A 354,707-nucleotide genomic window follows, 5' to 3' on the forward strand; every position below is an offset into this window, starting at 1 on the left:
GCAGGGCGTCAACATTTCGGACAAGCACATTGAAGTGATCGTCCGCCAGATGATGCGCTGGGTAAAGGTCGAAGACGTGGGCGATACCACGTTCCTGCTCGAGGAACAGGTGGACAAGTTCCGCTTCCGCGAGGAGAACGATCGCGTGATCCGTGAAGGTGGCAAGCCGGCAACCGGCAGGCCGTTGCTGCTCGGAATCACCAAGGCTTCGCTTGCGACCGATTCGTTTATCTCGGCGGCGTCGTTCCAGGAGACCACGCGAGTGCTCACCGAAGCCTCAATTCAGGGCAAGGTGGACCACCTGCGCGGCTTGAAGGAAAACGTCATCGTTGGACGGCTCATTCCCGCTGGCACCGGCATGGAGTACTACCGCAACGTGCGCCTCTCGCCAGAAATGGAAGAGGCCGCAGCCAAGGTACAGGCGGAAGTTTCGGCGGCCTACGAGGAAGCCGAACGCGCTCTCGAAATGATGCGTCACGAGGGCGAAACCGACGACCTGCCCGCGGAACTACCTTCCGCGGCCGAATAGTCAAACTGAAGCAGGCCTTGGGGGCGAATTTACTTCGCCCCCAAACTTGCTTTAGGAGTGGTTTTAATACTTACTACGAATGCACGCCAGTCCTCAGCGATTGCCGGGTATTAAAGAAGAACCCCACCAACTTGCCTCTTTGCGCCCAGTGCCTCCCGGCCCTAAGCTAGGAGCAAGCATGCTGCGCTTCTTCCGCCTTCTCAGGCTCGCCTTCTGGCGCGCCTTTGTCCACGACGCCTTTGCCACCGCGAAGGCCTCAGCGTATTCCTCCATCCTCACGTTCTTCCCCGTCCTGCTGATCATCGGATCAAGCCTGGCCAACTGGCGCAAAGGCGCACCCTATTTGCGGGAAATCTCCTACGCCCTTGGCAGCATCCTCCCGGCGGGCACCAACACCGCGCTCAGCTACATGAAGGGAGCGGCACAGCATTCGGCGGGCTTGCTCACCACGACTTCCGTAGTCACATTGTGGACGGCATCCGGCGTCATGATCTCCTGGATGGATGGTTTCCGCCGCTGCTACGAGCTGCCGAAAACCTGGGGCCTGGTGCAGGAACGGCTGATCGCATTCCTGCTCGTCGTCTTCGCGCTGGTTCCCATGACTTTCGCGACGATTCTTATTGCGGTTGGCAGCAAGTTTGAAACTCGCCTTCTCTCCTACATCGATCCTGATTTCAGCATTTACGTGCTCCTGCTCTGGGGTGGGATCCGGTGGCTGGTCGCCACTCTGACGAGCATCGCGGTGATTGCGTTGATCTATCATCACGCGGTCCCGCGCACGCAGCCCTGGCACAGCGTTATCCCAGGCGCCATGCTCGCGACCATCTTGTGGTTCTCCGTCACCGTTGGATTTCGCGCCTACCTCCAAAGTTTCGGCGACTTCGCCACCATCTACGGTTCGCTCGGCGCGGCCATGGCGCTGCTGGTGTGGATGTATCTGATTTCCCTGGTTGTTCTGGTGGGCGCGGAGTTCAATGCCTTGCTATTCCCTAGAGCCATGCTGGGAAAAGAACTCACGGCGATCAACGGCCCCAAAGCCACCAACTAAAGCGACGAATGAACGCATGACGATGGATCTCGAACACATGAGTGCCGAAGAATTCGTTGAGCACGGAATGAGTCGCATACTGCAACTGGTAAACGATGCCACAGAGGGAAGGATTAGACTTCTCCTGGCGGTTCGCCAGATCGTGCCGGTCCTCCACGGGTCGCAGAGCCTCGAGAAGAGAATTAGCCCGGAGGACTTTAGATTTTTGATCGGTGTTCGCAGCGAGTGCGACGAACTGCCTCTGGGCGACGAGCGGCAATACTGGGCCCCGGAATCCCTGCGAGAAAAAGATTTGCTGGCTGATAAGTACGAAGCGCAGATCGGGGATCGTGTGCGCTCAACATTTGCTCGCATTTCCACCTGCCTCCTGCAAACACATGTCCCACGCTCTCGATTCCCTCAGTAGGATGAGCCATTGAAAAAACAGATCCTTAGAGAGTCCGCAGGCGAAGTAACTTCTTCGGTAGGCGGGCCGCCGCCCTCCCGCCGCGCCAAAATCATCTGCACTATCGGCCCCGCCTGCAACTCCGAAGCCGCCATGCGCGATCTGCTCCGCCTCGGAATGGATGTCGCGCGCCTGAATTTTTCTCACGGCACTCATAACGATCACGCCCAAAACATCCAGCGCCTGCGCCGCGCCGCCGAACGTGAAGGACGCACTGTTTGCATCCTGCAAGATCTGCAAGGCCCGAAGATCCGCACCGGGATCCTGGAACGTCACGAGCCTGTCTTACTGAAAACCGGCTCGGTCGTCACCATTACACCGCAGGATGTACCGGGCAGCGCGACGCGCATCTGCACTACGTTCCCCGACCTTGCGCGAGAACTCATCGCAGGCGCGCGCATCCTGCTGAGTGATGGCTTGATCGAACTCCGCGTGCGCGGTGTCCGCGGGGACGATGTGTTGTGCGACGTCATCAATGGCGGAATGCTGGGCGAACATAAGGGAATCAACCTTCCCGGCGTTGCGCTGTCGATTCCTGCGCTTACCGAAAAAGACCGCAAGGATCTCGAATTCGGCCTGCATCACGGAGTCGACGCCGTCGCGCTCTCTTTCGTGCGCACTGCGGCCGACGTCAGCATGGGGAAACAAATTATCGCCTCGCACCAGAGCGATATTCCCGTCATCGCCAAGCTCGAAAAGCCGCAAGCCATCGATCATCTGGAAGAAATTCTCGAAGCTGCCGACGGAGTCATGGTCGCCCGCGGCGATCTCGGCGTTGAGATGGCGCCGGAAAAAGTTCCGGTCATTCAAAAGCACGTAATTCGCCGCGCCGCGGCGTGGCGCAAGCCCGTGATCACCGCGACCCAGATGCTCGAATCCATGATAGAAAACCCGCGACCTACACGCGCCGAAGCCAGCGACGTAGCCAACGCAATTTTCGACGGCAGCGACGCCGTCATGCTCTCCGCCGAAACCGCCAGCGGCCAGTATCCCCGCGAATCGGTTGCGATTATGTCGCGCATCGCGATCGAAGCCGAGTGCAATATGGCGGACTTCCTACAGTTCCGCCGGCGCCGCGAGCACAGCGGACTCTCGGTCGCCGAAACCATCTGCGAGTCGATCGCCCACTCCGCCGAAGACCTCCCCATGGGCGCGATCGCAGTATTCACCGAGTCGGGCAACACCGTACGCATGATTTCGAAGTATCGCCCCAAAGTCGCGATCTATGGCTTTACTCACAGCCTCCCCGTGGTGCAGCGCATGAATCTGTATTGGGGAGTGCATCCGGTGCGCTGCCGCCAGGCCTATTCCGCGGAGCAGATGGTGACTATGGCCGAGCAGGACCTGGTCCGGCGCGGTGTGCTGAAACCCGGAGACGTTCTGGGAGTGGTCGCCGGCACGCGCCAGTCGTCGGGCTCAACCAATCTTATGCGCCTGCACGTGGTCACTGACGAAGAGGCCGAGAGTATCGCTCATCCGCAGAAGCATGCCAAAAAAGCTCCGAAGAAGGCGCACCCGAGGAAGAAAAAAACCTGAATCTTGGGTGCCCGGACTTCTCGCCGATTTTGCGAGAAGTGGGAATTGTCGCCAGCTATAATTCCCACGTATGCCGCAGGAAATACTCTCGGTGGCGATCTGGGAGCCGGCTCCTGACATGGAAGCCGCGTCGTTGGCCACGCTTCGCGAGCTCAGCTCCATCCTGACCGCGAAAGGCTACGGACGCGACCAGCTCTATCGTGACCACGAATCGCATTATGTTCTAGTCCGCCACTGGACCTCGGAAGCCGCCCGCCAATCCGCACTGGAAGACCCTGATATGCTCCGCTGCTGGGCAAGACTGGGCAATGAAATCCAAATTGTGAAAGTGTACGAGACCCTTACCGAAGTATCGTTGGATACGGCGAAGTAGCCACCGCTAAGGGGATCGGTTGTGACTGCAATCGCCTGTTAACATCAACGAATCGTTACGTCGTATACTGGGCGGGGTGCTGAAATGAAAATTGTGGCCTTGAGGATTCAGCCAATCGCCAAAATCGTGGCCGCAATTTATGCAATATTCGGGGCCTCATTTTGGATTACGTACTGTCTTAGTAAAGCTCAGTATCTCACTTTGCCGGTCGGTCTAGTCGCGCCGATGGTCGATTTCAGTTTCAATTTCCATTTCCACCGCACTACTGACGTGATGTACAACGTGCTCCTCTTCTTGGGCACCGTTGCCGCTTATGCGCTAACGGGATGGTGACGGCGATGACACTGGTCATATGCTTTAACCTAGCAGCACGGATGCTTGGTGGCATCGACGCAGACTTTATCTCTTTCCGTGACAATCAACCCCCCGAAAGGACTTTGGGCCAATGAGGCGATAGCCCGTGTGAGCCAACCGGCGAAAATATCGCCATTTCACTCACTCGCCATCAGGCAGGGCCGAATCCCATGAGGGTTTAAAATAACGTTTTGCCTCAGTCCCTTATTCGCGCGTTCGTTGACAGCTCAGCTGATCCCAAAGTACAGGGCTACCTGCACTCGCCCGACGTATCGAACGGCAACGGCCTCGTCCTCACCCACGGTGCCGGCTCGAACGCGCAAGCCCCGCTGCTGATCGCGCTCGCCGAGATTTTTTGCGCCGCGGGATTCACCGTGCTGCGCTGCGATCTTCCTTACCGCCAGTCGCGATCCTTCGGCCCGCCCGGACCCAGCGACGCAGCGCGCGACCGCGCCGGGCTGAAGAATGCCGTCCTCGCTCTCAACAAAATCGTCACGGGCTCAATCTTTCTCGGCGGTCATTCCTACGGTGGACGTCAGTCCAGCATGCTTTGCGCCGAGCTCTCAAAGGAAGACCTCGAGTTGGTGGCAGGATTGCTGCTGTGCTCCTATCCGCTGCACCCGCCCGGAAAGCCACAACAGCAGCGCACCCAGCATCTTCCGGAGCTGCGCACGCCCACGCTTTTCGTCTCGGGCACACGCGATCCCTTCGGCTCCATCGCAGAATTAGAACAGGCAATCAAGATGATTCCGGCCAAGACGAAACTGCTACCAGTAGAGAACGCCGGTCACGACCTGGGATTTAAAGGTAAGACAAAACAAGAAGAATTGCCCAAGCGGATATTCTCCGAGTTCACCGCCTTCTTCCCACGCTGAAGGAAACCAATGTCATCCTGAACAGCGGCCGCGAGCGGAAGCCGCGGCGCTGTGAGGGACCTTACGACGGCCTGCGGTTTCGGTGCGTTTCAAAGAACTCGCGGGTGACGGCATTGCGGGAATCCTCGCTGCGTCCTTTTCTATCGATTCGGTCGTAAGGTCCTTCGGCCTGCGCTTCGCGCACGCCTCAGGATGACAAGTATGCGAGGGCGTGAATAGTTCGTCGAACGCGGAAGCGATCGAGCATCAGTTCACCCACCCCGACTTGCCCCCGCCATTGCCTTTTCGGACGTCGTCATCGGGAGGAATGTAATTTCCGTGCTCGTCGAAGTGGACCTGGCGGTTCTCGGTCTTCTGCATATACACTTCAAACTTTTTCGCCGCGCGCCGCCTCTTCCAGCGGTAGTAGGAATTGCGCAGGCCGTAGTAACGCTCCGCGAACCTGACATTCGCCATCGCCGGTTTCGGCCCACGCCGCACGTAAAGCCAGCCGAAGAGCAATCCGCCGAGGTGCGCGACATAAGCCACATTGCCGCCCCCGGCCATCGCGAAAGCCAGCGTTACTACGATCAGGATCCCCACAAAATATTTCGCTTTGATGAGGAAAGGAAACGGGATCATCATGATTTCCTGATCCCCAAACAGCATGCCGAATGCGATCAGAATCGCGAAGACGCCACCCGAGGCGCCCACCGTGGGCGTCCCTGGATTTCCCCCAAGCACGTGCGCGTAGGAAAAACCAATTGTCGTTATCGCCGCTCCGACGACGCCGAAAAAATAAAGCTCCACGAACCGCCGCGTGCCCCATGCTCCTTCGAACGCTGAACCGAACATCCACAGGCCGAGCATGTTTCCGAACCAGTGCATGAATTCGAAGTGGATAAAGCTATAGGTCACCAGTTGCCAGATCCAACCGTGTCCGACAACCTGAAGCGGAATCAGAGAAAGATAAACAATGGCAAAGCCCCGAGCCGGCAGTCCCATCAGTTCCAACAGATATCGCAGCAGGAAAATGCCCGTGTTAATTCCCAGCAGCCACGTCACCGCTTTGGTGAACGGGGGCAGACTCAAAGTCATCGGTTCGCCGGTTCGCCGCACGAATATACCTTCTCTCTATCTCCCAACCAATTCTACTTGGATGCCTCATTCCGTGGCGCGGCTTCTGCGCAAGAAGTGGGGATTTCCCCGAGGCTCCTCACCGCTCTGGCGCGATGCGTAGGATTCCGCCGAAATGGAGCATGGCTTGATGGTTTCCGTCCAGACAAATCCCACACCCAGAAGGCGATTCCCGATTCCTTGAAAAATCTCCCGTCCCCGGCTTCTCCCCCTTGACCGAACGACCGGGGAGACTCTAAATATTAACAGGAGGCTCTAATCGGCGAGGGAGGCTTTATGGTTCTATGTCCCGAATGCGAAACCAATCTTGATATCGAAGAGGACGATGTGGACGAAGGGGAAGTGATTTCATGTCCCGAGTGTGGCACCGACTTTGAAGTGATCACTGCCAGTCCGCTGGAGTTGAAAGCTGTAGAAGCAGGCTACGTAGAAGAAGAGGAAGAAGAGGTCGAGGAGAGCGAAGACGGTGAATTCTAGCTCCACGGGCTGGTTCGAAAACACGCACATCAAAAAAACGTTCGCGAAACGGTCCGCCATCGCTTTCTCTCTGCTCGCACTACTCTTGCCGAGCCTTAGCCCCGAGACTACTCTGCTCGCTGCCTCAAAGCCCAAAAGCAAACCCTATGCTCTGATCGCGGGCACGGTCTGGGGGCCTGACGATCATCCCGTTTACGGCGTCCCGGTGAAAATCCGCCGCGCCAAAGATAAGAAGCCCAAGTGGCAACTTTACTCCGACCACATGGGTGAATTCGCCCAGCGCGTTCCCGCCGGCGAGTCCGATTACATCCTCTCGGCCGATCTGAAAGGTCTCAAGACTGTCGAGGGCAAGCCGCTTCGCCTGGTCCAGGAAGTTACCGTCCACATCTACAACGACGAACGCGAAGACACCGGATTGCATCTAACTTTTTAATGCTGGTCTGCTAATGTCGATGTGCTCATGGTCTGGGCCGTTAGGCGCATGCTCCCCGGGCGCATGCCGTGAGACAATAGCTCCAGCATGAATCGCGAACGCTTCGTCCTGAACTTTTTGGTTATTGCCTGCACGTTGATACTGGCTTTGCCGGCCATCTCTGGTGCGCCACCGGACAAGAAGGACAAGGCTGTCGGGCGCTTGCTGTTCGGAAAAGTGCTCGATTCGCAGGATAACCCTCTTCCCGATGCCATCGTTTACGTGACCAACACGCGTACTCGTTCGGTAAAGACTTACATCGTGGGCGCCGACGGCACGTACCGATTTCCGGCCCTCTCCACTGCCGTCGACTACGAGGTTTACGCGCAGTACAAAGGCAAAAAGAGCGATGCCAAATCGGTCAGCCAGTTCGACGATCGTCCCCAAGTGTACCTCGATCTTAAGGTCAATCTTAAGTAGCGATCCCGGTTTTTCCCGCAACTTTTCGTCCCTGCGGTGTTGAATATAGGTAGGGATATCTGTCTGGAGGAAATCGTGAACCGATCGCATTTGTTTTGCAAGGCCACTCGTGCCCCTAAGTCTGTAATTGCTGTGCTGGCCGGCCTGACGCTTTTTGCCGCTTCCGCTTTGGCTCAAAATGGCGCCATGAGCCCTTATCAGGGTGAAAATGACGGCGTGAGCGCCGGCGGCAATTGGATGGAGTTCAAATCGGAAGACAAGATGACGGGCGCCAAGAAAGTCCGCTTCGAATTGCTTTCGAACAACTACCTCAAGGAAGATCCCGACTACAAACCACGTGTGGAAATGATCTGTACCGACGGCAAGTACTCCTACGCCGATTTCAACCCCGGCGCCCGTCTTGGACGCCCCGACTATCCTGGCTTCTGGGGCCAGCCAAAAATGGAAGTCCGGGTCCGCATCGACGGATACCATGAAAATAAGGGCTGGAACTGGGTTCGCGGCCGTTTCCTCTCCATGGATAAGGGCACAATCCGTGGCGCAATCGGCGCCCAGGTATTCAATGTGGAAATTAAAACCCGGACCGGTTACGCGATCGCAGAGTTCTCGCCCGCAGGCCTCAATCTGGATGAAGTGAAGCACGCCTGCGACCTGACCCCGCACAAGCCCTGAGCCACTGTCCAGATCGCACAGTTCATGTGGAATGAGGGTCGCCGTCCCCCGAGAGTCTGCCTTGAGCAAAGTCGAAGGGCGAAGCCGAGCGCCAGTATTCCAGACGGCCCCGCTTCGCCTCCGCTCCACCGCTTAGGCCGCTTTATACCCTTCCGAACTTGTTTCATATTCATTCGGCTGCTTGGCAGTTTTCTCAGAATTGGCGGACAATGAGTTGGTGAAGGAAACTCTGGAAGCGATCAACCGGATGCAGGCGGATGACATTATCGGAAGATATGCCATCGGAGGAGCTGTGGGAGCGACGTTTTATCTAGAGCCCGCCGCTACGGTTGACTTAGATATTTTCGTCACGCTCCCGACGGCGTCCGGCGGATTGCTGCTCAGCTTGGCTCCGATCTACGACTACCTCAAGTCGCACGGCGGCAAGGTTGAAGATGAATACATCGTGATCGGCGGCTGGCCAGTTCAGTTTCTTCCGCCTAGCAGCCAGTTGGAACAGGAAGCTATCGCAGAGGCTGTTAGGACGGAAGTCGAGGGCGTCCCTACTTGGGTGATGTCTGCCGAACACCTGATTGCCATCGCTCTGCGGACTGGCCGATCGAAGGATCACAACCGAATTCTGCAGTTCGTCGAACAGGGCGCAGTTAATCGAGAAGCACTGCACAGCATTCTTGAATGCTACGGGCTGAATTCGAAGTGGAGCCAGTTTGAACGCAAATATTTGGACGGGACAAAATGAGTAAACCGAAGATGCGCGCCCGGATGGCCGCGCTCAGCTTCACCGAGAAGATAAAGATTCTCGAAAAGCTCCGTGACCGCAGCTTAGCGATTGCTGCCAGCGGACTAAGGCGCCAGGTAGAGATGGACGCCAGCACGAAAGATTCTTTCCGGAAAGAGCCGCCTGCAAATGATTAAGCTCTACAAAGACGGCCGCTACTTGGGAAGCATGGAGCGCCGCCAGCGAAGTCACGATTCATAGACAGCGTGGGCGAGAATGGCGAGACGCGCCACATTCCGATACGAAGCGGAGAAAATTCAAACAGCATCATTGAACGTGAAGCGAAAAAACCCAAAGCGGAAGGGTATTGGAAAGTCCCGGCCAGCAAGCTGCAGGGACTTGTCATCCAATATCCGATCGATGGAATGGGAGACGTTAACGATCTCGACAAAACGCGTCAAAGTTGAAGGACTCATGAACGAGTGCCTGGGTTGGAAGGGGCTCGGACATTGCGATGGTGGAGATATCGGGAGTGGAACGATGAACATCTTCTGCTTCGTCGTCGATGCGAAGACTGCGGCGTCGCACGTAGTGGAGGAACTAAAGGCGAATGGAGTCATCAAAGGCGCCCTTTGTTGCGATCGGCGAGAAAACAAATGTTGTTTGGCCTGATGATTTCAAAGGAACGTTTTCGATTTGACACGCATCAGAAATCTAGCCGGCTATGATCGGGAGGTAAGATGCCAATCCGATGGGACAAATTCACCGTCAAAGCGCAGGAAGCCGTACAGCGCGCCAGCCAGCTAGCCTCCGAGCATGGCAATCCCGAGCTCCGCCCGATTCATCTGCTTGCAGCTTTGCTCGAAGACAAAGAAGGCATCGTTCCGCCGGTGCTCGAAAAAATCGGCATTGGCCCGCAAGCCGTGCTCAGCGAGGTTTATCGCGAACTCGACAAACTCCCCAAAGTTTCCGGCGAAGCGGCGCAAGCGACATTCTCCACCGAAGTCAACAAGCTGCTCGAGCAGGCCTTCAAAGAAGCGGCCAACTTTAAAGACGAATATGTTTCCACCGAGCATCTCCTGCTGGCCATCACGCACCTCAAGCGTGACATCGCGCAGCAGATTCTCGCCCAGCACGGCGCTACCTACGACGCGATCCTGAAAGCGCTGACCGTCGTCCGCGGCTCGCAGAAAGTTACCGACCAGAATCCCGAAGCCAAATATCAGGCATTGGAACGCTATGCCCGCGACCTGACCGAGCAGGCTCGCCGCGGCAAGCTCGACCCTGTCATCGGACGCGACGAAGAAATCCGCCGCGTCGTCCAGGTGCTCTCGCGCCGTACGAAAAATAATCCCGTGCTCATCGGCGAGCCCGGTGTCGGCAAGACCGCCATTGTCGAGGGCCTCGCCCAGAGAATCATCTCCGGCGACGTGCCCGAAGTCCTCAAGAACAAGCGCGTGGTCGCGCTCGATCTGGGCGCGATGCTCGCGGGCGCGAAATATCGCGGAGAATTTGAAGACCGGCTCAAAGCGGTGCTCAAGGAAATTGAAGACTCGCAAGGCCAGATCGTTCTCTTCATCGACGAACTGCATACGCTGGTGGGTGCGGGCGCATCTGAAGGAGCCATCGACGCCTCCAACATGCTCAAGCCGGCGCTGGCTCGCGGCGAACTGCGCGCCATCGGTGCTACCACGCTCAACGAATACCGCAAGTACATCGAAAAAGACGCAGCCCTCGAACGCCGCTTTCAGATCGTCTTCGTCGGCGAGCCTAACGTCGAAGACACCATCTCGATTCTTCGTGGCCTGAAAGAAAAATACGAAGTGCATCACGGCGTCCGCATCAAAGACTCCGCCATCGTCGCCGCGGCTACGCTCTCTCACCGCTACATCACCGACCGCTTCCTGCCCGACAAGGCCATCGACTTGATCGACGAAGCGGCCTCCTCGCTGCGCATCCAGATCGACTCGCTGCCTACCGAGATCGATCAACTCGATCGCAAGGCCACGCAGCTCGAAATCGAAAAGCAGGCGCTGAAGAAAGAAGACGACGTATATTCCCGCGAACGGCTGGCGATCATCGAAAAGGAACTCGCCGAAATTCGCGAGAAATCCAATACGCTGAAGGCGAACTGGAAAAAAGAAAAAGATCTCATCGCCCGCGTTCGCGCCCTGAAAGAGCAAATTGAAAAGCTAAGAGTTGAAGAACAATCCGAGCTGCGCAAGGGCAATAACGAGCGCGTCGCCGAAGTTCGTTTTGGCCTGATCCCGCAGGCCGAGCAGGAGCTCGCCCGGCTCAGCAAACAAATGGAAAGCCAGGGCGGCCAGCGCATGCTCAAGGAAGAAGTCGACGAAGAGGATGTCGCCCGCATCGTCTCCAAATGGACCGGCATCCCCGTTTCGAAAATGCTCGAAGGCGAAGTAAAAAAGCTGGTCACCATGGAAGATCGCCTGCGCCAGCGCGTGGTCGGTCAGGACGCGGCTCTGGAGCGCGTAGCCAACGCAATACGCCGTTCCCGCGCGGGACTGAGCGATCCCAAACGCCCTATCGGCTCCTTCATCTTTCTAGGGCCCACCGGCGTGGGCAAAACCGAACTCGCCCGCGCGCTCGCCGAATTTCTGTTCGACGACGAGCGCGCTCTCCTTCGCATCGACATGTCCGAATACATGGAGAAGCACTCGGTCGCCCGACTGATCGGCGCACCTCCCGGCTACGTCGGCTACGAAGAAGGCGGACAACTCACCGAACAGGTCCGTCGCCGTCCCTATGCGGTCGTGTTGTTCGACGAAATCGAAAAGGCGCATCCCGACGTCTTCAACATCCTGTTGCAAATCATGGACGATGGCCGCCTGACCGACGGCAAAGGTCGCGTCGTCGATTTCAAGAACACAATTCTGATCATGACCTCGAACATCGGCTCGGCTTTCCTGCAAGGCGAAGGCGAGCGCTCAGAGCAGCAATTCGAAGATGCCTCGAAGCAAGTTTTGCAGGCTCTGCACGCGAGCTTCAGGCCGGAGTTCCTGAACCGCGTCGACGACATCATCGTCTTCCGTCCGCTCGGCAAGGAACAACTGGTGCACATCATCGAATTGCGCCTCGAAGACGTCCGCCGCCTGCTCGCCGATCGCAAGATTTCGCTCGAGCTAACCGACGCCGCGAAAGACTTGCTCTTCACGCAAGGCTACGATCCCAACTTCGGAGCTCGCCCTTTGAAGCGCGCGATTCAAAAACTGGTGCAGGATCCTCTGGCCATGAAGATCCTCGACGGCGAAGTCCTGCACGGCGACCACATCGTGGTCGACGCCGACAAAAGAATCGGCAAGATGAAATTCGAAGTCAGCAAGAGAGTAGGCGAGACCGCCGAAGCAAAGCGTTAAAGGGTGTGGGAGGTGGGGGTTTTGATTGTGTGGGCCCGGGTCTCAGACCCGGACAGGTCGAGCAAAGCTCGACGGCCTATTTGCCTCCGAATCGGTCCGTCACCGCAGGTGCATGAGGAACGGCCGACGGAGCCACTCTCTTTGAAGCGAAGGCCTCAATTATAGATGGAGCCATCAGATAGCACGCCGCGACTGCTCGCAGCACAATCTCCAGGCAAACAGCCAGCGTTCGCCAGCCGAAGTGTACTTTGCTCAATACGAGCATTGGGAGCGCCCAAGCCATCCCAACGGCTAGCAGAAGCGACGCGGAAAAGCGCGCCCAATCGCGAAGCCGAAAAAGCCCCCACCCGATTAAGGCCCAGAGGATTCCGATCGCAAGGGTCAGGTAAGGACTCGCGACCCTCAACCCGTATGCATAAGGCACGACCGTGAGCACTGCAAACCCTCCGGGCGCAATCAGCCTCATAACGCCGAACGAACAGAAATAGACTCCGGACAAGAAGCACAAACTCCCGATTGCCGTAACGCCCAGAGGCCGCTGCATGACGAACAGATTATTCAGAAGACTGAGGAAACAGTAAAGCTTAAACGGCACATCGGCGTATTATTGGTGCGCACTCACGAGGCTCGCCCATGAACCGAAGATTTCTGCTGATTTCGCTCGCTCTGCTTTCACTCACTCATCTCTGCGCAGCCCAGGCTACGATGAAATGGAAAATCCACGACCCCAACCGCCCGCTCCCGCCCGTCATCGATCCGGGAACCGCTAGTACTCAAGAAACACCCGGTCGCCCTCCTTCCGATGCCGTCGTCCTTTTCGACGGCAAAGATCTGTCGCACTGGGTCGACGCCGACGGCAAGCCCGCGAAATGGAAGGTCGAGAACGGCTACATGGAAGTCGTCGCCAAGACCGGAAACATTTCCTCGCGCGAGGCTTTCGGCGATTGCCAGTTCCACGTCGAATTCGCCGAGCCCACACCGCCTGAGGGAGAAAGCCAGGAACGCGGCAACAGCGGAGTCTTCCTGATGAGCCAGTTCGAAATCCAGGTGCTCGATTCGTATGAGAATAAAACTTACGCCGACGGTCAGGCCTCGGCAGTCTACGGACAGTATCCGCCGTTAGTAAACGCGTCGCGTCCACCGGGGCAGTGGCAGACCTACGACATCATCTTTCACCGCCAGCATTTCAAAGACGGCAAACTCTCCCGCCCCGCGCGCGTCACCGTTCTGCACAACGGAGTTCTCGTGCAGGACAACGTGGAACTCACCGGCCCCACCGCCCACGGCGAGCGCCCTCCCTACAAATCGGGCCCCGACAAACTGCCGATACAACTGCAAGATCACGGCCATTCCGTGCGCTATCGCAACCTCTGGATTCGCGAACTGAAGGAATAAACAAAAACTTAACCACAGAGGTGACAGGGCAACAGAGGAATCCTCTGTGAGACTCTATGTCCTCTGTGGTTAAGCCTTTAGGTTTTTGTGGCAAACTGATCTCATGCATCAGCTCACGCTCGGCGACTTCGAACTCAGCATATTTTCCGACGGCACTTATCCGCTCGACGGCGGCGCATTCTTCGGCGTGGTGCCCAAAATCATGTGGACGCGCAAACTCGCCTCCGACGACAAGAATTACGTCACTGCCGGATTGAACTCGCTCCTCATCCGCACCGGCAAACAAACCGTGCTGGTGGAAACCGGCATGGGCAACAAGCTCTCGGCCCGCATGGCCAAGTTTTACGGCCAGCCGGCGCAGCTGCTGACAAATCTCGCAGCCGGCGGGATCGCCCCCGAAGACATCGACATCGTCATCAACTCGCACCTGCACTTCGATCATTGCGGATGGAACACTGTCCGCGACTCGAACGGAAAGTTCGTCGCCACGTTCCCGCGCGCGCAATATTACGCGCCCGCAGGCGAATGGCAATACGCGCGCCATCCCAGCGAACGCGACGCCATTAGCTATATCTCCGAAAACTACGACCCGCTGGTCGAAAGCGGCCAGATGAAGTTGCTGCAAGGCGGAGAAGAAATCGTCCCCGGCGTTTCTGTCAAAACTTTCCCCGGCCACACGGCCCACATGCAAGCCGTGATTGTGCAGAGCCAGGGACGAACCGCCTGCTACATCTCCGATCTCATGCCCACTACTGCGCACATCGACCTGACCTGGGGCATGAGCTTCGACCTTTACCCTCTACAAACGATCGAGAGCAAAAAGCAATACTACGCGCAGGCGATCCCGGAGAAGTGGCTTACTGTCTTCACCCACGATGCCACTACCCCGTGGGCGTACGTCGAAAAAGACGACCTCGGCAAAATGGTTGCCAGAAAAGTCTGACCGGCTCGTACCAATTCCCGCGGCTCGACGGCTCAATTCATTTTCCGGCAACGCTATCTTGGCCATTCGCATCTGGAATAGGTCAGCTGATTCCGCGACCGCGGCGCAGATGCGCCGGCAACGAAAAATAATCTCTGCGAGGTTCAACAATGAAACGATTGCCAATCATTGGCGCGATTTGTGCCGCCTTCCTGTTTGCAGGAATTCTGCCCGTCTTTGCCCAGGACGAACATCGGGATGATCGACGCGACGAGAAAGAAGCACGGCAGGAAGAAAGGCACGACGAACATGCCCGTCGAATTTCAGACGAACATTTTCGGCAGCGCTTTGGCCGCGAACACCACTTTGCAGTTCGTCACGTCGAAGTGGTCGAGGGCAGGCCGCGCTTCAATTACGGCGGTTACCACTTTGAAATTGCGCAGCCTTGGCCAGGCGGATGGGCTTACAGCGACGACTGCTACATCGACTATGTCGACGGCGGATACTATCTGTTCAATCTGCGGCACCCGGGAGTGCGAGTTGCCGTCACCGTGCTGCCCTAAGCTTGTTTCACGAATGTGTTGGACGACAAATGTTCGACAACAATGCGCGACTCAGCGCGGGTTGCTCTCAACCTTCACGGGCGAGAGTACCCGCGCAACATAATTTTCCTTCGAAGAATTCTTCGACGCGCGCCAGGATCTCGGGCGCATTCTTCGATTCATAAATAGCCTTGCGCAATCCCGCCCCGCCCGGCACCCCGTGCGTGAACCACGACGCAAACTGCTTCATCTTCCCCACCGCGTCGGGCAACTCCTCTTCAATCAGCATCGAAAAATACGTACGGATCATCTGGTAACGATCGGCTTCGGAGGGCTGATCGTACATCTTCGTGCAGGCCGGCAAGTTCGTGGAGCCCCGGATGCCCCCATCCGGGGTGGCCGCACGCGATGCGTTCCCCGGCTCTTCGGAGCGGACGAGGGCGTCCGCCCTTCCATAAGTACTCCCTATCCCGGCACAGTACTGCTCGATCTGCCGAAAGATCCACGGATTCGACGGCGCACTTCGCCCAATCATCACCGCGTCACAGCCCGTCTGTGTCACCATCGCCCCGGCATCTTCGGGCGTTCGGATGTCGCCATTCCCGATCACGGGAATCTTCACCGCATCTTTGACGGCGGCAATCCACTCCCAGCGCGCGTTGCCGCTGTAGCCCATTTCGCGCGTGCGGGCATGTAGCGCCACCGCCGCCAGCCCGCAATCTTCCGCGATCCGCGCCAGTTCGACGCAGACAATTTCCTCGTCATTCCATCCGGCGCGGAATTTCACGGTAAAGGGAATCTTCACCGCAGCCTGCACCGCTTCGAAGATCCTGCCAATCGCCGGTAGGTCTCGAAGCAGCCCCGAGCCTCCGTTGCACTTCACAACTTTCTTCGCCGGACATCCCAGGTTCAAATCGACCAGATCGAAGCCCAGCCCCTCGACCATGCGCGCGGCTTCGGCCATCACATACGGATCGCTGCCAAAAAGCTGCGCCGAGATCGGATGCTCGTCTTCGTAAAAATGAAGATAGCGCTTGGCCTTCTGGTCTTTCTTGCGCAGCACACCATCGGCCGAGGTGAACTCGGTCATAATCAGCCCGCATCCGCCCAGGTTGCGGATGAACCGGCGGAACACGGTGTCGGTAACGCCGGCCATCGGCGCGAGGACGGTAGCTGGCGCAATCGTGACACCCCCGATCGAAACCTCTGCGGGAACGAGCTTCTGTAGTGCGGTCTGGCGGACAAAAGTGTGCGCCTCACACGAACCCGAGTTGTCCCAAAACTTCTTCACGGATCTAATTCTAACCTGCCCATGCAAAACAAAGCCCCTGCCAAAGCAGGGGCTGAATTTCTTTGATCCGCAAGAATCCGTGCAAATCCGTGGCGAAGGGGTTTAGCTTTTCGCCGGAGTTGCCTTCGCGTACTTGCGGCGGAACCGCTCCACGCGTCCGGCCGTGTCCATCAGCTTCGACTTGCCCGTGAAGAAGGGATGGCAGTTCGAGCAGATTTCCACGCCGATATCGCCCTTATGCGTCGACCGCGTCATAAATGTGTTGCCGCATGCGCAATGCACGCGCACTTCGTTGTAAGCGGGATGAATGGCTGCTTTCATGTTGATTCCAACCTCGATTCAGACCATTAGATTCTACCGGATTGCGCTTGGATTCAGCAAACAAAAGCTCTCAGCCATCAGCTCTCAGCGAAACCCCTTTCGTTCTAGCTGAGAGCTGAAAGCTGACAGCTTTCTCGTTTTAGCTGAGAGCTGATAGCTGACAGCTTTCTTAGAATCGAAACAAATAGCTCGCCTTCACGAAAAACTGTTTACTGTCGTTGAGGTAGCCAGTCCCGCGAGGAAACACGCCTATTCCCGGTTGTACATCCAGGTTTTGCAGGTCACTGTTATAGCCAATATAGATCGCAGTCCCCGGATGCACTAGATATGTAATTAAAAAGTCGGCATTGAGCTCCTTCTGAGTGGGCAAATAGGTATACGGCGATCCCAAGGCCGGCGCCCCAGCCAGCAGCCCGTTGTATTGCAGAATCACGCGCACGGAAAGTTGTGGAGTGAACTGCCAGTTCACTTTGCTGCGCAAAATGTGGTCATTGAAGATTCCCCGCCCGGCGCCAGGAAATTGCGACTGGCTGAACAGGTAGGTAGCATTGTTCGCTCGCAGCCGTTCGAATAAATAGCTGTTCTCAATTTTCAGCGGCTTCATCGGACGAAATATCAGCGAAGCCGAGGCCGTGTCTTGCCGCGCCAGGAAGGGGTGATTGTAGGGCGTCGGAATCGCCGGGGGCACATTCGGTGACGCCTCAAAATTCGTACCATCTCCCCAGTAGTAGTTGGCCGCCAGCGTCGCTTTCTTGAAATAGCCGGTTTGTACCGTGGCACCGCTGAGGTGCTCGTGGTAGTCCTGATTCGCCGTGTTTGCTGGACAAAGCAAACTGAAGCCCAAGAAGCAGAAATCCTGCGGGCGCAGCCGCTCCCGCGTTTCTTCGTACGGGGTCACATAGATAAACGTCTGCCCCCGCCCTTGAACCGACAGATATGGAGCGTAGTCGGTGTCGAGGCGCAGGCCGGTATGGTCAAAATCGTAACGAACGTTCAGGGATGGCCCCCAACTCAAAACCCACCCTCGTTTCGGGCGGAAGCGGTAACGAGCCTCCTGCTTCGTTTCCCGAATGTCGACGCGATTCACGAATCCCGGAATCGTCACGAATCCCGTAGTGATGTCGTTGTACGTTCCTTCGTAGGCGAAGTGCAGACCCTCGCGCCGCAGTTGCAGTGTCTGCGCCGGTCCCGCGTAATAGTTGCCATGGCCCGCATTTCCCGAACTAAAGGGATAAAGGTTGGCTTCGCAGTTCAAGCTCAGCCTGCTCGAACTAACCACCGCCTGACCCTCCAGCGTCCAATTGGGATTCAGCTTCAAGTGCGTGTCGACGCCGCCGACGCGATTGAACTCGCCGGTCGTCGGACATTCCCAGTCGGTATAGATCGCGCCCACGCTGGACTGCCCGAAGATATCGCGGCTTACCCGTGCCACCGCGAAATATGAACGCATGCCGGAGAATGTGCTGAAGTCGGGCACGGCGAGCCCCGGACTGCGATCGTCTGCCGCGATCAGCCCAACCGAATACGGCCCGTCTTTCCCCGTGAGGCGAATTCCCGCGGAAGGATCGCCGATGCTGCGTGTAAAAAACAAGTCCATCGGTGTGCGAAAAAAATCTTCATTCTCCAAAAAGAACGGCCGCTTTTCCGGAAAATACACCGCGTAGCGCTGGTTCACTGTGATCTGCGGATCTTCCGACTCGACCTGGCTGAAGTCCGGGTTCGCGGTCGCATCCACCACAAAGTGATCATGGATCACGAACTTCGCGTCCATCCCCGGCTGGCCCTGCACTTCGGCATTTTGAAAGTAGGGATTCGCAGGATCGCGCGTGTCGAGCGCCCGGTATCCGCGCAGCAGCCCGTAAGGGATCAGTTCAATGCTGTGTCCAGGCGAAATTCCCTCCAGCCCATACAGCGTCGCGGCCTGCCCCAGGCGACCCTGCTGCCGCCTCGAAATCTGCGGCCAGAACGAATCCTCATTCCTGCGCCGGATTCCGCGATACAGAATGATTCCCCACACCTGCTCGTTCGTTGGCGGAAAGCGCAGGCTCTTGAACGGAATCGACATCTCCACCACATACCCGCGGCTGGTTGTCTTGCCGCGCGAGGTCCACACCGTATCGAATGAAGTATCGAAATTTCCGTTGACTTCGGCCCGCGCCGCCTCCGTCCAGATCGCGTCCCACTGCACGCCCAGCGGCGTCGTCTGAAAGGCGTAGGCGCGGCGCCGGTCGTGGAACGTATCGAGCATGATTTCCACCTGATCGTCGTCATAAATGTCTTCTCGCGGAGACATGCGCGCCCGCACTCGCCGGGGGTCGTCGAAGCACACGAACACCACATACAAATTCTTCTGGTCATAGCCCAGATAAGCGTTAGTGGGCTCGGAAACCCGTTCGCCATCGTGCGGTGACCGCTGCGTGAACCCCGTGGCCTTCGCCATACTTTCGGCGATTTCCCCCTGCGGCTGCATGCTGAGGAAGTCCTCAAGGGCCGGAGCATGCGTCAGCCGCGGTATGGTCAACGCGAGAGACGCCACTGGCGTTGCATGTAATAAGTTCGGCTGCACCGATGCCGAGGGAACCGCCTGCACGTTATTTTGTAAGGCAGGATTTTGATTTTGTAAGGCCGGATTTTGCGAGGCCACACTTTGCGCTCGACTTGGCAAAGCTCCGCAGAAAGCTGCTGTCGCCGAAATCAGCAACCATGCCGCCGCTCGCAGAGCTTTTAGCCGCATCGTGAGTATCAGATCCAGTCCCCGCTCGATCTGGAAACACTTTTGCCTCTGCTTCCAATCTTTTTTCTACCCTGCTCCTCACCCTGACCGGGCCGGAATCGAGCAAGATACACCATGGGGGCGCAGACAAAACAAGAAAATGATGTTTGTGAGGTTTGCCGAACAGGATACCACGGGCTTAATCCCGCGACCGGGGGTGATTTTGTGAGCCGCAGGTATGTCTTGCACCCTTTAGTTCTCGAAAAGGAAGCGAGGCAATTGAGATTGCCTGATAATGGACATTAGCGTTCCGGTCTTCAACTCCGAATGATTAGGAACCGGAACCGTGATGGTCGTCCCTTCGGCTCGCCTCTGCATCACAACGCACTGCCCCGTTGACGCACTTCAAGAAAGCCATGCTTTGCGAGGATAGCGCAAACCTCGCGTCCGGAAAGAACGCGAAGTCTACCCAACCTCGACCTCGAGCCGCGTCACGAACACCTCAGAGTGCCGGCGCCGTTCTATTTCGGTGGGATCCGCCGTCTCAAAAAACAGTTCGGCGGCTTCCTGTAAGTTTGCCCGCGTGGTCTCGATGGTGTCGCCCTGGCTCGCGATATCAAGCTCCGGACAAAGTCCTACATACCCATCGCCTTCGCGCTCAATGATCGCGGTTAGTTGCTGCGTTCGTTTCATTCGGGCACGCTCGTCTCATCTTAGAACAGCGAAGCCTGCCTCCGCGTTGGCACGATCTTGAAATACTCATAGGCCAACTGGGTCGCGACCCGCCCGCGGGGAGTGCGGTTCAAAAATCCAATCTGCATCAAAAAAGGTTCATAGATTTCTTCAATCGCGTCCGGTTCCTCCGCCAGCACCGCCGCCAGCGTATTCACTCCCACCGGCCCGCCTTGATATTTTTCGATGATCGTCCGCAGCAGCCGCCGGTCCACTTCATCGAAACCATACTGGTCCACTTCCAGCATTTCGAGCGCGGCCTTCGCGGTAGGCTCATCAATCTTGCCCCCGCCGCGGACTTGTGCATAATCGCGCACCCGGCGCAAAAGCCGGTTCGCAATTCTCGGCGTTCCGCGCGATCGCCCGGCTATTTCTTTCGCGCCCGCATCGTCGACCGCAACTCCCAGAATCTCCGCCGATCGCTCCACAATAATCTGCAAATCTTCCGGCGTATAAAATTCCAGTCGCAGCACAATTCCGAAGCGCGCCCGCAGCGGCGCAGAAATCAGCCCCGCGCGCGTGGTAGCGCCTACAAACGTAAACGGCTTCACCTCCAGAGTGTGCGTCCGCGCCGACGGCCCCTGCCCAATAATGATGTCGAGCTTGTAATCTTCGAGCGCCGAATAAAGCAATTCTTCCAGCACCGGTTGCAGGCGATGAATTTCGTCGATGAACAGCACCTGCTTGTCCTGCATGTTGGTAATGATCGCCGTCAGATCGCCCTTAATCTGCAGCAGCGGCGCCGCCGTCGGCTGAAAATGCACACCGAGTTCGTTGGCAATAATATTTGCCAGCGTCGTCTTGCCCAATCCCGGAGGCCCGTAAAGCAGCACGTGGTCCATGGCCTCGCGCCGCGAGCGCGCAGCCTCGATCGCCACCGCCAGATTTTCTTTGACTTTCTTTTGCCCTATGAACTCCGCCAGCCGCTGCGGCCGCAGCTTTAATTCAAACGACGAATCGTCCTCGACCGGCGCCGCCGAAACCAGCCGCTCGCGGTTCGCGTCCAGATTGGGATTATTCTTCGCAGTATCCACTGTTTCGGATGGTAGAACGAAATGCGAACCCACGCAATCGTCCTGGGCGCGTGGCCTCGCAAATTTCCCTTGACACAAATGTCAAGTGTGCTTTACATTCTCCACTGTCAAGCATGCTTGACACGGAGAACACAATGGACGCCAACCACAAGCGTTACCTCAAAGAATTCCTTCCCGCGATGGCCGCCTATGCTGTAGTCACCCTGATCTCGGTATGGGTGCTCAAGCAGCACGGCCACTCCCCGCTACGCTATCTGATCGCCATCACCCCGGTCGTTCCGTCGGGCTTCGCGATGTGGGCTGCAATCCGGTATTTTCGCGGGCTCGACGAGCTCCAACGCCGTATCCAGTTTGAAGGCTTGGCTTTCAGTTTTCTCGCCACCTGCCTGCTCACCCTTACCTGGGCATTGCTGCAAAACGCCGGCCTTCCGCCCGCCGACATAATCTGGGTGCCCCCACTGCTTATCTTCCTCTGGGGAATCGGCGGTTGCGTGGCCTCACGGAGGTACCGGTGAAAAACTCGGTGCGCGATCTCCGAGGCCAGCTCAGCTGGACCCAGGCCGACCTCGCCGGCAAACTCGGCGTCTCGCGCCAAACCGTCAACGCCATCGAAACGGAGAAGTATGATCCCAGCCTGCCCCTGGCCTTCAAGATCGCCAAAATTTTCCGGAGGCCGGTGGAGGAGATTTTCCGAGCGTAAATATACTTATATAGTAAATGCAGTAATGGTATAATCGCTATACTATGGCACTTAGTATCAAGAGTGTGGAGACAGAACGCTTGGCGCGCGAGGTGGCAGCTAAGACCGGAGAATCCTTAACGGCGGCCATTCAAAAGTCCCTCGAAGAGCGCCTTGAGCGGCTGAAGCAGCAGCGCCGCCATCAAATCCTGGTGGGGCAGCTGGAGGAAATCCTTCATCGCGTAGACCGGTTGCCTATCTTGGACTCTCGCCGCGCAGATGAAATCCTTGGCTACGACGAGCACGGGCTTCCGCGCTGACTTGAAAGAATGGTGATAGATACCTCAGCTCTCGCAGCCATCTTCTTTGCCGAACCAGAGCGCCGAACATTTCTCGATATCATCGCCGCTAGCGGTAGCCGGCTGATCTCTGCCGCTACTATGCTCGAAGCCGGAATCGTCATCGAAGCCAGACAAGGCGAAGCCGCCGGTCGTGAATTTGATCTTTGGGTGGTTCGCGCAAATCTACAAGTCGTGCCCGTAGACGCCGAACAAGCCGACTTGGCTCGCTCGGCTTGGCGCAAATACGGTAAGGGCCGGCATCCGGCTTCACTGAATTTCGGCGACTGTTTCTCTTACGCTCTCGCCAAGGTTTCTGGCGAACCACTATTGGCGAAAGGAGCTGACTTCAGTCTCACCGATATCCCGATTCAAAAGTGACATATCGAGGACGCGTCTCTATTTCGGGTACCACTCCAGCAGCCGCACCTCAATCCCAGTCCCTTCCAACCCTTTCTTGAACACCGCCAGATCCGATCCCCGATAGTGATACGGAATCACAATCCTCGGATGGAACGCCTTCACCGCGTCCGCCGCCTCTTCGGGAGGCATCGTGTAAGGCAGATTCATGCACACGAACGCCACATCGATATTCTTCAGCGCGCGCATCTCCGGAATGTTTTCCGTGTCGGCCGAGAAATAAAAGCGCTTGCCGCCATAAGTCAGAACGTAGCCATTGTCGCGCCCCCGGGGATGAAAGAGTTGTCCCGGAGATGGCCCGCGCTTCAGGTTGTAGGCCGGCACTGCCTCAATCGTCCACCCCTCCCACTGCTTGGTTTCTCCATTCGAAATCGGCTTTGCGGTGGTGACGGTTGCGACCACAGACGGCGGCGCCAGAATCTCCGTGCCGGCCTTGCTGACTTCCTTAATCAATTCGGGGTCCATGTGGTCTGCGTGGATGTGGGTAATTATAACGAGATCCGCTTTCGGCAGCCCTGACACCTTCGCTGGCTTCGCCGGATCGAGATAAATCGTCTTTCCTCCCGCCTCAATTAGAGTGCTGGCGTGATAGATCGGAGTAATCTTCACCGGACCGGCCGAGGTGGAAAAAGTTTGCGTGTCGGCCACGCCGGCAGACAACGCCGTGGCGAAGAAAACGCAGATAAGAATTAACAGGAACTTCATTTTCGGACCTCCGCGTCGATATTCTTTCGGCAAACGCTGTCTTCGCCGGATGGTACCACGACTCACGTGGCGACAGCCGCCTCGGCTGTCCTCTCAAGGCAATCGCTCTCTTGACATGTGACACATGATGTGTCACATTGTCTTTATGCCCTCGGTAAATATGCGTCAACTCCGCGATACCCGCCGCCTGAAAGCGTGGCTCCGCGCTGGAAAGACTGTCGAACTCCGCGACCGCGACAAACTCGTCGCAAGAATCGTGCCGGAAAATGAGACTCCAAAGAAGCCGGTGGAGTGGCCGGATTTCGCAGCGCGTCGCAAAGCCATGTTTGGCGATCGAGTTTTCCCGAACATCATCCTCGAAGATCGGGGACGGTATTGACGACTTACGCCGACACCAGCTTTTTGGCGTCGCTCTACCTGAAGGACGGCCACTCCAGAGTCGCTGATGATCTACTGCTGAACTTGACCGAGTGTTTTCTGACTCCGCTTCATCGAGCCGAGTGGTTCCACGCGATCGCTCAACACGTATTTCGGAGTGTCATCACAGAACTCAAGGCCGCAGAGCTGCACAGGATTTTTGAGCAGGACATGAAAACCGGCCCATGGCGAGAAGCGGCCGTGCCCGATCTTGCCTTTGATCTCTGCGCCGATCTGGGTAGCCGCTACGGTCCCAAACTCGGCATCCGAACTCTCGATACTCTCCACGTGGCCTGCGCTCTCGAGCTCAAAGCCGATCGCTTTTGGACTTTCGACGAGCGGCAGTTGAAGTTGGCCAAGGCTGTGGGACTGAAAACCGCCTGACTTTCGGCACAACCAAGGAACTCTTATAATCGCGAGAGTGAGTATGAGCGGAGAGGACCTCAGCACGACCATTTGCATGGATTTCTTTACCGATGCCACGCAGCAGGCGCGGGAGCGCCTGATGAGCGCAGGCTATTTCCTCGATGTGTCCGAAACCCCCGAACAGATATGCATCAAGTATTTCAACGTCGCCAAGCGTCGAATCAGTGCGCGGCCGCGCGCAATCCTACTCTCGAGGGAATTTCTCTGCCCTCCTGCATTTCAGACCGGTTTAGAGTGAGGTCCTGAGAAAGGCCGCCACCGGGGAAGATCTGAGGCCTCATCAGAGCCGAAACTTGTTAGCCGCAGACACGGACGATCCGCTCCTGAACGATTGGGACATTCAGCACCTTCATTTGGGAACCTCGCTCGATCCAGATGGTTTCGTGAACCGTAGCCGTCTTCCGGGTCGCGAAGAACCTCTGCTCTTCGCACGAGTTACCGACGCAACTGTTTATTGCATAAATGTCCTCGAACATGGCGCGTGGACGAGGCAGCAGATGGTAGATATTATTCATCGAAACTGGCCTGAATCGGTGCACGCCCCGGTCACGGGAGTCGCGCCTGAAAAAGTCACCGACGACAACATCCGGGCTCTGCGGAAGAGCGGTGTCAACGTAATACTGGCTGTAAGTGATGGAACTGGCTATTTCCCTTTTGGTGGGGGCTTCGCGGCGTCGGGAAAAAGCCTCGAAGTCGTTCGCGCGTGCCACCATGTCAAAAGGGGTTGCCGGAAAATCTTGAAGAGGCCGTCCGCAGGGTATTTCTCGTCCATCTAGGGAATACACACGAGAAAGGGACGCCGGTTACACGGCGATACGAATTCAGGTTGCTCATACGAAATGGTAGGAGCGTGGCGAAAGAAAGTCAGACGGGGATGTCAATCGATCTAGGGGATGGAGGGTTCAAGCCCCTATAGCCGACCGGTGCTACTCTTCCTCTTCCTTCACCTCACCCCGCTCCGCTTTCGCCTTCTCAATGATCTTTTCCTGCAACTGCCCCGGCACCACATCATAGTGATGCATTTCCATGTTGAAGCTGCCGCGGCCCTGCGTCATCGAGGTCAGTTCCACGCCGTAGGTCAGCATCTCCGACATTGGCACCTCGGCCTTCACCACTGTATTGCCGCCTTTATTATCCATGCCCTGAATGCGTCCGCGCCTGCTGTTCAGATCGCCCATGATCGATCCGGCAAAATCGTCCGGCACGGTTATTTCGACTGCCATCACCGGTTCCAGCAGTGTCGGCTTTGCCGTCTCCATCGCCTTGCGAAACGCGATGCGCCCCGCCATCTGAAATGACATGTCGTTCGAATCCACGTCGTGATACGAGCCGTCATACAGAATCACGCGAAAATCGACCACCGGATACCCCGCCAGATGTCCGCGCGCCGCGGCATCCTTAATTCCTTTTTCAATCGCCGGAATATAGTTCTTCGGAATCGCCCCGCCAAAAATATCGTTCACAAATTCAAATTGCCCGCCCCGCGGCAGCGGCTCCATCTTGATCTTGCAATCGCCATACTGCCCGTGCCCGCCAGTCTGCTTCTTATGCCGCCCCTGAACGTCGGCCTTACCGCGAATCGTTTCGCGATACGGCACCTTCGGCGCCTTCAGCACCACTTCGGTGTGATAGCGCTTCTTCAGTTTCGCCACCACGACTTCAATGTGCTGCTGCCCGGTCCCCGCAATCAAAAACTCCTGCGTCTGCGGATCGCGGAAGAACCGCAGCATGGCATCCTCTTCCATCTGCCGGTGCAGCCCCGGCCCCAACTTATCTTCATCCGCCCGGCTCTTGGGCTCAATCGCAAAAGTGATCGCCGGCTCCGGCAGCTTCACCCTCGGATACTGAATCGGTGCCGCCTTATCGCCAAGCGTATCGCCGGTCAGTGTGTCCTTCAATTTCGCGACCGCGCCAATATCCCCCGCGTGCAACTCGTTCACCGGAATCGCCATCTTGCCCTGCATGCTGGAAATGTGCGCGAACTTCTCCTGCCCGCCGCGGCTATAGTTCATCAGCGTGGCATCGTTCTTCAGTACTCCGGAAAATACTTTGAAGTACGAAATGCGGCCTGCGAACGCATCGGAAACCGTCTTGAACACATACAACGACACCGGCTCTTCATCCGACTCATGCCGCTTGGGCGCGTCGCCGTTCCCGCCGGCCTCGCCCTGTACCCACTCATGCTCGGAAGGCGCAGGCGTGTAGTCGACAATAAAATCCATCACCCGGTCGGCCCCTAAGTTGCCCAGGCCGGAACTAAAAATCACAGGGAAAATTCGGTCTTCGCGGATCGCATTGTGCAGCGCCGGCACCAGGTCTTCCTCGCCCAAAGTTCCGGCGTCGAAGAATTTCTCCATCAACTTGTCGTCGCCTTCGGCCACCAACTCCACCAGCATTTCGTGCGCTTCCTGAACCTGCGCCCGCATGTTCGCTGGTATCTCCGTCTCTTTCCCCTTGCCATTCCCGCCCAACTCGTAGGTATAGGCCTTCATGCGGACAAGGTCGACCACGCCGCTCAAACTCTTCTCGCTGCCAATCGGCAGTTCAATCGGAATCACGTCGCGGCCAAATGCATTGGTGAGCGATTCCAGCACACGCTCAGCATTCGCCCGATCGCGATCCATGCGGTTCACCACGATCAGCCGGGGCGTCTTGTATTCCTCGCAATAATTCCAAACGCGCTGCGTCACCACTTCCACTCCTGCCACGCCGTCGACCACCACGATCGCCGCGTCCACCACCGGCAGCACCATCTTGGCCTCGTGCACGAACATGCTGAAGCCCGGCGTGTCGAGGATATTGATCTTCGTATTGCCCCACTCGACCACCGCCGCACCGATCGAAATGGACATCTTCCGCGCGATCTCTTCCTCGTCGTAGTCGGTTGTAGCCGATCCATCGTCCACGCGCCCTAGCCGCTGAGTTGCTCCCGCCGTATACAGCATGGCCGCCACGAGCGAGGTTTTGCCCGCGTGGCCATGTCCCACCATTGCGACATTCCTGATGTTTGCTCCCGAATAGACTTTCAAGTTGGGCTCCTTCAGGCAGGCGTGGGAAGGAAACGGCCGCGAGGAAAATAAGTGCAGGCACAGCCCACCCAGCATCCCCTGCCAAAACCTAGGATGCTACCACGCAGGCCGCGGAAGCCTCAACCGCCCACGTAGCGACGGACGCATTCGTCCGTCCCCAAGTGCAGCTGGATAGCGCGTTCACCGGCGCCCCATTTCTCGCGCGTACTTTTGCGCGAGAAAGCCTGCCCTGAGCTTGTCGAAGGTGGGGATTTTGACCTCTATGCCGCGCGCGGAGACGCGCGCGAACTCCACACCCCAGATTTGTTGACAATCAGTTCCTTCATGCTCCGAGCGGTGTATGATCTTTCCGGAATGCTAGGCAACCGCACCAGCGAGCAGTGGATCGCTCAATACTCCACCAGCCACCAGCACCCGATCAACCGCGTCTGCCACACCCTCGGCATCCCGACAATTCTGGTTTCGATCGCAATTTTCGTCGTCGGATTTTTCTTCCATCGCTTGTGGTTCTACGCGCTGGCGCTGTTCGTGATCGGCTGGATTCTCCAATTCATCGGCCACGCCTTCGAAGGCAAGGCCCCGGAATTCTTTAGCGATTGGCGATTCCTATTCGTCGGGGTCCGCTGGTGGTGGGCCAAAATCCGCGGTCGCGCTTGAGAAGTAGTACAAAGTAAGACTAAGAAGTGTGGCGCGGACACTCCTGTCCGCGGCTTGCAAGCGGCCTTCGGAGGGCATATATGTTTCCCCAACTCGCCCGCTTCACCGATCTCGGCCTTCTTCTCCTTCGCCTCATGGTTGGCCTGGTGTTCGCCAGCAGCGGCTATAGCCACCTCAAAGATCCCGAAGCCCGCGCCAAGAGCATTGGGATGTCGAAAGGCTTCACCATCTTCCTCGGGATCGCCGAGGTCGCAGGAGCCCTCGGCGTGGCCGCCGGCGTCCTGACGCAACTCGCAGCCGCCGGCCTGATCCTGATTATGCTGGGAGCCATCCAGAAGAAAATTTTCGCCTGGCACACCGGATTCTGGGGAGAAAAGTCCTCCGGCTGGCACTATGATCTAATCTTCGTACTTATAAATTTGCTCATCGCTTTCACCAACGGCGGCGCCTACGTCCTGCTGAAGTAACCAGCCCAAAATCTGTTACCGTTCTGAGTACGTGCATCGAATCGAGAAGATTTTAGAGACAAGCCGGGAGCCCCATTCCTCGCGCCCCCTTTGCGCGAAAAAGCTTGTCCTGAGCCTGTCGAAGGGCGGGAATTTTGGGAGGATACAGGCCCTTCCGCTTGCGCCGATCCGCGATTCTGTTCTATGCTTGCCCCACGTTGCAGTACGGATTCGCATAACACCATGCAGCGCCTGACCGCCAGACTTCTGCTGCTCTTCGCTCTCGGCGGAACCTTCGTTCCGCTCGCGCTAGCGGTAAGCGCTGTTCCCCCGCACGCCTGCTGCCTCCGCAAAGGGCTCCATCAGTGCCACGACTCGACATTCGATCAGCGCGGTATCCACAGCACCGCTTGCTGTAATCAGCGCTCCTACCGCCCGGCAACCACAAAGCAGTCAGCTCACCTGCATTCGTCGTCGATCTCATATTTCGCGCCATACGTAGACACGAGCGTATCCGAACCGAGCGTCGAAATCCCTTCTGCCAGACTCTTCTCTTCGAATGCCACCCGCGCCCCGCCGTGCTCGACCATCGCCTGACACTCAATCCCTGACATAAACCCTCTGCACGCAGCAGCACGCCTTCGCGGGGCGCTCCTGTGTGATGTGCTGATCGGGAATGTGCACGCGTGGGACCGGGGCTCACTGACCCGGTCGCCGGCCGCAGCCCGGCTGGGTTTTAGCGGTAAGCACCCATTATTCGCAGGAGACTCTATGCGTTCGATCCGCCTCGCCGTATTCGCAGCCTGCCTTGCCCTAACCCTGTCCGCCATCGCCAACGTTTTCGGCTCCCTCCGCGGCGTCGTTCATGACCCCCAGCACCGTCCCATCCAGGGTGCCATGGTCATGCTGAAGGCAAAATACTCGGACTGGGGAAAAACCGCGACCACCGACGCCAGCGGCGAATTTCAATTCAACGCCATCCCCCTCGGGGATTACTCCGTCACCGTAGCCGAGCCCGGCTTCGAACAGGTCGCGCAACAAGTCACCATTATTTCGGGCACCGTCCCGGTCGTCCACTTCCAGCTAAAGGTTGCCGCGGAAAATACGAAGGTCACGGTCTCCGCCGCAACCGACGTGGTCGCCACCGATTCCGCCACGCCCATCACGCTGGTCGATCGCACCGATATCGAGCGCACGCCCGGCGCCGACCGATCCAACAGCCTGGCCATGATCACCGATTACGTTCCCGGTTCCTACGTCACTCACGACATGCTGCACATGCGCGGCGGTCACCAAACCCAGTGGCTGCTCGACGGGGTGCCCGTCATCAACACCGCCATCGCGCAGAACGTCGGCCCCCAATTCGATCCCAAGGACTTGGAATATGTAGAAGTGAATCGCGGCAGTTATGGCGCCGAATTCGGCGACCGCACCTACGGCGTTTTCAACGTCGTTCCCCGCACTGGTTTCGAACGTAACAATCAGGCCGAACTCGTCCTCAGCGCCGGCAACTTCTACCAGTCCAATGCCGCCCTCAGCTTCGGCAGCCATACCGAGCGCTTCGCCTACTACGCCAGCGTCAATGGCAACCGCAGCAATCTTGGCCTGCAAACCCCCGTCCCGCAAGTGGTACACGACGCCGTGAACGGCGTCGGCGGATTCGGTTCATTCATCTTCAACGTCGATCCCTCGAACCAGCTACGCCTCATGACTTCGGCCCGCCGCGATTATTTCCAGATTCCTTACGACCCCAATCCCAACGACCTCGAAAACGGATCAATCCCGGGCAATGACTTCACGCCGCAATATCCCAGCATCGGCTTGCGCGATAGCCAGCGTGAAATTGACGCCGGCGCATTGTTCACCTGGTTGCATACTTTTAATTCCCATCTCATGACGACGGTGTCGCCCTTCTACCACTACAACAGCGGCGACTACAACAGCCTTCCGACCGACACTCCGGTCGCCACCACCGAGAACCGCAGCTCCGGTTATGCTGGGGCGCAGGCCAGCTTCGCCGCCAACTACAAGAAAAACAACCTCCAGACCGGATTCCTCGCCTTCTACCAGCAAGACAGCCAGATCTTCGGCGCGATGTTCAACGACGGCAGCGGCAACCTACCCTTTACCGATGTCGAGCACCCCACCGCCAACCTCGAAGCCTTCTACATCGACGATAAGTTTCAACCGTTCTCCTGGCTAAGTCTGTCGGCTGGCATGCGCCCGACTCGATTTTCCGAAGGAAACTTTCCTACCACCGCCGCCGCGCCGCCCGTCTCCGAATCCGCCATCAGCCCGCGCTTCGGCGCAACCGTCACCATTCCCCGCCTGCGCTGGACTTTTCGCGCCTTCTACGGCCACTACTATCAAGCGCCGCCCATCGAAACCGTTTCCGGCCCCGCTCTCATCGACTACACCGGCCAGCAGGGCCTGGGATTTGCCACGCTCCACGGCGAGCGCGATGAAGAACATCAATTCGGCGTCACCATCCCCTACCGCGGATGGGTGCTCGACGCCGACAATTTCAAAACCAACGTCCAGAATTTTCTCGACCACAACAATATCGGCGCCTCCAGCATCTTTTTCCCTTTGACTGTATCGCAGGCTGTAATTCGCGGTTGGGAACTCACGCTGCGCTCACCGCGATTCGCTCACCGTGGTCAGCTGCATCTCGCCTACTCGAACCAGATTGCCGAAGGCAGCGGCACCATCACCGGTGGGTTGACCGACTTTCAGCTCTCTCCCGGCCTAAGCCCACTCGATCATGATCAGCGCAATACGCTCAACGTCGGCGGTGATTACACCTTGCCCCGGCGTACCTACATCTCCACGAATGTTTACTACGGCTCCGGTTTCAGCAATGCCTTTCCCGGTCAACCCTATCCGGGAAATTACCTGCCCCAGCACACTACTTTCGACCTTACTCTGGGAAAAGATTTCGGCGAAAATTTCTCCGCTTCGCTGACCGCCCTGAACGTGGCCAACCGCCGCGTCGAGTTCGATAACAGCCTAACCTTCGGCGGATTCCACTGGAACAACCCTCGCGAAATTTACCTGGAACTCCGCTACCGCTTTCATTATTAAGAATCCCGTAATTTCATCCGGCGAAATCCGCTAATTTGCTGAGGGACGAATAGGGTCTTCTTTGCGTGCTTTGCGGCATTTCTTAGCGCTCTTTGCGGTCCAGGATTTTCAGCCGCCAGTGAAAGCATTTCGGCACAACCCCTCCTCCCGCACCCGAATCCAACACGCAATTAAAATTTCATCACCAGGGAGGCGCATGGACCAGCATCAACTAGCAATCATAATTGGCGTAATCGCGGCAGTGGCCGTCGTCGGCGTCATCAGCTATTTCCTGTCGAAAAAGCATCGCAGTCAGCGGCTTCGGGAGAAATTCGGCCCGGAGTACGACCGGGTGCTCAAGAAAGAAGGCGAAGTCCGCCGCGCGGAAGGTGTGCTCGAGATTCGCGCCAAACGCCGCGAGAAATTTTCTCTCCGCCCGCTCTCCGGAGAAACTCGCGCCGATTTTGCGGAGCGCTGGCGGCTGGTACAGTCGAAATTCGTCGACGACCCCAGGGGCTCGGTTTCCGACGCCGATCAACTCGTCAATCAATTAATGGAAACTCGCGGATATCCCATGGCCGACTTCGAGCAGCGCGCCGCCGACATTTCCGTCGACCACCCCGTGGTCGTCGAAAACTATCGCGCCGCCCATAGCATCGCCCTGCGCCACAGCCGTGGCCAGGCTAACACCGAAGACTTGCGGAAAGCGATGGTCCACTATCGCTCTCTGTTTGAAGAATTGCTCGGAGATGCATATCCCGAACGAAAGGAGGCACGAGCATGAGCGTGCCATTGCGGAAGGAAGAACCGGAGTTTGACGAAGAAATAACCACAGGCGATCTGGCCCATGGTAAACAGTCTGACGACGATGCCCCAAGGCCAGTTCTCAGCCGACGCCCCGCCAACGAGATTGCACCGGACGTCGAGAACTCTCCCAAGAACGTCCGAACTGGCATTCGGAAGATGGACATTCCGGATAACGATCGTGGCATCGATATTCGTGACGACGCTCGTAACGAAATCTCCGCCGAAACGAACAACACAATAAATGGTGATGCGTCCGCCCCCACCCCGCTCTTCGCCAACAACGAACTAGAGCAACTGCGGACGCGCTGGAGCACCGTTCAGACTGCTTTCGTCGACGAACCTCGCCGCGCTGTCGAAGAGGCAGACGGCCTCGTCGCTTCCGCGATGAAACGTCTGGCGGAAGTGTTCGCCGAAGAACGTTCCAAGCTCGAGCAGCAGTGGGATAAAGGCGATGTCTCGACCGAAGACCTTCGCATCGCCCTACAGCGTTATCGTTCCTTCTTCCAACGTTTACTAGCCGTATAAGGCAGCCTCGGCGGACCGAATTTCGGTCCGCCGAGCCAATCTCCCGCCGCCCTGAAACGTTCCCGCCGCCTCCCGCACTATTCAGAGCAGGACCTTGCACGCAGGTGTAAAATCAGCCCGTTCTCCCATGTCGCGCACGAAACCCTGCTAATCGGTAGTCCCGTTCGCTCCTCGGCTGCGGGGAGAATCGCCAGGGTTCAGGAGTCCACATGGACGACATTTATCTATTCGATTTTTTCGATTTTCCCCAGCCCCCGGCTTTTTCGCTGACCTATCCCTCCGGCCCCTCGCTCACCGCCATGGCCGAACCGAATTCGCGGAAGATGCACCTGTTCCGGCGCGGCGACAATCATTCTCGAGGTTTACCGCGCCCAACGCCTGCTGAATTGTTACATCCGCGGTAACGTCGGAGGAAACCCCTGGATCAAATCCAACGGCTCACGCTGGTCTTTGTTGCCCGAGAGCGGAATGTTGGACCTCGATACCGAACTGGCGCTCAGCCAGTTCCAGGCCGCATGGGGACTACAGAGCACAGGCTGCCTCTGCCCGAGAACCAGAATGCTCCTGCCTCCATGCATGCGGCTGACCGGCTCCTTATTGCTGCGTAAGCCGGGCCGGCGTATAAATCTCAACTTGCCTCGCAACTACGGCCAGTCCGCAACCCCTCCGCCAAACAGATCGGCGACTCCGCCTCCGGCCCCTCCAAGCCCGCGCCCGCCGCCTCGAAGTCCGGGGACGACGATGACGATGACAAGCCCTGGACGGTCCACATCACGGGCAGCGCTGGCGTCGGCGCATCCGGCCCAGTCTGGACCGGCAAGTCTGGCACCGGCGCTACCGTCAAAGCTGACACTCTCGAAGTCGACCAGAAAACCGAGATCGACATAACTGTTCCCACTCCCGTGGTCATCGGCCAGGGCAAGCTGAAACTGACTCTCGCCGGCGAGTGGGACAAACCTCTCGACGCCGCCCATTCCGGCAAACCGACCGTGCAAGGCACCTTCCAACTCCAGGCCGATGACATGCTCAAGTTCGGCCAGTGGGGAACGCTCGCCCCATTCGCCCAGGTTTCCAGCCAGTGGACCAGCGACGACAACAAAATGAAACAGTCCACCGTACTCAAAGGCGGCCTTGAAATGGACGTTAATCTGATGAAGGGCTTAAAGCTCGCCGCCGACGTCAACTCCGGAGTCCAGATCGCAGGCCCCGGCAACGACAACGCCACCACCGCGAAGGTTGTAGTTCCCTTCGAGGGCAACCTCAAGCTCCAGTGGGATTTCTAAGCGGACCACTCCATTCGATAAAAAACGCGTAGCGACGGACGCATTCGTCCGTCGCGCCACCGCGAAGGGCGGCAGCGTGCAGAACTCTCCCCTCCGAGTTAAAGTGAAAACGTGAACACTCATATCCGCCTCATCCCGCTGGCTCTAATTCTGGCCGGCACATTCCTTATTTCTTCCTGCCATCGCACCAACACCCCGGCCACGAAGCGCTATCCCTTCACTGGCCGCATCATCTCCATGGATTACCAGACCTCGACCGCCCTTATTGCCGGCGACAACATCCCCGGTTTCATGGACGCCATGACCATGTCCTACAAAATCAAGCAGCCTGGGCTCGCCTCGAAGATTGCGCTTTCGCCCGGCGACTCTATTTCCGCCGAAGCGGTCGTCGAGTCCGACTCCAATAACGAAGGCTCGGTTGGCGACTACTGGCTTGAGAACGTCAAAGTCACCGCCCACGCCTCATCCCCGCCCGCCGCAGCCGCCGGCACATTGCACATCCCCGCCCCAGGGGAAAGCGTCCCGGACTTTTCCTTCACCAATCAGAGCGGACAAAAACATTCGCTCAACCAATATCGCGGCCAAGTCTTACTGCTCACCTTCATTTACACGCGCTGCCCCTTCCCCGATTTCTGTCCGCGCATAAGCAGCAACTTCGCCGAAATTTACAAACAGATCGAGACCAATCCATCTCTCGGCGGCCTCCATCTATTAAGCATCAGCTTCGATCCCGGACACGACACGCCCAAGGTTCTCCGTGACTACGCTTTCTCGGTCGCGCACTCTCACGATCCTGCGCTTTTCACGCGCTGGGAATTCGCCGCTCCCAAATCCGCGGACTTGCCCAAGCTCGCCGACTTCTTCGCGCTAACCGTCAAACCGGAAGGCGGCCTCATCACCCACAATCTCAGCACCGTCGTCATCTCACCCGACGGCAAAATCGTGAAGTGGTATCACGGCAGCGACTGGCAGGTTTCTGATCTAATGAAAGACGCATCCGCCGCGACCAAGCCGTAGTCCCGAAGCGACGGCACGGGAAAGCCCGGCACGGAAGTGCCCGGGCTGTCGTCACGATTTTGAACCGAGTCCCGGAGAGCCCGTTCTGAGCGAAGTCGAAGGGGGACGGCACAACGATGGAGCCTTACCGCGTTCGTCTAACCAAAAGGAAACTGTATGAAATATCTACTGCTCATCCTCGCCATCTGCGGCGCTATCGTCTCGTCTCTCGCTCTCCGCGAGCACTATCGCGAATACGGCGACTCTCCCTGTAGCATCAACGAACACTGGGATTGTGGCGTCGTCAATCACAGCCCCTACGCCATGCTCGGGCCCGTTCCCGTAGCCGCCGTCGGCATCGCCGGCTACATCCTTATGGCCGCGCTAGCACTCCTGGGTTCCTTCCGGCTTCTGCTGGTCCCTACTTTCGCCGGACTTGGGTTTTCTCTTTACCTGGCGAACATCGAAGCTCACGTTCTCGGCGTGTGGTGCATTTACTGTGTCATTTCTCTGGGAATTATTGCGCTGATGTCACTGCTCACGCTGGGAACGGTGCTCGCGAAAATCTTCCGCAAACCGTCTCCCGCCTAAACAAAATGGGCAGATAGGGAGCGCACCACAGCCGAGGGGGCGATCCCCAGCCTGGTGAGCTCGCAAACCTGCCCGCTCTTATTTCGCATAAACTCCGGATTTTTAGCCATCGGGAAGCAACTAACTTTGAAATCGGGGGAAGTCCCGATGCGACCGGGGAAGAAGCCTTACTTCTTTCGTGCGCCGATCTTGCGGTTGATGTCGGTAGAAAACTCGATGAAGAAGTTCAGCAGCGAGCCATAACCAGCCTGCCCCAACATCGCCCGGCCACCTTCGGCAAACCCATTTCTTGGATGCGGCTTCCACGATGTCGAAATCAATCCGCCGCCAAACGATCCGCCATACAAACCCCACTGCGGACGCAGCTCTTGTTCACTTTCGTTGTAAGTAAGAAAATTGCGCAGGATCGCATGCCGCGTCCTGGGCCAGAAACCCTCGCAGCGGCATTGATCGTAGCGTGGTTCGTATTTCAGTTTTGCATTGCCCAGCGCCGCCAGACTATTGGCCGCAATGAACTGCCCTTCGCGCGATGCGAACCGCTCGCCATACCCGCCCCAGCCATCGTCCCACTGCTGCGGCGCGCCCCGTGCCTGATCGATTCCGGCCGCGAACATCCGCTTCATATACGCTCCTGGCTTCGTAAGCGTCTGCTCCAGATAAATCTGCCGCCGCTGTTGCTCCGTCACGGCCACCAGCGGCCGCCCTTTTTCCACGTATACTCCGGTCAGCCAGCCACTCTCCCAATCCCGCGCTTTGTTCAGCGCCTGATTCCCCAACTGCTTGGTGGCTTCCGCCACCTGCGTGGTCACATCCACCGTTTTATTTGCCATCCCCTGCACCGGATTCGCATTGTCATTATTCTTTTCGTCCTGCGATTGTGACTTCTGCGGCTCCGTATTTGCAGGCTCATTTTGCGACGGTTCCTTCTTGGATGGCTCGCCAGGCTCAGTTTGCGGGCTTGGTTGCGAATCAGGTTGAGGAACAGGCTGCGTGGTGGGCTGCGAAGGAGGAGCAGCCGGCTGCCCCGGTTGCGACCCCGTCTGCTCTTGCGCGAAGGCTCTGGCCGACATCACCGCCAACGAACCGCTCAACAGAACAATGCGGCAGATTTCGCCCCACTCCCTATTCGCCCCCAAAGTTCCCCCTGTCTGGTCGTACCCTGAGCTCCTGTCATCCCGACCGGATCGAGCAAAAGCGAGCGCACCAGAGAACCTGCCCTGAGCGAAGTCGAAGGGGACCTGCTTTTTGCCAGCACCCAGCCGACCTCGTTAAACTCCTTTCGATGCACTCCCTCTACAACCGCGTTGCCGGACAAAGCGTCGAGCGCCTCGCCGCCCTCAGCGACGGCATCTTTGCCGTCGCCATGACCCTGCTCGTGCTCGATCTGCGCGTCCCCACTCGAGAAGCCGTTCACAGCGAACACGATCTTTGGCACGCTTTGATCGAGCTCTCACCCCGCTTGGTCATTTTTCTGATGAGCGTGATGACCATCGGCATCTTCTGGGTCGGTCAGCAAACCCAACTCAACCACTTTGCACGCGCCGACCGCAACCTCGCATGGATTCACATCGCCTTCCTCTGCGCCGTCTCGCTCACCCCATTCTCGACGTCGCTGCTCGCCGAGTTCATCCACTATCGCATTGCGCTGGTGGTCTATTGGTTCAACATCGTGCTGCTCGGGAGTTTTCTTTACTGGAGCTGGAGTTATGCCACTCGCGCCCAACTTCTCGCCGACGATGTCCCCAAAGAAATACACCCTGCCGTAGTCCGCCGCATCGTGATCGCCCAATCCCTCTACGCCGCCGGCGCTGCCCTCTGCTTCATCGACACCTACTGGAGCATCGCCGCCATCGTCTTGGTGCAAGTAAACTACGCGATCGCCCCCAAATTCTGCTGGGGACTGTTCTCTCGGAAGTCCAGTGATTAGCCGATTCGATGTCCTGGAAATCGGGAGAAGGCGAAGCGTTCGAGAAGATGTCCGAAAATAGCTTGGCGTTTCGACGCTGGGTGGCCTTATATAAGATGAAAACGGCATCCCGATGGGACGCCTGAGATCTAAGCTTGATGAACGAGAACACTTGCTCGGTACTCGCAACTCACAACTCGGTACTGCCTATCCGCGCTCAAACGCGTGCTTCTTCTCCAATTCCTCCATCGCCGCGCGCCGCGCACTCTCGAATCGCTCTTCATGATTCAGCAGCGCTGAAGTCGCCTCCACCCATTCCCCCTCCATGCGCAGCAAACCTTGCGCCGCCACCAGCCGCGCCGCAATCTCCACCACATGCGCCGGGGTTGTCTGCAAATATTGCGCTTCCGTCGGGTCGCCAATCCAAACCCGCTTCTCTCCACTCAACTTCGTCTGCCAATAAACTTTCTTTTCAATAAACTCTGCCATCTGATCGTCCGTGGCTTTCCCGAAAACCCACTGCTGTCGCTTGAAATCGTAGTGCCGGCTGGAAAACGGCACAGGCAGCAATTTCCCCGATTTCGCAAACTCGATCTGCCGCCGGTCCACTTCCTTGCGCAGCGCGTTGATCACCGGAGCCTCCGCATCCTTCGGCTCCAGCGATGGCATCACCTCACGCACCGTCTGCGAAAGATTCACCGCCACCGGCGCATGCAGCCCCTCGGAGCCCTCCAGCCGAATATCCCCATGCAACACAAAAAAATCCGCCCCCGACGTCGACGGATGAAACGGCCACTCCAAATTGATAGATAGCGGCAGCCCCTTCAGCGTGACCCAAATCTTTTTGCCGCCCGCGCCCGCATCATCAGCCATCCCGTCGCTCTCCCCCATCTTCGTCATAAGCCCGTTTCCCTTTTCGATTGCAGCTCGCGTACCGCCCGCCGCTATTGTCTCAGCGCTCTCTATTCCTCTTTATTATTCTTTGCGTCCTTTGCGGCCTTTCTTAGCGAACTTTGCGTTAAGGTTTTTGAACTAAAACCTTCTCTCTCTACTTCCCATCCAGCGTCGACCGCACCTTCAGCGCCAGGTCGACCTTGCCGAAAGGTTTCTGCAGCAGATTCACCCCCGGCTCCAGCACTTTGTGCTGCACGACCATATCGTCGGTATACCCGGTCATGTAGACAATTTTGGTTTGCGGACGCTTGCTCAGAATCCTCTCCGCCAACTGCCGCCCGCTCATTCCCGGCATGATCACGTCGGTCAGGAGCAGATCGATGCTGCCGTTCAAAGAATCCGCTATTTCGATCGCTTGCTCCGCGCTCGCCGCCACCAGCACCTTGTATCCATATCCTTCCAAAAAGATGCGCGCCAGGTCGCGCAAGTCGGGCTCATCCTCGGTGATCAGAATCGTCTCCATGCCACCCTCAACCCGCGTCCCCACGACTGTCTCCCGTCGCTTGCCCGCCGCTCCCTCCGCGACCGGCAAGTAAATTCGAAATGATGTACCAAGTCCGACTCCGCTCTCCACCTGGATGCTGCCTCCGCTCTGCTTCACGATTCCATACACTGTTGACAACCCAAGTCCCGTGCCCTTGCCCATGGGCTTCGTAGTAAAGAAAGGCTCGAACACATGCGCGAGTGTCGCCGCCTCCATCCCGTGTCCGGTATCCGTCACCTTCAACATGGCGTACGGTCCCGGTGTCAGATCCAGATCGCGCGCCAATTCTGTACCCGCATCTACATTCAAAGTTTCCATCAGCAGCTTGCCGCCTTGCGGCATTGCATCGCGGGCATTGATCGCCAGATTCATCAACACCTGTTCAATCTGTCCCGGATCCGCCTTCACCGTCGCGAGCGACGGATGCAGGCTCGCGATCAACTCAATGTCTTCCCCAATCACCCGCGCCAACATTTTTTGCACATCCGCCACCGCTTCATTCAAGTCTAAAACTTTCGGCTGCAACACCTGCTTCCGGCTGAAGGCCAACAACTGCTGGGTCAAAGACGCCGCCCGCTCCGCCGCCCGCCGGATCTGCTCCAACCCATTGCGCGCATATTCGTTCGCTCCCACCGCCGCCAGCAGCAACTCGCCGTGCCCCATAATGATGCTCAAAATGTTGTTGAAGTCATGCGCCACTCCGCCCGCCAGCCGTCCAATCGCTTCCATCTGTTGCGCATTCCTGAGTTGCTCTTCCAGTTGCATGCGCTCGGTTACATCTCGCGCAATGCCCCAGGTGCGGACCCAGTGTCCATCGATCACCGTACCCATCATCGTGTTGCGAAAGATCTTTTTCTGGCCCTGCGCGTCCATCTCGCGCGATTCCTGGTCGGTAATCCGGTAGCCCGCCCGCACAAAATTCTCCATAAACTGCTGCGTCATCGGGTCACGCAGCACCAGGAAATCGGTGAGGGGCTTGCCGATCAATTCTTGCGCGGTCGCCCGCCCGTACATTTTCGCCATGGCCTCATTGCACTCCGCCAGAAACCCATTCTTCAACCCCCATTCCAGCTGTTGGTCGACTGACAAATGGCATGGAACCGGCGGAACGTATTCCATACGGAAGATTCCTTCCGAGCTCTGCGTCACAAAAGTCCGATAACGCTCTTCACTCTCTCGCAGCGCATCTTCAGCCCGCTTGCGCTCGGTTATGTCGATCAACATTCCGCGCGTCAGCCGCTGTCCCGTCATCGGATCGCGTACAATCACGGCTTCGTCCCGTAACCACACTTCGCGCCCATCCTGCGCGCGCAGACGGTATTCCACCTGGAAGGGCCGCCCTTCCGACCAGGTGTCTTCCAGCAGCGCGGTGGCATGGTCCTCCGGATTCAGATGGTTCCACCAGAAATGCGGATCCGCCAGACACTCCTTCGGACCATATCCCAGAATTGTTTTCACTTGCGGGCTGAGATAGCGAAATGCGCCGTGCGCCCCAGTCTCCGCCACATAGGAAATCGCCGGCACTTGCTCTACCAGTTGCCGGTATTTCGCCTCCGCCTCTTGCAGTGCCGCAGTCGCTCGCCTTCCTTCCTCCTGCGAACGAATCGCCGTAATCCCATAGGCCAGATTGTTCGCCATCTCGGTCAGCAGTTCCACCTCCGAGCTTTCGAACGATCCCACCTGCTGCGAATAAATCGCCAGCACACCGAAAGCCGATCCAGCCACCCGCAAGGGCAGCGCGATTACCGACGCGTATCCCCGCTGCACCGCGGCATCGCGCCAGGGTCTAAACATCGGATCGTTCGCCGTGTCCGCGATCACACAAATCCGATTCTCCCGGATCGCTGTCCCCGCCGGTCCGCGCCCCGCTGGTGTATCCGACCAACGCAACTGAATGTCTTCAAGATATCCGCTGCCGTGTCCCGCATGCGCCATCGGTCGCACCCGCTTCTCTTCGTCCTGCTCCGCGTACGCGATACCAGCCATTCGATACCCACCGAGTCGCACAATAATGTCGCAAATATGCTGCAACAATTCCTGTTCGCTTCCCGCCTGCGCCAACCCCTGATTGCACGCACTGAGTGCCCGCAGCGCGCGATTCAGCCGACGCAATTCCTTATTGATCGCACTCTCGTCGATCACCCTCTCATTGGGAAATTCCGCGGAAAAAGGGCCGGAGGACCCGGCTGGGTTCGGACTCGCAGAAGAAGAATTCGAAGATGAAGAAGATGATGACAATACCGATGAAGATAACGGCGTCGGAGATGAAGATTCCGGTTCGGAGTCTTGCGCAGCCGGGATGGTCTTCCGCGACAAATTCGATTCACCGGGTTGGAGTTGCGTCTTTTCCTGCGTCATCGTCGCCCGCCCCGGATTGCCCGCCGGAATTTTCCTGATTGTTTCAGCTAGTGTACAGGTTACCGCCCCACCTCCGTCTGAAAACTAACTCTGAAACGATGTTATCTCACCGAAAGTAACTATTTTGGTTAAGCAGTTTGTCTTCGCAAGGTCCGGACCCATGACTATTAAGTCAGGGAATTCTGTGCGAACAGAATCAGGCGCCCGAAAACGTCACCCGGCCTTCTTCTTAACCTTCGCCCCCATACGCAAAAGCTTCCTCACCGTCCCCGTCGGCAGCCGCTTCATCTGGTCGTACAGCTCTGTCACCGCTTCGAAAAATCCCGCCATCGCCGTCAGCCGCTCCCGCGTATATTCCGCTCCCGCCTCTTTGGGATCCAGATTCGCCAGGCACGTCCGCAAAATCTCCCGCGTCGGATCGATCTCCCTCCGCTTCCGCTGTTCGATCACCAGCCGGAACATCTCCCAAACATCCTTCATCGACTCATAATGTTCCCGCCGGTCGCCCAGCACATGCACCGCGCGCACAATCCCCCACGTCTCCAACTCCCGGATCGACGTGCTCACATTCGAACGCGCCACGCTTAGCGTCTCCGCAATCTCCTCCGCAGGCAGCGCCTTCGGAGACAAATACAATAACGCATGGATCTGCGCCACGGTTCGGTTGATCCCCCACCGCGTTCCCATTTCGCCCCAGTGAAGGATGTACTGCTTCTGCACTCCTGTCAGTTCAGCCATATCGTTTCGTTCAGTAACAACTGAATATACAGAATATTCGATTAGATGTCAAGGCGAATGCCCCCGCCCTTTCCCGCGATGGCGGATTTCATGAGTCCCGTTCGGCGCCCCCGCATCACTTCCTGATGTATGAGCCACGTGCCCCCTTGGTTTGACCGCAAATTCGACTTCTCGTTCCCGGCAGAACTACATCCGAATGTGCTCGCGCGCCTGCGCGGCACTCCGGCCCGACTCGACGAAACCCTCCGCGGCCAATCGCACGACATCCTGATCGCGAAGATGGAGGGAAAATGGTCCGCCCAGGAACATGCTGGGCATTTGGTTGACCTGGAGTCGCTGTGGCTGGCGCGAGTCGGCGATTATGTCGCTGCCAGCGATCAACTCACGCTTGCAGACTTGAGAAATCGCAAGACCGACGAGGCGAACCATAATGATCGCCCTCTGGAGCAGACTCTCACCGACTTCCGAAACGCGAGGGAGAAACTGTTGAATCGAGTCTCCGCCATGGATACATCCTTACTGGCCCGCGCCATCCCGCATCCGCGGCTGAAGACGCCGATGCGACTGGTCGATCATTTGTATTTCGTCGCCGAACACGACGATCATCATCTGGCCCGGGTGTGGGAACTGCTCAACGCCAACCATTAGCATAAATCTCAGCGGCCGACTCGGATCAAAGGCTTCGTGCGCGCGGCTTCTCCGATCTTGGCTTCTCCGATCTTGGCTTCTCCGATCTCGGTAACCGAAACCCCGGCGTCATTGAGCGCGCGCGTCATTACCGCCGAGTCTGGCGTTGATATCAACAAACCTCCCGCGGTCTGCGGATCAAACAGCAATGCCCGGACATCTTCGGGCACTTCATCGTCATACTTCACCAGGCATTCCGCGAACTCGCGATTGTTCCGCAGTCCCACCGGAATGTATCCCGCTCGTACGCATTCCAACGCCCCCGCCAGCAGCGGAACCCGTCCCGCATAGATACGGAACGACACATCCGACGCCAACACCATTTCGCGCGCGTGACCAATCAATCCGAATCCAGTCACGTCGGTCATCGCATGAACGCGAAAATCTCCGCCCGCAACCACCTCGGCCGCCCGCTTGTTCAGCGTAGTCATCGAGCGCACCGCGGCATCAATCCACGCTGGTTCCGCTTCGCCTTTTTTGATCGCAGTCGAGATCACGCCCGTGCCGATCGCCTTGGTAAACAGCAGCGCGTCCCCGGGCTTGGCCCCGCCATTGGCTAGAATTTTTTTCGGATGCACCATCCCGGTGACGGAATATCCAAATTTTGTTTCTTCGTCGCGAATGCTGTGCCCGCCGATGACCGTGCATCCCGCTTCGATCATCTTCGACAAGCCGCCAGCCAGAATGCGCTCCAGAATTTCCAGATCAGCTTTCTCCGGAAAACATACCAGCGCCAGCGAGGTGAGCGGCTTGCCGCCCATGGCGTAAACATCGCTCAACGCATTCGTCGCCGCAATCTGCCCGAACGTGTAAGGATCGTCGACAATCGGGGTAAAAAAATCGACCGTCTGCACCAGCGCTTGCTCGGGCCCGATCAGATACACTCCGGCATCGTCGGCATGATCGAAGCCGACCAGAACGTTGGGGTCGTGTTGCCGGGCTAATTTCCCAAGCACCGTGTCCAGCGCCGCCGGACTCAGCTTGGACGCTCAACCCGCCGCTTTCACCGACTCCGTCAACCGAAATGGTTTGGTTTCCGCCACGAGGTCATTGTAGCGGGATTGCAGATTTCAGACTGCAGATTTGAGATCGCAGATTGTTTGAATTGCGATCAAGGTCATCCAGCGTCGCTATTTCACTGCCACATCCGTAACCCGAATCTCCGGATACTCGTGGTTCCACTGCGCGGAAATGCTGTCGAACGTTAGCCGAAACGGAAGCGCCTGCCCCGGCCCCAGCGGCAAGACATTCAGATCCACCGGCTCAAGATAAGCGCCATTGGTCCGAACCACCCTCAGCGGCACCTCTTCGCGCTGGGCCAACTGTCCCAGCGAATCTTTGAATGTCACTTCCACCACGACATGCGTCACCGTCTTGTCGCCGGCGTTAGTAATGGTGCCGTCGATGTAGCTGACCGTCGCGCCAATGAAATTCTCCGCCGCGCTCATCTTGAAATCGGAAAGCTTCAGGTTCGCGATATAAGGCGAGGCCTGCTTCGCGGCCTTCGGCGGCTCGCGCAGCAGAAAGGCAACTGTCAGCGCGCCCCCAATCACCGCGACCATCGCTATCGCAATAATCAAACGGCTGGAGTCGCGTTCCTCAGCGACCGGAGTTGGCTGTCCCAAGCTGCCCATGGCGGAAATTGTAGGCCGTTGCTTTTCGATTGTCGATTTATCCCTGGTTATGCAGGAGACGATGATCGTGTGGGGACAGCCGCCCCCGGCTGTTTGGTCGAGCGTAGCTCGACTCGCCCTGGCCACGACAGCGAGCCAAACCCTCTACCCTGGCGCCTTCCCAGCCAGCAACTTCGACGCATTCTCGTGATACACATTCTGAAGAACCGCCTCACTCAACCCAAACCCATTCAATGCCCAGTGATAAGAAAACTGATCGACCTCATAAAAATGCTCATCCGTCGACTCCAGAATTCGAAACGTAACCCGGTACATCGCCTTATCGAAGCCCATGTCGGTTCCGTACAAAAGCCGGTCGGAATACTTCATATAAAATTGCGCCGCAAAGCGCGGAATAGGCCCAGTCTCTGCATACCGCGCAGAAATGTCAGCATACAGATTCGGGTTTCGTTCCAGCACCTGCCCCAGCCGCGCCAGATCATAGTCCAGATTCGCAAAGTGGCATGCGATAAAAGTTGTGTTGCGATGCCGCGCCGCCGTTCGCTCAAGGATGTCGACCATCCCAGACAGCCCGACAATCCCCGGTTGATTGTCCAATCGCCATTCGTAAGCGTTCATCAGGCCGTCGTTATGCCGATCCATTTTCTGGTACATCCAGATCGGATCGGCCACATGCAAACTGACCGGCATGCCCAACTCGCCGCACTTGTCCCACAACAAATCCATGCGTGCGTCATCGGGATGCATCCGCGGAGCGTTCGACTTTCCTGAGCGCAGCCCCTTCCCCTTGTCGTGGATTTCCCCCACGCCGCGCGCTCCGGCCCGCCGGCAGCGCTCTAACTCTTTAATAGCCGTAGGCCCGAAACCCGCCTTGTCATATCCGCTGAAATCCAACCCGCACCACATTTCAAACCGCTCCGGATGCTTCGCATACTGCCGGTAAATCTCGTCAAACGCCGCGCCCGTCGCCATGGTGAGGATGATCGTCTTCTCGACTCCAACTTCGTCCATGTTCCGCACCCAGTCATCGATCTCCCGCGCAGTCTTCGCGTACGGATGCGAGTGCATATCGATGATCGGGAATTTCGCCTTGGCGATCTCGGTAACCGGAATCTTGTAGATCGACTGCGGCCGGTAGTCCTTCAGCAAAATGTGCTCGGGCGAATCGGCGTGCGTTGCTGAAGGAGCTTTTTTCTCGGCCTTCTCGGCACCAGAAACGACCGCCAGCGCAGACGCAGGTATTCCCGCCGCCAGCCCCGCCAGATTGGCCCACCTCAAAAACGATCTTCGATTCACAGAATCTCCCTTACCTTTGTCATTTCGAGCGGAGCAACTTGGCGCGTAAAAACGCGCCATGTTGTGAAGTCGAGAAACCTGCTTTATGCCGGGAAGAGCACTCGAAGTGACTGAAGAATGTTTAAGCGGAAGTTCGGAAGAACGCAAGCAGAAACAGCACGCCGAACACCAGATCGACTCCGCCCAACACCAAATCCGACGCATGAATCCGCTGCTGCAAATAAAGCACGAGGAAGGTAGCCGCATACCCGAACTTCTCGAGCATCGCGGGAATCATCATCATCCGCAAGCGCACCGGATCGCGCGCAATCACGAAAAACGCCACCTGCCACGCCAGCCCCACGCTGACAAATCCATAATAAAATCCCGGATGCGTGATCGCCGGAGGATCCTGCCGCCCAATCACATCAAACATGAAGTAGAGAGGAGTGAGAATCAGCACGCCCCAAATGCCAGCAATATAGAAAACTATTTTGGCGAATTTCATGGTGCGACCTCTCGACACAGCGCCGACCCTCGGATGACTATCACTGAGTGACAACTTGCGTCTCCCATCCCTCGTAGTCGCCATCAAAGTTACGGCACAATTTCAGTAGTTCAATGACAGTTTGATCGATCAATTTCTGCTGAATGGACTGCGTTCGGGTGACGGATACCCCAAAAGGAAATTCTCCCTCGGAGAGACTCTCCCCCACAATGCTGTAACCAGCCCCGGCTGCAGCTTCACGAAATAAAGCGCGAGACTGCTCCGAGCGAAATGACATCCAATGCTGGACCTCTCTGGGTACCGTCAAAACATCACCCCTCTTGACCAACTCATCCAATAAGTCCATGTTGGCGATACGTTCTAAGCCCTCCGGTGACGGATATAAAACGTCGAGGTATTGACGCCAGGAGGAGTCTTCCTGCTCGCCCAAGCTGAACTTATACCCTTCAAATCCTGTTAGCGCGTCTTTGACGGCTTTGCGAAATCCGTTTCTAGTTTCCCCGTAGAAGTAGAACTCGCGCCGGCCTTCAGTAGTTATCCTTCCGCAGAGAATCGCCTGACACACACGGGCAATCGAGGGAGTTAGTGCGTCTTCGATTTTGTACAGCACGGGAGCTTCCTTTCCATCGGATAAGCCATCGGCTCGGGGCGATTGAAAATACACCCACACCCAGAGAAGCCAAGGCTTGGATGTGATTGGAACCGAATCCCGAAGTCCGAGATTTACAAGGATGGACGCCAGCTTGTCATTTACATTGCACAGGTACGGCTTCCAGTTGTCGGTCATCTTGGTCTGACATGATAACTGTTGTTAGTAAAGCCGCCCTGCTTTCCCTACTCCCCGCCCACCGTCAATCCGTCCACGCGAATCGTCGGCGCGGCCACTGACCCGCGAAACTCCAGATCATTCGCGATCTCTGAAATATTGAAAAACAACTCTTTCAAATTCCCCGCCACCGTGATCTCTTCCACCGGATACGCGAACTCTCCGCCAGAAATCCACATGCCCGAAGCGCCTCGCGAATAGTCGCCAGTCACCAGGTTCACGCCCTGGCCGAGAAATTCCGTGACGTAGAGGCCTTCCTTCACGTCCGCGATCAATTCCTTCGCCGACCGCGCACCCGCCTGCAGAAAATAATTCCCCGGCCCAATCCCCGGAGTCCCCGCCAGCCCACGGGCCGCGTTCCCCGTAGTCTGCAAGCCCAGCTTCTTGGCGGTGTAGGTATTGAGTAAGTAAGACTTGAGCACGCCGTTCTCGATCACGACCGTGCGCCGCGTGGGCACGCCCTCGCCATCGAACGGGCTCGTGCCAAAACCGCCGCGGATCGTGCCATCGTCGATGATGTTGACGTTGTCCCCCGCAATTTTCTGTCCCAGCTTGCCTGCCAGAAAAGACGCGCCGCGATAGACCGAATCCCCATTCACCCCTTCGAAAATATGTTCGAGGATCGAGGTCGAAACCATGGGATCGAAAATAATCGGCACCTGCGCCGTCTTGGCCTTGCGCGCGCCCAACCGCCGCAGGGTGCGCTCGGCGGCGATCTTGCCGACTTTTTCGGGCGCGTCGAGTTTCGACAAAGTCCGAGCCACCGAGTACCAGTAATCGCGCTGCATGGCGCCGTCGTCGCTCTGCGCAATCGGAATCGCCGCCACCGAACAATACGACCGCCGATACTCGCCCACAAACCCATGCGAGTTCGCCAGAACTTTGTGGCCCGTGGCCGCGTCGAACGATCCGCCTTCAGAATTCTTGATTCGCGAATCCAAATCGAGCGCCGCTTTTTCCGCACGCCGCGCGTAGTCGATGCGATCCGCACCGGGCAGGGAATAAACGTCTTCATGATAAAGATCGAGATCGCCGGTGATCGAACCGAGTTGCGAGGCATCCGGAATTCCGCCGAATGGATCTTCCGAGGTGATCTTCGCCAGGGCCAAAGCCGACGCGACCATGCGGTCAAGCCCGGCGCTAGAAAAATCGCTTGAATAAGTGCTGGCCGCGCGCTGCCCAAAAAACACACGCACGCCGATCGACTTCGAGCCCGACTCCTTCAGAGTCTCGACTTGACCAAGGCGCACAAGCGTGGAAAATTCATCGCCCTCGCGGACGACGCATTCAGCGGCGCTGGCGCCGCCTGCCATAGCGCGCGCCACAATATCCTGCGCGATGTTGCGCAAGTCGGTTTCGATTTTCGGATTTCGCGTTTGGACTTCAGTTGACGGCATGGCTCCTATTTCTCGCAAGCGCAAAAGCAGATTCCTCGCTCCGCTCGGAATGACAAAATGTCTGTGGTATCCGTGAAAATCCGTGCAGATCCGTGGCCAAGATTCTACTGCATGAAGCCACCGGGGTCTTTCCGCGCGGTCCCGCCGACGGTCATGCGGTCAATCTTCAGTGTAGGAATGCCCACGCCCACGGGCACGGCCTGCCCATCCTTGCCGCAGGTGCCCACGCCCTCGTCAAGTTTCAAATCGTTTCCGACCATTGAAACGCGCGTCAGCACATCGGGACCATTGCCGATCAGCGTCGCACCCTTGATCGGCGCGGTGACTTGGCCATCCTCGATCATGTACGCTTCCGACGCCGAGAAGACAAATTTTCCGTTGGTGATGTCCACCTGCCCGCCGCCAAAGTTCACCGCATAAATTCCGCGCTTCACCGAGCGAATAATGTCTCCCGGATCGTCCTGGCCAGCCAGCATGTAAGTGTTGGTCATGCGCGGCATGGGAATGTGCTCATAGCTCTCGCGCCGTCCGTTTCCCGTGTCGGAGATGCCCATCAGTCGCGACGAAAGTTTGTCGCTCAAATATCCTTTGAGAATTCCGTTCTCGATGAGCACGGTCTCCTGCGTAGGTTCGCCTTCGTCATCGACGTTCAAAGACCCGCGCCGCCATGGCATAGTGCCGTTATCGACCACAGTGCACTTTTCGCTGGCCACGCGCTTGCCCACTAGACCGGCGAAGGCCGAAGTTTTCTTGCGGTTGAAATCCGCTTCCAGCCCGTGCCCTACAGCTTCGTGCAGCAAAACTCCCGGCCATCCCGGACCGAGCACAACTTCCATCTCGCCCGCCGGAGCTTCGCGCGCGTCGAGTTGCAGAATTGCCTGCCGCGCCGATTCCCTCGCGAAAAATTCCGGCGTCTTCTCGCCGAAGAAAAAGTCAAGCGCGACGCGCCCGCCGCCGCCCGAACTACCGCGCGCAGAGTTGCCTTCCGTTTTCGCGATGCACGATACGTTCATGCGCGCCAGCGGCTGCGAATCTTCGGCAAACGTTCCGTCGGAACCGACCACCAGAATGTTGCGCAACTCATCCGCATAGCTCGCCCGCACTTCCTGAATGCGTGGATCATACGCACGTGCGGCCTTATCGGCGCGCATCGCCAATTCAACCTTCGCGCTGATGTCCGCATCCACCGACGGCAACGTCACCGGATACAGGCTGCGCGCCGCCGCCTTCTGAAAACCCGCGACCGTGGCCTTCGCCGGAGCGCTGGCAATCAGTGCCGCCGTGCGCGCCGCGTGCAGAATGCGCTCGGAAGAAAGATCGTCGGTATAGGCATACCCCGTCCGTTCGCCGGAGACGACCCGCACTCCGCATCCCGCCGATATCCCCTGCGACGCCGACTTCACCATCGACTCATCCACCATCAGTGAAGTCGACGAAAGATACTCGAAGTACAGGTCGGCATAATCGCCTCCCGCCGACAGCGCGGCGGCAAGATAGCGCTCCAGATCATGCTCGGTCAATCCGTAATGTTCGAAGAAAAACCGCTGTCGGTTAAGAACCTGCTTATCGGAAATTTGTTGGTCCACGTTGATTTAGATGCCCCCAAGTTCAGCCGCGACTCCAAAGCCGGGCTGTTCCATTGTCAGATCTGTTCGCTGCCGGTGTGGGACTAGTCGGTCTAGGACTAGTTGGTCCCGTGGGGCGCCCGAAAACTTTCAAAGGGCGCGCGGCTTTAAGACGCGCCATTAGCGCCCATGAAACCTACGAGCTTAACCCTCCGGACACAAATATTCTCAGAACATTCCTGACCGTTTCCACATTATCCCACACCCCACCCCACGCTAACCCGCCCGGACTGCCCTTTCCACAGCCCGGTGCGATAACGATGGTCACTCGTCACAGACTGCACCCAGCTCAATGTGGACAATTCCCACGTGACCCCCGACGCCCTCACCAATACCCTCCAGGACTTTCTAGCCGATGCCTCAGGAGCCGTCGTCCTGGAAAACGGCGCCGTATCTTTCGACCTGAGCCAGTCCAAGTATTCGATTTCCGGCGAATACGACAAATGCCTGCTGCATCTGTGGTCGGCCGAGCGCAACACTGTACGGCGCGTCCTCGATGCCGAGGTAAAGAACGGCACATTGAAGCTGTTCGTACAGCGGCTCGGGCAGGCGCGGCCGACGAGGCTCGAAATTTGCCGCGAACACGACCGCCGCTCACCCACGGCTCGCAAAGCCGCGCGCTCCGCGTACGAGATAAAGCTCCGCCGCGCTCTCGAACGCCACTTTCCCGGCTTCGCCATCGTCCGGCTCACTTCGGCCGTTGATCTCGAGAAATCTTTCGGCCCCATTTATGCCCGGGGACTTCTGCGTCAGGGACAGTCCGCATTTGCCGTCCTTGGCGTTAACGCATCCGAAACTCAATCCTCGATCGACGCATCGCTCACGTTCGCCATCCTGTGGCTTGAGGCCTGCCGAAATTCCTCCGCAGGAAAATTTCTAGTTGAAGGACTGCGTTTATTTGTGCCCACCGGCTGCTCCGCCCTTGTCCGCGAACGGATGGCCAACCTCAATCGCAGCGCCGCCAAGTGGAGCTTGTTTGAATTGGACGAACGTCACGACGCACTCGTGGAAATCGACTGCGAAGACCGCGGCAATGTCTCCACGCATCTGGCTCATTCGAAATTGGTTCATGCGGCTGACCGCTCCGCCGCGCTCGAAAGGTTTTCCAACTCGATCGCGAAAATCAACGAGATCCTGCCGAACTGCGAAATCGCAGTTCTCTCGCCTGCGGAACTTGCCTTCCGCTGGCGCGGCCTAGAGTTCGCCCGCGCCCGCATCGGCGCCGAAGCCGCAACTTTTCGGAGCCGCCAGGAAATTGTTTTCGGCGTCGGCGCTGAAGAGTGCATTCTCGAAGATCGTAACTTTTCCTTCTTTCTGCAACTTCTCACCGCCGTCCGCGATACCCGCCATCCCTATGGCCCCCGCCAGCATCCTCTGTTCCGCCTGCGCCCCGAACGCTGGCTGGAATCTCTCGTCGTCGCCGATGTCAGCGTCATCGACGGGCGTCTCGAGTCCGGCTCGCTCTATTCGCAGGTCCCCGCATTCTCAGCCGCGGATCGCGCGATGCTCGACGTGCTGACCGTTACCCGCGAAGGCCGCCTCGCCGTCGTTGAACTCAAAGCTGACGAAGATATTCACCTGCCGCTGCAAGGCCTCGATTACTGGTCGAGAGTTCACTGGCACCACAGTCGCGAAGAATTTCCCCGCTTCGGATATTTCTCTGATCGGGAGTTGTCGCCGGAACGGCCTCTGCTTTACCTGGTCGCGCCAGCCCTTCACGTGCATCCGGCAACTGACGTGCTGCTGCGCTATTTGTCGCCAGAAATCGAATGGGAATTCGTCGGCATTGACGAGCGCTGGCGCGAGGGAGTAAAAGTCGTTTTCCGGAAGCGCCGTGAGGCGCGTAGGTCCCCGAGAGCGGGCTCTGCTACCACATTAGGCTTGCCAATCGCGATCTGACGACGCTGCGCTCGAAGCGTGAGAAGTCGAGCGGAGCAGCAGATTTACAGGCGGCGACGATGGACAGAGGAAGCGGACCCAAAGGTGAGAGCCGCAGGTCGCCAGGCGGATTTCAGAGGCGTCGAGACGGACCGAATAGCTGCACACGATCCGCGAAAGCTCGCCGGCGTCCGCAACGCTATCCATGACAACTTCGCTGGCTCTGTATTCTTTCCGATGGCGGGAACGCGCCTGTAAAGTCTGGCGGACGAAGCTGGCCGACGCCATGCAAGACTCGGTGCGGCAGTCGAGCATCTGCTCGATGGCATACAGCGCGCTGTAATCGATGCCCTCGCCAAACGCAACATGGAGGGTTCGCGTGCGTTCGACATAATCGAGCGGGATCATGACGAAAAACTCGAGCAGCGTGAGCGGAATTTGTGAAACCGGTCGGACACGGTGAGTGGAGGAATTGCTCTGCGGAAAACCAGTCGGCAGAATGTTGGCTTGGAGAACCGGGCAGGACCACTGCCGGGCCAGCGCGGCGGTTAGTTGGGACTCGCTGACAAAGCCGAAGGCCAGAAGCCATTGCCCGATTTTGCCGTGGCCGGCCGTGAGTTGCGCCTGCCGCGCGGCCCGCAACTGTTCGACCGTGAGTTGATCGCGGGAGAGCAGGAGCAGGCCGAGCGGAATGCGGTGCGCGGCCTGGATACGGGGAGCTGCGGAACGGAGGCGTTCGAGGGCCTCGGCCACAGCACGTTCCACACACTCGTCGTCACAGTAGCGTATCCCCTGGACCACAACTCCGCGTCGCTGGCCGCGCAGCCGCCACCACCGTTTTTGCGCATGCGGGCAATCGCGATCTCCGCAAGCCGGCTGCCGGCTCTGCCAGAATTGCCGCCAGGCGAGAATCGAACGACCGAAGCGACCATGATCGAGATGAAGACGTACGCTTGCCATGAGGGCCGGTTGCAAATGGTTAAGAGTTGGCGGGCGCAACTTCGGTGACGCGCACTCCGTAGTTTCCATCCACCACAACAACTTCTCCGCGCGCCAGCAGGCGACCGTCGAGCAATACATCGACTGGCTCATGGACCTGACGATCCAAATCGACGACCGCGCCGGGAATGAGATCGAGCACCTCGCGCAAGAGCAGACGCCGGCTGCCGAAGCGCAGGGTCACGGCCAGTTCGACATCCATCAGAAGATCGAGTTTGACTTTCCCCGGTTCCGGGCGCGGCTCCCCCGCCGCTGGAACGGAGGCGGAAGAAAGCATGGCGGATTTTGCCGATTCCGTTCTCTCCACGCGCAACGCCGCCACCAGCGCGGCGCTGAGTTGTACTTCGATCAGGGCCGCCGCCGGGTCGCCTCCGGCGCGCAGCCAACTCGTGGATGAAGCCGGCCAGGAGGGAGCGCTGGCGGATGGTTCCAGATGGAGCTGAACTTCTCCCCAACTGGCCTTGAGAGCGGAAGCGACCAGCCCGGCCACCTGACGCAGGAGTTCGAGTACGGCTTCGCGGTCGCCGGCGGTAATTCCAGCAGCGGCTTCGCCGGAAATTGCAGCCTCCGCCGTTGCCGCTTCGCTCAAGTCTCTGGTCCCGCCCATGATGGTCCTCGCCAGTTGGAGGATCGAGGAGGGCGGAAGGCGCAGGCTCATCTCGCCGCGTAAACTTCCGGTGAAAGTGCCCGCAATCCAAGAATCGCCATCGCTGTACGGCGCGATGCCCGCGGGCGCTTCTCGAACGACAATGCAGGGAGACGGAGAACCGGCGATCTGTCCGAGAACCCGGGCCACGCTTTCGGTCCAGGCTTGCAGGAAGGGCGCTGCTTGCGGCGAAGGGGCAGGCGAGGTGGAATCGGTCACTTCGATTTCTCCGGAGTTGATTTGGCTGCGCTCGATCTCATTTCGCTCGATCTCAGTCCGGTGGATTTCTCCTGGCCGGTCTTCGCACCGGACTTTTCTGCGGACGCAGGGGGAGGCCCGGTAGTTTCAACGGCGCTCAGCACCCGGGCCGCGCGATTGGCGCCCCGGCGGGCGGGCAGGGCCCGAAACATTTCCTGCCCGGCAATCAGCAGCGAAGCCGGTTCGGCCGCGCTGCGCGCGAACGAGAGCAGGCGGCCGGGTGCGAGCTCGGCCAGCGCGCTGACGGCGACGCGTACCTCCTTGGCTCCCAGTTCGGCTTGAAACGGGCAATCCAGCAGACGGCGCATCAGCCGCTGGCGGGAATCGGCGGCGCGCCGCGGGGGGCGTGGGCTCCAATCCGCGGAGATCTTGCGCAACAGGGCATTCGACACGACCGCCGGCATTGCGATCCGTAAACCTCCGCGCACGTCCGGCATGGTGATTTCAAAACTCAAAGCCAGAGTTTTTTCTTCCGCAGGCATCAGCCGGGCAGCGGCGTCCACTTTCAGCCGCTCCTCGAAGGTCACTTCAACTGCCAGCGCCTGCCAGGCCAAACCCAGTTGCCGGCAGACGATGCGGGCCACGCTGTCGAGCACCTGTTCCTCGATCTCGGTGATTTCCCGGGTCGCGGCCATCCCTTTGCCTTCGCCGCCCAGCAGCAGGTCGATGATGGGGAAAGCGACCTTCAAATCGAGTTGCAAGGCTCCGTTCACCCCGGGGGGGTCGAGCCGGCAGGAGGCCAGATAGGTGATCTCCGGAATACTCTGGAGGAATTCGCGATAGGTCAGATGTTCCGCGGAATCAAGCGAGGCGCTGAAGGCCACACGCAGATAGGCGCCCAAAGCATGGGTGAGGTTACGCGCAAAACCCTCATGCAGGGTGGTGATGGCCTGCAATTGTTCCCGTCCGATCTGCCCGGCGCGGCGTATATCCCAAGTCTCTACCTGGGGCGTCGAAGGCAGAAGCATTTCGGCAGCGCCGCCGCTGCGGGCCCGGCGCACCATGGCGTCGATTTCTTCCTGGTTGAGAACTTTTTCCATCATTTGATTTCGCCCTCATCTTTTCCGGATCGGATTTTGGAGATCAGTCTCCCGAGGCGGAAGCCGATCGCCCCCGGCGCCCTCCGGCGGTCATCACATCTTCCAGACGCGAACGCAGCCGAACCACAGCCAGCGAATGAATCTGGGAGACGCGAGACTCCCCGATGCCGAGCACCGATCCCACTTCTTTCATGGTGAGCTCTTCGAAGTAATACAGCGACAACACCTGCTGCTCTTTTTCCGGCAGTTCCGCGATCACGCGGGCCAGCAGCGTCTTCATCTCCGAGCGCTGGCAGCGGAAAAATGGCGTGTCCTCGGGCGCACTGGGGAGGTAGTCGCACAAGTCTTCTTCTTTACCGTCCCAGGGCGATTCGATGCGCAGGCTGCCGACTTCGAGGCTGTCGAGTTCGCCGAGCAGGTGCTGGAGTTCCTGTAAGGTCATGCCGACCTCGGCCGCGACTTCGTTCTCGGTGGGAGCGCGGTTCAACTCCAGGCTGAGCTTGCGGTGCGCTTCTTCGAGTTTGCGCGCCTTGCGCCGCAACTCGCGCGGCCCCCAGTCCATTTCCCGCAGGCTGTCGAGGATGGCGCCGCGGATGCGGAACTTGGCGTAGGAGCCGAACTGCACCTGCTTGGAGTGGTCGAATTTGTTGAAGGCATCGATCAGCCCGACCACGCCGGCATGCACGAGGTCTTCGAAAGGAACGTGGCGGGGCAGCCGCTCATGGATGCGGCGCGCCAGGTAGCGAACCTGCGGCAACTGCTCCAGCAGGATGCGGTCGCGTTCTTCGCTGCCCTGCCAGGCGGTGTAGGCTGCGGCGGTGTTCTTGGTCATGACATTCTCACTTCCTGATCCCACATTTCGTGGCCGACATTTCGTGGTTCAGCATTTCGTGGTTCAGCATTTCCCGGTTCAGCATTTCCTGATCCAACCTTTCCGCTCGACCCGCTCATCACGACGCTCCCCTGTTCAGCGCAAAACTCCGATCGACTGCACCTCGACCACCGGCGGAACTTCTAGCGGCGAAAGCACTACTACCTTCGGCAGAAAGGGCTCCAGCAAGCGTTTCAGGTGATAGCGGGCCGGGGTCGAGCAGAGCAGGACGGGGCTGGCGACCGCGACCTGTTCTCCTGCCAGCCGCCGCAACCCATCGAGAATGCGGCGGGCGAATGGCGGTTGTAGTGCGGACGAGCCGGCGGGCGATGTCGGCGCGGCGAAGGCCCGTCCCAATTCGTCTTCGAGCGCGTGATCCAGCGTGACTACGCGCAGCCCTCCGCTGTCCGATAAGAGCGGGCGGACTAAAGCCCGGCCGAGACCCTGGCGGACGGATTCGACCAGAGCTACGGGATTCTTCGTCGTCGCTGCGGTGTCGAGCAGGGTTTCGAGAATTGCCGGCAGATCGCGAACCGATACCTGTTCGCGCAGCAGTTGCTGCAACACTTTCTGCACTTCGCCGAGGCTGAGGACTTTAGGAACGAGTTCTTCGACCAGTTTGGGATGGCTTTCGGCGAGGCGGTCGAGCAGACGTTTGACCTCCTGGCGGGCCAGCAGTTCGTGCGCGTGCTGCTTGACTACTTCCGCCAGATGCGTGGCCAGCACCGAAGTCTGGTCGACGACGGCATACCCGGAAGCTAGCGCCTGATTCTGCAGCGCGGCTGGAATCCAGACGGCGGCCACGCCGAAGGCGGGTTCTTTGGTGGGAGTTCCCGCCAGCGGGCGAGGAGAGCCTTCCGAGCTGATGGCCATCATGTGATCCTGAAACATCTCCCAGCGCGCGACTTCCACTCCGCGCAACGACACCACATACTCGCGCGGCTTGAGGCGCACGTTGTCGGTGATGTGCACCGGCGGGACGATGAATCCCAATTGTTGCGCGAGATTCTGGCGCAGAGCTTTGACTCGGGCCAGAAGCTGACCGCCCTGGTTGACGTCGACCAGAGGGACAAGGCTGTAACCGACTTCGAGGCTGAGTTCGTCGAGTTTGAGGAGATCTTCGACCGAGTCTTTATCTTTGTCCTTATCTTTATCCTTGGCCAGTTTTTTGTCGCCAGTGGCCATTGCAGGAGACTCGGCAGTGAGCTTGGGCGCGCGCCAGGCCAAAAATGCGGTGCCCGCGGCCAGCAGGAAGAATGAAAACTTAGGCAGTCCGGGAATCGCCGCTAGGGAAAGCATTACCCCGGAAGCAATCAGCAGAGGCCGGCGCGAGAGCACTTGCCGTCCGACATCGACCGACAGCGTGGCATCGGAGGTGGCGCGGGTGACCACCATTCCTCCAGCCATCGAAACCAGCAGCGAGGGGATCATGGTGACCAGACCGTCGCCGACAGTGAGTACGGTGTAGGTTTTGAGAGCCTCGCGAAAGGGGATGTCCAGCTGGAAGACGCCGATCAGAAATCCGGCAATGATGTTGATGGCGGTAATCAGAATGGTGGCAATGGCGTCGCGCTGATTGAAGCGGGCCGCGCCGTCCATTGCGCCATAAAATTCGGCGTCGTGCGCGACCTGCTCGCGTCGGGCGCGAGCCTGCACTTCGTTGATGAGACCGGCGTTCAGGTCGGCGTCGATCGCCATCTGTTTGCCGGGCATGGCGTCGAGAGTGAAGCGCGCCGTGACCTCGGCGGTGCGCACCGCGCCGTGGGCCACCACGATGTACTGGATGGCGATCAGGGCGATGAAGATCACGAATCCGACGACATAGTTGCCGCCGACTACAAACGAGCCAAACGCTTCGATGACATGACCTGCTGCGGACACGCCTTCATTGCCGTGCAGTAGAATGCGGCGGCTGGAGGCCAGATTCAACGAGAGGCGAAACAGCGTCAGCAGCAGAAGCAGGCTGGGGAAGACGGAAAACTGCGACGGGCGCAGAATCTGGATCGCGGACAAAAGCACCAGCACCGCTGCCGTGATGCTCAAGGCGAGAAGTATGTCGAGCAGGAAACTGGGCAGAGGAACCAGCATCACGAAGATCAGGCCCACGGCGGCGATGGGCATGATCCATTCGGAAGCCGCGTTGGGCTTGAGCGTAGAGACGGCGGAAGTTGGGGCTGCCATCGCTTAGTTCCTCCCCCCCGCCGCTCCGGCGGCTTGCGCAACATGCGCCGCCCGCGCCTGCGCCCGCCAGATCGCCGCCAGAATCTCGGCAACCACGGCGTAGAGCTTGGGTGGAATGGCCTGTCCGATTTCGACCACGCGGTAGAGGGCGTGGGCCAGCGGAGGGTTTTCAACCAGAGGAATGCCATGCCAAAGCGCGATCTCGCGAATCTGTGCCGCCAGCAGGTTGCGTCCTTTTGCGATAACGACGGGAGCTTCCATCTCCATGCGGAATTCGAGCGCGATGGCGAACTCGGTGGGGTTGGTAATGACCACGGCGGCGCGTTCGACGTCTTTCAGCATGCGGCGGCGGCGCGCCTGGCGCTGCAGGCGTCGCACGCGCATCTTGACCGCCGGATTGCCTTCGGTCTCTTTGAATTCGTCGCGCATCTCCTGCTTGCTCATCTTGAGCTGGTTCTCGTGCCGCCAGCGCTCGAGAAAGTAATCGGCGGCCGACCACACCAGAAGAATCAGCGCGCCTTTCCACGCTAGTTCGAACATGCGGCTCAGGGTGAAAGCGAGGAGGCCGCTGGGGCTGCCATGTAAAAGCGCGGGCAGGCGAGTCCAATCGCGCGCCAGCAGGCTGACGGCAACATAGACGATGACACCAGCGGGCAGCAGCGCCTTCAGAAGATGGCTGACCGCGCTCAGGGAAAATAGTTGCCCGAGACGGGAGGCGGGACTGAGACGACTGAGATTGGGAGCGAGCGCCTTCGGAGCAAATACGAGGCCACCCTGCGCTACTCCCCCAAGAGTTGCGATCATCCAGCTGATGCTGGCAGCCAGAGCGACGCCGGCGAAGATCGAGAAATGGTTGCGCCAGACCGGCAGCAGTTGATCGGGATGCGTGGCGGCCGAGTCCAACTCCTGACGCAGCAGTCCGCGCCAGTCGGTGGCGAAGGTGGGTAGCTGCCAGGCCAGGAGCACCACTGCGGTCATGGTCCCGAGGCCTGCGACCAGATCGCGGCTGCGGGCAACTTGCCCTTCCTCGCGGGCTTTCTGCCGCCGCCGCGGTGTGGCTTTCTCGGTTTTGTTCTGGTCGGGCATGAATTTCGTTTCTGCGGGTGGTGCTGGTTTATCGAATTAAGTGCAGCAGCCTTTCTCCAGCGGCGATCGATTCGGCGAAACGCTCGGAAAAACTCTGCGGCCAGTAGGCGATCACGCCGATCAGCAGGGTTAGGCCGAGCAGGTTCTTCACCGCCAGTCCGATGAACAGGACCGGGAGTTGCGGAGAAGCTTTCCCGAGAAATCCCAGGCCGACATCGGCCACCAGCGTGGCGGCGAGCACGGGCGCGGCGATCTGCACTCCCACCAGAAAAATTCCTGCGGCAGCATGCAGCAGGCCGGTAGCCGCGGCGAAGGTGGCGGGAGCGGCACCTGCGGGGAGATAAGCGAAGCTGTTCACCACTCCGCGCAGCAGCCAGTGGTGCACATTCAACTGGAGAAAGATCAGCAGCGCGGCCAGGCGATGGAACTCGGCCAGCACCGGCGTGTCGGCGTTGGTCTGCGGATCGAAGAGTGTGGCCAGCGAATATCCCATTTGAACGCCGAGGATCTGGCCGGCCATCAGCGGCGCTTCCATCATGAAGTTCGCAGTCATGCCGAGGACCAGTCCGATCAGGACTTCGCTCAATGCAATCCCAACCCACTGCCAGGAAGCCAGATCGAGCTGCACAGGCCCGTGTAGCGGGTAGAGTAGCGCGGTCACGAGCAGTGTGAGCGAGGCCTTCAGCGGCACAGGAATGGCGTTGCTGCCGAGAAACGGGCAGTACACCATCAGCCCGGAAACCCGCGCCCCAATGAACACCGCGGCGGCCAGCAACCGATCGAGATGCAAAGCGTCCATAAACCTTCCTGGTCTTCCTACTGTTGACCTGGTCTTACTTTGTTCGGTTGACGAAGTTGGGAGCCGGAAACAATCCGTTTTTGAGTCATCGGGCCCCTCACTGCAAAAATGGCCGGAAATCGGAAAACATGTGCAGAGTGAATGCCGTAAGGCGATGCGCCATCCACGGCATCAGAAAAATAGTGGCGATGGCCACGGCAAACAGCCGGGGCACGGTCGAGACCGTGGTCTCCTGGAGAGAGGTCAGGACCTGCACAACGTTGATCGTTAATCCCACGGCCGTCGCCACCAGCAGCAGAGGCGCGCCCATCCACATTGCCGTCTCCAGGGTCTGCCGCATTACGGCGATTACGCTTTCCGAACCCATTGCCATCCTCCTCATAGAAATCCGCAGATCGGAATCCGCAAATTAACGAATCCGACATCCCGTACCCCGCGAGCCTCAGGCAAAACTCTTCATCAGCGAACCCACCAGCAGGTTCCAACCATCGACCATGACGAACAGCATGATCTTCAGCGGAGTCGAAATCACCACCGGAGGCAACTGCAGCATGCCGATCGAGGTCGTTACCGCCGCCACCACCAGATCGATCACCAGGAAGGGCAGAAACAATGCCGCGCCAATCTGAAAGCCGGTCTTTAGCTCGGAAAGAATGTAAGCCGGCACCACGACGCGCATGGGGACATCTTCCGGCCGCGCCGGGCGCGGCGCCTGGGCCAGTTCGAGAAACAGCGCCAGATCTTTTTCGCGGGCGTACTTCAACATGAAATGGCGCAGCGGAGGCGCGCCTTGTTCAATGGCCGCCCAGACATCGATCTGGCCGCGCTCGAAGGGCACCACCGCCTCCTGGTAAATGGCCGCGCCGACGGGCTGCATCAGAAAGTAAGTCAGCACCAGCGACAGTCCAATCAGGGTCTGGTTGCTCGGCGCGGTCTGCGTGCCCAGAGCCTGGCGCAGGAAGTGAAAGACCACGAGCAGCCGGGCAAATGGAGTCAAGGCCACCACCAGCGCAGGCAGCAAAGTCAGCAGCGTCAGCAGAACGACGATGTTCCAGGGAACCGACCCGCCCGCTCCCGCGGGCCCGCTCCAGTTGAGCCCCGCCGCATGCTGCGGTCGCGCCCCGGCCCATGCCAGGGCGGTGGGCAGACATAGCAGTGCGATGGCAAGAGACCAGCTTCGGCGTAAGCGAAGTCGGCTTGGGAAAAACCGGAACCGATTCAATGCTGTTCCTCCTGGGGGATTTCGGCTGCGCTCGCGGGAGCGGTATGATTGTCTTCAGCGCTGCCCAGCCTCGCGAGCAGTACCAGCGAAGCCGCGGTCCCTCCCACCAGGAAGCGCAAGCGCTCGAACTCGACGACCGCCACGAAACGACGTTCGCCGAGCGGCAGGCTTTCGCACAGACGCAGCCGACGCGGCCGTCGGCGCCCGACGTGTAGAATGCGCGCCCAAAAACTGCGCAGCGGCCGCCACCGATCCCCCGGTTGTCTCCTTACTTCTTCGACTTCTTCGGGCAAGGGAACTTCTCGCAAGATGGTTTTGCTGGTCATACCAGTTCCGTGAGCCGCACCGCCAATTTGCCGCCGGCGCCTTCGAACTCCGCCCAGGCGATGAGAGTTCCATTGACCCGCAGCGGAACGTCATGCGCCAGCCGCCAGTTCGTCCCCACCACCGAGTCCACGCGCAGAGCCAGAAAATCTGCCACCTTGAAATTGGGCAAGGGCAGATCGACCGTAAGCAGGCACTCTAAGCCGAGCACCGGACGCCAGCAAAGTTCATCGATTTCAGCGACGGCCACCCGGATCGGGGACGGTGCGGATGGGGACAGAGCCTGGGCGGCAGCGGTCGACATGGTTTCCTTCCTGGTTTCGTTGTTCTGGGTTTCCAAGACTTCAACGCTGGATCAGAAATTCGGTGAAATAGATTTCTTCCACTCCGAGTTGCGGAACTCTTTCCTGCACGGCGTGCAGCAGATCTTCCTTCAATTTCTTCTTGCCTTCGACGGTCATCAGATCGCTGAGCTTGGCCTGGCCGAGCACGCTGAGGATGACGTCGCGGACCTGAGCCACCGGCGCTTGCGCTTCATGCTTTGCATCCTGATTCAGCCCGAGATCGATGCCGACCCGCAGATAGGAGCGCTGGTCGGGATCGGCGAGATTCAGGACGAACGTCTCCAAATGAAGCGTCGACCGAATTCGCGACGCTTCGCCGGTTGCCGCGTCGCTTCCACGGTTACCCCAAAACCAGATGACGACTCCGGCCACGATCACGATGGGGATAACCGCGACCACCCAGCGGCTTCCGCCCGAGCGTGAATTCTTAGATTTCTTTTCTCCCTCCGGCATGAACTTTGGAAAAGCAATCGAGAGTCCGTAAGGGAGCACGAAAGGGAGCGCTTGTGAATTTTCGTTCGCAGGCGGCCTAACGTCGTGGAATCAACATCTGCGCGAACTCAGCGACGGTGTCGATGGCAACAGGGCCTAACGTCGGCTCAGGCATGAGCGCCAATCCTCTCGATTCTCATGTGTCGGCGATAAGAAATGGCCGCGGGCCCCGCGAGTGACGGAATTCCGGAAACCGCGGCTGAGGACTTCTTCATCTTTGTTGTTTAATTTTTATTTAATTTTCCAGTCTTTAGTTTTTAGTCTTCATCTTTCAGTCTTCGGGGTACAGGCGGCGACTTATTGTTTCAGCGCAATCGTATCCTGAGTGATCTGATCGAAGGTGGTCACGGCTTTGGCATCCGCTTCAAAGCCGCGCTGCGCGACGATCAGGTTGGCGAACTCGGTGGCAATATCGACATTCGACAACTCGAGAGCGCCGCCCGAAATGGTTCCCAAGCCGCCGGTGCCGGGCACACCGTTCACCGCCGCTCCGGAGGCCAGCGTGGGACTGTAATCGGTGCTGCCGTCAAGTTGTAGGCCGTCGGGATTGGCGAAGTTTGCCAGTGCCAGTTCGCCCAGAGCCTCCGTCTTGCCATTGCTGAATGAACCGCTGATGGTGCCATCGGGGCCAATGCTGAAACTTACCAGCGAACCGCTGCTGGCCCCGTCCTGACTGATCGCGGAGGTGCTGCTGGGAGCGGCGACCTGAGTTAACAGGGGAGTTCCGCCGTTGTATAAGTCCCAGGTAAAGTTGAGATTCGCCGCGCCATCCGCCAAGCCGGTAGCGGTAATTCCCGTTACATTGGCGGCGGGCAGGGTCAAGTTGCCATTGCTGTCGAAGGTCAGGTTCCCGGAGCTGAGCACGACCGGGTTCCCGGTTTGCCCTACGTCCGCTGCAGGAATGCTGATGTTATAGCTCCAAGTTCCCGGTCCTGTGTTGGTGTAGGTAAAGGTAAGAGTATGGCTGGCTCCGAGAGAGTCATATACGTTGACCGGCGTCGAGAAGGTATCGCCCACATTGGCGGCGCCGTTCAAGTTGGTCGTCAACTGAACGTTGGCCGTGGCAGCCGGCGGACTGATGGTGCCGGTGCCCAACTGGAGGGGGCCGATCCCGGCACCGGTATTGACGACTCCATTCACGGCGGGATAACCCAATACCTGCTGTCCGCTCGAAGTCACCAGGTTGTTGCTGGCGTCGAGCGAGAAATCGCCGGCGCGGGTGTAGCTGAGAGCGCCGCTGCTGTTCTGGACCACGAAAAAGCCCGAGCCTTGAATGGCTACATCGGTCGGCACGCCGGTGCTTTCGACGCTGCCTTGGGTGAACAACCCAGGCATCGCCGCTACCTGGGTGCCAGCCCCCACCTGGATGGGATCTCCCGATCCGGTCGTGCCCAGGTTTTGATAAAACAAGTCGCTGAACTGTACGGTCGTGTCTTTGTAGCCGGTCGTGTTCTGGTTGGAAAGGTTATTGGCAATGGCCGACAGGGCGGTGGATTCCGCCGTCAGGCCGGAGAGGGGAATGGAAAAATTTGGCATTTAGAACACTCCTTGAATCTGGCGATTTAGAAATGAAGCCGGGGATGTCATGTTCTGTAGCGCAGCCTGAGCCGCCGCTGCGGCCGACGAAACCGCGGCCGGGACCGCTGCGGAAGTGGGAGTCGCCGGTGGCGCCGTGCTCCCGGTTGGGGGAGTCGTTGTTCCTGATGTACCCGAGCCAAGATACTGTTGCATCATTTGATCGATTTGCGTGACTTCGCTGAGTTCGCTGAACTGGGCAAGTTGGCCGACGAACTGGCTTGGGTCCATCGGACTGGTGGGGTCCTGATTCTGCAATTGCGCCACCAGCAATTGGAGAAACATCGTGTCCAGTCCCTGCGAGGTAGGGAGTCCGGAATTGGCGCCGGTGCCAGGCGTGGTGGGCGCAGTTGGCGTCGTGGCGGCGGGTCGGGGAAACATCGAAGTTGGCGTAATCACAATTTTCTCCTTCGCTTAGGCAAGAATGCTGAGACTGCCGGTCACAGACATTTCTGACATTTGGCTCGGTTCGATTTCGCGCGCGTCTTCTATGGGAAGCCCATACGAAGGATTCCCAGGCGCGGCGGGCCGAGCGAACGATCGCGGCTGCGAGTCTCCGCCGGATGACATCTGATTTGAGAATGCGAATCCCTGATGAAAATTCACCGGATTGAGCCGCAGACTTTGTTGTTGCAGAGTGCTAGTAATGCCGGGAAGTTCGGCGGCCAGTAAAGAACGCAGATCGCCTTTTTCGCTGCCGATCAGGACTCCGACCTCGTTGGCATGAACCACGGTGCGGACCTCCACATTTCCGAAGGCCGCGGTGTTGAGCCCAATCCGCATTTCCGACTGCTCAGCTTTATTGACCATCTGCGCCATCTGAACCGGGCCGGACCCGGCATAGGGGGGCAGGTCTGCCGCAGTTGTTGCATTCGAGGGCAAGTCCGAAGCCGCCGGACTGCTGCTGTCCGGTTTGTGGGTCGTACCAGAACTTGCGGGGGACTGGCCGGGTGGATTCGCCATCGCAGGTCCGGCGAGAGCGATCGCCGCCGGCTGAGGCGACGCTGGGGCCACTTCGCCGTTCAGAATTGAGACTGCGGTATTTGCTTTTTGGGCAGATGCGTCTAGCGTGTCGCTGGCGGATGTTCCCGGCTGGGAGGCGGCGGTGGTTCTTGTGGGTGCTGCCTGCGCCGCCAGGGCCGATGAGACAGCTCGGTTCAGACCGCTCGGCGCGGTGTCGTTCATTTCTGGGTAAGTGCTGTTCCGAGTTCCGGGATTCGCGCTCTCGAGTGGGGATCCGGGGGCTGCAAAGCTCGACATGGGGTTCGCTGCTTCAGGAGTAAAGAGTGTTTCGCGATATGGCGGCACATTCTGGAACGGTTGAAAGCCAAAATGAGAGAACGGATTGTTCCCAGTAAATCCGGCCAGGCTCGGCAGATTCTCTTTAATCACGGGAGTTTGCTTCGGGTCGGATGGTCCGGGAGAGGCCAGTTGAACTGATAATTGTTTCGTATGCGTTTGCGGCAGCGTCGAAGGAAGCAAAGCGGCGGGGATGGCGAGGAGAATGTGGGGATCGAGGTTTTCGAGAACTAAATTCGCCGAGGATTCCGCCTCTGGTACGTCGGAGATGGCCGGTGCCGCGGCGTCGGGGTTGCTGGATGCCGGAAGACTACCCGCCGCAGAGGCGCCCGGACCTTCCGTTTCGGCGGAAACAGATAGGCGCGCAACCAGTTCGTCGGGAAGGAGATTGGCGGCAGAAGGAATGGAAGAAAAAAGCTGGACAGAAAAAAGATCGGAGGGCAGAAGACCGCCCGAAGAAAGATCGCGAGAAAAAGAATCGGCAGAAAAAAGACCGGCGGAAAAAACATCCCTGCCGACAGGATCGCCCGAAGTTGAGGCGACTGAAACCGGAGGCGCTAAAACCGGAGGCGCTAAAACAAGATTGTTCGCAACGAGATTGCTTGAAGCAGGACTGCCCGGAACCAGATTATTTGAAATCAGGTTACCGGAAAAAGGATTGCTCAAACCAGGATCCGATGGCGCACAGGGCTCCGATGGATTCGGTACTGGAGCGGCCGGAGCGAATGTCGGAAAAGTTGTCCCTGGTTCTGAAAGGGGCGCAATGGCCGGAGAAATCGCGGATGTCTTAGTGGGGGCAAGCTCAGGCGTGGTGGGCATGACATTTTCAAGTGCGGGCGATCCCAGGATTGCTGGCGATCCTGGCAAGTCGCTGGTAAGCACCTCGTCGGGAAATTTCGTCGCCGCGCTCGACGGATACGGGTTGGCAGACGCAGGCAATGCGCTATTCGGAGACGCTGGAATCGAAGCTGGCTTTGCTGCCGGTCCGGTTGCCGAAAAGACCGCAGGCGAACTTGGGAAGGTTCCTTCCAAGCTCTGGTCGGATGGGTTGATAGCGAGGCCATCTCCGTCGACGTTGCCCCGCATAGGCGAGGAGAGTTGTTGAGCCGGCGCCTGCGATAAATCCAGCGTTGGAGTTATTGCAATGGGCGTAAGTGCCGGGACTGGCACAACGGAGCCGGAGCTGACCGGCGATGAAACCAGCGGAGGATTCTCTTCCGGAACCCTGGCGCCGCGTGAGTTCGCCGAAGCTGGCTTGACGCCTCGATTCGGCAGACCGGTAATACTGGGGATGGAGGAATTGGTCCTGGCAGGCTCTGCGGCCGGGGCAGGTTGTCGCGCCGAGAGCTGGGCAGCGTATATGACGGCAAATGTCTGCGAGCTTTGAGTTGGACCGGGCGCGCCCGGCAGGCCGGAAGCCCAGGCCGGTACGGCGCTGTTGGCGGCGACGGGTTGGATGGCGATGGTCACGAGGCGAATTGGAGTTGGTGTGTGAACTCCGTCGAGAAGGATGCATCTCACGCACCAACCTGAGAAAGCGTCGAGCGATGGCCGACGAAACGAGGAGCGGCAATGGAATCAAGTGATTCGGGATTGTGCCGATGGAGGCTGGGGACGAGTCCAGGCTTGCGCTCTGGGCAAGGGCTGCCCAGGCCCGGCAGATTCTAGCCACGGCGCAAGGCGGCTTGCCGCAAAAGAACTTGCCGGGAAAGAAAAAGCTCGTCGAGTTGCCGCTGTTCTCGCCGCGCCGCGTTGCGCTCGTATTCGCGCAACTGCCGATTGCGGAGACTTTCGATAGTTTCGCGCTCGCGCCGCGCTTGCTGGAAAATCTTCTGCTGCTGGTCTCTCAGATTTTGCCAGCGTAGGAGTTCGCGCTCGGCCTCCTGACGCTGCTGGAGAAGGGTTGCCACCCCGACAAGGGCAAAGCGCATTTCGGCCGAGGTGGTGCCGGCGCCCAGTTCCTGCGATTCGCGAATATGAATTTGCCGGATCCGCGAGTCGATCAGATCGACCAGGTGCCGTACTTTCGCGACTTGCTGATTGGCCGCGCGCAGACGCAACTCCTGCTGATGCTCGATGCTCTGCCGGAAGTGAAATACCGCCTGCAGTGAAAAATGAAAGGGCATGATCGTAACTCGTAAGCTCTCAACTCGTAAAATCCTAAACTTCGTAGAGTTCCCCGCTCTTAGCTGGGTAGAGCCAGCAGCCTGGCTACGCTGTCGGGCAGAGAGACGGTTTCTCCCGGCTTCTGCATGAGGAAGCGATGCAGTTCGGGAATCAGCGTCAATGCTTTGTCCAGCGTGGGATCTGTCCCTTTCTGATAGGCGCCAATGCGAATCAAATCTTCGGAGGCGGTGTACGCGGCCAGCAGCCGGCGCAACTCATGCGCCTTCTGGAGATGAGCTGGTGAGCAGACCGCCGACATCAAGCGGCTCACGCTGTCGAGCACCGCTATCGGCGGGTAGTGGCTGCGCACCGCGAGCTTGCGGTCGAGCATAACGTGACCATCGAGCAGGGCGCGCGCTCCATCGACGAGCGGATCCTGCTCATCGTCGCCTTCCATCAGAACGGTGTAGAAGGCGGTGATGCTTCCTGCGCCGAACTTTCCGGCACGCTCGATGAGCCGGGCCAGCATGGCAAAGCAGGAGGGAGTGTAGCCTTTAGCGGTGGGGGGCTCGCCGGCGGCTAATCCAATTTCGCGCTGAGCCATGGCCAGGCGGGTCAGGGAGTCGACGACGAGCAGGACGTTTTTGCTTTGCGCACAAAAATGTTCGGCGACGGCGGTCGCGGCCAGCGCGGCGCGGATGCGCAGTAAAGGAGATTGGTCCGAAGTCGAGACGATAACCACGGCGCGCTTGCGTCCTTCTTCTCCCAAAGAATTTTCGAGGAAGTCGCGCACTTCGCGTCCGCGCTCGCCGACCAGCCCGAGGACGGTGAGATCGGCACCGGTGTTGCGGGCCATCATGCCGATCAGCGTGCTTTTGCCTACGCCGCTGCCGCCGAAGATGCCGACGCGTTGGCCGCGGCCGCAGGTCAGGAACGCGTCGACGGCGCGGATGCCGCAGCTGATGGGTTCGCGAATCGAATGCCGCTCGAGCGGCAATGGCGCCGCGCCGTCCAGCGCGCGATACTCCCGGGCGCGATAAGGCCCGAGAGAATCGAGCGGCTGGCCGCGGCCGTCCAGCACGCGGCCCAGCATTTCTTCGCCCACACGTAGCGTGGCAGGTTCGCCCCAAGTGACGACCCGGTCGCCACGGCGTACGCCGCGCGGCAGGTCGAGCGGCATCGAGAGTACGGTCGATCCGCGGAAGCCGACAATTTCGCCGGGAAGCACGCGCCCGTTCGCGGAGTGGATGTGACAAATTTCCCCGACCGAACCGAATGGACCCTCCGACTCGACTAACGGCCCAATGACTTGCGTGACCCGCCCCTGCCAGCGCAGCGCGGAACAAGCATCGAGCCGGGCTTGGAAGGGAGCGAGGGACATGTCAGTAGTCATGAACAGGCTCCGGGACGGGCCGCCAGTAAGTCCATCAGTCCCTGTTCGATTTCTTTGAGCTGCACTTCGATGCCGACTACCGCGGTACCCATTGAAGTCTCTAGCACGCAGCTGTCGGGCGCTTGCGCCGGATCCTCGACGATCTGCGGCAGATCGGCCGGATCGAGGTGGGTCGAGAGATAGCGCCGCCACTCCGCCGAGTCCTGCGGATGGATGCGCAATGTGACCCCGGTTGCTCCATCGATTTTTTCGAGCGCCACGCGCACGATTCCGGCCAGCAGCAAGGGATCGAGCTGAGCTTCGCGATGCAGAATCTTGCCCGCAATGCTCAGCGCCAGTTGCACCACCTCAGCTTCGATCTTCTGAAAGTAGGCGCCGCGGTCGCGGGTAAACTGCGCCAGAGCGGCCGCGAGGCTGGCCCGTTCGCGTCCCAGGCGTTCTTCAAATATTTTGCCGGCTTCGGCCTGCTCCTCTTGCCGCGCGCGGGCGCGAATTTCGGCTTCGCGGGCGGCGAGGTCGGCGCCGTCCGGAGCCGTGCCGGCGGAAGTCGCTCCGAGGGGAATCGAGTCATAAGGAAACGCTTCCAGTTCGGGCATGGTTGGCGCGAGCAGCGCCGGGCTAGGCGACGAACTCATCGTCGGCCTCCGGACTCAGCGTTAGCTTGCCTTCCGCTTCCAGTTTCCTCGCCACCGCGACGGCTTCCAGCTGGGCCTTTTGAATCTCGCGCGATTTCACCGGGCCGAGAACGTCCATATCTTCCTTGAGCATTTCAACGGCGCGGGAAGACATCGATTTAAAAATGTAACTCTTTAATTCTTCGGAAGCGCCGCGCAACGCCGTGGCTAAAGTCTTCTTGTCGATTTGTCCCAGCAACTCGCGAATGCCGGTTTCAGGCACGGTCAGCAGATCTTCAAAGGTGAACATCAGGTTGCGAATCGAGAGCGCCAGCTTGGGATCGTCCTTCTCGATGCCTTCGAGAATAGTTTTCGCGACGGCGATGTCGAGCCGGTTCATGACATCGGCGACGCCGCGCAACCCAGCATAAGCGCGCCGGCTCTGTTCCCCGAGAGCCTCCAGGCGTTTGTTCAAAACGATGGAGACGCGCTGCGCCATCTCCGGCGAAAACTGCCGCAACTGGGCTAGCCGTCGGATCGCATCCGAGCGCAACTCTTCGGGCAGACGCATGAGCAACGTGGAAGCCTGTTTGGCTTCGAGATGGCCGAGGATCAGGGCGATGGTCTGCGGATGCTCGCCTTCGATGAACTGTGCCAGTTGCTGCGGATCGGCTTTACGCAGGGAATCGAGTTGGCCGGCGTTGATCTCCGCCGACAACGATACCTGCTGGATTAATTGCTTCGCGCCTTCCTCGCCAAAAGCCTTTACCAGCAGCTTGTTGGCATAGTCTTGTCCACCCTGCGCCAGGTAGTCCCCGGCCATGACGAGGCGTTCAAATTCCTCCAGGACTTTCAACGCAGTCTCGGCGTCGACGGCGCGAAGTCCGGCGATGCCCTCGCTGATCTGCTCGACCTCCGCCGGCCGCAGATGGCGATAGATCTGGCTGGCGGCCTCCTCGCCGAGCATCACCAGCAGAATCGCGGCCTTACGCACGCCCGGCGAGGAGATGGCCGACATCGCACTGGACGGAGCGGTCAACGCTTTTCCTCTTCCTGGACCCAGCCCTGGACCAGACGGCTGGCCGCTTCGGGTTCGGCCTTCACTTTTTCTGTGAGCAGGCGCTTCAGATGACTGGCGCGCTTTCCACCTTCTTCGACGGCGCCGGAGGCCCCGAGCGCCGCTCCGCCGGCCGCCGCGCCAACTTGCGGCGCAAGGCCTGCGGTCACGCGGCCCGGCAATTCACGGAAAGCGGCGAGAGCCTGCCTCTTTACCGGCCGCAGAACCAGCGAATAGATGACCAGAAACAACGCCGCGAGTCCGAGGTAGCGCAGTGCCCAAGCCCAAGGCTCGATCAAAAGCCGCCAGTGTTCGACCTTCGCGGGCGGCGCGGGCGCGGATTCCAGGGGAACTTCCTGGAACGACAAATTCTCGACCGCCAAAACGTCACCGCGCTGCGGGTTTACGCCGATCGCAGCCTGAGCCAGTTGTTCGATCTGCTTCATCTCGTCGACGGTGCGTTTGCGGCGAGTGGAGATGCGTTTGCCGGCCTGTTCGGTGGTTTCGACCGCATCGTCCACCAGCACCGCGGCGGCGATGCGATGGACTCGCCCGGGAGGTTCGACGCTGTGATGAACGACTTTGCTCACCGCAAACGTCGTGGCATCGGATTTTGAGTTCGATTGATCGGTACTTAGACGATCGGTACTTAGACGATCGGGACTCAGACGATCCGAAGTCAGAAGGCTGCCAGGCCCGGCATTGGGACCCCCGTTAGCGCCAGCGATCGTTGCCGTGCCCGCCGGCGCTGCCGCCGCAGGCACGTTGCTGGCCGTGCCTGGCACTCCGGCGGGCGCGCCGCCGATGGAATTTTCCTCGGAATGTTCCTGGGTCAGCGTCGCAGTGGCCTTCGGATCGAAGGTTTCCTGCGTGTCTTCACTCGTGCCCAGCTCGTATTCCACGTGTACGCTGGCGCGCACATGGTCGGCTCCGACAACTGGTTCAAGGGTGTGAACCAGCGTCTTGGCCAACTCCTCGTCGAGGCCGTAGGCGCGGCCGCCGATGCCGTCGCGAGTATGCAGCAGCGGGGTGTTGCTGTCGGCATCGACCACGGTCACATTCTCGGGACGCAGGCGGTCGACGGCGCTGGCGACCAGTTGCGGAATGGCCTGCTGCGCTTGTTCGGAGAGGCGACCGCCGCGCGTCTTCAGGATCACCGCGGCTTTGGCGTCGTGCTGCTGTTCGGTGAAAAGGGATTCCTGCGGCATCACCAGGTGCACGCGGACTGCTTCCACTTCGCTTAGGGTGGCGAGGGTGCGCTCCAGTTCGCCCTCGAGGGCGCGCTGGTAATTCACCTTCTCGGTGAAGTCCGAGCCGGCCCAGTTCGGGGTATCGAATAGCTCAAAGCCGAGGCGGGCGCTACGAGGCAATCCGGCGGCCGCGGTCTCAAGGCGGGCGGCGTCCAGTTTGTCTTCGGGGACCAGCAGAGTTCCGCCGTCGGGCGAGACCTGATGTGGAATGTTCTTCGCCGCCAGGCGGCTGGCGAGATTCTGCGCCTCCTCGGAGCGCAGTCCCGAATAGAGAGTGACATATTTCGGCTGTCCCAGCAGGGTCACGAAAATCCACAGCGTACCGCCGACCAGAGCGGCGCCGCCAACCAACAGCAGGCGCTGGTTCACGGTCAGCCCGCGGAAGAATTGTCCCAGGCGCTCCAGCGCATCGTTTCCAGAAGCTGCGCTTTTGGGTGGGGCTGCGCTGTTGGCCATTTCAATTACTCGCACTTTCAAGATTCAGAATGCGTCGCAGAACTCTAGAACTGCATACGCGAGATTTCCTGATAGGCCGACACGATCTTGTTGCGCACCTGCATCATCAGCTGAAAGCTCAGGTCGGCTCGTTCGACTGCAATCATCGCGCTGTGCACGTCGGCGCCGTTGCCCTCGATCACTCCGGCGACTTTCGCTTGCGCTTGTCCTTCCAGTTGCTGGATGTCGTCGATGGCGCTGCCGAGAACCTCCCGAAAACCCGCTTCCGGCGCGGTCGCGGGATTCAGCGAAGCCGTGCCGGTTTCGGCGGGAAGGATGCGCAGGGAAGAGATCGGTGCGTTCATAGGTTTTCCTCGTGCCTTGTTATCGAAGTGAAGCTCATCGAAGCGAAGTCGTCGAAGCGAAGCTCACGGAACCGAAGTTCCTTGAATCACATTTCGGCGAAGCGAAATTGCCGAGGAGTCGAATCTCAACTCAAAATTTGCAGCGATTGCTGGATCATGTTCTTAGCCGCCTGCACGGCGGCGGCGTTCAGCTGGTAGGCCCGTACCGCCCCCAGCAGGTCAGTCATCTCCATGACCGGGTTCACGTTGGGATAGGTGACATATCCCGCGGCGTCGGCGTCGGGATGTCCGGGCTCGTAACGCCGCGGCAGGGGGGAAGTATCGGCGACGATGCGGTCGACGCTTACCCCAGCGGGAATTACGTGCGCTGGATGTAACGAGGCCAGAAGCAAGGGGAATCGCGACAGCGGCCGGCCTCGAAAGACGACCAGTTGGCGATGGTAGGCGCCGCCTTGCGGGGTGCGCGTGGTTTCGGCGTTCGCCATGTTGGCGGAAACCACTTCGGCCCGCCAGCGCTCCGCCCCGAGCGCCGAGCCGCTGACTTCGAGCATGCCAAATAGGTTCATGATGAAGTGCCTCCGGAATTGATAGCCAGGGATATGGTGTGGAACTCGTCTTTCAACAGTTGGACGCCCAGGTTGTACTTCATTTGCGCCTCGGCCAGCAGCAGGGTCTCGCGTTCGACGCTGACGTTGTTGCCGTCGGGCCTTTCCATGAGGCCGCGAATCTGACGACCGGGAATCTGGTGGGGGATGGAATTTGAGACGAGTTGCGCGCCCTCCAATCCTGAATCGGGATCCGCGGCACGCTGCAATTCCGAGCGAAAATCCAAGTCGCGGGTTTTATAGCCGGGCGTGTCGATGTTGGCGAGATTGATTGCGATCAGCTTGTAGCGAGCCACGTCCACATCGAGGAAGCGGCCCAGGGCTTTCGTCATCGAAGTGTCGGTCATACTTTGACTCATGTTTTCCTCCTAGGCGCAATCCTCAATCGTGCGCATAGCTGCCGCAGCTGGGCAGGCCGTAGCTGCGAACTTTATTGCGCACCGTGCGCAGGCTCACTCCCAACAATTCCGCCGCGCGAGAGCGGTTGCCGCCGGTGGCTTCCAGGGTGATTTCGACCAGCTTGCGCTCCATCTCGCCCAGAGAGATTCCGGGGCGAAGACAGGAAGTGTCCATTGGCGCTTTCGACGCCGCGGAAATCCACTCTGAGCCCTCAAGCGCATTCGCGCCGATTTCGGATTCAGTGGTCAGGGCTACGACCCGGCGCAGGCAATTCGCCAGCTCGCGGACATTGCCCGGCCACGAGTGGGCTTCGAGTTGCGCGAGGAACTCGGAGGTCAGGCGTACGGACTTGCCGGAAGGAGCGTAGAGCTGCACGAAGAATTCGGCCAGCTCACCCACATCTCCGGGGCGCTCGCGCAAGGGCGGCAGAGTCAGGGGAATGACGTTGAGCCGGTAATAAAGATCGGCGCGGAACTTGCCCTCGCGCACCATCTGCGCGAGAGCGCAATTGGTGGTAGCAACGACGCGCAGGTCGACGTGGATGGTGCGGGTATCGCCGAGGCGGTCGAATTCACGTTCTTGCAGCGCGCGCAGCAGCTTGGGTTGCAGGCTGAGCGGCATCTCGCCGACTTCGTCGAGCAGCAGCGTTCCTCCGTTCGCCTGCTCGAATTTGCCCGGCCGGGCATTGATGGCTCCGGTGAATGCGCCCTTGGCGTGGCCGAAGAGTTCGCTTTCCAGCAGCGTCTCGGGGAAAGCCGCGCAGTTGACGGCGACAAATGGACGGTCGCGGCGGGGACTCAGCCGATGGATGAGGCGCGCGACTAGCTCTTTGCCGGTGCCACTCTCGGCTTCAATCAGGATATCGGCGGTGCTCGCCGCCGCTTGGCGGGCGCGCTCGAGGGCGCGCAACCAGGAGGGGGCATGCCCGGCCAAGTCTCTCGTGGCGTCGGCCTGAATGCGAGCTTGCGCCAGGATCCGCTCGGCCGCCTGCTCCAGATGCTCGAAGGCCACCGGCTTGACCAAGTAATCGCAGGCGCCGTCTTTCATGGCGGCGACGGCGCCGGGAACGCTGGCAAACGCGGTCAGCAGAATCACCGCCGTGTGCGGCGCCAGGGCCCGCGCCGAACGCAACACCAACAGTCCGTCTTTTTCGGCTAGTTCGTCTTTGGTTGATTCGCTTTCGCTTAACGCGCCTTTCAGTAGCTCGCTTTCGAAAAGCGATCCGGCCCGACGGCGCGGCATACGAATGTCGGTCACAATCAGGGGGTGCATTCCCCGGCGAAAGCGTTCCAGCGCTTCCTCGGCGCAAGCTGCGGTCTCGACCTGCCATCCCCGGCGCAGAAAACGGGCTTCGAGTGCGGCTCGCATGCTGACGTCATCATCCACCACCAAAACCCTACTTTTCAGTATCGGATTCATTCGGCGACTCCTTCCGCGGCCCCAGCCACCAGCGGCCCTACCAGCGGGAAGATCAAGGTGAAGGTCGCGCCCGCACCGGGACGGCTGCCGACAGCGATCGTTCCGCCATGCTGCTCGACGATCTTGCGGCATACGGTGAGTCCGAGACCAGGGCTACCGGAGCGCCTGCTGAAGCCTGCCTCGAAAATGATGGGCACGTCTTCGGCCGAAATTCCCGGACCGGTGTCGGTGACCACCAGCATCACCGCGTCGCCATTCTGGATCGTGCGCCCGCCCAGTTCGACCCAGCCGCCTCCTGGCATGGCGCGCAGAGCATTGAGCACCAGATTGAGCAATACCTGTTCGAGGCGATGGCGATCTGCCGACAACAAGACCCCCGAAACCCGGTTCTGCACGCTGATGGCGACGCGCGACTGGCGCGCCAACGGCAGGAAAAAATCGCGAGCCCAGATCAGAAGCTGCCCGAGATCGACCGGACCGCGCTCGGGTTCGGGGAGGCTGTGGAAGTGCAACACGTTATTTACGGTGGCGGACAGTGTACGCAGCCCGGCTTGCACATGCCCGACCCAGTTCCGGCAATCGCTATCGAGATCGGCGTCCGCGAGCAATCCGGCAAACAGTTCCAGGCTGCCCAGGGGGTTGCGGATTTCATGGGCCAGGACGGCGGAGACTTCGGCCAACGCCTGCTCCCGGCGCAGTTTTGCCTGGGCTTGCTCGAGATCGGCATTGCGGCTCTCCAGTTCACGGCGCAGGCGTTCGACTTCGGTCCGCAACATCCCGTAGGACTGCTCCAGCGAGCCGGCCGCTGCGGCGAAAGAACGAAAGGCGCGCAACAGGAACTCCTCGTCCTCGATGTCTTGATGGCCGAGACGGGAATTGCCGATAGCAGATTCAGACAGGCCGGAAGGCAGGGCCGCGAAATCGGGCCCTGTCCAACCATTCGGCATAGGCAAGGATGTCATAGTCGCAGGCAAGAAGTGCACGGGGCGTGCCAACTCGGGGTTGGGGTGCCTAAGATTTCTCTCAGATGCCGAAGTTGAAATCATCAGCATGAGCGGGCGCAGCTTAGAAACGCAAAATTCAGAGTTGGGGCGGCGCTGACGGATGTGAATCCGCGAAATAAAGATGCTGGGAGGTAATGGTTTCGCCATTCTCCACCAGAATCGATGCCCGCTCCATGACATGCTGAAGCTCGCGCACGTTGCCTCGCCAGGGGTGCGCGACCAGTGCGTGCATGGCATCTTCACTCAAATGGGGCGTGGGCATATCGAGGGCCGCTGACATGCACGCCAGAAAGTGCTCCGCGAGCGCCACAATATCGCCGCGACGCTCGGCCAGCGCCGGCAATTCGATGGGAAACGCCGACAGACGGTAGAAAAGATCCTGTCGAAATTCGCCGCGCGCGGCTCGCCCGGCCAGGTCCACATTGCTGGCGGCCAAAACCCGCACATCGACGCGCGTAACTTCGGAGCTCCCGAGGCGCTGAATTTCTTTCTGCTCCAGAAAACGCAGCAGCTTGGCTTGCATCCCCAAGGCGAGCTCGCTGACTTCGTCCAGGAACAGCGTTCCGCCGTGAGCGGCGGGAATCCGTCCAAGCTGGGACTGCATTGCGCCCGTGAACGCCCCCCGGGCGTAGCCGAACAGCTCGGACTCCAGCAGGGATTCCGGGATGGCGGCACAATTCACGATTACCAGCGGCTTGGACGAGCGCGGGCTGAGCGCGTGCAACGCCCGGGCGACCAGCTCTTTGCCGGTGCCCGTGGGGCCGGCAATCAGGACCGTGGTCATGCGGGGTGCAACCAGGCGGACCATGCGGTAGACGCGCTGCATGGCTTCGCTGCTGCCAATCATCTGCGGCAGAGGCTGGATCTGCCGAGGCTGAATCGCGGCAGCCTCCAAGAACCCCCGCGGCGGGGGCTCCTTCGTCTGGATCTCCTTCGCCTGGATCAGGCGTAACGCCCCATGCGCGTCACCCGCCATAGTGAGATTCTCTGCGATGGGGTTTCCGTCCTGGTCTGCATTTTCTTCCGGGAAACACGCGCTGTCGGAGTTGAGCATCACGACCTGGATTCCCGGGAACCGCTGCCGGATGATGGCGATCAGCTCCTCGGCGTCGAGATCGGGAAGACGCCGGTCGAGAAAGAGCACCTGCCAATTCCCCTTCTCCAGCTGAGCGAGAGCGTCGGCGCCGCCCAGAGCCTGGTGCACCGGCCGGCATCGGCCATTCAGTCGGTGCAGCACCGCTCGGCGCAGAGCGCTGTCCGGGCTGGCAATCAGCGCTCCGCCGGACTGGGTCAAGATCGGCATGCTGGGCAGGGCGCTCATTTCGGGTCTCCAAATCCGCAGGACTGTAGTCCGAGAATCGGGGAAGCCAGCGGAAGCTGGACGGTGCAGGTCCGAGTTGAGTCGGCCAGGGTATCGGCCCAAACCGCGCCGGCCCGCTCCCAGCCCGCGCGGGCGATCATCATCCCCAACTCGCGCCGCGAAAAAGGGGAATGCTCGGGGGGCGGCCCGGGAGTAAAGGAAATCGCCAGACGAGCGTATTCCGATTCCGGAACGGCCACGACGTGGAGATCGCTGCCCTCGCGAGCCAGGCTCAGCGCGCATTCGAGCCAGCGAAAAGTCAGCGCCGCCAGCGCGCCCCGATCGGCTCGTACCGGAAGCGGTCCGGATCTTACCAGCGAGATGTGCACGTTGCCGTTCTTGGCGACCGGCAGCAGGTCATCCACGGTTTCCTGTAGCAGTGCGTCCAGCAGTAAGGGCGCGGGTTCTTTTCCCGGCGAGGCCTCGGAGTCGGCGACTTCGCGCAGGGCTTCCACCAGAATCCGCATGCGCGCGACGAGTTCCAAGCCTTCGCGCAAGGTGCGCAGATACTGGTCGGCAGGACGCGGGCCCGCGACCGCCAACTCCAGCGAACACTGCAACCCGGTTAGCGGCTGATTCAGAGCATGCAGCAATTGGGCCAACGGACTGCGGCTCTTTTTGAGCATCCCTTCGACGTTCAGGGTTCCCTCGGCGCACTCGGGCGTAAGTTGTGGACCGGCACTGCTCACAGCTTGACCTCGGAGCTTTTTAGCTCGGGACTTTTTAGGTCGGAATTCTTCAGCTCGGAAACGACGAGGCCGGAACTTTTCTTGAAAATGGAAGCCTCGACGGGCATGTCTTGCGACGGAGCGCTCAACTCGTAGCCTACGCCCCGCACCGTATGAATCAGCTTCGCCCCGTGGCCGTCGTCAATTTTGCGACGCAGGTAATTGATGTAAACGTCGACCACGTTGGTAGTGGTATCGAAGGTAAGATTCCACACGTGTTCAATAATCATGGAACGGGTGACTCTGCGCCCGAGATTGAGCATCAGGTATTCCAGCAGGGAAAATTCTTTCGCGGTCAATTCGATCCTGCGCCCGCAACGCTCCACCAGGCGCTGTACCCGGTCCAACTTGAGGTCGGCCGCGGTGAGCACAGATTCTGAGGGCAGGTGACTGCGCCGGACCAGAGCGCGCAGCCGGGCAGAAAGTTCGCTGAAGGAAAAAGGCTTGGCCAGATAGTCATCTGCGCCGGTATCGAGGCATTGCACTCGATCTTCCACTCGCGTTCGCTGGGTGAGCACCAGGACGGGCATACTGGGCTTTTTCGAGCGCAAATGGCGGAGCACGCTGACCCCGTCCAGCTTCGGCAGGTTCAAGTCAAGAATCACAACGTCGTACTCGAATTCCATGGCCGCCGCCCGCGCCTGCTCCCCATCCGACATCACGTCAACCGCGTAGTGTTCGGCTTCGAGACCCTGGCGCACAAAGCGGGCCAGAGCTTCATCATCTTCTGCGATGAGTATTCGCATACTTTGAACCATCCTTAATCCGACAGCCTCAGTCTAGTTAGAAATCGCTCAAGTGCAGCGGAAACCAGGGCCGAACAAAGGTAGGTAGGTGCAGAAACGGGGCCGGGTTTCAAAGCGGGAATCGGCTGCGTTTTCCCCCTGCTTTGCGAGCGCGCGAACCTTCGCGGCCAATTCCGCTGTTCGTTTTTCCGGAGATAATTCCAACGGGAGCGTTTTCGACTGGAGTCCTGCTTTGCAAATGTGGAGCATGAAGACGGTGAGGTTGTTGCTGATGCCGGGCGGAGTTCTACTTTTGGGCGTCGCAGTGCTGTTGTATTTCGGTTGGCTTACGCTGGCCCTACCAGCGCTTAGCTTTCTTTACTACTGCGCGCTGATCGGTGGCACGCTACTAGCCTGGAGATTCCATTCCAGTCGTATCTTCTCCGCACTGTTGGTTCTGTTCCTGGCGCAACAGGCGGTTGCGCTTCTCGGCGCCGGGCGAGTCTGGCCCGGTACGCCGGGATGGACCGTCCTCGAGGCGGTCGCCGTACTCGTGCCGCTCAACTTCTTCCTGATTGCGCTGATGCGGGAAAGCGGCTTCACGCTCGGCGCCATTGCGCCTGTCGCAATATTTCTATTCGTGCAATCGGTAATCGTATTCGTGCTATCCCGGGCTTCCGAGGGGTTGCCTGGGCCCTCGCGAGCGCATCACCTGGCCGGCGCAATTTCTTTGCCGGTATTTGCCGTGCTCGGCTTTGCGGCCGCGGGAATCTTTCTGCTGACGCGTTTCTTGCTCACGCGCAAACCCGCCGACGGCGCATTATTTTGGGCGCTGGCGGCTTTTTTTCTGTCGCTGCGCTTTGCCTGGACACCGCGCGCTTCGGCCGCATATTCGGTCGCCGCAGTCTGTATTCTCGCAGCTTCGATCGTCGAGAACTCATACCTGCTGGCTTACCACGACGAACTGACGACGCTGCCGTCGCGCCGCGCTTTTAACGATGCGATGTTGCGATTGCAGACCCCATACTCGATCGCCGTGGTGGATATCGACCACTTCAAGCGCTTCAACGATACCTATGGTCACGATACTGGCGATCAGGTGTTGGGTCTGGTCGCGGCCAGTCTGGCCCGTGTGAGTGGCGGCGGACAAGCCTACCGTTGCGGCGGCGAGGAATTCAATATTCTGTTTCCGGGAAAAACGACCGCCGAAGTCGCCGACCATCTGGAACAACTGCGTGGAGAGATTGAAGCTTCGGAATTCCGCATGCGAAGTGGCGATCGGCGCCAGAACCCTCGAGGACCGGACCGCCGCAATGAACGCATTACCGGCCGGACGAGGAAAGCCCAGGCGATTCGACAACTGGCCCAGGAAAAGACTGCGGCGCCACTTCGTGTGACGGTGAGCATTGGTGTGGCAACGTCCGCCAAGGAAGAATCGGATCCTGATCGGGTGCTACACGCGGCCGACAAGGCGCTCTACCGAGCCAAGGCTAACGGTCGAAATCGCGTGGAAACTGCCTCACTTCCCCGTCGGCGGAGTCGGGTCAAAGCTGCGGGGATTGCATAGTCGTCCGAGGGGACTCCCACGACATGCTGCGCGAAGAAGTTCGCTCGACATCTCTCCCAAACCTGCTCGCCGAAAATCATGAAAAGCGAATCGCAATGGGGGGATCGAGAAGGTTACCCTGTAAAGGCGAAGCTGCTGCTCAAGAAACGCTCAGCCGGACCGTCAACCGTAGGACGGGAAGAATGACGGCCCGGGGTCGAGCGTTTTCGCAAGCACCGCAGGTTGTGCGGTCAACCCGCGGTCGCAGGTGGGAGGGTGCTTTTCCGGCCAGTACCCGCGCAGGCGGGACATTTCAGACGGATAAACGCGACGCCTTCGGACTTACCGTTCAAGTCCACCGGCTTCGCAACGTATCCGGTACCGCCGCAGTTCGGGCAATCGTCCGGAGCCACTCCTTCTCCCCCTCCGTGTTGAAGGCATTGTCCACGATTCAGGAGAAAAAAATGCAGCAGAGTGTTTTGTGTTACGAATCACGAACAAGAATTTGAACGAATGACGGAGTAGACGGTCCGTTCTCATTCACTGGCTGGCGGGGAACCCGCGGAATCGAGCGCCTCCGGAGGATCAAAGAAACACTTGTGCCAGAAGGCCGCATCGGACAAAGCGCCGGCCCGCCACTGCTGTAGCGCGCTCAAAGTGGCGGCGATCATACCGCCATCGGCGGAATCGAAAATCACTACGATGCCGGCGCGATCCCCATCCTGCGGCTTCTGGGACATTTCCGTATAGCTTTTATCGAAAAGAAATTTCGCATACTCGAGCCGCTCCTTGGGGCCGGCTTCGGCCGCATTCTCGTCAATTTTCTGCACCGAGACGATTTTGACCGTTTTGCCCCGAAGTGGCTCCCAATCTCCCGGGAATGAAGCGGTTTCTTCGCGGATCACATGGAACAAGTCGGCCGCGGGCACCAGCGCCGTCGCGGGACGAGCCACCGTGTCGGGGATGCCATCGGGCATCTCCACGCTGTTGCGCCAGATCCAGCCACGCGACAACCCAGAGATCCGTACATGAACCCAGTCGGCGGTGAAGTCAAGCATCTCAAATTCGTCATGCTGGCTAGCCAGAAAGAGTGGCTTTGCGGTCAGGCTGGCGGCGCCGACCACTGGCGTACCAGACTTTTTCACTGCTACGAGATTCTTGGGATGACCCTGATTTTTGAGAATCTCCTCGAGGCTGTCGGCCTCGGCGCGTAACGCGCTGATGGTCTGGTCGTCTTTTGCTTGTTTCTCAGTTTGTTTCGCAGTTTGCCCATCCGGATGTTCCTGATCTGCCACCTGCTTTGCGAGGCCTTGGCTCACCGACGAGGGGAATGTTCGTCCGGTTTCCGGAAATTGCCGTGCGGGGGCTGAAATCGTTGGCTCCGGCGGCGGCGCCGGTTTGGCGGAGGGTTTCAAAGTTGAGGGCATCGCAGCGTTGCCGGGAGTTTCGACCGGGACCTTAGCCAGTTGGTCCGCCAATTGATCCAGCAAGTCGGCTTCAAGCCGGCCATTCGACGTCAACAACTGGTAACCCGAGTGAGAAGCCACGGGATCGATATACCAGGCGGTCACTTTAACGCTGACGAGCACTAAAGATCCACCCCCGGAAGTTGAACTGACCTGCACGGTTGCCTGGTAGAAGCCGCGTTGGTACTGGTCGAGACCATGCTCCCCAGCGCTGGCGAAGCCCTCCAACGAGGGAAGGCGTCCCGACAGGTTCGCCTGTATCGCCTTTAACGCTTTCTCAACCGTCGCCTTGGACTGCGGGAAAGCACGTTCGTTGGGATTCATTTGTGCCTGCACAGCAAGAGAACCGAGCAGAGCAATGATCATCACCGGCGCTGCGCATCCTGCTAGTCGGCTCATGCCCCTGACTCGGGAACTCATGCTTCGCAAGCCCATGGCTCTGAAAATCGATCCAGGAATCGTCGATCCAATAATCATCAATTCAAGAATCATGGAGCCTGCTCCAGTTCGTCGCGCAGGATCCAGCCGTGCTGGCCTTCGTGAGTCTCCACTCCGAACCAGTACGGGGTCGAAATCACAATCAGAATCTCCGTTCCCGAGGGCAGCGACTGCAACGTGCTCGCGGTGTGAAATGGCGCGGACTTAAGTGGAGCTCCGGGTGCTTTTATCAAACGAACAACCTGCTGGCGGAGTTCTTTAACATGTTGGTCGAGAGTCGCCTGCCCTAGCGTCTGCGGCGTCGGTGAACCGGGCTGGGCGCTGGCATTGGCCGCGGAACCCGCGCTCGTCGCGGTGGCGGGACCCTGGGGTGTAGAGAGAGCTTGTGGCGGCTTAGATGACGATGACGAAACTTCAGGCGCAACCGAGGAACCCTGATTTTTCGCGATCCGATCCTGCTTTTCTTTCTCCGCTTCTACGGTCTCGGCTTTCATAGCAGCGATGGCGTCGAGGCGATCGTGAATATCCTTGTACTCCGCGCTCTCGACCGAGCCATTCGAGGGATGCGATACATGGCGGAAATCCTCGACGAAGATGGCGTCGATGTGCAGGACCGTATTCTTGTCGCTCTGAGCCTGAATCACGTAGCGGACGGCCAATGTCCCTACGTCATTGGTATCTTTGAAGTTTCTAGGGTCTATCGCATGCAGGCGCACTTTGTAGAAGACTTTGCCGCCATCCGTCCATTCCTTGAAGACATGAGTCGAGGCCGCCGGAGCGGCGCCGTCCATGTATTCGTCCTTGTTGTATTCTTTGGTTCCTCGAATGATTCCGTTCTGAATCACGTCTCGTACAACCTGATCGACTTCGCTCTCCGGGAAGGGAAGGTTCACGATCAAACCCATCCCGTATTGAGTCGCGTCCTTTTCCCGAGCTGTGAGTGGAAGCGCAACCAAAGAGAGAACCAATGTAATGATCGTGATGGGCAGGAAAATCGATACTTGGCCTGATTGGCGAGAGCCGCGGAGTTGGTTGGACAAAGCTTTCGGGTCAGCCACAACAATGTTCTCTGGCAAAGGGTCTCAACTCGGGGTCCGAGCTGTCAACCCCGGGCCGAACTTTTGAGCGCATCGCCCAAAAAAGAGATGCGGCAAAGTCTAGTTGTAAAATATTTGTAAAAAAAATGTCTTGTCCCCCTCTTGAAAGTTATTGCGGGGCCGTAGTACGATTCACCCCCGGTACAGTGGTAGGACCTTTTGCTGAAAAAATCGGTTTTAGAGTTGTTCCTTTTTCGGGAAGCCACATGCAAGAGCGGTTTCCGCGTGCGCGCTTTCGTCGTTGCTCCAGGTTTTTTTTTGCAGCGTAGGATTGCAATTCAACAAAACGTCGCCTGAGGAGTCCGGCATGCGCATAGGAACACAATTTGGGTTTTGTGGAAAGTTGTTGTCGGGGAAGCAATTCCTGATCGCGGTTCTTGTTCTTGGCTTTCTGGTCCTGAGCGGCAGCCCTAAAGCGAGCGCCCTGCCGGCATTTGCCCGGAAATACGGCTTGCGCTGCTCGGCCTGCCATGAGTCCTGGCCCATGCTTAATTATTTCGGCCAGAAATTCAAAGACAATGGCTATCAACTCATGAACGATCGGGACGCCCCGATCTGGCAGAATCCGGGCTACTGGCCGGTTACCTTCCGCATGACGCCAATCTGGCACCGGGTGAGCACCGACAAGGTTGCAGTCGACCAGGGGTCAGGAGTAACGCGCATCACAACTTCGGGTTTTGACTTGAGCGGGCTGGACTTGCATACCGGCGGCACACTGGAAAAGAATTTCTCGTTTTTCCTGTTGCCCTCTTCTGACAACACCGGCGCTTTTCACTTCGAGACGGTTATGGCGCGCCTCGACAATGTGTTCGGCAGTCCCTGGATTAACATTAAGCTGGGCAAGTTTGAACTCGATAACCTGCTTTCGGAAAAACGCATCCTGACCCTGACGGGCAATGGCGGCGTCTACCAGCTGTATCACTTCATGCCGGTGGGCGACGGCAATATCTTCGGCCAAATGGGAGACAACCAGCTCGGCGCCGAACTGATGGGCCACTCATGGGACGATCGCACCCGCTACTCCGCCGCACTGATTAGTTCCACGGACGGAAACGTTGGTCTCCTCTATGGCAACGCTTACACCGGCTTCTTCACCGTCAGCCAGGCGTTTGATACCGGGAAACTGGGCGTGGATCGAATTGGTGCGTATGCTATGGTCGGGCAGGCGTCGACGTACTACCTTACCTCCGGCGGGACTCCGCTTGCGGGCGCTGGGCTCAGCAACAAGGGTTTCCATCGCGAGGGTTTCGTTGGCCAGTTCTACTTTGGCCAACACGTCGATTTGCAAGTGGTTACCCAGCACGGCTGGGATAGTGCCTGGTTCGGCCAAGGATACGGCGATCCGATCGACAATCCCGGCGGCCCGAATAACCTTGTGGGCAGCACGTTGCCGGCTGGCTCGCAGGCTCCAACGTGGAACGGCGTCCTGTTTGAGCCTCATTATGTCTACAGCCCACAGCTCATCTTCATCGGGCGCTATGAAACCATACGCAATTCACGACAGTCCCAAGGTGCGGGCTACACAGGAACGGGTGCTTCGGGATACACCGGGCCTGAACCTTCGAATTTCGGTAACCTTTCTACCTACACTGTCGGCTTCCGGTACAACCCATTCATGACGAGCCGGGCCGGCTTTGCCTGGCACAATGAGTGGAACTGGCTGCATCAGGAAGGTACCGGATTCCTGGTCGGCGCCCCCGCGGGCACCAACATTAATACCACCGAACTGCTGACGGGTTTTGATTTCGACTTCTAAAAGCCACAATTCCAAGAGGGATAAACATGCGGAGAATCTTGATGAGATTGGCGCTATGGGCGGGCGCGACGGCGATTTTGGCGCTCCCGCTGGCTTCCTGGGCACAGCTTACAGGATATGATCTTGAGCCGCGTTTGGGAATGGAAGCCCACATCGGAAAAATCACCGGCCATGCCAAGGATGCCAAGGCGGACTACCGCAGGTATTGTGTTGGCTGCCATGGCGAGTTGGGCGATGGGAATGGCGAGAACTTTCCCTGGCTTGATCCCAAGCCGCGCGACTTTCAACTAGGCGTATTCAAGTGTCGCTCCACCCCGACGGGGACTTTACCCACCGATGAAGATTTGTTCGACACCATTGCGCGCGGCTTGGACCGCTCCAACATGCCGCAATGGAGCACGTTCACGAAGCAGCAGCGTGCGGACCTGGTGGCCTGGGTGAAGCATTTCTCCCCGCGCTGGGCGAACGAGAAGCCGGGAGCGCCAATCACGATTCCTCCGGAGCCAGAGGTCACCGCGGACCGCATTAAGGCCGGTCGCGACGTGTATGCCCGGGTTCAGTGCTGGAAGTGTCACGGCGTCGAAGGTAAAGCCAACGGTCCTTCGGCTGCGACTCTTACCGACGATCAAGGTCGCCCCATCCTGCCCTACAACTTTACCGAAGGGGCGCGTCCGAAATGCGGCGATACCGATCGCGATATTTACCGAATTTTCATGACCGGGCTGGACGGGACCCCGATGCCGTCATTTGCCGACAATATCAAGCCCGAAGAAGCTTGGGACCTGGTGTTCTACCTTCGTGCGCTGATGTCGCCCAATAGCAAGGAAAAAATGATGGCCAGGCAGCTCGGCCTTAAGCCGGTAGATCCTAACGCTCCGCCTCCGGCGGCAACACAATAAAAACAAAACGCGAAAAATGACGATGAAGCAGGTCTAGAATTAGATCTGTAGCGGCATTCGAATGGAGGAACGATTATGAAAGCGATATCCCATCGGTTCCCGGTGGCAATACTATCCGCCCTAGTTTTAGTCGCGTGTGCGGTGCTGATTCTCGGCCGCAACGTCAAGGCTGCCGGTGAAGGCAAAATTACAGGCACCGTGAAGCTCAACGGCACCGCCCCTCACATGAGGGGTATCGACATGTCCAAGGATCCCTACTGTGTCAAGGCAAATCCTACCCCGGCCCACCTTGAAACCGTGGTGGCTGGCTCGGGCGGTGGGCTGGAGAACGTGGTTCTCTACATCTCCGCGGGACTGCCTGCCAGCGCGGAATCGGAAACGCCCACCACTGTCCCCGTTTTCGATCAGAAGAATTGCATGTACACGCCGCACGTGCTGGCGCTGGATGTAAACCAGAAATTCAAGGTCGTAACCAGCGATCAGACGACCCACAATATTCACCCGCTCCCTAATCCAATGACGGGCAACATCCCCTGGAACCAGTCGCAGCCTCCGGGCGCTCAGCCGGTCGAAAAGAGCTGGAAGGCTCCGGAAGTGATTCCAGTGCAATGCAATATTCATCCCTGGATGCACGGCTGGTTTGTGGTGGTGAAAGGCCCATACGCAACCACCGATGCCAGCGGGTCTTACACCATCAACAATGTTCCCCCCGGAAGCTACACTGTGACCGCGTGGCAGGAAGATCTGGGAACTCAGACCGCGAAGGTGACCGTGGCTGGCGGGCAATCCGCCTCCGCCGATTTCACTTTCAAGGCGAAGTAACGACCTAAGAGCTTCACGTACTTTAAAGCCGCCGCGCGCTTCCATGCGGCGGCTTCTAAAAAGTCCGGGCGGACTCGAAACAGCTGGAATCACAGCGAGGGCTTTCATGGCAAAGTTCTTTGCAGTCATCATCGTCGTCATTACAATCGCATCGGCGATTCCCATCGTCATGCATACGTGGCCTACGCCGCAAGATATTTCCACTCACGGCGCAGCGATTGACGATCAGACGAATGAGACCATGCTGGAAGCTGGAATCTCGTTTGTGATCTCGCAAATCATCCTCGCCTTTTTCATCTGGAGGTTCTCCAGTTGGCGGCAGGGCGAAAAGACCAAGACTTTTCCCGGTGGCGCCAAAGCCATGGTTTGGGCGGCATTCCTGCTTGTCGGAACCGAAGTGCTGGCTCTGGGAATTTTCGGCGTCAAGGCCTGGGCGAACGTGTATTTCACTCCGCCGGCTGCGGACGCCGTGCAGGTTCAGGCGCAGGCAGGCCAGTTCGCCTTTTACTTCCGTTATCCCGGGCCTGACGGCAAGTTTGGACCGATCCACCCGGAGATGATCAACGAAGCCAACGCGAATTTCTTCGGCATCGACCAGACCAACGACGCCGATTCGAAAGACGACGTCGTCACTGCGGAGATGGCGATTCCAGTGAACAAAGAAGTTCATCTGCTGATGCACTCGAAAGATGTCGGGCACTCCTTCTTTGTTCCCGAACTGCGAGTGCAGCAGGACTTCGTTCCCGGTCTCGATCTTTCTCTGCATTTCACGGCGACCAAAATTGGACGCTATGAAATTGTCTGTACCCAGCTCTGCGGTCTGGGCCACTACAACATGAAGGCATATTTGAGTGTGTTGTCGCAGTCGGACTATGATGACTGGATCAAAAAGCAGGCGGCGCTTCAGTAGAGCGATTTGCCGATTTCGCGGTTAGGCAATCGGGACTATTTTCTTCGAGGTGAACCATGCACGATGTGGCCGGGCACGCAGCTCATGCAGCTCACGAGCCCACTAGCTTTATCGCGAAGCACGTTTTCAGCCTGGACCACAAGGTCATCGGGAAACAGTATTACGGGATGGCTCTGATTGCCGCCTACGTGGGTATGTTTCTTTCCTGGCTGATGCGCATTCACCTGGGATGGACCAACGCCGCGATTCCGGGACTGGAGACGCTGTCCAAAACGGGCGCTCCCGGCGGAGTCATGACTCCGGAGTATTACCTGCAAATTATGACCATGCACGCCACCATCATGGTCTTCTTCGTATTGACTACGGCACCCTTTGCGGCCTTTGGAAATTACTTCTTGCCGATCCAGGTGGGCGCCGAAGACATGCCCTTCCCCCATTTCAACATGATGTCGTTCTGGGTCACCTTCGCCGGCTTCCTGGTCTTGATGTCCTCGTTTTTTGTCGGCGATGGGCCCACATTAGGCGGCTGGACGCAGTATGCGCCGTTGAGCGCCGTCGGCGCAGTCGCCGGCCCAGGCCAGGGAACCGGTGTCGTCCTATGGGCGACTGCGATTGGACTTTTCTGTATTGGCCAGTTGCTCGGTTCTCTGAACTTCATCACCACTACTCTGGACATGCGTACCAAGGGCATGAGCATGTGGCGGCTTCCGTATACCGTCTGGGCATGGTTCATCACTTCCATCATGGGTCTGACCGCGTTCGCGGTCCTGATGCCGGCCTGCATTCTGCTCGTCCTCGATCATCTAGCCGGCACCAGCTTTTTTGTGCCCAGCAATCTGGTATTCAACGGTCAGCTCCAACCGCACTCGGGCGGCTCGACGTTGCTCTGGCAGCATCTGTTCTGGTTCTTCGGCCATCCTGAGGTGTACATCGCCATCGTACCCGGAATGGGCATCGTCTCCCACATACTTACGACTTCGATGCGCAAGCCTCTGTTGAGTCATCGCGTAATGGTTTATTCCTTGGGAGCGCTCGCTGTTCTCAGTTACATGGTGTACGGGCACCACATGTTCGTCAGTGGCATGAATCCGGTTTCTTCCGTAGTATTTTCCTTCCCAACGCTGGTCATCACCATTCCCTCCACGATCATTGTGTTGATCCTGCTGGGCAGCCTTTATGGAGCGAAGCTGCGGATCAATTCGGCGTCGCTGTTTGCTCTGGGCTTCATCTCGATGTTCATTACCGGAGGGATCAGCGGATTCTTCCTGGCCCAGCCCTCCATCGATATCATGCTGCACGCAACGTACTTCGTGGTCGGCCATTTCCATCTGGTCATGGGAGTGGCAGCGATGTTCGGAATCTTCGCCGGAACCTATTTCTGGTTCCCCAAGATGTACGGCCGCATGATGAATGAGACGCTGGGCAAGGCGCATTTCATCTTGAGTTTCATTGGCGCCTATTGCATCTTCATGCCGTTTCACTATCTTGGGCTTGCGGGCAATGTCCGCCGCTACCAGGCGTTTACCGACGACTATTTGCAGCCGCTGATTCCACTTCACCGCTTCATTACGGTCGCGGCGATCCTCACCGGCCTGGCTCAATTGATCTTCCTGTACAACTTGATCTACAGCCGTTTCTGGGGGAAGCCAGCGCCGGCGAATCCGTGGGAAGCTACCACCTTGGAGTGGAGCACTCCGTCGTCGCCGCCGCCGTTCAATAATTTTGGTGGGACGTTTCCCGAGGTCCATCACGATCCGCATCAGTACAGCGTGGAAGGCGCGTCCGCCGACTACATCATGCAAACTTCACCCGAGAAAGTGAACGGGCCCGACGAGGCATAGCCGGCTCGCGGCATTTCTCGCATTAGGTTTTGAACCAGGAAAGCATTCATCTTTATGGCAACTACGGTCCACGAGCCACCCAAACCGGCGATCGGAGAAGAGCCCAGGGTTCGGCTGAATGATTCCGGCAACGGCGGGGGCAACCTTACCCCGGCCAACGGAAACCTGCGCACAGTACATAGGCACTCGCCGCCTCCGTCCTCTACCGGAATATGGGTTGTGCTCGCCTCCATCACCATGACCTTTCTGGCGTTCACCAGCGCCCTCGTTGTGCGCGAGGGCGGAGCCAAAGATTGGCAGCACCTGACTCTGCCGCCCATTCTTTATTTCAATACGTTGCTGCTTCTGGCCAGCAGCGTGGCGCTGGAGATAGGCCGCCGCCAGGTTCGAGCCTTCATGACGGCGAAGGCTTTGGTTGGGAAACCTGGCATTGTGAAAGCCGGGGCCGAAAATCCGGCTCGCTGGCTATATGCCGCTCTATTCCTTGGGATATTTTTTGTGGCCGGTCAGTTTACGGCGTGGTTGCAGTTGCGCGCGCAGGGTTTGTACCTGGCCACGAATCCGAACAGTTCGTTTTTCTACGTGCTGACCGTGATGCATGCCTTGCACGTCTTCGGCGGATTGGGCGGGCTGGCGCGAGTGATTCACAAGTTTAACCGCTCCACGCTCCGCAAGAGCACGCTCGATGCGACCAGCCACTACTGGCATTTTATGGATGGCCTTTGGGTGTATCTGCTGTGGTTGCTGTGGGCAAAGCTTTAGCCCGCTTGTAGTTTTGACACAACGTCGTCACAACTAAGGAGTCCAGGAGGCGCATTGAGCTACGCCAATCTATCAATTCACGGACACGACGCGAATGGAGTGCCGCCGGTTTTTGCCATCCCTGCCAAGAAAATGGCGATGTGGCTGTTCATCATCGCCGACTCGGCGACGTTTGCTGCCTGCCTGGTGGCCTACGGCTATTTGCGTATCTCCGATTCCCATTGGCCTCGGCCGTTTCACAGCATTACGAATGTAGCCTTAATGACATTCATCCTCGTCACCAGCAGCCTGACCATGCTGTTTGGCATCGATGCGGCCAAGGCGGGGGACAAGGCCAGGGCTTTCCGATGGACCATGATTACAGCCGTGCTCGGGCTTGCTTTCGCTGTCTTGCACATTCGCGAATGGATGGGGCTGATCGGCGAGGGCATGCGCTTATTCCAGAATCCCTGGGGCTCGGCCCTGTTCGGAGCGTCTTTTTTCAGCATCACCGGGTTGCATCTTTTGCACGTTACATCGGGCGTCATCGCACTGCTCGTCGTAGGCCTTCGCTATCAGGGCGGCCGCTACAACGCCGACGACATCGAAATCACCGGCCTTTACTGGCACTTTGTAGACCTGGTCTGGATGTTTGTGGTCCCGTTGGTCTATCTTTTGAATCTCTCCCACTGACGGAACACGGTAACCCGGACGGTATAAGAACTGATGACAGGAGATTGAAATGGCAGCTGCCGAAGTGCAACACAGCAATAGCACGAAATATTTGATCGTCTATGTGTGCATCCTGGCCATTGCGGGATTGCAGTTTGTTATCGCTTACTCCAATCTCGACGGTACGCAAATGTTCACGCGAATGATCTTGCTGGCCTGCGTCGAGGCGGTTCTGGCAGTGTTATTCTTTATGCATCTGTGGGTGGATAGCCGCGGGCTCCTCTGGTTCGTCGCGGTGATCACCCTATTCGTGCTCTTCGCCATGCAATACGGATGGACGGATAGCTATCGCTTACTCAACGGAGTGCCTTGGGCAAAGTAGATGCTTGGTGCGATACGGAAGAAATTGAGAACTGAATTATTGAACATGAGCGGCCCCAACAAATTTCGATGGACGATGCTCGCGCTGGCCGCGCTGATTTTCCTGCTGGCGCCGCTGCCTCTATTTTCCCAAAGCTGCGCTCTCTGCTACACTCAGGCGGCCTCCTCCGGGTCGCGAATGATTCAGGCCTTGAAGAGCGGGATTCTGATACTTATCGTTCCTCCTACACTCATGTCCGTGGGCATGATTTTTGTGGTGCGTCGCAAGAACGGTCAGGTTCGAGACACTGACGTCCAGAGCGAATGCGAGCAGGATTGGTAAAAATGGCGGCTACACAAGTGATGTCCAACCCGGTTTCCCCGCAGACGCTAAAGTCCAAGCTTCGGGACTATTACACTCTGACCAAGCCGGAAGTGAACCTCCTGATTCTGATGACGACCTCAGCCGGCTACTATCTGGGCTCTCCCGGTCCTTTCCAAGTGATGGGCCTGCTGAACACGCTCGTCGGTACTTTGCTGGTCGCCAGCGGAACGGCCACATTGAATCAATGGGTGGAGCGGGTATGGGACGGACAAATGCTCCGCACGGCCTCGCGCCCGTTGCCCGCAGGCCGGCTCAGCCCACGGGAAGCGTTCTGGTTCGGTATGCTGCTTAGCTTCGCAGGCGGGCTTTATCTTGCGCTCGCTGTGAACATGTTGTCCGCCCTGCTGGCAGCATCTACGTTGCTGTCCTATCTCTTGATCTACACCCCCCTAAAGCGAAAAACGCCGGTGTGCACACTGTTGGGAGCGTTCCCAGGCGCCATGCCTACATTGATTGGCTGGGCTGGAGCCTCGGCAGCCATCAATCGGAATGCCTGGTTCCTGTTTGCCATTCTCTTTCTCTGGCAGTTCCCGCATTTCCTGGCGATAGCTTTGATGTATCGCGAGGACTACGCCCGGGCTGGTTACAGGATGCTGCCGAGCTTCGATCTCGATTCGCGCTTCACGCGCGCAGAAATTTTCGGCTTCACCGTAATTCTGGTGCTCACTACCATGCTGCCACTGTCTGGCCGCGGGGGCTTGATTTATTTCTCCGCAGTCTCTTTGGCGGGCGCGTACATGCTCTATCACGTGACCAAGCTTATGAGATTTCCAACCAAGGTTCTGGCCCGCGGAGTCGTTCACGCCTCAGTTCTCTATCTTCCGGTCGTGCTGGCCATGATGATGTTCTCTAAGGCCTGAACCGGTCGTGTAGCCAGCCGATTCCAGTTTGTCCAGTGAGATCCCCTGGAGAAACCGCCGGCACCCGTCGAATGCGCCGTGGTAAACTGTAGCTCCGCACGCCGGAGAGGTGGCAGAGTGGCCGAATGCGGCGGTTTGCTAAACCGTTGTACGGGCTAACACCTGTACCGAGGGTTCGAATCCCTCCCTCTCCGCCATATTCTCAAGCAACACGTGCCGATTTTGACTCGGCCGAAATCCCATGACACAAGCAGGCTCGTACCCGCCCTTGCAAACGACGCAAGGACGGGGCACCCACAGTTCTGGAGCTAGAAGCAATATCAAATAAGAACTGAGAGGCCGGGCCACCCGCCCAACTGGGCGACCATGATATTCTCCTCAACAATGCGGTGATTCAAGTGAAGAACACGGTGGGCGCATCGGGGATCCTCGGTCAATTGCAGGCCTCCGAAGCCGCCACCGGATTGCCAAGCATCGGGTATGCACCGAGAATGCTTCCAAATGCGGTTCGGGCAGTCGGTGCCCAAGGGGGATTGGTGACGGGGGATCAGGCACTCTTGTTGCAAGTAGTTGCACCTTGAAACGGCTATGGACACCATTGTAATAACTGGAAACGAAGATATCCCACTCGACCATCTGCGCTCACTCCTCGCACTGCACTGGTCGTTGCTGAAGACGCCCTCCGATCGACTGGCGATCGAGGACGCGAACAGCCGTGTTTACATTTACCATCCAAAACTGGAAGGTGGAGAGATAGACCCCCGTCGAGTTTTTCTGGATTATTCATCGTTGGACATCGTGAAGAAGGTAGTTCAAGTCATAGCGGATGACCCAAATCTGCTGATCGACAACGACTCCAAGACGGTGTTGCCAGGCGACCAATTTGTGGCTAAGCTTCGGGCCGATCCCACGTGGAACTGGCGTGCCTGATATCTTCGAGAGATATTTAGAATGCGTTCCGCGGGGGGACGGCCTCGTTCGGCAAACCGCAGGGTGGGGTGCGATCCATCCGCAATCCGTTAGCTGGTCTAGTGATGCTTTTCATGTACTACGGTGCCATCCGTGGCCTTGCATGTTGTTGAATTTACGTTCTTAGGCGGGTTCGAATCCCCCCCTCTCCGCCAGTAACCCTTAACCCCTGTAGTTTCTGCGCGGGTGCCAAAGATTAATGTTTTCCATTAACAACTAAGGCAGACTTCTCTTGTTCGCCAGTACTGGTGTAACAGGAGAAGAATCAATGGCAAACCTTCGGGTCCGGCTCATGGCAGCCGCAACCGTCAACGGCAAGCGTTCCTACTACAAACCTTTCATGCGATCCACAGGGTGGCCGGAGCCGCTCGTGGTGCTGGTCAACGGTCGGAAGACCCGCATCGAGAAATGCCAGTTGCACGCCTATTACGTGACGTGGAACGAGGACAAAAAGCAGCAGTATGAAAACGTCGGCACCGACGCCCTCACCGCGTGGCAGGCCAAACAGAACCGTGAGGCCGCGCTGCAAGGTGTGGCTGGAGCGGCAGAGGAAATAGCGAAGAAAGGTGGACCGCGTGTCACGGTTGCAGACGCCGTGGCGGTTTTCTTGGAGGACGTGAAGGCTGGCAAGGCACCGAAGACCTACCAAGCGCGGCAACGGATGCTGGGCTTGTTCCAAGAGTCGTGCAGCAAGCAGTACCTCGACCAGATCACCGTCGTCGATTGCCAACACTTCATTCGCTTCTTGCGGAAGAAGTACAACGGACCGAAGGGTGCTCGGTCGGTCTACAACTGCTTTCAGGGATTGAACACGTTCCTCCGCGCTCAGCATCCCAAGATCGAGATCGCTGGCGAACTGCTCGGGAAACTCGACTACGACGAGAAGGTGGTTGAGGCTTACACTCCGGCTGAACTCAAGGCTCTGTTCAAGGCGAGCGACGCAGACGAGGGACTGGTGTGGGAATACTTTCTGTGGAGCGGCTGTCGCGAAGGCGAAGTCTCTCACGCTGAATGGCGCGATCTGAACTCCGAGCAGAACGTCCTCCACGTGCAGCCGAAACCGGAGCGCGGCTGGAAGGTGAAGGACCGTGAGGATCGGTTCGTGCCCATCCCACCTGAAGTCATGGCGAAGCTGAAGGCCGCTCGGGGTGACGCGAAGCCGGGCGACCTGATCTTCCCGAACGAGCAGGGAAAACCGCAGGGGCACTTTCTGCGCATCCTGAAGAACATCGCGAAGGACGCCAACCTCATCGGGACTTGGGAACTGCACAAATTCCGCAAGACGTTCGCGACGCACCACAGCGAGAACGGGGTCAGCGTTCCCACCCTGATGGAATGGCTCGGGCACAGCGATATGGAAACGACGCAGCGGTACCTGAAAGCGACGAAGGCCGCGTCTGCTCACGCGCAGGCTCTGGTCGCGAAGTCGTATCAAGCCTTCGTGTAAGCCATCTTCATACGCTATGATGTATCCCCCGGTGCGTTTTTGCTGGATATTGTTGGGTGTTGTAGGGTAATCTTGCTTTTCGGCCAGATGCCCCTAAAAAAGCAAGATCGCAGACAACTCGCTATCGTCGGTCCCAAAATGCCAGATCCAGTTTTCGTGACTGCCGATCCAGCGGCATTTGTGAGCCGAAACGCTGACTATGCTCTTTTCCAAGGACGCTGCGAAGATGTGCTCGGAGTGCTTCCTGAGAAACCTCTCTTTGATCTGATCGTTACCTCTCCGCCCTACAACATTGGCAAGCCGTACGAACAGAAAGTGGAATTGCAGCAATACAAGAGCGAGCAGAAAAAAGTCATAGACGAGCTCGTCAAGCGACTGAAACCCACGGGAAGCCTTTGCTGGCAGGTTGGCAACTACATCGTGAGTAGCAAAAACAACCGGGGGAGCGTCTACCCGCTCGACATTTTGTTTCATCCGATTTTTGAGGAGATGGGCTTAGTTCTACGAAACAGAATCGTATGGCGATTCGGGCATGGGCTGCACTGCAAGCATCGATTCAGTGGCCGGTACGAAGTGATCCTTTGGTATACGAAAGCGAACGAATACCATTTTGATCTCGACGCTGTTCGAGTCAAATCGAAATATCCCGGCAAGCGTCACTACAAAGGACCGAAAGCAGGTGAGCTTTCGAGCAACCCGAATGGCAAGAATCCTGAAGATGTCTGGGAAGCTTCCTGCGACGAAATGTGGGACGGATTTTGGGACATCCCGAATGTAAAAAGTAATCACGTGGAAAAGCATTCGCATCCGTGTCAGTTTCCTGTCGGTCTCGTAGAAAGATTGGTGAAGGCTCTGACTCCCACGAACGGGTTAGTATTTGATCCCTATGCTGGAGCCGCTTCTGCGGGCGTAGCTGCGGCCATAAATCAGAGGAAGTTCTGGGGAGCGGAAGTCGTTAAGGAATATGTTCGTGTTGGACAACAGTGGCTGACTGACGCACTCATCGGAAAGGCTAAGTACCGGCCGCACGACAAGCCCATTTACGACCACACCAAGTCGCCCCTGTCCAAGGTTCCGGGAGAAGATACCGCACGGCTATTTAAGTAGGGCGAAGTCCTGCCCCTTAACATTCCACGCACCTTAGGCTAATCTTGTGGGGCATGCAAACTGCCCAGACTCACTCCCATCGGCGAGCTGAGGAAGAGCTATCCGACAAAGGCTTGCTGCAAGAAATTCTCCACCTGCCCGACGCTTCGCTGGTCGGCGTGGCTCCCGGCTCATCGCCTGACATTAAGACGCATTTTGATTCACAACTGGCGGAGTTGGGATGGGCGAATGAGCCGCGTGTCCACCCAGATCACAATCCCACTATCAACGCAATGAAGCAGCGAGTTGGCCTGACGGTTCAAACTGGCAACATCACGCGTGCGTTTTATGACCTTATGAAGTTTCAGTCAATGTACTTGCGCGATCGCGTGGACGTTGCTGTTCTCGTCATACCCACAACAGCGGCTGCTTCCACCTTGGGGAGCAACATCGCGAATTTCGGAAGGGTCACAGAGGAATTGGGCGAGCTGTTTTTCCATATTGTAACGGTGCCCGTACTCATCGTCAGTTTCGAATAAAAGGAGATGCCCGTGACGTTTCAGGTCAAAGTTGCGGATCAAAAAGATCGAATTGTGCGCATTGCCGAGGAGATCAAGAACCCATCTTCTCACGAAATCGTAGTATTTCGTGACCAGCCCGAGCAGCTGCCGGTCGTGCGGTTGCCCATTGATTTGCTCCTCTACCGGATGGAGAACGGGCGCACCGGGAAAGCTCAGGAAGAATATATTCGCCGAAATAAACTGGACGAAAATTACTTCGTGTCTGGTGAGGAAGACGAGGAAGCGCAGATGGTTCAACACGCGCTCCTGTTGGAGATTGCAAAGGATCCCCGCGCTGACATCTACGCCGAACTCAAGTACAAAGCGGTCCAAAGTCAAAATCTTCTTATCACCCATTCCGGAGTCGTTGTGAATGGGAACAGACGGTTGGTATCGATGCGCGAGCTGTTGGACGCAGAAAACACGGAGTTCAGTAAGTTCGGGTTTGTAAATGTGACAGTGTTACCAAGTAACGCGACGTTCCCCGACCTCGAAGAGATCGAATCGGAACTGCAAGAGATACCTGAAACAAAACTGGAATACGATTGGATATCTCGCAAGCTAAAACTCCGACGTCGGCGTGACCACCATAAAATACCACCCGATAAACTTAGGAAGATGTACCGATTCAAGAGCCAGAAAGACATCAACCGGGAGATCGAACAGCTTGAGTTGGCTGAGGATTATCTGGAGCGATACCTCAAACGGCCACGGGAGTACGAGGCTGTCGACAAAAGTGAGCAGATGTTCAAGCAGTTGCAGCAGGCTCTGGAAAATAAATCTGGAGAAATCGAGGAACTCAGTCGGCTCATCGCCTATCCGTTGGTGAAAGAAGCGCGTGGGTTGCAAGATCGTGCCTACCAATTTCGGTTCGCTTTTGGTGAGGATGCAGAGGAACTGTTGCGACGCCTTGCCGAGGAGGAGAAGATTTCAATTGCGCCTACACCGAGCGCCATGCCGAGCACGTCCGATGATGATGATCCGCTTGGTGGGGTGACAGAAGAAACCACTCAGCAATACTCCGCTCTGAAGCCCATTATTCTCGATGCCCAGAAAAGTAAGGAGCGCGCACAGCAGATTGCTCGCATCACGGCCCAGATTCAACAGGAGAAACAGGAAGGCGGTCGTAAAATGCTTGCCCTGCGAAATGCTGAGTCCGCTAATTCACTTTTGCACGACATCGAACTGAACGGTGCCGATCCCTCCACATTCCCCAAGATTCGGGCACAACTCGTTAGTTGTTCGGAACGGGCACAGGAAATAATTTCGAAGATTCCTATCGCAAAGGCCGCAGAGTGATCGCCAGCGCATGACCATAAAGCTGGAATATCTCGAACGAGAACAGAAGGGTAGGATCACGGCCAGTCCCGAACTGGAGCAGGCCGTCTGGGCTCGAATTACCGGACTCGCCACGCGAGTGCAACCTGACCTCCCAATACGCGGTCGTGTTTTCGACATGGATTGGGCGGCATTGCTATCAATGGTGGCTCGGCTCGCCGATATGCGGAAGCAGTTTGGCTTCGGCATTGAATATTCGGGGGGAGCGCGAGACCAGTTAAAGAGATTCCGCGAGGAATACATCGCCTTGCGGGAACCGCGCACGTTACCGAACTTATCGGAGCAAAGTGTGCAGGAGCAACTGGGCCTGCTCGGATTCGGTAGAGAACTGAAAGATCATCAACGCAGGGATGTGGTGCTGATGGCCGCGCAGCGCAATGGCGCAAATTTCTCTGTGCCGGGTGCGGGAAAAACCACCGTCGCCCTTGCAGTCCATCTGCTAACTAATAGGGACGCACATCTTTTGGTGGTTGCTCCGAAGAATGCTTTTGCCGCATGGGACGATGTGATCTCCGAAAGTTTGATTCAATCGCATCCAGAAGCGGATATGACCCCATTTGTTCGGCTGGAAGAAGGGATTGATGGTGTCCGCGCTGCACTAAGAGCCGAACCTCGTCGCGCGATTATTTCCTACGATCAATTGATTAGGGTTCCCGAGGTCGTTGCTGATTTTATGCGGTCACATCGAGTGCACTTGATCGTTGACGAGAGCCACAAGATGAAGTCTGGCGGTTTTTCCCAACGTGGCGCGGCTCTTCTTTCCATCGCCCATTTGCCAATTCGTCGCGACATCATGAGTGGCACGCCGATGCCAAATGCGCTGGTGGATGTCGTGCCGCAAATCGACTTTTTATGGCCCGGACAAGGACTCGGGCGTCAGATCGTCGTCGCCGAGAATCCGGCCCAAATACTAAGGCCACTCTATGTGAGGGCCAGAAAAAGCGAACTGGCACTCCCACCAGTTGTAAAGCGGCATCACGCAGTAACCATGTCCGATGCACAACTCGCGTTCTACAGCTTGGTTCGCGATGCGATATTGCAACGGATGGCGGGAGTGTCGGCTAATGCGAATATCGATCTTGGTGCGGCACGCATGGCAGTTGTGCGTCTCCTACAGATTTCATCGAATCCTGTCCTCGCAGTTCGGGCGATGACATCGCAGCAGCTTGATAATTTCCTACACAACGATGACACTCTGGAAGCAATATTCACCCAAGTTGTTGCCGAGCGTGATTCTCCAAAACTGCTTGCAACGGTTGCGTTGGCCCGTGAAATCCTCACGAATGATCGATCTGCCCGCGTCGTCATATGGAGCATTTTTCGAGAAAACGTCGAGCGACTCAGCAGTCTACTGTCCGAGTTCGGTGCAACCTTTATTCATGGCGGAGTTCCTGTCGGTGACCCTAACAATCTGGATACGCGGGAAGGACGCATTCGTGCATTTCATTCCAATGATCTCCACGGTCGAGTTCTGGTGGCTAACCCAGCGGCTTGCTCCGAAGGAATCAGCCTTCATCGTGTCTGTCACCATGCGATCTATGTGGATCGTAGCTACAACGCTGCCCATTTCTTGCAGAGCGTAGATCGAATTCATCGATTGGGCCTGCCACCTGAGACGCTCACCTATGTGCATGTCATGGAGTCTGTTGCGCCCGGAGTCATCGGGGCGATTGACTACTCCGTGCGGCGCAGACTCATCGACAAATTGAACATGATGGCAAATGCACTTGAAGATATTGACCTTCGTCAGCTCGCCTTAGATGAACAGGAAGGAGAAGAGCCGATTGACTACGACATTACTCTGGATGACATAGTCGATCTAATCAACGAACTTTCTGGCACTGCGCCCGAACCGGGCGAGGAACTGGTGTGAAGCCGGATCTGGTGTTTCGCATTAGTGTGATCGATGCTGGCTTGAATCTGAAGCGACATCTTCAAACCTATCCCGAAGTAACAGTCGCGGATGCTATTAGGCAACTCCGCAACGGTCCAGTTTTCCGTAATTCGCTTGATTACGAGGCCGCACTCGACATTTGCGAAGAGCATGGCATTGCCCCGTTTTGCTCATCACCGAATCGAACCGAGGAACTAAGGCAAACATTGTTCAAGCTGGCGATTCTGCTGAAGCCATTTTGGGCGAAGATATGTTTCTTGGGGCGAGATCGAGTGCGTGATGTACTGTCGGTTGGCCAAAAACAGTGTCTGAATTATGCAGGCTTGCTCGGCCCAATCGACGAAGCGGTGCGTCTTTGGTGGGACGAATTGGCCGCACACTTTCGCGCTGAACAGTCCCAAAAACTGCTGGAGATCGGACGACGGGGTGAGAAACTCTCCCTTCAGTTGGAGATTGAGACGCTCAGGAAGTTGGGCATAAGCGAAAGTCCAGTGTGGATATCGCTTGAAGACAACACGGCTGGGTACGACATTGCGTCTCATCGATGGAATGAGACAGGTGAGTTGACAAAGCTGTTCATTGAAGCCAAGGCGACCACAACCACAGAATTCGTCTTTTTTCTGACTCGGCATGAGTGGGAAGTAGCGGCTGAGGCGGGAAGCAGTTTTCTTTTCCATTTCTGGTATCTCCCAACACCCGCTGTGTGGATTGCCACGGTGGAGCAAGTTGCTGCTCATATTCCCAGCGACCATGGTTCCGGTCTTTGGGACAAAGTCAGATTGAATCTTCGAGATCGTCCTTTTGATCCGGTAATGTTTCCATCGTTTGTAGCATTCTGAAGTGACCCCTCCCAATTCCAGAAAGTTGATGTCGTAGCCCCTCCTGCCGGGACAAGATTTGCTCCCTCCCCTATGAGTTCAATCGATTCACAGGAGACGAGCAATGAAGAAACAAGGCACGACAGACGCGAAGCGAGCGGCAGCAAACGATAAGGCAGAGAACGGGAAGGCCGAGAAAGCAAAGAAGGTTTCTAAGCCAACCGAGCCGGATGCGAAGTTCACACTCGGTTCAATCGACACCGTCAAGCGCGGCTTCCTCTTGGAGTTCGTGAAGTTTGTGAAGGCGAAAGGCACCGTGGATGCGGCGATGCTCATCGCTGAATTCAACGGACGCCAGTTCGATGGCCGGAAGGTGACGTCGGACCGCGTGCATCGATACATTTCCTACTGCCGGAACCACGGCATCTTCAAGGCCGTGGTCACCAAGTGAGCGGGGTGAAATTCTCTCCCGGCTCAGTCGTGGCGACTCCGGGTGTTCTGGAAGCATTCAGGACATCCGGGGACGACCCGCTCGCCTATCTCGTCAGGCATCTCGCTGGCGATTGGGGCGAAGTGGACGCGGAGGACTGGCAGGCGAACGAGCAGAGCCTTCTGCGCGAACTCCGGCTGCTGTCTGTCTACCGCATGAGCGATGGCACGCGCTTCTGGATCATCACGGAAGCCGACCGGAGCGCAACCACCTTCTTATTGCCCGACGAATACTGAAACCCTCTCAGGGTCACCCTCGCGTGTGGCCCTTTTCTTTGCGTTCCATCTGCGCCACTTGCTTCTGCAACTCAGTCGCTTTCGCCTTGAGAGTCGCAGCGTGCTCTATCAGCTTCGCTGCGGTAGCCAGCAATTCGTCAGACTCGCGGCGAAGCTTTTCGGAGAGCGATTCGTTCGGCACGCCACCTATGATGCCACAGGACACGTAGGGACGTTTATAGGCTCGTTCGAGGCTCCCGCCCAGCCCGTGGCCCTCCCGTTCTCAACATGAATCGTGTGGGATACAGCAGGTATGTCGAGTGGGTACTTTGCTCAAACCAAGGTGCCCATGTCGGTCATCGTCATAGCCGGACATGATCTCGTCATCGGCAACTGCCGACAGGGAGATCAAAAGATGGCTTACAAAACGATCCAAACGCAAACACTGACGGTCGCCAAGACCGACTCAATCAAACGCGGCTTCGTCGCGGCTTTCGTGGCGTTCGTCGCGAAGAAGGGCCATGTCACAGTGGCGGAACTTCAGGCGAAGTTCACCGGCAGGCAGTTCAACGGTAAGAAGGTCACGAACGAGCGCGTGGTGCGCTACGCCTACTGGTGCGTGGCGAACGGCGTCCTCAAGGTTGCAGCGAAGGCGAATGCTGCGAAAGCGGGTGCACGCTAATGACTAAATCACACGCGGCTGAATTCGTCTCGGCTCTTCCCCGCAACAGCAGGAATGCACTGAGGGTAATCTTGGCAAGCGAGCAGGGTGCTGCGAAACTTCGGGTAGCACTCGGCATGGGAGAAGGCGCAATGACAAACCCGGATAGAGCGACTGGCCTCGCACGCGCTGGTCGCACCATCGATCTGTTTCTCGACACACCTATTTCAAACTGGAGGCAAGCAATGAGAACTGCTGCAATGTTTTTCATCGGGTTGGTGCTCGCGAGCCACTCCTTCGCGCAAACCGCTCCGGTGCAGATGCACGTCAACTCGATCCACAAAGCCACCCGAGATGACGAGAAAACCTACCGCACGTCGTTCAACCAAGACATCATCGTGGGCACGATCGGCAACAAGCGATACACCCTCGAAGAACTGAAAAGTTGGGGCATGCCCACGCTCGAAGTCGGGCAGGATTACAACGTGGTCAAGGCGGACGGCAAAGCGGTGAAGTTCATCGTCCACGGCAAGAAGCGCGATGAAACCTTGAGTCTGAACGTGGTCACGGTCGAAGAAGTCGATGCCAAATAACCTACCGGGAACGCTCCCCACTCAAGCCGCTCTTCGGAGCGGCTTTTCTTTTGCCTGCGGGCACACGCCATGGTGGATCGTAGTTGGGCAGAGCACGGATGCGGGACTCTTCTCGGTCCGCCCGTTCGCGTCTGCGCTGGCGCATGGCGTCGTCCAATGCCCACTCCTGAGCGTGCTGTTCCTGCTCGAAGCGAGTCATGGCTTTTCGGAACCCTACTGGATGATGCGGCTTGCCCACTTAGCCCTTCGCGTTGTCGTCCACAACAACGGTCGTCGTGTCCGCGCTCGCAGGAAGCTGGCCCGTCTTCAACGACATGAGTGCCTGCCCTGCTTTGCCTACGCCGTAAGGCATCGTAGTGAGCACAGCGAGTGCGCCGATAATCATGGGAAGGTTCGGGAGCCAGACGGCGAGTTTGTCAGTGGGCTGGTAGAAGCAATGCCGAATGGTGAAGCCGATGATTAGCATCGTCCAGATGCTGAGGATGCCGGACATGATACGACTGGAGGACGGCGCACCGTTCTCGCTGAACGCTTTGCCGAGAAACGACCAGACTTTGTCCCAAGGAATCTTCATTTGCATCTGCAATCCACGAGATATTCCTCGCACTCCGCACACCGGATGCCCATGGCGATCTGCCACTCGAACGTGGTCATGTCCTTCTTCGTGCAGACAGGCTGTGAGTGAGGCTCGTTACTTTCGGTGATCCGGTCCATATGAATCATGAAGGGAGACAGCCGTGCACCGTATTGGCTAACGGCTCAGCCACGGGATGGCTCCCTTCCCTGAAACTCTCGCCCCAATGATTTATTACTTGCGTTCGCGGAGGATGGTCGTAGGCAGGAAGCCACACGTGCTCTTCGATAACATTCTTGATGAGCATGAACAGCAGATCGCCGTTCGGCTTGCGAACGATTTCTGTTTCGTCGGAGCTAGTGTTGGCTCTGACGATGTCGATCCCGCCCAGCTTCGCCGCGTCCCACTCATGTGCCTTTGGAGCGTTGCGGAACAGCCGTTCACCGGCTTCGAGAATCGGATGGTTGTCTGGGAGCAGACGGTTGACATCAATTCTTTGCAGCACGCATCACCGCCTTGAACACGATTGAGACACGTGTGCTCTCTTCTAATGATTCCCACGCTTTCTTGAACTGTTTCTTCTGAGCATCGCTGAACGGCAGCGTGAGTTTGAAGCGGGAGGGTTGAGCCGCTCGTGTCGCCTGAGCCTGCTTCACTTTCTCTCGCTCCATGTCACCCATTACGTTGATGCTTGCGAGGTGTTCGTCTGCTTTGTCCGACAGCAGACCGCGCTCAAAATCGTTGACATCCTGAATGCCGTCCTTAGCCCATTTTGTAGCAAGCTTGGTATCCTCGGCCCGTTTCACTGTGATGTAAGCCTGAACCCTGCGGTAAAACTTTATCAGTCGATACGCCTTCGAATCCGCGATGTGCAACTCGCGCAGGTCTTTCAAGAATGTGCCATTACGACCACGAGCACGTTCCTTCTGGAGCAGTTCAAGTTTCTGACCGAGCAGGTAGCGTGCCCGCTTTTCGTCCTTCATCAGATTCATGATCTCGGCTTTAAGGGTTTCCGGCTGTGGCTTTGGAATGTCGTTCGGATCGTAGACGGAGCCAGATGCGCTGGGTTTGTATGCATACTTCGATGGCACCCAATCTTCACCATCGAGAGCAGGGCGGGCCGACATTACAGGCTTCTTCTTGTGAATAGAGATTTTAATTTTGGGTGCGAGTCTCGGTGATGCCATGCGCGTGATCCTCCACGCTGATTGTGCCAGCGCGAGAGAGGTCGGGCGAGAGTACCAAGGTTGCGCGACTTCCACATTCAAGATCAGAGCAAGCTGGTGGGCATGAGTGCTACGGGAGATCCGTGGACAGGTGGCGTGAACCTCGCGAGAGGCTCCTTCGACCTATTGAAACACTCGCTGGCCTGCTCAACGTGCTATGGAGAATCCTGAACCACAATTGCGTATTGGCTGGTACGGTCCACGGGAGCGCACACCACGTGGCCCGAATCCCGCATACGGCAGGCCGACGAGTCGAAAGCTTCCTAAGAAGGACGACACACCCTGCTGCTCCGAATATCCCGACTGCGAGTGCGCCGGACTCCTTGGATAATCGGACTTCACAGGCACCGGGCTTACGTGTCAATCTACCGTGGTGACCAAGACATCATCCCCGAAGAAGCGTGTCAAAGGCCCACAGGTCGGACGCGATGTTGTTGCCACGCTGGTTCGCCAAACCCTCAACCTAAACTCCGATCGGGAAGCAGATCACGTCGTCTGCGTCGTCACCGACAGCATCGTGACCGTGATCAAGGAAAATATCGACACCAACGGCTTTACTCTGAAGCTGCCCAGTTTCGGCAAATTCGAAGTCCGTCACAAGACGGGCAAGCTGCGCAAGATTCCTTTAACGGGAAAAGTGCAGATGACCGCCGACAAGCGTAAGGTGAAGTTCTCCGTGCTATCAGAGTTCCGGCAACTCGAACGCATACCAACAGCGTAGGACAAGGTGGGTCCGGGAGTGGTGCTATAATTCCTCTGCTGCCCGTGAAAAGGTGCGGGCGCAATTACGTACTACAGGAGAAAAACAATGCACGTCCATCTGGATTACGAAAGCGGACAGTCCTTCAGTGAATCCTTCCACAATTTCAAAATCAAGGTTTCTGGCGGCGGCACGAAACGGGTGCATATTTCTTTTCGCGAGACGGGCGATAGCAAGGCGTACCTATCGTTCTCTCTACCGAAGGAAAAACACGAGCAAATTGCCCACGCGATCTTGACGGCATCAGCGGGTGTAGACCAACCGATTGAGTTTTCCTTTGAAGAGCCAAAATCAAAAGTCAGTGCGGCCTGAAAATTGACCGCTCACGCTCCGTAGTAGGAGAAGTGACAGTTCTTCCTTGGGGAGCCGCTCCGGTGGCTCCCTTTCTTTTCGCCCGGTGCTGTGAAGGAAATTAACGGAACAGCCGTTTTCAGCCTGTGAGCGAGTCGGCACTCTGGTGTGGAGCCGCTAGCCCGGAGCGCATTTCATGCTGTACTAGATAGCAAGGGCTGTGCTCCACTGCATACAGGCTGTCGAGGGGTCGCACTGGGCGGTGAATCCCTCCCTCTCCGCCAGAAATCTGAACCCGTCGTCAAATTGGGATCCTACCTTGCTGGTTGCCCTGCGCTATTTGAATCCGGCTACTTCGCAGAACCCGCGTATTGAACCCCACCACACACAGGGAGTCAATATGACAGGCATAACATTGGAATCCGCTCCGGCCCTCCGTAGTTGCAACAGGCGGCGACGATTCGCGCCATCCTCGTTGAGGGCCGTACCTCACATAGAAAAGACGAAGAGTCCACCACGGGAGATTGTTTCTCAGCGTGCGCGCGCGATCCTGATTTGGCCCTTTTTCACAGCCAACCTTAAAACATCACCAATCGGGGTCCGGCTTTTCCGGGCAAGGCACGAAGGAGTATGATTTTCTGGTGCCGCACCTTCTCCATGACGACACCTTTCGCAGGCTTTGTCGCGGGCGCGATTTTCTCGCCGCCGAATATCATTCCCGCGTTCTGCTGCGAGAGGCGGCGCGCGAGGCCTGTCTTTCCGAATTTCATTTCCATCGTCTTTTTCGAACCACCTTTGGCGAGACTCCGCATGGCTTTCTTACTCGCCTGCGCATGGACCGCGCCAGGCAGATGCTCGCCTCTGAGCGTGGCGTGACCGAAGTATGCTTCGAGGTAGGCTACGGAAGTTTGGGATCGTTTTCCAGTAAATTCCATACCCAGTTCGGCCATAGCCCCTCTCAGTTCCAGCGTGAAATCCGCCGCATCTTCGGCTATAGCGCACCCTGGCGCATCCTGATGATACCGGGATGTTTTCTACAGCCGCCAACTCTCCAATAGAAGCCGGAATCGAATAGCAAGAATCGAGAAGCGGCGCCAGCCGCAGTTTGCTATCTTCCTTCCCAAGGAGAACGATCATGATCCAAAAAATGTCCCACGCAACCATTTATGTGCTCGATCAGGACTTGGCCAAGGACTTCTACGTCGATAAGTTGGGTTTTGACCTTAAGGCGGATTACTCTGCGCCGAACGGCTTCCGCTGGCTCGCGGTCGCTCCTAAAGGACAGACTGAAGTGGAGATCGCCCTGCTGAGGGTCGGTACCGGCGCCGACTCCGACCGGCTGAAGGGCGGAAGCGCGACAGAAACTGCCAAGAAAGATATCGAAGCCATGGCTGCGCTGTTGAAGAAAGGCTGGTTCAGCGCCGGCGTCTTTCACACCGCAGATTGCCGCAAGACCTTTGCAGAACTCAAGGCCAAAGGCGTGGAGTTTGTCTCCGAACCCAAAGATGAATTCTTCGGCGTAGTAGCGGTGTTCAAAGATCCTTTTGGCAACTGGTTCAGCATGAGCCAGCCGAAAAGTAATCGATAGCTCTGGATCGAGCGACCCGGCGAATCGCGATAAGTCTCTAATAAGATCGGGTGCCCCACTTCTCACAGATCTTGCGAGAAGTGGGTTTTTCTTACGCGCCACAACTCGAAAACGCAATTGTAAACAGCAAACCGTCAACCTTCCGGAAGCGCCCACGCGAACAGTACACCTCCGCTGCTGGTGAGAATGTACTGGCGGCCATCCAGTTGGTAGGTGATGGGAGAACTCACGATGTGCGAGCCCGACCCTGCGTGCCAGAGCGTTTTACCGTCGCTTGAATCCAACGCCAGGAAATTGCCCATCGCGTCGCCGGTAAAAGTTAACCCCGAGTCCGTCGTCAACACTCCTGCGCCCGATTCGGCGCCGAGCTCGTGGCTCCATCGGATCTTTCCTGTTTGGTAATCGATAGCCTCGATCACGCCTTTGCCCCAAACGTCGTAGTCCGCCCCCGCCCAACCGTAGACTCCATCGGCTGGCTTGGCGAAGTAAACGCTCCAGCTGGGATGGGCGCTGACGATGAACAGACCGTTTTTCGTGTCGAAGCTGGGTGAGCGATAGTTGGTCATGCCGCCCTCGTCGGGCGCGATGAGACGCCCGTCGGGAGCTGGTTCCTTGGCAGGATTCGGAATCGGGCGGCCTTGCTTGTCGACTCCGAGTGTCCAGTTTACCGGCCCGAACGGGGCGGTCAGAAGACTCTTCCCGTTAGTGCGATCGAGAACGAAGAAGTAGCCGTTGCGCGAGGTCTGCATCAGCATTTTTTTCGGCGCCCCGTGGAAGTCTCCGTCGACCAGCACGGGAGTTTCAACCGCGTCCCAGTCGTGGGTATCGTGCGGAGAGGCCTGGAATGCCCACGCCAGCTTGCCCGTATCGGGATTCAGCGCCACGATTGAACAGGTGTAGAGATCGTCGCCGGGCCGCGTCGAACCATTCAACACGGGAGTTGGATTGCCAGTCCCCCAGTAGACCAGGTTCAGATCGGGATCGTACGTTCCCGTCATCCACGTCATTCCTCCGGTGGTTTGATTCGGAGTTCCCGCGGGAGGAGTCGAATCCCATTGCCACTGCGTTGTGCCAGTCTCGGGATCGATCGCGCGGATGTAGCCGCTCAGGTTATCGAAATCTCCCGACACACCAACGAGCACATGGTTCCCGACGACGAGCGGTGCCATGCTGGTCCAGTAGCCTTTAGAGACGTCGGCAACCTCTGCTTTCCAGCGCACGGTTCCATCTTTGCAGTTCAGTGAAATTAGGTGAGCGTCGGGAAGCAGAAAGAAAAGATACCCTTTGTAGATCGCAACGCCACGCTGTCCGATATGCTCACCCTCATGGGTGGGCTGATTATAGTGCCAGACCATGTGGCCCGAGCGTGCGTCGATTGCCCAAATGTTATCGGGGCCGGTGAAGTACAGAATGCCATCCACCAGCAGAGGTGAAGACTTGATTGGCGATTTCTGCTCCGTCTGAAAAGCCCAAGCCAAGGCCAGGTTTTTCACGTTTTGGGGTGCGATCTGAGTGAGCGCACTGTGGCGCCTGCCAGAATAGTCGCCGTGGTATCCGGGCCAACTGTCAGCCGGCGGATGCAAAAGCATTTGCTCATCGGCACCTTGGGCGAGCAGCGCGCGCGGAGTAGAGAATGCAATGAGCGAAACCACGGCAAAAAGGTATGGGAGTCTAAGAGAATTTGTCATTGATTGTGTCCCAGGTCGGCTCTGTCAAACCTCTCACCAGCATCGGCTTCTCGCCAACGCCGCCTTTGGCGTCTAACGCAAAGTTTGTAAATAGGCCATCAGGTTGTGAACGTCGGCATCGGTGTATTTACTGAACAATTCCACATGCGCTTCCACCGGAGCATCGACTTTGTAGCGCACATCGCGGGTTCGCCATGATCGATACACGCCGGATGCGTCGATGACTCCAACCGTAAACTCGTCCAGATATGCCAGTGTTCCGTCGATGGTTTCGCCGGAAGCAAGGGTGACCGTGACTCTTGACTTCGCGTGCTTCGGGTAGAGCATCTGCTTCTCGAGTTGAAGGCCTTCGTAGCGCGCCGCGATTCCGGCAAGATCCCCGGTCGGCGAGTGGCAGTTTGCGCATCCGCCGGCCCCGTTGAAGTACCGCTGCCCGGCTGCTGCGTCTCCGGTTTGGAGATCGGAGGCGTCCACACCTTTTCGGCCGCCGTTTCCTTTGCGTCCGGCGTTCGCAATGGCATTGTTTTGCTGCGTATGGATAAACGCCACCAGGCTGGCAATCTGTTGGTCCGACCGATCGAACGGTGGCATGCCCTTATCAGGGCGCCCATTGCGCACGACTGGGCCAATCTTGTCCCCGTCCATGTCCGCGGTGACTAACTTCGATCGCGTGAGATCGGGGCCGGTCTCTCCGCCGCCGGCATCGCGGCCATGACAAAAGGAGCAATCTTGCCGGAAAAGTGCTGCGCCACTCTGGACCAAGTCTGAAGGATAGGTTTGGGACGCGGGAGCTTCGATCGGTTTGATTTTGCTTCCCGCCGGCGTGCTGGGAGTGGGATTTTGCGCGGTGGCAAGGCTCAGGAGCAAAAGAGCGGCCAGCGGCGCATTCCAATGTAAAGATGAACGAAGAGAAGTTGCGCCAGGAGAATTCATGGCGGGCTAGTGCCCATCTCCCAACGTTTGCTGCCGCGGATGGGAACTAGTCGAACCCTCCGTCATTCCCAGCACCCATTTAATCGCTTCAAAATACATCTTACGGACGTCGGGGTCGTTCCAGGCTTCCTGTGTATGACCGAGCGTGGAGTAGAAAACCCGCCCTTTGCCGTACATTTTGGCCCAGGCCACAGCGAAGTCGTGGTCCGTTCTGTGCACGCGTGGGTTGTTGTCGTAGTTGAGTTTGGTAGGATCGAGACTGAGCAGAACGTTCACTTTTTCGCGCGACCATTCTTTCGGCTGATAGATCTCGTCATACTTAACGAAGGCCTTCGGAAAATGGCGTACCGCCGGGAAGTTCGGATCTTCATTAATAATCGGCGCATTGAACGTGAGCCAGGGGTGCTGGTCGAACCATCCGCCGATCATCTCGCCGTATTCCGGCCATTTGTAGTTGGTGTCGAGGGCGGCGTGAACGCCGACGAAGCCTTTGCCGTCGTCCTTGATGAACGCTATCATGTCTTTCTTCTGGCTGTCGTCCATGTCGAGCTCGCCTGTCGTGCTGACAAAAACCAGAGCATCGAAGTAGTCGAGCGTTTTCGCGTTTCTGCCCAGGTCTTTCTTCGTGATGAGTTCGACATCGGTGCGAAGCGTGGCGTCCCAAAGGCCGCTTTCACGACCCATGTTATAGATCGCCACCATGCCATCGGAAACCGAATCGTGCTCGAATCCTTTGGTCTGACCGATTACCAGAATGTGTTTAAGGCGAATCTGCTTCTCGTGGGGCGGAGGCGGGAGCGTAGGATCCACCGCGGGACGATCCTGACCAACCATCAACGTGGCGAGGATCGAAAAGAAGAGAACGGAGAATAGAGCTATTCGAGCTTGGCGCAAGGGACCTCCCTCAAAGGCATAAAGGTAACACAAGCAACTGCGATAGAATGGGCATCGATTTTAAGGAGACCGATTTTCAGGAGAACGGAAGCGTATGCGCGTTGGAGTCTTTACTCCTCTGCTGTCGCAGTTGCCCCTCACCGAAGTTCTCAAGAAGCTCGCGGTCCTTCACATTGAGACCGTTGAACTTGGCACAGGGAATTATGTTGGCGATCCCCATTGTAAGCTGGCGATGCTTGAAAATGCTTCGGCCCTGGCCGACTTCAGGAAGGTGCTCGCCGACCACGGGGTCAGCATCAGCGCGTTAAGTTGTCATGGCAACCCGCTGCATCCAGACCCGGCTCTGGCGAAACAATACCGCGAGGTGAGCCGCAAAACGATTCTGCTCGCCGAGAAGCTTGGCGTGGGCACGATGGTTGATTTCTCAGGATGCCCGGGGGACTCGCCGAATGCGATCGCTCCCAACTGGGTGACTTGTCCGTGGCCTCCGGAGTACCGCAAGGTTCTCGACTGGCAATGGAATGAGGTCGTCACGCCCTATTGGGTCGAGCACGCAAAGTTCGCTGCCGACCACGGCGTGAAAATTGCCGTAGAAATGCATCCGGGGTTTGTGGTCTATAGTCCGGAGACGATGCTTCGATTGCGCTCGATCGCAGGCGACAATGTCGGCTGTAACTATGACCCCAGCCATCTCTTCTGGCAGCAGATCGATCCCATCGCCGCTGTGCGCGTTCTGGCGGGCTCCATCTTTCATGTTCATGCCAAAGACACGCAACTCTATGCGGAGAATATGGTGCGCGCGGGCGTCCTCGACACTAAGCCATACACTGAGGAACGCCATCGCAGCTGGATCTTCCGCACTTGCGGTTATGGCCATGGCGAGGAGTGGTGGCGGGAGTTCGTCTCCATGTTGCGTATGTTTGGCTACGATTACGTGCTGTCCATCGAGCATGAAGACAGCCTGCTCTCGCCCGGTGAAGGATTGACGAAAGCGGCGAACTTCCTCAACAGCATCGTAATCCGCGAGCAGCCTGGGGCGGCCTGGTGGACCTAGGCGAAAGGAAAGCGACGGATGAAACCGATCAGAACCGCAATTCTTGGTACCGGCTTCATGGGCCGCGTGCATCTCGAAGCGGTGCGACGAGTGGAAGGCGTAGAAGCGGCGGCAATCGTCGGCAGAAACGCGGAGGCGGCACGGCGATTGGGCGCAGCGTTTTCCGTTCCACTGATTACGACCGACTATCGCGAAGTGCTGCGGGACCCTGGGATCGATGCGGTCCACATCGGTACGCCGAATGCGCAGCATTTTTCCATGGCCAAAGATGCGCTTCTGGCCGGCAAGCATGTGATTTGCGAAAAGCCTCTGACCACAACCGTGGCCGAGGCCGAGGAACTCGTATTACTTGCGGCCCGCCAGGAAGTACGCAACTGCACCTGCCACAATCTGCGCTACTACCCCATGGTGCAGCAAATGCGCCGCCTGCGCGAGGCCGGCGATCTCGGCGAGATTCTGGTGGTGCAGGGAACCTATTCGCAGGACTGGCTGTTGTATGACACAGACTGGAATTGGCGAGTTGATTCCAACGCTGGCGGACGCTCGCGCTGCATGGCCGACATAGGGACTCATTTTTTCGATATGGCGGAGCATATCACGGGACTGCGCGTGACCAGTCTCTGCGCCGACCTGCAAACAGTTCACCCCACACGCAAGCAGCCAAAGCATTCGGTGGAGACTTTTGCTAATAAGTTGCTGGGTCCGGAAGACTACATCGAAACGCCGATCGATACGGAAGACTTCGGCGCTGTGATTTTCCACATGGGAACCCGCACTCGCGGTTGCATGACGGCCAGCCAGGTTTCCGCCGGACGCAAGAACCGTTTCAGCCTCGAGGTTTATGGCACACGATCTTCAGTGGCGTGGAATCAGGAGCGCCCCGACGAACTATGGGTAGGCCATCGCGATGTGGCTAATGAAGTGTTCGTCAAGGACCCATCGTTGCTGAAACCTGGAGCACGCAGCTACGCCGATCTACCCGGCGGTCACAGCGAAGGCTACGACGACACATTCAAGCAGGTTTTCAGGCGCTTCTACGCCTCGATTGGCACTCCGGGCACGGCGCCCGAGTACCCGCAGTTCGTGGATGGACTACGACAACTCAAAATTCTGGACGCGGTGTTGGAGAGCCATCGAGCCCGGCGCTGGATCGATGTCCCCCTCGATTGAAGTGAGGTCAAACAAAGACAATTCAATCGCTGTAGTTCGTAGTCTCGCGCGCGAGCTTCCAGCATTCTCGCGCGATAGCCCAATCTTCCTGGGCTCGAATTACGAGGATTCGAACCCGGGAATCCGGGCCGCCGATGTCGGCATCGAGCGTAAGCTTCGCATTCTTTGCCGCATCGAGTTTCAGCCCAAGAAACTCCAGGTTGCTGCAAGTTGCCTGCCGCACTTCAGGCGAGTTCTCGCCAACTCCCGCGGTGAACACCAGAGCGTCGACCCCTCCCAAGGCGGCAACCATAGCGCCGATGCCCGCCTGGAGGCGATGAATGTAGATGTCGAAGGCCAGCTTGGCACGCGGATTATTTTCTTTGATGGCTGCCAATATTTGACGCATGTCTTCGGAAACGCCTGAGATACCCAGCAGTCCTGACTTGTGATTCAGGGTGTCATCCATTTTCGGGCCATCAATCTGATCCCGCCGCATCAGGTACGTGATAATTCCAGGGTCCACGGAACCAGATCGCGTTCCCATCATCAAACCTTCGAGAGGCGTAAATCCCATTGTCGTGTCAATGCTGTGACCATCCTGAATCGCAGCCAAAGAACAACCGTTGCCGAGGTGGCAGGTCACCAACTTGAGCGACTCAGGTTTTCTGCGGAGCAGCTGCGCTGCTCGCCCGGCACAATATTGATGATTGATGCCGTGAAAGCCGTAGCGGCGAATCCCCTGGCTGAACCATTCATAGGGCCCCGGATATATCGCAGCCGAGAGCGGCATTTTTCGATGGAAGCCGGTGTCAAAAACCGCAATCTGCGGCACCGAGCCCAGTAGCTTTTCAACGATCTCCATGCCATCGAGTTCGGCGCGATTGTGCAACGGCGCAAATGCCGACGCTTTTGCTATTCCGGCTTTCACTTCCGCTGTGATCAGGGCCGGTTCTTCATAATCGGGGCCGCCGTGAACCACGCGATGTCCAACCACATCAATCTCGGAAGGTGAGGAAAGGACCCGCTGTTGACCGCTCCACACGGACCCAAGCAAGTGCTCCACTGCTTTCGGCCGCGACATGGTTTCGAGCTGGCCCTGCTGCGACGCGCCAGCCGAAGTCTTGGCGACAAATGCTGCCTGCTCGCCATCCCACTCGATCTTGGCCTCCCAAAGACAAGCCGGCGGATCGCCAGGGAGACTTTCGCCCAGATCGTAAAGACAGAGCTTCTGGCTGCTGGACCCCGAATTGAGCACCAGAATTTTCATCGTGAGTGTGAGGGGTCGCTGGTCGTCAGTCGTTAGTCGTTAGCAATATCCAAACGACCGACGACCGACGACTAACGACTAGGTTAGTGCGGCCAGCTCCAATTTTTCACTTCCGGCACGTCGTCCCCATGCTCGTGGATATAGAGCTTGTGCTCTACCAGTTTGTTGCGTAGCAGTTGTTTGAAGTGCGCGCCGATGCTTCGCAGCCGAGGAACTCGGTCCACCACATCGCCAGCGAGATGATAGCGATCAAGATCATTCATTACGGTCATGTCGAACGGCGTGGTGGTGGTGCCCTCTTCTTTGAATCCGCGAACGTGCAAATAATCGTGGCCGTTGCGGCGATAGGTCAGGCGATGGATCAGCCACGGATATCCGTGATACGCGAAGATCACCGGAGTCTCAGTGCCGAACATGGAATCGAACTCGCGATCCGAAAGACCGTGAGGATGCTCGCTGGGAGACTGAAGCGTCATCAGATCCACCACGTTGACAACTCGAATCTTGATGTCGGGAAAATGCTGCCGCAGCAGATCGACGGCGGCCAGAGTTTCGAGCGTAGGAACATCTCCCGCGCACGCCATCACGGCATCGGGCACACTGCCCTGGTCGGTGCTGGCCCATGACCAGACTCCAATTCCGTTGGTGCAATGTTCGATGGCCGCGTCCATGTCGAGCCATTGCAGTTCGGGCTGCTTGCCGGCAACAATTACATTCACATAGTTGCGGCTGCGGAGGCAGTGGTCGGCCACCGAGAGCAAACAGTTGGCGTCCGGCGGAAGGTATACACGAACCAGGCTTGCCTTTTTATTCATCACAAAATCGATGAAGCCGGGATCCTGATGACTGAAACCGTTGTGATCCTGACGCCAGACGTGAGAGCTAAGCAGATAATTTAAGGACGAAATCGGCCGCCGCCAGGGAATTTTGTGCGTGGCCTCGATCCACTTCGCGTGCTGATTGAACATCGAGTCGACGATGTGAATGAAGCCCTCATAGCAGGAGAAAAAGCCGTGACGCCCCGTGAGCAGATAGCCCTCAAGCCAGCCCTCGCACATGTGCTCACTCAGAACCTCCAGCACGCGTCCGTCCTGCGAAAGATTCTCGTCAGTCGGCAAAACCGGCTCCATCCACTCCTTCTTGGTGACTTCATATAGGGCCTCGAGGCGATTGGATGCCGTTTCATCCGGCCCAAACACGCGGAAATTTCTGGATTCGAGGTTCAACTTCATTACATCGCGCAGAAAAGTTCCGAGAATTCTGGTTGATTCTCCGGTTTCTGTGCCCGGCTTTGACACCGGAAATGCATATTCTCGAAAGTCGGGCATGAGCAATGCTTTCAACAGCAACCCGCCATTCGCGTGCGGATTCGCTCCCATCCGCCGTTCGCCCGTAGGCGCCAACTCCGCCAGTTCCGGCACCAGTTTTCCAGCGTGATCGAACAGCTCTTCGGGGCGATAGCTCTTCATCCAGGTTTCGAGGATTTCCAGGTGCCCTGACTTCTCCATATCGGTCACTGGCACCTGGTGGGCGCGCCACGTGCCTTCCACCGGCTTACCGTCAACAAACTTCGGGCCGGTCCAGCCTTTCGGACTGCGCAGAACGATCATCGGCCACGCAGGGCGGTTGGTAGATCTCCCTGAGCGGGCTTCGTCCTGAATACCGTGAATCTCGTCGATGATATTGTCGAGCGTGCCCGCCATGAGTTGATGCATAACCTCTGGTTCGTGCCCCTCGACAAAATACGGCTTATAGCCATATCCGGCAAAAAGATCAACGAGCTGCTCATCATTGACACGGCCGAGGATCGTCGGATTCGCGATCTTGTAGCCGTTCAGGTGAAGGATCGGAAGCACGGCTCCGTCGCGTGCCGGATTGAGAAACTTGTTTGAATGCCAACTGGTGGCCAGTGGTCCCGTCTCGGCCTCGCCATCGCCGATCACGCAACAGGCCAACAGGTCGGGATTATCGAAGACCGCTCCATACGCATGAAGCAAGGAATAGCCCAGCTCTCCGCCTTCATTGATGGACCCGGGCGTTTCCGGGGCCGCATGGCTTGGAATCCCACCGGGGAAAGAGAATTGCTTAAACAGCTTTTTCAGGCCCTCTTCATTTTGTTGAATGTTGGTGTAGAGCTCGGTGTAGGTGCCTTCCAGATAAGTATTGGCCACCATGCCGGGGCCGCCGTGGCCGGGACCGCAGACATAGATCGTATCCAGGTCGTACTTCTTAATGAGTCGATTCAGATGAACGTAGATGAAATTCAATCCGGGGGTCGTACCCCAGTGCCCCAACAGCCGGGGCTTAATGTCTTCGAGCTTGAGCGGTTCGCGCAACAGAGGATTGGCATACAGATAGATTTGTCCGACGGACAGATAGTTCGCCGCGCGCCAGTAGGCGTTCATTTTGCGTAATTCTTCGGAGGCAAGGGGCTGAATGGAAGCGGAGGAAGTGGGGGAAACTGCGGAGGCTGGCGGGGTCATGAGAACTCCTTTCACCCCTATTATTATCACCGGATTGTTACTCTACTGTTGATGCGGTTTTACTTCGCAGCGGCGTACTGAAAAGGTCTTATTTTGCTGCTCTTCCAGAAGTAGGCGAGGATGATCACGCTGGCCACTGCCGCGTACGCGCACCACAAAGATGTGAATGCGTACCGCTTTACCGCCATCACAACCAGCAAGATCGCCATATTCGCGATTCCAAAGATCACCATATCTTTTATCTTGGAGAACAAAAGCGAACCGCACGTGGCGATCACATAAAACACTGCGACCGCAGTATTGTTTGTGGCGGCATTGGTATACACAATGCTATTGCCTTTGGTGGAGATCTCCGTTGGATAAGCGGTGAGTGCCCAAAGTATGTACAGCGTCGTCAGCGTTCCGACCACGAGAAACGGCAGCATCCGTTTTCGGCTTTTCGCGTTGGGTTCAAAGAGCAGGACGCTCAGCGGCAGCAGGAAGGGAAGCAATCCCTGGGCGTACAGCATGAAGGCCGCGCCCATGTTGTGCGTAATCTTCGGGGAGAGCATTCCATCCAGCCCTAACCATACGAAGCCTTCGATGAACTGGTGAATCGCAAACAGCGTAGGAAGAGATGCAAAGAGAAGTTCTCGCCGGTGCTTCACCCGAGTCAAGGTCGCCACGCCGACGGTTGCCAGGACTCCGCTGCCGACAAAATTCGCTGCCGCCGAAAAACACACGTTCGTGTTCCTCCGCACTAGCCTCGCGATGCGCTCAATCGAATCAGGCCCCGTCAGTATCGCACGGAGCGCGGAAGTCGCCGCCTTAGTGGCTGCACGAATGGGAAGAACGAAAGAATTGATAGCTGAAAGGTCTTGCGCTCATTGCCCTGGCCAGTTCGCTTCCTGCGTTATTCAAGGGCATGGGGTGGTCGATATTATTAAAAGCACTTCCCTCGAGACCAAAATAAAGGATCAGTCTGTTTCCGCGAGCGGCAAGCTCTCCTTTATGAATTCCCCGGGTATCGGCGAGCGTGATCGACCCGGCCGGCGCGGTGACATGAGCAATCTTCTCCGCACATACTTCATGCACCTCCCGGTCACTGAGATTCATTCGGCTTACCAACCGCTTCGTCAAAGGCCGGGTCTTTCTGTTGGGATTATGGGAGCCTTTCACAAAGACGAAATGCGGCGTCTCAAATGTTGTGTCGGTCAGATTCACGCCGACCTTTAACCAGCGCAAGCATCCCGAATCGGTGTGAAACGGTCGCGGGCGAAGTCCCTCCGTCAGGTAGTCGGTATCCCACCACATGTCAGGTTTGGTAATCACCGGGAAAACACCGAGATAGCGCGTTGCGACCGCCAGAAGATAGGGATCGCACAAGAGACGTTGCACATACGCGTTTTCCAGCAATCGCTCGCGCGGAATCAAATATAGGGAATGGCGAGGGTGCGCCGGGTCCATTCCATCGCTCGTCCCCTTCTCCGCGACGGGGAGAGTCGATAGGCTCCCAGGGACATGATCGCTCGGCAGCGGGCCATAGGTCGTGGTCTGTAGCGGACCTGACGAGGCAAGTTCGATCAGATTTTCAACCGCGTCCGGCTTGAGCCGCTGCGGCAGGACGGCCACGCCGTCTTCTTTCAGGGTGCGAGCAATCCCCTCGATACTGGGATCCAAAATGCCGGCGTTACTGATGAGGGAATCCGCATCCCAACCTAGTTTCAGGTCTGCCTCTTTTCGCTTGGATTCGAGCATGCGAAACAGAAAGTCATTCGACCTGCCGTCGGTATAAGCGTAGAGCTTTTGTACGATGAAGTTGCTCTCCGGCGCCGGCTCGCCAAGCCGCCAGTATCGCCAGGTGCCCCTGCCAAAAGCGCCGACACGACTCAAAGCTTCGCTCAAGTTTGGCATGCTCAAACCCCATTTCGCGGTCGTTTCGGCAAGTATAAACCTAGATTATTTTCCCTTAAAGCTCAGTTTGGAGTTGGGCGGATGATCTGACTCAGGGTGCGACGGGCCCACAAGCGGTGTCACCTTAACTTCTCGGAAGGCTGGTCAGACTTGGTAGCGCTAGCAGGTATTGTTCGCCGATTATTTAGGGGAGCTATTTCCGCTGTTTCCGGAATAATATCCGGTGCGGGTGGCCACGCGCAGTGGAGTGGATCCCTCGGTCGCATGAACTTCGATCGAATGATAGACGCCCGCTGTGTGTGGATTGGAGGAGTGGTAGCCGATTACGTATTGGCTTCGAATATCTCGCGCAATAGAACTCGCGATGGATTGGATCTCGTCGACACTGGCGGGAAAGAATGCCGCTCCCCCAGTCTGCGCGGAGAGAGTTATCAGAGATTGGCGGTCGCGATCGTTGCGCCACTCGTTCTGTTCGAGTGCAATCATGTAGAGGACCGGCCCATTCTTCTGCTGCAGCTTGCGCAGGACTTGCTGAAAGGTAGCCTGGCTGGCATTGTCGCGGCCGTCGGTAACGACCAACAGAACTTTCTTTTGCAATGGAGAGGTCTGGTTCAGGTGATCGGCGGCGCCAATAATCGCATCGTAGAGCGCGGTGCTGCCCTTGGTTTCAACTCGCTGTAGAGCCAGCCGCAGTTTGCCGACATCCTGGGTATAGTCCTGGTCTAGAAAAGCGTCGTCGCCAAAGTTGACGACAAATACCTGATCCTGGTCCTGACTGGCATCCACCAATTGCAGTGCGGCCTGGTTCACCTGAGCTCGCTTCGGCAGCATAGAGCCGGAATTGTCGATGAGAATTCCCAAGGCAATAGGGACGCGCTCCTTGCGGAAGGAAGTTACTCTCTGTGGTTTGCCGTCTTCGAAGACTTGAAAGCTTTCGCGGGACAGGCCGGTAACCGGCCGATTCTCAGGGTCAATGACGGTGGCATGCAGGATAATTTCCTCAACTTGTTTGCGGAAGACGAAGCCGTCTCCCTGAGTGTTTTGAGCCGGCGCAGCATCTGCCGGAGCGGAATCGCCGGGAGCAGCGTCGGCGGGAGCTGCCTCAGAAGAAGCAGCGCCGGAAGGAGTTGTGGGCGATGCCGTAGGATTAGGAGGAGGGGTCGAAGTTCGAGGCGGGCCCGGATCTTGCGCCAGCCCAGCGCAGACAAAGGCCAGCAGACACGCCAATACTCCCGCGGCGCTCCAACTCAGTACGCCGCAGCTTGGTACACGCCAGCCAGTGCGACCAGCCGACTTCACTCCTGACACTGTTATGGACAACAAGCCTCACATCCCCCTTTGGGATTGCTAAGGCACTAGATGAAGTTCGCCGAGACAGAGTTGGGTGTGAATCACGGGCCTAAAGGATTCACTGTAGAAAAAACGCGGCCCTCAAAGGGCCGCGTGGGGGGAGGGATCCGGAAATATCACCAGTAGCTGAAGTTCAAATTGTCCAGCCACACCGAGTAAGGATTCTGGGCGGAGTTACCATCCTGCTGATAGTTGACCGTCACCCCATACCACGAGCTGGGTGTGGGGCTTTCGTAGTAGTTCAGAGTTGAAGTCACTCCGTTCAAAGTGATCGATTGAAACAGAAGGTGGTCATCCGAGGTGCGCTGGACCTGGAGAACCAAGTGGTTCCAGGAGTTCGATATGGGGTTGCAGGCGACCCCGGTCGGATGCCAGGTGGAGCTGGGATCGTCCCAGATATCCCACTCATTGCCGCCGGCAATCCGGCACTCATGGCCCCAAATGTAAGAGTAGCCATTCACGAACTGGTTAATGTCGAACTCCAGCGCTTGTGATGTTCCCGCGTTCCCGACATAAAAGTAGACGTCGTAGGTGAAGTTGTGAAGATTTGGGACGATTGTGTGGTTGGTGTCGGGCATGCCCTGGGAGGAAAAATCTCCGATCAGGTGGTTATTCCAGAGTACGTCTGAATAAACGGTCTCTCCGCCGATGCTCATTTGCGAGGAGTTTCCGCTGCGCGAAGGCGAGGACACTTTCTGGGTCATCGACCAGGTCGTCTCTGGACCAGACGGAACGCAACTGCTGCAAATGTTGTAGGCCGAGGGCAGAAGGGCATATCCAGTCCATCCCGACTGCTGATGAAGATTGGTAAAGGTGCCCGAAGTAGAGCCGTTTCCGCCTACCGTGATCGTGATTGGAGTCGAGGCCGCACCGCCACACTTATCCCATTCCTGCACAACTGTGGAATATGTGCCGGGGCTAAGGCTGAGTTCCGTATTGAGTTCGGCACCTTGCACGGTATAGGCCAGCTTGCCGGGCGCGGTATAAATTCCCATGGAAGCGACGCCGGCCGAGCAAGAGGAGGTCGCTGAGGCTACGTACTGCACCGTGGAACTCACCGAGCTGTTGTTCTTGGGGTCGGTCACGGTTACCTGGCTGCCACCGCCGCCGGAGCCGCCGACTTTAATGGTGACGGGCGTCGAGGCGCCACCGCCGCAGTTATCCCATTCCTGCACCACGGTGTTGTAGGTGCCGGGATTCAATGTCAGGACCGTATTCAGGCTGGCACCCGACCCTTGGTAGGCCAGGGCGCCGGGCGAGGTGTAGATTCCCATTGCAGAGACGCCCTTAGAACAGGTCGTTGTTGAGCTTGCAACATATTGCACTTGCGTGGCTACATTCGCGTTATTCGCTGGTGCGCTCACCTGCACGCTTGAAGACGAGGATCCGCCGACGTAAATGGTGACCGGGGTCGAAGTGCTGCCTCCGCAGTTATCCCATTCTTGTACCGTGGTTTGATAGGTGCCGGGGCTGAAAGTGAGCTCGGTGTTCAGGCTTTTTCCCGGGGTGGTGTAGGCGAGCACGCCGGGGTAAGAATAGATTCCTATAGCCGAGATTCCCGCGGCGCAGTTGGTCGTAGCGCTGGCAACATATTGCACGGTTGTGCTGACATGGCTTCCGTTAGCGGGTGCGGAAACCGTTACGCTGGCTGAGGCAAGGGTGCCCAAAAACAAAGCAAGCGGCAGGGCAAACTTCTTCATCACGAATCACTCCCATTTTTAAGGAATTGCGAAGTGGGTCCTACAGGCTTTGCAGTATTTACGAAATCCTACGGATTTAGGAGATTGGACTCAAGCATTAATTGCCTACCCAAGGCACTCAGAAGTTCTACTACCCTACCCAAAAACTGCCCGCCTGAATGGTCGCATGAGCTACAGTCATCCCCCCAGAAATGCCACGGAGATCCTGCATTTTCATCATTTTAGACATCTTCCGGCTATTCCTTTCACATCTTACGTACACCTCAAGCGCGCTGAAGAGGACACGATAGAAGGTCCAGAGGACGCTGGGTACGAGGGTCAAAAAGGAGATACTGACGTGGAGTTGGCTGCGGTGGTAGTGGTTCCGTCAAAAGACGGTCTTATGGCAGCGGAAGATTTTCAAAGCCATGCCCCGGAAACCTTCGAGGATTCAGGAGCTTTCTGTTCCTCGCGTGTCCCTATTCTTGGCAACGACGTTATGCGGTCGTGGATGGAACGTGTGCGCAAGCTGGGAGTGCAAAACCTCTGGCTCACCTCCGGCTCGGACGAGAAGAGTCTGGGCTCTGAATTGTCCCGCTTAGCCCGTCAGGGAATCGATCGCCTCCTCGTCATTAAATTGAAGTCCTATGCGGAGATGGATCTAAGCGATCTGTTTCGATTTCATTGCAATAGCCGGAATTCGATCACGGAGGCCAGAGATGCTCGCGGGCATTTAGGGATCTCGTTGCTGGATCGTCTGGCACTGCGCGCGGCCGAGCGAAAATACGAATCCTCCGAGGTCCGATTTGCTGGCGGGCGCCCATATCACTTCAATGGGTACGCGAAGCGGATTTTGTCGGCGAAGGAAAGGCAGGAGCTGGTCGGAGATGCGCTGATCGGCGCCTGTGCCCTGCGACCTTCGGGAAAGCAGATTCGCGAGCAGGTATGGATCGGCGAAGGCGCGAGCCTTGCGGATTCCGTGCGAGTGATTGGTCCCACCTATATTGGAGCGCGGACCATCGTTAGAGCGGGAGCAACCATCGGTCCCCTCGCGTCAGTGGAGAGAGATTGCGTCGTGGATTGTGGAACTACGGTGGAACAGTCTACCGTGCTGCCAGACACTTATCTGGCGCCTGGCTTAATGATCCGGCGCGCGATGGTCGACGGTGCACATTTGGAAGATCTCCGCTCTGGCATAGTCGCCGATCTTCAGCCAGCAGGTTTGGGGAGCCGGATCGAGCCGGCGAAATCGCGTAAAGCCGAATCTCGCGAGGCTCTTCAGGATGTTTTCCCGCGCATGGATGGCACGCAAGACTGGGGTTTTGCAGCTTCCTCCACAGCATCGCAACCGTGGATTCAAGTGAGACTATAAGAGGTGCAAACGTGAAGGCTGAGACGCCAACTATCCTGACCTTTCCCTGCGCGCGCGGGGATCGCCGCGGGGAGAGAAAGGACTTGCTGGCGGCATTGCGCTTTGCCGGTTCCCCCGTAATTATTGATTTTTCAAGCTGTAAGACTCTGGATCATGAGGACATCAGCTTGCTGCTGGAGTGCCTGGCGCAAGTGGGAGGCCGGGATACGAAAGCGCTTTTGGTCGCGGGTTCTCGAGTGAACCGAGTGCTCTTAGATGTAACCCGGATTTCGTCGCTGGCGCCCGTTTTTAATTCGATGGTGGAAGCGCTCGCCTATCCTCAAGTTTCTTTGCCGAACGAAGCGGGAGGAATCGCAGGCCCGTGTACGGACCCCGAAGACGGGAGTGCCCATCAATCTCAAACTGGGAGTGCGTAAATGAATCCGATCGCTAACGGGTATTCAAAGTGCTTCTCGGTTTTTTTGCTCAGCGGGGCTGTCCTGGTTTCGAGCCACACGCCGCTGCTGGCGAACCCTCCTCAGTCTAGCTCTCCTCAATCTAATCAATCGACTTCCACCGAGCAAAAGCAGGACAATTCGTTGCCAGATGCGCCCCAAGCTCAGCCAGCACAGACGCCGGCGAATTCGCAATCCGCGCAAACTCCCTCCGGCGCCGCCGGGGCAAAAGCCGCCAACGTGAAAGGATCTCCGGCGGCCCAGCCGGCGGGTGCAGCGGTAGCGCCTCCACGTCAGCATGGTCATCGCTCGCTCTTGATCAAATTAGGATTGCTCGCCGGAGGCGGAATCGCTGTCGGTTCGGTGGTGGCTTTGTCGGAGAGAAACCAAGCCAGGCCGCCGGGGGCATCGTCAGCGACTCGCCCCTAGATGGCAACCACTCGAGCACGAATCGATAGCAGGGAACAGAGTCTTCGGCCAAATATGGGTTCCGATAAAACGACATCGCGAGTCGGCGTTCGACCGTTCCTGATTAGTTTCTCTGGAATCGACGGAGCGGGAAAAACTACGCAAATCGAGGAACTCGAGTCGTGTCTGCAAAAGGCGGGATTGCGCGTTGTCCGCCTCAGCTTTTGGGATAACGTCGCGGTGTGGTCGAATTTGCGCGCCGGCGTCGGCGGGCGGGCAGTGGAACGCCAGAAGACTCAGGCGAACGGGAATTTATTTGTCCCGAGAAATAATAAGCATGTTCGAAAATGGTATTTGACGGCGACAAGGTCGGGCTTTTATGTGCTGGATGTTGTTCGGCTGCGCCGCCTGCTCAGGAGCGAAGCGGTCCGGAAATCCGACGTCGTCATCTTTGATCGCTATGTATACGATCAAATCGCGAATTTCGATTCGCAATCATTTGTGGCTCGAAGTTATGGCAAGATGCTCTTAAAGCAGGCGCCCGTTCCCGATCTCGCGTTCGTGATCGATGCCTCGCCCGAAACCGCTTTTGCCAGGAAGCCGGAGTATCCTCTTGAATTCGTGCGCCAGAATCGGCGCAATTTTCTGCGCCTCCAGGAAATAGCTCCTGAGTTGATCGTCATTTCTGAAGGCGGACCCGAAGAAGTCAGAGGTGAAATTTATTTCCACATTCTGCGCTCTAGGCTTCTGGAGCGCGTTTCCAGCGAGGAAAATTCTCAACCTACTCCGGACCCCGTAGTCCATCAACAGAGTTCCTGTAGCGTGCGAAACGAGCCAACGGCGAGCGTTTAATTTCCATCCAAGGCTAGCGAGTTATTTGAAAGCGAGGCCTTGAGCGATGCCCGGGTTTTCCGAGAAGAGTTTTGCCCTGGTTGTGCCCACACTGAACGAAGCGGGAAATATCGACATATTACTGCACGAACTCACCAATGTTTTAAGCGCAACCGATTATGAATACGAAATCGTAGTCGTCGACGACGGCAGCACCGACGGAACGGTGGAGAAAGTTCGGGGCTGGGCAAAACAAGATCCGCGCATTCGCATTTTTTCCCGGGTGGGACAACGAGGTTTAGCGGGGGCGGTGCTGTATGGTTGGAGCCAATGCCGAGCGAACCTGCTCGGTGTCATTGACGCCGATCTGCAACACCCTCCTGCGTTGTTGCCTGAACTTTTGCAGGCTGCGGAATCGGCGGATATCGCCATTGCCAGCCGCTACGCCCGTAGCAACGGAACTAAGGGCTGGAATCCGCTGCGTTCGGCCGTGTCGCGTCTCAGCACGTTGGCGGCGGCGCCGCTCATTTCCAACAAAAAATTCCAGGTCACCGACCCCATGTCGGGCTTCTTCGTAATCCATAGCCGCTGCATCGAAGGTATGACGTTCCAAACGACTGGTTTCAAACTGCTGCTCGAAATTCTCGTACGCGGCCGCATCCGCAGCGCACAGGAAGTACCTTTCCAATTCGGGCTGCGGAGGGCGGGGGCCAGCAAGGCCAATGCGACCATAGCTTTTCACTATCTCCACCTTCTGGCCAGGCTCTCGCGGGATCTGGTGTTGCGTTCGAGTGAGCAGTGAAAATTGCGCTGATCACGTCATTTCCGCCCAGTCGTCATGCTCTCAACGAGTATGGCTTTCACGTAGCCGAGCAACTGCGGCAAGAGCGGTGCGTTGAGCTGACGGTGCTGGGAGACTATCTGTCGACTCCCGCCGATGAACTAGCCGGCTTCAATGTTGTCCGCTGTTGGGGCTTTGAAAGAAACGGCAATATCGCGACCCTGCTGCGCGCGATTCGAAAAGCGAAGCCTGACGTGGCCTGGTTCAATCTGGGCTTCGCCAGCTTCGGCTCCCGCCCTCTCTCCGCGACGCTTGGTCTGATCACTCCGGCCATAACGCGACTCAATGGCGTGTATTCGCACGTTACGCTGCACCAACTCTTTGAGACCGTTGACTTGGAGGATGCGGCAGTCAGCTCGCCCACTCTCTACCGGATGGGAGGGTGGCTGACCACACATCTGCTATTGACGGCGAACTCGCTCTCCGTACTCTTACCTGCCTACCGGCGCACTTTGGATAGCAAATATAAGCGCGGCCAAGTGAGCGTGCGCTCACATGGAATCTTCGCCGGCAAGCCGGACCCTCCGGATTTTTCGCGCCGGGGGAACCCGGATCATCGCATTCTGGCATTCGGGAAATGGGGAACCTATAAGCGTCTCGAGTTGCTGATCGAGGCCTTCGAGCAGGTGGCCGCAAAATTCCCCAACGTGAAGCTGGTAATTGGTGGTGGGGATCACCCCAAGACGCCTGGCTATGTGAAGTCGGTAGCGGAGCGTCATGCCAGCGATCGCATCAAGTTTCTGGGCTATGTGCCCGAAGCGGCGATCGCCGATTTGTTTCGTGAGGCCAGCCTTACTGTCATGCCATACACATCTTCGGCGGGCTCCAGCGGCGTAGCGCATCTCGCGGCGCAATACGGGGTTCCTATGATCGCCTCCAACATTCAGGATTTCCGGGAACTTGCCGAGCATGAAGGAATTGAAATTCGGTTTTTTGCTCCAGGCAATGCCGAGAGCCTGGCGGATCAGATGCTTCTGGCCTTGAATTCTCCGGACGATCTGAAAAGGATGGCCTGGCGGAATTACTCGGCTGGTGTGGCCATGAGCATGCCGCAAGTAGTGCGCGAATACATCCGCTCGTTCCGCCAGCAGGAACGCATTAAGCTGTTGCAGTTGGCGGCCACCATGCGTCGCAGAGGCGCACTCCAGAACGGGGGCGAGCTGGCTCGTACGGTGGGCGAGAAGATTCAAAAATGGCAGGATGAAGACGAGATTGCCACTCCCACCGCGTAGCTGAACTCTGGCCCACTACTGATAACTATTCGCACAAGGCAAGGTCCCGGTGGGCGTACCCGGTTCAATATTGTTAATCAATGTTGAATTTACAAGCGTGCCATTCTGGTAATGCTTCCATTGCCATTGACCGTAACCTTTTGCCAGAAAGAACTGTTCCTCGTTTGCGCAGTTCTGAAAATTACTGTCGCAGTTGTAGCGGTAATGCAAAATCCGTGTTGAGACTTGCCCGATGTTGCCCCCAGTATCCATCAGCACAGGAGCGTCAAGATCATTGACGGAGGTCTCAAGCTGGCTCGATTTGTAAGGGCTGCATGCCGCAAAATATTGGAAATTCGTATTCGCCACCTGAATTTCCGGTCCTGCTGTTTTGGGCGCCACACAGCGAGAGGCAATCGGAAGATCCTGGACAAAGCGCTTAAACGTAGTGTTGTCAGTCCAGGTGAGTTCGGTAGAGCGAATGTAGACATATTTCTGGTCGAATGCTTTCACGTCGAATCCATGCGCGCTCGTACTCTTCAACCAAAACCAATAACCGGTTGCGGCGAAGTCCTGGTTGGGAAACACTTCAGTGTAGATAGGATTCGGCTGTCCATTCATGAACTGGGCCCGACGGTTTTGCATGTTCATTGCAAAATACTGCATCACATCTTCCTGCCCAGTAGGACAGGAGAAGCCGTCAGCATTCGATGGTGGGGGCGGCGGGGGCATAATACCGCTGTTCCCGCAATTGCATAGCAAACAGCAAAGGACAACCACAAGAAACGACTTGAACAGGGATCCTGAACTGCACGGCATGACTACTTTTGAAACCCGGAATGCACCACAGAAGTTGCGGCAGAGCTTGTATCGGGATGAGAGCAGCGGTATTAAGACCGCCTTCGCCGGAGACAGCTTTATTGCTTCGGATCGACTCTAGGATTGCGGGTTTTGCGGAGGCACGGAGTCTGGCGGCTGATTTGGCGTCGTCTGATCTTGTTCCGAGCTGGGAGGCGGCAAGGGAGGAAGTTTCGGAGACTGCACGCCAATGGGAGGCACCGGAGTCGAATCCTCCGGTGGGGTCGCTGAAAGGCTATCGCGGCGCTTAAGTTCAATGGGCCGGTTGGCCCTGCGCTTCGCCTCTTGCACCGCCTTCAGCGTCGATTCCACGTCCGCCTGGTTAACGTCGGCAAGACTGTTGATCTGCCGGCCTTCAGCGTCACGGCGCGTGGAATAGCTTACTTTTTCTTTGGCATCCCGGCCGGAGCGCGCGGCCTCATAATACATTTGAGCGGTTTCGCGATCGCCCGCCAACTCGGCGATATAGCCGAGGTTATTCAGGGTGAAAGAATTCTGTGCGTCTTGTCGATAGGCCTGCAAGAAAAAATCGCGCGCGCCCGTGGGATTGTTGTCATTAAGTGCGGCCACGCCCCGCAGATTGAGGCGTGCGGTTGTTGCGTCAACTCCCTCCCCCCGGGCGATCTGCTCGCTGACCGCCTTGGCGTTGGATGCCGCAACCTCGCTGATCGGGCGGCCGCGCCATTTAAGGCGTGGCGTCACGATCACTCGCTGTTTGGAATGCAGGCTGGCTGCCGCCGAATATGCTTGCAGCGCTCCCTGAACGTCACCAATGGACTCCAGCGCGTAGCCAAGATTGTTGAGCAGAAAAGGATCATTCGGTCGGCGCGACAATTCAGACTGGAGCAAATTCCTGGCCTCGAAGACATATCCTTTTTGCAGCAGTACAATTGCCTGTTCGCTTACTTTATTAATCTCCATCGCGGAGTTTTGCGCGTGCAGAAAAACTTCATCCAGGTGCTTGCCTTTCAGATCGGCTTCCACCGACTGGTCGATGATCGCATCCGTATGGTCGCGAGCCGCCAGGGCATAGTAGCGCAGCGCGCGATCGGCATCGCCGTCCAATTCGGCAACGTACCCGAGATTGTTCAGAGTAAACGGATCTTCCGGATCCAAAAGGTAAGCCCGGTAAAATAACTTCTTTGCTTTTTCCTCATGCCCGTGCTTGAGTGCGGCGACCCCATCGCGGTTCAGCTTCTGGCTCGGGGTGGACACGTCTCGCTTCGGAATGTTGATCTTCAGGTCCCCCGCGACAGACAGAGTTGCACCTGCGAGAAACTGCGCCGCTAAGAATCCGGAAAATGCGACCACTCCCATCCTACGAAGCGCCATCGCTAGCCCTTGACCTTTCATCCTTATGAAGTTGCGACATTTATGATGTGGAAACGGGCCGTCCGGTTGGACTACAGGAAACACCCGATGCCTGGGTCGCATTCGGAAGTAGAAAATCTGGCATCTAAGCCGCGATGACAAGACGCCTCTGGGTATTGTTTGCGACATTCCTCTGGACGATGCTCTTAGTCGCTGGCAGCGCGCAGGCGCAGGGATCCACGCCAACGGCGCCTGTTTCTGAATCCGCGGCCAAACCCTCGGGGCCTTCCTCCTCGATATCCGGCCCATCCTCTTCCATATCCGAAGATCCCGATCGGAAGCAGACGGCTCCGCCCCCAGCCCTGTCTCCCACCGAGCTGCCTGGCGGCAAAATAGGTCTGGTGCGTGGTGTGGTGAAGCAAACCGATCCAATCCACGATCAACTGGTGATTCGGGCCTTCGGCGGCCGTGATGTCAAGATCGCCTTCGACCCCCGGACTGAGCTGCTTCCCGAGAATTCGCACATGCACTTGACCAGTATTCCCGCGGGAGCGGTAGTGTCGGTCGATACGGTAATCGACAATGGAAAGTTGTTTGCACGATCGGTGCGAACTGGAGCGTCGGGAACCACCGCAGTCGAACTCGATGGGAAGCTCATGAGCTACGACCCAACCAGATCACGGGTAATTCTGCGCGATCCTCTAAGCCCGGATGGTGTCTCGCTGCGCATTGCTCCGAGTACGGTGGTGGTCGATCAAGGGCACGCCTCATCGGTCCAATCGTTGTCGTCGGGCATGCTGGTGCGAGTATGGTTTTCAGCAAGCAAAGATTCCGTGAGTAAAGTCGAGATCCTGGCCAAACGCGGTGATTCCTTTGCGTTCCAGGGACGAATTATCTCCGTCGATATGCGCTCGCGCGTAGTGGCCCTTTCGAACGACACCGACCAAAGCGTCCGCGAACTGGCCTTCGGTTCTCTGGATTCCTCGACTCTCAGTCAGTTGCGCGACGGAGCCGCCGTCAGCATTCAGGCTGAATTCGACGGGGACCGCTACAACGTTCGCACTGTGCGACCCCTGACGCCGAATCAGTAAATCTCTGCCGGGTCGAGAGCAGTACGTCTCCCGTAGGCTTTGGCATTTCCGATTTCAATTAGTTTGAATCTCGGCCAGCTTTTCCCGCAGTCTCCGCGAGACAACAAAATCTCCGTCGTGAAAGATGTAACGGACGGTGTGGCGAGCATAGCGCATCAAGCTTCTCAAGTCCGTCTGGTGCCAGCAGCACGAGGTCATGTTCGGCGATAAACCGCAGAAGAAACGAAACCGCCGGTGTGCGGACTCGGAAATGGTGAGCATGGCTGCCGCCATGCGGTGATTTCCCTCGATGATCGTGAGCGGGTGGTATTGGTCGGTTCCGATCAGCAGCACCGCGTCGGGCACGCCGCTCGCGCGGAGATCGTTGGCGATCGCCTTCAGCTTGGTTAGAAACGGCGTGAGCTGCCCGCGATCCATCTCCGCCCCAATGCGTTCAACCATGTCGGTCAGATAAAAGCCTTTCCGTGCAAAGCGTCTCCATTCATTGCGCGGGAATGACTGCAATCGTTCCAGGTCGCGTGGCGTCATTTCGATCTCCCACCATTCCGTGTCGGCAGGCAATTCACGCCACATACGTCCTCGCCGGCGAAACAGAAGTGCGCGTCGAATCAGGTTTTCGTCGGGATTGTCCAGATCGCCCTGCTCCACCAGTTGCAGAAAGTCCTGTCGATAGGGATCGAACACGGGATGGTAAAACTCGCCTCGCAGGAATTCGGAAATGACCTCAGCTTCCGGCACGCGCCGCACGAGTTGAAAAGGCTCCCACGACAAGGCGAGGGCGTGTGCCGTGTCGCGCTCGCGGAACAGCGGGACGACGACACCTGCAAGCAATCCCGACATCACGAACATCTGCACCACAATTACCTGAGAAAGGGAAGCGTGATACCACCAGATGCCCACGGTCAGCAGAACGCTGGCGCCCAACTGTACCCACGCTGCGGGACCGATACGCCGCGAGATTTCGTACATCATCACGACCACGGCGATGGAGTAGATTGCGGTCATGACCGCGTATTGAGTCAGGAGCTTGGAGAACGACCCCACCGCGCCCAGCAGGAACGCTTTGCCCAGCAGCACGATCCACACCGACTCTGGGGCGAGAGCGACGGCGGCAATAAACAAAGATGTGAGAGTGGCCACCAGGAGCACGGCGGTGTATAGCACCGAACGTCCTGCCACGCGATTCGTCTGGCTGGCCGATACGGGAAACATGCTGCTCACCACCGACCACGACAACATGAACACAACCCGTCCGACCAGAGCCACGGCGGCGTAGATTCCAGCTTCCGGTGGCGGGAAGAAATGCTTCACCAAGAGGATATCGAGGTTACTCAGAATTACCTGTCCGATGAAGTACATGATGGCCTGCATGCCTTCGCCAAAGGGAGCGATTTTGATCAATCCCGGCATCGCCCGGTACTCGGCTCCCGGCATGCCGACAAGGTAAGCGGCGACGATGGAGAGCATGACGGCAAACATCACACCTGTGACACCCATTCCCAATTTCAGGAACAGAAGTGCGCCGCCAAACTTCACCGCTACTTCCGCGACCACATTGACACCCAGGCTGCCAAAGTCGCAACAGCCCTGCATTCGGCCGCGGCGAACTCCAAGGGGAACGTAGACTCCGGTCGCGATAGCCAGCAATAGCAGGTCGTGTCGTTGCGGCAGATTGAAATACGAAGCCAGGTAGGCACTGAATGCGGCGATGAGTACGGCTATGCCCAGTCCCGCCTGCCAGGCGCGGCGCAGCATGGTGGCGTAAATTTGGGTGCGGGCCAGCGTTTCCGAGTGCCGCGCAATAAATTTCGACGCCACGATCTGGAACGACAAGCTGACCGCCGACATCATCATGAGAAGCGTGTATAAAGCCGAGGCGTGACCAAAACCCGAAGCGCCGAGCATGCGCGCTACCAGAAGGTTGTAGAGCAGGTTCGTGGCGGCCACCATCCCGCTGCTGACCAACAAGATGACGCTGCCGCGCACGACCGGACCGCGCCAAACCTCCCAGTAGATTTGCTTTGTGGTCAATTGCGTATGTGGAATTGTGCTCATCGGGAAACTTTGGTCCTCAATTGGCCCTGCTTCATTCTAAAAGAGCTGCATTCTCAAAAAGTAACTTGCGCCACCGGAACAACCTGGGTGTGCGCATGCCCGGGAAAGTCGTAAAAGGTCTGCTCTCCCAGTCCAAACGAAAATCTCATTGGGTACGCGGCCGCCGTCTCCGAGCCCCGACCCCAGCTCCGGTCACGGGTATAGGTGGCCACAAAGTTCGCAGCCACATTGTCATAGGCGTGAAAGCTGCGTCCGGAAGACCAAGCTCCCGAAGCAGTAAGCGTCCAATGCGGGTTGAGTTTTGCGTCGAACCCAAAGCGTGGCCGAAGCGTTTGAGCGATTGCGTAGTCACGGCCTTCTACCCGCCACGCCCGCAGGAACTCCGCCACCGCCGAAGCGCGAAAGCGTGAACCGAATGCATGTTCCAGCCCGCCGTAGGTAACGGTCTGATAGTACTCGTGCACCGATGGCCCAAAGAGCAGATCGCGCGCGTTGTACCCGGTTAGCAGCGCGGTTCTTCCCCAGGGCCGGCCTACTCGGAAGTCGATATCAGCATCTTCGTCTCGCGAGTGCAAAAGCTGGTCGGTGAACGGGCCCGCCTCGCGAATCAAACTGCCGGAAACCGAGAACCAGTTGTAGATAGGACTGGTAGCCACATAGAGGAACTGGCGAAAAAGATTTTGATTCATCGGCACGGGCGAAACCGTGTCGCGCCGGACCGTGTACTGCAAGCCGGGATTGATCGACAGTTTTATGCCGCCAAGGCGCACAACCGGCACCACCGAAACGTTGAAGATCGTGTCGAAGGTATTCCGATCCTGAATGAGCAACTGGCTGGGAAACGACAAGCTGCCCTGAGCATTTCGCTCCCCAACGAAACCTTCAATCGGAAGAAGCGAGTTGGCGCGGAATTGAAAGTGGGAATCGGCGTAAGTCTCGACCGAACGCCGCGGAGGGGGCAGCAAAGCTCCTTGATTCTGCACGCCGCGCAGGCGGGCGTCCATCTGATAGATGTTCTCGTCTTCGAAGATCGGACCTACGCGCACGCCCGAACTCATGCCCAACCGGTCGATGATGGGATGGCCCTGTTGTTCCGCCAGTTCCATTTCGACGAGTCGCGTGTCAGGATTCTCGGGATCGAGCTGGTTGGCGCGCACGAAGTCGGCGAGGGCGCGATCATTCTCCCCGCGTTGGCGGTAGACATTGCCCTGAGCGACCAGAAACTCGACATTGTTTTGGCGGTCCGGATCGTCCGGCAGGCTGGCCAACTGCAATTCCGCAGCATGCGTGTCGCCCAGGGCCAGCGAGGCGTTGGCCATGCCGACCGCGACGGTGGTTTCGTCGGCTCCCAGTGCCTGGGCGCGCCCCAGCATACGCTCGGCGAGGGGATACTCGTGGATCGCCATCAGGATTTCCGCGGCATTCAAGTAGTCTTCCGCCGAAGTCAAATCAGTGGACGCCACTCGAGCCTCGGCAAATCCGAGCGCCACTTGCTGTTGCGCGTCGGCGGCCTTGCCTTCATCGGCAAAAAGCTGACCCAGAGCAAGACGCACCCGCAGACGATCTTCGTCGGAGCTTTCCAGCGCGCGGGAATATCGGGTCATGGCATCGCTGCGTCGGCCTAGAATTTTCAAAGCGTCCGCAGTAACGAGCAGGACTCTGTAATTCGATCCGCCCGTACGTTCAGCGGTGGCGATCGCTGCCAGGGCGTCGGACGATCGCCGAAGCTGAGCGTAGGATCTGGCCAAATCCGCGGAAATCATGGGATCGTTGGGCGCGACCGCTAATCCGGTGTGCAACGTCTCCGCCGAGCTTGCGTACTTATGAGCGCGATATTGCACATCGGCGAGCGCGAGGTAAGACGTTGGGGAATTGGGATTCAGCTGTAACGCTTTTTTGTATTCGGTTTCTGCGGAAGTCAGCATGGATCGCTGGCGATACGCCTCGGCCTTGGCGAGATGGAGGCTCTCCGAGTCGGGCAGTAAGCGACTGGCAATCTCAGCCTCCTTCAATGCTGCCACGGAACGACGCAGTTGAAGCAGGCTATAGGCTAACCCGAGGTGAGCTTCGCCGTATTGCGGATTGATCGCCAAGGCGTGGCGAAAGTCTTGCTCGGCCTTTGTGGCCAGGCGCATGTCGTTGTACACATAGCCGCGGTTCATGTAACCGACCGCGATGTTGGGATCGATTTCGAGGGCGCGCGTAAAGGAGCGGACGGCCTCTTCGTTTTCGTTGTGGTCGGCGTGAATGTAGCCTGCAATCAGATACAGGTCGCGATCGCCAGGCAGAATCGGTTCGAAGTGTTCAACCACTTTCATCGCCTCGTCGAGGCGCTTTAGAAAGAGCAGGTCGTAGGCGAGATAGTCGGCTCCTTCGCGGTCCTTGGGGAGTTTCTGAATTACCTGATAGCCGAGATCGGTCGATTCGGCATAGTTGCCGGTCATGGTCAGGTAGCGCTCGTGCTCGCGCATGACCTGCGGATCTTGCTGCACCGTTTCCGATGCGCGTGCGAGCCATTTCTTTGCCTGCGCGGGTTGGTGGGCTTCGAGGGCTGCATTCATGGCGCCGGAAACGATCAAAGGATTGCTTGGGGCCTTGTGGAATGCCTGCTCATAATTCTCTTGCGCTTCGGGAAACCGACGAGTTTCGCTGTCCAGGTCGCCGAGCGCCAGGAATGGCGCGAAGTCATCGGGATGCTTCTTCGCGAATTCCTGAAAGTAATGGCGGGCGGCCTCCATGTCCCCCATTTCGCGTGAGAGGAATCCCAGCGCCCCTAACGCTCCGGCACTCGATGGATCGATGGCCAGCGCCGCCTTATAGGTCTTGACAGCGTCGTCTCTCCGGTCAGCCTTCCACAATAGATGGGCATAGTTCAGCAGCAGCACAACATTGCGAGGAGCCAGTTGGATCGCCTCTTGCAAATCCTTTTCGGCGGATTCCATGTCGTTTCGAGCCAATTCAGTAGCCGCTCGCAGTCGCAGGAATTCGGGCCGAGCTGCACCGGTGAGGTTGATGGCGCGAATGGCATTGGTTGCGTCTTTGGTAACGCGGTCCGCGTTCTGGGTATCGCCGGCATCGCGATAAAGATCGGCCAGATCGACGCGCAGAGAGATCGGATAGAGAACACCCTCGGGCACTCCTTCGGGCAGGTGCTGAAGAGCAGCCTCGTAATTGCGGATCGCATTGTCCGTGTGATGTTCGTCCGCCTCCAGTCGCCCGCGCAGGGCAAAGAGGCGGTAGTGGTCAGGATTCAGCGAAGCGGCATGATTCAAAAGCGAATTCGCTTGTGCGAAGTCGCCGGCGTTGAGCATGGCCTGAGCAGCATTCAGTTGAATCTCAATGTCATTCGGCGCGCGAGTGGCCGCTAGCGCATAAGTTTTGGCAGCCGCGGGCGCGTTGCCGGCCAACGTGTAGGAATATGCCAACTCAGCAAGGACGTTCGGGTCTTTCGAATGCAATTCTTCGAGGCTGCGGATTGCCTGATCGTACTGGTCGATGTCGCGGTAGTAGCTGGCGATTGCCCGCACGATCTCGGGATTGTTTGGAGCCGCGCGCCGCGCTTTCTCGAGCATATTGTGGGCCGATTCGCTGTCTCCGACTCGTTCATAGGCACGAGCCATCAGAAGTTCAGTTCGAGGCGATGGCTTTACGGCTTCCGACCGGTGCAGATATTCGAGAGCTCGCTTGGGATCGGTGGAAAGCAGCAACTCGCCGGCAAGCTGAAGGTCCGTGTCGCTTCTTGGGTTCGCAGCCAGGGCCTGTTCGAGCGTTTGCTGGGCGTCGTCGGTGCGGCCCATCCGGGCATAGGTTTGGGCCAGACCAGAAAGCCCCTCCACTGAAGATGGCTTAAGCGCGAGGCCTTTTTTGTACGCGTCGACGGACAGCGGGTATTGTCCGCTCAGCCGCGCTGCGTACGCCAACGTAAACCAGAGATCGGCATTTTGCGGAGCGAAGTTGACGGCACGTTGCGCATGTGCCGTGGCAGAGCGCGGGTCGTTGTGTTGCAGTGCGGTCTGCGTGGCGCGCGCCTCGCGCGCCACCTCGATGCTCGAGCCCCAGCCCATTCCGGTTTCACTGCGAGGGGTCGCCGGTCGCTTTTTCGAAGGGGCTTGCGCAGGCGAAGGGGATGAGGATTGCCCGTTCACATCAAAGGTTTGGGCAGCGCAGATTGTACTCACCAAAATAAGGACTGCAAGCCGCACCGAGCCCTTGAATGATGGTCGCACCATTCCTCCTCCCAACTTCCTGGGTGACAATCTGGCTAGCGGCGAAGAACACACCTACCCCTCCGCCGTCGCTCAGATGCAATAAATTCCCACAGTGGTTGTGAACGTTCGCAAGACTACAGACCGCTTCCCCGAAGATTCCTGCCAACCTTTGCTGGGCAACGGTGAATCTGAGTCAGTTCATGAGAGGCCCCCTGGAAACATCTCCACTCCCGGCCGGGACCAGAAATTGGCAACGCCCGATACCCCTTGCCGCCATCATCCTGCTGGCGGTCGCGATCCACGGGCCATTACTGGTAATGGAGTTGCCGGCAACGACGTCATACGATGCAAATTTGCACATCTTTTTTGCCTCGCACTATGCGCACCACTGGTTCGATCCCTGGAACGAAAAATGGTTTGCGGGTTTTTCTCAGACCACCTACCCACCCCTCGTCCACCAATGGATTGCACTACTTTCGTATGTGGTAGGGCTTACCGAGGCTTTCATGCTCGTGCAATTGGGAGCGGTGGTACTGCTCGCGGTCGGAACGTACCGGTTCGCGCAGCTGTGGGTGGACGACCGTGCGGCCAGCTATGCAGGAGTGCTGGCGGTATTTGCGGGCAGCATTGCTTTCCTGGTCTATTCGGCCGGTCAGCTGCCGACTACATTGTCCGCGCCTTTGTACTTTCTGGCGCTGCCCTACTTCTACTCGTGGTGCGTTTCGGCTAGCTGGCGATCGCTACTGAAAGGCCTCGCGCTGACGTTGGCCGCCGCATCGGCGCATCACGTCACGCTGATCTTCGGGTCTGTCCTGTTCGCATTGCCAGTGTTGTGGCTGGCCTGGTATGACGGGCGCAAGAACGGACATGGCGGCGCGCGAATTATTGGGCGCGGCTTCGTTTTTGCGGTGATTTCCGTGGTGGGAGTAGGGATCGTGCTGTTGCCGTACTGGATTTCAATTATCCGTCATCCCATCGAGCAGATGCCCATTCCGCATGCCAGCCGTTCAAATCTGTTGATGAACTGGGCGAACGGAATGAATTTCTTCGTTGTGCCCTATGGGGCGTTGCTGCTGGCGTTGCCGTTTGTGGTACTCAAAGGCGCGTCGAACCCGCGATTGCGAGTGCTGCTGCTCGCGTTCTGGGCAACATTCATCATCGCGCTGGGAGGCACGACGCCTATTCCCCGGTGGATCTTTGGCCGGGCCTTTGAAATTCTTACGTACGAGCGTTTCACGCTGTGGGCAACGGTGCTGGCGCTGCCGATTGTGGGATTGCTGGCAAGAGAGGTAATCGATCGATCTCCGCGCAGAGGAGCAATTGCAGTGAGTACGGCCGCAGTAGCCAGCCTGGCGCTGGCGCTTGGTTGGCTGGCGTGGAGCCCCTTCAAAACGTTTAGCGCACTCAACGTCGACTCCGTAGTTTCGTTCCTGAATCGCGATGGCCACGATCAGTACCGCTATCTCACGCTCGGATTCGGCAATGCTCTGTCCAAGGTTTCGACCTTCGCCAACGCGAATAGCGTGGATGGCGAGTACAACTCGGCCCGCTTGCTGCCAGAGTTTACGCATTACGGAACGGCGCAATTGACCAGCGCAAAGTTCTTCGGCGCAGCCGGCATGGATTCTCTTCGAGCCATGCTGCAACACGCCAACCACTATGGGCTGAAATTCATTTTCGTCCACGATCCGTTCTATGAACCCTTGCTCGTTTTTGGTGGCTGGCGTCAGGTCGAGAGTTACGATTCGGGCACCATCACAGTATGGTCGAAGGATGATGCGCCGCCGGCAAGACTGATCCCTTCCGACGCGATGCCAGCGCCATGGGAAGGGTTGATGTGGGGCATTCTGCCCATCGGCAGCAGCTTCCTGGCTATTCTTTTTGTGTGGATGCTGGCTGAACCGCGTCACCTCCAGGAGGCGGAACCGGTCTCAATTCCAAGAGAAGCACCGGAGCACGCCTATGCCAGCGGGGTGCGCTCATGAGATGGGTACTGGCCATTTTCATCGCGGCCGCCACAGTAGTGCTGGTTGCCATCGCCTGGATGCAATCCGGGGGAATGACGCAACATGCGATGTTTCAGGCGCACACTCCTGAACAAGCGGTGCAGGCTTTGATGAGCCAAATTCAAGCTCATAACTACCAGCAGGCTTACGCCTCACTCGATCACAGCAGCGACACGGATCTCGCGTCCTTCATTCGCGATGTGGCCGGCTCCGACGGAAGTTTGCGTACGTACTCGTCATTGCAGACCGCGGATGTCTCGGCTCTCCATGCCGATCAAGACCAGGCGGTGGTTCGAGTCCGAATGACCTGGTCGAGCGCGGTGGGCTCGCTGGACGATGTGCGCGATCTGCATGTGCGGCGTGACGGTTCGGTCTGGCGTGTGGTTTGGCCGAAACCGGCCTTCACCACGGTGCCGCCGCAAGTGGTGTCGGTGAACTACTTGAATTGGGACATTATTGGCCGCAACACGTCGCAGGCCTGGGGCGCGCAGGATGTGGAGTCGCCGAAAGTACGCATCACTTCGATGAACGCAATCTCGCGCCCCGGCCGCGTGGTGATTGTCGGAGAGATCGAGAATGAAGATACGGTCCCCGCATATTTAAATGTGAATGCAACGCTGCTGAAAGCGGATGGCAGCCCGATCGAGGAAGAAGGCAGCTTCGACATGATCTCTCACGTGCTGCTGCCGAAGCAGGTCTCACCGTATCGCATTGATTTTCCGGGCGTGCGCATGGATGCGGTGAAGAGCGTGCGCATGGACGCTCGCGCGCTGTTGGTTCCGGCAAGCGCCGATCCTGTGATCGCGGTCAGCGACCAGACTTTGAGCAAAGACGCATTGAACCGGAACGTGTTGAAAGGCAGTCTGATGAATGAAAGCGGCCGCCCCGTCAACATCGCGCAAGTTCTAGCCGCCTATTACGACAATACCGGCAAGGTGATTTGGGTTTCGGATGGTTACGTCGATCAAGCGCTGATGCCGCAGGTGCCGGTCCCGTTCGCAGTTGATATTCCGGATGATGTTGCGCAGAGAATCAAGACGTATCGCGTAATCGTCAATCACTATTCTCGGTCCAGCAGCTAGCATGAGAGCTTTCACTCGCAGGCATTTCGGATTTTGCACAGATCGGATCGGCGCAGCCTTGGGCTGCGCGCTGATCTCGGGGCTTTTTTGCGCTTCAGCCATGGCTGCCGAATTGCGCGTACCTCCCGTTGTGGAAGCGGGCCAGGGCTTCTCGATCCCCACCGACGGCTCCGGGCAGGCGACGTTCTATCTCGTCGGACCCGATCGCGTTGTGAAACGTACCATGAATCTGGGCGGCGCATTGCAAATTCAATCCAGCGATGTGCGCGCCGCCGGCCTTTACCGTGTGATCGTTTGCCGCTCTTCGTCCTCCTGCGACTCCGCCACCTTCGACGTGATCGCCGCAACGCCCGCGCACATCAGTTTCTTCTTGCATCCTTCGCGCGTGCCGGTCTCTTCACCCGGTTCAATTGATGCCACGGCATTTGTGTTTGATCAGTACTTCAATCCGGTCTTAACGCCGGCGACCGTGGACTTTCGAATCAATCCGGCAAGCGGCGCCGGCTTCACACGGGAAGGGTCCACGCACCAAGGCGTGACCTGGATGCGCATGGATTCGACCCCTCACGAGGGCCGCGTACAAGTGACTGCCGCATTAGGCAGAGTGCAAGAATCGCGCGTAATTCAGCAGGTCGCCGCGGAGGCTTGCGGACTGCGCATGAAAGTCTTGCCCGGCGTTGCCAACCGAATGACCCTCGAAACCGATCCCGTACGCGATTGCAGCGGGAACGCACTGCCCGACGGAACCATCGTTTCATTCACTGCGGTCGATCAAGCTGGCAAGAGTACCGTCGATGCGCCGATCAAGAAAGGTGTGGCGCGAGCGCAACTGCCGATTCAAGGGCCCACGCAGATCAGCGTAGCGTGCGGCGTTGTAGTAGGCAATGAAGTCGCCGTCAATGGGAAATTATGAAAAGACTTCTGAAAGCTGCGGGGATCGTGATTGCGGATTGTCTGTTGGCCTTCGGGCAGTCTTCTGCGGGCCAATCTTCGCCCCAAATTCATCTCGATGCAGACGGCTTGAAGCCTCGTCCTATCGAGGAGCTTACTGGAACGACCATCGCGCATAACTACGCATTGGCTTGGCGGGACATGGCGTCGGCCCTCGAATCGAGCCAAGGCGGCGGACTTGGGGAAGAATTCGTCGGAGTAGCTAAGGATCGCCTTATGAAGAGAATCGCCGATCAAAGGCAGACCGGCGTTCATGTGCGAATTGTGGATCATGGTCATCAGGTGAAAGCGATTTTTTATTCCACGGATGGAACTGCGATGCAGCTTGTAGACGAGGCCCAGTTAGAGATTCTGACACTTGACGGAAACAAGTTGCTCGATACAGCGAACTCAGTCCACCGATATGTTGTCCTCATGACCCCCGGCGCCGATCGCTGGTATGTTCGCGATCTCGAGGAGACCCCCGCCAAAGCCTTCTGAGTACCGACTACGGACGCCAGCTTTGATCCAACTCTTGACCATTCCTCTTCATCGTAGCTGCTGCGGGAAATCGTAAATGAAGCTTTATCAACACTTATTATTGGCGTATGTGGCGACCATAACGTTGATTCCGAACGGGTGCAGTAGAGCGAATCCACGCAATCTGACGCTCAAAGACGTGCCTACAGCGCCGGGCAGTCCCAAGGTACTCGCGGACTACCAGCCCTGGTTCGGCGATCCGGACCATATCGATGTTGGCTACAACAGCCAGGATCCGAATGTTCTCCGCAAGCAAATTGAGAGCGCGCGGAACATGGGCATCTACGCCTTTGCGGTGGATTGGTATGGTCCGCGGCGTCCTTTTCTCGATCGCAGTACTGCGCTTTTGCAACGCATCGCCAGCGAGCAGCACTTTCACGTCGCGTTGATGTACGACGAAACCCAGGATGACAATGGGCATGCCACGGAAGATGCCATGGAAGCCATGGAAATGGCTTATCAAAAATATATTGGGCCCAAAGCCGCCGGACGCGATGCGTACCTGCTGTACAAGGGCCGGCCGGTCATCTTTGTATTTCCGAAGCGCGGGCGCACCGACTGGGATCAGGTGCGCCAACAGGTAAGTCAGTGGGAATCTCCGCCGCTCTTCATCTATCAGGACGAGCCGCCGCCGCAATACGAGAAGGATTTCGATGGCGAGTATGCCTGGGTGTTCCCCGGAAGCAAGGGATGGACGCCCGATGGTCAGGCCTGGGGCGAAGATTACCTGACCAAGTTTTATGCCAGGATGCGGAGCAAACATCCGGACTGGATCACCGTGGGAGGCGTGTGGCCGGGCTTCAACGATGCCAAAGCGTCGTGGAGTTTGAATCGGCATATCGATTCCCGGTGCGGACAAACTTTCGAAGATACTCTGCGCCTGTTCGATGAGAACAACGATTCGTCGCACCCCATTCCATTTGTTCTGATCGCCACCTGGAACGACTACGAAGAAGGCACGGCAATTGAGCGCGGCATACCGCATTGTGGCGATTCGAAACCGGCAGAAACCGGCGGAGGACGACCATGACAACCGGTAGGGAACGTGCAGCGGCGATGTTCGAGATCCTGGCAGTTCTGAATTTGCACGCGCTCACCCCCGCCGGGCAGCAAACTGAGGCCAGCCCGCACGTGAAACGCGCGCTTGGGGAATTGCGGCAGATGTCCCGGGAGCAGTGGTCTGACTTTCTTCGCTTTGCGGAATTACAGCGCGTAACCCTGCGCACCTTGCGTCTTCTGAAGAAATGGGCCGATGGGGGCGCATTCGCGCCGTTAGAAAACCTGGAAGATTTGGCGAACGCCGAGGAAAGACAGGTTGAAAACGCGCTTTCCTTTCTGCAAAGGGTCGTGAGGGCTCTCGAACGTACGGGGCACGCCCCGCTTGTAATTAAAACTCTTGATCACTGGCCCGATATCGGCAGCGACCTGGATCTTTTTATTTCGGCCACAGAGGCCGACACGGTTCGCGTCATGCGCGGCGAGCTGCGAGCCGAACCGCAACCGCAGAGTTGGGGCGACCGCTTGGCGCATAAATGGAACTTCCGAATTCCTGGGCTGCCGCAGTTGGTCGAAATTCATGTGGGACGCCTCGGGCAAACCGGCGAGCAAGACGCGCTGCCCGCGCAGCTAGAAAATACCAGAGTGATCCGCGATATCGGTTCGTATCGTTTTCGCGTCCCGGCGCCGGAGGAACAAGTTGCGCTCGCCACTCTACAACGAATGTATCGCCACTTCTACATTCGTCTCACCGACCTCGTAAACCTTACAGGCTTGGTACGAACGGGCCGTCTGGACTTTATGCGACTGCGCGCTTCTGGGCAGCATTGGTCAATCTGGCCAGGAACGGCTACGTTGCTGAAAATCACGTCAGATTACAACGAACGCGTGGGTGTCGGAGCGCTGCCGTTGCCTGAGTTTGTGGTTCGATCGGCGCGCTTCGGAGCCGAGGCGACGTACGTAGGAGAGCGATTCTTGCGTGTACCGATGGTGCCGCAAGGCTCGCAGTTATTCCTACAGCAACTCATTGCGACCGGAGCGGAGCGACGCTTTCGCGCGTTGGCTCGCCTATCGCTTTTGCCGGCGCTGGCTGCCGCGGCTTTTGTGAATCTCCGGATTACCGGGGACGACAAAGGGATCTGGTAGGGACCGGCCGCGCCATTTGCTCAAGCCAGTTTTCGCATCCAGAAACTGGACGGCCATACATGGTCTGCATCGCGAGTGGGAAGAAATCGCCGTTTGTTGGCACGCATCCTGCTGTAGCTGTGCTGCCATTGCGGGAAAGCGCTTTCCAGAGCTTCGGGCGCTCGGCTTTGCATGTAACTGCTACCCCAAAGAACCTCGAATTTTGGGTTGAACATCAGCAACGCCTGCAACAAATATTGTTCCGACCAGAATGACAGATTGTGCAAGACCGCCTGGCGTGGATAGTCAGCGGGAATGAAAATGTCGTGCGCATGAATCAGAACACCGGGGGCAACGCGGGGAACGATTTCGAGATATTCGCGCACTACGTCGCTGCCGATGCCTACAACGTGGCTGGAATCGAGGAACAGAATATCGCCCTCTTGCAGGCCGAGGAATATATCGAGATTGACATTTTGTATGGTTTGAGGGATCAGGTGGACGCGATCGCTCAGTGCCTTGTGCGGGAAACGGTCGGTGCAGGGATCGATTGTGATCAACTCACCGCGCACGCCGTCGCGCCTTAAGTTAAGATCCAGGGCCGCCGCCAATACCCTGCTGCTGTAGCCGCCGCCCACCTCCACGATTCGCCGGGGCCTGTAGTGGCGAACCATACAGTAAGCCATCTCGGCATCGAAGGTCTCAAAGAAGCCGTTATGGTAGTTGTAACCAACGCTGAAAAAAGGCGACGCGGCCGATTCCCATTCTGAGCGATACTGCGGAACCACGGTTCGCAGAAAATCCAATTGCCGGCTGAAGCCCAAGTCCAGGCCAATCGGCTCCTCCTCGGCCGGCCAGTTCCTGGATTCCAGTTCCCGCACATCCGGCACAGGCCAATAATAGTGATTGGGGCTCACTGTGATTCCAAAGCGCTGAAACGTGCGGAACACATTTCGCATTACGGCTAAGGCCATCTCACTCTCCCGCAGCTTCCGCACAAGGGTAAGCAGGGGTCGCCGTTCCCGGGCCGTCGCCTGCTCTGTACGATTCGAGAGCGCGACTTCGCGAAGGGCCGGGAGTCGGGTGGACGGGCGCAACGCAGAATTTTCGTTCGATGACATCTGCCTCCAATCGCCATTCAGGAAATCCGAAGTGCAATTTCTGATGCGATATGTCGGGGCTGTGATGTAAGGATTCTGCACTCGATTAATTGCCGGCAAGCCAAAGGGCATGTTCTGTCAGGCGAATGCCTACAGATGCCGGGGAAAACTCTTAGATCTCAACCGGAAAAACCGTAGATTTCTATACCTCATTGGGCTCTTAACAACCCTCTCGTTTAACTGGTCATCCTATGGCGGATTTGAACTAGGAGCGCGCCCAGCATGAAGACCCGTTACTGGTTTTTGCTGACCTGGTTGTCTTTTTTGTCAGCCCTTACTCTGGCCGGTTGTGCGACAGGTCTACGGTCGACGACACCGGCTGGTCTCACCAACGTGAACCATATTATTATTTTTGTGCAAGAGAATCGTTCGTTCGATCACTACTTCGGCGCGATGCGCCAATACTGGGCGCAGAACGGTATCGCGGATCAATCGTTCGACGGTTTGCCCCAGTTCAACCCGGCAAGTGGAATTGCTCCTTTGCAGGCGGCAGCTCCCGCGATTCCGGGGTGCGATCCTTCCCAGCCCTATCCCGCGTCTGATGTTTGTGTTCCAGACACCAGCAATCCGGTTACTTCGTTTCACTTCGCGTCGGAATGCCAGGAGGAGCAGAGCCCTTTCTGGAACGAGAGTCATGTGGATTGGGACTATAACGATCCGGAAGGTAATAGCGCTGCCGCTCTGAATGGATTCGTGATCTCGGCCGGGAATGACGCGCGTCAGCAGTCGCCTGTCCTGATGGATACAAATGGCGTGCGTGCCATGGGGTATCTGGACTCGAGCGATCTGAACTACTACTACTTCATGGCTTCGAATTTCGCGACGTCTGATCGGTGGTTTTCTCCTGCCATGGATCGTACTCAGATCAATCGCATGTACCTTCTCGCGGCCACATCGGCCGGGCATGCGCATCCGCTGGTCGCGCCCGAAACGCCGCTCACAAATACGACTATTTTTGAAGCTTTACAGAATGCCGGCATCACTTGGAAAATCTATGTTGATACCGATGGCACGACCTGCGGGTCGGCCCCTACAGCATCATGCCTGCTCAACTATTCCTATATCAATGAGTTCGCTTATGGAGCGACGATTGTAGGCAGTCCGACGCTCTCGCAAAACCTGGTGTCGTTAACGCAATTTACGACCGACCTCCAGAACGGAACACTGCCCCAGGTGGCGCTGATTGAGCCGCCCTCGAGCGCCGGACTGGACGAGCATCCGTCCGATTACGACACGTCCGCCCCGGTCGATGTGCAAGCCGGAGCCCAATTCGCTTCCAGTTTGATCAACGCCTTAATGACGAGTTCCAGTTGGAGCGATTCCGTCATGCTCTTTACTTACGACGAAGCTGGAGGATTTTACGATCATGTTTCGCCCCAGCCGATGGCCAGTCCCGACGGCATTGCGCCGTTGGACCTGGCGCCAGGCGACATTTGCGATTCAACCGGCACGACTGGAGGCGGGACCTGCAACTTCAATTACACCGGATACCGTATTCCGCTGATCGTGATCTCGCCTTTCGCCAAGAAGAATTTCGTTTCCCACCAGGTGCGCGACTATACTGCCATGCTCGCATTGATTGAGGAGCGCTTCAACCTGCCCTCGTTGACCCAACGCGATGCGACTCAGCCGGACATGAGCGAGTTCTTTGACTTCACCAACAAACCTTGGGCGACGCCGCCAACGCCGCCGGCTCAGGTCATGACGGGGCAATGCACTCTAACGCCTCCGACTCCCTGACCAGCACTTCCCAGACTGGCAAAACGACCCGGGCACGCGAGCCCATAAGGAAAGCAAGGAAGCGATTTTTCAAACCGATCATCCCAATGGGATAATGGCGGTCGTGAGAATCCTGCAAGCGCTCAGGCTGTGGTTCGTCTGGCTTTTCTTTTTAGCTTCTCCCTGCCTGGCAGCAACACGGCACTACTACATCGCAGCGGAAGACGTGACCTGGGACTATGCGCCGAGCGGCCGCAATCTGTTGAACGGCACTCCCATTCCGCAAACCCTGGCAACGAAGCTGCGCTGGTCCAAGTCCCGCTTTGTGGAATATACCGACAACACCTTCACGGTGCAGAAGCGCCAACCGGAGTGGCTGGGAATTCTCGGTCCTGTGATTCGCGCGGAAGTGGGGGACGAGGTTGTAATCGACTTTCTCAATCGCGGACACACCAGCCACGATATGCATCCGCATGGCCTGCGTTACGATAAGAACAACGAGGGTTCGCTGTATTTACCCTTCGGCAAAGGCGCCCAGGTTTCTCCTGGGAATCGCTTCACGTACCACTGGTTCGCTAATTCGAGCAGCGGTCCCGGCCGCGGCCAGTTGAGTTCGGCGGTGTGGTGGTATCACTCCCACGTCGATCCAGGCGTAGAAATCAATGCTGGTTTGTTGGGACCGATTATCGTCACGGCCAAGGGTAAGGCGAAACCCGACGGATCGCCCAAGGACGTGGACCGCGAATTCATTGCGTCGTTCATGATCTTCAACGAACTGGGAGGGAAGCCCCAGGGGCAGTTTTACGCCATCAACGGATTCATCTTCGGCAATCTTCCCGGATTGACCATGAAGCAAGGAGAAAAAGTCCGCTGGTACTTGCTGGGGATGGGAAATGAGATCGACGTACACACGCCTCATTGGCACGGCGAAACGGTCAGCGACGGAGTTCGCAACACCGACGTGATCGAACTCCTTCCCGGAAGCATGACTGCGGTCGACATGCTCGCCGACAATCCGGGGACCTGGATGTTCCACTGCCATGTAGAAGATCACATGGAGGGTGGAATGATGGCCGTGTATACGATCTACGCTTCGCCCAGGCGGGCTTGCCCGATTGCTTTTGGGGAAGGGGATTTCTGGAAGCATCCGGAAAACTTTACGCTGACCGTCAAGAACATCGGCAGCAAACCGATTACCAGCCTTACGATCACGTCCGAGATGCTATTGGCGCCTCAGGATTTGCGGCGACCGTTCAACGGCGAGTGGAGATCGGACAAAACCATTTTGCCCGGCCAGGAACAGAGCCTGGAGAAACCAGGCATTCGTGCGGCCAGCGCCCAATCCGTCATCGGCTGGGTATTCTTTCCCTATTCGGTGAAATACGAAGATGGCACGAACTGGCGCGCCGAAAGCGAAGGCGAGTGCTTTCATGTGATTTGGAGAGATGAAAATCATCCCGACCTGCCGGTATTGCCGCCCCGACAGATCGAGATGAATTCCGACTGAAACATGATCAGGCCGTTGCGAGAGAGGTTCCAGCGGTTCTCCGACATCGACCAAGCCCGATCTAGAAGCACTCAAAGTTTGGCGTGACTTGTCCAGCCGTCAACTGGTCGGAAACGGAGATGTTCTGCTGAACCCATTTGGCGGAAAGATCTGGGTTTCCGCCGGTCGAGTTTGTGTAATAGCGCCAGCGAACCCATCCATAGCTGTGCTTAGTTTTGTCCACCGGGTTGGTGTCGGTGTCGATTCCATAATCAAAGATTTCACGAAATTTGCAAGAGTTGATTTTCCCGGAAACCGAACAGCTATACGTGTAGTACAACGGCAAGAGCGTGATTGAGAACTTTCGAGGCGGCGTGGCGCGGTTGTCGGTGATATCCATGGAGCTGGTGCTCTTCAGCGACAGCAAGGCGTAGCCGAGATTTTGGTCCTGGGTCTGTATTTCCTTTTCTACGTAGGTGTAGTAATTCGTATTGTTCGGCTGAGTCGTCGGCGCAGGATTCCAGAACGAACTGTTATCTCCTCCTGGAGTTGCGCAACGGGAAGCCCAGCGCATCGACATGTCGGCCGTGCCGTTCTGGCTGCCGTTATTGAATTTCTTGCAACTGGTCGGGTCGTTCCAGTGGTTAACGCCATTCCATGTGCCGAGTTCAGTAACCCATTGGTAAATGTAGTTTGAATCGTAAAGATTAATATCCCAGGGATTGCCTTGCGGATTCTTGGTGTAATAGACCTTCGATCCACTTTGATCCCACTGAGTGTAGACATAAGCCGATGGCAGACCATTGGTGATGCCTTCCATGTGATAACCGGCAGCCAGCCCAGGATCCATCATCATCACACTCAGAACATCCCAGTAGTTGTGTCCCGACGGGCAACTGGTGGTGGACTGAATCTGCGCGAAGGCGCGGGGAGCTAGCGGCGAACACGCGGCTATAGCGAGCAGCCCCAAGACAAGAAAATCCCTGCATATTCTCATTCCAATACCTCAATTGATGTGCTTGCAGTGGCCAGAACCGTCACTCAAAGAAAACGCACAAACACCGGGGAAGTGTTTCGTGGAATCTTGTCTTTCCTGGGATGAATTCGGGTCGAGCCGCACACAGTATGGGGGATGAAATGTCAATAGGGTAGATCACGAAGGTACCTAAAAATATTTCTGTATCAATCCGTTTATCGTTTTGGGACTGACCGCTGGTCATCACCAAAGGCTTCGGACGCGCTGGTCTCACCCTCAACAGCCCGCGCGGACCCCACCCGCAGGAATGGTTTGACCGGGCGGCTCCTCCTCCTTACGCGCTCCTCTTGTTACGCACTCCTCTTTGCTAGTGGAACCCGGGCACACTCTTCTCCAGCCCATACAGCATGGGCGGTATTGTTTGACAGAGATCAGCAAAATACTTTCGTGAAGAGCCCGAGGATGTTGCTCCGCTCCGTCCCTGGGACCCAACAAGGAGGAACAGGATGCAAAAGAATCTATTAAGGCAGCTCTATGTCGACGAACTGAGAGATTTGTATAGCGCGGAAACGCAGATTGTCCGGGCGCTGCCAAAACTGGCCAAGGCAGCGGGGAGCGCCGAGTTGCGTCAGGCGTTTGAGGAACACTTGCGCCAAACGTCGGAGCAGGTTTCCCGGCTGGAACAGATCTTCGAAATGCTGGAAGAGAAGCCTACGGGCAAGAAGTGTCTCGGGATGGAAGGACTCGTCAAAGAAGGGGCCGAGACGATGAAGGAAAGCTATGACGGCGCCCTGATGGATGCGGCTCTCATCGCCGCGGCGCAAAGAGTGGAGCATTATGAGATCGCGGGCTACGGGACGGTCCGAACTTTTGCCGAGCTTCTCGGGGAGAGCGGTCAGGTAGAGCTGATTGCGCAGACGCTTCAGGAAGAGAAAGAAACCGACGAAAAGCTGACACGACTGGCGGAGCAGCTCAACCCACAAGCCGGACAGCCGGAATTTGCCCAGCAACCCGGCGCAAGCAAGAGGGGATCGAAACAAGCGGCATGACGAGTGGAAGGCCGCAAACAGCGCGGCCCTCCCCAATTCCTAGAGAATAGGAAATTCTTTCAGTCGTAAGCAGCCGAGCTACAGGAATTACCCGATTTCTAAGTTTCCGGATCCCGTAGTACCTTCCGTAAAAGACGCCACACTTCTCTTAAGGATTTCCGCCATGAGCACCCACGTCTACCGAGCCCCTCAGCCGACCTGGCACCTCCTCTATCAGGCTGCCCTGTTTGAAACCGACCGCGGAAGAGTTCGTCAACGAATCGACGAAGCCGAAAAGGCCATTCTGAACCGGGTGAAAGAGTTGTTTGTCGCAAGCGGCGACCACATCGAGGAAGACCAGGTTCTTGAAGATGCGTTGTACGGCTTGCGCGCACTACGGAACTGCATCAGTCTTGAAGCGATGGCCGCTTAAGGCAAGTCCTTCGACGCGCGCACCCCCTCTTGGTTTAGCTGGCCGGATTGAGCCCGCTTCGGGTGGCAAAGCTGGAAGGATGCAGCGGAGGCTCCCGCTCAGGATCAGTGCTTTTCCGTCTAGAGAGTATTACTGCGCTCAGCAATAGCAAGCCAAGCAGTACGATTCCGATTTTGACCAGGATCCGGACTGCATGTGGATTGCCCGTAATCATGTGCACCCGGCCCAATAGCGGCGTCGCTCCTCACAGGTTTCGTCGTCTTCTGAGCTTCTTACTGAAAATAGCTTCGGGAGCGAGTCAAGCAGAATCGCTGGCACTCGCTCCGGCTGCAATCTGAGGCGCTGAGGTTTTAAACCGCCTTCCGCAGGGTTTCGACGCTCTCGGCCCCGCGCTTCGTGGCAGACTCGCCGGTGCAGGTCCCGCAGCTCGCAACTGCTTCCTTGCGGCGTTCGCGCAGGCGACTCTGAAAAGTATCCCAACGGCCCCCGATTCCAGTCGCACTATTCGCGATCACGACCGAGTCGGTACCGGCGGGTACAGCCCGTTCGGTCGGCTCTGACGCCGCTTCAATTTCGGCTGTATCGAGGTCTTGCTCGACCACCGGCGTTTCGAACTCATCATCGAAAGGAGCTGATTCCGTGCCGGAAGCCCATCCATGCGCCTCGGCGGCTGCCGCTTCCGATCGAGAGTTTCCCGGCATTTGCAAAGTTGTAGGAGTGAGATTGCGATCGGTCCCTACGCGATGCATTACGGGATCGCTTTCCCATTTGGAGCGGTAGCGACCCTCATAGTCGGCCCACGTGTTTTCTGAATCCAGGTCGGATTGCTTGTAAGGAGGAAAGCGCTCAATCTGTTCCTTGCTCAATGGGGTCTCGAAATCGTCTTTGTGCTTAGCAGATAAGTGAAGCCGGTCAGCCGGAACAATGAATTTCTTGGTGGTCAGCCAGCCGCCGGTATCGACGACGATATAGCGAATCGTGCCGTTCGCATGATCGAAGATAACATCGTCAATCTTGCCTAACTTTTCATCGTTCGATCCGTATAGGTGGGAGCCGCGAATATCTTCGGCAGCGTCTGAGATTGTCGTGTTTTTTAGAGTGCCGTAGTGTGCCACTTTCATCCTCCCGCGCACCTCTTCGATGCGCCGTCTTATCTCAAATCAAGTATCAAATTTGAGCAGGAATGGGACAATCCAAGGTTCACTGTAGGGTATTGAAGAACTCCAGGGGTCATCGTGTGAAGGCTGGCATTAGCATCCCGCTCCAGCAACCGTGCATCAGAGAGATGCTCGCCGGGAGCCGGATCGCGATTCGCTTTGTAAGAGTTGTCTAAACAGATTGATGCAGACTCTAACCACATCCCTCGCCATGCAGGCTGCAACTCTCCTCATGCTGGCGATCCCGGTTGCCAGCGTGGCCTGGACGATCACTCACGAAGAAGTTTTTCGCGAGCCTCGAGAATACTGCAAGCGGCAAACTCGGGTCGCCAAGACCGTGCCCCGGCGAAAATTCTTTTATCTGTTCACCTGCGAGTACTGCTTTAGCCACTATGTGGCTGCAATCTTCCTGGTCCTGACCCGTTTTCAGATGCTGTACACGGGCTGGCGTGGATATGTCGTGGCGCTGTTCGCACTGGTCTGGATTTCCAATCAATATATGAGCATCTATAACCGCCTGAGGCTTGACATCAAGAGCGAAAATCTGGAAATAAAAGTAAAAGAAAGCGATGTCGAGCACCGCAAGGTGGCGTGAGGAATAGCCTTCGCCTACTCATCCAAGGGCGGGTCGTCGGGGTCAGGTTCGCGAACAGGGATGTCGGGGTTCTCCAACGGGTCGGGCGGATCGTTCACCGGGCCAGGCCCCGGCTCGGGGGGAGTTCTCTTCGGCACGCTCTGGTTGGACTGCATGTTGCTCTCCTGCCCCTGAGATGCCGAAATTTCGGTAAGGGAAGCCAGCAGTTTTAGCAGTGATACTTCGGTCGATCGGCAGATCTCCTTCACGCCACTTTGGCGGAATGCGATTTGGAATCCGAGGACAAATCGGAAGTGTGCTGCGTCCCATCTTCGCCAACGCGAGCGTTAACGGCCTGAACGTCGGCCCGGGTCCTGGGCAGGCTTTCCGGATAGTTCTGTTGTAGGAATTGCACGAGCCTTTCCCGTACCAGGCACCGCAGGTCCCAGGCGCGTGAGCCGTTCGGCGCACTCATGAGAGCGCGCAGTTCGAGAGTGCGGTCGGTAGCATTGGTGACCTGCAAACCCCAGGCCTTGCCGTCCCACATGCCGGAAGAGGTCAGGATACGGTGAAGTTCCTGACGCAGCTCTTCGACTGGGGCGGAATAGTCGGTGTAAAGGAATACTGTGCCGAGCAGGTCGGCGTTGCGGCGAGTCCAATTCTGAAATGGCTTTTCAATGAAATAAGAGATGGGCAGGACGAGGCGGCGAAGATCCCAGATTCGTACCACGACAAAAGTTGTGGTGATCTCTTCGACCCAGCCCCATTCGCCCTCGACCACCACCGCGTCTTCCAGTCGGATCGGCTGGGTCAGCGCGATTTGCACTCCGGCGAACAGGTTAGAAAGCATGGTGCGGGCCGCGAGCCCCGCGACCACCGCGGCGAGACCGGCTGACGCAAAGAGGCTCTCGCCTATATGTCGGATCGAGGGGAAGGTCATCAACATGGTCGCAATCGCCATCACAATAATCACGACCACAACCAGGCGACGAAGCACCAGAACCTGAGTGCGCACGCGGCGTGCCTCGATGTTCTCGGCCAATTCCATGGAATACTTGTAGGCAAGAACCGCCTCCACCACATCCACCAGCGCGACCAGGAACCAGGCGACAGCGCCGACTAAACACAGGCCAATCGCATGGCGAAGACCGGCCTTAAAGTTCACACTTCCTGGAAGAAATGGCACGACCGCGAGTTCCAACAGCGACAGTAAGATCAGCCTCGCGGGTTGCTCGCAATGGAGGACCGCGTGGGCGAGCACGGTCTGCTTATGGAGAGTGAAGCGCCGGGCAGCACGAAAGAGGATGAAGTGAATGAGGAGCGCGACTACAAAAGCGGTGGCAATCTCCCCGGCCGAAAATGCGAAGGCGCGCCACTCGGCTAAATGAAAAACCATTCACTTCTCCTTACTCTTTGAAACAATTTTTTGAACCCAAATCGAAGATAGGACCGTCTGGCGAATGACATCCAACAGATGCCCAGGACACAGAAGCCCAAGCAACACAACGGGCCCATTGCCGGGCCCGTTGTGAAAACGCAATATTCGATATTTTGCTCACCGCGATTGAGGACCACCGGGTCCGCCGCTGGGCGACGACCCCGATGGGCAAGGACTGCCCGCGGTCGCGCCGGTAGGTGGATTTCCTCCCGATGTTCCGGAGTTGCCTTGATTCGAACTCGTCGATCTTCCATTCGTCGAACTTCCATTCGGGGAGGTTCCATTGGACGAACTGCCATTCGACGAACTCCCGTTCGAGGCCGAGCCTGAAGCTCCGCTGTCTGCCGTGCCAGGCACGGTGGCGCATGGGCTGCCGTTAGGGGTATTCGGGTTGCTTGGGTTGGTCGTTGACGGGGATGAACCGGGTGTACCAGAACCGGGTGCGGTCGAACCTGGTGCGCTCGCACCCGGCGCAGTTGAACCCGGGTACGTTGAGTTCGGAGATCCATTCGGGGATGTGGAACCTGGCGTATTCGGATTCTGTTGGCCGGTTTGCGGAGTCGCGCTTCCGGCTGGGGGCGTTGCGGGGCTGGTTTGCGGCGTAGCCGGACTTCCAGACGTCGCCGAGGAACCCGTCCCTGATGAACTCGGAGTTGATGAACCTGGAGTCGATGAACCTGGAGTCGATGAACCTGGAGCCGAACTTTGGCCCGCTCCGGTTCCGGCCCCGCCCGAACCCGCGCTTTGCGCCCCAACCCAAGTCGCACACATGAATATGATCGCGAACAACATAAATTTCTTGGTCGTCATTCAAGACCTCCGTCTGTCCCGCTAAGATGTAACTCATTCTCATTCAGCATCACGAAGCTCTTCGGGAGCAATCGGGCAAATGCTGTAACGCAAGACCTCAGCGTGGAGGGGCTTTGAATGCGTGGGTTTTCAATGGCATCGAAAAGGGGCGTGAAATCGATTTACGCGTGCTGCTTCGGATCCTCCGGAATCCGCGCCGGACTTGCCGACGTCCTCTAGATGTCTGCGGCGATAGACGAGATCTTTATCGTCCTGTTGTCGAGGGTACCCACGACACGCGCGCGTCGCCCCGCCAGGCTTTTCAAAAGGTTGGAATCGCCATTGAGGAGATAAGTCATATCTGCATCGACCAACGTAAAACTCGATCCGCCATGCACGCAAACACGAATGCAGACATCAGCCGTTTTACCAATAGCCGCCGAATGCCGTGCGCCACAACTGGAGCAACTGACCATGCCTACGTACACCTGCTGTGATGTGATTTCGGCCGCTGCTTCCGGTCCAAGTGCCCCGGCGGCAGCCCCAAGCGTCGCAATCAACAACGCAAGGACAAACGCGATCGTGCTACCGAGTACGACGATCTCGATCCAGATACTGTGAGTCTTCATGACAGGCCGGCTCCCTGCACGGAGCAGAATGGATGCGACATAAGGTCGAACAGTTGGCTATCGGAAGAGCTAGCAACTGACTTGCCATGAGGTTGCATAAACGGACGGCATCGCTAACTTGATGACCGGAAACCCTCATCGAAACACATTCATGGGTTGCAGTAGAGATTGCGGAAGGGGTTATGCCATGCTAGCCACGTAGAAAATTCACCCACCGACTTTCATGGAACTGCCGAAAACCGGGAACGCAGAAGGGAGGCGGAAGTTCGAATCGGAATCTGAGATTGAATTGCGGCTAGTTGCGACTATGCAGCTGCGCCAGCCACCTTCAAGGCTCCAAGACTCGCGGCCTCCTTTGCTCCGGCACGACGTAGCAATTCGATCGCGCTTTCTGCTTTATTGCCTTCCCGACACGATACGTAAACCATGGCCCCTACATCTGCGAGATCATGGCCCAGTCTTTTCGCTTCTGGCTCGGAAAAGCCCAGACCAAGCAGAGTCCGAGATCCGCGAGACAGTGCAGGAAACTTTTGCTCTACCACCAAGGCGTGGAAAAATTCCTGGGATCGGATGAAGAAACCCACCGTGGGAATCACGACAGCACCAAATTCTGTAAACCATCCGATCATGCGCGCGCTCAAAGCACGCTCTTCCTTTTCGCCATTGAATGCCGCGGTATCGCGAACAGCGGTTGCAACCGGATGGGCAGGAGACAACACCATGCAAATGTCTTCCTTGTCGAAACCAGCCTGATTCAGAGCGTACACAATCTCAGGTAACGCAGCATGGCGAGAATACATCCCGTAGGCGGCCGTTCCATTTTCTGTCATAACAAACTCTCCGAGGGAAGGATGTCGAGAGCTTTTGGATTCCCCGTGCAAGTCTGTACAGACTACGAAATTCGCCATTGGAGCGCACTAGGGCAAATCATGTAGGCGACGGCTAAGGCCAGTCTTTAACTGCGGGCTCACCTGACCTGCGTGGGGCTACGAAAGTAATTCAATCTTTACGATGCTGATCACATTGCTGCCTTGATTCAGATTTCCCACCACTTTTACGGCCTGATTCTCGTACTGCCGAAGATTCTGGTCATCGAGCTGGTAGGTCGTGTCGGTGGCTTTGAGGACATACCTGCTCCCCTCCCAGACAATCTTGCCAACAAAGGTTTGGGTCGCCGTCTGTTGCTGCGTCTGCGGATCAGCCGATTGGGTCGCCTGTTGGTCCGGTTGAGCGCCAGGAGTGTCACGTGGTGGAGCGGGCTGAGGCGCAGGCTGTGGCTTCTGCATCCAGGACCAGGCGATGAGTTGTTGAGATGCTAAGTCATCCGGCAAATCGGATGCGGGCTGGGGTCGCTGCGCTGAGGCCAACGACATCGTACCCAAAATCATCGCAATGACCAGACTCGTCGTTCGATTCATTGGACAGTCTCCGAAAGACGAAGCGGGCGGTGACTCGATTACCTTATTCACTGCCCACAACCTGGCGCAACTACGGGCGAACGCCTTCACTTGAGTGCAGTTTTACCGCGGTTGAACTGGTTTATCCATAAAGCGTTCTCTGTACGCGAAAGCCTTCTCTGTATGCGCTAAGCAAGGACGCCATTCTCGGTTCGATCTACTTGGTTCAAATATTCCCGCCTCTCTATCGGGGAAAAACCTGCCCGCAAAGCACTTACAAGGAACAAGAAGTAGGAGCAAGTAAAAGATGGAGCGGAGATTGAGTGCAACGCTGTATTTTCGTTGTGCGGCAGTTCGTCTTAAATGCGCAAAGGAGTTAGACCAAAATGGCAAAAATGGTAATGAAGATCGCGAATGCTACATCGCCCGACGAACTCCGGCGCACCTTCGAGAGTGCGATCGCAAAAACTCTGGCCGCCGACGCTTGCAACCCCTCTCGCAGACCGATTGCTGTGCGCAACCGGACAATCGCGCCCAACGATGAAGCGGCTGAAAAACGAGCCTTAACGGACGCAGCCCGTGCCCTCGCCCAACTGTGGAATATCTCTCCTACGCTGATCCGCTAGCCTGATTGTTTCATCATGCCCGGGAAGGCTCGGGCTGGAAGGCCTGGGGCTGTTAGGAATGAAATTGACTGCCGCGCGCCGTTGGAGATCGGTGCGTACCGCCAGGTCACTGATTTTTCAGGTTGAGGTTTCCTCGTACGTTTCCAAGGCTTCCACGAAAACAAAGGTGACCTTCGCAACTGAGTTGCTCATCACACTGGCCTCTAAACAAATCGAAACGCCGGCACCCGCGGCGCGATTTGGCTAGCGGCGAGGGCGAACGGATTCGTCGGCCGGGTCATCTGAATCTGAAGCGCGCGCGGGAGCGGTGGCGGACCGGTCAGCTTTCTTGCCGGCGTCCTCGACCTTGCCCATGGCATTCTGCACTTTGCCTTCGACCTGCTTGGCCGCACCTTTTACTTGTTTCGCCGGGTCATCAGTCCATTCTCCCGCCTGACGTTCGACCCGCCCAGCGACATCCTTAATCTTGCCTTCGACTCTATCCTTATTCATTTTGTCCTCCTCGACGATTGATGTGAGTGGTGCAATAATCCTGCCGTTTACGGGCCATGTCGACGGTCGACGGTTCTTACACCGGGGTTCGGCCTTGAATCAGGCGTATGAGAACCGCGATCACGGCCAGCACGAGAAGAATGTGAATGAATCCGCCTAAGGTGTAAGAACTGACCATCCCCAGCAACCACAGAATCAGCAGCAAAGCTACGATTGTCCAGAGCATCTCGAGGTCATCCTCTTCCGGCAGACCGGCCTATTCCGATAAGCCTTCTATTCAGGAAGGCTACGAAATGTTCTGGGCAATCAGCTATCCGGCGAAAGCCCTAGTTCAAGCAGGGATGTGCTTTACATCAAGTAAATTGCGACAGGGAAGGGGCGATTCAAGCGATTTTGTTTGGAAGGCTTGGTTCAGAAGGCTTTGTTCAAGGAGACCCTTTTCAGAAAACCTGGACAATTCCATTCCTCACAGCATACCGGGTTAGGTCGGCCACTGAATGTAGATTGAGTTTGCGCATCAGATTTGTGCGATGGGTTTCCGCTGTCTTCACACTCAGATTGAGGGTAACCGCGACCTCCTTGCTGGTCTTGCCCTCGGCCAGCAACTGGATAACCTCGCGTTCGCGGGTGGTGAGAACATCGCCAGTGTCCTCCCTCTGCTCTTCCCGATTGTCACGATCCAGAAAGCCATCTAATACCATTTGGCTGACTTTGGTCGTGAAAAACGTCCTCTGTCGCATCAGCGCCTCGACCGCCGATAGCAGATCGCGGCCCGCATCGGATTTGAGGACAAATCCGCGGACGCCGGCGCGCAAAACCTCGCGCACGACCTGATCCGTATCGTGCATGGTTAGAATCAGCACGGCAGCCTCCGGCGACGTCGCCAAGATTTGTCTGGCGGCCTCCAGTCCGTTCAGGACGGGCATGCCGATATCCAGGAGAATCAAGTCCGGATTCATGCTGCTTGCAAGTTCGACCGCCTCGCGCCCGTCTTTGGCTTCGCCGCAGACCTCCCAGCCTGGGTGACCTTCCAGAAGAGCGCGAATGCCTCGCCGTGCCACTTCGTGATCGTCCGCAATCAGGATTCGAAGCATTTTGAACCTCCAGCCAGATTGAAACGTTCGACGCAAGCTTTTCCATGGCAGGCACACCGAGAGCGCCGCCTCAGCAGGTACAGCCATAACTAGAGCAAAATTCGTACCAAACCGGCATGGCGTTGCAACTAAAGCGAGTTCTGGCATAACGACTGCGTGATCTGTGTAACTTTTTCAAACAGACAAGGATAGATGGGGTCCGTAGCTTTCAAAACATTTCGGAATAAGAAGTGGAAGGGTGTGAGGCTAGTCACAAAAATAGCAGGACAAAACACGGGGTCGCGGAAAAGAGGACTTTTCGCGCGACGGCCCTTTATCACATTCGACAATCTAATTCGAATCTAATCAGCTAATAAATTAAGCCGCTGTCGGGCCGGTGGGGCCGGGCGGTGCTTTTGGTGGAGGCGGCACCTCAATCTGAATGAGATTATTCTTGATCGCGTACACTACCAGATCACGGATGGAATGGAAGCTTAGTTTCCGCATGATATTGCTGCGGTGGGTTTCGACCGTCTTCGTGCTGAGGTTCAGAAGGCATGCGACTTCCTTCGAGCTGTTGCCTTCGGCCAGCAACTGCGTAATCTCGCGTTCGCGAGCGGTCAAAGTTGGAAGCTTAGGCGCTTCGTTTCGTGAAACCGAGTGCCCTTTCTCCAGAAACCCTGCCAGCACCAGATCGTTGACGCGTGGAGTGAAGAACATGCGCTTACTTTGCAGCGCTTCTACCGCCGAGACCAAGTCGCGTGCTGCGTCTGATTTCAAGACAAAACCTCGCGCTCCTGCGTCCAGGGCCTCACGAATGACTTGATCGGAATCGGTGATGGTCAGCACAATCACTTTGAATTGCGAATCGTGCTGCAGCAACTGTCGAGTAGTATCCAGTCCGTTCAGATTGGGCATTCCGATATCCAGAATGACGACATCGGGCCTCAACTGGAGCGCTTTCTCGACGGCCTCGCGGCCATCGCTGGCTTCGCCGCACACTTCCCAGCCCTCGTGCTTTTCCAGCAGGGCACGCAGCCCTTTCCGTACAATTTCGTGGTCGTCGGCCAATAAAATTCTTAACTTCATGATGCACCTCCACAGTTTCAGGTGAACCAGTCTTCAATTTGCAGATCTAAACTGGCAATCTAACGCAAGCCCGCAGCTTCTCGCCCATTCAGTGCGGTAAAAACACGATGTTGACTGACCGCTTCCACCGCCTGCAATAAATCGCGGGCGGCGTTGGACTTGACAACATAACCTCTGGCCCCAGCCTCCAGCGCCTCGCGCATCATTTGCGGGGAATCGTGCTGGGTTACAAATAGAATCTCCAATTGAGGCGATTGGGTTCGCAGCACACGGCACGCTTCCAGACCATTCATGCGCGGCATGGTGACATCAAGCACCATCACGTCGGGCCGCAAATCTCTCGCTTTTTCCACGGCCTCGGCGCCGTCCGACGCCTCCCCAATCACTTCCCAGCCACTGCGGCCTTCGAGGAGAGTCTTCAAGCCCTGTCGTACGATCGGATGGTCGTCGACCAGCAATATCCGAATTGTCATGCAGTTTCCATTTTCCGGTAACATACGCACCCGACAACTCGCCACATTCTACTTCGCCAGCCCAATTCGCGTGGTTCCTGACCGGGATTCGGACACAACAGCGATCAGACGGCCCTCGCCCCAACACTGAAAGTTACGCCAAACAGTGAACTAGCGCCAATACAGGAAATCCTGTACGCCCCGATTAACGGCTTCGAACCATAGCGATACAGTCGATCAGCCCGCTGGGATTGCCGGAAAGTACATTTCCTGGCGCAACAACACCTCGACGGCCTCTACCACCGAACCGATGTCTTGCTTCGCGCATGCTCCGCGCACGCCCGCGAGACGTGCCGCGTCGGCCAGTTGACGCGAAAGGTGAAGCGTCACCATCAGGATCGGTATCCTCGGGAACATCTCGCTAATCTGCTTCGCCACATCGACCCCATTCAAGTCGGGCATCTGGTAATCCAGCAGAATCAAATCGGGTGGAGCTTCCAATACCTTCTGCAACGCTTCCGCGCCGGTTCGGGCTTCCCCGCAAACCCTCCATGAAACCTGCTGCTCGAGGATCGCCCGCAAGTAGTGTCGGACCGACGGATTGTCATCGACCAGAAGAATACGAATCACGCGAAGCCTCCCGTCCGTAAGATGGCGGTCGAGCGTCTCCGTTCATCAGATGGGATCTTCGCGTAAGGACGCATTCACATTCACACTGATCCTACCCGCTACCCATCTAGTCCAAAATCTAAAGATAGGTGAGGCCTTAGGTCGCTACAATCCAGTGATGCATGTATAACAAAAAGTGTCAACGCCAATGCTTCGACTCCGCCAAGCGCGGGCCGTCCCGCTGAATGCGAGGCGACGAAGTTCGCTTACTTAGCCGATACCTTCGCCAGCGTCAGGGGTCGCGAATTCTGCCCGGTCAGGTTTCTTTGCGCACGGCGTCCCAGGATTCTCCGTTTCGGGAAAAGCAGATCCCGCATTTTCAATTTCGCCTTGTGCAGTTGCGATTTCGAGTTACCGATGGAGCAGTCCAGCAACTGTGCGATCTCATGGTGTTGATAGCCTTCAACTTCATGGAGCGCGAAAATCGTCCGACATCCCTCTGGCAGTTCGTCCAACGCGCGCCGTAAAGCGATGCGATCGACCACACCGGCGAGATCCAGATCGTCTTTCCCGAAATCGCGGTGCAGCGAAGGCGAGTCAGCGCTTACGGGCTCATCCATTGAGACTGTGGGCGGCGATTTGCGGCGGCGCAGCTTCATGAGCACCGTGTTGACTGCGACCCGATACAGCCAGGTCGAGAAGGCCGCTTCCCCACGAAACGACCCAACGGTTCGAAACACCTGCAGAAAGGCTTCCTGGGTCAGATCTTCAGCTTCTGCGACATCTTTCGTCATCAGTAGGCATACTGAATAGACGCGACTCTTGTGTTGCTGAAACAATGCTGCAAAGGCCTGCTCGTCGCCCGCCTGGGCACGTTTGACCAGGCTGAGCTGGGAATCATCGCGACCGTTAATGCCGGTCGCGGGCATGACTTCGGTTGCAGAAATCGCACAAGTCGCCACGGTTAATCTCCTTCAGGTAACTGAAAGCTACTGGCTCGGCTTATGACATCGGCGAGCATGGATCAAAGAGTAAGAGTCCAATGCCAAACCTTCTATCGGGTCACATCTGTAAGCGGTTGCCGGAGACGCTGTAAGACCCTTAGCAAAAAAGGGTTCCGCGACCCTATGCGGAACCCTTTTTTGCCACCCTCAAGGAGAGAGTGGGGGGTGAAAAAAGCAGCTGCGGATTACAAAGACAAACCGATTGACATCGCGCCCTTAGTACAGGCGGAATTCCACCTCTACGCTGATCTGAACATTCACAGGTTTCCCGTCTTTCAGGGCTGGTTGAAAACGCCACTGGCGTACGGCATCCAATGCTTTTGCATCCAGACCGAAGCCCAGACCCCGCACCACGTGGAGGTCGCGGGGACGGCCTTGCTCGTCAACGATCAGCGAGAGCACACATACCCCCTGTTTCTTGGCCTGTCGGGCCTCGTCCGTATATTCGGGATCGGGCGAAGAAATTGCCTCCGGGGCGGAAATGCCACCGCCGACTTTGTAGACTCCCCCGCCGATGCCGCCACCGGAACCAACCCCAACGCCAGGCCCATGGCCAACCCCAACGCCGCCGCCTGAACCGGAACCAATGCCACCGCCTGACCCGATCCCGTTGGAAGGCGGAGCCGCCGGCATGACTGCCGCAGTTGGAGTGCCTAGGTTCGGCATGTGATTTTCCGCCAGGTGAACTTGGGGTGGAACCACCACCGTAGGCTCGACGGCAAGCTTAGGCTTCTCGTTGCGCATCACGATGACCGGCGGCGTGATCTGTTGCATCGCCGCTTTGGGCAGATGCCCTTTCGGCGCAGGAAGAGGATCGCGATCGCCGCCGCCGCCGCCGCCGCTCACAATCTTCTTCGCCGTCGGCAAGGTATACGTATCGGGCGACGGAGCAATTAAGGTCACGATTTGCCGGGGAGCCACCGCTTGCACGATCTGGTGCCCAAAAAAAACTCCGCTCAAAAGCAGCCCGATGAGCGCCATATGCAGCAAAGCGGAGACCGCGACGCCATTCGAACGATAATTGTTATAGCTACCCCAGATTTCGTCGGGTGGGCGAGAAACCTGCGCGCTCCGTGCCCGTGCCACACGAACCTCTGGCTCGCCGCGCCTCCTAGGCAGAGGCAACTGCGCTAATAAAGATTCACGACCGAGAAAAGAATTCTGATGACTCGACATGACCGCTCCTCACAAGCGTCCAACATGGTTCGTCGTGCAAATAGATGCATGAAAGCAACGATGACGTTGTTTCGGATGACCGACGCAGAAGTCTTGCCGCGTGAGACGAGTTGGTTGACGAAGTGACATACTTATAAATCGCCGTGAACCAATTACTGACTCGATCTGCTTCTAGTTCGGATTGCAAACAATGACGGCGCGAAACAGTCGCCGTCATTTTGGGCCACATGAACACTGTGCCGTCGACAAAGTCTGCGATGTATCCGGCCTCATACTCTTCCGACAAGTAGCAGTACCAACACGACCACAACAACGAGGCCTAATCCACCGCTCGGGTAATATCCCCAAGATCGGCTATAGGGCCAAGTGGGCAACGCGCCCAATAACATCAAGATCAACACGACTAGAAGGATGGTTAACATTTAGATGAAGCCTCCTTGTGAGAATTGCTGATTTTGCTACCGACACCTCGCCGGCCCGGATAACCGAGCCGGCGTTTCTAAACCAAGCCCGTTAATACGAAGCAGGCACGGTTCCTCCAGGGCTGTTGCTGTTACGGCCCGATTTGCTTTGCATGGAGTATCTGCGGACTGCGGCCAGGAAGGGCTCGCTCGCCGCCGGCGGCTGTACCTTACCGTTCAGAATGTCGGGAAAAGGCACAAAGCTGCCATACAGCAAGCGAGTTTCGTCTTTGTCTTGGGTAAGAGCCGCGCCACTAAGATCGACTCCGGCAAAAAGACCCCGAGCGCGGGAATAGGTCAATACTTCGGCTCGCATCTTCACGTCGGTATCGGCAGCGGCATCACGCCCAACGGGACCGGCCGCGGCGGAAGCGTCGGCACCGAGCTTAAATTTGCTGGAGAGAAGATGATCCATGCCTTGCTGATTGGTCACAATCATGACCAGATCTATGGCTTGACCGCCCAGCTGAAGACCCCAACTACCGCCCGTAATTGTGATCGGAGCCGGAGCGCTCCACCCCGATTCAGTCCGGCAGGTGGCGACGCCTTTACCGTGATTGCCGCCAAACCCAACCGCAATTTTCACCATGGAAGGAATCACGGCGATACACTTGGCATCACGCATAACCTTGTCAGGAATTGCTTTGTCCGGGGTGGCCATAATTTCGTTGAGCACTTTGGCGGACGCATCGATCCGCTTGGCGATGTCAGATTGGTCCTTGTCAGCCGACCAGCCAACCCCGACGAAAATCGAACAAATGCCCAGCACCAGGAGACATCTCGAGACTACCGATGGAATTGTTCTCATTGTCGAATCCTCACTTTTGTGCTCCTTAGTGAGCACCTGCTGTTGTCGTGCGGCTATGTTCCGCGAATACGCGGCTATTGTTCCGCGAGGTAAAGGTAGCGCTTGTACGCTAGCGCTCCCATCCGGCTGAGGCCTTATAGCGGGCGAGAAGTTACTTGAGAGTGGGACGAGCGGCAATTCCGCCGACCGGTGGTTTTGCTTTCGGTTATACAGCTTCCACCGTATGGTGGGCCGAGGCGAGTCCGACTAGTCTGCAATCCTACTCGACACAACGCCCCCCAAAGCGGGTGCCGGTCAACTGGGACGACCGGCACCTGCTTCCTCAAAAAATCAATTGCAATGACGTTAGCCGGCTTACAGGAATCGCTCTGATTCAATACAGCCTTAAGTGGATATGGCACGGTGCGGGCGGCTGCTTATGCTGACGCATAGCGAATCGAAAAGGAGGTTCATATGCTTTACTGGGCGCTCGTGTTTTTTGTAGTTGCACTCGTCGCCGCGATTTTTGGTTTTTCCGGGATCGCAGTGGCCGCCGCCGGTATTTCGAAAATTCTGTTCTTTATCTTCCTCGTTCTGTTTCTGGTTTCCCTGATTAGTCATCTGGCGAGGGGCAGCACTGCTGGACGTTAAACCGGGCCGAGTAAAGGCCCGCTAGAATTTAAGCAGGGCCCTTCAACAGGACGAAGAAAAGCGGCTTTTAAAGGTCACTCTAGACGTGTGCGTTTCTCGAATCTTCAAAGCGTGTACGCCGACTCGCGAGAGCTCTGGGTACACGCTTTGGTCGGGATGACGGCTCGTACCACGGCTCCTGCACTCGATGATTCCACGTCGATTTGTCCACCGAACTCCGCCAACCTTTCCCTCATTCCAGCCAAGCCAATACCGGAGGCGGCGCCGCCCCGGAATTTGGCGAGTACATCCTGCGGAATGCCCTTGCCGTCATCTGCCACAGTCAAGGCTACGTACCCGTCGCTGCAAACTATTCGAACATCCACCGTTTGGGCGGATGCATGCCGGTAGACATTGGTCAAAGCTTCCTGTAACACCCTGAACAAGGCAATCTCTACTTCCCTTGGCAGGCGCTCGATAGGCTCGTCTACATGCAGAGATACTTTGACCTGGCTGCGCTTTCCGTACTCATCGACGTACCACCGGGCCGCCGGCAGAAAGCCCAGTTCTTCTAGCAGTGGTGGATGAAGGAGATGCGAAATGGTTCGCACTTCCTGAATCGCATAGTCGGTTAGCGCGATAGTTTCGTGAATCATTTTCGACGCGTCGATGCGATCGTTAGTCTGTATCTGATTAAGGTTGATCTTCAGCCCTGCAAGGTACTGGCCGACGCTGTCGTGGAGTTCGCGGGCAATACGCCGGCGCTCCAGATCCTGTAACTCCAGAATGCGAGCGCTCATGAGACGGTACGATTCCGCATTGGCCCGCACCCGCTGTTCCTTATTCTTGCTCTCCGCGACTTCACTCTTGCTCTGCGCAACCTCGATGACCAGTGCCCGAAAATTGTAGGCCAGCATCAAGGCCACAACGGCAAAGGAAAACAGAAGCATGAGGACATTTCGATGGAACAGGTAGTTCCAGTCTTTCAATCTTTGTTCCAGCAGGGTTTCCTCTTCCTCCTGCATGCTCTTCACGACCGCTTCGATCTGTGCATCATCGCTGTTGAGGCGGTTGTTTCCGGGGCGATCGTGGGCCGACGTCTGCATCTCGATCGCGGCCGAATTGGATTGGCTTCCCGCTTGATTTCCAATAAGCGATGCATTCTCTGCCAGCAGTTGGCCCAACTGCGCGAGCCGCTCCTGCTGATTCGGATTGTCGCGGGTAAGTCTGCGCAATTCGTCTATCGTCCGCACTACCAGATCGGACTGGGTCGAGGCATGGGTGAAGCTCTTTTTCCCCTGCATCAAGAGAAGGCCTGCTTCGCTGGCCTCAGCCTGCATGATTTCCAGCTGCAAGTCCCTCAACTTGGACTGCACTTGATAAGTGTGAATCACCCAATCCCGGCTGACGACAATGCCGCGCTCGGTAAAATAGGCCACTGCCGCCAGCGCGATGATGGTCACCAACACAAGCGAGAAGGAGGCAAAACGCAGCGTCGTGTTGGGAACCGCCTGCCCGCTCCCTGGCTCGATATTTGGAGTCTTCGTCATGTTGCCCAGATCATCTCGCCCAGCCTAGAGCTTTTGATGACTGTGCCCGCTGCGTCAACCCTCAATTGGATACAGTAGGAATTCAGACAATTCGTTGTAACGGATGTAAAAGAAAGGATGAGACCTGGCAGATATGGGACGGCCAAGGATGGCTTCCAAGCCGGTCAAACTGCAAAGGCCCGACTCGGGCCACCGTGTGCAGTCACTCTCCAAAGAGACATGGCCGCCGCGTATTATCGCGAGAATACGATGCAAAGTCCTATAGCAAAATCGGTGAAACTACTGAATCAGGAAAGGCCGATCATCGAGGAAAATCCCTGTTGAAGATTCCGGGGAACGCGAACCCCTCAGGCCCTAACGGGGATCCGTTCTGAGTGGAGCGCAGGAATGACGACTTCCACGATGGTGCCGGGGTTGGCGTTTGCCAAACGCAAACGTCCGCCGAGTTCACTGACGCGTTGGCGCATACCGCTGATACCCACTCCGACGCTCTCCGGGCGGAATTGAACAACCTGTTCCTTGATGCCTTTGCCGTCGTCGCAGACGGTCACCGTCATATGCCCGTCTTTTTGCGAGAGACTGACGCGCCCATTGTGCGCTCCGGAATGGCGGAACATGTTGGTCAGCGCTTCCTGAATGATGCGGAAGATGGCTGTCTCCAGATCGGGCTTGAGGCGGGTGAGTTCGGGAGGATCGATATCCAGATGAATCTGGATTCCGCTGCGCTCCGAAAGCCCTTCCAAATACCAGCGCAGGGCCGACACCAGTCCCACTTCGTCGAGAAGCGGGGGATGCAGGAGATGGGAAATCGTGCGCACTTGTTTAATCGCGCGATCGATGAGTTCGCTGGCGTCGACGGCGGCCTGCCGCATGGAAGGCGAGGGATCTTTCGCAAGGAGTCCGTCCATGATCATTTTGGCTGCGGCCAGTTCCTGTCCGAGGCCATCGTGTATCTCGCGAGCGATGCGCCGCCGCTCTTCATCTTGCAACGTCATCAGGCGGCTCGACAGGCGCCTGAGTTCGGCTGTCCGAATATCCACCATTCTTTCTAATTCAATCGCGCTGTCGCGAATCGATTGTTCCAGGAGTTTGCTGTCGTGGATGTCAGAACATGTTCCATACCACCTCAGAATCATTCCCTGCGGATCGCGTAAGGGAACCGCGCGCGCCCGGAACCAGCGATAGGCGCCGTTTGCGCCGCGGAGGCGGTATTCGGATTCATACGCTTCTCCGGATTGCACACAGCGCAGCCATTGTTCCATGCTGGGCTCGCGGTCATCGGCATGCATGTACTCCATCCAGCCCGGCCCGACTGCCGACCCGGGCGGCGCTCCCGTGTATTCATAGAAGCGGCTGCTGAGATAGTCGCGAGCGCCATTCGACTGCCGGCTAAAGATGATGTCGGGAGCGGTCTCCACAATGGCATCGAGCTCCTGATTTTTCTGGGCAAGGTCGCTATTCAATTGCAACAGTGCAATCGCCCTGCGCTCCAACTCCTGGGTACGCTCAACAACGCGCTGCTCGAGTTCGATATTCAGCTGCGCCAGTTGCCGATTTTTTCGATGCAACTCGGCGAAAACTCTCACCTTCGCCCGCAACACTTCCGGGACAATCGGGACAGAAAGATAATCCACCGCGCCGTGCTGGTATCCCTTGAGCCGGTCGAGGTCGGTCAGGTGCACGGCAGAAACGAAAATGATTGCGGTTTTCTGAAAGCGCGGATGCTGGCGGATGAGCTCCGCGAGTTCGAAGCCGTCGATCTCCGGCATGCTTACATCCATCAGCACCACGGCTACATCGGTCTTGAGCAGCTTTTCCAGCGCGTCCTTGGCGGAGGTTGCGCTGATCAGGTTCTCGCCCAACTCCGACAGGATAGCGTCATAGGTGAGCAACTTGCCCGGCTGGTCGTCAACCATGAGAATGTTTACTTTTTCTACGCTCATGTTCTCGTACCAGTATGGAGCAGTCCGAATACGCCAGCAGCCCAAGTCGGTCCGCGGGGAACGTTTATGCGACGAACGTTTATGCGACAAGCTCTCATCGATGGAGCCACATGCGCAGCGCCGAAAGCAACTGCTCGGTATTTACAGGCTTGGCAAGATATTCGGATGCTCCGGCCTCCAGGCACTTTTCACGATCGCCTTTCATGGCTTTGGCCGTGAGGGCGATGATGGGCAGCCTCCGGAAAGAAGGATTCTGTCGAATCGCCTGCGTGGTCGCATAGCCATCCATTTCGGGCATCATGATGTCCATTAATACGATGGCTACATCTGGAGTCGATTCCAGAGTCGAGATGGCTTCCCTGCCGGTGCCCGCGGTAAGTACCGACATTCCACGGCGTTCCAGGACGCTGCTCAGGGCGAAAATGTTGCGCATGTCGTCGTCCACCACCAGCACTTTTTTGCCTTGTAGCGCTTCGTCGGACTGGTGCAAGCGATCGAGCATTTTTTGTTTTTCGGGAGGAAGATCGGCCACGACGCGATGCAGGAACAGCGCCGTCTCGTCCAGCAACCGTTCCGGCGACTCCACGCCTTTCACTACAACGCTTCGGGCCAACGTGTGGAGGCGCGCGTCTTCGTCGGGGGATAATTCCTTTCCAGTAAAGACGACAACTGGCAGGTCCGCGACTTCGGGAATATCGCGCATGCGCTCCAGAATGTCGAAGCCGGTCATGTCCGGCAGGCGCAGGTCGAGCACGACGCAATCGAACAGCTCGCGGCTTACAATTTCCAGCGCTTCAGCGCCGGTTGCGGCGACGATTACATCGATATCGTCGTGCCCCAGAAGTTCCCGGATGCTCATCTGTTCCGCCGGATTGTCTTCTACCACGAGCAGCCGCCTGCGGCGTGGCGCGGCATATTCCTTGATCCTCATCAGCGCCGCGTCTAACTCCTCCGGACTGGTGGGCTTCGTCACAAAAGCAAATGCGCCTCGAGCCAGCCCGTGATGACGGTCTTCGTCGAGGGTCAGCATCTGTACTGGAATATGACGAGTGGCAGGATCCTGTTTGAGATGGTTGAGCAGTGTCCAGCCCAGCATATCGGGAAGGAAAACATCTAACGAAACAGCCGTAGGATGAAACTCTCGCGCCAAGGCGAGCGCGTCCGATCCTCGCAAGGCCACAAGAACCTTGAATCCTTTATCCCGTGAGAGATCGCATAGCACACGGGCGTAGTGCGGATCGTCTTCGACAATGAGCAACACCGCGTCGTCGGCCTGAAGGTTATAGCGATCGTCGGCGATCTGCTCGACTGGCCGTTCCGATACAACCATTTTCGATAGTTGCAGCGGAAGGGTCGGCGATGACATCTTCCAATCCGTTGCGAGCTTCGAAGTGGACGGCCCGACATACGTGAGAGGTAGATAGAGAGTGAACGTGCTCCCCTGCCCGGGCATGCTGCGGAGCTGAATTTCTCCGCCCAATAGACTCGCCAGTTCGCGGCTGATGGCCAATCCCAAGCCGGTTCCACCGTACTTGCGGCTGGTGCTCGCATCTGCCTGTTGGAAGGCCTCGAAGATGATTCGTTGTTTGTCAAGCGCGATTCCGATTCCCGAATCCGCGACTTCGAAAGCGACTACCGAAGCGGCGCCGCTGAGAATCGGATGATCTTCGCTCCATCCCTTCTGAGCCACCGAAACGGAGAGGCGAACCGAACCATGATCGGTGAACTTGAAGGCGTTGGACAACAGATTCTTGAGCACCTGTTGCAAACGTTTCGAGTCGGTGACCAGGCTGCGAGTCAGCTGGGGATCGGAATGCACCTCGAAAGCCAGCTTCCGATTTTCGGCTTCGTGACGGAAGGGTCGGGCGACCATTTCCAGCACGCTGGCGAAGAAGACTTCCTCGGCCTCGACCGAAACCGTGCCGGATTCGATCTTGGAGAGATCGAGAATATCGCTGATCAGATTGAGCAGATCGGTGCCCGCGCCATGAATGGTGCGGGCAAACTCGACCTGCTTGGGGGTCAGGTTGTGATCGGGATTCTCGCTGAGTTGCTGACCCAGCACCAGAATGCTGTTCAGCGGCGTCCGCAGCTCGTGCGACATGTTGGCGAGGAATTCCGATTTGTACTTGGAGGTGAGAGCGAGTTCCTTGGCTTTCTCCTCCAACGCGCGGCGGGCTTGTTCGATTTCCTGATTCTTGCGTTCCACTTCGACGTTTTGTTCGGCGAGCTGTTGGGCCTTTTGCGCCAACTGCTCGTTGGTCTGCTGTAATTCTTTCTGCTGCGTTTGGAGTTCGGCGGCCAACTGTTGGGATTGCTTGAGCAGCCCCTCAGTCTGCATGGTCGCCTCAATACTGTTGAGCACGATGCCAATGCTGGCAGTGAGCTGTTCGAGAAACGCGAGATGCGAGGCCGTGAACGTACCCAGAGATGCGAGTTCGATGACCGCCTTAACTCGATCTTCGAAGAGTACCGGCAGAACGATTACGTTCTTTGGAACCGATTCGAATAATCCAGATCGAATCGGAACCGTCTTTTCCGGAAGATCTGAAATCAACATGCGGCGTTTTTCCGCCGCCACTTGTCCCACCAGTCCCTCGCCGATTTTCAAACGGCGCAGGTGCCCATCTTCACCATCGTCCGCAAACGCGGAGAGCTGCACCATGCCCGCTGACTCTTCCGTTTCCATCTGGTAGATCACGCCCTGCTGAGCGTTGACCAGAGGCGCAAGTTCCGAGAGCAACATGCGGCCCACGGTCGCCAGATCGCGCTGGCCCTGCAACATGCCGGTGAATCGGGCCAGATTGGTCTTGAGCCAATCTTGTTCCGTGTTGCGGTCCGTCGTGAGACGGAGGTTATCGATCATGGTGTTGATGTTGTCTTTCAGTTCGGCGACTTCGCCGCTGGCTTCCACCTGAATGGACCGCGTTAAGTCGCCCTTGGTCACAGCCGTGGCGACTTCGGCGATAGCTCGCACCTGGTTCGTCAGGTTATCGGCGAGCAGATTCACGTTTCCGGTGAGATCCTTCCAAGTGCCGGATGCTCCGGGCACGTTCGCCTGACCGCCCAGGCGGCCTTCGACGCCGACCTCGCGGGCCACGGTGGTCACCTGATCGGCAAAGGTGGCCAGCGTGCCGGTCATATTGTTAATGGTTTCCGCCAAGGCAGCGATTTCGCCCTTGGCGTTCACGGTTAGTTTCTGGGTGAGATCTCCGTTGGCGACCGCGGTCACGACTTTGACGATGCCGCGCACCTGCTCGGTCAAGTTCACGGCCATGACGTTGAAGCTGTCGGTAAGATCCTTCCACGTTCCACCGACGCCAGGGACTTGCGCTTGCCCGCCGAGCTTGCCATCAGTACCGACTTCGCGAGCCACGCGGGTGACTTCGGCGGCGAATGCGTTGAGCTGATCCACCATCGTATTAATGGTGTTCTTGAGTTCCAGAATCTCGCCTTTCACATCAACCGTGATCTTGCGCGACAAGTCGCCGCGGGCCACTGCGGTCGTGACCTCGGCGATGTTTCGCACCTGGCCGGTCAAGTTGCCGGCCATCGCGTTCACCGAGTCCGTGAGATCTTTCCACGTACCAGCCACGCCCGGGACATTCGCCTGTCCGCCGAGTCGGCCTTCGGAGCCGACTTCGCGGGCCACGCGTGTCACTTCAGCGGCGAACGAACGCAACTGCTCGACCATCGTGTTCAGCGTTTCTTTGAGCTGCAAGATTTCGCCGCGCACGTCTACTGTGATCTTCTTCGAGAGATCGCCGTTCGCAATGGCCGTCGCCACTTCGGCGATGTTTCGCACCTGGCCCGTGAGGTTGCTGGCCATGAAGTTGACGTTGTCGGTGAGATCTTTCCACGTACCGGCCACGCCCGGAACCTGCGCCTGGCCGCCGAGTTTGCCGTCGGTGCCAACTTCGCGGGCCACACGAGTCACTTCGCCGGCGAACGCGTTAAGTTGATCCACCATGGTGTTGATGGTGTTCTTCAATTCGAGAATTTCGCCCTTTACATCGACGGTGATCTTGCGCGACAAGTCGCCGCGGGCCACTGCGGTCGTGACCTCGGCGATGTTTCGCACCTGGCCGGTTAAGTTGCCGGCCATCGAGTTCACCGAGTCCGTAAGATCCTTCCACGTACCGGCAACTCCCGGAACCTGCGCCTGGCCGCCGAGCTTTCCTTCCGAGCCGACTTCGCGCGCCACGCGGGTCACTTCAGCGGCGAAGGCATTGAGCTGATCGACCATCGTGTTGATGGTTTCTTTGAGCAGCAAGATTTCGCCGCTCACGTTCACGGTGATCTTCTTCGACAAGTCACCGCTGGCAATAGCCGTCGACACTTCCGCGATGTTTCTCACTTGACCCGTCAGGTTGCTGGCCATGGAGTTCACGGAGTCGGTGAGATCTTTCCACGTTCCTCCGACACCGGGCACCTGCGCCTGGCCGCCGAGCTTTCCGTCCGTTCCCACTTCGCGGGCCACGCGCGTTACTTCCGACGCGAATGATCGCAACTGATCCACCATGGTGTTCATGGTGTCTTTCAATTCGAGAATTTCACCTTTCACGTCGACGGTGATCTTGCGCGACAAATCGCCGCGAGCCACAGCCGTTGCGACTTCGGCGATGTTTCGCACCTGCCCCGTCAAGTTGTTGGCCATGAAGTTGACGTTATCGGTGAGATCCTTCCACGTACCGGCAACGCCCGGAACCTGCGCCTGTCCGCCGAGTTTCCCTTCCGTACCGACTTCGCGAGCGACGCGGGTAACTTCACCGGCGAATGCATTGAGTTGGTCCACCATCGTGTTGATGGTGTTCTTGAGTTCGAGAATTTCGCCCTTCACGTCGACCGTGATTTTGCGCGACAAATCGCCGCGGGCCACAGCCGTCGTAACTTCAGCGATGTTTCGCACCTGGCCAGTCAAGTTTCCGGCCATGGAGTTTACTGAATCAGTCAAGTCTTTCCACGTTCCGGCGACGCCGGGTACGTTGGCCTGTCCGCCCAACCGGCCTTCGGTTCCCACTTCGCGGGCCACGCGGGTTACTTCGCCCGCGAAACGGTTGAGCTGATCCACCATCGTGTTCAGCGTTTCTTTCAGCTGCAAAATTTCGCCGCGCACGTCGACCGTGATTTTGCGTGACAAATCGCCGCTGGCGATGGCCGTCGCCACCTCCGCGATGTTTCGCACCTGACCAGTCAGGTTGCTGGCCATGAAATTGACGTTGTCGGTAAGGTCCTTCCACGTTCCGCCGACACCCGGCACTTGCGCCTGCCCACCCAGCTTGCCTTCGGTTCCTACTTCGCGAGCCACACGAGTTACTTCGCCAGCGAACGCATTCAGTTGATCCACCATCGTGTTGATGGTGTCTTTGAGTTCGAGAATTTCGCCTTTCACGTCCACCGTGATCTTGCGGGACAAATCGCCACGGGCCACAGCGGTCGTGACCTCGGCGATGTTTCGTACCTGAGCCGTCAGGTTGCCGGCCATCGCGTTTACCGAGTCCGTGAGATCTTTCCAGGTACCGGCGACGCCCGGCACCACAGCCTGTCCGCCCAACTTGCCGTCCGTACCGACTTCGCGGGCCACGCGCGTCACTTCCGATGCGAACGAACGCAACTGATCGACCATCGTGTTGATGGCCTCTTTGAGCTGCAAAATTTCGCCGCGCACATCGACCGTAATCTTGCGCGACAAATCGCCGCTGGCCACGGCGGTAGCGACTTCGGCGATGTTGCGAACCTGGCCGGTCAGGTTGCTGGCCATCAGGTTCACGTTGTCGGTGAGATCTTTCCACGTGCCGGCCACGTCGGGCACTTGCGCCTGACCACCCAGTTTGCCTTCCGTACCCACTTCGCGGGCCACGCGGGTCACTTCAGCAGTGAACACGCCCAACTGCTGAATCATGGTGTTCACGAGGTTGGCAGAACGAAGGAACTCGCCTTCCAGAGGGCGCCCATCTACATCAAGTCGCACAGTCTGCGTGAGATCGCCTTGCGCAACCGCCGCGATTGCGCGGGTTACTTCAGCCGTCGGTCGAAGCAAATCTTCCACCAGCGTGTTGACTGAGACTTCCATCTCTCCCCATGCGCCTCGGGACTCATGGAACCTGGTGCGCTCGCGGGTCTTGCCTTGCTTTCCCACCACCTGGCCGACACGCTTCAGCTCCTGCGCCATGTGTTGATTGGCGGCAACAATCTCGTTAAATGTGTCGGCGACCTTGCCCGCCAGACCCACCCATGTGCCCGGAAGCCGCACAGCGAAGTCGCCATCCCGCATGGTTTGCAGGCAAGCAAGGATCACGGTGAGATCGGGAGACTCAGCCGGTGCTTGGGTTTGTCCGTTGTTCCTGGCCAAGGGGGGAGGCGTCTGGCCGGCGTTGGGGTCGATCGTGTTGGAAGTGGTTCTTTTCATCGGTCCTCCCAAGATTCAAGGAGAAATGCAAATCTGGGTTCGTTTCATTCAGAAGCTGGGACATGCGGCATGTGCTGTCATCCAGCGCAATGCCTTATGGAATATTAAATGCTTTATGGAATATTAATGGACATTACGGGAAGCGTGCTCTCGGCCCTCACCCATTGCCATTCGTAACATGTACGCTGAGGCGAGGCTCTAAGGTATTTCCTGTAGAAGCCTAATGGGGCCTGGGTTACCGGCGGGGCTCACCTTCGATAACTCAAGGGAGGCCAAAGGGTTCGAGGTAAAGAGTAACAATTCAAAGCAAAACTTCGGGAAGAACGAGAGGTTTCATTCTTTCCTGCAACACCGAGGCGATCCGCTCGTAATCACTTACATTGTGCTGATTCGCACGTAGCGGCGCAAATCTGGAAGAGAACTGAGCAACACGTATCCGAGAAATCCGACGAACAACACGCCGGCTGCCGTTGCTACTTTTTTCATAAGACCTCCGTAAAGCAGCTAGTTGGATGCCGCCGCCGCTCTGGAGGTAGCCTCACAAGATCTATACTTCCCCGGCTTGGTTCGGCATCGAGAAGTGTGGGGTGAATCCTCTGTTGCCGTAGAGGTCGAATTCATATTCATTTGATCTTTGTGCAACCTCCGCGAAACATGCGGCGGTTATGTTGCTCCAGATACCCAACCCAGAGACCGGTGCCGAGGCTGTCGCATGCGCGGCTGCCGTCTTCAGAAATCTGGCCCATCCGGGTACAGGAGAGACTCTCTTATGACTACGAAGGTACTGCTGGAAACCCCCAGGAAGACGATGGCGCTGCTGCTGGCTTTAGCCACCGCCCTGGGACCGATCGCCACGCCCGCCTTCGCCGCATCCGCCGAGAAGCAGTCCAAGAAAACCAACAAACCTGCGATTAACCCGGCTACTCCGATCCAGCACCTGGTAGTAATCTTCAATGAGAACGTCTCGTTCGACCACTACTTCGGAACCTATCCCGTCGCGGCAAACCCCAAGGGTGAATCGAAGTTCACTGCATCGACGACCACCCCGGTGGTTAATGGATATACCAGCGCGTTGCTGACCAACAATCCCAACTTGAATCCCGCCAACGTCGGCATCGCGTCGAATCCGTTCCGCCTAGGGCCTTCGCAGGCAGTCACCACCGATCAGGATCATGCCTACACCGACGAGCAGGCAGCGGTCGACATGGGCCTGATGGACCTGTTCCCGACGCACACCGGATATGGCACCACCGAGCCCATGGCGTACTTCGACGGCAACACGGTCACGGCGCTGTGGAACTATGCGCAACACTTTGCGATGAGCGACAACTCCTTCGGAACGACCTTTGGGCCATCTACCCCCGGAGTCCTCAATTTGACTTCCGGACAAACCAACGGAGCCGTCAACATACTGAATGGATTGGGCGACGAAGTCAGCGGCGGACCCGACGGTTCGTACACCGTAATCGGCGACGCCGATCCCGTCGGCGATGTTTGCTCAAATCCGACCCGGAATCAAGTTCAGATGGCCGGCCCAAACATTGGCGACCTGCTCAACGCTTCGGGAGTCACCTGGGGCGGCTTCATGGGTGGATTCAACCTCAGCATCGTGAACTCCAATGGAACGACCGGTTGCGCCCGCAGCTCAACCGGCCTGGCAGGAACGACGGCTGACTACGTTCCCCACCACTCCCTGTTTGGCTACTATCCGTCAGTTGCGAACCCGAACCATACCCGTCCGGCCTCTACGGCGGAGATTGGTAACGCGGGACCGGCCAACCATCAATATGACATCCAGGATTTCTTCACCGCCGTTTCGGCCGGGAACTTTCCGGCAGTCAACTTCCTGAAGGCTCCGGCCTATCAAGATGCCCATGCCGGCTATTCCGATCCGCTGGATGAGCAGACCTTCGTGGTCAACACCATCAACTTCCTGATGGGAACGCCGTACTGGAACACCACGGCGGTCGTAATCATGTACGACGATTCCGACGGCTGGTACGACCATGTAATGAGCCCAATCCTGAACCAGTCGACGGGCGCAGCCGATGTACTTACCGGACCAGGGTCCTGCGGAACGGCGGCGACTTCCTTGCCGGGAGTCAACGTAACCGCCAACCCCCATGCCCTGGGCCGCTGCGGGTACGGGCCGCGGCTGCCACTGCTGGTGATCTCTCCCTGGGCTAAGACGAACTTCGTCGATGATTCGGTGACCGACCAGACCTCGATCCTTCATTTCATCGAGGACAACTGGCTGGGCGGCCAGCGCCTGGGCAGCGGCTCCTTTGACGGCATCGCCAACTCCATCTCGCAGATGTTTAACTTCAAGACGATCCGGACCAACGGGGTTCTGGTGTTGAATCCCACTACGGGCGAGAAAGAGTAGCCTGCGGCTGAGCTTGTCGTTGAAACAGGAACCGGGCACGGACGAAGTTGTCCTCGTGCCCGGTTTCGCTTTGCGGGAGTTATGTTAGGGTGATTTGCTTACAGTTTGCGCTATGAAATCTAGTTTATTTATGAATCGACGTGATTTTTTGTACGGCACGGGCGCATTGGCCGCCGCGCTTTCCAGCCGCCCGAATCTTCTCTCGCAAAATCCCGCCCCGGTAAGACGGCCGCTTGATGCCAACTCTCTAACTAAATTTGCCGATCCGCTCCCCATCCCGGCAGTGTTGCAGCCGGAGAGTTTTCGCCCCAGCCCGCTGGGCTCAAAAGTGAATGTCCCTTACTACCGCCTGCGCATGCGGCCGGCGGAGACGAAACTGCATCGCGATCTTTCCGCGACCCGCATTTGGGGATTCAACTCCACGCTGCCCGGACCCACGATTGAAGCGCGCAGCGGAGAGGGAATTCTAATTGAATGGATAAATGAATTGCCGGCATCGCATCTGCTGCCCGTGGATCGCAATCTGGAAGGCGCTGAGGCGGACAAACCCGAAGTGCGGGCGGTGGTTCATTTGCACGGAGGGCGCGTGCCTGCGGACAGTGACGGTTATCCCGAAAGCTGGTTTGTGCCCGGCAAGTCGAGCACGAGTTTCTATCCCAACAATCAAGAGGCCGCCACGCTCTGGTACCACGATCATGCGATGGGGATTAATCGTCTAAACATCTACGCAGGATTATTCGGGCTGTACTTGATTCGCGACCCGTTTGAGGATGGATTGGGGCTCCCCGCCGGCAAGTATGAAATGCCGCTCGTGTTATGCGATCGCCAGGTCGATCATGAGGGCCAGCTTTACTATCCGGTCTCGCCTGATCCTAAAAAGCCGTGGGTGCCGGAAGCATTTGGCGATGCTCTGCTGGTGAACGGGAAAGTTTCGCCTTTCTGCGAAGTGGAAGCCCGGCCTTACCGCCTGCGAGTGCTGAATGGCGCCAACGGACGATTTTTCCATTTGACGTTTGCAAATCGAATGGAATTCCAACAGATCGGTTCGGATCAGGGTCTACTTGCGGCTCCAGTCCCGATGAAGCTGCTGACGCTGGCACCGGCCGAGCGCGCGGATGTAATCGTCGATTTCTCCAAACATGCCGGCGAGAACCTTGTGTTGAACAGCGATCATCTGACGGCGATGCAGTTTCGCGTGGCAGGAAACGAGTCTGTCGCGGTCGCGGCCATTGCGCCCATTCCCGCAACGCTTCGGGAAGTGGCGCGGATTTCTGAGTCCGGCGCGGTAAAGACTCGCGAATTGATGATCGAGGAGACCGTCGACGCCGCCGACAATCCGACAATCATGCTGTTGGACCGGAAGCGCTGGATGGATCCCGTGAGTGAGAATCCTGCGCTCGGCTCAACGGAAATCTGGAGCCTGGTCAACGGGACAGAAGATTCCCACCCGATCCATCTGCACATGGTGCGCTTTCAGATTCTCGACCGCCGTAATTTTTTCGTAATGAACTACCTGCGCAAGCGCGAGCTCAAGTTCACCGGACCGCCGGTTCCTCCCGACGCGAACGAAATGGGATGGAAAGATACGGTTCGAGCCGAGCCGGGGATGGTAACGCGGATTATTGTCCGCTTCGACGGATATCCCGGACGCTTCGTGTGGCATTGCCACATCCTGGAGCATGAAGACAACGAGATGATGAGGCCTTTTGACGTGTTAGCGACTAAGTAGTGTTTCCTCGCCGAGGAGCCTGGACCGGGCTTAGTTGGGCAGCTTGAAGTTGATTGTGATTTGCGTCTGAATTTCTACTGGTTCGCCGTTAAGCAGGTAGGGCTTGTACTTCCATTGCTTCACGGCATCGGTGGCGGAGCGAGTAAGCTGGGAGTCGCCGCTCAACACCTTCACGCGGGCAATGTCGCCATTCTTCGAAATCGTCGCTTGCAACTCGACCGCACCTTCCACGTGCATGAACAATGCGTTCTTCGGATATATAGGCTGGACTTTCTTCACCAGCAAACCTTGGGATACGCCCTGCGAAACGTTCATCGACTGTAGCACCGGTGGGGGCGTGCTTCCAGTGGAGCCGCCCAAATCTGGCGGAGGCGCGCCGGCGCCCGCCGCGACACCAATCATGTCGGGAGCGGAAGCATCGGTATCTGCGGTCTTAAGCTTCAGTACCGGAGCCTTGCCGCCTTTGACCATCAGAGCCGCACCAACCGGCGTATTCTCGCCGGGGGGCTTGGGCGGCGCAGAGGGTTTTTCGGCTATGGGCGCAGCCGAGGCCGAAGGCTTCGCGGAACTAGAAGGCGATAGTTCTGGAGAGGCTGGTGTAGTGGCGTCTTTCGCGGGGCTGCTTGAAAGCATGCCGCCGGGCTGTGTGGCCGTCGATGAAGAATCAGGGACCTTGGTTGCAGTCGATGCAGCGTTGGCCGGCTTCGTGGTTTGCGGAACGGCGAAGCTCGAGGGCGTACTCTGCCCGGTTTTGCTGTCCTGGAGCTTTGTCCAGGTGAAGTAGGCTCCGGCGGCGACGAACACGGCTGCCGCAATGCCGATGAAGATTTTCTTGCTGCCGCCGGTTGATGGCTCCGCGACATTGGCTCCGCCGAAAGTGAAGGTGGGCGCGGAGCCGATGTGGCTGGACTCGCTCTTGGTTGCTTCCACCGGCTTTGAGAAAAGTGGCTCATCATCTTCCGCGGACGCATGTCCCGCCGATTTTTCTGCAATGTGAGAATCCGGAACACGGGCGGGAGCGGGCGCGCTGGCGGCTCCGCTGCCGTGAGCGACCGGCAATCCGATCGTTGCCGATTTCGCCTCGGTCGCAACCGCAGAACTGGCGGGTGCGGGCATCGATTTTGTGGGCGCAGGCGCTGCAATGGAATCATCCGAAATTTCGAGAAGATCGTCGTCGCCTGCGATGGTCGATGAACTTGCTGTCGCAGTTGCGGGCCGCGCCTGAACCGGCGCAGATTTTGGCTCCGGGGACTTTGGCACCGGCGGAGCGATGGGACGCGGAGATGAGACGGTTGACGGCGTTGGCAGAACTGCTGGTTTCGCGGGCACTGGTTTGGCTGCAACCGGCTTCGCAGGCACTGCCACTGGCGCCGGAGTAGCTGCGAGGGTGGGAGAGGCCGCTGGTGCAGGAGTGGCCGCGGTTGTTGCTGGGGCAGTCGCTGGTTTGGACGGATCGCCCTTGCGCAGGAGTCCGCGCGCCACGCGCAGCGTTCCTTTCGCCTGTTCGATGTTGATGGGTTTGGTCAGGACGAGGTTGGCGCCGATACGAAACGCCTTGGCCACCCCGGCCTGACCTTCCACGACAGCCACGGCAAGCGACGCCTGGTTGGACGTCGAGTTCCGCGCGCTCTTGAATAACAGTGTGGCATTCTGCTCGTTATCGCAGTCGACCACCACGGCGTCGAAGTGTTGGCCCATCAGCTTCTTGACTGCGGCAAAAGGTTCAACGCAGGGCTCGACGTTGAACTCAAGCTCGCTCAGGACCTGAGTCACTGTGCGGGCAGTTTTTTCGTCGGGGCAGAAGAGAAGAGCTTGGTAACCCATACGATTCTCATCCTAGGTACAGCGGTAAGCGGCGGCAAGTTACGCTGGTAATTCGCGGGCTGAGGCATTTGTGGACGCGACAGTCGTCGGTCGTCGGGCTTCGGTCGTCGGTCTTCGGCCCTCATCAGGGCGGTCTAGATGGTAGGCCTAAGAGCTAACGCCGACGACTGACGACCGACGACCGAAGCCCAGCCTCGCATACAATACCGACCCATGCGCGTGCCGCTCTGGCTGAAAATCGCGTGGACGATCTGGCTTCTCATCTGGGCGCCCGTTTACCTGCGGCAGTATGGGGCGCAGAATTTTCTTTTCTTCTGTGACATTGGGAATGTGCTGATTGGGATTGGCTTGTGGCTGGAGAGTCCGCTGCTGTTTTCCTGGGTCGCGTCGGGATTGCTATTTTTCCAGACGATTTTCACTGTCGACCTTGCAGGTGCGGTCCTGTCTGGACGGCATATTTTCGGCGGCACCGAATATATGTTCGATCCGCATCTGCCACTCACGATTCGCCTGCTCAGTTTGTTTCATGTAGTGACGCCGCCGCTGCTGCTGTGGGCGATTTGGCGGCTTGGCTACGATTCCCGGGGATGGAAATTTCAAACGCTGACCGCATGGATTGTCGTGCCGATCAATTATTTCTGGCGGCCCGAGCAGGATGTGAATTGGGCCCGGGGTCCGTTCTTTCATGACCAGCATGTGATGCCGGGCTGGGCGTATCTGCTCGTCTATATGATCGCGGTGCCGCTGTTCGTATATTTCCCGACGCACTTATTTCTGCAATGGCTGACAGGGAGATGGAAGAGTTCGAAGTAGCGCCGCCGTCCCAGCGGGCTGTCGCGAGAGCCTGCCCTGAGCTTGTCGAAGGGGCGTCTTCGCCCTCGCCGCGTGAGTCATGGAAATGCTACAAGATGTTCGAGAGCGCAAATCACTTTCGGCTTTGGCAGCGGGACGCCGCCACTACAGCCGCCGGGACGGCGGCGCTACCTTGGCTTGGCGGAATCGTTATTTTTATTTACCGCTGATTCCTTCGGCGGGTACTCGATCGATCCTTTGAAGGCGGCGATATCTTTTTCGTGATGATCGGGGAAGGGCAGTTGCTTGCCGTCGCGCAATTCTGCAATTTTCTTGATGGCGTTTTCTGCTTTCTCTTTTTGCACGTCCGAATCGCGGCGTATGTAGAGGGTCTGCGAGGGTACTGCCAGGCTGCCTCCGGAATCTTCCACGATATCCAGCACGCGCAGCAGCACATCTTCGCGAACCGCGGCGAACTCATTGAAGTCTTGCGTCAGGATGTACGACAACACTTCAATGCTGAGCGCCGCGCCGGCAATGTCGATGAGGCGAACGCGGACCGTTTTGGTTTCGATCTTAGGATGACTGTAGAGCAGGCGGCGGATTTCCGCGAGCACGAAGCGAACGTGGTCGGGCTTGGAGTCGGGGCTCAGGCTCAGTTTCGTGGTGAAGAGAATTTTGTCGCGGCGGCTCAGGTTCTCGAGGTTGATCGTCGCCACGGTGCCGTTGGGAATAGCCAGCAGCGTCCGCTCTTCGGTGCGGATGCGGGTGGAGCGCAAGCCGATGTCCTCGACGACTCCGGTGCGATCGCCGAAGCGGCAGACATCGCCAACTCGAAAGACTTCATCGCCGAGAACCGAAACGCCGCCGAAAATGTTGGCGATCGTTTGCTGTGCACCGAAACCAATCGCCAGGCCGCCAATGCCGAGGCCAGCGAGTGCCGTGCTCATGTTGAAGCCGAGATTACTGAGCACGGCCAGAAGGCCGACGGAAAAAATCACAAACTTAAGAATGCGTTCGCCCAGCAGCATGAGCGATCCCGTACCCGCGAGTCCCCGCGCCAATGCACGAGTGCGCACGCGCTGCAGGAACCATTTCACGACGCGCCAGACGATCCAGGTCGCGGCAACGATGAGCGCGGCCATGGTGATTTGGAAGTAATAGTGGCGCGGCAGCAGGGCGATACCGAGATAGCGGACAAAAAACTGGTGCGCGAGCGTGCCGGTCAGGAGCCACGCCGGACCGGAAACCGAGCGCCAGTTCGCGATGTCGAGCTGACCGCGCCGCCGCGCCCACCAGCGCACGGGGATTCCAAGCAGCACGAGGACCAGCCAGCCGATGCCGGCGGCGACTGGCAGCGCGAGCAGCATCGCCAGCCATTGCCATAGCGGCACGCCGCCGAACTCGTGTTTCACCAGCACGGCGGGGAGTTTTCTCTCAACCTGCCGTGCTTCGACCTGATCGTAAAGTTCGGGAACTTTGGCGAGAGTGTCGGAGGAGATCAGCCAGATTTTTCCGGCGCTCGGGTCGGTGACTCGCACCAGATCGAGATCGGCCTCGACGTCGCCCGACGACATAGTGCCCAGTTTTTGCCGGCCGAGAGGTATACCCTCCTGCGGACTTCCTTCCGCCTGTGTGAAGCCGCCGACGCGTCCGGTAAAGGCGTGCGGGTCGTTCAGCACCGCGTTGAGTTTGCTGGCGAGTTGCTCTCCATCGGCTTGGCGGCGCGCCGGGCTCATCTGCAAGTATTGGGCTGCGATGCTGTAGTTGCCCGACTGCGCCGCTTGTAAAAAACCGAGCACCGAGCCCGACGGGGTGGTGCGATTTAGAGGATCGGTGGGAGTGCTGGCAGCTGACGAAGTGCTCGCTGGAGCAGCGGGCAGAATTTGGCCGAAGGAGCGCGACGGGGAGAAAGGCAGAAACAGCGCCAGGCAAAGGACGAAACTTGACTTGAGACAAGAGGACATGAAGTTATCCCGCCTCCGCTGGCGCGTGCGAGTCGGCGTGATCAATCATTCTATCGAATTGAGGCAGGCGCGAGGCCGAGTTTCCGTCCCAACTTCCTGTCGCGATTCTCATTCGGTCGCGAGCTCATCCACGCTTGGGACGGTAGATGTCGGTGCTGGTGCCGAAGAAGACTTCGGCGGATTCCATCACCGTTTCCGACAGCGTGGGATGCGGATGGATAGTCATGGCCACGTCTTTGGCGAGTGCCGCCATTTCAATGGCGAGCACACCCTCGGCGATCATTTCGCCAGCGCCGACGCCGACGATGCCGACTCCGAGCACGCGCTCGGTCTGAGGATCGATGAGGATCTTGGTCATGCCTTCGGGGCGATCGAGAGTGGTAGCGCGGCCTGAGGCGGCCCACGGAAATTTGGCGACTTTGATTTCGCGATTCTCTTTTTGCGCTTGCGTCTCGGTCAGGCCGCACCACGCGACTTCAGGATCGGTGAAAACGACCGCCGGAATGGCGTTCGGTTCGAAAGCGACTTTGTGTCCGGCGATGGCTTCGACGGCGGTGCGGCCCTCGTGCATTGCCTTGTGCGCCAGCATGGGTTCGCCGACGACGTCGCCGATGGCGCAGATGGAGGGATCATCGGTCTGTAATTGTTTGTTCACCTGAATGAAACCGCGCTGGCCGAGTTGCACGCGCGTTTTTTCGAGGCCGGGAATTTCGGAGTTGGGCTTGCGGCCTACAGATACCAGCACGCGGTCGAAAAGTTTTTCCTGCGTGTTGCCGTCTTGTGCTTTTAGCGTGGCGCGAATGGCATTGCCTTCGTCTTTCACGGAAGCGACGGTGGTGTTGAGCAGGATCGCTTCGAACATTTTTTCCAGGCGCTTGTGAAGAGGAAGGACGAGGTCGCGGTCGGCTCCGGGGAGCAGGCCGGGGAGCATTTCAACGACGGTGACGCGCGTGCCGAGGGCGGCATAGACGGAGCCGAGTTCGAGGCCGATGTATCCGCCGCCGACTACCAGCAAAGTGCCGGGAATGTCGGTGAGGTCGAGCGCGCCGGTTGAATCCATCATCCGGGGCGTGTCGAGTTTCAAAGTTGGAACGACCGATGGGCGGGAACCGGTGGCGAGGATGATGCGGTCGAAGGTCAGCGATTCTTCGGAGCCGTCGGATTTCGTGACGCGCAGCGTCGTGGAGTTCTCGAAGGCGGCGCGGCCTTGGACGTAGTGCACCTTACGCTGTTTCGAAAGAATGCCGAGGCCGCCGGTGAGTTTTTTTACGACGCCTTCTTTCCAAGTTCGCAGGCGGGCGAGATCGATTTTCGGCGCGGCGAATTCGATGCCCCAATTTTTCGCCTGTTCGGATTCTTCAATCAGCTTGGCCACGTGGAGCAGGGCTTTCGACGGAATGCAGCCGCGGTAGAGGCAGACGCCGCCGGGATTGATTTCCGGGTCGATGAGGGTCACGGACATGCCGAGGTCGGCGGCGAGGAATGCGGCGGCGTAGCCGCCGGGGCCGGCGCCGACGACTGCAATGTTCTGATTCGAGGTTTCGGACATAAGGCTTTCAATCACGAACGGCACGAGGGTTCACGAAGAAGACCTCTTCAAAAAGACCCAGTCTGGTCGCTTTCCTTCGTGCAACTTCGTGTTCTTCGTGGTTCATGATTTTGCTTTCACCCCTGCACCGATAACAGGAACGGCTGCTCGAACGCTTCCGCAATCCAGCGCAGGAAGCGGGCGGCGTCGGCTCCGTCGATCAGGCGATGATCGTAGGAGAGCGAGAGCGGCAGAATCAGTCGCGGCTCGAACTTGCCGGCATCTTTCGATCCGATCCACTCCGGCTCCATACGCGAGCGCGAGAGGCCGAGGATTGCGACCTCCGGAAAGTTCACAATGGGCGTGAAGCCGATGCCGCCGATGCCGCCGAGGTTTGTAATCGTGAAGGTCCCGCCTTGCATGTCCTCGGGCGTGATTTTTTTGTCCCGCGCTTTTTTCGAGAGCTGCGACAACTCGACCGCGAGTTCGACAATGTTTTTCTTTTCGACATCGCGAATCACGGGCACCAGCAGTCCGCGATCCGTATCGGCGGCGACGCCGATGTTGATGTATTGCTTGTAGACAATTTCTTCTTTCTCGATGTCGATGCTGGCGTTGAATTGCGGGAAAACTTTGAGCGCGGCGGCGCAGACTTTCAGAGCGATGGCGGTAACGGTCATCTTGCCGCCGGCTTCTTCGGCTTTGGGCGCAAAGCGGGCGCGCAGTTGCTCGAGTTCGGTAATGTCGGCGCGGTCGTGCTGCGTGACGTGAGGAATCGTATTCCAGGCTTCGGCGAGGTGCTCGGCGGTCTTGCGGCGGACGCCGCGCATGGAGACGCGCTCCACCTTGCCCCACTTGGCGAAATCCGGGAGTTGGGGTTGAGCAAAATGTCCGGCGCGCGGTGCAGCTTGTGCAGCGGTCGCCGCGGCAGAGAGCAGTTGCTTCGCGTAAGTCTTGACGTCATCTTCGCTGATGCGCCCGCCGGGGCCGGAGCCCTTGACCTCGTAAATGTCAATGCCAACCTCGCGAGCGAATCGCCGCACGTGCGGCGCGGCCGGGATGGCTTCGCGATGTTCGGTTCCCGCAACTTTTCCCAGTTGCGCGGGCATGGTGAATGCCGATGCAGATTGCTGCGGCTGGTCGGGAGGCAGCGCCTGCTCTTCTGTTTTACCTTCGGCACGAATTGCGGCTTGAAATGCGAGACGCGCTCCGTGCTGTCCCGTGACGTGTTCGACCGGAGCGTTGCGGGACCGCGTGATTTCGGGCTGCGCCGAAGTGCCGCCTTCAAGCGTGAAGATTACTTGGCCAACTTTGATCTTCTCGCCTTCTTTCACTTTTATTTCTTTGACGACTCCGCTGACCGACGATGGCACTTCGACGACGGCTTTGTCGGTCTCAAGTTCCATGACCGGTTGGCCTTCGGAAACTTTTGTGCCGGGCGCGATCATCAGGCGGACGAGATCGCCCTGGGAAATATTTTCCCCGAGTTCGGGAAGGGTGAATTCACTCGCGGCTGTGGATGGCGCGCGGCGTTCGCGGCGCTCGGGTGCAGTTTTTGTCGCTGGGGCGCCCGCGGCTGACGACGTGGAAACGGGAGTTGGCTTAGAAGGCGCAGGTGCAGGTGCAGGGGGTTGCGTGGGAGCCGCGACAGAGGCTTTTGTTTCCGATCCGTCCACGGTGAAGATCACCTGCCCAACTTTAATCTTGTCGCCTTCTTTAACGCGGATGTCCTGCACCGTGCCGCTGACTGACGAGGGCACTTCGACGACTGCCTTGTCGGTCTCCAGTTCCATGACCGATTGGCCGGCGCTCACCGCAGCTCCGGGAGCAATCATTAGGCGTACGAGGTCGCCTTGTTCGATGTTTTCTCCCAGCTCGGGAAGTTTGAATTCGATCACCGCGTCGGTTCCTTTTTGGATCTGAAATGTTGTGTGCCGCAGCGCCTAAAGGCGCGATCAATAATGTTGCGCGGACGCCACGCCTAAAGGCGTGCCCTGATACGAATCTCTCATCCCGATACGAATCGTTGCCGCCGAGCGAATCGGCTGCGCTTTTCAGCTGACGGCCGGATTTGCTTTGTCGGGGTTGATTCCTAATTCCTTTATCGCTCGCGACACTACGTCAGTGCCAATTTTATTTTCGCGCGCCAGCGCTCCGAGCGTTGCCAACACGATGTGTTTGGCATCGACTTCGAAGAAGTCACGCAACGCCACGCGGCTTTCGCTGCGGCCGAAGCCGTCGGTGCCGAGCGAAACCAGTTGTCCCGGCACCCACTTAGTCAGGCTCTCTGGCAAAACTTTCATATAGTCGGATGCGGCAATGAATGGGCCGGCGGCATCTTTCAACGTTTGCGTCACATAGGGGACTTTCGCCGGGTCCGCAGGATGCAGCATGTTCCAGCGCTCGCAATCGTTGGCGTTGCGATACAGCTCTTTGTAGCTGGTAACGCTCCACACGTCGGCGGCGACTCCGTATTTTTCTTCCAGAATCTGTTGCGCCTTGAGCACTTCAAACATGATGGCGCCGCTACCCAGCAGTTGCGCGCGTAGCTTGGCATCAGAATTGGTAGAAGTTTTGAAGCGATACAAGCCTTTCAAAACTCCTTCACGAATGTTGCCCTCAGGCATTCCTGGCATCGCCAGAGGCTCGTTGCCGACAGTCAGGTAATAGAAGATCGACTCCTGATCGATGTACATGCGCTTGATGCCATCCTGAATAATGATGGCGATTTCGTAAGCGAATGCGGGATCGTAGGCGAGCAAATTGGGCACGGGAAGCGCGAGCACGTGGCTGTGGCCGTCCTGGTGCTGAAGGCCTTCGCCCGCGAGCGTGGTGCGGCCGGCAGTGCCGCCAACGAGGAATCCGCGGCAGCGCATGTCGGACGCAGCCCAGATTAAGTCGCCAATCCGCTGGAATCCGAACATTGAATAATAAATAAAGAACGGAATTGTGTTGATGCCATGATTGGCATAGGCGGTGCCCGCGGCGATGAACGAGCACATCGATCCGGACTCGGTGATGCCCTCTTCGAGAATCTGGCCGTTCTTAGCTTCCTTGTAATAGAGCAGCGTGTCCATGTCGACGGGCTCGTAGTTCTGGCCGACGCTTGAATAAATTCCCACCTGCCGGAATAAAGCTTCCATGCCGAACGTGCGCGCTTCGTCGGGCACGATCGGAACGATGAGCTTGCCGAGTTCAGGATCGCGCAATAGTTTCGCGAGCAGGCGCACAAAGACCATCGTCGTGGAGACTTCGCGGCCTTCAGTGCCTTTGTGGAATTCCTCAAAGTGCGCGTCGGGAACTTCTTTCAGCGCCGCGGCCCGGACCTTTCGCGTGGGCATGTATCCGCCCAACTGCTGGCGGCGGGCCTGCATGTATTTGATTTCAGCGCTCTCGTCGGAGGGACGATAGAACGGGGCGTTGTGCAGCTCATCGTCTGGAATGGGAATTCCAAAACGCGAGCGGAACATCTGCAACTCGTCTTCGTTCAGTTTCTTCTGCTGGTGAGTGATGTTCTTGCCCTCACCGGCCTCGCCGAGTCCGTAGCCCTTAATCGTTTTGGCGAGAACGATCGTAGGCTGGCCCGTATGATCGACGGCCTCGCGGAATGCGGCGTGGACCTTGATGGGATCGTGACCGCCCAGGCGCATGCGCGAGAGTTGATCGTCAGAAAGATGCTCCACCATTTTCAGCAGACGGGGATCGGTGCCGAAAAGATTCTGTCGGAAATACGCTCCGCTCTCGACAAAATATTTCTGATACTGTCCATCGCTGACTTCGCCCAGGCGCTTGACTAGCAGGCCGTCGCGGTCGTTTTGAATGAGGCTGTCCCAATCGGAGCCCCAGATGCACTTGATGACGTTCCATCCGGCGCCGCGGAAAATGGCTTCCAGTTCCTGAATAATTTTGCCGTTGCCGCGCACCGGGCCGTCGAGGCGCTGCAGGTTGCAGTTCACCACGAAGATCAGGTTGTCGAGGCGCTCGCGCGAAGCCAGAGTGATCGAACCCAGCGACTCGGGTTCGTCCATTTCGCCGTCGCCGAGGAACGCCCAGACTTTGCCGCCGGTTGACTGTTTGAGTCCGCGATTTTCAAGATATTTGATGAAGCGCGCGTGGTAAATCGCCTGGATCGGACCGAGGCCCATCGAAACCGTGGGAAATTCCCAGAACTCTGGCATCAGCCAGGGATGAGGATAGGAACTCAATCCCCCGCCGGATTTCAACTCGCGGCGGAAGTTTTGCAGCTTCTCTTTCGAAATGCGGCCTTCAAGGTAGGCTCGCGAATAAATTCCCGGAGCGGCGTGGCCCTGGAAGTAGACGACATCGCGGTCGCCGTTTTCGGTTTGCGCGCGAAAAAAATGGTTGAAGGCAACTTCATAGAGCGTGGCGGCAGAGGCGAAGGTCGAGATGTGTCCGCCAATGCCTTCCTGCATTTTATTGGCTCGGACGACCATGGCCAGAGCATTCCAGCGGACCAGGCTCTTAATGCGCCGTTCCATCTCCTGGCTGCCGGGGAACGGCGGCTGCTGCGTCGAGGGAATCGTGTTCTGGTAAGGCGTGGTCGCGGAAAAGGGCAGGTTGACGCCGGCCTCGCGCCGCGCGTGCAACTCCAACTGCTGAAGCAAACGGCCCGCCCGGTTAGGGCCGCCTTTTTCAAGAACATAGTCCAGAGAATCGACCCACTCCCTGGTTTCCAAAACCTCTAAGCCGTCAGTTTCCGTCTGAGCCACGTCTGGTTTCTCCGTCGTAAGGTGAGCGATAGATCATCATAAAGCAATTGCGAGGATTATGGCTGGCCCGGAGGAATGGGACTATCCTAAATCTTGCGTTGAAAGCAGTTCTCGGAGAACCAGATCCCCCCTTGACATTGATGTTAGTAAATGGGAAAATTGCAAGCGAGGACTGAGACTGCCTCGACCGCAGGCACCGTAAAAATCTCACTCCGCATCGGGACAAAACGCAGCTTTTTGATTGGGACGACTAGAAACACCGTGAGTGCTGCGTGCGGTATAAACCGGACCACGCTAACTAGAATGCTGGCACAGGTCAGTCGTTGTCAGCCAATGTGAACTGTTGAATTACTAACCGTTCAATTCTACAGCGTGATGCTTCGCGACTGAAAAATAGATTCTAGTGAGGCCCTTTGATGCAGGGGCATCCCTTCTAGGTGCCCCTGCCCGGCCCTCACTTTAATTCATCGCGAGGCTAACAATGATTGAGACCATCTCCGCTGTAGTTTCGTTTCTCGTAAGCTCCCTCCAACAAGCCGACCCGCGTCCCCTAAAAGGTAGCCAGCTTGCCGTGCTTGCCAAGACCTCTTATCCAGATTTCAGACCTGAGAAATACGGTTTCCGCACCTTCCGTGAATTCATCCACAAGAATGCGCCAGAAATCGCAGAGTCCTCCCGCGCTGGCATGGATGTCAGTTATCGGTTGAGGGCAACCGAGGACCGACTCAAGGAAGTAAAGCCAGGCGATCAGTCGAGCTTCGCCTTTTATGCTCTCGATCAACTCACGAGGAACCCGCGGGTCTGGAAAACCTTTGCGAGTCCAGACTCCGCTTTTCGGCTATACCGGGACCCTGAGAACGGTGCGCTTCGGACGATGCACTCCAACTCGAAGCCGCTACCCCATTGGCAAGAAGTTCCAAGAGTCTCGGCTGAAGCACTCCTGAAAATCGGCAGGGACTTCACCGCCGATCTCGACGATTCGAAAAAATTAGTTCTAACACCTCTTCTTGAGGATCCCAAGTGGTGGATCCCATTTTACGAACGCATTCAGGGACTTGGCTTGAAATCCAAGTGGGTTGAATTTCGCCGCCAACGAATCCGCGAAGAATTCCAACGGCTGGTTGGCGCAGCCGAAAAACCCGCACAGCCCCCCTCTGAGCCTGCGCTGTCAATAGGTGTCCCCACCGCAGAAGTTCCTGCCAGGACCATCTCTGAGCCATCAATTCGGCGGATCGCTGCTGATGTTGTCCAACGAATGACAGAACCCGAGCTCCGTGCTCTTAACCTTCCGCTGGGGTATGTGATGGACTCTTTGACAATGCGATGACAACCGGAGCTTACCGTGAAAATCGCATTCGTCATTGGGTTTTACGACCCAGTAAAAACGGCTCTAAACGAGCGCTACCCAGAGAATGTCTATCGTGATCGCCTCGTCTGGATTCCGTCCGGCAAGGGTTCAATAGCAGCATTCAAGGGTCGCTTCTACGATGTCGCTAAAACGGCAGAGGGGGTGCTTGTCTGTTTGGGGCGATCAGATTCGGAGCGATTTATTGAGGGAGCAATGCGCAACATTATTGCTGTCGCGGAGCAGCAATATGCCAATACGCCGATCCAATTTCGAGTCTTTGGCAACGTTTACGATTCTGGTCCGGTGATTCAAGTAATCGAATCGTATGAGCTTGAAACTCAACCTCAGATATCCTCCGCAACGATTCGGGCGAGGATTCCTACGGGGAAAATTTTATGCATGTCATTAAATGGAAAAACAGCGATCCTGACGGCGCTCCAGCGCGCCGGATTCTCTCCCGCCGCCATTGGAGAATGCTTTGAGGAAGAGGTTCGCATAGGGGCTCGTAACTCAAATCTCATGCAGGATTTGGAGGCGCGAGCACAGGCTTATAGCTACCTGCTATATGCATGGGAAGGACTCAGAACGATGACGCCCACAGTGAAGAAGGGATTCACGTATGGCTGCCGAGAAGCGCGGAGTGCGGCTCAGGTCGTCGAGCTTTTTAAGAAATGGATCACAGATGGCGTCTAGTTGGTTATCCGTTCGGACCGCATGCGGATTGGCAGCGCATGAAATTACTTGCGTTCACTCCCCATGCGGCGAATTGTCAGCCCACGCGCCGGTACTGTAAAATGACCAGACGAGCGCGGGAGTAGCTCAGTGGTAGAGCGCGACCTTGCCAAGGTCGATGTCGCGGGTTCGACCCCCGTCTCCCGCTCCAGATTTCTTTCTCCGTTCGTTCCAAGCTTTCAACCTTCTCGCCGCCGATGGACTTTTTCCGGCCGGAACGCTAACGTATGGAGCAGGGGCGCGGTACCCAAGTGGTAAGGGAGAGGTCTGCAAAACCTTTATGCGTCGGTTCGATTCCGACCCGCGCCTCCAGTCTTCGTCCTATCGCAGACAATTCTTTGATTCGAAAAATAATGAATTCGGTCAAAACGGCTGGCTTGGCCGATATCCCCATCGGTGGGCGAAACGCGGTGCTGTGTGCTTGGCTTTTTCTGGGCATCACTTGCGTGAGTCTATCTGGGCAGGCGCGGGAGCGATCTTCGGCGGCGCCTCCTGATTTGGCGCGTCAGAACCTGGCGCGCGTTGCGGGCTCGCCGACCCAGTTGATTGGTATCCTTCACAAAGATCCGGGTTTGATGGTGGAACTGAAGCGCTGGATCGCGCGCGACGCGGGCAATCACGGGCAACTGATTGCAGACTCCGACCTGACCGACGAGGCGATTTTCGATCGCCTTGCAACCGACGTAGAGTTTCGCTCCGTCGTAACGATTCTGGTGCAAAAATACGGCTATCTGATGCCGGCAATGGATCCCGAGTCGGCTCTCGGCAAAGAGCAGGAGCTTCTGCTGCAAGAGCGTGTGAAATGGATGGCCCAGCATGAGGAAGAGGACCGCGCCCTGGCTCATCAGGAAGCAGTGAAACAGGCGGGGCGGGGGTTCGCATGCGATCCTCGCATTAACAATTGCGCGACCCAGAACACGAATTCCGCCGCGCCGCCGCAGCCGGCCGGGCAGCAACCGGAAGGCTCTCAGGGGCCGGTTCCAGGTCTGCAGACTCTGCCCGTCAATCCGAATGCTCCATATCTTCCACCTCAGCAAACGGCGCCGGCCAGTAACGGAACGGAACTTCTTCGCACCAGCGGGCAGGATCAGAACTCGCCGGAGTCGCTGGCAACCGGCAACCTTGGGGGAAGTTCTTCCGGGTATACGCCATCGGACGACGGCGGACAGTACGGCAGTCTGGCACAGCGTAACGGGCAAAGTGCATCGCAGTCTGGGAGGTTTGGAACCGATGGGAACCCAAGCGTTGACGGATCGCTAGGTGCCGGATCGCTCAATGGCGGAGCCCAGAATGAAGGTTCATTCAATTCGGATTTTGCCGATCAGCTGAATTCATCACAGTCGAACCCGTTCATGAATGACGGACTCTATCCCGCCTACGGGAGCACCGCCGCGCCTCGATCCGACGTTCCCGGATACAGTGCGCCAGGAAGCGCGCTGCGAGCGAGGCAGTGGAGCGGTCCGGGCCAACGGTTGGTGCGCAGTCCAAATCCGTATAGCGACATTCCGTCGCTCTACGACATGTACTTGCAGGCCGCGGCCCATCCGCCGGTGGTGGAACGCTTTGGCATGCAGGTTTTCGAGAATGGCACTCGCGATTTGCAGATGATCCCCATGGACCTGCCGGCGGGGCCCGATTATGTGGTGGGATCGGGCGATGGAGTTTCGGTGGATCTGTGGGGAGCCGTTTCGCGCCGGTTCTATCGCGTGGTCGATCGCGAAGGTAGAATCAGCCTGCCTGAAGTGGGACCCATCATGGTCGCGGGGAAGTCGCTCGCCGACGTGCAGGAGTCGGTGCAGCGAGTTCTGCGTACGCAGTTCCGCGATGTCTCGGCCGATGTCTCTCTGGCGCGTTTGAGAACGATTCGAGTGTATGTAGTGGGAGACGTGCTTCGGGCGGGAGCGTACGATGTGGGCTCGCTGTCGACGCCGCTGAACGCGCTGTTCGCGGCGGGGGGGCCGACCAATCGCGGTTCGTTGCGGATTGTCAAACACTACCGCGGCAATCAACTGGTGCAGGACGTTGACGTCTACGACCTGCTGCTGCACGGAGTGAAGGGAGATATCCAACGCCTGGAAAATGGCGACACCGTGATGGTACCGCCGTTGGGGCCGGAAATCACGGTGGAAGGAATGGTGCGGCGCCCCGCCATTTACGAGCAGAAGGACGAGAAATCGCTGGCGGATGCGATTGCGCTGGCCGGTGGTTTGCTGCCAACCGCGGCGCTGCGGCACATCGAAGTGCAACGACTGGTGGCTCACGAGAAGCAGACAATGTTGAGTCTCGACGTTTCGCAGGACGACTCGACCGATGAGGCTACCAAGCGACTCGAGTCATTTCAGATTCAGGACGGGGACAAGATCAGGATCTTCCCTATCGCTCCGTATACGCAGAATGCAATCTACCTGGAGGGCCACGTCCTCCGCCCTGGGAAATATTCGTTCCACGACGGCATGCGGGTAACCGATCTCATCAGTTCCTACAAAGATCTTCTGCCCGAGCCGGCAGTGCAGTATGGCGAGATTATCCGCCTGAGTTCGCCGGATTTCCGTCCGACGGTGCAGAGTTTCAATGTGGGTGAGGCGCTGGCCGATCCCGCCAAAGCGCCATTGTTGCAGGCTCTCGACACAGTTCAGATTTTCGGGCGCTATGATTTCGAGAATCCGCCATCCGTCTCGGTGTTGGGCGATGTGCGCGTTCCAGGAACTTACAGAACTTCGGGAGATATTCATCTTAGCGACGCGATTCATCTGGCCGGCGGGCTGACCCCCGATGCGGCGACCATCGATGCCCAGGTGTTTCGCTATTTGCCGGACAGCACGCTGAAAATTCTCAACGTCAAGTTGGACAGCGCGCTGGACGGCAGCCCGGCCGACAACATTGTCCTGAGCCCGCGGGATCGCGTACTCGTCCACAAGAATGCGGCGGCTAGCGATCCGCCCACGGTATCCGTGAAGGGAGAAGTGGCGCGGCCGGGACGCTACCCGTTGACCGGGGAGATGCGGATATCGGATGTGATTCGCGCCGCCGGCGGTCTGAAGCAGAGTGCCGATATTCAAACCGCGGATCTTACTCACTATGTTTGGAACGACGCCAAACAGGTGACGGCGAATCAGGAAGTGATCACGCTCGCGGATGCGCTCCACGGCGAACCGGAGAAGGATCCTGCGCTCAACAACGGCGATGTGCTTTCTATTCGGCAACGGCCAGGCTGGGAGGACCTGGGCGCTTCGGTCACGATTCGTGGAGAAGTTGTGCACGCCGGCAGCTATGGAATTCGCCCTGGTGAACGGCTGAGTTCGGTGCTGCGGCGAGCGGGTGGCTTCGCCCCCGGAGCATATCCGTATGGAACCGTATTGCTGCGACCGGATGTTCAGAAGCTGGAGCAAAGATCGTATGGGGAGCTGATCCAGCGCATTCGCGCGCAACAGTCGACTTTGAAATTAACGGCAACGAGTGTGAGCGACCCGGACCAGAAACTGTCGGCGGAATCGGGGTTGGTGCAATGGCAGACCGCGCTGGACAACCTGGCGAGTAGTCCCCCCACCGGGCGCGTGACGATTCAGGTTTCCACCAACCTGAAGAATTGGGAGAACACTCCGCGCGATGTGACAATGAGAGGGGGTGACATTCTGATCGTTCCGAAGCGTCCCAGCTTTGTGTTGGTGCAGGGACAGGTATATGGCCCGACGGCGGTGGCGTATCGTCCCGGCAGAAGTGCCAAATGGTATCTGTTGCAGGCGGGCGGGCCCACGAATATGGCGAACAAGCGGGCAATTTTTGTGATTCGCGCCGACGGCACCGTGATTGGGAAAGGCAGTTCCAATTGGATTACGGGCGACGGCTTGAGTGTCGCGTTGCAACCGGGCGACCTGATTGTGGTTCCCGAAAAGGCTTTGGGTGGTCCACCCATCTGGAAGACCTTATTCCAGAATGCGCAGGTCCTGAGTTCAATTGCCACCAGCATAGTTCTCGCTGCGGCCTATTGAGGCAGTTCGTGAATCGATTTCTGCGATCTGGGTGGATCAAGGCGATGTTTTTTCTGGCAACAGCGGCGGTCGCGTTGGGGCAGTCTATCCCTCCCCCGGAGCCTGTTGCGGTCAATCCGAAACCCGTGAGTCAGAAGCCGGCAACGACCGCGCAGCCGGACGACCCCGCTGGTGCACCCGATTCTCCAGAGGCGCCCCAACCTAACGATACGCGAAATACACCGTTGAACCTGCCACGGGCGTTCTTGCACGACCAGATTGGCATGTGGACCAGCCCTTTCCGGGCGCGATTCACGGACGCCACGTGGCTGGTGCCGCTCGGAGGATTTGCGGCGGGACTGTTGGTTACTGACAGTGTTACCAGCAAGCACCTTTCAAATGATCCCAATACGCTCCTGCGCTATCGCCACATTTCCGACTACGGTTTGTACTCAATGGCCGGGGGCGCAGGTGGCCTATACGTTTTGGGGCTGATGACCCACAACGATCATCAGCGCGAAACCGGCTTTCTGAGCGGCGAAGCAGCGATTGACGCATGGGCCGCAGTGGAAGCAATCAAGTATGCTACCGGACGCGAGCGCCCCTACAACGGCAACGGCACGGGTCCATTCTGGAGCGGAGGTTCGTCGTTTCCGTCTGAGCATGCCGCAGCAGCCTTTTCGATCGCGGGAATTGTGGCGCACGAATATCCCAGCCCCTTCATGAAATTTTTCTCCTATGGACTGGCCACGCTGGTGGCGGCGTCGCGGGTTAATGCCAAACAACATTTTCCATCGGATGTTCTGGTGGGCTCGGCCATCGGTTATCTGACCAGCGAGTACGTCTACCGCCATCACCACGATCCTGAATTGCCGGGAGGGAATTGGGAGATGGCGGCATTGCGGCCCGATCGCCCATCGCACTGGCAAGCTAGGGATATGGGTTCGCCCTATGTTCCTCTGGATAGCTGGATCTATCCTGCATTAGAGCGGCTGTCTGCTATGGGCTACATCGGCAGTGGGATTGCGGCAATGCGTCCATGGACGCGCATGGAGTGCGCGCGACAACTTAGCGAAGCTGGCGACCGCATTACCGGCGACGAAGAGAATGAGAGCGAAGCGGCGCACTTATACGAGGAGCTGCGGCGGGAACTTCGCCACGAACTCGGCTTGCTGGGCGGCGGCGACAACGCCGAAGTGCGATTGGAATCAGCCTACACGCGAAGTACAGAAATCGCGGGCCAGCCGTTGACCGACGGTTATCACTTTGGCCAAACTGTTATCAATGATTTCGGGCGCCCTGAGGAGCGGGGATTCAACAACGTTTCAGGACTGTCTGCCTGGGCCACGGACGGGCCCTTTGCCGGCTACATTCGCAGCGAATTTCAGTATTCGCCGTCCGCGCCCGCGCTGCCGCTGGCTGCGCGCGAGGCCATATCGACCGCGGACTTCTCTCATGACATCATCCCGCCGCCGTTTCCTGTGCCGCCCGATACACCAACATCTGCCATTGACCGTGGCCGGCTGCTAGACGCGTATGTCGCAATGAACGTCTCCAATTGGCAGTTCTCTTACGGCAAACAAAGCCTCTGGTGGGGCCCGGACGAAGGCGGAGGCATGATGATCAGCGACAACGCCGATCCCATGACCATGTTCCGCATCAACCGGGTCACACCCTTCAAGCTTCCGGGCTTTCTGGGAATTTTTGGACCAATGCGCGTGGAATTCTTCATCGGACAGCATACCGGCTACGAGTTCATGTTTACACCCATGGGCCTGGTTGGACAGTATGGGGAATCCCTGCACCCACAGCCGATTACGCATGGCGAGCGATTCAGTTTCAAGCCTACTCCCAACTTCGAATTCGGCATGTCGCGGACCACGGACTATGGGGGACCGGGGTATCCGTTGACCTGGCACACGTTTCTTCGCAGCGTTTTTTCAACCGATCAAACGATACCTGGTGCGGCTAACAAACCGGGATCCCGCCGGTCGGGCCTGGACTTCAGCTACCGCTTACACGGACTGACTTTCTACGCGGACGGTTTTACCGAGCACGATACGATCAGTCCCATCGTCGGTCCGGATGTGGCGGCCTGGCTGGGAGGGATTTACATTCCCCGGCTGCCCGGGCTGCGCAAGATGGATTTTCGCGCGGAGGGCGTTTATACGGATCCGCCGATTGGCGGAAACGTTGGATCCGGCTTCTTTAACTACAACCCGACGTGGATCTCGGGGTTTACGAATTCGGGCAATTTAATGAGCCATTGGGTCGGACGGGAAGGCCAGGGTGTGCAGGCATGGACCTCGTATTGGTTTACTCCGCGGAACAAACTACAATTTGAGTTCAGGCATCTGAAGGTCAGCCATGAGTTCATCCCGAACGGCGGAACTTTGGCGGACGGCAGTGTCCGCGCGGATTTTTGGGTTCGATCGAGTTTCAGCTTGTCCGCCGTGGTGCAATATGAAGCGTGGACTTTTCCAGTGATTGCAGCGACGAAACAGTCGAATGTAACTTCATCGCTGCAATTGTCGTTCTGGCCAAAAGGATATTCGCGTAAAAGCAGTGCAGACCAATGAGCTCAACCGTTGATCGGTGCCGCTGCCGTTAACCTTATGGCGACCAGGGAAATCACGAAGCAACAGCCGAAATTCAACGAGCCCGACCTCGCTCAAGAACTGGCGATCGAGGTTGAAGACGCGGGACAATACCAGGCGCGAAGAATCGCCAGACTGGCGTCGATCTGGCGCGAGCGTCGGTTTGTGTCCCGGTGCGCGGCGGTGGGGCTGGTTACATCTCTCATTATTGCCTTTCTGATTCCTGTGCGCTATACCTCGACGACCCGCCTCATGCCGCCCGATCAGGCAGGTGCGAGCATGGCGTCGATGCTGGCTGCCTTAGGCAAGGGTGGCAGTGAATTGGGGGTCATGGGCAGCGAATTGTTGGGTCTAAAGACTTCGGGCGATCTTTTTGTGGGAGTCTTGCATAGCCGGACGATTCAAGATCGTCTGGTCAACAAGTTCGACTTGCGTAAGGTGTATGGTGAGCGCCGGTGGGAAGACGCGCGAAAAGTCCTGGAAAAACGGACCGATATTTCTTCCGACCGCAAGAGCAACATTATCACCATCACGGTGAGCGACCACAGTGCGCAGCGTGCCGCGGAAATGGCGCGAGAATATGTCGCCGGGTTGGATGGAATCGTGCTCACGCTGAATACGTCCTCGGCGCATAAAGAAAGGGTGTTTCTGGAAGAGCGGCTGGGGCAGGTGCAGCAGGACCTGGAGGTGGCGGAAAAGGAGTTCGGCAATTTCGCCAGCAAGAACGAAGCTATCGACGTGAAAGAACAGGGCAAGGCGATGATTGGCGCAGCCGCTGAAGTGGAGGGCGAGCTCATCGCAGCCCAGACACAACTGGAAGGCCTGCGACAGATCTATACCCCAAACAATGTGCGCGTGCGCACGTTGCAGGCCAGGATTGACGAGTACCAACGGCAGTTGCAGAAGTTGGGGGGGCAGGATTCCTCGGCTGCATCGTCCTCAGCTTCGAACGCCTCGCCTTCATCCCCATCGACCGAGGATCTCTATCCATCGATCCGGCAGCTACCCATTCTCGGAGTCGCATACGCCGACCTCTACCGTCGCACTAAAGTGGAAGAGGCCGTCTTCGAGACGTTGACCAAGCAATACGAAATGGCGAAGGTGGAAGAGGCGCGGGAGACGCCGAGCGTCAAAGTCCTGGACGAGGGCAACATCCCCGAGAGCAAGTCATTCCCGCCTCGAATTCTAATCGGGTGCATCGGCATCTTTGTATTTGCTATGGCGGGAATCTTCTGGGTTCTGGCGCACGACCGATGGCAACGAATCGATCCGGATGATCCCGGTAAGGCGTTGGCGACGGAAGTGATGAATACGATCTGGAGCAACCTGCCGTGGAGGCCTCGAACTGGAGTTAACGTCCAATCGATAAAAGAAAGTGTTTTTCGCCGGTTTCACAAGGGCGACGAAGATTAGATGGACGAAGATTAGATGGACGAAGATTAGATGGACAAGGATTAGATGGACAAGGATTAGATCGTCCCGCCGTATTGCGTCAATTGGGTGTCAACCGCGCCACAAGATCAGGGCAATTGCAAGAATTCTGAAAACAGGAGGAACGACCCGCGCGGCTCTGACCGCAACTACAAATGGCAAACCTGGCTGAAAGATGTGTTACCTGGACGAAGTGCCTCTTTGCTATTCGCGGGCTGAAACCGCAATCGACTCCTGAGGAACTGGTGAACTTCTGTCTCGCCCAGCCGTTGGCTCCGCTACAAATACGCAGCGAACTGCTTGCGCTGGCAACGGAGGTCGCGAGCCTGGAGCCCCGAACCGGGATGGAGATTGGCACTCATCTCGGCGGAACTCTCTTCTTATTTTGCCGCCTGGCTCATCCCAGCGCCCGCATGCTGAGTCTCGATCTGTATCGCGGCCGGCTGGGCGGCATTCGCAAAATGATTTACTACTCGTTTCTGCGAGGGAGCCAGCATCTCGACATCGTCACCGGCGATTCCCATTCTTCTCCCACGTTATCGACGGTCGCGAAAAAACTCGGCCCGGCCAAGCTGGACTTTCTGTTTATCGACGGGGATCACAGCTATGATGGCGTCAAGCGCGATTTCGAGATGTACTCGCCCCTGGTACGAGCCGGCGGCCTGGTCGCCTTTCATGACATCGTTCCGCATCCGCCGGAGGCGCAATGTCACGTCAACGAATTCTGGGTCGAAGTCAAGCAACGCTACCGGCACAAGGAGTTCATCGAAAGCCCCAACCAACAGTGGGCCGGGATCGGAGTGCTGTATGTCTAAATTTAGAGGGGGACAGGCCTGCCTCCAGTGTTCTTACGTCAATATCGTGACCGACAATTCCGCCACCACCAATTATCAATCGGTCGGTGTATATCTGACGGGCGATACGATTAACGTTCGTGTGGATTCAGCCTCCATTTGCAGCTATTCGAGCTGCGGCCCCGCACAGATCAGTGACTTCGGGTCGAACAACACGATCACAGGCTACAATAAGTCCGTTGAAACGGCGTCGACCAATTTCGGAACGGCAATTGCGAGCACCCAGCTATATACGGTTTGGCCGAATGCGAATGCCGGTATTGTGTTGGAATTAGCTTTGTTCCAGATGACAGCAGGGGTGGGATGCGGTGCCGGGAGCAACACTGCGACTCTGACTTACTCCTTCAGCGACCCCACTGGCACTGTGCACAGTGCCATCGCGGGCCCAACTCTGACTATTTCGGCGAATGGCAGCCTCGGCAGCTTTGCCAGTTCCACTGTGTCTCTTCCCGTGCATGGAGCAAGCGTAGTTTCATGGTCTGCCTCATCGACTTTAGCTTCAGCCGGATGTTCAGCCGACCCACAGTATCAGGCGATCATAAAAGTTCTGAACTAAAGATGCTCGAAGAAATCAAAGCCGAAGGTGCAGATCAACTGTATTTGGACCTGATGAAACAGTGTCTAACGCGGTCCATTTTTCCGGAATCATATCGACAGATCCGGGGACGTCCTTCCAGACGGGAACACCCCGTGGCTTGGGCTGTTTACCCGATGCTGACGCCCGCCTTAGACAAGTTGAACCTGAAACTATTTCGTTACGCGCCGTTCGATCAGGCGAAACGGGCAGAGGGAAGTGATTGGCCGGCTGAGGCAGATACGATGGTTGGCCTCAAACGGCTGGAGAATCTACAGTTCTGTGTTACCGAAGTGATTCGCAGGAATGTGCCCGGCGACCTCATTGAAACCGGCGTATGGCGCGGCGGAGCGAGCATTTTCATGCGAGCCGTTTTGAAGGTGTACGGTGACCGCAACAGAGTGGTTTGGCTCGCGGACTCGTTTCAGGGTTTACCGAAGCCGGATGAACGATATCCCCAGGACGAGGGCGATCGGCATTGGGAATCCAGTCACATATTGGGCATCTCACTGAAAGAAGTGAAGACAAATTTTGCACGTTACGGATTGCTGGACGAGCAGGTGCGCTTTCTGGCTGGCTGGTTTAAAGATACGCTCCCGACAGCGCCGATCAAACAACTTGCAGTCTTGCGCCTGGACGGCGACATGTATTCCTCGACCATGGACGCCTTGCAAAGTCTGTACCATAGAGTCTCACCCGGAGGGTATGTCATTATCGATGACTATGGATGCATTCCAGCCTGTAAAAAGGCTGTGGACGACTTTCGCACCGAGCAAAAAATTACGGAACCGATGCGAGAGATTGACTGGAGTGGAGTTTTTTGGGAGAAAAGTCGGTAATTGCTGGCTCCTCCACGAGTCCGTTGAATGCTCAACGTTCCAAAGCCAACCCCGCGAACACTCCGGTCGCAACTGCCCCGTCCTTGCTTAAACGAACGAAGCGATGACTTTGTCCAATGAAACCGAGATCTTAAGTGCCGCGGGAATCCAAGCCCGAATTCGGCAATCCATCGGTGGATTACTTACCGGGAAGAGCCTGAAGGCGAAGGCGCTTCGCGGCGGCGCCTGGCTGGGATCAAGTAGTCTGGCCGAGCAGGCTGCTCGTTTCGTACGCAACTTGATTCTTGTTCGACTTCTGGCTCCGTCTGCATTTGGGACTGTAGCCATCGTGCTGTCGACCGGTCTTGTACTCCAGGCGTTCACGGAAGTTGGAGTGCGGGAAGCCTTGGTTCAAAATCGCAGAGGGGCGGAGAACGAGTTTGTAAATGCGGCATGGTGGATGGCGTTCATCCGATCCCTCCTGGTGTGGACCACGCTTTCTCTGGCGGCTCCATTGGTTGCCAGGTTCTATGGGAATCCCGAGCTCACCCCCCTTCTCAGAATAGCTGTTCTAGGACTGGTGCTTGAAGGAGCCATGAGCGCCAGAGCCTATGTTGCGATAAAAGACATGAAGTTTTCGCGCTGGGCCCTGATATCGAACGGGGGCGGCATTCTGGGGGTTGTGCTCACGGTCGTTCTGAGTTTTGTCATTCGAGATGTCTGGGCCCTGGTCATTGGAACGGTAAGTGAGAGCGCGGCACGATGTGTCCTCTCTTATGCCGTCTGCCCATGGCTTCCTTCGCTCCATGTGGACAGAAAATCTCTGAAGGATCTTTTTGAATACTCCAAGGGAGTATTTGGCGTCCCGCTCTTGAGTTTGATCTTCCTGCGTACGGATGTATTTGTGCTGGGCAAGCTGTTGTCTGCCGCCCGCCTCGGCCTCTACACCATGGGAATTGCCGCGGGGCAGGTCCCGGTCGTCTTTGTCTCGAACTTGCTCTATCAAATTTCTCTTTCCACTCTGTCCCAGATTCAGGAAGACAAGGCTCGGACCAACCGGGTCATTATCAGGATCACATCGCTGGTGGCGGCAGTGGGCGCGCCCGCCCTGGCCTTTGCGTATTTTTGTGCAGGTCCCGTGCTCACGATCATCTATGGGCGCCCTTACGCGGTAACTGCCGGTCCTTTGTTCGTCGCGCTATGCGCCGCCCTGATCAGCCTGGCTAATACCCAAATTACCGGAGTGTTCTACGCCTGGGGGATGCCTGGATTGCATCGCCGATGCGTGGCTGCGATGGCTATCACGATGATTGTTCTTGTCTATCCTTTTTCAATGTGGCTGGGGCCGCTGGGAGCGCAACTTGCGAGCCTGATCTCGATCACAGTTGGTTTCGGACTGCAGTTGGAACGGATTCATCACGTTACAGGTTTGGGACTCTCCGAATATGCGATATCGATCGCCCGAAGCGCCGTGCCTTCAGCCGCCGTTGTTGTGGTATGCCTGGCGGCCCGCTTACTTTCCTGGCCGACGAACCCGCTTCGCAGCATCGCGATCGGTGCAGTCGGTTGCCTGGTGGCCTACGCATTGGTTTGTATAATGTTATTGCGACAGCAAGCACCTGCCGAGGTTCCCTCCTGTGGGTGAGGTTCTGCGGCAACGGGCCATCCCTCATACGGGGGTGGCTCGCTAGAGGCATTCCCCCGCAGCCATTTATGAAACAGACTTTAAGATTGGATCAGATCGCCGAGGAAAATCGCCAGTCTTTAGGAAGTATTCAGGGCTCGGATTCTCAGGGCTCCATGCCCAAAGACCGACCTCGGGTATCGGTGATCATTGTTACCTACCGTTCCAGCAACGAATTGCCCGACTGCCTGAAGGGGCTGTTTGAACAATCCGTGCCGATGGAGGTATTTCTGGTCGATAACGCATCTCCGGATAGCACGCCTCGAGTGGTCGCCGACTATGCGGCGCGTTACGAAAATGTCCATGCGATTCTGAATCCGGAGAATGTCGGCTTGGCGGCGGGAAACAATACGCCCATGGGAATGTGTCGGGGCGAATACCTTCTCATGCTGAATCCCGACACCATGTTTCGTGACGACAGCCTGAAGCGAATGATCCAATTCCTCGACCGCAACCCGGAGGTTGGTGTCGTCGGTCCCAGAAATGTGTACGACGATGGCAAACCGCTCGTGAGTTTCAGAAAGCGCTGGGGCATTCGTCATGTCATGACTTGGCGCGTGCTTCCGTATCGCTTGCCCCGGCTGCTGCATGACCGGTTTTCATCCTACGAAACGCAGGACGTGTTGTATGTGTCCGGCTCCTGCCTGTTGATTCGGCGCAACATCTTCGAGCGCATTGGCGGCTATGACCCGGAATATTTCCTAACGATCGAAGACGTTTGCGATCTCTGTATTCGAGTGAAGGAAACAGGCAGCCGCGTGGTTTTTCTCGGGGATGAGGAAGTCGTGCATCTTTGCGGGCGAAGCGGGGATCAGGCGCCCTACATCGTCGTTTGGCACGGAAATCGGGGCACGATCTATCACTTCCTCAAGCACGGAGGAATTGTTCAAGGCGTCGCGGTTTCGCTTTTGTTGCTCATGGCAGCGGGCGCCCGGGTGGCAATCGCGGGAGTTCTCAGTATCTTCAAGAAACGATATCGAAATGTTGCCCGCATCTATGCTCAAGTTTTCTGGGGCATCATTGCTAGGAATCCGATCTGGGAACGGAGATCGAGGCTGTCCACCTCTTCCAGAAATACCCCGTAGCAGCCTCCAGGAAATGATGAATGCCAGACGCGTGTCCATTGTGTTGCTCGTCGAATACGGCTGTAATGGAAAGGCTGCCCTTTGCCTTGCTCCGGCGGCTTTACCAAAAACAAGTGAAGGTCGACCTGGAAGACCTTGCGCTGGCGGCGATTGAGCTCAAGAAATGTGACGCTTGCGATCTGAGATTCTACGTGCCGGCGATCAGCGGGGATGAACGATTCTACGAGTCGCTTCAAAAATTCGATTGGTACTACGCTGTCGAGAAGCCGGAATACGAGTTTGCCGCGCAGTACATTTCTTCCGAAGATCGGGTGCTCGAAGTGGGCGCCGGCCGGGGGGCATTTTCAGCAAAGATCAAGCCAAAGTCCTATGAGGGCCTGGAGTTGAGCGAAGCCGCGGCGCAGCAGGCGCGGCAGCGCGGAATCCAGGTTCACAAACGCAGCCTCGAAGAGCATTCGGTGGACCATGAAAATGGCTACGACGTGGTGTGTTCGTTTCAGGTGCTTGAGCATATTCCTGAGACCAGGAGTTTTATTGAATTGTCCCTGCGCTGTCTGAAGAGGGGTGGGAGACTGATTTGCTCCGTTCCCTGGGAAGACGGCTTCACGGGAAGACAGAGCAACAATGTACTCAACATGCCGCCTCACCATGCGACCCGCTGGACTGACAAAGCGCTGGGGCATGTGGCCGAATTGTTTGACTTGCAGGTGATTGCGATTGGATATGATGTGCTTTCCGACCTGCATATTCGCGGTTATTCCACGACGCTCATCGAAAACTCTTTCAACGGGGTCTTGGGACGCCGCCATCGTACTCTCGATGGCGTCTTAAGCTCGATCCTGATTAAGGCCCCCGTCCGATTCTTGTCGCTTTTTCTCGAGACCGGTCTTCAGGACAGGGCTCTGCGGCCCGCTGGGCACTCGGTGACGATGGTGTATCAAAAGCCTTGAACTGCTCACGCTAGCGGAGGAAACGTCGGATGACGTCCGTTCTGTTCTATAGCGATGCCGCTCAATTTGGGGGGCATGAAGCAATGACCGTCAAGGCGGTCCGGCATCTTTGTCAACAAAACGGTCTCACGGTCACCTTCGTTTTCTATGCTGGTAACGAGCGTCTAAAAGAACAGTTGGAGGTCATCCAGGGATTCTCGAGCAACCTCTCTTTGATGCCATTAGGTTACAAAGCAAGAACCTTACAAGCTCTGCGGTCGCTAATCAGTTGGGGAAGGATTCGGCATATTAAGAACGTGATGAGGCAGGTTCATCCGGATGTGGTTGTAGTAGCGCAGGGGCGCATCGAAGGCGGCAGTATGGCCTTATTGGCCGCCAAGCGGGCGGGCTACCGAACGATCAGTTATCTCCCGGTCGCTCATCCAGTTTCCATTTCCGGCAAGCCTTTCGCGGTAAAGATTCGCGAGGCGATCAACGGTTATTTTTATCGTTTACCGGACAAGATTATTACCATCAGTGAGAGCGCGCGCCGCGCGCTGGGGGAAAGGGGCGCCACGCCCAATGTCGTAATAGTTCCGAACGCCGTCGAAGGCCCGCCGATTGAGCAATCGGACCGGCAAGGATTTCGCGCTCTTCATGGCATCAAGACAGACGAATGCCTCGTCGCAACCATGGGTAGAATTCATTTCAGGCAAAAAGGCCAAGACTTTGCGCTTAAGGCGATAGCACGCTTTCGCCACGAACTCATCGACTTTAAGTTTCTCTTCGTGGGGGAGGGCCCGGATGAAGATAAGTTCAAGGCTATGATCGCGGATTTCGATTTATGCCCGCAAGTGAAGGTTGTGCCTTGGCCCCAATACCCGACAGAGGTCTATGCTGGCATCGACCTGCTTTTGATTCCCTCGAGATTTGAAGGGGTTCCATTGGTGATGCTGGAGGCTATGTCGTACAGACTCCCGATCGTCGCTTCCAATACGGACGGAATGGCCGATCTCCTGCCTCAGGAATGGCTATTCCCGTTCGGAAACTGCGCCGCTTTAATCGAGACTCTGCGACGCGTCCGAAAGAGCGCGAATGCCGACTTGTTGGAGACGCACCGGAGTCTGATTCTCAGCGAATTTACGATGGAAAAGTTTTGCAGCAACATGAGAGCGGCAATTTTCGATTAAGCTCCCACCGGAGCCAGGTTCAGCGCGAGGGCTTGCGAACATGATCTCACTTGGGCTCGCGAACACGATACTAATCGCGTCGCTGATCATATCGGTGAGCGCCTACCTGTTCGTCAGCCGCCGCGAAGGAAGCTATCTCAACATCCTTACGCCTTCATTTCTCACAATTATTCCGGCCTATTATTTGTTGCCGCTGTTCTTCGCTCAAGTGTTCGGGAATGATGCTCGGCCCTACGCTTACATTTACGTCTATACGACTCTGGCAGTTGAGAATGTCGCCTTTGCGTATGCCTATACGCGACCGGTTACGAGAGTCGTTCGTCTTCCATTCGGATATTCATACCGGAATTTCGGCTGGCTCGCCTTGGGCGCTCTCGCCCTCGCTGTGATGATGTATGCGCCTATCCTAATGGAGTTCCCGGAATACATTCTGGATCCGAGGCAGATTTATACGCATACGCGAACCGGGTTTGGCCTCAACTTCTACACGTCCAGTGTTCTCGCTTATCTCGCGGTCATCCTCATCTTGTTCAGCGGGCGTTCTCGATTGGTTAAGGGAATGGTGATCCTGGCTTCCGGCGCGGTTCTTGCCCTGCACGGCAGCAAGGGTCAGGTGCTGTCATTGGTTCTCCTGATCGCCGTGTTCGAAGTGTATGTCAAAATGCGCAAAGTGAAGTTCCTGCCGGCCTTGTTCGCAGGAGCCGCCATGGGATTTTTCGCTTTGCTCCTTCTGGCCGCGACCATGACCCTGGGGGAGAGCCCCGCCGAGGTCTTGGAGTCGGTTAGTTCCTATTCGGACTACACCCGAAACGCGATGATGGTGATTGATGCAAACTTCCCCGTGCAATACGGAAGGCTCACGTTGGAATCTCAGATACTGGGCCGCATCCCGCGCGCGCTCATGCCCGATAAGCCCAAGAACTTTGGAGGACTGTATCTGGATGATTGGTTCTATCCGCAATCTCTCGATGAAGATGTGGGGTCGCCAGACTTCGGAATCGGAGTGCAGTATGCGGACTTCGGAGTCCTTGCGATTGTTTATCTGGCGTTATTTTCCATCTTCCGGGGATGGCTGGCTCGGGTCTTTGTCGATCGCTTACGCGTTTCCGGTCATCCCTCGGATTTCGTCCTTGTGGCATTCCTGGCGGACATTGCGCTTATTCCGGTGGGTGGAATTGGGTGGCTGCTTCCGGAAATAGTGTTGATCGCGCTGTTTCTGCGTTTCGCTTCGAGTCTCGGGGCGGACAAGATCTACAGCGAACGAATCAGATTCAAATCTCGGGATCGAGGGCAGCAACGGGTAACGCCCACCGACAGCCTGGAAGGGATCTGAGTGATTCTCTACGACGCGCGCTGGATCGGCAATCACGGTATCGGCCGATTTGCGGCCGAGTTACAAAATCGCCTTCCGAATCTGGCGGCGTTTCAAACTGGCCGTAGGCCGTGGCACCCGTTGGATCCGATTTTTCTGGGATATGCGCTGCTGCGAAGAAAGCCGCCGCTATTTTTCAGTCCGGGCTATAACTCACCATTGGGCTGGCCGGGGAAATTTGTTTTCAGCCTGCATGACCTGAATCATCTGCGCGTGCCCGACAATTCGAATGCGGCGAAACGGGCTTACTATCGCGTGATCATCAAACCAGCCTGTCACCGGGCCGCCTTCGTGCTGACCGTTTCGGAGTATTCGAAACAAGAAATTTGCGCCTGGGCAAGGATCGGCGAAGAGAGAATCGTCAATGTGGGAAACGGCGTGGGCCCACCGTTTGTGGCTTCTGGGAAGAGATACGAACCGGGCTACCCCTACTTGCTGTACGTAGGCAGCCACAAGGCGCATAAGAATCTGCCGCGTTTATTCAAAGCGTACGCGACTTCGGGAGTTCGCAACAGGGTTCGGCTGATTCTAACCGGCGAACCCGACGCAGAAACCTCGCGCGATCTGGGGAATCTGGGCCTCATGGACCATGTGACTTTTATTGGATTTCCGAACAATGAAGAGTTATCCGCTTATTATCGCGGAGGGTTGGCGGTGGTTTTCCCTTCGCTGTATGAAGGGTTTGGATTGCCTGCGTTGGAATCCATGGCATGTGGGACGCCGGTCTTGACTTCGAATGTCTGCTCTTTGCCAGAGATCGTGGGAGACGCCGGAATTTTGGTGGATCCGCGGGATCTGGAGTCGATCGCAGATGGGATCCGCCGCCTGGTGGAAGACACCACTCTGGTCGCAGACTTGCGTGAGAGAGGACAGCAAAGGGCGCAGCAGTTTACCTGGGAGAAAACCGCGGCGAAGACCTTCGGGATTCTTCAGCTTGCGCTGGCGGAGGCCGCGCCGCCAGCGCTCGCGGAGGATTGACAAAAGTTGTTCCAGCGCTGCTGACGAGGTTGCCAGTCCGATCGAACTTCTTTATACTTATGCGTCTTAAGAATGGAACTCCGGGTCCCTTGCGTCGTCCTAGTTCCGGGTCCCCTCTGCGAGGAACAAAAACCGAGTGCTTGCCAGGCGTTTGGGCGGTAGTAGTGTGTGTGTCATTTTAGCGTGGAGTCTGTTCGGCTGTGGCGGATCCAGTACGCCTACGCCGCCGTCGGTCATTCAACAGCCCAGCAGTCAAACTGTGACGATTGGGCAAGTGGCGGCGTTCAATGTTACCGCTGCCGGCGGACCGCCGCTCGCTTACCAGTGGCAGCAAAACGGGCAACCCATTCCGGGAGCGACCCAGTCCTCTTATACGACGGCGCCCACCACGACCGCGGACGACGCATCGCAGTTTCTAGTGGTGGTTAGCAATTCCACAGGTCAGGTGATAAGCGCAGCAGCTGTGCTCTCGGTACATCCACCACCCGATGTGACTACTTTTCATAACGATAACCTGCGGACAGGCCAGAATGGGAGCGAGACTTATTTGACCCCGCAGAATGTCAGCGCTGCGACATTTGGCAAAGTGGGATTTCTGCCCACGGATGGTAAGGTCGATGCGCAGCCCTTGTACTTGTCCAATGTATCCGTGCCGGGATCGGGAACTCACAATGTGGTTTACGTGGTCACCGAACACGACAGCACCTACGCTTTTGACGCCGATACGTTCGCAATGCTCTGGCAGGCCTCCGCTCTGGAGGCAGGAGAAACCTCCAGCGACGACCGCCAATGCTCCGACGCTGTGACTCCGGAGGTGGGAATTACCTCTACCCCTGTGATTGATCGCAGTCAAGGCCCTAATGGGGCGATTTATCTGGTTGCGGCAACGGAGGACAGCGGCGGCAATTATCACTTTCGACTGCACGCTTTGGATGTGGCCGCCGGAAAGGAGTTATTTGGTGGACCGAAAGAGATTCAGGCGCAATATCCAGGGACGGGGGACGGGACAAACGGGGTAAGTGTGGTATTCGATCCCGCACAGTACCTTCAGAGGCCGGCGCTGTTGTTAGCCAACGGGACAATCTATACCACGTGGGCTTCGCACTGCGATGTTGAGCCGTATACCGGGTGGGTAATCGGCTATAGCGAGTCCACCTTGGCACAAGCGAGCGTCTTGAACCTCACGCCGAACGGGAACCACGGAGGCATTTGGATGGCAGGAGACGGACCTGCCGCCGACAGTGCGGGCTACGTGTATTTGATGGACGGAAATGGCTCGTTCGACACGGCTCTGAATAGCAACGGGTTTCCAAGTCAGGCAGACTTTGGCAATGCTTTCGTTAAGATTGCACCGACCGCTCCCCCAACAGTAACGGACTTTTTTGCCCCTAGTAATACGGCCGTTCTGTCAGTCGGCGATTTTGATATCGGGTCGGGAGGCATCTTGTTGTTGCCTGACCAGGTTGATGATGCGGGCAAAACGTGGCATCTCGCTATGGGATCGGGGAAGACGGGGATGGTATACGTGGTGGACCGGGACGACATGGGAAAGTTCGATTCCACGGTTGACAATATCCGGCAAGAGATTCCGCCATGCTGTCCGATATTCGGCGGGCTTTACGGACCCATGTTCTCGACGCCGGCGTATTTTAATTCAACCGTATATTTTGGGGCGGTGGGCCAGCCGATTGAGTCGTTCTCGGTCTCCAATGCCCAGCTTTCTTTGCCGTACAAAATGCTCTCGAGCAATTCATTCCCGTATCCCGGCGCCACACCCAGCATTTCGGCTAACGGAGTCTCCAATGGTTTGCTTTGGGCTGTGGAGAATGGAACGAGCGGAATACTTCACGCCTACGATGCCACCAATTTGGCCAACGAGGTCTACAATAGCGGTGTCAATGCCGCGCGCGACCAATTTGGATCCAATAAGTTTATCGTGCCCACGATCACCAACGGCAGAGTTTACGTCGGGACCCCAACGGGGGTCGTTGTTTTCGGACTGTTGCCTACTACGCGATAATCCCTAGTCTCGACTTCGCCACACCTGGCATATCATCGAGTGCAGGAACTTGTCTGGGCTCACGGCATGGCGACTGTGTCCGCGGCGCAAAATCCCTCTAGAGTCGGGTGGGCGATCTTTCGGGTCTACGGTCTCGACTCGTTTTGTTGGTTCTAACTCCAGTGGCAAGGAGCCAAAAAATATGCAACCCAAATACAGAGTGTTGGATAACTGGCCAGTAGTAGGAATATTTTCCCTGAATATGTATCGGACGATCGCCGTTGTCCTCCTCGCGAGTTCTAATTTGATTGGTCAGGTAGGAGGTACCCATACCTGCGTGGTGGATGGCCTTAAATACATGACCGTTCAGGCTGCGGTCGCCGAGTGTGCGGGAGGCGGCTTGGTCGTAATCCCGCCGACCTATGCGGGAGAAGAGCCCAGTGCGAGTCCGAATGTAATGGATTTCCGCCACGCCGAACGCGTTAAGGGACTTACCCCGGTTACGGAATTTGGCGTGAAGGGCGATGCCGTAGCGGGAAGCAACGGGGCCAGCGAAATCGGTTCTGCTTCGTTCACGGCAGCGTCGGCTGCGTTTTCGTCAGGCCGTGACGTCGGAAAGGCGATCGTCATCACAGGCGCTGGACCTGAGAATGCCTCCCTCACAACGACGATTAAAACTGTCGTCAGTCCTACGCGGGTGACATTGGCGGCGCCGGCGGAATTCACAGCCGGGAACCTGACCTACTGGTATGGAAGTGACAACACGTCTGCACTCCAGGCGGCTTATAAGTCAGGGAAACCGCTGTTCTTGCCGCCGGGGAGATACTTGTTGACGGGGACTGTGAAAGGTGCAACCCCCCTGTTCTTGACGGGTGCGGGGGCGGAATCGGTCCTTATCGACGACACCGCCCTGTTTGACGTGCACGGGACTGGCGGGCACTACCTCGACAACTTGCGGCTACAGGCGGCCACAAAACTTACTGCAGTTGCACCGAATGGATTTCCGACCCCGCACGCCGGTACGCCGGTGGCAGTCGACCGACAGGGCGCTGGCGTTGGATACCAGCCGGAGCCGGGAGATAAAGATATCTGGGCCAAAGCGTCGAAGCAGCAGCAAGCGCAACGAATAGGTCCGACCCTAACCATGTCGTCGGATGGAATCCATATCTACCGAATCACCGGCGATCTGGTCTCGATTTTGCTTTTCGATGTGCAGTTTTCTGAAGTCGCGCTCTGTGATTTTCGGGGCGGCAGGAATTTTGTGGGCGGTATCGCTCTTTGGCACACACCGAAAAATGGCCAAATGAACCGGCAAGACAGCATTCACAATAATACTGTGCGATATGCCAGCTTCAGTGGAATCGTGTGGGCGGCTGCGGAAAAGGTTTCTATCCGGCATAACGTGGTCGAATTTAGTGGCGAGAGTGGCTTCAAGAATTATTCCAGCCAGGGAGATGGAACCTACAACACGGAAATCCTGGTGGACAACAATCATAGTGAGCATAATCATTACGACGGATTGGACTTGTCCGAGACCTATCCCCATACGGGGACACAGAGAACATCGTCGGTGGTTTCGGGAAACTTGAGCGCATTCAATGACAGAACCGGGGCGTTCGGGGACGGAGTCGGATGGAAGTTGATCTACAATGCTTTCGAAAACAACGGACTGGCGGGGATGTCGCTGGACATGTCAGACAGCACTATTTCGGGGAATACTCTAACCCACAACAACCGGCTCCACGATCGCAGTGCACATCAGATCATCCTGGGGCCCGGCGTTGCCAGCCGAAACAACGTGATTGAACAAAACCGAATCACGGCGGAGGCGGCGGAAGGGTCTGCTATCTTTTGGTCGGCGGCGTCCTCCGGAAATCAGATCAGCAATAATGTTGCGACTGGAGGTGCGGTCTTCAAGTTTGAAGCGCCTCCGGCTTCATCGCATGGCAACTCGGATAGTCGTGGCCGCTATCCGGATCGATGAAGATATTTTGGATTAAGCGCCGATATGGCTGATCGACCTATCGTGAACTGAGAGGCCGCGCTCCGGGACTTTTTCTAAAGGGGAATGTTTTTCTTAATTTACGCGCAACTTTTTTCTCGCAAATGGGTTCGTCTTCCCAATGCGCTTATTTGCTACCGTTATCGGGCGCGGTGTCCTCATTGCGAGTTTTTAGCAGCGAAATATTACTTGAACAGCATGTCTTTGGGCTGGATGGCGAGCCGCGCTCGCGTGCAACGAAACGGATTTTCCTTGTGGAGGGCGCTTCCATCCGCTTAGGGAAATCCCGCGCAGAGACCGCTCCCGCGGCATTGATGTCACTGGAGGAATAGGCAGTCGTGAGGATAATCACGAAAGGGTGTGATGCGAGATGCCAGCAACTGGTTTGCGGTTGACACCCGATGCGTTGGCCTCTACGCTATAGGTGAGTTCAGCTTCAGATTCGGCCAGGCGACGACAGATTACAAAGTTGAGCCAAGCGAATTGTGGGCTGCTTCCCTTCCATGTGTTGGCGCCATCACTCCGCTGGCGAGTCGCGCAGTGCGGACAAGTCCTGCACCCAGACGTGCGCAGCAAAAGTTCTCAAAGTATTGGGCCAGCAAACCCGGGCGAAGTTGCATCCAAAAATTCGAGAACAGAGCTAACGTTTCGGTCCATGCAGATCTGCCCGATCGATTTGGAAGGGTAGTAATGGTACAGCTTTCGATTTTGCTTTTGACGAAGAACGGCGCGCCCGACCTGGAGCGCTTGCTGCCCGCAGTTTATGGTCAGGAAGGTGCGGAGCCCTTTGAAGTGATTGCGGTCGATTCCGGTTCGACCGACGACACGATGACCGTCCTGCGCCGCTTCCCGGTGCGAGTGGAGCACATTCCCCCTGAGGAATTTCGTCACGCCCACACCCGGAATTTTGTTGCTGGCCTCGCAAGAGGAAAGATTCTGATCTTTCTATCGCAGGACGCTGTACCCACTTCCGATGACTGGCTGAGAACGATGATCTCCAATTTCGAGGATCCGAAAGTGGGAGCGGTGTATGGACGGCAGTTTCCCAAGCCGGGCTCTTCGCTGGAACGCCAGGACGCACTTGATGCGGTCTATGGCGAACAAAGGGTTGTGAAAGACCCGGCCCATCGCAACGGTGTGGGATATCGCTTCTACCACTTTTCCGACGTGAATGCTGCGATTCGCCGCAGCGTATGGGAGGCGGTGCGCTTCCCGGAAGATCTGAAGGTGTTCGAGGATCTGGGTATCGCCAAACTCATACTCGATGCGGGTTGGAAGATTGTTTACGAGCCCAAGGCTGCCGTATTCCACTCACACAGCCATACCACGGTCGGCCTATTCAAGCGCTACTTCGATATTGGTTACACGCTGAAGCTGTTGAAAATCTGGGATGCTCCGGGAACGAGAAAATCGCTGCTTCGTGACGGGCTGAGATTGGTGAAGAGCAAAATCAGGCGCATCGGAGACCGTTCGCCGGAGCGGGCGCCGGAAAGAAAACTGGCGGGGCAAGGCATCCGGCAAGATATCGCAAAGTCGGCTGGACTATTTCTAGGATTGAATCAGAGTTACATCCCGCTTGTGCTGAAGCGGCGGCTCAGCGCATTTCGGGTATATGAGGGAAACAAAAAAGAGGACAAAATCAGGCGCTTCGTCATTCTGCTATAGGAAGAGTCGATTTTTATGATTCGCAGTCGCCTTAGTTATGTCAGCTTTTACCTGAAAATCCTAACGTTGTTGCTGCCTGCCTGCGCATACGCCATCGCGGTGAAAGTGCGCTTCGGTTTCAATCTTTTCTTTCCTCATAGCGCCCCCGGGGGGTTGCCGTCGTACTGGGGCATAATGCTGCTGACCACGATCGTGTGGGCGATCGTCGCGGAAGAGTCGGGGCTGTGGCAAGTGGAGCACTTGTACGCGCCGGGCAAGAAAAGCCGCCGATTGCTGGAGGCGCTCGCCTTCACCTACGCGATTGTAATGGCGCTGGGTTTCTTGTACCGGCAGGCAAGCTACTCGCGGCTGGTCATTGGCATCAGCGCGGTGGCGCTTTTTGTGCTGGCGACTGCGGCCCGCATCGCCTTCCGCGTATTCCTGGAATTTCTGCGCAAGAGCGGCAGGAACGAAGTCAGGATTCTGATGGTCGGAACCGACCGGTTCGCGCGCCGCATAGCGACATCACTGCAAAACGGCGAAGTTTTTCCGTGCAAGGTGGTCGGCTTTGTGCGGTTGCCGGACCAGGAGATCGCCGTCGAAGGACCGGTGTACGAGGCCGATCAGATTCCAACATTCTCTAATGGGCACTCCATCAACGATGTGATCATTGCGCTGCCCGCCGGCCGTTTAGGCGACGTGCAACAAATCACTCCCGCGCTGGAGAAGTTGTGTGTGCCGACAAGAGTCGTCGTCGATCTTGGGGAAGGTGTGGGAGTGCGTGATCGTCTGATCGACTTGGGTGGAATTCAGATGCTGGATCTGCGGCCTACGCTGGCGGAGACGGGTTCCTATCTTTTTCAGAAGCGGGCGTTTGACATTGCGTTGTCGATCATTGTGCTGCTGGCGACCTTGCCTCTGAGCATTTTGGTTGCAATCGCCATTAAACTGACGAGCCGGGGTCCGGTTTTCTTCAGACAAGAACGTGTGGGACTTAACGGAAATGTGTTTCGAATGCTAAAGTTTCGCACCATGCGGATGGGGACGCGGGAGGAAGAAGCTACACGTTGGACGTGCGAGGATGATCCTCGGCGAACCGCCGTGGGAATTTTCTTGCGCAGAACGAATCTGGATGAACTGCCCCAATTCATCAACGTGTTAAAGGGGGACATGAGCATCGTCGGCCCGCGGCCGGAGCGTCCCCATTTCGTGGAGAAATTTCTTGACGAATTCGACCGCTATAACTTCCGGCATACCTTCAAAGTCGGTATCACGGGCTGGGCGCAAGTCAACGGCTGGCGCGGCGATACTTCCATCGGGAAGCGGGTCGAATTCGATCTCTACTATCTTCGTAACTGGAGTATCACCTTCGATTTGCAGATCGTTACCATGACCTTGTTGCGTATTTTCAGCAGCAAGAATGCGTACTGATCTGCCGCTTGCGACGCCGGCGTCGTTCTTGTTTCCGCTGCTTCTGTCTCCGGTCTCCGTTTCAGGGCAACAGAGTTGCTGCGAGCACAAGAACATCCGCATTATTCGGCAACGTGATGCTCTCCAAGGTCTTCGTCGCATTCAACGGAAACTGGTACTCATACAGGTTGAACGTGCGATTGTCTTTGGTGCCATTGTCGAAATTGCGATAAGCCATGGCGACGGCTTCCGATTCGCCCTTGTATTTTTGCGGGGTATACCAGTCGCTGAAGCTTTGAACAAATTTTGAGCTGGTTCCGTCGGTGTAGTTCACGGTGAAAGTTTGGGATGCCTGGTTGCCCTCAATAGCAGTCCCAAAGATCCTTAGTGCGGAATACCGGCCTTGCGTCAGCGAAATCGATTGGCCGCCGCAACGGACTGCGTCTGGGACATTCGCGGCTCCGAAGTTGAAGAGTATCCCGTTAAACACTCGGGACGCGGTGAGCAGGTTCGCGGAATAGGAATAGCCTTGGCCATCGAGACCGCCGGTGGTATAGCTCGAACCGTCCGCGTAGATTCCATTTACCGCAAAATCTGCGGACAGATTTACAGGCGTGCCCATTCCAGTCTTACCCAATGCTGCACTTACCGCCAGAGTGAGAGTCAAGGTTTCAGTGATGGTGCCAGACGTGCCGGTTACGGTGACAGACGTGAAACCGGTGGCGCCAGAGGCGCTGGCCTTAAACACTATTCTTCGGTTGTTCCCTGTTCCCTGGATTGAAGCCTGGACTCCTTTCGGAAGAGTCGAGAGAGTGAGAGTTACCGCGCCGTTAAAGCCGCCGATGTCCTTGATGGTGATCGCGGCGTTGGCCGATGAATTCTGGTTCAGGAAAACGCTGCTCGGTCCCGAGAGTGTAAAGCCAGTGCTGCTCACGGCGGTATTGATCGCGCTGGCGTATTGCGCGGCCTTGCCGGTGCCGACGAAGTCGTCGTAGAGCCACATGAATCCGCCGGTGATGCCACATTGATTGTGCCAGCCAGTCATAATGCTCTGGACCTGGCTGGGCGTGTCGTCCGCATCCCAGAGACCCGGAAAGACGGGAACCGCACCGAAATTCCATCCCACGCAGGGATTGTTTCCGCTGCCACCGGCATAGGCTTGCAAGTGCACGCCGTCGGCGGTGCCTGGTAGCTGGCTGTTGATCTGCGAAACCACATTCGTCCAGTAACTGCTGTCGTCGAAGGCGTCGGGCAGGACGTGATAGCCCAGTTGGCCGAGCATCACGCCAAATGAAATCGTGGTAGAAGAATTAAAGCTGTTCTCGTCGTCGAAATCAATGGCATCCAGTGCGGGAATGGCGGCTTTCAGGGCCGCGAAGTCTTTATAAAGGATGCTGGTCGGGCCCGTGCCTTGAGAATTGACCAGGGCGGTGATGTCTTCCCAATCGCCGTAGTTGGAAGAACCAATGCTGAACGTGACCCGCTTTACAGTGCCCTGTTTCAACTGCGCCATGTCCGAGGCAAAGTTGGGATAGTACTGATTGCCGACATATACTCCGCCGGAGGTTAAGGGAAACTCTCCGTTGAAATTCAAGTCGCCGGTGCTGCTGACCTCGACACTCCAGACGATGGCTTCGGTGAAGCCGGAATTCTCGATTTCGGTGATGTTGTTGGCCGCATTCTTATAGAACGGGCCACCGCCGAAGATGCCGGTGTATCCGGTCTGAGCCGACGTTGGAATGCAGAATGTCGTCACCAGGAAGATGAAGAGAAAGATTGCAGCGCCGAGCGGGGCGGCCGGACGGGAAGAGTATAGAAACCGGATTCTCATAGGAGCCTCACCTAATCTGCTGAGTCAACGCTGGATAAGGCTCCCGCCGCAATGGGCGCGACCCTTCGCCTTTTGACAGCGTTAAAACCCTACCTGTCTCCTCACTATTTTGTCTATCCCTCGAAAGTTTTTTCGTCTTGGGGCCGTACCGCTTCGCGACGTTGTAGGAGAATGAAGGCATGACTGGGGTGAGGATGGATGTCTGGCTGTGGGCAGCGAGATTTTTTAAGACGCGGCCCTTGGCGAAGCGGGCCTGCGAACTGGGCAGAATACTTTCCAATGGGCAACCGGCTAAAGCGGCGCGCGAAGTGCGGGTGGGAGACCGATTGCGCGTGAGTAATGAGGGCGGAGATTTTCAAATTGAAGTCCTAGCGCTCAGTGAAGCTCGGGGGTCGGCGGCGGTGGCGCGGACACTCTATCGCGAAAGCGAGGAGGGCCGGGAACTGCGGCAGAAGGTTGCGGCAGAGCGGAAGGCGATGCGGGAGTTCGAATTGCTGCCGTCGGGGCGGCCATCGAAGCGGGACCGCGCGCATATCATTCGGTTCCGCGGGCGGTCATAGGGCAAAACCACCGAGGGCCCCGAAGGCACAGGGAGATCACGCAACCGATCCCAGATGCTTCCGGCAGAGAAATATTTCAGACTCAGGCAGCCGCGAGTGTCTCACGCGCTTCTATCAGCATTCGCATGCCATATTTTGGCCGCAGCGTGATGAGCGGCTCGGGTTCTACCCGGTGTCCGGGAACCAGCGTCAATTTCCATTTCTGTGCCAGGGTCGCGAGCAGGAGTACCCCTTCCATCCAGGCAAACGATTCACCGATGCATTGGCGAACTCCGGCGCCGAAGGGAAAATAGGTCAGCTTGGTTCGGCGCGATCGGGCGTCAGGCGTGAAGCGTTCGGGATCGAAGCGAAGAGGATCGGGAAAGAAGCGGCCGTCGCGGTGACTGATGAACTGGCTCATCAGCACGGTCGTCTTGGCGGGCAGGAAAAAATCTCCTAACTGAAAATCGTTGCGCGCGTAGCGGCCCATGGCCCACGCGGGCGGATAGAGGCGCATCGATTCGGCCAGAACCATTTCCACATACCGCAGACGAGGGACATCATCGAAAGTGGGCAGCCGGCCTTGGAGTTCGCGATCGATTTCCTGGTGGAAGCGGTGCTCGCACTCTGGATTCTGCGAGAGCAGATACCAGGTCCAGGAAAGTGCGTTAGCAACTGTTTCGTAACCCGCGAGAAAGATTGTGATGACCTGATCGCGCAGCGACTTCTCCGCGCTGGGACTTTGATCGGGCGAAGAGGCGAGCATGAGATCGAGCAGGCTGCCGTCATGAAAGCCGCTCCGGCGGCGCGCGGCGATCATCCGGTAGACGACAGCGTCGATCCGCTTACGTGCACGCACAAATGCAGCCAGGCCCGGCGGCCGCAGGTGCACCAGCCATTCCGCAGCCGGCAGCATGACCAGAAAATTGTAGAGACCCATGATGCGGTTGATGGCGCTGGCCAGTTCGTCGGCCTCGTCGCCGGCTTCCCGATGAAGATCGGTGGCGAAGAGGGTTTGTGCGATCACGTTGAGCGTGAGATGCATCATGTCGGTGGCGATGTCGCGTTGTTCGCCGGGACGCCAGCGATCGCGCAGATTGGCGGCTTCGCGGACCATCACGTCGGCGTATGCCGGAATGCGCTGGCGATGAAACGCGGACTGCGCGACCTGCCGCTGCGCGCGATGTTGCGCGCCTTCGCTGGTAATCATGCCTGCGCCGAGCAACATTTTGGTGCGCCGTACGGTGCGTTCTTTGATGAAGTTGTCGTTCTGCACCACGAGCACTTCGCGAATGTAGTCCGGATGATTCAGGAAGACAATGTGATGCCAGCCGATTTTGTAATGCGCGATGTCACCGTAGTCTTGCGCCAGTTTTTGGAAAAGGAAGATCGGATTCGCCGGACGCAATCGGCGGAGGGCGAACCAGAGCAGGTTGCGCTGGAAGCCGGGCGGAAAGCGGTAGCCGATGGGAACCCGCACATCGTTGCTGGCCGCAGTCGCCATTTGGTTAGTTTACTTTGTTTTGCGGAGGGCGGGGGCTGTGGAGTACCGGATGCTCTCGTCCAGGTTGTACGGGGAGAACGTCGGAGTGGATAACGGCTTTCCACTCGAACGATGTGGCCGCACGCGTCGCTTCGCTCCGCGGGGCGGATGAGGCGTCCGCCCCCTCGAGCCTATCGTACCGACGGAGGCGATTTCTGCAACTGGTCCAGTTCGGTCAGAACTTCGGCGCTGTGGTGGATGGGATCGACACTGGTATAGGACTTCGCGATTTTGCCGTTCGGATCAATCAAGAACGTGTGACGAGCGGCGAACTTCACTACGCCGAAATTGGTGAGCGATCCGTAGGCGTCGGTCACTTTGTGGTCAGTGTCTGAGAGCAATTTGAAGTTCAGGCCTTCTTTGGCGCAAAACTTTTTGTGCGAATCGACGCTGTCGAGGCTCACGCCCAGCACGGCCGCATTACGCTCGGCAAACTTGGGTTGATCGACCTGAAAATTATGTGCTTCGCGGGAGCAGCCGGGAGTTTGATCTTTAGGATAGAAGTAAAGGACGACCCACTTCCCACGATAGCTTTTGAGGCTGACAGGAGCAGACTCCTGAGAAAGCAGGGTGAAATCGGGAGCGCTGCTTCCTTCTGAGGGGGGCGCCGAACGCGACAGGAGGCGGGGGACGAGTACGACCAGCACCACCACTACTATGAGCAGCAGCACGATCCGTAACATGGAATCCTCCGCTCGCTAGAGTCCAGACACTTGCTATGCGAACTCCAACTCAATCTTCTTCGTGGCGCGATCGAGCTTCACGATTCGAAAACTGCGAACCTGTCCGGTGCGCACGGGTTCGGCCTTGGCGGCAGCGCCAGAGCCGCTTTTCCAGCGTGCTTGCAGCATGGAAGTCAGCGAAGAAAGATCGGCTTTGGATTCTTTCGGCGCTGCTTCCTTGGCCTGGGTTGCGGCTGTGTTGCAGTTGGCGTGGATTCCTTCGCCGAGTTCCACGCGTGCTTGATCGGCGGAATCATCGGTTTGCATGAGCCGGCCCGTGACCACATCGCCTTCGTTGTGCTCGGCGAGGTATTCGTCGAGGCCAGTCGGGACTAGTTGCTTCATGCCCAACCGCATCTGCCGTTTTTCCAGGTCGATGGCGATCACTTGGGCCTTGACGATTTGCCCCACGCGAAGCACGTCCGCCGGCTGGTTGATTCGTTTTTCGGCGGTGATGTCGCTGACGTGAACCATACCTTCAATTCCCTCCGAAAGTTGCACGAAAGCGCCGAACTTGGTGAGGCTGGTCACCGGTCCCTCGACTGCCGAACCGATTTGGAAACGTTGCGCAATATCGGTCCACGGGTCGCCCAGCGCCTGCTTAAGTCCCAGAGAAATACGGTGCTCGACGGCATTGACTTGCAGAATGATCGCCTCGACGATCTCGCCGGGCTTTACGACGTCGCTGGCTTTCCGAATCTTGCCCTTGGACCACGACATCTCGGAAATATGAATCAGGCCCTCGATGCCGGGCTCGAGTTCGACGAATGCTCCGAATTCCATGAGGCGCGTCACAGTGCCGCGCACGCGGTCGCCGGGCTTGAATTTCGTGGAGACTGCCTCCCAGGGATGCGGTTGCAGTTGCTTCAGACCAACTGAAATGCGGCGCTTATCGCCTTCGGATGCGACTTTGAGCACTTTCGCTTCGAGTGGTTGCCCCACTGTGAGCACGTCAGCCGGTTTGTTGACACGCCCCCAGGCGATGTCGCTCACGTGCAGCAGCGCGTCCACGCCGCCGAGATCGACGAATGCGCCGTAGTCGGTAAGGCTGCGCACGGTGCCGCTGACCACTTCCCCTTCTTTGATCTGCGAGTAGAACTTGTCCTTTGCTGAACGTTCTTCTTCCTCGGCAACGGCGCGGCGATCCACGACGACGTCTTCATCGGTCACGTCGAGCTTGATGATGCGGCAGCGGATTTCCTGGCCGACCAACTTTTCCATCTCGGCGGCATCGCGAACTCCGCTACGCGAAGCGGGCATGAAGGCGCGCACGCCTACGTCTACGCTGAAGCCGCCTTTGATGAGGCCCGTGACGGTGCCGAAAATCGTGGCTTTCTCGGCGAAAGATTTTTCGAGGCCGGTCCAATCCATGGGGCGCTCGACTTTGAAGCGCGAAAGTTCGTAGTAGCCATCCAGATCGCGGCCCTTCACCGTGACCAGGGCCTTGTCGCCGGGCTTCAGCGTTTCTCCTTGCAGCGCGGTCAGCGGCAGAATGCCTTCCGATTTGTATCCAATGTCAAAGAAGACCGACTCGGCGTTGACGGCGATCACTGTGGCCTGAAGTTGCCGGCTACCGTCGGTTTTGCGCGAACTGCTCTTCTGATACTGCGAGAGGATGTCGCCGAAATTTTCTGTGTTTTCGGGGACGGGTTGGGTTTCTGGATTGGGCGTCACTGGATCAGACATGAAAGGTTGCAGCCCTCGTCGCGGGATAGGAATTACTTAGGATAACACTGCGGAAGTGCAGTGCGCCTTGGTACTCCGGATGTTCTTTGCAAGCTTGCGATTTCTTGGCGAATTTTGCGGTTAAAGCTTTTGATCGCAAGTTCGCGAAAAAACGCCGCTAAGAACGCGAAGGAGAGCTCTCCCTAGATTTAATGCGAACCCCATTGTGGATCGTCTTCTGGCCTGACGATTTGGCCGTCGCGCATGTGGATGATGCGGTTTCCGTACTTCGCGGCTTCTGGGTTATGCGTAATCATCAGCACGGTCTGACCTAGTTCCTGGTTCGACAGGCGCAACATCCCCAGCACGATGTCGGAATTCTTGGAATCAAGATTGCCCGTGGGTTCGTCAGCCAGTACGATGGCGGGCCGGTTGATGAGGGCGCGCGCCAGGGCCACGCGCTGCTGCTCGCCGCCGGAGAGTTCTGACGGGCGGTGCCCCAGGCGCTTGGTCAGACCCAGCAGGTCGGTGATGCGGTTGAAGTGCCCGGGGTCTGCGTTACCGTTGCCGGAGATTTCCTGCGCAACCTCAATGTTGGAACGGGCGTCGAGGGTGGGCAGCAGATTGAATTTCTGAAAGACGAAGCCGATCTTGCGCTTCCGCATACGGGTTCGTTCGGCGTCGGAAAGTTTGGCGAGATCGTCGCCATCGAGCACGACGCTGCCGCCGTCAGCGCGGGTGAGTCCGCCTAATAAATAAAAAAGCGTTGATTTTCCGCTGCCCGAGGGACCGACTACGCTGACGAACTCGCCCTTCTGGATGCTGAAGGAAATGCCGCGCAGGGCTTCGACCTCAATTTTGCCCACGTGATAGGTCTTGCGCAGGTCTTTCGCTTCAATGAATGCGGGGCTCATGCCTGATAAGAATCTTACACGATGGGCATTCTTGGTAGCGCTGGCGTCCCGCCGGCTCGCGAGAGCGTACTCAAACCCTGTCAGGGGATCCGGTGCTCGGCTGGTGTGGGGGCGCGGCATCCCCACGACAGCCGCCGAGACGGCGGCGCTACGATTTGCCTAGCTGAATAAATAAAGGAGTTCGAAGTTCAGGCTGCGCCGATTTGGTTGGGAATTGGGTTGGGCCGTTGCTGCATGCGTTTGGGGCCGCGCTTGCGCACCAGCAATAGCCGAATGCGTTCCAGCAGGTCGACGGGCGCGTACATGCCCTTAGTGAGAAAAACGTCGGCCTGCGAGTCGTGATCGTAGATGCGGACTTTGCTGGAGATAAGAATCGCAGGCGTGTTCGGCGAGAGATCTTTGATCTGGGCGATCAGTTGAGGGCCATCGAGACCAGGCATCGCCATATCGGCAATCACCAGGTCGACACCGCCTTGTTGGAAACGCGTTAGAGCATCTTCTCCGCGCGAGAAACTTGCCACGCGGTAGCCGCGGGTTTCCAGCATGATTTTGCGGTGGGAAAGCGACTGTTCGTTGTCATCGACACACAAGATCGTGCGCTTGGGTTTCATCAGCCTTTCGCAGTCCATTGGCGCGATGGAAACGGCGAGTCGCGAAAACCAACAGAAGCTTTTCTCAATATGAAGAATGTCAGAGCGAGATGAATGCTAACGGGAAGCCGGCGCGCTGTAAAGTGCCGCCGATGCTAATGGGACGTTCTAGCTATTGATTATTGTGGAGTGGGTTTCGTGTCTGTGTTTGCGGCAGCTTGCGCAACTTGGATTAGAGGAAAAATTCGGCGCGCATGACCTCAACGGCGTTGCCGCCGACGCGAACGTTAACTACCCGGTTATCGTGTCGCTTTTCGTGAATGGACGAGCGCACAAAAATACGGCTCGGACGCAGCATCTCAATGCCCTGCTCGATCAGGACGCGCTCATCCGGTTGGGCGACTTCGTGCCTTACCATCCACGCGGCGGCGCAACCTGCAGCCGACCCGGTGGCCGCATCTTCGCCGTTGTAGAACAGCATGCGAGCATGCAAACGGGCTGCCGGATCGACGATTTCGCGAGACACGAAGTAAAAGAATTTTCCGCCGGTTCTTTTCAGATACTCGCTGCCGCGATTCAGGTCGACCCGCAAGTTCTGTAGGACAGCCAGGGATTTCAGAGGAACAATCGTATAGGCGATTCCCGTCGAGACAGTTTCGATGGGGAGCGCGGGATCGAAATCTTTCACGTCTAGTCCCGTCGCATGGGCAACTACCTCATGATCGTGCTGCATGCCGAACACAGGATCGATCTGCGTCATTTCTCCGAAGATTGGCTCACCCGGCGAATCTTCGAAGCGGACGGGAACCTTGCCTACGTTCAACTCGAGCACGATCTCTTTCCCGCCGGATTCTGCGCGCAGCGCAAACGCCGTTCCCAGCGTGGGATGGCCAGCGAAGGGTAACTCTTCCTGTACAGTAAAAATTCTTACGCGCAAGCCCCGCTCACGCTCGGTTGCAGCGTCGCGTGGAAAAATAAATGTCGTTTCCGAAAGATTCATCTCCTTGGCGATCGACTGCATCTCCGAGTCGCTCAGTCCTCGGGCGTCAGAAAAGACGGCGAGGGAATTGCCTTCGAGCGCTCGCGAAGTAAAAACATCCCATTGCGCCATGGCCAGACGCCGCCACGATTTAGGCATGAACTCTCCAGGAATTTCGATGTCTTCGCTGTCAAAGAAACGATGCGAGGCCTGTGGCTGGCGATGCAGAAAAGTTCAAAGAGGAGGAACTTCGCACCTATGGGGCGTTTGACACCCATTCTCAGCGCTTCTATCCTAGCTAACATGATTCTGCGTACTCTCCATTCCGTCGAATGCGCGATGTATTGTTGTCGTCTGTCGCCGGCGTGTGGATAGGGAATCAGCGAGATTCTTCCCAGCCCACCCGGTCAAAAACGGGTGGGTTTATTCTTATCCGCTTTGCCAAGTCTCAAAATCCGGGAAGGCCGATTCGAATCCTGTGCGAGTCGAAAATCATCATTTGAAATAACCTTTGAAAATCGTCTTCACGAACTAACTTCACGAGTTAAAAGAAGGAGATCATCAATGACTACCGCGACTGAAACGAATACAATTCCCCGCATTAACGACACGGCTCCCGACTTCACCGCCGAAACCACGCAGGGCACGATTCACTTTCACGACTGGATGGGCGACGGCTGGGCGATTTTATTTTCTCATCCCAAAGACTTTACCCCGGTCTGCACCACCGAACTTGGATACATGGCAAAGTTGCAGCCGGAATTTGCCAAGCGCAACGTGAAGATCATTGGCCTGAGCGTCGATCCTGTCACCAACCACAGCAAGTGGGCTGCCGATATTGAAGAGACACAGGGTGCGAAGGTGAATTATCCAATGATCGGCGATCCGCAGTTGAAGATCGCAAAGCTTTACGGCATGCTGCCCGCCGAGGCCGGCGAAACCTGCGAAGGCCGCACTCCCGCCGATAATGCAACGGTGCGCACAGTTTTTGTGGTCGGGCCGGACAAGAAAATCAAGCTGCAACTCAGCTATCCCATGACGACGGGGCGGAATTTCGACGAAATCCTGCGGGTGATCGACTCCATGCAGCTCACGGCGAAACACAAAGTGGCGACGCCAGTGAACTGGAAGCCGGGCGACGACGTGATCATTACCGGCGCAGTTTCCAACGAAGAGGCGCAGCAGAAATTTCCGGGCTTCAAGACGGTGAAGCCGTATTTGCGAACGACGGCGCAGCCGAAGTAGTTGTGAAACGTGGTGAGTGATTAGTGGTCGGTGGTCAGCAGGTTCCGATTCGAGAGCGGGGCACCGATTACTGCTCACTGCTCACTGCTCGCTGTCCACTGGCACGGAAGCGCATGCGGTCCGGTGATCGTCCCGGTCTTCAAAACCGGCGGGCGGCGGGTTCCCCCGTCACCGGTGGGTTCGACCCCCACTCGCTTCCGCCAATTTTAGTTTCACCCTTTCGGGTCGTTCGTCGTTCTCGGGTGCGCCACCCGCCCTGAATAGTCTCCGGCTTGCGGACTATCACTTATTGAATGTGTTCCTGCCGGAACACATCGTCATGACGGGGAAGGGTGTACGCTTGTGTCATGACAGCTAAGACTAAGAAAGCAAAGCGGCGGGAGGGCAGCCCGGTCCGGGAAAGGTCCCCTGGCTGGGGACAGAGGGACGTTCACCAAACTGTGTTGGGCGAAAACGGGTGAACGTCCCGTCAGATGTCCCTTTTTTTCAAATCCCATGATACAAGCAGCATCAGACCCGCCCTTGCGAAAGCGCAAGGACGGGGCACCCACAGTTCTGGAACTATACGCAAGGTCAAGAACTGAAGGGATGGGCCACCCGCCTCGCGGTGCTTTGTTGTGGCGATTACACCGCCGATTCATGGGCCTGATTGTGATGGGATTGGCGGGCGTTTTGCGGTGCCGATTGCCGGCACGGAAGCGCGGCGATGCGGGCGTGGGGCGGGTGGCCCGGCCTTGTCCTTTTGATTTAGCGTCCGGCTCCAGAACTGTGGGTGCCCCGCTCTTGCGTTTTTTGCAAGGGCGGGTAGGATGCTGCTTGTACCATGAGATTCCCAGCCGAGTCAAATTCGGCGCTGTCGGCAGCACCGCCACCCACCCTCGCACAGGACGCGAGGATGGGGCACCCGCTGTGTTGGTATCGGCGACATCAAAGGCTGGGCCACCCGTCACCCGCTGTGTTGGTATCGGCGACATCAAAGGCTGGGCCACCCGTCCCAGACTGGAAGCCCAAGTGCGGGTGTCGATAATGCATCCGGCGGCCCGACTGGGAATGTGATCGGTATCAACTACAACAGTTTCATAACGACGTATCCAAATTTTGGAGGACCCAACGGCCAAGTGAGCATGATGTTTCATGAACTGGATCATAATTATGAGGGAACAAGTGGACCGGACAGCGGTAGGGTAGACAATATGGCGCATGCGGCTCAGATAGAGAATGATTGTACGTATCCGCAGGTCGCGACTCAGACCTCGACGGGGCCAGACCAGATTCCTAGCTCTCAATGAGAATGATAGAAGAGATTCCACCGGAAGGGAGGATGCGAAACGTGAACCTACCAATCGTACTCTTACCAGTGCTTCTACTCTTTTCTGCCGAAACAAACATCCAGCCAGCGATCGCGAACTTGGAACTGCAGTCGCTGAAAGCTGAGTATCGAGCGGGAGAGAAGATTCAGGTCGAATATAAAATTCAAAACGTTGGCGGCGCCCCTTTCTATATGAATCCGAATGTCGCTCAAGTTGGCGGCATGGATGCGGGCGTTCGGTTGGCGCTCTTCGATGAAGCTGGGAATCCCGTTTCGGGACAGATTGTTGGAGATGTACCCGTTCCTGATTATTCGAAAGTTCCGGATCTCTGCGCCTACATCCGAGAGCGATGGCTCTTGCTGAGGCCAGGAATGTTCTACGGACTAAACACGTATTATCCTACAATTGTGACCCTAAGACCTGGACGATATCGGCTCTTGGCCACCTACTTCAACAACCTGCCGAGTCTGGTAACACCTGCGCAAAGAGAATCCATGGATTCCCTGCCCTATCCGGTACTCGTGAAGGAACTTCAATCGAGGGATGTCTGGTTTACGGTCGTAAAATGATGGTTGACAACAGTGGGGACAATCAGAATCCGCCGCGTGTGCTGGTTGGCGCTGGGATTGACAATAATATGGACAACCCTAAGCGAGCGGTTCGGCCCAGGCTCGGCGTCGTCCGAATGTGATCCGGCACCTCGGGTCCGATTTAATCAAACTAAGCGGCTCAACAGGCCAGTTCAGGACCCTCCATGCCTTGCAGGAAAGTTCGCGCGGAAAAAAATCACCGGCTATGCCCGACCAATCATGTTTGCGAGGAATCCGACCCAACACTTGGGACCTTGAGCGGGAATCTGGTCTGCGATCCTTCGCAATCCGTTAGCTGGTTTGGTGACGCCTTTAATGTCCTACGTTGCCATCCGTGGCCTTGCATGTTGTTGAATTTACGTTTCTGAGCGGGTTCGACCCCCACTCGCTTCCGCCAATTTTTCGCAGGCCTCCTTCAGCAATTCTTCCGACACTTCCCAACAACACATAGTCCGGCTGTGGCGTGCTGTCCGGTAGTGGACATTGGGTTCCAGCAACGGACACTGGACCTGGCACCCGTAAACATGACTTCAGGCGTATCTCCCAATGCTTCAGGCACTTAGATCTTTCCGCCATCTGGAAGACTGGGTGCCACTGCGTTACTGATGGATATCGCACGCCCAGAGTTCAAGCGCCAGAAACTGCGCCGCCAGATTATCGGCGGAGTGGTCGCCGCCGCGGCGGTTGCGGTATTGATCCTGGTTATTCTGCGACTCAAGCCGGCTGCGCCTTCGGTGGAGCGCGGGACCGTCTGGACCGACACGGTGAAGCATGGGTCGATGCTGCGGCAGGTGCATGGGCCGGGGTCGCTGGTCCCGACGCAGGAAGCGGTTCGGCAGATTCCGGCCGAGACCGAAGCGACCGTTGTGCGCATTCGCATGTTGCCGGGGTCGCAGGTGAAGGCGGACGCGATCCTTCTGGAAATGAGCAATCCTCAGGTGGAGCAGGCGGCGGTGGACGCGCGCCTGCAATTCCAAGCGACGCAGGCGGAGTATCAAAGCTTGAAGGTGAAGCTCGAAAGCGATCTGATGACGCAGCGAGCCGGCGCCGCGACCGTGAGCGCCGACTATGGGCAGGCGTCGCGTCAGGCGGAAACGGATAAGGCGCTGTATGACCTGGGAGTGATTTCAGGGCTGGCTTACAAGGCGTCGAAGGGGAAAGCGGACGAACTGACGCTCAGGAACGATCTGGAAAATCAGCGGCTGGCGATCAACAAGAAGGCCATCGAAACGCAACTGGCGCAGGAACAGGCGAAGGTGGATGAGGCTCGGACGCTGGCTGAGCTGAAGCAGAAGCAACTCGATGCGTTGAAAGTCCGCGCCGGCATCGACGGTGTGCTGGTGGATCTCCCGTTGCAGGTTGGGCAGCATGTTCAGCCCGGAGTCATGCTCGCGAAAGTGGTGCAGCCCGATCACCTGATGGCGGCATTGAAGATTGCCGAGACGCAGGCGCGCGACGTGCAGTTGGGTGAGCCGGCGGCGATCGACACCCACAACGGCATTATCGGCGGGACGGTCATGCGGGTGGATCCGGCGGTACAAAACGGAACCGTAACCGTGGACGTCAAACTTACCAGCGAAATGCCCAAGGGCGCGCGGCCCGATTTGAGCGTGGACGGCACGATCGACCTGGAGCGCCTGGACAATGTTCTCTATGTGGGGCGACCGGCATTCGGACAGGAGAACAGCACGATCAGTTTGTTCAAGCTGGATTCCGATGGCAAAGAGGCGACACGAGTGCCGGTAAAAGTTGGACGCGAGTCGGTGAATTCGATTCAGGTTTACGAAGGGCTGCATGAAGGCGACACCGTCATTCTTTCCGACATGTCACGCTGGGACAAGACCGACCGCATACGGCTCGAATAACAGGCAGACATCTAACGGGCACATATCCGGAATTAGAAATTACAACCGCGAGGGACATCGCCTATGACTGACGCCGGGCAGACGCTAATCCAGATACAGGAGATGACGAAGGTCTTCTACACCGATGAGATCGAGACTCATGCGCTGTCGGGTGTTCACCTATCCATCGCGAAGGGGGAATATGTGGCCATGTCGGGGCCGTCGGGCTGCGGCAAGTCGACATTGCTGTCGATTATCGGCCTGCTCGACACGCCCACGACGGGCAGTTATTCGCTGAATGGGAAGTCGGTGGAGAATCTGGATTTCGCCGAGCGCTCGCGGATTCGCAATCAGGAGATCGGATTCATTTTCCAGAGTTTCAATTTGATTGGCGACCTGACGGTGTATGAAAACGTCGAGCTGCCACTGACTTATCGTCAGCGGATGACTACGCCGGAAAGAAAGAAGCGCGTGATGGAAGCGCTCGAACGCGTAGGCATGGCGCACCGGGTGCGGCATTATCCGTCGCAACTCTCCGGCGGTCAGCAACAGCGGGTCGCTGTGGCGCGTGCTTTGGGCGGCAAGCCTTCTATCTTGCTGGCGGACGAGCCGACCGGAAACTTGGATTCGCGCAATGGCGATGCTGTGATGGAGCTGCTGCAAAACCTGCACCGCGAGGGTGCGACGATCTGCATGGTGACGCACGATCCGCGCTTCGCCAAGCACGCTCAGCGCGAGGTGCATCTGTTCGACGGCAAAGTTGTGGCGGAAGAAGAGCTGCAGAAACTGATGGCCGATACGCACGCATGAGCGGGAGGAAGCGGCGATGAACGGGCTGTTTCAGGATATTCGCTACGCATTTCGCCAGCTGCGCAAGAGCCCGGCGTTTGCGTTCACGGCGGTGCTGATACTGGCGCTGGGGATTGGCGCCAGCGTGTCAATCTTTGGTTTTGTCGACGCTGCGCTGATTAAACCGCTGCCTTATCCGAACCCTGACCGGCTAGTCTACGTGACGGAAAGTGTCGCGATGATCCCGCGCGCGAATCTCTCTTATCTCGACTACCTCGATTGGAAGAGACTCAACCAGGTTTTCAGTTCACTGGATGTTTTCCAAGACAGCGGTTACCTGCTGCGCACTCCCAGCGGCACTGAACCAGTTTCGGCGATGCGCGTGAGCGATGGTTTTTTTCACACCCTGGCAATCGCCCCAGTTCTGGGCCGCGACTTTTATGCGGGCGAAGATTTGCCAGCGGCGCCGAATACTGTGATGCTGAGCTACGCCACCTGGCAAAAACGGTTCGGAGGAAGAAAAGATGTAATTGGCGAAACCGTTGCGCTCAGCGGCGTTCCGTACACGATCATTGGTGTGCTGCCGGCGGACTTCCAATTTGCTCTGCGGGGAAGCGCGGAGTTCTGGACGACCCTTCACCTCAAAGCCGACGATCCTAGGTGCGGTCGAGGATGCCATCAACTGACTGGGATCGCTCGTCTGAAGGACGGGGTTACCGTCGAAATGGCGCGGGCAAATATGAAGACCATTGCCCGGCAACTGGAATTGCAATATCCCACTACCAATCGAGGCCAGGGCGCTTTTGTGGGGACTCTTGCCGAGGTCGTAGTTACGGATATCCGTCCCATTCTGCTTGTGCTGCTGGGTGGCGCCGGATTGCTGCTTGCGATTGCCTGCGTGAATGGCTCGAGCCTGCTGTTGGTCCGCTCAGAGAGCCGCAGGCGCGAAATCGCGGTGCGCGGTGCGCTAGGTGCCTCGCGTGGGCGCCTGATTCGGCAGTTCACCACGGAAGGAGTGTTGTTGGTAACGGCAGGCAGCGTACTGGGCCTGATGATGGCCCAAGTTGCGATGCGGATCCTCCTGCGGCTGATCTCGAAAGAGATGATTGACGGTATGCCGTATTTAGCGGGGCTGGGCTTGAACCTTCACGTGCTCACCTTCGCGGGTGCCGTCTCGTTAAGCGCTGTATTTCTGTTTTCGGTCACGCCTGCGCTGCGCTTGCCGCTGACAGAAATACGGGAGGGCTTGGCCGAAGGTGGTCGCGGGTCGGCCGGAACCTTATGGCGCCGTTTTGGCGCTAATCTGGTGGTCGTTGAACTGGCGATTGCGGTCGTCCTTCTCGTTGGCGCTGGCCTGTTGGGGAAGAGCTTCTACCGCTTGCTGCATGTGGACCTCGGATTCCAAGTCGACCATCTGGCCACGATGCAAGTTCAGTTGTCCGATGCCAGGTATGCAAAGGACGAGCAACAGGTGGCAGTCGGACGGCAGATCATCAGCCGGGTTGCCAGCTTACCGGGCGTGCAGTCGGTCGGCATCACGGAAATCTTACCCGTGAGTTACAACGGCGGCACAACCTGGATCCGCTTTGTGGGCCGGCCCTACAACGGCGAGCACAATGAAGTGCTCGAGCGCGATGTGAGCTCCGCTCTTTTCGCTACGCTCGGGGCGAAGCTGTTGCGGGGACGGTACTTTACCGATGATGAGGACGCGTCCAAACCTCATGTGGCTCTCATCAATCGGACTCTAGCCAAACAATACTTTTCCGGGGAAGACCCCATCGGCCAAAAAATCGGCGACACCAACCTGTCGCCGAGATCGACCTTCGAGATCGTTGGCGTCGTGGACGATGTGAAGGATGGGCCGTTGGACTCGGAGATCTGGCCGGCTGTCTATTATCCGTTTAACCAGAGTCCCGACCCTTACTTTTCTCTGGTCGTGCGTGCTTCGCAGGCCGAGGAAACTCTCCTGCCAACGATGGCGGCCGCGGTGCGGGAGATCGATCCTGATATCGGCACGGAAGGCGAAAACACGATGATCCGCAGAATCGGCAATTCGCCGTCCGCCTATTTGCACCGCTCCTCTTCCTGGCTGGTGGGCGGGTTCGCGCTTCTGGCGCTGTTGCTGGGCGTGGTTGGCCTTTACGGCGTGATTGCGTATTCGGTGAGCCAGAGGACGCGCGAAATTGGAGTTCGCATGGCGCTGGGGGCACAGCGCAGTTCGGTCTATCAACTCATTCTGACGGAGGCGGGCTGGCTGACGGGATTGGGCATCGGCGCCGGATTGGTGTGCTCGGTCGGGGTCGCGATGCTGATTCGCGGATTGCTTTTTGGAGTGGAAGCCTGGGACGCAGGCACGCTGCTCTCGGTTTCTGCTGTGCTGACGCTGGCCGCGATGCTGGCCAGCTACATCCCGGCAAGACGGGCGGCGAGAGTCGATCCTATGGTGGCGCTGCGATACGAGTAAGGCTTGGGAAACGCAAATGATGACTGGATTCAGTCAGGATTTTCGCTACGCGATGCGGCAACTCGGGATGGCGCCGGGGTTCGCCGCGGTCGTGGGAGCGGGACTCATGATTCGCAGTTTTCAAAACCTGCGCGCCGTGAACCCTGGATTCGATTCTCACAACGTTCTGACCATGAACGCGATGATCTCCCGAACAAAGTTCCCCACGCCTTCGCAGCAGATCGGGTTCTTCGAGCGGGTGCTGCAGCGGGTGCGGGCATTGGCCGGCGTGGAATCAGCGGCGGTCATTGACGATATTCCTTTGGACAACGAAGGTTCCCACCAACCCATTGCCATTGAAGGCCGTCCGGTCGTGCCCATGTCGGAACAACCGGAGGTGGACGTCCGCCTCATCAGCACCGGTTACATGGGCGCAATGCACATTCCAGTTCTGCGCGGTCGCGATTTGAATGAGACCGATCTTGCGGACAGACCGGCGGTGGTTGTGATCAGCGAGTCCATGGCGCGGCAGTTTTGGCCCGGCGAAGATGCCATCGGTAAGCGCCTGACGCTTACCTTTTTCCCCGGTACTGTCCGCGAAGTGGTGGGAGTGGTGGGCGATGTAAAGCTTGACGGCCTCGACCAGACGCGTCCCAGCGCAACTCTCTATTTTCCGCTGGACCAGGTTTCCGTGCCGGCTTAATGGCGGGTGGAGTTCATTCCCGATGACGCTGGTGGTGCGCTCAGCCGCCAGTTCCGGCGGACTGGTTGCTGTCGTGTCCAACGCGGTGCATGAGGTTGATCGGGACATTCCATTGCGCGACATTCTCCCCATGGACGAACTGGTGAAGAACTCTCTAACTCAACAACGGTTCAACATGCTGCTACTTGGGGCCTTCGCGGCTCTCGCGCTGCTGTTGGCTGCGGTGGGTATTTACAGCGTGCTGTCGTACAGCGTGAAACGGAGCGTGCGAGAAATCGGAATCCGTCTGGCTCTGGGCGCTCGCCTGGGCGACGTGTTGCGTATGGTCGTGATCGAGGGCATGAAGCCGACCTTGATCGGAGTGGCCGCGGGAATGGCAGGTGCACTGGTTCTCGGGCGCGCGTTATCGAGTCTGGTCTACGGGGTGCGGCCGACCGATCCCATCACTTTTCTGGCAGTGGCATTGCTGCTGGCCGTCGTCGCGCTAATCGCCGGCATTATGCCAGCGTATCGCGCGACCAGGGTCGATCCCATGGTGGCGCTGCGGTACGAGTAGGAGCCAGGAGATTGTTATGAACGGATTCTTTCAAGATTTGCGTTACGCAGTGCGACAGTTGCGCAAGAGTCCCGGATTCACCGCCGTAGTCGTTCTTTCTCTCGCATTAGGCATTGGCGCGAACAGCACCATCTTTAGCGTGCTCGACGCGGTTTTATATCGGCCTATGCCCTATGTGCATCCCGATCAACTGGTGGTGATCTGGCAGACCGAGCAGCAGCGTCCCGATTCCTTCCAGCCCCCTCCGAATCGGGCTGACGCGACTGATCGCCGGGTTTCTGGTGGATGTGAAGCCGACCGACCCCGTGACCTACGCAGTGGTTGCGATGGTGCTGATCAGTGTCGGACTGCTCGCCTGTTACGTCCCAGCGCGCCGGGCGACGAAGGTCGATCCGATGGTGGCGTTGCGCTATGAGTAATTCCGACTGATGAACGAGGGTGAAATGATTCAACTGAAACAACTCGACCGTAGCTACAAGACGGGTGCGGGACGGACCTGGGTGCTGCGGCGCGTGAATCTCGAGATTCGCAAAGGCGAGTTCATCACGGTGATGGGGCCCTCGGGAGCGGGGAAGTCATCTCTGCTCAACGTGCTGGCACTGTTAGACGATCAGTGGGAGGGCGAATACTGGTTCCGCGAGGCTGCGGTTCACGACATGAAACGCAAGCAGCGCAGTGAACTGGCCAAGAAAAGTATCGGAGTGGTCTTCCAGAGTTATCACCTGCTGGATGATCTTACGGTGCAGGAAAACATCGACCTGCCGCTTTCTTATAAAGATATTCCGCGCGGGCAGCGCCAGAGTCTGGTGGCCGATACGCTCGACCGCTTCCAGATCGTTGCCAAGAAAGATCTGTATCCCAGCCAACTTTCCGGTGGGCAACAGCAGTTGGTGGGCGTGGCGCGGGCCGTCATTCACAAGCCCACGCTTTTGCTGGCCGACGAACCCACGGGCAATCTGCACTCCGGTCAAGCCAAGGAGATCATGGAACTCTTCCGCGAACTGAATCAGCAGGGAACAACGATTGTGCAGGTGACTCACTCGGAGGCCAATGCGGCCTATGGCAGCCGCACCATTCAAATGCGGGACGGTTGGCTGGTGGGCGACACGAGCGATCCGAAGCTTACGCAGCCGACGGAGGTCAACGCAAGGTGAATGTCTTGGGCACAAGTTTGTTGCGAAGGGGACTGGCGGCGCTTTGTGTATACGGAATGCTGGTTTCGACGATGCCCATGGCTGGCGCGCAGACGGGTGGCTCGCAAACCCCGGACGAGGGCGTCCCGGGCTCCGCAAATGTCCCGAACTCAACAACCTCCCACGGGTCCTCGACACTGGAGATGCCGAAATCGCACAATCCGTTCAATGCGTATGCGGCGGATTATGTCTCCCGGCCGTTGCTGGCGAACTCGCCGCGGCTTGATCGTTTGGTCCGCGAGGGCAAGCTATACCTCTCGCTGAAAGATGCCCTTGATCTCGCTCTGGAAAACAATCTGGACCTGGCCATTGCCCGTTACAATCTTCCGATTGCAAACACGGACATTTTGCGCACGCAGGCTGGCGGATCTTTTCGCGGCGTGAACACAGGCGTGGTGCAGGGAACTCCGGGCGGCGGCGTAGGTGGCTTTGGCACGGGCGCTCCCGGCGCGGGCGCCGGCGGCACCAGCAGCGGCGCGGGTGGCGCGGGCGCCGGCGCATCTGGACTCGTGCAATCTACTCTCGGGACGGGAACGGCAGTGTCGTCCTACGATCCTTCAATCAACGCGAGTGTCGGAGACGAGCATCAGACTTCCCCGGTCGTTAACCAGGTGATCTATGGAGTCTCGTCGCTGCAACTGAATACAGGGCAGTTCAACCTGAGCTATTCGCAGGCATTCGCCACCGGAACCAGCATCGGCTTCTCCTTCAACAACCTGCGCCAGACGACCAACAGCCCATTCTTCACCCTGTCTCCTACGTTAAGCGCTGCGTACCGCCTCTCGATTCAGCAGGAATTGCTCGCTGGATTTGGCTTCGGGCCCAACCTGCGGTATTTGCGAATCGCCAGGAACAATAAAAAGATTTCTGACATCGCTTTCAGAGATCAGGTGATTGCGACCGTGACCCAGATTGAAAACATGTATTGGGATCTGGTGAGCGCGTACGAGCAGACGCAGGTGAACGAACAGTCTTCCGCATTCGCGCAGCAAACGCTGGAGAATGCGCGCAAGCAACTAAAACTCGAGAGCATTCCTGAGATGGACGTCCTGCGGGCCGAGGCCGAAGGGTCCCGGCGCGATCAGGAATTGACAGTGGCTCGCACCAGTCTCCAATTGCAGGAGACACTTATGAAGAATGCCATTACGAAGAGCTTGGACGATCCGGTGTTGGAGGCGATGCCGGTTATACCCACCGACCGAATGGAAGCCGTGCAGCCGCAGCCGATTGAGTCGACCGAAACTATTCAGCAGTTGATTGCTGAAGCATTGCATGACCGGGCGGAACTGGCGGAGTCCGACGTCGATCTCGTGAATCGGCAAATCAGCCGCCGCGCCGCGCGCAATGCTCTGCTGCCATCGCTGGCGCTGGTGGGATTTTATTCTGGCGCCGGGTTGGCGGGCACGCTGAATCCGGTTTGTACCGAGGCTTGCACCACAAATGTTCCGGCCGATTTCGGGGGAGCGTTAAGGAATACGTTCAACAATTCGTCGCCCGATTATTATGTTGGACTGAATCTGAATATTCCGATCCGCAATCGAGTAGCAAAGGCCGACCAGTACCGCTCTGAACTTGAATACCGGCAGGCCGAGTTGCGCCTGGAGCAATTAAAAAAGCAGGTACGCATTGAAGTTCGCAATGCGCAGTATGCGCTCGAACAAACCGCTGCACGAGTGCTGGCCGCCCGCAAGGCCCGCGATCTCGCCCAGAGGACATTCGATATCACAAAGAAAGAGCAAGACCTGGGCTCCGGATCGAGCTATCAGACGCTATCTGCACAGCGAGATCTTTCACTGGCCGAACTGGATCTGGTCACGGCGATGACCATTTTCCAAAAAGCAAGAGTGGAACTTGACCGGGCAACCGGGACGACTTTGGAACATAATGGCATCCAGCTGCAAAATGCGGTGAGCGGCATTGTTAGTGATACGATCACCGCCGCGAGCCCCTAACTGGTCATGCAGATTTTCACTAAAGCCGTGGCATTTTCCGCCGTCGGTCCCGCCAGAGAAGCGCATGAGCGGCCCCGCATTCTGGCGGCCGACGATCAACCACATGTGCTTGAAGCGCTCGATCTCCTCTTGCGTCCCCAGGGATATGAGGTCGAGACCGCGAGATCGGTTGCCCTGGTGCGCAACGCGCTGGCCACCGGTTCTTATGATGCATTGCTCATCGACCTGAACTATACGCGCGACACAACCTCGGGAAAAGAAGGGCTTGAGCTGCTTTCCGAGATCGTTGGCCTCGACAGCGCCACTCCCGTCATCGTGATGACCGCATGGGCCAACATTGAACTGGCGGTCGAGGCAATGCGCCGTGGAGCTCGGGATTTCATTCAGAAGCCCTGGGAGAATGACCGTTTGCTTTCGATTCTGCGCACGCAGGTCGAACTGCGCCGGGCGTTGCAGCGGGCGGAAAGACTGGCGGCGGAGAACCGGCTGCTACAGGCCGAGGGACGGCCCGAATTCATTGCGGCGGCGCCCGCCATGCAACCGGTGCTCGAAGCCCTTGCCCGCGTCGGACCGTCCGACGCGAATGTGTTGATCACGGGCGAGCATGGCACAGGAAAGGAAGTCGTAGCGCGCACGCTGCACGCAGTTTCGGGACGAGCAACGCGTCTCATGGTCTCGGTGAATACTGGGGCCGTGCCCGAGGCTCTCTTTGAAAGTGAACTCTTTGGCCATGTGAAAGGTGCATTTACTGATGCCCGCACCGATCGCATCGGGCGCTTCGAGCTGGCCGACGGAGGCACTATATTTCTCGACGAAATTGGCAACGTACCGCTGCGGCAGCAAGCCAAGCTGCTGCGCGTGCTCGAAGCGGGCGAGATCGAGCGGGTCGGCTCGTCGCGCTCCGTGCGCGTCAATGTGCGTGTGGTCTCGGCCACCAATGTCGATCTGCGAGGGGCGTGTGCTTCCGGCCAGTTTCGCGAGGACTTGCTCTTCCGGCTGAATACGGTCGAGATCCACGTGCCGGCTCTGCGCGAACGGCGCGAGGACATTCCCGCACTGGCCCTCCATTTTCTGATGCGCTACGCCTCGCGCTACCGGCGTCCGATTGAGAGCTTCGATGCGGCCGCATTGCAACTGCTTTTGCAATACGCCTGGCCGGGGAATGTTCGAGAATTGGAACATACGCTGGAGCGCGCGGTGCTGATGTGCCGGGGCAACGAAATTCAACGCGGCGATCTGGGATTGGACATGGTGCGGCCGCAAGGCCAGAACCTGGAAGAACTCAGCCTGGAATCGGTGGAAGCGATTCTGATCCGCAAGGCGTTGCAGCGTTCGCAGGGAAATGTGAGCCAGGCCGCCGAGACTCTCGGGCTTAGCCGAGGCGCTCTCTATCGGCGGATGGAGAAGTATGGGCTCTAGCCCGCAAGGGATGACCAATCCCGGTGCGCGCAAGCCTTCCAAAAAGCGGGTCCGACTGCTGTATGAACGGCGAGTGAGTCTGTATGCTCTGCTGGTAGCGCTTCCCGGATTGCTGGTTGCAGGCCTTTTCATTGGGCTGCAACCGTGGACATTGGGTTCGAAATTTTCGCTGCTCTTCGCCCTCCTCTTTGTGTGGTGGTTGCTGGCGATGGCGCTTCAGGAACAGGCCACACGGCCTTTGCAAACTCTGGCCAATGTGATCTCGGCATTGCGGGAGGAGGATTATTCCTTTCGGGCTCGAGGCGCGGCCACCGACGATGCGCTGGGCGAACTCTCCATTGAAGTGAACGCCCTGGCCGACCTTCTGGCCGATCAGCGGATTCGTGCTATTGAAGCCACAGCTCTGTTGCGCCGTATTGTTGAAGAGATTCAGATTCCGCTTTTCACCTTTGATCCCAATCAGATTTTGCGTCTGGTGAACTCCGCGGGGGAGCGCCTGCTGCAACAGCCAGCGGTACGACTAAGGGGCCTGACGGCGAAAGAAATCGGGCTGGCTGCCTGCATGGACGCGAAAAATGAGACTGTGGTTCCGCTGCCCTTTCAGGGTCCGAATGCGCGTTGGCTGGTGCGGAGAAGTTCTTTCCGCGAAAAAGGCGTGCCGCACACGCTTATTGTTTTGTCGGATGTTAGCCGGGCTTTGCGGGAAGAAGAACGAGGCGCATGGCAGCGCCTGATTCGCGTGCTCGGACACGAACTTAATAATTCTCTTGCGCCGATCAAATCAATTGCAGGTTCGCTGCGGGCACAGATTTTCAACGCTGCGCCACCGGCCGATCAGCGCGAGGACTTTGAACGCGGGCTATCGATCATCGAGACCCGTGCCGATTCGCTCAATCGCTTTTTGCAAGCCTACCGGCGCCTCGCCCAGACGCCCCCACCGGTCGTGCGAAAGACACAGATTGCTCCAATCGTTCAGCGGGTGGCTGCGCTCGAGGCGAGCTTGCCGGTGCGGGTCATTCCCGGTCCGGATGTGGAATTGATGGTCGATCCCGATCTGATCGAGCAGATGCTGATCAACCTGGTACGGAATGCAGTGGAGGCAGCTCTGGAGATTCAACTTCCGGCGGGCGGCCAGAATGCGGGTAAATCTTCGCTCACTCGCGAACCCGCGGTCGTCGTTCGATGGGAGCTTGCCGAAAAAGATCTCGTGCTTATCGTCGAAGATAACGGGCTCGGGTTGGGCAATTCTGCCAATGTTTTTGTTCCGTTCTATACGACTAAGCCGGCCGGAAGCGGAATTGGTCTCGTGCTTTCGCGGCAGATCGCCGAAGCGCACGGCGGGTCGATCGAACTGCTCAACCGCACGGACCGGCCGGGGTGCGAGGCGCGGGTCGCGCTCCCGCGCGTCTGAAGGTCCGTAACCATTACCAGACCCACGCTGGTCTTCTAAACGGATACCACTCCGGCACCTATCATCCGCGCCTCAAAACAAAAAGGGTACGTGGGTTTTTACACGTACCCTACCCCTCCGAAAAATGTTCCCCGCCCGTATGAAATTACGGGGGAAGGCCCACCGGGCGGGACCGGAGTTAGAGCGCCCGAATCATACAGGAGGCCGCGAAATTCGCTGCCACCTGAATGGTGCAGTGGCATGGCACGTCCGTGCCATTCCCGGTTGGACCGACTGCGTCTAGGATTGTTCTTGAGCAGCACTTGGGGGAGGGCTGATCAACATACGTCCCAAGACTTTAGCGAGTCTGGGGCGTTTTGTTTTGCCTTAATATCGTGGGCTTCCCCTCGCCTTCGATCTATGGCCAACATCCTTTATGGAGTGAATGGCGAAGGCGCGGGTCACTCTACGCGCGCCAAAGAGGTGCTCATGCATCTCGTTGGTCAGGGCCATGACGTTCATGTCGCTTCGTTCGATCGCGGCCTGGAAAATCTCGCGCCACACTTCGATGTCACCGAAATTTATGGCTTCCGCTTCGCCTACGTCAATAATCGCGTGCGCTATAAACGCACCATCGCGAAAAATCTGATTACCGTCCCGCAGGCGGCTAAGAGCTTGCATCATCTTTATGATCTCGTCGAGGAATGGAATACTGATCTGGTCATTACTGACTTCGAGCCGCTGACCTGCCATGTGGGACACAAACAACGCATTCCGGTAATTTCCATCGATAATCAGCACTGCCTTACGAACGCAGTTGTTTCGTATCCCAGGCAGTATCGCCGCGATGCGGCGGCCGCGAAACTCGTGACTCAACTGATGACGCCGCGCGCTAACGCTTATCTCGTCATTTCATTCTTCAAAGCGCCGATTCGCAAGCGCAAGACATTTCTGTTTCCCCCGCTGCTGCGGCATGAAATCCTCAACGCCACTGCTACGCAAGGCGATCATGTGCTCGTCTATGTGACTTCGCCCGCACCCGCGCTAGCCAAGCTGCTAGGCTCAGTTCACTGCCGTTTCATCGCTTACGGCTTTGGCCGCGAGGGGCAGGACGGCAATATCGTTTATAAGAAGCCGTCAGCTGACGGTTTCTTCCGCGACCTGACCAGCGCCGGCGCGATCGTTGCCAACTCCGGTTTTTCGCTTGTCACCGAGGCCCTGCACCTAGGCAAGCCGTACCTGGCTGTACCCGTGAGCCACCAGTTCGAGCAGATCTTCAATGCGTATTGGCTCGACAAATCAGGCTTCGGCGCCTATTGGGAGGAATTGAATAAAGAGCGAGTCGAGGCTTTTCTCTACAACCTTCCGCACTATCGCGAGGCTCTGGCGCAATACCCGCGGCAGGGAAACGGGGCTTTGCTCGCTAAGCTGGACAGCCTGATCGCCGGCTATACGTCGGCTTAATGTCAGACAGATGACTTGAACGAAGGTAACCTCGAATCCTCCAGCACGAGCGATATCATGATTCGAACATCTCGTTAGTACGGATTGCGAGCGCAGTTTGCGGCTGGAGGGATTACCGATGCTGAGATGGCGACTGTTCGTCTTGCTGGGAGCCGGTGCTTGGTTGTGCGCCTTCTCGGCGCTGGGGCAGGACACGCAATCGATCGCAGACCTCGCTCGCCAAGCCCGTCTGCAAAAGCAGCATAAAGAGGGGCAGACGCAAAACTCGGCGAATGCAACTGGCGCTGCGCCGGCCAAGACGGCCCACGTCATTACCAACGATGAGATTCCTGAGCGCGTCGGATCGACGCTGACTCCGGCATACGCTGAATCTGAGGAGCCCGGCTACACTACGGGAAACTCGGGAGCCCGAAAGGGTCAGGCAGATCCTTCTCAGCCAGATCCATGGAAGACGCAGATTTTGGCGCAGAAGAGCGCCATCGCATCGTTAGAGGAGCAAATAAAAAGCGCCAGCGACTCCATCCATTTTCCCGCAGCCTGCCTCCGTAACTGCGCGCAACGGAATGAGCGAGAGATCCAGAAGCAGGATCAGGTGGAGAACATGAAACAGCAACTCGAGGAACAGAAGCAGCGCCTGGCAGAGATGCAGGAGTCCGCCCGCAAACTAGGCTACGGCAGCGCAATCTACGATCCGTAAGGAAAACGATCCTCGGCCAATTATTGCAAGAGGCACGATTTCCACATTCCTCAAATCTGGCCATTTGTGCGAAATTAGTCCATGCCCTTAGTGGTTCGCCCGTCACCCATTCATTCCGTCGGCGTATACGCCGCCGCTCCAATCCGTAAAGGAACCCGCATCGTTGAATACACTGGGGAGCGCATCACTGCTGACGAAGCCGATCGCCGTTACAATGGCTTCTCCCGCACCTACCTCTATGGGCTGGATGACGGCAAGACCGTGATCGATGGCGAGGGTCTGGGCGCCTATCTGAATCATTCCTGCGATCCCAACTGCGAGGTGGACGAGATCAAGGGACGAGTCTGGATTTTCGCTATCCGCGACATCGCCGCCGGTGAAGAACTGCTCTGGGACTATAACCTGTACGACGATGACGATCCCGCGCCCTGCCACTGCGGCTCGAAAAAATGTCGCGGCACGATGTATTCCCGGGAATGGATGGCGAAGATGAGGCGCCAGGCGGCCCGCAAGAAAGAGCAGGCAGCAGCCCGAAAACGCAAGACCACCAACAAAACCAGGCGCAGTCGAAAATCGGCGGCATAGAATCCTTAAAAGTTCAGTTCTGACGAGTTTCCGGAAGATGCCTAATTCGTGCGTAACTTTAGCGCCGCGGTGGCGGATGTATTTGGTGTGCGCGGCTTGGTGTGACATTTGTCATGCCCTTCCGATGACGATCTCCACTTGTGGCGCAGAACGAGTCGCGACAACATGGAGCGTGAAAAGGGCGGTTCTATGAGATCGAGCGTTCTGATCGATCCAAAAAACGAATCCAGCCGGGTTGCCGATTGCGACTTGCTTCGTCTATTCTTGGTGCGCTGGGACGTGCCTGCCTTCTTCGCCCGGCTCCCGGTTCCCTCTGGAGTTCGCCCATGACGTTGACCCGGTTTGTGACGAAGAACGCGTTCCGCAACAAGCGCCGCAGCATTCTTACGGTGTTGAGCGTCGGCGTCTCTTTGCTGCTGCTGACGTTCATGATGACCGTGTGGAACGGTTTCTACATCGATAAGGGCAGTGCCGAATCCACCCGCCGACTGGTTACACGTCACCGGGTTTCGCTTACCAACCCTTTGCCGGCCTTCTACCGGGAAAAAATTCGTGCCGTCCCCGGAGTCGTCGCGATTATTCCGAACTCCTGGTTCGGGGGCTTGTACATTGACGACAAGCCGGAGCACTTTTTCGCTCAGTTCGCGACTGATCCCGACGAACTGCCCAAGATCTACCCGGAAATGCAAATACCTGCCGATCAGCTTGCGGCTTGGCAACGCGACCGGGCGGGAGTCATCGTGAACGATGCGCTGGCAGAAAAATATCATTGGAAACTCGGCGACCGAATCGTGCTGCTGGGCACAATCTATCCCATTAATCCGGAACTCACGATTCGGGGCATTTATCATTGGCCGACCACGAACACCACGGTTTACTTCAACGAAAAATATGTAGAGGAAGCCGTGCCGACATTTAAGGGAACGGCTGGCACGTTCAGCATCATGGCCGCCTCATCAAACGACGTGGCCAATATCGCGAAAACTGTCGATGACATGTTCCGCAATTCGCCGCAGCCCACCAAAACCGAGAGCGAAAAAGCCTTTGGTCTGAGCTTCGTCAACATGTTGGGTAACGTGAAAGCTTTTATTCTTAGCATCTGTCTGGCGGTTGTTTTCACGACTCTGCTGGTTACCGCGAACACCATGGCCATGTCGATTCGCGAGCGTACCCGGGAAGTGGCCGTCCTGAAGACATTGGGATTCGAGCGGCAGACGATTCTGGGATTGTTCGTAGGTGAATCAATGGCGCTCTCGATTGCCGGTGGAATTTTCGGATGCGGCTTCGCCTGGCTCCTGCTGTTCGTGTTCAAGGCGTCTCCCATGGGCTTTTTCCTGGCAGCGATGAAAATTACACCGGGAACGTTGGGTGTGGCGCTGCTGGTTTCGGCCATGGTCGGCTTCTTCAGTTCGCTGGTTCCTTCCTACAACGCATCGCGGGTGCAGATTGTGGAAGGGCTTCGTCACATTGGATAGGGAATATTGCGCAGAGGAATTTCAGGACAGGGAATCGGGTATCGGGATTTTTATGACGCTGAGCAGTTTCATCGTGCGCAACGCTTTTCGCAACAAACGGCGCAGCCTGCTGACCATGGTCAGTATCAGTTTCTCGCTGCTGTTGCTTACGTTGATGATTTGCATCTGGCGCTCGTTTTACGTGGATCAGGTCGCGCCCGAAGCGTCGCGCCGCGCGATTATCCGGGATCGCGTTTCGCTCGCGTTTTTTCTGCCCGCGTACTATCGCGATAAGATCCGCAGCGTGCCCGGTGTAGTGGCGGTCGCGCCGATGACCTGGTTCGCGGGGCGTTATATCGACGATCGGCCGCAGCACTTTTTCGCGCAATTGGCCACTGATCCCGACGAATACTTGAAGGTGGCTTCCGACAAGATCGTCCCGCCGGATCAGTTATTGGCCTGGCAGCGCGATCGCGCGGGAGCGCTGGTCGACGTCACTCTGGCGAACAAGTACGGCTGGAAGATTGGCGACCGCATCACGTTGCAGGGTACGATTTTTCCAGCCGACCTAAATCTCACCATTCGCGCCATCTATCATCGCGATCCGCCACAGAACGCCCTTTACTTTAACGCGAAGTATCTGGAAGAGTCGGTCGGTTGGTTTAAGGGCCAGGCGGGTTGGTACTCCGCTCAAATCGATTCGGCAGACGATGTGGCGCGAGCCTCCAAGGAAATCGATGACATGTTCCGCAACTCCCCGCTGCAGACGAAAACTGAAAGCGAAAAGGCTTTCCAGCTTGGGTTTGTGGCTTCCCTGGGTAACGTGAAGGCGTTCATCCTGGGAATTTGCGGTGCGGTGGTATTCGCGATTTTGCTGGTATCGGGCAACACCATGGCGATGTCGGTTCGCAACCGCACTCGCGAAGTGGCGGTATTGAAAACGCTCGGCTTCACCAGTCGGAGTGTGCTTTCGATCTTTGTCGGCGAATCGATTGCGCTGTCCGTTGTAGGCGGGGCGCTGGGAGTTGTGGCGGCGGTCCCGCTGATATGGCTGCTCACGCGGCAATTCATTGCACTCGGAGTTCCGCTCGCCATGAAGGTGACCGGCCCAACCGCGGCGCTGTCGCTGGCCGTGGCCTTGACCCTGGGTTTAGTAAGCGGATATTTACCGGCGTACAACGCGTCGCGCATGAACATTGTGGAAGGCTTGCGCCACATCGGATGAGTTGAGAAATTACTATGGCGATACCGATTAGCTATAACGTTCGAAACTTGATTCTCCGCAAGGGCCTCACCATCATGACGGCCCTGGGCATTGCGCTCACCGTGACTACTGCGATCTTTCTGATGGCATTGCTCGCCGGACTGCAACGGGCGTTCGTGAGCAGTGGTGATCCGCGGAATGTCCTGGTTCTGCGTAAAGGCTCGGAGGCAGAACTTTCAGGCGGCTTCGACGCCGCGCTCTTTCCCACCCTTAAGACGCTGCCCGGCATCGCGAAAGACAGCCGCGGCGAGCCTATGGCTTCCGGCGAACTCGTGGTCGTCATCGTGCTTCCGCGCAAAGATGGAACCGGCGAAGTCAATGTGACCGTACGCGGTATGATGCCCGACGGACTCGAACTCCGCCCCAGCGCAAAGCTCGCCGAAGGCCGATGGTTTCAGACCGGGCAGCGCGAGGTCGTGGTGAGCCGTTCGATTCGCAGCCGATTCACTCACACCAATATTGGCGACACGATGGAGTTCGGCAAAGGCTCGTGGAAAGTCGTCGGCGTGTTCGATGCGGGCGGATCGGCCTATGAATCTGAAATCTGGGGTGACGTGAACCAAATGTCCTCCGACTTCGACCGCCAGGGAGGCTATTCGTCCGCGTATTTGCGCGCGACCGATCCCATTGCTGCCGACGCGCTTACCAGGCGTGTTGCCGACGATCAGCGGCTCAAATTGGAGGGCGATCTGGAGACTGCGTATTACGAGAAGCAGACTCGATCTGGCGGTCCCATCAAATATATCGGCATTGTCGTGGCCTTCATCATGGCGATCGGCTCGATTTTTGCGGCCATGAATACGATGTATGCGGCCGTGGCGTATCGCGGGAGAGAGATTGCCACGCTCCGGGTCATTGGATTTTCGCGACCCGCGATTTTAACTTCGTTTGTCTTGGAATCGTTAATGCTGGCGCTGCTCGGTGCACTGGCGGGCATTCTGCTCATGCTTCCATTCAACGGGATGCAGACGGGAACGTCGAACGCGGTGACCTTCAGCGAAGTTGTATTCGCCTTGACGATCACGTGGCAGGTTGCGGCTTATGCGCTGGCGTTTGCTTTGATTATGGGATTCGTGGGCGGGCTGGCGCCAGCGTGGCACGCGGCGCGGCAGAATATTTTGAATGCGCTGCGGAGCTAGACCGCTACGCCGGAAACTATTTTAGGACTTAGAACGTACTTACCCCTATGGCGATTGACACAAAACATGAAGACTTGCAGAGCTTGCGGATCGATCGCACGCAACGCGGTGATTCTGGCGGCGAACCGCCGGCCTGGACGCGGCGGTACATTCTTACTGGCATCGCGGTGGTGGTATTGCTGGGGCTGATCGCGATTGTCTACCGTGCACTCTCCTCCGATGTGCCGGAGGTCGAAGTGGTTCGTGCTGCCGCGGAGACCAGTGGCAATGATGCCGGCGGCACCGTGCTTTCGGCGACGGGCTACATTGTGGCTCATCATACGATCAACGTAAATTCGAAGGTCACTGGACGGCTGTCTTGGATCGGCGTCGAGAAAGGCGACAAGGTCAAAGAAGGCCAGGTCCTGGTTCGCCTGGAGGATCAGGAATTCCGCGCGTCGTACGAGCAGGCCAAGGGCGCGGTGGCGAATGCACACGCTTACCTCGATGAACTGCAACATGGATCGCGGCCGGAGGAGGTCCAGCAGGCTCAGCATAATCTTGACGAAGCCCGGGCGACGCTCGTCAATGACAAGCTCACGCTCGACCGCACCAAAGAGTTGGCGGCCAGCGGGGTGGTTTCGCGCCAGCAACTGGACGATGCCACTGCAAAATTCGATTCCGATCAGCAGCGCGTGAACTCTCTCGAAAAGGCGTTTCAGCTTTCGAAGATCGGTCCGCGGGCTGAGGAAATTGAGCGGGCTCGGGGCGCGTTGTTGCAGGCGCAGGGTCAGCTCGACTACGCGCAGTCGCAATTGGATGCCACGGTCATTCGCGCGCCCGTAACCGGCACCATTCTCGACCGGACGGCGGAAAAGGGCGAGCTCATCACGGCGCAGTTTGCCAGCGCAGCGGCGGGCGGACCGCAGGGATCGGTCGTGTCGCTCGCCGATCTAAACGATTTGCAAGTCGAACTCGACATTGCGCAGGCGGACTTTGCGCGCCTAAGTCCTACGCAAAAGGCGAAGGTAACCACCGACGCGTATCCCGACAAGGAATATGACGGAGTGATCGCACAGATTTCTCCCGAGGCCAACCGCCAGAAAGCCACCGTGCAGGTGAAAGTGCAGGTGCAGAATCCGGACAAGTATCCCGACGTGCAGTTGCGTCCGGAAATGAATGCGACTGTGAAATTTCTGGCCAACGAAACGCCGAAAAATGCGAAACAGTCTACGGGTGTATATGTCCCATCGGCCGGCATTCACGACCGCGACGGAAAGAAAGTCGTGTTAATCGCCTATAACGGAAAGGCTGTCGCCCGCGAAGTTCGTGTGGTGGGCCAGCGTAGCGATGGGGCGCTAGTCGATGGGCTGGTTGGCGGAGAGAGCGTGATCACCACCGCGCCGGCTACTTTGAAAGACGGAGACAAAATCAAAATCAAGGGGCAATCATAATTATGAGCACAGTTGCGCAAGCCAACATTGCGACGGGTACCAAAGTCGTAGAAGTTCACGGCGTCAGCAAAATCTTCAGGCGCGATGCGTTTGAAGTGACGGCGCTCGACGACGTGTCGATCGACATTGCCAAAGGCGAATTCCTCGCGCTGATGGGACCCTCCGGCTCAGGCAAGACCACGCTGCTGAATATGATCGCGGCCATCGATCGGCCGACCAAAGGCCAACTGCTGGTGCAGGGACAGGACATTTTCCGCTTCAGCGACTCGCAGATTGCGCACTGGCGAAACGAACACATCGGCTACGTGTTTCAGACTTTCAATCTGATTCCGGTGCTCACGGCGTTTGAAAATGTCGAGTTGCCGCTGCTCCTGACCAAGCTGACTGCGCCGCAGCGCCGCGACCACGTGATGACCGCGCTTAAGCTGGTCGGCTTGGAGGAGCGAGTCGGTCACCTTCCCAAGCAACTCTCAGGCGGGCAGGAACAGCGCGTCGCCATTGCACGCGCGATTGTGAGCGATCCGACCCTGCTGCTGGCGGACGAACCCACGGGAGATCTGGACAGTCATTCCGCCACAGAAGTGTTGGAGATCCTGAAGCGGCTGAACGAGGACTTTCAGAAGACGATTGTGATGGTGACGCACGATCCACACGCGGCATCTTATGCGCACGTGACCCGGCATCTGGAAAAAGGGATGCTGCTGCCGCCGGGGTAGGGAAGGCATGCATGTACCGAAATGCACTCGCTAAATCATAATCACGCCAGGCTATTTCGCTGCCTTACTAAGTCTTAGCCCGCGTTGGCGACAAGTCCGGTTTCGCCGGTTCTAGCCTCAGGCTCCGCGGGCATTTCTGCGACCCAACGCCAGGCCCGTCTTCCGTTTAGCAACACTGCCTGGGCCTCGCCATACTCCACCAACCGGTTCAGGACGGTCGTGACCGACGCCATAGGATCCTTATGCCGAGCCAGCAGCGCGGGCATGTTCTGCTGAAAATAGTCGCAAATGTCGCGGGCATTCATGGCGTGCCCGGCCTGCATCAGGATCATGCGGCAGGCCTTGGTGAACCCGGGCTGGCGTCCGCTGCTTTTGCGGTCGACCATTTCCAGCAATTCCTCGCTGAGCACGTCGTCGCCAAACAAACTCGCCAATCCGGAGATGGTTTGTTTGACTGTGCCAATGCGCTTCATGACCTCGGAGCGTTGTTGCAGCAACTGACGGAGTTCGCCATGCGCTTGCCGAATCACTTCCTGCACGTGGCCGACGTCATATCTCTCGATCGGTCGAACCAAACCGGGTTGAACCGAGCCGTTTTCCTTCTGCCCGTTTTCCATACGATCTCTCCCCAATTCTTCGAACGAGTCACTCATACCGAACTAATCGCTGCGAACCAGTTCTGGCGGCGCCACCCAAACCGGCGTCTACACACGCAGAGGTGCGACTCCATTTCTTTACATACCGGACGTGGCATCCATCGTGCGAGGGCAGAACTCGCTTAGGGATGTATACGCAGAGCATCGTTCTGGCGTTCCCTCGATTTTCGAGTAGGAATATCTGAAAGATGCCGGGTCTCGTGACATTAGACGCGGCTATGGCGGATCGGTTAACAAGGGTTTCCTCTTGCCCTCTGGAAAGCTCGAACCTGGTCTGTCGAAGGGAGCCTGAACCACTAACACCTGCCTCCGTGAGGTTCTTGGCGCCCCTGAAGAGAAGTTCGGATCATTCTTGCTTCTCTCTAATCCAAATCTCGTCACAACGCAGGCCCCCGGCCGCCGGTACGATCGGGCCGATAACGGACGGTTTCAGAGCGGCGCTAAACTCCTGCTCGCGAGATTCCGATGGTAACAAGTAGGGAAGCCATCCTCCGTGTCAACCGTTGCAAAACCGGCCGTTGCCTCCACGCCCTTGCGGGTGCTGCTGGTGGGGACGAAAGAGGAAGACTTCTTTCTGATTCGCGAGATTCTGGAGCGCACTCGCAGCATGCTCGCCGCTGACCTGGACCATGCCCACTCACTGGATGAAGCCCAGGCGATGCTCCGCCAGCAGAGCTACGGCTTGGTCTTGTTCGAGCACGAAACCGGAGACGTGGAGGCGGTTCACCTGGTGGCTGAGTTTCTGCACGTCGGCGTAACCGTTCCTTTTATCCTACTGACGGAAAATGCAGACGAGAAGACGATCGCCGAACTCATCGGTGCGGGGACCTGGAATTGTGTGGCCAAGTCTCACCTGGACGGCGCGACATTGGTCCGCACCATTCGCAACACCTTGGCGATGCATTCTTTGCAACAGGAACAGCAGACTGCCGAGGAATCTCTGCGCAAGCTCTCGCGCGCCGTCGAGCAGGCGGCCGACGCCGTAATGGTAACCGATTGTGACGGGATCATTGAATACGTGAATCCGGCATTCGAGGCACTGACTGGCTATACCCGCGAGGAAGCATACGGCAAGACCCCACGGATACTAAAGTCGGGTGAGCAACCGCCCGAAATTTACCCGCAAATGTGGAAAGCAATGCTTGCGGGCAATCCCTTTCGTGGTGTGCTGGTGAACCGGAAGAAGAATGGAGAGTTGTACTACGTGGAGCAAAGTATCTGTCCGGTGCGGGATTCCACGGGGCGCATCACCCACTTCATCTCCAATGGCCGCGATCTAACCGAGCGAATGCGACTGGAAGCGTACCTGCTTCAGTCGCAAAAAATGGATGCGATCGGAAATCTCGCCGGCGGCGTTGCGCACGATTTTAACAATCTCCTAACGATCATCACCAGTTATGCGGAGCTGGCGTTGGATGCTGCGCCACACGAGAGCCCGCTCGAATCGAAGATTCAGGAGATTCTGCTGGCCGCGCGCCGTGCCGCAGAGTTGACCCGCCAACTATTGGCCTTCAGCCGCAAGCAGCCCCAGGCGTTGCGGGTTGCAGACCTCAACCAGGTAATCGCACGCATTGCCAATACACTTCCCCGGCTCATCGGCGAAGATATTGACTTCACTTTTACGCGAGGCGAGCGCCTGGGTCCCGTGCGGGTTGACCCGTTGCAGATCGAGCAAATTCTGATGAACCTCGCCGCTAATGCTCGCGATGCCATGCCCCAAGGCGGTCACTTGCGAATTGAAACCTCTGACGAGCATCTGGATGAGGCCTATGTGCATTGCAAGAAGGCTGTGATTCCTACGGGACGGTATGCGCTGATCACAGTCAGTGATGACGGAACCGGTATTCCGGCTGAGCATTTGCCGCACATTTTCGAGCCTTTCTACACAACCAAACCTTTAGGCGAAGGCACTGGCTTAGGCCTCGCGACCGTGTATGGAATCGTGAAGCAGAATAAGGCATTCATCTGGGTCTATAGCGAACCCGGAATGGGTACAATCTTCAAGATTTACCTGCCCTGTGTGGGAGATCGAGAGAAATTGATCGAGACCCAGAATCTCAAATCCGAGGGCGCGATTCGCGGATCGGAAACAATTCTTCTGGTGGAAGACGAGCATGCGGTGCGGCGCGCAACCGCTGAATTCCTCAACCTGCAAGGCTATACGGTCCTCGAAGCCAAGGATGGTCTGGATGCGCTGGCAGTCGCCAGAAACCATTACTCAACCGTTCACCTGGTCGTGTCTGATGTCGTGATGCCGAATATGAGCGGCGGTCAACTGGCGAAAGAACTGTCGCAACTGCGGCCGGATACTAAGCTCTTATTCGTCTCCGGCTACGCCGGCAAGACTGTGCTCGACCACAATGTCGTCGACCTTGAGACCAACTTTCTTCAAAAACCCTACACCTTGAAACAGCTTTCGGAAAAGATACGCGCCGCTCTGCGCCCAACCGAAATGAACTCGCAGTCGGCTTCCACGCAATGCGCTGGGCAAGCTCACTAAGACAAGCTCAATAAGGCAAGCCTGGTGAATTGCCCGCCATCTTCTCAGACTCTATAATCAGCCTTCGCGACTTCGCAGGAAACTTCAATAGCCAGCGGGTCCGGGGGACTGGTATTCCAATCACCGCGACGAATCAGGATCGTCCCAACCCACAAGCGAATCCGGCATCGCTGCTCATTCTGATTTCACTCTGGCTTGCGATTTACGCCGCGGGCATGTTTACCCCTCCGTTGCTCGATGACGTGGATACGATCCACGCAGAAGCGGCGCGTGAAATGCTTCTCCGCCATGATTGGGTAACCATGTACACCAACGGGCTTCGCTACATGGAGAAGGCGCCGCTGATGTATTGGAGCGTCGCCGCCAGCTACGAACTCTTCGGAATCAGCGACTGGAGCAGCCGGCTTCCGCTCATGCTAGGTTTGTTGGCGCTCGTGCTGGCGACTTATCGCCTGGGCAGTTATGCGCTCGGCGAACGGGGCGGCTTCTATTCCGGCGTTGTCCTGGTGACGTCGATCGGGCCCTACATCTTCACTCGCTTCCTGATCCCCGATGTGCTGGTGGGGCTCTGGCTGGTGATTTCATACCATTTGTTTCTGCGATCTTTAGAGGAAGATCGTCCGACGCGACTTACCTGTTGGGGATTCGCAGCGGCGTGCGCCCTGAACGTGCTCACCAAAGGCCTGATTGGGCTGATATTTCCCATCGCTACGATCGCTCTGTACTTGTTGCTGACCCGGAATCTACGGCATCTGGCAAAGCTACGAATTGTTTCCAGCACCGTCGTTTTTTTTATCATCGCGGCTCCCTGGCATATCCTCGCCGCTATTCGCAATCCGCCCCAGGGCGAGGCGCGCGGATTTCTATGGTTCTACTTCGTCAATGAACACATCATGAGATTTCTGAACAAGCGGGTGCCTCCGGGATATGATACGGTTCCACTCGTTCTCTTCTGGGCTCTGCTCGTTCTGTGGCTGGTGCCGTGGGCGGTGTTCTTGCCACAGGCTCTATGCGACGTTCCGATTCGGTGGAATGAGTTAGGTACGCCGATGGATCGACGCCGACGTGCCAATCTGCTTTTTCTCCTGTGGGCTTTGGTGATTCTTCTGTTCTTTAGTTTTTCGACCCGGCAGGAGTACTACACCATTCCAGCGCTTCCAGGCATTGCTCTGCTGACGGGAGGATGGCTGGCGCGGGAATCCGCCGCGGATGCCACCGAGCGCGAACGCCGCGCCGGGCGGCGCTCTTCGCTTGTTCTAATGATCGTCGGATTGGCTTCAGCCGTGCTTGGTCTGGCACTTCTTTCTGTTACTCATCCGCCTGCGGGCGCCGATCTTGCGGACCTGCTGAAGACCAATCCGCAAGATTACGATTTCTCGCTGGGCCACGTTCTCGATTTTACGCCGCAAGCGCTGGGAATGTTCCGCGGGCCGCTGCTCGGTGCTTCTCTGTCTCTGTTGTTTGGGACGTCTGTGAACTGGTGGATGCGGCGACGGAACCGGCCGGTCTGGGGAAACGTGTTTCTGTCATTGATGATGGTCGGCTTGCTCACGTGTGTGCATACTTCGTTTGCGCGATTTTCGCCGATCCTGTCTTCATATGATCTCGCGGTGGCGATTGAGAAAAAGTTTCAACCGGGAGATCTCATTGTTGTGGATGGCCAGTATCATCAGGCTTCCACTCTGAATTTCTATACTCATGTCCCGCTGCGAATATTGCACGAACCCAGCGGCAATCTCTGGTACGGCGAAAAGTTTCCCGATGCGCCGCATGTGTTCGAGACTTCGCAGTCATTCGCCGCTTTGTGGCGCGGGTCGGCTCGCGTTTTCTTATGGACAGATCAGGGCGATCCTAAAGAATTGGCGGGAATGCCGCACTTCTTGCTGGCACGCAGCGGCGGCAAGTCAATATTTATCAATCGAGCGCCCTGAACAGATCGTGTCCTTGGCTTCCGGTTATAATCGTCCTTCCGCAATGGTCCTTCGTCGATGATCTTTGGGATTTTCACCGTTCCTGCGGTTCATCTTTTTTGGCGTGCGCTCTTGCTTCTTGCGGCTGCGGGTTCGTTTACTTCCACCGTCTATCTGGTCATGACTCTGGTGGCAACTTCCCGTCATGTGCGCCGAGCGCGACCGGCGCGGGCGGCCGCAGCCGCAACACCCCCCCAGTCGCTGCCGCCGGTTACGATCTTCAAGCCTGTCCACGGTATCGAAGAACAACTGGCAGCCAATCTGGAGAGTTTCTTTCAGCAGGACTATCCCGACTACGAAATCATCTTTGGGGCGCGAGATTCGAATAACCCGGCCGTTAAGATCGCCGAAGAAGTCCGCACGCGTTATCCGCACATTCGCAGCAGAATCGTTATCTCGGGACCCCCGATGTGGCCGAGCGCCAAAGTGTTCTCGCTCGATAAGATGATCGCAGTCTCCTTGCGGTCCTACTTCATCATCAGCGACAGCGACGTGCGGGTGACGCCCGATTTTCTGCGCAACACGATTCCGCCATTGCTTGACCCAGCGGTCGGACTGGTCACTTGCATGTATCGCGGCATTCCGGCTTCGGATTTCTGGTCATGGCTCGAGGCGTTGGGACTCTCGGTGGAAATGTCATCTGGCGTGATGGTTGCGGACATGATGGAGGGCATGCGCTTTGCCCTGGGCCCGGCGATGGCCGTGCGCCGTGACGCCATCGATGCCATTGGTGGCATCGCCGCTATCGCCGATTATTACTCGGACGATTTCGAATTAGGCAATCGCATCTGGGCGAAGAATTACAAAGTGGTTTTGTCGCACCACATTGTCCGCAACGTTCTGACGTCGCGCTCGTTGTTGCGCACCCTTGGCGATCAACTGCGCTGGATGAAGAGCACGCGCTATTCGCGCCCCGCAGGCCACGCGGGGACCGGCCTCACTTACGCCGTGCCGTTTGGTCTCCTGGGACTGCTCGCCGCCGGGGCACTTGGTCATTGGCGGCTCGGAATCGGTCTGCTCGGACTGGCCTGCCTGAATCGCATGATCCAGTCGGTCGTGGTGGGATGGTTCGTAGCGCGCGATCCGCGCGCGGTCGGTTATTGCTGGCTTTACCCTCTGCGTGATCTTTTCGGTTTCGTGGCGTGGGCGATCAGCTACACCAGCCGAGATTTCTATTGGCGCGGAGAGATGTACAGGTTCGGCAATGGCGGAAAAATTACGGCGCTGCAAAGGCCGCGAGTCGGTTAAGTAGCGCCGCCCTCTCGCCGAGCCGCGCCCGTAAGCGAGAACGTGGCGAAACCTTCTGACGGAAGTTTAGCTTTCGGCGCCGAGGGCGAGACGCCTTCGGGACTGCCGCCGGGACGGCGGCGCTACGAAGGAATGCGCGTCAGCCGTCCCTGCTTCAGTTCAAAGCGATCGCCGCGCCAGGTGACGGTGTGTCCAGCGAAACTTGCAACCCAAACTGCGACTGCGATGAAATCGCGGATCGGAAGCAGCCATAAGTTCTTCGTCAGACGCGCATCGCGCAACACGGACCTTCCAATTACCAGGGCCACGATCGATCTCAGCAAAAGCATAACCCCCAGAATCGCCCACGACCATGCCGCCGCGCCGGCCGCGATCAAGGCGAGCAATGCCCACATAAGGCCGTACGTTGAAATCAGCCCGATGTAGCCTCCTTTGCGCGCGTCGCGCACGCCGCGTGCCCAGCGCAATTGATGAGCCCAGAACCCTCGCAGGTCATACGCCGGAAGGCGCGTCTCGACGACCACGTCGGAAAGTTGCACTTGCAAGCCGAGATCGGCGATCCGGCGCCCGATTTCGTAGTCGTCGGCGAGAAAGTCAACAATCGCTCGGAACCCGCCAATTTGCGCGAGATCACTTCGACGGAACGCGAGCGTCGATCCTAGTCCAAAGCGAAGTCCGCCCTCGAGTTGACGCGCGACCAGCACGCCCGGACAAAAGTCTGTGCTGATGCCCAGAGCCTCCAATTGCGATCCCAATGTATTCGCAGCGACGCCGACGTACAAACACGTCACCATCCCCACGCGCTCATCGGCGAGCGGGGCGACGATTCGCCGCAGATAATCGGGCTCCACGCGAATGTCGCTGTCATTGACGATCAGGTGTTCGAAGTGCGCTGCCGGCAACATCTGTTCCAGGTTGCTGACCTTCACATTCGGCCCGAGTTTATTCGCCGAGACGACCAGGCGAATCGTGTGGCTCGGAAACTCCCGCTGTAATTGCCGGACGCTGGCCACCGCCGGGTCGTCGGAATCGCTGACGCCAAAAATGATTTCGTATTCGGGATAGTTTTGCAGGCAGTGACTGCGAAAGCTTTCGTAAATGTCAGGGTCGCTGCCCTTCAGCGGCTTAAGAATCGAAACCGGAGGAAGAGCCTTTGTGGGGCGGACAATTCCGTCCGCCTCTTGCCGCCGAAGAAATGCCCGCGCACTCCGCAAGCAGATCAAATAATAGATCGAACTCGACAGGCAGCCGACGCAAGCAACTATGATCGTGGCGGAGTGGAAGATCCTGACGATGTCGTGCATCATGCGCGAAGGCAGGCCAATTATTCGTATCGCAACGATTCTATCGGATCCAGATTCGCCGCTTTCCACGCCGGATAGATCCCAAAGATGAGGCCGACTGCGGCGGCCGCGCTGAAGCCGAACGTAGTCCAGAACATGGACATGCGGGCTGGCAACGAAGGCCACAGGAAAGGGATTACCCAGACGACCAGCGCGCCGGCGCTTACGCCGATGATGCCGCCGACCGCGGTCAGCATGATGGCCTCAAGCGTAAACTGCAAAAGAATATCGCGTTTGCGCGCGCCAATCGCCTTGCGCACGCCGATCTCGCGGGTGCGTTCGGTCACACTGACCAGCATGATGTTCATTACGCCCACACCGCCCACAATCAGTGCAACACTGGAAATCGCAAACATGCCCACGAACAGCGCGCCGGTAATCTGGTTCCATGCGTCGGAGATGGAGTCGGACGTGAACACGGCGAAGTTGTCCGGCTTATCGACGGGAACTCTACGCCGCCGCCGCAGCAGTTCGCGAATCTCGTCGATGGCCTTCGGCACATCGTCATGCGACGTGGCTTTTATGCTGATCCAGTGCTGCTTGATTTCCGGATGCAACTTGCGCAGCGTACTGAGGGGCAAGATGATTTTGTTGTCTTCCGGATTCTTGCCGCCGCCGAATACAGCCTTCACCTGCTTCATAACTCCGATTACGGTAAAGAGTTGGCCTTCAATGTTGACTTCTTTCCCGAGCGGGTCGGTAACGCCGAATAATTCGTCCGCCGTTTCGGAGCCGAGCAAGACCACAGTGGAGCGATGATCCTCATCCACATCGCTGAACCAACGTCCGGTCGCGATTTCAAGATCGAAGACGTCTTTGGCTTCGGGCTGATCGCCTTCGAGAATCGTGTTCTTCGCCTTCTTGTCCTGATATTTCACGGCAAACGATCCAATGCCCAGCTCAGGACGGAAATAACGAACGCCCGCGTTGACCGCTTTAACGTGCGGCAGATCTTTCATGGCAATGGCATCATCGGCGGTGAGTTCTTTGCGCGTGCGCATCTCTTCGGTGGGGCGACCGAAGGTGAAGGGCTCAAGATGGAAGGCGAAAACGACGTCGGAGCCGATGCTGCTGACAATGTCGCGAACGTTGTCGTCGAGCCCGCGCCCGATCGACGATACGCCGATGACAACCGCGACTCCAATCACGATCCCGAGCACGGTCAGCGCCGAACGCAGCTTGTTGCCGCGAATGGTATCGCCCGCCATGCGAAGCACTTCTCCGAATTCATCTTTGCGAATCATAAGAGATTGTGTAATTAAGTAATTTTGTAATCGGGTAATTGGAAATCCATGAGTCCGATGTTCAATTAGACAATTACAAAATTACCCCAATTACTAAATTCCTTCACATTTCAAATCGCAGCGCCACAATCGGATCAAGCCGGGCGGCTTTGCGCGCCGGATACACGCCGAAAAATACTCCTACGCTTGCCGACACCAGCAGGCCCGCCGCGACTGCCCACAACTTGATGGACGATGGCATCCCGATCAAAAGGGTAACCAATTCGGCCACCGTCGCGCCCGTGAGCACTCCCAGAATGCCGCCGATCAGAGCCAGAATCACGGCTTCGATCAGAAACTGCAAAAGCACGTCGTCCCGCCGCGCGCCCAGCGCTTTGCGGATGCCAATTTCGCGAGTCCGCTCGGTCACCGAGACCAGCATGATGTTCATGATCACAATGCCGCCGACCACGAGCGAGACCGCGGCAATGCCGATCGTCGCCATGAAAAACGTGCTGCTTAGCCCGGACCAGATTCCGAGCAGGCTGGCATTGGTTTCGATTTCAAAACTGTCTTCTTCGCCGGGACGATCGTGCCGATGGGCCCGCAACGCTATGCGCGCTTCGTCGATTGCCTGGTTCAGCGGAGCGCCAGTCGCAGTTGCCTTTCCCCAAATTCCAATGCTGCTGTTATGCGATCCGTACTGCTTCAGGTAAACAGTCACGGGGATGAGAACATAATTATCCGCACTCTGCCCTAGAGTTTTCCCTTTCTTTTTTCCCACGCCGATGACCTGGTAGGTCCAGCCGTCCACACGAATTTCCTGGCCCAGCGGATCGGCGCCACCCAGCAGATGTTCCACAATGTCGGTGCCGACCACGGCTACCTGAAGATGATTCTCGAGGTCGGTATCGTTCAGCATGCGCCCATAGGTCAAGTCGGTATCGAGAATCGAGGCGATCGATGGAGTGATGCCCTGGATCGTCGTGTCGCTAATCGATTGTTCGTTGTGCTTGACGCGGCCCGTACCGCGCATCAACGCGCCGACATACTCGCAGTGGCGGCAAGCTTCGAGCACGGCCTGGTAGTCCTCGAGCACAAGGTTCTTGCGCTTTTCCGCAATGAGAAGATGCTCGACGTTGGTCTCGACCGGCGACATTTTGCCGATGATGAAGACGTCCGCGCCCAGATTGAAAATCTTGGTAGCGACGTAATCCTGAATTCCCGAAACGAAGGTGACGACGGCGATGACCGCCGCAATGCCAATGACCACGCCAAGCAGCGTGAGGACAGAGCGCAGCTTGTTCGCCCACAGCGAGCGCAACGCGATTCGGATGGCTTCGGCGATGTTCATAAACTCGGCTTCCGGCTCTCGGGCTTCCGGAAATTGCAGGTGTCGAACGGAATCAAGTTTACCAGTCTATTCCGAGGTTCCGAAGTAAAAGGTGCCCAGAAGCCAGAAGCCGGAAGTCGCATATAATCATCCTGTAGGCAGCCGGACCGGACGGCCGCTCTCCGTATCTTTGCTGGAAACGGCGAGGGCGTGGAGGGAGGAAAGTCCGAACTCCGCAGAGCAGTGTGCCGGATAACGTCCGGGAGGCCGGGTTCAAGCCCGGTTGACGGAAAGTGCCACAGAAAACATACCGCCTCGGCCTTCGCGGGCTGCGGTAAGGGTGAAAAGGTGCGGTAAGAGCGCACCGCCGCGGCAGTAATGCAGCGGGCAGGGCAAACCCCACACGGAGCAAGACCAAATAGGGAGGAAGTCTCGCCGTCGCTGTAAGTTCTTGGCCGCGTGGCGAAGAACTTAGAGCGACGGCGGGACACGTGCCGGCTCGGCGCGTCAAACCTTCGGGTAGGTCGCTAGAGCCGCACAGCAATGCGCGGCCCAGAGGAATGGCCGTCCAGCAGGAGCAATCCCGCGGACAGAATTCGGCTTACAGGTCCGGCTGCCACAACTCATTGTTACCTGCATACTCATTTCTTAACCAACTTCCTCCCAGCGATTTGGCGCAGCCTTGCATCAGCCCATGTCCAAGAAAGGAAGGATCGTCATCTGCACGGTGAAAAAGAGCTCGGGACAGTGGAAATAGGCGGCAGTAGCAGTTGCGGATCAATGCAGCTCTGTGGGAAGGGACGCAGGGGAAATTGCAGAAGGTGATTTTCCGGCTCGGGGCTAGACCCCGTAAAACGTTAACTTAACATTCCTTCCGGTTTGCCGGTGACTCGGACGTACTTCCATCAGTTTCCGCTAAAAGCTGGTGTGGCGATGTCACTTCGATGAGTGCCCAACCATCAATCAGATAGCAGCAAACGAGATTTCCGAGTGGCTGAGTTTTCACCACGAGCGCATGGGGATGCGTTCCTGAACGTCCGTTCCCGGGTTGAACTCGTGAACCTACGTCCGACCCTATCCAAAGTGAGTGGCACCCAAATGGCGAAGCTGGAGGTATATCGGAAACATTTTCCGTCGCTCCGACGATATTGGCGCAGGGTCGCTTCAGGTCGAGACGCGACGTTATAATGTCCTTATGTCAGCGGCGGGTGGCTCTCCTCTTTATGCGCGGGTTGAAACGGTCCTCGCCGGCGAGATTACCGATGGAGACCTGAGGGTCGGCGACCAACTGCCGACTGAAGACAGCCTCATTGCGCGATTCGGGGTCAGTCGCATCACTGTTCGCCGGGCTATTCAGAATCTTGTGCGCCGCGGTCACGTCGAGATTCGCCGCGGCAAGGGCACGTTCGTCGCAGCGCCAAAGATCACGCAGGACCTTAAAGATCTCAGCGGATTTGTCGAAGATATGCACGCGCTTGGCCGCAAGCCAACGGCCCGCGTACTCGGTAAAGAAATCGTAACTGCCAGCGCGACCGTGGCACGACAGCTTGCGCTGACAAGAGGCGAACGCGTCGTTAGAATTCGTCGCGTGCGCCTGGCAGATGGCGTTCCCCTCTCCTTCGACGAGACCTACCTGCCGTTAGAAATTGGCAAGAAGATCGCCACGAACAATCTGAAAGTCGAGCCTATCTTTTCGCTCCTTGAACGCAAATACGATGTCCCGCTGATCGAGGCGGAGTACAAGTTGGACGCCGTGGCCGCTGAGAACGAGGTTGCCAGGGCGCTCAAAGTGAAACCACGGAGCCCGATCTTTCGCGTTGAAAGAACTTCCTACTCGACAGGCAACCGTCCAGTCGATTACGAAACACTGCACTACCGGGGAGATCTTGTCCGATTCGTCACACGCCTTGTCCGAAAGGCTTCTGGCTGAAATCTTCCCGTGGCGTGCGCAGCGATCATTTCTTGCTGAAGTAGCGGTCGATAGCCATCGGCCCACAACCACCGAACACGAGCGCCGCGAGGCAAGCAAGATAGAGCAGGTCAACCTCGTACCCAGGCGGGCCGAACTGGGCCCGGCCGGAGGCCACGCCCAACAGCTTGATGGAGCTGAATCCATAGGGGAGATGGACAGTGAAGATTGCTACGAAAAGAAGCCCAGCCATCGCTAGACTAACCAGCGGAACGAAAGCTCCCAGCAAGACTGCCAGGCCGCCGATGAGTTCGGTCAGGATGGTAAGCCATGCCATGAAATGAGGCACCGGCACGCCGATAGCGTGCAGGATGCCCGCGAAGACCTCAGGCCCCTTGTACAGTTTCGCGAAGCCATGCTCCATGAACCCGTAGCCAACAATCAGCCGTAGCGGAATCGGAGCCCAAACAGCGACCGAATGTCTTGTTAAGAATGGAAAGCGGCTGCTCAAGAACGCAAAACGGCTGTTGCCGTCCCGTTTCAAAGATTGAGTAAGTTGGACCATATTCAAAAAGCCTCTCGATTGGTTGATCGTTATCGAACGCGCGAAGCGTCGGAGCGAACTTCGCAACCTTCATCTCTACATATTATGATGTTATAATGTCATTTAAGTTGCAGAATTTCAAAAACTTGTTTGCCGACGTTCTCGCTTCCCGGAGCTGGAATGCCTCGGGAAGAAAGCCTCGTTGGCGATCTCCGTCGATTCACTTCGTCGCATGGCTTCCACATTCTTGCGCATCGGCTGGAAATTCCGCTGCTTGCGATCGACTCCCACCGCAATGCAGTCGATCAACGAAAACGAATTCGAGTGTTTGGCGAGCACGGGAGTGAACACTCCTGAGACAATATTCCCAAATCTCGCCTCCGATATTCGAGACTGTAGTTGGACCCGGACGGCAGCCGTGTGAGAGAATTTTGCGAATAAACGGCGCGTTGGAGCCGAATGCCTGCCTTGATTTCCCGTCAATTTACCGGTTCTTCGGTTTCCCGTCCTGGGCTGGGCGCAGTTCTAATGATCTGCTGGTCGCTGTGTAGCGGTACGGGACAGGCACAAGACGCGCTCAAAAGCGCTCCGCCACAAGAACAGCGAAGCGGGATGAGCACTGGGGTAGCGCATGCTCCTGTGAAGGACGCCCTGTCGCGTCCCATTACGGCAGGTGGTTTTGTCGATGGAGCGCCGGTGGTCTTCCGCGACATCACGCATGAGGCCGGCCTGGACAGGTTTCGGCATAAGTCGGGAACTCCAGAAAAGACCACGATCCTCGAGACTCCCGGCTCTGGTGTTGCTCTGCTTGACTATGACAACGATGGCTGGCTCGACATCTATCTGCTGAACGGATCCACGTTTCCTGCACTGAAGGGCAAGGAGGTTCCTCCCCACGCAATGCTGCTGCACAACAACCGCGACGGCACATTTACCGATGTGACTGAGAAAGCCGGAGTAGCGAACGAGCGCTGGGGATTTGGTGTCGCGGTCGGAGACTTCGACAACGATGGCTGGCCTGACATCTACGTTTCCAATTTTGGCAAGAACCGGCTTTATCACAACAATCATGACGGCACCTTCACGGATGTGGCAGAAAAGGCCGGAGTCAGTTTGGGCGGTTGGTCCACTGGCGCGACGTGGGGCGACTACGACCATGACGGTTTGCTCGACTTGTTTGTCCCTGGCTACGTGAAGTTCGACCCGGACAATCCGCCAATTCCAGGCAAAGGCAATATTCCGCGGGGCTATTGTCAGTTTCGCGGGATTGAGGTGATGTGCGGCCCGCGCGGGCTGCCGGGCGAAAGTGACCACCTGTTCCACAACAATGGGGACGGGACATTCACCGACGTCAGTGTAAAAGCAGGCGTTTCCGATCCGAGAGGATATTATGGCCTCGCCTCGGTATTCATTGACGTGGACGACGACGGGTGGGTTGATCTGGTAGTCGCTAACGATTCTGTTCCCCGATATCTTTACCGGAATAAGCACGACGGTACATTCGAGGATATTAGCTATCTTTCCGGATTTGCCTTAAACGACGAGGGGCGGGAACAGGCGTCCATGGGGATCGGGGTCGGCGATTACAATCGCGACGGTAAAGTTGACTTCTATGTCACTAATTTTTCTGACGACTACAACACGCTTTTTCGCAACGAGGGCGAAGCTAGTTTTTCCGATGTGAGCTTTGCGGCAGGCGTCGGCAACCAGACGATTCCCTTTCTCGCATGGGGAACAAGCTTTCTGGACTATGACAATGACGGTCTTCTGGATATCTTCGTAGCCAATGGGCACGTCTATCCCGGAGTTGATAAGCAAGATTGGGGTACGACCTGGGCTCAACGTCCGCTTTTGTTTCGCAATCTGGATGGATCGCGGTTCGAGGAAGTGCCTGCGGCAACGGGCAGCGGCTTGGCAGATGTGATCTCCGCTCGCGGAGCTGCGTTTGGCGATTTGTTTAATGACGGTCACATTGACGTAATTCTCAATGTGATGGATTCGCCACCCGTGCTTCTGCGCAATGTGGTCAAGAATGCCAATCATTGGTTGACGTTGAAGCTGGTTGGCGGAACCAAGAGCCCGCGCGATGCCATCGGAGCGAAAGTGTTCGTCACCGCGGGCGGCGTGCGCCAACGCGGCGATGTCTTTAGCGGCGCTAGTTATGCGTCCAGTTCGGATCAGCGGCTTCACTTCGGTCTGGGTACGGCCAACAAAGTGGATAAAGCGGAAATCGATTGGCCGAGTGGAAAAAAGGAAGAGATTCGGATTCCGTCCGTCGACCACATTTTCACGGTGGTCGAGGGCAAGGGCATCGTGACACCATGAAGCAGCAACTGCAACTCGCGCTGCTAGCGACGGCCTCCCTTCTTCCTATTTTCAGCTTGATTGCTACTGGACAGCAAGGCTCGACGACGGCCCGTGCCGACCAGGGACCTCCCGGCACATTCGTCGATGTGACGCAGCGGCTCGGCGTCAACTTTCAATACAAGTCGTCGCATACTTCCAGAAAATATCTCCTCGAGACGATGGGAGCAGGAGTCGCTTTGTTTGATTACGACAATGATGGACTGCTCGACATCTACCTGATGAACGGAACGCCTCTCGCTAATCCTACGCCTAAAGGAACGATTCCTCAGAAAACGAGTCCGCAGTACTGGAATCGCCTCTATCACCAGAAGAAAGACGGGACGTTTGAGGATGTCACGGAAAAGGCAGGTCTTCAGGGAGTTGGTTACGGCATGGGGGTAGCTGTCGGCGATTACGACAACGATGGATTCGAGGATCTCTACATCACTGCCTATGGTGGAAACAAGCTATATCACAATAATGGCGACGGCACGTTCACGGACGTAACCCAAAAAACCGGAGTGGGCGGCAGCGGCTGGTCAACCAGCGCAGCCTGGGTGGATTTGGACAACGACGGATTCCTGGATCTGATAGTCCTGCGATATCTGGATTGGGACTTTGATGACTTCTGGTGTGGCGAACACAAGGAAGGCTTTCGCGCTTACTGTCACCCCGATCACTTCAAGCCCATCTCGCCGCTTGTCTATCATAACAACCACGACGGAACTTTTACGGAGGTTGCCGACAGGCTGGGATTCTCCAAACCGGGCAAAGGGCTTGGTCTGGGCATTGCGGATTATGATCGCGATGGTCGGATCGATGTATTTGTTGCCAATGATTCTATGGTCGAGTTTCTCTATCACAACAAGGGAGATGGAACGTTCGAAGACCTTGGCCTGGTCTCTGAAGTGGCTGTGGATATTGACGGGCGGACTTATGCAGGCATGGGAGTGGACTTCGCCGACTACAACAACGACGGCTGGCCGGATCTTGTTGTTACCGATCTTGCGAACCAACGCTACGCGCTCTACCAGAATAACGGTGACGGTTCTTTCAACTATGCCAGCAGCACTGCCGGAATCGGCCAGATGACGCTTTCGCATTCCGGTTGGGGCGTTCGCTTCTTCGATTATGACAACGATGGCTGGAAGGATCTCCTGATTGCGCAAGGTCACGATATGGATACGATTGAACTGACTTCTCCCAACCTGAAATATCGTGAACCGCTGCTGCTGGCTCGCAACACTGGTCACGGATTTATAGATGTATCGGCACAGTCTGGCGATGTTTTCCGCCAAGCCTGGGTCGCGCGCGGACTAGCTATCGGCGATCTGGACAATGATGGACTTCTCGATGCCGTCGTAACCACCAATGATGGCCCAATTCACATCCTTCACAACGAAAGCCAAACGCAGAACCATTGGCTTCTTCTGAATCTAGTGGGACATAAAAGCAACCGCGATGCGATTGGCGCAGAGGTCACGGTTGTGACCACGCACGGCTCACAATCCGCTACTGTATCCACAGCCGGCAGCTATCTTTCCGCGAGCGACAAGCGCGTTCACTTCGGGCTCGGTAAAGACAGGATCGCGGCAAAAATTGAGATTCGCTGGCCCAGCGGCGTCCGGCAGACATTGAAAGACGTCGCCGCGGACAAGATTCTGCAAATCGACGAGCCCGCCAGCTCCAACTCGCCACCAAAATAATGGGTGTACGCCATTCAACAACGCCGGTGCAGGTCGCGGTGATCGTTGCCGGGTTGTTTTGTATTGTTCACCTCACCGCACAAGCCGGCGATGAACTCGATCGGGGCATGACCGATTTCCGAGCCGGAAACTATTCTTCAGCGGCAGCTCGATTTGCTCGGGCAGAATCGGCATCTCCCGGTTCGACCAACGCCCTTCTTTTCGAAGCCAAGTGTTTCGTTCACCTCGGAAACTTCGCGGCTGCGGAAAAAGCGCTTGATAGCTATCTCGCCTCCCATGCCGACTCCGCGGATGCAATGTACTTGCTTGGATTTACGCTGCACCGGCAGAACCGGCCAGCTGAATCCCTTGCCACCTATACTCAGGCAGCCGGGCTTGTGCGGCCTAAGAGTGATGATCTCAAGATCGTTGGCCTGGACTATGTCCTGTTGGACGATTACCCGGATGCGATCAAGTGGTTGGAGAAGTCCGTTGAGTTCGATGCGAACAATGCCGACGCCTGGTACTACCTTGGCCGTGCCTACTACACGAAGGCTCGCTTTTCGGAGGCGCGTAAAGCCTTCCACAAGTTGCTTGATCTCGACCCACGCGACTCCAGAGCTGAGAATAATCTGGGATTGATTTTCGAAACCGAAGGTCAACCTGCCGAGGCTATCGAAGCCTATCGCCAGGCGATCACATGGCAACAGCAAAGTCTCCGGCCCAGCGAGCAGCCTTACGTAAACCTTGGAAGTCTGCTGCTGGAGCAAAGCCAGACGAAAGATGCATTCGAGCCCCTTCAGAGGGCAGTAGCGCTGGCGCCAGGTAATGCGTATTGCCACGTGAAGCTGGGGGAGTACTACCGAAAAACCGCACAATTCGAAAGCGCTCAACGTGAATTGGAGAAAGCGACAGCCCTCGAGCCCGACAACGCCACAACTCACTATCTGCTGGGCCGTTTGTACAAAGAAACTCACGCGATGGATCGTGCCCAAACGGAATTCGATCTTGCCGCCGAGTTGCAGACTCGTGCGGCCCGCTCTCGCCCATCGTCCCCGAACAACTAATTCTTGCCTTGCTTTCTACTGTGGCTTCGGTGGGGGTTGCGGTTCTCTCGGCGCTTGTGGATCCGCGGGGCCTGGCGATCCGTCGGCATCCGGTTGATTCGGATGGTCTGCCCGGTAACGTTCGAGTGATTGCTGCGATTTCTTGGCGGCTTCATCTTTAAGTTGCTGGTAGGTGGCCATCGCACTTCGTGCCTCATCAATGCGACGCAAGCGGCGATATGCAGTGCCGAGTTGATACCAGGCTTGCTCGACGACCTCCGGATCGGTGTCGGTCTTCACGGTAATCTCGAAATGCTTCGTGGCCGCTTCATCGTCGTGCAGGAGCATCTCAGCGCGTCCCAGATTGTAATCCATGTGGATCAGCCCTGGTTTTTCCCGTTGAGCGGCTTCGATCAATTCTTTGCCCTTCGCTCCGTCGCCTTTTTCCACTTCAATGGCGCCTAGTTTGTATCGAGCCAGCACGTTGTGAGGATCGATCTCGAGTTCTTTCTCGAAGGCGGCTTCGGCCTCGGCGATCTTGTTCACAGCTCGATACTCCGATCCTAGTTCTTCGTGCAATCCGGGTTGCGTCGGGGCGAGCTTGACCGCAACTTCATACTCGGCAATCGCATCGGTGTGGCGCTCGGCTTCCGAGTTTGCCTGAGCGAGCACGCGGTGCACCAGCCACGAGCCGGAATTCAATTTGAACATCTCTGCGTAACTGTTCTTCGAAACCAGCAGGTGCGCGCGGCCACGATGATACAGAATGTCCTGGTCGTCTGGTTTCAATTTTGCTGCCCTGTCCAAAGCGTCGGCGGCCTCTTCCGGCTTGTCCTGCGCCAGACACACGACCCCCAGCCACATCCAGGCTGAGGCGTCTTTCGGATCGCTCACTGTTTCCCTGGCAATGGCGCTGTGAGCCTTTTCCAGGCGATTGAGCCGGAACTCTGTGATCCCGAGGAAGAGATTCGCGCCATGCAGATGCGGCTTGAGTGCAACTGCTTTCTCAAAACTGGCGATTGCTTCTTCATAGCGGCCGCGCTCTTCGTTGACCAGGCCAAGATTGAAGTGCGCCTCGGCGAAAGCGGGCGTCTGTTGAATCACCGCAGAGAAGCCTGAGGCGGCCGCATCCAAATCGCCTGCACGCATGGCATCCGTTGCGTGTTCGAATTGCGCCGAAGTTGCAGGCGCTTGCGACTGGAGCAACGACGGAGCGGCCACATGCGCTGCGCTTAATACCAATGCTGTAAGGAATCCGAGGGAGTTGAACAAATATTTTCGGATTTGAGGCAAAAGCATTTTCATAAATTCAGAACAATTCTAAACTGCGCCAAAGGAAAAGGCTGGACGTGAGTCCAGCCTTGAATGCACCAGCCTTGAACGGACCAAGATGAACGAAAGGTATTTAGAACTCGTAGCGCAGAGTCGCCTGAATCTGTCGCGGCTGATTAATGACGCCGTGACCGCCGTTTCCGGGTACGCCGAAGTAGCTGTCGCCGGGATTACCGTCGATAGCGCCGAAGACGTGCCGGTTGAAGGCATTGGGAATATCAAGTTTAAAGAGAATATCCTGGCCTTCGCGTATAGTCGTTCGCTTAATGATGGAGAAATCTTCGTTCTTATAACCCGGACTGCGCCACCAGGAAACGACACTCGGAAGATTTCCGAAGACGTAACCGCCTCCGGCACTGAGCGACGCGGCACTAGGATCGATGTAGGCGGCGCAATTCACAGGCGTTGGATTAGTCGGACTAGCGGCGCTGGCGACGCCGTTATTAAAATTGCAGCCGCTGCTGCTCCATCCGCCCGAAAAGTTCGCGCTTCCGCCCGATACGCTCGTCAGTACGCGCCCGCCATTGGCATTCACCTGGGCCGCAGGCGACCACGATCCGGTTCCAAACGGGCTTACGCCCCCGACGAGGCTGTAGCGATAGTTCCCGCCGCTGAATGGATTTGCGGTCGCATATTCGTTGATTACAGCGGGCGAGCCGCTCTGATAACGATGCGAACCGCTGATCTGCCATCCGCCCAGAACTTTGCTGGGTACGCCGTGGCTGAAGTGCCGCTTTCCCGGTCCAGCCGGCAACTCGTAAAGGTAGCTGACGACAAAGGCGTGGGGAATGTCCTGATAGCTGACTGCTTTTTCACCTCTGAGATTGTACGGGTTCTGCGCCCCGAAAACGTTCGAGTTGAAGCCTGTTTCGGTAGAGAACGAGGAGTCGGCGTCGGTGATGGTTTTGGAATAGGTATAGGACGCCAGCAGGTTCAGTCCGTTGCGGAAACGGCGCTCCAATTTGGTCTGCAAGGCATTGTAGGTGGACTGTCCCAGGTTCTCGAGGCAGCAGTTGGTCGTGATCGTGCCGTACTGGGGGAACGGCCGCAGAAGCTGGCCAATCACATTCGATGAACTACCACTGCCCCAGCCCGGAGTGAACCAGGAAGGCACGCTGATTCCAAGCGAACTCAGAATTGCCGGCCCGTTGTTTCCATCGGAGCCGTCGACTTGGTATCCCAATGCCGTGCCGAGGCTATTGTATATTGGATTCGGAGTGTTGATCTGAGCCAGATTCGAACGCAGGCGCGTGCCATGTTGTCCGATATAACCGATGGCGAAGATCAAATCCGGGGCCAGTTGATGCTGGATTTCCAGGTCCCAATTTTGCACCATGCCCGGACGCCCATAACTGGGGGCTACGTAGTACAGGCCGTTTTGCGTGAATGTATTCAGAGCCGGATCCTGCGCGTTGCTTGGGGGCGTATAGGAGGGGAAGCCCGAGTCCAGCGACTGCACCGGCGTGAAATGATCGGCGTTCTGAAAGTTCGGGCTGGCAGTGGTACCGCTGCTCAGGTTGCTTCCGAAATCAGAGTAAGTCAGCGGCGCATAGTAAATTGTGTACGCGCCACGGACGACTGTGTTCTTAACGAAATCCGGAGAGTATGCAAATCCAATGCGCGGACCGAAGTTCTTGAAATAGGTTTTAGCTCCGGTGGCGCCTTTGCCATAAATCAACGCTCCGGGTTGACCCGGGGTATCGGGATTGGTTGCAGTCAAAGACAGAACCGATTGTGCACCGAGGGCTTCATGCCGTGGGGTTTCAATATCCCAGCGCAATCCCAGGTTGAGGGTGAGATTCGGACGAATCTTGAAATCGTCCTGGGCATAAAGCGCATAGTAGTTCTGTGCCCACCGGGAATAATGGGAGGCCACTTGCAGGCCTTCCTGGTCTGGCTGGCCCAGGAGGAAGCTGGCGAATGGGTCGCCGGTCAGCGACGAGTTGGGATTCTGACTGGGAGGCGTAAACGAAGTCTCGTAGCTCTGAAAGGTATAGGCAGGCGACGATGCCCCCGGAGACTCGACCGAATACTGGTAAGACCTCCAATCAAAACCAAAACGGAACGCGTGTCGACCCTTGATCCATGACACGCTGTCGGCCAGGACCAGAGCGTTGGGAATCTGAAGAGTGTCGTTGTTGTCGCTCCAGTTGCTATACGAAGTGTTGTATTGCGCACCGTTGAAGTTGAACTGCGGAAAGGTCGGCCCGCTGGCTCCGCCGATGCCGAGAACGCTCTCCCAGTCGGACCCATTTACGCTGGGCGCTTTGGCCGCTGTGTAGACGCGGTTTAACCCGACGGTCAGATGGTTCAGCACGGAAGGAGTGGCGATGTAGTCCCATCCCAGGCGGAAGTAATGCGTAAAGTAGTAGTTGTAATAATTATTGGGGGTGAGCGGCGCGGGCAAATCGTAGCTCAGCGCATTAAGAAAATTCTGCTCGCGGCTGTGATAGGAAAAGAACAGCTTATTCTTCTCCGTAAGATTCTCATCAATCCGAAAGCTGGTCTGGGTGGTGACGATGCTTTCCGCGCCCGCCGGATTGAGGTAGTTCGCCTGCGTTCCGCCAACTCCGAGGCTGTTGGAAGTGCCGCCAAGATTCGCCTGCGGCAGATAACCCAGCGCTTTTTGCGCGACAGCGCTGATGTTGGTGATTTTGTTTCCCGCAAACGGCAGGCGGCAAGTCTGCCCAGCGACCGTTTGCGTAGTCGAGGGGTCGAAAATCTGTCCCTGAAGAACTTGCTGCCCTGTGCAGGGATTAATGATCGGATTGTTGCTGCTGTCGACCAAGCCCGGACCCAGCAAGGCTGAAAAATCGCCGCCCCGCTCGGCAGTCGTGGGCAAGGTGAGCACGTCGTTGGTCAGCCCTTGACGCTTGCGAAACTGCTCCCAGGCAAAGAAGAAGAAAGTCTTGTCGTGCCCATTGTAGAGCCCTGGAATTCGCACTGGACCACCGAGCGACCCGCCAAAGTCGTTCTGGTGGTCCGCTGGCTTCGGCGTGATGGACTCCAGTGCCGCCATGTTCGTCGGATTGGCAGCATTCCAGGCGTTGATCTGGGCATTGTCGTACCGGGCCAGCGCATTGTTAAAATCGGTGTTCCACGAATTCGCGTCCAGAGCTTGATTGCGAAACAGATCGAAGACGCTTCCATGATATTGATTCGTCCCCGACTTGGTAGTGAAGCTTTCGACACCGCCAGAAGTGTGGCCGAACTGCGCGGAGGGTGTGGAGGTTGTGACTTTGAACTCAGTCAAGGCTTCGACCGAAGGCGCTGTCTGGTCAAACGCACTGCCGGAGTCCGATCGCTGCACGCTGGCGCCGTCCAGCAGGATTTCGGAGCCGAAGTTTTGACCGCCGGAGATTTTGGTCTCGTAAACGCCGGCTGAGGCGTGGTCGCCGGCGGTGCCTTGCCCAATGGTTCCGGGCAGCAAGAAAATGAAGGTTTCAGGGGAGCGCACGAAGCTCTGTCCCGTGTTACCCAGCGATAAAGGCAGGTCGTGAATCTGTTTGTCCCCCACGACAGTGCCGATGTCGGAGCTGTCAGTCTGTACCGTAGGAGCGTCGGCGAGAACTGACACTTCCTCCTGCACGTTTCCGGGCTGGAGGGTGATGTTCAGGGAAGAGACGGTGTTGATTTGGATTTCAACTCCCTTTTCCACCGCCATCTTGAAACCGCTGGCTTCGACGGTCACGTCATAGCGGCCAATGGCCAGATCGTTCACGCGATACCCGCCGGAGGACGACGAGGCCGTCTTATATACGCTGCCGGTGTCCACGCCCTTTAGTGTGACCGCCGCCCCGACCACTGCCGCGCCCGAACTGTCCAAAACCGAGCCCGCGATTGCTCCGCGGTCGGATTGAGCTACAGCCGTGTTCAGCGTAATGAAACTCAGAGCCCCCACCAACAATGCCGCGAACGACAGGGTCCGCATACCCATCCCCCCAGAGAAACAAGAAAGTCGCCGACAAGGTTTGGGTAACCTGGTCTGTTGCCACACCGCAACAGACAGGTAACACGCCATGCCACCGACGAAAACGCGTCCGCCTAGTACAAAGCCACTAGTACCCAAATGTCAAGTAAAAGAATTTACGGAACCCGCGTTGCGACGGCATTTAAGCATTTAACTTTCCGATTTGGGCGCGCTGATTGTGATCCACAGTCTGTGCAGAAGCTTGGCCGGTCGAAGTCTCTTGCTCAGAATGCTGAAGCTCGGCTACGAGAGTGCAGTTGGACGAATTCTGGTGTTATTCTGCAACTCAGTTTCGACTGGAGTCGACCGGGCATCGCAGCGTGCAAGAAAACCGCCCATGCTTAGACCGGATTCCACCACCTTGCGGTGGGGAGCTGACCATGCATCCAGTTTTCTGGTCTCGGATCACCGTAGCTTGCTCGTTTCTTTCCATCTTGTTTTGCTGTTGTTTCTCGTGTTCCAAAGGCGGTGCTAACTCGGCGGTGGCCACGACGTCGGGGCCCACGGTGCAGGTGGTTGAGACCACTGGCGATCGCACCATGTTGTTGCTGGCCAAGCCCCGCGTCAGGTTCGGATCAGCCGCCTCCTCCGGTTTGGTCATCGCCGTCAATGACAGCACGAAGTATCAGCAAATGGACGGGTTCGGCGCATCGTTGACAGATTCTTCTGCCTGGCTCATTTCGAATAAACTCACCGCGGCACAACAAACTGCCTTATGGCAGAGCCTGTTTAGCCCGGCGGCAGGCATCGGCCTTAGCTTCCTCCGCCAGCCCATGGGTGCCAGCGATTTTTCGGCCAGCGGTAATTACAGTTACGATGACGTGCCTGCCGGACAGGCGGATCCCAATCTGGCCAGCTTTTCGATCGCGCACGACACGGCCGACATCATCCCGCTTCTGAAGCAAGCCCTGGCGGTGAATCCCGATATCAAGGTTGTGGCTGTGCCATGGAGCCCACCAGCGTGGATGAAAGCTTCTGGCACGATGAATGGCGGCAGGATGAATACGGCGTACTTTCCCAGCCTGGCCCAGTATTTCGTGAAATTCGTCTTGGGATATCAGCAGGAAGGCATCCCGATTTATGCTGTTCTGCCGCAGAATGAACCTTTAAACACCAACCCCACATACCCGACTGAATATCTCGCTGCGACCGACGAAGCCGCATTCATCGGCGGAGACCTGGGACGGGCATTCAAAGCGGCCGGATTGAGTGGTGTGAAGATTCTGGGCTACGACCACAACTGGGACCAGCCGTCTTATCCGGAGGCGCTGCTGGCGAACTCAACCGCGTCCAGTTACTTGGCGGGAACTGCGTTTCATTGCTACGCAGGGAATGTCAGCGCTCAATCCACGGTGGAGGCTGCCTATCCCAACAAGGGCATTTGGTTTACGGAATGCTCGGGGATCACAACGTCGGGTTTCGCAGCCGACTTGGTCTGGTACTCCGAGAATTTGATGATCGGATCCACGCGTAATTGGTCTCGCAGCGTGTCCCTGTGGAATCTCGCTCTGGATCAAAACTCCGGACCGCATAGCGGCGGCTGTCCCAATTGCCGCGGAGTAGTGACGATTGACGATCATGTCTCGCCTTCCACGATCACCAACAATGTTGAATACTACGCGCTCGGGCATTTGGCCAAATTTGTGGTCGCAGGGGCATATCGCATCGATTCCAATACTTTCGGCCCCGGCAGTATTGAAGACGTTGCCTTTCAGAATCCCGATGGATCGATCGTTCTGCTGGTACTCAACTCGGGCACCAGCACCACCAGCTTCACCGTCAGTTGGAACAACCAGAATTTCAGCTATAGCCTGCCCGCAGGTGGGGTCGCTACGTTTCAGTGGAAATGAGCTTCAGTCTTTGAGAAGCCACCAGTATCGATGACAGCCCAGAAGAGCGAGTGCAGACGATATCCAACTTAGGAGCAAGTTCATTCTGATGCGCTAGAAATAGCCACAGTTACTGCGCCGGTGTGATCGTGATGTTCCGAAAGGCAACGTGTCCGGTCTCGCTTCCCTGAAGGTAAATGGGGCCTGGTAAGCCCTCACGACTGTCCAAAGCACCGCCGGTGATGCCGGGGATCTCCTGCTTATCGATAATCGTCTGCCCATTCTGCACCACTGTAATCATTCGCCCTACCAAAGTAATGTCATAGCTCTGCCACTCTCCTGGCCTCCGCGGTTGTTCCGGCGAGGCGGCGATGAAGCCATAGATACCCCCGGTGCGCATGGTCGGCCCCTCTGGTTCAGGATCATCCTCAATTTGGAGTTCGTATCGACCACGCAGGTAGACACCGCTGTTCGACCCGCGTGCACAATTGAATTCAACATGTAACTTGAAATCGTTGAATTTCGCATTAGAAATCAATTCAGGCCCGTGCCCGGGACTGACCAGGGTTCCGTCTTCAACCTTCCATGGTGCAGTTGCGTTGGGATCGCTCGGCATCCACCCGGACAGGTCCTTGCCGTTGAACAACGACATTGGCCTCCCCCATTTCGGCGCGCTCGTTCTCACTAGGCCAGGTGCTCTGAGACCCGTCCATTGCCATTGCGTACCGTCAGGCCCGGTCGTCGTTCCGGCCAAGGTGTTGCCAGACAGCTTGCCCTCGAACACCATGTCGTCTTTTCTTTCTTCCTCCTCCTTCGGCGAAACGAATGTGATGCGATCGTTTGAGACCTCAACTTTCGGAAGGTCCCGGGCGTGTCCCCAACGACTCACCAGTCGCGCTTTGAAATGTCCCTCTTCCCGAGTGATTTCCAACCAGGAGGGGGCCTCGCGCTGCGGAGTCTTAAGGGTTAAATCCCACCGACCGAGAAACGATTGGCCACTGCTCTGAGAAGGATTCTCGGCCGCGCCATAAAATGGCAGCAAAATCATAAGGATCAAAATTGCAAACACCAACACTTTTGGCCGAGCAGTCATATGTTCGCCTCTGGTTCAGCGAGTATTTGGCCATAAGATCATCGCAATCACAATAAGAATCTGGCGCTCGCATCTTGGGATGTGCATCTGGGGAAGAGTTGGTATATTCATGTGCCGAGGAGAGAAAGCTATGAATTTCGATCGCTGTACCAAGTCCATGTACAGCAAATGCTGACCTCCGGCTGCATGTCCCACGCACGAGGGCCGAACCATGATGCAGGTGCACGACGAACTGCTCCACGAATTTCAGGAGTTTGCGAAAACCGCTACCACAGCTCAATCCGTCATGGAGCGGATCTGCCAGCGGCTGCACGAAAAGATGACACGCTACAACTGGGTAGGTTTTTACCTGGTGGATCCGGCGGACGATGGCGTCTTGGTGGTTGGGGCTTACGTCGGAAGCTTTACGCCTAACTCGCGGATTCCCCTTAACGCCGGCCTCTGCGGTGCCGCGGCTAGAACCGGGGAATCCGTGGTCGTTGACGACGTCACCAAAGATCCGCGTTATCTGGCGGGATCGCCGCTGGTGAAGAGCGAGATTGTCGTTCCCATCGTGGTGAAGAACAAACTCGCCGCAGAACTTGATGTCGAGAGTTATTTTAGTGGCGCATTCGGGCCGAAAGAAAAGGATTTTGTCGAAGCCTGCGCCGACGTGGTCGCACAATATTTGGCGAAAAAATGACGCGTGGAGAGCGAAATGCACTTCGCGGATGCCAGTTCCGGTATCAACGATGCTCGGCGCCTCGTTGACAGTTCTTTCGGACTCCGTTCCAATAGATCAGTGGATTTAACCTGGGAATTTCGCCCGCAGGTTCGAACCCACGATTTCTAGATTTCAGGAGGCCTGAATGTCAGCACCCAGTCGCCGACCAGAGATTCGGCGGCGCCGTACCCGTAGAGAAAAAATTGTCCAGTTGCGCAAGCGCCTGGCCGCCGCCAAAACCGATGCCGACCGTACCCGCATCACGGCCAAGCTCCACAAACTCTCCATCCTCTCGCCGGGCCAGCCTTTGGTGAAATAGGGGGCGGGCGGTGGCAATGTCGACGCTTTAGTCTGCCGCATGCTGCTGAGGCGTATGCGGCCCATCATGAGCGATATGGCTATAAGAGACAAGAATGCGCCGCACCGATGTTTCCCAGGAGAACTTCTTAGCCTGCTCGTAACCACGTTCTTTCATGCGCTCGCGCAGAGCGCGGTCCATGAGAACGCGGTGCAGCGCGCGCATGATTTCGAATACGTTTTCGGGATTCACCAGCACCGCCGCGTTGCCAACCACCTCCGGCAGCGAGGACACGTTCGAAGTGACTACGGGAGTGCCGTGCGCCATAGCTTCCAGGGGAGGCAATCCGAAGCCTTCATACAACGAAGGAAAGACGAACATCTTGGCCTCGTCGTAGAAAATTCGCAGCACTTCAATGGGCACGAAACCGAGAAATCGCACATCGTTCTGCACGCCGCTGCGGACCACGGTTCGCCGCAGATCGGGATTGCCGGAAAGATCGTCTCCGATAATGATGAGTTTGAGATCGGGATAGGCCGAATCGCGTTCTAGTTCGGTTTTTAGCGCGGAAAAAGCCTCGATCATACGCACTACATTTTTGTGTGGACTGATTCGTCCAGCATACAGCAGAAAGGGATAAGTCACCTGGTAACGGCGTGCAATCAAGTCCCGATCGGCGGTGCTGGCGTGGCCATGTAGAAAGCGCTCATCAATCGCGTTGTAGACCACTTCGACCCGATCTGACGGAACTTCAAACAGCTTCTCGATTTCCGTGCGGGTGAAATTCGATACGGCAAAAATCCGCGCCGCTCCCGCCAGCACGCGCTTGGTCATGTGAAAATGAAGTGATCGCCAGAACCCGGTTTGCTCGCGGGCGCGCGACATGTGATCCAGCATGTCGTGTACGGTCATTACGTAGGGGCAGGGAAGCATCCGCGGCACCGAAAAAAGATTGGGAATGTGCACCAGGTCGCACTCGATCTGTCTCAGGGCGGTGCGGAATTCGCGGTAGCCTTGAATCGAACGATCCGACGTGAGGAGCGGGACGGTCTGAAAATTGGGCGGCAGTTCTCCGATTTCCTGAACTTTGGCCGGAGAGCCGATCAGCAGAAACTCGTTCTCGTGATCGATTCGGCCCAGTGTCCGAACCACGTTGCGGATGTAGGTACCCACGCCAAACTCGGTCATCCGCCGAATGTCGATGGCGATCTTCACCGCTGGCATTTAACCACAGCGGACACGAGCGAAACGAGAGGAATTATGCCGGCGAATTATGTCCGCACCTCGGCTTGCGCTTTCGCGCGACGGTCTGCATAGAGTGGGAAAGCCTCGCACAGACCAAGAACCTGCTTGCGGACCCGGCTCAGCAAAGCCGCGTCCGTTCTCTGGAGAAGCACTTCGGCAATCCAGCGGCCGATCTGCATCATCTCGCTTTCCTTCATGCCGCGCGTGGTCAAAGCTGGCGTCCCGATCCGGACGCCGCTTGGCTTCATCGGCGGATTGGTATCGAACGGGATGGCGTTCTTGTTCACGGTGATCGCAGCCTCGCCCAGAGCCTTTTCCGCTTCGCTGCCCAGCATGCCCTTCGAAAACACATCGACCAGCATGAGGTGCGTGTCGGTGCCTCCGGAAATAATGCGGAAGCCTTCGTCGGCCAGCGTCTGCGCCAAAACCTTGGCGTTGGCAACCACTTGCCACGCGTAGTCGCGGAACTCAGGTTGCATCGCCTCCTGAAAACACACCGCCTTCGCCGCCATGATGTGGACCAGCGGCCCGCCCTGCATTCCAGGGAAGACGACCTTGTCGATGGCCTGCGCGAACTCGGCTTTGGAAAGTATCATCCCAGCGCGCGGGCCGCGAAGAGTTTTATGTGTCGTCGAAGTCACAATGTGCGCGTGCGGCACCGGCGACGGATGTGCGCCGCCGGCCACCAGGCCTGCGAAGTGCGCCATGTCGACCAGGAAAAACGCGCCGACTTTGTCTGCAATCTGGCGCATGCGCGAGAAATCAATGGTACGCGGGTAGGCGCTTCCTCCGCCGATGATCAGCTTCGGCCGCTCTTTTTCTGCAATTCTTCCCAATTCGTCATAATCGATGGTTTCCGTTTCCCTGGTCACGCCGTAGGGCACGATCTTGTACGTCTTGCCGGAAAAATTCAGGTGATGCCCGTGCGTCAAATGGCCGCCATGGGCCAGGTTGAGTCCCAGAATCGTATCGCCCGGCTGGAGCACGGCTGCGTAGGCCTCCATATTTGCCTGCGAGCCGGCATGCGGCTGGACGTTCGCGTGTTCTGCGCCGAACAACTGTTTTGCCCGGTCGCGCGCCAGATTTTCAACTACGTCCGCGTACTCGCAGCCCCCGTAATAACGCTTGCCGGGATATCCTTCCGCATATTTATTTGTGAACACCGAACCCGCGGCCTCGAGCACGGCTTCGCTGACGAAATTTTCCGAGGCGATCAGTTCCAGTCCTTCGTGCTGGCGGCGAGTTTCGTTGTCGATCGCAGCGGCGATCTGCGGATCGCTTTCGTGGAGCGGACGGTACATCGCAGCAGTCTGGTTGGGCATGAATTCTTCCGTTCTTAAATTTTTTCGTACATGTTCACGCGCTGGATTTCCATATATCTCTCGGGCATTTTCAGCGGCGTAAATCCCAGCTGCGCATATAAAGAGTGGGCATCGCGAGTCGTCAGGTTCCAGCGCCGCATTCCCTGCAGCGCCGGATGCTGCACAATAAACTCCATCAGCCTCTTGCCCAGTCCGCGCCCCCGATGACATTCCAGAATGAACACATCCGCAATGTAGGCGTATGTCGCGAAATCGCTGATTACGCGGGCAAAGCCGACCTGCGCGCCGGTTCCATCATAAACGCCAAAGCACAATGAGTGCTCGATGGAGCGGGCCACGACTTCGCGCGGAATTCCTTTCGCCCAATAACTTATGGTCGACAGGAACGCGTGAATCACGTTCAAATCGAGACGCGCGCGGTCGGTGCTGATCACGAATCCGCCGCGCTGGCACTCGACGACTGTGACGGGATTGGCGGCCTGAGCGAACTGCATCTCCATATTCTAACCGCGATCGCCTCAGCATTTGGCACTTGGCATTTAGCCGGCAAAATCTCGGCGTGGCCAAATGCTAAGAGCTAATTGCTAACTGCTGCAAAACGCGGTCCGCAGAAACGACAGCATGTGCCAGCCGTCCATATATTTGTATGGAGTCTCGCCGGTCGTGTAATGCCCGCAAGGCAACACCGCAACTTTGTGATCGAGTCCGTGCTGCTCGAAAGCTTCCACCGTTTGCCGCGAGAGTTCCGGCAAGAATGTCAGATCGTACTTCGCATAAACGATAAGCGACTTGCGGGGCCAGCGCGCGAATTGCTTGAAGTACGACATGGGGCTGACGGCGAGCCACGCCTGCCGCAGTCGATCGAGATCGATCGACTGTTCGATCCCCTGCCGGATGTGGCGGGTCGACTGCCCATGCCATACCACATCGGCAACATAAGTTGACGCGTGATTGAACGTGGCCACGCGAATGCGCGGATCGTGCGCGGCGGCGATGAAGGCATAGCACGAACCCAGGCTCGTGCCCACGATCCCAAGCTGGCTGTAGCCGTGGTCTTCGAGCCAGTCGAGGCAGCTGCGAATATCGGTCACGCCCTGGCGCACCGCGTCGAGCGTGCGGCCGATATTGGCGGAGACGGCATAATCGGCGCGGCTGATTTCGGCGGGCATGCGAATGTCGTGATAGGGCATGGTCAACCGCAGCACGGCGATGCCCAGCATATTCATCACGTGACACAGACTGTTGTATGCGACCGCGTCGGCATTCCAGTGCGGCAGCAGGACAATCGCGCGGCGTCCCCGCGCCGGGAACCATCGTGCATTGACCAGATTGTTCTCGGGATACGGAGTTTTGACCGGCGAGGTGAATCGCAGGAATTCTCCGAACGTTCCTTTGACCTTGGCTTCCAGTTTTGGATCGGGGACTTCGCGCGTAGAAAAAACCTGAACCTGGCGCTTTTCCAGACGGAAGTCAGTGGGCGGGGTGTAGGAATAAAATTCGTCGCTGGCCGCCACAATGCGGCGGTTGTAATCCAGGATGTACTTCTCAGGATCATCCAGCGCCAACCTCGGCGGCTGTCCCGGACGATATCCGTTGCGGCAAGGCCAGTCCCGCGTCCACTCCACGCCCCACTCTAGCGGACGCACCACGCGGTTGTTGTCCACCGACGTGAGGCGGTGCTCCCAGTCATACATCCACTGTGCGTAACGCGAGGGCATGGTTAACTTTCTAGTGTAGCAAGCGGGAAAGCCATATCTTAGGCGGCTCATTCAATGGTCGCAATCAGCAGTTGGCGCTTGGCATTTGGCCGCTGAGTGGAAGACGGGTCGGGCGTCGGGCTTCGGGCGACAGGCCTCAGCCGTACGAAATCGCCGATCTGGCAGAAGAGTGAAGACGAAGGTCTGAAGTCTGACGCCGGTTCTTCTTAGCTGGCGTATCTTCTCGGTACCCGCTTCGAAATATTGCAGAGGATTTCGTAGGGAGTGCTGTTTGCCAGCTCAGCGTGCTCCAGTGCGTCAATGCTGAGGCCCTCGGCCGAGCCGAGCAGGATTACCTCGTCTCCCACCGCAATGCCCGGGATGCCGGTCACATCCACCAGCGTCAGGTCCATCGAGATGCGTCCTACGATCGGCGCGTAGTGTTCGCGAACAATCACGCGGCCGCGATTCGAAAGCTGGCGGTTGTATCCGTCGGCGTAGCCGACTGGCAGCACGGCAACGCGTGCCGGCGCCTTGGTCACATAAGTTGCGCCGTAGCCCAGCGGCTGATTCGCGCCGAAATCGCGCAGCGACAGGATGCGCGTCTTCCAGGTCAGGACCGGTTTCACCGGCAGACGCAACGTGCCCCCGCTCACTTCGCGTCCCGCGCGCTGAAAGGGCAGGAAATAACCGTAAAGCGCGACTCCGGGGCGCACCATGTTGTGCATATTCGGATATGACCAGGTTTCGCGGCGCGAAATTACCGCGGCCGTATTCGCCATGTGGACGAAGGCCGGCTCCAGCCCAGCGTCGTGCAGCATGCTCCGCGCCGCGTCGAAGCTGCGTTCCTGTTCGGCGACCGAGGGTGCGTCCATGATTTCGGAAGATGCCAGATGAGTAGACAGCCCTTCGAGCACCAGATGCTTTGCTGCTTTCAGTGCAGTTAGCACAGCGGGAAGTTGCTCGACCGCGACGCCGAGACGTCCCATGCCAGTATCGACTTTCAAGTGGAGCGGATGCTGCGCTACGCCCAGCGCGGCGGCTGCGTTGTCCAAAGACTCGATATGCCAGGGCTCCCACACCGTAGGAGTGAGATGCAAACGAATAATTTCGCTCTCTTCGCCACGCCAGAAGCCGGTCATTAAAAGAATGTTGGCGCGAACTCCCGCCTCGCGCAGGGGAATGGCCTCGTCGAGCGAAGTCACGCCCAGCCAGCGCGCGCCTTCGGATTCGAGCGCGCGGGAACACTCGACCGCTCCATGGCCGTAAGCGTCAGCTTTCACGACCGCGCATATCGTCACGTTCGCTCCCACGTGCTGCTGCACCGTGCGGAAGTTTTGCCGCAACGTGTTCAGCGAAACTTCCGCCCAGGTTGGGCGCGTCGCCACGCGGCTCAGGGTTTCTGCTGTGGTCGCCACTTTCGCGATTATAGCGGCAGCAGACTCGGAGCTGAGGTTACGCTGGGGCTACTCCCCGGAGCGCTCTGCGCGCGCTATTTGTAACGCATCATGCCCCTCGCCCTCTCTCGCCGTGTGGCGGCGAGGACGCCGCCACAACCGCCCTGATCACTGTCGAAGGGACAGCCGCCCGGGATGGCAGCGCTACGCTCTTGACTGCCTAATTTCCTCCGAGGAAAAAATTAACCGTGACTTGCGTCTCCACTTCGATGGCCTGGTTATTCAGGATGTACGGGCGGTAGCGCCATTGGCTGACGGCGTCGATTGCCGCTGGCACCAGCATCGGATGGCCCGATACCACCCGCAGGTTCTCGATCGTTCCCCGCCTTGCCGATGACTGCCGCGAGAATCACCGATCCCTGGATGCGCGCGCTTTTCGCCAGCGGAGGATAGATTGGCTGCACGCGGCGAATCAGGCTGCCCTCCATCATGCTCGAAGTGCGGAAGGTGGGAACAACTCCTGTTGGCCGCACTGGGGCTACAACGTTGTTTCCGCCGAAATTTGGAATTGCGGGACCATTTCCCGCTCCTGGCGAAAGTCCGGGCCCGACCCCGACTCCGGGAGGCTCTGGCGAAGGTTCATCGTCTCCCCGTCCGATGACGATGGGCATCTGGGCTGGCGGCATCAATGGGTGCCAGAGGGCGGGTTGTGTCGTACTGCCAACATGTGGCCGCGGCGACGGCGACGGGTGCGGTGCTCCCGGAGATCCCATACTCACCGGAGTCGATACAACTCTGGCTACTGCCGGCAGTCCCACCGTCCTCCAAAGCGGCAGCAAGAGCAGGCAAACAATGGCCAGCACCTGTACTCCGAACGAAATTAGCGTGGTCCATTTGCGGTGAGTGCGCTGCGACCAGGATGTTTCCAGCATGCTATCGGCAAACATTTTTTCTTCAAATGCGTTCTCCTCGAATGCAGCTTCTTCAACCATAGTGTCCTCCAGCTCTGAACTCTGTTTGCTGTTATGGACACCGTGCATGCACGCGCCGGCGACTGCGCCACAAGTAAAAAGGCCGCGTTTTTACGCGGCCTTCTGGAACTTTATGGACACCGTATGTGTCGTTTTTCGCTTCTTGCTTAGACGAATTCTTACTTGGACGGCTCCGCGGGCTTGGGCGCCGCAGGTTTTGCAGCGCCGGTTCCAGTGCTGGCGCCAGCGCCGGACTTCGGAACCGCCGGCTTCGCAGCGCCGCCGGTCGGTGCCGCCACGCCCGACTGTGTGTTGTAGAGGTCCACCACCTGCCGGGTGATATCTACGCCCTCGCCGGCAAGCAGGACCGGGCCTTGTGGCCATTGTTTGGACGTATCGATGATCATGCCAAAGCCATTGTCCTGTGCATATTTCACAACCACGGGAGCGACCTTTTGCAGGATGCGCCCGAACAACTCCTGCTGTTGGTTGCCGAAGTCTTCCTGAGCATCCTGTACGGCACGATCGAAGAGCTTCTGTTTACTCTCAATCTGCTTTTTCAGATTGGCCTCTGCATCCTGGTTCAGCTTGCCTTCCTGCGTAGTCAGCTGCTTCTTCAGAGCGTCGAGCTCGTCGTTCTGGCCCTTCAACTCGGCTTGCTTGGGTTCGAATTTTTTTTGCAGGGTTTCCAGGTCGCGCCGTCCCTCGTTGCTCCCGAAGACCGCCCCTTCCACGTTGATGGCTCCGACCTTGGTGCCGACGATGGCCGGGGGAGTGGCTGGCCCAGAAGTAGCCGGACTGACTGGCGCGGCAGCCGGAGATGACGGGGTGGCGGCGCCGGTTTGGGCCAGGGCGGAAAATGTGAAGGTAACCGCAGCGGCCAGAAGAATTCGCACAAGGATGCTTTTCATTGGATCGGTTGAACTCCTTGGAACATGGTTCCGGGAAAGATTTTTTTCGAAATCGCGCTCAGATCGCTTCTTCAGTCAACGCTGGGCCGCATTGCTGGGCCGCTTTACGAGCTCTCCGCTGCCTTAGCGGGCGCCTTCAGAAATGGCGCTCTGGACTGCCAGCATCGCACGCCCAACCTGCGCGACATGTCGTACGCCCTCACGGCTCACTCCATGGCGTGGATCTTGAACATTATAGAGACCACGCTCCCGGCCCGTCAAACCTGACCTCAGACTTGCGTCCGAGATTCTTTGCGTCCTTTGCGGCATTTCTTCGCGTGCTTTCGCGGTTATGAATTTTTCCTGGCTACCGGCAAAATTCAACAACTTTACCGCAAACAACGCTAAAACATTCCGCAAAGACGCGAAGAACCTAGAACGTGGTCGCCACCGTAAACCGGAACGTCTTGCGCGGTTCGCGCAACAGGAAACTCGGAGCGTACGTATTCACCGCCAGATGATACGTATAGTCGCCGGCCGCGCCCGCCGGGAACATGCCACGCGTAATCGGAATCGGCGGATTCGCATTATCGTCCAGACGAAGAGGATTGTAGGCCCAGTAGATGCGGAACGGCGCGTTCACTACGGGCAGGAACATTTGCAATTCCAGTCCCGTCGACATACGGGGTTTCCAATTCGTCTGGCTCAAGACTTGCAGGTTTTGTGCTGGCTTCGGATTCAGAATGTTTCCACCCGTGCAGTTGAAGCCGGTATCGAGCGTCGGGCATCCGAACGGCGTACCAATCACCAGGTCGTACTGCGCGGTTGCGATTTGCAATTGCGAGGGCCGTACGATCGCGTCGATGCCCGTATCGACGAACGGAGCGATTGCAACCGGGCCGGCAATCGTAATGCGGTATTCCAGGTTCGACCACATACTAAGATCGCCGCCCGGGAACACGATTTGGTCGACCGGAATCGGTATGGTCCAATTGCCCTGGCGCGGGTTGGCGGGATTCTTGGGAACCGGAGTGCCATCCGGATTCGTAAGAGTAATGACGTTCGAACTTGGCAGAAATGCGACGGGCGAGATCGACCGGATATCGAACCCGCGGAGGTCGTTTTCGCCGCCCATAAACGAGCGCTGGAACGGTGGCGCTACGAGTCCACCGTAGCCGCTGATATACGAACCGTTCGCGGTGAAACCAATCGTATTCCGCCGGTTCTGAACCGGAATGAATTGCTTGTATTGCACGATGGGTTGAACCGATCGCACGGTGCCGCCCAATCCTGCGATTTGCGCCCCCAATGTCATCTGGCGTCCGCTGTGGGGAGAAATTCCGCTGTCCAGGTGATTGAACGAGAAATTGGGAAAAATCTTGCTCGTGATAATTCCATTTACCGCATTCGGTCCCGAAATGCCGCGGAAGGCGATGTAGTCAAACAACGTCTTGGACGCGGTGCTGAGAGCAATCAAACTGGAGCGGTCCAGCGAATAGGTCATGCCGACGCGCTTGAACGAGCGGTGCAACTGATAACTCACCGAAGTAGTAAAGCCGACGCTCGACTGAGAATAGTTCTGCAAGTTCTGCAGTTGGGCGGCGGGCAGATTCAAAGTCTGTCCGCTGAAAATGGAAAGCTGCCGGGCCTGGTTGTAGCTGATCTTATTGCCAAAAACGGAGAACCCGAACTGTATCGGACGGTCGAACATGTAAGGCTGGGTAAAGCCAAAATTCACGCTGCGCGCCAGGTTTCCGAGACTGATCTGCATCGACAAGGTTTCGCCGCGGCCCAGGAAGTTATTGGTGGCGTAGTTCAGACCGATGAAAGCTCCCTCTAGCCCACTCACGCCGCCGTTCAGTCCAATGCTGTTCTTGCCCTTCTCTTTGACTTTCAGAGTCAGGTCAACCTGTCCATTCTTCTCGTCCAGTTTCTTCTCGGTCACATTCGGATCGTCTGGTTTGAGCTGGTCGAAATAGGAAAGCTGATTCAGTCGCAGCAGGCTCAGTTCCCACAGGCGGGAGTCATACACTCCGCCTTCTTCGAGAGCCAGTTCGCGGCGGATCACTTTGTCGCGAGTGGTCGTGTTGCCAACGAATTCGATGCGGCGTACGTAGAACTGCTTGCCCTCGTCGATGTCGATCTCGAGATAGGCCAGTTTCTTGTCATCGTCGAAGGTGGTCGAGGGAACGCCGGTGTAGTTGATATAGCCGTACTGCCCGTAGGCCTTGCGCAGAGCTTCCAGGCCTTTTGCGATTTTGTCGCGGCTGAAAATGTCTCCATCTTTCAAGGGGAACAGCGAGCGCAGGGCGGCCGTGTTGGAAATCGCCTTGTTGTTCTTGAAGGTTATCTTGCCCAGGCGATACTTGTCGCCTTCCTCGATCGGCATCGTAATATTCACGGACTTGCCCGGGCCCGCCTGCAACAGAGGAATATGCACACCTCTGTGTCCGGTGTCGTGGATTTCGGTCTTCGGGTCGCCAACGTTCGCTTTGAAGTAGCCCCGGTTCTGATATTCCGCCCGCACCCGCTCGGTATCTTCCTCCAGTTTCGTAGCGTCGTAGGTCTTGGCGAACAGGTTCTCCAGGAAGATGGAATGGGGGACCCCGACCGGTTTCAGGTTCTTCATTGCTGCGCGCAGCACGCGCGATTTAATGGCTTTATTGCCTTCGAATGTGATTTTGCCGACTTTAACTTTGGGGCCTTCCTTGATCACAAACGTAATGCCGACCGCAGCAGGGGGAATCTGCCGTACTTCGGTGCGGATGGTCGCAAACTGCCGCCCGTGTTCGGAAAGCAAGCCCTTGATGGAGACTTCCGCTTTCTTGACGCGCGTTGGGTCATATTGGCTTTCTACCACCAGGCCGACCTTGTCCTGCTTAAATCGGTCAAGGACGTCGCTGGTCGATACCGAACTGAGGCCCGTATAGTTAATTTCGCGGATCGTCGGCTTTTCCTTCACCTGGAAAGTCACCCGCCAACCCTTCGGGGTCTGTTCCCGCACGATCTTGAGATCTTCGAAGTAGCCCGTGTTCCACAACGAGTTGAAGTCGCGTTCCAGAGCGGACACGTCATAGACATCCCCAGGCTTGGTGAAGATACGGGCGCGAATGGTCTCGGCAGGGATGCGCCGGTTTCCGCTGACATTGATCTCCGAAATCACGTCGCTCTGCGCCCAGGCCGGGGTCGCGGTCACCAGCAATAATGTGATTAAGGCCCAACAAGATGAGCGCGCATACCGCCCCAGTCCCAACCACGACCTCTGCGATGAAAGCCGTCGCAATGAAAGCATGCGGAATGAAGAAGATGGCCCAGACGCGTCCCCGGGAAAGCGGGGTCGCGTAGACACAACAAGGTTCTCCGAATGAAAGCGAAAAGGAATCGCTACGACCTCAGCCTCTGGGATGTGAGAAAACTGTCATTATACGGCAGTGCAAGGGAAAGCGTCCAAGTCGCAACTCTTTCTGAAGTGGTTCTGCAATAGCCTCAATCACAAAGGTCACGAAGAAACATGAAGTAAAATTTCTTACTGATCACGCTCGCGATACTTCGTGATTCAGGGCCTTTCTTCCTTCTGACCTGTTGCTTCATTGGGATGGCTTGGATAACTCTACATCAACCAAGACGGAATAAAACGTGGCCGAGTTGCCCATGTCGGTAAGTTTTTCTGAGGTGAGGGCATTAATACTCTGGAAGCCAGGGGTCATTTTGGCCCAATTGAGGGTGGCGGACACGACTCCGGGTTGGACCTTGCCATCGACTTTCGCCTTCAATACGATGTCGCCACGGTCGTTGAAGACCCGGACCTCGTCGCCATCGGCAATGCCGCGGGCGCCGGCATCCGCCGAACTGATCTCGAGAAGACCCGGCTCTTCCATTTCCTGAACCGACGGCACATTGGTGAACGTGGAATTGAGAAAGTTATCGGCCTTCCGCGCCAGTAGCTCCAGTGGGAGGGTATGATCCTTTTTCCCATGCCGCGACTCAGTAGGAGGAATAAAGTCGGCGACTGGATCAAGCCCCAAAGCCTTCACCGCCTCGCTGTAAAGCTCCGCCTTCCCCGAGGCAGTTCTAAAATTTCCGTAAGCAAAGGGAAGAAAAGCTTCTGCTTGTGCTGGCAAAGCGGCAGCTTGCCCTGAGCGAATTCGAAGCGGCTGCCCAACGGAGCGAAGCTCCTCGCCGGAAGCCTGCCGAGTGGCGGAAGCCCCGAATCCCAACCGCACCGGGCCCTGTTCCAACCGCTTGCGGCTCATCCCCTCCATCAACGGATTCTTCGACTCCAGAGCTGAGTCGATCATCTCGTCGACGCTCTCTTGAAAGCACTCCTCTTCAAATCCCATCCGCTCCGCCAGCCCGCGGAACAGTTCCACATTTGATCGGCACTCGCCCAGCGGCTCGATGGCCTGATTCGAGACTTGCAGGTAATAATGCCCGTAGCCCTTTTGCAAATCTTTGTGCTCGAAGAATGTGGTCGCTGGCAGCACGACATCGGCATAGTCGGTGGTGTCGGTTAGAAATTGCTCGTGCACCACGGTAAACAGATCCGGCCGCAACAGCCCGCGGACCACTTCATTATGCTCCGGACAAACCGCCGCTGGATTGCAGTTGTAAACAAACAAGGCCTTCACCGGCGGATCATTCCCTGTGTTGAGCACGCGTCCCAACTTGACCATATTGACGGTTCGCGCTTCCCGCCCCAGCGCAGTGTGCATCAGATCGGGACGCTTTAATCCTTCAGTGTTCAGATCCACCGCTCCGCTCACAGACATCTGCAACCCGCCGCCGATTTCTTTCCATGATCCAGTGATGCAGGGCAGCATGCAGATTGCCCGCGTCGCCATACCGCCGCCTTCCGAGCGCTGCACGCCATAGTTCAGGCGAATTACCGAAGGTCTTACTGCGGCATACTCCCGCGCCAGCCTGCGAATATCGTCAGCCGCGATCCCCGTCCATTGCTCGACACGCTCCGGTGAATACTCCTTCACCTTCTCCTGCAATTGCTCGAAGCCCAGCGTGTATTTAGAAACATAATCGGCGTCGTGCAGATTTTCGCCGATGATGACGTGCATCATGCCCAGCGCCAGCGCCGCGTCCGTTCCCGGATTGATGGGCAAATACCAGTCGGCGCACTCTGCGGTCCGTGTGCGATAGGGATCGATCACCACAAGCTTTGCGCCATTGCGCCGCGCCTCGGCGATGAACGGCCACAAATGAACGTTATTGCCGTGGATGTTCGACGCCCACGCAATGATGTATTTGGAATGCCGAAACTGCTCCGGCTCAGTGCCAAGCTTCACGCCGTAAACAGATTTCAGCCCCGCTTCGCCGGCCGCCGAACAGATCGTCCGATCAAGCTGCGAAGCGCCGAGCCGGTGAAAAAATCGCCGGTCCATGGAAGCGCTATTGAGCGCTCCCAAAGTACCGCCATAGGAATAGGGCAGGATCGCCTCACTGCCGAACTCGCGAGTAATCGCGCGAAAGCGCAAGGCGATCTCATCGAGGGCCTCGTCCCACGAAATCCGCTCCCAGGCGTGTGTCGCACTTGCCTGTGTGGGGACAGCCGCCCTCGGCTGTCCATGCGGAGCGAAGCTCCGCTGCCCCGCCGCCGGCCCCTTAGCCGCGATCCGTCGCATCGGATACATCACCCGATCCGGCGAATACACCCGATCCAGATATTTCGCCACCTTCGCGCACAAAAACCCGCGCGTCACAGGATGTTCCGGGTCCCCCTGAATCCGCGTCGCCCGCCCATCCTGCACGGTAATCAGCACCCCGCAAGCATCCGGGCAATCGTGTGGACACGCGGCATGAATTACCTGCTTCATCCTTACGATTATAGAGTGCTTGTCTCGGTGCTGCGAACAAAACAAAAAGGCATCCGAAAAACGAATGCCTTCCCTGAATGTCCAGCTAAGAATGCAGGGCCAACGACCGACGACTAACGACCGACGACTTACTTTAGTTCCAACACTTCATTTTCTTTGCCCTTGCTCATCTCTTCCATCTTCTTAATCTCGCCGTCGGTCAGCTTCTGAATTTCTTCGAGCGAGCGCTTCTCATCGTCTTCGGTAATCTTCTTGTCTTTCAGGGCCTTTTTGATCGCGTCGTTGCCGTCGCGCCGAATGTTGCGAACCGCCGTCCGGTGCTCTTCGAGTATCCGATGCAGATGCTTCACCATATCCTGGCGGCGCTCCTGCGTGAGCGGCGGTACCGGGATGCGGATGAGTTTGCCGTCGTTCATGGGATTCAATCCCATCTCACCAGACCGGATCGCCTTTTCAATCGCGCCCAGTTGTGAAGTGTCAAATGGCTGCACCGTAATCAACTGCGCCTCAGGCGCGTGCACCTGCGCGACCTGATTCAGCGGCATTTGCGAACCATAGTAGTCGACACTCACGTTATCGAGCATGTGCACGTTCGCGCGCCCGGTGCGTACCCCGGCCATGGCCTTGCGAAAATCTTCTACGGCCTTATCCATGCGCGTTTTTAGTTGCGCATACGTTTCTTTCAGTCCGGCAATCTGGGCCATCATCGCCATAGGGTAGGCCTCCGTGTTACGCGGTCAAAACGTGGAATTATAAACCCGTCAAAAATAACCTGCCACGGATTTTGCACGGATGAACACGGATCAAGATCGCGATTTATCCGTGTGCATCCGTGCAAATCCGTGGCTAAACTTGCGCGCTGACCATGGACCCGATCTTCTCGCCGAGCACTACGCGGCGGATATTTCCGTGGTGGTTCAGGTTGAAAACGATGATCGGCAGGTTATTGTCCTTGCAGAGGCTGATGGCCGTCGAGTCCATTACTTTCAGGCCCAGCTTGAGAACATCCATGTAGGAGATGTGGTTGAATTTCTTGGCACCATCGACCTTCAGCGGGTCGGCGTCGTAAATGCCATCCACGCGCGTGGCCTTGAGAATGGCGTCGGCCTTGATCTCCATGGCGCGCAGCGAGGCTGCGGTGTCGGTCGAAAAATATGGATTGCCCGTGCCGCCAGCAAAAATCACGACGCGGCCTTTTTCCAGATGCCGAATCGCACGCCGCCGGATGAACGGCTCCGCCACCTGCTTCATTTCGATCGCCGATTGTACCCGCGTGTAAACGTCCTGCTTCTCCAACGCATCCTGTAATGCCAGTGCATTGATCACGGTGGCCAGCATGCCCATGTGGTCGGCTGAGACGCGGTCCATGTCCTTGGCCTGCTGCGCCACGCCGCGGAAAAAATTTCCTCCGCCGACGACAATCGCGAGCTGCACGCCCAGCTTGTGAACGTCCGCCAGTTCCGCCGCGACTTCGTGGATGCGTGCCGTATCGACGCCAAAGCCCTGATTGGCCGCGAGCGCCTCACCGGAAATCTTGAGCAGGATTCGTTTGAAGGCAGGGGTAGGAGTCGTCATGAGATATCAGTCTAGCAGCGAAGTTAGTAACGCCGGCGTCCCGCCGGCTGTTGCGGGGGCGTCTCGCCCACGCACCGGAGAGTCAGGAAAATGCAAACAGAAAAAAAGGGCGCCGGAAGGGCGCCCTGACCTATTCAGCCTTAGGTTCTGTAGCCTTCGTAACGGCAACGGTTTCGCCCGCATCACCTACTTTAAAGCGCGCGAAGCGCCGCACGGCGATGTTCTCGCCCAGCTTACCCACCTTGGCAGCGATTAGCTGCGAGATCGAGATGGTCTGGTCTTTGATGAAGGGCTGCTCGAGCAGGCACACTTCCTCGTAGAACTTTTCCATCTTGCCGGTAACCATCTTCTCGGCGATGTTGGCCGGCTTGCCGCTGGCAAGGGCCTGGGCCAGAAAGATTTCTTTTTCTCGCGCGAAATCCGCCGCCGTAACGTCCTCTTTGCGGACATACTTCGGATCGCTGGCCGCGATGTGCATCGCGATGTCGTGCACCAGCTCCTTGAAGTCATCAGTGCGCGCCACGAAGTCGCTCTCGCAATTCACTTCGACGAGCACGCCGATCTTGCCCCCGGCGTGAATGTACTGCGCCACCGATCCTTCGCTGGTCACGCGTGTCGCCTTCTTGGCCGCGACCGAAACGCCTTTTTTGCGCAGAATCACGACCGCCTGCTCCATATCGCCCTTGGCTTCCGTCAAGGCTTGCTTGCAATCCATCATGGGAGCGCCGGTTTTTTCCCGGAGATCTTTCACTTGTCCCGCCGAAATGTTGGGACGCCCGCTGTCATTTGGTTCGGGACTGGCAATGGTAGACATAATCTAAATGATTCCTTTTCACCACTTCGTTCTTTGACCCTATAAACTGAAACCCGCGCCGGGCGATCTATGAAGAACGACCCGCGCGGGTCTGATTTCAAAATGCCCGAATTTCTGTATCGGCAAAGCCACGACCAACGACTGACGACCAACGGCCGAGGACCAACGACCGCTCTTAAACCGTCTGGCTCTCCACCTTCGGCAACTCTGCTTCTTCCGTTGCCACCGGCTTCTTGTGCGTTCCCGGACCCAGCACTTCTTCCATGCTGATGTCTTCGCCCGCTTCGTCGGCCATTCCCAGCGTGACTTCTTCGGCCGGTGCGGCGTCGGCTGCAACCTGCGCCGCGTCGGCGGCAGCCTGCATGTCGGCGACCTGTTTGTCGGTCATCAATTGCGCGCCTTCGGCAATCGATTCCGAAATCTTCGACGTAAACAGCCGGATCGCCCGCAGCGCATCGTCGTTGCCCGGAATCACATAATCCACTTCGCTGGGATCGCAATTGGTGTCGACCACGGCGACCACCGGAATGCCCAGCTTGCGCGCCTCTCTGACAGCGATTTGTTCCTTATTCGAGTCGATTACGAAGATCGCGTCGGGCAGGCGGCTCATATTCTTGATGCCGGCCAGGTTGGCCTGCAAATGCTTGCGCTCGCGTTCGAGCTTGATGACTTCTTTCTTGGGCAGCAACTCGTAGCGGCCATCCGTGGCCATCTCGTCGAGTTCTTTCAGCCGCTTCACCGATTTCTGCACCGTGACCCAGTTGGTGAGCAGTCCTCCCAGCCAGCGCTGGTTGATGTAGAACATGCCGCACTTCTGCGCTTCTTCGGCAATCGCGTCCTGCGCCTGGCGCTTGGTGCCGACGAACAGTACGATCCGGCCGTCATTGGCCAGATCCTGCACGAACTTGGACGCCTCTTTGAACATCTTCAGCGTCTTCTGCAGATCGATGATGTAGATCCCGTTGCGCTCTCCGAAGATGAATTCCTTCATCTTGGGATTCCAGCGCTTGGTCTGATGCCCGAAGTGAACGCCCGCTTCGAGCAACTCCTTCATGGTGATAGTAGCCAATGAACCTCCTCTTTAGTCTGCATCGGAAGTTCTAGAGTTCAAGCTTCAATGTTTCAAGGTTGCGAAGTTTCAAAGTGCTTATCTTTGAAACTTTGAAACCTTGAAACGTCGAAACTTGCTCTTCCCTCCGATTGCCATTCCCGTCCCCGCGCCGCGAGGCACGAGAAGAATTGAACACCTAAAACAAACTGTCAGCTATCAGCCGTCAGCTCTCAGCTAAACCCAAACCAAACCAACCCAAACAAAAGGTCATTCCGAGCGGAGGCGCTTTTCAGCCTGAGCGAGGAATCTCAATCTCCTCGGTCCCGGCCCACGGTGACGCAGCTACCGTTTCGAGAACTGGAAACGTTTGCGAGCGCCCTTCTGGCCGTACTTCTTGCGTTCTTTGCCGCGCGAATCGCGGCTAACGAAGCCCTCGCCTTTCAGCTTCTTGCGCAGTTCCGCATTGAACTGCATCAGGGCGCGCGCAATGCCCAACTTCACCGCGTCGGCCTGGCCGCGCACCCCGCCGCCCAATACGCTGGCGATGATGTTGAACGAAGCGCCCGTCTCCGACGAAGCCAGTGGCGCTTTCGCCGCCGAACGCTGCGCCGGGGTCACGAAATACTCTTCAAAAGCGCGACCGTTGACCTTGAAATCGCCGTTGCCCGGACGCAAATAAACCCGGGCAATCGCCGTCTTGCGGCGTCCCGTTCCGTAGTATTGAACCAGTTCTGCCATTTTAGCTTCTAGCTCCTAGCTCTTAGCTTCTAGCTTGAATCGCCCGAAGCGAGCTGTGATTTCTTCTCGAAACTCCCTAACCTCTTGTCATCCTGAGCGCAGCCGCTTTTCAGGCGGAGCGAACGATCTCCCGCTTATCTGCTCTCTTACGAAACTGCCACTTTGCGTGGCTTATCCACCCTCACTTCCAACTTCAAATCCACCGGCTTCTGCGCCTGATGCGGATGCTTATCGCCTTTGTACACCTGCAACTTCGATAGCATGTGCGCCGCCAGTTTGTTCTTCGGCAGCATGCGCCGTACCGCATCTTCAATAATCGCTTCCGGCTTGCGAATCAAGCGCTTGCTGTATTCTTCGGTCCGAATACCGCCGGGATATCCCGTGTAATGGTGATATTTCTTCTGCTCGGCCTTCACGCCGGTGGTTTTGATCTTCTCTGCGTTGATCACAATCACGTGATCGCCGGTATCGAGAAACGGCGTATACTGCGGGTTTTCTTTACCCATGAGGACGCGCGCAACCTGCGAAGCCAGGCGCCCGAGCGTCTGCCCGTCCGCATCCACGACATACCACTTGCGCACAATTTCCCCCTCTTTGGGGAAATACGTAGACATAAAATCTCCCAAGATTGAATAAGACTGCGAAAGAAGACCGCTCGTTGATTCCCTAGCGAGGACGCCAGTGCATCAGGCGGGCAACCACACGACTACCAAGTCTTTAATCTACCGAAATCTGCGAGGAATTGTCAACGTAGAGTTAACAACGACAGGGTTTCTGACCATAAGAGAACGGCTGATCATTGCCTGCGTTGCACCGCCGCCCGCGTTGCACCGCTGCCTGCGTTGCACCCCCGACGGAAATCTACTCGAGACGGCCAGCACTGGCAATGGTCCCCACGCTGGTGGTAATTTTTAATAGGAGGTTCGACATGAAACAACTCCCCCGGTTTCTAACACTGTCTATAGCAGTATTCATCGTCCTTTCCCTGCCCGCCTTCGCGCAGCACGGTAGCCGCGGAGGCGGTGGTCACGCGGTCGGCGGCGGATACATTCCGCCACATGGTCCGCCGGCAATGCACGGCGCACCCGCCCGACCTGCTCCCCAGACTTTTCGCGACCGCGAAGGCCACCCCGATGCACCGCACGTGCACCACAATGGCGAATGGGTCGGCCATGATGTCGCACGCCCTGGTGTGGACTTCCACCTCGATCATCCCTGGGAGCATGGCCGCTTTACCGGCGGCTTCGGTCGGGGCCACGTATGGCGACTCGGCGGAGGCGGTCCCGGCCGCTTCTGGTTCGGCGGCTTCTATTTCAGTGTCGCGCCTTTCGACGTCGGATATTGCGGCGACTGGCTCTGGGACAGCGATCAGATCGTCATCTACGACGATCCCGACCACGACGGCTGGTATCTCGCCTACAACGTGAGGCTAGGAACCTACGTTCACGTGCAATATCTGGGTGGACAATAACCGCCCTTACATAAACCTTTGTCATCCTGAGCGGCGTTCTTTGCCGCGAGGGATCTATGCATTTGGCTCGGTCAAACAAAATGCATAGATCCTTCGGCGCCACAGAACGCCCGCCTCAGGATGACAAAGCAGAAATAGAATTATTATTCGTACGCCAGCGCGTCGATCGGATCTCTCTGCGCCGCCTTCAGCGCCGGATACAATGCTCCCGCCAGCGCCCCCAGAGCCGCAATCAGTGCTGCCCGCAACGCCCACTGGTTGCTCCAGAACAGGCGCAGCACCGGCCTTTCCATCATGATCACGCGCCGCGTCACCAGGCTGATGATGATCCCAGCGATGATTCCTACTACGGCCAGCAGCATCGTCTCGCGCAGCACCACATTGACGATATAAAGCTTCGAGGCGCCAATGGATTTCAGAATTCCAATCTCGCGCGTGCGCTCCATCACCGCCGTATACATCGATTGAAAGATCACCAGAAAGCCGACCACGACCGCCACCCCGATCACGATATTGATGGCGATATCAAATCCCGGAAGATTATCCGGCGTCATCATCGAAAGATATTCCTGCATCGAGCGCACTGAATATTTCTCCATGCCCGGCGTCTCCGCAATGGCTTTGGTTACCAGGCCGGCATTGGCCGGATTATCCAGCTTGAGGTAAAACGCGGATGCGTGCCCTTCAGCCGCCACCAACTCTCCCATAGTGGCAATTGGCAGAAATTTACGGGCGCCGATGCCGTGTGGAACAATGCCGCAAATTCGGAAGTCGTGGTTGAGGACCTCAACTGTATCCCCGACCTTCTTGTGGTTTTGATCGGCATAGTAATCGTCCACAATCACGTCGTTTGCCGTTTGAAACGGCCCTCCCGCGAGAAAATGGAACCTGGGATACAGCAGCTTTTCGTAGCTCTCAAGATCGATGCCATAAACGATCTCGAGCGGCTTTTGACTGAACCACCAGATCACTGGTGCAACCACGGTCACGTGCGGAACCCGGCGCAGCACATCTCCCACCTTCACCGAAATCGGCGCTCCGGACATACCGATCAACGCCGACGACCCGGGCGGATTCACCGTCAAATCCCAGCCGATGCCCTCCTGGCTCTCCTTCGACCCATTGAGCAATCCATAGAAAAGGGCGACAACCAGCAGAATCATGGTGACTTCGAGAGCAATGGCGCTGGTCGCGATCAGCGACCGCGCCGGCCGGTGCACCAGGTTGGCGACCACCATTTTGTTCATCATATTTTACTCATCACGGGGAAGCACTCAGCACTCAGGCGTTGAAGCTCAAGATTGCCGCGGAAATAACCAGCAGGCCCAAGGCGCTGAATGCCGAATGCTAATTCTGCTGCTTCACACTCGCCGGTATCACCAGACTCGACTGCGGACGGTCCAGATGCACGACTATCGCTCCCGGCGGCTGTTCCAGCGTGAACTGTTCATCGGTGAGCGGCTGGTTAATTTCCACCTTCAGCATGTTCAGCGTAATGTCATATTCTTCCTGCGGCCGGTAGATCTCAATGCGAGAAGGGAAGCTTACGCCGTCGAAATCCTTGTACTCGGCGTAGCGCGCGTCGGTTGCCACCGTCCCGTCTTCGCTATAAATGTATTGCCGATGCGGCTTCAGATCGGTGCGCCCGAAGACGATCTTGCGCCCCAGTTTCCATCCGCTCCCGGCCTTCTGAATCACGGTCAACTCGTAATCGTCCTGAAGAATTCGCCGTCCCTTGGCATCGTGCAGAGTTTCGTAGCCGTTCTCGAGCACGGCAATCTCGGAATTCGCGTCGATGCGCCGGATCAGCAGCGCTTCATAAATATTCTGCGGACGAATATTTTCCATCGGCTGATCGGTATTGGGTGTGGGAACGTCGTTCTTGCCGATCACGAAGCGGTTCTTGGGCGGAATCCACAGCTTGAAATCCTGCCCGTCGCTCACCATGTCAAAGGCCTTGGTGCGCACCACGGGCATCAGCCCGATCATATGGAGTGTATCCGGCTTGCGCGCCAGCACATAGCCGCGGATTTCCTTGTAGTCGGTGACGTGGCCTTTCTTGAGTCCGCCCACCGACGTATCGATGTCAACCGTCGCCTTCAGCGAGTGGATCGTTTCCGCCTGTTGATTGATGCTGTCGATCAATCCCTGCTGCGTCGACTGCTTCAGCGGTGCTTTCGAGTAGTTATCTTCGACCGGGCGCGTGCGAAACACGCAGCCACTCGTGGAGAGAGCTGCAAGAAACAGGATTACGAGCCAAAAAGCCGAATCACGTCTCATCAAGATAAAAGAATGCCTCTTAACCATTTGAGTATACAGGGCTGGAAAGGGTTCAAAGACCGGCTGCGACAGTTTTCAGAGTGTCCTGTGAAATTATCTACTCTTCGGACACCCCCATTTTTCCGTTTCCGCTTGTTTCTTGCAGCGTTCTGTTCTTCCAGTCATTGTTCTTCCAGCGTTCTTCCAGAGCGAATCCTAAAGTGAATCAAGTACTAATGAAGTTCCTTGTCTAGTGCTTACTTCTAGTGCTTACTAAAGACAGACGCACTGTCGTCAGGTCATGGGCCAGCCGAGCATCATCTAAACTAGGCGAAGTTATCAGCACCATTTTATGATCGCCGTTATATGAAAAAGATCCTCTGGCTCATCTTGGTTGCCATCTTTGGGGCTACCGGTTGGTTCGCCTGGGCCGTCCTGACGCCCGTCGACCCATCTCTGGACAAATCTGCCGGCCAGACGTTCGTGCTGCTGCATCCGGGATATTCCATACGCCGCATCGCCGCTGAATTGAAGAGGACAGGCGTCATCCGCAGCGAAGAGGCCTTCGTGCTGTGGCACTACCTGCACCACGGAAGGTCCCTGAAGGCTGGCGAATATCTTTTCGACAAGCCGGCCAACATCATCGAAATCCAGAAACGGCTGCGACGGGGCGATGTTTACTTCCACACTGTAGTTGTGCCTGAAGGCTTCAACATGTTCGATATTGCCCGCGCGATTGAGGCCGCCGGTCTGGGGCCTGCCGAGGACTTTGTGAAGGTCGCGCAAAACGAAACGGGGCTTATCTCCGGCATTGCTCCTGGGGCGCGCTCGCTCGAAGGCTATCTCTTTCCGGACACATATCAATTCACTCGCATGATGACGATGCGGGATATGGCTGCATCAATGGTGTGTCAGTTCCATATCGTGGCGCAGCAAATCGGGCTGATTCAAGCTCCGGGTGGAGATGCCAATAGCAAACAGATCTGCGACTCGATTCGCGCGCTCCATGAACCGAATGACCCGAAGATCACGCCAGGCGATACCTTTGCCGTGGAGCGCACGGTGATCATGGCGTCCATCGTCGAAAAAGAAACCGCCGTACCCGAAGAGCGCCCGCTTGTTGCCAGTGTCTATTACAACCGTCTGGCCAAAAACATCGCCCTCGACGCCGACCCCAGCATCATCTACGCCGAGCTTCTGGCCGGAACTTACCAGGGCGCGCTGCACCACGCCGACATGCAGTTCGTATCTGCTTACAATACCTACAGGCATCCCGGCCTGCCGCCCGGACCGATCGGCAATCCCGGACGGATCGCCCTCGAAGCCGCCATGCATCCCGCGCAAAGCGACTATTACTACTTCGTCGCCGACGCCCAGGGTCACCACCGCTTCGCGAGCTCGATGGAAGAACACAATAAGAATGTAGCGGCCTACCGGAAAGCGATGCGGGGGAAGTAGCAGGCGTCAGGCGCCGGGCATCAGGCGTTAGGCCTAGGACCTCAGACTTCGGACCTTGGACCTTTAGACCCCGGACCTAGGGCACCTTAGAAAATCCAGAGGAACAATCGCCTCAAATGTGATATCCGTGCTTGCGGCGTGGCAATCAAGCTGCCAGTATTGCGGATCAGCCGAGGCGCCCGAATGAGTGGATCCTACCGAGATCTAAGAGTGTGGCAGCGTGCTATGGACTTAGTTGTCAGCATTTACGCGGAAAGTCAGGGATTTCCTAAGAACGAACTGTACGGCTTAGTAAGCGAAATGCGACGGGCAGCCGTCTCCATACCGAGCAACATTGCTGAAGGTAAAGGGCGGCTAACGGATCGCGACCGAGCGCATTTCTTTTGCCAAGCGCGTGGCTCTCTTCTAGAACTCGAGACTCAAATCCTTATCGCGCAGAGGTTAGGATTCCTCATTCAGCAGCGAGCGGAGATCGTGATCGGCCTCTGTGCTGAACTTGGTCGAATGCTGAATTTGCTGATCCAGTCCATCCGTCCAATCGACGGGTCGGGACGTTCAGCAGCGTAGAGAACTCGCCATGAAGTCGAGGTCCGTAGTCCGACGCCTGACGCCCGACGCCGCACTACTCCCCCGGAAGCCGGGAGCCGGAAGCCGATCTCGCTTCCATCCAGCCCTGCAAGATCAAGACCGCTGCCATCCGGTCCACGGCTTTGCCGCGCTTTTCGATCGAGAGATCCGTTTCCCGCAGGAGCCGATTGGCTTCGGCCGAGGTCAGCCGTTCATCCCATAAATGCACCGGAAGCCGAAAGCGTTTGCGCAAGTCTTCGGCGAAGACCTGCATCTTGTCGGACTGTATTCCTTCCGCGCCGCTCATGCGAAGGGGCAACCCAACCACAATTTCCCGCACGTCATATTCCTGAATGAGGCGCTGCAAATATTCGAAGTCATGGCGCTTGGTTTTGCGTTGCAAGGTGTCCAAACCCTGCGCCGTGATTCCCAGCGGATCAGACACCGCGACGCCGATCCGGCGTGCGCCGACATCAAGACCCAGAATCCGTCCCGCTGGCAGAGCAACCGGCTTTCGGCTTTGGGAAGAGTCTTCTTCGATTTGGTCCCAAATTGGTTGTTCTTCGCCTGAGTCCACGGCCTGATTATAAGCGCACGATTTTCGGTTCCGGCCAAAACCTTATGTTTCAATCGCTTAACGAAGCCTATAGCGATGGATGCACACCCCGGGACCTTGCTTTTCGGCTTATTTTGGGAGTAGCATGAGTGCTAGGATTGTTGCAAGCCTTTCCCCTCGAACCCTTCGCCTATCCCGGGTGTAAAAAGCATGGGTGCCTAAAGATGAATGCGACAGACTTGAATTTCCACATCGGCGACAAGGTGGTGTATCCCAATCACGGTGTTGGTGTAATTGAGCAGATTAGTAGCCGCTCCGTCGGCGCCACAATCGAGAAGTTTTACCTCCTGCACATCAAAGCCAGCAGCCTGAAAGTGATGGTCCCGTGCCACAACGCCGGCAGCGTCGGCCTGCGCCGCGTCGTGCGCAACGGCGAAATCCAGAAGGTGCTGGACGCCCTTTCTGTCGGTGAAAATGGCAGCAATGGCGACTGGAAAGACCGCTTCAAGGAAAATTCCGAGCGCATGCGCACCGGTTCGTTGCTCGAGGTCGCCAGCGTCCTGAAGAACCTGATCGCGCTGCATCAGGCCAAGCCGCTTTCGTTCCGCGAGAAGAAAATGCTGGAACGCGCCCGCTATCTGCTGGTCAGCGAATTGGCCATGGCCCGCAACTGCGAAGAGTCCAAGGTCGAAGAGATCCTCACCAGCGCCTTGGCCAAATGTAAGCTGCGCTTCCCCGAAGCCTCAGAATTCCAAGCGTAACGATCCGTCTTGGCCGGACACAGAGCGCGCCACGCTCCTGCTTAACTCGACTCCCGGATGCTAACCCTCCTCGCAAGCGCGCGCACGATCCAGAAGAAGATTTCTTTCCCGGGTATTGCGGGTCAGCGATGCTGCCCGTGCGAACTCGGCGCGCGCCTCACTAAGGCGTCCAAGCTTCCGAAGCAAATCTCCGCGCACACTTGGAAGCAGATGGTAACCCTCCAGCGCGGGATCGTTCGTTAGCGCATCGACAAATGCCAGACCAGCCGCCGGGCCAGAGGCCATTCCTGCGGCTACAGCGCGATTCAACTCAATCACCGGCGACGGCTCTATGGTTGCGAGTTCCTCATACAAAGCCACGATCCGAGCCCAGTCGGTATCTGCTGCGCTTACGGCGCGTGCGTGACATGCAGCGATCGCAGCCTGGATGCTATAAGGTCCGCGCGTTCCAGTCAGTTGCTCGGCACGCTCGAGAGACGCCAGCCCCCGCCCGATCAGTAACCGGTCCCACTGTGCCCGATCCTGTTCGAGCAGCAGAATGGGTTCTCCCGCCGCATCCACTCGCGCCCTCGCCCGCGATGCCTGGATTTCCATGAGCGCGACCAGTCCATGCACCTCCGGCTCATTCGGCGCCAGTCCCGCCAGAATCCTTCCTAGGCGCAGCGCCTCCTCGCACAATGCGGGCCTCATCCAGTCATCTCCGGCCGTTGCCGAATAGCCCTCGTTAAAAATGAGGTAAATCACTTGCAGCACCGGCGAGAGTCGAGACGTGAATTCGGAACCGCGGGGCACTTCGAAGGGAACATGCGCGTCGGTAAGAGTCCGTTTCGCACGAACGATCCGCTGCGCCATCGTGGGCTCGACGACCAGGTAAGCGCGCGCAATCTCCGCCGTAGTCAGGCCGCCTAACAAACGCAGGGTTAGCGCGACTCGCGCTTCGGTCGAAAGCACCGGATGGCAAGCAATGAATACCAGCCGCAGCATGTCGTCGCCGATGTTGTAATCCATGGCAGCCGCGAGGTCCGGCACCTCCATCTCCCGCTCCGCCAGCTCGCGACCGAGATGCTCATGCTTAAGATCAACCAGCGAACTGTGACGAAGGAAATCGATGGCCCGATGTTTCGCCGTACCCATGAGCCAGGCCCCCGGATTCTGCGGAATCCCCGACTCCGGCCATTTCTCCAGAGCCGCCACTAGAGCATCCTGGGCCAACTCTTCGGCCACGCCCACATCGTGGACAATTCGAGTCAGCCCGGCAATCACCCGGGCCGACTCGATCCTCCACACTGCCTCGATGGCGCGATGGGTCTCGGTAGTACTCACCACTACCGATCACACCATTTTTCAACCTTGGAGCGCAACCTCGGCGGTATGGCCGGTGCACGGAGCGTCCATGCCCGCTTCGTAGATCTGGCGCAATTCGCACTCGCCATCTCCCGCAATCTGAAGGAACTGGCGGGCCAGCTCGATCGCCTCTGCTTTGGAGTTCGCCTTGAGGATGGCGAACCCACCCACCAGTTCCTTCGCCTCGGTGAACGGGCCGTCCGTAATAGTCAGCTTGCCATTGGACCGTCGAACCCGCGCGCCCTGTGCGCTGGGCAGGCAGCCTTCGGTGCTCAGCAGCCAGCCCTTGTTCGTTCCTTCTTCGATCAGTTTGCCCATCGCCGCCATCTCTTCGGCGGTCGGCGGGGTGCTTCTCTCAACTGTTTTGTAGATACTTAGGAACCGCATTGTTTTTCTCCTTCAGGGGATAGAATTAATTGATGAGCCGGTTCGGTGGCTTGCCCTCGGGTTCCCGGCTCTATGAATACGTCGAATCAGAAATCCTAAATTCGACACAAGATTTCGAGTAACCTCATTGTTACGGTTACTTTTTTTCTGCAAGCTGTTCGCGCATCCGTTGATCCTGTTTCTTCAACTCGGGCGTCAGGTTCTCGCCGAAATCCGCCGCCTCAAACACCGGACGAATCTCGATTTCAGTCCCACCATCAAACGGAGCCCGCTTCAGCCACTCCACCGCTTCGTCAATCGAGCGCACTTGCCACAGCCAATACCCGGCAATCAGTTCTTTGGTTTCGGCGAATGGCCCGTCGATTACGGTCCGCTTCTCGCCTGAAAACTTCACCCTCTTGCCCTTCGAGCTAGGATGCAATCCGTCGCCCGCGAGCATGATGCCAGCTTTTACGAGCTCCTGGTTATATTTCCCCATGTGGGTCAGCAGTTCCTTGCTGGGCAGCACGCCGGCCTCCGACTCCCGGTTTGCTTTTACGATGACCATGACTCTCATTGCTATATCTCCTAATTTCTAATTTGAGCGGGCTTGGTTTCGATGCAAGATCCCGTCTCTATTTATACGTCGAACGAAGAATCCCGGAATCGACAGGCCTGGATTCAACGGCTATGAATGACATCCTTTCCGGCCGTGCCCTTTGGTCGGCTCTAATCCGGTCTTAACTGCTGCTGTCCCGCCAACGCGGGGTTATAATCTCTAAGTTGTGGGTTAATGAATGACAGAGCTCATCAAACGAAAACTACAGGAAGAGATCAACGCGCTCGAACACGAACTGATCCACGAGCTTCCCAAGGAAATCAAAAAGGCCGCCGCGCTCGGCGATCTCAGCGAGAACGCCGAATATCATATGGCCAAGCAGCGCCAGGAGTTCGTCAAGGCGCGCGTTCGCCAGCTAGGCAAGCGCCTCGCCGAGTTGTCCATGATCAACATGAACAACATTCCCCATGACCGCGTGGGCCTCGGTTCTACGATCAAAGTTTTCGACAATACTAAGAACGAGGAGATTGAGTACAAGCTCGTGACCAGCGAGGAATCCGACGTAGCCACAGGAAAAATCTCCACCACCTCGCCCATCGGCCGCGCGCTTCTCAATAAAAAGGTCGGGGACGAAGTCATCGTCGTCTCCCCCAACGGCAAACGCGAACTCGAAATCCTGAAGCTGAGCACCATCCACGACGAAATCAACGGCGAAGCCCCGAAAGAGGCCGAAGCCTAATGTCAGCCAGCTCGCCGAACCCAAGCCGACCATCTCCAAGCAGATCATCTCTTAGTTGGACCAGCGCCTTCGGCCGCGCCTGCGGAGTTCTGCTCGACACCATCGTCCGCTGGCTCGCGCTTTCCCGCATCAATCCCAACGTCCTAACCTTCATGGGATTGGTCGTCAACACGTGGGCCGCCATCCTGTTCGGCTCGGCCAACGCGAGCAACCAGAAGCGCATGTTCATTTACGCCGGCCTGGTGATTATCTTTTCCGGCTTCTTCGATCTGGTCGACGGCCAAGTCGCCCGGGCCACCAACCGCGTCACTCGCTTCGGAGGCTTCTTCGATTCGGTGGTCGACCGCTACAGCGACGCCTCTCAATTCTTGGGCCTGCTCGTCTTCTACGCCCGCGGCGGACGCTTCTTCTACGTCGTCCTCGCCGCCTTCGTCATGATCAGCGCCATCATGGTCAGCTACACCCGAGCCCGCGCCGAATCTCTGATCCCCTCGTGTCGCGTGGGATTTATGGAGCGACCCGAACGTCTGGTCCTCGTAATCCTCGGAGCTCTGTTGAACCGCATGGCCCCAGTCCTATGGGTAATCGCAGTACTAAGCACAATCACAGTAATCCACCGCATGCGCTACACCTGGACGAGGACGCAAGACCCACCAGCCTCGCTGAACGCCGGCCAAGCCGCGTAAGATTGTGTAGAAACCGATGCATGAGTCAGACATTTCTAAGTGGTTACAATTTTGAGGGCAGGGAACGCGGCACGATAAAGCCCTTCGTCGAGGGTTAGCAGCGAGCAGTTGTGCCTGGCGGCGTAGGCGCCGATCAAGAAGTCGGCGAGAATGCGGCGTGGGCCGTCTTCGCGCTGTTTTCGCCGTCGCGCTGCATAAGCCTGGAATGCTTCACCAGCCAACCGCCATACGCGCTCTTCGAATTCCCAATCCACCCTCACGCTGGTCTCGCGAAAGAATCCATCCAGAAATGACTCAGTACGTCCGGCAAAGGCCATCAATTCCGCATAAACGGGCGCGGGTACGACCATGCTCCCGCGCGCCAGGGCGGTATCCAATGCAGCCTGCGAGCGTGCATTCAGGGCATCGTCGGGATCCCAAAGAGCAGCAATCACGTTAGTGTCTACAACGGTAGTCATTGGCCGCGAAGTTCACGGATTGCCCGCAGAATGGCCTTCCTGCCGGAGCCCCCATTTCCGTTTCCTATTCCTCGATACGGCGCAAACGGGCTCTTCTTGCGGACCGGGCGCACATTGGCACGGGCGCCGCTGGTCTCGAAGACGAGGTGGTCGCCAGGCTTTACGCCCAGGAACTTTCGGATTTCGTGAGGCACGGTGATTTGCCCCTTGCTGGTAATTCGCGCTTGTTTCTGCATCTTAAGCTTGCTCCTTACCTTATTGTACATCTCCTTACTCCGATGCAATGGACTCGTTCAATGCTATCCTATCCCATCGCATCCCGATTTCTGAGGACCACTCTTGCCGACTGATTCCGTTCTTGTCGTTCACGGCGGCGCGTGGGCCATGCCCGACGACATGGTTGACGCCCACATTCAGGGTGTGACCAACGCGCTGGCTGCGGGATGGCGCGTGCTCGAGCGGGGCGGCTCCGCGCTCGACGCCGTCGAGGAAGCCGTTGTCATCATGGAAGACGACGAGACCTTCGACGCCGGCCGCGGCAGCTTCTTGAATCGCGACGGTAAAGTGCAGCTCGACGCCCTGATCATGGACGGCGCCACGCTTCGCACCGGCGGCGTGGGCTGTGTAGAGCGCTTGCGCAATCCCGTGCGCGCCGCGCGCAAGATTCTCAGCGAGAGCCCGCACGTTTATTTTGTGGCCGAAGGTGCGGAGCGGTTTGCCGCCGAGCACGGCATTGAACTGTGCCGGAACGAGGATCTAATTATTCCGCGCGAGGTCGAGCGCCTGCGGGAATATCAGGCGAACATCCCCACTCTAGCGGCAAAAGACGCGGCTAGAATGGGCCACCCGATGGGAAGCGAAATGTTCGAGGGCGCGCATGATCCCACGATTTCACACGACACTGTCGGTGCCGTCGCGCTCGACTGTAATGGCAGCATCGCCGCCGCCACTTCGACCGGAGGCACTCTGAACAAGGCTCCCGGACGCCTCGGCGACTCCTCGCTGATCGGCTGCGGCTGCTACGCGAACAACGAAAGCGCCGCGGTTTCGACCACCGGATGGGGCGAGCCCATCATGAAGCTGGTGCTGGCCAAGTGGACCGCCGACCGCATCTCCGCAGGCAATCTGCCGGAGTGGTCCGCACAGGAAGCAATGAACTATCTGAAGCAGCGCCTGAACGGCCACGGCGGAATCATTGTGCTCAATCCCGCAGGCCACATCGGCATCGCCCACAACACACCCCGTATGGCTTGGGCGTATAGAACGACGAAAAAGCAAGACGCAGGCGTCCTCCGCGACTCTTAAGCTTCTGCTAAAGAAAGTTCAATGCAACAATCCGGTTACCTTGGTCAATTGCGGCGTCTAACCCGCGGTGTTGTAATCGCCACGCGATGATATCCACGCACCCATGTCCGAAGTGCGGAGTCGTTCTGGTGGATGCGGCAGCAGCGTGCCCCGCCTGCGGAGCGAAGCCCGTCCGGCCGTCCGCCGCAAAGTACGGGATCGCACTGTTTCAGATCGCCGTATCATCCATATTTATGGTTATCTTCCACTTTCCGCGCTTCATGATCGTGATCTTTGGAGGAGTGATCCTGCTGGCGACAATATTGTCCAGCCACTTTCAGGCTAATAGAGCAGCCGTCAAAGTTTCCCAGCAGCCGGTCTCGCGCCCATTTTTATTTCGCATTCTCAGTCTCCTGATTGCGCTGCTCTCGCTTGCCTTCGTTGCGACCTTGGTATTCGGTCTTGCGATCTTTATGAATGCCTGGATGCGCTGGCACCAATACGAAGGCGCAACCTACCATCGCAGCGACTTCCAGGTCGAGGAGGTCTACTATCAGAGACACGGTAAGGGTACAGACATCTATGCCAAAGGCATCGTCGAGGGCAAGCGCGAAACGATGAATCTGGTGCCTTTTCTGGATGAAAAGCCACGTAATCAGGCGGAACTCGATGAGCAGGTTCCCGTCGGAACATCGATTCCGATCTATTTTTTCCCGGAGATGAAAGGCCGCGCCCGGGTGCAGGTCTACCGCGAAATCGCGCCCGCCGACGAGAGCCGGCAAACCGCAATGGACGCGTTCAAGTATGGCCTGGGCGGCCTCGCGCTGAACGCCGGAATCATCTTCATTCTGCTGCGCCTTCGGCGGCTTTGTCTCCACGATACAAATGCCGCTTTTCCTCGAGCCGGCATGCAGCCCATCCACTAATACGCCTCTGTCGGGGCTTGCTCCAGCAACGCCCGATAATCTTCCGTTCCATCCGTGGACGTCCCTAAGACTTTCCCTCTCAGAATCGAAGCCGCAACCCGAATGTGTCAGGGTTGGTCCGCCCGTACCAGATTTACAACCAGCCCTTGGTCCGCGCAATTCTGGCCGCTTCGACCCGGTTGCTCGCGCCCAGTTTGCTGATCGCTTCGGAGAGATAATTTCGCACCGTGCCGTCCGACAAACCTAACTCGCCGGCGATGTCGCAGCTGGCCATCCCTTCGCCGGCGAGTCGCAATACCTGGCGCTCGCGATCGGTGAGCGGATCCATCTCGCCCCACGCTTCGGTCGCGAGCTCGGGATGAATCACGCGCAGCCCCTGATGGACGCGGCGGACGGCGTCGGCGAGTTCTTCGGCGCGCATATCTTTCAGCAGATATCCGGAGGCTCCGGATTCCAGCGCGCGACGCAAATATCCGGAGCGCGCGAACGTGGTGACGATGACCACGCGTGTGCCGGTCTTCCGGCGCTTCAGTTCTGCCGCCACGTCAAGGCCGCTCAGGTGCGGCATTTCAATGTCAGTGATGAAGACATCGGGCTTGTTGGCGAGCACGGCTTCCAGCGCTTCCTTGCCATTACGCGCTCTGGCAATTACGGAAATGTCGCCTTCGATTTCCAGCAGCGCCGCGAGCGCGCCCAGCACCATCCCCTGGTCCTCGGCAAGAACGACGCGGATGGTTTTACGGCCTTCTTTGACGCTTTCTCTGGAGTGAGGATTCAAGGGTGGAAACCTTCGTTCTTCGGCGCGATTTCTTTCACGGGGAGCGTGATGGTGAGCGTAGTGCCGGAATCGGTGCTGCGATTCAAGCTGCCACCGAGCATCTCGACGCGTTCGCGCATGCCACGCAGGCCGTTGCCTTCGCCGTTGGATGTGCCCACGCCATCATCCTGAATTTGCAGCCGGCAGGAACCATTCTGCTGCTCCAGGCGCAAGCGGCAATTCCGGGCCTGCGCGTGACGGACAACGTTGGTGACAGCCTCGCGTACCGCCAGCGACAGCACACTTTCCTGCACAGCTGGGAGTTTCATCGTGCTCGCCGCGTCGCACTGCACGGTCAGGCCGGCGGTCTCGAGCGTGGTCTTGGCTTGCGCCAGTTCCGCGACCAGGCCTTGCGAACGGTATCCGCGAATGGCGTCGCGCACATCGGTCAAAGCCTGCCGCGAAATCTGCTCCACTTCGCGGATTTCTTTTCCGGCGCGCTGCGGATCGCGATCGATCAGTTTGCCGGCAAGCTCCGACTTCAATGTGATCACCGATAACGTGTGCCCTAGTACATCGTGCAGATCGCGCGCAATGCGCTCGCGCTCGGCCATCTTGGCCAGATGCTCGATTTCGTCGTTCGCCTTGCGCAGGCGGCGGTTCATGCGGTTGCGCTCGGCGAAAAAGGTATTCCCCGCGCCGATGAACACGGGGAAGAGCGCTATCCAAAATAATTGCCAGCCGCGGACATGCAGCAGCAATCCCTCGATGGCGCCCGTGGCTCCAATCGTGAGTAACCCCACGACAGCGGCAGTCTGACTATCCACACTAAACGGCAACATGGCAGCCGCGAAAATAAAGAACGTGCATCCGCCGTTGTTGAAGGGCAGAAACACGATCCCGAGCACCATCATGCCGACGACGTGCGCCAGAGCCCGAGGATGTTCCAGCACGAACAACCCAAAATAGAGACCGAGAAAGACAAGAGCGCCGAGAATATCCACCAGCCATAACCTAAGGCTGGCGTGGTTCATCACCGGATCAATGAAGAAGAAGCCGAGATAGACCACCCAGAACAAAGGACTCCAGCCGTGATCCCTGTCCCTGAATATTTTCTTCCAAGGTTTTAATTTCAAGGGACCAGCCGATTCGCACTCGTATGTTCGATCAAACCCCATCAGCGGCATTCTTTTATTCTGCCTCCCGTAATTTCACCTCAGTATTCGCATCCCACTATTTTCTCCCTGGCGGTCAATTTCGGCCAGTTCTTAGGGTAGGCTTGGCCGCGAACCAGACCAAAAGCGCCGCCGGAATCAGTACAGCGAGCGACTTCACGCCGCCGAACAAGGCGATAAGTCCGAAGAGAATTAGAAGAGCTGCCCAACTCACCGATTTTTTCGAATTCACGCTCATGTGAGAATCCCAGCTTCAAAGTTACAAAGTTTCAGATTGAAGGTTCTCAGAGTCGACGGGTGCTTGAGACCTTGAAACTCTGAGACCTCAAACCTTACCCGTACATTTTGTCCTGATCGCGATGGAAGCCGATGCGCGCTACGCCGAGGCAGATCATCGTGAACGCGGCGAGCACTTCCCAATGCGCCGTGTTCGATTCATGCTGTCCGGCGCCAACGACTCCCAGCGCCAGTTGCGATAAGTGATAAGGCGGCAGGGCGTGCGCGATCTGCCGCACAACTTTTGGCAGGAACATAAACGGCACCCACAATCCGCTACAGAAGGACATCGGCAAATAAATAAGGTTGATGGTGGCCGGCGCCGAATTGGGTCCGGTGAAATATCCAAGAGCCAATCCCAATGCGGAAAAAGGCAAGGAACCGGCGGCCAACGTTCCCAACAGCCTGGCGAAATCGGCGAGCGGCATGCGTACGCCGCCCAAACCAACGCCAAGGGCGAAGAGCGCGAGCACAATGATCATGCTGAACGTCATGCTGGTGATGACTTTGGCCGTGAAGTAGGCGAATGGCGGCATGGGGCTGGCGCGCTTCACTTGCAGCCACCCCAGCCCGCGGTCAGAGGCCAGGCCCGCCGCAGTTCCAAACAGCGAGGCGCCCATCACCCCAAACGTGCCATAGGTTGCGATCAAGTACGCCGGGATCGACGTGCCTCCGATTGCCTGATGCGAATTGAGTACCAGGCCAAACAATACGTAAAACATGATTGGAAAGCTCAGCACGGACGCGGTGTACATGCGGAGGCGAAGGTTCTTTAAGAATTCATACTTCGCTTCCTTCATATAAATGGTGGCCGTGTGACGCGGCGTGCGTTCGATTCGCTCGTTGTTCCATGCGATGGATGCGGTACTCATTCTCTTCTCCTTCTTGCTCGCGCACTTGCTGGCTTACCTTTTATGCTCACGTCGACATTCACTTGGAATGATTTCCATTTTGCGCTGTGTCCTGGGTCAGCGCGAGAAAGGCCTCTTCGAGACCGGCGCTGCTGACCTCAAGGCCGGAAAGACTAGCATCCCGCGTCAACAATTCGCGGACGATCGACTCGGCCTCGACCGCGTGAAGTTCGACCGCTTCGCGATCTTCCTTTACTTCCGTCACGCCCGGAATTTGTCGCAGAACGCCAATGCTAAGGCTCGTGATGCAGCGAATGCGCTTGCCGGCGGTTTTGGCTTTGATCTCCGCCGGTGTTCCCTGGGCGATGATTTCGCCCTGATTGATGACGGCGACGCGGTCGGCCAGAGCGTCAGCCTCCTGCAAGTAATGCGTGGTAAGCAGGACGGTTTTGCCGCGTGTGACCATCTTGCGAATTTCCTCCCACAACATGCGGCGCGCTTCCACGTCGAGCCCGACCGTCGGTTCATCGAGAAACAGCAAGTCCGGGTCGCCACAAATGGCCAGGGCAAACAGCACGCGCTGCCGCTGGCCGCCAGAAAGGTCGCCAAACTTGCGGTCGCTCAGCTTCTCGAGACCGGCGGCAGCGAGAATTTCCGCAGGCGCCATCGGTCTCTGGTAATACGATGAAAACAAATCGATGTGCTCGCGGACGCGGAGGGTTTCCGGAACCCGTCCCACTTGCAACATAGCGCCGGTTCTCATCCGGTTTTCAGGATTCGTGGGGTCGCCGCCGAAAACGCGGGCTTTCCCCGAGTTCGGCTGTAGCAATCCCAGAAGCAGCTTCACGGCCGTGGTCTTGCCAGCCCCGTTTGGACCGAGCAGAGCCACGACTTCGCCCGCGCGCACCCGAAAATCGACTCCGCGCAGCGCCCGAACGGTTCCATAGTTCTTGTTTACGCCATCCAGGCTGGCGACGATCAATGCTGAATCCGCCGGTTCGGCGATAGCTTGCCGGTGCTGCGCAAGCTCTAAAGTTGCGGTCATTTTCAATCTCCCAGCGGCTTTCGCGCCGTCGGACGGGAATCGTCATATCGTCCCGTCCAGTAATGGCATCATGCGGCAAGGGAAAAGAGCGCACCAGTGCCATCCATCACGCGGCGAGCGTGACAAATGTCATCCACCTATCTATCCGCGATAAGAGTAATATTCCGCCCCAGCGGAGGGGCAGACAACGTTTCTGCCGCGGAGGCGGCACAGGGGAAATCCTTATGTCGAACCGCAAGTGTTACGAATTCCGAACAGGCGCTGGAAATCCACAATGCGTGGCTGGCGCACCGTCTCTGCGTCCCAAGCCTAGGGAGTCTCAATTCCGCGCTCCTGATAAGGGCCTCAGCCTGTTCGGATTTCGTAACAAGACGCAGACCTGAAGTCGTTTGCACAAATCCTGCATCACATTTGCTTTTCTCTTTGGTATGATTCCTCCACTTTCTTTGGAGGCGCGCCCAATGTTACCCGCGGGAAAAAGCCTTCGTACCCTGCGCGAGAAGCTCGGCCTGACCATGCGCGATGTGGAGAACTCGAGCGCATGCATTGCCGATAAATATCGCAACGAGGAATTTTCCATTCCCCCCAGCCGTTTGTCCGACATTGAAACCAAAGGAATTTTGCCCAGCATTTTCCGGCTCTACACTTTGTCGGTCATTTACCGGAGGGATATTCGCGAACTGATGGCGTGGTATGGCGTTGACCTGAATCGGATGGCCGCCGACCTCGGATTGGTTTCGCCGCCGAAGTCGCACGTCTCCGACGCGCTCGCGGGGTTGTCGTCGGTACAGGTTCCGGTGCGCATGGATCCTGGCTTTGACGAGCGCCGCACCACCAACCTCGGGCGCATGGTCGAGCAGTGGGGACTGGTTCCCGTCGCCTATCTGGCGCAATTCGCCAATAGCGATTTTACCTACGGCTACGTCGGCACTCAGGACTTCACCATGTATCCGATTCTGCCTCCCGGCAGCTTCATCCAGGTCGATGAGGCTAGAAATAAAGTAGTGGAGGGTTCGTGGCGTTCGGAATACGAGCGCCCGATTTATTTTGTGGAGACTCGCGACGGCCACACCTGCTGCTGGTGCAGCATGCGCCGCGAGGAAATTATTTTGCAGCCCCATCCTCTCTCTCCGGTTCCGGTGCGGATTCTCCGCCATCCGCAGGAAGCCGAGGTGCTCGGCCAGGTAGTGGGCGTGGCTATGAAATTGACCGAGTGGCACGCCCTCGATGCTTCTCCAGGGTCGAAAGCGCCAGCAGCACTGAATTAAGGTGGCGAGCGGTGGGGGAATCCGCGCGTTCCCCCGGCAGCAAATCTTCGAAGCGATCCCGCAATTGCTCGACATAAGCTTGCGCTTCCACTCCGCCGCCCCGGCTCGATTCGTTTAAGTCTCCCTCCAGCGCCGGAAGCGGCGTTCGCAAGATCCCGGCTACCACTTCGCTGTGGGCCGTCTTGAGGGCGCGTTCCGAGGATTCCGGTCCGTGGATGTGCTCCATTCCCCAATGTTCGTAGCGGCCTTGGGGCCGGCGCAGGGAGGCCAGATATGCCAGTTTTCCCAGCAGGCCGGCGACGGCAGCCAGCGTGGTCTCTTTCACGTCCTGGAGAGCCGATTTCAGGGTCATCTTGTTACGAATTCCGAACGCTCAAAGGTTTTTCAACGCGTTGCGCCCGCCAATGTGCTCATGAAACTATCACGGTCCAATTCGCAGTTCCAAGGAGAAAACAATCGTGAAACGTATCCTATTGATGCTCGGAGCCGCTGTCCTCTTGCTGAATACACTGGTGATTCCCACCGCAGTCCGGGCCGATGGAGGCGCTGGCACTACTAATTGTGGCAACACATTGTGCAAGCCGTAACGTGAGGCCTGTCTTTCTTACGAAAACGGAACAAGAATCAAGATTGCATTGCCGCCTGCAGCCAGTCGGGGTATAGTGTCACACCGTCATGCTGCAGGCGCACTCAATTCTCTGGCACTACCTCTGGGTTGCGCCCAATATCCTACTTCTCGTCCTCGGCTTTCTGTCGTGGCAGCGCCGCCTGTACACGGACTACCCGGTTTTCTTTGCCTTTGCCGTGATCAGCGCGATCGAGCAACTTATCGCGTATGCCGCCGACGTAATGCCGTCAGTGACTCCTCACACTTGGTGGCTCATCTTCTGGGCATGCCTAGTGGTCGAGGGCTTGTTGAAGTTTGCGTTGATCGGGGAAATCTTTGCCCATGCCTTCGATCCTTATCCTTCTATTGCGAAACACGGCAAAATTCTCATTCGCAGTTTTGGGATCTTTTTAGTATTCACCGCCTCTATCGCTGCGTCGCGGGCCCCTCAAGACAGTCTGTTCGGGATCGTCAACGGTGCGCACTTGCTGCAGCAGGCAATCTACCTGATTGAGTCAGGGCTGCTGGTTTTCATTTTTGCGTTCTTGAAGTATTTCCGCCTTAGTGGAATGCGGGCGACCTTTGGAATCGCTCTTGGCCTGGCCGTCTCAGCGTGTGTACATCTCGCGACTTGGGCAGTCGCTGCCAATAGCGGGCTGCCAGCCTCGAAGCGACCAGTTCTCGATTTCTTAAACATGTTGGCATACCACGCCTGTGTCCTGATCTGGTTCTACTACTTGCTCGTCCCTGCGAAAGCGGCAACGAAGTCCGCGGTTCCGTTGCCGGAAAACGACCTCGATCTTTTGAACCGGGAATTGGAGCGTCTCGTTCATCCATGACTCTGGCCCTTATTCTCGTAATTGCCGCCGCTCTTGCCCTGATCTTCATCATTGGCGTGACGATCTCGCGCAGCCTGCAAGTCTCGCCGGACGCGGGCCTGGCCCGCAAGATTCAAACCATTGATGTGGAGGCTTTCCGCAACCTGATCGATCCCGCGGAAGACGATTATCTGCGCCGCCGCTTGCCTGCGGCGGAGTTTCGCCTGGTGCAGCGGCAACGCCTGCGCGCCATGGCCGCCTACGTTCAAACCGCGGGACAAAATGCCGCAGTCCTCGTCCTGATGGGACAAGCCGCCCAGACAGCGGGGGATGCTCAAACCGCCGAGGCCGCGCGGCGACTCGTCGACAACGCGCTTCTGTTGCGCCGCAACGCCGCGATTGCCCTGCTTAGAATTTATGTTGCGCTGGCTTGGCCGGGCTTCGGCCTCGCGGCCGCTCCCATTCTTCACGATTACGAGCAACTGAGTGGCTCGGCCATGCTTCTCGGCAGATTGCAAAATCCAGCCGTTCCGCTGCGCATTGCCGCGACTCTGTGATCAGGATTACAGCTTGAATGGGTTTCGTTGAATCTTTCGTTAAGCCGGGAAAGCCGCGGTTGTCGCGGTCCTCTCTTAAAGATCGCTGTTCCCCATTCCATACTTGTTTTCGTTTGCCGTTCTGTTATAAAAACCAGCGGTTATCCAAGCGATCCAAACTTCTTTGTGATTGAATCGGCCACCCGCCGTGGGAGTCATCCCGCCGTCTGCTCGCCTTCGCGAGTTCAAGGGAGAATCTTATGACCCGTAATTTCATGACCTGCAATTTCATGACTTGCAATTTAACGATCCACGTTGCGAAATTCGGCTTGGGCTTTTGTCTTCTGCTGCTTTCCGTGATCTGTTTTGGCCAGGGAGGTGTAGCGACCGGCGATCTGCACGTTACCGTGAAGGATCCCGCGGGCAACCTGGTTGCGAATGCGACCGTAACCGCGCGGGACGCCGCCAAGGGCCTGGAGCGCACCGCCAACGGCGATGGCCAGGGTGGCTACAGCGTTCGTCTTCTGCCCCCGGGCACTTACAACGTCACCATCGATGCGCCGGGCTTTAACGGCATCCTGAGCACAGGAGTTGTGATCACGGTGGGCGGACTGGTTGAGCTGCCGGTCACACTATCGGTTTTGACCGGCAAGGAAGTCGTGGAAGTCAGTTCGCAGGCGGAGTTGGTCGAGACCTCGCGCAGTTCGACGACTGACACGATCGGGCAGCGCCGCATTGACAATTTGCCGATCAACGGGCGCAACTACATTAACTTCACGCTGACCGATTCGCAGGTCGTGCGCGACAACGCACCCAACACTGGCGCCGCCCCGACATCCGGGCTCAACATGAGCGGCCAGCGCGCGCGCTCGAATCTCGTGAACGTCGATGGAGCCGACGCCACCGACAACTCGGTGAACGGCGTGCGCTCCACCGTCTCGCAGGAGGCGGTGCAGGAATTTCAGATCATTACCAACAGTTACGCGGCGGAATACGGCCGCGCGGCCGGCGGCGTAGTGAACATCATTACGCGCTCGGGATCGAACGCCTTCCATGGCGACATCTTCGGCTATCTCCGCGATCGTAATTTTCAGGCGGTGAATCCCTTCAGCACAGTTCCGAATCCTGCCTATACGCGCGTGCAAGCCGGGGCCGCTTTCGGCGGTCCGATCAAGAAAGATAAAACGTTTTTCTATTTCGCCTACGAAATTACGCGGCGGCATGAAACCGGATTCTCGTCGATCGGGCAGGGAAATTTTGGGCTTGTGCCATTCGACACAACGAATGTGGGGCTACCCTTCGGCACGTTGCAGTTGACGCCGGACCAGGTAGGATTTCTCACCAATCCAATCACGCTGACCGCGGAGGCATCCGATCCAACGGGAAAAGTGGCCAATGCTGTCGCCGCCTATGCGGCCGGCGCGGGAGCATCATCAGGCATGGCCGTCAACGGCGCCTGGCCCACAGGTTTGGTGCAAGCTCTAACGCTCGGTGGACTCTCGAATTTCTCTGGTTTCCCCAGCAGTTGCCCCCCGCCCGGTCCCTGTTTCATTCCCGCCTCCTACCAAACGCTCACTTCGCAGATGGGCAACTTTCCGGTCTTTGAAGGAACCAGCCTGTGGTCGCTCCGCATCGACCACAATCTCGGGACCAATCATCGCCTGACCTTCCGCGGCAATGTTAGTCCCAGCACCGTCACCGGAATCGAAGTCAGCGGGCAGGACCAACCCTTCGGGCAGAACTCCTACTCGCGCACTTCGCAACAGACTTATCGTGACGTAACTGGCATGTTCCAGGACACCTGGACGATCAGCAACAACAAGATCAACGAATTCCGCTTTCAGTATGCCCGCCGCGGGCTTTCATATTTTTACAACACGCAGATTCCCGGAGGATCGGACCCGGCGGTCAACATCATCGGAGTGGCCTACTTCGGCCGCGAGCCTTACTCATATATTCAACGCGTCGAGCAGCGCTACCAGTTCACCGACAATTTTTCCTGGACCATCGGCCGCCACAATACGAAGTTTGGCGGTGACGTCAATTATCTTCCCATCAGCGCGATCTTCACGGTCAACTATGGCGGCGTTTACGATTTTGGCAGCGTGGCGGCGAGCAACGCGCTGACCTCGGCTGACTATGGTGTTCTGCCCAAGTCCGTGCAGGACATCATCCCGTCCCTCTCCGCAGTCCAGGCCTTTGGCTTCGGCGTGCCCGGAGACTTCGTGCAGGGCATCGGCAGTCCCAGCGATTCGTTCAAGAACATACCCATCGGAGCGTTCTGGCAGGATTCGTGGCGCGTGAGCCCGAGAATTACTTTGAACTACGGCGTGCGCTATGACGTGGAAATTCCACCAAAGTTTACGGCGCCGCAGGGGCTGGCGCTTCCGGCCTACAACCTGCTCGGATTGCAAAAGGGAATCCACACCGACACCAACAATATTCAGCCGCGCCTTGGCGTAGCATGGGATCCGGCCGGTAACGGCAAGACGGTCATTCGCGCGTCGTACGGCATGTTTTATGATCACCCGTTGTTGGGATTGTATTTCCTGGGCGATGCCTCCGACGGTTCGTCCAGCGGGCAGTTGGCCTTTGCAGGAACTTCCACTTGCTCTGGCGCAGGCCAGCCGAGCAATCTGAATGCAATCACAATCTTCCAGGGGCTGATCCCGTCCGCGACTGGGTCTCCGGCTTCGCCCTGCTCGCCAGCTACGACCTCGGCTGCGCTGAGCCTCTTGAACTATTCCCCCGACCAGCAACGCTTCTCGTGCGGCACTTCCGCCACAGGTTGCGGTGTTGCGTCACCGACGCAGTCAATTTTTCTCAACCAGAATTATCTAAACCTTTCCACGTTCCTGCCGCTCGCGTTTCAGCCGTTCGGCTATCCCCAGTCGAAAAACTTTGTTTATGCATATTCGCAGCAGGCCAACCTCACGCTGGAACGCGATCTCGGCGGCGGCTACGCTCTGAGTCTTGCCTACAATTTCAACGGAGGACGGCACCTGAACCGCCCTATCAACGCCAACCCGATTCGCGGCGATTTGCTAACGGGAAACTTTGAGGCAGCCTACTACGACGCGGTCATCCTCCAATCGGTCAATCCGCTCGCTCCCGGTCCGCCTGCCAGCCCGTTCACGGTCAGCGGCTGCAGCACCGGAGGGACGCCAACTTCTCCCTACCCGTACGTGGATCCAGCCCTTGTGAACTACTTCAGGCCGGGCGGACTGAATCCATCCATCGGCGTGGTCGAACCGGGGTGCATTCCGCAGGCTACGGCGCTGTTGGCGACTCAGCCCGGGTTTAACGTGAACTGCAATCCGACCCCGCCCACATATAGCGGCTGCGTGCCCTTCGGCGACATGGACGCCAACTATTCCAATGGCAGCTCGATCTATCACGGCTTCAGCGCCAACCTGCGCAAGCGCTTCGCCCATCACTACGAATTTCTGGCGTCTTATACCTGGTCGCACGCCATCGACGACTCCACCGATCTGCAATCGACTCTTACGCCAGAGGATAGTTTTTACCCCAGCCTGGATCGCTCCACTTCACTGTTCGATCAGCGTCATCGTTTCGTCTTCAGTGGCGTGTACCAGACGGCCAAGGTGGGTAGCGGATTCGCCGGCAAAGTTCTCAGCGACTGGACTTTTGCTCCGCTGCTCGATCTTGCTTCCGGACGTCCCTTCAACATCATCACCGGCAACGGCGACAATTTTCAGTTGTCGTCTGAAACCGGCCGTCCGAATACTACAGTGAATCCGGCTTGCGGCACGGCTTACAAGTCAAAGTATTCGCCGAGCGGAACGCTGCAGGAGCCCTGCATCAACGGCTTTCTGGTGACTCCCAACGCTGCAACCGGAACGCCCTACACGGTTCCGACCTTGCTTCAACTCGACGGCAATCTCGGCCGCAACGCCGGCATCACCCCCTGGACGGCGTTCGGCGATATGCGCATTTCCAAGCGAATTTATTTCGGCGAGCGCATCAGCACAGACCTGATCGTCGACATGTTCAATATCGCCAATAAAATGAACGTGGCCGCGGTCAGCCCATTGTTCAGCATGGCCGGACAAGCCACCGCCGCCTACGATCCGCGCCAGTTCCAGTTCGCCATGAAGGTGAACTGGTAGGGAAAATCAGGCGTCAGGCGTCGGACCTCAGACTTCAGACTTCAGACCCCGGCGACGCGGTTCTACCGCCAGCGCGCTAACCTCGGCGTCGAAACGCCGGGCTATTTTGATGTCCCTGCGGCACAAAATAGGGCATCCCAAGCAAGAGCCTCTGCAATCGGAAGCCGGAAGCCGAATGCCCGACGTCTGACGCCTGAAGCCCGCCGCCCGATTTTGTTACACTTCCTCTTCACCCGTCCTTGGCGCTTGCCCGAAGTTTTTCCCGAGGTCTAAGAAATATGTCTGAAACTCAAATGCCCAGCGCGCGCACGCGTGTGGTTCGCGAGCCCCATCGCGCCATCTATGATCGCGAAGCCGTTTACAGAATCCTCGATGAAGGCTTTCTCTGTCACGTTGGTTTTGCCGTCGACGGCCAGCCGTTCGTAATCCCGACTTCGTATGGCCGCAAGGACGCCAGCCTCTACATTCATGGCTCGGCCGCGAGCCGCATGCTGCGGCAGATGAAAGAAGGTGCCGCCGTCTGCATCACAGTAACGCTGCTCGACGGGCTCGTGCTCGCCCGCTCGGTTTTCAATCATTCCATGAACTACCGCTCGGCGGTGATCCTTGGGAAAGCAACGCTGGTGGGCGACCCGGAAGAAAAGCTGGCGGCTCTGCGAATCTTGTCCGAGCACATTCTGCCCGGCCGCTGGGATGACTCGCGCCAGCCCAACCAGAGCGAGTTAAAGCAGACCTCGGTGCTGCGTGTGCCCATCGAAGAATTCTCCGCGAAAGTTCGCGTCGGCCCACCAGTCGATGACGAAGAAGACTACACGTTTCCCACCTGGGCCGGAGTCATTCCACTGGAGATGAAGGCCGGAGAGCCGATCGGCGACCCGCGACTGGATGCGGGGAGAGAAGTGCCAGCATACGTGCGAGACTACTCTCGGCAACGCTGAGCGCAAATAGCATCCGAATGGCTTGACTGCACAGTAAAGGTTCGGTATTCTTTACCGTATGGTAAAGAAGTAAAGAGATGAATTATTCCAGCACAATCAGTAGCAAGGGACAAGTTACCGTCCCCCAAGAGATTCGCCATCGTCTCGGTCTTGCTGCCGGGGATCGCGTCGAGTTCGTGATCGAAGGGGAGCGCACGGTGATTCGACCTGCTCGTACTGGGCCGAACCCTTTCGAAAAATATCGCGGAATTCTTGGCACATTCCCCGGCGGGCAAAAAGAAATCAACGCCTGGATTTCCGACCTGCGCGATGATGACGCGCGGCGCCAAGACTTGCGCGATGAAGATTTGCGCGAGAGCGAGAAGGATCTGCGCGACGATGATGCGCGCAGCCGTCGCCGCCGCAAGTGAGGACGGCTCTCGACACCAACGTGTTGTCTGCGCTGTGGTCTAGTGAACCTACCGCTTACCGCATTTCGACCTTTCTCGGTGAGGCTCGCATGCTGGGAAGTCTGATCATTTGTGCCCCAGTGTTTGTGGAATTGCTGGCGCATCCGTTGATGTCGCCGGACGGCGTAGAGCAGTTTCTTAGGGAGACGGGCATCGTGGTTGATTTCGACCTAGAGGAGATCGTCTGGCGCCAAGTAGCTACTAGTTTCGCGGCCTACGCCGAGCGACGACGACGCTCCGGAGGCGATCCCGCTAAACGTCTACTGGTCGATTTTATCGTTGGAGCGCATGCTCTACTGCGCGCCGATCGCCTGATGACTCTCGATGCAAGGCGCTATAGCCAGGATTTTCCCAACCTTCGTATCGTTTGATTTAAATGTAGCGCCGCCGTCCCGGCGGCTGTCCGGCGGGCGACCCGCCCGCCGCGCCGCAAGAAAAGAAACTTCAAAGCATTAACCGAACTCCAAAAGCTTAGGCGGACAATCGCCGAACGCTGCGCGGGCGAGACGCCCCCGCGACAGCCGCCGGGACGGCGGCGCTACGGTATCAGCAAGAGCTTCCCGGTCGTCTTTCGTGCTTCCAGATCGCGGTGTGCCCGCTGTACTTCCGCCAGCGGATAGGTGTGCTCGATCCGCAGCTTAAGTTTGCCAGAGGCGATCATGCCGAACACCGCGCTCGACCGCTCCACCAACTCCTCCCGCATCGCTATATAGTTTCCCAGCGAGGGCCGCGTCACGTACAGCGATCCTTTCTGCGACAGCGTAATCAGATCGAACGGCGGCACCGCTCCGCTCGAGCCGCCGAACAGCACCATCATGCCGCGCGGACGCAAAACGTTCAGCCCTTTTTCAAAAGTCGTCTTGCCCACCGAGTCGTAAACCACATCTACGCCTTTACCGCCGGTCAGGCGCTTGGTTTCCGCTTCAAAATCGGACTGCGTATAGAGAATGACTTCATCGGCTCCCGCTTCACGCGCGAGTTTAGCCTTCTCCTCGGTCGAGACCGTAGCAATCACGCGTGCGCCAATGTTGTGCGCCATCTGCGTCAGCAGCAATCCCACGCCGCCGGCTGCGGCATGCACGAGTGCCGTCTCACCGCTCTTCAGAGGATACGTTGAATGAGATAAGTAGTGCGCTGTCATCCCTTGCAACATGGCGGCCGCCGCTTGGTGCTCGGTCACTCCCGCAGGAATCGAAACCAAACGGTCGGCTTGTACGGCGGCATATTCCGCATAAGAGCCCAGCAGACCACTCCAGGCCACGCGATCGCCCACTTTCACCGCCGTTACGTCGACGCCCACAGCGACGACTGTGCCCGCGCCTTCTTGTCCCAAGATCAGCGGCAGGACCGCCTTGTAACGCCCCTCGCGAAAGTACACATCGATAAAGTTCACGCCCGAAGCGGCCAGCTTTACGACCGCCTCATTCGCCTTTGCTTGCGGAACGGGCAACTCCGCCAGTTCCATCGCCTCCGGACCTCCCGGTTGTTTGACTTGAATGGCCTTCATGAAAGATTCGATTCGCTATCTAAGGGGAGGATTCTCCCGGCTAGGGATTGTACAGGCGAAATCCTAAAACGATGACGGACGAGAAGAAACCGGGGTGGAGCAGCACGCGTGTGATAGACTGGCGTCCCTCCCCGACGTGCCCCGCGCCCTTCGTCAATGTCACATCAGGAGTTCACTCATGCGAGCCAGAACATTGCTGCTATTCGTGTTGTTGCCAGTCGTGTTTTTGCCAACCCTGGCAGCGGCGCAGACTTACACTTACTCTACCCTGGCTGATTTTCCCGCGACGGAGGGCCCGTTCGCCGCCGTCAGTCTGATCATCGACGCCGAGGGCAACCTCTACGGCACTAGCCGATATGGCGGTATCTACGGGACCGACGGTGGCGATGGCACGGTCTACAAGGTCACGCCGGCGGGCGTAGTGACCGTCTTACACAGTTTCGGCAACGGCAACGATGGCAAGAGTCCAATCGGGACCCTGACCCGCGACGCCAAAGGAAACATCTACGGCACCACCATCGCAGGCGGCGCTCATGGCACAGGCACGATCTTTAGGCTGTCGCCCAGCGGTGTTGAGAGGGTATTGTACAGCTTTCCGAACCCGGGCCAAATTTATAGTTTGCCCGCGGGCGGGGTAACTCTGGATTCGACCGGCAACATCTACGGATATGCCTACGACTACATCCAGTTTTATTCCGACGGCGGCAATATTTTTGAGCTCACGCCCCAGGGTGTCTTTTCGATCCTCTACAACTGGTGCAAGGGTCAGTGCTCAGCCGAGCCGAACAGTCCGGTTGGCCAATTAGTTCCCAATTCGGCAGGCGGATTCTTCGGAGCGACCGTGGGTGGTGGCGGGATTGGCACTCCGCCAGGAAACGTCTTCTCATTTTCCCCGACCGGCGGAATGGTGGTGCTTCACACCTTCACCTCTCCTGACGGAGCAGAGGGCGGACCCGTACTCGACTCGGCCGGGAATCTATTCGGCATCGAGGGACCTGTATTTCAAAGTGGCGGAGGAGTGTATGAGATCAGCGCAGCGGGCGCTTTCTCGATGATCTACACTTTACCCTCCGGCTATGGTTTCCAGCAGTCGAACGAGGGCACTCCCGTCCTGGATTCCTCAGACAACCTGTACAACACAACCCAAACTATCGATGGCTCTCAGATCGTGTACAAGGTAACTCCCGAAGGAACTGAAACGGTCTTGTTTACCGGGACAGCCGATCAAATTTCCTCCAGCGGTGTGGTCATGGACAAAGCTGGCAACCTCTACGGATCGTGCTCTCTATGCGGCACGAACCGAACCGGCTTGATTTACAAACTGACGAAGAATTAATTTCGTCTTCAGACGCGGGATGCCGGCCAACGCCGTTGGCCGGCAGTTTTTCCATTTTCGTCGTGGCGGTTCGAGCCTTGGTGGTTCAAGCTTTCGGAACCCGGCCACGCCGGTCAAGGCATCGCCGGTGCCCTGCCGCCGACTCTGCTACACTGGCTCGTCTTTTCGCAGGAGTCCTACTATGGCCGAATCCGAGCCGCAGTCGTTCGCGCGCCATACCCGCTGGGATCCGCTGTTTCACTTCTTCCTTGCTCCAGTTTTCGTATTGGGGCTGATTCTGACCCTGATTCACTTTTTCGCGCATCTGACGCACAGCGACTTCCGGGATAACTTTCACGCGTTCCTGCTGATACTGCTGGCGAGCGCCTTCCTGGTCCTGGTGTTCAAATTGCGGGCCTATCCGCTGAAGGTGCAGGATCGCGTCATCCGCCTCGAAGAGCGCCTGCGCCTGATGCAGTTACTGCCCGAGCCCTTGCGCTCGCGCATTCCGCAAATTACCGAGGACCAGCTCTGCGCCCTGCGTTTCGCCTCCGACGCCGAACTCCCGAACCTGGCCGAACGGGCGCTCAATGAGAAGCTATCCCGCGCCGACATCAAAAAAGCGATCCAGAACTGGCGCCCGGATTATTGGCGAGTGTAAAAGCAGGCATCGGCCTATTGGCGCCATTCGATCGGACCTTGTACCTTGGACCTCGGGCTTGATGCTTCACCGCTGAGGATGCATCACGACGACGAGTTGATCACGACGACGATGGATCTGCAGTCTCAATCGGAGGCCTGCGAAATTGGTTCGGCCTCAAGGTCCGAGGTCTGAAGCCCGACGCCCGAAGTAACGTGCCGAAGGTAACCACGCCATTGCCGCTCAACGATTGACCTTAGTCCCGTCTGCGGGTACGATTTTTGGTAGAATTCACCGGGCGTTAACCTCCAGGCGAGGTCGCGCATCTTACCTAAGCGCACTATGCGATTTGGAAACCTCTATGTCCGGACCGCCCTGCTGGCCATCCTGATTTCCGCGGGCATCGCCTGTCAAACGGCGCAGAAACCGGTCTCGCTTCTGCCGCCAGCGACCGCACCTGCGCTTAAGCCCGCGTCGCCTTCGGCGCAGAACCCAGCACCCTCAGTAAAGGCCGCTCAACAGCAAAATGCTGCCGCCGAGCGGCCAGCCTCTGCGGAATCTCCATCCGCTGCACAAACACCGCTATCGGACACCGTCTCACCCTCCGACCCGGTTGCCGATCTGATCGCCCGCGTGGAAAAGGAATATCAGCTCGGCCTGGCCAACTATCAGGCGGGCAAAGTTGAAGAAGCCAGGCAGAATTTCGACAACGCACTGAACTCCCTGCTGGGCAGCAATCTCGATGTCCGTTCCGATGAACGGCTGCAAACCGAATTCGATCACATCGTTGAAGGCGTCAACAAGCTCTATCCCGGCGGCACTGCGGAAGCTGACTCGCCGCAGGATTCGTCCCAAGAAGCCCAGCAGAAGACCGAGCCGGCGCCCATCGACGAGACCAACGGTATCACGCCCGCGCCCGATGCCGGGGTAAAGGCCAAAGCGCAAGCCGAAATCAAGAACATGCACTCCGACCTGCCCCTGATGATGACCGATCAGGTCGCCGGCTACATCACTTACTTCTCGGGTCGCGGACGCGGCACCTTCGAGCACGCCTTTGCCCGCTCGGGCCGCTATCACGACATGATCGTCTCCACGTTGAAGCAGGAAGGCCTTCCGCAGGATTTGATCTACCTCGCGCAGGCCGAGTCCGGATTCCATCCGCTTGCAGTTTCACGCGCGGGCGCCCGCGGCATCTGGCAGTTCATGGCCTCCCGCGGACGCGGCTACGGTCTGCACCACAACATGTGGGTCGACGACCGCCAGGATCCCGAGAAATCGACTCGCGCCGCCGCCCACCACCTGAAAGATCTCTACAACCAGTTCGGCGATTGGTATCTCGCCATGGCAGCCTACAACTCCGGGCCGGGCACGGTGCAGGCGGCCGTGAAGCGCACCGGCTATGCCGACTTCTGGGAGCTCTACCGCCGCAACGTTCTGCCCAAGGAGACGCGCAACTATGTGCCCATTATTCTGGCCGTGACCATCATGGCCAAAAATCCTTCGCAGTATGGGTTGGATGGCGTGGCCATGGAGCATCCGGCGGATTACGATGCTGTCACGATTAACTACCCCGTAGACTTACGCTTGGTCGCAGAGTGCGTGGGTTCTACGCCGGATCAACTGGAAGACCTAAATCCCAGTCTGCTGCGCATGACCACGCCGCGCGAAGGCCCGTTTGAGCTGCACCTGCCTGCCGGAACGAAAGATCAATACGAAACCGCCGTCGCGTCGATCCCGGCCGACATGCGGCTGTGGTGGCGCTATCACACGGTTCGCTCCGGCGACACGCTCGCCTCGCTGGCGCGAACTTATCACACCACGCCCAAGTCCATCGTCGCGGCGAATCATCTTGAGGGCACCGAACTGGAAGCCGATGCGCAGTTGGTCATCCCGGTCACACCCGGCAAGCATCCGACCAGCGACACGGCAACCTACGCCCGCCGCATCACGCGTTACAAAGTTCATGCGGGGGACACGGTCGAAACCGTCGCCGATAATTTCGGCATTTCGCCGCAGATGCTGCGCCGCTGGAACGGCATCCACGGCGACAGCCTTCGCGGACGCAAAGTGCTGGCCCTGCATCTGCCGGTTTCGCCGTCCGCGCACGAGCCGGAAGTAGCCTCAACTCGTTCCAAGGCGAAACATCCGGGCGTAGTAACCAAACCCGCCGAGACCGCTGTGACCAAGGCCCCGGCCACGAAGTCGGCGCAAATTGAACGGGTGCCGGTGGTGGCCGCAGTCGTTCACCACAAAGTGAGGAGCGGAGAAACGCTCTACTCCATCGCCAACGCCTACCGCACTACCGTCGCCGCTCTCAAGCGCGACAACCGCAACGTAGCCGTGATCCGGCCGGGAATGATTCTGATCGTGCAAGCCGCTCGCTGAACGGGACGAGATCCACCGGAAGCGCCAAAACTACGAAGTACACGAAGGCCGTCGCGTTCTTTCTTGGTTTGACTTCCTTGGTTTGACTTCGCGAACGTTCATGGCCTTCATGGTTCACGCCTGCAACGGGTATTAAGCCCCCTCGAATATTTGTTTTTTTACCCCGCGTTCATCTTGCAGTCACTTTCCTTTCATTTGGCTTTGCTAATCCTCGTAAAAGCATCTGTCAAATCTTCAGGAGGAACCCACCATGACTTTCTCTCGCGGACTCAGTGTCGGCGCGTCCGCCGTCGTTCTTCTGCTCGCGTCCTCGTCAGCGCTTGCCCAACAATCCAGCCAAAAGCAACCCTCCAATCCCATTCAGCATGTGCTCCTCATCAGCGTCGATGGTATGCACGCGGTTGATTTACTGAACTGCGCCAATGGCATTACCACCACCAACAACGGTCAACCCTATTGCCCCAACCTTGCCGCCCTGAGCACGACCGGAATCAACTACGTCGCCGCCAGCACCTCGAAGCCCTCGGATTCGTTTCCGGGCCTGACCGCGATCGTCACCGGCGGCAGCCCGGCGTATACCGGCGTCTACTATGACGTCGCTTATTCCCGGAATTTCTCGGCTCCCAAGGAGACCACCGGCAACGGCTTGGCAGGTGGCCCCTGCACCCCCTACGGGTCGGCTACGGGTACCACGACCGAGTACGAAGAAGGCATCGACATCGACAAGACAAAAGTGAACGGTGGCGCTCCCGGCGCGTCGCTGACCGACGGCGGCTTTGCCTCGATCGATCCCAAGCACCTGGTTCGCGATCCCAGCACCGGCTGCAAGCCGGTTTGGCCCTGGGAATTCGTCCGCGCCAACAGCATCTTCACCGTGATTCACAACGCGGGCGGATACGCAGCCTGGTCCGACAAGCACCCGGCCTACAGCTCTGTCGCTTCCGGCGGCAGCCCCAGCACGCTCGACGACTTCTACGCTCCTGAAATCAACTCGACTGTGGTCGGACTTCCCGGAGTGGTTACGCCAACCGGCGTCAACTGCACCAACATCGTCGACAACACCGCCGACCTCACCGCCTGGACCAACAGCTTCGCCAACATTCAGTGCTACGACACGCTGAAAGTCGACGCGATCCTCAACGAAATCGATGGCTGGAACCACCTCCGCACCAAGCAAACCAAGGTTCCCACCATCTTTGGCATGAACTTCCAGGCGCTCAGCGTGGGCCAAAAGCTCGTTGAAGCCAGCAATAACACCACCGGCGGCTATCTCGATGCCCAGGGCACGCCCACCCCGGCGCTGCTCGGGGAATTCCAGTTCGTCGACGCCTCGATTGCGGCATTCGTCAGCGAACTACAGAAACAAGGGCTTTCCAATTCGACGCTAATCATCATCACGGCCAAACACGGCCAGTCACCCATCGATCCCAACCGCTACGTCTCCCAGCTGATTAATGCCACTTCACCGGCCACGCTGCTCTCCAATGCGGGCTACATTCCGTACTCGGAGTCAACCAATAACCCCACCGGCATTGGCCCCACAGAAGATGATGTCTCGCTGCTGTGGCTGAACAGTTCGGCCAATACCGACGCCGCCGTCGGCATTCTCGAAGCGAACCCCACGATGACCACCGGAATCGGACTCGGGCAGATCTTCTACGGGCCAGCGCTCTGGCTGAACTTCAACAACCCCACTAACGATCCGCGCACGCCGGACATCATCGTGACTCCGAACATCGGAGTTACGTACTCCGGCAGCACGGCGAAACTGGAGGAGCACGGCGGATTCGGCCACGACGACACCAATGTCGTGATGCTGCTGTCCTATCCGACCTTCAAACCCAGAACGGTCTATTCCGGAGTTGGGACGGCGCAGGTCGCGCCGACCATTCTCAAAGTCCTGGGACTCGATCCTACCGCGCTGGATGCGATTCGCGTCGAGGGAACACCTGTGCTGCCGGGAGTTCCGCTGCCATAAGTACCCCATAAACTGCAAAACCAAAACAAAGCGGGAGCCGTTTTCAGCGGGAGCTGTTTTCGGCTCCCGTTTTTTTGCGTCTCTGGCGGATCGTTCTCCGCCTCCTTTCTTTTCTGCTTCCCTTTTCCGGGTGCGCTGTGATAACAGGTTAGCGAGCAAGTTGGTAAGCAGGAGTGTCGAGATTTCTAAGTCTTTGCGTTCTTTGCGGCATTTCTTGGCGCGCCGTGCGGTTTAAGATTTTCTTGCTTTTGGCTTATGACAAGAATCAAACCCTTGTAACCGCAGGGGACCCTAAGAAATGCCCCAAAGGGCGCCAAGATCCAAGGGCAGCAAATTTTGTACCTGTGTCCGCGGTCCTTGCAGGCAGCACCGAGCGTCGTGCTATAATCGCGCGCCGTTCAGCAAAAGGTTCCGGTGGTCTTTTAAATTATTTGTGCCGCTGCCAGGGCGCATCCGCATCTGGCCGCATTGAATGACAGGAGGAGCAATGACGTTTAACGATCCCACTCTGTACGCACGCGATGACGAAGAGGAATTCGGCGACAGCGGCGCTTACAGCGAATCGCTGGAAGAAGATTTCGAAGAGGAAGAAGAGGAAGAAGAGTCGGGCGCGCCGGCTCCCGCAGAGCCGGAATCCACATCGACTCCCGCGCCTGCGCCACCCAAGCCCACGCCACCGAGTGGTGGCGGCGGTAAGCCCAAAGCGAAAAAGAAAGCCGCCAAGCCTGCGGCGAAGAAGAAAGCAGCGAAGAAAGCGGCGAAGAAGCCAGCCAAGAAGGCTGCCAGGAAACCGGCGAAGAAAAAAGCCGCCAGGCCCGCGAAAAAGGCGAAAAAGAAAGGCAAGAGACACTAAGTTCCGTTGCCAAGTTGCCGGTTGCGAAGCCCTCCCCTGGGTACTATGTTGCAACCGCGAACCGCGCCCGAAAGGGCGCGGTTTTTTATGGCCTTCGGGACTACAGCCAGGGTTGCGGCGTGAGGGATCTTGCGCCTATCGACACTGCTCTTCTAGGTCCAGATCGGGGAGCAACGCGTTCGCCTGCTAACCGGCTTGGATCAATTCGGAACTGTGTACAAGGGCGCGTGGGATGGCTGCGGGACCGGAACCGGCACGACCAGCGTCCCGATGCAGGCAGAGTCGGAATGGCAACTGACGTCGACCCGCATCACCAGGATAGCGCCGCTGCTCGGAGGAAACTCCAGCGGATAATGGGCTACTTTCAATTTATCCGCCAGAGGCTCCAGATCATCGTCGCCACTCGAGAATTCAGCCGACTCGACCGTTTCCGGCCGGAACGTGACGATAAACTGCGCCGCGCCGGCTAGCTTCTCGGTGTTGGGGAGTTTTACCTCGCGGGTATGACGAAGTTGTTCGGCGGGTGTCTTGGTCCACTCCCCATTTGGCAGCCGATGGATGTCGATCAGGGCAGGGTCCTTGCCGGTCAGTTTCTTATAACGCGCAGTCAACTCGTGGTATTGCGTGAGATCGCCGTTGGGCGGGGAAAACCCAGGATATGCAGACTGCGGCCCAGATGGCGGCAAATGCGATACCGTCAGTGCGAATAAATACTCCTGTGCGGCCTGTTGAGTCTTGCTTTCCTTTTCGTAAATCTCGCCTAGGTGCTGACCCACGATAGCCTCTTCTCCCAGGAGCCAGGCGGCCCGAATGAAAGGCTCGGCCCGCTTCGCATCCCCTTGCTGGAAATAGACCCAACCCAGAGTGTCCCAGGTCAACGACAACTGGTAGGTCACGCGCAGCCCCTGGTCCTGGAATGACGCGCGCAGGTCGTGGGCCGCTTCCGCTGTCTGCATCTGCTCGTCCAAACTCTTTACGGCTTTCTCGGCATATTGCTGTGCCAGGGCGAGCTCGACTTTGTTCTCCGCCAGTGTGTAGGCCACATCGTTGAGCATAGCCGGATCGCCTTTCTCTTCCGCTGCCGCCTTCAGATGTGTAACGCCCTTTTCCGTCTGCCCGGCCTTCAGATATGCCTGTCCGAGCTCCGATTGCACGCCAGGATTTTCGGGAGAACCCTTGAGCGCCGTCTCCAGCATCTCCGCCGCTTCTGGATATTTCTTGGTCTGATACAGTAACTGGCCTAGATTGACCGCAGCGTCGTGACTCTCCGGATCCGCCTTCAACAGTTTCCGCCATTCCTGTATTGCATCTTCCTTGTGTCCGGTCGCGTTCAGGAAAAACGCCGGAGCCTGATAGGCCCGTACGTCGTCGGGCGCAATCTCCTGCTCCTTGTGAAACTCGGCCAGCGCCTCGCTCACCTTGTTCAGAGAAACCAGCACAACCCCAAGCTCGAAATGCGCCCCCTTGTATTTCGGTTGCGCGGCGACGACCTTTTCCAGCAATTCCTGGGCGTGCTGATTGTCGCGACGCCGTAACGCATCGGTGGCTCGCCGGAAGTTCTCATCGACGTCGCCCGCTTCCTCCGTGTTGTCCTTTGCGGAACCCGCATTCTTTGCGGTCGTTCCAAAGCCGCCCGAACTCTTCACCGGCATCAACGCCAGCTCATCGTCGGAAACCGCGCGACCGAACCTGCGATAAGTCTCCCAATCGCTGAGCGGCACTTCGCTATTCTTCACGATCAACTCACGCGAAATCCTAAGCACCCCATTTTCGACCGTGGTGTCGGCCGTGTATTGCGCAAAGCTTTCCACTTCGTGGCTGCGCGGCCGAGGCGCCACCGAATAACCCGGCGGCAACTCCATTTGCGAGCGATAAACAATCTTCCCCGGCATGCCCAGAAGCAGGGGCTCTTGCGGCTTTCTTACTTTTGAATCCTTGGACACTTCCAGCCCCATCATCGGCAGCGCTGCGCTCGTGTTCCGGTCGTCCCAGTCCCCGAAGTTCTTGCGCAGGTAGTCGTAGGAAATCTGGAACGGCTTGTCGAGTTCATTGGGCGGCGACACCTTGACGTTGCTGACGTCTCCGCCAAAATTCAGGGCGTAGGAGAAGCGCTGTACCGCGTCCTTCCACTGCGACTCCGATAGCTGCCGGAATGCCGCTCGCAGCAGGACTTCGGTGTCGCCACGGTACGACTGTGTAATGTGCCCGGTATAGGTGCCGTTGCCATCGAGCTTGCCGGACGAGGTAAACTCCTGCTCCATCGGAAACGGCGGGTTCTGCGGCGTCGTCATCAGCAGAGGCGCTTGGTTCGTCGGGATCACAAGCGCCTGTTTGTCGCGCAGAACGCTGATCAAAAGCTCGTAGGGTGCAACCTCTGGTGTGGTATCGAGCCAGATGAACTTGCCGCCACTCGGGATAACCGTGATGACATGATTGAACTGCGCGGGCGACGGCACCTCCGGATCCAGTTTGCGAGTGGCGTGGATGAGCGCGGGCCAGGCATCGATCCCCGCAGCTTTTAACAGCGAGGCCAGCAGCGTGTGCTTGTCTTTGCAGTCACCGTACCCGTTTCCCAGAACATCGTCCGCGGCGTGCGGTTGGTAGCGTCCGATGCCGAAATCGAGGCCAATGTAATGAAACTGAAGCGAGACGAACGCGTAGATGGCGCGAATCTTCTCGTCGTCGCTCCGCAATCCTTTGGTGAGTTCGGCGGCCTTGGCCTGGATCGCCGAAGTAACCTCCAGCGGTTCTTTCTGCAACCCTCCATACCAGCCGCCCACTTCCTCCCAACTCTTAAACGTCGTCACCTGCACGGATGGATTCGGGGGAATGCGTCGCGGGATTTCGTTCGGGTCCTTTTCTTTGACCTCGAGATTGGAATGGGTCCAGCTATAGATCCGCCGTCCGCCCGCATCTTTCACCTCGGGCTTGAAGTCGGGGCTGACCACTTTGACGTACTTCTCTGCTGGGACACTCAGTTCCAGTTTCTCGTCCTTCACGATGGCGTTCTTGTTGAAGTTATGCTCGTACCAGAATTGGCCGGGGACTTCGGGTTTGACGACGCGGAAGCGGACCAGGTATTCCAATACGTCGCCCACACCCAGGCCTTTCACCGCAACGTGTTTTTCGTGGATGTCGCTATACAGAGGGGCAGTGCGAGTTACATCCGCAGGCAGGTCCTGGATGTTGTAGTCGGGAGTCTTCACGACGGTACCATCCGGCTTGCGGACGCGCACATAATCGACGTCAACCACTTCGTTAGCGCTGGAATAGGTAAAATTCAAAACGGCGAAGGCCTTCACCCCCGCGTCCGCGAGGATCTTTACCTCGGCGCTATGTTCGCGCGAACCGCTGCCGTCCGCCTCTTCGATGATCGCAGTGCGGAGCCTGTCGATGACGTAGGCTTCCTTGGAGAAATCCGTTGCAGCAGAGGATGGCTTCTCGTCGGCTTTGACCTGGCCGAAAGCAAAGGGAATTGCGCACGCGGCAATCAGCAGGACAGCCAGCGCATTCTTGGATGACATTCGGTTGCACCACCTTCTGGGGGAAGAGGTTGCAGTCCGTTGCGTTTACTTTCTTGCCGCCACCGCGCTCAGGCACTTGCCGTACAGCTCGAGCAGGTGATCGGCGTAGTCTTCGGGTTTGGCCGTGGAACCGGTGCCTTGAAATCCTACGCCTGACGAAGTGGTGCGGCCATATCCCGTGGTCATGGCAACAAATTTCATGAGATCGAGTGCAATATCTTCATTGCGGCGAGCGGCCCCTGAACCTTTGGACGGACCTTCCTCCATAATGCCTTCTCCTCTTCCGGAAATGACAGGTACTTGTTGGTCTTCGAAATCTTCGTCGTCGAGGTGTTCCATGATGCTGATGACTCCGATTGCGATGATAGCAGAGCGAACGGCAGGCGTCGGGGATCGGGCGTCGGATCTCGAACGTTAGACATCAGGCCTCCGAAGGTTATCTTCCGGGGTTAGTTTTCAATCGCAAGGTCTGGGTCTTGGGTGTTAGGCCTAGGGTACCGTATCATCCGAGTCCGAAGGCTGAAGTCCGAAAACCAAAATCTAAAATCTAAAATCTGAGGTCTGAAGCCCGAAGCCCGCTTTTCCCGCGCTAGACTTGCTTTCTTAAAGAAAAAAATTCCACCCGACTGGCCAAAATTTTTCCTGTACTCCGCAACCTAGGGGACAGGTTTTCTCAACGAAATCATAGACCCAAGGGTGGGCCCTCAGGCTCAGAAAAGTGGCAGTTGACTTGCTACTTTCCAGGTGGAGTGGCAGCGCAATTGGGACGCTGTGAGGACGGAATCGGGGTTTTACGCCCTCGGATTGCAACTATGGTGAAACACTTTGCACCGGTCTGGTTGACTTTTTCTTGCCTCCTGATGGCGTGCACGAGTGTGGGCCAGAGTCGGCGACCGAGCGCTCCATTGCCCGATGCTCCCTCGGCGCAAATCGCAACCCAATCCTTTGCCCTTGAAAGGGTTGCCGACGAGGCGCACTTGCCTTGCGCTGTGGACGCGGTAGCCGTAACCACCAGGGAGGTCGCCGCCAGCGAAATCACTCATGTCAGCATGGCACTGCCGCCGCGCCTTCCCGGGCTGTATGAGGCGGCTCCTCCCAAAGAATCGCCAGACTTTTTCGGCAAACATGTTTATCCCTCGCTGATTAATTCGAATACGCGCTATCGGCCATCGGACAGCGATAGCATGCTTGCTCGGGCCACCGACGCGGCATCGAGCGTCTTGTTTCCGCGGGACGAGACTGGGCGGCGGAGACTAAACACTTCCTATTTGTTACGAGTAGCGACTTCGGTCGCGGCTCATAGCGCCTCCCGGCCCTATTGGTTGCGCTCGGGTTCGGAGCCAATCAGCGATTTCGGATCGACCGTCGGCAATGATGCGGGCATGAATCTGTTACACGAGTTTGGACCTGCCGTCCGACACGTTATGGCGGGCCACCTGCCTGAATTCGTGACTCGGATCCAAGAGGGAATCCTTCGGGCGAGGGGAACTCGGTGAAGGCCAAGGCATAGCAAAGACAGCCCCTTCGCCACCGAAGGCACGGGAATTCACTCACCCGCCCCATTCCCGTTTCGATCTCTTTCGTCGTCCATCCTGTTCGGATTTCGTAACAAATTATCAATCTCGCTTGATCGCATCGGCATTCGGGTCTAATATTCGCCCAACTTCTTCCCCTCAATAATTAACGAGTGTGTGCCGGTCGCAAGCGTTTCGGCGAGCGGCCGGTCGCTTTTTCCAAATTGAAATAAATTCTGGACCCTCACCAAAGGAGATCTCTATGGCTGTCAGAAAGTTGGATCGCTCCGATGCCGACGCACGCGCCGGTCTCGCCATGAAATCAGACCCCACGCGCATCGATACCCGCAAACTGAAACTGGGCAAAGGCGTAGCCCGGCATGATCCGCGAACTTTGCTGCTGGCCTCGTATGTGACGCCGGCGCTGCCCACGCCGCCCGCCAGCGCAGATCTCACCGCGAAAGTAGGCTCGTCGTGGGGCATGATGGACAACGATCAACTTGGCGACTGCACCTGTGCGGCTGCGGGCCACCTGATCATGGAATGGACCGCGAATGCCGGCAAGAAAATGGTCACACCGACCGACAAGCAGATCGTCGCGGCATACTCCGCCATCACTGGCTACAATCCCGTGACCGGCGCTAACGACAATGGCGCCCAGGAAGTCGATGTGCTGAATTACTGGCGGCAGTCGGGCATTGCCGGCCACAAGATCGGCGCCTACGTTGCGCTCGAACCGGCCAACCACATCCACATCATGGATTCGGTGTACATCTTCGAAGGCTGCTATATCGGAGTGCAGTTGCCCATCAGCGCGCAAGCGCAGACCCAGAATCATCAGCCCTGGTCGGTGCCGCCCGGAGGCACGACCGGCGACGGTAAGCCCGGTTCCTGGGGAGGACACGCCGTTCCGGTGATGGCTTACGACGCTCGCGGTGTAACGGTTGTGACCTGGGGAGCACTACAGATCATGACGTGGGGTTTCTGGGAAGCGTACTGCGACGAGGCCTACGCGATTCTGAGCAATGACTACCTCACGGGCAAGAAGACGACGCCGGAAGGCTTCAGCATGCAGCAGTTGAAGGAGGATCTGGCGGATTTGAAGTGAGCAGTCTTGGTCGTCGGTCGTCGGTCGTCGGTCGTTGACCATTCGTCGTTAGTCGCTAGTCGTTAGCCATCAGGCCGTTGGTCGTTGGCCAATGCGGCCAGTTGGCCGACGACCGACGGCCAACGACCGACGGCCAACGGCCGACGACCAACGACCGACGACCGGCGGCCAACGACTGACGACGCCTTTGAACAACGATACGGACGGCATGCTCGGGGGGGGGAACTTCGCGGCGAAAGCGGGCTGGGATCCCTGCACCGGCTGTGGAACTCCGGATGGCCAAAAGCTGTTGAACGCATTGAAGTAGTTCGCGCTGGAAGAATGCGGAATCGTTGGGTAGAGACTCCGGCTTCCGGGCTCTACCCAACGGACTTAATCGTGAAGTCCTGAGTCTGCGGTATTAAATCAGTCAGAGAAGGAATCTAATTCACTTGGGCGCACTTACGATCGCGTTCGATATCACCATTGTGGGAGTACTCGCGCTTCCCTGGATAATTCTGGTCATTCATTTGTTTTTTTCCGAAGGCGAGTATCGCCTGCCGGCCATTCTGGATTGGGTGAAAGATCAAGAGCAGCCCGTGGCAGCGGTGCTCTTGTTTGCCATGACCTACACCTTGGGCTCGGCCGTCTCGCGCATCGCGTTCGATTTTTTTAACGACGACGATCTTCAACATGAGTTTTTCGCCCATCAGCTTCGCCTCGGCGTGACCGAAGACCGAATTCACACCAGCGTCTATTGCAACCACAAAGACGATGAAAGTTTGGTGCAGTGGAAAAAAGGGGATGACTCGGTCAAGGCAAAGGTCTATACGCTCAAAAAACAGGGAGAGGATTTGTGCGACCAAATCCTGAGCTGGTGGGTGCTCGCCGGCAACGAGCAACAGGAAGACTATTTGAACGGAACCGCGAAAGATCTTTTCGGCCTGCAGGAAAATCAGCTGTTGCTGAAGGGTGAGGACGACACCCTGAGACTGCGCCAATTGCACGATCAGGTGATGGTGCTGCGCGGCGCCGCTTTCAACGGCCTGATCGCATTTTCCCTGTGCCTGTTTGCTTTAGGCGCGAAAATCAGGCGTGCCGGGGCAAACCCATGGCTGCGCTGGTCGCTCGTGCCGGTGCCCGTTGTGTATGTGATTGTGGCAGGGTTCGCCATCCTCAACCACTTTAAAGAACGCTCGCCCTCCGAACCGCCCTACATGGAATTTACTCTGGCCTTTCTCGGTGTCGCGGGAGCGTGGCTAATTTGGAAACGTCCGCAGGAACTGTCAGAGGGCGCCCAGAGACGACACATTCTGGCCAACGACAGCAATGGAACCTACTGGCGGAAGGAGCGATGGGGGCTGTGGTCAGGGCTTGCATTCCTGCTTATGTTCGCCGCCGCGCTGGGCTGGTGGTCGACAGAAACGTTCTACACTCAGCAGGTCATCTACTCCTACGACTCGCAGGCGATGACGGTGCAAGGCACATCTGACACGAAGTGAGCCGGCAGAGCCGGGAAGGGGCCAAACACAAGACCGGCTCGCAGTGCTTCCCCGCCGACGCGAACTTACCAGTTAAGCTTCCAATCCGATCTGGCAAATGCGGCCGACCAGATAGTCGGCCGCGGTTTTGCCTTCTTTCATATTCACTGAGTCGATGGGAAAGGACTGGCTGTGGGGGCGCAAGATTAAACGATTGTTGACGACTTCGACATATCTCACCGTGCAAGTATCGTTTTTCAGAACAGCGTACATATTGAGATCGCCTTTGCGATATGCCTTAAGTGAGTTGTAATGGCGGTCGAGCAGAAGCGTGGCTCCGGGCATGAGCCGGGGAGACATGCTCAGGGTTTCCCGGGCGTCGAGCTGGATGAGGACAAAGCGGCGCCAACCGGAGCGATCGCCGTCGGTTTCGGCGCGCAGCTTGCGCAGGAAAGATTTTCTGAACTTGAGGATTTCTTTGACATGCATGCTGGCGATCAGCGGGTGAGTGGCTGCGACGGCGGGAGTGGTGAGCGGGACGTTCTCAAATTCGTCGCCGCTGGGGGGAAGGATGGAGGCGCGCTTGTTGACTTCGGCAGGATCGAGCAGGTCGAGCACGGAAAGATGCTGCACGGAGAGCACTTTGTCCATGCCTTCGAGGCTTAGGCCGCGCTTGCGATTAAGGAAGTTGGAGATGTGGGCCTGCTTGAATCCGGTCTGTTCGGCGAGCCGGAGTCCGGTGAGTTCGCCTGCATCGATGCGCTCCCACAGTACTTTGCGGAGATTATTTTGCAGGACTTTGAACTTCATGGCCCGGAGTATAGCACCGGGATATAGCATGCTGCTAAGTGCATAAGGTTCGATAAGGAAGCGAGCCAGCGCACGATTATCGCGTTGCCAAGAACGCGAGCATTGGGCAGGTCCGGGGCGGGTTCGCGGTGCCAAAAAGGAGTTTGAACGGGATAACAAATCAAAATCATCGAGCGAGAAAGTTTTCCACAGCTCGAGTTGGTGAATCCAACCTTGACTGAGAAAATTCACAGTTATACGATCGCGACATCCTAGAGGCCACTATGCTCACGGTAGAAAGCCAATGACGAATCACGGGGAAAACTCGAATGAGGAGAAGAACTTCGGCGAGTTTCGCAGGAAAGTGAAGTCGGCCGAAGTGCTGTCGGCATCGATGCAAAACCTGCTGTTATCGCTGGGATTCACAGGGCGAGTGAGCGTGGTGATGCAAAACGGACGTGTGCTCAAGTCGGGCTATGAGGAAGGGTACTTTCACCAAAGGCATAGCGGGCGAGCCGAGGACCGAGAGCGCACAAATTTTAAGAGCTGAGGGGGATGGCGGCAAACAGAAGGGTTGGGTTGCGAGTAGAGCTCCGCAAAACTAAATAGCTTCGGCAGGTCGTCGTAACAAAAACGAGCCCTGCGTACAGCCCCAGCGATCTCGGAGGGACTGACGCAGGGCTTTTTTTGTTTGAGAGGGAGCGCGGACGATCGAAAGAGGCAGGCGAAGGTTTTCAGTTCACACGAATCTTGGAGGGGTGATGAAAAGAAGTTATGACGAAGGAAAGAACGGAGTGGCGATGGAATTGAAATATTGCGAGCACTGCGGAGGCTTGTGGGTGCGAGAAAGCGGGGCGGGAACGGTCTACTGCGACAAGTGCGAGGCCAAGGTGGCGGACTTGCCGGCTCCGAAGAAGAGAGCGGGGCGGCTGATCCTGCCGGTGGGTACGCATACAGAAATCGAAAAGTACGAAATAGAGATCGAAAACGACGATTTGGCCGAACTTGATTCGAGAGGAATCGATTCGAGGGATCTGGAAGCGGTGGGGGGTACGGCATGAACTGGGAAATTCAAATCCTGGCAGAAGCGGAACGGCCAGAAATAATCGCGGAAGGAATGTTTTCGCGGCGGGAGGGGACTTTAGGGGATCGATCAGAGGATCGAACTTCTACGGAAGAGCGGCGGACAGGAGTGTCCGCTTCACCTGGGCCAGCATTGCCGGCGCATCAGTTTCCGGCGAAGGCGGCCGAGGTTGCGCCGGAACAATCGGAAGCGGCTGCGGAAGAGTCGCGTTGGCAGCAGAGGGAGGGGGAGGAGAATCGGGAGCGGGAGCGGCGGACTTATCGGGGACGAACCATTGCACTGTTGCGGCGTTACATGCGGTACTCGATCGAAACCGGGCGAATGCCGTCACTGTTGGGGCGCGAGTTTTTTCGGGCGAAGGTGACGTCATACACGGTGGTGACGTTTGAGGATCGCGTGATCTTCGTGCATGACATGGAGAAGTGCCTGAAACGACTGGACGAATTTTCGCGGCAGTTGATTGCGCGGCATGTTTTACAGGAGCATGACCAGGCAGCGACTGGCAGGTTGCTGAATTGCAACGAAAGGACAGTGCGAACGTATATTCCGATCGTGCTGGATGTATTGGGTGAAATTCTGATGGAGGTGGGGCTGATGGAGAGGATGGAGCGAGCGCCGACGAATTCTTGTCAAGGGGGTAAAAACGGTCCTTTCTCCGCAAGTGATTGCGAGGAAGGGAAATATAAAGTTTGAAAAATTTCCGGTTTACCCCAGGCAATTTGATAATCTTGAATTAGAGAGTGAGAAACGGAATTCTTGCTGTGGAGAGCGCACCTTTGGGTGCGCTCTCGTTTTTTGGGGCGAAGAACGACCAGCGGGCTAAAGCCCGCACGGACAGGGATGCTTTACGCGGCCCTGAAGGGCCGCTCTTCCACCCCGGGGCTGCCGCTCTTCCACCCGAGGCTGCCGCTTTTTCGCCTCGGGGCTTATGAGTGTGGCATTGGCGAATGGTTTTTTTCTGAAAAGAATCTTGTCAAGTGGGTAAATCGGGACCAAGTCGCGCAAGTGATTGTGAGGATGGGAAATATAAATTTTAATTTTTTTCCGGTTTACCCTTAGCAATTTGCTATTCTTTAAATAGAGAGTTGAAAACGAAGAAATCGCTGAGAGAGGGCGCGCCTTATGGTGCGCCCTCGGTGTTTTTGGGACGTGATAACGGCAGACTGCGGTGGGGCACTCGGGAGACAGCAGGTCCCTCGACTTCGCATGTTCTTCCCTACGAGAAGAACATGCTCCGGTCGGGATGACACTTATGCTGACTGGGCCCATTCGCTTCTGTAGCCAAGTTGGAAAAATCAGGGGAACCGGGCATGGGGCGATGATCAAGAAAAAGGCGAAGAGCAAGGGTACGAAGAAGAAGGCGGCGAAGAAAAGTGTTTCGAAGAAGAGCAAGAAAGAGTTGAATCCGGCGGAGGTGCGGAAGGACATCTCACGCATGGTGGAATCGGAGGCGGCGACGATGGCCCGAGCGGCGATCGATGAGGGAAAGAAGGGTCAACTGGCGCCGGTGAAGTATTTGTTGGAACTGGCGAAGATTTTTCCGGAGGCGACGGACGGAAGTCAGGCCAGCGAGGAGGAAGACTGCCTGGCGAAGACGTTGCTGAAGCGTTTGGATATTTCGGACGAGCCGATTGCGCGGGATGATGAGGACGAAGTCAGGGCAGGTGCCGGAGTGGAGAGCGATGTGAAGCCGGCGGATGGTGGTTCAGAGGCGGGGTCCGCGGACGCGAGCAACGCTGCGCCGGTGGTGTAGTGCCGTCCGCGGCGCGGACTTGGTCCTTGTCCTCTGTTCCTTCCCGGCACTTCCGTGCCGGGAAGGAACATAGCGCCGCTTCGCGGCTGGTCGCGTTGGATAAACCATAACGTAGAATGGGGCGGAGCACGTGCGAAAAGAATTCGCGGTGGCGGTTTGGGTTGCGGAGAAAGTCAAAATCCCCGCCCCTTCGGCGGGCTCAGGGCAGGCTCTGGCGGCAAAAAGCGCGGCTAGGATGGGGCACCCGCCAGAGTTGTCGGGCAGCCGAATCCGGGCAAAGAAGCGATATAGGACAGGGATGGATATTACATGGGTGACCGACCGGATTGCGGTCGGGGGCGGAATTTGGAACGCGGAGAATATGGCGAAGGTGGCGGGGTCGGGGATCACGCACATCATCGACATGCAGATTGAGTTCGATGACACGCCGCTGGCGGGGGAGCACGGTATCGAGGTGCTGTGGAATCCGACGGACGATGATTTTGAGCCGAAGCCGGGGGCGCTATTTCGGCGGGGAGTCGAATTTGCCGAGGCGGCATTGCAGGGGACAGATGCGAAGCTGTTTATTCATTGCGCGGCGGGAGTGCACCGTGCGCCAATGATGGCGGCGGCGGTTTTGGGATCGATGGGATGGAAACTGGAGGACGCGATCGGGTTAATTGAAGGGCGGCGTCCGGTGGCGGATTTTGCTGAAGTGTATGTGAGGAGCGTGGAGGAGTTTCTGGGTACGCGGTTAGATTCTGGCGGAGAAATTCTTTAACCACAGAGAGCACAGAGGGGCACGGAGGAAAATCTGAAACAGCAGGTCCCTCCACTTCGGATGTCCTCCCTTCGGGAGAACATGCTTCGGTCGGGATGACAATTGTTTTTGGCGATGACAGTTGCTCTTGACTGAGATGACAGTTCTCGAGGTTGAAAGTTTTGAATGGGGGCCCTGGCGGGCTCCCGTTGTTTTTGTGAAGAAGAGCTGAGGGTGCGAGGGAAAAGCAAGCGGACAGGAGTGTCCGCTCTACACGGGATTGGATGGAGGAGACGATGTTTGACGCTGGCCGCCGCCCTATTGGGTGGCTTTTTTATTGCGCGGTGATGGTGGCGATGATTGCGGGCTGTGGGCTGAGAGGGAACGCGACGGCGGTTCCGCAAGGGCCGGCGACGACTACGGTGGCCGATACCGTATATCTCGCGGACGGAACGTACGCGTCGGGGACTCTGATCATCACGTGGCCGGCGTTCGTGACAGCGGGCGGGACAGCCGTGGCGAGTGGCGTGACGAATGTGACGCTGGGTGCGAATGGAGCGCTCAGCGTGGCGTTGGTGCCGAATGCGGGAGCGACTCCGGCGGGGATGTATTACACCGTGGTGTATCAGATTGGGAGTGGGGAAGTGAAGACGGAGTATTGGCTGGTGCCGACGACGTCTCCGGTGAATCTGGCGGGAGTGATCACGACGCCGGGGTCGGGGGTGGCGGCGGCGCCGGTGTCGATGCAGTATGTTAATTCGCAACTGGCGACGGTGGTACATCTGGCGGGCGCGGAGACGGTGACGGGTACCAAAACATTCTCTGTGGCGCCAAATGTTCCTACGCCGGCGAATCCGGGCGATGTCGCGAACAAGAGTTATGTGGACTCGGCGGTGTCGAACGTGGGCGCCGGAAATTACGTGCCGACTGCCGGGGGAACGATGACGGGACCGCTGGTGCTGCCGGGGAGTCCTTCGTCGTCGCTGCAAGCCGCGGATAAGGGCTATGTGGATCTGGGGCTGGCTACGAAAGCGGATTTGATTTCGGGACTGGTTCCGACGGGCGAACTGGGAGCGGGGAGTGCGAGCGCATCGACTTGCTTGCTGGGTAATGGAACCTGGGGACCGTGCGCGAGCGGCAGCGGGACGGGAAATGTCTCGACGAATCCGCTGACCGGAGTCAGCCAAAACATTACGCAGCAGTTTGGGACGCAGTTCTCGACCAACAATCTGGCGGGGATTCCCTATGTAGTTGCGAGTTACAACTGGCCGCAAGGAGGATCGCCGACGGAGAGCTGCACGGGCGGGTGCGTATCGGGTGCGTTGGTGGCGGGGACGGCGGCGACGGTAACGTTGACGCCGTGCCCGGCGGGAGTGGACACGTCGAATAATACGAATGCGCCGTATGGGATTTATATTGCGGGCACGGGAACGCCGGAGGCGGTGGCGGTGACGGGAGGCAGTTGCACTTCGGGAGCTTCGACCGGGACTATTGTGTTCACTCCGGGGAGCAATCATGCGGTGGGCTTTACGGTGGCAGCGGCCAATGGGGGAAATCAAGAAGCGATCAATGTGGGAACGGCGGGCGGGTCGACCCATGCGGTGATTCAGGAACTTCCGACCGGTGGGGCGGACACGGCCAATTACAACATTTATTGGCCGGTGTTTCTGAAAGCATCGAAGAGTGTGATCAACGGGGACGGGGCGCTTTGGCGATGCTACACGCGGTCATTGTGTTTGATGGTGGGAGATTATCTGGGAAGTACTGGCCAGGCGTCGATTGTAAGAGGACTGGAATTTCAACCGGCGACGAATGTGGGTGGGGCGCAGATTGCATCGGTTTCGGCGACGACCGGACTTTATACGGTGAACACGGCCAGCGCGCACAACCTGGTGACGGGCGACTGGGTGATTCTGTATTACACGAATCCGGCTCAGACGCAAGAAGTGCGGGTCAAGGTGACGGTGACGAGCACGACGCAGTTTCAATACACGCTGGGAGCGACGACGTTCGCGCTGAAGACGGGCTTTGGATGGGTGGCGATCGAGAACGCGGCGATTGAAGTGGAGACGGATGGGGCCCGGCTGCAAGACATCAAATATACGACAGGATTCAGTGGGGGGTTGTTCCATCAGGGCGTGGTGGTAGGAAACGACCAGCACTTCATGGTGGATGGGATGACGAACGAAGGCAGCAACTTTGTGTTTCGCTGCGACTCGAATTTTTGCGGCAATATGATTTATCTGCGCGGGGATCAAGGGGCGGCGCCGGTGGCGTATCTGCATCATTTGGAGGCCAGCTTCCAGTGCAGCGGGAACGGAGTGCGCAGCGTATCGGGCAATACGCTGGACGTTCAGGACAGCGTGATCCAGGGGACGAACCAATACGCGATTTACTATGCGGGCGGTTTGCAGCCGTGGTCGACGAACAATGTTTACAACGAAAGCGGGGCGTGCACGAATCCTTTCTATCCGGGATCGCAGACGGCAATCGCCGGATACATTGCGGGCGTGGACGCGGTGACGCTGGAGGATGACGCGCCGATTGGGGGGGCGTTTCCCACGTTTGTTTCCGGGGGGAGCGCGAGTTCGCAGAGAAATTACTATGTGGTGCCCAAGGATTCGAATCTGGGCACGGGGCCGATGATGTTTATCGGAAACGCGCTACCGGCAACGAGCGGGACGAGCATCCCGCTGTACTGGCCGAGTCCCGATCTGGCGGGAGCGGGGACCAGGACGTTCGACATATTGGTGACACTGGGGCCGGCGCCGACGTCGGCGCCGTATACGGGGAATGCGTTTTCGGTGGTGACCGGTATTGGAGGAAGTTGCAGCACGACAGGAATCTGTACATACACCGATACGCAGGGGGCGACGACGGCGTACACAGTACAGAACGCACTGTGGACGCCGACGCTTCCGTTCTGGCCGGGATCGCTGATATTGAGCAACGGGGCGAGCGCGTACATCAATCAGTGCGGGCAGGCAAGCACGATTATTTCGACGTCGTATTTGCCCAAGGTGTTCTGCAAGCGGGGAGTGATTGCGGGCAGCACGAGTGAGTACACGCCGTATTGGGGAGTGTTCATGGCGGGCGACTCGGCGGGAAACGGCAATCAGAACGTGGGAGCGCAGGTGGTGCAGATAGCTCCGGCGTCGGGGTCGTGGAATCCAGGAATAAGCGGGGCGCTGAATTTTAATCCGGGGCCGGGAGCAACGGTAGTGCCGAGACAGGTCATTACGACCATGGACGGAAGTCCGCAGCAGACATTTGCCACGCCGGGATACGTGAGGACGGGAAGCGCGGGAGACAGCTTTATTGGAACGGACTCGACGGGCGCCGTCGGAACACAGGATCAAAGCTATGGCGCGCCGGGCGGACACAACTTTTATGTGAACGATCCGGGAACGAATAGCGCACACGCGAAATTTAATATCGGGGCGAGCGCGGCGACGTTCAATGTTCCGGTGACCGTGAATGGAAGTCTGGCCGTTACAAGTGGAAGCGTGACGCTGCCGATTACGGGATCGAGCGCGCAATGCCTGCATGTCAGTTCGACGGGAGTGGTGACGGGGACCGCGGTCGATTGCGGGGGTGGAATGGTAAGCAGCGGTGTAGCGGCGCAGATCGCAATGTATTCGGCGAGCGGGGCGGCGGTGAGCGGGGATAGTGCGCTGACGGACAACGGGTCGGTGCTGAATTATGCGGGGACTGGTGGGATTTCGACGACAGCGGGGGCGTTCAGCGGAAATTTGACGGTGAATGGGCAACTGCTGGTGGCAGGACCGTGGATGGTGAGTTCGCCGATTCCGGGAACGGCGATGGCGCCGGCGGGGACAGGGACATCGGCGCTGGGGATTTCGAATGATGGGAACTTTTATATCTCGGCGAATGCAGGAACGCCGCAGATGGTGGCGACGACGGCGACGAGTTCTTATTTTTCGAATCTGATGCAGGAAGATGCGAACGATGTGGGAGAGTTCAACGGAACGAATCCGCAAAATTTGCATGTGTACTCCAGCTACACGAACAGTTCGAGTTGGCAGCGGACATCGGTTGGATTCGATACTGGGGATAACTATGCAGTGCTGCGGAGTGAGAGTTCGACGGGGGGGGCAGCTCCGGGGCTGGGGTTTTGGATTAACAGCGGGTTGAAGTGGGTGATTGACTCAACCAGCAACCTCAAGCCGTGGGCCGATGAGGTGTACACCATCGGCACGTTCAATGCCAGTAGCGGAGTGGGATTGCGTCCTGCAACGGTGTATGCAGCGGGAGCAGCGACCAGCAACAGCGGATTCGAATTGGGCAAGTTCGCTAACAACAGCTATGAGATTTGCAACGATACGACGAGTGGCACGGCGCCCAACGGTCTGGCCGTTCTGACGGCGAGTGGGTGTGCGGTGAAGCCGTCGAGCGCGGTTACGGCGGGAGTGATTGGGGTAGTGGCAGCGAATGCCGGGAACAGTGGCACAGCGACCGTGGCGCTTTCGGGGTCGGCGTATTGCAGCTTTGATGCCACCGCAACAGTTGTGGGAGATTATGTGGTGGCTTCGAGCACGGCGAATGGCGGGTTTTATAACTTATGCCACGATGCCGGTTCGACGGAACCAACTGGAGTTCAAGTTCTGGGACGGGTGCTGCAAGCCACTTCCGGGTCGACGACGGTGCAGATGTTTTTCAATATGCCGGGGTCGGTGGTGAATACGGGGGCCACGTCGATTAGCTCAGTGTTTGGGCGAACAGGGGCTGTGGTGGCAGCGAGCGGAGATTATTCGGTGGGGCAGGTTACAGGAGCGGCGCCGCTGGCGTCACCAACTTTCACCGGAACGCCGCTGGTGCCCACGGCGGCGGGCCAGACGAATACGACGCAGGCGGCCAGTACGGCATATGTGATGGCCAGTCTTCCACCGGCGAATACGCCGTTTGTCCCATTTCCGGGTTATAACTCTGGCAGCTCATTCTCGTTTCCAACGGGGGCCAGTACAGCCGCGGTATTCAGTTTTAACCTTCCCTATGCGGTAACGACCTCGAAGGTGGCTTATAAGACCGGTACAACCGCCGATAGCACGTCAAACAACTACGCGGTAGGAATCTACAACTCTTCCGGGACGTTGGTTTTGAGCTACACCGCGGCCGGCACGTCGTTTGCCTCTGCCGCCAGCACAATCTTTCGGCAGAGTTGGACACAAGGTTCCACAACATTAGCGCCGGGTAAATATTATCTGGCCATGACGAGCAATTGCGTTTCTAGTTGTGCGACATTCTACGGAAGCAATGGGACGACAACGGTGTTCTATTCGAACACCGCCTTTTCTGTAACGACCGGGGGAGTGCTCCCGTCGTCGATTAGTCCAGGTACGGGCTTCGAGAGCTTCACGGCCTCGATCCTGGCAACGATCTTTGAGTAGGATCCGGTCAGGAATAGGATCCGGATGAGAATGACATTTTTTAATCGCTCTTAACGGCGAATTTAAAAATCCCCATTTCTCGCAGCAGAGAACGCGCTAGAAATGAGGCGCCCGGCAGAAAGAAAACGTAATCACAGAGGTCAGAGCAGAGGTGAGCCATCGGCGAAAGCTGGTGGCTCTTTTTATTGGAGCGGGAGGGTGGTGGGATGTGAAGAGCTTTCTTGTTCTGGCTGCGGCGATGGGGTTAGCGGGGTGTGGGCGGAGGATGACGCGGGCGGAGTTGCCCAATGTGGTTATTCCGGTGAGGTGCGCGTCGGAGATCACGTTGGTGGGGTGCGATGCGCGGATGAGTCCGCCGAAATGTAGGAGCGCGCTGGTCAAGTATCGGAGCGGGTGCGAGGAGATTTTGGCGGGGCGGAAGTGAGAAAGTCCTAAGTGTAGACATTCACGATTCCCACCCCTTCGACTTCGCTCAGGGCAGGCTCTTGCGCAAAGAACGCGCAAGGATGGGGCACCCGGCATTTTCTTTCAGGCGGCGGAAAAGAAATCATTAACCACAGAGGACACAGAGGTCACAGAGGTTCATGAAGACGATCTTCATATTAGCGATGCTGGCTTGCGGGACATATGCCTGGGGTACGACTTACTACGTCAGCTCTAGTTTGGGGAATGATGCGAACAGCGGGACTTCTACGGCGGCTCCGTGGAAGACGATGGCGAAGGTGAGTGGGTCGACGTTTGCGGCGGGGGATTCGATTTTGCTGAGGCGGGGGGATGTTTGGAATGAGAGCCTGACGCCGCCTTCGTCGGGAGCTGCGGGGAATTCGATCACGTTTGATGCGTATGGGACGGGAGCGCCGCCGAATTTGACGGGGTACTATGCGGTGCCGTCGTCGGGGTGGATCAATCTGGGGAACAATGCGTGGAAGGCGGCGCTGCCGGCGGGATATACGACCGTTAATTTTTGTTTATTTGGATCGGTGTGGGGGCAGAAGGTGGCGGCGGTTTCGTCGAACCTGACGGCGCAGTGGGATTTTTATCTGGCGAATGGAAACGTCTATGTTTATTCGGTGGGGAATCCGGCTAACTATTATCAGGCAGCGATTGTGCCGATGGCGTTGAGCAATGTGCCGGTGATCAACGTGAATGGGAAGTCGTGGCTGACCTTTCAACATATTCTTGTGAACTGGTTCGATCAGTACGGCGTTTATGTGCAGGGGACGAGCGATCACCTGGTGTTTGCGAACATGGAATCGGATTCGATGATCCCGCAGGGAACGCAGCCGCTGGGATTTTATGTGAATGAAAGCGCGCCGGGGCCGGGGGACATCAAGATCTACAACGCGGAAGCGCACATGAATTATGACGGGTTCCGGTTCGATGGGGCGGCGACTGCGATCACGATGGTGAACGATAAAGCGTATGCGAACCGAGATGGGGCGCTGGTCGATAACACGGGCGCGGTGAGGTATTCGTACTGTCATTTTTATGCGTCGAGCCTGGCGGTGGCGGGATCGACAGATGTGGAGTTTACGAGCGGGACGGGGCCGATTGCGGGAGCGGGGAACATTGCGGCAGATACGCCGGCTGCGGTGCAGGCGTGGCAGAGATATCCGGCGCGGGTGACATTGACGGTGGACGACGCAGGAATGACGCCGGGAGCGGATACGTATTATGGGACGGTCGTGGCGCCGATTGCGGATGCGGTGGGGGTACCTGTGGGCGCGGCGATTACGGTGGGGTATACGTCGACGATCACGCCGCTGATTTCCGAGATTCAGGGATGGATTAACGCGGGGAGGGATGTGACGGCGCATTCGATCTCGCACACGTATTATCCCAACACGGACGCGCTGGATATTCGATACACGGGGACGGGGACAGCGGCGGTGTTGAGCATCAGCGGGAAGACATTGACGATCACGGTGACAGGAGCGGCGGACGGCGTGAGCTATAACCTGGCGCAGGGGCAACCGCAGGGAACGATGTTGGGATTGCAGCAGGCGCTGGTGGGGACGGGACATTTCACGGCGACGTTTAATCCGGTGTGTCAGGGGCCGTACGGGACGGGGTGTTCGTATTACACGAATGCGGCGCTGCTGGCGCAGGATCTGGCGGATGTGACATCGCAGAACGTGAAGAGCAGTGTATACGCCATGCAACTCGATGTGACGCGGCTGACGACGGACGAGATTACGCTGTCGCGGCAATGGATGACGACGAATCTGACGGGATTGCCGGCGACGCCGGTGTATGTGTATCCGGGTGGGTATGAGAATCCGAATATGGAGACAATCACGGCGGGCGTTCCGTATACCGGGGCACGCGGGGCACTGCATGAAGGCGGCACGGACAATAACGGGCTCCCGATTACGGGAGTGAAAGATACGTATGCGAGTGGGTTCGATGTGCAGAATATCACCAGCTTCGGAGTGAATCCGTCGTGGATGGGGCTGACGCCGGCGAGTTTGAATCAGAAGGTCCAGGCGCTGGTTTGGAAACAGATGGTGTGGGGAGTGCCGTGGGGAGTGTTCTGGCATTTGAACGAACTGACGCAGACGGATCCGGTGGGCGGGACGGAGATTACGAATCTACTTCAGGATTTCAAGAACAGCGGAGCGACGATCCAGAAGAATACGGATCTGGTGAATTGGCTTACGACAGGAATTGTCGAAGTGGGGACGGACGGGAATTATTACTACAAGTCGGCGGCTTCGAGCATGACGCTGGATTTTCGGCCGACGGTGAGTTCTCCGGTGGTGGATGCGGGACAGAATTTGGGGACGGCGTATCAGTTCGACATTAATGGAGTCAATCAGAACAGCTATGGCAGCGGGTGGGAGATTGGAGCGCATGTGTTTGCGGGCTACTCGAGCTATGGGGTCGCGGGTTCGCCTACGAGTTCATATTTCTCGATTGGTGAAACGGTCGTCACAGGCGTGCAACTTCCCCAGAATTGGGTGAACTCGAACGAGTGGGTGGGGACGACCAGTAATACGATCAACTTTCCGGCGTCTTCCACTGGCGGCTCCTGGACCTGCGGCTCGACGAATTACGGACCCTACACAGCGGGCACGCTGGCCAGTCTACAGCAGGCGGTGAACGATGCTGAGAGTTGCCGCGCGGCTCATGGTAGCGGAACGACTATCGTCATCCCCGCGGGAACGCTCTATTCAGGGTCGAGTGGACTGGTTCTGCCGCAGACTGCCGGGGACACTTCCACCAACTTTATTGTGCTGCAAAGCTCGACGCCGCTGCCGGTCGGCCAGACCGTGTGTTCCCACGGGATACAGGACAATATTCCCGAATCTTCCCAGCCGGGACTGCGCAACGTGCTCTGCGATGGGACGCAGTTGAGCTATCAGCTCGGGACGACGGTGACTTCAGTTTCGGGCAGCTTCACGCTGGCCAATGGGACGAGCACTTCCGCCGGCGCGTATAACGATATCGCCTCGATGTACACGATCCAGAATACCGGGAACAACCACAACGCGATCTCGACCGCGGCCTTTGACTCGAATAACGTGGGGCCGCATCATTTTGCCATTCTGAACGCGGAAGCGCGGCCGGTGGCGGGCCTGGTCAGCACCGATGCGCCGATTGCGCTAGGGCTGGGCACGGAGACTCTTGTATCGCAGATCCCGACACATATTCATGTGGCTTATAGCTATCTACATGGCGACTGGACGGACGCGCCCGTAACCGCTGGAGTGGCCACGGCGGGGCCGACTGGGGCGAACTCGCTGCCGGGAACGATGGTGTTTCTGGGCTGCATTAACTGCTCGATCAGCTACAGCTACAGCGACCGGAACCTGCGGCCGGGAGGCGATGGCCACTCGATTGGGGTGTCGTTGGGCCAGCAGTTGAAGATTGTGCACAACTGGCTGGAGGGCGGCTCGGAAGGGCACATTTGCGGCGGCTGGGCGCATGCCATCCCGATCGCGAACTTCGTCACCTGCCAGGACATGGAGGACCGCGGGAACCGCTATACCTATCCCTACTCGTGGATGCTGGCGTTTCAGGCCGGGTTCTGCGAGAACAATGCCTCGTGCTCGGGGAATGGCTACGTGCGCAAGAATGCGCACGAATACAAGTTCAGCCAGCGCATCGTGCTCGACGGCAACATCTTCGAGAACGTGGATAACTCCGGGGCGCAGAATGGGACGATAATCAGCGCCAAGACCGCGCAGACCTCCGGCGGCGCTCTGGGCGGCAATTACTGGACAATTCAGGCGAACTCGACCATCACCAACAACGTGATGAGAAATTCGTGCAATGGGCCTACCCTGGGCGACCGCTCGGACAATACGGGCAGCAATGGCGGGGGCACGTCGCTGCCGGCGGAAATCTATAACTATTCGAATAACCTGCTCTACAACGTCAACACCAGCAATCCGGGCTGCAATGTGGCGGGATTCAATTCGAATCCGCAATATGGATTCAGGATTGGGCAGGTAGCGCCGGGAACGGCCTGGACCGGGGTTACAGCCGCGCGGGATGTGACGGGCACGATCGCGACCCTGACCCTGCCTTCTTCCGCGGGCATTGCCGAGAGCACGGTGAGCGTCGGGGATCCAATTCAGGTTTCCGGCTGCACGGGCGACGCGGCGTTTAATACGACCTCGACGGCGATGGGGCCGCTGGCGATTGCCGGGACGCTGCCCACCGGCCTGACCGTGGTTTACCTGAATACCGGGACGGCGAGCGGCACGGCCACGGGTTGCACGGTGTCGATTGGGCAGGGTTGGCCGAATTATCTGACCTATGCCCACAATAGCAACTTCCTGAACAGCGTAGGGAACGACCCTGACAGTAGTGCGCTGGGGGGATCGAATCCGCATCTGCTGGCGCGGAACCTGTCGTTTACCAACAGCATCTTCATTGGCGGGGCGGGGCCGAACTCCAGTTTTGGCGAAGGCACGCGGACGGAAACCGAAGCCTTTGATGCCTCGACCGAAGCGTTCAATAACGATCTGTTTCCGGGCCGGGATGCGGCGGCGGCCTGTCCGGGACACTCGGCAGGCTCAGGCGGGATTGCGGCCTGCTATACGGAATATTCAAACGCGCATGTGGCGATCACGCCGCCGGTGACGATTTACGGGACGCCGACGGCTTACTGCACAGGGAATGATCCTACGGCGGAAAACTGTGTAGGCATTTTGGGAGCGATGAGTCAGGGCTCGTTTCCCACGGTGCTGAACGACTGGCATCAGTACCGGCTGTGCCATGCCGGGGATGCGGCGTGCAATCACAAGGCGAGTCCGTATGCGGCGGGCGGGGCGAAGCAGGCGTCGGACAGTGGCGACCTGGGGCTGCAAAGCACGGCGGCCATTGATGCGGCGGAAACTTCGATTCAGTATGGATGTGTGGCGGGCTGCGGGAATGGGCCGCAGCGGGATGTGCCGGGAGAACTGGTGTCAACGACATATTTTGGGATCGACTATAACTCGAGCGCTTCGTTTCCTACGACGATCTCGCATCAGATCGGGAGGTTATGGGATATGCCAGGAACGGAGTGGCCGTACATCGAGACCGCGAATAACGTTTTCAGTTGGAGCGTGCTGGACAGTCAACTGGCGGCTATGTACAGCAACGGAGTTATGTACGCAGAAATGCCGCTGTCGCGAACGCCGAACTTTGCCAGTTCGCAACCATTCGATACCGTTTGCGACTACTACAACAGCAGCGCACCGACAGGAAGCGGAGCAGCAGGACAATGCGATCCGCCGAGCGATCTGAATGCGGACGGCACCGGGACGGATCTTTATTTCAGGAATTGGGTCGCGGCCTTGGCAATGCACGTGAACACGCCGGGGTATACGAACTCGCATGCGCGGATATTGGTTTATGAGACATGGAACGAGCCGGATACTACCGGGTTCTGGTCCGCGACGAATGGAACTTACGATCAACTGATCCGGATGGAACAGGATTTGTACTGCATCGTGAAGGGCGGTGCGTTCACGATTGCAAGGACGGGGGAGAGTTGTCCGCAGGTGTGGGCGACAGTGACTAGTGTTGTCCTCGGTGCCCCGGCGGATCCGAGTGCGTATGTGCTGATGCCGTCTTACCACGTCACGAGCACGGCGATGGCGGAAGCGTTTCTGTATTGCACGGGAAGCGGAGTGGGGACGCAGCCGTGCCATGGTGGAGGCGCGGGCCAGACAGATGTGGTCAATTTTCACATCAAGCCAGGGGACGACCCATCTTTGACGGCCGAGACGATGCTGGACTCGGGGATGACGATGATCGATGGAGTGTTGCAGCCCAGCGAACTGGCAAAGCCTGTTTTCAATACAGAGGGCGGATTTTCATCGACTGGGTGGTATGCGCCTTATACCGACGCGGACATGCAGGCGGCGTTCGTCGGGCGCTTTTTCGTCTATGCCATGCAGAAAGGGATCAGCAATAACGTCTGGTACAACTGGAACCCGGCCCTGAGCGGTCTGGGGTCGACGACGGCGAACTCGGCGTATGGACAAGTGGAAAGCTGGCTGGCGGGAGCAACGTTGGCCTCGTGCTCGGCCAGTGCGCCCGGGACTGCGGGAACCGGACTCTACACTTATTCCTGCCCGCTGACGCAGGGGAACGGGACGCCGGCGATGCTGATCTGGGACAACTCGCAGAGTTGCTCGGGTGGAGTTTGCACGACGACGAACCAGGCGGTGCCGAGTTACTACACGTCGTATTTTGCGCTGGGCGGAGGCCCGGCCATTCCCCTGGTAAGCAACCACGTTCCGGTGGGAATCAAGCCAACGCTGCTGATGGTTCCGTAGACGAGTTCCGCAGATACGTTTCGTAGACAAGTCCTTACAGCAATATTCCAACAAAGCAGCGAAGAAGTGGCGACTGAGTTTTGGTCGCGGGGGTGAGAGTGTGCGAGCAGGGTCGAGCGTTCGACTTCGTTAGTTCGAATTTGGGAGTTCAACATCGAGAGTTCACCAGGAAAAAGTTCAACAGGGAGGAATTGAAATGAAAAACAACAACGGTTGGGCGCGGCTGTTCTTGGCAGTGGTGCTTTGCCTCACGATTACGCTGGCGGCGTGTTCGACGGCATGGGTAGGAGAGGCGGAGCAGGTGGTGGCGGCGTTAATTCCGGCGGCGACGAACATTGTGGCGCTGGTGGCGGCGTTGCAGGGGAAGAGCGTTTCGGCGGGGGATTTGCAGACGATTCAGCAGGCGGGGACGCAGGCTGGGGCGGATTTGCAGTTGATTCAGGCGCTGATTACGGCGTATCAGCAGGCGGATGCGACGGCGAAGCCTGGGATCCTGAATCAGATTCAGACGGCGATTGGGACGGTGCAGGCGAATCTGCAAGCGCTGTTGCCGGCGCTGCATATTCAGGATACGGCGACGCAGACGAAGATCACGGCGGTGGTGGGGATTGTTTTGTCGGAGGTGCAGTCGCTGGCGGCGATTGTGCCGCTCGTGAGTGCGAATGCTTCGCCGGCGATGATGGCGAAGGCAGTGCAGAAGAACGCGCCTTTGTCGGCGGCGGAGTTTGTGAAGTCTTATAACGCGACGCTGACGGCGAAGACGGGGAATGCGGAGTTGGACCGAGCTACGGCGGGGTTTCAGATTCATTTGCATGGGAAAGTGGCGCGGTGGGGGACGGCGGGGTTGTTGAAGTAGGCGCGACGCATGCAATTCGCGAAGTCAAAATCCCCACGTCTCGCAAAGGAGGCGAGACGTGGGGCACCCGGGTATGGCGGGAACAGCGGGTCCCTCCACTGCGCCGTCGCTGGCGCTCCGGCTTGGTCGGGATGGCAAGGTTTTCGAGCTGTGCCTCGCCTCGTTGCGCTGACGGACGAATGCGTCCGTTCCCATGTTGGTGCGGTGCTGTCCCCGCATTTGTCTGTGACCGTCCTAACCTTTTGCATGGTTGAAACAACTGGATCACTGCGAGTGATATGAAAACTTTGTGGACCGATCTGCGGTTGGTGGAACAATTCGGGGGGGTGCTGGACCAGATCCATGAGGAGCGGACGGTGCGGGATCTGTTGATTCGGAAGCTGCTCAAGATTCGGACTAAGAAAAATGGGGTTCGTTATTTGAAGTTGAACCGGGCGCAGCTGGAATATTCGCGGCGGTGCTCGAAGCGGAACATTGTGCTGAAGGCGCGGCAGGTGGGGATTACGACGTATATCGCGGCGCGATATTTTTTGCAGACGATCACGCGGCCAGGGACTCTGACGGTGCAGGTGGCGCATAGTGAGGAATCGGCCCAGGCGATCTTTAATATTGTGCACCGCTTTTGGGAAAAACTGCCCAATACGCGAGTGCGCCAGGGAGCGCTGGGGAAGTCGCGCTCAAACGTCCGCCAGATTGTTTTCCCGAAACTCGACAGCGAGTATCGGGTGGAGACGGCGGACGATAATGCGGGCCGCGGGATGACCATCCACAATCTACATTGCTCGGAGGTCTCCCGCTGGCCGCGGGGAGCGGAGGAGACGCTGGCGTCGTTGCGAGCGGCGGTGGTGCCGGATGGGGAGATTGTGCTGGAGTCGACAGCGAACGGCGCGGGCGGAATTTTTTATGAAGAGTGGCAGAAAGCGGCGGAGACTGGGTATACGCAGCACTTTTTCCCGTGGTGGTATGAGCCGTCGTATGTGGTCGACAAGCCGGTCCATCCGCTGAATGACGAAGAGAAAGAACTGATGGCGCGGTACGGGTTGAGCGAGGAGCAGGTCGCCTGGCGACGGAAGAACTGGCAGTTATTGCGCGGGCTGGCGGGGCAGGAATATGCGGAGGATCCGGTGTCGTGCTTTTTGGCGTCGGGGGAGTGCGTGTTCGACATGGAGTCGATTGAGCGGGCGGCGGCGCAGGCGGGGAGTCCGACGGAGTCGCGGGAGAACGGAAGAGTGCTGGTGTGGCTTCCGCCGAGTCCGGCGGGACAGCGGCAATACATTATTGGAGTGGATGCGGCGGGCGGCGGTTCGGAGGGAGACTATGCGTGCGCGCAGGTGATCGATCGAGCGACGGGATTTCAGTGCGCGGAACTGCATGGGCATTTCACTCCTTATGAGTTGGCACGGCGGGTGGCGGCGCTGGGGCACACGTACGGGAATGCGCTGTTAGCGGTGGAGCGAAATAATCATGGATATGGAGTGCTGGCGCATTTGAAGCATCTGCGGTATGAAAATCTTTTTAGCCAGGGCGGGCAGGAGGGATGGTTGACGTCGGTGGTGACGCGTCCGGCGATGATCGAGAATTTGGCGGCGGTGTTGATCGAGCAGCCGCAAGTGTTTCGGAGTCAGCGGCTGTTGGGAGAGTTGAAGACATTTGTGAGGCATCCCGATGGACATGGAGCGGCGGCGGAGGGAGCGCATGACGATTGTGTGATGGCGATGGCGATTGCTATGGCGGCGAGACGGGAGGATGCGGGGCGGGTGGGGCGGAGGAGAGCGGTGGAGATGGGGAGTTTTGTGGTGTAGGAGCGGGGCGGTCGTCGGTCGCGGGTCGTCGGTCGTCGGTCGTCGGTCGTCGGTCGTCGGTCGTCGGTCGTCGGTCGTCGGTCGTCGGTCGTCGGTCGTCGGTTTGCCGATGCTAAACGAGTATGCGGGGATGTTCATCCGTCACAG

General features: G+C 57.5%; 315 protein-coding genes, 4 tRNA genes and 1 other RNA gene. 178 read left to right on the top strand and 142 right to left on the bottom strand.

What is annotated here, in order from left to right; translation table 11 throughout:
* From VGM18_13455 to VGM18_13480, 6 genes are all read left to right on the top strand, one after another.
* The coding region (locus tag VGM18_13455) for a DNA-directed RNA polymerase subunit beta' (protein ID HEY3974007.1) at window positions 1-529 on the top strand (529 nt) is incomplete at its 5' end.
* 178 nt (window positions 530-707) lie between these two features.
* Complete coding sequence (locus VGM18_13460) at window positions 708-1,577, top strand: YihY/virulence factor BrkB family protein (GenBank protein HEY3974008.1); 870 nt, start codon at window positions 708-710, stop codon at window positions 1,575-1,577.
* Window positions 1,578-1,992: 415 nt separating this feature from the next.
* Window positions 1,993-3,558 carry a pyruvate kinase gene (gene pyk, locus VGM18_13465; protein HEY3974009.1) on the top strand — a complete coding sequence of 522 codons (1,566 nt, stop codon included), beginning with the start codon at window positions 1,993-1,995 and terminating at the stop codon, window positions 3,556-3,558.
* A 70-nt stretch (window positions 3,559-3,628) separates the two neighbouring features.
* Window positions 3,629-3,931 carry an antibiotic biosynthesis monooxygenase gene (locus tag VGM18_13470; GenBank protein ID HEY3974010.1) on the top strand — a complete coding sequence of 101 codons (303 nt, stop codon included), beginning with the start codon at window positions 3,629-3,631 and terminating at the stop codon, window positions 3,929-3,931.
* Window positions 3,932-4,015: 84 nt separating this feature from the next.
* Window positions 4,016-4,264 (top strand): hypothetical protein, encoded by a 249-nt coding sequence (locus tag VGM18_13475; GenBank protein ID HEY3974011.1) that lies wholly within the window; start codon window positions 4,016-4,018, stop codon window positions 4,262-4,264.
* A gap of 212 nt (window positions 4,265-4,476) precedes the next feature.
* A complete protein-coding gene (locus VGM18_13480) occupies window positions 4,477-5,160 on the top strand; it encodes an alpha/beta fold hydrolase (protein ID HEY3974012.1) in 684 nt (227 codons plus the stop codon).
* 246 nt (window positions 5,161-5,406) lie between these two features.
* On the opposite strand, the gene VGM18_13485 is transcribed toward VGM18_13480, so the two are convergent.
* Window positions 5,407-6,258, bottom strand: coding sequence for a rhomboid family intramembrane serine protease (locus VGM18_13485; protein ID HEY3974013.1), 852 nt, complete (start codon window positions 6,256-6,258; stop codon window positions 5,407-5,409).
* Between the two features lie 294 nt (window positions 6,259-6,552).
* Here VGM18_13485 and VGM18_13490 point away from each other — a divergent pair, with 294 nt between their 5' ends.
* From VGM18_13490 to VGM18_13540, 11 genes are all read left to right on the top strand, one after another.
* Window positions 6,553-6,753, top strand: coding sequence for a hypothetical protein (locus tag VGM18_13490; protein HEY3974014.1), 201 nt, complete (start codon window positions 6,553-6,555; stop codon window positions 6,751-6,753).
* Window positions 6,743-7,186: a hypothetical protein gene (locus VGM18_13495; protein HEY3974015.1), complete on the top strand. Its 444-nt coding sequence runs from the start codon at window positions 6,743-6,745 to the stop codon at window positions 7,184-7,186. Before VGM18_13490 ends, VGM18_13495 begins: the two co-directional genes overlap by 11 nt.
* Before the next feature lie 87 nt (window positions 7,187-7,273).
* A complete protein-coding gene (locus VGM18_13500) occupies window positions 7,274-7,645 on the top strand; it encodes a carboxypeptidase-like regulatory domain-containing protein (GenBank protein ID HEY3974016.1) in 372 nt (123 codons plus the stop codon).
* Between the two features lie 132 nt (window positions 7,646-7,777).
* Complete coding sequence (locus VGM18_13505; protein ID HEY3974017.1) at window positions 7,778-8,317, top strand: hypothetical protein; 540 nt, start codon at window positions 7,778-7,780, stop codon at window positions 8,315-8,317.
* A gap of 181 nt (window positions 8,318-8,498) precedes the next feature.
* Window positions 8,499-9,056, top strand: coding sequence for a hypothetical protein (locus VGM18_13510; GenBank protein ID HEY3974018.1), 558 nt, complete (start codon window positions 8,499-8,501; stop codon window positions 9,054-9,056).
* Window positions 9,053-9,232: a hypothetical protein gene (locus tag VGM18_13515; protein ID HEY3974019.1), complete on the top strand. Its 180-nt coding sequence runs from the start codon at window positions 9,053-9,055 to the stop codon at window positions 9,230-9,232. Before VGM18_13510 ends, VGM18_13515 begins: the two co-directional genes overlap by 4 nt.
* 69 nt (window positions 9,233-9,301) lie before the next feature.
* Window positions 9,302-9,502 carry a hypothetical protein gene (locus VGM18_13520; protein ID HEY3974020.1) on the top strand — a complete coding sequence of 67 codons (201 nt, stop codon included), beginning with the start codon at window positions 9,302-9,304 and terminating at the stop codon, window positions 9,500-9,502.
* Window positions 9,503-9,775: 273 nt separating this feature from the next.
* A complete protein-coding gene (gene clpB / locus VGM18_13525) occupies window positions 9,776-12,412 on the top strand; it encodes an ATP-dependent chaperone ClpB (GenBank protein HEY3974021.1) in 2,637 nt (878 codons plus the stop codon).
* A 633-nt stretch (window positions 12,413-13,045) separates the two neighbouring features.
* Entirely contained in the window at window positions 13,046-13,807 is a 762-nt protein-coding gene (locus tag VGM18_13530) for a DUF1080 domain-containing protein (GenBank protein ID HEY3974022.1), read from the top strand.
* A 103-nt stretch (window positions 13,808-13,910) separates the two neighbouring features.
* Window positions 13,911-14,750, top strand: coding sequence for an MBL fold metallo-hydrolase (locus tag VGM18_13535; protein HEY3974023.1), 840 nt, complete (start codon window positions 13,911-13,913; stop codon window positions 14,748-14,750).
* A gap of 149 nt (window positions 14,751-14,899) precedes the next feature.
* A complete protein-coding gene (locus VGM18_13540; GenBank protein ID HEY3974024.1) occupies window positions 14,900-15,292 on the top strand; it encodes a hypothetical protein in 393 nt (130 codons plus the stop codon).
* A gap of 67 nt (window positions 15,293-15,359) precedes the next feature.
* Here VGM18_13540 and dusB read toward each other — a convergent pair whose 3' ends face one another.
* The 5 genes from dusB to ruvB form a co-directional block, all read right to left on the bottom strand.
* Window positions 15,360-16,469: a tRNA dihydrouridine synthase DusB gene (dusB, locus tag VGM18_13545; protein ID HEY3974025.1), complete on the bottom strand. Its 1,110-nt coding sequence runs from the start codon at window positions 16,467-16,469 to the stop codon at window positions 15,360-15,362.
* Window positions 16,470-16,664: 195 nt separating this feature from the next.
* Window positions 16,665-16,883 carry a 50S ribosomal protein L31 gene (gene rpmE, locus VGM18_13550; GenBank protein ID HEY3974026.1) on the bottom strand — a complete coding sequence of 73 codons (219 nt, stop codon included), beginning with the start codon at window positions 16,881-16,883 and terminating at the stop codon, window positions 16,665-16,667.
* 169 nt (window positions 16,884-17,052) lie between these two features.
* Window positions 17,053-19,419 (bottom strand): DUF5916 domain-containing protein, encoded by a 2,367-nt coding sequence (locus tag VGM18_13555; GenBank protein ID HEY3974027.1) that lies wholly within the window; start codon window positions 19,417-19,419, stop codon window positions 17,053-17,055.
* Window positions 19,420-20,061: 642 nt separating this feature from the next.
* A complete protein-coding gene (locus tag VGM18_13560; protein HEY3974028.1) occupies window positions 20,062-20,289 on the bottom strand; it encodes a type II toxin-antitoxin system HicB family antitoxin in 228 nt (75 codons plus the stop codon).
* Between the two features lie 20 nt (window positions 20,290-20,309).
* A complete protein-coding gene (gene ruvB / locus VGM18_13565) occupies window positions 20,310-21,362 on the bottom strand; it encodes a Holliday junction branch migration DNA helicase RuvB (protein HEY3974029.1) in 1,053 nt (350 codons plus the stop codon).
* 134 nt (window positions 21,363-21,496) lie between these two features.
* On the opposite strand from ruvB, the gene VGM18_13570 reads away from it, so the two are divergent.
* The 4 genes from VGM18_13570 to VGM18_13585 are packed head-to-tail and all read left to right on the top strand — an operon-like array spanning window position 21,497 to window position 22,760.
* Window positions 21,497-21,877 carry a hypothetical protein gene (locus VGM18_13570; GenBank protein ID HEY3974030.1) on the top strand — a complete coding sequence of 127 codons (381 nt, stop codon included), beginning with the start codon at window positions 21,497-21,499 and terminating at the stop codon, window positions 21,875-21,877.
* Window positions 21,874-22,062 (top strand): helix-turn-helix transcriptional regulator, encoded by a 189-nt coding sequence (locus tag VGM18_13575; GenBank protein HEY3974031.1) that lies wholly within the window; start codon window positions 21,874-21,876, stop codon window positions 22,060-22,062. Before VGM18_13570 ends, VGM18_13575 begins: the two co-directional genes overlap by 4 nt.
* A gap of 44 nt (window positions 22,063-22,106) precedes the next feature.
* Window positions 22,107-22,361 carry a type II toxin-antitoxin system VapB family antitoxin gene (locus VGM18_13580; GenBank protein HEY3974032.1) on the top strand — a complete coding sequence of 85 codons (255 nt, stop codon included), beginning with the start codon at window positions 22,107-22,109 and terminating at the stop codon, window positions 22,359-22,361.
* 9 nt (window positions 22,362-22,370) lie between these two features.
* Window positions 22,371-22,760 (top strand): type II toxin-antitoxin system VapC family toxin, encoded by a 390-nt coding sequence (locus VGM18_13585; protein HEY3974033.1) that lies wholly within the window; start codon window positions 22,371-22,373, stop codon window positions 22,758-22,760.
* 18 nt (window positions 22,761-22,778) lie between these two features.
* On the opposite strand, the gene VGM18_13590 is transcribed toward VGM18_13585, so the two are convergent.
* Complete coding sequence (locus VGM18_13590) at window positions 22,779-23,504, bottom strand: MBL fold metallo-hydrolase (protein ID HEY3974034.1); 726 nt, start codon at window positions 23,502-23,504, stop codon at window positions 22,779-22,781.
* A 145-nt stretch (window positions 23,505-23,649) separates the two neighbouring features.
* Between VGM18_13590 and VGM18_13595 the strand changes: the two genes are divergently transcribed.
* From VGM18_13595 to VGM18_13605, 3 genes are read left to right on the top strand one after another with little or no spacing between them, the layout of a single operon-like run.
* Window positions 23,650-23,883, top strand: a complete 234-nt coding sequence (locus tag VGM18_13595) for a hypothetical protein (protein HEY3974035.1) — start codon at window positions 23,650-23,652, stop codon at window positions 23,881-23,883.
* The gene (locus VGM18_13600; GenBank protein ID HEY3974036.1) at window positions 23,880-24,305 is read left to right on the top strand and encodes a type II toxin-antitoxin system VapC family toxin; all 426 of its coding nucleotides are present in this window, start codon (window positions 23,880-23,882) and stop codon (window positions 24,303-24,305) included. The genes VGM18_13595 and VGM18_13600 overlap by 4 nt, the downstream gene beginning before the upstream one ends.
* Before the next feature lie 43 nt (window positions 24,306-24,348).
* Entirely contained in the window at window positions 24,349-24,585 is a 237-nt protein-coding gene (locus tag VGM18_13605; protein ID HEY3974037.1) for a hypothetical protein, read from the top strand.
* A 58-nt stretch (window positions 24,586-24,643) separates the two neighbouring features.
* Here VGM18_13605 and VGM18_13610 read toward each other — a convergent pair whose 3' ends face one another.
* Together VGM18_13610 and fusA are read right to left on the bottom strand one after the other, a co-directional pair.
* Entirely contained in the window at window positions 24,644-25,060 is a 417-nt protein-coding gene (locus VGM18_13610) for a hypothetical protein (protein HEY3974038.1), read from the bottom strand.
* A gap of 213 nt (window positions 25,061-25,273) precedes the next feature.
* Window positions 25,274-27,376 (bottom strand): elongation factor G, encoded by a 2,103-nt coding sequence (fusA, locus tag VGM18_13615; protein HEY3974039.1) that lies wholly within the window; start codon window positions 27,374-27,376, stop codon window positions 25,274-25,276.
* Between the two features lie 324 nt (window positions 27,377-27,700).
* On the opposite strand from fusA, the gene VGM18_13620 reads away from it, so the two are divergent.
* Window positions 27,701-28,033, top strand: a complete 333-nt coding sequence (locus tag VGM18_13620; protein ID HEY3974040.1) for a DUF962 domain-containing protein — start codon at window positions 27,701-27,703, stop codon at window positions 28,031-28,033.
* A gap of 80 nt (window positions 28,034-28,113) precedes the next feature.
* On the top strand, window positions 28,114-28,500 hold the full coding sequence (locus VGM18_13625; GenBank protein HEY3974041.1) for a DoxX family protein: 387 nt from the start codon (window positions 28,114-28,116) through the stop codon (window positions 28,498-28,500).
* A gap of 437 nt (window positions 28,501-28,937) precedes the next feature.
* Here the strand turns inward: VGM18_13625 and VGM18_13630 are convergent, their stop codons facing one another.
* Window positions 28,938-29,093: a hypothetical protein gene (locus VGM18_13630; protein ID HEY3974042.1), complete on the bottom strand. Its 156-nt coding sequence runs from the start codon at window positions 29,091-29,093 to the stop codon at window positions 28,938-28,940.
* Window positions 29,094-29,250: 157 nt separating this feature from the next.
* Between VGM18_13630 and VGM18_13635 the strand changes: the two genes are divergently transcribed.
* From VGM18_13635 to VGM18_13650, 4 genes are all read left to right on the top strand, one after another.
* Window positions 29,251-31,563 (top strand): TonB-dependent receptor, encoded by a 2,313-nt coding sequence (locus VGM18_13635; GenBank protein ID HEY3974043.1) that lies wholly within the window; start codon window positions 29,251-29,253, stop codon window positions 31,561-31,563.
* A 196-nt stretch (window positions 31,564-31,759) separates the two neighbouring features.
* Window positions 31,760-32,326, top strand: coding sequence for a hypothetical protein (locus VGM18_13640; GenBank protein ID HEY3974044.1), 567 nt, complete (start codon window positions 31,760-31,762; stop codon window positions 32,324-32,326).
* Window positions 32,323-32,874 carry a hypothetical protein gene (locus VGM18_13645; GenBank protein ID HEY3974045.1) on the top strand — a complete coding sequence of 184 codons (552 nt, stop codon included), beginning with the start codon at window positions 32,323-32,325 and terminating at the stop codon, window positions 32,872-32,874. The genes VGM18_13640 and VGM18_13645 overlap by 4 nt, the downstream gene beginning before the upstream one ends.
* 209 nt (window positions 32,875-33,083) lie before the next feature.
* Window positions 33,084-33,278 (top strand): hypothetical protein, encoded by a 195-nt coding sequence (locus tag VGM18_13650; GenBank protein ID HEY3974046.1) that lies wholly within the window; start codon window positions 33,084-33,086, stop codon window positions 33,276-33,278.
* A gap of 240 nt (window positions 33,279-33,518) precedes the next feature.
* Here the strand turns inward: VGM18_13650 and VGM18_13655 are convergent, their stop codons facing one another.
* A complete protein-coding gene (locus tag VGM18_13655; protein HEY3974047.1) occupies window positions 33,519-33,869 on the bottom strand; it encodes a hypothetical protein in 351 nt (116 codons plus the stop codon).
* Between VGM18_13655 and VGM18_13660 the strand changes: the two genes are divergently transcribed.
* From VGM18_13660 to VGM18_13670, 3 genes are all read left to right on the top strand, one after another.
* Window positions 33,864-34,157, top strand: coding sequence for a hypothetical protein (locus tag VGM18_13660; GenBank protein HEY3974048.1), 294 nt, complete (start codon window positions 33,864-33,866; stop codon window positions 34,155-34,157). The two genes, VGM18_13655 and VGM18_13660, sit on opposite strands and share 6 nt — an antisense overlap.
* 111 nt (window positions 34,158-34,268) lie before the next feature.
* Window positions 34,269-35,174: an SCO family protein gene (locus VGM18_13665; protein HEY3974049.1), complete on the top strand. Its 906-nt coding sequence runs from the start codon at window positions 34,269-34,271 to the stop codon at window positions 35,172-35,174.
* A 156-nt stretch (window positions 35,175-35,330) separates the two neighbouring features.
* Window positions 35,331-35,744: a vitamin K epoxide reductase family protein gene (locus VGM18_13670; protein ID HEY3974050.1), complete on the top strand. Its 414-nt coding sequence runs from the start codon at window positions 35,331-35,333 to the stop codon at window positions 35,742-35,744.
* 167 nt (window positions 35,745-35,911) lie between these two features.
* Here the strand turns inward: VGM18_13670 and VGM18_13675 are convergent, their stop codons facing one another.
* Window positions 35,912-36,880: a hypothetical protein gene (locus VGM18_13675; protein HEY3974051.1), complete on the bottom strand. Its 969-nt coding sequence runs from the start codon at window positions 36,878-36,880 to the stop codon at window positions 35,912-35,914.
* A gap of 146 nt (window positions 36,881-37,026) precedes the next feature.
* On the opposite strand from VGM18_13675, the gene VGM18_13680 reads away from it, so the two are divergent.
* Window positions 37,027-37,671 carry a TMEM175 family protein gene (locus VGM18_13680; protein ID HEY3974052.1) on the top strand — a complete coding sequence of 215 codons (645 nt, stop codon included), beginning with the start codon at window positions 37,027-37,029 and terminating at the stop codon, window positions 37,669-37,671.
* 186 nt (window positions 37,672-37,857) lie between these two features.
* Here VGM18_13680 and VGM18_13685 read toward each other — a convergent pair whose 3' ends face one another.
* Together VGM18_13685 and VGM18_13690 are read right to left on the bottom strand one after the other, a co-directional pair.
* Window positions 37,858-38,550 carry a hypothetical protein gene (locus VGM18_13685; protein HEY3974053.1) on the bottom strand — a complete coding sequence of 231 codons (693 nt, stop codon included), beginning with the start codon at window positions 38,548-38,550 and terminating at the stop codon, window positions 37,858-37,860.
* Window positions 38,551-38,698: 148 nt separating this feature from the next.
* On the bottom strand, window positions 38,699-41,230 hold the full coding sequence (locus tag VGM18_13690; GenBank protein HEY3974054.1) for a PAS domain S-box protein: 2,532 nt from the start codon (window positions 41,228-41,230) through the stop codon (window positions 38,699-38,701).
* 7 nt (window positions 41,231-41,237) lie between these two features.
* Between VGM18_13690 and VGM18_13695 the strand changes: the two genes are divergently transcribed.
* Complete coding sequence (locus tag VGM18_13695; GenBank protein HEY3974055.1) at window positions 41,238-41,534, top strand: hypothetical protein; 297 nt, start codon at window positions 41,238-41,240, stop codon at window positions 41,532-41,534.
* A gap of 125 nt (window positions 41,535-41,659) precedes the next feature.
* Here the strand turns inward: VGM18_13695 and VGM18_13700 are convergent, their stop codons facing one another.
* On the bottom strand, window positions 41,660-42,184 hold the full coding sequence (locus VGM18_13700) for a MarR family transcriptional regulator (GenBank protein ID HEY3974056.1): 525 nt from the start codon (window positions 42,182-42,184) through the stop codon (window positions 41,660-41,662).
* A gap of 129 nt (window positions 42,185-42,313) precedes the next feature.
* Between VGM18_13700 and VGM18_13705 the strand changes: the two genes are divergently transcribed.
* Window positions 42,314-42,832, top strand: coding sequence for a DinB family protein (locus tag VGM18_13705; protein HEY3974057.1), 519 nt, complete (start codon window positions 42,314-42,316; stop codon window positions 42,830-42,832).
* An 8-nt stretch (window positions 42,833-42,840) separates the two neighbouring features.
* Here VGM18_13705 and selD read toward each other — a convergent pair whose 3' ends face one another.
* From selD to tldD, 7 genes are all read right to left on the bottom strand, one after another.
* Complete coding sequence (gene selD / locus VGM18_13710; protein HEY3974058.1) at window positions 42,841-43,914, bottom strand: selenide, water dikinase SelD; 1,074 nt, start codon at window positions 43,912-43,914, stop codon at window positions 42,841-42,843.
* A gap of 87 nt (window positions 43,915-44,001) precedes the next feature.
* Window positions 44,002-44,505 (bottom strand): hypothetical protein, encoded by a 504-nt coding sequence (locus VGM18_13715; protein ID HEY3974059.1) that lies wholly within the window; start codon window positions 44,503-44,505, stop codon window positions 44,002-44,004.
* 144 nt (window positions 44,506-44,649) lie between these two features.
* Window positions 44,650-45,801, bottom strand: a complete 1,152-nt coding sequence (locus VGM18_13720; protein HEY3974060.1) for an amidohydrolase family protein — start codon at window positions 45,799-45,801, stop codon at window positions 44,650-44,652.
* 121 nt (window positions 45,802-45,922) lie between these two features.
* On the bottom strand, window positions 45,923-46,288 hold the full coding sequence (locus tag VGM18_13725; GenBank protein HEY3974061.1) for a hypothetical protein: 366 nt from the start codon (window positions 46,286-46,288) through the stop codon (window positions 45,923-45,925).
* A 40-nt stretch (window positions 46,289-46,328) separates the two neighbouring features.
* Window positions 46,329-47,075: a DUF695 domain-containing protein gene (locus tag VGM18_13730; protein HEY3974062.1), complete on the bottom strand. Its 747-nt coding sequence runs from the start codon at window positions 47,073-47,075 to the stop codon at window positions 46,329-46,331.
* Between the two features lie 47 nt (window positions 47,076-47,122).
* Window positions 47,123-48,511, bottom strand: a complete 1,389-nt coding sequence (locus tag VGM18_13735) for a metallopeptidase TldD-related protein (GenBank protein HEY3974063.1) — start codon at window positions 48,509-48,511, stop codon at window positions 47,123-47,125.
* Window positions 48,512-48,615: 104 nt separating this feature from the next.
* Window positions 48,616-50,097, bottom strand: coding sequence for a metalloprotease TldD (tldD, locus tag VGM18_13740; GenBank protein HEY3974064.1), 1,482 nt, complete (start codon window positions 50,095-50,097; stop codon window positions 48,616-48,618).
* 348 nt (window positions 50,098-50,445) lie between these two features.
* Here tldD and VGM18_13745 point away from each other — a divergent pair, with 348 nt between their 5' ends.
* Window positions 50,446-52,035, top strand: a complete 1,590-nt coding sequence (locus tag VGM18_13745; protein ID HEY3974065.1) for a hypothetical protein — start codon at window positions 50,446-50,448, stop codon at window positions 52,033-52,035.
* Here the strand turns inward: VGM18_13745 and VGM18_13750 are convergent.
* From VGM18_13750 to fliP, 9 genes are all read right to left on the bottom strand, one after another.
* Entirely contained in the window at window positions 52,012-52,974 is a 963-nt protein-coding gene (locus tag VGM18_13750; GenBank protein HEY3974066.1) for a hypothetical protein, read from the bottom strand. The two genes, VGM18_13745 and VGM18_13750, sit on opposite strands and share 24 nt — an antisense overlap.
* 19 nt (window positions 52,975-52,993) lie before the next feature.
* Window positions 52,994-53,878: a flagellar motor switch protein FliN gene (gene fliN / locus VGM18_13755; protein HEY3974067.1), complete on the bottom strand. Its 885-nt coding sequence runs from the start codon at window positions 53,876-53,878 to the stop codon at window positions 52,994-52,996.
* Entirely contained in the window at window positions 53,875-54,960 is a 1,086-nt protein-coding gene (locus VGM18_13760) for a FliM/FliN family flagellar motor switch protein (protein ID HEY3974068.1), read from the bottom strand. The genes fliN and VGM18_13760 overlap by 4 nt, the downstream gene beginning before the upstream one ends.
* 40 nt (window positions 54,961-55,000) lie before the next feature.
* On the bottom strand, window positions 55,001-55,789 hold the full coding sequence (locus tag VGM18_13765; protein HEY3974069.1) for a FliA/WhiG family RNA polymerase sigma factor: 789 nt from the start codon (window positions 55,787-55,789) through the stop codon (window positions 55,001-55,003).
* Between the two features lie 135 nt (window positions 55,790-55,924).
* Entirely contained in the window at window positions 55,925-58,009 is a 2,085-nt protein-coding gene (flhA, locus tag VGM18_13770; GenBank protein ID HEY3974070.1) for a flagellar biosynthesis protein FlhA, read from the bottom strand.
* Between the two features lie 3 nt (window positions 58,010-58,012).
* On the bottom strand, window positions 58,013-59,095 hold the full coding sequence (locus VGM18_13775) for an EscU/YscU/HrcU family type III secretion system export apparatus switch protein (GenBank protein ID HEY3974071.1): 1,083 nt from the start codon (window positions 59,093-59,095) through the stop codon (window positions 58,013-58,015).
* A 28-nt stretch (window positions 59,096-59,123) separates the two neighbouring features.
* Window positions 59,124-59,894, bottom strand: a complete 771-nt coding sequence (fliR, locus tag VGM18_13780) for a flagellar biosynthetic protein FliR (protein HEY3974072.1) — start codon at window positions 59,892-59,894, stop codon at window positions 59,124-59,126.
* A gap of 97 nt (window positions 59,895-59,991) precedes the next feature.
* A complete protein-coding gene (locus tag VGM18_13785; GenBank protein HEY3974073.1) occupies window positions 59,992-60,261 on the bottom strand; it encodes a flagellar biosynthetic protein FliQ in 270 nt (89 codons plus the stop codon).
* A 75-nt stretch (window positions 60,262-60,336) separates the two neighbouring features.
* Window positions 60,337-61,116 carry a flagellar type III secretion system pore protein FliP gene (fliP, locus tag VGM18_13790; protein ID HEY3974074.1) on the bottom strand — a complete coding sequence of 260 codons (780 nt, stop codon included), beginning with the start codon at window positions 61,114-61,116 and terminating at the stop codon, window positions 60,337-60,339.
* A 44-nt stretch (window positions 61,117-61,160) separates the two neighbouring features.
* Between fliP and VGM18_13795 the strand changes: the two genes are divergently transcribed.
* Window positions 61,161-61,331, top strand: a complete 171-nt coding sequence (locus VGM18_13795; protein HEY3974075.1) for a hypothetical protein — start codon at window positions 61,161-61,163, stop codon at window positions 61,329-61,331.
* A 107-nt stretch (window positions 61,332-61,438) separates the two neighbouring features.
* Here the strand turns inward: VGM18_13795 and VGM18_13800 are convergent, their stop codons facing one another.
* The 5 genes from VGM18_13800 to VGM18_13820 all read right to left on the bottom strand — a co-directional run bounded on the left by VGM18_13800 (window position 61,439) and on the right by VGM18_13820 (window position 65,816).
* A complete protein-coding gene (locus tag VGM18_13800) occupies window positions 61,439-61,744 on the bottom strand; it encodes a FliM/FliN family flagellar motor C-terminal domain-containing protein (protein HEY3974076.1) in 306 nt (101 codons plus the stop codon).
* Window positions 61,745-61,784: 40 nt separating this feature from the next.
* A complete protein-coding gene (locus tag VGM18_13805) occupies window positions 61,785-62,276 on the bottom strand; it encodes a flagellar basal body-associated FliL family protein (GenBank protein ID HEY3974077.1) in 492 nt (163 codons plus the stop codon).
* A 297-nt stretch (window positions 62,277-62,573) separates the two neighbouring features.
* The gene (locus VGM18_13810) at window positions 62,574-63,812 is read right to left on the bottom strand and encodes a flagellar hook protein FlgE (protein HEY3974078.1); all 1,239 of its coding nucleotides are present in this window, start codon (window positions 63,810-63,812) and stop codon (window positions 62,574-62,576) included.
* A complete protein-coding gene (locus VGM18_13815; GenBank protein ID HEY3974079.1) occupies window positions 63,813-64,250 on the bottom strand; it encodes a flagellar hook capping FlgD N-terminal domain-containing protein in 438 nt (145 codons plus the stop codon).
* A gap of 15 nt (window positions 64,251-64,265) precedes the next feature.
* Entirely contained in the window at window positions 64,266-65,816 is a 1,551-nt protein-coding gene (locus tag VGM18_13820) for a flagellar hook-length control protein FliK (GenBank protein HEY3974080.1), read from the bottom strand.
* Window positions 65,817-65,913: 97 nt separating this feature from the next.
* Between VGM18_13820 and VGM18_13825 the strand changes: the two genes are divergently transcribed.
* Both VGM18_13825 and VGM18_13830 read left to right on the top strand, forming a co-directional pair.
* On the top strand, window positions 65,914-66,255 hold the full coding sequence (locus VGM18_13825; protein ID HEY3974081.1) for a hypothetical protein: 342 nt from the start codon (window positions 65,914-65,916) through the stop codon (window positions 66,253-66,255).
* Window positions 66,256-66,294: 39 nt separating this feature from the next.
* Entirely contained in the window at window positions 66,295-66,537 is a 243-nt protein-coding gene (locus VGM18_13830; protein ID HEY3974082.1) for a hypothetical protein, read from the top strand.
* A gap of 277 nt (window positions 66,538-66,814) precedes the next feature.
* Here the strand turns inward: VGM18_13830 and fliJ are convergent, their stop codons facing one another.
* The 13 genes from fliJ to VGM18_13895 all read right to left on the bottom strand — a co-directional run bounded on the left by fliJ (window position 66,815) and on the right by VGM18_13895 (window position 78,631).
* Window positions 66,815-67,276 carry a flagellar export protein FliJ gene (gene fliJ, locus VGM18_13835; protein ID HEY3974083.1) on the bottom strand — a complete coding sequence of 154 codons (462 nt, stop codon included), beginning with the start codon at window positions 67,274-67,276 and terminating at the stop codon, window positions 66,815-66,817.
* 59 nt (window positions 67,277-67,335) lie between these two features.
* On the bottom strand, window positions 67,336-68,649 hold the full coding sequence (locus tag VGM18_13840; protein ID HEY3974084.1) for a FliI/YscN family ATPase: 1,314 nt from the start codon (window positions 68,647-68,649) through the stop codon (window positions 67,336-67,338).
* A complete protein-coding gene (locus VGM18_13845; GenBank protein ID HEY3974085.1) occupies window positions 68,646-69,284 on the bottom strand; it encodes a FliH/SctL family protein in 639 nt (212 codons plus the stop codon). The genes VGM18_13840 and VGM18_13845 overlap by 4 nt, the downstream gene beginning before the upstream one ends.
* The gene (fliG, locus tag VGM18_13850; protein ID HEY3974086.1) at window positions 69,268-70,302 is read right to left on the bottom strand and encodes a flagellar motor switch protein FliG; all 1,035 of its coding nucleotides are present in this window, start codon (window positions 70,300-70,302) and stop codon (window positions 69,268-69,270) included. The genes VGM18_13845 and fliG overlap by 17 nt, the downstream gene beginning before the upstream one ends.
* On the bottom strand, window positions 70,299-72,026 hold the full coding sequence (gene fliF / locus VGM18_13855) for a flagellar basal-body MS-ring/collar protein FliF (GenBank protein ID HEY3974087.1): 1,728 nt from the start codon (window positions 72,024-72,026) through the stop codon (window positions 70,299-70,301). Before fliF ends, fliG begins: the two co-directional genes overlap by 4 nt.
* Window positions 72,027-72,070: 44 nt before the next feature.
* Window positions 72,071-72,370 carry a flagellar hook-basal body complex protein FliE gene (gene fliE / locus VGM18_13860; protein ID HEY3974088.1) on the bottom strand — a complete coding sequence of 100 codons (300 nt, stop codon included), beginning with the start codon at window positions 72,368-72,370 and terminating at the stop codon, window positions 72,071-72,073.
* 125 nt (window positions 72,371-72,495) lie between these two features.
* On the bottom strand, window positions 72,496-72,936 hold the full coding sequence (gene flgC / locus VGM18_13865; GenBank protein ID HEY3974089.1) for a flagellar basal body rod protein FlgC: 441 nt from the start codon (window positions 72,934-72,936) through the stop codon (window positions 72,496-72,498).
* Window positions 72,933-73,334: a flagellar basal body rod protein FlgB gene (flgB, locus tag VGM18_13870; GenBank protein ID HEY3974090.1), complete on the bottom strand. Its 402-nt coding sequence runs from the start codon at window positions 73,332-73,334 to the stop codon at window positions 72,933-72,935. Before flgB ends, flgC begins: the two co-directional genes overlap by 4 nt.
* Window positions 73,335-73,356: 22 nt before the next feature.
* Complete coding sequence (locus tag VGM18_13875) at window positions 73,357-74,793, bottom strand: sigma-54 dependent transcriptional regulator (protein ID HEY3974091.1); 1,437 nt, start codon at window positions 74,791-74,793, stop codon at window positions 73,357-73,359.
* Entirely contained in the window at window positions 74,790-75,740 is a 951-nt protein-coding gene (locus tag VGM18_13880; protein HEY3974092.1) for a HAMP domain-containing sensor histidine kinase, read from the bottom strand. The genes VGM18_13875 and VGM18_13880 overlap by 4 nt, the downstream gene beginning before the upstream one ends.
* A gap of 133 nt (window positions 75,741-75,873) precedes the next feature.
* Entirely contained in the window at window positions 75,874-77,118 is a 1,245-nt protein-coding gene (locus tag VGM18_13885) for a sigma-54 dependent transcriptional regulator (GenBank protein HEY3974093.1), read from the bottom strand.
* Window positions 77,115-77,846, bottom strand: coding sequence for a hypothetical protein (locus VGM18_13890; GenBank protein ID HEY3974094.1), 732 nt, complete (start codon window positions 77,844-77,846; stop codon window positions 77,115-77,117). The genes VGM18_13885 and VGM18_13890 overlap by 4 nt, the downstream gene beginning before the upstream one ends.
* The gene (locus tag VGM18_13895; GenBank protein ID HEY3974095.1) at window positions 77,843-78,631 is read right to left on the bottom strand and encodes a response regulator transcription factor; all 789 of its coding nucleotides are present in this window, start codon (window positions 78,629-78,631) and stop codon (window positions 77,843-77,845) included. Before VGM18_13895 ends, VGM18_13890 begins: the two co-directional genes overlap by 4 nt.
* A 247-nt stretch (window positions 78,632-78,878) precedes the next feature.
* On the opposite strand from VGM18_13895, the gene VGM18_13900 reads away from it, so the two are divergent.
* Window positions 78,879-80,177 (top strand): GGDEF domain-containing protein, encoded by a 1,299-nt coding sequence (locus tag VGM18_13900; GenBank protein HEY3974096.1) that lies wholly within the window; start codon window positions 78,879-78,881, stop codon window positions 80,175-80,177.
* A gap of 515 nt (window positions 80,178-80,692) precedes the next feature.
* Here VGM18_13900 and VGM18_13905 read toward each other — a convergent pair.
* Both VGM18_13905 and VGM18_13910 read right to left on the bottom strand, forming a co-directional pair.
* Window positions 80,693-82,021, bottom strand: a complete 1,329-nt coding sequence (locus tag VGM18_13905; GenBank protein HEY3974097.1) for a hypothetical protein — start codon at window positions 82,019-82,021, stop codon at window positions 80,693-80,695.
* An 89-nt stretch (window positions 82,022-82,110) separates the two neighbouring features.
* Window positions 82,111-83,118 (bottom strand): hypothetical protein, encoded by a 1,008-nt coding sequence (locus VGM18_13910; GenBank protein ID HEY3974098.1) that lies wholly within the window; start codon window positions 83,116-83,118, stop codon window positions 82,111-82,113.
* A 346-nt stretch (window positions 83,119-83,464) separates the two neighbouring features.
* On the opposite strand from VGM18_13910, the gene VGM18_13915 reads away from it, so the two are divergent.
* The 20 genes from VGM18_13915 to VGM18_14010 all read left to right on the top strand — a co-directional run bounded on the left by VGM18_13915 (window position 83,465) and on the right by VGM18_14010 (window position 101,241).
* Window positions 83,465-84,913, top strand: coding sequence for a hypothetical protein (locus VGM18_13915; GenBank protein HEY3974099.1), 1,449 nt, complete (start codon window positions 83,465-83,467; stop codon window positions 84,911-84,913).
* Window positions 84,914-84,939: 26 nt separating this feature from the next.
* The gene (locus tag VGM18_13920; GenBank protein ID HEY3974100.1) at window positions 84,940-85,812 is read left to right on the top strand and encodes a cytochrome c; all 873 of its coding nucleotides are present in this window, start codon (window positions 84,940-84,942) and stop codon (window positions 85,810-85,812) included.
* A 75-nt stretch (window positions 85,813-85,887) separates the two neighbouring features.
* The gene (locus VGM18_13925; protein HEY3974101.1) at window positions 85,888-86,634 is read left to right on the top strand and encodes a carboxypeptidase regulatory-like domain-containing protein; all 747 of its coding nucleotides are present in this window, start codon (window positions 85,888-85,890) and stop codon (window positions 86,632-86,634) included.
* Between the two features lie 106 nt (window positions 86,635-86,740).
* On the top strand, window positions 86,741-87,544 hold the full coding sequence (locus VGM18_13930; protein HEY3974102.1) for a hypothetical protein: 804 nt from the start codon (window positions 86,741-86,743) through the stop codon (window positions 87,542-87,544).
* 56 nt (window positions 87,545-87,600) lie between these two features.
* Window positions 87,601-89,385 carry a cbb3-type cytochrome c oxidase subunit I gene (locus tag VGM18_13935; GenBank protein HEY3974103.1) on the top strand — a complete coding sequence of 595 codons (1,785 nt, stop codon included), beginning with the start codon at window positions 87,601-87,603 and terminating at the stop codon, window positions 89,383-89,385.
* A gap of 54 nt (window positions 89,386-89,439) precedes the next feature.
* Window positions 89,440-90,147: a hypothetical protein gene (locus VGM18_13940; GenBank protein HEY3974104.1), complete on the top strand. Its 708-nt coding sequence runs from the start codon at window positions 89,440-89,442 to the stop codon at window positions 90,145-90,147.
* Between the two features lie 54 nt (window positions 90,148-90,201).
* Entirely contained in the window at window positions 90,202-90,819 is a 618-nt protein-coding gene (locus tag VGM18_13945; protein HEY3974105.1) for a cytochrome c oxidase subunit 3, read from the top strand.
* Between the two features lie 49 nt (window positions 90,820-90,868).
* Window positions 90,869-91,180: a cytochrome C oxidase subunit IV family protein gene (locus VGM18_13950; protein HEY3974106.1), complete on the top strand. Its 312-nt coding sequence runs from the start codon at window positions 90,869-90,871 to the stop codon at window positions 91,178-91,180.
* A 45-nt stretch (window positions 91,181-91,225) separates the two neighbouring features.
* A complete protein-coding gene (locus VGM18_13955; protein HEY3974107.1) occupies window positions 91,226-91,501 on the top strand; it encodes a hypothetical protein in 276 nt (91 codons plus the stop codon).
* A gap of 2 nt (window positions 91,502-91,503) precedes the next feature.
* On the top strand, window positions 91,504-92,403 hold the full coding sequence (gene cyoE, locus VGM18_13960; protein ID HEY3974108.1) for a heme o synthase: 900 nt from the start codon (window positions 91,504-91,506) through the stop codon (window positions 92,401-92,403).
* Between the two features lie 103 nt (window positions 92,404-92,506).
* A tRNA-Ser gene (locus tag VGM18_13965) sits at window positions 92,507-92,600 on the top strand.
* 391 nt (window positions 92,601-92,991) lie between these two features.
* A complete protein-coding gene (locus VGM18_13970; protein HEY3974109.1) occupies window positions 92,992-93,333 on the top strand; it encodes a hypothetical protein in 342 nt (113 codons plus the stop codon).
* Between the two features lie 307 nt (window positions 93,334-93,640).
* Window positions 93,641-94,819, top strand: a complete 1,179-nt coding sequence (locus tag VGM18_13975; protein HEY3974110.1) for a site-specific integrase — start codon at window positions 93,641-93,643, stop codon at window positions 94,817-94,819.
* Window positions 94,820-94,858: 39 nt separating this feature from the next.
* Window positions 94,859-95,926 (top strand): site-specific DNA-methyltransferase, encoded by a 1,068-nt coding sequence (locus VGM18_13980; protein HEY3974111.1) that lies wholly within the window; start codon window positions 94,859-94,861, stop codon window positions 95,924-95,926.
* 53 nt (window positions 95,927-95,979) lie between these two features.
* Window positions 95,980-96,444 carry a BglII/BstYI family type II restriction endonuclease gene (locus tag VGM18_13985; GenBank protein ID HEY3974112.1) on the top strand — a complete coding sequence of 155 codons (465 nt, stop codon included), beginning with the start codon at window positions 95,980-95,982 and terminating at the stop codon, window positions 96,442-96,444.
* 12 nt (window positions 96,445-96,456) lie between these two features.
* A complete protein-coding gene (locus VGM18_13990) occupies window positions 96,457-97,764 on the top strand; it encodes a hypothetical protein (GenBank protein HEY3974113.1) in 1,308 nt (435 codons plus the stop codon).
* A gap of 10 nt (window positions 97,765-97,774) precedes the next feature.
* Entirely contained in the window at window positions 97,775-99,676 is a 1,902-nt protein-coding gene (locus tag VGM18_13995; GenBank protein HEY3974114.1) for a DEAD/DEAH box helicase, read from the top strand.
* The gene (locus VGM18_14000; protein ID HEY3974115.1) at window positions 99,673-100,536 is read left to right on the top strand and encodes a DUF3883 domain-containing protein; all 864 of its coding nucleotides are present in this window, start codon (window positions 99,673-99,675) and stop codon (window positions 100,534-100,536) included. Before VGM18_13995 ends, VGM18_14000 begins: the two co-directional genes overlap by 4 nt.
* A 103-nt stretch (window positions 100,537-100,639) precedes the next feature.
* Entirely contained in the window at window positions 100,640-100,966 is a 327-nt protein-coding gene (locus tag VGM18_14005) for a hypothetical protein (GenBank protein ID HEY3974116.1), read from the top strand.
* Window positions 100,967-100,971: 5 nt separating this feature from the next.
* A complete protein-coding gene (locus VGM18_14010; protein HEY3974117.1) occupies window positions 100,972-101,241 on the top strand; it encodes a hypothetical protein in 270 nt (89 codons plus the stop codon).
* A gap of 13 nt (window positions 101,242-101,254) precedes the next feature.
* Here the strand turns inward: VGM18_14010 and VGM18_14015 are convergent, their stop codons facing one another.
* Window positions 101,255-101,422 carry a hypothetical protein gene (locus tag VGM18_14015; GenBank protein ID HEY3974118.1) on the bottom strand — a complete coding sequence of 56 codons (168 nt, stop codon included), beginning with the start codon at window positions 101,420-101,422 and terminating at the stop codon, window positions 101,255-101,257.
* A gap of 111 nt (window positions 101,423-101,533) precedes the next feature.
* Between VGM18_14015 and VGM18_14020 the strand changes: the two genes are divergently transcribed.
* Both VGM18_14020 and VGM18_14025 read left to right on the top strand, forming a co-directional pair.
* Window positions 101,534-101,902 carry a hypothetical protein gene (locus tag VGM18_14020; protein HEY3974119.1) on the top strand — a complete coding sequence of 123 codons (369 nt, stop codon included), beginning with the start codon at window positions 101,534-101,536 and terminating at the stop codon, window positions 101,900-101,902.
* A 224-nt stretch (window positions 101,903-102,126) separates the two neighbouring features.
* Window positions 102,127-102,474: a hypothetical protein gene (locus VGM18_14025; GenBank protein ID HEY3974120.1), complete on the top strand. Its 348-nt coding sequence runs from the start codon at window positions 102,127-102,129 to the stop codon at window positions 102,472-102,474.
* 1 nt (window position 102,475) lies between these two features.
* On the opposite strand, the gene VGM18_14030 is transcribed toward VGM18_14025, so the two are convergent.
* From VGM18_14030 to VGM18_14045, 4 genes are all read right to left on the bottom strand, one after another.
* Complete coding sequence (locus tag VGM18_14030) at window positions 102,476-102,673, bottom strand: hypothetical protein (protein ID HEY3974121.1); 198 nt, start codon at window positions 102,671-102,673, stop codon at window positions 102,476-102,478.
* A 39-nt stretch (window positions 102,674-102,712) separates the two neighbouring features.
* The gene (locus tag VGM18_14035; protein HEY3974122.1) at window positions 102,713-103,048 is read right to left on the bottom strand and encodes a hypothetical protein; all 336 of its coding nucleotides are present in this window, start codon (window positions 103,046-103,048) and stop codon (window positions 102,713-102,715) included.
* A gap of 145 nt (window positions 103,049-103,193) precedes the next feature.
* Window positions 103,194-103,553 (bottom strand): hypothetical protein, encoded by a 360-nt coding sequence (locus tag VGM18_14040; GenBank protein ID HEY3974123.1) that lies wholly within the window; start codon window positions 103,551-103,553, stop codon window positions 103,194-103,196.
* A complete protein-coding gene (locus tag VGM18_14045; GenBank protein ID HEY3974124.1) occupies window positions 103,537-104,235 on the bottom strand; it encodes a hypothetical protein in 699 nt (232 codons plus the stop codon). Before VGM18_14045 ends, VGM18_14040 begins: the two co-directional genes overlap by 17 nt.
* Window positions 104,236-104,647: 412 nt before the next feature.
* Here VGM18_14045 and VGM18_14050 point away from each other — a divergent pair, with 412 nt between their 5' ends.
* From VGM18_14050 to VGM18_14065, 4 genes are all read left to right on the top strand, one after another.
* Window positions 104,648-104,995 carry an HU family DNA-binding protein gene (locus VGM18_14050; GenBank protein HEY3974125.1) on the top strand — a complete coding sequence of 116 codons (348 nt, stop codon included), beginning with the start codon at window positions 104,648-104,650 and terminating at the stop codon, window positions 104,993-104,995.
* Between the two features lie 87 nt (window positions 104,996-105,082).
* Window positions 105,083-105,346: a hypothetical protein gene (locus VGM18_14055; GenBank protein HEY3974126.1), complete on the top strand. Its 264-nt coding sequence runs from the start codon at window positions 105,083-105,085 to the stop codon at window positions 105,344-105,346.
* A 620-nt stretch (window positions 105,347-105,966) separates the two neighbouring features.
* Complete coding sequence (locus VGM18_14060) at window positions 105,967-106,383, top strand: AraC family transcriptional regulator (GenBank protein HEY3974127.1); 417 nt, start codon at window positions 105,967-105,969, stop codon at window positions 106,381-106,383.
* Window positions 106,384-106,460: 77 nt separating this feature from the next.
* A complete protein-coding gene (locus VGM18_14065) occupies window positions 106,461-106,913 on the top strand; it encodes a VOC family protein (protein HEY3974128.1) in 453 nt (150 codons plus the stop codon).
* A gap of 134 nt (window positions 106,914-107,047) precedes the next feature.
* On the opposite strand, the gene VGM18_14070 is transcribed toward VGM18_14065, so the two are convergent.
* The 3 genes from VGM18_14070 to VGM18_14080 form a co-directional block, all read right to left on the bottom strand.
* Window positions 107,048-108,565, bottom strand: coding sequence for an acido-empty-quinoprotein group A (locus tag VGM18_14070; protein ID HEY3974129.1), 1,518 nt, complete (start codon window positions 108,563-108,565; stop codon window positions 107,048-107,050).
* Window positions 108,566-108,673: 108 nt separating this feature from the next.
* A complete protein-coding gene (locus VGM18_14075; protein HEY3974130.1) occupies window positions 108,674-109,534 on the bottom strand; it encodes a c-type cytochrome in 861 nt (286 codons plus the stop codon).
* Between the two features lie 6 nt (window positions 109,535-109,540).
* Complete coding sequence (locus tag VGM18_14080) at window positions 109,541-110,428, bottom strand: ThuA domain-containing protein (protein ID HEY3974131.1); 888 nt, start codon at window positions 110,426-110,428, stop codon at window positions 109,541-109,543.
* A gap of 94 nt (window positions 110,429-110,522) precedes the next feature.
* On the opposite strand from VGM18_14080, the gene VGM18_14085 reads away from it, so the two are divergent.
* Together VGM18_14085 and VGM18_14090 are read left to right on the top strand one after the other, a co-directional pair.
* Complete coding sequence (locus tag VGM18_14085) at window positions 110,523-111,482, top strand: sugar phosphate isomerase/epimerase (protein HEY3974132.1); 960 nt, start codon at window positions 110,523-110,525, stop codon at window positions 111,480-111,482.
* 18 nt (window positions 111,483-111,500) lie between these two features.
* Window positions 111,501-112,652 (top strand): Gfo/Idh/MocA family oxidoreductase, encoded by a 1,152-nt coding sequence (locus tag VGM18_14090; protein ID HEY3974133.1) that lies wholly within the window; start codon window positions 111,501-111,503, stop codon window positions 112,650-112,652.
* Between the two features lie 22 nt (window positions 112,653-112,674).
* Here the strand turns inward: VGM18_14090 and VGM18_14095 are convergent, their stop codons facing one another.
* The 6 genes from VGM18_14095 to VGM18_14120 form a co-directional block, all read right to left on the bottom strand.
* Complete coding sequence (locus VGM18_14095) at window positions 112,675-113,901, bottom strand: acetate kinase (protein HEY3974134.1); 1,227 nt, start codon at window positions 113,899-113,901, stop codon at window positions 112,675-112,677.
* A gap of 83 nt (window positions 113,902-113,984) precedes the next feature.
* Entirely contained in the window at window positions 113,985-116,384 is a 2,400-nt protein-coding gene (locus VGM18_14100) for a phosphoketolase family protein (GenBank protein ID HEY3974135.1), read from the bottom strand.
* Window positions 116,385-116,443: 59 nt separating this feature from the next.
* Window positions 116,444-117,106: a DUF6629 family protein gene (locus VGM18_14105; GenBank protein ID HEY3974136.1), complete on the bottom strand. Its 663-nt coding sequence runs from the start codon at window positions 117,104-117,106 to the stop codon at window positions 116,444-116,446.
* 85 nt (window positions 117,107-117,191) lie between these two features.
* Entirely contained in the window at window positions 117,192-118,121 is a 930-nt protein-coding gene (locus VGM18_14110; protein ID HEY3974137.1) for a hypothetical protein, read from the bottom strand.
* A 336-nt stretch (window positions 118,122-118,457) separates the two neighbouring features.
* A complete protein-coding gene (locus VGM18_14115; protein HEY3974138.1) occupies window positions 118,458-119,576 on the bottom strand; it encodes a VWA domain-containing protein in 1,119 nt (372 codons plus the stop codon).
* A 167-nt stretch (window positions 119,577-119,743) separates the two neighbouring features.
* On the bottom strand, window positions 119,744-121,327 hold the full coding sequence (locus VGM18_14120; protein HEY3974139.1) for a hypothetical protein: 1,584 nt from the start codon (window positions 121,325-121,327) through the stop codon (window positions 119,744-119,746).
* A gap of 337 nt (window positions 121,328-121,664) precedes the next feature.
* Here VGM18_14120 and VGM18_14125 point away from each other — a divergent pair, with 337 nt between their 5' ends.
* From VGM18_14125 to VGM18_14150, 6 genes are read left to right on the top strand one after another with little or no spacing between them, the layout of a single operon-like run.
* Window positions 121,665-122,678, top strand: coding sequence for a hypothetical protein (locus tag VGM18_14125; GenBank protein HEY3974140.1), 1,014 nt, complete (start codon window positions 121,665-121,667; stop codon window positions 122,676-122,678).
* Between the two features lie 11 nt (window positions 122,679-122,689).
* Complete coding sequence (locus tag VGM18_14130) at window positions 122,690-123,094, top strand: hypothetical protein (protein ID HEY3974141.1); 405 nt, start codon at window positions 122,690-122,692, stop codon at window positions 123,092-123,094.
* The gene (locus tag VGM18_14135) at window positions 123,095-123,541 is read left to right on the top strand and encodes a hypothetical protein (GenBank protein ID HEY3974142.1); all 447 of its coding nucleotides are present in this window, start codon (window positions 123,095-123,097) and stop codon (window positions 123,539-123,541) included.
* A gap of 54 nt (window positions 123,542-123,595) precedes the next feature.
* Window positions 123,596-124,372, top strand: coding sequence for a hypothetical protein (locus VGM18_14140; GenBank protein ID HEY3974143.1), 777 nt, complete (start codon window positions 123,596-123,598; stop codon window positions 124,370-124,372).
* A gap of 46 nt (window positions 124,373-124,418) precedes the next feature.
* Window positions 124,419-125,153 carry a polyprenol monophosphomannose synthase gene (locus VGM18_14145; GenBank protein ID HEY3974144.1) on the top strand — a complete coding sequence of 245 codons (735 nt, stop codon included), beginning with the start codon at window positions 124,419-124,421 and terminating at the stop codon, window positions 125,151-125,153.
* Entirely contained in the window at window positions 125,150-126,424 is a 1,275-nt protein-coding gene (locus tag VGM18_14150) for a glycosyltransferase (protein HEY3974145.1), read from the top strand. Before VGM18_14145 ends, VGM18_14150 begins: the two co-directional genes overlap by 4 nt.
* Before the next feature lie 15 nt (window positions 126,425-126,439).
* Here the strand turns inward: VGM18_14150 and VGM18_14155 are convergent, their stop codons facing one another.
* Complete coding sequence (locus VGM18_14155; protein HEY3974146.1) at window positions 126,440-127,069, bottom strand: hypothetical protein; 630 nt, start codon at window positions 127,067-127,069, stop codon at window positions 126,440-126,442.
* A gap of 270 nt (window positions 127,070-127,339) precedes the next feature.
* On the bottom strand, window positions 127,340-128,593 hold the full coding sequence (locus VGM18_14160) for a tetratricopeptide repeat protein (GenBank protein HEY3974147.1): 1,254 nt from the start codon (window positions 128,591-128,593) through the stop codon (window positions 127,340-127,342).
* A gap of 134 nt (window positions 128,594-128,727) precedes the next feature.
* Between VGM18_14160 and VGM18_14165 the strand changes: the two genes are divergently transcribed.
* Window positions 128,728-129,663, top strand: coding sequence for a hypothetical protein (locus VGM18_14165; GenBank protein HEY3974148.1), 936 nt, complete (start codon window positions 128,728-128,730; stop codon window positions 129,661-129,663).
* A 54-nt stretch (window positions 129,664-129,717) separates the two neighbouring features.
* Here the strand turns inward: VGM18_14165 and VGM18_14170 are convergent, their stop codons facing one another.
* Entirely contained in the window at window positions 129,718-131,718 is a 2,001-nt protein-coding gene (locus VGM18_14170; protein ID HEY3974149.1) for an oligosaccharide flippase family protein, read from the bottom strand.
* 53 nt (window positions 131,719-131,771) lie between these two features.
* The gene (locus tag VGM18_14175) at window positions 131,772-135,782 is read right to left on the bottom strand and encodes a tetratricopeptide repeat protein (GenBank protein ID HEY3974150.1); all 4,011 of its coding nucleotides are present in this window, start codon (window positions 135,780-135,782) and stop codon (window positions 131,772-131,774) included.
* 344 nt (window positions 135,783-136,126) lie between these two features.
* On the opposite strand from VGM18_14175, the gene VGM18_14180 reads away from it, so the two are divergent.
* From VGM18_14180 to VGM18_14205, 6 genes are all read left to right on the top strand, one after another.
* On the top strand, window positions 136,127-137,911 hold the full coding sequence (locus VGM18_14180; GenBank protein HEY3974151.1) for a hypothetical protein: 1,785 nt from the start codon (window positions 136,127-136,129) through the stop codon (window positions 137,909-137,911).
* On the top strand, window positions 137,908-139,014 hold the full coding sequence (locus tag VGM18_14185; GenBank protein HEY3974152.1) for a hypothetical protein: 1,107 nt from the start codon (window positions 137,908-137,910) through the stop codon (window positions 139,012-139,014). Before VGM18_14180 ends, VGM18_14185 begins: the two co-directional genes overlap by 4 nt.
* A 100-nt stretch (window positions 139,015-139,114) precedes the next feature.
* Window positions 139,115-139,927 carry a hypothetical protein gene (locus VGM18_14190; GenBank protein ID HEY3974153.1) on the top strand — a complete coding sequence of 271 codons (813 nt, stop codon included), beginning with the start codon at window positions 139,115-139,117 and terminating at the stop codon, window positions 139,925-139,927.
* Window positions 139,924-140,445 (top strand): hypothetical protein, encoded by a 522-nt coding sequence (locus VGM18_14195; protein ID HEY3974154.1) that lies wholly within the window; start codon window positions 139,924-139,926, stop codon window positions 140,443-140,445. The genes VGM18_14190 and VGM18_14195 overlap by 4 nt, the downstream gene beginning before the upstream one ends.
* A 76-nt stretch (window positions 140,446-140,521) precedes the next feature.
* Window positions 140,522-141,514, top strand: a complete 993-nt coding sequence (locus tag VGM18_14200) for a hypothetical protein (GenBank protein ID HEY3974155.1) — start codon at window positions 140,522-140,524, stop codon at window positions 141,512-141,514.
* Window positions 141,511-142,626, top strand: a complete 1,116-nt coding sequence (locus VGM18_14205) for a hypothetical protein (GenBank protein HEY3974156.1) — start codon at window positions 141,511-141,513, stop codon at window positions 142,624-142,626. The genes VGM18_14200 and VGM18_14205 overlap by 4 nt, the downstream gene beginning before the upstream one ends.
* A 20-nt stretch (window positions 142,627-142,646) precedes the next feature.
* Here the strand turns inward: VGM18_14205 and VGM18_14210 are convergent, their stop codons facing one another.
* Window positions 142,647-143,579, bottom strand: a complete 933-nt coding sequence (locus VGM18_14210; GenBank protein ID HEY3974157.1) for a class I SAM-dependent methyltransferase — start codon at window positions 143,577-143,579, stop codon at window positions 142,647-142,649.
* A 408-nt stretch (window positions 143,580-143,987) separates the two neighbouring features.
* Here VGM18_14210 and VGM18_14215 point away from each other — a divergent pair, with 408 nt between their 5' ends.
* Both VGM18_14215 and VGM18_14220 read left to right on the top strand, forming a co-directional pair.
* Window positions 143,988-145,505 (top strand): alkaline phosphatase family protein, encoded by a 1,518-nt coding sequence (locus VGM18_14215; GenBank protein HEY3974158.1) that lies wholly within the window; start codon window positions 143,988-143,990, stop codon window positions 145,503-145,505.
* Window positions 145,506-145,599: 94 nt separating this feature from the next.
* On the top strand, window positions 145,600-146,991 hold the full coding sequence (locus VGM18_14220; protein HEY3974159.1) for a multicopper oxidase domain-containing protein: 1,392 nt from the start codon (window positions 145,600-145,602) through the stop codon (window positions 146,989-146,991).
* 61 nt (window positions 146,992-147,052) lie between these two features.
* Here VGM18_14220 and VGM18_14225 read toward each other — a convergent pair whose 3' ends face one another.
* A complete protein-coding gene (locus VGM18_14225) occupies window positions 147,053-147,967 on the bottom strand; it encodes a hypothetical protein (protein HEY3974160.1) in 915 nt (304 codons plus the stop codon).
* 485 nt (window positions 147,968-148,452) lie between these two features.
* On the opposite strand from VGM18_14225, the gene VGM18_14230 reads away from it, so the two are divergent.
* Both VGM18_14230 and VGM18_14235 read left to right on the top strand, forming a co-directional pair.
* Window positions 148,453-148,995 (top strand): ferritin-like domain-containing protein, encoded by a 543-nt coding sequence (locus VGM18_14230; protein HEY3974161.1) that lies wholly within the window; start codon window positions 148,453-148,455, stop codon window positions 148,993-148,995.
* A gap of 163 nt (window positions 148,996-149,158) precedes the next feature.
* On the top strand, window positions 149,159-149,407 hold the full coding sequence (locus tag VGM18_14235) for a hypothetical protein (GenBank protein ID HEY3974162.1): 249 nt from the start codon (window positions 149,159-149,161) through the stop codon (window positions 149,405-149,407).
* Between the two features lie 350 nt (window positions 149,408-149,757).
* Here the strand turns inward: VGM18_14235 and VGM18_14240 are convergent, their stop codons facing one another.
* Window positions 149,758-150,528 carry a PRC-barrel domain-containing protein gene (locus VGM18_14240; GenBank protein ID HEY3974163.1) on the bottom strand — a complete coding sequence of 257 codons (771 nt, stop codon included), beginning with the start codon at window positions 150,526-150,528 and terminating at the stop codon, window positions 149,758-149,760.
* Between the two features lie 220 nt (window positions 150,529-150,748).
* On the opposite strand from VGM18_14240, the gene VGM18_14245 reads away from it, so the two are divergent.
* Window positions 150,749-151,159: a hypothetical protein gene (locus tag VGM18_14245; GenBank protein ID HEY3974164.1), complete on the top strand. Its 411-nt coding sequence runs from the start codon at window positions 150,749-150,751 to the stop codon at window positions 151,157-151,159.
* 244 nt (window positions 151,160-151,403) lie between these two features.
* Here VGM18_14245 and VGM18_14250 read toward each other — a convergent pair whose 3' ends face one another.
* From VGM18_14250 to VGM18_14270, 5 genes are all read right to left on the bottom strand, one after another.
* On the bottom strand, window positions 151,404-152,534 hold the full coding sequence (locus VGM18_14250; protein ID HEY3974165.1) for a mechanosensitive ion channel domain-containing protein: 1,131 nt from the start codon (window positions 152,532-152,534) through the stop codon (window positions 151,404-151,406).
* Between the two features lie 418 nt (window positions 152,535-152,952).
* The gene (locus VGM18_14255) at window positions 152,953-153,423 is read right to left on the bottom strand and encodes a hypothetical protein (GenBank protein HEY3974166.1); all 471 of its coding nucleotides are present in this window, start codon (window positions 153,421-153,423) and stop codon (window positions 152,953-152,955) included.
* A 178-nt stretch (window positions 153,424-153,601) separates the two neighbouring features.
* Window positions 153,602-153,994, bottom strand: coding sequence for a hypothetical protein (locus VGM18_14260; protein ID HEY3974167.1), 393 nt, complete (start codon window positions 153,992-153,994; stop codon window positions 153,602-153,604).
* Between the two features lie 305 nt (window positions 153,995-154,299).
* A complete protein-coding gene (locus tag VGM18_14265) occupies window positions 154,300-154,824 on the bottom strand; it encodes a hypothetical protein (protein HEY3974168.1) in 525 nt (174 codons plus the stop codon).
* Window positions 154,825-154,980: 156 nt separating this feature from the next.
* Window positions 154,981-155,412: a hypothetical protein gene (locus tag VGM18_14270; GenBank protein HEY3974169.1), complete on the bottom strand. Its 432-nt coding sequence runs from the start codon at window positions 155,410-155,412 to the stop codon at window positions 154,981-154,983.
* 365 nt (window positions 155,413-155,777) lie between these two features.
* Here VGM18_14270 and VGM18_14275 point away from each other — a divergent pair, with 365 nt between their 5' ends.
* Window positions 155,778-156,017 carry a hypothetical protein gene (locus tag VGM18_14275; GenBank protein ID HEY3974170.1) on the top strand — a complete coding sequence of 80 codons (240 nt, stop codon included), beginning with the start codon at window positions 155,778-155,780 and terminating at the stop codon, window positions 156,015-156,017.
* Window positions 156,018-156,260: 243 nt separating this feature from the next.
* Here the strand turns inward: VGM18_14275 and VGM18_14280 are convergent, their stop codons facing one another.
* From VGM18_14280 to VGM18_14325, 10 genes are all read right to left on the bottom strand, one after another.
* Window positions 156,261-156,509, bottom strand: a complete 249-nt coding sequence (locus VGM18_14280; protein HEY3974171.1) for a CsbD family protein — start codon at window positions 156,507-156,509, stop codon at window positions 156,261-156,263.
* A gap of 76 nt (window positions 156,510-156,585) precedes the next feature.
* Window positions 156,586-156,735, bottom strand: coding sequence for a lmo0937 family membrane protein (locus VGM18_14285; GenBank protein HEY3974172.1), 150 nt, complete (start codon window positions 156,733-156,735; stop codon window positions 156,586-156,588).
* Between the two features lie 214 nt (window positions 156,736-156,949).
* The gene (locus VGM18_14290; protein ID HEY3974173.1) at window positions 156,950-157,603 is read right to left on the bottom strand and encodes a response regulator transcription factor; all 654 of its coding nucleotides are present in this window, start codon (window positions 157,601-157,603) and stop codon (window positions 156,950-156,952) included.
* 357 nt (window positions 157,604-157,960) lie between these two features.
* Window positions 157,961-158,671 (bottom strand): response regulator transcription factor, encoded by a 711-nt coding sequence (locus VGM18_14295; GenBank protein ID HEY3974174.1) that lies wholly within the window; start codon window positions 158,669-158,671, stop codon window positions 157,961-157,963.
* A gap of 59 nt (window positions 158,672-158,730) precedes the next feature.
* On the bottom strand, window positions 158,731-159,144 hold the full coding sequence (locus VGM18_14300; protein ID HEY3974175.1) for a response regulator transcription factor: 414 nt from the start codon (window positions 159,142-159,144) through the stop codon (window positions 158,731-158,733).
* 216 nt (window positions 159,145-159,360) lie between these two features.
* On the bottom strand, window positions 159,361-159,753 hold the full coding sequence (locus tag VGM18_14305) for a response regulator transcription factor (protein HEY3974176.1): 393 nt from the start codon (window positions 159,751-159,753) through the stop codon (window positions 159,361-159,363).
* Between the two features lie 245 nt (window positions 159,754-159,998).
* The gene (locus VGM18_14310; GenBank protein ID HEY3974177.1) at window positions 159,999-160,694 is read right to left on the bottom strand and encodes a sigma-70 family RNA polymerase sigma factor; all 696 of its coding nucleotides are present in this window, start codon (window positions 160,692-160,694) and stop codon (window positions 159,999-160,001) included.
* 258 nt (window positions 160,695-160,952) lie between these two features.
* The gene (locus VGM18_14315; GenBank protein ID HEY3974178.1) at window positions 160,953-161,822 is read right to left on the bottom strand and encodes an energy transducer TonB; all 870 of its coding nucleotides are present in this window, start codon (window positions 161,820-161,822) and stop codon (window positions 160,953-160,955) included.
* Window positions 161,823-162,181: 359 nt separating this feature from the next.
* Window positions 162,182-162,334 (bottom strand): DUF3309 family protein, encoded by a 153-nt coding sequence (locus tag VGM18_14320; GenBank protein HEY3974179.1) that lies wholly within the window; start codon window positions 162,332-162,334, stop codon window positions 162,182-162,184.
* Window positions 162,335-162,425: 91 nt separating this feature from the next.
* The gene (locus VGM18_14325; GenBank protein ID HEY3974180.1) at window positions 162,426-163,181 is read right to left on the bottom strand and encodes a lipid-binding SYLF domain-containing protein; all 756 of its coding nucleotides are present in this window, start codon (window positions 163,179-163,181) and stop codon (window positions 162,426-162,428) included.
* A 453-nt stretch (window positions 163,182-163,634) separates the two neighbouring features.
* Here VGM18_14325 and VGM18_14330 point away from each other — a divergent pair, with 453 nt between their 5' ends.
* On the top strand, window positions 163,635-163,811 hold the full coding sequence (locus VGM18_14330; GenBank protein HEY3974181.1) for a DUF1328 family protein: 177 nt from the start codon (window positions 163,635-163,637) through the stop codon (window positions 163,809-163,811).
* Window positions 163,812-163,915: 104 nt separating this feature from the next.
* On the opposite strand, the gene VGM18_14335 is transcribed toward VGM18_14330, so the two are convergent.
* From VGM18_14335 to VGM18_14345, 3 genes are all read right to left on the bottom strand, one after another.
* Complete coding sequence (locus VGM18_14335; GenBank protein ID HEY3974182.1) at window positions 163,916-165,340, bottom strand: ATP-binding protein; 1,425 nt, start codon at window positions 165,338-165,340, stop codon at window positions 163,916-163,918.
* Between the two features lie 347 nt (window positions 165,341-165,687).
* On the bottom strand, window positions 165,688-167,283 hold the full coding sequence (locus VGM18_14340) for a PAS domain-containing protein (protein ID HEY3974183.1): 1,596 nt from the start codon (window positions 167,281-167,283) through the stop codon (window positions 165,688-165,690).
* Between the two features lie 94 nt (window positions 167,284-167,377).
* Window positions 167,378-173,692 (bottom strand): HAMP domain-containing protein, encoded by a 6,315-nt coding sequence (locus VGM18_14345; GenBank protein ID HEY3974184.1) that lies wholly within the window; start codon window positions 173,690-173,692, stop codon window positions 167,378-167,380.
* A 769-nt stretch (window positions 173,693-174,461) separates the two neighbouring features.
* On the opposite strand from VGM18_14345, the gene VGM18_14350 reads away from it, so the two are divergent.
* Both VGM18_14350 and VGM18_14355 read left to right on the top strand, forming a co-directional pair.
* Window positions 174,462-176,078 carry an alkaline phosphatase family protein gene (locus VGM18_14350; protein HEY3974185.1) on the top strand — a complete coding sequence of 539 codons (1,617 nt, stop codon included), beginning with the start codon at window positions 174,462-174,464 and terminating at the stop codon, window positions 176,076-176,078.
* 112 nt (window positions 176,079-176,190) lie between these two features.
* A complete protein-coding gene (locus tag VGM18_14355) occupies window positions 176,191-177,807 on the top strand; it encodes a multicopper oxidase domain-containing protein (protein ID HEY3974186.1) in 1,617 nt (538 codons plus the stop codon).
* Window positions 177,808-177,837: 30 nt separating this feature from the next.
* On the opposite strand, the gene VGM18_14360 is transcribed toward VGM18_14355, so the two are convergent.
* Entirely contained in the window at window positions 177,838-179,631 is a 1,794-nt protein-coding gene (locus tag VGM18_14360) for a TonB family protein (GenBank protein ID HEY3974187.1), read from the bottom strand.
* Between the two features lie 213 nt (window positions 179,632-179,844).
* Here VGM18_14360 and VGM18_14365 point away from each other — a divergent pair, with 213 nt between their 5' ends.
* Entirely contained in the window at window positions 179,845-180,444 is a 600-nt protein-coding gene (locus VGM18_14365) for a hypothetical protein (GenBank protein ID HEY3974188.1), read from the top strand.
* Window positions 180,445-180,611: 167 nt separating this feature from the next.
* On the opposite strand, the gene VGM18_14370 is transcribed toward VGM18_14365, so the two are convergent.
* From VGM18_14370 to aceE, 4 genes are all read right to left on the bottom strand, one after another.
* A complete protein-coding gene (locus VGM18_14370) occupies window positions 180,612-182,390 on the bottom strand; it encodes a mechanosensitive ion channel family protein (protein HEY3974189.1) in 1,779 nt (592 codons plus the stop codon).
* A gap of 124 nt (window positions 182,391-182,514) precedes the next feature.
* Window positions 182,515-183,939: a dihydrolipoyl dehydrogenase gene (gene lpdA, locus VGM18_14375; GenBank protein ID HEY3974190.1), complete on the bottom strand. Its 1,425-nt coding sequence runs from the start codon at window positions 183,937-183,939 to the stop codon at window positions 182,515-182,517.
* A 116-nt stretch (window positions 183,940-184,055) separates the two neighbouring features.
* Entirely contained in the window at window positions 184,056-185,816 is a 1,761-nt protein-coding gene (gene aceF / locus VGM18_14380) for a dihydrolipoyllysine-residue acetyltransferase (GenBank protein ID HEY3974191.1), read from the bottom strand.
* Between the two features lie 156 nt (window positions 185,817-185,972).
* A complete protein-coding gene (gene aceE / locus VGM18_14385) occupies window positions 185,973-188,648 on the bottom strand; it encodes a pyruvate dehydrogenase (acetyl-transferring), homodimeric type (protein HEY3974192.1) in 2,676 nt (891 codons plus the stop codon).
* A gap of 481 nt (window positions 188,649-189,129) precedes the next feature.
* Here aceE and VGM18_14390 point away from each other — a divergent pair, with 481 nt between their 5' ends.
* From VGM18_14390 to VGM18_14485, 20 genes are all read left to right on the top strand, one after another.
* Entirely contained in the window at window positions 189,130-189,975 is an 846-nt protein-coding gene (locus VGM18_14390; GenBank protein ID HEY3974193.1) for a hypothetical protein, read from the top strand.
* A gap of 15 nt (window positions 189,976-189,990) precedes the next feature.
* On the top strand, window positions 189,991-190,689 hold the full coding sequence (locus VGM18_14395; protein ID HEY3974194.1) for a hypothetical protein: 699 nt from the start codon (window positions 189,991-189,993) through the stop codon (window positions 190,687-190,689).
* Between the two features lie 115 nt (window positions 190,690-190,804).
* Window positions 190,805-190,879: transfer RNA gene (locus VGM18_14400), tRNA-Gly, on the top strand.
* An 86-nt stretch (window positions 190,880-190,965) separates the two neighbouring features.
* Window positions 190,966-191,040: transfer RNA gene (locus VGM18_14405), tRNA-Cys, on the top strand.
* A gap of 41 nt (window positions 191,041-191,081) precedes the next feature.
* The gene (locus VGM18_14410) at window positions 191,082-194,717 is read left to right on the top strand and encodes an SLBB domain-containing protein (GenBank protein ID HEY3974195.1); all 3,636 of its coding nucleotides are present in this window, start codon (window positions 191,082-191,084) and stop codon (window positions 194,715-194,717) included.
* 8 nt (window positions 194,718-194,725) lie between these two features.
* A complete protein-coding gene (locus VGM18_14415) occupies window positions 194,726-197,275 on the top strand; it encodes a capsule assembly Wzi family protein (GenBank protein ID HEY3974196.1) in 2,550 nt (849 codons plus the stop codon).
* Window positions 197,276-197,311: 36 nt separating this feature from the next.
* Window positions 197,312-198,706: a Wzz/FepE/Etk N-terminal domain-containing protein gene (locus VGM18_14420; protein HEY3974197.1), complete on the top strand. Its 1,395-nt coding sequence runs from the start codon at window positions 197,312-197,314 to the stop codon at window positions 198,704-198,706.
* A gap of 173 nt (window positions 198,707-198,879) precedes the next feature.
* Window positions 198,880-199,539: a class I SAM-dependent methyltransferase gene (locus VGM18_14425; protein ID HEY3974198.1), complete on the top strand. Its 660-nt coding sequence runs from the start codon at window positions 198,880-198,882 to the stop codon at window positions 199,537-199,539.
* Window positions 199,532-200,134, top strand: a complete 603-nt coding sequence (locus tag VGM18_14430) for a hypothetical protein (protein HEY3974199.1) — start codon at window positions 199,532-199,534, stop codon at window positions 200,132-200,134. Before VGM18_14425 ends, VGM18_14430 begins: the two co-directional genes overlap by 8 nt.
* Window positions 200,135-200,136: 2 nt before the next feature.
* On the top strand, window positions 200,137-200,991 hold the full coding sequence (locus tag VGM18_14435; GenBank protein ID HEY3974200.1) for a TylF/MycF family methyltransferase: 855 nt from the start codon (window positions 200,137-200,139) through the stop codon (window positions 200,989-200,991).
* A 109-nt stretch (window positions 200,992-201,100) separates the two neighbouring features.
* On the top strand, window positions 201,101-202,615 hold the full coding sequence (locus VGM18_14440) for an oligosaccharide flippase family protein (protein HEY3974201.1): 1,515 nt from the start codon (window positions 201,101-201,103) through the stop codon (window positions 202,613-202,615).
* 68 nt (window positions 202,616-202,683) lie between these two features.
* Window positions 202,684-203,739, top strand: coding sequence for a glycosyltransferase family 2 protein (locus tag VGM18_14445; protein HEY3974202.1), 1,056 nt, complete (start codon window positions 202,684-202,686; stop codon window positions 203,737-203,739).
* 20 nt (window positions 203,740-203,759) lie between these two features.
* On the top strand, window positions 203,760-204,689 hold the full coding sequence (locus VGM18_14450) for a class I SAM-dependent methyltransferase (GenBank protein HEY3974203.1): 930 nt from the start codon (window positions 203,760-203,762) through the stop codon (window positions 204,687-204,689).
* Window positions 204,690-204,718: 29 nt separating this feature from the next.
* Window positions 204,719-205,858, top strand: coding sequence for a glycosyltransferase family 4 protein (locus tag VGM18_14455; protein HEY3974204.1), 1,140 nt, complete (start codon window positions 204,719-204,721; stop codon window positions 205,856-205,858).
* 40 nt (window positions 205,859-205,898) lie between these two features.
* The gene (locus VGM18_14460; GenBank protein HEY3974205.1) at window positions 205,899-207,191 is read left to right on the top strand and encodes a hypothetical protein; all 1,293 of its coding nucleotides are present in this window, start codon (window positions 205,899-205,901) and stop codon (window positions 207,189-207,191) included.
* Complete coding sequence (locus tag VGM18_14465; protein ID HEY3974206.1) at window positions 207,192-208,208, top strand: glycosyltransferase family 1 protein; 1,017 nt, start codon at window positions 207,192-207,194, stop codon at window positions 208,206-208,208. It begins immediately after the preceding gene.
* 166 nt (window positions 208,209-208,374) lie between these two features.
* Window positions 208,375-210,228: an immunoglobulin domain-containing protein gene (locus VGM18_14470; GenBank protein ID HEY3974207.1), complete on the top strand. Its 1,854-nt coding sequence runs from the start codon at window positions 208,375-208,377 to the stop codon at window positions 210,226-210,228.
* Window positions 210,229-210,409: 181 nt separating this feature from the next.
* Complete coding sequence (locus VGM18_14475) at window positions 210,410-212,191, top strand: right-handed parallel beta-helix repeat-containing protein (GenBank protein HEY3974208.1); 1,782 nt, start codon at window positions 210,410-210,412, stop codon at window positions 212,189-212,191.
* Window positions 212,192-212,899: 708 nt separating this feature from the next.
* A complete protein-coding gene (locus tag VGM18_14480; GenBank protein HEY3974209.1) occupies window positions 212,900-213,874 on the top strand; it encodes a glycosyltransferase in 975 nt (324 codons plus the stop codon).
* Between the two features lie 15 nt (window positions 213,875-213,889).
* On the top strand, window positions 213,890-215,284 hold the full coding sequence (locus VGM18_14485; protein ID HEY3974210.1) for an undecaprenyl-phosphate glucose phosphotransferase: 1,395 nt from the start codon (window positions 213,890-213,892) through the stop codon (window positions 215,282-215,284).
* A 61-nt stretch (window positions 215,285-215,345) separates the two neighbouring features.
* Here VGM18_14485 and VGM18_14490 read toward each other — a convergent pair whose 3' ends face one another.
* The gene (locus VGM18_14490; GenBank protein ID HEY3974211.1) at window positions 215,346-217,094 is read right to left on the bottom strand and encodes a hypothetical protein; all 1,749 of its coding nucleotides are present in this window, start codon (window positions 217,092-217,094) and stop codon (window positions 215,346-215,348) included.
* 179 nt (window positions 217,095-217,273) lie between these two features.
* Between VGM18_14490 and VGM18_14495 the strand changes: the two genes are divergently transcribed.
* On the top strand, window positions 217,274-217,654 hold the full coding sequence (locus VGM18_14495) for an RNA-binding S4 domain-containing protein (GenBank protein ID HEY3974212.1): 381 nt from the start codon (window positions 217,274-217,276) through the stop codon (window positions 217,652-217,654).
* A gap of 82 nt (window positions 217,655-217,736) precedes the next feature.
* On the opposite strand, the gene VGM18_14500 is transcribed toward VGM18_14495, so the two are convergent.
* The 6 genes from VGM18_14500 to VGM18_14525 form a co-directional block, all read right to left on the bottom strand.
* Window positions 217,737-219,137, bottom strand: coding sequence for a cytochrome P450 (locus VGM18_14500; GenBank protein HEY3974213.1), 1,401 nt, complete (start codon window positions 219,135-219,137; stop codon window positions 217,737-217,739).
* 170 nt (window positions 219,138-219,307) lie between these two features.
* A complete protein-coding gene (locus VGM18_14505; protein ID HEY3974214.1) occupies window positions 219,308-219,859 on the bottom strand; it encodes a peroxiredoxin in 552 nt (183 codons plus the stop codon).
* A gap of 33 nt (window positions 219,860-219,892) precedes the next feature.
* Window positions 219,893-221,584, bottom strand: a complete 1,692-nt coding sequence (locus VGM18_14510) for a S1 RNA-binding domain-containing protein (protein HEY3974215.1) — start codon at window positions 221,582-221,584, stop codon at window positions 219,893-219,895.
* Between the two features lie 188 nt (window positions 221,585-221,772).
* Complete coding sequence (locus tag VGM18_14515; protein ID HEY3974216.1) at window positions 221,773-222,477, bottom strand: ABC transporter ATP-binding protein; 705 nt, start codon at window positions 222,475-222,477, stop codon at window positions 221,773-221,775.
* 188 nt (window positions 222,478-222,665) lie between these two features.
* Entirely contained in the window at window positions 222,666-223,088 is a 423-nt protein-coding gene (locus VGM18_14520) for a response regulator (protein HEY3974217.1), read from the bottom strand.
* A gap of 211 nt (window positions 223,089-223,299) precedes the next feature.
* The gene (locus VGM18_14525; protein ID HEY3974218.1) at window positions 223,300-224,205 is read right to left on the bottom strand and encodes a PhzF family phenazine biosynthesis protein; all 906 of its coding nucleotides are present in this window, start codon (window positions 224,203-224,205) and stop codon (window positions 223,300-223,302) included.
* 405 nt (window positions 224,206-224,610) lie between these two features.
* On the opposite strand from VGM18_14525, the gene VGM18_14530 reads away from it, so the two are divergent.
* The 21 genes from VGM18_14530 to VGM18_14630 all read left to right on the top strand — a co-directional run bounded on the left by VGM18_14530 (window position 224,611) and on the right by VGM18_14630 (window position 248,232).
* Complete coding sequence (locus VGM18_14530) at window positions 224,611-225,291, top strand: peroxiredoxin (GenBank protein ID HEY3974219.1); 681 nt, start codon at window positions 224,611-224,613, stop codon at window positions 225,289-225,291.
* Between the two features lie 105 nt (window positions 225,292-225,396).
* Window positions 225,397-225,494 (top strand) — tRNA-Sec (locus VGM18_14535).
* 1,127 nt (window positions 225,495-226,621) lie between these two features.
* Window positions 226,622-227,170 carry a hypothetical protein gene (locus VGM18_14540; protein ID HEY3974220.1) on the top strand — a complete coding sequence of 183 codons (549 nt, stop codon included), beginning with the start codon at window positions 226,622-226,624 and terminating at the stop codon, window positions 227,168-227,170.
* A gap of 626 nt (window positions 227,171-227,796) precedes the next feature.
* Window positions 227,797-229,056 carry an efflux RND transporter periplasmic adaptor subunit gene (locus VGM18_14545; GenBank protein HEY3974221.1) on the top strand — a complete coding sequence of 420 codons (1,260 nt, stop codon included), beginning with the start codon at window positions 227,797-227,799 and terminating at the stop codon, window positions 229,054-229,056.
* A gap of 63 nt (window positions 229,057-229,119) precedes the next feature.
* Window positions 229,120-229,845, top strand: coding sequence for an ABC transporter ATP-binding protein (locus VGM18_14550; protein HEY3974222.1), 726 nt, complete (start codon window positions 229,120-229,122; stop codon window positions 229,843-229,845).
* 16 nt (window positions 229,846-229,861) lie between these two features.
* A complete protein-coding gene (locus VGM18_14555) occupies window positions 229,862-232,288 on the top strand; it encodes an ABC transporter permease (protein ID HEY3974223.1) in 2,427 nt (808 codons plus the stop codon).
* Between the two features lie 16 nt (window positions 232,289-232,304).
* Complete coding sequence (locus VGM18_14560; GenBank protein HEY3974224.1) at window positions 232,305-232,970, top strand: ABC transporter permease; 666 nt, start codon at window positions 232,305-232,307, stop codon at window positions 232,968-232,970.
* A 22-nt stretch (window positions 232,971-232,992) separates the two neighbouring features.
* The gene (locus tag VGM18_14565) at window positions 232,993-233,526 is read left to right on the top strand and encodes an FtsX-like permease family protein (GenBank protein HEY3974225.1); all 534 of its coding nucleotides are present in this window, start codon (window positions 232,993-232,995) and stop codon (window positions 233,524-233,526) included.
* A gap of 281 nt (window positions 233,527-233,807) precedes the next feature.
* Complete coding sequence (locus tag VGM18_14570) at window positions 233,808-233,945, top strand: hypothetical protein (GenBank protein ID HEY3974226.1); 138 nt, start codon at window positions 233,808-233,810, stop codon at window positions 233,943-233,945.
* A 24-nt stretch (window positions 233,946-233,969) separates the two neighbouring features.
* Window positions 233,970-234,680: an ABC transporter ATP-binding protein gene (locus tag VGM18_14575; GenBank protein ID HEY3974227.1), complete on the top strand. Its 711-nt coding sequence runs from the start codon at window positions 233,970-233,972 to the stop codon at window positions 234,678-234,680.
* Between the two features lie 5 nt (window positions 234,681-234,685).
* Window positions 234,686-236,671, top strand: a complete 1,986-nt coding sequence (locus VGM18_14580; protein ID HEY3974228.1) for a TolC family protein — start codon at window positions 234,686-234,688, stop codon at window positions 236,669-236,671.
* A 6-nt stretch (window positions 236,672-236,677) separates the two neighbouring features.
* Window positions 236,678-238,090: a sigma-54 dependent transcriptional regulator gene (locus tag VGM18_14585; protein HEY3974229.1), complete on the top strand. Its 1,413-nt coding sequence runs from the start codon at window positions 236,678-236,680 to the stop codon at window positions 238,088-238,090.
* Window positions 238,080-239,501 carry an ATP-binding protein gene (locus VGM18_14590; protein HEY3974230.1) on the top strand — a complete coding sequence of 474 codons (1,422 nt, stop codon included), beginning with the start codon at window positions 238,080-238,082 and terminating at the stop codon, window positions 239,499-239,501. The genes VGM18_14585 and VGM18_14590 overlap by 11 nt, the downstream gene beginning before the upstream one ends.
* Before the next feature lie 399 nt (window positions 239,502-239,900).
* The gene (locus VGM18_14595; GenBank protein HEY3974231.1) at window positions 239,901-240,944 is read left to right on the top strand and encodes an MJ1255/VC2487 family glycosyltransferase; all 1,044 of its coding nucleotides are present in this window, start codon (window positions 239,901-239,903) and stop codon (window positions 240,942-240,944) included.
* Between the two features lie 118 nt (window positions 240,945-241,062).
* On the top strand, window positions 241,063-241,641 hold the full coding sequence (locus VGM18_14600; protein ID HEY3974232.1) for a hypothetical protein: 579 nt from the start codon (window positions 241,063-241,065) through the stop codon (window positions 241,639-241,641).
* A gap of 81 nt (window positions 241,642-241,722) precedes the next feature.
* Window positions 241,723-242,226 carry an SET domain-containing protein-lysine N-methyltransferase gene (locus VGM18_14605; GenBank protein HEY3974233.1) on the top strand — a complete coding sequence of 168 codons (504 nt, stop codon included), beginning with the start codon at window positions 241,723-241,725 and terminating at the stop codon, window positions 242,224-242,226.
* Window positions 242,227-242,552: 326 nt separating this feature from the next.
* The gene (locus VGM18_14610) at window positions 242,553-243,701 is read left to right on the top strand and encodes an ABC transporter permease (GenBank protein ID HEY3974234.1); all 1,149 of its coding nucleotides are present in this window, start codon (window positions 242,553-242,555) and stop codon (window positions 243,699-243,701) included.
* A gap of 52 nt (window positions 243,702-243,753) precedes the next feature.
* Entirely contained in the window at window positions 243,754-244,905 is a 1,152-nt protein-coding gene (locus VGM18_14615; GenBank protein HEY3974235.1) for an FtsX-like permease family protein, read from the top strand.
* 14 nt (window positions 244,906-244,919) lie between these two features.
* A complete protein-coding gene (locus VGM18_14620; protein HEY3974236.1) occupies window positions 244,920-246,083 on the top strand; it encodes an ABC transporter permease in 1,164 nt (387 codons plus the stop codon).
* A gap of 47 nt (window positions 246,084-246,130) precedes the next feature.
* Window positions 246,131-247,516, top strand: a complete 1,386-nt coding sequence (locus VGM18_14625; GenBank protein HEY3974237.1) for an efflux RND transporter periplasmic adaptor subunit — start codon at window positions 246,131-246,133, stop codon at window positions 247,514-247,516.
* 2 nt (window positions 247,517-247,518) lie between these two features.
* The gene (locus tag VGM18_14630) at window positions 247,519-248,232 is read left to right on the top strand and encodes an ABC transporter ATP-binding protein (protein HEY3974238.1); all 714 of its coding nucleotides are present in this window, start codon (window positions 247,519-247,521) and stop codon (window positions 248,230-248,232) included.
* A 74-nt stretch (window positions 248,233-248,306) separates the two neighbouring features.
* Here the strand turns inward: VGM18_14630 and VGM18_14635 are convergent, their stop codons facing one another.
* Complete coding sequence (locus tag VGM18_14635) at window positions 248,307-248,849, bottom strand: hypothetical protein (GenBank protein HEY3974239.1); 543 nt, start codon at window positions 248,847-248,849, stop codon at window positions 248,307-248,309.
* A gap of 532 nt (window positions 248,850-249,381) precedes the next feature.
* Here VGM18_14635 and VGM18_14640 point away from each other — a divergent pair.
* The 3 genes from VGM18_14640 to VGM18_14650 are packed head-to-tail and all read left to right on the top strand — an operon-like array spanning window position 249,382 to window position 254,606.
* Window positions 249,382-251,388 (top strand): response regulator, encoded by a 2,007-nt coding sequence (locus VGM18_14640; GenBank protein ID HEY3974240.1) that lies wholly within the window; start codon window positions 249,382-249,384, stop codon window positions 251,386-251,388.
* Between the two features lie 29 nt (window positions 251,389-251,417).
* Window positions 251,418-253,319, top strand: a complete 1,902-nt coding sequence (locus tag VGM18_14645; protein HEY3974241.1) for a glycosyltransferase family 39 protein — start codon at window positions 251,418-251,420, stop codon at window positions 253,317-253,319.
* A 57-nt stretch (window positions 253,320-253,376) separates the two neighbouring features.
* A complete protein-coding gene (locus tag VGM18_14650) occupies window positions 253,377-254,606 on the top strand; it encodes a glycosyltransferase (protein ID HEY3974242.1) in 1,230 nt (409 codons plus the stop codon).
* A 122-nt stretch (window positions 254,607-254,728) separates the two neighbouring features.
* Here VGM18_14650 and hpnI read toward each other — a convergent pair whose 3' ends face one another.
* The 3 genes from hpnI to VGM18_14665 form a co-directional block, all read right to left on the bottom strand.
* Window positions 254,729-255,913, bottom strand: coding sequence for a bacteriohopanetetrol glucosamine biosynthesis glycosyltransferase HpnI (gene hpnI, locus VGM18_14655; GenBank protein HEY3974243.1), 1,185 nt, complete (start codon window positions 255,911-255,913; stop codon window positions 254,729-254,731).
* A gap of 17 nt (window positions 255,914-255,930) precedes the next feature.
* Complete coding sequence (locus VGM18_14660) at window positions 255,931-257,193, bottom strand: ABC transporter permease (protein ID HEY3974244.1); 1,263 nt, start codon at window positions 257,191-257,193, stop codon at window positions 255,931-255,933.
* Window positions 257,194-257,296: 103 nt separating this feature from the next.
* A complete protein-coding gene (locus VGM18_14665; protein ID HEY3974245.1) occupies window positions 257,297-258,526 on the bottom strand; it encodes an ABC transporter permease in 1,230 nt (409 codons plus the stop codon).
* Window positions 258,527-258,664: 138 nt separating this feature from the next.
* Here VGM18_14665 and rnpB point away from each other — a divergent pair.
* Window positions 258,665-259,125: RNase P RNA component class A (gene rnpB, locus VGM18_14670), an RNA gene on the top strand.
* 575 nt (window positions 259,126-259,700) lie between these two features.
* Window positions 259,701-260,435, top strand: coding sequence for a GntR family transcriptional regulator (locus VGM18_14675; protein ID HEY3974246.1), 735 nt, complete (start codon window positions 259,701-259,703; stop codon window positions 260,433-260,435).
* A 25-nt stretch (window positions 260,436-260,460) separates the two neighbouring features.
* Here the strand turns inward: VGM18_14675 and VGM18_14680 are convergent, their stop codons facing one another.
* On the bottom strand, window positions 260,461-260,979 hold the full coding sequence (locus VGM18_14680; GenBank protein ID HEY3974247.1) for a DoxX family protein: 519 nt from the start codon (window positions 260,977-260,979) through the stop codon (window positions 260,461-260,463).
* A 591-nt stretch (window positions 260,980-261,570) separates the two neighbouring features.
* Here VGM18_14680 and VGM18_14685 point away from each other — a divergent pair.
* Genes VGM18_14685 through VGM18_14695 form a run of 3 tightly spaced genes read left to right on the top strand, consistent with a single transcriptional unit; the run spans window position 261,571 to window position 266,056 of the window.
* Window positions 261,571-263,283: a CRTAC1 family protein gene (locus VGM18_14685; protein HEY3974248.1), complete on the top strand. Its 1,713-nt coding sequence runs from the start codon at window positions 261,571-261,573 to the stop codon at window positions 263,281-263,283.
* Window positions 263,280-265,010: a CRTAC1 family protein gene (locus VGM18_14690; protein ID HEY3974249.1), complete on the top strand. Its 1,731-nt coding sequence runs from the start codon at window positions 263,280-263,282 to the stop codon at window positions 265,008-265,010. The genes VGM18_14685 and VGM18_14690 overlap by 4 nt, the downstream gene beginning before the upstream one ends.
* The gene (locus VGM18_14695; protein HEY3974250.1) at window positions 265,010-266,056 is read left to right on the top strand and encodes a tetratricopeptide repeat protein; all 1,047 of its coding nucleotides are present in this window, start codon (window positions 265,010-265,012) and stop codon (window positions 266,054-266,056) included. The genes VGM18_14690 and VGM18_14695 overlap by 1 nt, the downstream gene beginning before the upstream one ends.
* Before the next feature lie 15 nt (window positions 266,057-266,071).
* Here the strand turns inward: VGM18_14695 and VGM18_14700 are convergent, their stop codons facing one another.
* A complete protein-coding gene (locus VGM18_14700) occupies window positions 266,072-267,340 on the bottom strand; it encodes a tetratricopeptide repeat protein (protein HEY3974251.1) in 1,269 nt (422 codons plus the stop codon).
* Between the two features lie 100 nt (window positions 267,341-267,440).
* Window positions 267,441-271,298, bottom strand: coding sequence for a carboxypeptidase regulatory-like domain-containing protein (locus VGM18_14705; protein HEY3974252.1), 3,858 nt, complete (start codon window positions 271,296-271,298; stop codon window positions 267,441-267,443).
* A 521-nt stretch (window positions 271,299-271,819) separates the two neighbouring features.
* Between VGM18_14705 and VGM18_14710 the strand changes: the two genes are divergently transcribed.
* Window positions 271,820-273,187 (top strand): glycoside hydrolase family 30 beta sandwich domain-containing protein, encoded by a 1,368-nt coding sequence (locus tag VGM18_14710; protein HEY3974253.1) that lies wholly within the window; start codon window positions 271,820-271,822, stop codon window positions 273,185-273,187.
* Between the two features lie 109 nt (window positions 273,188-273,296).
* Here the strand turns inward: VGM18_14710 and VGM18_14715 are convergent, their stop codons facing one another.
* The gene (locus tag VGM18_14715) at window positions 273,297-274,259 is read right to left on the bottom strand and encodes a DUF1080 domain-containing protein (GenBank protein HEY3974254.1); all 963 of its coding nucleotides are present in this window, start codon (window positions 274,257-274,259) and stop codon (window positions 273,297-273,299) included.
* 211 nt (window positions 274,260-274,470) lie between these two features.
* On the opposite strand from VGM18_14715, the gene VGM18_14720 reads away from it, so the two are divergent.
* Together VGM18_14720 and VGM18_14725 are read left to right on the top strand one after the other, a co-directional pair.
* The gene (locus VGM18_14720) at window positions 274,471-274,941 is read left to right on the top strand and encodes a GAF domain-containing protein (protein HEY3974255.1); all 471 of its coding nucleotides are present in this window, start codon (window positions 274,471-274,473) and stop codon (window positions 274,939-274,941) included.
* A gap of 166 nt (window positions 274,942-275,107) precedes the next feature.
* Window positions 275,108-275,281 carry a DUF6800 family protein gene (locus tag VGM18_14725; GenBank protein ID HEY3974256.1) on the top strand — a complete coding sequence of 58 codons (174 nt, stop codon included), beginning with the start codon at window positions 275,108-275,110 and terminating at the stop codon, window positions 275,279-275,281.
* 27 nt (window positions 275,282-275,308) lie between these two features.
* Here the strand turns inward: VGM18_14725 and VGM18_14730 are convergent, their stop codons facing one another.
* The 15 genes from VGM18_14730 to rplM form a co-directional block, all read right to left on the bottom strand.
* On the bottom strand, window positions 275,309-276,475 hold the full coding sequence (locus VGM18_14730; protein ID HEY3974257.1) for a glycosyltransferase family 1 protein: 1,167 nt from the start codon (window positions 276,473-276,475) through the stop codon (window positions 275,309-275,311).
* Window positions 276,476-276,531: 56 nt separating this feature from the next.
* Complete coding sequence (glyA, locus tag VGM18_14735) at window positions 276,532-277,827, bottom strand: serine hydroxymethyltransferase (protein ID HEY3974258.1); 1,296 nt, start codon at window positions 277,825-277,827, stop codon at window positions 276,532-276,534.
* Window positions 277,828-277,841: 14 nt separating this feature from the next.
* Complete coding sequence (locus VGM18_14740) at window positions 277,842-278,321, bottom strand: GNAT family N-acetyltransferase (GenBank protein ID HEY3974259.1); 480 nt, start codon at window positions 278,319-278,321, stop codon at window positions 277,842-277,844.
* Between the two features lie 90 nt (window positions 278,322-278,411).
* Complete coding sequence (locus VGM18_14745) at window positions 278,412-279,545, bottom strand: alpha/beta hydrolase family protein (GenBank protein ID HEY3974260.1); 1,134 nt, start codon at window positions 279,543-279,545, stop codon at window positions 278,412-278,414.
* 206 nt (window positions 279,546-279,751) lie between these two features.
* Window positions 279,752-280,942, bottom strand: coding sequence for an alanine racemase (alr, locus tag VGM18_14750; protein ID HEY3974261.1), 1,191 nt, complete (start codon window positions 280,940-280,942; stop codon window positions 279,752-279,754).
* 257 nt (window positions 280,943-281,199) lie between these two features.
* Window positions 281,200-281,913 (bottom strand): hypothetical protein, encoded by a 714-nt coding sequence (locus tag VGM18_14755; GenBank protein ID HEY3974262.1) that lies wholly within the window; start codon window positions 281,911-281,913, stop codon window positions 281,200-281,202.
* A gap of 158 nt (window positions 281,914-282,071) precedes the next feature.
* Window positions 282,072-282,803, bottom strand: a complete 732-nt coding sequence (locus VGM18_14760; protein HEY3974263.1) for an OmpH family outer membrane protein — start codon at window positions 282,801-282,803, stop codon at window positions 282,072-282,074.
* A gap of 412 nt (window positions 282,804-283,215) precedes the next feature.
* The gene (gene bamA, locus VGM18_14765; GenBank protein HEY3974264.1) at window positions 283,216-285,978 is read right to left on the bottom strand and encodes an outer membrane protein assembly factor BamA; all 2,763 of its coding nucleotides are present in this window, start codon (window positions 285,976-285,978) and stop codon (window positions 283,216-283,218) included.
* Between the two features lie 391 nt (window positions 285,979-286,369).
* Window positions 286,370-288,607, bottom strand: coding sequence for a molybdopterin-dependent oxidoreductase (locus VGM18_14770; GenBank protein HEY3974265.1), 2,238 nt, complete (start codon window positions 288,605-288,607; stop codon window positions 286,370-286,372).
* A 128-nt stretch (window positions 288,608-288,735) separates the two neighbouring features.
* Window positions 288,736-289,320: a ribosome recycling factor gene (gene frr / locus VGM18_14775; protein ID HEY3974266.1), complete on the bottom strand. Its 585-nt coding sequence runs from the start codon at window positions 289,318-289,320 to the stop codon at window positions 288,736-288,738.
* A 133-nt stretch (window positions 289,321-289,453) separates the two neighbouring features.
* Window positions 289,454-290,182: a UMP kinase gene (pyrH, locus tag VGM18_14780; protein HEY3974267.1), complete on the bottom strand. Its 729-nt coding sequence runs from the start codon at window positions 290,180-290,182 to the stop codon at window positions 289,454-289,456.
* Between the two features lie 130 nt (window positions 290,183-290,312).
* Entirely contained in the window at window positions 290,313-290,996 is a 684-nt protein-coding gene (gene tsf, locus VGM18_14785) for a translation elongation factor Ts (protein ID HEY3974268.1), read from the bottom strand.
* A gap of 175 nt (window positions 290,997-291,171) precedes the next feature.
* Window positions 291,172-292,065 (bottom strand): 30S ribosomal protein S2, encoded by an 894-nt coding sequence (gene rpsB, locus VGM18_14790; protein HEY3974269.1) that lies wholly within the window; start codon window positions 292,063-292,065, stop codon window positions 291,172-291,174.
* 324 nt (window positions 292,066-292,389) lie between these two features.
* Entirely contained in the window at window positions 292,390-292,785 is a 396-nt protein-coding gene (rpsI, locus tag VGM18_14795; GenBank protein ID HEY3974270.1) for a 30S ribosomal protein S9, read from the bottom strand.
* A 146-nt stretch (window positions 292,786-292,931) separates the two neighbouring features.
* The gene (rplM, locus tag VGM18_14800) at window positions 292,932-293,399 is read right to left on the bottom strand and encodes a 50S ribosomal protein L13 (protein ID HEY3974271.1); all 468 of its coding nucleotides are present in this window, start codon (window positions 293,397-293,399) and stop codon (window positions 292,932-292,934) included.
* A gap of 314 nt (window positions 293,400-293,713) precedes the next feature.
* Here rplM and VGM18_14805 point away from each other — a divergent pair, with 314 nt between their 5' ends.
* Window positions 293,714-294,256, top strand: a complete 543-nt coding sequence (locus VGM18_14805) for a hypothetical protein (GenBank protein HEY3974272.1) — start codon at window positions 293,714-293,716, stop codon at window positions 294,254-294,256.
* 143 nt (window positions 294,257-294,399) lie between these two features.
* Here the strand turns inward: VGM18_14805 and VGM18_14810 are convergent, their stop codons facing one another.
* A complete protein-coding gene (locus VGM18_14810; GenBank protein ID HEY3974273.1) occupies window positions 294,400-295,506 on the bottom strand; it encodes an ABC transporter permease in 1,107 nt (368 codons plus the stop codon).
* 97 nt (window positions 295,507-295,603) lie between these two features.
* Window positions 295,604-296,470, bottom strand: coding sequence for a DUF4292 domain-containing protein (locus tag VGM18_14815; protein HEY3974274.1), 867 nt, complete (start codon window positions 296,468-296,470; stop codon window positions 295,604-295,606).
* A gap of 411 nt (window positions 296,471-296,881) precedes the next feature.
* Here VGM18_14815 and mltG point away from each other — a divergent pair, with 411 nt between their 5' ends.
* The gene (gene mltG, locus VGM18_14820; protein ID HEY3974275.1) at window positions 296,882-297,973 is read left to right on the top strand and encodes an endolytic transglycosylase MltG; all 1,092 of its coding nucleotides are present in this window, start codon (window positions 296,882-296,884) and stop codon (window positions 297,971-297,973) included.
* Between the two features lie 183 nt (window positions 297,974-298,156).
* A complete protein-coding gene (locus VGM18_14825) occupies window positions 298,157-298,540 on the top strand; it encodes a four helix bundle protein (protein ID HEY3974276.1) in 384 nt (127 codons plus the stop codon).
* A 55-nt stretch (window positions 298,541-298,595) separates the two neighbouring features.
* On the opposite strand, the gene ruvX is transcribed toward VGM18_14825, so the two are convergent.
* Window positions 298,596-299,117: a Holliday junction resolvase RuvX gene (ruvX, locus tag VGM18_14830; protein HEY3974277.1), complete on the bottom strand. Its 522-nt coding sequence runs from the start codon at window positions 299,115-299,117 to the stop codon at window positions 298,596-298,598.
* Between the two features lie 203 nt (window positions 299,118-299,320).
* Between ruvX and VGM18_14835 the strand changes: the two genes are divergently transcribed.
* Window positions 299,321-299,857 (top strand): CarD family transcriptional regulator, encoded by a 537-nt coding sequence (locus tag VGM18_14835; GenBank protein ID HEY3974278.1) that lies wholly within the window; start codon window positions 299,321-299,323, stop codon window positions 299,855-299,857.
* Window positions 299,858-299,917: 60 nt separating this feature from the next.
* On the opposite strand, the gene VGM18_14840 is transcribed toward VGM18_14835, so the two are convergent.
* From VGM18_14840 to VGM18_14850, 3 genes are all read right to left on the bottom strand, one after another.
* Window positions 299,918-301,183 (bottom strand): RNA polymerase sigma factor, encoded by a 1,266-nt coding sequence (locus tag VGM18_14840; GenBank protein HEY3974279.1) that lies wholly within the window; start codon window positions 301,181-301,183, stop codon window positions 299,918-299,920.
* 18 nt (window positions 301,184-301,201) lie between these two features.
* Window positions 301,202-301,588, bottom strand: a complete 387-nt coding sequence (locus tag VGM18_14845) for a YciI family protein (GenBank protein HEY3974280.1) — start codon at window positions 301,586-301,588, stop codon at window positions 301,202-301,204.
* A gap of 136 nt (window positions 301,589-301,724) precedes the next feature.
* The gene (locus VGM18_14850) at window positions 301,725-302,144 is read right to left on the bottom strand and encodes a YciI family protein (protein HEY3974281.1); all 420 of its coding nucleotides are present in this window, start codon (window positions 302,142-302,144) and stop codon (window positions 301,725-301,727) included.
* A gap of 220 nt (window positions 302,145-302,364) precedes the next feature.
* On the opposite strand from VGM18_14850, the gene greA reads away from it, so the two are divergent.
* Both greA and VGM18_14860 read left to right on the top strand, forming a co-directional pair.
* On the top strand, window positions 302,365-302,865 hold the full coding sequence (gene greA, locus VGM18_14855; protein ID HEY3974282.1) for a transcription elongation factor GreA: 501 nt from the start codon (window positions 302,365-302,367) through the stop codon (window positions 302,863-302,865).
* Entirely contained in the window at window positions 302,865-303,551 is a 687-nt protein-coding gene (locus VGM18_14860; GenBank protein ID HEY3974283.1) for a CDP-alcohol phosphatidyltransferase family protein, read from the top strand. The genes greA and VGM18_14860 overlap by 1 nt, the downstream gene beginning before the upstream one ends.
* 35 nt (window positions 303,552-303,586) lie before the next feature.
* Here VGM18_14860 and VGM18_14865 read toward each other — a convergent pair whose 3' ends face one another.
* Both VGM18_14865 and VGM18_14870 read right to left on the bottom strand, forming a co-directional pair.
* Entirely contained in the window at window positions 303,587-304,009 is a 423-nt protein-coding gene (locus tag VGM18_14865; protein ID HEY3974284.1) for a PIN domain-containing protein, read from the bottom strand.
* The gene (locus tag VGM18_14870; protein ID HEY3974285.1) at window positions 304,006-304,245 is read right to left on the bottom strand and encodes an AbrB/MazE/SpoVT family DNA-binding domain-containing protein; all 240 of its coding nucleotides are present in this window, start codon (window positions 304,243-304,245) and stop codon (window positions 304,006-304,008) included. The genes VGM18_14865 and VGM18_14870 overlap by 4 nt, the downstream gene beginning before the upstream one ends.
* Before the next feature lie 103 nt (window positions 304,246-304,348).
* Between VGM18_14870 and VGM18_14875 the strand changes: the two genes are divergently transcribed.
* Entirely contained in the window at window positions 304,349-305,314 is a 966-nt protein-coding gene (locus VGM18_14875) for an isoaspartyl peptidase/L-asparaginase (GenBank protein ID HEY3974286.1), read from the top strand.
* A 233-nt stretch (window positions 305,315-305,547) separates the two neighbouring features.
* Complete coding sequence (locus VGM18_14880; protein HEY3974287.1) at window positions 305,548-306,219, top strand: hypothetical protein; 672 nt, start codon at window positions 305,548-305,550, stop codon at window positions 306,217-306,219.
* Window positions 306,220-306,352: 133 nt separating this feature from the next.
* Here the strand turns inward: VGM18_14880 and VGM18_14885 are convergent, their stop codons facing one another.
* The 4 genes from VGM18_14885 to VGM18_14900 all read right to left on the bottom strand — a co-directional run bounded on the left by VGM18_14885 (window position 306,353) and on the right by VGM18_14900 (window position 310,323).
* Window positions 306,353-306,997: a response regulator transcription factor gene (locus VGM18_14885; protein ID HEY3974288.1), complete on the bottom strand. Its 645-nt coding sequence runs from the start codon at window positions 306,995-306,997 to the stop codon at window positions 306,353-306,355.
* Window positions 306,994-308,046: a sensor histidine kinase gene (locus VGM18_14890; protein ID HEY3974289.1), complete on the bottom strand. Its 1,053-nt coding sequence runs from the start codon at window positions 308,044-308,046 to the stop codon at window positions 306,994-306,996. Before VGM18_14890 ends, VGM18_14885 begins: the two co-directional genes overlap by 4 nt.
* Before the next feature lie 437 nt (window positions 308,047-308,483).
* A complete protein-coding gene (locus VGM18_14895; GenBank protein ID HEY3974290.1) occupies window positions 308,484-309,299 on the bottom strand; it encodes an ABC transporter permease in 816 nt (271 codons plus the stop codon).
* 58 nt (window positions 309,300-309,357) lie between these two features.
* Entirely contained in the window at window positions 309,358-310,323 is a 966-nt protein-coding gene (locus VGM18_14900) for an ABC transporter ATP-binding protein (GenBank protein HEY3974291.1), read from the bottom strand.
* Window positions 310,324-310,784: 461 nt separating this feature from the next.
* Here VGM18_14900 and VGM18_14905 point away from each other — a divergent pair, with 461 nt between their 5' ends.
* Window positions 310,785-311,591, top strand: coding sequence for a helix-turn-helix transcriptional regulator (locus VGM18_14905; protein ID HEY3974292.1), 807 nt, complete (start codon window positions 310,785-310,787; stop codon window positions 311,589-311,591).
* Here VGM18_14905 and VGM18_14910 read toward each other — a convergent pair.
* Window positions 311,521-311,943: a hypothetical protein gene (locus tag VGM18_14910; protein HEY3974293.1), complete on the bottom strand. Its 423-nt coding sequence runs from the start codon at window positions 311,941-311,943 to the stop codon at window positions 311,521-311,523. The two genes, VGM18_14905 and VGM18_14910, sit on opposite strands and share 71 nt — an antisense overlap.
* 106 nt (window positions 311,944-312,049) lie before the next feature.
* On the opposite strand from VGM18_14910, the gene VGM18_14915 reads away from it, so the two are divergent.
* From VGM18_14915 to VGM18_14945, 7 genes are all read left to right on the top strand, one after another.
* Window positions 312,050-312,178 carry a hypothetical protein gene (locus VGM18_14915; GenBank protein ID HEY3974294.1) on the top strand — a complete coding sequence of 43 codons (129 nt, stop codon included), beginning with the start codon at window positions 312,050-312,052 and terminating at the stop codon, window positions 312,176-312,178.
* An 88-nt stretch (window positions 312,179-312,266) separates the two neighbouring features.
* Complete coding sequence (locus tag VGM18_14920; GenBank protein HEY3974295.1) at window positions 312,267-313,037, top strand: hypothetical protein; 771 nt, start codon at window positions 312,267-312,269, stop codon at window positions 313,035-313,037.
* Window positions 313,034-313,573 carry a hypothetical protein gene (locus tag VGM18_14925; protein HEY3974296.1) on the top strand — a complete coding sequence of 180 codons (540 nt, stop codon included), beginning with the start codon at window positions 313,034-313,036 and terminating at the stop codon, window positions 313,571-313,573. Before VGM18_14920 ends, VGM18_14925 begins: the two co-directional genes overlap by 4 nt.
* A 239-nt stretch (window positions 313,574-313,812) precedes the next feature.
* Window positions 313,813-317,682, top strand: a complete 3,870-nt coding sequence (locus VGM18_14930; GenBank protein ID HEY3974297.1) for a carboxypeptidase regulatory-like domain-containing protein — start codon at window positions 313,813-313,815, stop codon at window positions 317,680-317,682.
* Between the two features lie 278 nt (window positions 317,683-317,960).
* A complete protein-coding gene (locus VGM18_14935) occupies window positions 317,961-318,620 on the top strand; it encodes a pyridoxamine 5'-phosphate oxidase family protein (protein HEY3974298.1) in 660 nt (219 codons plus the stop codon).
* Between the two features lie 77 nt (window positions 318,621-318,697).
* On the top strand, window positions 318,698-319,030 hold the full coding sequence (locus VGM18_14940) for an AbrB/MazE/SpoVT family DNA-binding domain-containing protein (GenBank protein ID HEY3974299.1): 333 nt from the start codon (window positions 318,698-318,700) through the stop codon (window positions 319,028-319,030).
* A 20-nt stretch (window positions 319,031-319,050) separates the two neighbouring features.
* The gene (locus VGM18_14945; GenBank protein HEY3974300.1) at window positions 319,051-319,440 is read left to right on the top strand and encodes a PIN domain-containing protein; all 390 of its coding nucleotides are present in this window, start codon (window positions 319,051-319,053) and stop codon (window positions 319,438-319,440) included.
* Between the two features lie 167 nt (window positions 319,441-319,607).
* On the opposite strand, the gene VGM18_14950 is transcribed toward VGM18_14945, so the two are convergent.
* Complete coding sequence (locus VGM18_14950; protein ID HEY3974301.1) at window positions 319,608-320,576, bottom strand: quinone oxidoreductase; 969 nt, start codon at window positions 320,574-320,576, stop codon at window positions 319,608-319,610.
* Between the two features lie 178 nt (window positions 320,577-320,754).
* On the opposite strand from VGM18_14950, the gene VGM18_14955 reads away from it, so the two are divergent.
* From VGM18_14955 to VGM18_14975, 5 genes are all read left to right on the top strand, one after another.
* The gene (locus tag VGM18_14955) at window positions 320,755-321,912 is read left to right on the top strand and encodes a choice-of-anchor tandem repeat GloVer-containing protein (protein HEY3974302.1); all 1,158 of its coding nucleotides are present in this window, start codon (window positions 320,755-320,757) and stop codon (window positions 321,910-321,912) included.
* Between the two features lie 19 nt (window positions 321,913-321,931).
* Window positions 321,932-322,552, top strand: a complete 621-nt coding sequence (locus VGM18_14960) for a DUF6526 family protein (protein ID HEY3974303.1) — start codon at window positions 321,932-321,934, stop codon at window positions 322,550-322,552.
* Between the two features lie 321 nt (window positions 322,553-322,873).
* Entirely contained in the window at window positions 322,874-324,916 is a 2,043-nt protein-coding gene (locus VGM18_14965; protein HEY3974304.1) for a LysM peptidoglycan-binding domain-containing protein, read from the top strand.
* Window positions 324,917-325,166: 250 nt separating this feature from the next.
* Window positions 325,167-326,894 (top strand): alkaline phosphatase family protein, encoded by a 1,728-nt coding sequence (locus VGM18_14970; protein HEY3974305.1) that lies wholly within the window; start codon window positions 325,167-325,169, stop codon window positions 326,892-326,894.
* Between the two features lie 487 nt (window positions 326,895-327,381).
* A complete protein-coding gene (locus tag VGM18_14975) occupies window positions 327,382-327,747 on the top strand; it encodes a hypothetical protein (protein HEY3974306.1) in 366 nt (121 codons plus the stop codon).
* Window positions 327,748-327,947: 200 nt separating this feature from the next.
* Here the strand turns inward: VGM18_14975 and VGM18_14980 are convergent, their stop codons facing one another.
* Together VGM18_14980 and VGM18_14985 are read right to left on the bottom strand one after the other, a co-directional pair.
* Entirely contained in the window at window positions 327,948-331,271 is a 3,324-nt protein-coding gene (locus VGM18_14980) for a DUF3857 domain-containing protein (GenBank protein ID HEY3974307.1), read from the bottom strand.
* Between the two features lie 45 nt (window positions 331,272-331,316).
* Window positions 331,317-331,610, bottom strand: coding sequence for a hypothetical protein (locus VGM18_14985; protein ID HEY3974308.1), 294 nt, complete (start codon window positions 331,608-331,610; stop codon window positions 331,317-331,319).
* A 1,437-nt stretch (window positions 331,611-333,047) separates the two neighbouring features.
* On the opposite strand from VGM18_14985, the gene VGM18_14990 reads away from it, so the two are divergent.
* A complete protein-coding gene (locus VGM18_14990; protein ID HEY3974309.1) occupies window positions 333,048-333,893 on the top strand; it encodes a hypothetical protein in 846 nt (281 codons plus the stop codon).
* A gap of 509 nt (window positions 333,894-334,402) precedes the next feature.
* Complete coding sequence (locus VGM18_14995; protein ID HEY3974310.1) at window positions 334,403-335,374, top strand: hypothetical protein; 972 nt, start codon at window positions 334,403-334,405, stop codon at window positions 335,372-335,374.
* Between the two features lie 72 nt (window positions 335,375-335,446).
* On the opposite strand, the gene VGM18_15000 is transcribed toward VGM18_14995, so the two are convergent.
* Window positions 335,447-336,163 (bottom strand): hypothetical protein, encoded by a 717-nt coding sequence (locus tag VGM18_15000; protein ID HEY3974311.1) that lies wholly within the window; start codon window positions 336,161-336,163, stop codon window positions 335,447-335,449.
* A gap of 283 nt (window positions 336,164-336,446) precedes the next feature.
* Between VGM18_15000 and VGM18_15005 the strand changes: the two genes are divergently transcribed.
* The 10 genes from VGM18_15005 to VGM18_15050 all read left to right on the top strand — a co-directional run bounded on the left by VGM18_15005 (window position 336,447) and on the right by VGM18_15050 (window position 354,560).
* A complete protein-coding gene (locus VGM18_15005; GenBank protein ID HEY3974312.1) occupies window positions 336,447-336,692 on the top strand; it encodes a hypothetical protein in 246 nt (81 codons plus the stop codon).
* A 211-nt stretch (window positions 336,693-336,903) separates the two neighbouring features.
* Complete coding sequence (locus VGM18_15010) at window positions 336,904-337,203, top strand: hypothetical protein (GenBank protein ID HEY3974313.1); 300 nt, start codon at window positions 336,904-336,906, stop codon at window positions 337,201-337,203.
* Between the two features lie 131 nt (window positions 337,204-337,334).
* A complete protein-coding gene (locus VGM18_15015; GenBank protein HEY3974314.1) occupies window positions 337,335-337,919 on the top strand; it encodes a hypothetical protein in 585 nt (194 codons plus the stop codon).
* A 559-nt stretch (window positions 337,920-338,478) separates the two neighbouring features.
* On the top strand, window positions 338,479-338,979 hold the full coding sequence (locus tag VGM18_15020; GenBank protein ID HEY3974315.1) for a hypothetical protein: 501 nt from the start codon (window positions 338,479-338,481) through the stop codon (window positions 338,977-338,979).
* 298 nt (window positions 338,980-339,277) lie between these two features.
* Entirely contained in the window at window positions 339,278-339,739 is a 462-nt protein-coding gene (locus VGM18_15025) for a dual specificity protein phosphatase (protein ID HEY3974316.1), read from the top strand.
* A gap of 275 nt (window positions 339,740-340,014) precedes the next feature.
* On the top strand, window positions 340,015-345,126 hold the full coding sequence (locus VGM18_15030; protein HEY3974317.1) for a hypothetical protein: 5,112 nt from the start codon (window positions 340,015-340,017) through the stop codon (window positions 345,124-345,126).
* A gap of 151 nt (window positions 345,127-345,277) precedes the next feature.
* Window positions 345,278-345,550 (top strand): hypothetical protein, encoded by a 273-nt coding sequence (locus VGM18_15035; protein HEY3974318.1) that lies wholly within the window; start codon window positions 345,278-345,280, stop codon window positions 345,548-345,550.
* 160 nt (window positions 345,551-345,710) lie between these two features.
* On the top strand, window positions 345,711-351,902 hold the full coding sequence (locus VGM18_15040; GenBank protein ID HEY3974319.1) for a hypothetical protein: 6,192 nt from the start codon (window positions 345,711-345,713) through the stop codon (window positions 351,900-351,902).
* A 196-nt stretch (window positions 351,903-352,098) separates the two neighbouring features.
* Complete coding sequence (locus tag VGM18_15045) at window positions 352,099-352,758, top strand: hypothetical protein (GenBank protein HEY3974320.1); 660 nt, start codon at window positions 352,099-352,101, stop codon at window positions 352,756-352,758.
* A gap of 278 nt (window positions 352,759-353,036) precedes the next feature.
* The gene (locus tag VGM18_15050; GenBank protein ID HEY3974321.1) at window positions 353,037-354,560 is read left to right on the top strand and encodes a terminase; all 1,524 of its coding nucleotides are present in this window, start codon (window positions 353,037-353,039) and stop codon (window positions 354,558-354,560) included.
* The last annotated feature ends 147 nt before the right edge of the window (window positions 354,561-354,707 follow it).

Source organism: Candidatus Sulfotelmatobacter sp., assembly GCA_036500765.1.
Lineage (GTDB): Bacteria > Acidobacteriota > Terriglobia > Terriglobales > Acidobacteriaceae > Sulfotelmatobacter.

What these genes read in the sequence shown, in the direction of transcription:
- VGM18_13640 (HEY3974044.1), top strand. Translation starts at nt 31,760, where the DNA reads ATGGACCAGCATCAACTAGCAATCATAATTGGCGTAATCGCGGCAGTG.
- VGM18_14445 (HEY3974202.1), top strand. Translation starts at nt 202,684, where the DNA reads ATGAAACAGACTTTAAGATTGGATCAGATCGCCGAGGAAAATCGCCAG.
- VGM18_14575 (HEY3974227.1), top strand. Translation starts at nt 233,970, where the DNA reads ATGATTCAACTGAAACAACTCGACCGTAGCTACAAGACGGGTGCGGGA.
- VGM18_14075 (HEY3974130.1), bottom strand. Translation starts at nt 109,534, where the DNA reads ATGAATTCTCCTGGCGCAACTTCTCTTCGTTCATCTTTACATTGGAAT.
- VGM18_13845 (HEY3974085.1), bottom strand. Translation starts at nt 69,284, where the DNA reads ATGAGTTCGTCGCCTAGCCCGGCGCTGCTCGCGCCAACCATGCCCGAA.
- VGM18_14895 (HEY3974290.1), bottom strand. Translation starts at nt 309,299, where the DNA reads ATGAGTACCGCATCCATCGCATGGAACAACGAGCGAATCGAACGCACG.
- VGM18_14295 (HEY3974174.1), bottom strand. Translation starts at nt 158,671, where the DNA reads ATGAAGTTAAGAATTTTATTGGCCGACGACCACGAAATTGTACGGAAA.
- VGM18_14200 (HEY3974155.1), top strand. Translation starts at nt 140,522, where the DNA reads ATGAAGCTTTATCAACACTTATTATTGGCGTATGTGGCGACCATAACG.
- VGM18_13785 (HEY3974073.1), bottom strand. Translation starts at nt 60,261, where the DNA reads ATGGGTTCGGAAAGCGTAATCGCCGTAATGCGGCAGACCCTGGAGACG.
- VGM18_14165 (HEY3974148.1), top strand. Translation starts at nt 128,728, where the DNA reads ATGACAAGACGCCTCTGGGTATTGTTTGCGACATTCCTCTGGACGATG.
- VGM18_13970 (HEY3974109.1), top strand. Translation starts at nt 92,992, where the DNA reads ATGGACACCATTGTAATAACTGGAAACGAAGATATCCCACTCGACCAT.
- VGM18_13930 (HEY3974102.1), top strand. Translation starts at nt 86,741, where the DNA reads ATGGCAAAGTTCTTTGCAGTCATCATCGTCGTCATTACAATCGCATCG.
- VGM18_13560 (HEY3974028.1), bottom strand. Translation starts at nt 20,289, where the DNA reads ATGAAACGAACGCAGCAACTAACCGCGATCATTGAGCGCGAAGGCGAT.
- VGM18_14985 (HEY3974308.1), bottom strand. Translation starts at nt 331,610, where the DNA reads ATGGAACACCTCGACGACGAAGATTTCGAAGACCAACAAGTACCTGTC.
- VGM18_15000 (HEY3974311.1), bottom strand. Translation starts at nt 336,163, where the DNA reads ATGAAGTTCAAAGTCCTGCAAAATAATCTCCGCAAAGTACTGTGGGAG.
- VGM18_13955 (HEY3974107.1), top strand. Translation starts at nt 91,226, where the DNA reads ATGAGCGGCCCCAACAAATTTCGATGGACGATGCTCGCGCTGGCCGCG.
- frr (HEY3974266.1), bottom strand. Translation starts at nt 289,320, where the DNA reads ATGGCGATGATGGCCCAGATTGCCGGACTGAAAGAAACGTATGCGCAA.
- VGM18_14455 (HEY3974204.1), top strand. Translation starts at nt 204,719, where the DNA reads ATGACGTCCGTTCTGTTCTATAGCGATGCCGCTCAATTTGGGGGGCAT.
- VGM18_14690 (HEY3974249.1), top strand. Translation starts at nt 263,280, where the DNA reads ATGAAGCAGCAACTGCAACTCGCGCTGCTAGCGACGGCCTCCCTTCTT.
- VGM18_13475 (HEY3974011.1), top strand. Translation starts at nt 4,016, where the DNA reads ATGAAAATTGTGGCCTTGAGGATTCAGCCAATCGCCAAAATCGTGGCC.
- VGM18_14545 (HEY3974221.1), top strand. Translation starts at nt 227,797, where the DNA reads ATGGATATCGCACGCCCAGAGTTCAAGCGCCAGAAACTGCGCCGCCAG.
- VGM18_14065 (HEY3974128.1), top strand. Translation starts at nt 106,461, where the DNA reads ATGATCCAAAAAATGTCCCACGCAACCATTTATGTGCTCGATCAGGAC.
- VGM18_14835 (HEY3974278.1), top strand. Translation starts at nt 299,321, where the DNA reads ATGAATGCGACAGACTTGAATTTCCACATCGGCGACAAGGTGGTGTAT.
- VGM18_13940 (HEY3974104.1), top strand. Translation starts at nt 89,440, where the DNA reads ATGGCAACTACGGTCCACGAGCCACCCAAACCGGCGATCGGAGAAGAG.
- VGM18_13500 (HEY3974016.1), top strand. Translation starts at nt 7,274, where the DNA reads ATGAATCGCGAACGCTTCGTCCTGAACTTTTTGGTTATTGCCTGCACG.
- VGM18_14880 (HEY3974287.1), top strand. Translation starts at nt 305,548, where the DNA reads ATGGTTATCTTCCACTTTCCGCGCTTCATGATCGTGATCTTTGGAGGA.
- VGM18_14020 (HEY3974119.1), top strand. Translation starts at nt 101,534, where the DNA reads ATGTCGAGTGGGTACTTTGCTCAAACCAAGGTGCCCATGTCGGTCATC.
- VGM18_13985 (HEY3974112.1), top strand. Translation starts at nt 95,980, where the DNA reads ATGCAAACTGCCCAGACTCACTCCCATCGGCGAGCTGAGGAAGAGCTA.
- VGM18_13515 (HEY3974019.1), top strand. Translation starts at nt 9,053, where the DNA reads ATGAGTAAACCGAAGATGCGCGCCCGGATGGCCGCGCTCAGCTTCACC.
- rpsI (HEY3974270.1), bottom strand. Translation starts at nt 292,785, where the DNA reads ATGGCAGAACTGGTTCAATACTACGGAACGGGACGCCGCAAGACGGCG.
- VGM18_14320 (HEY3974179.1), bottom strand. Translation starts at nt 162,334, where the DNA reads ATGTTAACCATCCTTCTAGTCGTGTTGATCTTGATGTTATTGGGCGCG.
- VGM18_14925 (HEY3974296.1), top strand. Translation starts at nt 313,034, where the DNA reads ATGACTCTGGCCCTTATTCTCGTAATTGCCGCCGCTCTTGCCCTGATC.
- VGM18_13775 (HEY3974071.1), bottom strand. Translation starts at nt 59,095, where the DNA reads ATGCCCGACCAGAACAAAACCGAGAAAGCCACACCGCGGCGGCGGCAG.
- mltG (HEY3974275.1), top strand. Translation starts at nt 296,882, where the DNA reads ATGAAAAAGATCCTCTGGCTCATCTTGGTTGCCATCTTTGGGGCTACC.
- VGM18_14560 (HEY3974224.1), top strand. Translation starts at nt 232,305, where the DNA reads ATGATGACTGGATTCAGTCAGGATTTTCGCTACGCGATGCGGCAACTC.
- VGM18_14850 (HEY3974281.1), bottom strand. Translation starts at nt 302,144, where the DNA reads ATGAGAGTCATGGTCATCGTAAAAGCAAACCGGGAGTCGGAGGCCGGC.
- VGM18_14390 (HEY3974193.1), top strand. Translation starts at nt 189,130, where the DNA reads ATGATTGAGACCATCTCCGCTGTAGTTTCGTTTCTCGTAAGCTCCCTC.
- VGM18_14865 (HEY3974284.1), bottom strand. Translation starts at nt 304,009, where the DNA reads ATGACTACCGTTGTAGACACTAACGTGATTGCTGCTCTTTGGGATCCC.
- VGM18_13995 (HEY3974114.1), top strand. Translation starts at nt 97,775, where the DNA reads ATGACCATAAAGCTGGAATATCTCGAACGAGAACAGAAGGGTAGGATC.
- VGM18_14930 (HEY3974297.1), top strand. Translation starts at nt 313,813, where the DNA reads ATGACCCGTAATTTCATGACCTGCAATTTCATGACTTGCAATTTAACG.
- VGM18_13705 (HEY3974057.1), top strand. Translation starts at nt 42,314, where the DNA reads ATGAGCCACGTGCCCCCTTGGTTTGACCGCAAATTCGACTTCTCGTTC.
- VGM18_13920 (HEY3974100.1), top strand. Translation starts at nt 84,940, where the DNA reads ATGCGGAGAATCTTGATGAGATTGGCGCTATGGGCGGGCGCGACGGCG.
- VGM18_14210 (HEY3974157.1), bottom strand. Translation starts at nt 143,579, where the DNA reads ATGGCCTTAGCCGTAATGCGAAATGTGTTCCGCACGTTTCAGCGCTTT.
- VGM18_13925 (HEY3974101.1), top strand. Translation starts at nt 85,888, where the DNA reads ATGAAAGCGATATCCCATCGGTTCCCGGTGGCAATACTATCCGCCCTA.
- VGM18_14630 (HEY3974238.1), top strand. Translation starts at nt 247,519, where the DNA reads ATGAGCACAGTTGCGCAAGCCAACATTGCGACGGGTACCAAAGTCGTA.
- VGM18_14715 (HEY3974254.1), bottom strand. Translation starts at nt 274,259, where the DNA reads ATGACTGCTCGGCCAAAAGTGTTGGTGTTTGCAATTTTGATCCTTATG.
- VGM18_14180 (HEY3974151.1), top strand. Translation starts at nt 136,127, where the DNA reads ATGAGAGGCCCCCTGGAAACATCTCCACTCCCGGCCGGGACCAGAAAT.
- pyrH (HEY3974267.1), bottom strand. Translation starts at nt 290,182, where the DNA reads ATGACGACTCCTACCCCTGCCTTCAAACGAATCCTGCTCAAGATTTCC.
- VGM18_13880 (HEY3974092.1), bottom strand. Translation starts at nt 75,740, where the DNA reads ATGCCGAATGGTTGGACAGGGCCCGATTTCGCGGCCCTGCCTTCCGGC.
- clpB (HEY3974021.1), top strand. Translation starts at nt 9,776, where the DNA reads ATGCCAATCCGATGGGACAAATTCACCGTCAAAGCGCAGGAAGCCGTA.
- VGM18_13635 (HEY3974043.1), top strand. Translation starts at nt 29,251, where the DNA reads ATGCGTTCGATCCGCCTCGCCGTATTCGCAGCCTGCCTTGCCCTAACC.
- VGM18_13795 (HEY3974075.1), top strand. Translation starts at nt 61,161, where the DNA reads ATGATTGTCTTCAGCGCTGCCCAGCCTCGCGAGCAGTACCAGCGAAGC.
- VGM18_14450 (HEY3974203.1), top strand. Translation starts at nt 203,760, where the DNA reads ATGCCAGACGCGTGTCCATTGTGTTGCTCGTCGAATACGGCTGTAATG.
- VGM18_14905 (HEY3974292.1), top strand. Translation starts at nt 310,785, where the DNA reads ATGTTACCCGCGGGAAAAAGCCTTCGTACCCTGCGCGAGAAGCTCGGC.
- VGM18_14675 (HEY3974246.1), top strand. Translation starts at nt 259,701, where the DNA reads ATGTCAGCGGCGGGTGGCTCTCCTCTTTATGCGCGGGTTGAAACGGTC.
- VGM18_14950 (HEY3974301.1), bottom strand. Translation starts at nt 320,576, where the DNA reads ATGAAGGCCATTCAAGTCAAACAACCGGGAGGTCCGGAGGCGATGGAA.
- VGM18_14920 (HEY3974295.1), top strand. Translation starts at nt 312,267, where the DNA reads ATGCTGCAGGCGCACTCAATTCTCTGGCACTACCTCTGGGTTGCGCCC.
- VGM18_14745 (HEY3974260.1), bottom strand. Translation starts at nt 279,545, where the DNA reads ATGCCCTCGCGTTACGCACAGTGGATGTATGACTGGGAGCACCGCCTC.
- VGM18_14055 (HEY3974126.1), top strand. Translation starts at nt 105,083, where the DNA reads ATGCACGTCCATCTGGATTACGAAAGCGGACAGTCCTTCAGTGAATCC.
- VGM18_14620 (HEY3974236.1), top strand. Translation starts at nt 244,920, where the DNA reads ATGGCGATACCGATTAGCTATAACGTTCGAAACTTGATTCTCCGCAAG.
- VGM18_15030 (HEY3974317.1), top strand. Translation starts at nt 340,015, where the DNA reads ATGTTTGACGCTGGCCGCCGCCCTATTGGGTGGCTTTTTTATTGCGCG.
- VGM18_14430 (HEY3974199.1), top strand. Translation starts at nt 199,532, where the DNA reads ATGTCTAAATTTAGAGGGGGACAGGCCTGCCTCCAGTGTTCTTACGTC.
- VGM18_14250 (HEY3974165.1), bottom strand. Translation starts at nt 152,534, where the DNA reads ATGGTTTTTCATTTAGCCGAGTGGCGCGCCTTCGCATTTTCGGCCGGG.
- VGM18_14755 (HEY3974262.1), bottom strand. Translation starts at nt 281,913, where the DNA reads ATGGTTGAAGAAGCTGCATTCGAGGAGAACGCATTTGAAGAAAAAATG.
- VGM18_13715 (HEY3974059.1), bottom strand. Translation starts at nt 44,505, where the DNA reads ATGGGCAGCTTGGGACAGCCAACTCCGGTCGCTGAGGAACGCGACTCC.
- VGM18_14225 (HEY3974160.1), bottom strand. Translation starts at nt 147,967, where the DNA reads ATGAGAATATGCAGGGATTTTCTTGTCTTGGGGCTGCTCGCTATAGCC.
- VGM18_14435 (HEY3974200.1), top strand. Translation starts at nt 200,137, where the DNA reads ATGCTCGAAGAAATCAAAGCCGAAGGTGCAGATCAACTGTATTTGGAC.
- VGM18_14255 (HEY3974166.1), bottom strand. Translation starts at nt 153,423, where the DNA reads ATGAGTTACATCTTAGCGGGACAGACGGAGGTCTTGAATGACGACCAA.
- VGM18_14215 (HEY3974158.1), top strand. Translation starts at nt 143,988, where the DNA reads ATGAAGACCCGTTACTGGTTTTTGCTGACCTGGTTGTCTTTTTTGTCA.
- VGM18_13605 (HEY3974037.1), top strand. Translation starts at nt 24,349, where the DNA reads ATGAGCGGAGAGGACCTCAGCACGACCATTTGCATGGATTTCTTTACC.
- VGM18_14285 (HEY3974172.1), bottom strand. Translation starts at nt 156,735, where the DNA reads ATGCTCTGGACAATCGTAGCTTTGCTGCTGATTCTGTGGTTGCTGGGG.
- VGM18_14300 (HEY3974175.1), bottom strand. Translation starts at nt 159,144, where the DNA reads ATGACAATTCGGATATTGCTGGTCGACGACCATCCGATCGTACGACAG.
- VGM18_14220 (HEY3974159.1), top strand. Translation starts at nt 145,600, where the DNA reads ATGGCGGTCGTGAGAATCCTGCAAGCGCTCAGGCTGTGGTTCGTCTGG.
- VGM18_13645 (HEY3974045.1), top strand. Translation starts at nt 32,323, where the DNA reads ATGAGCGTGCCATTGCGGAAGGAAGAACCGGAGTTTGACGAAGAAATA.
- fliF (HEY3974087.1), bottom strand. Translation starts at nt 72,026, where the DNA reads ATGGCCAACAGCGCAGCCCCACCCAAAAGCGCAGCTTCTGGAAACGAT.
- hpnI (HEY3974243.1), bottom strand. Translation starts at nt 255,913, where the DNA reads ATGATGCACGACATCGTCAGGATCTTCCACTCCGCCACGATCATAGTT.
- fliE (HEY3974088.1), bottom strand. Translation starts at nt 72,370, where the DNA reads ATGAACGCACCGATCTCTTCCCTGCGCATCCTTCCCGCCGAAACCGGC.
- VGM18_14340 (HEY3974183.1), bottom strand. Translation starts at nt 167,283, where the DNA reads ATGAGCGTAGAAAAAGTAAACATTCTCATGGTTGACGACCAGCCGGGC.
- VGM18_14175 (HEY3974150.1), bottom strand. Translation starts at nt 135,782, where the DNA reads ATGGGCTGGGGCTCGAGCATCGAGGTGGCGCGCGAGGCGCGCGCCACG.
- VGM18_14195 (HEY3974154.1), top strand. Translation starts at nt 139,924, where the DNA reads ATGAAAAGACTTCTGAAAGCTGCGGGGATCGTGATTGCGGATTGTCTG.
- VGM18_14805 (HEY3974272.1), top strand. Translation starts at nt 293,714, where the DNA reads ATGAAACAACTCCCCCGGTTTCTAACACTGTCTATAGCAGTATTCATC.
- rpmE (HEY3974026.1), bottom strand. Translation starts at nt 16,883, where the DNA reads ATGAAAGCAGCCATTCATCCCGCTTACAACGAAGTGCGCGTGCATTGC.
- VGM18_15050 (HEY3974321.1), top strand. Translation starts at nt 353,037, where the DNA reads ATGAAAACTTTGTGGACCGATCTGCGGTTGGTGGAACAATTCGGGGGG.
- VGM18_14910 (HEY3974293.1), bottom strand. Translation starts at nt 311,943, where the DNA reads ATGACCCTGAAATCGGCTCTCCAGGACGTGAAAGAGACCACGCTGGCT.
- VGM18_14270 (HEY3974169.1), bottom strand. Translation starts at nt 155,412, where the DNA reads ATGAATCGAACGACGAGTCTGGTCATTGCGATGATTTTGGGTACGATG.
- VGM18_14970 (HEY3974305.1), top strand. Translation starts at nt 325,167, where the DNA reads ATGACTTTCTCTCGCGGACTCAGTGTCGGCGCGTCCGCCGTCGTTCTT.
- VGM18_14720 (HEY3974255.1), top strand. Translation starts at nt 274,471, where the DNA reads ATGATGCAGGTGCACGACGAACTGCTCCACGAATTTCAGGAGTTTGCG.
- VGM18_14550 (HEY3974222.1), top strand. Translation starts at nt 229,120, where the DNA reads ATGACTGACGCCGGGCAGACGCTAATCCAGATACAGGAGATGACGAAG.
- VGM18_14185 (HEY3974152.1), top strand. Translation starts at nt 137,908, where the DNA reads ATGAGATGGGTACTGGCCATTTTCATCGCGGCCGCCACAGTAGTGCTG.
- VGM18_14555 (HEY3974223.1), top strand. Translation starts at nt 229,862, where the DNA reads ATGAACGGGCTGTTTCAGGATATTCGCTACGCATTTCGCCAGCTGCGC.
- VGM18_13840 (HEY3974084.1), bottom strand. Translation starts at nt 68,649, where the DNA reads ATGACTACTGACATGTCCCTCGCTCCCTTCCAAGCCCGGCTCGATGCT.
- VGM18_14960 (HEY3974303.1), top strand. Translation starts at nt 321,932, where the DNA reads ATGCCGGCCAACGCCGTTGGCCGGCAGTTTTTCCATTTTCGTCGTGGC.
- flgB (HEY3974090.1), bottom strand. Translation starts at nt 73,334, where the DNA reads ATGAGTCAAAGTATGACCGACACTTCGATGACGAAAGCCCTGGGCCGC.
- VGM18_13680 (HEY3974052.1), top strand. Translation starts at nt 37,027, where the DNA reads ATGCACTCCCTCTACAACCGCGTTGCCGGACAAAGCGTCGAGCGCCTC.
- VGM18_14635 (HEY3974239.1), bottom strand. Translation starts at nt 248,849, where the DNA reads ATGGAAAACGGGCAGAAGGAAAACGGCTCGGTTCAACCCGGTTTGGTT.
- VGM18_14275 (HEY3974170.1), top strand. Translation starts at nt 155,778, where the DNA reads ATGGCAAAAATGGTAATGAAGATCGCGAATGCTACATCGCCCGACGAA.
- VGM18_13685 (HEY3974053.1), bottom strand. Translation starts at nt 38,550, where the DNA reads ATGACGAAGATGGGGGAGAGCGACGGGATGGCTGATGATGCGGGCGCG.
- VGM18_14350 (HEY3974185.1), top strand. Translation starts at nt 174,462, where the DNA reads ATGACTACGAAGGTACTGCTGGAAACCCCCAGGAAGACGATGGCGCTG.
- VGM18_14005 (HEY3974116.1), top strand. Translation starts at nt 100,640, where the DNA reads ATGAAGAAACAAGGCACGACAGACGCGAAGCGAGCGGCAGCAAACGAT.
- flhA (HEY3974070.1), bottom strand. Translation starts at nt 58,009, where the DNA reads ATGGCAGCCCCAACTTCCGCCGTCTCTACGCTCAAGCCCAACGCGGCT.
- VGM18_13760 (HEY3974068.1), bottom strand. Translation starts at nt 54,960, where the DNA reads ATGATGGAAAAAGTTCTCAACCAGGAAGAAATCGACGCCATGGTGCGC.
- VGM18_13625 (HEY3974041.1), top strand. Translation starts at nt 28,114, where the DNA reads ATGTTTCCCCAACTCGCCCGCTTCACCGATCTCGGCCTTCTTCTCCTT.
- VGM18_14600 (HEY3974232.1), top strand. Translation starts at nt 241,063, where the DNA reads ATGCTGAGATGGCGACTGTTCGTCTTGCTGGGAGCCGGTGCTTGGTTG.
- VGM18_14100 (HEY3974135.1), bottom strand. Translation starts at nt 116,384, where the DNA reads ATGACCCCGCCAGCCTCCGCAGTTTCCCCCACTTCCTCCGCTTCCATT.
- VGM18_13570 (HEY3974030.1), top strand. Translation starts at nt 21,497, where the DNA reads ATGGACGCCAACCACAAGCGTTACCTCAAAGAATTCCTTCCCGCGATG.
- VGM18_14485 (HEY3974210.1), top strand. Translation starts at nt 213,890, where the DNA reads ATGATTCGCAGTCGCCTTAGTTATGTCAGCTTTTACCTGAAAATCCTA.
- VGM18_14680 (HEY3974247.1), bottom strand. Translation starts at nt 260,979, where the DNA reads ATGGTCCAACTTACTCAATCTTTGAAACGGGACGGCAACAGCCGTTTT.
- VGM18_13900 (HEY3974096.1), top strand. Translation starts at nt 78,879, where the DNA reads ATGAAGACGGTGAGGTTGTTGCTGATGCCGGGCGGAGTTCTACTTTTG.
- VGM18_14625 (HEY3974237.1), top strand. Translation starts at nt 246,131, where the DNA reads ATGGCGATTGACACAAAACATGAAGACTTGCAGAGCTTGCGGATCGAT.
- VGM18_14845 (HEY3974280.1), bottom strand. Translation starts at nt 301,588, where the DNA reads ATGCGGTTCCTAAGTATCTACAAAACAGTTGAGAGAAGCACCCCGCCG.
- VGM18_14695 (HEY3974250.1), top strand. Translation starts at nt 265,010, where the DNA reads ATGGGTGTACGCCATTCAACAACGCCGGTGCAGGTCGCGGTGATCGTT.
- lpdA (HEY3974190.1), bottom strand. Translation starts at nt 183,939, where the DNA reads ATGTCCGAAACCTCGAATCAGAACATTGCAGTCGTCGGCGCCGGCCCC.
- VGM18_13905 (HEY3974097.1), bottom strand. Translation starts at nt 82,021, where the DNA reads ATGAGCCGACTAGCAGGATGCGCAGCGCCGGTGATGATCATTGCTCTG.
- VGM18_14330 (HEY3974181.1), top strand. Translation starts at nt 163,635, where the DNA reads ATGCTTTACTGGGCGCTCGTGTTTTTTGTAGTTGCACTCGTCGCCGCG.
- rplM (HEY3974271.1), bottom strand. Translation starts at nt 293,399, where the DNA reads ATGTCTACGTATTTCCCCAAAGAGGGGGAAATTGTGCGCAAGTGGTAT.
- VGM18_14760 (HEY3974263.1), bottom strand. Translation starts at nt 282,803, where the DNA reads ATGAAAAGCATCCTTGTGCGAATTCTTCTGGCCGCTGCGGTTACCTTC.
- VGM18_14145 (HEY3974144.1), top strand. Translation starts at nt 124,419, where the DNA reads ATGCCCGGGTTTTCCGAGAAGAGTTTTGCCCTGGTTGTGCCCACACTG.
- VGM18_14140 (HEY3974143.1), top strand. Translation starts at nt 123,596, where the DNA reads ATGGGTTCCGATAAAACGACATCGCGAGTCGGCGTTCGACCGTTCCTG.
- VGM18_15010 (HEY3974313.1), top strand. Translation starts at nt 336,904, where the DNA reads ATGAAAAGAAGTTATGACGAAGGAAAGAACGGAGTGGCGATGGAATTG.
- VGM18_13975 (HEY3974110.1), top strand. Translation starts at nt 93,641, where the DNA reads ATGGCAAACCTTCGGGTCCGGCTCATGGCAGCCGCAACCGTCAACGGC.
- VGM18_13825 (HEY3974081.1), top strand. Translation starts at nt 65,914, where the DNA reads ATGGCCGGAGAAATCGCGGATGTCTTAGTGGGGGCAAGCTCAGGCGTG.
- VGM18_13830 (HEY3974082.1), top strand. Translation starts at nt 66,295, where the DNA reads ATGGGCGTAAGTGCCGGGACTGGCACAACGGAGCCGGAGCTGACCGGC.
- VGM18_14665 (HEY3974245.1), bottom strand. Translation starts at nt 258,526, where the DNA reads ATGAACATCGCCGAAGCCATCCGAATCGCGTTGCGCTCGCTGTGGGCG.
- VGM18_14235 (HEY3974162.1), top strand. Translation starts at nt 149,159, where the DNA reads ATGAGCACCCACGTCTACCGAGCCCCTCAGCCGACCTGGCACCTCCTC.
- VGM18_14650 (HEY3974242.1), top strand. Translation starts at nt 253,377, where the DNA reads ATGATCTTTGGGATTTTCACCGTTCCTGCGGTTCATCTTTTTTGGCGT.
- VGM18_15020 (HEY3974315.1), top strand. Translation starts at nt 338,479, where the DNA reads ATGCTGACTGGGCCCATTCGCTTCTGTAGCCAAGTTGGAAAAATCAGG.
- VGM18_14740 (HEY3974259.1), bottom strand. Translation starts at nt 278,321, where the DNA reads ATGCAGTTCGCTCAGGCCGCCAATCCCGTCACAGTCGTCGAGTGCCAG.
- VGM18_14870 (HEY3974285.1), bottom strand. Translation starts at nt 304,245, where the DNA reads ATGCAGAAACAAGCGCGAATTACCAGCAAGGGGCAAATCACCGTGCCT.
- VGM18_14245 (HEY3974164.1), top strand. Translation starts at nt 150,749, where the DNA reads ATGCAGACTCTAACCACATCCCTCGCCATGCAGGCTGCAACTCTCCTC.
- VGM18_13530 (HEY3974022.1), top strand. Translation starts at nt 13,046, where the DNA reads ATGAACCGAAGATTTCTGCTGATTTCGCTCGCTCTGCTTTCACTCACT.
- cyoE (HEY3974108.1), top strand. Translation starts at nt 91,504, where the DNA reads ATGGCGGCTACACAAGTGATGTCCAACCCGGTTTCCCCGCAGACGCTA.
- VGM18_14420 (HEY3974197.1), top strand. Translation starts at nt 197,312, where the DNA reads ATGGCGACCAGGGAAATCACGAAGCAACAGCCGAAATTCAACGAGCCC.
- VGM18_14510 (HEY3974215.1), bottom strand. Translation starts at nt 221,584, where the DNA reads ATGTCTGATCCAGTGACGCCCAATCCAGAAACCCAACCCGTCCCCGAA.
- VGM18_13540 (HEY3974024.1), top strand. Translation starts at nt 14,900, where the DNA reads ATGAAACGATTGCCAATCATTGGCGCGATTTGTGCCGCCTTCCTGTTT.
- VGM18_13610 (HEY3974038.1), bottom strand. Translation starts at nt 25,060, where the DNA reads ATGGTGGCACGCGCGAACGACTTCGAGGCTTTTTCCCGACGCCGCGAA.
- VGM18_14990 (HEY3974309.1), top strand. Translation starts at nt 333,048, where the DNA reads ATGGCTGTCAGAAAGTTGGATCGCTCCGATGCCGACGCACGCGCCGGT.
- VGM18_14120 (HEY3974139.1), bottom strand. Translation starts at nt 121,327, where the DNA reads ATGAAGAAGTTTGCCCTGCCGCTTGCTTTGTTTTTGGGCACCCTTGCC.
- VGM18_14260 (HEY3974167.1), bottom strand. Translation starts at nt 153,994, where the DNA reads ATGAAGACTCACAGTATCTGGATCGAGATCGTCGTACTCGGTAGCACG.
- VGM18_14585 (HEY3974229.1), top strand. Translation starts at nt 236,678, where the DNA reads ATGCAGATTTTCACTAAAGCCGTGGCATTTTCCGCCGTCGGTCCCGCC.
- VGM18_13590 (HEY3974034.1), bottom strand. Translation starts at nt 23,504, where the DNA reads ATGAAGTTCCTGTTAATTCTTATCTGCGTTTTCTTCGCCACGGCGTTG.
- VGM18_13950 (HEY3974106.1), top strand. Translation starts at nt 90,869, where the DNA reads ATGGCAGCTGCCGAAGTGCAACACAGCAATAGCACGAAATATTTGATC.
- VGM18_14325 (HEY3974180.1), bottom strand. Translation starts at nt 163,181, where the DNA reads ATGAGAACAATTCCATCGGTAGTCTCGAGATGTCTCCTGGTGCTGGGC.
- VGM18_13460 (HEY3974008.1), top strand. Translation starts at nt 708, where the DNA reads ATGCTGCGCTTCTTCCGCCTTCTCAGGCTCGCCTTCTGGCGCGCCTTT.
- VGM18_13885 (HEY3974093.1), bottom strand. Translation starts at nt 77,118, where the DNA reads ATGAGCGCCCTGCCCAGCATGCCGATCTTGACCCAGTCCGGCGGAGCG.
- fliJ (HEY3974083.1), bottom strand. Translation starts at nt 67,276, where the DNA reads ATGCCCTTTCATTTTTCACTGCAGGCGGTATTTCACTTCCGGCAGAGC.
- VGM18_14090 (HEY3974133.1), top strand. Translation starts at nt 111,501, where the DNA reads ATGAAACCGATCAGAACCGCAATTCTTGGTACCGGCTTCATGGGCCGC.
- VGM18_14595 (HEY3974231.1), top strand. Translation starts at nt 239,901, where the DNA reads ATGGCCAACATCCTTTATGGAGTGAATGGCGAAGGCGCGGGTCACTCT.
- VGM18_14480 (HEY3974209.1), top strand. Translation starts at nt 212,900, where the DNA reads ATGGTACAGCTTTCGATTTTGCTTTTGACGAAGAACGGCGCGCCCGAC.
- VGM18_14475 (HEY3974208.1), top strand. Translation starts at nt 210,410, where the DNA reads ATGCAACCCAAATACAGAGTGTTGGATAACTGGCCAGTAGTAGGAATA.
- VGM18_14530 (HEY3974219.1), top strand. Translation starts at nt 224,611, where the DNA reads ATGACTACCGCGACTGAAACGAATACAATTCCCCGCATTAACGACACG.
- VGM18_13810 (HEY3974078.1), bottom strand. Translation starts at nt 63,812, where the DNA reads ATGCCAAATTTTTCCATTCCCCTCTCCGGCCTGACGGCGGAATCCACC.
- VGM18_14495 (HEY3974212.1), top strand. Translation starts at nt 217,274, where the DNA reads ATGACTGGGGTGAGGATGGATGTCTGGCTGTGGGCAGCGAGATTTTTT.
- VGM18_14085 (HEY3974132.1), top strand. Translation starts at nt 110,523, where the DNA reads ATGCGCGTTGGAGTCTTTACTCCTCTGCTGTCGCAGTTGCCCCTCACC.
- VGM18_13490 (HEY3974014.1), top strand. Translation starts at nt 6,553, where the DNA reads ATGGTTCTATGTCCCGAATGCGAAACCAATCTTGATATCGAAGAGGAC.
- VGM18_14700 (HEY3974251.1), bottom strand. Translation starts at nt 267,340, where the DNA reads ATGAAAATGCTTTTGCCTCAAATCCGAAAATATTTGTTCAACTCCCTC.
- VGM18_14360 (HEY3974187.1), bottom strand. Translation starts at nt 179,631, where the DNA reads ATGGGTTACCAAGCTCTTCTCTTCTGCCCCGACGAAAAAACTGCCCGC.
- fliR (HEY3974072.1), bottom strand. Translation starts at nt 59,894, where the DNA reads ATGGACGCTTTGCATCTCGATCGGTTGCTGGCCGCCGCGGTGTTCATT.
- VGM18_14590 (HEY3974230.1), top strand. Translation starts at nt 238,080, where the DNA reads ATGGGCTCTAGCCCGCAAGGGATGACCAATCCCGGTGCGCGCAAGCCT.
- VGM18_14525 (HEY3974218.1), bottom strand. Translation starts at nt 224,205, where the DNA reads ATGCCTAAATCGTGGCGGCGTCTGGCCATGGCGCAATGGGATGTTTTT.
- VGM18_13765 (HEY3974069.1), bottom strand. Translation starts at nt 55,789, where the DNA reads ATGACCAAGAACACCGCCGCAGCCTACACCGCCTGGCAGGGCAGCGAA.
- VGM18_14265 (HEY3974168.1), bottom strand. Translation starts at nt 154,824, where the DNA reads ATGACAGAAAATGGAACGGCCGCCTACGGGATGTATTCTCGCCATGCT.
- VGM18_13620 (HEY3974040.1), top strand. Translation starts at nt 27,701, where the DNA reads ATGCTCCGAGCGGTGTATGATCTTTCCGGAATGCTAGGCAACCGCACC.
- VGM18_14280 (HEY3974171.1), bottom strand. Translation starts at nt 156,509, where the DNA reads ATGAATAAGGATAGAGTCGAAGGCAAGATTAAGGATGTCGCTGGGCGG.
- VGM18_14860 (HEY3974283.1), top strand. Translation starts at nt 302,865, where the DNA reads ATGTCAGCCAGCTCGCCGAACCCAAGCCGACCATCTCCAAGCAGATCA.
- VGM18_14980 (HEY3974307.1), bottom strand. Translation starts at nt 331,271, where the DNA reads ATGTCATCCAAGAATGCGCTGGCTGTCCTGCTGATTGCCGCGTGCGCA.
- VGM18_14035 (HEY3974122.1), bottom strand. Translation starts at nt 103,048, where the DNA reads ATGAAGATTCCTTGGGACAAAGTCTGGTCGTTTCTCGGCAAAGCGTTC.
- VGM18_14490 (HEY3974211.1), bottom strand. Translation starts at nt 217,094, where the DNA reads ATGAGAATCCGGTTTCTATACTCTTCCCGTCCGGCCGCCCCGCTCGGC.
- VGM18_14460 (HEY3974205.1), top strand. Translation starts at nt 205,899, where the DNA reads ATGATCTCACTTGGGCTCGCGAACACGATACTAATCGCGTCGCTGATC.
- VGM18_14725 (HEY3974256.1), top strand. Translation starts at nt 275,108, where the DNA reads ATGTCAGCACCCAGTCGCCGACCAGAGATTCGGCGGCGCCGTACCCGT.
- VGM18_15025 (HEY3974316.1), top strand. Translation starts at nt 339,278, where the DNA reads ATGGATATTACATGGGTGACCGACCGGATTGCGGTCGGGGGCGGAATT.
- VGM18_14345 (HEY3974184.1), bottom strand. Translation starts at nt 173,692, where the DNA reads ATGAAAAGAACCACTTCCAACACGATCGACCCCAACGCCGGCCAGACG.
- VGM18_14110 (HEY3974137.1), bottom strand. Translation starts at nt 118,121, where the DNA reads ATGCTCGAATCCAAGCGAAAAGAGGCAGACCTGAAACTAGGTTGGGAT.
- VGM18_14605 (HEY3974233.1), top strand. Translation starts at nt 241,723, where the DNA reads ATGCCCTTAGTGGTTCGCCCGTCACCCATTCATTCCGTCGGCGTATAC.
- VGM18_14170 (HEY3974149.1), bottom strand. Translation starts at nt 131,718, where the DNA reads ATGAGCACAATTCCACATACGCAATTGACCACAAAGCAAATCTACTGG.
- glyA (HEY3974258.1), bottom strand. Translation starts at nt 277,827, where the DNA reads ATGCCCAACCAGACTGCTGCGATGTACCGTCCGCTCCACGAAAGCGAT.
- VGM18_14030 (HEY3974121.1), bottom strand. Translation starts at nt 102,673, where the DNA reads ATGACTCGCTTCGAGCAGGAACAGCACGCTCAGGAGTGGGCATTGGAC.
- VGM18_14515 (HEY3974216.1), bottom strand. Translation starts at nt 222,477, where the DNA reads ATGAGCCCCGCATTCATTGAAGCGAAAGACCTGCGCAAGACCTATCAC.
- VGM18_14190 (HEY3974153.1), top strand. Translation starts at nt 139,115, where the DNA reads ATGGCTGCCGAATTGCGCGTACCTCCCGTTGTGGAAGCGGGCCAGGGC.
- VGM18_14095 (HEY3974134.1), bottom strand. Translation starts at nt 113,901, where the DNA reads ATGAAAATTCTGGTGCTCAATTCGGGGTCCAGCAGCCAGAAGCTCTGT.
- flgC (HEY3974089.1), bottom strand. Translation starts at nt 72,936, where the DNA reads ATGAACCTATTTGGCATGCTCGAAGTCAGCGGCTCGGCGCTCGGGGCG.
- VGM18_14240 (HEY3974163.1), bottom strand. Translation starts at nt 150,528, where the DNA reads ATGAAAGTGGCACACTACGGCACTCTAAAAAACACGACAATCTCAGAC.
- VGM18_14410 (HEY3974195.1), top strand. Translation starts at nt 191,082, where the DNA reads ATGAATTCGGTCAAAACGGCTGGCTTGGCCGATATCCCCATCGGTGGG.
- VGM18_14770 (HEY3974265.1), bottom strand. Translation starts at nt 288,607, where the DNA reads ATGAAGCAGGTAATTCATGCCGCGTGTCCACACGATTGCCCGGATGCT.
- VGM18_13895 (HEY3974095.1), bottom strand. Translation starts at nt 78,631, where the DNA reads ATGCGAATACTCATCGCAGAAGATGATGAAGCTCTGGCCCGCTTTGTG.
- VGM18_13580 (HEY3974032.1), top strand. Translation starts at nt 22,107, where the DNA reads ATGGCACTTAGTATCAAGAGTGTGGAGACAGAACGCTTGGCGCGCGAG.
- VGM18_13725 (HEY3974061.1), bottom strand. Translation starts at nt 46,288, where the DNA reads ATGAAATTCGCCAAAATAGTTTTCTATATTGCTGGCATTTGGGGCGTG.
- VGM18_14160 (HEY3974147.1), bottom strand. Translation starts at nt 128,593, where the DNA reads ATGGCGCTTCGTAGGATGGGAGTGGTCGCATTTTCCGGATTCTTAGCG.
- VGM18_13585 (HEY3974033.1), top strand. Translation starts at nt 22,371, where the DNA reads ATGGTGATAGATACCTCAGCTCTCGCAGCCATCTTCTTTGCCGAACCA.
- VGM18_14205 (HEY3974156.1), top strand. Translation starts at nt 141,511, where the DNA reads ATGACAACCGGTAGGGAACGTGCAGCGGCGATGTTCGAGATCCTGGCA.
- VGM18_14500 (HEY3974213.1), bottom strand. Translation starts at nt 219,137, where the DNA reads ATGGCGACTGCGGCCAGCAACGATGTGCGGGTTCCCATCGGCTACCGC.
- VGM18_13535 (HEY3974023.1), top strand. Translation starts at nt 13,911, where the DNA reads ATGCATCAGCTCACGCTCGGCGACTTCGAACTCAGCATATTTTCCGAC.
- VGM18_14355 (HEY3974186.1), top strand. Translation starts at nt 176,191, where the DNA reads ATGAAATCTAGTTTATTTATGAATCGACGTGATTTTTTGTACGGCACG.
- VGM18_13750 (HEY3974066.1), bottom strand. Translation starts at nt 52,974, where the DNA reads ATGGCAAGCGTACGTCTTCATCTCGATCATGGTCGCTTCGGTCGTTCG.
- VGM18_13470 (HEY3974010.1), top strand. Translation starts at nt 3,629, where the DNA reads ATGCCGCAGGAAATACTCTCGGTGGCGATCTGGGAGCCGGCTCCTGAC.
- VGM18_15005 (HEY3974312.1), top strand. Translation starts at nt 336,447, where the DNA reads ATGACGAATCACGGGGAAAACTCGAATGAGGAGAAGAACTTCGGCGAG.
- VGM18_14565 (HEY3974225.1), top strand. Translation starts at nt 232,993, where the DNA reads ATGACGCTGGTGGTGCGCTCAGCCGCCAGTTCCGGCGGACTGGTTGCT.
- VGM18_13735 (HEY3974063.1), bottom strand. Translation starts at nt 48,511, where the DNA reads ATGCCGTCAACTGAAGTCCAAACGCGAAATCCGAAAATCGAAACCGAC.
- tsf (HEY3974268.1), bottom strand. Translation starts at nt 290,996, where the DNA reads ATGTCTACCATTGCCAGTCCCGAACCAAATGACAGCGGGCGTCCCAAC.
- VGM18_14335 (HEY3974182.1), bottom strand. Translation starts at nt 165,340, where the DNA reads ATGACGAAGACTCCAAATATCGAGCCAGGGAGCGGGCAGGCGGTTCCC.
- VGM18_14370 (HEY3974189.1), bottom strand. Translation starts at nt 182,390, where the DNA reads ATGTCCTCTTGTCTCAAGTCAAGTTTCGTCCTTTGCCTGGCGCTGTTT.
- greA (HEY3974282.1), top strand. Translation starts at nt 302,365, where the DNA reads ATGACAGAGCTCATCAAACGAAAACTACAGGAAGAGATCAACGCGCTC.
- VGM18_14610 (HEY3974234.1), top strand. Translation starts at nt 242,553, where the DNA reads ATGACGTTGACCCGGTTTGTGACGAAGAACGCGTTCCGCAACAAGCGC.
- VGM18_13800 (HEY3974076.1), bottom strand. Translation starts at nt 61,744, where the DNA reads ATGTCGACCGCTGCCGCCCAGGCTCTGTCCCCATCCGCACCGTCCCCG.
- VGM18_14520 (HEY3974217.1), bottom strand. Translation starts at nt 223,088, where the DNA reads ATGAAACCCAAGCGCACGATCTTGTGTGTCGATGACAACGAACAGTCG.
- VGM18_14935 (HEY3974298.1), top strand. Translation starts at nt 317,961, where the DNA reads ATGTCTGAAACTCAAATGCCCAGCGCGCGCACGCGTGTGGTTCGCGAG.
- VGM18_13670 (HEY3974050.1), top strand. Translation starts at nt 35,331, where the DNA reads ATGAAATATCTACTGCTCATCCTCGCCATCTGCGGCGCTATCGTCTCG.
- VGM18_15045 (HEY3974320.1), top strand. Translation starts at nt 352,099, where the DNA reads ATGAAAAACAACAACGGTTGGGCGCGGCTGTTCTTGGCAGTGGTGCTT.
- VGM18_14825 (HEY3974276.1), top strand. Translation starts at nt 298,157, where the DNA reads ATGAGTGGATCCTACCGAGATCTAAGAGTGTGGCAGCGTGCTATGGAC.
- VGM18_14290 (HEY3974173.1), bottom strand. Translation starts at nt 157,603, where the DNA reads ATGCTTCGAATCCTGATTGCGGACGATCACGAAGTGGCACGGCGAGGC.
- VGM18_14365 (HEY3974188.1), top strand. Translation starts at nt 179,845, where the DNA reads ATGCGCGTGCCGCTCTGGCTGAAAATCGCGTGGACGATCTGGCTTCTC.
- VGM18_14155 (HEY3974146.1), bottom strand. Translation starts at nt 127,069, where the DNA reads ATGCAGTATTTTGCAATGAACATGCAAAACCGTCGGGCCCAGTTCATG.
- VGM18_13595 (HEY3974035.1), top strand. Translation starts at nt 23,650, where the DNA reads ATGCCCTCGGTAAATATGCGTCAACTCCGCGATACCCGCCGCCTGAAA.
- VGM18_14045 (HEY3974124.1), bottom strand. Translation starts at nt 104,235, where the DNA reads ATGGCATCACCGAGACTCGCACCCAAAATTAAAATCTCTATTCACAAG.
- VGM18_13630 (HEY3974042.1), bottom strand. Translation starts at nt 29,093, where the DNA reads ATGTCAGGGATTGAGTGTCAGGCGATGGTCGAGCACGGCGGGGCGCGG.
- VGM18_15040 (HEY3974319.1), top strand. Translation starts at nt 345,711, where the DNA reads ATGAAGACGATCTTCATATTAGCGATGCTGGCTTGCGGGACATATGCC.
- VGM18_14705 (HEY3974252.1), bottom strand. Translation starts at nt 271,298, where the DNA reads ATGCGGACCCTGTCGTTCGCGGCATTGTTGGTGGGGGCTCTGAGTTTC.
- VGM18_14660 (HEY3974244.1), bottom strand. Translation starts at nt 257,193, where the DNA reads ATGATTCGCAAAGATGAATTCGGAGAAGTGCTTCGCATGGCGGGCGAT.
- VGM18_13915 (HEY3974099.1), top strand. Translation starts at nt 83,465, where the DNA reads ATGCGCATAGGAACACAATTTGGGTTTTGTGGAAAGTTGTTGTCGGGG.
- VGM18_13700 (HEY3974056.1), bottom strand. Translation starts at nt 42,184, where the DNA reads ATGGCTGAACTGACAGGAGTGCAGAAGCAGTACATCCTTCACTGGGGC.
- VGM18_14505 (HEY3974214.1), bottom strand. Translation starts at nt 219,859, where the DNA reads ATGTTACGGATCGTGCTGCTGCTCATAGTAGTGGTGGTGCTGGTCGTA.
- VGM18_14900 (HEY3974291.1), bottom strand. Translation starts at nt 310,323, where the DNA reads ATGACCGCAACTTTAGAGCTTGCGCAGCACCGGCAAGCTATCGCCGAA.
- VGM18_14810 (HEY3974273.1), bottom strand. Translation starts at nt 295,506, where the DNA reads ATGATGAACAAAATGGTGGTCGCCAACCTGGTGCACCGGCCGGCGCGG.
- VGM18_14230 (HEY3974161.1), top strand. Translation starts at nt 148,453, where the DNA reads ATGCAAAAGAATCTATTAAGGCAGCTCTATGTCGACGAACTGAGAGAT.
- VGM18_14955 (HEY3974302.1), top strand. Translation starts at nt 320,755, where the DNA reads ATGCGAGCCAGAACATTGCTGCTATTCGTGTTGTTGCCAGTCGTGTTT.
- VGM18_14685 (HEY3974248.1), top strand. Translation starts at nt 261,571, where the DNA reads ATGAGCACTGGGGTAGCGCATGCTCCTGTGAAGGACGCCCTGTCGCGT.
- VGM18_14135 (HEY3974142.1), top strand. Translation starts at nt 123,095, where the DNA reads ATGAATCCGATCGCTAACGGGTATTCAAAGTGCTTCTCGGTTTTTTTG.
- VGM18_13650 (HEY3974046.1), top strand. Translation starts at nt 33,084, where the DNA reads ATGGACGACATTTATCTATTCGATTTTTTCGATTTTCCCCAGCCCCCG.
- VGM18_13935 (HEY3974103.1), top strand. Translation starts at nt 87,601, where the DNA reads ATGCACGATGTGGCCGGGCACGCAGCTCATGCAGCTCACGAGCCCACT.
- VGM18_13730 (HEY3974062.1), bottom strand. Translation starts at nt 47,075, where the DNA reads ATGACCGACAACTGGAAGCCGTACCTGTGCAATGTAAATGACAAGCTG.
- VGM18_14425 (HEY3974198.1), top strand. Translation starts at nt 198,880, where the DNA reads ATGGCAAACCTGGCTGAAAGATGTGTTACCTGGACGAAGTGCCTCTTT.
- VGM18_14615 (HEY3974235.1), top strand. Translation starts at nt 243,754, where the DNA reads ATGACGCTGAGCAGTTTCATCGTGCGCAACGCTTTTCGCAACAAACGG.
- VGM18_14025 (HEY3974120.1), top strand. Translation starts at nt 102,127, where the DNA reads ATGAGAACTGCTGCAATGTTTTTCATCGGGTTGGTGCTCGCGAGCCAC.
- VGM18_13875 (HEY3974091.1), bottom strand. Translation starts at nt 74,793, where the DNA reads ATGAATCCGATACTGAAAAGTAGGGTTTTGGTGGTGGATGATGACGTC.
- VGM18_14940 (HEY3974299.1), top strand. Translation starts at nt 318,698, where the DNA reads ATGAATTATTCCAGCACAATCAGTAGCAAGGGACAAGTTACCGTCCCC.
- VGM18_14975 (HEY3974306.1), top strand. Translation starts at nt 327,382, where the DNA reads ATGACGTTTAACGATCCCACTCTGTACGCACGCGATGACGAAGAGGAA.
- VGM18_14965 (HEY3974304.1), top strand. Translation starts at nt 322,874, where the DNA reads ATGCGATTTGGAAACCTCTATGTCCGGACCGCCCTGCTGGCCATCCTG.